Here is a 461373-nt window from a genome sequence, read left to right on the forward strand (position 1 = left end):
TCAGCGCTCGGCGGTTCCGGCCGCTGCTCGGCGCCCGCAACCAGAAACTGCTTCGTTTTCGAAAACTGCGTCGTTTATGTACGATTCAGCGGGGCCTGACTCGTGTGAGCGGCCCCGGGGGCGCGCGCAGCGAGGGGTTGGGTAGCGCTTCTTGGGCAGGGTGTGTCGGCTGCTGATGTCACCACAATGGGGGAGTGGTGACATCTCAGTCGGCCGCTCCGGGCGCCACCGCAGCGGCGTGTCCGCCACTCATTTGTCAGATTCCGTTCATTTGTTGATCTCGGTGTGCTCACCTGGCCGCGCCAAGCTCCACCCGTCCCAGGAGCACAACTGAAGAGGGTGAGCGATGACGGCCTCGCATGTGGCCCGCGCGACGGCGACCGCGGCGATCATGGCGTTCGTGCTGGCGGCGTGCTCGCGCGAGACACCAGACGAGACGCCCGCCCCGGACCTGCCCCCGCGCGCGTCGGCGGCCGTCGACTTCGACCTTCCCGACGCCGAGCGCTATCACCGTCTGGCCACCTACCCGGTGTATCTGAACGCTGCGGCCGAGGAACGAGACGACGAGACGGTCGCCGAGATCTCCACCGTCACCCCCGACGGGAACACTGTCATCTACACCGATGCGGCCGGCAAGCGCATCGGCTTCCTCGATATTCGGGATCCCGCCAATCCTGTTGGTCAGGGCACTCTTTCGTTGTCAGAGCTCGGCAATGCCGACGATCAGCCCACCTCGGTGGCAGCGGTCGGCGAGTACGTGTTGGTCGTCATCGACACCACCGGCGGTGACTTCGCCAACCCGTCCGGTCGCGTCGACGTCGTCCGCGTCGCCGATCGCACCCGGGTGCACAGCGTCGATCTCGGCGGCCAACCCGACTCGATCGCCATCGCCGAGGACGGGTCCTTCGCCGCGATCGCCATCGAGAACCAGCGCGACGAAGAGTTCACCCCGCCCGGAGCCGACGAAGGTGACCTCCCGCAACCACCCACCGGTTTCGTCGCGCTGCTCGACCTCGTGGGCGCGCCCGACACGTGGACCTCGCGGCGCGTCGACTTCGACGTCGAGGCGGCGCGAAGCGCAGGCCTGGACACCCCCGATGACCTCGAACCGGAGTACGTCAGCATCAATTCCCGCGGTCAGGTCGCGGTGACGCTGCAGGAGAACAACGGCATCGCGATCATCGACGGCCGCACCGGCGAGGTCGAGAAGATCTTCAGCGCCGGCAGCCAGTCGGTCAGCGGAATCGACACCGTCGAGGACGGTCAGATCGACCAGAGCGGTTCGATCACCGACCTCCCACGTGAACCCGACGCCATCGGCTGGATCGGTGACAGCCACGTCACCACCGCCAACGAGGGTGACTGGAAGGGCGGCACCCGCGGTTGGACGATCTTCGACGCCGGCACCGGCGATGTCGTCTGGGACGCCGCAAACACCTTCGAACAGTTGGCCGTGCGCGCCGGCCTGCACATCGAGAGTCGCGCCGAGTCCAAGGGGCCCGAGCCCGAAGGTCTTGCGATCACCGAGATCGGCGGACGCCCGGTGGCGCTCGTCGCGTCGGAGCGCAGCAACTTCGTGGCGGTCTACGACGTCAGCGACGTCACCGCCCCGGTGTTCCGGCAGATCCTGCCGACCACTCCCGGCCCGGAGGGCGTGCTGGCCGTCCCGGCACGTGACCTGCTGGTCATCTCGTCGGAAGCCGACGACGCCGAGGCCGGTGTGCGTGCCTCGGTGAGCATCTACGGCTTCGGCCAGCGATACGCCGCCACCGGTGGCCAACCGCCGTTCCCGTCGATCGTGTCCGGCGACGTCGACGGCACCCCGATCGGGTGGGGTGCGCTCGGTGCGCTGACGGCTGATCCGGCCGACGCGAACCGCCTCTACACCAGCACCGACAATGCGTACGGGCCGGCGCGCGTTCTCGGTATCGACCTGACGCAGACCCCGGCGCTGATCGATACCGAACTGCCGATCACCGACGGTGGTGAACCGGTCACCCTCGATGTCGAGGGCATCGCGGCCAAACCTGACGGCGGCTTCGTGCTGGCGGTCGAGGGCGAGGACGGCCCAGGCAACCAGTTGGTGTTCGTCGGCGCCGACGGCGCGATCGAGACTCGGGTGTCGCTGCCCACCGATATCGCCACGGGCCTGGGCAGCCAAGGGTTGGAAGGCGTCGCGGTCGACAACGGCACGGTGTGGGTGGCCCTGCAGCGGGAGGTGCAGACCGATCCGGACGGTGTGGCCCGACTCGGCCGCTACACTGTGGCCGACGACAGCTGGGAATGGTTCGGCTATCAGCTCGAGTCGACCGACACCGACCGCGACTGGATCGGGCTGTCCGAGATCCAGGTGCACGACGACTCGCTGCTGGTCCTGGAGCGCGACAAGCTCAACGGTCCCGACGCCCGGGTGAAGGCCATCTACCGGGTGGCCGTCCCCGACAGCGAGGGCACGACGGGTACCGCGGCGCCCCAGGTTCTGCCGAAGACGTTGGCACGCGACGTCCTTCCGGATCTGCAGGCCACCCGCGGCTACACCCAGGAGAAGGTCGAGGGCTTCGCCGTCGCCGGCAACGGCAGGCTCTATGTGGTCACCGACAACGACGGTCTCGACGACGCCAGCGGTGAAACCGTTTTCCTCGACCTCGGACCGGCAGCCGACGCACTATCCCGGTAACGCCCCGGCCGGGCCCGCTACATTCGCATCGTGACGGTGTGGGAGATGGACCAGTCGCACGGTGAACTGTTGGTGGCCACCGGCGTCACCGGCCCGGCAGCGAAGATGGGGCACCGACTCACCATCGAGATGGGGTCGTGGCGCGCGCGGCTGCGATTCGACGCCGACCGGCCCGCCGAGGTCGACGTCACCGTCGACGTCGATTCGCTGCAGGTGCTGCGTGGCGAGGGCGGTCTGAAGGGGCTCTCCGGGCCGGAGAAGGTCCTGGCCCGGTCCAACGCGCTCGGCACCCTCGACGCCAAGCGTCACCCCCACATCCGGTTCCACGCCGACGATATCGACGCGATCGACGACGGATACCGGTTGGCTGGAACGCTGGAGATCCACGGCACCGCGCGCGAGCAGACGGTGGACGTGCACGTCGCGGATCTGGGGGACACCTGGCGGATGTCCTGCGAGGTTCCGGTGCGGCAGTCGGTGTTCGGGGTCAAGCCGTATTCGATGATGATGGGCGCGATGAAGGTCGTCGACGACGTGACGGTGACATTCGGCGCCGACCGGGTTAAGGACTGATTAGACCGGCGCCGGTGGCGTCTACATCTATACAGCCTGTTCTGCGGGCAGTTGGCCCCGTACTGCGAAAAACGCGGTAGGGCAGCGAAAAGCGGCGCACCTTGCATATATGAACACGTCGTATATCATAACTAATGAACGATCAGTCCATAAAGCTACGGAGTTGCGAACCGCGATCTGAGGTTCGCGCAGCGTCGATGCTGTCGTCGACCTAGCCCGTGCTTCCGTGTCGACGCCGCCACGACATCCGAACCAGAAAAGCAGGAACACATCATGCTTCCCCACTCGACACCGACATCACCGCTTCGGCGGTTGCATCCGTTCGTTCTCGCTATCGCCTTCATGAGCACCTATTACGTCGCGTTGCTGGGCCCCATCCTGCCTGCGGTGGCGGGGCCGCTCGGTGGAGACGCCATGGCGATCGGGCTGCTGTTCTCCACCTACTCACTGGCCCAGTTCCTCACCGCGCCGGTGCTGGGGGCACTCGGCGACCGCTACGGCAGACGGACCGTGCTCATGTTCAGCCTCGTCAGCGCACTGATCGGGTTCTCGATCTTCACCGTGGGGGCTGTGACCGGAGCCGGGCTGTGGATGCTTTTCCTGGGATGGATCATCGTGGGCGCCAGCGACTGTTGGATCGCGACCGCCTTCTCCTACGTGGCCGACACCACCGCGCCGGACATCCGCACACGGTTCTTTGCCTTCCTTACCGCGGGGATCGCTTCGGCCTTCGTGGTCGGCCCGGCCACCAGCGGGCTGTTCTCGGCAGTCGGCCCGACCGCACCGCTGTTCGTCTTGCTCACGCTGATATCCGGCGCACTGATCTGGGGTTACCGCGCAATGCCGGAGAGTCTGCCTCCCGCGCAGCGAGCCACCACACTGTCGGCTGCTCACATGAACCCGCTGTCGCAACTGCGTGACGTCCTGCGCTTCCCGCAACTGCGTCTGTTGCTCCTGGCCTATCTGCTGTTCTGGCCGGCGGTGATTGCGCTGTCGTCGAACATGCCGACGATGTTGACCGACCTCGCCGGCTGGGGCGCCGAGCGGATCGCGACGGTGTTGATGGTCTATGGGGCGCTGGTGGTCTCCATGCAGCTCGGCGTCGTCCCGGTACTGGCACGCCGTTACCGGGAGATCAACCTGGCGATCGTCGGCGCGATCCTGTCCGTCGTCGCCTTTGCCGCACTCGCGACCGTTCCCGCCACCCACGCGGCGCCGCTGGTCTACCTGGCGGTGGGGATATTCGGCCTGGGCCAGCCGCTGGTGCAAACCGGCATGGTCGCCACGATGTCCAAGAGCATGGATGCCGGTATTCAGGGCCGCGTCCAAGGGGCCATCGCCGCCACGATGGCTCTCGCCCAAGTGGTCGGCCCCGTGATCATCGGCGGGCTCTATCAGGCGGCTGGGCCGACGATCCCGTACCTCGTCGTCGCAGGACTGATCACGGTTTCGATCGCACTGATGGTCCTGGCGAGTCCGCGTCTGAAACATCTTGGCGCCCATCCGCCGGCCGTGGTCGCCGAGCCGGCGACATGACCGGCAGCACCATCGACCAGAAAGCAGCACAGATGATCACCGTGACCGCACCGACGAGCACCGTCGGCCGGCAGGTCGTCGACCGCCTCGTCAGCCATACAGTGCCGGTGCGCGTGGTGGCACGCCACCCCGACCGACTCGACAGCCGGGTGCGTGACCAGGTTCAGGTCGTCGAGGGATCACACGCCGACCCCGAGGTGGTCGCATCCGCCTTCGACGGAGCCGACGCGGTGTTCTGGCTCGTGCCGCCCGACCCGCACGCGGACGACGTCACTGCTGCCTACGTGGACTTCACGAGGCCTGCAGCGCAAGCCTTTCGAACGTACAACGTGGACCGCGTGGTCGGCGTCTCCGCGCTGGGGCGCGGCGGCCCCGCCAACTCGGGTCTGGTCGCCGCCTCGCTGGCGATGGACGACCTGATCGCGGACTCGGGGGTGAACTACCGCGCGCTGGCGATGCCTTCGTTCATGGACAACCTGCTGCGCCAGGCCGACGCCATCAAGAACCGCGGAGTGTTCTTCCAGCCGATCGACGGTGACCGCCCGATGCCCACCTGCGCCACCCGCGACATCGCCGACGCCGCGGTCACCCTGCTGCTCGACGAGTCGTGGACCGGGGTGGCAGAGGTCCCGGTGCTGGGCCCAGAGGACCTGTCCTTCACCGAGATGGCCGAGATCATGTCCGAGGTCCTGGGATGGCCGGTCCGATTCCAGCGCATCGACAACGCCGCGTACCAGGCCCAGCTGGTGAACAACGGGATGTCCGAGGCCATGGCCCAGGGCATGCTCGACATGCACATCGCCAAGAACGACGGACTCGACAACGCCGAGCCACGCACCCCCGAGGCATCGACACCCACCACCTTCCGGCAATGGTGTGAGAGCGTTCTCGTCCCCGCCCTGGCATGACCGAAGCCCTCCCTGAGCGGCAGCGGTGAATGACGTGACACACATCGTGTTTCCGGAATCGCCCACGGAAACATCGGTGTCGCAGTTGAACTCGCGTACGACGGCGAAGCCGGTGCGTTCCGGTTGTCGAGGCCGGGGCGACGTCGGCAGCCACGTATACTCATCGTTGATCATCGAGCAAAGAGAGGGGTCGATGACCGTGCCCGGCCGCTCGTCAGAAGTTGTCGCCCCACGGCGAGGCCGGGGCCGACGTCCCGCTGCCGAAGTTCGCCGAGCGGTGCTCGATGCGACCGTCCATCTGCTCTACACCGATGGCCTGACGGCCGTCACCTTCGAGCGGGTGGCCGCCGCCGCCGGTGCCAGCAAGGTCACGCTCTACAAATGGTGGCCCTCACCGGCGGTGCTGGCGTTCGAGGCTTACCACGCTGACGTCCGCCCCGTGCTCGCGTTCCCCGACACAGGCGAATTCCTCAGCGATCTCAGGACACAGATGCACGCGTTCGTGCGGACCCTGATGGAGCGGCCGGTAGCGGGTGGCCGAACCCGCGGCCAGGTGATCGCCGAGATGGTCGGGGCCGCTCAAGCCGACGAGACCTTCGCACGCGCCTTTCACGAGTATTACACCCACCCGCGGCAACGGTTGACGATCGAGCGCTTCGAGCAGGCCCGGCGACACGATCAGATTCCCGACCACATCGACCTACCAAGTCTGGCCGACCAGTTGTGGGGCGCGTGCTACCACCGCGTGATGCTGTTCGGCGAGTCGCTCGACAACGCCTACGTAGACACATTGATCCGTAACCTGTTCGGCGACAACCTGTCCGAGTAGCCGGTTGCGTGGCACTTGGGAGTTTCAGACCCCGGCCGGGACCTTCGCGCCGGTGCGCATCTGCCGGCGCAGCGTGTCGAACTCCGAGATCGTGCGCGTGGATACCGTGGCCACCGGCCGGGCGTCGCGCCCGGTGGCTTCGGTCTTGGACACCATCACCACGCTGTCGATGTAGGGCTGGATCGTCGTCGCGTTCTGCACGGTCGCGACGATCACCAGCTGGAATCCGAACTTGCGGAACGCCGAGAGCGCCTGCTGGGCGAACTGCGGATCGGACTTGGAGAACGCCTCGTCGAGCATCAGCTGGGCGAACACCGGCCGGTTATCGGTATCCCCAGGTGCGGCGAGATTGAAGCTCAGCGCGCCGGCCAGGCAGAACGCCATCAACTTCTCCTGCTCGCCACCGGAGTTGTCCCCGGCGTTGCTGTGCGTGCGGATCAAATCGCCGCTGCTGACATCCCATTCGGCGCAATCGAAGGTGAAACGGTTACGCACATCGAGCGCATCGCGCGTCCACGCCCTGTCCTCCGGCGCCGTCGACGCCAACCGGTTGCGCAGCCGCAGGATGTCGGCGTACTGGTCCAGGATTGCCTGCTTGTCGCCCAGCCCGACCTCGGCGATGCGCCGCGAGATCGCCCGCACGATCTCGGTCAGCTCCGACACCGCGGCCAGCGCCCGCGGCGTGGCACGCAGCGTCAGGCGGGTACCACGGTTGAACTCCACCGCACCCAGGCCGGTGTTGACCCGTTCGATCTGCTCGCTGATGCGCCGCGCCTCCTGCTCGGCGACGCGGTGCAACGTCAGGATGGCGTCCGGTGCCTGCTCGGTGACCAACCGCATCATCCGCTCGTAGGCCTCGGGCAGTTCCCGTTCGTCGATGTGCCGGCACAGCGCGACATAGTCGTGCACACGCTCATCGAAATTGTCCGAGTTGTTCGGCACGGCATCCGGGAACGCGGTATCGAACGTGTTGAGGATGCGCGCCAACTCGTCGTAGGAGCGCCGCCGGCTCTCCCGCAGCTGCTCGCGCTCCTTCTTGATCGCGGTGAACAGCGCGTCGCGATGTGGTTCGGGCTCGAGCAACTCCAGGGTCACCGGGACCTGGTCGGAGTAGCGGTGCAGCAACTCGGTCAGCGGTTCGGACACGAAAGCCGGCGAGAGCCGCTCCTGTAGCTCCAGCAGCCGGGTGCGCCGGGAGTCCAAGTCGTCGCGGCGGGTCTGGATCGCACCGCGCCGGGTCATGAGTTTCTGGATCTGTGACCAGCATTCGTCGGCTCGGGCATTGAGCGCCTCGATGTCGGGATTGTCGGCCAGCAGCAGCTCGTACTGCTCGCGCAACCGGTCGGCATGCCCGTCGGCGGTCTCGATGTCGATCTGGCTCCACTGTCCGAACTGCTCGCAGATCGCCTTGCACGCTGCGGCCCGGTCCCGCCACCGCTGACGCTGCGCGGTGATGTCGTCGGCGGTGCGCCGCGCCGTCTGGTAGGTCTGTTCGGCCGCGGCCAGATCGACGGTCAGGGCGTTGATCTTGGCCGAAACATCACCCTGGTACAGGTATTCGGACTGCCGCAGCGGTCGCCGGTCGTCCTTGACCGCCACCCGGTCGGAATCTTTGTACAGGCCGGTGTCGGTGACCGCCCGGCGGAATCGGGCGAACACGTCGGGGGTGTCGACGCAGACGTGGTCCCCGGCAGTGGCGATGATGGCTACGGCCTCGGCAGCGCACGGGTGCTCCGGATCGACCGGAAAGAGTTTACCGGCCAACGTGTTCGGCTCAGGATCGCCCGGGGTGCTGCCGTAGGTGCTGGTCCGCACGTGGTGCAGCGCCAGCCGTCCGCGCATGTTCGTCTCGTTGACGAACCGCAACACCGCGGCCCAGTGCTGATCAGGCACCAGCAGCCGCAGGCCCGGCCCGCGCAGCACCTTCTCCACCGCGGTGCGCCACCGGGTCTGGTCGGCGCGCAGGTCCATCAGCTCGGCCACATAGGGCAGCGCGCCGGTATCCACACCGACTGCGGCGCAGATGTGTTCACGCATCGCCAGCGCGAACTCCGGTAACGCCGAACCGACACGCTCGACACGCTTGAGCTCCTTGGCGGCGTCGTCGCGCGCGATGCGGGCCGCCTTCTGCGCGTACTCGGCGTCGGTGGAGGCTTCGCGTTGCCGTTCCACCCAGGCCAGCAGCTCGGTGGCCTCGCCGAGCAGTTGCTCGCGCAGGTTCCAGAATTCGTCGGCGGTGTCCGGGATATCCAGACCCTGCGCGGTGAGCATGTCCTCGTAGGCCGCGCGGCGACGCGATACCTGCTCGGCGGCGGTCTCGGCGGCAGTCACCTGCGACTGCAGCGGCCCCAGGCTGGCGCTGTTGCCGCTGATCTGCGCATTGAGCGAATCAGCCTCGGCCTTGGCCAAATTCAGCGACCGGGTGACGTCTTCGTACTCGTTGTCGAGCTGCTCGACGGTGGAGTCCAGCTGTGCGATCTGCGCCGGGCACTGGGCAACCCGGACATGGTCGGTGAAGGCCCGCACCATCGGTGCGTCGACCAGATCGATGATGCCCAGATCCGAGGACTCCGAGGCGTAGCGCTGCTGGATCTTCTCGATGTCACCGAGGATCTTGCGTTTGCGCTGGGCGACAGCAAGCAGCTCACGCGCCTCGACCAGCGGGTCGATCTGCTTGAGTGCCTCGGGCAGTCGGGCCAGGCTGTCCGGTTCATCGAGCATGAACTCGCGGACGAACTGCTCGAGACCGCCGACACTCTTGAGCGACTTTGCTTTTCCGAGCAGCTGCTGGGCCGCGTCGGAGGCGCGGATACCGATGGTCGCGTACAACTGCGCCAGATACTGCGACTCCACCTTCGTGGTGAACCGCCAGCCGTCCCCCTGGCCCCGGGTGTCCTTGAACACACCCGCGTCGAATCGTCCAGCTGCCCAACGGTTACAGACGTCCTCGATGTCAAGATCACCGTCGCCGAGGGCGAACCGACTCGACGAGTCGTTGCGTGACTCGCCGGTCAGCCACTTGAGCACCAGGCCGGTGACGGTGCGCCCGGAATCACTGGAGTAGGTGACAGCGACCGCCGACCACGCGGTGCCCTCACCGCGCAGGTACATCACCCGGCTGGTGCCGCCGTCGCTGCGCTGCCCCCACGCGCCGCGCACGTACTTGTCGACGGTGCGCCGGCCCGCGCTGGACCCGGCGGCGGTGTTGTCACCCGAGGCGTTGAAGTTGCGCCGGTTGAACGGCAGGAAGCCCAGCGAGATCGCGTCCAGCAGAGAAGATTTGCCGCTGCCCGAGGCGCCGGCGATCAGCGCGCCGCCGACGCTGAACGGGATCGAATGGTAGCCGTCGAACACACCCCAGTTGATGACCTGCAACCGGGACAGGTGGAACTGTTCAGGCACCGTCTTCTCCCTCGGCGGGCGCGCCGCCCTTGAGCAGCTGCTCGAACTGCTGCTGTAGTTCGGTGATCACGCTGGCGGTCATCACCGCGGTGATGACGGGGGAGATGGTGTAGCTGTCCTCGTCGTCGCGGCTGCGGCGCAGGATCTCCAGGCCGGCCAGCCGGGTGATGGCGCCGTCGATGCGTGCGGCGAACGTCACCGCGTCGCGGTCGGTGTCATTGAGCACCCCGGAGAACAGGCCGTGCATCTCCTCGCGGCTGATCAGCACGCTCTGCCCGCCGGAGGCGCGCATCATCTGGGCCAGGTGCAGCGCCAGGATGGAGTCGTAGGTGCCCAGCGGCTCACGGCGCAGAAGCTTGACGCCCCGGGCGGATTCGTAGCGGGCCTGCTCGACGAACGCCACATCCGAACCGTCGATGACACGCAGCAGCAGATCCAGCTCCGAGAGCCGCACCGCCAGCTGGTCGCGGTACTCCAGCACCCAGGCGTAGATGTCGCTGTCGGACTCGGCGCTGACGTAGCGGCGGGTCAGCAGATGCTGCAGTGCCCAACAGGCGCGGTCGGGCAGCTCGGAGACGTCACCGTCGAAACGCGGCCGGCGTTGCTGCGGGGGACGGGCGTTCTGGTCGACCTGGGGAAGCGACGAGAAGTCGATATCAGGGTCGGTGGTGGTCACGTCAGCGCTCCCGCGATCGGTTCGGTGAAGTGCAGTTCGGGCACCGCTATTTCGCGGTCGGTTCCGTCGAGCGAACGGAAGCGCACGGCGGTCGATGTGGTGACGGTGGTGTTGGGTTGTTTGAGTGCCCACGACCACAACACGATGACGTGCCCGAGATAGGCGTTGTCGAGCAACCCCACGGCTTCGGGCAGGGAGACCGGGCCGTGGCGCACCGCCGCGTTGAGCATCTCGGTCATCGCCGGTGCGTCGACCTGCGTGGTCAACGCGGCGAAGCTGGCCAGGTCGACCTCGCCGTCGGCGGGTTTGGCCGGCTTCGGGGCGGACAGCTCGCCGATCTTGAAGCTGAGCGCGCCGACCGAGCTGATCGTGTGCCGGGCCAGCGGCAGCTCGATGTCCAGCCGCGAGTCGGTCAGGCTCGACGTGAGCAGCGTGCGCGCCGCGCCGATGGCCTCGTTGAGCTGCCGCGCCACTCCGCGGCTCTGTTCCAGCGTGCCGAACGCGGTGAACCGCTTGACCCGTTGCGCGCAGCGCTGCTGGATGCGCTCGACCTCGTCGATCTGGTGTCCGACCAGCTCGAAGAAGCCGGCCATCACCTTGCGCAGTGCCGGGTCCAGCGCGGGCAGACCCTCGGCGACCGCGGTCACATCGGCCTCGAACTCAGCGCGCTGATCGGGATCGTTGATCATCCGCAGGAACGCGCGGTGGCTGTCGCGCCCCTGGGAATCCCAGGCGGCCTGGTAGTCGGCATACATCTGGCGCTGTCGGTCGCGGTAGGCAACGTTGCTGTCGATCGGCTCGTCCAGCGCGGCGGTGGCCTGCTCGATCATCGAACCGTACTGGCCGATGTCGGTGATCAAGCGTTCCATCTGCAGCGCGATGGCGCGGGCCTCGTCGTAGCAGTCGGTGACATCGGGTTCGGGCCGGCGTCCGGCGTCGAGATCATCGAGTTCGGCTTGCAGTGCGGCGATTTCGGCCTCGATGTGTTTGCGCACCCGGGCCGGGTCACCGTCGACCCTGACTGCGACCTGCTTGAGCCGGGACGCGATGCCGTTGATCGAGCCGCCGGTGGCGATGGTGTCATTGCGGCGCATGCCGCGCAGGAAGTCCAGTGCCCGGCGGGCATCCTGGGTCAGATAGCAGACGTTGCGGTCGCTGCGCTCGTCGAGCACACGATGCAGCCAGCCCTGGCTGGCCCACGATTTGATCAGCGCGAGCCCAGACTGCCCGTCGGTGGCGTCGAGCTCGGTCAGGTCGCGCTCCAAGGCGACCACCAGCTCGGTCTCGCCGACCACCCCGTCGCACAGATGACGCTCCATCAACGTCGAGTACAGGCTCAGATTTGTGGTCGCCAGCAGCCGCAGCGGCCGCGAGCTCTGCAGGTCGCGGTTGAGCTCGAGCAGGTCGGCGACCGACAGTGCGCCGTGGTCGTCCACCTGGCCTCCTGGTCTGCGTATGGATGGGTGCGGACGGTCCAAGATAGGCCACGACGCGGACACCTTTTGGTACGCGGCGGGGTTGTGTCGCAACTGCCTGTGGCCGGTGTGGCCCCTGAGGTCACCTCCGCTGCCCAAGATGGCCTCTGAGCTGCGGTGATGTCGGTGCGCGCCGGTAGAATCGGGTCAGTCGATTTCTCGGGGGGTAGTGGGTGGAATGGCCGGTGTGCGGCATGTGCGGTGCGGCCGCACCGTTTCGTTGGATGGGTGAGGTGCACGACTGCGACGGGGGGACGCGTCGTGAGGAACGGCTACTGGTCTCGCTTCCCGACCCCGACCCGCAACCGACGCACCCGGAGTGCGGCAACGCGCTGCGAAGCCGCGTCGTGATGGAAACCTGGGTCGAGGACGACGACCTCGCGCACCTGACGCGCTACATGGAGCGGGTGCAGGACGACGAGGATGTGAGCTGGGTGCACGTCGTGGTGCGCGCGGATGGATCGCTGGAGTTCGTCGCGCCGGGATTCATCCACAGCCGGCCGGTCGGCGCCGCCGAGCAGACCGGGCGCTAATCACCGCCCGCCTGTGACACCCCGGTCTGCGCTGTATTTGGGCACCCGGATCGAGTCGTAGAGCCGGATGCCTTTGCGGTTGAGCCGGGCCAGGGCGTCGGTGACGGGGCGGGGCAGCGCGGAGAGCAGTCGCACCCCGCTCAGGAAGGCCCACGCGTTCAGCGATGAGGACGGCAAGATGCTCTTCGCCACTCCCTTGGCCAGTGCGCGTGCGCCCAGCACCGGTTCGCGCATGACGTTCTCGTAGGCCGGAAACGCCGTCGTGTGATCGCCTCCGGCCGCGGCCAATTCGCCGGCCAGGACGTAGGCGCCGATCACTGCGAGGCTGGTGCTGCCGCCGACGGCCGGGCCGGGACAGTATCCCGCGTCGCCGACCAGGGAGACCCTTCCGCTCGACCAGCTGGTGAGCTGGAGCTGGGTGATGGCGTCGAAGTAGAACGCTGGCGTGCGGCCGAGTTCGTCGAGCCAGCTGTCCACCTCGGTGCTCATCCCGGTGAAGCGTTCGGTCAGCTGGCGTTGCTGCGCGGCCGTATCGCGGTGGTCGTAGTCGAAGTCCCCCGATGGCCGGAACAGGAAGACCGCCCGGGCGTCGTGGAGATGCTCGGCGGTGTAGATCATGGCCATCCGGTCGACATCCAGGTAGCCGGGCATTTCCCCGGCTGTGACAAGAGATTTCGGCACCGACACCACCGACAGGTAGGCACCCAGGAACTCGGTGTGCCCGGCATCGGGGCCGAACACCAGTTGCCGGACACCGGAATGCAATCCGTCGGCGCCGATCACCAGATCGAACCGGCGCGACCCGCCGGAGGCGAGATCAACCCGCCCGTCTGGGTCGATCGCGGTGAGCTGATCGCCGAACAGATACTCGATTCCGTCGTGACCGGCGTCGAAGAAGATCTGACTCAGATCGTCGCGCATGATCTCGACGTGGCGAGCCGAGATCGCCGAGGACAGCTTGCCGTAGTCCATCCGGACCGGCCAGCGGCCACCGGGCCGACGGAAGACGATCCGATGGGTCCCGGTCGCGTGCGCCAGCACCTGGTCCAGCACGCCCATCTGCTCGGCGATGTCCATGGCGGGACCGAACAGGTCGACGGCGTGGCCGCCGGTCTTGCGCAACCGCGGGGCACGCTCGACCACCGTGACATCGAAGCCGTGCCGGGCCAGCCAGTAACCCAGCACCGGCCCGGCGATGCTCGCGCCGGAAATCAGTACGCGCATGACACGCTCCTTACTTAACGTTCGGTAAGTGGACGGACGCCAGCTTACTTAACGATCGGTCAGTTAGGGTAGGTCCGTGAGCGCGGTACGCCCGGACACCCGGCAGAAGATCCAGGACGTCGCCCGCGAACTGTTCGCCGAGAAGGGCGTGCAGCGCACCAGCCTGCAGGACATCGCTGCCCGATTGGGCATCACCAAACCGGCCCTGTACTACCACTTCGCGTCACGGGAAGACCTGGTGCGCAGCATCGTCCAGCCCCTGGTGGACGGCGGTGAACGATTCGTCTCACAGTGCGAGCAAGCCGACGGCCTGACACCGGTGGAACTGCTGGAGGCGTACTTCGACTACTTCTATGCCCACCGCGCCGATCTGGTCACGGTGGTCTCCGAGCTGAGCACCATCGCCAACCTCGGCCTCATCGACAGCATGCTGGCCTGGCGGGAACGGCTCGGCCGGGTCCTGTTCGGACCGGACCCGACCCTGGATCAATCGGTGCGTGCGGTCATCGCCCTGGGCGGTCTGCAGGACTGCTGCCTGCAGTTCCCCGACGTACCGGGCGACGAGCTGCGCGCCGTCGGGGTCTCCGCGGCGCTGGCGACGCTGGGTCTGTCCGACACCGCCGAGTAACGCGGGGAGCCACCCGTGCCAGGATGACGGTCATGACGGTGGTGTTCGTGCATGGCAACCCGGAAACGTCGGCCATCTGGGGTCCGCTGGTCGCCGCGCTGGGGCGTGACGACGTCGTGCTGCTGTCCCCGCCCGGCTTCGGGGCGCCGCTGCCCGACGGGTTCGCCGCCACCTATCTGGACTACCGGGACTGGCTGGAGAACGAGCTGTCGACGATCGACGGGCCGATCGACCTGGTCGGGCACGACTGGGGCGGCGGACATGTCGTCAACGTCGTCATGCACCGTCCCGAACTGGTGCGCAGCTGGGCCAGCGACGTCGTCGGCCTGTTCGACCCGGACTACGTCTGGCACGACATGGCCCAGGTGTGGCAGACCCCCGGCGCCGGCGAGGAGCTGATCGAGAACATGATGGGCGGCGGGGTGCAGGCGCGCACCGAGCTGATGCGCTCGCTGGGCATCCCCGACGACATCGCCGCGGCGCTGGCCGAGGAACAGAACGAGGACATGGGCACAGCGATCCTCGCGCTGTACCGCTCGGCGGCCCAGCCCGCGATGGCCGAGGCCGGCAGAGCGCTGGAGAACGCCGCGGCCCGGCCTGGGCTGTCCTTGCTGGCCACCGAAGACCCGTACATCGGGCAGTCCGACAACCGCCGGCGCGCCGCCGAGCGGGCCGGTGCGCGCACCGAGGTGCTCGAGGGTTTGGGGCACTGGTGGATGGTCGAAGACCCGGCCCGCGGGGCGGCGGCGCTGACCACGTTCTGGGCGACGCTCGACTAGCTGCGCGCCGCAGCTCAGATGGCGTACGTGCGGGGCGCGTGCTGCACCGACACCCAATGGTCGGTGGTGAATTCGTCGACTGCCCACTGGCCGCCGAACCGGCCGATGCCCGAGCTCTTCTCGCCACCGAATGCGGTATTGGCCTCATCGTTGACCGGGGCGTCGTTGATGTGGGTCATGCCCGCCTGGATTCGTCGTCCGAACCGCACCGCGCGGTTGACATCGCGGCTGAAAACCGCTGAGGACAAACCATATTCGGTGTCATTGGCGATTCGCAGGGCATCGTCGTCGCCGTCGGCACGGATCACCGTCATCACCGGGCCGAACACCTCCTCGCGCGCCGTGGCGACATCGTTGCCGCCGGTGAGGACGTGCGGCGGCAGGCACTGGCCTGTCGGTCCGAACGGCTCCCCGCCCAGCACCAGCTCGGCACCGTCTCCCGGGCCCGGGAGACGGTGTCCTGAATGCTCTGCACCTGCGACGAGTTGATGATGGGGCCGAGGTGGTTGTCCGGGTCGCGCGGATCACCGACCTTGAGCTGCTTGACTCTGTCGACGAAGCGCTGCAGAAACTCGTCGTGCACGTCGGTGTCGACGATGATCCGGTTGACCCGCATGCAGATCTGGCCCTGATGGAAATACGACCCGAACACCGCGGCCTGCACCGCCAACTCCAGATCGGCATCGTCGAGCACCACCAAAGGCCCGTTCCCGCCCAGTTCCAGCGCCAACTTCTTCAGCCCTGCCTTCTCGGCGATCCCTTTACCCACCGGGGTCGACCCGGTGAAGCTGACCACCCGGGGCGTCGGGTGGGCCACGATCGCGTCGCCGATGTCCGAGCCCGACCCGACGAGCACCGACAACAACCCCTGCGGCAGCCCGGCCTCTTCGAAAATCCGGGCCAGCAGCAGGCCTCCGGTCACCGGGGTGTCACCGGCCGGCTTGAGCACCACCGCATTGCCGACCGCCAGCGCTGGTGCCACCGAGCGGTTCGACAGCTGCATCGGGAAGTTCCACGGTGAGATGACCGCCACCACCCCGACCGGTTCACGGTAGACACGACTCTCCTTGCCGGGAATGTCGGATGCCATGATGCGGCCCTCGACATGATGAGGCATCGATGCGGCCTCCCACATCACCGAGCGCACCAGACTCCACTCCAGCTCCGCCTTGGCCAGCGTGCCGCCGGTCTCGCGGACCAGCCAACCCACGATCTCGTCTTTGCGCTCGGTCATCGTCGCCGCCGCTGCGCGCATCACCCCGGCGCGTTGGGCGGGCGGAGATTCTGCCCAATCATGCTGTGCTGCAACGGCAACCTGGTAGGCCTCGTCGAGGTCGTCCTGACCAGCCTGGGCGATATCGGCCAGGACGTCTCCGGTGTAGGGGTCGGTGCTGGTCCGGGTCTTGCCGGCCGAGCCGGCTCGCCACCGGGTGCCGATCGGCATCGTGTCGAAGTCAGGGTAGCCGGCCATCAGAATACCGGCCCGATCGCGGTGCGCATCGAACCTCCTCGTCGGTGGGTGTCCGACGCGGCTACCCGCCGCCGGCGCGGCCAAACACGTGGCTCAGGCCCGATGGGCCGGGCCGGGCTCGGGCGGTGTGGCCGGTGTGGCGGGTGTTTCCGGGATGTCGTCGGGCGTCAGCCGCTCCGGCACCTCGGTCGGGGTGAGCCGATCCGGTGGCTCGTTCGGGGTGGTCATGGGTTAGGCGTACCCCGATCACGTCAACGCGAAGCGCAGACCCGCGACCGCAATGCCGTTCCAGATGTCGGCGGCGACCTCTTCCGAGCGCGCCGCGATGACGTCACCGCCCCGCTCAAGCACCGTGACCGCGATCCGGGACAGCAGATCGTAGCCGTCGTCGCTGTAGGTGATCGAGCCGTCGGTGTCGTCGAGCCGGCCCAGGATGTCGACGGTGAAGTCGTAGATCAGCGTGGACACCGCGCCGGTGGCCGCAGCCCGGCCGATGTCGACGAGGTCGGTGGCCACCAGGCCACGGGCCACGCCGTCGCCGATGTCGTCGGCCAACGCGGTGACGCGTGTGGCGTTCAGGGTCGAAAGTCCGGGGCGGATCGCCTCATCGATCTGGTCGGGTCGTAGCGTGTCGGGCGAACCGGGCACCAGCACCAGCTCGCGCTTGTGGTCCAAACCGCGGTAGAGGCTGAGCAATGGGTCGGCCGCGAACAGGAACAGCGGCCTGTTCGCCGCCGGATCGACGTGTGCCAGTTCGACTTCCACCGCCTCGGCAACCCGCTTGGCGTAGGTCTCCAGCAGCAGCTTCTTTCCTTCGTCACCAACCAGCCGGCCGACGTGGTCACGGTCGCGGATGGTTGCGCGGTTGGTGGCGTCGGCAGCGTCGGCGGCGTACTGGCCTTCCAGCGCGAACTCCTCGGCGCGGGTGGTGGCGGTTGCCTGCCAGAGATTCCAGCCGTTGGCCGACAGCGTCAGCGCATACGCCTCCTGCGGAGTGGTGACCGCGCGCACCAGCTGGCCGATATCGAAAAAGGTGCCGACCTGCGACTGGTTCTGCAACGCATTCGGCAGCACGAAAACCTCGTGAAAATCGTCGGCGATGAAGATCGCCAGCGACCGCGACGGGCGCATCCACAGCTCCGAGTCGGCGATCTCGTCCCACCTGTCGCGCAGACGCTGTTCGATGGCCGACGCCACACCGCGCTGACGCGCCGAACGCAGTGCCGTGTCGACGGCGCTCTTGGCGGTCAGTAGATTGTTGTCACGATGATCCGGTCCGGGCTGCGTCTCGGCGTATACGGTGACGGCGATCTCATGGGGTTCGCCGAGCCTGCGCAGATCGGCGGTGTCGGGCAGCTGATAGCGCGGCAACACTCACTCCTTTGTGTCGGTTGTCCTCTACATCCACTGTACGGAACTGGCTACCACGCGATGGAGCGTGTGAAACCCGGTGGCTAAGAGGTGTTTTTCAGCGCGCGGACGGTCTCCAGTAGCTGATCGACCTCGCTGTCGGTCGTCGACCACGCGCAGACGAATCGCACCACCGCAACGTCGGGATCGGGCTGGTGTGCTGCGTAGTGCCGGCCAAGCGCGCGGTGAGTGTCGGCGTCGAGCTCGACGAACACCTCGTTGGCCTCGACCGGGCAGGCCAACCGTAGGCCCGCCCGCTCGAAGCCGGCGCCGAGCCGGGCGGCCATCGTGTTGGCGTGCGCTGCGGTGCGCAGCCACAGCCCGTCGCGCAAGAATGCCGAGAACTGCGCCGCGACGAACCGGTTCTTACTGGCAAGATGACCGATCTGCTTCTGCACGAAGCGGATACCCGCAAAGTGCTCGGGTCGGCGGATCAGCAGCGCATCGCCGAACAGCATGCCGTTCTTGGTGCCACCGACCGTGACGATGTCCGCGTCGCCAATTGCTGCTTTGGCTGAGACACCTAGTGCGGCAACGGCATTGGCCAAGCGCGAACCGTCGATGTGGACGAGCAGGTCGAGATCGTGGGCGTGGTCGACGAATTCGGCGAGCGCCGCAGGATTCCACACCCGGCCGTTCTCGGTGGACTGGGTGATGCTGACGATGCGGGGCTGGGAATGGTGCACCGGGCCTCGGCGTGCCGCGTGACGGTCGAGTGCGGTCGGATCGATCAACCCGTCGTCGCTGGGCAGCCGGGTCAGTGGCGCCCCGGACAATCGCACCGGTCCACCGGCTTCGTCGACCAGCACGTGCGCGATGTCACTGCACAGGACCTCCTGCCACGGCCGCACCGCCGAGGCCAGCGCGATGATGTTGGCCGCGGTGCCGGTGAAGGTGAACAGCACCTCGGCGTCGGGTGCCTCGAACGTCGCCCGCAGTGCGTCGGCAGCCTCGGTGCTGACCTGGTCGGCGCCGTAGGCCGCGGCCGAGCCGGTGTTGACCTGCTGTAGCGCCGCCATCGCCGCCGGATGCGCCGGAGCGGCGTTGTCGGAGGCGAACGCGGTCGACACAGGCACGTGCGCCATGATTCCACGGCGCCCCGGAAACTCTATTCCGCGGCGGGGCGGGGGTGGGTGGCCAGCCAGCTGAAGAAGTCGGTCGCGCAGAACACCGGCTTGCCGTACTCCGATGCTTTGCGCGCCTTGCCCGACTGCGTGCCCGCTTCGGCGGTGACCAGCACGTCGCAGCGCGTCTTGGTCACCGAAGCCACCGGTGCCAACCCCGCAGCCCGGGCCAAGTTCTCCATCTCCCACCGCTCCAGCACCCGACCGTCGGCGTCGGCAGCTGTGCCGGTGAAACAGATCCGCGCGCCCGGCACCAGAACCGCGGCGATGTCCTGCTGTTCCTCCGCACATGACTGCGTGACGTCGATGTCCACCCCCAACAGCAGGGAGGCTTGGCGCAGCCGCGCGGCCACCTCGGCGGGCAGCGTGACCCGCGCCGCTGCCGCACCCAACTGATCGGCCACCGACTGGCGGGCCGCGGCATCCCACGACGAGTCGAGGTCGCGGGTCACCGCGGCCCCGAGCAGCGTCGCGCCCACGTCACGACTGACCCGCAGCAGCGCCGACAAGCCGGGCAGGTGTTCTGCCACCGGAGTGTTGATATCCGGGTCGCGACTGACCAGCAGACCCGAAACAGACTCGTCTGCAGCAGGTTCGGAGAACGCCGACGAGCCCATTTCGGCGTCCTGGGCAACGTGCATCGCCAACTGGGAGCGGGCCCGCTCCAGCGCGGTACGCCCGGTGACCCGTCCGTCGCGCAGCGGCACCCCCAGCGGCATCGCGGTCACGTAGCCGAGTCGCTTGAGCTCGAAATCGAGCAGTCCCAACTGGTCGTCGACACCGACACCAACCGGCGTCCACCCCTCCAGCATCGGCGCGATGACCGCCCAGACCTCGCGCAGCGTCGGTGCCAGCAGCACGTCGGAGACGCTGATGCCGAACGCCGTTCGCGCGTCGGCCAGATCGCGCTGCGGGTTGATCAGCGTCGAGATCGCGGTGCCGTCGTCGAAAGCCACCGCCAGTTCGACCGGACGCGGCCGTGACATCCGTCCCTCGTCACCGACGGTCAGCATCCCGATCGCGCAGTACCGCCGAGCATCCGACGTGCCGCCCGCACTGCGCAGAAAGCGTGCGATCCGCCGGTCGATCTTCAGATCCTTGGGCAGCACAGGTCTTTTGAGCACCAGGCCGGACAGTGACGTGCACCGACTCAACGCCACGTACAGCTGGCCGGTGGAGAACATCCCGCCGGTCAGGTCGACGACCACCCGGTCCAACGTCTGGCCCTGGCTCTTGTGGATCGTGATCGCCCATGCCAGCTTGAACGGCAACTGGGTGTAGGAGCCGACCACCTCACGACCCAACGAGGCACCCGAGACCACGGGTCGCGTCACCTCCCAGGTGAACGGGGTGACATCGGCGACCGAGCCGTCGGGAAACTCGACCTCCACAACGGCGCCGTAGCGGTCGTAACCCACCCCGACCACCCGGCCGATGCTGCCGTTGACCCAGCGACCGTGCTGGTCGTTGTTGAGCATCATCACCTGTGCGCCGACCTTGAACCGCAGGGTTTCCTCCACCGGCGCCTCGAACAGCGTCAGGTCACCCGATGCCCGCGCCTGATGCACCATCTCGTCACCGGGAAGGCGTTGCAGCTGTTGGCGATTGCGGGCGGTGACGAGCCGGTTGGTGGGCGCCAGGGTCAGCCACAGCTCGTCGTCGGGCGGGACGAAGTCCCGGTCGGCGCGGGCGTTCAGTTGCTCCTGCGCGTGACCCAGCAACACACCCTCACGAATCTCGTTGAGAATCGCTGTCATCCGGTCGTCGCCGAGTTGACGGAACACCGTTGTCAGCGACACCGTGGGGAAGTCGTCGCGCCGGAAACTCTTGGCCGAGAAGAAGTACGGGGTGTCATAGGTCGACGAGAAGAAGGCCGATTCATGCTCGCTGACCACCGGCGGCAGCTGGTACAGATCACCGACCAGGACGATCTGCACCCCGCCGAACGGGGTGCCCGGCTGCGGGCCGAATCGCTGCAACGCGGCGCTGACCATGTCGAACACGTCGGCGCGCACCATCGAGGCCTCGTCGATGATCAGCGCGTCCAGCGAGGCGAGGGTCTTGCTGAACCGGCCGGGCCGGTAGGCGCCGGAGACCACGTCGTGCAGCGTCGTCGTTGCGCGAAAGCCGAAGAGCCGGTGGATGGTGTAGCCCTCGACGTTCAACGCGGCGATGCCCGTCGGGGCCACCACGACGACGTTGCGATCGGTGTCGGCCAGATGACGCCGGATCAGGGTCGACTTGCCGGTGCCGGCCTTGCCGGTCAGGAACAGGTGCTCCCCACCGGCCAGCAGCGCCAGCGCGTGGCGGAACTCGTCGGTGAGGACCACCGCTCGGCCCTCAACGGTCGACATACCGCGGAATCGTATTCCGCGTCACGAGATCGCCGGAATAGCAGCCGAGGCTGCTCACTGGCGGGGCTCGGGAGTGTCGCGGGGCTCGGGGGCGTCGGGGGTGTCGCGGCGGGCGCGCCCGGCCCGCCACCGGCGCCAGCCGCGATGCGCGGCGAATGCGCCGATCACCGCCATCGCGCACCACACCGCGATCGCGGCGAACGCCAGCGGCGCGGAGAACTCGGCGATCGACGCGCCCACCGCGGTGTACACGAACGCCCTGGGCGCCGACCCGATGAACGCACCTGCCGCCATCTGCCACAGCGGCACGCCGAAGGCCCCGAACGCGTATGACGCCAGCGCGTCGGACACGCCCGGCACGAACCGCTGGCCCACCACCGCCCAAAGGCCGCCGCGCGCGATCAGCCCGTCGATGCGGGCAGAACGCGCGGGTCCCAGCAACGCGCGAGCACTCTCCTTGCCGGCGCGTCGGCCCGCGAAGCTCGCGATCAGTGCGGTGCCGACCGTCGCGCCCAGCGTGGTGAACGTGCCCAGCAGCGGCCCGAACAGGAACCCGCTGGTCCCGGCCAGCAGCGGCCCGGGCACCAGCACCGCGCCCATCACCGCCGAGATCACCACGAACGCCAACGGCGCCAGCGGGCCGGTCGACTCGATGGCCGCCCGGATGTAGCCCACGTCGATGACGCGCTCGATGGCCACCAGGTAGAACAACACCCCCAGCAGCACCACGAACAGGGCCAACCGCACGATGTGCCGGCGCCGCGACGTCTCCGCAACCCCTTCGGTCTCAACCATCGGTCGCAATCCTGCCGTACATCGCTAAGTTGGCACGATGAGCGCGTCACCGGGGGATCTCGCCGTGACCCGCCGCGACGTGCTCATCAGCGCCGACGAGCTGGCCCGGCTGCTCAACAACGGTGCGCAGATCACGCTGCTCGACGTGCGGTGGTCGCTGTCCGAACCCGACGGCTCCGCCGCCTACGCGGCAGCACACCTACCCGGCGCGGTGTATGTGTCGTTGGACGACGAGCTCAGCGATCACAGCGTCTCCGGGCGCGGACGCCACCCGTTGCCGTCCGGATCTACGCTGCAGGCCGCCGCTCGACGCTGGGGTGTGCGTTCCGGCGTCCCGATCGTCGTCTACGACGACTGGAACCGCGCCGGGTCGGCGCGCGCATGGTGGGTGCTCAAAGCCGCCGGCATCGCCGACGTCCGCATCCTCGATGGCGGACTGGCGGCGTGGCAGGGCGAACGGCATTCCGGCGTCGTGACGCCCGCGCCCGGTGATGTCACCGTCACCCACGAGGACCTGTATCACGGCGCGCTGCCGACCATCACCGCCGACGAGGCCGCCGACACCGCGGTGTTGCTCGACGCCCGCTCACCGCAGCGCTACCGCGGTGACGACGAACCCGTCGACCCGGTCGCCGGCCACATCCCCGGCGCCCGGAATCTGCCCAGCACCGATCTGCTCGCCGACGACGGCAGCCTGCGGGCAGACCTCACCGAGACGTTGGACGCCCGGGGCGTGCATCGCGGCAACGGCATCGCCGTCTACTGCGGGTCGGGCGTGACGGCGGCGGTGGTCGTCGCGGCGCTGGCAGTCACCGGTGTGGACGCCGCGCTGTTCCCCGGCTCATGGTCACAGTGGAGCGCCGAGGCGCGCCCGGTCGCGCTCGGCGACGAGTCACTCCCGTAGGTCGAGCACCGGGGTCGGCCGGCGGAATCCACGGGTGACCACCACCAGCCACAGCAGGCCGACGGCCATCCAGATCAATCCGAACACCAATGTCTGCCCGGACAAACTGGTCCACAACCACGCCGTCAGCGAGAACCCGATGCCGGGCAGGATGACGTTGAGCACGACATTGCGTTCGCCCCGATCGACGAAGTAGTGCTTGATGACCGACAGGTTCACCGCCGAGAAGGCAACCAGCGCGCCGAAACTGATCAGCGAGGCCAGCATGCCGAGGTCGATGACGATCGCGGCCAGCGAGATGACGCTGACCACCAGGATCACGTACACCGGGGTGCTGAACCGTGCCGAGATGTGTCCGAACACCTTGCGCGGCAAGATCCCGTCGCGGCCCATCGCGTAGAGGATCCGCGACACCGAGGCCTGCGAGGTCAATGCCGAACCCAGGGCTCCGGCGACGTAGGCCGCGGTGAAGAAGGTATCGAGGAACCGCCCACCGGCGGCGACCATGACATCCAGCGATCCCGAGTCGACATCGGTGAAGTCGTGCGACGGGAACACCAGGTGCGACACGTAGGACAGGGTGATGAAGATCGCCCCGGACACGATGGTGGCGATCATGATCGCCCGCGGCACCGACCTTTTGGCGTCCTTGGCCTCCTCGGACAACGTGGACACCGCATCGAAGCCCAGGAACGACAGGCACAGGATGGCCGCGCCGGCCAACAGCGGGCCCATCCCGGCGGCGCTGCCGTCCCCGGTGAAAGGCGCCAGCAGGCTGACGGTACCCGAACCGGCGACCTGCCCCAGGGCCAGCACCAGGAACACCACGATGAAGATCGCCTGCACGGCGATGATGAGGAAATTGGTGCGCGCCACTGACACGATGCCGACGATGTTGAGCACCGTGACCACGGTGATCGCGACGACAATGATGACCCAGTTCGGTAACCCCGGCAGCGCCGCGTTCAGATACAACCCGATGACGAGGTAGTTGATCATCGGCAGGAACAGGTAGTCCAGCAACAGCGACCAGCCGGCAACGAAGCCGACCGGCGGACCGAAGGTGCGTTGGGTGTAGGTGTAGGCCGAGCCCGCGATCGGAATGGCCGCGGCCATCCGGGCATACGACAGTGCGGTGAAAACCATCGCGACGGTCGTCACCAGGTAGGCCAGCGGTAGCCGACCACCCGAAGTCTCGGTGACGATCCCGTAGGTCGTGAACACCGTCAGGGGCACCATGTACACCAGACCGAACAGCACCAGCGAGGGTGTGCCGAGCGCACGCTTCAGCTTGCTCTCGTGGGTTCCGGTGAGGAATTCCGCAGTCATGCTCAACCTTTCAGTTCTCGGCCCGGTATGCCTGCGCACCCCGCAGGTAGGTGGCCCGGACGTCCACGCCGGGAAGCTCCAGGGCGGCGACGGTTCGTGGATCGCGATCCAGCCAGACCAGGTCGGCACTGGCGCCCGGGGCGATGCTGCCCCAGGTCTGCTCGGCGAAGCCCTGATAGGCCACCGCCGCGGTATAGGCCGACAGCGCGCGCTCGATCGGAAGGATCTCGTGGGGCGTCCAACCGCCGGCCGGGATCCCCTCGGCGGTGCGTCGCGACGTGGCCACCGCGATCCCGTCCAATGGCGCACCCGAGGACACCGGCCAGTCTGAGCCGAAACTCAATGCGGCGCCCGAGGTGTCGAGGGTGCGAATCGGGTATTGCTTCTCGGCACGCTCAGGGCCCAGTCGCGGGACCGTGAGGACCGTCATCAGCGCGTCGAGCTGCGCCCACAGCGGCTGCATGTTCGGGATCACCCCGAGGGCGGCGAACCGGGACAGGTCGGCGTCGCCGACCAGCTGACAGTGCGCGATCACCGGGCGGCGGTCGCGGGGACCGTTGTGGCGCACCACGTATTCGACGGCGTCGAGCGCCTGACGCACCGCGGCGTCACCGATGGCGTGGATGTGGATCTGCAACCCCAGTTCGTCCACCCGGCGCGCCGCCTCGGCCAGCGACTCACCCGCCCAGTTGCGCATGCCGGTATGACTGTGCAGGCCAGAGCAATACGGTGCCAACAGAGCACCCGTCTCGTTCTCGACCACGCCGTCGGCGAAGAACTTCACCGTCTGCGCGGTGAGCAGCGGGTTGCGGGCCTGCTCGACGAGGGCTCGCTGCTCGGCGAACTGCGTCACCTGCGTGTCGAAGTATCGGGGATCGGCGTACAGCGCGAGATTGAACCGCATGCGCAAGACCCCACGGCGCGCGGCCTCGGCGTAGGTCGCGACGTCGGCCGGTTCCACCCACGCGTCCTGCACCCACGTCACCCCGCGGGCCAGGTAGTAGTCGGCGGCGGTGCCCAGCGCGTCGATCCGGGTCTGCTCGTCGCGGGGCGGCATCACGTCGGTCACCAGATCGACAGCGCCCCACTCCCGCAGCGTCCCGAGAACCGAACCGTCTGCGCGGTGCGGAATCTCACCCAATGGGGGATCCGGGGTGTCGGCAGTGATGCCGGCACGCTGCAGCGCCGCCGTGTTGCACCACACCGTGTGGTAGTCCCAGGCGCGCAGCACCACCGGGCGGTCGGGCACAGCGGCATCGAGCCAGCGGGCGTCGAACAGCCCACCGGGTGCCAGGCTGCCGTCGTAGGACGCGCCGACGATCCAGTCCTGGTCAGGGTGCGCGTCGGCGTACCGCCGGACCGCGTGCACGATCTCCTCGACCGACGTGCACTGTCGCACCGGGGGTCCGACCGCCTCCAGACCGCCGTAGAGCGGGTGGGCGTGTCCATCTCCGAACGACGGCATCAGAAAACCGCCCTGGAGGTCGACCTGCTGGGCCGCTCCAGCCCGGGCGCGGGCGGCGTCACCGAGCGCTTCGACGAGGCCGTCGGTCACCAGAACGGCGTCGGTGTCTGCCCCGCCGGTCCAGACCACACCGCCGGTGAACAACACCGAACTCATCGGATGACCTCGGTGGCTCGCTGACCCACGCCGTAAGGGTGTTGTGTGTCAACGGCTTCGGTCAGCGCCGTATAGGTGTCGGGCCGGCGGGTCAGCAGGAAAGGGAACAACTCGAGCCAGTCACGGCGTTGGTCGAGGTCGAGATCGGCCACCAACACCGCCTCGTCGTCGCGCGGCGCCTGCACCAGGATCCGGCCGTACGGGTCGGAGATGAACGACGAACCGTAGAACGACAGGGCACCCTCGTTCCCGACCCGGTTGGGCACCACCATGAACAACCCGTTGCTGATGCCGTGAGCGACGATGACCTGCTGCCACAGCGGACGGGTGTCGAAGTCGGGGAACACCGGCTCCGACCCGATCGCCGTCGGATAGACGAGCACCTCGGCGCCGCCCAGCGAGTAGCAGCGCGCCACCTCCGGAAACCATTCGTCCCAGCAGGTCGGCATCCCGATGCGGGCGCCCAGGCCATCGGGTTGGTAGACCGGGTACGGATCGGTGCCCGGGCCGGGGCGAAAGTAGGTGTCCTCGTAGTAGCCCGCCGAGATCGGGATGTGCAGTTTGCGGGTACGCCCCACCAGTTCCCCGGCCGGCGAGACCAGGATCGCGGTGTTGAACCCCGGCGCCTCGGCGTCAGGGGCCCGCTCGTAGAGCGAGGCGTGCACGAAGATGCCGTTGGCCCTCGCAGCCTCGGCGGCCAGCGCGAACGTCGGCCCGTCGGTCAGATCCTCGGTCAGTGCGACCGCAGCGCTGCCACCGCGGACGTCGGCCGGGTAACGCAACAGGGTGATCTCGGGCAGGAACACCGCCGTGGCGCCCTCGGCGGCGGCCCGATCGATGCCCGAGCGCAGCGTCGTGACCAGTTCGGCGGGGTCCTCGCGCCATCGATGTTGCATCAGGCCGACCCGCAGGGGCGGCCGGTCCGACGGCGTCGACCGGGACAACGGTGGGGCCGGATCGGCGGTGAGAGTCAGCATCCCGCTCCTAAAACGAATAAAGTTCGTTTATTGTGAACTGCGTCACCGGGCTGCGCAAGTGGGAGGTTCGCCATGGGTCGTCCGCGCATCCGACTGCTGTCGACCGACCGCATCGCCGAGGCCGCGCTGGACCTGGTGGTCAGCACCGGCGGCTTCACCATCGCCTCGGTGGCACACAAGCTGAATGTGCAGCCGTCGTCGCTGTACAACCACGTGTCCGGCCGTGACGACATCGTCGAGCTGCTGCGGGAACGGGCCATGGCCGAGGTCGAACTGCCCGCCGACGACCCTGCGCGGCCGTGGCGCGACATCGTCGCCGACATCATGCGGTCCTATCGCGACAGCTACGCCCGCTACCCGCAACTGATTCCGCTGCTGACCGAGTACGCGGTGAACAGCCCGCAGGCGATCACGATGTACAACGCACTGGCGGTGACGTTGACGCGGGCGGGCTTCTCGGCTGCCGACACGCTGCGCGCCATCACGCTGATGGACTCGTTCGTGCTGGGCGCCGCACTTGATGTTGCCGCTCCGGATCAGCCGTGGCTCGCGCGAGCCGAGGTGGTGCCCGAGTTGGCCGCGGCGCTGGCCACCGGGGCGCCGAAACCCCAACGCGCCGACGATGCGTTCGAGTTCGGCCTCGAGGTGCTGTTGCGCGGGTTGAGTCCGTGAACGTCAATACCGCGTCGTGACGGCACGCCGTTGACTACCGTGAGAGCTCTTTCGGGACAACAGCCAGGGGAGTGGTTCATGCGTGGTGTCGTGGTGGCGGGTCTGGCGGTGGCGCTGGTGGCGGCCGGATGCGCGGGGGGAGCGCAGGAGGCTCCCTCGCAGACCTCTCCGGTTGCGGCGCCGACCCAGAGCGACGACGTAGCTTCCGACGACGGCGGCGGCACCATGATCGTCACCTACCAGGACGCCGAAAGCCCCGAAGCGGTCAACGGCCGCGCGCTGCTGCAGGACAACACCCTGCTCGAAGACCTCGCCGACGACATCAACGAATCGCTGATCCTGCCCTATGACGTCGAGCTGATCGGCGCCGAATGCGGTGAGGCCAACGCGTTTTGGGATCCCGAGAACGACAGCGTCACGCTGTGTTACGAGGATGTCGATCTGGCGTTGGCGACGTTTACCGAAGACGGCTCGCCGGACCCGACCGCGTCGGCGCTGAACTCCGAGATCGCCACCTTCTATCACGAGGTGGGACACATGGTGATCAGCCTCTACGACCTGCCGGTGACCGGCCGCGAGGAAGACGTCGCCGACCAACTGGCCGCCTATGTGCTGCTGGCGCCCGGCGACGACGGCCGCCCGGATCCCGATTCGGTGCAGGCGGTCAAGGATTTCGCCCGCACCTTCCAGGCGCTGGGTGACCAGCGGGCAGAGCTCGGTGCCGACGATTTCGCCGACGTCCATTCCCTCGACGAGACACGCACCTACAACCTGCAGTGCTGGATTTACGGCGCCGACCCGGATGCCAACGCTGATCTGGTCGGCGAGGGCGCACTGCCGCAGGAGCGCGCCGACGGTTGTGAGGACGAGTACCTCCAGCTCGACAATGCGTGGTCGACGTTGCTCGAGCCGCACCTGAAGTAGGTCAACCCGCTCGACGGGTGACTTGCGTAACCGGGTGGCGAAAATCGGGCGTCATAGCGCCGTGTGGTTACCCAAGTCACTCGTGCCGGGCCTGGCGCACCCGTTCACCCCGCTGGTGGTGCAGGTGGGGGAGGCGCCGCCGGTGCCGGTGGGGGCGGCGGTGGGGGTGGGGGCGGTGCCAACAGCCTGATGATGTCGGCTTTCATCGCCTGCAGCTGGGCTCCCCAATACCCCCAGCTGTGCGTGCCGTTGGGCGGGAAATTGAAGACCGCGTTGCGTCCGCCGGCGGCGAGGTACTTGTCGCGGAACTCCTTGTTGGTGCTCAGCGTGATGGTCTCCAGATAGCCCGCACTGAACCGGGTGCCGAAGTCGGCGCCGGGCTCAAGATCCGAGGTCACCCCGTTGCCGCAATAGATCCACAGCGCGGTGCGGTTGGCGACGAGTCGGTTGATGTTGACGGTCGGGTCGGCGCGCAGCCACGCCGGTGAGCCGGGCTTGCCCCACATGTCGAACGAGTTGTAGCCGCCGGCGTCCTGCATCGCGAGGTTGATCAGCGTCGGCCACAACCCGCGCGACGGCGCCAGATATCCCGACAGCGATGCGGCGAACTTGAACATCCGGGGATGCCACGCCGCCAGAGTCAAGGCTGCGCTGCCCGACATCGACAGTCCCACAACGGCGTTACCGAACGGGTCCTGGCCCCTGTTGGTGGCCAGCCAGTTCGGCAGCTCGCGGGTCAGGAACGTCTCCCACTTGTAGGTCAGAGTGCCGGCATGGCCCTTCGCCGGCCGATACCAGTCGGCATAGAAGCTGGATTGACCGCCGACCGGCATGATCACCGAGACACCGGAATCGTGGAACCACTCGAATGCGGCGGTGTTGATGTTCCAGCCGTTGTGGTCGTCCTGAGCGCGCAGTCCGTCGAGCAGTAGCACCGAATGCGGTCCGCCGTGCTGGAATTCGACCCGGATGGTGCGACCCATCGACGGCGACGGGACATCGAGTTGCTCGATCGGCAGACCCGCGCGGGAGAATGCCTGCGCCGCAGTCGGCGGCGTCACGGTCAGCAGTGCGGCAGTCAGGGACAACGCGACGGCCACGCGTGCGCCGACGCGCAGGATCCGGCGTGCGAGGTGGGCCACGCGCGTCAACCTAGGCGTCCACCGACGCGACCTCCGCCCAGCACGCCGCGCGGTGACCGGGTCGTGACCGGAGCGTCACCGGACCGATTTCGGCGCGGTTTGCGACGCCCAGCGTCCGCGAGCGCGCCGAAATCGCCAGTCAGAGCGGGACCGACATCGGGCCGACGCCCCAGATGCCGTCGCAGTACTCCTTGATCGCCCGATCGGAGGAGAACCGTCCGCTGCGTGCGGTGTTGCGGATCGACATTCGCGACCACGCGTCCGGCTCCAGCCACGCCTTCGACACCTCGGCCTGACAATCGACGTAGGCCCGGTAGTCGGCCAACACCAGGAACGGGTCGTCGTGGATGAGATTGTCGACGATGGGGCGCAGCACCTCGGTGTCACCGCGGGTGAACTCGCCGCGCGCGATCAATTCCAGCACCGCGGCCAGCTCCGGGTCGGACTCGACATGGTTCAGCGGCCGATAGCCGTGCGCCTTGACCTCGGCGACCTGCGCCTCGGTCAGCCCGAACAGGAAGAAATTCTCCGAACCGGCTTCCTGCCGGATCTCGACGTTGGCACCGTCGAGCGTGCCGATGGTCAACGCGCCGTTGATCATGAACTTCATGTTGCCGGTGCCCGACGCTTCCTTGCCGGCGGTGGAGATCTGTTCGCTGAGATTGGCCGCCGGATAGACCAGGTGCGCGGTCTTGACGTTGAAGTTCGGCAGGAACACCACCTTCAGGCAGCGGTTGACCTCCGGGTCGGCGTTGACGGTCTCGCCGACGGCATTGATCAGCTTGATGATCCGCTTGGCCATGTAATAGCCGGGTGCGGCCTTGCCGCCGAAGATGAACACCCGCGGCGGTATCGACAGGCTCGGGTCGGACTTGAGCCGGTGATAGAGCGCGATGATGTGCAGCACCATCAGGTGCTGCCGCTTGTACTCGTGGATGCGCTTGACCTGTACGTCGAACATCCAGGTCGGATCCAGCTCGATACCGGTGCTGGCGTGCACGTACTCGGCGAGCCGGGACTTGTTCGCGCGCTTGACCTCTCGCCAGCGCTGACGGAACTCGGGGTCGTTGACCCGGGACTCCAACCCTTTGAGGCGGTCCAGGTTGGTCATCCAGCCCGGCCCGATGGTGTCGTCGAGCAGCTCACGCAGCCCGGGGTTGGACAGCGTCAGGAAGCGCCGCGGCGTGACCCCGTTGGTGACGTTGCCGAACCGCTGCGGCCACATTTCGTAGAAGTCCTTGAGCACGCTGGACTTCAACAATTCCGAGTGCAACGCGGCGACCCCGTTGACGGTGTGGCTGCCGACGGTGGCCAGGTGCGCCATCCGCACACTGCGGCCGTCCTCGGAGATCAGCGACATGCGTCGCACTCGGTCGTCGTCGTCGGGGAACGCTGCGCGCACCTCGTCGAGGAAGCGCGCGTTGATCTCGTAGATCAACTCCAGGTGCCGCGGTAGTGCCTCGCCGAAGATGCTCAGCGGCCAGGTCTCCAGCGCCTCGGGCAGCAACGTGTGGTTGGTGTAGCCGAACGTGCGTACCGTCAGGTCCCAGGCCGTGTCCCAGTCCAGCTGATGGTCGTCGATGAGCAGCCGCATCAGCTCGGCCACCGCGATCGACGGATGGGTGTCGTTGAGCTGGATCGCCCACTTGTCCGGCAGCGCGTGCAGCGGACGGTGGGCGCGGTGCAGGTGGATGTCGAGGATGTCCTGCAGCGAGCAGGTGACGAAGAAGTACTGCTGCAGCAGCCGCAACCGCTTGCCGGCCTCCGGTTCGTCGTTGGGGTAAAGCACCTTCGACACCGTCTCGGAGATGACCTCCTCGTCCACGGCGCGATAGAAGTCGCCGGTGTTGAACGCGTCCAGCGCGAACGACTCCACCGCCCGCGCGCTCCACAGCGTCAATGTGTTGCAGGTGTTGACGCCGTAGCCCTGCACCGGGGTGTCATAGGCGACGCCCTTGAGCACCCGCTGAGGAACCCAGCGCACCCGCTGCCTACCGGTGACGTCGGTGTAGGACTCGGTGTGCCCGCCCCAGTTCACCAGGTAGCTGGCGTCGGGCTTGTCGATCTCCCACGGGTTGCCGTGCACCAGCCAGTTGTCGGTCTTCTCGACCTGCCAGCCGTCGCTGATCTCCTGACTGAAGATGCCGAACTCGTAGCGGATGCCGTAACCGACCGACGGCCGTTCCAGCGCGGCCAGCGAGTCCAGATAACACGCCGCCAGCCGGCCCAGGCCACCGTTGCCCAGCCCGGGCTCGCCCTCGCAGGCCAGAATCACGTCGAGGTCCTGGCCCAGCTCGGCCAGCGCCGCGCGCGCCTGCTCCTCGATGCCCAGCGCGAGCAGGTTGTTTCCGAGCTGCGGGCCCATCAGGAACTCCGCGGACAGGTAGCAGACCACTTTCGCCGACAGGTCCAGCCAGTTCTGCGTCGTGGCCATCCACCGCTTCTGCATGCGGTCACGCACCGCCAGCGATAGCGCCTTGTAGTAGTGCTCAGGGGTCAGCACCGCCGGCGGGCGCGCGATGGAGTACACCAGATGATCGGTCACTGCGGCACGCAGCGCATCGGCGCTCAGCCCGGTTCGGGTTTGCCCGGTCGGCCCCAGTGGTACGCCGTTGACCTCGGTGGACGGGTCGTTTCGGACGTCGGTCACGGGGCCTCCAGCGGGTCGGTGCAACGGCAGTCGCGCCATTGTCGCGTCCCGGTGTTTCCGGCCGGCGTCGGCAGTGTGAACAGGAATGGGAGGACCGCGGCTGACCGACAAACCGGCCAGGGATTGCCGGAACGTCAATTTTCGGGGTTGACTAGTCGGATGTCGTCGAGCGCGGGAGGGTCGGCGGCCGGCGTTGCCGGCAGCTGGGAGCGTGCCCGCTCCGGCCTGCGCGCGCTGGACCTGTTGCCCCCGCCCGGGCATCTGCTGGCCTGGACCGCCGCGGTGGGGGTGACGTCCTATCTGTTGCGGTGGCTGGCCACTCTGGACGGCCGCACCTTCACCGTCGCGTGGTTGGCGGCGGCGTTCCAGCTGGTCGCGCTGCTGACAGCGCGGCGTCGGCACTGGCCGGTGTACCTGGTGGCCTTCGCGTTGTGCCAGTACCTGCCCGCCTGGCTGCTGCTGGGACACCGCCCCGACCTGGCGGCGCTGTCGACGTTTGCCGCCGTGCTGCTCGCCGCGTCGGTGCTGCACACCGACCAGGACTGGGTGCGCGGGCACACCGACTCGCTGCAGAGCTGGCGCCGCTTCGTTCTCTACGGTGTGGTGCTGGGCCCGCTGCTGGCGGCGGCGATCGGCGCCGCCAGCCTGGTGGTGAGCCACCAAGGTCCCGTCGATGGACGGTCGTTGCTGATGGCGGGCCTGATGTGGTACCTGACCGAGGCGGTCGGCATCGCGTTCCTGGCGCCCGTCCTGCTGCGCTGGCGGCGGTACTTCCGGCGCTACAGTGCCCGCCAATTGGTGACCGGGTTGGGCTTCTCGCTGCTGATGGTCGCTCTCGGCGTACTGGCGGTCGTCGAGTCCAGCTTCGTGCTGATGTTCCTGACCGGACTGCCGGCGCTGCTGGTGCTCATCGAGTTCGGCATCGCCGCGGCGTTCTGGCAGATGGCCGTCGGGGCGACGATCGTCTTGGGCGCGACCCTGATGCACGCCGGGCCGTTCGCCGCCGCGGACAACTTCACCATGGGGATGGTCCACGCACAGGTGTTCCTGCTCGCCGGCTACGCGATGGTGGTGCTGGTGGCCGCGGCGCTGGAGGAACGCAACCGGCTGACCGAGCTGGACCATGCCAGCCACGAGGTCTACGACCTGGTCGCCGACCTCACCGGCGACCTGGTGATCGTCGTCGACGCCCGCGGCGACGTGCTGCACCACGCGTTCACCGGGCACAGCAACCTGAACCTTTCCGGCGATCGCATCACCCGTGCGCAGTGGGAAGCCGAGGTGCATGCCGACGATCTGAGGATCATCGCCGAACACTGGACCTCCAGGCGGACCGGTCCTTCCCAACCGTTCCGGATGCGGTCCCGCGACGGGTCGTGGTGCTGGTTTGTGATGCACAGCCGCCGCTCGACCAGGGGCCTGTCCGCGGCGGTGCTGCGCGACGTCACGCTGGAGCGCGAGGTGCAGGAGTCGCTGACCGACATGGCGCACACCGATGCGCTCACCGGGCTGGCCAACCGGCGCGGACTCTCTCAGCGCACCCGCGAGGTCTGGTTGCGCGCGCTGGAGGCCGACCAGCCGCTGACCGCGCTGTTCATCGACGTCGACCACTTCAAGGCCTACAACGACCACTTCGGCCACCAGACCGGCGACGGCTGTCTGCAGGAGATCGCCGCGGTGCTGCAGAATCTGGCCGATCCCGCCGCGTGTGTGTCGGCGCGATACGGCGGTGAGGAGTTCGCCGTGGTGCTGACCGGCTGCGACAGCCCCTACACGTTCGCTGCCGGACTGGCCTCGGCGATCCGGGCGCTGGGCATCGGCCACCCCGGCTCGCCGTGCGGCGTCGTGACCGTCAGCATCGGGGTGGCCACCGTGGTACCCCGAGACGAGGTCCGCCGCCCCGGCGTCGCCCCCGACCCCGACGACGCCGTCGCCCGACTGCTCGACCGCGCCGATCGGGCGCTGTACTCGGCCAAGGCCGGCGGCCGCAACGCCATCGCGGTCGCGCCCGACGAGCGGATGTCACTCGGCCAGCAGGTTCACCGCCCGGGCGAACGTGTTCGGGAGGCGGCCGGCAGCCGGAACGATGAATGAGCGCAGCGGCGAGGCACTCACCCGCAACAACCCGAGTGTCAACAGCCGGTAGCGGCGGCTCATCGTCCGCCAGCCCGCGTCGTAATCGTCGGGGCGATCGGCCAGCACACACGCGACCGCCCATTCCGCCGCGGCGAAGGCCAGCCCCAGTCCCTCCCCGGTGAGGGCGTCGACATAGCCGGCCGCGTCGCCGACCAGCAGCACCCGGCCGGCCGCACGTCGGCGCACTCGCTGCCGCAGCGGTCCGGCGGCCCGGTCCGGGCCGTGCGGGTGCCCGTCGAGTCGCGCGCGCAGGGCCCCGAACGCGGTGAGGTGTTCGTCGAACCGCGCCTGACGCGCCGCCAGCATGGCCACCCCGACACAGTCTTCGGCCACCGGGGTCACATACATCTCACCGGCTCCGGGATCGGCCGACCAGTACACCTCCACCCGATCGCTCCACGGCGCCATCGCCACATGGCGTTTGATCCCCCAACGTCGTGGTCGTCCCGCCGCCTTGGTCAGACCCAGCTGAGTGCGGATCGGCGAATGCAGACCGTCGGCGGCGACCAGATAGCGGGCCTGCACGCTCGCCTGGCCGGTCCGCAGCGTCACCGACGCGCCGTCCTGGGTGACCGCGCCGGCACGGTCGGCCACGATCGCCACCCCGGCGTCGGCGGCATGCGCCAGCAGTGCCTCGTGCAGTGTGGTGCGGCGCACGCCCAGCCCGGGTCCGTCGGCGAACGACGCGCTGACCGCACGGTGGCCGTCGAGGTAGGTGATGCCGTCGAACGGCCGGCCGGCCGGCAGCGGGCCGAGTCGGGCCAGGCGACGCACCGCGTGCGGCATCAGGCCTTCCCCGCAGGCCTTGTCGATCGGGCCGCGGCGCTGCTCGACGACGGTGACCTGCAGGCCGGCCCGGGCAGCGTGGATCGCGGTGGCCAGACCCGCGGGGCCGCCGCCGACAACCAGCACGTCGATCATGGCCGCAGCGATCGCAGTGCCTCGTCCTCGACGCGGATGCGGGTCCGCAGCAGCACGGCGTTGGCGACGGTGAACACCAGTGCGGTGACCCACGCCGAGTGCACCATCGGCAGCGCGATGCCTTCGGCCACCACCGCCACGTAGTTGGGGTGGGTCATCCACCGGTACGGCCCGCCGGTGACGCGGTCGGCGCCGGGGACGACGACGACGCGGGTGTTCCACTGTGGCCCGAGCGTGGCGATGCACCACCAGCGCAGCCCCTGCGCGGCGATCACGATCACCAGCATCGACCAGCCCAGCACCGGCACGAACTCGCGGTGGGCCGCCTCGACGACACAACCGGCCAGCAGACCGAGGTGCAACACCACCATCACCGGGTAGTGTCCGGCGCCGAACTCGACGCCGCCATGTTCCCGACTCCACCGCAGATTGCGTTGCGAGACAACGAGTTCCGCCACACGCTCCAGTGCGATGGCGCCGATCAGCAGCAGGTAGAGGGTCATGGCCACTCCAGCAGTACCAGTTCGGCGCAGAAACCCGGACCCATCGCCATCAACATCCCTGGCCCGGCCGCCGGCTCCTTGGCGCGGGTGTCGCGCAACACGTGCAGTACCGAGGACGACGACAGGTTGCCCACCTCGGACAGGGACCGCCAGGTCAGCTCCAGCGCGTCGGCGGACAGTCCGAGGGTGGCGGTGATGGCCTCGATGACCTTCGGGCCGCCGGGATGAGACACCCACGTCGCGATGTCGGCAACGGTGAGCTGGTGGGCGTCGAGGAAGCCGGCGACGTCCTCGGCCAGATAGCGGTCGATCAGTTCAGGCAGCTCCGGTGACAACACGAGCTGAAAACCGTTGCGGCCCACTTGCCAGCCCATGGTGTCCAGCGAATCCGGGTACATCCGGCTACGGGAGTCACGGACCAGCGGGCCGGCCGCGCCGGTCCGCTCGGCGCGGCGCTCGCCGAGCGCGATCGCTGCTGCTGCGCCGTCGCCGAACAGCGCGCTGCCGACCAGCGTGGCGATCGTCGGCGTCGCGGCGGGAAAGGTCAACGAACACAACTCGACCGACACCAACGCCGCCACGTGATCGGGTGCGCCGCGAAGGTAGTCGTGCATCCGGGCGATGCCGGCGGCACCGGCCACACAGCCCAACCCGAACAGCGGCACCCGGCGTACGTCAGGTCGCAACCCGAGCCGTGCGGCGATGCGGGCATCCAGCGACGGTACTGCGATCCCGGTGACGGTGGTGGTCATGATCATGTCGAGATCACCTGGATCTAAACCAGATTCGTCGAGTGCCGCGGTGAGCGCGCGGCAGGCCAGCTCGACGGCATGGTCGATGTAGAGGTCGTTGGCCACACCGAAGTCGGTCAGACCCTGATAGTCCTGCAGCGGAAGGACGAAGTGGCGGGTGGCGACCTTGGCGTTGGCGTGCAGGGTGCGAACCAGATCCTCGGAGTCCTCGAACTGCGGTATTCGCAGGAATGTGTCGGTGATCTCGGACTGGCGGTAGCGGTGCGGGGGCAGTGCTCCCTGCACCCCGGTGATGACGCTGACCGCGTCGGTCGTGGTCATGAGGCGATCCGTTCTCGGGTGGGTGCTTCTTCGCTGATGCTGATATGTCGATGAATCCGTCTGAGCCACGGCGGGGCCCACCAGTTGAACCCGCCCATCAGGTGCATGGTCGCAGGCACCAGCACCATCCGCACCAATGTGGCGTCGACCAGAACCGCCAGCGTGAGCCCGAGTCCGAACATCCGCATGAAGGACACATTCGAGGCGATCAGCGCCGCGAACGAGATCGACATGATCAGCGCCGCGGCGGTGATCACCCGGCCCGTGTAGGCGATGCCCAGTGCGACGGCTTCGTCGTTGTCGCGCCGGCTGTTGGTGGAACGCCGGCTGTTGGTGGAACGCCGGCTGTTGGTGGAACCTTGTCGGGTGAGCCAGATTTCGCGGATGCGGGCAACGATGAACACCTCGTAATCCATCGACAGGCCGAAGGCGATGCAGAACAACAGCACCGGCATGTTGGCCACCAGCGTGCCGGTCGCCTCGGTTCCCAGGCCAGACAGGTGCCCCTCCTGAAAGATCCAGACCAGCGCGCCGAACGCCGCGGTGAGCGAAAGAACGTTGCACAGCAGTGCTTTCAGCGGTATGACGACGCTACCGGTCAGGGCGAACAACAGGACGAACATGACGACCGCGATCAGGGTCAGCACCCAGGGCAGCGTGGAGGTGATCGCGGCGACGCTGTCGCGGTTGACCTGGGCGGTGCCGGTCATCTGGACGGCTCGACCGTCCGGGCCCGGGACCGCGTGCAGGCGGTCCAGCTGCGCCTCGGAGGCCTCGGAGAACAGCGGGGCGCTGGACAGGACGGTCATAAACGCGCTGCCGTCGTGTTCACCGGTCGGCGCCGACGGTGGGCCGGCCGCCGTCCCACCGGTGAAGGTACCGGTCGGCGCCGACACCGCGACCACGTCGGGAACATCCGACAGCGCCGCGGCGTAGGCCGACAGGTCCGCGCGGTCCAGTCCGGCGGTGTCAGGCAGCACCACGGTGACCGCGGTGTCGGTGTTGTTGGTGAAGTCCTCGCGCAGGCGGTCTCCGACCTGGTGCGCCGACGCCGATGCCGGCAACACCCGGTCGTCGGGGAAACCCCACCGCACCCCGAGGAACGGCGCGCCGAGCACCAGCAGCAGCAGCACGACGGCCAGACCGAACGGCACCGCCCGGCGCATCACGGTGTGCGCGCAGCGATACCAGAAACGCTGGGTCACCGGTACCGGCGTCGGCTCCGGCCGGCGCAGCAGCCGTCGCGCCGGCCGGTGCAGATCCAGTGCGTCGAGCCGGTCCCCGAGGATCACCAGCGCGGCCGGCGTCACGATGATGGCCGCACCCGCGGCGAAGGCGACGGTGGCCACCCCGGCGTAGGCGAACGACTTGAGGAAGTGCATCGGGAACAGCACCATCGCGGCCATCGACAGCGCGACCGTGGTGGCCGAGAAGATCACCGTGCGTCCAGCGGTGACCATCATGCGTGTCATCGCGGCGTTGCGGGCGACGCCGGCGGCCACCTCGTCGCGGTAGCGGGACAACATCAACAGCGTGTAGTCGATGGCCAGGGCCAGACCCATCGCGGCGGCCAGGTTCAGCGCGAAGATCGACACATCGGTGAGGTAGGTGAACACCCGCAACACCGCCAACGCACCGATGATCGCGATGCCGCCGATCGCGACCGGCAGCGCAGCGGCGACCAGTCCGCCGAACACCCATACCAGCACCAGGAAGCTCAGCGGAATCGCGATGGCCTCCATCACCAGCAGATCGCGTTGGGACTGCGCGGTGATCTGCACGTTGACCATCGCGGTACCGCCGGTGCGGACCGTCACGCCGCCGTCGTCGCTGGTGACGGCATCGGAGATGGCGCGGGCATGGGTCTGCTGTTCGGCTTCGGTGCCGGTGATGCCGGCGACGATCAGTGCCGCGGTGCGGTCGGCGCTGACCAGGTCGGCCGCCGGTGTGGTCCACGCCGAACTCACCGCGGCGACATGCGGGTGATGCTGCAACATCGCCACGATCTCGGTGCCGGTCTGACGTGCTGCGGGACTGTCGATACCAGCTTGGCTGGACACCATGACGACGAGCTGGACATCGCCCTGGCCAAACCTCTCGGCGAGAAGTTCTGCAGCGCGCGACGATTCAGCCCCCGGGTCCTGAAAACCGCTGGGGGACAGGTGCTTGGCGACTGGGGCGCCGAATACCGCCAGTCCGATCGTCAGCAACGCCGCGACGAGCAGGATCCGGCGCGGTGCGACGACGGCCCAGAGCGAGATTCGGTGAAGCAGTGGCGTCTCCGTTCGAGGTGGTACCCGAATTTACGCCACCGACAGTGTTTCGTGGGTGGTCACCTTCTTTCAAAATGCTGAAAATCCAGTGGGGTGCGCCAATGCCCACCCCAGGTCCACCCGCGGTCGGTGAACGCACGTACCGCGGCGTCGCCGTCGTGCAGCATTCCGGGGTCTGTGCGGGCGCGGTCGACCCAGGGGCCGCTGTTGGCCGGCTGGTAGTCGCCGCGGCGGTCGATGTACGGGTTGAGCTTGGGGTTGATGTCGATCGCCCGGCCGTAGGCATGCAGCGACCAGCTGCCGGTCCCGGGGATGTCGCGGCAGCTGAACGCCGAGGTGTTGTTGTCGCGCATCGAGAGCTCGTCATCGGAGTTCGGGTAGTGGTCGGGGGTGCGCATCTTCTCGATCGGGAACCCCAGCCGGTACAGGTCGGCGAACACGTCGATGACCTCGGCGGTCAGGTCCTGGTGGACGACCAGCACGCCACGGTGGGTCTGCCCGTCGAACCCGAGGTGATCGAGCTCGAGCCGACGCAACTGTTCCGGGGGCAGCGGGCAGCCGGCACGCCACGACGTACCCAGGTCGGCCGCGGTGACCGGGTGCACCGTCGCTGGCTGCGGTTGCGGTGTGCGCGGGGGCGGGGTCACGGTACGCACGGTCTCGGGTACCAGCTCCTGGCCGGTGGGGCTCGGTTCGGTCCCGGTCGGCTCGGCTCGGGTGGTGTCCGGGGGCGCGGCGCAGTGCACCAGAATCATCGCCACGGCGGCGAGCGCCCAGAGCCGGAGAACAGTCACCAAGGGCCAGCCTACCGCTATTAGTTTCGCTAATCAGTTCTGTTAGTAGAGCTTTCGAATTGACGTCAAGATCACGAAATTGCCGACCTGAGTGTGATCCAGGTCATTCTCAGGATATGATGTGTGTGCGATCACAGAAAGGCGGGCCATGGTGGGAATCGGCGAGGGCGCGGTAGTGCCCCCGGAGGTCGAGGCACGGCGCGGCGCACATCCGTCCAGCTCGGTGAACTGGGCGCTGGCCCTGCTGATGTTGCTGATCCTCGCGGCGGCGATCGCAGGTGTCGTGGTGGCCCTGTCGAGCGGCATGCCGACGGTGGCGATCGTCATCGCACTGGTCACCGGTGCGGTGTTTGCCGGCGTGCTCTGCTGAGTCGCCGACCCCGGCGCGGTGTCACGGCCGCAACATGAAGTCCACGAGTTCCTGCCGCTCTGCGAGCGGGAACTGCGGTGACCTGGAGCCCGACAGGTGCAATGCACCGATACCGATGGCGAACAACCATGCTGACCGCTGCTCCGCGATCTCCTTGCTGAAGCCGCTGTCGATGAATGCCTGACGCACCGCGGCGCGGGCACGGTGGTCGGCGGCCCTGACGCTGCGGGCTGCGGCGCGATCGGTGCGGGCCCATTCTCGCATCGCCCGCTCGAGCATCCACTGACGCGGGCTGACCAGAAAAGCGGTCATCTTGATCAACCGATCGCGCGCCGGCAGCGCCGCCAATTCGCTGAATTGACGGTGATCGTCGTCGCGCCACTGCGCCCAGGCCGACACCAACGCCGCCTTGTACGCCGCCATGTCGGTGAAGTGCCAGTAGAAGCTGCCCTTCGTCATGCCTAGCCGGGCGGACAAGACGTCGATCTTCAACGACCTGAAGCCGTCCTCGGCGAGGATCTCGAAGCCCGCCTGCAGCCATTCGTCTGAAGAGCTGCGCCCCGCTCCCCGGCGCTCGGAACCTGCCACGGCGCCAGCTTAAGGCCACGCGACCGCAAGGGCGGAGTCCGCGTGTGGACTTCGGGGTGATTCAGACCATCGCGATCGGTGAGATCGAGGCGCCCACTCGCAACGCGCCGTCGAGTTCTCGGCTCAGGTCGTAGTCGAATACTGCGTGTCCGCTGACGATGTCCACATCGCGTCTCGCCCTCTGCATCGGATTGTCCAGGAAGTGGGCGCTCGCCCCAGACGCCCCCAACGTATCGCCGATGACGGCCCGGCATTCGTGTACGACGTGTGCGGCGGTGGCACGCGCACGCGCCCGCAAGCCGAGATCGACTGCTTCAACACGGGATACCGCGCTCTGCACCTCGTCGGCGACGGAGAGGACGAGCGCACGCAGGGCTGCCACACGCATGGTCACCTCCGAGAGGCGCATCTTGGCTCCCGACTGTTCCTTCTGCGCGCCGCCACCGTGGGCGAGTATGCGATCTCCGAGTCGTGCCGTGAACAGCTCCACCACGCGTTCAGCGGTACCCAGCACCGGCATACAGGCCGTCAGCGCCAACGCCGACACGATCGGCCACCGGTAGGTGGCACTGCCGTGCACTCGAGCGCCCGGGCTGGCTCCGGTGTACACCTGCGCCACGCTGACGACTCGGTGGGCGGGCACGTAGACGTCCTCCACGATCAGATCATTCGAGCCTGTGCCCCGCATGCCTGCGGTGTGCCAGACGTCAGCCACCGTGACATCGCCGATCGGGAGCGCCGCCAGCGCCGGGAACATCGACGAACCGCTTCCGAGCAGGACGCCGACGAGTACCCAATCGGCGTGCATGATCCCGGTTGCCCACGACCAGCGCCCCGTGATCCGGTAACCCCCATCGGTCGGCTCGCCGCGACCGGACGGCGCCAGCGGTGCCGGCGCGAGAACGGCTCCGTCGGCGAATATCTCATCCTGGGCCTGCTCGTCGAACAGGGCGATCATCCAGTTGTGCAGGGCGTAGAAGCCCAGGGTCCAGGCTGTCGACGTGCAGCCGTGACCGAGTTGTCGAACCGGCTCGAGCACTGCCGGGAACGGTGCCTCCATGCCGCCGTAGCGGGCGGGCAGAAGCAGCTCGAAGAGCCCGCTGCTCCGGGCCTCGGCGATGGTCTGGTCGGGAAGCCGGCGCAGCTCTTCAGTGATGCTGGCGCGCTCGGCAATTCGCTCGACGAAGTCGGCGTCGATCACCACCCCGGCAGGGGTCGTCATGGTCATGAGCGGACATTACCATACTTTTAGGTATGGTAATGTCCGCGCTTATGAGCTTGCTGTGGTGGATCACGGACGCGGTATTCGGTGGCGCGGCATGATGCGAACGTTGTGGGTGGAGGCATCGCCGAAGGGCGAACACTCGTTGTCCACCGCGGTCGCGCGGGAGTTTCTCGATGCCGCCGACGAAGGGTGCATCGGAACCGTGGACCGTGTTGAACTCTGGTCCGATGAGATGCCGGTGTTCGGCCGCGATGCCGCCATGGCCAAGTTCGCCCCCTTCTCGGTGACCCGCTGACCGCCGACCAACAGCACGCGTGGAACCAGGTGACGGAGCAGATCGACAGGGTGCGCCGCTGCGACCGGGTCGTCGTGTCCACACCGATGTGGAACTGGTCCATTCCCGCTCCGCTGAAGAACTGGATCGACGTAATCGTGCAGCCACTGCTCACCTTCACCCTCGACGCCGACGGAGGCCACATCGGCACTCTCGGGGAAGGGCGGCCGCTGCACCTCCTGTCACGCGCAGCAGCGCCTACGATGGCAGGCACCCCGAGCTCAAAGACTTCCAATTGCCTTATCTGGAGTACGTGTTCACGCTCCTGGGCTATCGCGTCGATTCCCTGGTGTTGGAACCGACCACCCGATGGACCGAGGAGGAGCGCCGCGCATTCCGTCAGGATGCGTTGGCGATTGCTCGGGAGCGAGGAGCAGCGCTGCGTTGAGTGCCGCGGTCGCGCCTGTCATCCGGCGGGCGCGAGCATCTCTTTCCATTCTTCCCCGGTGGGCATCTGCGAGGTCACCGTGAACACCGTGCCGTCGCTGGCCACCACTTGGCCGCGGGAGACGTCGTAGATCGTCGACGGAATGGCGGCGGGGGTATAGGTGCACTGCACCGGCTGCTGCCCGCTGCAACGCGTCGATCCACTTCGCGGTGCCGTCACCGGGTCGCTGACCGGTGGCGGAGACGGCGACAGGGCGTCGGCGGGCGCGGGATTGCCGCCGTTGTTGACGCTCGGTGCCGGGACTACCAGTCCTGGAGCGACCGGCTGGTCGCACCGGGCCCCGGGCGCGGGACAGGAGACGATCTGATTGGGATCGCCATACCAGGGATTGGTTCCCGCCGGCACGTACGGCGCGTCCGAGCGGCACTCCTCGGGATTAGCGGCCCGCCGCCCGGGGACATCAGCGCAGGGATAGTTGCGCGCTCCGCGCACCACATTGGCTTGAAAGTCTTTCGGAATCTTGCAGTACGCACGGGCCGGGGGGTCGACCGTGGTGGTCTCGGCCGGTGATCGCCATTCCGACGCGGGCAGGAAACCCGTCAGGCAGGGGGGTGGCTCGTTGATGGCGAGACGGAAATCCAGAGCCGCCGATCCCGGGAAGGGCGCGACCACGGTCTGCGCGATGGCGGCACCCTGCGGGAGGAACACCAGACCCTGCTCCACGCCCGAGCGATAGCGTTTGAGCATGTCGAATACCACCGCGGTGTTCGCAAGTACCTGTGGAAGCGATTCCTGCACACCGCCGAACACCGTGGCCAGCTGGTCTGCAGTGGGAGCGGCTGTGCGCAGAATCGACCGCGCGGCCTCGTCCTCACGCGAGCTCTGCCTGGCCAGATCGCGCACGTTGCGCGCCCACCGGTTGATCGCCGCACCGGTGGAGACCTGGCTGTCGAGCAGCGGACCCGAGTCGTCGATGAGAGCGTCGATGGAATCTGCGTTGGCCGCGAGGTCTCCGCCGATCGCCTGTGCGGAATCGACCAGCCGCTGCAGCGACGGGCCGAGGTCACCCACCGCGGTTGACGTCTCGGTGAGCAGCGCGGCCAGCTTGTCCTGCGGGAGTGCGTCCACGGTGTCGTACGCCGCGTCGATCAAGGGGCCGATCGGTTGTGGCACAGTACTTTTGGTGATTGTCTGACCGTCGGCGAGGAAGCGGTCGCCGGTTCCGTCGTCGACGAGGTCGAGGAACTGCTCTCCGACCGCCGACACGGAATGCACATTGGCGACGACATCGGCCGGCACCGCGACGGAGTCATCGATCGACAGCGTGGCCCGCACACTACCCCCGATCGGTTCCACCGAGGTCACCTTGCCGATCGTGATTCCGCGGTAGGTGACGTTGGCCGTCGGATACAACCCGCCAGAGGAGGGCAGTTCGACGTTGACGGTGTAGCGACCGACGCCGGCGAGGGCGGGCAACCTGAGGTAGTGGATCCCCAAAACGCTCACCGAGATCACGGTCAGTATCGCGAAGACGACGAGTTGGACACGGCGGGCTCTGGTGAGCACGGTCATCGCCCCCTCTCCGGGGGGACGTCCGCGGGGCTCGGTGTGAAGCGGACATCCGGGATCATGGTGGCCGGATCACGGCCCCATGACTGCTCCAGCGCGCGTAGAGCCCCGGAGAACCTCGTACCGCTGAGCAGGGCATTGTCGATTGCACTGAGGGTGAAGTCGATAGTCGCCGAGATGTTCACGTAGTCGCCGCGAACGACTTTGGGCACATCGTCGATGTTGAACGGGGCAGTCAGGAGGACCTTCAAGGCCCCGAGGAGGTAGGGGGAGGCGTGTCCGAGCTGCGTGAGCGGACGCTGCAACAGTCGTAAGTTGTTCTCCAGGTCGGCGCGCGATGCCTCGACGGCATCTCCGGTGACTCGCGACAACCGTCCGATTGCAGCGGTCGCGTCGGTGAACAGATCCTGTTTGGCGTCGAAATGCGCGATCAGCGGCGGTAACTCGGCAAGTGCCGCATCGACGACATCCTTGCCCCCGGCCAGCACTTTCAGCAGATCGTTCGTCGAGTCGAGGGCACGGGTTATCCCGGCGCGCTGGCTGTTGAGCTCGGTCACGAACGTGTCGAGTTGGGTGAGGAAGTCTCTGATCTCCCCCGCGCGGCCGGTGAAGAGTTTGTCGAGTTCGGTCGCGATGGTGTCCAGATTGGACAGACCACCACCGCGCACGACCATGGCGATGCTTGCCAGCGTCCGTTCGGTCGTCGGGAAAGCTGACGTCTGCGAGAGCGGGATGGTGTCGCCGGTGCGCAGGGGCTGCGGGGACGGATCCGGCGGGGCGGCCAGCTCGACGTGCTGGCTGCCCAGCACGCTGGTCTGGCCGACCTTGGCCGTCGCGTTGCTCGGCAGCCTCACTCCCGGGTCGAGATCCAGCGTGAGCAGCGCGTGCCAGTGCCGTAACTCAATCTTCGCGACCCGGCCGATGAAGACGTCGGCAACGCGAACGCGGCTGTTGACGTTGAGGGCCAGCGTGTTCCGCAACTCGACGTAGATCGTCGAGTGGCCGGGTCCGGTGCCGGGTCCGCCCGGCATGGGCACGTTGGCAAGCCCACGCCAGGAACTGCAGCCGCTGACGAGCAGCAGACAACACACCAGACTAAGGATGACCCTGGCGACATGGATCTCAGTGCCTTTCACGGTTGTCCCCCTACTTCTGCGGCGAGCGGAGGCGCCGGGTCCGGGCCGCCCAGCAGAGCAGCCAGGGAGTCCGGCGCCACCATCTGCTGCGTCAGCGCTTGGAGATCGAGGCCCTGCATGCCGGGGGCCACCACCCACCCGGGTTCGCGATTGCCGTGCGACAACGGCGTATCGCGCGCCCACAACCCCGGTACCGTGGTGTCTTTGAAGCCGGGCGGGGGCCGCAGGCGTTCCTCGGAGTACGTCACGTACTTGGGTAGCGTGCTCGCGGTGGTGAACGGCTGGAATCCGAACGGCGGATAGTTGAACTTGATGGCGTCGAGGATGGGGGCGAGGTACTGGGCGCACAGCTCGGCTGACTCCTGATACCCCAGCCGGCTGCCCGCCTGTACTGAACTGCAGAGCAGCTGAAGCGGATTCGCGAAGTTGTTGACCACCGGGACGGCGGTCAGCGCGCCGTTGACGGGGGAGTAGATGTTGACGAAGTTGCCACCGAAGGTAGGCAGGACGTGCAAGGTGTTCTCCAAACCCTTGAGGGCATCCGGCTGCAGCAGGGCATCGGTGACCTGACCCAGGTTGTCGACGTCGGTGACCGCGACGTCACCATTGTGGTCGAGGAAGTCGCGAGTCCGATTCAGCAATTGCCGGAACTCTTGCACGCCGCGGGCGAGCTCATCGTCAGAATTGTTCAGGGCGTCGGTCAGCGTGGCGAGGTCGTTGTTGAACGCGCTGAATTGCTGATCGCTCGCGCGCAACGTGCTGACGAAGAGTGCGAGGTTGCGGACGACCGAGAAGAGATTGCCCCGTCCCTTGTTCAACGCCGACAGCGCTTCCGACAGGCTCGCGAAAGCCGTGTTGAGTTGCTCGCCCGTGCCGGCCAGGCCGTCGGCGAACGCCGACACCACATCTCCGACAGGACCGCGCGGTTGCTCCGGTGTGGGACCCAGGCCATGGAGAACCGCCGCCAGTTGCTGCCGCAAGTCGTCCCATTCGACGGGCACGCGGGTGCGCTCGAGGGGAATGACGGCGCCGTCGGCCAGGGACGGCCCGCCGGTGAAGGCCGGTGACAACTGGATCGCGCGCGAGGCCACAAGGCTGGGGTTGACGATGGATGCGGTGGCCGTCTCGGGAACCTTGACCGAGTTGTCGAAGTGCAGAACGACTTTCGACTTCCCTCCGTCCGGCTCGATGGCGTCGATGGTGCCGACCCGTACGCCCATCACCAGGACCTGATCTCCGGGATACAGCGCAATGGTGCTCGGGAAGTACGCCGTGACACTGGTAGTCGTCATGTCTCGGTAGAGGCGGTGCCCGTAGACGGCTGCACCCAGGGCGGCAACAACGGCCAGCGCCGCGACGGCCACGAGGACGCCGACTCGCCGGGGCGTGGTCTTCACCATCTGCATCGCTTCACCGCCCGTTCTCGATGGGGACGGGCGGCACCGGTACCGTTCGCGCTCCCGGGGGTGCCGGTGGAAGAGGAACAGGGGTGCCGGGAACCGGCGGCGGTGGCGAACCAGGTATCGCCGCGGCGGGGATCCCGGGCAGAAGAGGAGCCTGCGGCTGTGGCGGTGACACGGCCACCCGCGGTGGCCCGTAGTTCGGGCCGTAGGGGTTGTCGCCGAAGGGCCCCAACGTCTCGCGGCTGCAGGCGAGTGGATCGTCTGCCGTGGGCATCTCGCCACTGGCCGGCTTGTACGAGCACGGTGACCCTTTCTCCACGGCAGGTCCGGGGAACTCGGGGGTGCCTTCAAGCGGTGTGGGGGCGGGCGGCGGGGCGCCGTTGGGGAAGCCCTGTCCGTTGGGATCGGGGAATCTGAAGGCAGGCAAACCGGCGTCACCCCAGAACTTCCGGGGGTCGATACCGCGCTTCTTGAAAGCGGAGTCGATGAACGGCTGCAGGATCTGTCCGGGAATCAGGTTGGACACCATCACCTTGAAGTACGGGCCGGACGCCACGGCCTCCGAGATCGCGCCGACGAACCGGTCGACAGTCGCCAGCGTCTGCGTGAGCTTGGCTCTGTTCTGCACGAGCGTCTCAGAGAGCGTGCGCAGTTGCACGAGAACGGCATTGATGTTCGGATTGTCGTCGATGACGCCCACGACCTGCGCGGACACTGCCGCGATGTTGCCGAGGAGGTTGTCGATGTCGGCGCGCCGAGCGTTGAATTTCGCCAGCAGTGCTTGCGCGTTGACCACCAGTTGATCGATGGTCTCGCTGCGGTCGCCCAGCACCATGGCGACCTGATCGGCGTTGGCCAGAAGCTGGTTGAGCTGGTCGTCGCGGCTGCCGATGGTGTCGGAGAACTCGGCGACTCCCCGCAGCGCCGCAGACAGTTCGGGCGCGCTCGTCGTGACCGTCTCCGACAGAACATTCAATGACTCACGAAGACTGGGGATGTCCCATCCCGCCGTGGACCGCGTCAGATCGTCGAACGCGTCGTAGATCTGATAGGGCGTCGTGCTCTGGTCGAGCGGCAGTGTCGCGTTGGGCTGCAGCCGAACGGATCCGTGCGGTTCGACCTCTAACGTCTTCCTGCCCAAGATGGTGTCGGTTCGAATGCTCAACCGGCTGTCGGTACCCACGACGGACCCGCCGAGGGTGAATCCGACGCGAACACGATCGCCGTCGACTTTGATCGCCTTCACCGATCCCACGTCCATGCCGTTGAGCCGCACCAGATCTCCGGGCTTGAGCCCCGCGCTCTCGCGAAACTGGCCGTAGTATTCGGGTGTCGCGAACAACATCGGCACGTTGGTGAGGCTCTGCCCGACGCCGGTCACCAGCGCGACGATCACGGCGCCCATGAATCCCGTCCGGACGAGCGCGCCCGATTCGATTGCTCTCATTTCGGCGCGCACCGACCAGAGGGCTGACTGAGCAGCTTGACGGTGCGGACCGGGCCGCCAGGCTGCAGGCCGTTCAGTTGGATGCTGGCGTCGCACAGGTAGAAGTTGAAAAAGTCTCCGTAGACTCCACCCGAGCGAGCCAATATCGCGAGCGCATCCGGCAGCTCGGTCAGCAGATCGGACAGCTGCGGATCCTGGTTGACCAGGGGTTGCTGCACGGTCTGGAGGCCAGCCACCGTGCGTTGCAGGACCGGCCGGTTGTCGGCGAGGAGATCGGCCAGCGTGCCTGCTGTGCGGCCGATGTCGGCGACTCCGTCGGCGATGGCATCACCGCGTTCGTTGAGCCCGACGATGAGGTTGCGCAGATCGACCACCGCCCCGTCGAGTTCCCGCTGATGCTTGGCCGTGGTCTGGAGAAGTATGTTGAGATTGGAGATCACCTCGCCGATGACCCGGTCTCGTTGTGCGAGCGTCTGAGTCAGCTGTCCCGCTTGTGTGAGGATGTTCTCGACCGTGCCGCCCTGGCCCTGGAAAACAGTGATCAGTGACTGCGCGATGGTGTTGACCTTCTCCGCGTCGAGGGATTTGAAGAGCGGTTCGAATCCTCCGATCAGAGCGTCGAGATCGAGTGCGGGCTCAGTCCGATCCACGGGGATGACACCGCCGGGCTCGAGTGGTGGCGCTGCGCCGTCGATGGCACCCGGTTCCAACTCGAGGAAGCGGTTGCCGATGAGGTCGGCGTAGCGGATGCGTGCGCGGGTGCTCTGGTCGAGGGGCAGCGATCGATCGACGCTGAACGTGACGACGATCGTGTGGCCGTCGGCGTCGAGGTGGACGCCGCCGACCTTGCCGACCTCTACGCCCGCTGCACGCACGAACTGTCCGGGCCGAATCCCGCTGGCGTTGGAGAACTTCGCCGCGTAGCCGTGGGTGCGGTCGAACCGTAGCTGACCGAACACCACGATGATCAGAGCGGTGAACGTCAACAAGATCAGTGAAGTGGCGCCGAGTTTGACGGCGATTCGACCGAACGTCATGGGTTCACCGTGTACTCGCCGACCTGGCGGCCCCAGACGTACTCGTTGAGCAGGGGCTGTCCCCATTCGAAATGGTTGTAGGGCGCCAGCGACGCTCCGGTGTCCATCACCAGCGCGGGTGCAGGCCACAGATCACGGGTGATCGACTGCCAGCAGCCCGGCGCCCCACCAGGGCCGCCGCGGGCGTTGGTCCGCGGGAGATTGTCGGGGTAGACATACGGTGCGGCGCCGCCCACCAGCTCGGTGGTCGTGACTGCTGCGTAGCCGTTGCCGCCCAACGCGGCAGACACTTTGGGCGCAACGTCGTGGTAGTTGCGGATGGTGCAGAACAACGCGGGGGAGTACTCGTCGAGAAGTTCTGCGGTCGGTGTGAGGTCGGCCAGCCCGCGCACGAGGTAGGGGGCGGCCCGCTCGATCGTGTCTGCGCCCGGTTCAGCGAAGCCCAGGGCGGCCAGCAACGCCTGGTCCAGGTTGTCGCGCTCGTCGTTCAGGGTGCGGACCGTGGTCAAGGCATCGCGGAGCCCGTCGAGAAGCGGTTGGGCGCTCCCCCGGTAGATGTCGGTGAGATCGGCGAGGCGATCGATGTTCTCGCGCACCCGTGGCATGCGCGGGTTGACTCTGTGCAGCACGTTGTTGGCCTCGACGAGCGATCGGCCGAAATCGTCCCCCAGGCCCGTCAGCGCGGTGGCCGTCGCCTTGAGAGTCATGTTGAGCTCGATGGGATCGATCTTCTCGGCGATATCGGTCACCGACTCGAACAGCGAATTGAACTCGGTGGTCACCGCTCCCTGCGCGACGTAGAGGACGTCGGTGGACGTCACCGGCCGAGCAGGAGTTGTTGGCGACCGGAATGCGACGTACTTGTTGCCGAACACCGTCGATGCGGTGATCGTCGTGTCGACGTTGACGGGAAGAACATCGAGATATCTCGGCGCGACGTCGACGAGGATGCGCGCGGCAGGGACGTCCCCGGTGACGACCTGCTGGACCTGCGTGACGCGCCCGATCACAACGCCATCCAGGGTGACTTTCGACCCGGGATCCAGAACCAGGCCCGCTCGCGGTGCGAGCACCGTCAACTGGACCGATGGCGTCAAGGCGCCACGAAACTGGAGGTAGACCAGCGTCACGAGTGCTATGACGGCTACCGCCAGCACCGCACCTGCGGGCTTGTAGGAACGTCGGATCCGTCCGGTACGCATCATGCGTGGCTGGACACGTGGAAACGACGACATGCGTCGGTTTTCGGAGCGAAGTGCATGGCCGGCCCCCAGGGTTGCGTGCTGGCTGTGGCGGCGACGATAACATACTTTTAGGTATAGGAGATCGCGTTTTGGACGCCGGTTTATTGACGCCCAGTGAAACATCGGCGGGTTCGTCGGACGCTCAAATCCGCTCGGCGCAGCGTGACTCGTATCCGCTCGGCCCTTTGATGCGCGTCGAGTTCGGGGTGTGCCATACGTTCATGTATGGATTCTGGGACAGCGACATCGACACACGTCTCGGAGACTTCGCGCTCCCGCGGGGGTGCAGCGAGGGTCTGGAATTCATGACCTCCACTCCGGCCGCGTCACGCAGGTGTCGTGGTGGCCCTGTCGAGCGGCATGCCGACGGTGGCGATCGTCATCGCACTGGTCACCGGTGCGGTGTTTGACGGAGTGTTCTGCTGAGCTGACCCGTCAGATTTGGCCGTGGCGCGGCGGGCGGGTGCCCGACAGCGTGTGACGGCCGATGTGCTGCAGCTTCCATCGGGTGGGGTCGTGCAGCGTGTGGGTTCGGGCGTCGCGCCAGTATCGCGACAGATTTCCTGACGCCGAGGCGCTGCGCGTCCCACCCAACTCGAAGAGGGCGCTCGACGCCTCCAGTGCGGCGCGCACCGCCGCGACCTTGGCCACCGCGACAGCCACTGACGCCGCGGCAGCCGACTCTTCGGTGAGGTCGGTGGTGGCGTTGTCCACCGCCCGTGCCGCATCGGCCAGCAACGCCTGCGCGCCCCGCACGGTCACCGTCAGCTCACCGGCCAGCGCGATCAGCGTCGGATCGTCTACCGCCGTGTCGACCGACGCCTCGAAGTGCGGCCGGGCCCGCTGGGCTTGACGCACCCCCGCGGCCAGCGCCCCGGTGGCGATGCCGACGTCGATGGCGCTGTGCAGCAGCTGCGCCCGCGCGCCGTAGGTGGTGGGGACCGTGAAGATCGGCGAGAATGCGACGACATGGTCGGCCGGGACGACCACATCCTCGAGCGTCACCGTGCCCGAGGCCGTCGTGCGCTGCCCCATACCGTCCCAGTCGTCGACGATCTCCAGTCCGTCCGCGTCGCGAGGCACGAACGCCACCGACTTGGGCGTGGCCGCCGTCGGTGCCCGACCGTCGTCGAGGGACGCCCGCACCACCACCCAGTCGGCGAACAGTGCGCCGGTCGAGTAGAACTTGCGGCCCGACAGCACGAAGTCGCCGTCCCGCCGGCGGGTCAACCTGGTGGTGTCGACGTCGATGCCGTGCGGGCCGAGTTCGGACTGCGCGTTGGCCAGCAGAGCGCCGTCGCGCACCAGGTCGAAGAAAAACCCCTGCTGAGCATCGGTACCCTGCAACCGCAGTGCTTCGAGGAACACGAAGTGCGAGTGCGGAATCTGTGCCAACGACGGGTCGGCGTGCGCGATCAACCGGAACACCTCAGCCAGCACCACGGCCAGCACATCGATGCCGCCGTGTGATTCCGGTACTGAAATAGCGAGCAGCCCAGAGTCTTTGAGGGCAACGACCTGATCGTGGGGCAGGTTGCGCTCGGCATCGCGGCGCGAGGCGCCGGCTTCGAACTCGGCCGACAACTTCGTCGCGATGTCGAGCACTTCGTGGGCGCTCGCCGGTGCGCTCATCGCGCAGCGCCGACGAAGGGGATCGATACCGTTGCCACGGATGGCTTTTCGGCAGTAAACAGACCGCGCTGACGCAGCAGCGGCACCACACCCTCGCCGAACCAGAACAACTCCTCCAGGTGTGGGTACCCGGAGAAGATGAACTCATCGATGCCGACGTCGGCGTACTCGGCGATGCGGTCGGCCACCTCGGTGTGCGTTCCCACCAGTGCGGTGCCGGCACCGCCGCGGACCAGCCCGACCCCGGCCCATAGGTTCGGTGCCACCTCCAATGATCGGGCATCATGCCAACTGCCGTCGCGCCGATGGGCCTCATGCAGGGCCAGCATCCGCCGCTGACCCTCGGATTCGCTGCGGCGCAGGCTGTTCTGCGCGTTGCGCACCGTGTCCTCGTCGAGGGCGGCGATCAGCCTGTCGGCCTGAGCCCACGCCTCGGCGGCGCTGTCGCGCGAGATCGTGTGCAGTCGGATGCCGAAGCGCACCTCGCGACCCTGCTCGGCGGCCAGCTTACGGATCCAGTCCACCTTGTCGCGCACCGCCTCGGGTGGCTCACCCCAGGTCAGGTACACATCGGCATGCCGGGCCGCCACAGGACCCGCGGCCGCCGAACTGCCCCCGAAGTACAACGGCGGCACCGGGTCCGGATGCGAGGGGATTGTGGCGTTCTCCACCTGGATGTGCTCGCCGTCGCGCGTCACGCTCTCCCCGGCCCACAACCGGCGGACCACGTCGAGGAACTCGTCGCACCGGGCGTAGCGCGCATCCTTGCCCAGATGGTCGCCGAACGCGCGCTGCTCGTGGGCCTCACCGCCGACCACGACGTTGAGCAGGATGCGGCCCGGGGCGTGCCGGGCGAACGTCGCGGCCATCTGCGCCGACAACGTGGGGCTGACCAGACCCGGGCGGAACGCGACCAGAAACGCCAACGACGTCGTCTCCCGCGCCAGCAGAGCCGCGGTGATGAACGCGTCCTCGCACCAGGCGCCCGTCGGTATCAGAGCCCCGGTGAAGCCGAAGCTCTCAGCGGCGCGAACGATCGAGGCCAGATAGTCGATCGAGGCGTCACGGTCGCCGCTGGCCGCACCGGCGGGCTGGCCGTGACCGCCGCCGACGATCAACCGGCTGTCGCCGTAGGTGGGCAGGAACCAATGCAAGCGGATTCCCATGTCAGCGCCCGCCCGCCGGTGACGAAGGCACCGTCGCCGGGCGGTCGATGATCGTCGACCCGCGCGCACCGACTCGGTAGGTGGCTCCGCGGTGCTCGTCGGCGAGTCGGTCGCCTCGACCCAACAGCTTGTGGCGCAACGTTCCCGGTGTGTAGTCGGACTGGTAGGCGCCGCGCTCGAGCAGGACCGGAACCACATGGTCGATGAAATCGGCGAACGATCCCGGTGTGACGGCGTAGGCCAGGTTGAAGCCGTCGACATCGGTCTCGGCGACCCATTCCTGCAAGGTATCTGCCACGCGCACACCCGATCCCACGAAGCGTGGCCCCATGCCGCCGATCTTGCCCCACTCGGCGATGTCGCTCACGGCCCACTCGCGGCCGTCCGGATCGGCCGACTGGAAGGCGGCGACTGCCGACAGGATGGCGTTGGAATCGACGTTGCCGACGGGTTCGTCGAGACCGTAGCGGGAAAGGTCCACCCCCATCCAGCCGGACATGAACACCAGCGCGCCCTCGGCGTCGCCGTAGGACAGGTACTCGGCGTGTTTGGCGCCGGCCGCCTCGTCGGTGGGCCCGGTGATGACGGTGGACAGGTTGAAGATCTTCACCGAATACGGGTCGCGCCCGGCGAGTTCGAGTTCCCGCCGGATGGTCGAAACCGTGTCACGCAGCACCGCTTTCGTGGGTGCGGCGGTGAAGATCGCCTCGGCGTTCTCGGCGGCGAAACGCACCCCCCGCGGCGAGGAGCCCGCCTGGTAGATCACCGGTGTGCGCTGGGCCGACGGCTCACACAGGTGGATGCCGGGGACGCTGAAATGTGTTCCGTGGTGGCCGATGTGGTGGACCTTGTCCGGGTCGGTGAACACATGGCGGGACGCATCGCGGATGACGGCGTCGTCCTCCCAGGAGCCCTCCCAAAGTTTGTAGAGCACCTCCAGGTACTCGTCGGCGTGGTCGTAGCGGGCGTCGTGGGCGGGCTGGTCGGTCTGGCCCATGTTGCGGGCCGCGGTGGGCAAGTAGCCGGTGACCACGTTCCAGCCGATACGCCCGTTGGTCAGGTGATCCAGCGTGGACATGCGGCGGGCGAACGGATATGGGTGCTCGAAGCCGGTGCCGGTGGTGATACCGAAGCCCAGGTGCTCGGTGACCAGAGCCATCGCGGAGACCAGCAGCATCGGGTCGTTGACCGGAACCTGGGCGGCGTGGCGGATGGCGGCCTCGTCGCCGGCGCCGTACACGTCGTAGGTGCCCAGCACGTCGGCGATGAACAACCCGTCGAAGCGTCCCCGCTCGAGCAACTGCGCCAGCTCGGTCCAGTACCGCAGATCCTTGTACCGCCAGGACTGGTCGTCGGGATGCTGCCACAGCCCGGGGGATTGGTGGGCGACACAGTTCATATCGAAAGCGTTGAAGCGAATCACGCGAGTCACCGCGAAATCGTGCACTCGCGCAACCGCGGGGTCACCGGTTTGTCTCACCGCGATCCGAACACGCCGAGCGGGGGCGCTCAGATCATGTTCTTGCGGGTGAGCCAGCGCATGATCGGCCACCCCACGAACACCGGCAGCCAGCAGGTCAGGATTCGGTAGAGCAGCACCGAGGGCACCGCGACTGCCGCCGGCACACCGAACGCGGCCAGCCCGCCGATCAGCGCGGCCTCGACCGCACCGACACCGCCGGGGGTGGGCGCGGCCGACGCCAGCGTGCCGCCCACCATCGTCACGATCGTGACGGTGACGAAGTTGACGTCGCCGCCGAATGCCTCGATGCTGGCCCACAATGCCAATGCGGCGCCGAGAGTCGTTGCTGCGCAACCAAGGACGATGACCGCCAGGCGTTTGGGCTCCTGGGCCAGTTCCTTGAGGTCACTGAGCACCTCTTCCAGCCGCGGGCGCACCGCAGTGGCCAGCCAGCGCCGCAGCTTCGGGACGAACAGGAAGATGCCGACAGCGCCGAGCAGCACCCCGGCGATCAGGTAGAGCACCGTGGCGCCGGGCACGAACCGCGACAGGTCGGCCGACACACCGGCGGCGAGGCTGAAGATCACCAGCAGCGAGAGGTGGGTGATGATCTGCACCGACTGCTGCAATGCCACCGCGGTGGTGGCGCGCAGCGCGCCGAGCCCGCCCTTCTGCAGGAATCGTGCGCTCAGCGCCAACCCGCCGACCCCGGCTGGGGTGGTGGTCGCGGCGAACGTGTTGGCCACCTGCATGATTGCCAGATTGCGGTACTTGACCAGGCCGTCCGCGCAGGCCCACAGCGCGGCACCGGCGCCCAGGTACTTCAGCGCCGAAACCGCCAGTCCGGCCAGCGCCCACCACCAGTTCGCCGAGCGCAACTCGGAGAAGAACACCGGCACCGAGCTGATGAACGGATAGGCCACATAGACCAGCGCCACCAGCAGCACCAGCTGGATCAGCTGATTGCGGGTGAACCGGGTGATCGTCGCCGTCTGGATCTGATCGGCACCGGTCTGGCGCTTGACCTCGTCGCGCAGCGTCGTCATCGAGGTGCCGGCATCCGCTACCGAATCCCGGACCCGTTTGGGCACAGCGGCTTTGGTGAGCCGGCGGGACGCGCCGAGGACCTCTTCGTTGCCGAACACCGTGATGGCGGCACGCACGGCGTCCTCGGCGCCGTAGAGATCGGCGGTCGTCACCAGCAGCTGCGCGATGTCGGCGTGCAGGTGGGCTTCGGAGGCCCCGTACTCCGCACTGGTGAACCCGCCGAACAGTGGGGTGCCGTCGTCGATGGTGATCTGGTCGGTGCGCAGATCGCCGTGGGCGATCTGCTGGCTGTGCAGCATGCCCAGCCCATCCCAGACCCGCGCCACCGGCGTCTGCTCGTGGCAGCGGTCGATCGTGACGCCGCGGGCCGGGCGGTGCGCGTAGAGCGTCCATCCGCGGTCCAGCGTCGCCACCGCGATCGGCGACGTGTTCGCCAACGCCAGCTCACCGACCGCGATCGCCATCAGCGCCCGGTGCTCCACCCGGCGCCGCATCGAGGTCTGCAGCGGCGCGGTTTCGCTGTCGCGCAACCGTAGCTTCTTCCAGAACTGGGTCAGAAAGCCGCCGCCGCGCTGGTGCGGACCGTACAGTTCGATGACCGCCGCCTGGGCCCCGGTATCGGGCCCGGACGGGTCGCGACGCCCCGCGAGTACCAGCGGTCCCCGGCCGGCCGGCCGCAGCACCTCCAGCGCCGTCACCCGGAAGCCGCGTCGGTTCAGCGCCCGGACCGCGTCGTCGAGCGGAACCTCCAACGCCGGGGTGCCGACCACCAGCACCACCAACGCGCCGACGAACCACCCCACCGCCAGCCCGAGCAGGGAGCGCGCCGGCACCACCGCGCTGACCACCAGGTGGATCGGGACGAACGCCAACAACAACGCCCACCACCAGCGCCGCCACCGGGCCGGGAGCCACGGCCCCGACACCGTCAGCACCGCGGCCAGCATCGCGATCCACCGCGGATCGTCGAGGAACTGCGACAGCACGGTGTCCAGTCGTTCGTTGAGGTCGAAATGCCACTTGGGCGCCGAGATGCCGTTGCCGGTGATCGACAACGACAGGATCGCGATCCCGCCGGCCGCGGCATAGGCGCCGAGCAGCTTCCACTGCTGCTCGGCGATCAACCCGATCAGGATCGCGAACGGCAAGGCCACGATCGCCACGCCGTAGATCAGGTAGACGGCGTTGGACTGGGTGGGGCTGAGCACGCCGACGATCTCGGAGATGGACCGTTCCAGCGCTTCCCACTCGTAGCGGGTGATCAGCGTGCTCGTCACCACCACGACCAGGAAGATGCCGGCCAGCGTCAGGCGCAGGATGTCGTTGGTGCGCCGGGTCAGGGGCTGCAGCAGGCTGCCGGTGACAGCGATGTCGCGCCCGTCAACTCGCATGCCCAACGATCCTCTGATTGGTCGATGAGCCGTCGTCGGCTCACCCGACAACTTAGCGAAAGCCGACCGGCTACTGGCGCAAGCGGCGGGCCAGGCCGGACGCCCGCAGCGCCCGCCGGTCCAGCGCGGCGCGGATCGCCGACTCCGGACCGACGACACGGACCCGCTTCTTGGCGCGGGTGACCGCGGTGTAGAACAACTCCCTGGTCAGCAGCCGAGAGTCCGGCGGGGGCATCAGCACCGTGACCTCATCGGCCTGGCTGCCCTGGCTCTTGTGGATCGTCATCGCGTACATGGTGTCGACGTCGGCGAGTCGGCCCGGGCGCAACCGCGCCGCACCGATGACCACCTGCAGCGCTTCGTCGCGCACCACGGTGACACCGGTGTCACCGTTGTAGAGGCGCTGGCCGTAGTCGTTGACCGTGACCAGCACCGGCCGGCCCGGATACCACGGTGACCACATCGGTTCACCGGTCGCGTCGGCCAGCCACCGCTGCACCTGGTGGTTCCAGTACCGCACGCCGAACGGCCCGCGCCGGTGGGCACACAACAGGCGGTGTCCGTCCAGTGCGCGTACCGCGGCCTCGGCGTCACCGAGGATGGCAGCGTCACGCAGCAGCGACGCCTGCGCCAGCAGCGGCCCGCGCAGATGCGGGGCCGGGTCCTCGGTGTCGATCCACTCGATATGCTCGCCGCCGGCCCGCAGCACCGCCAGCAGCCCCTCGGCGTCGCCGGCGCGGATCGCGTCGGCCACCGCGCCGATGTCGGCCCCGAAGCGGTGCGAGGTCTGCAATGTCGCGACCCGCACGTCGGCGCGGTCGCCGAGCCCGTCGACCAGGTCGGCCAGCACCGCCCCGGCCTCCACCGAGGCCAGCTGGTCGGCGTCACCGACGAGCAGCAGCCGACTGTCCGGACGCACCGCCTCCAGCAGCCGGGACATCAGTGTCAGCGACACCATCGACGTCTCGTCGACGACGACCACGTCGTGGGGCAGTCGGTTCTCCCGGTGGTGACGGAACCGAGACGAGCTGCCGGGCCGGCGCTGCAGCAGGCGGTGCACCGTCGCCGCGGTGAGCTCGCCGAGCCGGCCGCGGTCGGTCGGGTCGAGCTTGCCGACCTCGATGGCGACCGCCTCGGCCAGCCGCGCGGCGGCTTTGCCGGTGGGTGCGGCCAGCGCGATGCGCAGCCGGGGACGCCCGGCCAGGGCAGCCTGCTCGGCCAGCAGCGCCAGCAGCCGAGCCACCGTGGTGGTCTTGCCGGTGCCCGGCCCACCGGTCAGCACCGTCAGCGATTGGGTGAGCGCGATTTCGGCGGCGTGGCGCTGCTCCTCCCAGCCTGCCGGGAACAACCGGTCCAGCCCGGGTGTCGGTGTGGCCGGGGCAGCGGCAAGCAAGGCCAGCACGTCGTCGCGCACCTGCTGCTCTTCGCGCCAATATCGGTCGAAGTACAACAGGTCGTCGACGAACCGCAGCACCGGCGGGTCGCCGGCCAATGGGCTGGACCGTACCGCGGTCAGCCACCCGTCCGGGTCCGGCCACGGCAGCTCGGGCAGCCCGATCTGCTCGGCGGCCGACCGCAGATCCACACACACCGACCCCGACCGCAGCGCCCGGACGACCAACGCCACCGCCAGGGCCACCGACTCGTCGGGTTCCTCGGCCAGCGCGGTCAGCCGGGTCGCGACATGCACGTCGGCAGGCTCGAACACCTCGGCCTCGACGAACGCCGACAGCAGGCTCACCTGCCAGCTCCGTCGAGGAGGTCCGACAACTCGGTGATCAGCGCCGCGGGCGGTCGCCAGCTGAACACCCCGGTCGGGTGTCCGTCGACAACCGGCGTGGCCGGGCCGCACATGCCGCGCAGGAACAGATACAGCACACCGACCAGATGACGCTCGGGTTGGTAGCCCGGCAGTCGCCAACGCAGAAAGCGATGCAGCACAACGCAGTACAGCAATGCCTGCAGAGGGTAATCGGAGTGCAGCATCGCTTCGGTCATCCGCGGCGGGGTGTAATCGGCTGCGGTGAGCGCCCGTTCGGGCTCGCCGAGCCAGTTGGTCTTGTAATCGACGACCACAAACCGGTCCCCGGGCAGCCGCAGCACCGCGTCCACCGAGCCGCTCAGATAACCCTTGAGCGACTGGCCGCCCAGCGAGGCGCTGGTCAGTCGTGCCGCGTAGGGCGCCAGCACATCGTCGGTGCGCACGTGGGTGGCGAACAGTCGGCCCAGATCGGCGACGGTCAGCTTCGGTGCGTCGCCTCGGACATCACCGCCGGCCAACGGGAACTCGAAGTCCAGTTCCCGTAACCGGTCCCGCAACGGAATCTGGCGCAGCGTCAGTCCCGGTGCCAGCGGGCCCAGCGGGGTGTCGTGCAGCGGAACCAGTGCGGCGGCGAGGTCGGCGGCCGGGGTGGCCGACGCGGTGTCGGTCGGCCACCACACCGACTGTTCGGCGACGGCGCGCTCCAGTTCGGCGGCCAGGTCGGCAGCCACCGGGTCGGCGGTCTCCAGCACCGCGTGCACCAGCGATCCGAACGTCGCCCCGGTGGGCAGTCCGGCCATCGGAGAGGGCATGTCGGCGCCGTTCAGATCGGCCGGATGCGACATCGGTGCGTCGGTGACCTCGTCGTCGAGTTCGACCACCTCGGGCTCGCTGGCCACCCCGGAGGCCGCCTCCGAGGCGCGCAGCAACCCGGAGTAGGACGTTCGCCGCCAGCTGGTGTCGATCTTGCGATGGAAGTGACGGGCCCGCAGATCGGTTGCCAGGGCGGGTGGTTCGACGTCGATGGCAGCGGCCACGACAGACTCTTCGAGCACCGGCCCGCCGAGGTCGGCCCACGCCCGCAGCGCGCCCATCGCGTCGGCGTCGTCGATCTTGGCCGGATCGCAGCGATCGGGCACCGCGGTCTGTCCCGGTCGGCGCCCGCGCAGCAACCGGGACAGACCGCCGTTGGGCTCGTCGAACGACGGCGCCCACCAGGCCACCACCTGCGACTGCGCCCGGGTCAGCGCCACATAGGTCAACCGGACGTCGTCGGAGGCGGCCTCCCTGCGCCCGAGCGCAGCCACGGCGTTGTAGTCGGGGCTGCTCTCGCCGCCGATGTGCAGGCACCGGGTGTCGTCCTCGTGGTAGAGCACCACCTCGCGGGTCGCGATGTTGCGGTTGAACGCGAACGGCAGGTACACCACCGGGTACTGCAGACCCTTACTCACCCACACCGTCATGATCTGCACCGCTGCGGCGTCGCTGTCGAGACGCCGGTTGCGTTCGGCAGCGCCGTCGTGCTCCTCACGTCGGGTGCGCAGCCAGTCCCGCAGCGCCGGCAACCCGAGATGCTCACGGTGGGCGGTCTCGTGCAACACCTGGGTGATGTGGGCCATGTCGGTCATGTGCCGCTCACCGTCCTGCCACGCCAGCACCCGCCGGCTCATCCCCGCCAGCTGCGCGGCCTCGAACACCGCCGCCACTCCCCGTTCCCGCGCCTGGTCGGCCCATTCGCGCAGCCGCTCGGCAATCCGGTCGGTCAATGTATCACCTTCACCAGCAAGGCTTTCCGCGCTGACTCCGAAGAACATCGTGGTCGCGGCCGCGCGTACCAGACCGGACCGGTGCGGCTGGTCGAACGCTTCGAGTAGGCACAGCCAGTCGTCGGCGGCCCGGGCGGTGAACACATCCGAGTCGCCGGTGTAGACCGCCGGGATGCCCGCCTCGGCCAGCGCGTCGAAGCAGGCGCGGGCATCCTTGTGCGTCTCGACGATCACCGCGATGTCCTTGGCCTGCAACGGCTTGTCGCAGAATGTCGCACCGCCGGCCAGCAGGGCCGCGACGTCGGCGGCCAGGTCGGCGCCGATGTGTCGGCGCAGTCGGTCCATCGTGATGACGCGCTCGGCGCGGGTGCCGAGCACCTCGCGGGACACCACCCGCAACCGGAACGGGTCGTTGCGTGGCGCGCCCTGCAGGCGGTGCCCGCGGTGGTGCGCCTCGACCGGACGAACCACGATGCGCGGGTCACCCAGTTCGGCGTCGCGCAGCACCGCCTGCAGCGCGTCGACCAGCACACCGTCGGTGCGCCAGTTGGTCCCGAGCGTGCGGCGGTCGCCCGCGGTGGCGGCGGCGTTGAGATAGGTGACGATGTCGCCGCCGCGGAAGGCGTAGATGGCCTGCTTCGGGTCACCGATCAGGATCAACGTCGAGCGACCCGAGAACGCCCGGTCGATCACCTGCCATTGCACCGGGTCGGTGTCCTGGAACTCGTCGACCATCACGATCGGCCACCGCTGCTGCATGCGCAACCGTGCCGCAGAGTCGTCCTCGTGCAGCGCGGTGGCCAGCCGGGACAACAGGTCGTCGTAATGCAGGATGCCCAGCCGGCGTTTGCGCCGCTCCAGCTCGGCGCACACCTGCGTCGCGAAGGTGAGGCGGACCTCGGCCTCCGATCCCGGCGCCGGATCGCGCGGGCGAAGTTCGGTACCGGCGTTTCCGACGACCTGGCGGGCCAGCCCCAGCGCCTGGTCGCGGGTCAGCACCGGATCGTCGTGCTGCTGGCCGAAGTGGGCCAGGTAGAGGTCGTCGACGATCTCGGCGGTCAGCTCATCGAGGCTGTCCACCAGCCGCACCCCCGCATCGGAGTCGCCGGCCACGCCGAGCGAGCGCAGCACCAGTTGGCAGAACTGGTGGGTGGTGGCAATCGTGGCCGCGTCGAACCCGGCCAGCGCGTCGCGCAGCCGCTGCCGGCGCAGTCCGCGGTCGTCATCGGTGCCCTCGATCAGCTGCGCCACCAGCTGGTTGTCGCCGGCCGCCGACGGGTCGTCGAACGCGGCCAACGTGTCCACGATCTGGCAGCGGACCCGTTCCCGCAGCTCCTGACTGGCCGCCCGGCCGAAAGTGACCAGCAGCATCTGGTCCAACGTCGCCGCGCCCTCGGCCAGGTAGCGGGTGACCAACCCGGCCAAGGCGAACGTCTTGCCGGTGCCGGCGCTGGCCTCCAGTACCGTCGTCGACCGCGACGCCGGCAACGGGCCGAGCAGATCGAACGTGCGCATCAGTCGGGATCCCGTTCGGCGGTCAGCATCGGCAGCCACAACCGAGATGCGTAGGCCCCCAGCCGGGTGGACTCGCCGTCGTACTCCTCACCGGGCTGCACCGGGGTCAGCAGCACGCCCAGATCACTGAACTTGCCCCAGACCTGCTGATGGGCCGGCTGTTCGTTCTCGCCGGGAAACCGCTTGCTGTTCCAGCGGAACCCGGCCTCGCGCAGGGGATCACCGCGATGCAACCGCGCCTCGGCCCACGCGTAGGACGTCTTGAGCGGCAACGGGATCGGCTCGCGCCGGCCGGCGTCATACATGGCGACCAGCTCGCCGAGCACCTCGACGGCTGCCTGCTGCGGTCGACCGAGCAGCCGTTGCCGGGGCGTGCGGCCACGCTTGGGCCGGCCGATGCACACCGCTGTCCAGTCCGCTGAATGTGCGGCGGCCAACGCCACCAACTGGATCCACGGTTCGAGCAGATGGCGGCCGTCGAGCTTGGCGTACCGGACCGCCACGATGCGCGCGCCGTGCACGCGGGGGACCGTGCCGGTGACCCGGCGGCCATTGCCGAGGTCGACGTCGACGTCGTAGGCCCGCGGTGCCGGCGCGAGGTGGCCTCGCGCGGCGTGTGCCAGCGCGTCGACCTGCTCGCGCAGTTGGGTGGCCTTGCGCCAGCCCAGACGCCCCGGTGGCAGTGCCCCGCGGCGCCACTCGGCCTGCTGCGCGGCCTCCGGATCCATCCCGCGCAGCACGTCGTCGAGCATGCGGTCGCCGATCTTCCACTCCTGCAGCGCGTCGATTTCCACCGGCATGGCGTCCTCGACGGTCTCGACGTCCCACGGCAACGTGTAGTCCAGCGCCCGGAAGAAACCCTTGACGGGATCGCGGAAGAAGCCGATGAGGTCATCGAGGGCGACGTCCTCGTCGGGAGGCTGCGGGAGTTTGGCCGACAGCAGCGGCGGCTGGGCGCAACGGTGCCCGGCAGCGGTCGCGGCAGCCTCACGAGCGGTCGGATCGAACGTGAACGGCACATCGGCAGGCATGCCGAGTGCACCGGGAGTGACGTTGCGAACATCGAACGGCTGCAACGGATGTTCCACCAGCACGCGTTCGCGGAGCCGGTCGGGGGTTGTCATGTCCAGCGCGTCGAGGATCTCCAGCAGCGGAACGGCCGGCGGCTTGCGGTGACCGCTGTGAGCGTCGGCGCCGGTGTAGGTGATGACCAGGGCTTCGGTGGCCGCGCCGATCGCGTCGAGCAGCAATTGTCGGTCCTCCGAACGGGTGTCGCGTTCACCGGTCAACGGCTCGCGGGTCAGCACGTCGTCTCCGTCGATGACGCCCAGGCGCGGGAACACGCCGTCGTCGAGCCCTACCAGACACACCACCCGGTGGGGCACCGAACGCATCGGCACCATCGTGCAGACCGTCAGTGTGCCGGTGCGGAAGTTCGCGCGCGTCGGCCTGCCCGCCAGGTGACGGTCGAGCAGGGCCCGGACGTCGGGCAACCGTAGCTCGATGTCGTGACGCGGACCGGCCTTGGCGAGGATGTCCCCGAACTCGCGACGGACCTGCCCGAGCTGCCATTCGTCGGCCTCACCGACCGCGGTGAGGGCATCCAGAGCGCCACTCAACGCGCCCAGCCAGGAGCCCAGAGACTTTGTGCCGCAGAGTGACTGGATGCCGGCATGCAGCTTCTCGACATAGTCGGCGAACCGGCCCGCCAGTTCGACGTGGTTACTGCCGACGTCGTCGAGCGGCAGCGTGGTGTGCAGCCAGGCCTGCGAGTCGTCGGACATCGCCACTCCGGCCAACACCCGGTCCAGGCCGAATCGCCAGGTGTTCTGCACGAAGTCGACGCCGTAGTCGCGGCGGGACTCACGGTCGAAACCCCACCGGATGTTGGCTTGGCGCACCCAGGCGCCCATGGTGTCGAGGTCGTCGTCGGAGAAGGAGAACCGCTGCCGCACGGGGGTGGCCTCGGCGAGGTTGAGCACCTCGCCGGCGGTGGCCCGGCCACCGGCCAGGGCCAGCAGCTGCCCGGCCACCGCCAGCAACGGATTGGTCTGGGTGAGCGCACGATCGGCCAGTGTGACCCGTAGCCGGTGCGCCGGATGCGCGCCCGGCATGGCCTCTGCGAGGCCGAACCCGGCCACGATCAGCGGGGCGTAGGCCTCGATGTCGGGGCACATCACCAGGATGTCGCGGGGTTCCAGCGTCGGGTCGTCGTCGAGCAGACCGAGCAGCACCTCGCGCAGCACGTCGATCTGCCGGGCCGGGCTGTGGCAACTGTGCACTTGCACCGAGCGGTCGGCCGCGTGGTGTGTGCGCCCCGCCGGCCGCACTGCGTTGGCGGCGATGTCGGACTGCAACCAGCCCAGCAGCGTGTCCGGCCGGGCCGCCGCGCCGAGACACCGGTCGGTCACCGCGTCGGTGGGCAGGCTGCGCTGCAGCTCGCGCAGGTCTCGGCCGAGGGTGGCCAGTAGCGGGTGACCGACGTCGCGGTGGGTGGTGTCGGCGCTGCGCGACACCGGCCCGTGCACGCCGTGCAGCCGCGCCCACAGATCGGCGCTCGGGTGCGGCAGCCACAGGTGCAGGTCGTGGTGGGTGCTCAGGGCGTGCAGCAGTTCGACGTCGGTGACCGGCAGCCGGGTGTGGCCGAACAGCGACATCCGCTGCGGCAGACCGGTCGACGAATCCTGCAGGCGCGCAACGGCCTCGGCATGCCTGATGTGGGGCGGACGGGCCCCGATGTGATCGACCAGCGCCCGGTAGAGCTCCGGTTGCCAGGCCAGGTCACGATCCAGCCCCTCGGTGCGCTGCTCCAGCCAGTCGACCAACAGGCCCGGACGCTGACGGGCGTAGGACGCGAACAAGCCGGCCAGTCGCCGGGCCACCGCGTACCGGCGACCGCGGCGCAACTCCTGCTCCTCGCCGTGCTCGAAGTGACCGAGATGGGCCGCCAGCGTGCGGCACCAGGGGCGCTCGAGCGAGTTGTCGATCACCTCGAGCAGCGGCCACACCACCGCATCGGGCGCCCAGGGGTCGTCCTCGACCGTCCCGGCGAGTTCGGCGACCAGGGAAGCCGGACTACGGAATGTCACGCCGGCGCATACACCGTCCTGACCGAAGCTGCGGCCCAGCACATGGGACAGCCGCTGACTGAGCCAGCGCTCCACGCCGCGGGCCGACACCAGCACCAGGTCTTCGGCGAACGGGTCGGCCGGGGGAGTGCTCAGCAGCGTGCCGAGGCCGTCGGCAAGCAGGTCGGTCCGGTCGGCCCGATGGAGGTGAAGCGCCATCGGGGCCTCACCCTACGGCCTGGCACAGACCGGCCGAGACAGGCACGGACGGACTCAGCCCTGTTCGACGATGTTGCCGCTGCCCGAGCGCGACACCTCCGGAGCGCCGTTGCGATAGGTGACCCGGTTGTTCAATCCCGAGGCTCTGATGGTCTCGGCGGTGTCCACGGTCAGCACGTTCTCCAGCCCGGAGACGACGACCGTCGAGCAGGCGCCCTGGACGTCGACGACATTGCGGACCCCGCTGATGCTGACCGTTCCGCCGTCACACATCACCGTGCGGGTGGTGTCGACACCGCCGAGGCTGGTCACCGCGCCCGGGCCGACGGTCACGATCTCCTCGCCGGCCCCGAACGGGTTCTCCGGGATCGCGGGAAATGCGGGGACTTCGGGGATCACCGGAACATCGATCGACCCACCGCCCCCCGCGATGCCCGGGGGCGCAACCGGAGCCGGCAGGCTCGGCGACCCGGAGGTGACGAAGATGATCCCGACGATCACCGCGGTGACGATGACGACGCCGGCAGACAGCGGGATCAGCCACAACGCGGTGGCATGAGAGTTCTTGCGCACCACGTGCTGCGGTGGCGCATAGTAGGGCGAACCCCCGGCCGGATACCCCGCGGAGGGCGACGGTGGCGGTGGCGGCACGGGTACCCCTGCCGACGACGCGTAGGGCTGGGTACCCAACTCGCTGGCGCGGGCACGGTCGGCGAGCGGGCGCTCCAGATCGCGTATCCGCGCTTCCGGGTCCACATCCGGTTCCATGGGCAGATGGTTGCACATCTGCGCTGGTCCGGCATCGCTTCTGGGCACCTCAGTGCGGTTGCGCAACGCTTCTGCGTGGTACTCCCCACCATGACGTCAGCGGGATTCCTGGCCGTCGGCGGCGGGCCGGCGGGAGTCAGCGCGGCCGAGACCTTCCGCAGTAGGCATCGCCACATCGCCGTGCGCATTCTGTCCGACGATCCGGCGCTGCCCTATGCCAAACCGCCGTTGAGCAAGCAGTACCTGTGCGGACAGCCCACTGACCTGGACCTGCACAGTGCCGGGTGGTTCGCTCGCAACGACATCGACCTCACCCTCGGGGTGCGGGTGGAACACATCGACGTCGCGGCTGCGCAGGTGATCACCACCGGCGGCGTGCGCTACCCGTACTGGCATCTGGTGCTGGCATCGGGCTCGACCGCGGTGCCGCTGGCCGCACCGGGTGGCCGGTCCGCGCTGCCCCTGCGGTCCTTGGCCGATGCGGTGGCGCTGAAGATGGCCGCCCGGCATGCCCACGCGGCGGTCGTCGTCGGCGCCGGGCTGATCGGCTGCGAGGCCGCCTCAGGTCTGGCCGCCCTCGGCGTGGACACCACCGTGGTTGCCCCGGAGGTGGTGCCGCTGTACCGCCGATTCGGCATCGACGTCGGCGAACGGGTCGCCAAGATGCTCTCCGATGTCGGCGTGCGTTTTGTCGGGTCGGCCCGGGTGGCCGGCGTCACTGACTGCGCGGTGACGCTGGAGGGCGGAGAGGTATTCGCCGGCGACCTCGTCGTCGCCGCCACCGGGGCCCGGCCCGACACCCGGCTGGCCGCCGAGGCCGGACTGGCCATCCGCGACGGCCGCGTCGTCGTCGACGAACACATGCGCACGTCGGCCCCCAACGTCTACGCCGCCGGTGACATCACGCTGGCCCACAACGTGACCGCCGGGCGACGGGTCATCGCCGAACACTGGCGTGACGCCGCGCTGCAGGGCCGCATTGCCGGCCTGACGGCGGCGGGTTATCCGTCGAGTTGGGACACGATGCCCGGATTCTCCTGCAGTGTAGGGAAATTCACGCTGACCTACCGAGGTTGGGGAGGCCGCCACGATACCTGTCTGGTGACCGAACGGGGCAACGGTTTCACCGCGACCTACTCCGCACAGGGCAGGCTGCTCGGAACACTGGAGGCTACAGCCAATCTCGCTTCTTGAACGCGGTGAACAGCACGATCACGATCACGACGATCAGCGAGGTGCTGACCGCGAACCCGCCGACGGTGTTGATACCCGGATAGCTGATGTTCTGTCCGTAGAAGCCGGTGATGGCCGTCGGCACCGCGATGATCGCGGCCCAGCCGGTGAGCTTCTTCATCACGATGTTCAGCCGGGCGTCCTGCAGGCTCAAGTTGGTCTCGAACACCGTGGTGACCATGTCGCGCAACGACTCCGTCCACTCCGAGACCCGTAAGACATGGTCGTAGAGATCGGCGTACGCGGGGTCCAGCTCCAGCGCAGAGGCGGCATCCATCCTTCGGTGCTGGATCACGGTGATCACCTCCCGCATCGGCAACACCGCCCGGCGCAGCCGCACCAGGTCCTTGCGAAGCTGAAAGGTCTTGCGTTGCAACCCTTGACGCGGCAGGCTCTCGGCGAACAGGTCGTCCTCGAGGCTTTCGATGGCGTCGTCGAGCGCTTGCACCGCGTCGAAGTGCTGATCCACCACGACGTCGAGCAGGCCGTGCACGAGCGCGCCGATCCCGTATTCCTGTCCACCCAGCGCGTCGAATCGCCGCGACACCTCGTCGATGTCGAAGCCCGAACCCAACTGGACCGTGATCAGTCCGCGCGGTAGCACGAACACCGAGATGCGGTGCATGTCCAGCACAGTCTCGGCCGCGTCGGCCACCGGCGGCCGACCCCTGACGGTGACCCCATATACCGTGAAGAAGGTGTGGGTCCGATACACCACGGCCTTGGTGCGTTCGGAGTCGGCCAGTGTGTCCTCGACCGCCCATTCGTTGAGGCCGATCTCATGGGCGAGATTGGTGAGCGTCTCGTGGTCGGGGGCGTCGATGTCACACCAGACCAGCGTGTTCTCCGCGGCCAGATAATCCGACAGCGCGAAGAAGTCGAAGTCGTCGCAGGGCCTGCCGTCGACCCAGGTCCGGCCGCGAATGTGGGTCACGGCGCGGTGGTGGCACCCAGCGCGAATTCCTCTGCCAATCCGTCGATTCCGGCGCGGATCGCCTCCAACGCGCTGTGCCGGGCCTTGAGCTTGGTCGCCAGGTGTGCGCCGGCCTGCAGTGTGGTCGCGGCTTCCTGGGCCACCTGCTGGGCCCGGGCCAGTACCTCGTCGGTGTCGACGATCTCGTCGAGCCACCCGGCGTTGATCGCGGCGTCGCCGACGAAGGTCGCGGCCAGTCCGGCCGCCCGCTCGAACGCCGGCGGGGTGAGCCGCATCCGCATGATCTCCAACGCCGAATTCGGGATGACCATGCCGATCGCAACCTCGATGGCCTGGCAGCGTGTTTTCGGACCCCCTACCCGATGGTCGGCGGACAACAGCAGAAACGAGCCCATCGCGATCGCCGGACCGGTTGCGGCGATCACCACCGGCACCGGAAACGTCAGCGTTCGCACCGCCAACTCGAAACCTCCGGCCAGCATCCCGAGCGCGGCTTGGGCATCGCCGGACTGGAAGACCGACAGATCGAAACCACCGCTGAAGACCCGCGAGTTCCCGGCCAGTACCACAGCTTTGGCTTTCTCGGCCGCCGCCCGGTCCAATGCCTCGTTGACCGCGGTCTGCATCGTCGGGCCGAGCACGTTGACCTTGCCGTCGTCGAGCGTGATGGTGGCCACCGAGTCGGCGAGTTCGTAGGCGACGTTGCTGCTCATGCTTCTCCTCACCACGCAGGGTCGCAACGAACCTAACAGGCCGCCGGCCGACCGCCCGCTCAACCCGTCGTGGCCAGCACCGCCGGCGAGGACTGCCCGACAGCGCACAGCCGCTCACCGCGCGCCGCCCAGTCCAGGTCGGCCCAATGCACGCGGCCCGGGAGTCGGCGCCAGTACCCGGGATGGGCCCGCAGATAGCTGTGCACGCTGGCGTGCACGGTGGCGTCAGCGGGCACCTTGGGCGAGGGCACCGGATGTGCGGCTCCGGCCAGCGCGTCGAGCACACTGGGGGCCGGTGCTCGGTGCCGGGCCGACGCCGCAAGCAGCACACCGGCTTTCATCGCCCCATCGAGCACCCAGTCCAGCGTGATCGCCGACAGCGGCGCATCTGCCCCGGCCGCGCCGGTGACGTCGCGATGGCCACCGCGGAACCACACCTCCTCGACGCCGGCGGCTACGGCCGGGACGAGCCGCTGACGACGCCGGCCGTAGCCACCGTCGATGGCCACCGCGTGTCGGGCTGCCACGACGTTGACGAGCACCTCCGAGTCGTCGGCACGCGGCACACCGCGCACCGCGACGGTGTCCCACAGCCCGAGGAACTCGACGTCGACGGCCAACTCACTGTCTTCGGCCAGCTGGGCGGCGAGCTCGCCGACCCGGCGCCAGTCCGCCGCGCTGCGCGAGGTTCGTGGCATCGCGTAGGCCGACAGCGCCCAGTCCCGGAACTCGGTGCGGACCACCCCCACGGTGCCGAGCAGGCGGGCCAACGCCCGAGCGCAGAAGGCTGCGTGCGCCGTGCCGAACATGAAGATGCGGTCCCCGCGTTGCCAGTGGTCGACCAGGAACTCGTAGGCCGCCGCCACCACCGCGCGCGCGTGCGGCGCCGTCGTCGGCCGCCGACCGTCGTCAGGACGCGTCCAGATCAGCTGGCTGTCGTCGCGATGCAGCAGCGAGGTCACTGCGGCGGCATTGCCGACAGTGTTGATGTCGTCGAAGCACAGCACGATGTTCTTCACGAAGCCCCCCAACGTGAGCAGCGGATGCGCTGACGTCGAGTTTGCCAGATCGGCGGGGCAGTGTCTTCGGAATCAGGGAAGAAATTCGTGTTTTGGCTTCGAATCGAGGGCTCTACAGCGGGGGAGTGCCACGGATTCCGTAGCGGTCACCCGCCCATCAGCATGCGCCACTGATCCAGATTGCTCGCCCGGTAGACGTAATTGGTACGACGGACCCGATCCAGCGGCGCGCTGGGCTCCGCGGAATACCAGTGGCCCGGGAAGACAGTAGGGTCGCCCGGCAGCTCGGCCAGCGCCTGCAGGCTGCGGAACATGTCGTCGGCGTTGCCGCCGGGGAAATCCGTCCGTCCGCAGCCGTCGAGGAACAGCGTGTCGCCGGCCACCAGCCGCCCGTCGAGCAGGAAACACTGGCTGCCCGGGGTGTGGCCGGGGGTGTGCAGCAGCTCGATGTCGATCTGCCCGACGCCGACCCGGTCACCGTGCTGGTGTGCGGTCAGTTCGCTGGGGGCGATGCCGGTCACCCGTGAGACCCAGTCGGCCTCGTGGGCGTTGACATGCACCGGCACGCTGACCCGCTCCAGCAGCTCGGCCAACCCCTTGAGCTCGAAACCCATCATCGAGCCGCCGATGTGATCGGGATGGTGGTGGGTCACCAGCACCCCGGACAGGTGCATCCCGTCGGCCTCCAGGGTGTCCAGCAAATCCCCCGCGGCGTAAGCGGGGTCGACCACGACGGTGTCCCCGGTCTGCCGGTCGCCGATCAGGTAGGCGAAGTTGCGCATCTGCTCGGCGATCATGTCGCCGGCCGCGAAATCGCGGCCCGAGAGCAGCTGGCGGAAGTAGAGCCGGTCGGAATCAGCCATGTCCGTCAGGGTAATCCAGCCCGGATCCGGGTTACGGACTGCTTTCCCGGCGGGCATGACCGGCGGTTTGGCGTCCTAATCGGTGAGAATGTACCCTCTTTAAGGCTCGCCGCTGGTGCGTAGTGTCGAGCCAGTGACAGGCCCCCTTAGCTCAGTCGGCAGAGCGTTTCCATGGTAAGGAAAAGGTCAACGGTTCGATTCCGTTAGGGGGCTCGGTGGAAACGGGCGGTGCGCCCGACAGCGCCCAGCCTGGCTCCGACCGGGGCGGTGTAGCTCAGCTGGTTAGAGCGCACGACTCATAATCGTGAGGTCGGGGGATCGAGCCCCCCCACCGCTACAAGTAGAGAAGAACCGAGCTCTGAAACGAGGCACCGAAGGTGGCGTCCAGTACTGACGTACGGCCCAAGATCACACTGGCCTGCGAGGTGTGCAAGCACCGCAACTACATCACGAAGAAGAACCGTCGCAACGATCCCGACCGACTCGAGATCAAGAAGTTCTGCCCGAACTGCGGCACGCACCAGGCGCACAAAGAGTCGCGCTAGGCGCCGCGTCGGCAGACACCCCAGCACTCGTGTCATTTTTGGACGGCTACGTCGGGACGCACTACCGCTATCCCGACAGCTACGTCGTGGGCCGGGAGAAGATTCGCGAATACGCCACCGCGGTCAAGAACGACGACCCGGCGTTCTTCGACGAGAAGGCTTCCGCTGAGCTCGGCCATGAGGGCCTGCTGGCGCCGCTGACCTTCATCTCGGTGTTCGGCTACACCGCGCAGATGGCGATGTTCACCGCCAACAACATCGCCATCTCCGACGCGCAGATCGTCCAGGTCGACCAGGTGCTGAAGTTCGTCCGTCCGGTCAAAGCCGGCGACACCCTCTATTGCGACGTATGGATCGACTCGATCAAGAAGGCGCACGGCACCGACATCATCGTGACCAAGAACATCGTCAGCGACGCCAACGGCGATGTCGTGCAGGAGTGCTACACCACCCTGGCAGGGCGTAGCGAAGAAGACGGAAAGAGTGGCTTTTCACATGGCACTGCGTGAGTTCGGTTCGGTCAAGGTCGGCGATCAGCTGCCCGAGAAGGTCATCCCGCTGACCCGGGCTGACCTGGTCAACTACGCCGGCGTCAGCGGCGACCTCAATCCGATCCACTGGGACGACGATATCGCCAAGCAGGTCGGACTGGACACCGCGATCGCCCACGGCATGCTCACCATGGGCCTCGGTGGCGGCTACGTCACCTCCTGGGTCGGCGACCCGGCCGCCGTCACCGAGTACAACGTCCGGTTCACCGCGGTGGTGCCGGTGCCCAACGACGGCAAGGGCGCCGAGATCGTCTTCACCGGCCGGGTGAAGTCGACTGATCCGGACACCAAGTCGGTCACGATTGCGCTGAGTGCAACCTCCGGCGGCAAGAAGATCTTCGGCCGGGCGGTGGCCGTGGCGAAGCTGGCGTGACCGATGGCTCTGAAAACCGACATCCGCGGGATGGTCTGGAAGTACCCCGACGCGTTCGTCGTCGGGCGTGAGCAGATCCGGCAGTACGCCAAGGCCGTCAAGTCCTTCGACCCGACCAGCCACGACGAGGCTGTCGCGGCCCAGATGGGTCACAGCGGCCTGATCGCGCCGCCGACGTTCATGTCGATCTTCGCCGTGATGATCCAGAACCACTTCTTCCAGCACGTCGACGTCGGCCTGGAGACCCTGCAGATCGTCCAGGTCGACCAGAAGTTCGAGTTCCGCCGGCCGATTAAAGAGGGGGACCGACTCAATGGACAGCTGGAGATCCTGACCGTCGTCGAACGTTTCGGCGCCGACATCGTCACCACCCGTAATGTGCTCACCGACGACTCCGGCCAGATCGTGATGGAATCGTTCACCACGCTGATGGGCCATGAGGGTGACAACTCGATCTCGGCCGGCTGGGATCCCGAGACCGGCCAGGTGGTGCGCAAACCGGTCGTCCACGACGACACGGATTAGCAACTCCACCCGCCGGCGCGCTACACTCGGGCCTTCGGGGTTTTCCCAGTTGAGCGCGCTGTCCGTCGGCTTTGATCGACCGAACGGGGAGCGCGCAAATTGTGTGGGCTCCGTAGGTATCGCTGAAGGGGCGTAGCTCAACTGGCAGAGCAGCGGTCTCCAAAACCGCAGGTTGCAGGTTCAAGTCCTGTCGCCCCTGCTCAACTGAATACAACAGATGTGGACACTCGACAGTCCGGGATACTGGAGGGTGACCCAGATCGACACGACCAGAAAAGGGAGCATGCGGTGAGCGACGAGCGCGACGCAGGCACCGACGGTGGCACCCAGACCGGCGACGGCGACGGCGACACCCGGAGCCAGACCGCGGTCGTGACCGGACTGCAGCGCCCGACGGGTAAGCGGTCGCGTCGCGGCGCGGCGGTGGTCGAGACCGACGACGACGCCGACACCGGACCGGACACCGACACCTCGGGGTCCAAGGACGACGGTGACGGACCCCGGGCCAGGAAGAAGACGGCCAAGAAGCCCAAGGACGGGCCGTCTCGCAATCCCATCACGTTCGTGTTGAACTACCTGGCCGAGGTGATCGGCGAGCTGCGCAAGGTCATCTGGCCGAACCGCAAGCAGATGGTCACCTACACGATCGTGGTGCTGCTGTTCCTGGCGTTCATGGTGACTCTGATCGGCCTCGCGGACCTCGGTCTGGCGCAGCTGGTGAGCATGATCTTCGGCTGACCGCCGTGCCGGTGAGCGCCAGAAACGATATTTCAGAGAGGACTGACACGTGACGAGCTTCGACGGCGACGCGCCTTCGGGCGAGACCGTCGACACCATGAACGTCGACGAAGCCAACGCGGAAGCGGTGAGCACCGAGGAGGATGCCGCCCCCGCCGAGGTGAGTGACGACGCAGCTGGTGCCGAGGCAGCCCCTGCGGAAGCAGCCCCCGAGGACGAGGAACAGGATCCGGCCGCGGCGCTGAAGAAAGAGCTGCGCCTCAAGCCGGGCGAGTGGTACGTCATCCACTCCTACGCCGGCTACGAGAACAAGGTGAAGGCCAACCTCGAGACCCGCGTGCAGAACCTCGACGTCGGCGACTACATCTTCCAGGTCGAGGTACCCACCGAAGAGGTCACCGAGATCAAGAACGGCCAGCGCAAGCAGGTCAACCGCAAGGTGCTGCCGGGCTACATCCTGGTGCGCATGGAGCTCAACGACGAATCATGGGGCGCGGTGCGCAACACGCCCGGTGTGACGGGCTTCGTCGGCGCCACCTCGCGCCCGTCCCCGCTGTCGCTGGATGACGTGGTGAAGTTCCTGTTGCCGCAGAGCCCGGCCAAGAAGGCCGGGAAGGCGACGGCCGCCTCATCGGCCGCGGCGGAGATCGGCGCAGACGCGCGTCCGGAGATCCTGGTCGACTTCGAGGTGGGCGAGTCCGTCACCGTCATGGACGGGCCGTTCGCGACGTTGCCGGCATCGATCAGCGAGGTCAACGCCGAGCAGCAGAAGCTCAAGGTGCTGGTATCGATCTTCGGCCGCGAGACGCCGGTCGAACTGACCTTCAACCAGGTCGCCAAGATTTAACGCGGGCCGTCAAGCCCACCAGGAAAAAGAAGGAAAGCACAACCATGCCCCCGAAGAAGAAGGTCGTCGGGCTGATCAAGTTGCAGATCCAGGCCGGGCAGGCCAACCCCGCCCCGCCGGTCGGTCCCGCGCTCGGCCAGCACGGTGTCAACATCATGGAGTTCTGCAAGGCCTACAACGCGGCGACGGAGTCGCAGCGTGGCAACGTCATCCCCGTCGAGATCAGCGTCTACGAGGATCGCAGCTTCACGTTCGCGCTGAAGACCCCGCCGGCGGCCAAGCTGCTGCTCAAGGCTGCTGGGGTGCAGAAGGGGTCCGGCGAGCCGCACAAGACCAAGGTCGCCAAGGTGACCTGGGACCAGGTGCGCGAGATCGCCGAGACCAAGAAGGAAGACCTGAACGCCAACGACATCGATCAGGCCGCCAAGATCATCGCCGGCACCGCCCGGTCGATGGGGATAACCGTCGAATAGTCGGTGATTCCCGTTGAGACTGCACTGAGGGCGACAAAGTGTGAGTAGGGAGTGCCCTGAGCACAGTCTCAATGCAAGTCAATTCAGTGGGAGGGCCAGCTTCGGCCCGTAAACCACAACTTCTGAACAATGAGGAGAATCAAATGAGCAAGAACAGCAAGGCCTACCAGGCCGCCGCTGAGAAGGTCGACAAGACCCGGCTGTACACGCCGCTGGAGGCGGCGAAGCTGGCCAAGGAGACGTCTTCGACCAAGCAGGACGCCACCGTCGAGGTCGCGATCCGTCTGGGTGTGGATCCGCGCAAGGCCGACCAGATGGTGCGCGGCACCGTCAACCTGCCGCACGGCACCGGCAAGACCGCGCGCGTCGCGGTGTTCGCGGTGGGTGACAAGGCTGAGCAGGCGCAGGCCGCCGGAGCCGATATCGTCGGCAGCGACGACCTGATCGAGCAGATCCAGGGCGGCATGCTCGACTTCGACGCCGCGATCGCCACGCCGGACCAGATGGCCAAGGTCGGCCGCATCGCGCGCATCCTGGGCCCGCGTGGCCTGATGCCGAACCCGAAGACCGGCACCGTGACTCCCGACGTCGCCAAGGCCGTGGCCGACATCAAGGGCGGCAAGATCAACTTCCGGGTGGACAAGCAGGCCAACCTGCACTTCGTGATCGGCAAGGCCTCGTTCGACGAGAATGCGCTGGCCGAGAACTATGGTGCCGCACTCGACGAGATCCTGCGGGCCAAGCCGTCCTCGTCGAAGGGCCGCTATCTGAAGAAGGTCGTCGTGTCGACCACCACCGGCCCGGGCATCCCGGTCGACCCGGCAGTGACCCGCAATTTCACGGAGGCCTGACCCGGTCGGCTAGCCGACTCATGCACTTCTGACGAGAAACCCCGCAGCCCGGACCGGGCGCGGGGTTTCTTCGTCGCGAGTTGTTCGAGTGCTCCTCGACCGCCGATCCGCTGACCGCGTCCGGTCCGCCGTCCCCCACGAACGGCCCGCCCAGGCGCCCCGGTCAGAGGCTGCCGGCGTGTCCCCCAACGCCTGGCTCGGCGGTCGAGAAGCACCCCTGCAGCAAATTTACATCGGTACCGTCAATAGGGGGCCGAAATTGGTGAGTTCCCGATGAAAGCCCGCTGCTTTTGTGTGATCGTTGACTCATGCAGACTCGTGGCAGGAGTCAAGCCCGCGCGTTGATCCTGGTTGTTCTGTCGTTCATCACCGTGCTGGCGCTCGGTATCGCTTCGGCGTTCGTGTCGGCGGTGGCCCTGGGCGCGACGGCACTGATCGTGCCGGGAACCGGCACGCCGAACTCCGACAACGTCGCCAACTACCAGCAGAACGCCTGGAACCGCTACATCGACGGCATCGCCTGCACCGACCCCGTGGACTGCGCCAACCCGACCCTCGAGGGCATCCCGTACCCGGCGTCGTTCTGGCCGATGACCTTCATCCCGGGCTGGTGTGTCCCCGGCCGGTGCGACAAGTGGAACGAGTCGGTGGGCATCGGTGTAGCGAACCTCAACGCTGCGCTGGAGCCCTTCCTGGCGCCGAGCTCCGACGAGGACGTGTTCATCTTCGGCTACTCACAAGGTGGCGCTGTCGTGGCGAACACGCTGCAGTATCTGGCCGGGCTGGATCTTTCCGATGAGGTCAAGGCGCGGCTGCAGGTCGTCACGATCGGCGGCATCGAGAATCCCGACGGCGGTCTGTGGCAACGGCTGGCCTGGCTGCGCTACCTGTTCGGCACACCGATCCCGATCTTCGATGTCACGTTCAACCCGCCGATGCCGGTGGATACCGGAATCCACACCACCAGCATCGGTTTCGAGTACGACCCGGTGGGCTTCGCGCCCAGGTACTGGGGCAATGTGCTCGCGGTGCTCAACGCCTTCGTCGCACTGGACACGGTGCACGGCTACTACCTTTCGCCCAACGGCAACGATCCCAACGCGACGCTGCCCTACGGCTACACCCCGGAGACGCTGGCGCCGCAGCTGGATTGTTCGCTCAACGAAAAGAATTGCCGGACCGACACATTCGGTAACAGCTACATCATCATCCCAGCCCTGAGCCTGCCACTGACCGACCTGGTGCGGTCGTTCGCCGACCACATCGGCATCGGCTGGCTGGCCAAACCGTTCATCGACCTCGTCGAACCGGTACTGCGCGAAGCCGTCGACCTCGGCTACGACTGGAGCGGGGATCCCGGAGTGCCGCGCAGCCTGAGCATCCTGCCGTTCAAGCTGTTCCAGAACTGGATCAAGGTCGGGATCGACTTCGCGGTCGCGGCGGTCAAGGGTGTCGAAGCGTTCCTGGGCAATTTCATCAGGCCCCGGGCCACGAGCGAACTCGAGCAGCTCGAGCGCAGCGTGCAGCAGTCCCAGGAGCTCGGCCCGGCCGCTGAGTCTCGCCGCGACACGGCGCCGGGAGTCGAGGTGCCCAGACTCGAGGTCGAGTACTACACCGACCAACGTCCCGGCCTCGACCCGCAGAGCGACGCCGTCGACAAGACCGCGGAGGTCATCGAATTCCCCACAGTCGACGTCGTCGAAGAGCCGATCGAGGTTCCCGTCGAAGAGGACACGACGACGGGCGCCTCGACACCGGGGACATCGGGATCCTTCGACGAGGACGCCCCCGCGGTCAGCGAACGCGGGGGTGGCAGCGACCGCGAATCGTCCAGCGACACCCGGACCAAGCGCACCCGGGCCGCGGCCTGAGGCCGGTCAGGCCGCCGCGGCGCCCGGCTTGAGGTAAGTCACCAGGCTGACGTCGATGCTCTCGTCGATGAAGTAGTACTGGCAGCCCTTCAGATAGCGCATGTAGTGGTCGTAGGTCTGCTGGTCCTTGGCGGCGATCGCCGTCTCCTTGTTGCGCTCCAACCGGTCGGCCCAGATGCCCAGCGTCTTGATGTAGTGGTTGCGCAGCGACAACGGCTCGGGGACCACGAAGCCGGCCTTCTCGCCGTGCTCGACCATCATCTGCGTGGTGGGCAGTCGCCCGCCGGGAAAGATCTCGGTGATCATGAACTTGATGAACCGGGCCAGCTCGAAGGTCAGCTTCTTGCCCCGCTCGGCCAGGTCATAGGGGTGGTAGCCGACGCTGCTCTGCACCGTCATCCGGCCGTCGTCAGGCATGACCTCGAAGCACATCTTGAAGAAGTCGTCGTAGCGTTCGAAGCCGAAGTGCTCGAACGCCTCGATCGAGACGATGCGGTCGACGGGGGAGTGGAACTGCTCCCAGCCTTCGAGCCGCACGTCGAAGGTGCGCTCGGTGTCGAGCTTGGCGAGCAACTGGTCGCAATAGGCCTTCTGGTTCTTGGACAGGGTCAGCCCGATGACGTTGACGTCGTACTTCTCCATGGCGCGCTGCAGCGTCAGCCCCCAGCCGCAGCCCACCTCGAGCAGTGTCATGCCCGGCTTGAGGTCCAGCTTGTCCAAGTGCTGGTCGACATTGGCGATCTGAGCCTCCGACAAGGTGCAGTCGGGGCCGGTGAACAGGCCACAGCTGTACTTGCGCGTGGGGTCCTGAAAGACGCCGAAGAAGTCGTCCGACAGATCGTAATGCGCCTGGATGTCCTCGAAATGAGGCGTCATATCCTTCGTGCCGGTGGATTGGTCAGACATATTTCCCCTGCTCTTGCTAGCCCACGATGGCGAGTGTCCAACAACGATGTCGCGAACGACCGTACCCATACGCCTGCTCGTCGCTGCTGCAAACACGCGTGGTGCGTCGTTCAGACTAGCGCTCAGCTGCTCCCGCGAGCCAATTACGCGCCGGGGCGCTTGGCCAGCGTGAACTGGTTGACGTCGATATAACCCACGCGGAAACCGTGTGCGCAGCCCGTCAGATAGTGCATGTAGCGGTCATAGATCTGCTGTGACTGCATCTCGACCGCCGCTTCTCGCGCAGACTCCAGCGCTGCGGCCCAGGCATCGAGGGTGCGGGCATAGTGGGGCTGCAGTGACTGGCGGCGGGTCAGTGCGAAACCCGAACCGGCAGAGCGTTGCTCGACCATCTCGATGGACGGCAGATATCCACCGGGGAAAATCTCGGTCAGGATGAACTTGACGAAGCGAGCCACCGAGAACGTCAGCGGCATCCCGGCGTCGGCCATCTGGGGCAGCGTCAGCGCGGTGATGGTGTGCAGCAGCATCACGCCGTCATCGGGCAGCACCTGACGGGCCATCGCGAAGAACTCGTCGTAGCGGTCCTTGCCGAAGTGCTCGAACGCACCGATCGACACGATCCGGTCCACCGGCTCGTCGAAGTCCTCCCAGCCCTGCAGCAGCACCCGCTTGGTGCGCGGGCTGTCGGATTCGTTGAGCACCTGCTCGACGCGCGCGTGCTGATTTTTGCTCAAGGTCAGACCCACGACGTTGACGTCGTGTTTCTCCAGGGCGCGCAGCATGGTCGATCCCCAGCCGCAGCCGATGTCGAGCAGTGTCATCCCGGGCTGCAGGCCCAGCTTGCCGAGCGCGAGATCGATCTTGGCCAGCTGCGCTTCGGCCAGCGTCATGTCATCGCGTTCGAAATACGCGCAGCTGTAGGTCTGCGACGGGTCCAGGAAGAGCCGGAAGAAATCGTCGGAGAGGTCGTAGTGGGCTTGGACGTCGTCGTAATGCGGCGTCAGTACCGGTCTGGTCCGCGAGGCGGACGGATCTTTCGAGGCCATCGGGCCTTCCTCGGGGCCGGCCCGAAGACGGTCTTCTGTACGGCTCGTCAGCCCGGTACCGACGCTACGGCAACGGCTGACGTCGTGTCGACGGGCTCAGTGCGCTTCGGAGAACGTCGTGGTGAGCTCGGCGACGATGTCGTCCCACAGTGGCTCGGGCAGCTCATGTCCCATGCCGTCGAACAGCACCAGACGCGCGCCGTCGATGGCCCGGGCGATGGCCCGGCCACCTGACGGACGCATCAGCTTGTCAGCCGTGCCGTGGATGACGACGGTCGGCGCGGTGGTCTGGCGGTTGTAGGGCAGCAGGCTGCCGCTGCCGGTGATGGCATTGAACTGGCGGGCGATCCCTTGCGGGTAGTACGAGCGGTCGTGGAAGGCGACCGCGTCGGCGCGCAACTTCTCCTCGCTCGACGGGTATCCCGGGCTGCCTATGATCCTGCTGACCCGAATCGAGTTCTCGATGATCACCTCGCGCGGCGAGTTCGGCGACGGCCCGGTGATGACGGCCAGCAGCTGTTGCGGGCCCGGCGGCGGGAGCAGCGGTTGGTTGTTCGACGAGAAGATCACGCCCAGGCTGCGGGTGCGTTCGGCGTGCCTGGCGGCAAAGACCTGCGCGATCATGCCACCCATCGAGCCGCCGACCACGTGCGCGTGCTCGAGATCGAGGTGATCCAGCAGCGCGGCCGTGTCGTCGGCCATGTCCTCCAGTGTGTACACCGACGGGCTGCGGCGCCCGATCAGCGACCGTGCCATATTGCCGATCTGGGAGCCCCGGCTCCGGTGACCGTCGAATTTCGACGACAGTCCGACGTCGCGGTTGTCGAAGCGGATGACCCGCAGACCCTGGTCGACCAGCTTGCGGCAGAAACCGTCCCGCCAGAACACCAACTGAGCGCCCAGCCCCATGATCAGCAGCACCGCCGGGTCGTCGGGGTGGCCCATGTCCTCGTAGTGGATCTCCAGATCACCCGACGGGGCCTTGCCTTCGCGGACGTCGATCATGCGTCGAGATTCTGATCGTGCTCGCGGCTGACCTCGACCATGAAGTTCGCGAAGTACCTCGTCAGCGCCGGGTCGCTCATCATCTGCCACTTCGGCGCCAGCAGCTTCATGTAGCGCTCCACGTAGAGGAACTGCTTGCCGATCAGCACCAGCTCGCGCGGCAGCTTCACGTCGTAGGCCTCGGCCAGCGCGGAGAGCTGCTTGCCGATCTCGGCGTAGCTGAGGTCGCCCAGGGACGTCATCGTCAGCGGGGTGGCGAACTTCTCCAGGTCCTTGGCGGCCTGGGCCTCGGGCCTCATCGTCCCGACCGCGCCCATCAGCACCACGATCTTGCCCGCTGCTGCGTGGTCCTTCTTGACCAGTAGCGCGTGTACCAGCTCCCGCAGCAACCAGCGGGTCCGCGGGTCGATGCGGCCCATGATGCCGAAGTCGAAGAACACGATCTTGCCGTCGTCGTCGACGTAGAGGTTGCCGGCGTGCAGGTCGCCGTGGAACAGGCCGTGCCGCAGCCCGCCCTCGAACACGCTGAACAGCAGCGCCTTGACCAGCTCGGTGCCGTCGAAGCCCTTCTTGCGGATCGCGGCGACGTCGTCGATGCGCACCCCGCTGATGCGCTCCATGGTCAGTACGCGCTCACTGGTCAGGTCCCAGTACACCTGCGGTACCCGGATGTTGCGCCCCAGCGGGGACGCGTGCATGTGCGCCACCCACGCGTCCATCGACTGCGCTTCCAGCCGGAAGTCCAGCTCCTCGGCGAGATTGTCGGCGAAGTCGGCGACGACATCCTGGGCGGACAGCCGCTGACCCAATTTGGCCAGCTCGACCAGCCGCGCGCCGCGCTTGAGGATCTGCAGGTCGGCGGCGACGCGACGACGGATGCCCGGCCGCTGGATCTTGACCACGACCTCTTCGCCGGAGTGCAGGGTTGCGTAGTGCACCTGCGCGATGGACGCCGACGCGAAGGGCTTCGCGTCGAACGACCTGAACAGGTTTGCCGGCTCGTCGCCGAGTTCCTCACGGACCAGCGTGTGCACCTCGGAGGCGTCGGCCGGCGGCACCCGATCGAGTAGGCCACGGAATTCCCGGCTCAGCGGTTCGCCGAAGGCACCTGGACTCGACGCGATGATCTGGCCGAATTTGACGTAGGTGGGGCCCAGGTCGGCGAAGGTCTGCGGGATCTGCTTGACGATCTTCTGCTGCAGCGAGCCGCGTCCCATCAACGTGGCGGCCACACGGGCGCCGGTGCGGGTCACCTGCCAGCCGGTGGCGCCGACGCGGGCCGCCTCGACCGGTAGCGGCACCCGATCCAGCCGGGCACCCTCGCGTTGCGGACTCTGCTTGGTCTTGCGGGTGGTGCTCATAGTCCGCCAGTGTCCCAAAAACAACCCGCCCGGGAAAAATCCTGGGCGAACCGCGGGTCAGGCGCGCGCGAAAGACTGTTCGATGTCCTCGCGTGACCGCGCCGGGTCGGAGCCCAGGCGGTAGGTCGGCACCGTGTGCGGCGCCAGCTCGGGGTCCAGGCCCCCCGCCACCCGGGCCTTGGCCTGCTCGAATTCCGGCACCGGGCCGGAGGCGACGTGGATGCCGTTGATGACCGACCACACCAGCGCCCGGCGGGCAGTGCGCTCGACGACGTTCGGGTCGCGGTGTTGGATCAGGCCCTTGGCCCACGACGGCATGGTGTCGCGTACCGCCCAGTTCAGCGCGCTCTGTGGCAGCGGAAGATTCGGGCCGGTGGCCATCGCGGTGCCGTAGGTGACGGCCAGCTTGGGCAGATAGGACTTCAGGCAGTCCAGGGTGTCGGCCTTGGTGTTCGGCAGGTCGGTACCGCCCAGTGCGTGTCCGACCCGCACGAACTCGCCGTAGTAGCGATCAAGGTCCTTGCCGCGCAACGGGTTCGGGTGGTAGAGCTCGTGCGCGGTGGCGATCCCCCAGACCACCGTCGCATAGTTCCACCGCAACCATTGCGGATCGTCGGCGTCGTAACGGGCGCCGTCGGGCCTGGTGCCCTTGATGGTGTGGTGCATCGAACGCACCGCCAGCGCGAGCCGTTCGGCGGTGTCGGTGCTGCCGTAGGCCGTGCCGATGAAGAACGCCACCGAGTGGCCCAGCCGGACCAGCGCGCCCTTCGGGTCGATCTGGGGCATCGGGTCGTCGCGGGTCTCGGGCTTGACCAGCCGGGAGTGGTGGATGCCCATCCAGTAGATCGACGGGTCCAGCCGTTCCAAGAACGCCGCGCACTGCAGCCCGAACACCAGGGCCTGCATATGTGAGTGCACGTGCCAGACCGCGCTGCCCGGCCCGAACCAGCCAGGGTCACCGGTCGGGGCGGCGAACTCCATCCCCTTGAAGAAGTGCCGACGGATGTCGCGGTCGAATTGCTGGTCGAAGAACTGTCCGACGAGCTGGTGCGGCAGGAACATCGCAGGCCTCCAGATTGGTCACAGGTGTAGCCAGAATAGCGTCTGGTGACGATTGTGACCAGAACCGGAGTCCCGCCGCCTACGCTGGTGCGGTGTCTGGTCGGTCTCGGAGTTCGGCCTCCCCTCCGGCGGGGAGTACCGGCAGGTGGGCCGGGGTCCCATTGACCGACCGTCGGGCCGAACGTCGTGAACTGCTGATCGACGCCGCGTTTCGGCTGTTCGGCGAGGGCGGCGAAGCCGCGCTGTCGGTGCGGTCGGTGTGCCGCGAGTGCGGTCTCAACACCCGGTACTTCTACGAGAGCTTCGCCGGCACCGACGAGCTGCTCGGGGCGGTCTACGACCGGGTCAGTGCCGAGCTCGCAGGCGAGGTCGAGCGGGCCATGAGTCGGGCGCCCGACTCGCTGCGTGCACGCACCCGCGCCGGCATGACCGCGGTGCTGCATTTCAGTTCGGCTGATCCCCGCCGTGGCCGGGTGCTGTTCACCGATGCCCGGGCCAGCGCGGTGTTGACCGCGCGGCGCACGGCAACCCAGGACATGCTGCGCGAGGCGGTGCTGACCGAAGGGTGGCGACTGCACCCCGACACCGACGCTGTCGCGGCGATGGTCGGTGCGGCGATGTACACCGGTGCGATGGCAGAGCTGGCCCAGCAGTGGCTCACCGGTCATCTCGGTGCTGACCTCGATGTCGTCGTCGACTACGCGTTGGCGCTCGTGCTGCGCTGAGAAGGCGCCACCGAACACCGCGATCCTGCCACTTGTCGATCAATTCCTGCCACCGGAATTAATACCTTGACCTGCTGGTTTAAGGGTGCATACCAACAAGATCGGGAAGCAGGAAACATCTCATGAAGAAGTTCGCCATCGCCACCGCCGCCGCTGCTGGACTGTCGACCGCCATCTTGGGACTGGCCGCTCCGGCCGTCGCCGCCCCGTCCGGAAACGGCAGCGCGAAGGCGACCATCAGCCAGCTCGAGGCCGAGGGGCATCGGGTGATCGTCAACCGGCAGGGCAACACCCCGTTGTCGGAGGCCAGCGTGGTCGCAGTCCGTCCCGGCCCGCAATTCCACGACTGGCAGTGGGACCTCCAGCGTGACAAGCGCATCCTGGTCCCCGCGGGCCGGACCTACTTCGTCACCATCTCCTAAGTTGCCGGACTGACCACCTGCAAGAAAGGGGCACCCTTCCCTCGGGGGTGCCCCTTTCGCATGTCGCTACGACGCAGTCGCCGGAGTCGATGACGGTGCAGGTTTCCATGGCGTCAGCCAATCTGTCTGCGGCCACCCCTCCAATCCGGCGAGCAGTTCGTAAAGCGTTGCACCGTCGATGCTTTCGCGGATGATGTCACCTTGGCCGGCGTGGCGGGCCAACTCCTCGATCATGTGGAAGAACACCCAGCGCACCGACCACGCCGGGACGTCCTTGGGGAACCACGGCACATCCTGGGGTATCGGTACCGCCGCATCGAGATCGACCGCCTCCAGCAGCGCGATCGCGTGAGCATTCTGCTCGTCGAACGCGGCCAGCAGATCAGCCAGCGTCTCGTCGGCGCCCATGACGAATTGGTCAGCGTAATCGGCGGCCTGATCGGCCATCGGCCGTTCGTCGGCAGGACACGGGCCCGGGGCCGCGGCCACCCGCTCCATCCAGCCTCGTTGGCAATTGGTCACGTGCTTGATCAGGCCACCGACTGACAGCGCGCTGACCGATGGAGTGGATCGGGCCTGGTCGTCGGTGAGCCCGAACGCGATGGCGTGGAATGCATATTGCTGAGCGGCGAGGTAGTGCTTCAATCCGTCTCGCTCGTCGCGGATGGGTGGGGGAAGAGCGGCCATGTCAGTTCGTCCTTTCGGTATGGGCGTAGAGGTCGCGCAGCAGCGAGATCTCGGCGCCGTGGTGAATCACTTCGCGGTTGATGTGCAGGATGAGCTCGCTGACCGGGTGCTGTGCCCAGTCGCCCTCGGCCGGTCCCACCGGTCGGGCCAGCGCGGCGTCGTCGAGCCCGCGCACGCCGGCGTTCCAGCGCCGGTACACGTCGTCGAGTTGGGCCAGCGCCGTTGCGGCCTCCGTCGCATAATTCCAGGACGAGTAGTCGGCCGGCGGTCCGTCGAAGTGCGAGTGCACACGCACGGCGAGGACGCCGACGATGACGTGGGCCATCCGCCACGCAATCGTGGTGACCGGCTCCGGCTGCGGTGGCGGATGGGCGAAGTCGACCGTGCCGTCGCGGTGCACGGTCCAGCAATTCGGCACCGGTTCCCAGAAGTACTCGTCGTCGGTCAGCCCGTCCAGCCGCGGACGCAGTTGTCCTTGCCAGTGGAAGTCCAGCTGATCGGCCAGCAGATGGGCCAAGTGCGTGCTCATGGGTTCACCATCGCAGCCATAACGGACAGATTCTGTCCGCGATAGGAGGAAACTCGGCGTCATGTCGGAAACCACTGCGCGGGTGTTGCAATTGCTGGGACTGTTGCAGTCCCGACGGGTGTGGGGTGGGGACGAGCTCGCCCGTCGTCTCGGGGTGACCACCCGCAGTGTGCGTCGCGACGTCGAACGGTTGCGTGAGCTCGGCTACCCAGTGCACGCCAGCACCGGGGTGGGCGGCGGATACCAGCTGGGAGCCGGTGCTGCACTGCCGCCGCTGCTGCTCGACCCCGAGGAAGCCGTGGCGATGGCGGTGTGTCTGCGGGTGGCCGCCGGCGGCAGCGTCGCCGGGGTGGGGGAGTCCGCGTTGCGCGCGTTGACCAAGCTCGATCAGGTGATGCCGGCTCGATTGCGCTCTCAGGTCGCCGCGGTGCACGAGTCGACGGTGACGCTCGGTACCGCCACCGACACCCCCGTGGCCCCCGACGTGTTGATGACCCTGGCCCGGGCCAGCCGAGACCACGAGCACGTGACCGCCACCTACGTCGACATCCGCGGCACCGTCACCGCGCGTCGGGTGGAGCCTTATCACCTGGTGACCACGGGCCGGCGCTGGTATCTGCTGTGTTTCGACCGTGATCGCCAGGACTGGCGCAGTCTGCGGCTGGACCGGATGTCGGAGGTGGCGGCGGCGGGCTCGACGTTCCGTCCGCGCCCGGCACCCGACCCCGCGTCCTACGTGCGCCGTGCGATCAGCTCATCGCCGTACCCCTACGTCGCACGGGTCCGCTACTTCGCGCCCAGTGAAGCCGTCGCACAGGTGTTTTCGCCGGCCTCGGCGGACATCGAGCCCGACGGGCCCGACGCCTGCATCGTCACTGCGGGTGGCGACGACCCGATTCGCATGGTGGCCTGGCTTGCGTTGCCGGACTGCGATTTCGAAGTGCTCGAACCCCCGGAGGTCATCGCCGCGATGCGGACCATGTCCGACCGGCTGGCCGCGGCGGCCGCCGGATGAGTGTGCTGGCACTCGACGTCGGCGGCACCAAGCTGGCGGCTGCCCTCGTCGACGCCGACGGGAATCTGATCCGCACCCGTCGCTGCGGCACCCCAAGCGACGGCGACGCCGAGCAGATCTGGCGGGCCGTGGAAGCCCTGCTGGACGCTGTCGTTCACGGCGCGGACATCCGGCCCACCGCGGTCGGCATCGCCTCGGCCGGCCCGGTCGACGTGCGGCGGGGTGCGGTCAGCCCGATCAACATCGAGGGCTGGCATGGATTCCCGATCGTGGCCCGGGTGGCCGAGGCCACCGGGCTGCCGGTGCGGCTCGGCGGCGACGGCCTGTGCATGACGCTCGGCGAGGCCTGGCGCGGCGCCGCCCGCGGCGCGACGTTCGCGCTGGGCATGGTGGTGTCGACCGGCGTCGGGGGCGGCCTGGTGCTCGACGGCCGACCCGTACACGGTCGCACCGGCAATGCCGGCCACGTCGGCCACGTCATCGTCGAACCGGACGGGGCCCGGTGCACGTGCGGGTCCCGCGGGTGTGTGGAGACCGTGGCCTCGGGCCCGAGCCTGGTGCGGTGGGCCCGTAGCCAGGGCTGGCAGGCGCCGGTCGACGCCGACGCGCGGATGCTGGCCGACGCGGCGCGTGGTGGCGACGACGTGGCCCGGGCGGCCTTCGTCCGTGGCGCCGACGCGCTGGCCCGGACGATCGCCTCGGCGGCGGCGGTGTGCGACCTGGACCTCGTCGTTGTCGGCGGAGGTGTCGCCAACGCGGGATCGCTGCTGTTCGACCCGTTGCGGCGGGCGTTGTGCGGCTACGCCGGCCTGGACTTTCTCCGGGACCTGAAGGTGATTGCCGCCGAACTCGGCGAGCAGGCGCCCCTGGTGGGTGCCGCGGCCCTGGCGCACCGTTTTGGCTGATGGGGGCCCGACGCGCTAAAGTGTCGAGGTTCCACCGAAGACCGTCGGTCACCAGCAATGGTTGAAGGTCCGGGTTTCGACTCGGCGGCCCACGCAGGAGGACGAGGCCAGTACGTCATGTGCGCGCCCCGACCTGTCTGCGTCGGGGCGTTCGTGTTTTCCGGCCCCTCATGCGGTGGGACAACCCCGATATCCACCACGAGGAGGCATGCATGGCCAAGCCTGAAAAGGCCACCGCGGTTGCCGACATCGCCGAGCAGTTCAAGGAGGCCTCGGCGGCGCTGGTCACCGAGTACCGCGGACTGACCGTCGCCAACCTCAAAGACCTGCGCCGTTCGCTCGGTGATTCCGCCACCTATACAGTCGCCAAGAACACGCTGGTCAAGCGTGCCGCGGCGGAGGCGGGCATCGAAGGACTCGACGACCTGTTCGTCGGGCCCACCGCGATCGCGTTCGTCAAGGGCGAGGCCGTCGACGCCGCCAAGGCGATCAAGACCTTCGCCAAGGACAACAAGGCGCTGGTCGTCAAGGGCGGCTACATGGACGGCCGTGCGCTGTCCGTCGACGAGGTCAACCGCATCGCGGACCTCGAGTCGCGCGAGGTGCTGCTGGCCAAGATGGCCGGCGCGATGAAGGCGAATCTGTCCAAGGCTGCCGGTCTGTTCAACGCTCCCGCGTCGCAGGTCGCACGTCTGGCTGCCGCGCTGCAAGAGAAGAAACAGGGCGAAGAGGCCGCCTAGGGCCCGCTTCACCCCCACCACTACTTACGAAGTAAGAACCAGGAAGGACCATCATGGCCAAGTTGTCCACCGATGAACTGCTCGACGCTTTCAAGGAGCTGACGCTGCTGGAGCTCTCGGAGTTCGTCAAGAAGTTCGAGGAGACCTTCGAGGTCACCGCCGCCGCTCCGGTCGCCGTGGCCGCCGCCGGCCCCGCCGCCGGTGGTGCGCCGGCCGAGGCTGCCGAAGAGCAGTCGGAGTTCGACGTCATCCTCGAGTCCGCCGGTGAGAAGAAGATCGGCGTCATCAAGGTCGTCCGCGAGATCGTCTCCGGCCTGGGCCTCAAGGAGGCCAAGGATCTGGTCGACAGCGCCCCCAAGCCGCTGCTCGAGAAGGTCAACAAGGAGGCCGCCGAGGAAGCCAAGGGCAAGCTCGAGGCTGCCGGCGCATCGGTCACCGTCAAGTAACGTCGACCGAGACATTCGCTGTGGGGCCGGTCTGGCAAACGGACCGGCCCCACAGTTGTCTTCGATGGACCCGGTGTCGTCGGCTGAGCCGGTAGGTTACAGTGACTCAAGCCACAGGCGGGAAGCCTGTGGCGAGGAATCCGGGACTGGTTGAGAGGAATCCGCGTGGGCATTGGTATTCAGGTTGAGGGGCTGACGAAGTCCTTCGGAGCCCAGCGAATCTGGGAGGACGTCACGTTCGACCTCCCGGCCGGTGAGGTCAGTGTTCTGCTCGGTCCGTCGGGTACCGGTAAGTCGGTGTTCCTGAAGTCGTTGATCGGTCTGCTTCGTCCCGAGCGCGGCAAGATCGTCGTCGACGGCACCAACATCATCGAGTGCTCGGCCAAGGAGCTCTACGAGATCCGCACGCTGTTCGGCGTGATGTTCCAGGACGGCGCCCTGTTCGGCTCGATGAGCCTCTACGACAACACCGCGTTCCCGCTTCGTGAGCACACGAAGAAGAAGGAATCCGAGATCCGCAAGATCGTCATGGAGAAGCTGGACCTGGTCGGTCTCGGCGGTGACGAGGACAAGTTCCCCGGCGAGATCTCCGGCGGTATGCGCAAGCGCGCCGGCCTGGCCCGCTCGCTGGTGCTGGATCCGCAGATCATTCTCTGCGACGAGCCGGACTCCGGTCTGGACCCGGTACGTACGGCCTACCTGTCGCAGCTGCTGATCGACATCAACGCCCAGATCGACTGCACGATCCTGATCGTGACGCACAACATCAACATCGCCCGCACCGTGCCCGACAACATGGGCATGCTGTTCCGTAAGCACCTGGTCATGTTCGGTCCCCGCGAGGTGCTGCTGACCAGTGACGAGCCGGTGGTCAAGCAGTTCCTCAACGGGCGTCGGATCGGGCCGATCGGCATGTCGGAGGAGAAGGACGAGTCGACGATGGCCGAGGAGCAGGCCATGGTCGACGCGGGTCACCACGACGGTGGCACCGAGGAGATCGAAGGCGTGCCGCCGCAGGTCATGGCGACTCCGGGGATGCCCGAGCGCAAGGCCGTCGGTCGTCGCCAGGCCCGGGTGCGCGAAATCATGCACACCCTGCCCGCCAAGGCGCAGGAGGCCATCCGCGCCGACCTGGAGAGCAGCCAGCAGTACACCACTCAGGACTACCCCGACGACAGCACCACCCGTCAGCAGCAGGCTGAGGACGACGCACCCACCGGTCGTATCCCGGTGGCCGGAGAGCGTTGACCAGCTAGAGCACATCGAAAGGCCGGGTCCGGACGTCGAGTCCGGACCCGGCCTTTTTCTGCGCTCAGCGCCGCTTCCCGGCGAAACCACCTGCGACAACCGGTGCAGATGTGACCACCGTTGCTGATTTTGCGTGGGCGGCAGTCAAGTTACGGCCGCACTCGCGTGAGCGTGTAGTACCGCGTGTTCAGGGGACTGGATATCCGGTCCCTATCAGCGGAATCCGTGGAATATGCACGACGTGCCGTTTTTCCGTGCCGTGGGGTTGCGAAATTGACGCTGACGCTTATAGAGTTTGCCAGGATCGCACAAGCGCGCATATTTCTGGTGGTACTCAGTCGGGAGAGCAATGGTGGACCGCTATCGAGTCCTGTTGGGGGCAGGCGTCCTGGCGGGGGGTGTTTCAGCGGCGATGCTCGCCGGGGCGGGCGTCGCCGGCGCCGACAGCGGCGGCTCGTCGACAGATTCGGGCTCGGGTGCGTCGGCCTCCACGCGGGCCGGTGCGTCCACATCGGGTTCGCAGTCCGGACGCGGCGAGCGCACCGGCCGCACCGACCGCACCAGCCGGGCCGATCGAGCCGATCGAGCCGATCGGGTGCAGACCCGGCGTGCGGCCGCGCAGCGCACCGAGGACGAGCGCGAAGCCGACCCGGACCCTGCCGACTCAGACCGCACCGACGACAACCCGGTGTCGGGCGAGTCGCAGCGCCCGACACCCACCGCCGTCGTCCCGGAGCCCGTCGAGCAGCCGGTCCCTGCCCGCGAGGCAGCAGTGGTCGGCACGCCCGCCCCGGCGGTCGAGGCCGAGATCGACGAACCCGCTGAGAGCACGTTCGTGCAGAGCATCGAGACCGACTTCTCCGCACGCGACGACGCCGTGGTCCTGCACGTCGCGGCGGTCCAGAACCCGTGGGTGGGCGCGGCGAATGACGTCGTCAAGGTCCTCGACGTTCTCAACGACATCGGCACCGCGGTCTACAACCTCTACACCCGGACGATGGAATTCCTGGCCGGGCCGGTGCGCGCGCCCTTCGGCAGCAAGGTCCGCGTCGAGCGGTCCACGCTGGTGCTCGGTGACAGCGTGGAGGTCAAGGCCGACTGGTACTTTCCGACCAGCACCCGACGCCCGACCGGCATCATCTATTTCCAGCATGGTTTCCTGGCCACCGCGTCGTTCTACAGCGCGACGGCGGCTTACCTTGCCGAGAAGACCAACAGCATCGTCATCGCTCCGACGTTGACGTGGAACGTCTTCGACATCGAGAACTACCCCCTGATGCTGCCGCACACCTACCGCGCCATCGGCGACCTGTTCATCGGAGACCGCGAAGCTCTGCACGCCAGCGCCGCGCTGGCCGGCTACAACGGACGGTTGCCCAACCGGGTTGTGCTGTCCGGACATTCCGCCGGTGGGGGCGCGGTGGTGGGCGCTGCCGGCTACCTCGTCGACCGTGGCCAGACCCGCGACCTTGCCGGCGTGGTGATGCTCGACGGCGCCGCGTTCTTCGGCACCATGGCCTCGGCGCTGGCCAAGATCCCGACGTCTATCCCGGTGTACAACCTGGCTGCCGAGCCCGACAGCTGGAATGTCTACGGCGAAGCCAGCTACTACCTCGCCAAGTCGCGACCGGAGACGTTCACGGGACTGCAGATCAGCGGCGGCAAGCACTCCGATGCGATGCAGAGCGCCAGTCCGACCGTGCAGTTCCTGGCCTACCTGGCCACCGGTTTCTCCAAGCCGGGCAATGTCGCGGTCAGCGGGACCGTCGCTGCCGGATGGATCGGTGACTTGCTCAAGGGCACTCACACCGCGCAGTTCTACGGTGAGCCGGGCTCGTCGCTGAAGATCCTCGCCGGCTGGTGGCGTCAGTCAGCCGAGGTGCTGTCGGTGGAGACGATCTCGCTGAGTGCGTTGCATCTGCTGTTCACGTGCCTGCTCAACCCGTCTGACACCGAATGCCGGCCGGCACGCACGTCGGCGGCCTGAGAGCGCCGCGAAAGTGCGCTGACGGTAGCGATCTGGTTGTCCGCACGACAGTGGGAGCACTCTCGCCGGGTGGTCGTGAAAACGGGGTCGGTGTCGTCGCTGCGCTGTAGCGTTTGCCAGATTCCGATGAGTTTGGACCGGGGGCAACTGATGCGACGACGGATGACTTCGCTCGTCGGTTCCGGCATCGTCACGGCAGGCCTGTCGGCGGCGATGCTCGCCGGTGCGGGCGTGGCCGGTGCGGACACCGACTCCGGCGGCGGGGCCGACTCCGCCCGCAGCTCCGCGTCCGCAGACGCCGGCCGGGAGCGCGCCGAGTCGCGGTCCACGGATCGGGCGGTCCGCCTCGAGTCGCGCCGGGAACGCCGGGTGGGCAGCGAGACGCGGGTCGCTGACGAGCCGACCGAGGAGGCCGTCGAAGACAAGCTGGTCGCCGACGAGCCCGTAGCTGACGAGCCCGTAGCCGACGAGCCCGGCGACGACGGGTTGGTGGCCGACGTGTTGATCGGCGAGGAGCCGGTCGAGCACGCGCCGACCGCCGATGTGCCCGCCGAACACCGGGCGATGATCTTCGAGGTGGCCGAGTCCGACGACGCCACGGCCGCTCCGGCCCCGACCGCCTCGCCCGCATCGGTGCGTCGCGCGCTGCGCAACGCCGAGACCCCGCCCGGGGCGTCGGCACCGGTTCGGTCGACCCCGCTCGGCCTGATCGGTACCGCCGTGTTCAACATGTATGGCCTGGCGCTGCGCGTGTTCGGGGGACCGCCGATCCTGCCCGCCGATTCCGGTGTCACCGTGTCCTCCTCGATGCTGGAGATCGACTGCGGTGACGGTTACCGGGTGCCCGCGGACTGGTATGTGCCCGACGGCGCCGTGCCGACCCGGTTGATCTACTCCCAGCACGGCTTCCTGGCGGCCGGCCCGTTCTACAGCTTCACCGCGGCGCGGTTGGCTGTCGCGACCAACAGCATCGTCGTGACCACATCGCTGACCTCGAATTTCCTGGCCTGTGACGGATGCTGGCTCGGCGGATCACCGATGCACCAAGCCGTGGCGAACCTGTTCGCCGTCGACAGCACCGCCCTGGCCGACAGCGCGCAAGCAGCGGGATACGGCGCTGTGCTGGCCGGGGTGCACGACGTCGTGCTCGTCGGTCATTCGCTGGGCGGGGGTCTGGCGGCCGGAGCCGCCGGCGCGATGACGGGCAACGGTGCGCTGGGCCGGCTGGCCGGGGTGGTGATGCTCGACGGCGTCGGGTTCGGTCCGGTGGTGCCCACCGCGCTGGCCACGCTGCCGGTCGACATGCCGGTGTTCAACCTGTCGGGCAAGTCCTACTTCTGGAACCAGAACGGCGCGGCCAACCTCGCGCTGGCGCAAGCCCGGCCCGATGCGTTCACCGGGGTCCGGCTGATCGGCGGTCTGCACTCGGACCCGATGACCGGTGGTAACCCGCTGATCCAGTTCGCGCTGAACCTGGTCACCGGGTTCTCCAGGGCGGAGAACGTGACGGCCGCCGAGATCCTCAGCGCCGCGTGGATCAACGACATGTTTTCCCGAACCGGGCCTGACCTGCAGTCGCCGTTCTACGGCGCACCCGGGGAAACACTGCAGATCCAGACCGCCCGAGGGCTGGCCCAGGCCTACGTCTCGCCCGGACCGCCCGAGCGGCTGACGCTGATCGACATCGTTTTCACCGCATTCACCCAGTGGATCTTCACGCTCAACTTCGCCGCGTGCGTCCCGGCCGGCGACGCGATGTCGCACGCCAGCGTCGATCGGCCGGCGAAAATGTCCACACCAAACACCCTGTTATCTCTTGACGACGGGGCGAAACCACGCCAATCTAATGCCCAGCATGTATGCACGGGTTGAGAAGGCCAGCCAGCGCCCGACCGGCCACGCGCCCCAGCTAATAGCCGAGGATGCACGCGGTTGTTGAGGAATGTTGCGTCCTGCGCTATTGTTGGACGTTGCGCTGGCTGCATCCTGCCCACTCCGGTTTTCCAAGACCCGCTTCGCACGCGGTCCTCTGAGGTCTGCTCAGAGATCTAGACCCGTGCCCTGCGTCCGGATCAGGCTGGTGAAGCCAGCCGAACCGACGCAGATTCGCGGCGCAGGTTCCGGTGCTCCTCCGGTGTGACTTCCGGAGACCTCCGGATCCTGAGAACGTCGCATGAGGTGCTGGAAGGATGCATCTTGGCAGGGTCCCGCCAGATCGAGTCAGATATCGCTACCACTAATAGCTCCGTTCCCGGGGCGCCAAACCGAGTTTCCTTCGCAAAACTTCGTGAGCCGCTCGAGGTTCCGGGGCTTCTCGACGTCCAGACCGAATCGTTCGAGTGGCTGATCGGCGCAGAGGAGTGGTTCCAGCGCGCTGTCGACCGCGGCGACGTGGACCCCAGGGGCGGGCTGCAGGAGGTTCTCGAAGAGCTGTCCCCGATCGAGGATTTCTCCGGCTCGATGTCGCTGTCCTTCTCCGATCCGCGCTTCGACGAGGTCAAGGCGCCGGTCGACGAGTGCAAAGACAAGGACATGACCTACGCGGCGCCGTTGTTCGTCACCGCGGAGTTCATCAACAACAACACCGGCGAGATCAAGAGCCAGACGGTCTTCATGGGCGACTTCCCGATGATGACCGAAAAGGGCACCTTCATCATCAACGGCACCGAGCGCGTCGTGGTGAGCCAGCTGGTCCGGTCGCCGGGCGTGTACTTCGACGAGTCCATCGACAAGTCCACCGAGAAGACGCTGCACAGCGTCAAGGTGATCCCCGGCCGCGGTGCGTGGCTGGAGTTCGACGTCGACAAGCGTGACACCGTGGGTGTGCGTATCGATCGCAAGCGTCGTCAGCCGGTCACCGTGCTGCTCAAGGCGCTGGGCTGGACCAACGAGCAGATCACCGAGCGGTTCGGCTTCTCCGAGATCATGATGAGCACGCTGGAGAAGGACAACACCGCCGGCACCGACGAGGCGCTGCTCGACATCTACCGCAAGCTGCGCCCGGGCGAGCCGCCCACCAAGGAGTCCGCGCAGACCCTGCTGGAGAACCTGTTCTTCAAGGAGAAGCGCTACGACCTGGCCCGGGTGGGTCGCTACAAGGTCAACAAGAAGCTCGGGCTCAACGTCGGTCAGCCGATCACCAGCTCGACGCTGACCGAAGAGGACGTCGTCGCCACCATCGAGTACCTGGTGCGCCTGCACCAGGGCGACAAGGTGATGACCGTTCCCGGCGGCACCGAGGTCCCGGTCGAGGTGGACGACATCGACCACTTCGGCAACCGTCGTCTGCGCACCGTGGGCGAGTTGATCCAGAACCAGATCCGGGTCGGCCTGTCGCGCATGGAGCGGGTTGTGCGCGAGCGCATGACCACCCAGGACGTCGAGGCGATCACCCCGCAGACCCTGATCAACATCCGTCCCGTCGTGGCGGCGATCAAGGAGTTCTTCGGCACCAGCCAGCTGAGCCAGTTCATGGACCAGAACAACCCGCTGTCGGGTCTGACCCACAAGCGCCGCCTGTCGGCGCTGGGCCCCGGTGGTCTGTCCCGTGAGCGCGCCGGCCTGGAGGTCCGCGACGTGCACCCCAGCCACTACGGCCGGATGTGCCCGATCGAGACGCCGGAGGGGCCGAACATCGGTCTGATCGGTTCGCTGTCGGTGTACGCGCGGGTCAACCCTTTCGGTTTCATCGAGACGCCCTACCGCAAGGTCGTCGACGGTGTTGTGACCGATGACATCGTCTACCTGACCGCCGACGAGGAGGACCGCCACGTCGTGGCGCAGGCCAACTCGCCGATCGACGACAACGGTCGCTTCCTCGAGGAGCGCGTCCTGGTCCGCCGAAAGGGCGGGGAGGTCGAGCAGATCTCGTCGAGCGAGGTCGACTACATGGACGTCTCGCCGCGCCAGATGGTGTCGGTCGCGACGGCGATGATCCCGTTCCTCGAGCACGACGACGCCAACCGTGCCCTGATGGGTGCCAACATGCAGCGCCAGGCGGTTCCGCTGGTGCGCAGCGAGGCCCCGCTGGTCGGCACCGGGATGGAGCTGCGCGCGGCCATCGACGCCGGTGACGTCGTCGTCGCCGACAAGGCCGGCGTCATCGAAGAGGTCAGCGCGGACTACGTCACCGTGATGGCCGACGACGGCACCCGGCACACCTACCGGATGCGCAAGTTCGCTCGTTCCAACCACGGCACCTGCGCCAACCAGCGTCCGATCGTCGACGCCGGTCAGCGTGTCGAGGCCGGCCAGGTCATCGCCGACGGACCGTGCACCGAGAACGGCGAGATGGCCCTGGGTAAGAACCTGCTCGTGGCGATCATGCCGTGGGAGGGCCATAACTACGAGGACGCGATCATCCTCTCCAACCGCCTGGTGGAGGAGGACGTGCTCACCTCGATTCACATCGAAGAGCACGAGATCGATGCCCGCGACACCAAGCTGGGCGCCGAGGAGATCACCCGGGACATCCCGAACGTCTCCGATGAGGTGCTCGCCGACCTCGACGAGCGCGGCATCGTCCGCATCGGCGCCGAGGTCCGCGACGGTGACATCCTGGTCGGCAAGGTCACCCCGAAGGGCGAGACCGAGCTGACCCCCGAAGAGCGGCTGCTGCGCGCGATCTTCGGTGAGAAGGCGCGCGAGGTGCGCGACACGTCGCTGAAGGTGCCGCACGGTGAATCCGGCAAGGTCATCGGCATCCGGGTGTTCTCCCGCGAGGATGACGACGAGCTGCCCGCCGGCGTCAACGAGCTGGTCCGCGTGTACGTCGCGCAGAAGCGCAAGATCTCCGACGGCGACAAGTTGGCCGGACGCCACGGCAACAAGGGCGTCATCGGCAAGATCCTGCCGGTCGAGGACATGCCGTTCCTGCCGGATGGCACCCCGGTCGACATCATCCTCAACACCCACGGTGTGCCGCGTCGTATGAACATCGGCCAGATCCTGGAGACCCACCTCGGGTGGGTGGCCAAGGCGGGCTGGAACATCGAGGGATCGCCGGAATGGGCGGGCAACCTGCCCGAGCAGCTCAAGGCTGCGCCGGCGGACAGCATCGTCGCCACCCCGGTGTTCGACGGTGCTCAGGAGAAGGAGCTGGAGGGCCTGCTCGGGTCGACGCTGCCCAACCGCGATGGCGACGTCATGGTCAACGCGCAGGGCAAGGCCGAGCTGTTCGATGGCCGCAGTGGCGAACCGTTCCCGTACCCGGTGACGGTCGGCTACATGTACATCTTGAAGCTGCACCACCTGGTGGACGACAAGATCCACGCCCGCTCGACCGGTCCGTACTCGATGATCACCCAGCAGCCGCTGGGCGGTAAGGCACAGTTCGGTGGTCAGCGCTTCGGTGAGATGGAGTGCTGGGCCATGCAGGCCTACGGCGCGGCCTACACGCTGCAGGAGCTGCTGACGATCAAGTCCGACGACACCGTCGGCCGCGTCAAGGTGTACGAGGCCATCGTCAAGGGCGAGAACATCCCCGAGCCGGGCATCCCCGAGTCGTTCAAGGTGCTGCTCAAGGAGCTGCAGTCGCTGTGCCTCAACGTCGAGGTGCTGTCCAGCGACGGCGCTGCGATCGAGATGCGTGACGGCGACGACGAGGACCTGGAGCGCGCTGCAGCGAACCTGGGAATCAACTTGTCCCGCAATGAATCCGCCTCTGTCGAGGACCTCGCCTGATTCACGGCTCAGCCGTGGTGCCTAGTCAAGTTTCAACACCCGAAAGGGGAAAGGGAGTTACGTGTTAGACGTCAACTTCTTCGATGAACTCCGCATCGGTCTCGCGACCGCGGACGACATCCGCAACTGGTCCTACGGCGAGGTCAAGAAGCCGGAGACCATCAACTACCGCACGCTCAAGCCAGAGAAGGACGGCCTGTTCTGCGAGAAGATCTTCGGACCTACTCGCGACTGGGAGTGCTACTGCGGTAAGTACAAGCGCGTCCGGTTCAAGGGCATCATCTGTGAGCGCTGCGGCGTCGAGGTGACCCGCGCCAAGGTGCGTCGTGAGCGGATGGGCCATATCGAACTGGCCGCGCCGGTCACCCACATCTGGTACTTCAAGGGCGTCCCGTCGCGGCTGGGGTACCTGCTCGACCTCGCCCCGAAGGATCTCGAGAAGATCATCTACTTCGCGGCGTATGTGATCACCAGCGTCGACGACGAGATGCGGCACAACGAGCTTTCCACGCTCGAAGCCGAGATGGCCGTCGAGCGCAAGGCTCTCGAGGATCAGCGCGACGCCGACCTGGAGGCACGCGCCCAGAAGCTGGAAGCCGACCTCAAGGAGCTCGAGGAGGAGGGCGCGAAGTCCGATGTGCGCCGCAAGGTGCGTGACGGCGGCGAGCGCGAGATGCGCCAACTGCGCGACCGGGCCCAGCGTGAGCTGGACCGGCTCGAAGAGATCTGGACCACGTTCACCAAGCTGGCTCCCAAGCAGCTGATCGTCGACGAGCTGCTCTACCGCGAGCTGCAGGACCGCTACGGCGAGTACTTCGAAGGCGCCATGGGCGCGGAGTCGATCAAGAAGCTCATCGAGACCTTCGACATCGAGGCCGAGGCCGACTCTCTGCGCGACACCATCCGCAACGGCAAGGGTCAGAAGAAGCTTCGTGCGCTCAAGCGACTGAAGGTCGTCGCGGCGTTCCAGACCAACCGCAACTCGCCGATGGGCATGGTGCTCGACGCGGTTCCGGTGATCCCGCCGGAGCTGCGGCCGATGGTCCAGCTCGACGGTGGCCGGTTCGCCACGTCGGACCTCAACGACCTGTACCGCCGTGTCATCAACCGCAACAACCGGCTCAAGCGACTGATCGACCTCGGTGCTCCCGAGATCATCGTCAACAACGAGAAGCGCATGCTGCAGGAGTCGGTGGACGCGCTGTTCGACAACGGCCGCCGCGGCCGTCCGGTCACCGGGCCGGGCAACCGTCCGCTGAAGTCGTTGAGCGATCTGCTCAAGGGCAAGCAGGGCCGGTTCCGTCAGAACCTGCTCGGTAAGCGTGTCGACTACTCGGGCCGTTCGGTCATCGTGGTCGGCCCGCAGCTCAAGCTGCACCAGTGCGGTCTGCCCAAGCTGATGGCTCTCGAGCTGTTCAAGCCGTTCGTGATGAAGCGTCTGGTCGACCTGAACCACGCGCAGAACATCAAGAGCGCCAAGCGGATGGTCGAGCGTCAGCGTCCCCAGGTGTGGGATGTCCTCGAAGAGGTCATCGCCGAGCACCCGGTGCTGCTCAACCGCGCGCCGACGCTGCACCGCCTGGGTATCCAGGCCTTCGAGCCGCAGCTGGTGGAGGGCAAGGCCATCCAGCTGCACCCGCTGGTGTGTGAGGCGTTCAACGCCGACTTCGACGGTGACCAGATGGCGGTGCACCTGCCGCTGTCGGCCGAGGCGCAGGCCGAGGCACGCATCCTGATGCTGTCGAGCAACAACATCCTTTCGCCCGCCTCGGGCCGCCCGCTGGCCATGCCGCGACTGGACATGGTGACCGGCCTGTACTTCCTGACCACGATGGTCGAGGGAGACCAGGGCGAGTACACCCCGGCTGCCAAGGACACCCCGGAGAGCGGTGTGTACAGCTCGCCGGCCGAGGCCATCATGGCGATGGACCGCGGTGCGCTGTCGGTGCGGGCCAAGATCCGGGTCCGGTTGACCCAGCAGCGTCCGCCCGCCGAGCTCGAGGCCGAACTGTTCCCGGAGGGCTGGACGTTCGGTCAGCCGTGGACGGCCGAGACCACGCTGGGCCGGGTGCTGTTCAACGAGCTGCTGCCGCCCACCTATGCGTTCGTCAACGAGCAGATGCACAAGAAGGTGCAGGCCCGGATCATCAACGATCTGGCCGAGCGCTTCCCGATGATCGTCGTCGCGCAGACCGTGGACAAGCTCAAGGACGCCGGCTTCTACTGGGCCACCCGCTCGGGTGTCACGGTCTCGATGGCCGACGTGCTGGTGCCGCCCCAGAAGCAGGAGATCCTGGAGCGGTACGAGTCCGAGGCCGACGGCATCGAGAAGAAGTACCAGCGCGGTGCGCTCAACCACGACGAGCGCAACGAGGCTCTGGTCAAGATCTGGCAGGACGCCACCGAAGAGGTCGGTAAGGCGCTGGAGGAGTACTACCCCGAGGACAACCCGATCATCACGATCGTGAAGTCCGGAGCCACGGGTAACTTCACCCAGACCCGCACGCTGGCCGGCATGAAGGGGCTGGTGACCAACCCGAAAGGTGAGTTCATCCCGCGTCCGATCAAGTCCTCGTTCCGCGAGGGTCTGACGGTGCTGGAGTACTTCATCAACACCCACGGTGCCCGCAAGGGTCTGGCCGACACCGCGCTGCGTACCGCCGACTCGGGTTACCTGACCCGACGTCTGGTGGACGTTTCGCAGGACGTCATCGTGCGCGAGACCGACTGTGAGACCGAGCGCGGGATCACCGTCACGTTGGCCGAGCGTGCCGACGACGGCACGCTGGTGCGCGATCAGCACATCGAGACCTCGGCGTACGCCCGGACGCTGGCTACCGACGCGGTGGACAGCAACGGCAACGTCGTCGTCGAGCGTGGCCACGATCTGGGTGATCCGGCCATCGACGCGCTGCTGGCCGCCGGTATCACCGAGGTCAAGGTGCGCTCCGTGCTGACCTGCGCGACGGGTACCGGTGTGTGTGCGATGTGCTACGGGCGCTCGATGGCCACCGGCAAGCTGGTCGACATCGGCGAGGCCGTCGGCATCGTGGCCGCGCAGTCCATCGGTGAGCCCGGCACGCAGCTGACCATGCGTACCTTCCACCAGGGTGGTGTGACCGGCGGCGCCGACATCGTCGGCGGTCTGCCCCGTGTCCAGGAGCTGTTCGAGGCCCGCGTTCCGCGCAACCGTGCCCCGATCGCCGACGTCAGCGGACGGGTCCAGCTGGAGGAGAGCGAGAAGTTCTACAAGATCACCATCGTTCCCGACGACGGGGGCGAGGAGGTCGTGTACGACAAGCTCTCGCGGCGTCAGCGCCTGAAGGTGTTCAAGCACGACGACGGTTCGGAGCGGTTGCTGGCCGACGGTGACCATGTCGAGGTGGGCCAGCAGCTGCTGGAAGGCTCGGCCGACCCGCACGAGGTGCTGCGTGTTCAGGGCCCCCGCGAGGTGCAGATCCACCTGGTCAAGGAGGTCCAGGAGGTTTACCGCGCCCAGGGTGTGTCGATCCACGACAAGCACATCGAGGTCATCGTCCGGCAGATGCTGCGTCGCGTCACGATCATCGATTCGGGTGCGACGGAGTTCCTGCCCGGCTCGCTGACCGAGCGTGGCGAGTTCGAGACCGAAAACCGTCGGGTGGTGGCCGAGGGCGGCGAGCCCGCGGCCGGCCGTCCGGTGCTGATGGGTATCACCAAGGCGTCGCTGGCCACCGATTCGTGGCTGTCGGCGGCGTCGTTCCAGGAGACCACCCGCGTGCTGACCGATGCGGCGATCAACTGCCGCAGCGACAAGCTGCAGGGTCTGAAGGAGAACGTGATCATCGGCAAGCTGATCCCGGCCGGTACCGGAATCAACCGCTACCGCAACATCCAGGTTCAGCCGACCGAGGAGGCCCGCGCTGCGGCGTACACGATCCCGTCCTACGAGGATCAGTACTACAGCCCGGACTTCGGCCAGGCCACCGGCGCTGCGGTGCCGCTGGACGACTACGGCTACTCGGACTACCGGTAATTCATCGGAAGAGCCCCCACTCCCTTCACCGGGAGGCGGGGGCTCTTTCGCTTCTGGGCTTTCGCGGCCGAACGTTGGGTTGTGGCACGGTTGGGGCGCTCTGGCGTGACACAAGTACACATTCGGCCCGTCGGTGTGGCCGCCTAGACTCGGCAACGTGCTCATAGGTTCCCATGTCCACGGTGACGATCCGCTGGCCGCGGCGCAGGCCGATGGCGCCGAGGTGGTGCAGTTCTTCCTCGGCAACCCGCAGAGCTGGAAGAAACCCAAGCCGCGCGAGGACGCCGAGTCGCTGAAGTCCTCGCCGATCCCGATCTACGTGCACGCTCCATACCTGATCAACGTGGCCTCGGCGAACAATCGGGTCCGGATCCCGTCCCGCAAGATCTTGCAGGACACCTGCGACGCCGCCGCCGACGTCGGTGCCACCGCGGTGATCGTGCACGGCGGCCACGCCGACGACAACGACATGGACGCCGGGTTCGAGCGCTGGGTCAAGGCGCTGGACTACCTGGAGACCGACGTACCGGTGTATCTGGAGAACACCGCCGGCGGCGACCACGCGATGGCCCGTCATTTCGACACCATCGCCCGGCTGTGGGACCACATCGGCGACAAGGGCATCGGCTTCTGCCTGGACACCTGCCACGCCTGGGCCGCCGGGGAGGCGTTGATCGACGCGGTGGACCGGATCAAGGCGATCACCGGTCGCATCGACCTGGTGCACTGCAACGACTCCCGCGATGCGGCAGGCTCGGGAGCCGACCGGCACGCCAACTTCGGTCTCGGCCAGATCGACCCGCAGCTGCTGGTCGCGGTGGTGGCCGCCGCCGACGCACCGGTCATCTGCGAAACCTCCGACGAGGGTCGCAAGGACGACATCGCGTTCCTGCGGGAGCACGTGGGCTGATCGAACGGTTGATCACACTTCGGTTGCCAAACGTCACATGAACGTCGCGCGGCCGCGGGGTTAATTAGGCTTATCGCCCGAGAACCCCCGTCCGTGACGAAAGGCCGACGTGTCCGTTGACGAGGCGTCTGTCGCGTCGGCTCGCGTGCCCGCCGGCCCGGCCGACGACGCGATCGTGATTGATGACCGCATCGATCGCCGGGCCCGTCGACTGCGCGTGGTGCGCTGGGTTGCGGTGGCGACCTGGGCCACCGTCGTGGTCTACCGGACCATCACCGACGGGTTCGCTTTCAACCGCGAACTGCTGCTGCTCTACATCGCGATCGGTCTGCTGGCCGCCAGTATCGGGCAGGGCCGGCGGATGCTCTACGTCATCCGCGACTGGCTGCCCTTCGCGCTGGTCCTGATCGCCTACGACCTCAGCAGGGGAGCGGCGACCATGGTCGGCCGACCGACGCTGTGGCACTGGCCGGCCGATGCCGATCGCTGGATGTTCTTCGGGATCATGCCGACGGTGTGGCTGCAGGAACGACTCAAGCTGGGTTCGCCGCCGTGGTGGGAAGTCGTCATCAGCACGGTATACATGTCGTTCTTCATCCTCCCCTATGTGGTGGCCGCGGTGCTGTGGCTGCGAAACCGCGACGAATGGAAGGCGTTCGTCCGGCTCTTCGTCGGGCTGAACTTCTGCGCGCTGATCGTCTACGTGCTGGTGCCGGCCGCCCCACCGTGGGCCGCGGCGCGCTGCACCCCGGGTGACGTCGAAGGCGGACCCTCCGATCCGCGGTGCATGTTCCGGCCGGCCCGCGGCGTTCCCGACGGCGGCCTTCTCGGTGCGATGCAGAACCACCACGACGACGCCAATCCCTGGATCGAGCGGATCGTCGGACGCGGCTGGGGCAAGCTCAACCTGCATTCGGCCACGGCGCTGCTCGATCAGGGGCAGGCCAGCGTCAACCTGGTCGCGGCGATTCCGTCACTGCACGCCGGTATGACGGCAGCAATCGCGGCGTTCCTGTGGCACCGGGTGCACCGCGGTTGGCGGCCCGTACTGGTGGCCTACGTGCTGATCATGGCTTTCACGCTGGTCTACACCGCCGAGCACTACGTCGTCGACATCATGCTGGGTTGGGCGTTCGCCGGGACCGCCCTGCTGGCGCTGCATCGCTACGACCGCTGGCGACGTGCCAGACAGGAGGCCGGACCGGCATAGCGGGGTATCTCTGCCCGCATGGACATCGACATCCTGCTGGCCACGGTCGGGCTGCTCGGAGTCGCAGTGGCCGCGCTGTCGGCGAAGATGCGTCGGTTGCCGATCTCCGAGCCGCTGCTCGGTCTGATCGCCGGGATCGTGGTCGGACCGGTCGTGCTCGGCGTGCTACATGTCGGGCCGGTCACCGAGGAGCATGCGCTGCTGCACGAGGTCAGCCGGGTGTTGCTGGCGGTGTCGGTGATGGCGGTCGCGCTGCGTTACCGCGCGGCGGTGCTCAAGCACCTCTGGCGACCGCTGACGCTGCTGCTGGTCGTGGTGATGCCGACGATGGCTGTGGTGACGGCTGCGCTGGGGTGGCTGCTGCTGGCTGTCCCGTTCGCCACCGCGGCTCTGCTCGGGGCGGCGCTGTGCCCGACCGACCCGGTCCTGGCCTCCAGCGTGGCCACCGGTGCGGAAGCAGAACGGGATCTGCCGGCGCGCGTGCGGCAGTTGCTGTCGCTGGAATCCGGCGCGAACGACGGGCTGGCATTGCCGCTGGTGCTGGCCGCGGTCGCGATCGCCGGCGCGATGAGCGCGGGATCTGCCGCCGCGGAGTCGCTGTGGCAGGTTCTCGGCGCCGTTGCCTTCGGTGCCGCCGCCGGCTTCGCCGGCGGGAAGGCCTTGCGGTGGGGGGAGAAGTACGGTGCCACCGACGCAGCGCCGGCGCTGTTCTTCACCGTGGTATTGGCGTTGGGCATCCTCGGGGTGGCCGGCCTGCTGCGCGTCGACGGCATCCTCGCGGTGTTCGTCGGGGGCCTGCTGTTCAACGTGGCCGGCACCGGCAGTGACCGAACGGCCGAGGTGCCGATCGACGAGGCCATCAACAGGTTCGCGGTGTTGCCGTTGTTCGTGCTGCTGGGCGCGGCGCTGCCGTGGCAGGCGTGGGCAGGTCTGGGCTGGGGCGCGCTGGCGCTGACCGTCGGGGTCCTGTTGCTGCGTCGAATCCCGATCTTGTTGTTGCTGCGCAGGCCCCTCGGTCTGAAGACCGCCGATGCGCTCTACCTGGGATGGTTCGGCCCGATCGGGGTGTCGGCGCTGTTCTACCTGACGATGGAGGCCGACCGCGTCGGCGTCGACGAGACGCTGCTGGCGGCGGGCACGCTGATTCTGGTGGTGAGCACCGTCGTGTTCGGGTTGACCGGGGTGGCCGGCCGGGTGCTCTACGCCAGGACCACCACCACCGCGGCGCCATCCAAGAGATGACTCATTACATCTCTTGTGTGACTGTCGAGAAAATGTAACAGTGGGGGAATGGACACCCATGTCGTCACCAACCAGGTCCCACCGCTGGAGGACTTCAACCCTGCCGCGTCCCCGGTCCTGGCCGAGGCGCTCATCCGCGAGGGCGGCCAGTGGGGCGTCGACGAGGTCGCCGAGCTCGGGGCGCTGGCCGGCAGCGCCCGTGCGCAGCGCTGGGGCCAGCTGGCCGACCGCCACCGGCCGGTGTTGCACACCCACGACCGCAGTGGCCACCGCATCGACGAGGTCGAATACGACCCCGCCTACCACGAACTGATGACCGTGGCGGTCGGTCACGGCCTGCACGCCGCCCCGTGGGCCGACGATCGGCCCGGCGCCCATGTGGTGCGGGCGGCCAAGACGTCGGTGTGGACCCCTGAACCCGGCCACATCTGCCCGATCTCGATGACCTACGCGGTGGTGCCCGCGCTGCGGCACAATCCCGACCTCGCCGCGCTCTACGAACCGTTGCTGACCAGCCGCGTGTACGACCCCGAGTTGAAGGTGCCGACCGCCAAGGCCGGCATCACCGCGGGCATGTCGATGACCGAGAAACAGGGCGGGTCCGACGTTCGTGCCGGCACCACCGAGGCCACGCCCAACGGTGACGGCACCTACTCGCTGCGCGGACACAAGTGGTTCACCTCGGCGCCGATGTGCGACATCTTCCTGGTGCTCGCGCAAGCACCTGGCGGCCTGAGCTGCTACTTGCTCCCGCGCGTACTGCCCGACGGGACCCGCAACCGGATGTTGCTGCAGCGGCTGAAGGACAAGCTGGGTAACCACGCCAACGCCTCCAGCGAAGTGGAGTACGACGGCGCCACGGCGTGGCTGGTCGGCGACGAGGGCCGTGGCGTGCCGACGATCATCGAGATGGTCAACCTGACCCGGCTGGACTGCACGCTGGGCAGCGCGACCAGTATGCGCACCGGGTTGATGCGCGCCGTGCACCACGCCCAACACCGAAAAGCGTTCGGCGCCTATCTGATCGACCAACCGTTGATGCGCAATGTGCTGGCCGACCTGGCCGTCGAGGCGGAAGCCTCGACGATGTTGGCAATGCGGATGGCCGGCGCCACCGACTGGGCGGTCCGCGGTGACGAGCGCGAAACCCTGCTGCGCAGAATAGGTCTGGCCGCAGCCAAGTACTGGGTGTGCAAGCGCGCCACCGGCCACGCCGCCGAGGCGATGGAATGTCTGGGCGGCAACGGTTATGTCGAGGACTCCGGTATGCCCCGGCTCTACCGAGAGGCGCCGCTGATGGGTATCTGGGAGGGCTCCGGCAACGTCAGCGCCCTGGACACGCTGCGCGCCATGGCCACTCGACCCGAGTGCATCGAGGTGCTGTTCGACGAGCTCGCCCAGACCCAGGGCCACGACGACCGGCTGGACGCCCACGTCGAGGCGCTGCGGCCGCAGCTGGAGGATCTCGACAGCATCCAGCACCGGGCCCGAAAGGTGACCGAGGACATCGCGCTGGCACTGCAAGGGTCGCTGGTCGTCCGGCACGGCCACCCCGCGGTGGCGGAGGCATTCCTGGCCAGCCGCCTGGGCGGTAAGTCCGGTGGTGTGTATGGCACCCTGCCCGCCGGGCTGGACCTGTCGCCGATCCTCGAGCGCGCCCTGGTGAAAGCGTGACCCACGCGATCAGGCCCGTCGACTTCGACAACCTCACGACGATGACCTATGAGGTCACCGACCGGGTCGCCCGAATCACCTTCAATCGGCCCGACAAGGGCAACGCGATCGTCGCCGACACCCCACTCGAGCTCTCGGCGCTGGTCGAACGCGCCGACCTCGACCCCAACGTGCACGTCATCCTGGTGTCAGGGCGCGGCGAGGGCTTCTGCGCCGGGTTCGACCTGTCGGCCTACGCCGAGGGCTCCTCGTCGGCCGGTGGCGGCAGCGCCTACCGCGACACCGTGCTTTCGGGCCGGACCCAGGCGGTCAACCACCTGCCCGATCAGCCGTGGGACCCGATGATCGACTACCAGATGATGAGCCGGTTCGTGCGTGGGTTCTCCAGCCTGATGCGGGCCGACAAGCCCACCGTGGTCAAGATCCACGGGTACTGCATTGCCGGCGGCACCGACATCGCGCTGCACGCCGACCAGGTGATCGCCGCGTCCGACGCCAAGATCGGCTATCCACCCACCCGCGTCTGGGGTGTGCCCGCGGCGGGTATGTGGGCCCACCGGCTGGGTGACCAACGCGCCAAACGTCTTCTGCTGACCGGTGATTGCCTCACCGGAGCACAGGCCGCGGAATGGGGGCTGGCCGTCGAGGCGCCCGCACCCGAGGATCTCGACGAGCGCACCGAACGGCTGGTCGAGCGGATCGCCGCGGTCCCGGTCAATCAGCTGATCATGGTCAAGCTGGCGATGAACAGCGCGTTGTACAACCAGGGCGTGGCCAACAGCGCGATGATCTCGACGGTGTTCGACGGCATCGCCCGCCACACCCCCGAGGGTCACGCGTTCGTCGCGCAGGCCCGCGAGCACGGTTTCCGGGACGCGGTACGCCGCCGCGACGAGCCGTTCGGCGACCACGGCCGCACCGCCTCGGGAGTCTGAACCGTGTCGCAGCCGCTGACCCGGATGACGGCGCGGTCGGTCGTGCTCAGCGTGTTGCTCGGTGCGCACCCGGCGTGGGCCACCGCCGCCGAACTGGTCCGGCTCACCGCCGATTTCGGTATCCGGGAGGCCACCGTCCGGGTCGCGCTGACCCGCATGGTGGCCGCCGGTGACCTGGTCCGTTCCGAGGACGGCTACCGGCTCTCCGATCGCCTGATGGCCCGCCAACGCCGGCAGGACGAGGCTCTGGACCCGCGTCGGCGCACCTGGAACGGCACCTGGACCGCGCTGGTGATCACCAGCGTCGGCGCCGACCCGCGGACCCGCTCGGCGCTGCGGAACACGCTTCAGGACAACCGTTTCGGAGAACTCCGCGAAGGCCTGTGGCTCCGTCCGGACAATCTGGAGGTCGACCTGGACGAGCAGGTCACCGAGCACGTACGGGTGATGAGCATGCGGGACGGCGACCCTGCCGGGCTGGCGGCGCAACTGTGGGACCTCTCCGGCTGGGCTGAGGCGGCCGAACGGTTGCTCACGCACATGGCTGCCGCGCACGACATCCCGTCGCGGTTCTTGGTGGCAGCGGCCATCGTGCGGCATCTGCTCACCGATCCGGTGCTGCCCGATGACCTGCTCCCGGCGCACTGGCCCGGTGAGCGATTGCGCACTAGCTACCACGATTTCGCCACCGAACTGGTGGCGCGACGAGATCCAGTGACGCTGATGGAGGCGACATGAGCGGTGGAGTGCGAGTCGAGAAGAACGGCCCGGTCACCACGGTGATCATGAATCGGCCACACGCCCGCAACGCCGTCAACGGACCGGCGGCAGCCGAACTGTATGCGGCCTTCGAGGCTTTCGACCAGGACGAGTCGGCCGCCGTGGCTGTGCTGTGGGGCGACAACGGGACGTTCTGTGCGGGCGCCGATCTCAAGGCCTTCGGCACACCGGAGGTCAACCCGGTGCACCGCAGCGGGCCGGGGCCGATGGGGCCGAGTCGCATGGTGTTGTCCAAACCGGTGATCGCCGCGGTCAGTGGCTATGCCGTCGCGGGCGGTCTGGAACTGGCCCTGTGGTGCGATCTACGGGTGGTCGAGCAGGACGCCATCATGGGCGTGTTCTGCCGGCGCTGGGGTGTCCCGCTCATCGACGGCGGCACCGTGCGGCTGCCGCGGCTCATCGGGCACAGCCGAGCGATGGACCTGATCCTGACCGGGCGCGCGGTGCACGCCGACGAGGCGCAGGCGATCGGCCTGGCCAATCGGGTGGTGCCGACCGGTCAGGCCCGGCAGCGCGCCGAGGAGTTGGCCGCCGAGTTGGCCGCCCTGCCCCAGCAGTGCCTGCGGGCCGACCGCATGTCGGTGCTGCACCAGTGGGGCTGCTCCGAGGCCGAGGCGATGGACTTCGAATTCGGCAGCATGTCGCGGGTGGCCGCCGAATCACTCGACGGCGCTGCCCGATTCGCCGGCGGTGCGGGCCGTCACGGCGCCCCGGCCTGACGTCGGGCCACCGCACACACGACATCGGCGGCGGTGACGGCGCCGTTGACGCGGCGGATGTCCTCGCCCAGGCGATCAGCGGCTCGGTAGTAAGCGGATTCGCCGAGTACTGTCTCGACGACGGACCGAATCTTGTGCGCTCCTGCATGTTTGGGTAACAGCACGCCGGCTCCGGCTCGGGCCAATGCGGCCCCGACAGTTCTTTGGTCGATCAGGGGGTTGGCAGGTAGCACGATCTGGGGCACCGAGAACGACAGCGCCCGCATCGCGGTGCTGTGGCCGCCGTGGCCGATGACCAGGGATGTGGTGGCCAGCACCTCGTCGTGGTCGAGCCAGGGGTACACGTCGGCATTGGGCGGCACTCGTAATCCGGTGGCGTCGATGCTCGGGCCCACCGTCACGGTGGCGTCCACAGGCAGTGGCGCCACCGCGTCGAGGATGTGCTGCAGCATCCGCCGTTGCCCGGCAAAGCCGTTGGTGCTCAGGCTGATCAGAACCCGGGGGGTGGGCGCCGGCCGGGTGACGCACGGGTGACCCTGCCACACCACGCCGCTGTGGCACACCGCTGGAGTCCCGCGTACCGGATCGAGGTCGGCGCGGGCCGACACGATGTGCGCGACGCCCCGGTGCTCGGCGGCCAGCGGATCGGTGCCGCGCAGGCGCAGTGCCCACCCCACGGGCCCGGCGGCCATGTCCTGGTACGCGCGGTAGAAGTAGTGCACGAAAACGACGGTCGGCAGACTGGATTCGACGACCTCCGCGATGGCTGTCACCAGGACCATGTCCATGATCACCGCGTCGGCACCGTGGCGGTGCGCGGCATCGATCACGATGCGGCCCAGCTGACGATCCGAGGCAACCCGGGTGAAGTCGATCATCATCGCAGCCAGCGAGCGCGTCAACGTCGGATCGAACGGCCGTCCTGCGGAGAATGGTTCGAACGCGAACCCGGCCAACTCGACCCGTCCGCGCAGGCCGTCATGGCCGATGACCACGACCTCGGCGCCGCGCCGTCGCAGCTCTTTCGCGACGCCCAGCTGCGGCGGCACGTTCCCGCCGCCGTCGAACATCGCGAAAAGGATCTTCATCAGCTTGTCCCGGTCAGTGCCTCGGTCATCAGCAACATGCGGTCGAGCACCTCATCGACCGAGAGGCCGCGGTCGCGGCGCAGCAGTTTCCAGCAGTACACATCGGTGGCGACGACCAAGGCATCGACCAGTCGGGTCCGGGCCGCCTCCTCGGCGGGGAGGCGTTGGGCGAATACCTCGTCGACCCAGGCGCGGTGTGCGATCCGTCCTGCGCTGGTCAAACGCATGGCGCGGGGGTCGTTCTCCTGCGCGAGGGCGGCGAGCACCATGTCGCCGCGCCGTTCGTAATGGACGATGAGCACGCGCAGCGCATCCGCAGGCGCATGGGTCGGCGGGCTGCGTTCAGCCAGGACCTCGTCGTACGCCCGTTCCAGCGCCGTGTCGATCAGACCATCGCGACTGCCGAAGTGGCGAAGGATGGTCTTGACCGTGACCTCGGCGCGTTCGGCCACCGTCGGCAAGGTGATGGCGAAGGAGCGCTCGGCCATGACGGCGTCGATGGCACTGGCCAGGATTGCGTCTCGCGTGGCCTCCTTGGCCCGCTGACGTTCCCGCATGACATAGGAGCGCGTATTCATGTCCATGTCAAAGTACGCCAAATTGGAATTTGGCGTCAATACCTAGGGACTCGAATTAGCCCCGCCTGATGCTGTTGTTGTTGCCGGTGTCGTTGATCTGGGGTTCACCGTCGCGATAGGTGACGGTGTTGTTGAGCCCGACCACCGCCAGCCCCTTGTCGACGCGGTCGATGGTGATCCGGTTGTCCGAGCCGCCGATGTTGACGTTGGCGCACGTCCCGGACACGGTCAGGGTGTTGTTGGAGCCGCCGACGTTGAGCGACTTGCCGTCGGCACAGTCGATCTCGGTCGTGGTGCCGAACGACCCGTAGTTGATCGTGTTGCCGATCTCGACCTGGGCCCCCGACGAGCCCGCCGTCGCGGTCGGGTTGTTGGTGTCCTCGCTCGTGGCGCCGCACCCGGCCAGGGCCAGGGTCAGGCCGACTGCCGTCAATGCGCACAGCCGCATGGTCAGGCGGGTACCCGGCTGATGCGATTGGTCATCCCGAGTTCGCGCCCCCGATCCCACACGATCGGCTCACCGGTCTTGTAGAACACCGTCTGGTCGTAGCCGTAGACGGTGATGTCGTTGACGACGTTGTCGGCGACGACGACGTTGGACGACCCCTGCACGGTCACCGCCCAACAGCTGCCGATGGCGTTCACCCGGTTCTCGGCACCGTTGACGTACACCGTGCCGTTGTTGCAGTCGATGGTCTGCACCACACCCACTCCGGTGATGTGGGTGTCGCCGTTGACCGCAGACACCGTCGGGGCGGCGAACAGACCTGCCGAGACCGCGAGCGCACCGACCGCGAGCAACCGTGGAGCAGACGTCGACTTCATGCCGAGAGCCTACGACGCCAGGAGGTGCTTGAGCCAGCGCTCCTGGGTAGCGTGAGCGGCAATGATGCGACGACGTGTCGGGCGGGTGCTGCCCGCGGTGGTGACCGCCGCGGCGGCTGTCGTGGCCTGCTCGCAAACGGTCACCGGGACTGCGCAGCGCCAGGACGCCACCGCTGATCCTGATCGCAGTTACGGCTACGTCGACGACAGCTGTGGTCTGCTCGACGACAGCGCGGTCCAGGGTTTGCTGGGTGCCGACGAGGTGACCCGGCCCTACAGCGGGGCGGTGTGCCAGTACGTGCTGATGCGCGGCCCCGAGCCGATGCTCATCGACGTCACGTTCTCCTGGTTCGAGTCGGGAGCCCTACCGCGCGAGCGCGCGCTGGCCGAGGAACGCGGCGGTACCGTCACCGAGACGGTGGTGGAGCGGCGTCCGGCGTTTGTGGTGCGCCGCGACGTCACCGGTGCGGCCTGCTCGGCGACCGCGGCGGCCGGTACCGGCGTGCTGAGCTGGTGGGTCCAGTACCGCGGCCGCGACAGCGGTGAACCGTGCGCCGAGGCCGAGAAGCTGCTGGCGGCGACCTTGCGCTCGGACATGTGACGTGACCGTCGCCACGAAGTTCTGGGTCGTCGCGGCCTGCCTGGCGCTGGCCGGCTGCGCCCCGTCCGAGCCCCCGGCCGATCCGGCCCCCGCCACCGGGCCGGGTTTCGACAGTCGGGACTGCAACGGGATCACCGACGCCGACATCGACGAAGCCGTCGGTGCGCCGATGTTCGAGCCGGCTGTGGTCGGCGACGCCGGATGCTTCTGGCAGGAGGACAGCGTGATCGGTGCGGTCGGCCTCGGAATGGGCATCTCGACGTGGTGGTACCGCGGCAGCGATATGGACACCGAGCGCGAACTGGAGGCGCGGGCCGGGCGCACGCTGACCGAGCTGTCGATCGACGGCACCAAGGGCTTTATGGCTTTCGACAACACCGCGTGCAGCATCTACGTGGCCAAGGATCGCGACGTGATCGCGTGGTCGATCCAGACGCTGAACTCGGCGACGTTGCCAGATCTGTGTTCGATCGTCGAAGAACTGGCTCAGCTCAGCCAACAGCGGGTGAACTAGAGTTTCTCGCTGACCCCTGTCGGGGTCGTGGGAGATACCTGAGGGGGACGCGCGCATGGTAGTCCGGCCGCCGCGTTCGGCGAAGCTGAGTCGCGACGCCATCGTCAACGCCGCGCTGACCTTCCTGGACCGGGAGGGTTGGGAGGCGTTGACGATCAATGCGCTGGCCAACCAGCTCGGCACCAAGGGCCCGTCGCTGTACAACCACGTGCACAGCCTGGAGGACCTGCGTCGGACCGTGCGGATGCGGGTGGTCGGCGACATCATCGACATGCTCAAGAACGTCGCGCAGGGCCGCAGCCCGGACGATGCGGTGGTGGTGATGGCCAGCGCGTACCGCAGCTACGCCCACCATCACCCGGGCCGGTACTCGGCATTCACCCGGATGCCGCTGGGTGGTGACGACCCGGAGTTCACCGAGGCCACCCAGTCTGCCGCGGCACCGGTGATCTCGGTGCTGGCGACCTACGGCCTCGACGAGGAAGCCGCGTTCTGCGCGGCATTGGAGTTCTGGTCGGCCATGCACGGCTTCGTGCTGCTGGAGATGACCGGGGTGATGGCGGGCATCGACACCGACGCGGTCTTCACCGACATGGTCGTGCGCCTGGCCGCCGGTATGCGGTCGCGGTGACGCCCGCCGAGACGAGCGCCGCAGGTCAGCGGGTTTTGTCGCGGTCGGCGACCCTGGTATCGTGGACCGTCGTGCCTGGCAGATAGGCGAGCGAAGCCTGCACTCCGGGCCACCTTTGCATGTCCTCCGTCGTCAGTGACTCGGGAATTGCCCCGACAAGCGCGGCTGGCCGCATGCGACACGCCCGGCCGCGGGGTAAGCGGCGAGGGTGTAACTGCAGGACAAGAGAACTTCAGAAGAACAAAGCAGTACAAGACGAGCAACACAGAAAGCCGGTACATGCCAACCATCAACCAGCTGGTCCGTAAGGGTCGCCGCGACAAGATCGCCAAGGTGAAGACCGCGGCCCTCAAGGGCAGCCCGCAGCGCCGCGGCGTGTGCACCCGCGTGTACACGACGACCCCGAAGAAGCCGAACTCGGCGCTTCGCAAGGTCGCGCGTGTGCGGCTGACCAGCGCGGTCGAGGTCACCGCCTACATCCCCGGTGAGGGTCACAACCTGCAGGAGCACTCGATGGTGCTGGTGCGTGGTGGTCGTGTGAAGGACCTGCCCGGTGTGCGCTACAAGATCATCCGCGGGTCGCTGGACACCCAGGGCGTCAAGAACCGCAAGCAAGCCCGCAGCCGCTACGGCGCGAAGAAGGAGAAGAGCTGATGCCGCGCAAGGGACCCGCGCCCAAGCGTCCGTTGGTCAACGATCCGGTCTACGGGTCGCAGCTGGTCACCCAGCTGGTCAACAAGGTTCTGCTGGACGGGAAGAAATCGCTGGCCGAACGCATTGTTTACGGTGCGCTCGAACAGGCTCGCGACAAGACCGGCACCGACCCCGTGGTCACGCTCAAGCGCGCCATGGACAACGTCAAGCCGTCGCTGGAGGTCCGTAGCCGCCGGGTCGGCGGTGCCACCTACCAGGTGCCGGTCGAGGTCCGTCCGGACCGGTCCACCACGCTGGCGCTGCGCTGGCTGGTGAGCTTCTCCAAGCAGCGTCGCGAGAAGACGATGATCGAGCGCCTGGCCAACGAGATCCTCGATGCCAGCAACGGCCTGGGTGCCGCCGTCAAGCGACGTGAGGACACCCACAAGATGGCTGAAGCCAACCGGGCCTTCGCGCACTACCGCTGGTGATGACCGCCGGCGGTGCCGGCGCAAGGAACAGCTAACTACCAAGCGAAAGAGAAGACTTCTGTGGCACAGAAGGACGTGCTGACCGACCTGACCAAGGTCCGCAACATCGGCATCATGGCGCACATCGACGCCGGTAAGACGACCACGACCGAGCGCATCCTCTACTACACCGGTATCAGCTACAAGATCGGTGAGGTGCACGACGGTGCCGCCACGATGGACTGGATGGAGCAGGAGCAGGAGCGGGGGATCACCATCACCTCGGCTGCGACCACCTGCTTCTGGGACGACAACCAGATCAACATCATCGACACCCCCGGCCACGTCGACTTCACCGTCGAGGTGGAGCGTTCGCTGCGCGTGCTCGACGGCGCGGTGGCCGTGTTCGACGGCAAAGAGGGCGTCGAGCCGCAGTCCGAGCAGGTGTGGCGGCAGGCCGACAAGTACAACGTCCCGCGCATCTGCTTCGTCAACAAGATGGACAAGCTGGGTGCCGACTTCTACTTCTCGGTGCGCACGATGGAAGAGCGCCTGGGCGCCAACGTCATCCCGATCCAGCTGCCGATCGGCGCGGAGAACGATTTCGAGGGCGTCGTCGACCTGGTCGAGATGAAGGCCAAGGTGTGGAGCGCCGAGGCCAAGCTCGGCGAGAAGTACGACGTCGTCGACATTCCGGCGGATCTGCAGGAAAAGGCCGACGAGTACCGGCTCAAGCTCATCGAGGCTGCTGCCGAGACCGACGACGACCTGATGGAGAAGTACCTCGGTGGTGAGGAGCTCTCGATCGAGGAGATCAAGAGCGGGCTGCGCAAGCTCACCATCAACTCCGAGGCCTACTTGGTGCTGTGTGGTTCGGCGTTCAAGAACAAGGGCGTGCAGCCCATGCTCGATGCCGTCATCGACTACCTGCCGTCTCCGCTGGACGTGCCGCCCGCCGAGGGGCACGTGCCGAACAAGGAAGACGAGCAGATCACCCGCAACCCGTCGACCGACGAGCCGTTCTCGGCGCTGGCGTTCAAGGTCGCGACCCACCCGTTCTTCGGGAAGCTGACCTACGTGCGCGTCTACTCGGGCACCGTGGAGTCGGGCAGCCAGGTCATCAACGCGACAAAGGGCAAGAAGGAGCGGCTGGGCAAGCTGTTCCAGATGCACTCCAACAAGGAGAACCCGGTCGAGCGGGCCTCGGCCGGCCACATCTACGCGGTCATCGGCCTCAAGGACACCACCACCGGTGACACCCTGAGCGATCCGAACGACCAGATCGTGCTCGAGTCGATGACGTTCCCGGACCCGGTCATCGAGGTCGCCATCGAGCCCAAGACCAAGAGTGACCAGGAGAAACTGGGCACCGCGATCCAGAAGCTCGCCGAAGAGGACCCGACCTTCAAGGTGCACCTGGACCAGGAGACCGGCCAGACCGTCATCGGCGGCATGGGCGAGCTGCACCTGGACATCCTGGTGGACCGGATGCGTCGCGAGTTCAAGGTCGAGGCCAACGTCGGCAAGCCGCAGGTGGCCTACCGCGAGACCATCCGCCGCAAGGTGGAGAAGGTCGAGTACACCCACAAGAAGCAGACGGGTGGCTCGGGCCAGTTCGCCAAGGTGCTCATCGACCTGGAGCCGTTCAGCGGCGAGGACGGTGCCACCTACGAGTTCGAGAACAAGGTCACCGGTGGCCGCATCCCGCGCGAGTACATCCCGTCGGTGGATGCCGGTGCTCAGGACGCCATGCAGTACGGCGTGCTGGCCGGCTACCCGCTGGTGAACGTCAAGGTCACCCTGCTCGACGGCGCGTTCCACGAGGTCGACTCGTCGGAAATGGCGTTCAAGGTGGCCGGCTCCCAGGTGCTGAAGAAGGCCGCGCAGTCCGCGCAGCCGGTCATCCTGGAGCCCATCATGGCCGTCGAGGTCACCACGCCCGAGGACTACATGGGCGACGTGATCGGCGACCTGAACTCCCGCCGTGGTCAGATCCAGGCCATGGAAGAGCGCAGTGGTGCCCGTGTCGTCAAGGCGCAGGTTCCGCTGTCGGAGATGTTCGGCTACGTCGGAGACCTTCGGTCGAAGACCCAGGGCCGGGCAAACTACTCCATGGTGTTCGACTCGTACGCCGAGGTTCCGGCCAACGTGTCGAAGGAGATCATCGCGAAGGCGACCGGACAGTAACCCCCGGTCGGCTCGCGGGGAACCGCAACTGCAAAGATCAACAACTGCTTTAACCAAAGCACCAACACAGTCCAGGAGGACAACACAGTGGCGAAGGCGAAGTTCGAGCGGACGAAGCCGCACGTCAACATCGGGACCATCGGTCACGTTGACCACGGCAAGACCACGCTGACCGCGGCGATCACCAAGGTGCTGCACGACAAGTTCCCCGATTTGAACGAGTCGCGCGCATTCGACCAGATCGACAATGCGCCCGAGGAGCGTCAGCGCGGTATCACGATCAACATTTCCCATGTGGAGTACCAGACCGACAAGCGGCACTACGCCCACGTGGACGCCCCCGGTCACGCTGACTACATCAAGAACATGATCACCGGTGCCGCCCAGATGGACGGCGCGATCCTGGTGGTCGCCGCCACTGACGGCCCGATGCCGCAGACGCGTGAGCACGTGCTGCTCGCCCGTCAGGTCGGCGTGCCCTACATCCTGGTCGCGCTGAACAAGGCCGACATGGTCGACGACGAGGAGCTCATCGAGCTCGTCGAGATGGAGGTCCGCGAACTGCTGGCCGCCCAGGACTTCGACGAGGAAGCCCCGGTCGTCAAGGTCTCGGCGCTCAAGGCGCTCGAGGGTGACGAGAAGTGGGTCAAGTCCGTCGAGGAGCTCATGGAGGCCGTCGACGAGTCGATCCCGGATCCGGTTCGCGAGACCGACAAGCCGTTCCTGATGCCCGTCGAGGACGTCTTCACCATCACCGGCCGCGGCACCGTGGTCACCGGTCGTGTGGAGCGCGGCGTGGTCAACGTCAACGAGGAAGTCGAGATCGTCGGCATCCGTCCGGAGACCACCAAGACCACGGTCACCGGCGTCGAGATGTTCCGCAAGCTGCTCGACCAGGGTCAGGCCGGTGACAACGTCGGTCTGCTGCTGCGCGGTATCAAGCGTGAGGATGTCGAGCGTGGCCAGGTTGTGGTCAAGCCCGGCACCACCACCCCGCACACCGATTTCGAGGGCAGCGTCTACATCCTGTCCAAGGACGAGGGTGGCCGCCACACGCCGTTCTTCAACAACTACCGTCCGCAGTTCTACTTCCGGACCACGGACGTGACCGGCGTGGTGACCCTGCCCGAGGGCACCGAAATGGTGATGCCCGGTGACAACACCGACATCTCCGTCAAGCTGATCCAGCCCGTCGCCATGGACGAGGGCCTGCGCTTCGCGATCCGCGAGGGCGGCCGTACCGTCGGCGCCGGCCGCGTCACCAAGATCCTCAAGTAGGCCCGCCTACGTGATCCTGAAGTGATCTAGGTACCAGCCAACGAAAGTGGCGCTCACCTTATGGGTGGGCGCCACTTTTGTGTGCCGACACCGTTGTAACGCCCCACCCTCGCCCGACGATGTATGTCGCGACGGTCGTCGAGGGGTCGGCCGGCATAGAGTGCAGTATCGAGCTAAGAGGTTGTCGGTTGTCTTTTCGCAAGAATGGCCTGGCGGCGCTTGCCGCGCTCGGGTGCGTCGCAGCCATGGCAGGCCTGAGCGCGGGCACTGCCGCCGCTCAACCTGCCTGCCCCGACGTGCATTGGATCGGCGCCGCCGGTTCCGGTGAACGTGCCGGGGACATCTCCGCAGACGGTGGCATGGGCCGCGTCGTCTACAAGTCCTATCGCGATTTCGCGCGGCTGGTGCAACAGGACGGGCGCACCATTACCGGGGAGGCTGTCGCCTATCCGGCCACCGCGGTCCCCGAAGACGGCGGAATCCTGGACTGGGTCGGTTTCCTGGGCAGCGTCGACACCGGCACCCAGGCGCTCGCGGCCCAGTATCACGCGTTCGTGGCGCAGTGTCCGACCACTCAGGTGGTCCTGGCGGGCTATTCGCAGGGCGCGATGGTGGTGCACCGCAACCTGCATGCCCTCGACGCCAGCCCGAACCTGGCTGCCGCGCTGTTGGTGGCCGACGGCGATCGGCGTCCCGAGGACCCGACCATCAACCTCGGCTCGGTCACCGCGGTGCCGGGTGCCGGTAAGGGCGTTGCCCAGGACTGGCCGATCCTGGCCAAGGCACCGGCCCCGCTGCCGGTGTCGGTCGGGATGCGCACGATCAGCGTCTGCGACCTCGGTGACGCGGTGTGCGACTACGACCCCGATGCAGTGGACGAGATGAACCCGGTTGCGGTGGCGGTGCACACCAGCTACGCGCGTAACTCGGCGGCGTTGGACTCGTGGACGATTCCGCTGTATCAACTGGTCGCCACTGGCGATACCGCAGCGCCGAGCGCACCGCTGGTTGTCGCCGCCGGCCCCTGACGCGGGAATCCCGGCGCGGCCGGGGAGACGCGGCGATAATGCTGCCATGTCGACTTTCTGGCGATATCTGCGGATTCAGGCCTTTGTGCTGCTGTGCGGAATCGTCGGTCCGATCTTTCTGGCCATCTACTTCGCCAGCGGCGCCGATCCGTTGCTGGGCTGGATGTTCTGGACCGGCCTGCTCATCACCGCGCTCGATGTACTGATCGCTCTGGTGCTCACCGGCTTCGGAGCCAAGTCCGCTGCCGGCAAGAAGGCGTTGGAAGCCAACGGCGTGCTGGCGCTGGCCCTGGTCACCGGAATCCACGAGACCAACACGCGTATCAACGATCGACCGTTGGTCAAGCTCGACCTGCAGGTGTCCGGGCCGGGTATCACGCCATTCGCGACTCAGGACCGGGTGATCGCGTCGGTGAGCAGGTTGCCGATGATCACCAGCCGCAAGCTCGTCGCGCTGGTGGATCCCGCGACCAACGATTACCAGATCGACTGGGAGCGAAGCGCTCTGGTCAGCGGGATGATGCCGGCGACGTTCAGCGTGGCCGAAGACAACCGGACCTATGATTTGACCGGGCAGACCGAGCCGCTGATGGAGATCCTGCAGGTGCTCAAGGCCCACGGTGTCGCGGTCGACAACATGATCGACCTGAGATCCAATCCTGCTGCCCGCCAGCAGGTGCAGGCGATCGTGCGCCAGGCCGCAGCTCGGATGCCCGCACCGGTCGACCCGACGAGCCCGCCCGCCGAGCCGTCAGCCGGTGAGCGGTTGCAGCAGCTGGAAACCCTGCGGGCAACCGGGACGATCAGCGACACCGAGTACGCGGCCAAGCGGGCCGAGATCATCGCCGAGCTGTGAGCGGGTTCCTAGAACGCGTTCTAGTTTTGCTGTTAGCCTGACCCGGTGACATCTCGAGCACCACTGGAAGGCCGCGTCGCGCTGATCACCGGCGCCGCGCGCGGGCAGGGACGGGCGCATGCGGTGCGGCTGGCCAACGACGGCGCCGACATCATCGCCGTCGACGTCTGCAAACCGGTGTCCGACACCGTCACCTACCCGATGCCGACCCCCGACGACCTCGCCGAGACCGTCGCCCTGGTGGAGGCGACCGGCCGCAAGGTGCTGGCCCGCGAGGTCGACATCCGCGACCTCGCCGCGCAGCAGGACGTGGTGGCCGCCGGTATCGAGCAGTTCGGCCGCCTGGATATCGTTGTGGCCAACGCCGGCATCCTCAGCTGGGGCCGCATCTGGGAGATGTCGGAAGCCCAGTGGGACGCCGTCATCGACGTCAACCTCAACGGCACCTGGCGCACCATCAGGGCCGCGGTCCCGGCGATGATCGAGGCGGGCAACGGCGGGTCGATCATCATCGTCAGCTCCTCGGCGGGGCTGAAGGCCACGCCGGGCAACGCGCACTACGCCGCGTCCAAGCATGGCCTGGTCGCGCTGACCAACTCACTGGCGCTCGAAGCGGGGGAGTTCGGCATCCGGGTCAACTCGATCCATCCCTACTCGATCCAGACACCGATGATTGAACCCGACGCGATGGCGGCCATCTTCACGAAGTTCCCCAGCTTCCTGCACAGCTTCGCGCCGATGCCGTTGAAACCCGTCGATCGGGACGGCAAGCCGGGCCTGCAGGAGTTCATGGCGGCCGAAGAAGTCGCCGACGTGGTGTCTTGGCTGGCCGGTGACAGCTCGATGACCATCTCGGGTTCTCAGATCGCGGTCGACCGCGGCGTGATGAAGTACTGACCCCCACTGTCGGTGCTGAGCGCCCACCCGTGGGGTGGGCTACACCGGCGTACCCGCGTCGTGTAAAAATCCCCCGTGAGCACTTCAGAGGGGCAGGGTGGCCCGAACGGTGTCGTGATCGTCGGCGGTGGGCTGGCCGCGGCACGCACAGCCGAACAACTGCGTCGATCCGAGTTCAGCGGCCCGGTGACCATCGTCAGCGACGAGGATCATCTGCCCTACGATCGTCCGCCGCTGTCGAAGGAGGTGCTGCGGGCCGAGACCGACGATGTCACGCTCAAACCGGCCGAGTTCTACGCCGAAAACAACATCGCGGTCCTGCTCGGCAACGGAGCGCGCTCGCTGGACACCGGCGCCCAGACGCTCACGCTGGCAGACGGCACACAGCTGCGCTACGACGAGCTCGTCATCGCCACAGGTCTTGTGCCCAAGCGCATCCCGTCGTTCCCGGATCTGGCGGGTATCCATGTGTTGCGCAATGTCGGCGAGAGCCTCGCGCTGCGCAAGGAGGCCGCTACGGCCAAGCATGCGGTTGTCGTCGGCGCCGGATTCATCGGGTGCGAAGTGGCGGCGAGCCTGCGCAAGCTGGGTGTCGACGTGGTGCTGGTCGAACCGCAGCCCTCGCCGCTGGCCTCGGTGCTCGGCGAGCAGATCGGCGAGCTGATCACCCGGCTGCATCGTGCCGAGGGGGTCGACGTGCGCTGCGGTGTCGGGGTGGCCGGCGTCGACGGCGACGACCGGGTCCGCAAGGTCACGCTCAGCGACGGCGCCGAGGTGGACGCCGACGTGGTGATCGTCGGTATCGGCTCGCATCCCAACACCGACTGGCTGGAAGGCAGCGGTATCGCGGTCGACAACGGCGTGGTCTGTGATGACGCCGGTCGGGCCAGCGCGCCGCACGTGTGGGCGATCGGTGATGTCGCGTCGTGGCGTGACCACGTCGGCGGGCAGGTGCGGGTCGAGCACTGGAGCAATGTGGCCGACCAGGCCCGCGTCCTGGTGCCGACCATGCTCGGGCAGCAGCCGGCCTCGGCGGTGACGGTCCCGTACTTCTGGAGTGACCAGTACGACGTGAAGATCCAGGCGCTGGGCGAGCCCGAGGCCACCGACACCGTGCACATCGTCGAAGACGACGGCCGTAAGTTCCTGGCCTACTACGAGCGCGACGGTGTCGTGGTCGGCGTGGTCGGCGGTGGGTTCCCCGGCAAGGTGATGAAGACCCGCAACAAGATTGCCTCCGGCGCACCGATCTCCGAGCTGCTGGGGTAGTTGTCCACAGGTCGCGGAATTCGCGACTCGAACTGTCGGCGGGGTCCGGTAGTGTCGAACACATGTTCGATAGACTTTTCGCCGACGAGCCTGATGAGGCGTTGGTGGCTGTCATCGAACAGGCTGCGCGCGAAGAGCATCGAGCCGCTGCACGTCGGTTCGCCGCGATCGCGGAGTTCGTCCACCGCACCGTCGATGACGACGACGAACGCGGTGACTGGGCGTTCGATCCCTGGAACAACACCGCCGCCCATGTCGGAGCTGCGCTGTCGATCGGGCAACGCCGGGCATCCGGGCAGATGCGCATCGCGGTGGCTCTTCGTGACCGGTTGCCCAGGGTCGCCGCATTGTTCTGCCAGGGGTTGATCAGTGCCCGGTTGATCTCGGAGATCACCTGGCGCACACACCTTGTCGAGGATCATGAGGTCCTGGCGCTTGTCGACGCCGCATTGGCCGATCGGGCCGCGAAGTGGGGACCGCTGTCGGCCGCCAAACTGATCGGGGCGATCGAGTCGGTGATCGCGCGCTACGATCCTGATGCCGTCCGCCGGGCGCAGGAGATCATTCGCACCCGCGACTTCCGTATCGGTGCGTGCGACGACCCGAATGAGATCGTGGCAGTCCACGGGCAGTTGTCGGCCTGCGACGGAGAGGTCTTCGAGGCACGGATCTCTGCGCTGCTCAAGGGAATCTGCGAGGCTGACCCGCGCACGGCAGGGGAGCTGCGGTCAGACGCCGCCGGCGCCGTCGTGCAGGGCGTCGATCGGCTGACCTGTCGTTGCGGGTCGCCGGACTGCCCGGCGGCCGGCCCCGGCACCACCAGCGTGGTGATCCACGTGATTGCCGATCAGGCCGCGGTCGACTCGGCCCAGGACCTGATTGCCAAGCAGGACCGCGAACATCAGTCGAAGAAGGATGCGGGGGTAGCGATCCGGTCCAAGGGGCGGGTGTTGCCGACCCCCGCGCTGGCCGAGGCGATTCGGAACGGCGCCCGGTTCAAGCCGCTATGGGTGCCGGGTCCGGACCCTGAACCCCATTATCGTCCGTCGGCGAAACTGGCCGAGTTCGTGCGTACGCGAGACCTGTTCTGCCGTTTCCCGGGTTGCGACGTGCCTGCCGAGCACTGCGATATCGACCATGTCGTCCCGTGGCCGCACGGGCCGACACATGCGTCGAACCTGAACTGCAAATGCCGCAATCACCATCTGGCCAAGACTTTTTGGGATGGCTATCGAGATGTGCAGCTATCCACCGGGGAAGTCATCTGGACGACTCCGGAGGGACAGACGTACCGCACCATGCCCGCGAGCCGACTGTACTTTCCAGCGTGGGATACCACGACCGCCGAACTGCCGCCGATGGCACAACCACCGCCTGACCCGCTGCGAAGACTGAGGGCGCCGAGACGGCGACGCGCCCGCGCCGCCGACACCGCCGCACGCATCAAGGCCGAACGGGCCGAGAACGCGGCGCAGCAACCACCACCGGTCTAGAACTGGCCGAGATAGAACCGCGTGCCCTGATCGTCGGTGCACAGGGCGGACGTGCCGTAGGGCTGTTGCGACGGTTCCTCGATCACCGTGCCGCCGGCTTCCCGGACCCGGGTCACCGCCGAGTCGATGTCCTCGACGGTCCACATCGGCACGACGACCGGATCGGGATTCCCGCCGGCGACGCCGGCCATCGGATGGGTGTACTCGATCTGCCAGCCGTCCTCGATGCGGCCGGGCTCGAAGCCCCAGAACAGCATCCGACTGTAAAATGCTTTGAACGTCGTCGAGTCCGGAACCTGGTAGGTGATGTAGGAAAGTTCGCCCGGCCCAGCGCCGTTGAGCTTCGGCCGCGGTGTCCCGGGCGTCGGCTCGAACACCGCGAACGGCATCCCGGCCGGATCGGTCGCCTCCAGCACGGTGCCGAAGTCGTACTGTCGCTGCCCGCCGACCTGGCCACCGCCGTCGAGAATCGACTGCCGTGCGCCGGCCAGGTCGATGACTGCGTAGCAGCACACCAGGGTGTGCCGATCGGGGACGCTGAAGATACCGATGCGTTGCTCGGTGTTGCTCACCATGCCGGTCTGCGCGTCGTAACTCCACCCAAGGACATGGCCGTAGAACGCTGCCGCCCGGTCGGCGTCAGGCGTCCACACCGAGACGAAGCCGACGTCACCATTCTGGATGGTGGTCGCCGCGCCGGTCACCGGTCCGTTGACCATCCAGCAGTGACCGAAGGGGTCGACAATGGTGGCGTTTCGTGAGCCATGCGCCTCCCGGGTCTGCTGCCGGACGGTGGCGCCGCGATCACGGGCCCGCTCGACCGTGGCATCGGTGTCTGCGACCGCCAGCACCAGCATCACCGAAACCCCCCGTGGATCAGGTGCTTTCATACCGATCTCGGGGTACTCGTCGGCCAGGTAGAACATCCCGCCGGCCAGTGACAGTTCGGCATGGCCGATGCGGCCGTCGTCCATCACGATCGGTTCACCACTGACCGTCGCTCCCAGCACATCGACGTACCAGTCGATGGCGGCCCGGGCGTCGGCCACCGAGAGATAGGGCAACGCTGCCGGACGTGGGGTGCTGCTCGATGTGGCCGGCTCGGCCAATTCGGCGATCATCGTGTCGGCTCCGCTCATGACAACTCCTTCGGTTCGGTGGGGTAACGACAGGGCGGCTTGTAGGCGGGCCCGCAGGCGCGCGGCGAATGCGGGATCGGGCGCGACGGGGAGGTCGTCGCCGTTGAGCACGGTGAAGGGATCCCGGTTGTCGTTCATGGCTTCCTCCCTTCCGACTCGGGGTACTTCGATCGGAACGCGCGGCGCGCCCGCACCAGCAGCGCTTCGGTGGCGTGCACCGTACGACCGATGAGCTCGGCGCATTCAGGCACCGAGCGGTCGTCCATGTAGCGCAACGCCAGCACGGTGCGGTGCTGCTCGGGCAGCCTGGCCAACACGCTCTCGGCGACGATGCGGTCGAGTTCGGCGTCCCAGTGGTCAGTCTCGGAGTGTTCGGGCACCTCGGCGACCGGGACGCTGAACCGGTCGTGGCGGCGCCGGTAGTGGTCGGCCAGCTTGTGGCGCGCCACCCCGATCAGCCACGGCACGGTGATCGGCGGGGGACTGTCCTTGCGGGCGGCGTCCATCGCCGCGAGGAAGGTCTCCGACGTCAAATCCTCAGCCGTTCCGCGGTCAGCGCAGCGCCGCACGAAGTAGCCGTAGACGACCGGTAGCGCGTCGTCGTACAGCGTCAGCAATGCCCGCGGAGCGTCGGTGCTGTCCGGTTCGGCGCTCACACCCTTATCGTCGCCTCCGGGGCCGTTACTCCGACACCCCAGTTTCGAGTTCGTCCAGACCGTCGGCCACCAAATCGAACGCGTCGCCCAGCGCGTGTGCCAGCGATACCGCCTCATCGGCCAGCCAGTGTGCGTAGGCCGCCAACGCGACCGCCAACATCGACCAGGCCACCGTCTGGGGCACCAGGTCACGTTCGGTCAGCTCCAGCCGTCGCGCTACGAACCCGGCCACCACGGCCCGCCAGCCCGCGTACATCGTCATCGAATATGCCTGCAGCGCCTCGGTTTCCAGAATCAATCGCATACGCTGTCGGTGTCGCTCACCGTCGTCGAAGTCATTGAAGGCCAGTAGCGCGGTGCGCAGCGCCTGCCGGATCGGCACGTCGGGGTCGGCGTCGTCGAGCAGGGTCCGCATGTGGTCGAGGTGCGCATCGAAATCACCCCACGGCAGCGCGTTCTTCGAGGGGTAGTAGCGGAACAACGTCCGCCTGGCGATGCCCGCGGCAGCGGCCACATCGTCGACGCTGACCTCGTCGAATCCCCGCGTCATGAACAGGTCGATCGCGACGTCGCTGATGTGCTCCCAACTGGTGGATCGGCGCCGGCCCACGCGCGGCCTCGTGACGTCCAACGCGCACCCCCTCTTCCGTTTCGGCACTCGATGCCATATTGTTAGCGACCTGCATCACAAATGTCGAGACCCTTGTCCCACCAGAAAGGTGACATTGATGGAACAGAATCAGAACCCCCAGAGCGACGAGCTGGTGACCGAGAGCCTGGTCGAGGAAGTTTCGATCGACGGGATGTGCGGGGTCTACTGAGCATGGTTGCGCCGACTGCTTTCGACGCGGACCGACGCTGGCGGTTGCACCCCCAGGTGGCGGTCCGCCCGGAGCCGTTCGGCGCACTGCTCTACCACTTCGGGACCCGCAAGCTCTCGTTCCTGAAGAACCGGACGATCGTCGAGGTGATCAACTCTCTGGCTGATCACCCCGACGTTCGGTCCGCATGCCGCGCCGCGGGTGTCGACGACGACGCCCAGGCGCCCTACCTCCATGCTCTGGGCGTGCTCGCCCAGTCCAAGATGCTTGTCGCGGAAGAGGATCAATGACCGTCACTGCCCCGGTACCCCGGCTGGTCGACCAGTTCGAGCGCGGCCTGGACGCGCCGATCTGCCTGACGTGGGAGCTCACCTACGCGTGCAACCTGTCCTGCGTGCACTGCCTGTCCTCGTCGGGCAAGCGTGATCCCCGCGAGCTGTCCACCCAGCAATGCAAGGACATCATCGACGAGCTCGAACGCATGCAGGTGTTCTACGTCAACATCGGTGGGGGCGAGCCCACGGTGCGCAGTGATTTCTGGGAACTCGTCGACTACGCGACCGAACACCACGTCGGGGTGAAGTTCTCCACCAACGGTGTCCGCATCACCCCGGAGGTCGCGGCGAAGCTGGCCGCCAGCGACTACGTCGACGTGCAGATCTCGCTGGACGGGGCCAACGCTGAGGTCAACGACGCCGTGCGGGGCCCCGGTTCGTTCGCGATGGCCGTGCGGGCACTGGAGAACCTGCGTGACGCCGGCTTCACCGACGCCAAGATCTCGGTGGTGGTGACCCGGCACAACGTCGATCAGCTCGACGACTTCAAGGCCTTGGCCGACTCCTACGGAGCGACTCTTCGCATCACCCGGCTGCGCCCGTCGGGTCGCGGCGCCGACGTGTGGGACGAATTGCACCCGACGCCGGCCCAGCAGGTTCAGCTCTACGACTGGCTGGTCGCCCACGGTGAGCGGGTGCTGACCGGTGATTCGTTCTTCCACCTGTCCGGCCTGGGTGAGCCCGGCGCGCTGGCCGGGTTGAACCTCTGCGGCGCCGGCCGCGTGGTCTGCCTGATCGACCCGGTCGGCGACGTCTACGCCTGCCCGTTCGCCATCCACGACAAGTTCCTGGCAGGAAACGTGCTGAGCGACGGTGGTTTCGACACCGTGTGGAAGCACTCGGAACTGTTCCGGGAACTGCGAGAGCCGCAGTCGGCCGGAGCCTGCAGCGGCTGCAACCACTACGACGCGTGCCGCGGCGGCTGCATGGCCGCGAAGTTCTTCACCGGGCTGCCGATGGACGGACCGGATCCCGAATGTGTGCAGGGCTACGGCGAACCCGCGCTGGCGCTCGAACGCGACAAGCCCAAATCGAGCGTGGACCATTCCCGTTCGGCCAGCCGGAAGCCGAAGGGTCCCATCCCGCTGACCTTGCTCAGCGCGCCTCCCAAGAAATTCTGTAACGAAAGTCCTGTGTAACTCCCCATGGCACGTGATACCTGGTTCGAAACCGTGGCCATCGCCCAGCAACGGGCGAAGAAGCGGCTACCCAAGTCGGCCTACTCGTCGTTGGTCTCCGCCAGCGAGAAGGGCGTGACGGTCACCGACAACGTCGAGTCCTTCGCCGAGCTCGGCTTCGCCCCGCACGTCATCGGTGCCACCGAGAAACGCGATATGGCGACAACGGTGATGGGACAGGACATCTCGCTGCCGGTCATCATCTCGCCGACCGGAGTGCAAGCCATCGATCCCGACGGTGAGGTCGCGGTGGCGCGGGCGGCTGCCGCGCGCGGCACCGCGATGGGCCTGTCGTCCTTTGCCAGCAAACCGATGGAGGACGTCACCGCGGTCAACGACAAGATCTTCTTCCAGATCTACTGGCTGGGCAGCCGCGACGACATCCTGGCGCGCATGGAGCGCGCCCGCGCCGCCGGGGCCAAGGGTCTGATCCTGACCACCGACTGGAGCTTCGCGCACGGTCGGGACTGGGGTAGCCCCAAGATCCCGGAGCGGATGGACATCAAGACCACGCTGCGGATGTCACCGGAGGTGATCACCAAGCCACGGTGGTTCTTCAGTTTCGCCAAGACGCTGCGGCCGCCGGACCTGCGGGTGCCCAACCAGGGTCGCCGCGGTGAGCCCGGTCCCACCTTCTTCGAGGCTTACGGCCAGTGGATGGGCACCCCGCCGCCGACCTGGGAGGACGTTGCCTGGCTGCGCGAGCAGTGGGGCGGACCGTTCCTGCTCAAGGGCACGGTCCGGGTCGACGACGCCAAACGAGCTGTGGACGCCGGGGTTTCGGCCATCACGGTCTCCAATCACGGCGGCAACAACCTGGACGGCACCCCGGCGGCGATCCGCTGCCTGCCCGCCATTGCCGACGCCGTCGGCGATCAGATCGAGGTCCTGCTCGACGGCGGAGTGCGCCGTGGCAGCGACGTGGTCAAGGCCGTGGCCCTGGGTGCCCGGGCGGTCATGATCGGCCGGGCGTACCTGTGGGGTCTGGCCGCCAACGGACAGGCCGGCGTCGAGAACGTCCTGGACATCATGCGCGGCGGCATCGACTCGGCACTGATGGGTCTGGCGAAATCCTCGATCCACGAGCTGTCCCGCGACGATGTGCTGATCCCGGAGGGCTTCACCCGCACCCTCGGTACCTAGCCGGCGCGCTGGTGCCAACGGGGCGCAGGGGGCTGGGGTGAACCCGGCGGGCGATGCAACCGAAATTCTGTTGTCCGGCGAGCCAACAATCGGCGCGCAACAGGTGAATTCGGCCTACCATCGTCGCGTGGCTTTCCCCATCGACCTCGGAAACTCGACGTCGCGGCAGCTACATCAAACGTCTCCGGCTCTGATCATTCCCATCGGTTCCACCGAGCAACACGGGCCCCATCTGCCCCTGGACACCGACACCCGGATTGCCACGGCGGTGGCCGAGGCCCTGACCGTCCGGCTGCGCGCCGCCGGCCCGGCCGATGCCGCCGGAGCCTGGCAGGTTGCGCCCCCGGTCTGCTACGGCGCCAGCGGAGAGCACGAGGGATTCCCGGGCACCATCTCCATCGGCGAGGCCGCGCTGACCGACCTGGTCGTGGAGTTCGGTCGCTCAGCGTGTCGATGGGCCTCCCGGCTGCTGTTCGTCAACGGCCACGGCGGAAACGTCGCGGCGTTGCGCCGGGCCACCACGCTGCTGCGCCACGAGGGCCGCGACGCCGCCTGGTGTTCGTGCGTGTCGCGCAACGCCGACGCCCACGCCGGCCACACCGAGACCTCGGTGCTGCTGCATATCGCGCCCGCGGTCGTCAATACCCAGGATCGGGTTCGCGGGAACACGGCGCCGCTGTCGGAGCTGATGCCGGCGCTGCGGGAGGGCGGGGTCGCCGCGGTCAGTCCGGTGGGGGTTTTGGGGGACCCGACAACGGCTACCGCACACGAAGGAAGCAGAATTCTGGCCGAGATGGTGGACGCGTGCTGGGCGCGCGTCACACGGTGGCGGCCCGACAATGGGGGGATGCTGACATGACCGGCCCGCGTCTCCCGGACGGGTTCGCCGTCCAGGTGGACCGCCGGGTGCGCGTACTCGGCCAGGGTGCGGCGCTACTCGGGGGCTCACCGACCCGATTGCTGCGACTGGCGCCGGCGGCCCAGACGATGCTGCACGGCGGGCGGCTGGAAGTCCACGACGCGGTCAGTGCGCAGCTCGCCCGGACCCTGCTCGACGCCACCGTCGCGCACCCGCGGCCGCTCAGCGGTCCCTCCTACCGGGACATCACGATCGTTATCCCGGTCAAGGACAACCATTTTGGGTTGACTCGTCTGGTCTCGGCACTGCGGGGCCTGCAGGTGATCGTGGTCGACGACGGTTCGGTCGAACCGGTGCGCGAAACCGACTTCGAATCCATGCACTGCGCGGTACGCGTGCTGCGCCACCCGCGCAGCAAAGGCCCGGCCGCAGCCCGCAACACCGGCCTGAGGGCCTGCGACACCGACTTCGTGGCCTTCCTGGACTCCGACGTGGTACCCCGACGTGGCTGGCTGGAAGCGCTGTGCGGCCACTTCTGCGATCCGGCGGTGGCATTGGTGGCCCCGCGCATCGTGGCGCTGAACAACACCGACGGCGCGGTGGCCCGCTACGAGGCCGTGCGCTCGTCGCTGGACCTCGGTCTGCGCGAGGCGCCCGTGGTGCCGTATGGCACGGTGTCCTACGTTCCCAGCGCCGCCATCATCAGCCGGCGCGCCGCACTGCTGGACATCGGTGGATTCGACGAGTCGTTGCATTCCGGCGAGGACGTCGACCTGTGCTGGCGGCTCAACGAGGCCGGTGCCCGCCTGCGCTACGAGCCGATCGCCCTGGTAGCTCACGATCATCGGACAGACATTCGGAAGTGGTTCCTGCGCAAGGCTTTCTATGGCGGTGCTGCCGCCCCGTTGAACATCCGCCATCCGGGGAAGACGGCCCCGTTGGTGATCTCCGGCCCGGCTCTGGTGGCCTGTCTGCTGGCTGCCCTGGGGTCGGGCGTCGGCTATCTGGCGTCGTTGATCGTCGCGGTGTTGACCGGTCGCCGCATCGCCAAGACGTTGTCCGGTGTGCGCACCGAGCCGATGGAAGTCGTCGCGGTCGCCACCCAGGCGATGTGGTCGGCGGCTGCCCAACTGGCGGCTGCTATCTGCCGGCACTACTGGCCGCTGGCTCTGCTGGCCGCGGCGTTGTCGCGGCGATGCCGTCGGGTGGTGGTGGTCGCCGCGGTGCTCGACGGCCTGCTCGACTGGCTGGTCCGCTCCGGCCGCGTCGACGACGACGGCAAGCGCGTCGGTGTGCTGACCTACCTCCTGCTCAAACGACTCGACGACATCGCCTACGGGTGGGGGTTGTGGACCGGGGTGGTGCGTGAGCGGCACGTCGGCGCGCTGAAGCCGCAGATCCGCCGCTGAAGTCGCCGATGACCGACATCCTGATCGTGGGTGCGGGCAGCGCCGGTTCAGTACTGGCCGAGCGGCTTTCGGCTGACGAGCGTTGCAGTGTCACCGTTGTCGAGTGGGGTCCGGCGGCCGCTGACGCGCGGGTGGCCCGGCAGATCACCGACGGGTTGCGGCTGCCGATCGGACCTGCCAGCTCGGTGGTGCGGCGCTATGAGAGCGTGCTGACCGAGCAACCCAGGCGTGTGGCGCAGATCATGCGCGGCTCGGTGATCGGCGGCTCGGGTGCGGTCAACGGGGGCTACTTCTGCCGGGCCCTGCCGTCGGACTTCGACAGCTGGGATCTACCCGGCTGGTCCTGGGCTGACGTGCTGCCGCACTTTCGGGCGATCGAGAACGACCTGGACTTCGACACCAAGGTGCATGGCCGACACGGCCCGATCAGGGTGCGTCGGGTTGCTGAATTCGACGGTGCCACAGCATCGTTCGTAGATTCTGCCCGCGCTGCCGGGTACCGGTGGATTGACGACCTCAACGGCGCCACTGCGGACCGCAGCGTACCTGAGGGCGTCGGTGCGGTGCCGCTGAACATCGACGGCGGACACCGCGTGGGCCCCGGGGGCGCTTTCCTGCAGCCCGCCCTGGGCCGGTCCAACCTGACGGTCCGGACCGACACCCGGGTGTCACGCCTACTGCTGCGTGGTACCACTGCGGTAGGTGTGCAGGGAGTGGGGCCCGACGGGCCGATCGACCTGATGGCTGACCGAATCGTGTTGTGCGCCGGCGCCATCGAAACCGCGCGGCTGCTGCTCACCTCCGGTATCGGGCCTGCTTCTGGGCTGTGCGCTGCCGGCGTCGCGGTGGTCGCTGATCTGCCTGTCGGGGTCGCGACCGTCGATCACCCGGAATGGGTGTTACCGGTGGCCTGGATGCCCACGAATGGGGTCCCGCCTCTGGAGGCGATCCTGGCCACCGGCGACGGCGTCGAAATTCGGCCCTATACAGCGGGATTCGGTGTGATGACTGACAGTGGGCGCGATGATCCCGCCGACCATCCGCATCTCGGGGTGACGTTGATGCGCCCGCGCTCGCGGGGCCGCGTCGGTATCAAGGGCAATGACCTGGTCATCGAACACCGCTATGACAGTGAGCCCTCCGATGTCGAAACGCTCCGTTTAGCAACTGAACTCGCACAGGAGCTGGCCGGAAGCGCGGCGCAGGCCGCACCCTCCTGGGCGACGTCTCAGCACCTGTGTGGCACCGCGCGGATGGGCCCCGATTCGGATGACGGTGCGGTGGTCGACACCCGTTGCCGGGTATTCGGTGTGGACGGCTTGTCAGTCGTCGACGGCTCGATCCTTCCGATGGCGCCCAGCCGTGGCCCGCACGCCACCATCGTCATGATCGGCCACCGGGCTGCGGAATTCTTTTCGTGAGCCCCGGCGCAGGACCGGCCACTGTCGGCCGTCGCGCCCAGGCGACCACACCGCGACGAACAGCGCGCCGGCCAGCGTTGTCAGGGACAACACCAGCAGCGCCTGGTCCATCGATTCCATGAACGCGTCCACGGCGAGCCTGGCCACCTCGGCGCCCTGTGGTCCCAGGCTATCGGCCACCGAGATCGCCGAGGCCAGTGAATCGGTTGCCGCTGAGCGGATCTCGTCGGGGAACGCCGCGAGCTTCGGCTCCAGCGAGGATTGGTAGACCGCCGCCAAGATCGATCCCGCCGCGGCGATACCGATGGCAGCCCCGACTTCGCGAGTCGCGTCGTTGACTGCGGATGCGACGCCTTGCTTCTCGTCGGGGGTGGCATTCATGATCGCCGATGTCGTTGGTGCGGTGCACAACCCGATTCCTGTGGCCATGATCAGCATCGGCCACAGTAGGTCGGTGAAGGTGGAATCTCCGTCGAGGAAGCGCAGCGTGTACAGGCCGACGGCTATCAGTGCCAGTCCGAAGGTGACCGCGAACCGCAGGCCCACCTTCGGCAGGTACAACGGCAGCGTGAAGCCCATCACCAGGATCGGAAGAGCCAAGGGCGACAGCGCGACTGCCGTCCCCAGAGCGGAGTATCCCATCACCAGCTGCATGTACTGCATCGCGAGGAAGAAGAAGCCGAAGTTCGCCAGAAACAGGAAGGTGATGCCCACCGCTCCGGTGGCGAAGTCAGGGCGCCGGAACAACCGCACGTCGAGCAGCGGATGGGCGCGGCACAGCTCCACCAGCGCGAAGGCGACCGCCAGCGCGATACCGGTGCCGATGGACGCCAGGATCCACGGGTTGGTCCACCCGTGCACCGGCCCCTCGATGATGCCCAGAACGAAGGCCCCGATCGCCCCGGCGATCAACACCCCGCCCAGCCAGTCGATCGGAGCCTCGGTCTGGTCCCGGGACGTGCCGATGGTCAAGGCCAGCCCGAACAACAGCACTCCGGCTGCGGCGAAACCGTAGAAGATCGACTCCCACGAGAAGTAGCGCAACAGCAGCCCGGCTCCGAGGAAGCCGACGATCGCGCCCGACCCGGCGACACCGGCCCAGATGCCCACCGGCTTGTTGCGCTCGCTCTTCGGGAACGCCGCGGTCAGCAGCGACAAGGTCGCCGGCATCATCAACGCGGCACCGACGCCGGCACCAGCGCGCGCCAGGATGATCTGGGTCGGGCTGTCCAGCATTGTCGGGGCCAGCGAGGCCACGGTGAAGATGGACAGGCCGACCAGCAGCGCGCCGCGGCGGCCGTAGCGGTCACCCAGGGCGCCCGCCGGCAACAGCAGGCAGGCCAGTGCGAGCGCATACCCGTCGACGATCCAGGTCAATTGCGCCTGCGTCGCACCGGTCTCCAGCGCCATATCGGGCAGCGCGGCATTGAGCGCCACCATCGACGCCATCACCAACACCACACCCAGACCGGCGACGGTGAGCAGCCAGACCCGCCCGCGTTTCGACAGGGCGGCATCCCCGGTGTCGATATCCTGGACAGATCCAGAAAGGGCGACCATGACGTCTCTTCCAGCAGGAGGTTTCAAGACTGTTGGTCTCAAAAGGGTCTAACGAGACTAACAGTCTCGTTACAAGACCGATAGTCTCGTTCAGGTTCCCGCTCTTTCGGGGGGACAAACCGGATCGAGGGAAACCATGACCGACCCGCGCCCGGCCCGGTCCCGGGCCCGGCTGCTGGACGCCGCTACCGCGCTGCTGCGATCCGGCGGCCCCGGTGCGGTGACCATCGACGCGGTCACCCGTCACGCCAACGTGGCGCGAGCCACCCTGTACCGTCATTTCTCCAGCGGTAACGACCTCGTCGCCGCCGCGTTCACCAGCCTCATTCCACCCCCGCCGATGCCGCCCGAGAGCGGGGACCTGCGGGAGCGTCTTGAGGCCGTTGTCGTCGGTTGGGCCGAGTCGATCGCCGAGGCACCGACCCTGCTGACCGCGATGGCCTGGTTGTCGCTGGGCCCCGACATGACCGAGATGCCCAACGCCGCCGGCAGCCAGGTGCTCTCACTGCGCGAACACATCGCCGAGCAGTACTCGGCGCCGTTCGACAACGTCTTGGACAGTGCGGACGCCGCCGAGCAGCTGCAGCCCGTCGATCGTGAGATCGCGCTGGCGCTGTTGGTCGGCCCGCTGGCATTCGGCCGGATCAGCACGTTGCCCGATTTCGACTACCGGGCAGCGGCCGTCGCGGCGGTCGACGGCTTCCTCAACAGCTACGCCAAGGCGGCTCAGCGCAGCGAGTAGCGCACCGGCAGATGCTTGAGCCCACCGACGAAGGTGGTCGCCGACAGTTCGGGCTCACCCGCCAGCTCGATCGAGTCCAGCCGCGGCAACAGCTCGGTGAACAGGCTGTTCATCTCCATCCGGGCCAGCGCCGCACCCAGGCAGAAGTGCACTCCGTAGCCGAACGCGACGTGCTTGTTCGGGTCGCGTCCGACGTCGAAACGGAACGGCTCGTCGAAGACCTCTTCATCGCGGTTGCCCGACACATAGGCCAGATACACCGACTCGCCCTTGGTGATCGGCACTCCGCGCACCTCGGTGTCCGCCGCGGCGGTGCGCATGAACTCCTTGACCGGGGTGGACCACCGGATCATCTCCTCGACTGCGGTGCCCATCAGGCTGAGATCGCCCTTCAGCCGGGTCATTTCGTCCGGGTTCTCGATCAATGCCAGCAGCCCACCGGAGATCGCGTCCTTGGTGGTGTCGTGTCCGGCGCTGGCGACGATGACGTAGTAGGACAGCGTGTCCATGTCCGACATCGGCTCGCCGTCGACCAGACCGTTGGCGATGGCCGATGCCAGGTCCTCGGTCGGGTGTTCGCGCCGCGACGCGGTCAGCGCCGAGAAGTAGTTGAAGAAGTCGGTCAGCACGGCCATCTGCTCTTCGGGGGTGGTGCCACGCTTGTACTCGTCGTCGTCGCCGCCGAACATCTCCTGGGTCAGCATGTGCATCCGACCGAAGTCCTCCTCGGGCAGACCGAGGAGCGACAGGATCACATACAACGGGAAGTTCACTGCGATGTCGGTGACGAAGTCACATTCGGGGCCGATGTCACGCATCCGGTCGACGTATCGCTTGGCCAGCTCGTCGACACGCACCTTCAGGTCGCGCATGGCTTTCGGACGGAACCAATCGGCGCCGATGGCACGAACCTTGCGGTGATGCGGATCGTCCATGTGGATCAGCGTGCGCAGCCCGAGGCCCATCTCCTGCTGCGCCTTGGCCAGGTCGTCGGCCGCAGCGGTGGCCAGCAGCGGCCGCGGCTCCGACAACCACAGGTCGTTCGCGCGCTCGATGGCCATGATGTCGGCATGCTTGGTGATCGCCCAGAACGGCCGGTACGGGCCGTGGTCGACATAGGCGACCGGGTTGTGGGCGCGTAGGTGGGCCAACGCGGCGTGCAACCGAGCGTCGTCGGCGTAGGCCGTCGGGTCGGCCAGCACCTTCGCCGCTTCGTCCATCTTCAGGTCCATCGCCGACGCGCTCATGGGACTCCTCACACAGAGTACTTGACGGGTGTCAAGCCCAGTCTATGTGATCGGGGCCACGTGTCGAGGCCAACGCGGGTCAGGTCAGGAGAATCAGCGCAGCGCGTAGCGAATCGGCAGGTGCTTGAGCCCGCCGACGAAGATCGTCGCGATGAACTCCGGATCGCCGGCCAGTTCGATGGAGTCCAGCCGCGGCAGCAGTTCGGTGAAGAAGCTGTTGATCTCCATCCGGGCCAGCGCCGCGCCGAGGCAGAAATGCACGCCGTAGCCGAACGACAGGTGCTTGTTCGGGTCGCGGCCGACGTCGAAGTGGAACGGTCTGTCGAAGATGTCCTCGTCACGGTTGGCCGAGACGTAGGACAGCAGCACCGACTCGCCCTCGGCGATGGGCACGCCGCGCACCTCGGTGTCGGCGGTTGCGGTACGCATGAACTCCTTGACCGGGGTGGTCCAGCGGATCATCTCCTCGACCGCGGTACCCATCAGCTCCGGATGGGCCTGCAGCCGGGCCAGCTGATCCTGATTCTCGATCAGCGCCAGCAGCCCGCCGGAGATCGCGGCGCTGGTGGTGTCGTGGCCGGCACTGGCCACGATCACGTAGTACGACAGGCAGTCGATGTCGTTGAGGTACTCGCCGTCGATGGTGGCGTTGGCGATCGCCGAGGCCAGGTCATCAGTGGGGTGGGCGCGGCGTTGCGCGGTCAGTGCGGTGAAGTATCGGAAGAAGTCGGTGATGACCTCGTGCAGTTCCTCCGGGGACTTGCCGCGAGTGAACTCGTCGTCGTCACCGCCGAACATCTCCTGGGTGAGCTTGAGCATGCGGCCGAAGTCGGACTCGGGCAGCCCCAGCAACGACAGGATCACATACAGCGGAAAGTTCACCGCGACTTCCTGGACGAAGTCGCACTCTGGGCCCCTTTCGACCATCTTGTCGACATAGATCTTGGCCAGTTCGTCGACGCGGGTCTTCAGGGCGCGCATGGCCTTGGGGCGGAACCAGTCCGCGCCGACCTTGCGGATGTCGCGGTGCAGAGGGTCGTCCATGTGGATCAGGGTGCGGATCCCGCCGCCGGCGGCCAGGTTGGCCTGCGACAGATCGTCGGTGGCGGCGGTGACCAGCATCGGACGCGGGGCGTTGATCCACAGCTCGTTGTCGCGCTCGATGGCCAAGATGTCGGCGTGCTTGGTGACGGCCCAGAACGGCCGGTAGTCCGGGACGTCCACATAGGACACCGGGGCGTGCGTGCGCAGGTGAGTCAGCGCGGCATGCAGGCGTGCCTCGTCGGAGTAGGCCGTCGGGTCGGCCAGCACGGCACCGGCGGGACCGGTGGACTCGGTGACGGGCGTGCTCATGATGCCTCGCTCGGGATCGACTTGACAGGTGTCAAGAATACGATATCCCACGTCGGCACTACGCTCGGACGACGTGCCGATACGTGCGCTGGGCGCGGTGGTGATCCTGCTGCTGGCCCTCGCCTGCGCCGGTCCGAGCGGGCCTGCGCCCGCCCCCGGGGATCGGTCCGTCGTGCAGACGTCCGCCGGCGCGCTACGCGGTGTCGACGCGCCGGGGCATCGATTCTTCGGCGGCATTGCCTATGCCGCCCCGCCGGTGGGGCCGCTACGGTTGCGGCCCCCGCAGCCGGCGCCGGGTTGGGACGGGGTGCGCGACGCCGGTCGGCCGGGGCCGCGGTGTCTGCAGGCGCCCGGCCCCGACCCGGAGTTCGGACGCCACAGCGATGAGGACTGCCTGTTCCTCAACGTATGGGCCCCCGCAGTGATCGACGGGCCCAAGGCAGTGATGGTCTGGTTTCACGGCGGCAGCTTCGTCAACGGCAACGGCGCGATGTTCGACGCGGGCTGGCTCGTCGAGCGCGGCGACATCGTGGTGGTCACGCTGAACTACCGGCTCGGGGCACTGGGATTCCTGGCCCATCCCGCGCTCGGTGCGGCCGGCGAGGTCGGCAACTACGGGCTGGCCGACCAGCAGGCCGCCCTGGGCTGGGTGCGCGACAACATTGCCGCATTCGGCGGCGACCCCGACCGGGTCACTGTGGCCGGCGAGTCCGCCGGGGCAATGTCGGTGTGCGACCACCTCGTCGCGCCCGGCTCCCAGGGGTTGTTCCACGGAGCCATCATCATGAGCGGTCCCTGTCAGGCGCAGGCCGCGTTGGCCCACGCACAGCGCGTCAGCCTCGACTACGCCGCCGCGGCCGGGTGCGCCGATCCACAGACCGCGGCGGGGTGTCTGCGCGAAGCCGCCGTCGACCGGCTGCGGGAGCCCGTCTTCTACGCCCGTCTCGGTGCCGATGAGCTGTCCGGCCCGGTGACCGGCTCGGCGGTGCTGCCGGTGGACCCGCTCACCGCCGCCGCCGACGGGACGACAGCGCCGGTGCCGGTGCTGATCGGTACCACCGCTGACGAGTTCACCCTGTTCACCGCGCTGCGCCAACTGCGCACCGGGGAGTCGATCGACGCCCAGCGGTATCCGCAGGCACTCGCCGAGGTGTTCGGCCCGGATGCGGCCGCGGTGGCGCAGCGCTACCCGCCGGCCCGCTACGACGACCCGGCGCTGGCCTATTCGGCGGCACTGACCGACGCGGTGTTCGCCTGCGTCGCCGACCGCCTGGCTACCGACCTAGGGCGCAACGGTCCGGTCTATGCCTACGAGTTCGCAGATCGCGCCGCGCCGGTCCCCGAACCGCTGACCACCCTGCCGTACCGGGTCGGCGCCAGCCACTCGCTGGACGTGCGTTACCTCTTCGACGTCGGCGGGGCGCCCGACCTCAGCGCGGCGCAACGGGAGCTCAGTCACCAGATGATCGACCACTGGTCCGGATTCGTACGCACCGGCTCGCCTGGGCCGGACTGGCCGCAGCGCGGTTTGGGCCAGGTCATGAGGCTGCATCCGGACGGCAACCAGGTGGTCGGCGACTACGCTCGGGCACACCAGTGCGAGTTCTGGGCCGGACTGGGCTGACGCAGGTCCAGGGCTCGGGACCGGGATTTGGAGCACGTCCCGATCTGAGGCATACTGTTCGGGTTGCCTTGAGCCGGGTTCGCTCGGCCGGGCATGCGACCGGCGCCCCTCGGGGCGCGTCTGGTCCCCAACCTCGATCGCGACGATAATCCGCCGCTGTCGAGCATGCGTACGGGCGACACGCCCGACCGCGGGGATCGGTGAACCAGAGACAGGTAAACAGCGGCGGCACAGCCAGGCCCAGCAGGGTTCCGGGACATCCCGGACGGCGTGGGCCATGAGTAGTGAGGTAGGAGAAGCGTGGCGGGACAGAAGATCCGCATCAGGCTCAAGGCCTACGACCATGAGGCGATCGACGCCTCGGCGCGCAAGATCGTCGAGACCGTCACCCGGACGGGCGCCAGTGTGGTCGGCCCGGTGCCGCTGCCGACCGAGAAGAACGTGTACTGCGTCATCCGGTCTCCGCACAAGTACAAGGACTCGCGCGAGCACTTCGAGATGCGGACCCACAAGCGGCTGATCGACATCCTCGACCCGACGCCGAAGACGGTGGACGCTTTGATGCGCATCGACCTGCCGGCCAGCGTCGACGTCAACATCCAGTAGGAGCTCAACAGAAATGGCACGTAAAGGCATTTTGGGCACCAAGCTGGGCATGACGCAGGTGTTCGACGAGAACAACAAAGTCGTGCCGGTGACGGTCGTCAAGGCCGGGCCCAACGTCGTGACGCGCATCCGCACTGCGGAGCGCGACGGTTACAGCGCCGTGCAGCTCGCCTACGGCGAGATCAGCCCGCGCAAGGTGAACAAGCCGCTGTCGGGGCAGTATGCCGCCGCCGGGGTCAATCCGCGCCGCCACCTCGCCGAGTTGAGGCTCGACGACAACGAGGATGTGGCCGCCCAATACGAGGTCGGCCAGGAGCTGACGGCGGAGATCTTCGCCGACGGCAGCTACGTCGACGTGACCGGCACCAGCAAGGGCAAGGGCTTCGCCGGCACCATGAAGCGGCACGGCTTCCGCGGTCAAGGGGCGTCGCACGGCGCACAGGCCGTGCACCGCCGGCCCGGCTCGATCGGTGGCTGCGCCACCCCGGGCCGCGTCTTCAAGGGCACCCGCATGTCGGGCCGGATGGGCAATGACCGCGTGACCACCCAGAACCTCAAGGTGCACAAGGTCGACGCCGAGAACAACGTCCTGCTGATCAAAGGCGCGATCCCCGGACGCAACGGTGGACTGGTGATGGTCCGCAGCGCAATCAAGCGAGGCGAGAAGGCATGACTCTCACAATTGATGTTCTGACCCCAGCCGGCAAGAAGGACGGATCGGTCGAGCTGCCTGCCGAGCTGTTCGACGTGGAGCCCAACATCGCGTTGATGCACCAGGTCGTCACCGCTCAGCTGGCGGCGGCCCGGCAGGGCACCCACTCGACCAAGACTCGCGGTGAGGTCCGCGGCGGCGGGAAGAAGCCGTACCGGCAGAAGGGCACCGGCCGCGCCCGTCAGGGTTCGACCCGGGCACCGCAGTTCGCCGGCGGCGGCACCGTGCACGGCCCCAAGCCGCGCGACTACAGCGAGCGGACTCCCAAGAAGATGATCCGTGCTGCGCTGCGCGGTGCGCTGACCGACCGGGCTCGCAACGGTCGCATCCATGCCGTCACCGAGCTGGTCGAGGGGCAGACGCCGTCGACCAAGAGCGCCAAGGCGTTCCTGGCCAGCCTCACGGATCGCAAGCAGGTCCTGGTGGTCGTCGGTCGCACCGACGAGACGAGCACCTTGAGTGTGCGCAATCTGCCGGGCGTGCATGTCATTTCGCCCGACCAGCTCAACACGTACGACGTGCTCAAGGCCGACGACGTGGTGTTCAGCGTCGAGGCCCTGAACGCCTATATCGAGGCGGGTACCAAGCAGGAGCAGGAGGTAACGGCGTAGATGGCTACCGTGACCGATCCCCGCGACATCATCCTCGCGCCGGTGATCTCGGAGAAGTCCTACGGGCTCATCGAGGACAACGTCTACACGTTCGTCGTGCACCCGGACTCGAACAAGACGCAGATCAAGATCGCGATCGAGAAGATCTTCAAGGTCAAGGTCGCGTCGGTGAACACCGCCAATCGGCAGGGCAAGCGCAAGCGCACCCGTACCGGTTACGGCAAGCGCAAGGACACCAAGCGCGCCATCGTGACGCTGGCCGCCGGCAGCAAGCCCATCGATCTGTTCGGAGCGCCGGCCTGACCGCCGGACGGGACAAGAACAGGACTGAGTGAAGAATGGCTATTCGTAAGTACAAGCCGACGACCCCCGGTCGCCGCGGCTCCAGCGTCTCCGATTTCTCCGAGATCACCCGTGATCACCCGGAGAAGTCGCTGGTTCGCCCGCTGCACGGCAAGGGCGGCCGCAACGCGCACGGCCGGATCACCACCCGGCACAAGGGCGGTGGCCACAAGCGTGCCTACCGGGTCATCGACTTTCGCCGGCACGACAAGGACGGCGTCAACGCCAAGGTCGCCCACATCGAATACGACCCGAACCGCACCGCAAACATCGCGCTGCTGCACTACCTCGACGGCGAGAAGCGCTACATCATCGCGCCCGAGGGACTCAAGCAGGGCATGATCGTCGAGTCCGGCGCCAACGCCGACATCAAGCCCGGCAACAACCTGCCGCTGCGCAACATCCCCGCCGGTACCGTGATCCACGCCGTGGAGCTGCGTCCCGGCGGCGGTGCGAAGCTGGCTCGCTCGGCCGGTGTCAGCATCCAGCTGCTCGGTAAGGAAGGCGCCTACGCGTCGCTGCGTATGCCGTCCGGCGAAATCCGCCGCGTCGACGTGCGCTGCCGCGCCACCGTGGGTGAGGTCGGCAACGCCGAACAGGCCAACATCAACTGGGGCAAGGCCGGCCGGATGCGCTGGAAGGGCAAGCGTCCCACCGTCCGCGGTGTCGTGATGAACCCGGTCGACCACCCGCACGGCGGTGGTGAGGGCAAGACCTCCGGTGGTCGGCACCCGGTCAGCCCGTGGGGCAAGCCCGAGGGCCGCACCCGCAAGCCCAACAAGCCGAGCGACAAGCTCATCGTCCGACGCCGGCGCACCGGCAAGAAGCGCTAGGAAGAGACAGCTATGCCACGCAGTCTGAAGAAGGGTCCGTTCGTCGACGACCATCTGCTCAAGAAGGTCGACGTCCAGAACGAGAAGAACACCAAGCAGGTCATCAAGACCTGGTCTCGCCGGTCGACCATCATCCCGGATTTCATCGGTCACACGTTCGCCGTCCACGACGGACGCAAGCATGTCCCGGTGTTCGTCACCGAGGCGATGGTGGGGCACAAGCTGGGCGAGTTCGCTCCCACCCGCACCTTCAAGGGTCACATCAAGGATGACCGGAAGAGCAAGAGGCGCTAGATGTCCACGACTACAGCGATTGAATATCCATCCGCGCTGGCCAAGGCGCGCTTCGTGCGCGTCTCGGCCACCAAGGCCCGTCGCGTCATCGACCTGGTCCGCGGCAAGAGCGTCGAGGAAGCCCTCGACATCCTGCGGTGGGCGCCCCAGGCTGCCAGCGAGCCGGTCGCCAAGGTGATCGCCAGCGCTGCGGCCAATGCCCAGAACAACGAGGGCCTGGATCCGTCGACGCTGGTGGTCGCGACCATCCACGCCGACGAGGGTCCCACCGCCAAGCGCATCCGCCCGCGCGCCCAGGGGCGCGCGTTCCGGATCCGCAAGCGCACCAGCCACATCACCGTGATCGTCGAAAGCCGTCCGCCGAAGAACACCGGTAAGCAGGGTGCCTCGGCATCGGCGGCCCGCGCGCGTCGTGCGCAGGCGTCGAAGGCAGCTACCAAGACCGCAGCTACCAAGAGCGAGGCCTCGGCTGAGGCGAAGGAGGGCTCGGAGTAGTGGGCCAGAAGATCAACCCGCACGGCTTCCGGCTCGGCATCACCACCGACTGGAAGTCCCGCTGGTACGCCGACAAGCAGTACGCGGACTACATCAAGGAAGATGTCGCGATCCGTAAGTTGCTGGCCACCGGCCTGGAGCGGGCCGGCATCGCCGACGTCGAGATCGAGCGCACCCGCGACCGGGTCCGGGTGGACATCCACACCGCGCGTCCGGGCATCGTGATCGGCCGGCGCGGCACCGAAGCCGACCGTATCCGCGCCGACCTGGAGAAGCTGACCGGCAAGCAGGTCCAGCTCAACATCCTCGAGGTCAAGAACCCCGAGAGCCAGGCCCAGCTGGTCGCCCAGGGTGTCGCCGAGCAGCTTTCCAATCGCGTGGCGTTCCGTCGCGCGATGCGCAAGGCCATCCAGTCGGCGATGCGCCAGCCCAACGTCAAGGGGATCCGGGTGCAGTGCTCGGGTCGCCTCGGCGGTGCTGAGATGAGCCGCTCGGAGTTCTACCGCGAAGGTCGGGTCCCGCTGCACACGCTGCGCGCGGACATCGACTACGGCCTCTACGAGGCGAAGACCACCTTCGGCCGCATCGGCGTGAAGGTCTGGATCTACAAGGGCGACATCGTCGGCGGCAAGCGCGAGCTGGCCGCCTCCGCACCCGCCGCGGACCGTCCGCGTCGCGAGCGTCCGTCGGGCACCCGGCCGCGTCGCAGCGGCGCCTCGGGCACCACGGCGACGAGCACCGACGCCGGTCGCGCGGCATCCGGCGAGGCCCCGGCCGTCGCCGAGGCCACCGCAGGAACCGAGGCGGCCGCAGGCGCCGCTGAGAATACGGAGAGCTAGTCATGCTGATTCCCCGGAAGGTCAAGCACCGCAAGCAACACCACCCCAAGCAGCGCGGCATCGCCAGCGGCGGGACCTCGGTGAGCTTCGGTGATTACGGCATCCAGGCCCTCGGCCACGCCTACATCACCAACCGGCAGATCGAGTCCGCGCGTATCGCCATCAACCGGCACATCAAGCGTGGCGGCAAGGTGTGGATCAACATCTTCCCGGACCGTCCGCTGACCAAGAAGCCCGCCGAGACCCGTATGGGTTCGGGTAAGGGTTCGCCGGAATGGTGGGTCGCCAACGTCAAGCCCGGTCGCGTGCTGTTCGAGCTGAGCTACCCCGACGAGAAGATCGCCAGGGAAGCGCTGACCCGCGCGATCCACAAGCTGCCGATCAAGGCACGCATCGTCACACGAGAGGAGCAGTTCTGATGGCAGTGGGCACCTCGCCCGGTGAACTGCGTGAGCTCACCGACGACGAACTGACCGACAAGCTGCGCGAGTCCAAGGAAGAGCTGTTCAACCTGCGCTTCCAGATGGCCACCGGTCAGCTTTCCAACAATCGCCGGCTGCGGGTCGTCCGGCAGGAGATCGCGCGGGTGTACACCGTGCTGCGCGAACGTGAGTTGGGTCTGGCCGCCGGACCCGGAGGTGAGGATTCGTAATGGCAGACAGCGATCAGAAGGGGCCGAGTTACACGCCCCGCACGGAAAAGCCGCGCGGCCGTCGCAAGACGGCGATCGGTTATGTCGTGTCGGACAAGATGCAGAAGACCATCGTGGTCGAGCTGGAGTCCCGTAAGAGCCACCCGCTCTACGGCAAGATCATCCGCACCACAACCAAGGTCAAGGCCCACGACGAGAACGAGGCAGCCGGTGTCGGCGACCGCGTGTCGTTGATGGAGACCCGTCCGTTGTCGGCCACCAAGCGCTGGCGGCTGGTCGAGGTCCTGGAAAAGGCCAAGTAGACAACTTTCTGACGAAGAGCCCCGTTGCCTGCCGGCGGCGGGGCTTTTCTGACGCCGGGGACACCTGCGCGGTGTAACCTCCGGACGTGACCACGGAGTTCAACGGCAAGATCGCGCTCGACATCCGGGATTCCGAGCCGGACTGGGGTCCCTACGCGGCACCGACCGCGCAGCCGGACGCGCCCAACGTCCTGTACCTGGTGTGGGACGACGTCGGCATCGCGACGTGGGACTGCTTCGGCGGCCTGGTGCAGATGCCGGCGATGAGCCGCATCGCCGAACGCGGCGTGCGGCTTTCCCAGTTCCACACCACCGCGCTGTGCTCGCCGACTCGAGCGTCGCTGCTGACCGGCCGCAACGCCACCACGGTGGGCATGGCCACCATCGAGGAATTCACCGACGGTTTCCCGAACTGCAACGGCCGCATCCCCTACGACACCGCGCTGCTGTCGGAGGTGCTCACCGACAACGGCTACAACACCTACTGCCTCGGCAAATGGCACCTCACCCCGATCGAGGAATCCAATCTGGCCTCGACCAAACGCCATTGGCCACTGTCACGCGGCTTCGAACGGTTCTATGGGTTCCTCGGCGGCGAGACCGACCAGTGGTATCCCGACCTGGTCTACGACAACCACCCGGTCGCGCCGCCCGGTACCCCGGAAGAGGGCTATCACCTGTCAAAAGACTTGGCCGACAAGACTATCGAGTTCATCAGCGACGCCAAGGTGATCGCCCCCGACAAGCCCTGGTTCACCTATCTGTGCCCCGGGGCCGGCCACGCACCGCATCACGTCTTCAAGGAGTGGGCCGACAAATACGACGGCGTGTTCGACATGGGTTACGAGCGCTACCGCGACATCGTGCTGGAGAACCAGAAGAGGATGGGCCTGGTGCCCCCGGACACCGAGCTCTCGCCGATCAACCCGTACTCCGAGGTCACCGGCCCGGACGGACAACCCTGGCCCGAGCAGGACACGGTGCGGCCATGGGATTCGCTGTCCGACGACGAGAAGCGGTTGTTCACCCGGATGGCCGAGGTCTTCGCCGGGTTCCTGTCCTACACCGACGCGCAAGTGGGACGCGTGCTGGACTTTCTGGAGCAGACCGGACAGCTCGACAACACCGTCATCGTGGTCATCTCCGACAACGGGGCCAGCGGCGAAGGTGGGCCCAACGGCTCGGTCAACGAGGGCAAGTTCTTCAACGGCTACATCGACACCGTCGAGGAGAGCCTGCGGTCCTTCGACCTGCTGGGTGGCCCGCAGACATTCAACCACTATCCGATCGGCTGGGCGATGGCGTTCAACACGCCCTACAAGCTCTACAAGCGCTACGCCTCCCACGAAGGCGGTATCGCCGACAGCGCGATCATCTCCTGGCCGAAGGGGATTCGCGCGCACGGCGAGGTTCGCGACACCTACATCAACGTCGCCGACATCACCCCGACGGTCTACGACCTGCTCGACATCACCCCACCGGCAACCGTTCGGGGCGTCGCGCAGAAACCGCTTGATGGCGTGAGTTTCAAAGTGGCCCTGGATGATCCGGATGCGCCGACCGGCAAGGAGACCCAGTTCTACACCATGCTGGGTACCCGCGGCATCTGGCACAAGGGCTGGTTCGCCAGCGCGGTGCACGCGGCCTCACCGGCGGGCTGGTCGAATTTCGACGCCGACCGGTGGGAGCTCTATCACATCGAGTCCGACCGTAGCCAGTGCCATGATCTGGCCGCCGAGAACCCGGACAAGGTCGCCGAACTGGTCGACCTGTGGTTCGCCGAGGCGCAGAAGTACAACGGGCTGCCGCTGGGCGATTTGGGCGTGCTGGAGACGATGGCGCGGTGGCGGCCGACGCTGGCGGGGGACCGCCCGTCCTACACCTATTATCCGGGCACTGCCGACGTCGGTAGCGGGGCCTCGGTGGAGCTGCGCGGACGGTCTTTCGCGGTGCTGGCCGAGGTCGACATCAACGCCGCCGACGCCGCCGGTGTGATCGTCAAACACGGTGGTGCCCATGGTGGTTACGTGATGTTCCTGCGTGACGGCCGACTGCACTTCAGCTACAACTTCCTCGGCGAGACGGAGCAGACGCTGTCGTCGTCCGAACCGGTCGGGATCGGAACCCACTGTCTCGGGTTCGCCTACACCCGCACCGGCACCGTCGAGAACAGCCACACCCCATTGGGTGACGCCGCGCTCTACATCGGCGGCGCGCAGGTGGCGACCTACCCGGGCATGCGGACCATGCCGGCGACGTTCGGGCTGGCCGGTGCCAGCCTCAGCGTCGGCCGCAACGCCGGTTCGCCGGTGTCGCGGTCCTACGCACCCCCGTTCGCGTTCACCGGGGGCACCATCAGGCGGGTCGACGTGAACGTCTCCGGCGCCGGTTACGCCGACCTGGAGCGGGATTTCGCGCGCGCTTTCGCCAGGGACTGACTCGTGTGCCGGATGGTGGTCACGCTGCTGGCGGTGTGCGCAGCGCTGGTGGCCCCGGGATGCACGCGCACCGACCCGGGCACGGCGGTGGCCGACACCGAGGCGCCCGCCGTCGTGTCTCCCGGCCCGACCCCGCCGGCGGCGCCCACCATGACGCTCACCGTGCCGGCCACCCCGGATGAAATCCAAACGCCTTGTGTTCCTGATGATCTCCCGCGGGTTCGGGTCCAGGCCGAGATTCCGGACCCGTCGGCACCCACCGCCACGGTGGGTGTCCCCGAGGGGTGGTCGATGGCGTCGGGGCCGCAGGGGGCACGGCTGGACGGTCCGGACGGGATGCTGGCCACCGTCACTGTCACCCCGGCCTCGCCCGAGGCCGAAGCCGCTTTCGACGCCTACGTCGACGGACTCACCGACAACGCCGTGATCAGCTCGGTGAGCGTGCTTCCCGGCGACCTGTGCGGCTATCCAGGGCAGAAGTTGATGGGGGTGCTCGGCGAGGAGGGCGACGGCACCGACACGGTGCAGTACGAGGCGCGGACCGTGCACGTGCCGACCGGCGCGGCGGCGTACCTGATCGCCGTGTACGTCCAAGCACCTGCGGGGGCGGCCGGATTCGACGAGGCCGCGACGCTGCTGACGGCCGACTTCGAGATCGGCCTACCCTGACCCCTATGGTGACCGACCTCGTCGCGCTACCCGGCGGGTCGTTCCGGATGGGCTGCACACAGTTCTATCCGGAGGAGGCTCCGGTGCACACCGTCACCGTCGAGCCGTTCCACATCGAGGCGCACCCGGTGACCAACGCGCAGTTCGCAGCGTTCGTCGCCGACACCGGCTACCGCACAGTGGCCGAGACCGCCCCGGATCCGGCACTGTTCCCCGGTGCCGACGCCGCGGACCTGGTGCCCGGCGCACTGGTGTTCCGCCCCACCGCCGGACCGGTCGATCTGCGTGACTGGCGGCAGTGGTGGCAATGGGTGCCCGGCGCGCACTGGCGTGCCCCGTTCGGGCCGGAGGACTCGGTGCACGACAAGCCGGACCACCCCGTGGTGTCGGTCTGCTACACCGACGCGCTGGCCTATGCGCGCTGGGCCCGTCGCCGGCTGCCGACCGAAGCCGAATGGGAGTTCGCCGCGCGTGGCGGTTCGTCGAGCATCTACGGATGGGGTGACGACCCGCTGCCCGACGGTCGGCTGATGGCCAACACCTGGCAGGGCCGGTTCCCGTACCGTAACGACGGAGCGCTGGGGTGGTGCGGCACCTCGCCGGTGGGTACGTTCCCGGCCAATGCCTACGGCCTGGTCGACATGATCGGCAACGTCTGGGAGTGGACGACCACCCGTTTCGTCGGACATCACCGGATCGGCGCGGCACCGTCCTGCTGCCCGCCGAGCAACCCCGATCCGACGGTCAGCCAGGCGCTCAAGGGTGGATCGCACCTGTGCGCACCGCAGTACTGTCACCGCTACCGGCCCGCAGCGCGTTCGCCGCAGTCCCAGGACAGCGCGACCACCCACATCGGATTTCGCTGCGCACGCTGAGCCCGGCTCGGGCGATTTGGATCATTTCCCGAGCTCACCTAGTATGTACGGGTTGCCTTGGGCAGACCTCGGCCGATCCGCGCGGATGGGCCCCGCGTGCCTTTGGGTGGCAAAGACCGCGCACGTCAGGGTCGGTAATCCTGCGTGCATACAAAAACCAGGTCAGGAGATCTAGTGATTCAGCAGGAATCGCGGCTCAAGGTCGCCGACAACACGGGCGCCAAGGAGATCTTGTGCATCCGTGTGCTCGGTGGCTCGTCGCGGCGCTACGCCGGCATCGGTGATGTCATCGTGGCGACTGTCAAGGACGCCATCCCCGGCGGCAACGTCAAGCGTGGCGATGTCGTCAAGGCGGTCGTCGTGCGCACCGTCAAGGAACGCCGCCGCGCCGACGGCAGCTACATCAAGTTCGACGAGAACGCCGCCGTCATCATCAAGGCCGACAACGACCCGCGCGGCACCCGCATCTTCGGCCCCGTCGGTCGTGAGCTGCGTGAGAAGCGCTTCATGAAGATCGTCTCGCTCGCCCCGGAGGTGTTGTAGATGAAGGTCCGCAAGGGCGACACCGTGCTGGTGATCTCCGGCAAGGACAAGGGCGCCAAGGGCAAGGTCCTGGTGGCCTACCCCGACCGCGAGAAGATCCTCGTCGAGGGTGTGAACCGGATCAAGAAGCACACCGCAGAGTCGCGCACCGAGCGCGGTGCCGCCTCGGGCGGCATCGTCACCCAGGAGGCGCCGATCGCCGTCTCCAACGTGATGCTGCTCGATTCCGACGGTAAGCCGACGCGGGTCGGGTACCGCATCGACGCCGAGACCGGCAAGAAGGTCCGCGTCGCCAAGACCAACGGCAAGGACATCTGAGATGACCAGCACTGAGCAGAAGACGCTGCCGCGCCTGAAGCAGCGCTACCGCGAGGAGATCAAGGACGCGCTGGCCAAGGAGTTCGGCTACGCCAACGTCATGCAGATCCCTGGCGTGGTCAAGGTCGTCGTGAACATGGGTGTCGGTGACGCCGCCCGCGACGCCAAGCTGATCAACGGCGCGGTCAACGATTTGACGCTGATCACCGGGCAGAAGCCGGAGATCCGTCGGGCCCGCAAGTCGATCGCCCAGTTCAAGCTCCGCGAGGGCATGCCGATCGGTGCCCGGGTGACGTTGCGCGGCGACCGGATGTGGGAGTTCCTGGACCGGCTCATCTCGATCTCGCTGCCGCGTATCCGCGACTTCCGCGGTCTGAACCCCAAGCAGTTCGACGGCACCGGTAACTACACGTTCGGGTTGACCGAGCAGTCGGTGTTCCACGAGATCGACGTGGACAGCATCGACCGGCCCCGCGGCATGGACATCACCGTCGTCACCTCGGCGACGAACGACGACGAGGGACGAGCGCTGCTGCGGGCGCTGGGCTTCCCGTTCAAGGAGAACTGAGCAATGGCAAAGAAGGCTCTGGTCAACAAGGCCAACAAGAAGCCCAAGTTCAAGGTCCGCGGCTACACGCGCTGCAACAAGTGCGGCCGGCCGCACTCGGTGTACCGCAAATTCGGCCTGTGCCGCATCTGCCTGCGCGAGATGGCGCACGCGGGCGAACTGCCCGGTGTCCAGAAGTCCAGCTGGTAAGCCAGCCAACCACTACTAAACAGTTGCGGTAGGCCCCGTCCGGGGAACCGCCGCGAGAAAGGTGAACCGGCTGTCATGACCATGACGGATCCGATCGCAGACTTCTTGACGCGTCTGCGCAACGCCAACTCGGCGTACCACGACGAAGTGACCCTGCCGCACAGCAAGATCAAGGCCAACATCGCCGAGATCCTCAAGCGCGAGGGTTACATCAGCGACTACCGCACCGAAGACGCCCGCGTGGGCAAGTCCCTGGTGGTGTCGCTGAAGTACGGCCCCAGCCGGGAACGCAGCATCGCGGGCCTGCGCCGGGTGTCCAAGCCCGGCCTGCGCGTCTACGCGAAGTCCACCAACCTGCCGCGCGTGCTCGGCGGGCTCGGTGTGGCGATCATTTCCACGTCGTCCGGTCTGAGGACTGACCGCCAGGCGGCCCGTGAGGGCGTCGGCGGCGAGGTCCTCGCCTACGTGTGGTGAGGGAGGGCTAGAAACATGTCTCGCATTGGAAAACAGCCGGTCACCGTCCCCAACGGGGTCGACGTGACGATCGACGGGCGCAACGTGTCGGTCAAGGGCCCCAAGGGCACGCTGACCCTCGACGTCGCCGACCCGATCGAGGTCTCGCGTGACGACAACGGCGCCATCGTGGTCAGCCGTCCCGACGACGAGCGTCGCAGCCGCTCGTTGCACGGTCTGTCGCGGACGCTGATCGCCAACCTGGTGACCGGGGTGACCGAGGGATACACCACCAAGATGGAGATCTTCGGTGTCGGCTACCGCGTGGTGGCCAAGGGCAGTGACCTGGAGTTCGCGCTCGGCTACAGCCACCCGGTGCTGATCAAGGCTCCGGAGGGCGTGACCTTCGCGGTGGAGACGCCCACCAAGTTCTCGATCTCCGGTATCGACAAGCAGGCAGTCGGCCAGATCGCGGCCAACATCCGCCGGCTTCGTAAGAGCGACCCCTACAAGGGCAAGGGGATTCGCTACGAGGGCGAGCAGATCCGCCGCAAGGTCGGAAAGACAGGTAAGTAGTAGATGGCTACCAAGACTCAAGACGCCGGCTACAAGCCGGTCGGCAAGAACATCTCCGAGACGCGGCGCACCTCTCGGTTGCGTCGCCACGCACGGCTGCGCAAGAAGGTCGCCGGCACCGCCGCGCGTCCCCGCCTGGTGGTCAACCGTTCGTCGCGGCACATCCATGTGCAGCTGGTCGACGACTCCCAGGGCGTGACGGTGGCTGCGGCGTCGTCGATCGAAGCCGACGTCCGTGCCGTCGAGGGTGACAAGAAGGCCCAGAGCACGCGGGTCGGGCAGCTCATCGCCGAGCGCGCCAAGGCCGCCGGCATCGACGAGGTGGTGTTCGACCGCGGTGGGTACACCTACGGTGGACGCATCGCCGCGCTGGCCGACGCCGCACGCGAAGGCGGGCTGAAGTTCTGATGATCGAACAGATCAACCGCAATCACACCGGAAGGAACGCATGATGGCCGAGCAGGCTGTAGGAGCCGGCGGGCCGTCGAGCGACGGCCGCGACGGCAGGAATGACCGCGGAGGCCGCGGGCGCCGTGACGACCGCGGTGGCCGTGGCGGTCGCGACGACCGGGAGAAGAGCAACTACCTCGAGCGGGTCGTCACGATCAACCGCGTCTCCAAGGTGGTCAAGGGTGGTCGCCGGTTCAGCTTCACCGCGTTGGTGATCGTCGGCGACGGCAAGGGCATGGTCGGTGTCGGCTACGGCAAGGCCAAGGAAGTTCCGGCCGCCATCGCCAAGGGCGTCGAGGAAGCACGCAAGAACTTCTTCCGGGTGCCGCTGATCGGCGGCACCGTCACGCACCCCGTGCAAGGGGAGGCCGCCGCGGGTGTGGTGATGCTGCGTCCGGCCAGCCCGGGTACCGGCGTCATCGCCGGCGGCGCCTGCCGTGCGGTGCTGGAATGCGCCGGGGTGCACGACGTCCTGGCCAAGTCGCTGGGCAGCGACAACGCGATCAACGTGGTGCACGCGACCGTCGCCGCGCTGAAGTTGTTGCAGCGCCCCGAAGAGGTCGCGGCTCGCCGCGGTCTGCCGATCGAAGATGTAGCGCCCGCAGGCATGCTCAAGGCCCGTCGTGAGGCGGAGGCCCTGGCTGCCAGCGCTGCGCGTGAGGGAACGGCATAACAGATGGCAGAGCTCAAGATCACCCAGGTGCGCAGCACCATCGGCGCGCGGTGGAAGCAGCGTGAGACGCTGCGCACGCTGGGCCTGCGCAAGATCCGCCAGTCGGTGGTCCGCGAGGACAATCCGCAGACCCGCGGACTGATCAAGACCGTGCACCACCTGGTCACGGTTGAGGAGGTCTAGACATGACGATCAAGCTGCACGACCTGCGGCCCGCGCCCGGGTCGAAGAAGGCCAAGACACGCGTGGGTCGCGGTGAGGGCTCCAAGGGTAAGACCGCCGGTCGCGGCACCAAGGGCACCAAGGCCCGCAAGAACGTGCCGGTCATGTTCGAAGGTGGGCAGATGCCTATCCACATGCGGCTGCCCAAGCTCAAGGGCTTCCGCAACCGGTTCCGCACCGAGTACGGCGTGGTCAACGTCGGCGACATCAACAAGGCGTTCCCGGACGGCGGCACCGTCGGTGTCGACGAGTTGGTGGCCAAGGGCCTCGTCCGCAAGAACGTGCTCGTCAAGGTGCTCGGCGACGGCAAACTGTCGGCCAAGATCGACCTGACCGCGCACAAGTTCAGCGGCAGCGCCCGCGAGGCGATCACCTCGGCCGGCGGCACCGCCACCGAACTGTAGAGAACGCGCTGCGTACAGAAGCCCCCGCCCCGGCGGGGGCTTTTGTGCACGGTGGGCTCGTAACGCGCGCGGCGCCGTCGGCGATTAGACTGCCGCAGGGGAAATGACCGAGGAGCAACCATGATTGGCAACCGCCGTACCGTAGCTGCGGCGATCGTCGTCGCCGGCCTGGCCGCTTTCGGTGCGGCCGCGCCGGCCGCAGCCCAGCCCGACGACAAGCGTTTCGACGACGCGGTGAAATCGCTGGGCATCGACACCAGCAACATCCCCGACGTGCCCGCGGTCGGTCGCCAGGTATGCGAACTGCTCACCTCGGGGCTGGCCGGCAACCCGAACCCGGTTCCGGTGGTGCGCGGCGTGCGCACCACGGTGCAGAACTCCGGACTCGACCGGGACAAGGCCACCGGGCTGATGCGGGTCTCGGTGGCTGCCTACTGCCCGCAATACATGCGCCTGGTCGGTCGCTGACCCCGCGCACGGGCCGCAGCGTCGCAGCCCGTCGGTAGGCTTTCGACCATGCATTCTCTGCTGTCCGGATTGCCCGGCTTCGACGACGTTCGCCAGCTGGCCCGCAAGGTCGACACCGCGCGCCACCAGGGTGTCCCCGACGGCTGCATCCTGGAGCTGGACCTGCAGAGCGCGCCGCCCGAAACCGCGGGTTTCGATCCGTTGGCGGTGTTGTCCGGGGTGGTCGGGCCGACCCGTCCGCTGCTGCTGCGCGAGGCTGTCGAGGCGATCCATCGGGCCGCAGAGGACCCGCGGGTGGCCGGTCTGATCGCCCGGGTGCAGATCGCCGCCGCCCCACCCGGACCGGTGCAGGAGCTGCGCGAGGCCATCGCGGCGTTCACCGCCCGTAAGCCGTCGTTGGCCTGGGCCGAGACCTACCCGGGAACCCTGTCCTACTACCTGGCCTCGGCGTTCGGTGAGGTGTGGATGCAGCCCTCAGGCACCGTCGGTCTGGTCGGCTTCGCGACCAGCGCGCTGTTCCTGCGCGACGCGTTGGACAAGCTCGGCGTCGAAGCGCAGTTCGTCGCCCGCGGTGAGTACAAATCGGCGGCGAACCTGTTCACCGAGCACGGTTACACCGAGGCCCACCGCGAAGCCGACGCCGCGTTGGTGGACAGCCTGCGCTCGCAGGTATGGCAGGCCGTGGCCACCGCCCGCGGCCTCGACGTCGCGGCGCTCAACGCGCTGGCCGATCGGGCTCCGCTGTTGCGTGACGACGCGCTGGCAGCCGGACTGATCGACCGCGTCGGTTTTCGGGACGAGGCTTATGCGCATATCGCGAACGTCGAGACGGGTGATGCCGACGCCGACGGCGCACCGCCGCGGTTGTTCCTGTCCCGCTATGCCCGCGCCAAGAAGCGGGCGATGCCTGGACTGAAGAGTCAGCCCAAGATCGCGGTGGTGACGTTGTCCGGCCCGATCGTCAGTGGCCGCGGCGGACGGCAGCTGTCCCCGATGGGCAGTTCGGCCGCCGGCGGGGACACCATCGCCGCCGCGCTGCGGGAGGCCGCCGCCGACGACGACGTTGCGGCGATCGTGCTGCGCGTCGACAGTCCCGGCGGTTCGGTGACTGGTTCGGAGACCGTCTGGCGGGAGGTGGTCCGCACCCGCGAGCGGGGCACGCCGGTGGTGGCGTCGATGGGAGCGGTGGCTGCGTCGGGCGGCTACTACGTGTCGATGGCGGCGGATGCGATCGTCGCCAACCCGGGCACGCTGACCGGGTCGATCGGTGTGGTCACCGGCAAGCTGGTGGCGCGCGGGCTCAAAGATCGCCTCGGCGTCGGCTCGGATGCGGTGCGCACCAACGCCAATGCCGACGCGTGGTCGGTCAATGCGCCGTTCACCGAGGAACAGCAGGCCCACGTCGAGGCCGAAGCCGACCTGTTCTACACCGATTTCGTGGCGCGCGTCGCCGAGGGCCGGTCGATGACTGTGGAGCAGGTCGAGCAGGTCGCCCGCGGGCGGGTGTGGACCGGTGCCGACGCCCGGGAGCGTGGCCTGGTCGACGAGCTCGGCGGTCTGCGCACCGCGATCGGTCGGGCCAAAGAGCTGGCCGGTCTGGACGCCGACGACGAGGTCGCGCTCGAGTATCTGCCCGGCTCGTCGCTGCTGGACATGCTGCGACCCAAACCGTCGTCGCTACCGGCGGGCTCGGTGGCCGATGCGCTGGGTGGGCTGGCGTTACGGTCGGTAGCCCAGGCCGTCGACCAGACCCAGCGTTCGTTGACCGGGGTCAACCTGTTGTGGCTGGGCCCAACTCGGCTCTGACGTAGATGATCTGACCACCCAGCGGATCCTGCACGGCCGCGTCGGCGGGCAGCTCGCGTCCGAAGCGGGCGAACAGCTCGTCGCGCGGCTCGGCGCTCACCTGCCAGCCGAGGCCGCCCAGGTAGTCCATCACGTGGCTGCGCTCGCCGGCGTAGACCAGCGCCGACATGTCCAGGTCGAGACCGTGTTGCTGCAGCGGCTCGGCGAGCGCGCGCGCCTTCTCGGCGTCGAAATCGACGATGCCGGGCACGTATTCGGTCGACACCGTCGAGCCGGGCGCCGACAACGCGGTGATCCGGTCGAACAGCAGATCCTGGGCCTGCGACGGGAGATAGATCAGCAGCCCCTCGGCCAGCCACGCTGTCGGCTGCGAGGCATCGAAGCCGGCGGCGCGCAGCGCCGACGGCCAGTCCTGGCGCAGGTCGACGGCCACGGGCTGTCGGGTGGCGGTCGGCTCGGCGCCGATACCGGCCAGCGTGTCGGTCTTGAACTCGATGACCTGCGGTTGGTCCAGCTCATAGATCACGGTTGCGGGCGGCCAGCCCAGCCGGTAGGCGCGCGCGTCCAGACCAGAGGCCAGGATGACCACCTGACGGACTCCGGCCGCCGTCGAGGCCAGCACGCTGTCGTCGAAGAACTTGGTGCGCACAGCCATCCCGTCGATCATGGCTTGCACCCGTTCGGGGGTCATGTCGGGAAACAGCGACAGGTCGAGCGCGCCGTCGAGCATCTTGGTGAAGAAGTCGATGCCGACCGCCCGCACCAGTGGTTCGGCGAACGGGTCGTCGATCAGGGGATCGGGGTCGGCACTGGCCATCGCCCGCGCGGCGGCGACCATCGTCGCGGTGGCCCCGACACTGGACGCCAGGTCCCAGGTGTCGTCATCGGCGCGTGCCATCCTCGCTACCCCCGCCGAGCGCTCAGGTATCCGGAGTCGCCGATCATCGCCATCAGGTCGTTGTCGGGCGCACGGAAGCCGTTGGCCGCATAGGCCTCGGTGGTCGGCTGCACCTTCACCTGCCAGCCGCGGGCGAGCAGATGGTCGGCAGCCGAGGTACGCGGGCCGCTGTAGAACAGCTCTTCGAGGTTGATGTCGCTGCCGTGCCGGCGGGCCCGCTCGGTCATGGCCTTGGCCCACTGGCCGGTCAGCGCCTTGGCGTCCATGTGCTCGGTGGCCACCCGGCTGCCGGGGGCGCTGAGCGTACTGATGTGGTCGAGCAGGCGGTCCTGGGCGTCCGGGGGCAGATAGATCAGCAGTCCTTCGGCGATCCACGCCGTCGGCGCTGTTTCGTCGAAGCCGGCCGCTCGCAATGCGGCGGCCCAGTCGTCGCGCAGATCGATGCCGACAGTCTGGCGGTCGGCGCTGGGCGCCACGCCCGCCTCGGCCAGTACCCGGGTCTTGAACTCGATGACGTCGGGTTGGTCGATTTCGAAGATCGCGGTGCCCGCCGGCCACTGCAACCGGTAGGCGCGGGTGTCCAGGCCGGAGGCCAGGATCACCACCTGCATGATCTCGCTGCGCACCGCCTCGGTGAGGAAGTCGTCGAAGAACCGGGTGCGCACCGCGATCTGTTCACGCATCAGCTGGGCGCCGAACAGCGGATCGGAGTCGAAGTCGACCTCGCCGCGGGCCACCTTGACGAAGTGCGGCAGTCCGACGGCTTCGACCAGGACGGCCGCATACGGGTCGTCGATCAGGGCGTCAGGCCCGTTGCTGGCGAATGCCCGCGTCGCGGCCACCGATGTCGCGGTAGCGCCGACGCTGGAGGCCAGGTCCCAGGTGTCATTCTCGGAGCGCTTCTCGCTGCGGGTCATCGCGGCGCCCTCATCGCGCTGACGTAGACGACGTCGGCGAACCCCTTGTCGGTGTCGAGCCGGTCCAACCCATAGCGCTGCAGCAGGTCGTTGGTCGGCACCGCATCGACGGTCCAGCCCCGCTCGGCGAGATAGCCGGCGAGCTCGGCGCGATCGCCCAGGAAGACCAGATCGGAGAAGTCCAACTCGAATCCGTGGCGACGCCACGCCTCGGTGGAGGCCTGCATGCGCTCGCGGAGCTCGTCGGCTTCGGTGTCGTGGTGAGCAGGCACCCCTTCGGCGGCCAATCGGCTACCCGCCGGGCTCAGTGCGCAGACTTGGTCGAGCAACCGGTCCTGCGCGTCGGGGGGCAGGTAACCGAACAGCCCTTCGGCGATCCATGCCGTCGGGCGGCCGGCGTCGAATCCGGCGTCGGCGAGGGCGGCGGGCCAGTCGTGGCGCAGGTCGACGGCCACCGTGCGCAGCTCGGCCCTGGGCGTAGCGCCGAGCCGCGCGAGGGTCTGGTGCTTGAACGCGGTCACCTCGGGTTGATCGACCTCGTAGAGCACCATGCCGGCCGGCCAGTCCAGACGGTAGGCGCGGGCGTCGAGTCCGGAGGCCAGGATCACCGCCTGTGTGATGCCTGCGGCGGTCGCTGCGGCGAAGAAGTCGTCGAAGAACCGGGTGCGGGCGGCCATCCCGTCGGCGAAGCGGCTCATGCCGACCGGCGACCCGCCGTCGTGGGCGTCGAGGTCGGCCGGGGTCAGCTCGCCGGTGGCCAGCCGGGTGAAGAAGTCGACGCCGACCGCACGCACCAGCGGTGCGGCGAACGGGTCGTCGATCACGGGCTCGGCGGCGCGGGATGCGACCGCGCGGGCGGCGGCGACCAGGGTCGCGGTGGCGCCGACGCTGGAGGCCAGATCCCAGGAGTCGTTGTCGCTGCGGGGCATGACGGAGAACCTCTGCTGACTAGTTAGTTGGTATAAGGAGCTGACACCGACTGTACGCTTCTGATTCGGGGCAACGGAGCTGCAACTGTTAGTCTCGTAGACTGTTTGAACGCGTGACTTGCGCAGGCGTGATGCCTGCTCGTGCCGTCGCGCGCACGACTTAAACCAACGCTGGTCACGCCAGCCACATGAGCACGCCGCAGCGACACGTCGGCCGTGCAGGAGGAAAGAGTGCTCTCGGCTTTCATCTCGTCACTGCGGACAGTCGATCTGAGGCGCAAGATCCTGTTCACCCTCGGCATCGTGGTCCTCTACCGGGTCGGCGCGGCGATCCCGTCTCCCGGTGTCAACTACCCCAACATCCAGCAGTGCATCGCTGACGTCAGCGGCGGGGAGTCGGCGCAGATCTACTCGCTGATCAACCTGTTCTCCGGCGGCGCGCTACTGCAGTTGACGGTGTTCGCGGTGGGCGTGATGCCCTACATCACCGCCAGCATCATCGTGCAGTTGCTCACCGTGGTGATCCCGCGCTTCGAGCAGCTCCGCAAGGAGGGCCAGGCCGGTCAGGCCAAGATGACGCAGTACACGCGTTATCTGTCGATCGCGCTGGCCGTCCTGCAGGCCACCAGCATCGTGGCGCTGGCGGCCAACGGCGGTCTGCTGCAGGGCTGCACCCTCGACATCATCGAAGGCCAGAGCGAAGGCCTGAACATCTTCACCCTGGTGGTCATGGTGCTGGTCATGACCGCCGGCGCGGCGCTGGTGATGTGGATGGGCGAGATGGTCACCGAGCGTGGCATCGGCAACGGCATGTCGCTGCTGATCTTCGCCGGTATCGCCGCGCGCATCCCGATCGAGGGCCGGACCATCCTGGACAGCCGCGGTGGCATGGTGTTCACCCTGGTCTGCGTCGCGGCTCTGATCATCATCATCGGTGTGGTCTTCGTCGAGCAGGGCCAGCGCCGGATCCCGGTGCAGTACGCCAAGCGCATGGTCGGACGCCGGATGTACGGCGGCACCTCGACCTACCTGCCGCTGAAGGTCAACCAGGCGGGCGTCATCCCGGTGATCTTCGCATCGTCGCTGATCTACATTCCGCACCTGATCAGCCAGTTGGCGGCCAGCGCCGGTGACGGCGCCAGCACCAGTTGGTGGCAGACCTTCATCGCGGAGAACCTGACCAACCCGGCCGACCCGATATACATCGCGATGTACTTCGGCCTGATCGTGTTCTTCACCTACTTCTACGTCTCGATCACGTTCAACCCTGACGAACGCGCGGACGAGATGAAGAAGTACGGCGGCTTCATCCCGGGCATCCGACCGGGTAAGGCCACCGCCGACTATCTCCGATTCGTGCTGTCGCGGATCACGCTGCCAGGCTCGATCTATCTCGGTGTGATCGCCGTGCTGCCGAATCTCTTCCTGGAGATGGGCAATACCGGGTCGGTCCAGAACCTGCCGTTCGGCGGAACCGCGGTGCTGATCATGGTCGGCGTCGGCCTGGACACCATCAAGCAGATCGAAAGCCAGCTGATGCAGCGCAACTACGAAGGCTTTTTGAAGTGAGAGAAGGGTTCTTGAGTTGAGAATCGTGTTGTTGGGGCCGCCCGGTGCGGGTAAGGGAACGCAGGCGGAGAAGCTGGCCGAGAGCCTCGGCGTTCCCCACGTCTCGACCGGAGACCTGTTCCGTTTCAACATCACCAACGGCACCGAGCTGGGCCTGGAGGCCAAGAAGTACCTCGACGCCGGCGACCTGGTGCCCGCGACTCTGACCAACGCGCTCGTCGACGACCGACTCGACGACGACGATGCCGCGCAGGGGTTCATCCTCGACGGCTTCCCGCGTTCGGTCGAGCAGGCCAAGGCCCTCGACGCGATGCTGGAGAAGCGCAAGCTGTCCCTGGACGCGGTGCTGGAGTTCCGGGTGCCGGAGGAGGAGCTGGTCAGCCGGCTCAAAGGCCGCGGCCGCGCCGACGACACCGAGGACGTCATCCGGAACCGGTTCAAGGTGTACCGCGACGAGACTGCGCCGTTGCTGGACTACTACCGCGACACCGTCACCACCGTCGACGCCGTGGGCGACCTCGGCGAGGTGTTCGACAGGGCGCTCAAGGCGCTCGGCCGCTAGCGTCGATGGTTTCTCTGCCCAGCTTGCGCGGCCGCAAGGTCGTCGCTGCACGCAGCGCCGGTGAACTCGACGCGATGGCCGCGGCCGGGGCGCTGGTCGCTGCCGCGCTCAAGGCCGTCCGCGCGGCTGCGGCACCCGGGGTGACGACGCTCGAACTGGACGCCGCCGCCGAGTCGGTGATCCGCGACGCCGGTGCGGTCCCGTCGTTCAAGGGCTACCACGGCTTCCCGGCCACCATCTGCGCATCGGTCAACGACCGCGTGGTGCACGGCATCCCGACGACGGCCGAGATCCTCGCCGAAGGCGATCTGGTCTCGATCGATTGTGGCGCCATCCTCGAGGGCTGGCACGGTGACTCGGCGTTCACCTTCAGCGTCGGCGCAGCCCGCCCCGAGGACGAGAAGTTGTCGCAGGCCACCCGGGAGTCGATGGAGGCCGGCATCGCGGCGATGGTTCCGGGTAACCGCCTCACCGACATCTCCCATGCCATCGAGTGCGGCACCCGTGCGGCCGAGAAACGGCACGGCCGGCGGTTCGGCATCGTGGCCGGCTACGGCGGGCACGGCATCGGCCGGGAGATGCACATGGATCCGTTCCTGCCGAACGAAGGATCGCCCGGCCGCGGTCCGTATCTGGTGCCGGGCTCGGTGCTGGCGATCGAACCGATGCTGACCTTGGGCACCACCCGCACCGTCATCCTCGACGACGAGTGGACCGTGGTGACCGCAGACGGTTCACGGGCCGCGCACTGGGAGCACACCGTCGCAGTGACCGACGACGGACCACGCATCTTGACCTGCTGATGAATCGAGACCCGATCGCGGTCGCACGCGCGAACTGGGAAAGCAGTGGCTGGGGTGAGGTCGCCGACGGCATGGTCGCGGTGACCTCGGTGATGCGGGCCCACCAGATCCTGCTGGCGCGGGTCGAGAACGCGTTACGGCCCTACGATCTGAGCTTCTCCAGGTACGAACTGTTGCGTCTGTTGGCGTTCAGCCGGACCGGGGCGCTGCCCATCACCAAGGCCAGCGACCGGCTGCAGGTCCATGTCACCAGCGTCACCCACGCGATCCGGCGGCTCGAAGCCGACGGCCTGGTCGAGCGGCTGCCACATCCCACCGACGGGCGAACCACGCTGGTGCAGATCACCGGGTTGGGTCGGTCCACGGTCGAGGACGCGACGGTCACGCTCAACAACGACGTCTTCGCCGACATCGGGATGTCGGTCGCCGAGTCGCGCGCGCTGGCCGCGTCGATCCAGACCTTGCGCCGCAACGCCGGCGACTTCTGAGGCGCTAGCTCGGCGCGGGCACCGGGATGGTCGCGGTCACCGTGGTACCGGCGCCCGGACGGGAGCGGATGTTGAGTCGGCCGCCCACGATCTCGGCGCGCTCGGCCATCGACAGCAGCCCGTAACCACCCATCTCGTCGCTACCGAGCGGATTTTCGAAGGTGTCGAACCCGACCCCGTCGTCGGCGATCTCCAGGCGGGCGGTCTGACCGTTGTCCCCGCGGTCGAGGTGGAACGTCAGCCGCGCGCGGGTGGCCCGGGCGTGTTTGACGACGTTCTGCAGGCATTCCTGGGCGATGCGGTACAGCGCGAGCTCGATATGGTCGGGCAGCCGGGTGTCGGCGAGGTCGACCTCGATTCCGACCTGCGGGATCGAGCGCGCCAGACTGGCCAGGCCGCCGGACAACCCGAGGTCGTCGAGAACCGGTGGGCGCAGCCCGCCGATCGCCGCGCGGGCTTCCTGCAGGGTCAGCGCCGCGAGCTCGCGGGCCCGTTCGAGCTGCTCGGTCAGGGCCGCCCGGTCGTCGAGTGCCTGAGCCGCGGCGTCGAGGCGGTAGGACAGCGTGACCAGCCGCTGGGAGATGCCGTCGTGGATGTCACTGGCCAACCGTCGCCGCTCGAGTTCCTGCGCTTCGATGACCTGCTCGACGAAGTTCTCGTGCGCGCGCTCGCGGGCGACCAACTGCCGGTGCAGGCGGGCCTGATGCATGGCTCCGGCGATCAACCGGCCGATCACCAGCAGCAGTTCGACGTCGCGCTCACCGAAGTCGCGCTCGGCCACGGTGTGCACGTTGAGCACCCCGACCAGCCCACCCGGCGCAGTCTCCATCGGCACCGACACCATCGAGGTGAAATCGCGGCCGCGCAGCGACCGGAACGGCAGGTACCGCGGGTCGGACTCCTTGTCCTTGCGGATCACCACGGGCCGGCGGTGGCTGGCCACCCACCCTGAGATGCCCTGTCCCAGCGGCAGCCGGATCTTGCCGACCTCGGCGTCGAACGGCGGGGTGGCACCGGCCAGTGTCAGCGAGCGTTCGGTGTCGTCGAGGACGTGGACGAAACACACGTCGCTGTCGGTGGCCGCGGTGATCATCCGTGCCGCGGCGGCGGCCAGCGGTTCCACCCCCGGCCCGCTGGAGGCGGCCTGGATGAGTTCGCGCAGCAGCGCCAGCTCCCGGTCGGCCGTCAGGACCGCTCTGCCGGTCGGCGTCATTGGTAGATGCCCTCCCGTAGCGCGGTGGCCACCGCGCCGGTCCGGTCGCTGACCCCGAGCTTGCGGTAGATCGAGCTGAGGTGGGTCTTGACGGTTTCGTCGCCGATGATCAGCTTGGCGGCGATCGCGCGGTTGGACAGGCCGTTGACCACCAGCGCCAGGATCTCGCTCTCTCGCTGGGTCAGTCCCTGGCGGGCGCCGGGCCAGAACTCGTCACGTTGCAGCCGGGCCGCGGTGTCGACTGCGCGCGCGGCCATCCCCGGGTCGATCGCGGTCACACCGCCGTGGGCGAACTCCAGCTGGCGGACCAACTCCTCGCTGCTGATGCTCTTGAGCAGGTAACCCGACGCGCCCACCCGCAGGGCCTGGAACAGATACTGCTCGTCGTCATAGACCGACAGCATGACCACCTTGCGGTCCGGGTCACGCTGGCGCAGCTGCTGGCAGACGTCGAGCCCGCTGGAGCCCTGCATCCGCACATCGCACAGCACGATGTCGGGGTCGAGCTCGCTCACCACGTCGAGCACCTGCTCGGGCCCGACCGCCTGTCCGACCACGGTGACACGGTTGCTGAAGGCCGCCAGCATCGCCTTGAGCCCTTCGATGACCATTTCGTGGTCGTCGACCAGCACGATTCGCACCGGCACGGGGTCGGCCATGCCCCAACCTTAAAGCCGGCGCGGGCCGGTGGTGATCGAACGTCGACCAACGTGGCGCGTCGAATCCCCCAAGTGGGGGAGGCGCCGCCAGTGTGATCTAGGACACCATCGATCTGTGCAGCCTATCGAGCAGAAAGCCTGGCGAGCCGGTCGGTTCTGGTGGGACTGGCCGCGGACCAACGACGCGAACATGGCCCCGCTGAAAGCGATGGTGTTCGACCTCGACGCCCTTGCCGACATCGACGCTGCCGGACACCTGCCCGCGTTCAACGCGGCCTTTGCCGAGCTTGGACTCGACATCAGGTGGTCCGAACAACGCTACCGGCAGCTACGGGTGCTCTCCGACGAACGCACCCGGGTGGCCGCCGAGTTGCGCAAGCGTGGTGTGCGTAGCGACTGCGATGTGCTCGCCGAACTTCTCGTCGACGAGATCTGCGCGACGAAGTCGATGATTCTCGACGAGACCATCCTGGATGCCGATCTGGCACCCCGCAGCGCGATCGTCGATCTGATCACCGAGGCGTTCAGCGCCGGTATCGCGGTGGGCATCGTCAGCACCGGGCGTCACAGCTGGGTGGAGCCACTGGTACGCCAGCTGGTCGGAGACGGCGTGGTCGCGACGGTCGTCACCGCCGACGACGTGACCGAGGGCAACATGTACCGGCACGCGCTCGACGAGTTGGGTGTGACGGCGCAGGATGCGCTCGCGTTCGCCGGGTCGCCGGCCAACCAGCGGGTGGCCGCCACCGCCGGTGTCCCGACGGTGCTTGTCGGCGGCGACGACGCGGCGACGACGCTGCGGGTGGCCGACTGCCGGCAGCTGCGCGACCAGTGGAATCAATCGCATCCGAGACCGACCGCGGCCTGACGGGCGACGTCGTCGACGACGTCGGTCAGCACCCGGTAACCGCCGCTGGCGGCCATCTCGGTCGCGATCCGCTGTGACGCCGTGCGGTAGTCCGGGTCGGACAGCACTCGGCGCACCGCACGACGTAGCGCACGCACGGTGGGCCGGTCGCGGCGAATCTGTACCCCGACGCTGAACCACGCGACGCGAGCGCCGACCTCCGGCTTGTCCTCCTTGCCGCCGGTGGCCACGATCGGCACTCCGTGACGCAGTGCGTACTGCACGCCGCCGTAGCCGCCGTTGGTGACGAAAACATCTGTGCGGGGGAGTAATTCGTCGTAGGGCAGGTACTCGGCTGCGCGTACGTTGGCGGGCAGCGGCGGCAGCGTGTCGACGGGTCGCCCACCGGTCGACACGACCACCAGGACATCGTCGTCGACCAGTGCCTGCGCTGTGGGGACGATGAGTTGCGTGTAGTCCTTATTGGCGATGGTGCCTTGGGTGACGTGCACGATGCGGCGGGTGCCGTCGAGGTCGCCCCACCAGGGTGGCAATGGCGCCGAGGACCCGCTGGCCGACAGCGGACCGGCGAAATGCACGGTCGGCGGCATGTCGGCACGCGGGTACTCGAACGAGGCGACGGTGAACTGGACGACGGCCTCGGCGCGGCGGGCCCAGTCCATCACCGGAAACGGCATGTCGGTGCCGTGCAGATCGCGGTAGATTTCGTTGCTGAGTTCGGTCACGCCGGCCAGTGCGCCGCGGGTGGCAAAGGTCAACGCGGTGTTGCGGATTCGGTTCCCCCAGCGCGCCGGCGGCAGGCCCATGCCGAACGGCGCAACATCGGGGCTACTCATCGCCAGTGGCAAGACCCCACAGTCGACGATCGCGGGTCGGGCCGAGCGGGGGTACCCGAGCAGGAATGCCGCGCCCGTGAAGGTGGGGTCGACCAGCAGCACGTCGACGGGCTTCTCGGCGTGCGTGGCCAGCACGGCTTCGACCTGGATCGACGCGGGCCGGACGAACATGTTCTCGATGTCGAATGCGGCGGCCTTGATGCCGCGCAGTGCCGCCCGCTCCGGGAACAGCGCGTCATGGTCGACGCGGTCGTCGTAGTCGGCGTCCCCGGTCAATGCGATATGTCGGGCACCGGTGGCGGCCACGGCAGTGGCGAACCGGCTGCCGGTCAGGAATCTGACGTCGTCGCCACGCTCGACCAGATGACGCGCGACGGCCAGCAGCGGTGTCACGTGACCGTGAATCGGCACGCTGGCAATGAGGATCGAGGCCATCAGGGCTCCTTCGGGGAATTCAATACCTTGGTATAGTATTCAGTACTATGTCATACAGGTCAATATCCGGTGCGGGTGCGAAGGCGCCGGCACGCCGGTACCGGTCGACGTTGCGGCGCCAGCAGGCCGAGCAGACGCGTCTCGACGTCGTCACCGCCGCGGCCGCACTGTTTGCCGAGCACGGGTACGCGGGCACCACGCTGGCCAAGATCGCCGCCGCGGCCGGGGTTTCGGTCGAGACGGTGCAGAGTCATGGTCCGAAGGCCGCGCTGATGATCGCCGCGGTGGAGTACGCCGCCTTCGGGGAGACAGGCGACCGGGACATCCTCGACAGTGAGATCGGCGAGCAGCTGTCGCAGATCGAGGATCCTGAGGCAGCTCTCGACTACCTGGTCGCGCTCCAGACCGAGTTGCACAGTCGCTCAGCGCATCCCGCGCGGGCTCTGTTCGGTGGCGCCGCGGTGGACCCGACGTTGGACCGCTACCTCGATGAACTGCTCACCGGCATCAAACGTCAGATGCGCCGTGTCCTGGTGCTGTTCCGGGAGCGGGGGTGGCTGCGCGAGGATCTACCCTTCGACGATCTCGTCGAGACCGCGGCGCTGCTGGCCGACGTCCAGACGTACCTCAAGATTGTCGACCGCTCCCGCTGGAGTGACCAGGCCTACCGCACGTGGCTGCGGCGCATGCTCGCCGAAACCGTCATGGACCGCGGAGCAGTTCGATCACTGCGCTGAAGTCCTTGTCCGCGTGGTTCTCTGCGAAGTCTGCGTAGATCTGGGCGGCGTGGCTGCCCAGCGGAGCGTTCACCCCGGAGGACTCGACCGCTGCCATCGCCAGCCCGAGGTCCTTGTTCATCAGGGCGGTGGCGAAACCGGGCTTGAAGTCGTTGTTGGCCGGAGAGGTCGGAACCGGGCCGGGCACCGGGCAATTGGTGTGCACCGCCCAGCAGTTGCCGGTGGCGCCGGTGATCACGTCGAACAGCGACTGGGCCGGCAGGCCGAGTTTCTCGGCCAGCACGAAGGCCTCACCGATCGCGATCTGCTGCACCGCAAGCACCATGTTGTTGCACAACTTTGCGGCCTGTCCGGCGCCGGACGCGCCACAGTGGATGATCTTGCCCGCCAGAGGCTCCAGCACCGGCTGGGCCCGCTCGAACGCGTCGGGCTCACCGCCGACCATGAACGCCAGCGTGCCGGCCGTGGCGCCCTTGATCCCACCGGAGACCGGTGCGTCGATCTGGGCCAGGCCCTTCTCGATGGCCTGGGTGTGGATGGCACGGGCGTCGTCGACCGAGATCGTCGAGGTGTCGATCAGTAGCGCTCCGGGTTTGGTGGCCGCCACCACCTCGTCGTAGACCGCCTTGACGATCGCGCCGTTGGGCAGCGACGTGATGACCGCGTCGGCCTCTGAGACCGCTGCCCCAACGCTGTCGAAGGTGCTCGCGCCGTTGGCTTTTGCTGCCTCCTTCAATGGGGCAACCGGATCGAAGGCATGCACACGGTGTCCCGCTGCGACCAGGTTGGCCGCCATCGGGCCGCCCATGTTGCCCAGGCCCAGGAACGCAATCGTCGTCATCTCATATCCTCGTATCAGGATGCGCGGGCTCGCAGGGCGGCTGCCCGCCCGATCACCACGCGCATGATCTCGTTGGTGCCTTCCAGGATTCGATGCACCCGTAGATCTCGGACGATCTTCTCCAGGCCGTACTCACGCAGGTACCCGTAACCGCCGTGCAACTGCAGCGCCTGGTCGGCGACGTCGAAGCAGGTATCGGTGACATAGCGCTTGGCCATCGCGCACAACTCCACCTTCTCAGGGTGGTCGTCGTCGAGTGCAGTTGCCGCACGCCATAACAGCGTCCGTGATGTCTCCAGGGCGGTGGCCATGTCGGCCAGCGCGAACCGGATCGTCGGCTCGTCGAGCAGCGATGCGCCGAAAGCCTGTCGGTCGGCCAGGAACGCCGCGGCCTTCTGGTATGCGGTCTGCGCCCCGCCCAGCGAGCATGCCGCGATGTTGATGCGACCGCCGTTGAGTCCGTTCATCGCAATGCCGAACCCGGTGCCCTCGCCCTCGGGGCCGCCCAGCATGGCGTCGGCCGGCACCCGCGCGCCCTCGAAGATGACCTGCTTGGTGGGCTGGGCGTTCCAGCCCATCTTCTGCTCGTCGGCACCGAAACTCAGCCCCGGCGCATCCTTGCCGACGACGAAGGTCGAGATGCCCTTCGGACCGTCGTCTCCGGTGCGGGCCATCACGATGTAGACGTCCGACGACCCGGCACCGGAGATGAACTGCTTGACCCCGTCGAGGACGTAGTCGCCACCCGACCGAACCGCTCGGGTACGCAACGCGCTTGCGTCCGACCCGGCGCCCGGTTCGGTCAGGCAGTAGCTGGCGATCGCGTCCATCGAGGCCAGGCGTGGCACCCACTCCTTGCGCTGCTCCTCGGTGCCGAAGCTGTCCACCATCCATGCGCACATGTTGTGAATGGAAAGGAACGCCGACACGGTCGGGTCCGCTGTGGCCAGCATCTCGAAGATGCGCACCGCATCGATTCGCCGTAAACCACTGCCGCCGGCATCTTCTCGGCAGTAGATGGCCGCCATGCCCAGTTCGGCGGCCTCCCGCAGCACATCGGTGGGGAAGTGATGGGTCTGGTCCCACTCCAAAGCATGCGGCGCCAGCCGCTTCTCGGCGAAGGCCGCAGCCGTCTCGGCGATCACCCGCTCGTCCTCATCGAGGCCGAAGTAGTCCATGTCGCAGCTTATTTCATCGTCGGAATGACGAACTCTGCGCCATCCTTGATGCCCGAGGGCCACCGCTGGGTCACGGTCTTGGTCTTGGTGTAGAACAGGATCGAGTGCGGGCCATGCTGGTTGAGATCGCCGAAGCCGGAGCGCTTCCAGCCGCCGAAGGTGTGGTAGGACACCGGAACCGGAATCGGCACGTTGACCCCGACCATGCCCACCTGGACGCGGGCGACGAAGTCGCGTGCGGTGTCACCGTCGCGGGTGAAGACCGCCACGCCGTTGCCGTACTCGTGCTCGGTCGGCAGTCGCAGAGCTTCTTCGTAATCGTCGGCTCTGACGATGCACAGCACCGGGCCGAAGATTTCGTCGGTGTAGATCGACATGTCGGTGGTGACGTGATCGAACAGGGTAGGTCCGATGAAGTAGCCACCCTCGAGGCTCTGGTCATCGAAAGTCATTTCATCCGAGGCGCGTTCGCGGCCGTCGATCACCAGCTCAGCGCCGGCCTCCACGCCCTGGCCGATGTAGTCCTTGACGCGGTTGAGCGCGGCCTCGGTGACCAGCGGGCCGTAGTCGGCCTTGGGGTCGAGGCTGTGGCCGACGCGCAGCTCCTTGATCCGTTCGACGAGTCGGTTGCGGAGGCGGTCGGCGGTTTCACGGCCCACCGGGACGGCGACACTGATCGCCATGCACCGCTCTCCGGCGCTGCCGTAGCCGGCGCCGATCAGCGCGTCGACGGCCTGGTCGAGGTCGGCGTCGGGCATCACGATCATGTGGTTCTTCGCCCCGCCGAAGCACTGCGCGCGCTTGCCGTTGGCCGCGGCGTTGGCGTAGATGTACTGCGCGATGTCGGAGCTGCCGACGAAGCCGACGGCCTGGATGTCGGGGTGGGCGAGGATCGCGTCGACGGCTTCCTTGTCGCCCTGGACCACCTGGAAGACGCCGGCGGGCAGGCCGGCCTCGATGAACAGCTCGGCCAGTCGGACCGGCACCGATGGGTCACGCTCGGAGGGCTTGAGAATGAATGCATTTCCACAGGCGAGCGCGGGGCCGGCCTTCCACAGCGGGATCATCGCCGGGAAGTTGAACGGGGTGATACCGGCGACCACACCCAGGGGCTGACGCAACGAGTAGACGTCGATGCCGGTGCCGGCGCCCTCGGTGAATTCACCCTTGAGCAGATGGGGAATGCCGATGGTGAACTCGATGACCTCGATGCCGCGCTGGATGTCACCCTTGGAGTCGGCGACGGTCTTGCCGTGCTCCAGGCTGAGTAGCTCCGCCAGTTCGTCGATGTTGGCGTTGACCAACTCGATGAACCGCATCATCACCCGGGCGCGACGTTGCGGGTTCCACGCCGCCCACTCCTTCTGCGCCTCGACGGCCGAGGCCACCGCGGTGTCCACGTCGGCGGCGCCGGCGAGTAGAACTTCGGCTTGCACCGTGCCGGTGCTCGGGTTCAGCACGTCGGCGGTGCGGGTGGACGATAATTCGCTGCGCTTGCCGTCGATGAAATGAGGAATGCGTGTGGTCATGTTCCAGCCTTCTTCTGCGTAGATACTTGCATATCCTAGTAATATCGTTCTGCTGGGCGCAAGAGCTCTCGAAGGGTCGGTTATCCCCAATTGTGAGTTCATCCCCAGCTTCGGCTCGCTTGCGGTTTTCCTGTGTCGATCCGCCACATATCGAACTAGTGTTCGATATGTGGATGGTCCTGTCGCGGCGGCTCTGGCGGCCCTGAAGGCGGCCCGTGATGCGGTGAACGCACTGGATGTGACGTCGCTGCGGCACGCGGAGCTGCTCGAGGTGATGGACGCGCTGGAAGCAGATGCACGCCGCGCGCCGGTGCTGCGTCACCACATCGTCAACCGGCTGGTCGCCGAGGCCAACCCACTGGAACTGGGCGCGACGTCGCTGTCGAAGGTGCTCGCGTTCCGGCTACGGCTCAGTGCGGTCGAGGCGCGCCGCCGCATCGACGTCGCCGGCGAGTTGGGCCCGCGCACGGCGATGTCGGGTGAACCGTTGGCGCCGGTTCTGGAACACACCGCGGAGGCCGAGCGCCACGGCCGGATCGGCGCAGAGCACGTCACGGTGATCCGGGGATTCTTCGCCGCGCTGCCCGACACGGTCGACGTCGCCACGCGCGCCGACGCCGACGCCGACCTTGGCGCGGATCGCGAGCCGACACAGCCCCGAGGCTCTGCGCAAGGCGGCCAACCGGCTGCTGGCGCATCTGCATCCGGATGGGGACTTCACCGACGCCGAGCGGGCCCGCCGGCGCGGCGTGACGCTCGGGCCACAACGGGCCAACGGGTTGAGCCGGATCGCCGGAGAACTCACACCGGAGGCCCGAGCGGTGCTCGAATCACTGCTGGCGAAGCTGGCGGGTCCGGGCATGTGCAACCCGGACGACGAACAGCCGACCATCGAGGGCGAGCCGGGCCATGACGCGGTTGACAAGGACTCCAGGACGCAGCCTCAGCGTAATCATGATGCGCTCGTGGCGATGGGTCGCGCGCTGTTGTGCTCCGGCGGGTTGGGTCAGCTCAATGGCCTGCCCGTGACGGTCATCGTGTCGACCACGTTGCAGGAACTGGAATCCGGTGCCGGACAGGCGGTCACCGGTGACGGCTCGTTGCTGCCGATGCGCGACTTGATCCGGATGTCCGCCCACGCCCACCATTACCTGGCCGTCTTCGACGAACACACCGAGCAGGCCCTCTACCTGGGCCGGACAAAACGGTGCGCGACTGCCGGACAACGAATCATGTTGCATTCCAAGTACCGTGGCTGCACCCGCCCGGGGTGCGACGCATCCGGCTACCGCTGTCAGGTGCACCACGCCGCGGCTGACTGGAAGAATGACGGTCGCACCGATATCGACGACCTGACGCTGGCCTGTGGTCCGGACAATCGCATGGTCGAGACGACGGGCTGGACGACGGCGCAGGGCAAACATGGTCGCACCGAGTGGATCCCGCCTCCTAGTCTGGATACCGGGCAGGCGCGGGTGAACGATCTGCACCACCCGGAGCGGATGCTGCTCTACTCCGAGGGTGACGGTTCGGCCCCGTGACCCCGCCGGCGTGCCGATCAGCCGACGTCGGGCACGCTGGCCAGGCGCACGTAAGCCGATGCCGCCTCGGCGCGGTTGGTCGCGTGCAATTTACGCAGCACCCTCTTCACGTGTGACTTCACCGTGCCGGCCGAGATCACCAGTTCGTCGGCGATCTGTTGATTGGTGCGACCGGCCGCCATCAGTCGCAGCACCTCGACCTCGCGCCGGGTGAGGACCGTCATCACGCGGGTCTGTACGTCGGCCAGCGAGCGTGCCGCGGGACTACGCTCCAGCGGCTCGATCTTGCGCAGGTCCAGATCTGCATCCTGCAACGCCCGAGCCGCTTCATCGGCCGAGGCCAATGCGTTTCGGACCTCCGCGTGCTGGCGGCGCATCCTCTCCATGAGCACTGTGCGCTCGTAGGCATACCCGAACCCCTCCGCGAACGCCCACACCGTGTCGCGGTCGATCTCGTCGACGAGGCGACCCGAATACAGGCGGTCTGCATGCAGGAAGCCGATCACCTTGCCCGTCGGCATCACCGGTGCCGCCACATAGGAATGGGTCATCGAGAAGTCGATGATCGGTTTGTTGACGCGGGGATCGTTGCGGGCGTCGCGGACAATCGCCGGTGCGCGGCGGCGGATCATCTCGGTCTCGAGCAGCATGTGATCCAACGGCGGCGCGACGGACTGCGCGAACGCGACCATCTTCTCGGCGCCCTCCCGGTCCTCGCCGAAGTACGCCGACTCCATGACCATCCGGCCCTCGTGCACGCGAAAGAGCACGGCTCGATCGAATCCGCACGACTCCACCAACTCTCGCGGAGCCCGGTCGACGATCGTCGCGACATCATCGACCACCCGCAGCTTGCTCAAGCCCTCCTGGACCTGCAACAGCGCAAAGGTGCGCCGCCGGGCGCCGTCCTCGATCAGCTCCCGCTCCAATGCGCACAGGTCGAGCACCGCCTCCAGCGCAAGCAGTGCATCCTCGTCGTCGCACGCTTCCAGGGCGTTGCGCACCACGGTGGCCTTGGTGTCGACGGCTTCGGATACCACGGCCATGGGGTCGTCGGTGGGGTCGATGCCCCACCCTTGAAATGTCTCCCGGTAGCGACGGGCGGCCTCGCTTTCCCGCGCTGGACGCGACGCCCAGCCGGGATGGCCGGCCAACGTCTCAGCCGCCCCGGAATCAGGCGTGGCGTCGGCGGTGGTCATAGGGGCTACTTTCCTCCGACCACAGCTGCGGTGCGGTCGGAATCGCAAATTGCCCTCCTACGGGAGTGGGAGTGCTCCCCAACGGGGGATCGCTTTGCTGTTCTGCTTCGCAGAGGCTGACGGACATGTCATCTACCACTGTTTCGGCGCTCGAGATGTTGACCACGCCTGAGGGCATCGCCAACCCTTACCCGCTCTACGATCAGCTGCGCAGCCAGTCTCCGGTAGCCGGCTATCGAGACTGGCCGCCGGGAACCGTGCCGGGAGCCGACCAACCCGTCACCGCGTGGGCGCTGTTCCGTTACGACCAGGTCTTCGACGCTGCGCGCGACAGCGCCACGTTCTCGTCGCGAGATCCGCTGCAAGAGGCGTCTTCTGCGCCGAGCCTGATGCTGGTCAATACGGATCCCCCCAAACACGAGGTGGAACGGAAGTTGGTCAGCCAAGCATTCTCTCCGCGTCGCATCAAACGGCTGGAAGGCTGGCTGGGGGAGCTGATTCCGCGCCTGCTCGATGACCTCGGCGAGGGCGAGGTGGACGTGATGACGTTCGCGGCCGAGATTCCCACTAGGGCCATGGTGCGCCTGCTGGGTCTGCCCGAAGGTGACCACGTGCGGTTCCGCAGGTGGGCCAACGCGTTCATGTTGTCGTCGTCGCTGACGCCAGAAGAACGGATGGCGAGCAATCAAGAGATGGTCGCGACCTTCGCCGCTCGCCTGGCCGAGCACACCGCCCGCATTGCAGCGCAGGAGACCAGCGAAGACATCGACGACGCCGAGGACCTCATCTCGGCGCTGTTGCGCGCCGAGGTCGACGGTCAACGGCTGACTCCAGAGGAGATCGTTCGATTCTGCGTCACGCTGGTGGTCGCCGGCAGCGAGACCACGACGTTTCTGATCGGCAATCTGTTGCATGCGCTTGCGCGCGAACCGGAGGTCGCTGCGCGCCTGCGCGCCGACCGGGCACTGCTGACGGTCTTCATCGAAGAGACCATGCGACTCGACGGACCCCCGCAGCGGCTGTTCCGGATAGCCACCCGCGATGTCGAGGTGGGGGGCAAGATGATCCGTGCCGGCGACTGGGTGGCGCTGTTCTTCGGTTCGGCCAATCGTGACCCAGCGGTATTTCCCGACCCGTCGCGGCTGGACATCGATCGACCGAATCTGCGCAAGCAACTCTCGCTCGGCCACGGCCTGCATTTCTGCCTCGGGTCCTCCTTGGCCCGGTTGGAGGTGACGACGATGCTCAACGCGGTGCTCGACCGCTATCAACACATCGCGTTGAGCGACGATCCCGGCACCAAGCAGACCGCCAGTCTGCTGACCCACGCGTACGTCCGTCTTCCCCTGCGCCTGTCATGACCGCCATCGCCGAGCAGGACCGAAATATCGAAGCGACGAAGGCCATCTATGCCGCCGTGCCGGCAGGCGACCTGAACACGGCGCTGCGGCACCTCGATCCCGACGTGCGGATCACCTACTACGGTACTGCGATGATTCCGTATGCCGGTGATTACCACGGCATCACCGAAGCGATGACGTTCTTCGCCAAGGTCGGACAGGCCATCTCGATCGTCGAGATGGAACCGTGGAAGTTCATCGCACAGGGCGACGACCTCGCGGTCTGGGGACGGCAGCGCTTTCGAAGGCTCGACACCGGATACGAATGGCAGTCCGAATTCGCGCATATCATCACCCTCCGGGACGGACGCTGGCTGTACTTCCGCGACTTCATGAACTCGGCGCTGACCGCCGAAGCGTTCAGCCGATGAGGATCATCGCCGACCGAGAGGTCTGTATGTCCGCCGGCATGTGCGTGATGACCGCCGGGGAGTTCTTCGACCAGGATGCCGGCGGCTCGGTCGTTCTCATGCGCGCAGGGGTGCCCGACGACATCCAGGCGCGGGTCCGGCTGGCCGTCGGACTGTGCCCTTCGGGTGCCCTTCAGGTGCTGCCCGCATGACTGTGCATCTGGCCGGCGCGCCACGATGGTGATGACTGCGCAGACGGTGACCAAGCCGATCCGTGTGCTCGGCGGCTTCTTCGCGATGTCGCTGGACACTTTCGTCTTGATGTTCAAGCGGCCATTCGCGTGGCGCGAGTACGTCATCCAGACCTGGTTCGTCGCGCGGGTATCGGTACTGCCGGCGCTGATGTTGACCATGCCGTACTCGGTACTGCTCGTGTTCACGTTCAACATCTTGCTCAATGAGTTTGGCGCGAAGGACTTCTCGGGAACGGGCGCAGCCATCGGCACGGTGAACCAGATCGGTCCGATCGTGACGGTGTTGGTAGTATCCGGTGCCGGCGCAACGGCGATGTGCGCAGATCTCGGCGCCCGTACCATCCGCGAGGAACTCGACGCGCTTCGGGTCATGGGTATCAACCCTATTCAAGCGTTGGTGGTACCCCGCGTGCTGGCCGCGACCACCGTGGCCCTGGCCTTGGCCGCCTCGGTCATCATTGTCGGCCTGGCGGGTGCCTTCGTCTTCTGCGTGTACATTCAGCATGTCTCAGCGGGAGCATTCATCTCGGGACTGACGCTGCTCACCGGAGCCGGGGATGTCGTCGTCTCCCTGGCCAAGGCCACGTTGTTCGGCTTGGCTGCCGGGCTGATCGCCTGCTACAAGGGGGTTTACGTGCAAGGCGGACCCGCGGGCGTGGGGAATGCAGTCAACGAGACGGTGGTGTTCACCTTCATGGTGTTGTTCGCGATCAACGTCATCGTGACCGCTGTGGGCATCCAGTTCACGGTGTCGTGAGGCGACAACCATGACCGTCAGCACACCGAGCAAGCCCTTCGGGCGACCGGCACATCTGGTCGAAGGGTTTGTCGGCGGCTGGAACCGCGTCGGTGGACAGGCGCGGTTCTACGCGAGCACGTTGGCGGCGATTCCCGACGCCCTCACCCACTATCGTACCGAGTTGCTGCGATTGATCGCCCAAATGGGACTGGGCAGCGGGGCTTTGGCCGTCGTCGGCGGCACCGTCGCGATCGTCGGATTCTTGACCATGACGACGGGCGCTCTGGTTGCGGTGCAGGGCTACAACCAGCTTTCCTCAGTGGGTTTCGAGGCGCTGACCGGATTCGCGTCGGCCTTCTTCAATGTCCGGCTGATCGTGCCCGGCACGACTTCGGTGGCGTTGTCGGCCACCATCGGTGCGGGCGCGACCGCCCAGTTGGGCGCCATGCGAATCAACGAAGAGATCGATGCGCTCGAGGTGATCGGAATCCGCAGCACCACCTACCTCGCTGCGACCCGTGTCCTCGCCGGGGTGATCGTCGTCATCCCGCTCTACTGCGTGGCTGTGATGATGGCCTTCTTCGCGGCGCGGTTCGGCACCACCGTGATATACGGCCAGGGTTCAGGCGTTTACGACCATTACTTCGGGACGTTTCTCAACCCGACCGACCTGATCTGGTCCTTCTTCCAATGCGTGGCCATGACGGTCGTCATCATGCTCGTGCACACCTACTACGGGTTCACCGCGTCCGGCGGTCCCGCAGGCGTCGGCGAGGCGGTGGGCCGTGCGGTCCGCACATCGATGGTCGTCGCAGCGGTCGAAATCGTGATGATCTCACTGGCCGTCTACGGTCAGTCGGGCAATTTCAATCTGGCGGGTTGACATGCGGCCACGCAGCGGTGAAGCCCGCATTCACAACGCATGGTGGACGGCGATTCTGCTGGCGGTCATCGCCGCATTTCTCGCCGTCACCGCCAGTGTCTACAGCGGTACGTTCCGATCCTACGTACCAGTTACTTTGACGTCGGAACGGTCCGGACTGGTGATGGAGGCCGGCGCCAAGGTCAAGTTGCGCGGCGTCGAGGTGGGTCGCGTCCAAAGCATCAGCGGCGGTGACGGTCGGGCCAAGCTGGAACTGGGCATCGATCCGGACCAGATCCAGTTCATTCCGGCCAACGTGCAGGCGCAGATCCAGGTCACGACAGCGTTCGGCGCGAAATTCGTCGACCTGGTGTATCCGTCGGACCCCAGCCCGGCTTCGCTGGCCGAGGGGGCAGTGCTGCAGGCGATCAACGTCAGCACCGAGGTCAACACCATTTTCGAGAATCTGTCCGACCTCCTGAAGATGGTCGACCCGTCGAAGGTCAACGCGGTGCTGACCGCCCTGGCCGAGGCAGTGCGTGGCAAAGGTGAACGGATGGGGAAGGCCACCACCGACTTGAACGTGGTGCTCACCGCGCTCAACGAACGGAACGAGACGATCCGCCAGGACTGGCGGTCCTTCAAACGTTTCAACGACACCTACTCCGCGGTCGCCTCTGACATCGTGACCATCCTTTCCGATGCGAGCACCACCAGCAGGACCGTAGTCGAGCAGGCAGATGATCTAGATGCCCTGCTGCTCAACACCACCGGTTTGGCGCGATCCGGAACCGAATTGCTGGCGGTCAGCAAGGACAGCCTGGTGGACCTGGTCGGCACGCTGGAGTCCACGACCGGACTGCTGAACAAGTACAGCCCGGTTTACGCGTGTTGGTTACAGGGCGCGACGTGGTTTCTGGAGAACGGTGGATACGACGCCTGGGGCGGCGACAACGGCCGTTCGATTCAGCTCGATGTCGGCCTGTTGTTCGGTAACGACCCGTACGAGTTTCCGAACCACCTGCCGGTCATTGCCGCCAAGGGCGGCCCCGGTGGGAAACCCGGCTGCGGGTCACTCCCGGATGCCACCAAGAACTTCCCGGTTCGTCAGCTCATCACGAACACCGGTTGGGGAACGGGTCTGGACATTCGGCCGAATCCCGGTATAGGACGACCATGTTGGGCCAACTACCTTCCCGTGACCCGGGCGAACCCCGAGCCGGCGAGCATCCGGCAGTGCCTGCCCGGGCCTGCGCCGGGGCCGATCCCGTACCCGGGGGCGCCGCCCTATGGGGCGGCGCTGTACGGCCCAGGTGGGGTGCCACTGTGGCCGGGAATGCCACCGGCCCGATGAGCAGATCGTATCGAGTGCAGGAGACGACATCGTGAAGGACGACTTCAAGGGTGCGGCGTGGCGCCTGTTGGTCTTCCTGACGGTGTGCGCCGTCGGGACGTTCGCGTTGCTGGTGGTGTTCGCCGACTTCCGATTCGGCGGTGGTAAGCGGTACTTCGCCGAATTCACCAATGTGTCCGGTCTGAAGAGCGACGACATGGTGCGCATCGCGGGTGTGGAGGTCGGCACGATCCAGGACATCTCCTTCAACCAGGATTCGACCGTCCGCGTGGAGTTCGCCACCGACGATTCGGTGATCCTCACCGAGGGCACCCGCGTGGCCGTCCGCTACGACAACGTGATCGGCGGCCGTTATCTGGCGCTCGAGGAGGGCGCCGGCGGCTTGCGCCTGCTGCAGCCCGGCGGCACGATCCCGGTCGCGCGCACGCAGCCCGCCCTCGACTTGGACTCTGTCATCGGCGGGTTCAGACCGCTTTTCCGGGTGCTCGATGCAGAGCAGGTCAATACGCTGAGTGGACAGTTGATCTCGGCTCTGCAAGGCCAAGGCCCGACCATCGGGTCATTCCTGCAACAGGCGGCCCTGGTGACCAACACGCTGGCCGACCGTGACGTGCTCATCGGTCAGGTCATCGACAACCTCAACGTGGTACTGGGATCGCTGGGTAGTCAAACCGAACGCCTCGATCTGGCGGTGACCTCGTTGTCGGAACTGGTGCAGGGGCTCGCCGAGCGCAAGGTCGACCTTTCCACGGCTCTGGCCTACACCGATGCCGCGGCTGGCTCGGTGGCCGACCTGTTGGCCCAATCTCGCCGACCGTTCGCGAAGATCGTCCGCGAAACGGATCGCGCCGCCGCCATCGCGGTGGCCGATCACGACTACCTCGACAATCTCCTCAACACCCTGCCGGACAAGTATCGGGCGTTGGGCCGGCAGGGCATCAATGGTGACTTCTTCAGCTTCTACCTGTGCGACATCGTGCTCAAGCTCAACGGGAAAGGTGGCCAGCCGGTGTATGTCAAGATCGCCGAACAGGTTTCGGGGCGGTGCGCACCGAAATGAGGTCCTTCACGGAACGCAGCCCGCTGGTGATTGGGGCCGTCGGTGTGCTGATCGTCTCCGCCGTTGTCGTCGGCGCACTGCAGTACCAGAAACTTCCGCTGGTCAATCAGGTCAGGAGCTATTCGGCGCAGTTCGCCGACGCCGGTGGTCTGTTGACCGGGGCCACCGTGGAGGTCTCCGGTTATCCGGCGGGCAAGGTGTCGTCGATCGAACTCGATGGGGAAGTGGTGCTGGTGGGCTTCCGCATCGACAAGAACATCCGGGTGGGCGAGGCGACCGAGGCCGCGATCAAGACGAAGAGCTTGCTGGGCACCAAGATGCTTGCCGTCCTTCCGCAGGGCCAAGGCGAGCTCGACGGGCCCATTCCGATGGAGCGGACCACGTCGCCCTACCAACTGCCCGAGGCGCTCGGCGACCTCGCCGACACCATCAGCGGGCTCGACACAGATCAACTTTCGGATTCGTTGTCGACGCTGTCGGAGACCTTCACCGACACCCCCGACGAGCTGCGAGACGCGGTGCACGGTGTCGCCCGATTCGCCCAGTCGCTCAACGACCGGGACGCGCAGTTGCGTACGCTGCTCGACAACGCGGCAAAGGTAACGGGGGTTCTGGCCCACCGCAGTGACCAGGTTGCCCGGCTGGTCGCTGCCACCAACGCGCTGTTGGCGCAGCTACGCACCCAGGCCGACGCGGTGAGTCAGATCTGGATCAATATCTCCTCGGCCGCAGCACAATTGAAGGGGTTCATCGCCGAGAACCAGCACCAACTGCGACCCGCACTGGAGAAACTCAACGGCGTCATGGCGATCCTGGACAACCGCAAGGATCGGCTGCAGGAAGCGGTCAAACTGCTCAACAAATACGCCATGTCGCTCGGCGAATCCTTGTCATCCGGGCCGTTCTTCAAGGCCTATGTGGTCAACCTGCTTCCGGGACAGTTCGTACAGCCGTTCGTCGATGCCGCGTTCTCAGACCTCGGCCTCGACCCCAACGTGTTGCTTCCGTCGCAGCTGACAGATCCACCGACAGGCCAGCCGGGCACGCCGGGGTTGCCGGTGCCCTTCCCGCGCACCGGGCAGGGCGGGGAGCCGCATCTGACCCTGCCCGATGCGATCACCGGCAACCCGGGTGATCCGCGCTATCCGTACCGCGAACCGCTGCCGGCTCCGCCGCCGGGCGGTCCTCCGCCGGGTACACCCGCATTGTCCGGTACCGCGCCTTCGGAATCGGGGCAGCCATGACCGGGCCGCGCTGGCTACGTCCGGCGCTGGCGACCATGCTGGCCCTGACACTCATCGCCGGGGTGGTGTTGGTGGCACGACACTCTGACAGGATCGGGAAAACTTGGCTGACAGCGTATTTCGAGAACAGCAATGGGTTGTTCGCCGGTGACGACGTGCGCATCCTCGGCGTGCCGGTGGGACGCGTGGAACACGTCGAGCCACAACCAACCCGCGCCAAGATCACCTTCTGGGTACACCACCACCATCCGATACCGGCCGACGCCAAGGCGGTGATCCTCTCGCCACAACTGGTGACCGGTCGGGCGATACAGCTGACGCCGGTATATGCCGGCGGGGCAACCATGGCGAGCGGCGCGGTGATTCCGCAAGAGCGCACCGCCGTCCCCGTGGAGTGGGACGACATCCGGATCCAACTGCAGCGCTTGACCAGAATGCTTCAACCGACCAGGCCAGGCGGTACCAGCAGCCTGGGCGCGGTGATCAACACCGCGGCCGACAACCTGCGCGGACAGGGTGCCGACATCCGCGAGACGGTCATCAGGCTCTCCAATGCGCTGGCGACGTTGGGGGAGCACAGCTCCGACATCTTCTCGACGTTCACCAACCTGTCGATACTGGTTTCTGCGCTGCACGACAGCGCCGACCTGCTCGAGCAGCTCAACGGCAACATGGCGGCGGTGACATCGCTGATTGCCGACGACCCCCAGAAGGTCGCGCGCACGGTCGAGGATGTCGGTGCGGTCATCGGTGATGTGCAAGACTTCGCCGACGACAATCGAGAAGTCATCGGCACCGCCGGCGACAAGCTGGCATCGATAAGCGACGTGTTGGTCGCGAGTCTCGACGACATCGAGCAGACACTGCACATCGCCCCGGGCACATTGGCAAACTTCTCCAACATCTTCGAGCCGGCCAACGGCGCGCTGACCGGCGCGCTGGCTGTCAACAACTTCGCGAACCCGATCAGCTTTCTCTGTGGCGCAATTCAGGCGGCCTCTCGGCGCGGCGCCGAGCAGTCGGCGAAGCTGTGTGTGCAATACCTGGCCCCGATCGTCAAGAATCGGCAGTACAACTTTCCGCCGATCGGTGAGAACCTGTTGGTGGGAACGCAGGCCAGGCCCAACGAGGTCACCTACAGCGAGGACCGGATGCGGCCCGATTTTGTGCCGCCTGCCGACCTGTCGCCGCCGGCGATCGCAACGGATCCCGCAGCCGGCCTGTCGGGAATGATGCTGCCCGCCAGCGGAGGTGGCTCATGACGCACGTGCGGTGGCGGCGAATCGTGGCAGTTTGGTTGACGATCGCCATTGCGGTCTCGGTGGGCGGTTGTGGGAGGTGGCAGGGACTGAACTCGTTGCCGATGCCGGGCACGGCGGGTCGTGGCCCCGGATCATTCGTGATCCAGGCGCAGCTGCCCGACGTCAACAACATTCAGCCGAACTCGCGGGTCCGCGTGGACGATGTCGACGTCGGCACGGTAACCAAGATCGAGCGCCAAGGCTGGCACGCGTTGCTGACGATGCGACTCGACGCCGATGTCCAGCTACCGGAAAATGCCACCGCCACAATAGGTCTGACCAGCCTGTTGGGGTCATTGCACATTGAGTTGGCGCCGCCGACCGATGCCGCCCCGAAGGGCAGGATCGGCGAGGGTTCGCTCATTCCTCTGTCGCATGGTGACGCATTCCCCAGCACCGAGCAGACATTGGCGGCGCTGTCGGTGGTGCTCAACGGGGGCGGGCTGGGCCAGGTGCAGGACATCACCACCGCGCTCGCCACGGCATTTCGTGGCCGCGAACAGGACCTGCGCAGCATGATCGGTCAGCTGGAGACCTTCACCCGTAACCTCAACGACCAGACCGGCGACGTCATCGCCGCCACCGAAAGCCTCAACAACCTGGTCGGGCAATTCGCGGCACAACGGCCGGTGCTTGACCACGCCCTGCAGACCATCCCTGACGCGCTGGCCGTCATCAATGGGCGGCGCGACAACCTCGTCGAAGCCGCGGACCAGTTCGGCGATTTCAGTGCATTGACGGTAGATTCGATCAACAAGACCAAGGACAACCTGGTCAAGGAACTCGACGATATCGGCCCGGTGCTGGAGTCGCTGGCCAACGCCGGGCCAAGCATTACTCGGGCGCTGTCGTACATCCTGACCTTCCCGTTCCCCAACGAGACGATCGAGAAGTGGCAGCGCGGTGACTATGCCAACCTCACTGCGATCGCCGACCTTACCTTCAGCCGGATCGATGCGGGCATGTTCACCGGGACCCGGTGGGAAGGTGATTTGACCGAGCTGGAGCTGCAGTGGGGTCGCACGATCGGACAGTTTCCCAGTCCCTACACCCGCGCCAACCCGTTGACCGTGCCATACCGATGGGATCAGGGGCCGTAGTGCGACTGGACAGGCGAATGCAGATCCAACTGGTGGTCTTCACCCTGATCGCATTGGTGGCAATGGGATCGATGGGCCTGCACTTCATGAAGCTCCCAGCCAAGTTGTTCGGGGTCGGTCGCTACACCGTCATCATGGAGTTGCCACAGACCGGCGGCCTGTACAGCGGCGGTAACGTGACCTACCGCGGCACTGAGGTTGGCCGGGTCGAGGACGTGCGGTTGACACGGGCCGGCGTCGAGGCGGTGTTGTCGCTGAAAAGCGGTATCGACATCCCCTCCGATCTGCGTGCCGAAGTACACAGCCAATCGGCGATCGGCGAGCAGTACGTAGCTCTGATGCCACACTCCGGGGATGCCCCACCACTGCGCGACGGTGACGTCATCGCGCTCACCGACACGTCGGTGCCACCGGACATCAACACACTTCTGGCCGAAGCCAACGCCGGACTGCGGGCCATTCCGCGCGACAACCTCAAGACCGTCATCGACGAGTCCTATCTCGCGGTCGGCGGGCTCGGTCCCGAGCTATCCCGGATCGTCGATGGATCAACAGATCTCGCGATCGAGGCGCGCAAACATCTCGATCCGTTGATCAGATTGATCGATCAGGCACAGCCCGTGCTGGATTCGCAGACCAACACCTCGGAGGCTATCGCTGCGTGGGCGTCCCAGGTCGCCTCGGTGACCACACAGCTTCAGACACACGATCGATCCGTCGCCCGCGTACTGGACGGCGGCGCCGCGGCCACCGACGCGGTGCGTGCGCTCATCGACCGGGTCAGCCCGACGCTGCCGATCCTGCTGGCCAACCTGGTCAGCGTCGGACAGGTGGCGGTCACCTATCACGACAACATCGAACAGCTCTTGGTGCTGTTTCCGCAGGTGGTGTCTGCGGCGCAGGCGGGACTGGTGGCCAACCACGACACCAGACAGGACTACAAGGGCCAGTATCTGAGTTTCAACCTGAACATCAATCTGCCGCCGCCGTGCACCACCGGGTTCCTGCCTCCACAGCAGCAGCGTTCGGCGATCCTCGAGGATGCTCCTGACCGCCCTGAAGGCGACCTGTATTGCCGTGTGCCCCAGGAATCGCAGTTCAATGTGCGGGGTGCCCGCAACACACCGTGTGCGAGTGTGCCGGGCAAGCGTGCACCGACGGTCGCGATGTGTAAGAGCGACGAACAGTACGTGCCGCTCAACGACGGCCTGAACTGGAAGGGCGACCCGAATGCCACCTTGTCAGGGCAGCCTGTCCCGCAGTTGCCGCCTCAGCCCGCATCCCCCGCGCCGCCGGCGCTGCCGGCCGCCGCTTACGATCCGGCGACCGGGAGTTACACCGGTCCCGACGGTCGGCGCTCGACTCAATCGGACCTGGCGGTAGGCGCAACGGGAGACAGGTCGTGGCAGGACATGCTGCTGCCGCCCTGATACAGCGCCTGCCCTCCGGTGGTGCCGTAATCAGCGCTCGCGCAGGCCTTCGACGAATGCCGTGGCCTCATCCCAGCGCGGCAGCAGTCCGACCGCTTGCGCCTCGGCGAGGGTGGGGGCGGCCCGGTCGCGCTCGGACAGGATCAACTCGCCGTCGTAAGGCCAGTCGATCGCCAGCACTGGGTCCAACGCATTGACGGTGTGCTCGCGGGCCGGGTCGTATGGGGCCGAGCACAGGTAGGTCACCGTCGAATGGTCCTCCAGGGCAAGGAACGCGTGGCCGAGACCCTCGCTGAGATACACCGAACGATGGGCGCGATCATCGAGTCGGACCGCATCCCACTGACCGAAACTGGGAGACCCGACCCGGATGTCGACCACGACGTCCAGGACAGCACCCCGGGCGCAGGTTACGTACTTCGCCTGGCCGGGCGGTAGTTGGGCGAAATGCACGCCGCGCAGCACCCCGGCGTGCGACACCGAGCAGTTTGCCTGCCGCAACTGCAGCCGATGCCCGGTCAGCTCGGTGAACTCCGCCTCGGTGAACCACTCATGAAAGCAGCCGCGGGCATCGGAGTGCACCACCGGTGTCAGTTCCCAGGCGCCGGGCACCGACAGCGCGCGGGCTGTCATCGCTGCCGCTCGGCGTACTTCGATTCCACCGCGTCTTTGATTGGTGCCCACCAGGATTGGTTGGCCCGGTACCAGTCGATGGTCTCCCGCAAGCCGGCCTCGAAATCGGTGTGCTCAGGTTTCCAGCCGAGTTCCTCACGCAGCGGCGCGGGGTCGATCGCGTAGCGCAGGTCGTGGCCGGCTCGGTCGGTGACGTGGTCGAAGTCGTCGGGGGAGCGGTCCATCAGTGCCAGGATGGTGCGCAGCACGGTGAGGTTGTCCTGTTCACCGTCGGCGCCGATGAGATACGTGCGGCCGACCTGGCCGTCGAGAAGGATGCGCCACACCGCGCTGTTGTGGTCCTCGACGTGGATCCAGTCCCGGACGTTGGCTCCGGTGCCGTAGAGCTTGGGGCGCCGACCGGTGAGCACATTGGTGATTTGGCGTGGAATGAACTTCTCCACGTGCTGGTAGGGGCCATAGTTGTTCGAGCAGTTCGAGATCGTCGCGGCCACGCCGTAGGAGCGCACCCAGGCACGGACCAGCATGTCGGCAGCGGCCTTGGTCGCCGAATAGGGGCTCGACGGGTTGTAGGGCGTGGAGTCGGTGAACCGAGTCGGCTCATCGAGCGGCAGATCCCCGTACACCTCGTCGGTGGAGATGTGATGCAGCCGAACACCTTTCTCGGCCGACGCGTGCCGCACCGCTTCCAGCACCGTGAACGTGCCGACCACGTTGGACCGGACGAAGGGTTCGGGATCAGCGAGTGCATTGTCGACGTGGGTCTCGGCGGCGAAGTGCACCACCGCGTCGGCGTCGGCAACCAGCTGTGCAACCAGCGCGTCGTCGGTGACGTCGCCCTGTACCAGCCGGATGGCATCCTCGACCGGGGTCAGCGACTCACGGGTGCCGGCGTAGGTGAGCGAATCGAGCACCGTCACCTCGACGTCGGGGCGTTCCCGCACGGTGGCGTGGACGAAGTTCGCGCCGATGAATCCCGCGCCGCCGGTTACCAGCAACCGCATGCATGGAACCCTAGCGCGTGACCGGTCAGCCGGTGGTGCCCAGTGGTCCGGCCAGCTCCTCCAGCGTCGACATCAGCTCGTCGGGACCGCCGAGAACCTGGATAGCGACATGGTCGCCGCCGGCCTGCAGGTGCTCGGTGAGCCGCGCCGCGATGTCCTCCGGGGTGCCGTAGGCCACCACCGCGTCGATGAATCGGTCGGTACCCGGGTGTTCGAGATCCTCCTCGGTGAAGCCGAGCCGCTTCCAGTTGTTGACGTAGTTCGACAGACCCAGATAGAAGTCGACCGCCGCGCGCCCCACCTCCCGGGCCTTTGCACTGTCATTGGTGAGCACCACTTTGTGTTCAGGGGCCAGCAGTACCGTCGGGCCGACCAGCTCGCGGGCCTGCCCGGTGTGCACCGGGGTGGTCAGGTACGGGTGGGCGCCCGCGGCGCGCTGTGCTGCCAAGTGCAGCACCTTGGGGCCGAGCGCGGCGATCACCCGCCGACTGGTCGGAACCTTGGCCGCGTCGAGCGCGTCGAGGTAGTCGTTGAGTGCCTGGTACGGCTTGGTGTACTGCGCGGTGTGTTCGGGGTGCCCGACACCGACGCCGAGGACGAACCGGCCGGCGAAGGAGTCCTCGATGCGGTGGTAGGACGCGGCGACCTCTTTTGCGTCGGCGGTCCAGATGTTGACGATCCCGGTGGCTACCTGGAGGTTCTCGGTGGCTTCGAGGATCGGTTCGACGAAGGAGAGGTCGGCTGCCGGCGACGCGCCGACCCACACGGTCCCGTACCCGAGTTTCTCGATTGCCGCGGCCTGGTCCGGTGTGACCGGGCTGGGGGTCCACACCCCGAAGCGTCCCAGCGCCGGTTTGAGCGATACGCCCTCGGTCATTGCCATCCTTTCGGTCAGTTCACCCCAACGGGGTCACTACCCATTTCGTGCCGTCTTGACCGTCGAACCGCCGGTCGGGGTGTGCGGGGCCGGGGCCTGCCAGGGCAGCGAGACGATGAACCGGGTGTCGCCGGGCTGGGACTGCACCGTCAGGTGACCGTGGTGTTTCTCCACGACGATGCGCCACGCAAGGTCCAGGCCCAGTCCGGTGCCCTCGCCGAACGGTTTGGTGGTGAAGAACGGGGTGAAGATCCGGTCGATGATGTCCTCGGGGATGCCCGGGCCGTTGTCACCGATCTCGACGACCACGCCGCCGTCGTTGTCCTGGCGGCGGGTCCGGATGGTCAGTGTGCCGTGGCCGTCCATCGCCTGGATTGCGTTGTCGATCAGGTTGGTCCACACCTGGTTGAGATCACCGGGGTAGCACTGCAGCTCCGGTAGCGCCGGATCCTTGTCCCACACCAGGGCGACCGCGTTGTCCTTGCCGACCTTGTCTCCGAAGATCGTCTTGACGGTGCTGTAGAGCAGTTCGTGGACATTCGCGCTCTGATACTCGGCGCGGTCCATCTGCGAATATTGTTTGGCGCCGGCCAGCAACGCCGAGATGCGCTTGCTCGCCTCGGCGATCTGGTTCATCAGCAATTCGTTGTCGATGGTGTACTTCAGCCAGCCGATCGCGCCAGGCAGCGTCGCCGAGCAGTCGACATCGTCGATCGAGGCGGCCACCCGCTCCAGCCAGTCGACGTCAAGCCCGGCCTCGACGAACGTCGGGGCATAATCCCAAGCCGCGGAGATGCCGTGGGTATCGAGCCAGTCACCGATCTGGTCCTCGCGGTCGGAGGTCTCCAGCGCCGAGAGCTCCTGCGACTTCGACTTCGCGACCTGTTCGGCGACCTCGTCCTGGATGCTGACCAGAACCTTCAGCGCGGCCGGGGTGAACTTGCCGTCGGCGAGCATCGCCAGCTTGTGCCGCATCTTGCCGACGCCTTCACGCAGGTCGGCCACCGCCCGCGCGGTGGCACCAGCGGGGTTGTTGAGCTGATGGGTCAGGCCCGCCGAGAGCTGGCCGAGGGCCAGCAGCTTCTCCCGCTGACCCAGGATCTGACGTTGGCGCAGCCCGCCGACCATGTGCCCCTCCAGCAGGTGCACAGCCATCGGGAACTCCTTCTGCATGAACTCCGCGAAGGCCTCGGCGTCGAGCACGAAGAACCGCGACAGGCGCGTCACGCGCACTGAGGCCTGGTAGACGTGCTCCTCGCCGGGTATGTAGGCCGACCAGGCGCCGCAGTAAACCCCGCGTTGCGAGGTCCGGTTGGTCTCGATGTCGACGCCGCCGGAGCGCTTGGACATCACCAGTTCACCGTCGATCAGCACGTAGAAGCAGGTCGCCGGATCGCCTTCGGTGTGGACGGGGCCGGGCTCGAACGTCTGAATGTGGCCGTTGGCGCACAGCGTCGCGAGTTGCTCGTCGGTCAGTGCTTCGAACAGGAACAGGCTACGCAGTTCCTCGGGCAGACACTTCTCACCCATGGCGGGTCCTTCCTACACACGAAGTGACGTAATACAACGTGGATCGCCCAGGGTTGATTCCGACACCGGCGGCTACGTCTCGGCCAGATAGCGGTGCACCAGCATGACCGCCATCGAACCCTCGCCGACGGCTGCGGCGACTCGTTTGGCCGAATCCGCACGGACGTCACCGGCGACGAACACCCCGGGCACGCTGGACTCCAGATGGTGTGGCGGGCGGTCCAGCGTCCAGCCGCTGACATCGCGCAAGTCCGGTCCGGCCAGGATGAAGCCGTGCTGATCGCGCACCACCACGCCGTCGAGCCACTCGGTGCGCGGCTCGGCGCCGATGAAGATGAACATCCGACCGCAGGTGGTTTCCTCGCGTACCCCGGTCTGGGTGTTCTCCAGGCAGATGCCCTCAAGGTGGCCGTCGCCCTTGACCGCGTGCACCACGGTGTGCGGCATCTCCCGGATGTTGTGCTGGCTCCTGATCTGCTGGATCAGGTAGTGCGACATGGAGTCCTCCAGGGTGCGCCGGCTGACGATCGTCACCGATTTCGCGGTCCGCGCCAGATACATCGCGGCCTGCCCTGCCGAATTCGCGCCGCCGATGACATACACCTCGTCGTCGTCGCAGTCGGCGGCCACCGATGCTGTCGCGCCGTAGTACACGCCGGCTCCGGTCAGGTCAGCGCAGCCTTCGGCGGCCAGCTGCCGGTACTCGACGCCCATCGCCAGGATCACCGCGCGCGCCCCGATGGCGCGTCCGTCGGACAGGTGCACCGTGCGCGCGTTGCCGTCCACGGCGAGCCGGACCACTTCGGCCGCGGTGATCAGCTCGGCGGCGAACTTCTCGGCCTGCCGGCGGGCCCGCTCGGCCAGCTGTGCCCCCGACAGACCGTCGGGGAAGCCCAGGTAGTTCTCGATGCGCGAGCTCTGGCCGGCCTGACCACCGGTTGCGGTGCGCTCGATGAGCACCGTTTTGAGACCTTCCGAGGCGCCGTAGACCGCGGCCGCCAGTCCCGCCGGGCCACCACCGATCACGACGAGGTCATAGAAATCCCCGGACGGGGCGGTGCTCAGCCCGAGCGTGGCGGCCAACTCGGCGTCGCTGGGGTCGACGAGCGTCTCACCTTGTTCGGTGATGATCACCGGCAACGTCATCCCGTCCTGGCCGGCCGCCTCCAGCAGCTGCGCACCTCGCGGCTCATCGGAACGGAACCAGGTGTAGTACAGCCGGTTTCGGGCCAGGAATTCGCGCACTTCCGAGGATCGGGCATTCCACGGATGTCCGATGATCTTGGTGTGCGGGATGGCCCGGTCCCCGGTGGACCGCCAGGCGTCGATCAGCGCATCGATCACCGGATACAGCTTCTCCTGCGGCGGATCCCACGGCTTGAGCAGGTAGTGGTCGAGGTCGACGACATTGATCGCGTCGATCGCGGCGTGGGTGTCGGCGTAGGCGGTCAGCAGCACCCGGCGGGCCATCGGGAAGATGTCCATCGCCGCCTCGAGGAACTCGATGCCGCTCATCTGCGGCATCCGGTAGTCGGCGACGAACACCGCCACGGTCTCGCCCCGAAGCTTCAACTCGTTGAGCGTCTCCAGTGCATCGGGGCCCGACTCTGCGCGCACGATGCGGAACTTCTCGCCGTAATGCCTGCGCAGGTCGCGGGCAACGGCGCGCGACACCGCCGGGTCGTCGTCCACGGTCAAGATCACGGGTTTGCGGGGCTGGGGCTGCGATCCAGTCATCGCCTCCAGTATGCGCGGGCTGTCCAGCCGAAATCGGTCGGTGTCACCGCCCGGTGCTGGTGGTGCGTGGCCGATCGGGCGGCGCGTGCGAGGGATGGCGCGCGATGCTGGCGGCGATCACCTGCCGGCGTGCTCGTTGGGCCCGGTCGGCAATACCGCGCATCATCTTCTGCTCCATCACGAAATGCGGGATGTCGAACCAGAAGCGACCGACCGGTCCGCCGCTTCCGCGCACCACCAGCCGGGTCCAGCCGACCTCCCTGCGTAACGTGAAAGACCAACAGCCGGAGGCCTTCTCGCCGCGCTGAAGGCGTTCGTAATCAGCGGGGGAGACGAGCACCAGATGTGACCGCGGTTCGACGGCGGCGACGATCTGGCGGGCCCGCGGCCCGTATCGTCGGGCCAGCCACACCGTGTCGCCCACCTCGATCTGCTGCCATTCCGGGTGGATCGCCGAAGCGTTGTGGATGTCGGCCAGCGCCGCGCGCTCCAGGACGGAGTAGCTGTAGAAGCCGGCACGGTCCTCACCGATCTGGGCCAGCCACGGCCACACCTCGCCGGGCGATGCGTCGATGGTCACCGCTCGGGTGGTCCGCGGTCCCCGCGGGTCGACCAACTCGTCGCCAGGTAGGTGGGCGGCGACCTCGTCGTCACGGGCGCCCCAGCGAAACATCCACGGGCGCACGTGGGCGTGGTAGAGCGCCGCGATGCCGATCACGGCCATGATGTCGGCCAGCAGTGGCCGTTGGGTGCCCATATCTGCCGCCCTCGGCCCGGTCAGCTCGCCGGTTCGACCGGGATGCGTTTCTCCGGGCTTTCGGACTCCTTCAGCGGCACCGACACCTGCAGAATCCCTCTGTCGTAGCTGGCTTTGATGCCGTCCTCGTCGGCCCCGGCGGGCAGTGTCACGGCGCGGGTGAACGAGCCGTAGGAGAACTCCGAGCGGCCGTTGGATTCCTTCTTCTCGCTGCGTTCGGCCTTGATGGTCAACACACCGTCGCGGACGGTGATCTCGACGTCGTTTTCCGGGTCGACTCCGGGGATCTCGGCCTGCAGGACGTAGCTGCCGTCCTTGACGTCGTCCTCGACCTTGATGAGGTGCTTGCCGAACATCGGGCGCAGGCTGGCCCACGACGGCAGGCCCGAGAACAGTTCGGAGACCTCCGGCCACGCGGAGCGGTGATGGTGCTGCACGGCAACGTTGTTCATGTTTCCTCCCGGTAGATCAGCGGGTGTTTGCTCTTTGCATCCGACCACCCATCGGGAGCCGCGGCTAGAGGCGGAAGTCACTCGGAAGGGACGCGCTCGCCGGCACAGGCAGGTTGAGGACCAGCGGCCCTAGCGGGCGCCCATCGGCCGGCGTGACGATGAGCTCATGGCCAACCGCGTACTGAAGGTTCTGACAGTTGCCGGGCTGCTGTACGGCGCGAGGAGGTACTTCCGTGACTGGGGGACCACCAAGGAAGAGTCCGGCGCCACACTGGCCGGCGACGAACTGGTGGCTGCTCCGGTGCTGCAGGCCACCGAGGGGGTCTGGATCGAGGCGCCCGCCGAGCAGGTGTGGCCCTGGCTGGTGCAGATGGGACAGGATCGAGGCGGCCTGTACAGCTTCGAAGTGCTCGAAAACGCAGTGGGCCTGCAATACCGCAACGCCGACCGGATCCATCATGAGTGGCAGGACCTCGCGGTCGGCGACTCCGTCCGGCTGGTCCCGCGCGGCTGGCTCGGCCTGACCGACGGTGTCGAGCTGACGGTCACCGCGATCACCGCCCCGGAGTCGATCGTGCTGCACGCCGCGCCGCCCCGTTTGCCGTGGGAAATGGTGTGGTCGTTTCATCTGTTACCGCGGTGGGAAGACCGTTGCCGACTGTTGATCAGGTCGCGGCTGGCGTTGCGGCACCCTGGCGAGGTCGCGCTGGCCGAGTTGGCCGGGCCGGCCCGGGCCTTCGTCACCCGCGGAATGTTGCTGGGCATCAAGCGGCGCGCAGAGCGCAGCGCCGAACGCGTCGCACCAAGGACCTTCGGCCCTAACGCAGCCGGCGATTGACCGCGTACCAACGAGCCATGAGCAACGGAGCCCAAGCGTCCCCTGATCTCGCCATCGACGTGACAGCCCGCGACGAATCTCCCGGAGTCGTCGAGTACGCACGGGAGAAGATCGCCGGCCTCGCCCGTTTCGCCCACCGGCCGATCGCGCACGCGCGGGTCCGCGTGACCCGCAGCCATGACCTGGCCGTCGGTCGGCCGGTGATCGCGCAGGCCAATCTCGATGTCGCCGGCCGGCCGGTGCGAGCGCAGGTGCAGGCCAATACGGCGCAGGAAGCCCTCGACGCATTGGCCGCGCGGCTGCGCCGCAGACTCGAACATGTCACCGCGCTCTGGGAAGCGCCGAAGGGGCCCGACGCAGCGCCACCGTGGCGGGGCGGGGCGACATTCGACCGGATGCCACGGCCGGTGCCGCGCGGGGGCGATGAGCCCCGCATCGTCCGGCGTAAGACCTTCGCCATGGCGCCCTGCACCGTCGATGACGCGATCGCCGACATGGAGACACTCGACTACGATTTTCATCTCTTCACCGAGATCGGTTCCGGTGCCACGGCAGTCGTGTACCGCGGCGGTCCCACGGGATATCGGCTGGCTTTGGTGGCGCCGGCGCTGGCCGGGGAGGTGGCCCCGTTCACGGCGAAGGTCACGATCAGTCCCCACCCGCTTCCCTGTCTGCGCGAGCAGGACGCGCTGGAGCGACTGGGCCTGCTCGATCTACCGTTTCTGTTCTTCATCGATGCCGCACAGGGCCGGGCCAGTGCGCTGTATCGGCGTTTCGACGGCGACTACGCCGTGATCACCCCGGCGGGATAGCCGCGGTGACCGCGTCCGGCAGGATCCACGGAATCGTCGCGGCGGTCGACGGCTCACCGCCCTCGCAGCGCGCTCTGCGCTGGGCTGCACGAGAAGCTTCGCTGCGTGAGGTGCCCCTCACCGTCGCCCATGTCGAACCGACCGAGGAAATCGGTCCGTGGCTGGATGTGCCGATCAGCGACGAGTACGCGGCCCAGCGTGACCAGCAGGCCGCCGAGATCGTCAAGGCGGCAGCGCAACTCGCATCCGCGGAGTTGGCCGGACGACGTGCGGTCCGCGTCGACGAGCTGATCCTGCCCGGCCCGGTCAAGCGTACGCTGCTCGATCTGTCTCAGGCTGCCGACATGGTGGTCGTCGGCTCCCGGGGGCTCAACGGACTGGAGCGGCTGCTGCTGGGCTCGACCAGCGCGGCACTGGTGCACCACGCGCACTGTCCGGTCGCGGTGATTCACGCAGACCTGCCCGACGAGGCACTGCGCTTCACCGGGCCGGTGGTCGTCGGTGTCGACGCATCCGAGGCCTCCGAACCTGCCGTCGGTCTGGCCTTCGACGAGGCGTTTCGGCGAGGAGTCGAACTCGTTGCGGTGCACACCTGGATGAACCGCGCCGACTTCTACGTCGATGTGGCCGTGCAGGACTTGGCGACCCAGGCTGGCGCCGAGCTCAGTGAGCAGCTTTCCGGGTGGGCGCAACGCTATCCGGACGTCGTCGTGCGCCGCGTCATCGTTCAGGACAATCCTGCCCGCCGGCTGGTCGAAGAATCGCAGCAGGCGCAGCTGCTGGTCGTCGGCAGCCGGGGTCGCGGTGGCTTCGCCGGCATGCTGCTGGGTTCAGTCAGTTGGACTGTGGTCCAGGCCGCGCGCACCCCGGTCGTCGTGGTGCGCCAATCCTGAGCCCGCATTGTCGAGCGCGACGCGCACCCGCACGACGTCACCGTCTCGTCTCTGATCGACCGGCCAGCCGGCGTCGTTGATCACCTCGAGCATCGGCGAGTTCTCGGCGAGAACCATGCCGACCAGGCAATGCAGCCCAGCTGCTTGAGCGCGCCGACCCAGCTCGTAGAGCAGCAACGTGCCGATGCCGCGCTGGTGCTGCTCGTGTGCGACGACCACGGCAACCTCGGCGCAGCCACCGTCGGTGGACTCGACGTAGTCGGCGATTCCGATCAGTTCCTGGGCCTCGAACGCCCCGAGTGCACATGCGTCGTCCGAGGGTGTGGTCAACGACAGTGCCCACTGGCCGATGTAGGTGGGGTATCGGGTGAGGAATCGTAGATAGCGTTCGGCGAGGTCGAGTTCACTGGCGAGGCGGATCACGGCGTCGTAGTCGCCACTGTCGAGTTCGCGCACGGTCACGTGCGGTGGGGGGCGCCGGGGCGGACGGGACGAACTCACCAGAAGGGACCTTAGCCCCTCCCCGCGTGGGGTCGGTACCGACGATGATCGGAATCATCAGAAAGGTCGGACCACTGGCGATACGGAGTCCACCATGCAGACCTTCACCCTGGGTATCGGCGTCTGGGCGCGCCGACTCGCCGCGCGCAATCCCCTGGTCCGCGCCACCGATCGGATGGAAGCCGCGGTGATCCTATTGGTGGCCACGCTGAGCATCCTTGCGATCCCGGTGGCCGGGGCCGTGGGCACCGCCGAATACGACCGTCTGATGGTGACCATCAGCGAGCAGCAACTGACCCGGCAGCAGGTGGAGGCGACCGCGGTTGCCGAAAGCCGGGCGGCGCCCCAGCCCTACCAGATGCGTTACCTCACCGCCGTCGAGTGGGAATTCGCCGGAACCACGCACAGTGACGAGATCCGCACGCCTCGGTTGAGTGCCGGTGACTCGGTGCCGATCTGGATCGACGAGTCCGGCGTTCGGGCGCGACCGCCGCTGACGGGTGAGGATGCCGCCGCAGCAGCGGTGAGCAGCGCGCTCGGCTTCTGGCTAGTGGCTTCGGCACTCGGTGTCGCAGTGTGGCTGGCTGTTCGACTGCGCCTGATACACAACCGGTTTCAGGAGTGGGACCGCGAGCTCGACGACCTGGCAGACAACGGTGGACGTGCAAACAACGCAAGCTAGCCCGGTGATCGTCGGTGTCGACGGATCGCATGCCGCCCTCAACGCGGTTCGGTGGGCGGTCGCCGAAGCGGTGGCCCGGGATGTGTGCCTGCGCCTGGTCCATGCCACTGCCGGTGACCGCGGCGGCCCCGACACCGTTCTGGCCGAGGCGCAGAACGTGGTCAATGCCGGTCCCAGATCACTTCAGGTGCAGATCGATTCGATGGTCGGGTCGCCCGGCGAGGTGCTTGTCCGCGCCTCGTCGGAAGCGGCGATGGTCTGTATCGGGGCACTGCCCGCGGTTGCCGGGGCACCGGCGTTCGGTTCCACCGCACTGTTCCTGGCGGGGCATGCCAAGTGTCCGGTGGCGATCATCCGGACTCGCGCCGACGGCACCGCGCAGACCGACGGGGTGGTCTCGGTGGTGCTCACCGATGATGACCACACCGACGATCTGGTCCACCTGGCGATGCACGAAGGCCGGCTGCGCGGCGCGACAGTTCGGCTGATCGACCAGCGCACCGACAGCTGGGTGCGGCGCTACCCCGACGTCCACGTCGAGCTGGCCGCGGCCGGCACCGGCAGGCAGTACTGCCGCGGTGACCGGAGTGTCCCCGGGCTCGGTCTGGCGGTGGTGGGGACCCGTGAGGCCGCCGAACTCGCCGACATCCAGGTGCCTGCATGCCATCCGATCCTGGGCTACCCGGATTGTTCGGTGCTGCTCATCGGCTCACCGTCGCAGTTCCAACACCTCTGACAGGGGTCGCCGCGGCGTCGGTGCACCCAGATCGCGGGTGGCCGGTGCCGACCCCACCCGCACCAGCACCTGCGGGACACCGGTCGACCCGGTCAGCGATGCGACGATCTCCCGGCTCTCGGGAACCTCGGTGAGATGCGACAACGTGCACGTCGCCAGCCCGGCCAGCGTCGCGTCGAGCAGCACCGAGGACAACAGCTCACCGCACCGCACGGCGCTGTCGCGGGTCTGGTCGGCCGTCGAGAGCACCACGACCTTGGCGCGGTCCTCGCCGATGTCGCTGCCCGGTTCGTCGTGACCGGTCACCGGGAAGTCCCGGCCGAAACCCACCGCTTCGCGTTCGGTGACCGACGGCAATGCTGGGGCGGGAATGCCTTGTGTCACAGCGATATCAGATGTCCAGCCGACGAGTTCGGCGTGGTAGTCGGACTCATAGCGGCGCGCCGACCGGGTCAGCTCGGAGGCCCGGACCAGCGCCGGGCGCGCGTCGGCGGCGATGATGTCCAGCGACACCGCACCGGCCGCAGTGGCTTCACGCAGCCGGGGGAGCAGCAGGTCCCAGCCGTGCGGTTCGGCGAACGGCAGCCGGTCGGTGCGCCGTCGGCGAATGGCCTCGGCACGCTGTCGATGACCTTCGGTGACGAAGTCCATCGGGCTGAAGTCCACAGCGGCCAGGTGATCCCGATTGTTGGGGTTGGGGAATCGGTCGACGTGGCCTACCCAGCCGGCCGCGGCCATGGCCACCCGAAAGTGGTCGAGAGCGGCTCCGCAGCTGATCGCCAGCTCCCGCCCGGTGGGGTCGGTGTACCTCGGCGCCGACGTGTCGTCGAGGAAAATTGAAACGGTAGGCCCCTCGCAGACCCAGCGCCACGGCTGGCTGTTGTGCAGCGAGGGCGCACGGCAGGCCAATGCCACCGCGTCGGTGACGATGTCGATGTCGACGACCACATCGCGCATGGGTAGACCTCCGTTCGCTGGTTCCACCCTGGTCCGGCGGTCCTTGCCCGACCAGGGCCAATGGTCCTCAACCCGGCGCGTCGGACTCGTTCTGCGCGAGGGTGAAGTAGTTCTCCTCTTCCTGGACGAAGTGCAGGCGCAGCAGCGCGTACAGCCCGTAGAGGCAGGCCAGCAGGTCATCGACCTGGTCGGCTTGGATGCCACCTGCCGCCCCTGCCAGCCGAATATGTGCACCGATGCGGTCGGCGAGGCGTTGAATTTCCGCGTGCGTCCGGCTCATCGTCGCGGTGGCTTCGCTGCTGTGCAGCGGTGCGGCCAGCGCTGGGTACAACTCGGTTTCCTCGGCGTGCTCGTGCGGCAGGATCCAGTCGGTGAGCAACGTGTACGACCGCTGCACAGACTGCAAAGCCGCGGCGTCGGCACCGGCGACCAAGCGATCGGCGCTGGCCCGGATCTGGCTCAGCGCGTCGCGCAGTTCCTCGTGCTCGGCGGCGAACTCCTGCAGCATGGCTTCGGTAGCGGCAGCCAACTCCACTTTGGTTCGCGGATCACCCCGCAGCGCGCGTAATGCGTTCAGGATGACTGCGACGTCGATGGCTTCCTGGAGCAGGGCCCCGGCCGCGGGTGGCAGCCAGCCCAGCGCGGCCGCCGTCATCGCGATCAGTGACAGCGTCATCCCGACCACGGCGCTCTGCACCGCGATGCGCCGCGACCAGCGGGCGATGTCCATCGCGTCGGCGAGTCGGTCGAGCCGGTCGGTGGTCAGCACGATGTCGGCGGCCTCCGACGACGCAGTCGCTCCGCGAGCCCCCATGGCGACGCCCACGGTGGCGGCCGCCAGCGCCGGTGCATCGTTGATGCCGTCACCGACCATCACCGTGACCGCACGGACACGCTCGGCGCCGACGGCGGCGACCTTGTCGGCTGGACTTTGTTGTGCGTACACCTCGTCGAGGCCCAACACGGTCGCGACTTCGCGTGCCGGTTCGGGTCGGTCGCCGGTGAGCATCACCAAGCGGTTCAAACCAGCTTCGCGCAGTCGCCTCATGGTGCGGGGGGCCTGGCGGCGCAGCGGGTCCCGGAGCAGGATCGCGCCGATCGGTTGCGCGTCGACGCACACCCAGGCCACCGCTGCGTTGTCCAGCCGGGCCCGGTTGAGCGCCCCCTGCGCCCAAGAGGCGGTGGCGGTGTCCTCCGGTAGCTTGCCGACCGTCACCCGGTGACCCTCCACCGTGGCACTGACGCCGCGGCCAGGTTCCTCGGTGGCCTGCGTCGGCAGCGTCAGACTCAGCTCACGCGCCAGTGCCTCGGCGACGATCGCTTCGGCGAGCACGTGCGGCGACACCTGGTCTACCGAAGCGGCGATTCGCAGGACCTCTCTCCCGTCGCGGTCCGGAGCGGCGACGACGTCGACGACCCCGGGCGCTCCCATCGTCAGGGTGCCGGTTTTGTCCATCACCAGAGTTGTTGCCCGACCCAGGCTTTCCAGCGCAGCGCCGCTTCGGATGACCACACCGGCGCGCGATGCCCGGGACAGCCCTGACACGATGGCCACCGGCGCGGCCAGCAGCAGCGGGCACGGGGTGGCGACCACCAAGACCGCGACGGCCCGGACCGCTGAACCGCTGGCCAGCCACGCGGCGCCTGACATCAGCAGTGCGAGCGGGAGAAAATACATGGCGTATCGGTCGGCGAGCCGCACGACGGGCGCGCTCTCGGCACCTGCCTGCTGAGCCAGTCGCACGATCCCGGCGTAGGTGCTGTTGTCGGCTGTCGCGGTGGCGCGCAATTCAAATACTCCGCCGGCGTTGACCACCCCGCTGCGCACGGCCTCGCCGGCGGGCCGCTCGACGTGCCCGGGTTCGCCGGTCAGCGCCGATTCGTCGAGCACGGCCTGGAATTCGGTGATCCGGCCGTCAACCGGCACCACGTCACCGGGCGCGATCACCAGGATGTCGTCGACGGCGACTTCAGTGATCGGGACGACGCCGACCTGAGTGCCGACGCGGCGACGGGCGAACCGCGGCGCTCGCTCCAGCAGTGCCTGCAGGTCCCGGGTCGCTCGTCGGGTGGCTGCGGCGTCCAGGGCCCGGCCTCCGGCGAGCATCACGGCGATCAGTGCCCCGGCAAGATATTCGCCGACGAGCAGCGTTCCGGTCAGCGACAGCACCGCGATGATGTCGACGCCCAGCCGCCCGTGGCGCAGCGCCGCGACCACCCACAGCACGGCGGGTACGATCGCGACCAGAGTGCCGGCGGCCCAACACGCGTCGGCAACACGGGGCGCGCCGAGCAGCCAGGCGACGCCGCCGGCGCCCAGTGCACCTACGGTGCATACCGCCAGCGTGGGCTCCACGCGCGGGCGCCAGCGAGCCGACTGCGGGGTGGGCACGTCAGCCGCGGATGACGGCGACCGGTGCCAGTGCGGACTCGGCGACCGAGGTGCTCACCGAGCCGAGCAGCATGCTGGCAATACCGCCGCGGCCGCGGCTGCCGACCACCACCATCTGTGCGTTCTTGGACTCGTCGATCAGCCAGCGGGCCGGCCGGTCGCACACGATCCTGCGGTGGACGACGACATCGGGGTAGCGCTCCTGCCATCCGGCCAGCCGCTCGGCGAGAATTTCATGGCCTTGTTGTTCGTACTGGTGCCAATCCATCCCGAGGATCGGGAAGACCGCCACATCGCTCCAGGCGTGCAGAGCCACCAGGTCGACTCCGCAGCGTGACGCCTCGTCGAATGCGTAGGCTGTCGCGCTCTCCGATGCCGGCGAACCGTCGACACCGAGCAGAATCGGCAAGGTGTGATCGGGCCGTCGAACCGCCCCTTCCCTGGTGACCACGACGGGACACTTGGCGTGGTGCAGCAGCGAGCGGCTGACCGACCCCAGCACGGCGCCCCCGACAGGTCCCAGTCCGCGGCTGCCGATCACCAGCAGGTCGGCCTCGGCGGATGTGTCGGTCAACTCGGTGACGACGCCGTCGTGGCGGATCTCGGTGTGGACCGTCACCGGCGCGGAGTCTCCGAGGGCCGCGTCCAGCGTCTCTCGTGCGTGTTTGAGCACCCGCGCGGCGTTGTCTTCCTGCCATTCGTAGAAGCTCAGCAACGGTGCTTCGATCGGCCAGGTGACGATGACTGGGGAGACCACATGCATCAGCGTCACCGGCCGTTGGCGCAGTGCGGCTTCGTGAGCCGCCCACCGCACCGCAGCATGGGACTCAGGTGAGCCGTCGATACCGACGAGGATGCCGATGTCGTTGAGTTTCTCGGGCATCTCGCGTCTCCTTGGTGAGCTCGACGGGTTAGGAGCGAACGACCAGCGCAGAGGACGTGCCGTGGCGCAGCACCGAATGGCCCGACCCCAAGATCTGGGCGACCTCGTCGGCCTCGGCGCTGCCGATCACCGCCAACAGCACCGGCTCGTCGTGCTTCTTGAGGAATTGGGCGACGTCTGCGTGGTCGACGATCGGGTAAATGTGCACATCCGGGTACTGGTCACGCCACGGGCGGATGCGTTCCTCGAGCGCCTCGGCCGAGTTCGCATCGCGCCCCTCGCCCAGGGCCAGCACTGGGGTACGGCGCAGTTCTGCTTCCTGTAGCGCGTGTTCGACGACGGCGGGGTTGTCCGGCCGGTCGTTCACCGCAACCAGGATCCAGCTCAGACCCTGTGCGCTCAGGTGTAACTCGGGCCGGATGACAGCGACCGAGCAGTGCGCCTTCTCGGCCACCTCGGCGGCGGTCGAGCCCAAGATCGACCGTGCGTAGCGGCCGATGCCGACCGAGCCGACGCACACCATCGCAGCATGCGCGGATTGGGACACCAGCGCCGCGGCGGGCGGCCCGTCGACGATCTCGGTCTCGACCTGAACCGGTCTGCCGGTGGCTTCGAGCGCTCTCTTGGCCTCGCGCAGACACTCACGGGCATGGCGTACCTGTTCGGCGTACTCCGGTGCGCTCAGGCCGGTCGGCTTGATCGCGTAGATCAACCGCAGCGTCGTCTCCCGGGCTGCGGCTTCCTCGAGGGCCCACAACGCGGCCCGTCGAGCCGCTGCCGATCCGTCGATACCGGCGATCACCGGTGGGGGCGCGCTTTCGGGTGTCATGGGGTTCTCCGTTCCAGGGCGTACCTCAACGCTATTGAGCTTTGCCGGTGTGGCCCTAGGGCCTTTGGTCATTCGTCGAGGCAATCCGGTGCGCACCGAGTCGTGGTGCGGCAACGATGAAGACCTGCCATTGAAAAGGAGCGTGGGTGATGGGGCTTCCGGTGCTGGTCGATCCGAGGCGTTTCGACGCGGTGATCCTCGGGCCACAGGCCGGTGTGAGTGCCGAACTGGTGCGGCAACTGCAAGCCGTGGACATCAGCGTGGCGACCGTCGACAGCACACCCGATGCGCAGATGCTGTGTGACGCCGCCCGCGCGCTCGGGGTCCGGCCGTCGCGGTGTGTGGTCATCGACGCCGACCCGGCCGGTGTGACCGCCGCACGCGTGAGCGGCTTCGCGCTGGTCATCGGCGTGGCCGCGGCAGGCAGCGCAGAGCGTCTGCATCGCTGCGGCGCCGACGTCGTGGTCCCCGACCTGGTGTCGCTCGCAGTTCGTGACGGATTCCGGCCCATCTCTGCCACCGCCGATGCGCTGCGGTCCTACAGCGAGATCGCACCGCTGGTCGAGACACGCACGCCGGCGGTGCTGCTGGACTTCGACGGGACGCTCTCGGAGATCGTCGGTGACCCGGGCACGGCCTCGCTTGTTCCCGGAGCCCGCGAGATTCTGGAATCGCTGGCTGCGCGGTGTCCGGTTGCGGTGATCAGCGGCCGTGAACTCGACGACATCCGTGACCGGGTCGGTGTCCCGGGCATCTGGTATGCCGGCAGCCACGGTCTGGAGCTCTGGGCTCCTGACGGAACCCGCCAGCAGAGCCAGACCGGTGCCACCCAAGCGCAGGTGCTCGCGACTGCGGTGGCCGAACTGCGGGCCGGCCTGGCCGGAATCGACGGTGTGCTGATCGAGGACAAGCGGTTCACCGTGGCTGTGCACTACCGGCACGTCGCCGCCGACCGAGTCGATCAGGTGATCGCTGCCACGCGGACCGTCGGCCAGCGGTGCGGCCTACGGACCGCGGACGGACGCAAAGTGATCGAACTGCGCCCGGACACCGACTGGGACAAGGGCACAGCAGTGGACTGGATCCTCGACCAGATCGACGGTACGGAACTGTTGCTGCCCCTCTACATCGGCGATGACCTCACCGACGAGGACGCCTTCGATGTCTTGCGCCACAAAGGTATTGGTGTCGCGGTGCGCAGCGCCGAATCCGGGGACCGCAGGTCGGCCGCGCGATATGCCCTCGACGGTCCCGAGGCCGTCTGCCGATTCCTGGTGCGGTTGTCCGATCAGCTGGCCGTCGGCCAGAACCCCACCAACGACCCGTGGACGCTGATGTTCGGCGCGTATCGGCCGGCCGACGAGCGGCTCCGGGAGACGCTGTGCACGCTGGGTAACGGGTACCTGGCGGTGCGGGGTGCGGCGCCGGAGTGTGAAACAGGGGAAAATCACTATCCGGCAACCTATGTCGCGGGAATCTACAATCGCCTCACCGATCAGGTCTCGGGTGTCGACATCGACAACGAGAGTCTGGTCAATCTGCCGAATTGGCTGCCGTTGACCTTCCGCATCGATGATGGTCCGTGGTTCGACATCGACGATGTCGAGGTCAGGTCCTACGTGGCGACGGTCGATTTCCGTCGGGCCATCTTGGTGCGCGAGTTCGTGGTGTGCGACCCCACCGGACGTATCACCAGGATTGCCCAGCGCCGCTGCGTGGCGATGCACCGGCCGCACGTGGCGGCGATGCAAACCACCGTGCATGCCGAGAACTGGTCAGGACGACTGCAATTCCGATCGGTCATCGACGGCGGCGTCCGCAATCTCGGGGTCGAACGGTATCGGGAGTTGTCCGCACAGCACTTGGTGGTGGACTCCATGCGCGAAGTCTTGTGCGATTCCGTGCTTTTGGAGTGCCATACCAGTGAGTCACAGATTCGGGTAGCGGTGGCGGTGCGTCACCGGTTGGTCGATCTGACCGCCGAGTGTCAGGTTCATCGCGATGTGAACCGGATCGGTCACGACATGGCCGTCGAGGTCACCTCGGGTTCGGCGGTCACCGTGGAGAAAGTGGCGGCCATCTACACCAGCCGCGACCACGGGATCTCCGGGCCGGTCGCCGCGGCCGAACGCGAACTGGCCAACATAGGGGACTTCGACGAGCTTTTCGAGGGTCATCGGCTGGCCTGGACTCATCTGTGGGAGCGGTTCAACGTCGACCTCGGCAACGAGCCCGACCTGTTGCGGCTGGTGCGTCTGCATCAGTTGCACCTGTTGCAGACGCTCTCGCCGCACACCGCCGACCTCGATGTCGGGGTGCCTGCGCGCGGCCTGCACGGCGAGGCCTACCGCGGGCATGTGTTCTGGGACGAGCTGTTCGTGTTCCCGGTGTTGAATATGCGCTTGCCGAAAGTCACGCGCTCGCTTCTGCTCTACCGGTACCGCCGACTGCCCGAGGCCCGCCGCGCTGCCCGGCAGGCCGGCTACCGGGGTGCGATGTTTCCATGGCAGTCGGGCAGCGATGGGCGCGAGGAGAGCCAGCGTCTGCATCTGAATCCGCGGTCGGGGCGGTGGAACCCCGACGCCAGCGCCCGCGCCCATCACGTCGGACTGGCGATCGCCTACAACGTCTGGCAGCACTATCAGGTCACCGGAGATATCGGGTTCCTGATCGACTACGGGGCGGAGATGCTCGCCGAGATCGCCCAGTTCTGGGTCAGCGCCGCGACGTTCGACCCGGCACGCGACCGCTATGTGATCCGTGGCGTGATCGGGCCCGACGAGTTCCACTCCGGCTATCCCGGCCGGGATTACGAGGGCATCGACAACAACGCGTACACCAACGTGCTGGCGGTGTGGGTGATCGTCCGGGCGCTGGAGGCGCTGGAACGGCTGCCGCTGAGCTACCGGCTGGCCCTGCTGGAGATGCTGCAGGTCGACGACGACGACCTGCGGCGTTGGGAAGACGTCAGCCGGCGGATGTTCGTTCCGTTCCACGCCGGGGTCATCAGCCAGTTCGAAGGTTATGCCGACCTCGAGGAACTGGACTGGGACGGTTACCGGGCACGCTATGCCGACCTGCAGCGGCTGGACCGGATCCTCGAAGCCGAGGGCTCGAGCGCGAACAACTACAAGGTGGCCAAACAGGCTGATGTGTTGATGCTGTTCTACCTGTTCTCGGCCGACGAGCTCTACGAATTGTTCGACCGGCTGGGCTACTCGTTGGCCCCCGAACAGATCCCGGCGACCATCGGCTACTACCAGAAGCGCACTTCACACGGCTCCACCTTGAGTGCGGTGGTGCACTCCTGGGTACTCGCCCGCGGCGACCGGCGCCAAGCCATGCACTACTTCCGTCAGGTGATGGCCTCCGACGTGAGCGACATCCAGCACGGCACCACCGCGGAGGGCATTCACCTGGCTGCGATGGCCGGCAGCATCGATCTGCTGCAGCGCTGTTTCACCGGCCTGGAGTTGCGGCGCGACCGCATCGTGGTGGGGCCGCTGTGGCCCACCTCGCTCGGCCGGCTGACGTTCACCTTCCGCTACCGCGGGCATCGACTGCGGATCAGCGTCGTCGGGCGAAGTGCCACGCTGAGTGCCGAACCGGGCGACGCTGCGCCGGTGCTGGTCGAATGTCGAGGCGATAGCAGGGAACTGGCCGCCGGGCGCTCCGTCGAGTTCGCGCAGTGACGGGCGAACTGGGGACCTTGTGCCATAGCCGAGCCGGTTCGGCGCTGCCTATGGTCGAATCATGACCGACAACACCTCACCGATCACCGTCCTTCCGGCCTCGCAATGCTGGGACCTGCTGGCCGGCGTCACGCTGGGTCGCCTGGTCACCAGCGTCGACGGCAATCCGGCGATCTTTCCGGTCAATTTCGTTGTACACAACCGCAGCATCCTGTTCCGCACCGCGCAGGGCACCAAGCTGGTCAGCGCGGCGATCAACAACAACGTCCTGTTCGAGGCCGACGACCACGACGCCGCGCAGGGCTGGAGCGTGATTGTCGCGGGCACGGCGCGCTCACTGCGCGACGACGAAGAGATCGCCGAGGCCGAACGTGCCGACCTGCTGCCGTGGACGCCGACGGAGAAGCCGCATTTCGTCCAGATCCGCCCGCTCAGCATCACCGGCAGACGGTTCGTGTTCGGTCCCGCGACCGCACCCGCACCGGCCGCCGAAGATCCCGTTCTGGGATGACCCTCGCAGAACGGGAGCCGTCATGACGAGTATTGCCCAGGAATCGCGCAGCGAAGGATCCCGGCGGGTCTTTCGGGATCGTCGGGAAGCCGGCCGGGTGCTGGCCGGAATGCTCGGCGGGTACCGCGGCAGAACGGGCCTGGTGGTTCTCGGACTGGCCCGGGGCGGCATTCCGGTCGCCTGGGAAGTCGCAGCGGCCCTCGGTGCCCCGCTGGATGCCTTCATCGTGCGCAAGCTCGGCGCCCCCGGGCACGACGAGTTCGCCATGGGAGCGTTGGCCAGCGGCGGACGTCTGGTGGTCAACGACGACGTCGTGCGTGGCCTGGGGGTGTCGCCTCAGCAGGTCCGCGAGGTCGCCGAGCGGGAAGGGCGTGAACTGCTGCGCCGCGAGGCCGCCTACCGGGCCGGCCGGCCACCACTCGAACTGGCCGGTAAGACGGTGATTCTGGTCGACGACGGTCTGGCCACCGGGGCCAGCATGCTCGCCGCCGTACAGGCGCTGCGCGAGCTGGATCCCGAGGAGATCGTCGTCGCCGTCCCCGCCGCGCCGGAATCCACCTGTCGCGAGTTCGCCGGGCTCGTCGACGACGTCGTCTGCGCGTCGATGCCCACCCCGTTTCTCGCGGTCGGGGAGTCGTTCTGGGACTTCCGACAGGTCAGCGACGACGAGGTGCGCGAGCTGCTCGCCACCCCCACCGTCGGGATGCCCACGGCGCGGATCCGGCTGGCCGAAACCCCGGCCGAGGCGATCTTCCGCAGCGCCGTCGACGCGCCGGGCGGCATGCCACCGCGGGAGACCCTCGACGAGCTGATCGGTGACGCCCGCATCGTGCTGATCGGCGAGAGCTCGCACGGCACGCACGAGTTCTACGAGGCGCGCGCCGAGATCACCAGGTGGTTGATCGAGGAGAAGGGCTTCTGCGCGGTTGCTGCCGAAGCGGACTGGCCCGACGCCTACCGGGTCAATCGTTACGCCCACGGGCAGGGCGACGACGGGTCGGCAGAGGAGGCGTTGAGCGGGTTCGAGCGGTTCCCGGCCTGGATGTGGCGCAACACCGTGGTTCGCGATTTTGTCGGATGGTTACGGGCCCACAATGCGCAGCGCCGGACCGAAGGCAAACGTGCGGCCGGGTTCTACGGGCTGGACCTCTACAGCCTGCACCGGTCGATCCGCGAGGTGGTCGACTACCTCGACGACGTCGACCCCGTCGCGGCGCGCCGAGCCCGACAGCGGTACTCCTGCTTCGAGCACACCTCGGCCGACGATGGCCAGGCCTACGGCTATGCCGCAGCGTTCGGTGCTGGGGTGTCCTGTGAACGCCAAGCGGTCGAACAGCTCGTCGAACTGCACCGCCACGGGCTGGAGTATCTGCGTCATGACGGCCTGCCGGCCGAAGACGAATTGTTCTACGCATTGCAGAACGCGCAGACCGTCCGCGCCGCCGAGGCCTACTACCGCGCCATGTTCGGGGCGCGGGTCAGTTCCTGGAATCTGCGGGACCGACACATGGCCCAGACGCTGGAGGCGTTGCTGGGGCACCTGGACCGGCATCTGGACCGGCGCGGTGGAGTCGAACCGGCGCGGATCGTGGTATGGGCACACAACTCGCACGTCGGCGATGCGCGCGCCACCGAGGTCGGTGCTGATGGGCAGTTGACCCTCGGGCAGCTGGTGCGCGAGAAGTTCGGCGAGGCGGCCCGACTGATCGGCATGACCACCTACTCCGGCACGGTGACCGCGGCCAGCCAATGGGGCGGGATCGCCGAACGCAAGGTGGTGCGCCCGGCACTCAACGGCAGCATCGAAGAACTGCTCCACGAGGTCGACCGGCCCGCATTCATGGTGTCCGGGGCGATCTGCCGGGCGGCCGCCGAACCGCTGGACACCGTGCGGCTGGCGCGTGCCATCGGAGTCATCTACCAGCCCGCGACCGAGCGGCAGAGCCACTACTACCACGTCCGGCCGGGCGGGCAGTTCGATGCGATCATCCACATCGACACCACCACCGCACTGCAGCCACTCGAGGTCACCAGCAGGTGGGTCGCCGGAGAAACCCCGGAAACCTATCCGACCGGCCTATGACTGCTCCGCCGATCGTCACGCTGACGTTGAACACCGCCCTCGACGTCACCGCCGACGCCGACGACGTCGTCGCGACCCAGAAGATCCGTTGCCGCGCCGAGCGGTACGACGCGGGCGGCGGTGGTGTCAATGTGGCGCGTTTCGCCCACGCGCTCGGGATGCCGATCTCGGCGGTTTTCACTGCCGGGGGTGCGACAGGTTCGCAGGTCACCGACCTGATCACCGCCGAGGGGGTAGCTGCTGTGCCGGTGGCCATCCGGGGGGCGACGCGGGAGAGTTTCACAGTCAACGAACTCGCGAGCGGTAAGCAGTATCGGTTCATCTTCCCCGGTCCCACGCTGACGTCCGGGGAGCAGCAACAGTGCCTTGCGGCGCTGCGGCGGGCCGCAGTGTCAGCGCAGTTCGTGGTGGCCAGCGGCAGCCTACCGCCGGGGGCTCCGCCGGATTTCTATCAGCGCGTCGCCGACATGTGCAGTCAGACGCAGGCAGCATTGATCCTCGACACGTCCGGGGGCGGGCTCAAGTACGTGACCTCGGGTGTGTACCTGCTCAAGCCCAGTCTGCGTGAGCTGCGCGAATGTGTCGGCCGTGCACTGCTGACACAGGACGAACAGGTCTGTGCTGCAGGGGAACTCATTGATGGCGGGCTCACCGACGTCGTCGTGGTGTCATTGGGCGCCGCCGGTGCGCTACTGGTCACCCGCGAGGGCGCCGAACATTTCCCGGCACCTTCGGTGGCTGCTGTCAGTGAGGTCGGCGCCGGTGATGCGATGGTTGCCGGTATCACCGTCAGCCTTGCTCGGGGCCAGACATTGCGCCGTGCCGTGGGGTACGGCATCGCAGCGGCGACAGCCAAACTCCGGACTCCGGGAACCGCGACGTTCCTGCGCGACGATGTCGACCATCGTTTCGGGGAGTATCTGTCCTGCGTCGATCAAGTGAGGTGAGAATTTCCGTCGAGGGCGAGTGGACGGGTTCGGGGAGTGGCACTATGGGACCCGTGACCGACTGGGGGAAGTCGGACGCTGGTACCGGTATGCGCCCGTTGCGGGAGACACTGTCCCAGCTCCGCCTTCGCGAACTTCTCAACGAGGTTCAGGACCGCGTCGAACAGATCGTCGAGGGCCGGGACCGCCTTGATGGCCTGCTCGACGCGATGCTTACCGTCACCTCGGGCCTGGAACTCGACGAAACGTTGCGCACCATCGTCGGCACCGCGGTCGAGCTGGTGGACGCCCGCTACGGAGCGCTGGGAGTCCGAGGTCACGACCACGAACTCGTCGAGTTCATCTACCAGGGAATCGACGAGACGACGCGGGAGCACATCGGTCATCTTCCGGAGGGGCGCGGCGTGCTCGGGGTGCTCATCGACGATCCGAAGCCCATCCGGCTGGACAACATTTCCCAGCACCCGGACTCGGTGGGTTTCCCCGATCACCATCCGCCGATGCGGACATTCCTCGGAGTGCCGGTACGCATCCGTGATCAGGTGTTCGGCAATCTCTACCTGACCGAGAAGGCAGGTGGGCAACCGTTCAGCGAGGACGACGAAGTCCTGGTGCAGGCACTGGCCGCCGCAGCGGGCATCGCCATCGACAACGCCCGGCTCTACGAGCAGTCCAAGATCCGGCGGTCCTGGATCGAAGCCACCCGTGACATCGGCACCGAGATGCTCTCGGGGGTCGATCCGTCGACGGTGTTCCGGCTGGTGGCCGACAAGTCGCGCCAGCTTAGCGGCGCCCAGTCCACGCTGGTCGCGGTGCGTTCGGACCTCGACGACCCGGACGGCGAGATCGAGGAGCTGCTGGTGGTGGCCGCCTCGGGTCACGGGCTGGCGGCCATCCCGGCGGCCATTCCGACGGCGGGCAACGTGATCGCCGAGGTCTTCGCCAGCGCCACCCCCCGACGTTTGGATGCTCTCGTCCTTGATGCCGCGGTCTCGTGGCCGGGGCCGGCCCTGGTTCTGCCCCTGCGCGCCAGCGGCACCGTCGCAGGCGTGCTGGTCGCGCTGCGGCCCGAGGGTGCCGCGCCGTTCGACGCCGAGGAGCTGGACATGGTCGCGGCATTCGTCGACCAGGCGGGGCTGGCGTGGCGGTTGGCCACCGCCCAGCGTCGGTTGCGGGAGGTCGATGTGCTCACCGACCGGGACCGGATCGCGCGCGACCTGCACGACCACGTGATCCAGCGGTTGTTCGCGGTGGGCCTGACGCTGCAGGGCACGATCCCGCGAGCACGCACACCGGAGGTCCAGTCCAGGCTTACCGAGTGCGTCGATGATCTACAGCAGGTCATCCAGGAGATCCGTACCGCGATATTCGACCTGCACGGTGGCCAGGGCGGCAGCACCCGCCTGCGGCAGCGACTCGACGAGGCCATCGCCGCCTTCGCCACCCCCGAGGTGCACGTCACCGTTGCGTTCTCCGGCCCTTTGTCGGTGGTCGACGCGGTCCTGGCCGATCACGCCGAGGCCGTGGTGCGCGAAGCGGTCAGCAACGCCGTGCGTCATGCCGACGCGACGTCGTTGTCGGTCAGCGTCGTCGCCGGCGATGAGTTGTGCATCGAGGTCGTCGACGACGGCTGTGGCATCCCTGCCGACATCACCGGCAGCGGGTTGAACAACCTGCAGCGGCGCGCGGCCGAGGTCGGCGGCACCTTTGCCATCGAGGCGGTGCCCTCCGGCGGCACCCGGCTGAGCTGGCAGGCGCCGTTGCGCTGAACGGTCCCGGGCTGACCCGGTAGGACTTTCGGCCTCCGCATCAAGGGCCGCAAAGCCCTATCGGATCGCGCCGGTCTGCGCGAACATCTGCTCAGCGAAGGGAGGACGTATGCACGCCGAAGTGGGGGACTGGCTGGTCATCAAGGGTTTGACGGTCGACCGGCCCGAGCATCGAGGCCTGATCACCGAGGTGCGCTCGCGCGACGGCTCGCCGCCATACGTCGTGCGCTGGCTCGATTCCGAGCATGAAGCCGTGGTGTTTCCGGGTCCGGATGCGGTGGTCGTCACCGCCGCTGCCCAGCACCAGGCCGACGCCCGCGCGCGCCGCCGATTCGGGGCCGTCCAGTCGGAAATCCTGCGCCGCACCAAGCATTAGGCAACGGCACGGAAACGTAGTCTGCGCTCCACCACCGCCCGGGCCACCGTCGGCAGCGGTTGGTCGTACCGATAGGCGTGCGCGCGCAGCCGCACCAGCGCATCGAGCACCGAGATTCCCAACTGCACCGACACCATTCCGGCCGCTTGATGTACCTCTGCCCGCCACAGCGCCGTGACCTGGCCATCGACGATCGCGTCGTCGCCAGAACAATCGACACCGCTGCGTGCGTCGAGTACCAGCAGCAGCGCGGTGTCGGCGTAGACCAGGGCGTCCACCAGATCGTCGCGGCCGAAGTCGCGGGGGGCGTCGCTGTAGAGATTCAATGCCCCGACCTGGATGGCACCCAATGCCAGCGGAAAGCTATGAATGGCACGCACATTGAGGGGGGCCGCCTGCACCGCGAATACCGGCCACCGTCGCTGGGAGGTGGCCGAGGCCAGGTCGTCGACCAGGACCGGCTGCCCGGTAGCCGAGGCATCGATGCCCGGTCCCTCGCCGACGGTGGCTTGCAGTCCGTCGGCTTCACCGGCGTGGTCGCCGACACAGTAGAACGGCTCCAATGTCTGCGGGCCCGTTGCCAGCATCAGGCCGGCGCCGCTGACAGCCAGCGCTTCGATGCACTCGACGCACGCATGGCCCGGTGCGAGCGGTTCTTTCGCGCGCATGGCGCGCAGCGCCACCGCGGTCCAGATCCGGGTGGCGCGATCAGGTTCCATAAAGGTCGGTCACCGCCTCCCACTCGGCGATCTGGGGTGCGGATGTGCTCGATCCCAGAACCGGACGACTTCTTGCACGGATTCTGCAGGGCCATCAACTGTCCGGCCCAGAGGTCTTTTGGCCCGAGATTGGCGACTTAGGCCCCCAGCGCCGCTGCGGTGCGCGGCCCTACCGTCACGACATCGGCACGTCGAAGGAGACCAGATGTCGGCACCCTCAGCAGTTCACGGAGTCGTCGTCGGGATCGACGGGTCCGCGTCGTCGCTGTCGGCCGTCCGCTGGGCGGCTCGCGACGCCCAGCTACGCGAGGTGGGGCTCACCCTCGTCCACGTCGACGACGCCCCCGAGGCCGGCGCCGAGGCTGACGCAGTACTCGGCCAGGCCGAGGCGGCGGCACTGACCGTCATCGGAAGCCAGCCCTCGTTGATCGACAACCGGCACGCCCACGGCAAGCCGGTCGACGAACTCGTCGAAGCCGCCAAAGAAGCGCAGCTGATCGCTGTGGGATCGCGCGGTCGCGCAGGGCATCTGCGTCAGCGCATCGGTTCGGTCGGCGTCGGACTGCTCCACCACGCGCACTGCCCGGTCGCCGTCGTCCACGGTGACGAGCCGCCGCGGCGTGGTCCCGGCCGTAAACCGGTTCTGGTCGGAATCGACGGGTCCAAGAGATCGGTGAGCGCGGCGGCTGTCGCCTTCGACGAGGCGTCGCGGCGAGCCACCGACCTGCTGGCGCTGCATGTGTGCAAGGACGCCGACAACCCGACAATGCGCCACAGCGATTTCGCGATGATCGAACACGAAGCCGAGGAGTTCCTGCGGAAGTCACTGACCGAACTGCAGCAGCAGTACCCGGGCGTGACGGTGCACTACCTGGTGCGGTTCGAGAACCCGGCCCGCCAGCTTCTCGTACAGGCCGAACGCGCGCAACTGATCGTCGTCGGTAGCCACGGCCGGGGCGCGGTCGCCGGCAAGCTGCTCGGCTCGGTCAGCACCGCAGTGGCCGAGCAGTCGCGTATCCCGGTCATCGTTGCGCGGCGCTCGTAGCCGGCGCGCCCCTGAGCACATCTCCCCAGACGGTATCGACGACGACGCCGAGTGTTTCGTCGTCGGCCGGTATCGGGCGTCCTTCGGCTCTGGCGAGTAGGGCGGTTGCCAGACGTAACGGATCGACGTTGTGGTGGCGCGCGGTTCCGACGATGTCGAGCAGCGCGTCATCGAGGCTGCACTGCTGCAGGGCCACCAGCACACCTTCGGCGGCGCACAGCGTGCGGCGCGCGTCGCGTTGTCGGTCAATTGTCATGGAGGGTCCCTTCACCGGTTACCAGGCCGAACTTGACGTAATGCTGGATTCTGAATCGCTGGAAGGCTCTCCGGCGATGTGGCGGAAGTTCTTGGGCAGCGGTTGCGGCATCGATGATGCGCGGGTCGACCACATCGAAGGTCCGGCCGTCGGCGGTGATCGTCGCGGTGCCGGCCGCCAACACATTGCGCAGCCAGTCGACATCGGTGCCGTAGGGCAACGGGGTGATGAAGCCATCGGATACTCGTACCGCGACGACCGGAGTGGTGTGGGTTGTGCCGGTGCGGCGTCCCGTATGCCGGATCGCTGCGGCATACCAGTGCCGTCGGCCGGCAAGCAACAACATCACCGGATTGAGGACGTGTTTGTTGAATGTCCGCACGGCGTTGTTGGCTGCACGGGTGGATTGGCGTGGCATGACCCGATGCTCACCGAGAACGCGTGGAGGCAGGCAGGGTCATGCGGGCACCGTTGTAGGGACCTTCGGCACCTTCCGACAATGGTGACTTTCGTCTCTATTTCCGGGGGCCGCCCGGATGAACGATGAGGTCGATGCACCGCCGCAGAGAGAGCACGGGAATGCCCACCACATCGACCGATCGCCTCACCCTGACCCAGCGCCAGCTCGACGACGTCGCATGGGAGTTCCTGCGTTCGGAATTCACCGACGACCGCTATGCGCAATGGCCCATCGACCGCAGGCTCGACGTCTTCCTGCGCCACCGTGGTCACCGCAGGCTGCACGACGACGGAACCGCCTACAGTGCGCTGCTCGAACGCGTGATGGCCAACCTCGGCAAGGCCGCGCAGCAGGGCATACTCCGGTCGTCGAACAGCGGCGCCACGCCATGACCGTCATCCACAAGACCGACCAGGACTGGCAGGTCACTCCCAACCTCGTGGAATACGACAAGGCCCGTTCCGGGTTCGACTGGTCCGATGTGCCGAACGTGTGCGCGGGCATGGGACCCGGGTTGTGCAACATCGCTTACGCGGCCGTGGATCGCCACGCCGAGGGCCCGACGGGAACACGTACCGCGTTGCGCTTCGTCTCCTCGTCGGGCTGGGATGGCGGGCTCAGCGTCCGCGACGTGAGCTTTGCCGAACTGGGCCGGCTGGTCGCCAAGTTCACCGGTGTGCTGCGCTCGGTCGGAGTCCACAAGGGCGGTCGGGTCTACACGCTGCTCGGTCGGTGTCCGGAGCTCTACATCTCGATCCTCGGGGCGCTGCGCAACGGCAGTGTGGTGTCACCGCTGTTCTCCGCCTTCGGCCCCGAGCCGATTGCGACCCGGTTGAGCATCGGTGAAGCCGAAGTCCTGATCACCACCAGAGCGCTCTACCGCAAGAAGGTCGCCGGCATCCGCGACACGCTGACCTCGCTGCGCCACGTCCTGATCATCGACGACCATGCCAGTGAGGGTGCCGGACCGGGCACCGTGAGCTTCTGGCGGTGGATGGATGCGGCCGTCGACGACACCCCGATCGAACCCACCACCGCCGAAGACCCGGCGCTGTTGCACTTCACCAGTGGCACCACCGGAACCCCCAAGGGTGCGCTGCACGTCCACGGTGCGGTCACGATGCACTACATCACCGGGCTCTACGCGCTCGACCTTCATGACGACGACATCTACTGGTGTACAGCAGATCCCGGGTGGGTGACCGGGATGTCCTATGGAGTGATCGCCCCGCTCCTGCACGGCGTGACCTCGGTGGTCGACGAAGCAGAGTTCGACGCCCAGCGGTGGTACCGCATCCTGGAGAGCCAGGGCGTCACCGTCTGGTACACCGCGCCCACCGCGATCCGGATGCTGATCAAGGCCGGAGATGAGCTGGCCGGCGGGTATCGGTTTCCTCGACTGCGGTTTGTGGCCAGTGTCGGGGAGCCGCTCAACGCCGAAGCCGTCTGGTGGGGTAAACGGGTGCTGGGACTGCCCATTCACGACAACTGGTGGCAGACCGAGACCGGCGGGATCATGATCGCCAACACGCCGGCCTTCGACATCAAACCCGGATCGATGGGCAGGCCGCTACCCGGGGTGGAGGCCGCGATCGTCCACCGGGGCGAGGACGGCGACATCGAGGTGATCTCCAGCCCTGACGTCGAGGGTGAACTGGCGCTCAGGCCGGGGTGGCCCTCGATGTTCCGCGGCTACCTGCATCAGGATCAGCGCTACCGCAACGCGTTTTCCGGCGGGCTGTATCTGACCGGTGACATGGTCAAACGCGACCGCGACGGCTACTACTGGTTCGTGGGACGCACCGACGACGTCATCAAATCCGCCGGGCACCTGATCGGTCCCTTCGAAGTCGAGAACGCGCTGACCGACCATCCGGCGGTCGCCGAGGCCGCGGTCATCGGGGTGCCCGATCCGACCGTCGGTGAGGTGGTGAAAGCGTTTGTGACGCTGCGCGACCGCTACCAGCCCGACGAGGCGCTGCAACGCGATCTGCTGGCGCACGCCCGCAAGCGTCTGGGCGCCGCCGTGGCTCCGAAAACCATCGAGTTCACCGAGTCACTGCCGCACACCCGCAGCGGAAAGATCATGCGCAGGCTGCTCAAGGCCCGCGAACTCGGTCTCCCCGAGGGGGACACGTCGACGATAGAGACCAGTGGCGGTGTCACTGCCCCGGCGGTGACCCCGTGATGGACAGCGACCAGGCCCGCGATCTGCTGTCGGACATGGTGCGGGTCCGCCGGCTGGAAGAGAAGTGCGCTGAGCTGTACAGCCAGAGCAAGATCCGCGGATTCCTGCACCTCTACGTCGGTGAGGAAGCGGTGGCCGCCGGCTCGCTGCGCGCGTTGGACACCCAGGACGCCGTGGTCGCCACCTACCGAGAACACGCGCACGCGTTACTGCGCGGCGTACCGATGACGGCGATCCTGGCCGAAATGTATGGCAAGGTGCAGGGCTGCTCGCGCGGCCGGGGCGGATCGATGCACCTCTTCGACGCCGACCGACGGTTCTACGGCGGCAACGCGATCGTCGCCGGCGGACTGCCGCTGGCGGTTGGGCTCGCGCTGTCCGACGCCTACCTGGGCCGGCCCCGGGTGACGGCCTGCTATTTCGGCGAGGGAGCTGTCGCCGAGGGAGCGTTTCACGAATCACTGAACATGGCGGTGCTCTGGCAGCTGCCTGTCTTGTTCTGCTGCGAGAACAACCTTTACGCGATGGGCACTGCACTACGCCACGAGCTGTCGCAGACCGATGTGACCGTCAAGGCCGCCGCCTACAACGTCCCCACCATGGCCGTCGATGGAATGGACGTCGCAGCCTGCCGATTCGCCGCGCAGGAGGCCGTCGACCACATCCGCCGCAGCGGCGGCCCGTTCTTCGTGGAGTTTCGCACCTACCGATTCCGCCCGCACTCCATGTTCGACCCCGAGCTCTACCGCGACAAAGCCGAGGTCGAACAGTGGCGCACCCGGGACCCCATCGCGATGTTCACCGAGCGCTGTCTCGGCGAAGGTTTGTTGGGTCCCGACGACATCACCGCGATCGAAGATGCCGTCGGCGTCGAACTGGACGAGGCGGTGGCCTTCGCAGAAGCCGGAACATGGGAGGACGTCGCAGATCTGCAACGCGATGTGTTGACACCGGCGGGTCAGCGGTCATGAAGACCAGCTACCGCACCGCCGTGCATGACGCGCTCCGCGATGCGCTGCGCGACGACCCACGGGTCCTGCTGATGGGTGAGGACGTTGCACATTACGGCGGCACCTACGCGGTGTCGAAGGGCCTCCTCGAGGAGTTCGGACCCGACCGGGTGCGTGACACCCCGCTGTCGGAGCTGGGGTTCGTCGGGATCGGAATCGGCGCTGCGCTGGGCGGGTTGCGGCCGATCGTGGAAATCATGACGGTCAACTTCAGCCTGCTGGCACTCGACCAGATCGTCAACACCGCCGCTGCGCTGCGTCATATGTCGGGTGGCCAATTCTCGGTACCGCTGGTGATCCGGATGGCGACCGGGGCCGGCCGGCAGCTGGCCGCCCAACATTCGCACAGCCTGGAAGGCTGGTATGCCCACATTCCTGGGATCAAGGTGGTCGCCCCCGCCACGGTGGAGGACGCCTACGGGATGTTGACGGCCGCGCTGCAGGACCCCGATCCGGTGATCGTGTTCGAGCACGTGGCGCTCTACAACACCTCAGCCGACGCCGAACCGCTGGGACCCACCGATCTCGCGCGGGCGGCGGTCCGGCGAGCAGGTTCGGATGTCTCGCTGATCACCTACGGTGGCAGCCTGGCCAAGACACTCGACGCCGCCGATGAGTTGTCGCTGACCGGAATCGACTGTGAGGTCATCGATCTGCGGGTTCTGCGCCCCCTCGACACCGAGACGTTCGTGAGTTCGGTGCGCAAGACGCATCGCGCGGTGGTCATCGACGAGGGGTGGCGCACCGGCAGTCTGGCCGCCGAGATCAGCGCACAGATCACCGAACAGGCGTTCTTCGACCTCGACGCACCAGTGGGACGGGTGTGCAGCGTCGAGGTCCCGGTGCCCTACGCTCGTCACCTCGAAGAAGCGGCACTCCCGCAGCGGGACACCATCGTCATGGCTGTGCGGGAGTTGTTCGGGGGGCCGCGGTGATCGAGTTCGCGATGCCGGCTCTGGGCGCCGACATGGACGAGGGCACTCTCAACGAATGGTTGGTCAAGCCTGGCGACGCCGTCAGTCGCGGCCAGATCGTCGCTGTGGTCGAAACCACCAAGGCTGCGGTGGAAGTGGAGTGCTGGCACGACGGCACGGTCCACGAACTGCTGGTACCTGTCGGGCAGACCGTGTCGGTGGGAACTCCGTTGGCCACCCTGTTGGCGCCGGGGGAATCCGCCGAACAAGCATGCGCCGAGTCACTCGGCGGGTCTGCCACCGAAGCACTGGCCGGGCCCGTCGGGCAGCCGGAGATACCACTCGCCGAACCGGCGGACCGCCCGACGGCCCAGCCTGCGCGGCCGGCCGCGTCACCCGGCCACCGCCGGTGGGTTTCGCCCGCCGCGCGCCGCTTGGCGGCCTCGCTGCACGTCGACCTCGATGCGATCACCGGTAGCGGGCCGCAAGGTGCGGTCACCATCGCCGACGTCGAACACGCCGCAGCATTGCCACCCCATGAGCCAGCGTCGACCCATCAGCCGGCGTCGACAGTCAAACCTGCGGCAGCACAGCGTGGCATCGAGATGCGCCGGTCGATCGCCGCTGCGATGAGTCGCTCGAAACGCGAAATCCCGCACTATTACCTGCAGCAGCGCATGCTGATGGATCCGGCGCAGCACTGGCTGGCCGAGCGTAATGCGCAGCGCTCCATCACCGACCGGGTGCTGCCGGCGGTGCTGCAACTCAAGGCCGTCGCCCTGGCCGCGCGGCGCTTTCCGGAGATGAACGGATTCTGGATCGACGAGGGATTCCAACCCGCAGAGTCGGTGCATGTCGGTGTGGCGATCTCGCTGCGTGACGGCGGATTGGTTGCCCCCGCCATCCACGACGTCGCCGGCAAGAAACTCGACGAACTGATGGCCGACCTCACCGATCTGGTGCGGCGCGCCCGTGCCGGTTCGCTACGCAGCTCGGAGATGTCCGATCCCACCATCACCGTGACCAACCTCGGGGATCAGGGTGTCGACACGGTGTTCGGCATCATCTATCCGCCGCAGGTGGCACTTGTCGGTTTCGGCAAACCCGCGCAGAGCGTCTGGGCCGTCGACGGTGCGATCCGTATCGCGACGACGGTACATGCGTCGTTGGCCGCGGATCACCGTGCCAGCGACGGTCATCGAGGAGCGATGTTCCTCGCCGCGGTGGACCAACTTCTCCAACAACCCGACCAACTCGAGAAATGACGACATGAGAACAGAACAGGACATCCGCGGCGACATTGTGTCGGTACTGACCTCGATCGCCCCGGAGGTGGAACCGGACGAACTCGACGACCACGCTCTGCTGCGCGACCAGGTCGACCTCGACTCGATGGACTGGTTGAACTTCCTTGTCGGGATTCACAAGAGGCTCGAGGTCGACATCCCGGAGTCCGACTATCAGAAGCTGCGCACGCTGGCCGACGTCGTCGGATACGTCGAGCGCCACAGCACGCTGTCGTGAGCACGCAGACCGGCGTGGAAAGTGGACTCGTTCTGGGCACGGTGCGCGGCCTCACCCTCAGCGTGCACTGGAGCGTGCTGGTCATCGTCTGGCTTTTCGCCTGGAGTCTGGCGGCCACGCTGCCGCAGACCGCGCCCGGTTATCCACGAGCGACGTATTGGCTGGCCGGATTCAGTGGTGCGATATTGCTGGCGGTCGCTCTTCTGGCCCACGAGATGGCCCACGCGGTGGTGGCTCGCCGTGCCGGCATTCCCGTGCCGGAGGTGACCCTGTGGCTGTTCGGCGGGATAGCCCGGCTGGCCGGTGAAGCACGCACACCGCGCGACGAGTTCCGGATGGCCGCAGCCGGCCCCGCGCTGAGTCTGGCGCTTTCCGGACTGTTCGCCGCAGCCGCCGCGGCACTGGCCGCCGGCGGGACATCCTCCTTGGTCACCGCGGTGCTGGTCTGGCTGGCGGTCGCCAACGCGATACTGGCGATCTTCAACCTGCTGCCGGGCGCGCCGCTGGACGGCGGCCGCATTCTTCGTGCCTACCTCTGGCACCGGCACGGTGATCCTGTGCGCGCAGCCATCGGCGCGGCACGTGCAGGCTGTGTGCTGGGCTACGCCCTGATCGGCCTGGGATTGCTCCAGCTGCTCCTCGCGTCGGTCATCGGGGGCGCGTGGATGGCCTTCCTCGGATGGTTCCTGCTGACCGCAGCACGCGCGGAGAAGGTTGGCGTGCGTGCCCGCGCGTCGCTGGCCGGGGTCCGGGTTGCCGACGTCATGACACCGAACCCGCACACCGTGGCCGAGTCCGTCTCGGTCGAGCGCTTCATCGAGGACTTCCTTCTCGGGGACCGGCATTCGGCATATCCGGTGACCTCAGACGGCGGGGTGTGCACCGGGCTCGTCACACTGGCACAGGTGCGCGGTGTCCCGGCGGCCCGGCGTGCCGTCGCTCGCCTTTCCGACATCGCCATCCCGCGAGCCCGGATGGCTACCGCCGAGCCGGCCGAACCACTCGTGGCGGTGCTGGAGCGGCTGACGCCTCAAGCCGGGAACCGAGTCGTCGTGCTCGACTCAGGCCGGGCCGTCGGGGTCGTGACGGCGGCCGACGTCGCGCGGGTGATCGATGTGCGTGAGCTGGTGGCTAGGTGACACCCCGCAGCGATTGCGCGACGGTGTGCGCTGCCCGCCGCGCCTCCAGCGCGCGTTGCTGAATGCTCGCGGCTTCCCGGCGAAGTCTGCGTGCCTCGTCGACCGCAGCAACACCGGAGTGCGTCGTCTGCGCGGATCGGTCCCGCCCCCGGCGGCGGTAGGCGCGTTGTTTACATGCCGCGCAGCAATAGCGGGCGTCGGTTCGACCGAAGAACGTGAGTCCGCATTCCCAGCAGGACAACCGGGACACTCCCATGTGGCGTAACGTTACGGCTAGTTGGCCGCTGCGGGCCGCTGATCACCGGGTCTGGCCGAAATTCACACTCCGAGCCATGGACGGCGACGCTCCATGCTGCGACGATTGACGCGGCAAGACAGCGGATTGACCGTGATTGCTCGACAACCCGGGTGCGCTGTTGCGTCGCGTTGCGCGCGGTGCCGGGGGGTGAGCGCTGCTGGTTCGGGTGCCATCGGGGCGAGGGGTTCCGATGGCACCGCCACCCCCTCCGGAGCGTGCCGATGAACCTGCGCGCCTAGGTCCTTTCGGCCCTACAGCGACACCGGCGCTTGTGGATACCGTCGGATCGACGGATCAGCGTCGAGCGAAGGAGAGCGCCATGACGAGCACAATCCGTGAACCGAAAGAATGGGCCGTGGGCGTCTCGGTCGACGAGCATGACGATCACACCCGCGCGACCGCGTGGCTGGTCTGGGATGAACGGGACATCACCGGTGTCGGCGTGGCCCGCTGCAACCCGGCCGACCGCAACGTCGCGGTGATCGGCGACGAACTCGCCGTGGCACGAGCACTCTCGGACTTGGCGCGCCAGTTGTTGGCCCAGACCGCAGAGGACATCGAGAGCGTCACTCACGAGCACGTGCAGTCACTGGACTGACCCCGCCCGACTGCGGAACGGACCCGAGGAGGATTCCATGGAACGGCGCATGCCCGAAGGACGGTCGTGGTACCGCACCTGGCCCGGCATCGCCGCGGTGGCCATCGCTGCTGTCGCGGTGGTGACAGCAGCGGTCTTCGTCATCGTGCTGTCCGGCCGTCCGGAGCCTCCGAGTAGTCAGCCACCGTCGGCGCGTGCAGACATTGCGCAGTGGTGGTCGAGCGCATACCCGCATGTCACCGATTTACAGCAGGCCCTTGATGATTCGCGTAGGGCGCTCAAGGGCATGGATGGTCCCCTACTCACTGCGGCCTGCCAGCGGATGCACGATGCCGCCGGGGTTGATCTCGTCGCGCAACTGCCGGCACCGGATCGTGATCTGACTGCGGCCCTCAATGCCGCTGCGGTGGATGCGCACCAGGCGGCGCACATGTGCCTGGCGGTGCTCGAGCGGACGCTGAACAACTATGACGCCGAATTCACCTCCAACGTCGACCAGGCTGACCGCCATCTGAAGGCGGCCGTGGCCATCGTCAACCGCAACCTCACCTAGTGGCTGCGAGGTGGCGGACCAGGAAGCTGCGCTGATCGAAGGCGACACGATCGCGGACGGCGCCATGGTAGATGTCGAAGTGTCCCACCGGGTACTCGTTGATTTCCACGCAGGCGGCGCGTCCGACGGTGTGCTTGATCCACGGCGTCGAGATTTCGGCATCATCCCTCGCGAGCGTCACCAGCACCGGACAGCGGATGGCTTCTATGGTGCCGCGCCGGTACCGGGGCGCGTGGAACAGGAACCGGGGGGTTACCGCGTTGCGCCATGTCGGTGAGTGAATTTCGACGTCGGCGAACAAAGGGGCCAGCGCGGGGTCGCTGAACACGGCCCGGCCGAGGCGGCCGTAAACAGCGACGTAGTGCGGTGGGAAGCCGAATTGCCCACGAAGTGAGTCGATCACGGCGGCGACGGTCAACCGCACCGTGGCGCCGATGGAGCGAGTCAACCCGGGACGATAGTCCCGCGACCGAAAGCGTCCCCGAAGTCCCGCATACAGGTCCAGCGCCGGCACATTGGCCACCACTGCGGCGATCCCAGGGTCGGCCGCGGCGATGGTGACGACATGGCTGCCGCCCAATGAGGTTCCCCAAAGCGCGACTCGGCGTCCATCGACCATATCGAGGGTGCGCGTGTAGGCCAATGCGGCCCGGATGTCGGCCAGCTGCAGGTCTGGGTCGACCAGCTGACGTGGCTGCCCCTCACTCAACCCGAAATGGCGGTAGTCAAAGGTCAGGACTGCCAGGCCGGCGGCCGCGAACACCCGCGCGAAGTCAGGCAGAATCCAGTCCATCGTTCCCGAAAAACCATGAGCGAAAACCACACACGGATATGGGGGCGGGGTAGCCAGTGGGTGGTAGAGCATTCCGGCCATCCGGGAATCTCCGCAGGGAAATGACACCTGCTCGGTGCGGCCGCCTTCACCCACCAGACCCTCGCTTCACGTCGTGATGCTCAGCCTATTCCACGGTGAGGGCGGGTTACTCAGAGCCGTTGGTCGCTTCGGTCAGGGTCTTTGGTCCCGGAGGGATAGCGATCGCCTCACCTGTACGCTTGATGATGATACCCTTGGGGGTATCCGGCGGGTGCTGTGGAATGCGCTCTGGCGAGTTGGGGTCAGAGTGCCCTTGTGCCGGCATCGGCTGCAGCCGAATGTTGTTGGGAAGTCGGTTCGTCACCGAAGAGTTGGGGCAGCACAATCATGTCCGAGGACTACAGACTGCGGCGGATCTCGCTCAAGCAGCTCGTCGGAGTATGCCTGGGCGTGATGGCCGCGGCATTCGTCGCAGTCTCGGTGGTGGCCGCGCTCGGCCAGGTGAGTGTGACCCGCGCTGTCGACGAGCTGAGCAACTCTGTGGTGCCGATCCAGCGCGACGTGGAGGCGTTGCGACGGGCCTTCACCGATCAGGAAACCGGTCAACGTGGGTTCGCGCTGACCGGCAATACCGTCTCGTTGGATCTCTACGCGGCCGGCGTCGCCACGTCAGATGAGTTGCTCGCACGGCTGCGCCCGGCGATGGCCGATGACCCGGTAGGCCAAGCACTTATCGATCGGATCGACAGGGCAGCGGCGGCCTGGACAGCCGAGGTGGCCGAACCGCGTACTGCAGCCGAGGGCAAGGGCGTCACAGTAACTGCCCTGCAGCTTTTCGATCAGCTACGAACCGAGCTGCGTGCCCTGGCCGCGCATACCGACGGTATGGGTGAAACGCAGTTCGCACGGATTCAATCCGTGGAGAGGGCGGCGATCACCGTCCAGGCCGTCGGGGCCGTGATCGTACTAGGTGCCGTCATCAGTGCGGCGATTATGATGCAGCGCACGTTGACCCGGCCCGTCCGATCGCTGGTGCAGGAGGTCAGGGCAATCGCCGACGGCGACTACGATAAGCCGGTCGTTCGGCCGGGTCTGCGTGAAACCACCGAGATCGCCGACGCTGTGGAACAGATGCGGTTGAGCCTGCGAGCCAGCACAGATCGGCTGATCGACAGTGAGCTGCGGGAGGAACAGGCGCGCATCGCGGCGGATCTGCACGATCGGATCATCCAGCGGGTGTTCGGGCTGGGCCTGAGTCTGACGTCGGCCAACCGACGCCGAAACACTGATCTGCAACCGTTCATCGACGAAACCGACGCGATCATCCGCGACCTGCGTGAAGTGATCTTCAACCTGCACCAGGCGATTTCACCGCCCGGCCGGTCGACGCGGATCCGTTCGGCCATCATCGATGTGGTCGAGGGCAGTGTGGCGGGATGGGATTACAGCCCGACTCTGCAGTTCGAGGGCCCGATCGACGAGACACCGATTCAGCCCGAGCTGCATGCCGCGATCCTCGCGGTTGTTCGGGAGTCGCTGAGCAACGTCGCCCGGCATTCACGGGCCACAATCGCCAGCGTGACTGTCAAGGTGGACGGCGGGCAACTGCACATCACAGTGCGTGACAACGGAATCGGTGTTTCCGACGATGACGTGATGGGCCACGGCCGTCACAACATCGTCGCGCGCGCAGAGCAATTCGGCGGAACAGCGCACATCGGACAAGACCCCGCGGGCACAGGCACAGTCGTCGAGTGGGTTGTCCCGCTGCCCCGGCACAGCGCGCACGAGGCCGTGACAGCCTCGTGGGCCCCCTGATTCGGTGGACGGATACTGGCTCGACCTCACACTGGTGGGGACCCTGGTCGTGATCAATGGTGTGCTCTCGGGCAGCGAGGCCGCGTTCATCACGTTGGGCGAAGCCCAGTTGCGCGACATGGAACGCCGGGGCGGCCGCAGCGACCGCATCGTGGTGCAGCTGGCCCGCGAGCCGAACCGGTTCCTGGCAACCATCCAGCTGGGAATCACCCTCGCCGGCTTCCTCGCCTCCGCGGTGGCCGCGGTCTCGCTGGCGGCTCCGTTGCGGGCCCGACTCGAGGTTCTCGGTGCTGCCGCCGATGCCGTCAGTATCGCCGCGGTGACCGTCGTGGTCACCGCCTCGACACTGGTGGTCGGCGAACTCGCGCCCAAGCGGCTCGGCATGCAGTATGCCCGCCGTTGGACGGTCATGGTGGCGCCGGTGCTCAGGGCGCTGGCCGTATTGGCCACCCCCGCTGTCTGGCTGCTCGGCAAGGCGACCGACGTTGTGGTCCGAGCCCTGGGCGGTGATCCCGACATCGGCAAGCAGGAACCGACATTCGGCGAACTGAAGGAGCTGATCACCGGACACAGCCAGCTCAGTGCCGAGCAGCGCAAGATCATCGCCGGAGCGCTGGAGATTCACGACCGGAGGCTGCGCGAGATCCTCGTCCCTCGCCCGGCAGTGTTTCGGCTACGCGCTGATCTTCCTGTGCCGCAGGCTCTCACACAACTCGCCCAATCAGGACACACTCGGGCCCCGGTGGTGCCGACCGGCGAGCTCGACGATGCCATCGGAGTGGTGCACCTACGCGACCTGCTGGGACCGGCCGCAACGGTCACCGAGGTGGTGCGGCCGGCGTTGCTGCTGCCCGACAGCCTGCGGGTCACCGGTGCGATGTCGCGGTTGATGGCCGAACGCGAGCAGTTCGCCTTGGTGATCGGTGAGCGCGGCGGAGTCGAGGGCATCGTGGCCCTGGAGGACCTGCTGGAGGAGGTCGTCGGTGAGATCTACGACGAACTCGACAAAGACGTCACAGCGGTGCGGCTGCTACCTGACGGCAGCCGAATCCTGCCGGGTTCCTTCCCGATCCACGACCTGGTCGACCTGGGCGTCGACATCTCAGGACTGCCGGTCGGCGATTACACGACGGTCGCGGGGTTGATTCTCGGTTCACTGGGACACGTGCCGACGGCTGCGGGTGATCACGTCGACATCGCAGGCTATCGATTCGACGTGACAGCGGTGGACCGGCACGCCATCACCGAAGTGCGACTGACGCCGCACGTCGACGACGGGGCGGGTCAGCGCTACCCGGGCGGCGGCTCTGGCTGACGCCCTGGCCCCTCATCGGCGCCGTCGTCGCCGGTGGTGAGCAGGTCGTGCAAAGTCTCCGACGTCGAGTGGGCCGCAGCGGAAAACGGCTCCAGGACGATATCGACTCCGGTGGCGCGAAGGCGGTCGGCATCGAACCGGGTGTGGGCGGTGAGCGCGATCGCACCGGTGAAGTGATGTTGTCGAAGCCCCTGCAGCAACGCCAGATTGGTTTGTAGCACCGGAATCGCACTGATGACGTACCTGGCGCGGTCCAGCGGCAGTGTTTCGAGCAGGTCGATGTCCTCGGCACTTCCGAACGCCGTCGACACGCCGTTGCGGCGGTGCGTCGTCACTCCGTGCGGATCGAAATCCACCCCGAGAACCCGATGGCCGGCGTGGGTCAGTCGCTCCGCGAGATGGCTGCCGAAGCGGCCCAGTCCGAACAGGATGACGTCGAAGTCGTCGTCGCTTCGGGCCGGTGCTGGCGCGCGGCTGCGCTTGCGTTCAACACGGATGAGCCACCGTTCGAGCCGGTCGTAGAGCTGGTGGGAGTACATGATCATGTATGTCGAGCCGGCGATGGTGATGAGACCGACAACGGTGATGAGACTGACCGTGGAGTTGGTGATGTGGCCCAAGCTGAGCCCCAGCGCAGCCAGGATCAGCGAGAACTCCGATATCTGGGCCACGGTGAGACCGGCTAGGAAGCCGATCCGCACCGGGTAGCGCATCGCCGCCATGATGAAGATGACGATCAGTGGATTGCCGATCAGTACAAAAGCCGACAGGATCGAGGCGTCGAGCAGCTGGCGGCCGGCGTCGGCGAAATCCAGATGCGCTCCGAGACTGACAAAAAAGAACAACAGCAGGAAGTCGCGCAGGCTCGTCAGCCGTGCGCCGACGGCGTCGCGGAACCTGGTTCCTGCCAACGTGACTCCGGCAAGAAAGGCACCGACCTCCGAACTGAAGCCGAGCCATTCGCTCAGGGCGGCGACGGCGACCGCGTAGGCCACGCCGAACAGCATCAGTAGTTCCTGCGATCGAGCGATCTGCGGCAGGACCTGCGGCAGTACGTAACGCATCATCACCCACGTGCCGACGATCAGCGCCGCGCCTTTGGCGATCACCGCCGCGATTCCGAGACCGAGCGAGTCGCCGGTCTGTTGGCCGAATGCGGTCAGCGCGATCATCACCAGCACCACGACGATGTCCTGCACGATCAGGAACCCGACGGCGATCCGCCCGTGCAGCTGGTCGAGCTCGCGCTTGTCGGAGAGCAGCTTGACGATGATGATCGTCGACGAGAATGTCAGCGCCACCGCGACGTAGATGGCGGTGACGGTGTTCATGCCAAGTGCCAGCGCCAGGAAAAAGCCGACGACGGAAGTGAACAGGACCTGGCCCAGTCCGGTGGCCACCGCCACGGGCCCGGTGCTGCGGATCATCTGCAGATCCAGCCGTAAACCGACCAGAAACAACAGAATCGCGATGCCCAGCTGGGCCATCAGGTCGACGGTGCCGTGACTGGAGACCCAGCCCAGACCGACCGGTCCGACGGCGATGCCGACGACGATGAAGGCCACGATCAGTGGCTGGCGCAGTCTGGTGGCAATGAGGCCGGCGACGGTGGCGAATGCGAGAACGGCGGCGATGGTGGCGAATGGATGAACGTCCATATGCGATGGTGCGCCGCTACCGGTGCGGTGCGACGAGGACGGGAACCGACGAGTGCTCGATGATCTCACCGGAGACGCTACCCAGCACCCGACGAGACAGACCGCGACCGCGCCGGCCGACCACCACCACGTCGATGTCGTGCTCGGCGGCGTAGCGGCACAGCGCGGCCCCAGGCGCTCCAGCGAGAACCTCGGTGTGCACCGCGCCCGCTGTGTCGAGGTCGGCAGCTGCTGCGGCCAACCGCCGAGAAGCAGCACCGATCTCGGCCTTGGTCTCATCCTCGGCCGCCTCGTGGTGGACCACTTCGGCCAGCACCAGCAATTCAGCGATCGGTCCGAGGACGTCCGACGCCGCCGCCATGGCCTGCTGCGATTCTCCTGAGCCGTCGAGCCCTACCAGCACGCGCACACGTCGGCCCTGCTCGCGCCGTACCGGCGGCGGGGACGAGGTCGTGGTCTGCACCTGTCGGGGTTGGCGTTGCACACGTTCGATGGCGATGGGCACGAACATCAGACCCAACGGCAAGGCGACCAGGATCCACAGCGGGTCATAGCCCCGCCGGGCCATCCACACGCCCGACAGCAGCCCAGCCAGGCACCATCCGCCGACGAAAGCGGCGATGACGGCGGCGTTCACCGGGGCCGCACCACCATGACGGGTATTGTCGCGGCCTGCACCACTGCGCCGCTGACCGAGCCGAGCAGCGTGCCCGCGACGGCGCCGTAACCCCGGCTACCCACCACGAGCAGCTGAGCCGACTCGGCTCGCTCGACGAGCCGACGGGCCGGCTCATCGGCGACGACCTCGCACTCCACCGCAACGTCGGGATAGCGCTGTTGCCACGCGGCCAGCTGTTGGGTGGCGTCGCGCTCAATCTCGGGGCGTATTTCGTCCCAGTGGAAGCCCGGCATCTCGAACGCGCCCGGTGACCACCATGCGTGCAGTGCGATCAGCGTGACCCCGCGCCGCGACGCTTCGTGAAATGCGATGTCAACGGCAGGTTCGGAGGCTGGTGAGCCGTCGAAACCCAGCAGGACCGGAGCCTCGGGCGCAGGTGTCGGCTGTTCTTCACGGACCACGACGACCGGGCAGTGCGCGCGGTGAACCAGAGCCATGCTGGTGCTGCCCAGAATGGCGCGCGCGAGCCGGCCCCGGCCGCGCGAACCGACAACCACCAACCCGGCGTCACGGGATGCCTCCACCAGGGCTGCTGGCGGGCTCGCGACAGCGAACTCGGTGTTCACCGGCACCGCGCCGCCGGTGAGTTCCTGTGCCGACCTGGCGGCCGCAGTCAGCGCGTCCTCGCCGATCTGGGTCTGCCAGTCCATGAATCCCACCGGGGCTGCCCCCACCGGCCACAGACCCACCGGCAACGTGGACGCGTACAGGATGGTCAGCGTAGCCCCGTGCAGTTTGGCCTCCTCGGCAGCCCATTCCAGTGCGGGCCGCGAGGACGGCGAATCATCCACGCCCACAACTACTTTCCCGATCTCTGTGGCCGGGGACATGTGGCTCCTCTGCTCGACTGGACGGCGGCCGGCTCTGGGGTCACCCGGCAGGTCCTCCACGTTAGAGGCTGCGGGCATGAGGTCTCAAGAGCCCTTCGGCCCTGCGCCGACGCCAAGTCGAGGACCTGCGACCTTTCCGGGTGGCTGGCAGGCCAGAACACACTGACGCCAGCAGCACATCAGACGATCAGGGAGGCGTCCGACAGCGAAGGGGTGACCGGCCTTGACAGCGCGCAGCCTGGTCACCGAATTGCTGCGGCGTGACATCGGGATACCGCTGATCGCCGGTGATCGCCCGGCGTTCGCGCCGCGGATGCTGCCCGTATCGCCGGAGCACTCGATCTGAGCGCTCAGCTCAGCACCACGGTCACGGCGGCGAAATAGAACAGGATCGACAGGAGATCCTGCAGGACCGTCGCGAGTGGCCCGGCCCCGAACGCCGGGTCTTTCCCGAGACGATGCAGCAGCCAGGGCAGGCACATCGCGACCAGCGTGGACACCGTGCCCGCGCCGAGAATTGTCAGCGAAACTGCCAGTGCAAGAGCGTAGTTCGCCGTCATCAGTGCCACCACCGGCCACATCACCGCGCCCAGCAGAAGACCCACGCAGACCCCGGTGAGTGCTTCTCGCCGGGCGATCCGGCGGATGCCGACGCCAACCGACAGGCCGCGGATCGCCAGCGTCTCGGTCTGGGTGCCCACCGCGTCGGCCAGGTACACGATGCCCGGCACGAAGTACGCGACAGCAAGGTCAGCGTTGAGTTGAGCATCGAAGGCAGTCATCAGCACCGCTGATGCCATTGCCCCGAGCAAGCCGACGATCAGCCACGGAAGGCGATGCCACAACCGTTTTCGGACGGATTCCACGCTGGTGGACCGGGCGGATTCCACATCGCTGAGAAATCCGCCCAGCCGGGCGAGGTCCTCGTCGTGTTCCTCCAACAGCACGCCGAGGAGCCGGTGCGGTGGGATCAACCCGAGGAACCGGGCGTCGGCGTCGACGACGGCCAGATAGGGCTCGGCCCGCTGTACCGCCTGCCACGCCGCATGCTCCTGGTCGGTGTCGGGGGCCACCGTCGGTGGTGCCGGGTCCATCACATCCCCCAGTCGCTGCCCCGCCGCGGCGGCGAACAACGCCTCCACCGTCACGATTCCGGCCAACCGTCGGTCCCCGCCGATCACCGCGATGGCTGCTGCGCTGGCGAACCGCTTGCCGCGCATCGTGTCGAGTGCATTTTCGACCGAGACGTCGGGTGTGAATGCCGGAACATCTCGGGTCGCGTGGTGCAAAGCCTGGTCGACCGGGCCGAGCAGATTCGTCTGGGCAGTAGCGACTGCGGGCGGCGGATTCATGGCTGGGCGGCCATCCAAGACACCGCCGCGCCGATGCCCGCGGCGAGTTCGTCGACATCGGGAAAGGCGTCGAAATCGGTCGTGATCCCGAAGATGACACTGTCGGCGTAGCTCAGGATCGCCACCGCGGTTCGCAGTCCCAGTGCCACCGGCGGGATCGGCAGCATGCGCACGACGTCACGGCCCATCAACTGCAAACGCTGTTGCGGCCCCGGCACATTCGTCGCCAGGGTCACCACACCATTGCGCGGCAGCGACGTCACCGCGCGGATCACCCGGGACACCACGGCGAACGGCGCCAGGTTGAGCGCGGTGGCCACCAGGCTGCCGGCCTGTCGCTGGCCGCTGGCCTTGGCCCGCTCCAATCGCTCGTGCACGGTCCGCAGTTGCGTGATCCGGTCCGGCTCGTCGACAGGCAGATAGGGCAGCATCACCGACACCCGGTTGTCGAGCCGGTGCGCGGCGTCCTCAGATCGTACCGACACCGGGACCAGGGTCCGCAGGGCACGGGGGTGGGGCGCCTCACCGCGTCGCTGCAGTGCGGAGCGGAAGCTGTCCGTGATCGCCCCCAGCGCAACATCGTTGAGCGTCACATCGAACGCGTGGCACACCGACAGCACTTGAGCCATCGGAACCTCGACTGCGCTGTAGCGCCGCATGGTTGTCACCGGACCGTTCAGCGATGAGTCCGACCTGCGGACCAGGCCGTCGACGATCTCCGCGACGCCCCCGAGGGTGGTGGCTGTCGCCGTCAGCAGCGTTGTTGCGGTGCTCCAACCTGCGCGAGCCCATCGCAGCGGGTTGAGCGTCAGCGCCGGCAGCGCCGGCGGGTCGGGGCGGACCGTGTGCGCGGCCCGGATGGCGCCGGCGTAGGTCTGGCCTTCCCCGCCGTCGGACAGGCCGGCGAGCAGGTGCATGGCAGCGATGCCGTCGGCCATGCAGTGATGCACCTTCATCAGCAGCGCCCACCGGTTGGCGGCCAGCCCCTCGATGACCCAGCACTGCCACAGCGGGCGTTCCCGGTCCAGCCTGGGCTCCATCGCCTCGGCGGTGAACCGGAACAGCGCCCGGTCGTCACCCGGGTGCGGCAGGGCGGCCAGATGCAGATGGTGAGCGAGGTCGAAGGTCGGATCGTCGACCCACTCCGGCGCCGACAGGTCGAACCGGTCCCGACGCACCACCTGCCGTAGCCGGGGGACCGCGCGGACCCGTTCGCTCAGGACGTTGATCAGTTCGTCGTGATCGGGCACCGGACCTTCGATGACCGAGACTGCCCCGACCGCCATACTGATGTGCAGGTCGGCGTCCTCCGCGTCGAGGAACCCGGCATCGAACGCGGTCAACCGTTGCACATGATGACTATCGGCGTCGGCGCCGTGCCGGTGGCAGAGTCCGAGGTCCCTGCCGAACAAGGACCTGCGACCCTAGTTGCGGCACCGATTCCCGCCGAGGATCACCTAGGGCGAAGGGTGTCGGGATGGTCCGGGTTTTCGTTGTCGACGACCACGAGGTGGTCAGGCGCGGCCTGATCGATCTGCTCAGTTCCGATCCCGAACTCGACGTGGTCGGCGAAGCAGGTTCGGTCTCGGAGGCCATGGCCCGGATCCCGGCGATGAACCCCGACGTCGCCGTGCTCGATGTACGCCTGCCCGACGGCAACGGCATCGAACTGTGCCGCGACCTGCTGTCTCGGCTTCCCGGGTTGCGCTGCCTGATGCTGACCTCGTTCACCTCCGATGAGGCGATGCTCGACGCGGTACTGGCCGGAGCCAGCGGCTATGTGGTCAAGGACATCAAGGGCATGGATCTGGCCAAGGCGATCAAGGAAGTCGGTGCGGGGCGCTCGCTTTTGGACAACCGGGCCGCGGCGGCACTGATGTCGAAGCTGCGCAGCGCCGCCGAGCACGCCGATCCGCTCTCGGGTCTGAGCAATCAGGAAAAAGCGCTGCTTCACCTGCTCGGGGAAGGGCTGACCAACAAGGAGATTGCCGACCGGATGTTCCTCGCCGAGAAGACGGTGAAGAACTATGTCTCGCGCCTGCTGGCCAAGCTCGGCATGGAACGCCGCACCCAGGCCGCGGCGTTCGTCTCCCGCCTCGACCGCCGAGACCGGCGTTAGAGCGTTGGCGCCGGCGAGTCGTCGTCGGTGCTGAGGTCGGCCCGGTCCGACGTTCTGTTGAGCATCGCTGCCAGGTCGATACCGGAGGACTTGAGCACTTCGACGATCTTGGCGACCGCCATCGGACTGACTCCGAGTAATCCGCCGACCGCGTCCTGGGCGTCGGACGCCCCACCGATGATCGACAGCCGCTCGATCTCCGAGAGCGGAACCGCCGCCGCCTCGGTGGCCTTGACCACCGACTGCAGCACATCGGGCAGGGTCTGCAGTCGTGCCGCCTCGGGGGAGTAGGTGTTCAGCGCCGCGGCGATCTCCTTCTTGCCCGCGGCCTCGGCGACCAGTCTGGCCCTGATGCCGTCGGCCTCGGCCTGCCGTTCTACCCGCAAAGCGTCGGCGGCGGCCTTACGGGCATCCGCCTCGGCCTGTCCGGCCAGGATGGTGGCCTGACGCTGGCCCTCGGCGCGGGCGACGTCAGCTGCTCGCTGTGCTTCGGCCGGAGCGATCACGTCGGCCTGCAGCGCCGCCTGCGCTTGTTCGGCGCGTCGTTGTTCCACCTCGATGCGAGCCTGCACCCGCGCTGCCTCGGCTTGCTCGATCGCGATGCCGACGTCCTTCTGGGCGCGTGCGTTGGCCAGCGGGCCGGCCTGGTCGGCCTGGGCGTTTTCGGCTTCGGTCTGCGCGCGCAGCCGGGCCAACTCGACGTCGCGGCGCTGGTTGGCGGTGGCGATCGCGGTGTCGGCCTCGGCCTGGGCGACCGAGCCCGCCTGGCGGGCCTTTGCCGACTGGATCTGTGAGTCCCGCTCGGCCTCGGCGGTGCCGACGGCAGCGTCGCGCTTGACCTCGGCGATCCGGCGCTGGCCCAGCGATTCGAGGTAGCCGTTGCGGTCGGAGATGCCGGCGATCTTGAGGACGTCGACCTCCATTCCGATGCGGGCCAGGTCGCCGCCGGCCTCGTCGACCACGCTGCGGGCCAACGTGTCGCGATTGGAGTTGAGGTCCTCGACGGTCATCGTGGCGGTGATGCCGCGCAGACTGCCTGCCAGGATTTCGTTGATCTGACGCTGCAACTCGCTCAGATCCGAGGTCAGGAAGCGCTGCACCGCGGTCTGCACGGCTTCGTCGGCCGAACCGATCCGCACCAGGCCCACGGCCTCCACGTTGACCGGCACCCCGTTGTTGGACAGCGCGTTCTGCAGGTTGATGCTGACGTTGAACGGTTCCAGGCTCATGATGTCGACGCGTTCGATGCCGGGGACCCGGAACCTGGCACCGCCACGCACCACCTTCGGGGTGCCGCGCCCGGTGAACACCGCGACCTCGTTGGGCGGCACCTTGATGTAGTTCTTCACATAGATGATGGGCAGCGCGACGAACAACAGCAGCGCCGCCACGGATGCGAGCACCACGATCATCAGCATGGACACGGTCAGTTCCTCTCGATGGCGGGCGGATCGGGATCTGCCCCGGGAATGGTCACGACGTGCAGATAGTCGGGGTCGACGTCGGCGATGTAGACATGGGTGTCCTTGGTCAGCGCCTCGGGTTCGGCGGTGACCGCCCGGGCCCGCACCCGGTTCCCGTCGGCGTCGACGAACGCGACCTCACCCCAGCCGTCGGTGGGAATGTCGAGCGTCACGGTGCCGAGCAACCCCACATAGGACGTTCGGCTGCGCTGCGAGTTGGCCTGCTGGCGGCGCAGGTAGGGCAGCAACACGCCCTGCAGTGCGGCGATCAGGACCAGGCCGCTGAGTCCGGCCACCACGCCGGCGCCCAGCGATCCCAGCCCCGACCAGCCGGCGATCAAGCCGCCGGTACCGAAGCCGAGAAGTCCGGCCGCCAGGCTGGTCAGGCTCAGAAACGGCAGACCGTCGGGGCCGAAGCCGAAGCCGTCACCGCCGACCTCGACGTCGGTCAGCAGCAGCGCCGTGAGCACCGCCACGGCGCCGACGCCGAAGGCCGCGAGGTAGATGGCCGTCACAGCATTGATCTTCGCACTGATCAGGTCCGGGGTCTGCGGACGTGCACGCCCGGATGTGCGGTGAGCCATACGGCACCTGGTGTTGTGACCAAGGTCCGCTGTGGCCGTGTCCGTCGGGCTACTACCGTCGGCAGGGTGGGAGATGCGCAGACCGGCGCCAACGGCGGCGACCGGCAAACACAGCGCTCGGCGCTCGAGCGGCTGCCGGGAGCGGCCCCGTTGCGCAACGCCGTCCTGCCGCTGACCCGGACCGGTAGCTACTACGCCAGATCCTGGCGGGACTATCTGCGAGGCGGGCAGCGCGACATGCCGATCGCCCGCCCGACGATGGCCTTGGCGGCCGAGGCGCTGCGCGATGAGGTCGTCCTGCTCGGCCTGCGGGCCCGTCGTCCGCTCAGTGAACCCGAGGCCTTCGAGCGGATCCATCAGGAGGTCGTCGCCGCACTGGCGTTCTACGGCCGTCGCGGCTGGCTCGACAATCCGGAAGGGTTCTTCGCCGCCCCCGGACCGCTCAAGGACGTCACCGTCGTTCCGGTGCGTCGGCGCAGCCGCTCCTATGCCCGGCTGCGCTGGGACAGCAGCTACCGCCCGCGGCCCGGTGAGCCGGGCGCGGACCGCTGGCTGGGCTACCAGGCCAACACCCGGGGCTACGGGCTGTTGCTGCGCCATGCCGAGCCGCGGCCGTGGCTGGTCTGCATCCACGGCACCGAAATGGGTCGGGCCGGCCTGGATCTGGCCATCTTCCGGGCGTGGTACCTGCACGAGAAGCTCGGGCTCAACGTCGTGCTGCCGGTCTTGCCCATGCACGGGCCGCGCGCCAAGGAGCTGCCCAAGGCCGCAGTGTTTCCCGGCGAAGACATCCTCGACGACCTCCATGCCACCGCGCAGTCGGTGTGGGACGTCCGCGGTGTGCTGTCCTGGATCCGCCGGCAGCAGCCGGGCGCCGCCATCGGTGTGTACGGCCTGTCGTTGGGCGGCTTCATCGCGGCGCTGGTGGCCAGCCTCGACGACGATCTGCTCTGCGCCGTCCTCGGCGTGCCGGTCGCCGACCTGATCGACCTGCTGGGACGCCATTCCGGCCTGGCCCCCGACGATCCTCGGTGGCAGACGCTCGAGCTGGCGGCCCCGCTGGCCCGGATGATCTCCCCGCTGTCGCTGACGCCCCGGGTGCCCGAGGGTGGCCGCTTCATCTATGCCGGGCTGGCCGATCAGGTGGTGCATCCGCGCGCACAGGTCAGTCGGTTGTGGGAGCACTGGGGCCGACCCGACATCGAGTGGTACCGGGGCGGCCATACCGGGTTCTTCCAATCCCGCCCGGTGCACCGGTTCGTCAACGCGGCGCTGATCCAGTCCGGCCTGATCGCCGGAGCCGCCAGGTCCGAGCAGCCCGACCGCCGGACCGGCTGATCGTCTGCGCGGGCAGTCAGCTGCACGTTCGACGATTTTGGGCTGCCCGACCCAGCGGGTAGTATGGATCAACGGTGCGGCTACCGCGCCGACTTCCTGCGTGCCACGACAGGACTCCCCGCCAGACCGGCTCGGGAATTCCTCGAAACCGGCCCACGTTTTCAAGTCGGTCTGAAGGCTGCGCTGACCGAGGCCAGCAAAGCCGATACGAAACGAAAGCTAAGGATCGTCACACAGTATGGCCAAGAAAGACGGTGCCATCGAGGTCGAGGGTCGTGTTGTCGAACCTCTGCCCAATGCGATGTTTCGCATTGAGCTGGAGAACGGACACAAGGTCCTCGCCCACATCAGCGGCAAGATGCGGCAGCACTACATCCGCATCCTTCCCGAGGACCGCGTCGTGGTGGAGCTCTCTCCCTACGACCTGTCGCGGGGCCGCATCGTGTACCGCTACAAGTAAGTCATCCACGAAAGCAAGAAAAGGATCGAACGAGCCGTGAAGGTGAACCCGAGCGTCAAGCCCATTTGCGACAAGTGCAGGGTGATCCGTCGGCATGGGCGGGTCATGGTGATCTGCTCCGATCCGCGCCACAAGCAGCGGCAGGGATGAGCGCTTGCGCGAAGACCAGACAGCGCAGCTAGATCCACCCACAACTGAATGATGACCTCCCAGTACCACTGAGGGCATAGGGCCCTTTCACACGCCCGGCACGGAGGCCGGGCCCCGGCAGGAATCCGGGAACGGACTGGGAACAGACCTCCGCACGAGTAAGGAATGGCACACTCAATGGCTCGACTTATGGGCGTCGATCTGCCGCGCGACAAGCGCATGGAGATCGCCCTGACCTATATCTACGGCATCGGCCGTACCCGCTCCCAGGAGATCCTGGACGCCACCGGCATCAGCCGGGATCAGCGCACCAAGGATCTCAGCGATGACCAGGTCACGCAGCTGCGTGACTACATCGAGGGCAACCTCAAGGTGGAGGGTGATCTGCGCCGCGAGGTGCAGGCCGACATCCGCCGCAAGATCGAGATCGGCTGTTACCAGGGCCTGCGGCACCGCCGTGGCCTGCCGGTGCGCGGCCAGCGAACCAAGACCAATGCGCGCACCCGCAAGGGTCCCAAGCGCACCATCGCCGGCAAGAAGAAGGCCAGGTAACCCGAAGTGGCACAAGCAAAGAAGGGCGCTCCGAAGAAGGGGCAGAAGACCCGTCGCAGGGAAAAGAAGAACGTCCCGCACGGCGCCGCCCACATCAAGAGCACGTTCAACAACACCATCGTCTCGATCACCGACCCGCAGGGCAACGTGATCGCCTGGGCGTCGTCGGGCCACGTCGGCTTCAAGGGCTCGCGCAAGTCCACCCCGTTCGCTGCCCAGCTGGCAGCCGAGAACGCTGCCCGCAAGGCGCAGGAGCACGGCGTCAAGAAGGTCGACGTCTTCGTCAAGGGCCCGGGCTCGGGTCGCGAGACCGCCATCCGCTCGCTGCAGGCCGCCGGCCTCGAGGTCGGCGCGATCGCCGATGTCACGCCGCAGCCGCACAACGGCTGCCGTCCGCCCAAGCGGCGCCGGGTCTAGGGGAGAGGGAACTAGAAAATGGCTCGTTACACCGGACCCGTCACCCGCAAGTCGCGCCGCCTCGGCGTCGACCTCGTCGGCGGTGACCAGTCGTTCGAGAAGCGCCCCTACCCGCCCGGCCAGCACGGCCGCGCGCGGATCAAGGAGAGCGAGTACCGCACCCAGCTGCAGGAGAAGCAGAAGGCCCGCTTCACCTACGGCGTGATGGAAAAGCAGTTCCGCCGCTACTACGAGGAGGCCAACCGCCTCCCCGGCAAGACCGGTGACAACCTGCTGCGCATCCTGGAAAGCCGGCTGGACAACGTGGTGTACCGCGCAGGCCTGGCTCGTACCCGCCGGATGGCGCGTCAGTTGGTCAGCCACGGCCACTTCACTGTCAACGGTGTGAAGGTCGATGTCCCCAGCTACCGGGTGTCGCAGTACGACATCATCGACGTCAAGGACAAGTCGATCAACACGCTGCCGTTCCAGATCGCCCGTGAGACTGCCGGTGACCGCCCGATCCCGGCGTGGCTGCAGGTCGTCGGCGAGCGTCAGCGCATCCTGATCCACCAGTTGCCGGAGCGCGCCCAGATCGACGTGCCGCTCACCGAGCAGCTCATCGTCGAGCTCTACTCGAAGTAACACCGTTCACGTCCCACCCGGGACGTGGATCACCTAACGGCATCAAATAGCGGTTGCCGAGAAGGAGAAAAGAAACACCATGCTGATTTCTCAGCGCCCCACCCTCAGCGAAGAGGTCCTTGCCGAGGACCGCTCACAGTTCGTCATCGAACCGTTGGAGCCGGGTTTCGGCTATACCCTGGGCAACTCGCTGCGCCGCACGCTGCTGTCGTCGATCCCCGGCGCGGCGGTCACCAGCATCCGCATCGACGGAGTGCTGCACGAATTCACCACCGTGCCCGGGGTGAAGGAAGACGTCACCGACATCATCCTCAACCTCAAGGGCCTGGTCGTCTCGTCCGAGGAGGACGAGCCGGTCACCATGTATCTGCGCAAGCAGGGACCCGGTGAGGTCACCGCGGGCGACATCGTCCCGCCGGCCGGTGTCACGGTGCACAACCCCGACATGCACATCGCCACCCTGAACGACAAGGGCAAGCTCGAGGTCGAGCTGGTCGTCGAGCGGGGCCGCGGATACGTGCCGGCGGTGCAGAACAAGGCTTCGGGTGCCGAGATCGGCCGGATCCCGGTCGATTCCATCTACTCGCCGGTGCTCAAGGTCACCTACAAGGTGGAGGCCACCCGAGTCGAGCAGCGCACCGACTTCGACAAGTTGATCCTCGATGTCGAGACGAAGAACTCGATCAGCCCGCGTGACGCGCTGGCCTCGGCTGGCAAGACTCTGGTCGAATTGTTCGGTCTGGCACGGGAACTCAACGTCGAGGCGGAGGGCATCGAAATCGGCCCGTCACCGGCCGAGGCGGATCACATCGCGTCGTTCGCGCTTCCGATCGACGATCTGGATCTGACCGTGCGGTCCTACAACTGCCTCAAGCGCGAGGGTGTGCACACCGTCGGTGAGCTGGTCGCCCGCACGGAGTCCGATCTGCTGGACATCCGTAACTTCGGCCAGAAGTCCATCGACGAGGTGAAGATCAAGCTGCACCAGCTGGGCCTGTCGCTCAAGGACAGCCCGGCCAGCTTCGATCCGTCCGAGGTCGCCGGCTACGACGTCGCGACCGGCACCTGGAACAGCGACGCCGGCTACGACGCCGGCTATGAGGCTGACGACAACCAGGACTATGCCGAAACCGAACAGCTCTAACCAGATCGTCCGTCCCGGCCCTACCTGATACGGGGGTCGGCCACTAACAGGAGATAGTCGCCATGCCCAAACCCACCAAGGGTCCTCGCCTCGGCGGATCGTCGTCGCACCAGAAGGCGCTGCTGGCCAACCTGGCTACCGCGCTGTTCGAGCACGGCCGCATCAAGACCACCGAGCCCAAGGCGCGGGCGTTGCGGCCCTACGCGGAGAAGCTGATCACCCACGCCAAGAAGGGCACTCTGCACAACCGGCGTGAGGTGATGAAGAAGATCCGGGACAAGGACGTCGTGCACGTCCTGTTCGCCGAGATCGGTCCGTTCTTCGCCGACCGTGCCGGCGGTTACACCCGCATCATCAAGGTCGAGAACCGCAAGGGCGACAACGCCCCGATGGCGGTGATCGAGCTGGTGCGGGAGAAGACCGTGACCTCGGAGGCCGACCGGGCTAGGCGCGCCGCGGGTGCGCAGAAGGTGGCCGCGGCTGCCGCGCCGCAGGCTGCAGTGGAGCCGGAGGCCGCCGAAGGTCCGACAGCCGAGGAAACCTCTGCGGAGGCCGAGGCGGTCGCCGAGACCCCGATTGCCGACGAGGCCTCGGCCGAGGGCACAGCAGCCGCGGACGAGGCCTCGGCCGAGGACACAGCAGCCGAGGACGAGAAGGCTGACGACAAGTAGTCATCGCATGAACATGCCCGCCATCGACTCCGATGGCGGGCATGTTCGTCTTCGGCTCGACATTGCCTACGACGGCACTGACTTCGCCGGCTGGGCCACCCAGTCCGGGCAGCGCACCGTCGCCGGCGTCATCGACGTGGCACTGTCGACCATCTTCGGCACCCCGCTCGTCACGCGGGCAGCGGGCCGCACGGACTCCGGGGTGCATGCGACCGGTCAGGTCGCCCACGTCGACGTCCCGACCGCGGCGCTACCGCGCGGCTATCCACGCTCGGTGCGCGCCGGGGAGCCCGAATTCGTCCCGCTGGTGCGCCGACTGGGGCGAATGCTGCCTCCTGATGTCCGTGTGCTCGGGATCGTCCGAGCGGCAAGGGGTTTCGATGCCCGCTTCGCTGCCCTTCGGCGCCACTACGTCTACCGGTTGTCCACCGCACCGTTTGGTGTCGAGCCGCACGACGCCCGCTTCGTGACCGCGTGGCCGCGTCGCATCGATGCCGACGCGATGGCAGCCGCAGGCCGACAATTGCTGGGCTTGCACAACTTCGCCGCGTTCTGCCGACATCGGGCCGGGGCCACCACGATTCGCGAACTGCAGCGGCTGGACTGCCAGCGCGACGGGGACCGGGTCACGGTGTACGTCAGTGCCGACGCATTCTGCTGGAACATGGTTCGTTCGCTGGTCGGCGCGCTGCTTGCGGTCGGCGAACAGCGTCGCGATGCTGCGTGGCTACGCGAATTGTTGACTGCCACGCGGCGCTCCAGCGATTTCGCTGCCGCGCCGGCACACGGTCTGACCTTGGTGGGCGTCGACTATCCGCCGGATGACGAACTGAGTGCACGCATTGCGATCACCCGAGACCTGCGCAGCGCCGACGAGGTCGGCTGATGCCTACAGCCTGGCGGCGATGAAGTCGGCAGCCTGGTTGACCATGCCGGCATTGATGTATGCCGGTGCGAGGTGGTCAGGCCAGTAGTCCCGCCAGTTGTTCGGGTCGGTCGGGTTGCAGATCGGGTCATCCCCGTGACACAACTCGATGGTGCGCTCCTGGTAGAGCGGGTTGAAATTGCTGATCGGACCGACCCAGGCGATCCCGTTGCCGAACAGCGCAACAGCGGCGATGTGCCGATCGGCACCGGCCGGTAGCGGACGCTTGAATCCGAAAGCCGAGATCGGGACGGCCAACACGACGTCGGTCACCGCCGCACCCAGCGAGTACCCACCGAGCACCAGTCGGGTGTCGGGGCAGGTATCGGCCATGTACTGGATGCGTCCGCTCATGTCGTTGGCGCCCAGGTCGATCTCGGTGTCGGCGGGGTATTGCACTGCATAGAGCCGGATGTTCTGGCCGGTTTTGTTGCGCAGGGCCGAGATCAGCGCGTTGCCGATCTGCCCGGCGCCGGGGGCCTCGACGCGTCCGCGCGCGAAGATCAGCTCGGCATCCGGGCACGCTTGTGCCGACGCGATCGGGACCGGCCCGATAAATGCGACGACGGCCGTGACGAATGCGAGCACCACTGACAGGGCTCGGCTTTTCTGGCGTCCGAGCCAATGCTGATGCTGGGGCTGTGCGTGAGTCACCTCGCCGATCATAGCGATCATGCGACACCGGTGCCCGTGGTTAATCCTGGTGTGGCACCAAACGCCGTGTCCGCCAACCGGTCAGACCCGGCCTGCGACGAAGCCCGCGGCCTGGTCGACGAATGCCGGCCCTTCGTAGTTGCGGTGAGCGAACGGGTTTCGGCCATCCGAGCAAATGGGGTCGCCGTCGGCGCACAGGTCGATCGACTTTCCGGCGAAGGCACCGGTGGCAGAGACGGGGTTGCCGAACTTGGTCGAAGGGTTGCCGAACACGGCGACCGCAGCGACGTTGCTGTTGAGTCCGGACGGCAGCGGCGGGGCCGATCCGATGTTGCCGATGCGGTTGCCCAGCGGTGGCACCCCGGCCAGCATGTCGACCACTGCGGCACCCTGGGAGTAACCGCCGAGGACGATGCGGGTGCCGGGGCACTGCGCGGCCATCATCGAGATCCGCGCGGTGGCGTCGGCGGCCCCGGTGGCGGTGTTGAGAAAGTCGTAACTGGCGGGGTAGTTGACGCCGTAGACGCCGACGGTGCGCCCGCCGAGCCGGTTGCGCAGCGAGTCGGCCAGGCCCTGGCCGACTCGGCCCGGACCGGGAGGCTCACTCGTGCCGCGGGCGAACACCACTTCCACGTCGGGGCACGGTTGCGCGGCCGCCGTGGACACGGGCAGGACGAGAGCGGCGGACACAGGTACCGCCACAGCAGCTACCGCCGTCGCGATCCGGCGGCTCAGTCGGTTGATGAGCACAAATCAGCGTAACGTATAGCCGCGCTAAGCGAGCTCGGTCATGACGGATGCGGTTGGCCGACGGCTTCGGGTCCCCGGACCCGGCGGTCACCGTAGCGGGCCAGGGCCAGGCCGAGCAGCACGATCGCGCCGCCGATCGCTTGTGCGGTCGTGACTGCCTCACCGAGCAAAAGCCAGGCCGCCAGCACCGCGAACATCACCTCGGAGAGCCCCACCAGCGACGCGAACCGCGGCCGCAGTCGGGCGATCCCGACGATGCCCAGCGTGTAGGCGATCGCGGTCGGGATCAGGGCCAGCGCGATCACCGGGACCACCGGTGAGGTGGTCACCCCGGCGATGACTGTCGCGGAGGAGGTGAATGTCAGCGGCAGCACCCCGGTCAGGCCCACCGCGGCAACCGTCGCGGCGCCGACCGCCAGGCCGCCGGCGGCCAGCGTGATCGGATGGAGCGCCGGCTGGTCGGGCTGGCGCGAACCGGCGCGGTCGGACATCAGGAAGTAGCAGGCCGCGCATACCGCTGCGGCCATACCCCACCCCACCCCGACCAGGTTGATCTGGGTCGCGGTGAAACCGTTCGGCCCGACCACCCCGAGCACCAGCATGATGCCCGCGATCGCCAGCACGCCTCCGTAGAGCGTCATCGCGCTCGGGCGCTGCCGGGTCGTGACCCACAGCCACGCGATCACCAGGACCGGAGCGGTGTACTCGAGCAGCAGTGCAACACCGACCGACAGGTGGGAGACGGCGTTGAAGTAGAACAGCTGCGCGCCGGCGATCGGCACCAGGCCGTAGGCGACGATCACGCCCAGGTGCCGACGGGCCTCCCGCAGCCAGCCCGGATGGGCAACGGTGGCGAACAGCGCCATCAGCAGCGCACCGCCTGCCAGCCGGGCGGTGACCGCGGCGGTCGGGCTCCACCCCGCGACCATCAGGGACTTGCCGAACGGCCCCGAACAGCCGAACGCGAGGGCCGAACCCACCGCGAAGAGCAGACCGGACCGAAACTGGTCGGTGTCGGCGCGTGGTCCCGACAGCGCGGTGCGCAACGCAGACATCTTCGACCTCCGGACGCAGCATGCGCTGTCATGAGTAAAATCCGATTTGAGCATGACACTACGCACGGGATCGGTCAGGAGTCAATTGCTTTTCAGTCATGACACGGAGCTCACTCTGCGGGCCATCGGTGAGCTGGTGAACAGTGACCGGGTCGCCGGCGAAGACCTTGCCGACCTGTCCGCCCTCGACGCCTACCTGGACCGGCACGGATGGACGGGTCGCCGCGACCACGACGAGGCCGAGCTTGCCGCGGTGCGGCAATTGCGCGAACGGCTGGGTCGAATCTGGTCCGCGACCGACGATGAGGTCCGGGTGGTCGATCAGGTCAATGCGCTGCTGTCGGACACCCGGGCGGCGCCGTGGCTGACCCGCCACCCGGAAATGCCCGAGTGGCATCTGCACCTGGCCTCGGTGCACGATCCGCTGTGGCAGCGCATGGGCGCCGAGATGGCGATGGCGCTGGCCGATGTGATCCGCGCCGGCGAACTGCGTCGCCTCAAGCAGTGCGCGGCCCCGGACTGTTCGGCCGTGCTGATCGATTTGTCCCGTAACCGGTCCGGCAAGTTCTGCGATACCGGCAACTGTGGCAACCGCCAGCATGTCGCCGCCTACCGGCAACGTCGCGCCAAGAAGTGAAATCGACTGCCCCTGGCGGCCGTTAGGCTGGCCCAGGGGTGGTGATGACTGGACAAGCCACACGCCTGCAGGTCAGCGGGCACCGGTTCTCGATCCGTCGGATGCAGCATGCGTTGGTCCGCGCGGACGTCCGGATGATCGATGATCCGCTTCGTGCACAACAGCTTTCGCTGGCATCCGGAACCGCCGTGGCGGTGGTCGCGGTCGCGTTGTGCGCAGTGTTGACGATGCTGCGCCCCGGCGACGACGTCGGCGGCGCGCCGGTCGTGGTCGTCGCCCAGACCGGCGCGTTGTACGTCACGGTGCAGACCACGGTGCACCCGGTGCCCAATCTGGCCTCAGCTCGCCTGATCACCGGTTTCACCGGCGCTCCGAAGACAGTGTCGCAACGGGCCATCGACAACGCCACCCGTGGCCCGGCGCTCGGCATCCCCGGTGCGCCCGGACATCTCGGCCAGCCATCGGTGCCGACGGAGTCCGACTGGACGGTCTGCGACGACGAGCAGGGTCACACCACCGTGATCGCCGGCTCAGCACAGGACCTCGCCGACGAACCGCGCAGCAACGTGCTGGTCGCGCTGCGGGGCAATCCGGCGGCGACCTATCTGCTGCACGACGGTTGGCGATCCCGGGTCGACCTGCGTCATCCCGCGGTGTTGCGGGCACTCGAACTCGATCGGGCGATCCCGCAGCCGGTGTCATCGACTGTGCTGGCCTCGCTGCCGGAGGCACCGCAGATCGCACCGCCACGAATCCCGGCTGCCGGTGCATCCGGCCCCTCGGTGTTGGGCGGCCTGCGAGTGGGAGCGGTGTTCGCGGTGCCTGCCACCGCCGGCGGCCAGGATCACTACGTCGTGCTGTCCGACGGGGTGCAGCGCATCGGCCAGGTCGTGGCGGACCTCATCCGCTACACCGATCCGGACGCCGGCCACCAGATCCCGGTGTTGGCTCCCGATGTCGTCGGGGGACTTCCGGTGCGCACCAGCCTGGCGGTTGCGACCTTTCCCGAGCGCGCTGGTGCCGAACCTGCTCCGGTGGTCTGCACCCGGTGGCGCCCCGACGGCGCCGTCGGCACCTCCCACAGCACGGTCGTGCCGGCCGCCTCCCTGCCGTCGGGGCGGCCGCCGCAGCGGCTGGTCCAGGCCGACGGAGCGGGTCCAGCCGTCGATGCCGTCGCGATTCCCGCCGGACGCCACATCTTCGTACGCAGTTCGGGTCTCACCGGGGTCGGCCAGCAGGGCGGCCCGCTGTTTCTGGTCACCGACACCGGTATGGTGTTCGGCGTCGGCGACCACGATGCCGCCGCTCGGTTGGGGTTGACCGAGCCCGCCGTCCCGGCGCCCTGGCCGATTCTCGCGACGCTACCCCGCGGACCTGAATTGACCCGTCACGCAGCATCAGTCGTCCGTGACGCGGCCCCGTAGCCGGCCGAGTGCGGCCGCGACCACACCGACCCCGCCGACCAGACTCAAGCAGATCAGCACGGCGCTGACCGCGGACCGATCATGCCCCGGCGTCGACACAGCCTGCGGTGGTGGCGGCAACGTCGGACGGGTCATCGGGCTGAGCCGGGTGTTGCTGGTGGCGGTGGGTCCGGATACCGCGGCCAGGATGTCGACGACACCGTGGCCCACGACGGGATTCCACCCGCCGGTCGGATGCAGTGCGGTCTCCTCGATACGTGCCATCACCTGCCGCGCCGTCAATTCCGGGAATCGGGCACGGACCAGTGCTGCGACGGCACTGACCACCGGTGCGGCATAACTGGTTCCGGACAGTGCGGTGTCCTGTGGTGAGCGGTCGACCAACCCGTCCGCGGCCGCCGCCAGCGACACCACGTCCTCACCCGGAGCGGCCACGTCGACCCACGGCCCGGCAAGGCTGAACGGTGACGCGTGCCCATCGGCCCCGACCGAGCCGACGGTCAGGACGTAATCGTCATACCAGGCCGGGCTGACCACCACCGCGACGTCGGCAGCGTTCGCGGCATCGCGTGGGTTGGCATCCGGACACTGGCCGGGCCCGCCGACGTTGCCGGCCGCACTGACGACGACGACGTTCTTGACGTCCACGGCATAGGCCAGCGCTGCGCCCAGCGCGCGGTCGTCGAGGTCGGCGTCGACGGACTGGCAGGCCACCGAAGAGACGTTGATGACCCCGGCGCCGAGATCGGCGGCGGTTCGAACTGCCGCGGCCAGCGTGTCGACATCGCCGACCCCGGACTGGCTCCGATCGTCGGAAACCCGGAACTTGTTGCTCGACTGGCGAATTGCCAGAATCGCCACATCGGGTGCAATGCCGGTGAAGCCCGGCGGGGTGTCGCTGTCGGGGCGCGCCGCGATGATGCCGGCAACAGCTGTGCCATGGCCGTCGCAGTCGGCGGTACCGTCCTGGGTCGATACGAAGTCCCCGCCAGGGATCAGGTTGGGCAGACGTCGGTGTGGCGCCACACCGGTGTCGATGACCGCGACCGTCTGACCGGCGCCGCGAGTCAGCGCCCACACGCTCGCGGCGTCCCATGCCGGAGCCCGGTCGAGCGCACCGGCACCGGGCCGGTCGGCCACGCAGTCATCGTGTCGCATCGTGGGTGCCGGCGGTGCGGGCGCGGCCGCCGGCGGGAGCAGGGTGTCGTCGACCGGTGGCGGCGAGACCGCGGCCGCGGTGGGCGCGGTAGCCATCACCAGCAGAGATATCGTGGCCGACAGCGCGGCCAGCACCCGTGGCAACCTCACAGCAGACCGTCACCGCGAACCCAGCCGTACACCCCCGCCGCCCATAGGGCCAACGGGACGACGGCCGCCAACGCGGCGTACTCCAGGAGCTGCGCACTCTGGCGCAGCACAGGATTGGCGGGCCGGCCGCGAGATCGCCAGTACACCAGCGCGGTGCAGCCCAGTGCTGCGCCGGCACACCACCAGTGCGCATACAGCGGCCACCGGTAGGTCAGCGCGCCGAACGCGGCCAGCCACGCCATCGCGGCGCCGGTACGCAGTGCGACCCGCCGGGTCGGGTCGTAGTGGCTGCGCGCCTGCAGGGACAGCAGTAGGCCGACATCGGCGGCCAGTGCGACTGACAGCGGGCCCGCACGGACACCGTCGGCGACCACAGCAAGCGCCGCCCACCCCGCGCACATCGCCCATCCGATCACCAGGCCGGTCACCATGCGGTGCGCGGCCGCGGCGGCGCCCGGTGTGACGACCTCGCGTGCGGGCGATAGCCCGGCGGCGCCGACCGCCAGCCGGGCGGCGAACGTCAGTGCCGCCACGCTGCTGACCGCGAGAGCGGCGCCGGTGGCGCCCAGCGGCAGCGGCACCACCACACCGATCGCGGCGACTGCGGCCACGGTCACCGCCGCGGCGGATATCGCCATGTGCACCGTCGCGAGGTGCGCCGCATGGCTCAGCGCGCTGCGCAGCAGCATGGACATGGCGCACCCGGCCCCGGCGGCGAACAGCGTGCCGAACTGCCAGGAAGGTTGAGGTGCGGCGAGATAACCTGTCACGGTCGCGAAGATCACCGCCCCGACACTGAAGGTGATCGGCAGTGGGCAACGGCGGTCGGCGAGCACCACGGTCGCGGCGCCCGCCGAGAGCGCTGCGGCACACCACAGGCGCAGTTCCGCTCCGCCCGGCCACGCCAGCACCGCGGCGACTACCGCAACGGTCACCAGACCCGCCCCTTCGCGCAGCGCCGGATGCCGGCCCGGGTCGATGTGCGTCCTGGACGCCACCGAGGACGCGACCAGCGCAGCCGCGTCGACCGGTGATCGGCGGGGCGCCGGCACCCCGGTGACATCGAGCACCAGGACATCGCCGTCGCCGACAGCGTTGTCCTGCAGTGTCTTCGCGGTGTCCAGCACACCACCGGTCAGGCGGCTCAGGTGCCAGCGTCGGGGACCGGCAACAACTTCGCCGCAGACGAGGTCGACCAGCGCGGGCAGTAGCATGCCGACCGGACACCCTGCGGGAACACTGACATCGACCGTCGACGGGTCCGACCGTGGCGAGAATATGGACAGCCGATACAGCGAATCACGCATGCAGTCAACGTAACTCCGTGAACTCCTGGTGCCGATCGGTAATTGCCCGGCTGTGGATGGAACGCGGGCGTGTTGTGGTGCGTCTATTCGAGGTGATGGAACCTGCCACCACAACACGGATCACTCTCGACGCTCCACCGGACGTGCCCGAGCCGGCGCCGATGGCCGCGATGGCCAAACTGATGCCCGTCGTGATGCTCGTCGCGATGCTTGGGATGGGTGCGTGGTATTTCAGTTCAGGCGGCACCCGGCAACCGATGGGGTTGTTTTTCCCGGCGATGATGGTGTTCTCGGTACTCGGATCGCTGGTCTACGGTGTCCGTGCCGGCGGCCGCGGTGGAGAACTCAACCGGCGGCGTGCCGAGTACCTGCGCTACCTGGCCGGCGTCGAGCAGACACTGATGGCAGCAGCTGACGAGCAACACCGTGGTCTGCATCTGCGTCACCCCGACCCGGCCGCACTGTGGACAACCCAGGGCGACCGGCGTGCGGTCACCGGCGGCGACGTCGGCCGGGTGCGGCTGGGACTCGGAAAATGCGCAGCCGCGACGCAGGTGGTCCTGCCGAACCTGCCGGCCGAGGAGGTCGCCGACCCGGTCACGACCGGTGCGGTACGTCGCCTGGTGCAGTCCTATGCGGTCATCTCCGATGTCCCGGTCACCCTCGACCTGCGCACCACCGGGGAGATCCGGGTCAGCGGAGCCGTCGACCAGTGCCGCGGGCTGGTGCGCGCGGTGATCTGCCAGCTCGCCACCGGCCACCACCCCGACACGGTGAGCTTCGCGGTGTGGGCGGGCCGCAGCGAACGGCCAGCCTGGGAATGGCTGAAATGGCTCCCTCACCACCATGATTCGCCGAACGCACAACGTGTGATGATCGTGGATGGCGCGCAGAGCCCGCCCATCGACGACGCGCTCACCGTCGTGACCATCACCGATGACCCATCGACGAATCCGGTGGCGGTCCTCGCCGATGGACTCGCGGTGAGCGTCACAGCCGACGCGATGAACGAGGTCGACGCAACGGCATGTGCACGCCGCCTGGTGTGCTCCGGCACCTTTCGGCTCGGCACCGCACCCACGGCTGGAGACTGGTTGTCGCTGAACGGGATCGTCGACCTGGAGACCGTCGAGGTCGACCGGTTGCGGGATGACCGCCACCCCCGGGATCTGCTGCGGGTCCCGATCGGTGTGGCTGACGACGGCAGTGTCGTCACGCTGGACATCAAAGAGGCAGCGGCCGGGGGCATGGGGCCGCACGGGCTGTGTGTGGGCGCCACGGGCTCTGGCAAGTCGGAGTTCCTGCGCACGCTGACGCTGGGCATGATCGCCGCGCACTCGCCCGAAGATCTCAACCTGGTCCTGGTCGATTTCAAAGGCGGTGCGACCTTTCTCGGATTCGAACGGGCCCGACACGTCGCGGCGGTGATCACCAATCTGGTCGACGCGGCACCGCTGGTCGCCCGGATGCGCGACGCGCTGTCCGGCGAGGTCACCCGTCGTCAGGAACTGCTGCGCGCCGCCGGCAACCTCACCGATATCGCCGGTTACCGCGCTGCCCGGTCCCAACGCCGCGACCTGGTGCCGCTGCCGGCACTGTTCGTCGTCGTCGATGAGTTCTCCGAATTACTGAGTCAACACCCGGATTTCGCTGACCTGTTCGTCGCGATCGGCCGGCTGGGACGCTCGCTGGGCATTCATCTGCTGCTGGCCAGCCAGCGTCTCGACGAAGGCCGGCTGCGGGGACTGGAGACCCACCTTTCCTACCGGATCTGCCTGAAGACGTTCTCGGCCGGCGACTCCCGGGCCGTGCTGGGTGTCCCGGATGCCTACCACTTGCCGGCACAACCCGGCGCGGCATACCTCAAGACGACCGACGCGACGATGACGCGGGTGCAGACGGCGTTCGTCTCCGGCCACCACAGCGTCCCGGCGCGTTCGGTTGACGACGACCCACGTCCCGCGGTGGCGCTGTTCACCGGTGCGCCCGCACCGGTGGCGACGACCATCGCGCGGCGCACCCCACTGCTTGATGCGGTGCTGGCCCGGTTTGCCGAGACCGGTCCGGCCGCACATCCGGTGTGGTTGCCGCCGCTGCGCCGATCGCCACAGCTGGACGCCCTGCTGGGCGCGGCGTCACACCTGCGGGTACCGATCGGGGTGATCGACTGTCCCTTCGAACAGCGTTATGAGCCGCTGGTGCTCGAATTATCGGGCTCAGCAGGCAATGTCGCGATCATCGGGGCAGCGCAGTCGGGCAAGTCGACCACACTGCGCACCGTCATCTGTGCGCTGGCAGCCACCCACGAAGCCTCACAGGTTCAGTTCTACTGCCTGGACTTCGGTGGCGGCGCCCTGGGCAGACTGGGCGATTTGCCGCACGTCGGATCGGTGGCCGGGCGTGGCGACACCGAACTGTGTCGCCGGACCGTCGCGACCGTCGAGTCGATCCTGCGATCGCGGGAGAAGGCGTATCGGGCCGACGGCCCAACGGCGACCGGCCCCCGTGCCGACCCTGAGGTGTTCCTGGTGATCGACGGCTGGTCCAGCGCGCGCCAGGAGTTCGACGGCCTCGATGCCGCCATCACCGCGCTGGCTGTCGGGGGGCTGTCCTACGGAATCCACGTGATGCTCGCCGCGTCCCGGTGGGCCGATCTGCGGCCGGCGCTCAAAGACCAGGTCGGCAGCAGAATCGAACTGCGGCTGGGTGATCCGGCAGAATCGGAGATGGATCGTCGGCGTGCCCGCGAACTCGCCGCAATGCCGGCCGGGCGCGGACTGACGCGCACCGGACACGAGCTCGCCGTCGCCGTGCCCGACGGCGTGACCCCCCGATACACCCCGGGAACCCCGGCGGCACCGCCGGTCGAACTGCTCCCGGAGCGGGTCGACCTGCGCGCGATCGGCGGGCCGTCGAGTCCCGGCGAGGTGGTGCTCGGAGTGGGGGAGGGCGACCTGGCGCCCGTCCGCCTCGACCTGCGCGAGCATCCCCATCTCCTGGTGCTCGGTGATTCGGAGTGCGGTAAGACGGCGGTACTGCGGATGTTGTGCACCGAGCTGGCCGACACCCACACCGCCGCGCAGCTTCAACTCGACATCGTCGACTACCGCCGATCGCTGCTCGGCGTCGTCGAGACCGGACATCTGGGCGGATACTCGGTCTCGCCGGTCGCGCTGCTGGGCCGCATGGCCGCACTGCAGGAGCAGCTGACCGCCCGGCTCCCCGACGAACGCGTCACCCAGCAGCAGCTGCGGAGCCGTTCATGGTGGGAAGGCCCGGAGATCTACCTCATCGTCGACGACTATGACCTGGTGGCCGGCGCGACCGGAAATCCGTTGACTCCGCTGGCCGATCTGCTGCCGCACGCTAAGGACCTGGGGCTGCACGTGATCGTGGCCCGTCGGTCGGGCGGCGCCGCGCGCGCCATGTTCGACCCGGTGCTGGCGCGGCTGCGCGACATGGGATGTAGCGGCCTGATGATGAGCGCCGATCTGGACGACGGCGGGGTGTTCGGCGGGGTCCGGGCGGGCCCGCTGCCGCCCGGCCGCGCGACGCTGTCGGTGCGGGGCCGCGGTACCGAACTCATCCAGCTGGGCTGGGTCGATCCACCGTGACCGCGGCTGTGGTCGAGATCGGGCCCAACACCGTTCGGGGTTCACGCCATCGGCTCCCGGACTGGGTCGTCGGCGCCGTCGAGGCGATCGACGACGAACTCGGCTTGCTGGACGAGCGGCCGGTGCCGACCGTCGAGATGTGGTGCGATGTGCTCGACGCCGCCGTTGGTGACCATGCCGGTGCGGTGGTCCTGGTGCTGCCGACGTGGTGGTCGGCACACCGCAGCGCTGTCGTCACCGCGGCCGCGCACCGCGCTGTGCACCACTTCCGCGTGTACTCGCGGGCGGCGCTGCTGACCAAGGGCACCGATGCGGTGGTGATCGAGGTAGCCGAGGAGGTGCTGCTGGTGGCCTCGGCGCACGCTGAACCGGTGGTGCTCGACCGCCGGGCGGCGGATCTCACGGCGCATCTGGGCGGCGTGGGCCGGGTGCTGATCGACGTCCCCGCGGGCGTGACACCCCTGGGCGCAGACCAGGTGGCACAGCTGCGCGCAGCCGGTCTGCAGGTCGGTTATGCCGGTAGACAACAGTTTTCCGACACCGCCTCCGAAGAGGATCGGGCACCCCAGGCAGGGCCCGATCGTGACCGCAGGCGCGGAGCCGGCAGGGCTGCCATCGTCATCGTCGCTGCCACTGCCGCGGGGTGGGCGATGCACACGCCGGCCACCCCGGTGCCGCGCGACGGGTCGACCGTCGTGACCGAGGGCCGCGTCGGCGTGCGTGTGCCCGCGCACTGGACCGTACAGCGCGTCACCGCGGGACCGGGATCGGCGCGGGTGCGGATCGCCGACCCGTCGGGGTCTGCCGCCGTGCACTTCACTCAGTCGTCTCTCGGCGAGGCCGTGGCGCCGGCGGAATTGGCGGACTCGTTGCGCGCGGCCATCGACGCCGAGCCGCCGGGGGTGTTCGTCGACTTCGATCCCGACGGCCGTGTCGGAGCGCGGGATGCGGTGACCTACCGCGAGGTGCGTGCCCACAGCCACACCCGCTGGGCTGTGCTGGTCGAAGGGACCACCAGCATCGCCGTCGGTTGCCAGAGCAGCCCGGATCGAGTCGCTGAGCTGGCCGAGATCTGCACACGGGCAGTCGAATCGGCTCATCAGGCGAATTGACTGGAACCGACTGGGCTGAGACGGCGTCCTAAGTACAGATCGTTCGCGATAACCCGAAAGGACCTGCCGATGTCGACACCCGTCATGCCCCCGCCGTCCGGAGCGGCGGCACTGACCACCGATCTGGACCTGATGGCTGCCGTCGCCGGCCAGACCGACGCCCGCAACGAGGAGCTTCGGGCCATGCTCGGGTCCTTCATCGCCGCGATGAACAGCGTGCCCGCTTCGGTGTGGGGCGGTGTGGCGGCCGCGCGGTTCCGCGAGGTCGTCGAACGCTGGAATGGTGAATCGGTGAAACTGCATGCGGCTCTTGCCCGTATTGCCGAGACCATTCGGGACAACGAGCGCATGCTGCGTGAGGTCGGCGAAAGCCATTCCCAGCGCATCGGTTCCGTCGCGGCCGGGTTGTAGGGGACTCGGATGGATACGATGCTGTCCTACGACTTCGGCGAGATCGAATACACCGTCCGCCGGGAGATCCACGCCACGTCGGCCCGGTTCAACGCTGCCCTCGACGATCTGCGGGCCCAGATTGCGCCGCTGCAGGCCAGCTGGACCCGCGAGGCTGCCGAGGCCTACCGGATCGAGCAGGCCCGTTGGGAGCAGGCTGCCGCCGCCTTGAACGAGATCCTGGTCAACCTCGGCAACGCGGTGCGCGACGGTGCCGACGATGTGGCCGCCACCGATCGCAGCGCCGCCCGGGCCTGGGGTATCTGACCGCACACCCACCAGGCGCCCCCACCAGACTCTGCGCGGCCCCGGACCGGAGGGGAGCCGGCCGGGGCCGCGCAGTACCGGTGTGGCGGCGAGTCGACGTGGAATCGGTTTCGGTTCATGGTCGGTTCACGCGTGCCGAATCGCGCGGTAGGCGGCCTTGCCGACGAGTTCACCCAATTCGTCGGCTGTGTAGGAGTTGTCTGCTGCGAGCAGTCGGCGCACGGCCGCTTCGCCCATCGACACGAACAAGTCCACAAGTACCGGAAGCTTGCGCTCGACGTCGTCGGTCTGCCACCGGTCCAGATCCGGTTCGATCAATTGCGCGAACTGGGCGGCGACGCGCCGCCGCCCGCGCCCGAAGAGATCGGCGACATCGGGACCGGGATGGCAGCAGTACAGCGTGCGCCAGGTGTCGGGTTGGGCAGCCACCGCACGAAGCAGTGCCTGCATGCCCCGCACGAACGCGTCGTGAGTCCGGAGATGTCCGGGTGTCGGGTAGGCGTCGAGAACGCTGGTGAGCAGCGCGTGTTCCTCGCGGGCCAGCAGTGCCTTGATCAACTCGATCCGGTCCGGAAAGCAGGCGTACACCACCGGCCGGGTCACCCCCAGATGTTCTGCGATCGCGCCGATGGTCACCGCCGGGATGCCGCGCTGGAGCGCGATCGCTTTGGCGGCGTCCAGCACCTGGGGCAGTCGCCGTTCCGGGCCCAGATGTGGCGCGCGATTGCGCCGCGTTCTCTTTCCTGCAACCACGAAGGAAAATGATACATTGATGTAGGAAATGAGGCGGGATGCCAACACGCCGAACGAAGAAGGGGGAACGATGGGCCTGCCCAGCCGTTTTCGTCGACCGTTGACCGCCGAGCCCACGCAGGGCGCCACGTATCAGCGGGTCCTCGCTCGATGACCCATCTGTACCCACACCTGTTCTCCCCGTTGGATTTGGGTTGGGTGACGTTGCCGAACCGCGTCGTCATGGGCTCGATGCACCTGGGTTTGGAGGATCGGCCCGGCGACGTGTCCGCACTCGCCGAGTTCTACGCGCAGCGCGCAGCAGGCGGGGTGGCGTTGATCATCACAGGTGGGATTGCTCCCAACCGTACCGGGTGGTTACTGCCGTTGGCGGGCAAGCTTTCTACGGTTCGGGAGGCTCACCGCCACCGCATGGTCACCGAAGCCGTCCACGATGCCGGTGGACGTATCGCGCTGCAGGTGTTGCACGCCGGCCGCTACGCGTACCACCCGCTGGCCGTCAGCGCGTCAGCCGGTAGGTCGCCGGTCAGCTTGTTTCCTGCCCGTGCCATGACCCATCGTGAAATAGGCCGCACAATAGACGATTTCGTCCGCTCGGCCGAGCTGGCCCGTAGCGGCGGCTATGACGGTGTGGAGATCATGGGTTCAGAGGGTTATCTGATCAACCAGTTCCTGGCCCCGCGGACCAACCGCCGAACCGACCAGTGGGGTGGGTCGCCGGGCAACCGGCGTCGCTTCGCCGTCGAGATCGTTCGTCGAGTACGGGAGGCCGTCGGCGAGGACTTCCTGGTGATCTACCGGATGTCGGTGCTCGACCTTGTCGAGGGTGGTCAGCGGTTCGGTGACGTGACGGCGCTGGCCGGGGAGGTGGAGGACGCCGGCGCAACGATGATCAGCACCGGGATCGGCTGGCACGAATCCCGGGTGCCCACGATCGTGACATCCGTTCCGCGGGCTGCGTTCAGCCAGGTGACGGCCAAGCTGCGCCGGCATGTCCAGATCCCGGTGGTTGCCTCCAATCGCATCAACATGCCGCAGGTTGCCGAGGCGATACTGGCCCGCGGGGACGCCGACCTGGTCTCGATGGCGCGTCCGTTTCTGGCCGACCCGCACTGGCTGGTCAAAGCGCGGCAAGCCCGCGCCGATGAGATCAACACCTGTATCGCCTGTAACCAGGCCTGCCTGGACCACAGCTTTGCGCGCAAGAGGGCCACCTGCCTGGTCAACCCCCGCGCCGCACACGAGACGGATCTGCTGATCGTGGCGACCCGCGCGGTCAAGCGCATCGCAGTCGTCGGTGCCGGGCCGGCGGGACTGGCCGCAGCGACCACTGCGGCCGAGCGGGGGCACACCGTCGACCTGTTCGAGGCGGCCGATGTCATCGGCGGACAATTCCAGCTGGCCCGGCGAATCCCGGGCAAGGAAGAGTTCGGCGAGACCATCCGCTACTTCAACCGCCAGCTCGAGGTCACCGGCGTCAGGGTGCACCTGAGCCACCAGCCTGCCGCCGCCGAGCTGGCCGATGCCCACTACGACGAGATCGTCCTGGCCACCGGTGTCTGGCCCCGGATTCCCGATATCGCCGGCATCGACCGGCCTCACGTGCACCGTTACGCCGACGTCATCACCGGCAAGGTGACACCCGGCGCCCGAGTTGCCGTGATCGGCGCCGGCGGGATCGGCGTGGACGTCGCTGAACTGCTGACCTACTCGGGTCACCGACCCCAGCCGCTGGAGGACTGGCTGCGCGAGTGGGGCGTCGGGGATCCGGAGACCTGCGCTGGCGGGCTCACCGCCGCACGTCGTGACGACCCCGCTCGGGAGGTGTATCTGTTGCAGCGCAGTTCTTCGCGCATCGGGGCACGGCTGGGCAAGACCACCGGCTGGGTGCACCGGGCTTCATTGCGGGCGCGTGGGGTTCATCTGATCAGCGGGGTGCGTTACCAGCGCATCGACGACGACGGCGTGCACATCAGCGTCGGTGGGAAGGACCGGCTGTTGGACGTCGACGACGTGGTCATCTGCGCGGGCCAGGTACCGCGGCGGGAGCTGCACGCCCAGTTGGGCGCACAACCAAGGGTCCACCTGGTCGGCGGTGCCGATGCGGCGGCCGAGTTGGATGCCAAGCGCGCCATCGACCAGGCCACCCGGCTTGCCGCGCGGATCTGAGTCAGCAGCTCGGCCCGCACCGCAGGTGAGCCGGCCCCGGGGCCGCGCAGTCCCGGTGTCGCAAACCTGAGCGACACCGTCGGCGCCGGGTTCGACCAGGGGTGACAGTACGGGTGAACGCGAGTTGTCCACTGCGCTCGCTGGTTCGAGGATGGATTCGTGAACATCAGCGATTATGCAGCGTTCCTGCCGACCGGATACACCCGCGACCTCACCGCCCCGGTCTCGACGTGGTGGCCCTGGCGCGGGAACCGCATCCACGTGGCCCGCGCCGAGGTGCCCGACGCCGCCGCCCGGGTGATGGTGATCCACGGCGGCGGCGGATACAGCGGCGCACTGTGGCCGTTCGCCGCGATTGCCGCCGGTGAGGGCGCGGACGTGCTGGCACCGGATCTGCCGCTCTACGGCGACACCGAGGTCACCGACCCGGCCGGGGTGCGCTACGACGACTGGGTCGAGTTGTTGTGCGAGCTCGTCGGCGCCGAGCGTGCTGACGACCCCCGTCCGCTGATCCTGTTCGGCGCAAGCATGGGCGGCATGCTGGCCTACGAAGTGGCAGCGCGAACCGGGCAGGCCGCGGCGGTAGCAGCGACGTGTCTGCTCGACATGTCCGATCCGACCGCGCGGTCCGCGGCCACTCGGTACGCGTGGTTGGGCCGGCCGGCGCCGACGGTGCTCAAGATGGTGGACCCCGTCCTCGGCCGCGTGCGCATCCCCATCCGCTGGATGGTCAAGATGTCGCAGATGAGCACCGACCCTCGGCTGTCCCGGCTGTGCGCCGAGGACCCGCGCGGCGGCGGTGTCAGCGTGCCATTGGGATTTCTGTCCAGCTTCACGGTCTTCGAGCACACCCGCCCGCAGAACTACTCCGGCCCGCCGGTCACCCTGGTCGCTCCCGCTGCCGATGCCTGGACCCCGCCTGAGGTCAGCATCCGCTTCCTGCAACGCATTTCAGCACCGACCGAGCTGGTGATGCTGGAGAACTGCGGCCACTTCCCGATCGAGGAGCCCGGGCTGACGCAACTGCGCGACGCGATGCGCATTCTGCTCAATCGGGTGGCGGCGCCAGCTGACTGACCGTCCGCATCAGCGCGTCGACGTCGAAGCCGTGCCGGGTCATGACGCGGTGCAGTTGCGCGTCGATGGTGTGCACCACCGTGCGTGCGGTCAGCTCTGGGTCACCGCCGCCGCGGTCACACCGTTTGAGGTGAAAGGCCACCTCGTCGCAGAGCCGGTCCTCCAGCGCCTGCACCTGCGCGAGCTGATCAGGGTGCACGGGCACCATGCGGTGCAGCAGCGCATGCAGTCGGGGGCGGTCGCGGTGCATGTCGACGACCGCCTCCAGCAGCGCGCGCATCGTCGCATCGAACGGCGGGGCGTCCTCGCGCAGTCGGCCGAACACTTCGGTGATCCTGTGGTCGGCGTCGCGGACGTGCCGTGCGGCCACCGCCCGCAGCAGCGCAAACTTGTCGGGGAAGTATTGGTAGAGCGTCCCGATCGAGAGTCCGGCCCGGGCGGCGATGCGGTTGGTGGTCGCGGTCATCCCCTCCCGGGAGAACACCTGGGCAGCCGCTTCCAGCAGCGTGTCCACGGTGTCCCGGGACCGGCGTTGGCGCGGAGTTCGTCGGAGCTCGTCGATGGTCCCCAGTGTGCGCGAACATCCAGTGACGCACAACACAGGGTCGGCCTGGCGTAGCGGCGGCCCCGAGGTCCGTCGTGCGTCCGCGGAGGACGTTTTGACCTGCGGCGACGCATGTAGGTAAGCTCGCTCGTTGGCGTGTGCTGGCCCTCGGGCCGGTCGCCTCGGGTCCCCGTCGGTCGCCGAGGCAATTGTGTCGATGCACACGCCTGACCGGCACCCGGGTCACCGGGATACACCCCAGAGATATGAGAGGTATGCGCTGTGCCTACGTACACGCCGAAGGCGGGTGACACCACACGTTCGTGGTATGTCATCGACGCCGCCGACGTGGTGCTCGGCCGGCTCGCCGTAGCAGCTGCCACCCTGCTGCGCGGCAAGCACAAGCCGACATTCACGCCCAATGTCGACGGCGGTGACTTCGTCATCGTCATCAACGCAGACAAGGTCGCCATCGGTGGCGACAAGCTGCAGAAGAAGTTCGCCTACCGCCACTCGGGGTATCCCGGCGGCCTGCGCAAGCGCACCATTGGCGAGCTGATGGACAAGCACCCCGATCGGGTGGTCGAGAAGGCCATCATCGGCATGCTGCCCAAGAACAAGCTGGGCCGGCAGATGCAGAAGAAGCTGCGGGTCTATGCCGGTGCGGAGCACCCGCACACCGCTCAGCAGCCGGTTCCGTACGAGATCAAGCAGGTGGCCCAGTGACTGAAGCCAACGTCGCCGATGTCGACACCGACACCGCGGCTGTCGAGACCGAGCAGACCGACGTGGTCTATGAGGCCGAATCCCGCGAGCCGGTCCTGATCGACCGCCCGATTCAGACCGTCGGCCGCCGCAAGGAGGCCGTCGTGCGGGTGCGCCTGGTGCCCGGTACCGGACAGTTCAACCTCGACGGCCGCACCTTGGAGAACTACTTCCCCAACAAGGTGCACCAGCAGCTGATCAAGGCCCCGCTGGTGACCGTGGACCGGCTCGAACAGTTCGACATCTACGCCCACCTCGACGGTGGCGGCCCTTCGGGTCAGGCCGGCGCACTGCGGTTGGCGATCGCGCGCGCGCTGATCCTGGTGCAGCCCGAAGACCGGCCTGCGCTGAAGAAGGCCGGGTTCCTGACCCGCGACCCGCGTGCCATCGAGCGTAAGAAGTACGGACTGAAGAAGGCCCGCAAGGCGCCTCAGTACAGCAAGCGCTGACCTACGGTCGCACCGCATGACGCCCGGCCTCCGCACCCGCGGATGGCCGGGCGTTCGGCGTTTCCGGCCGTTGTCGGCCTCGTGTGACTCGTCGCACACCGCCGATGTTCGGCCGGCATGGTTACTCCGGACCCGGCCGTGCGCAGGGACGACACTCAGGAAAGCTAATGAGCGGTGCTCGATGCTTGCAGCCCAGGGCGGGCTCGGTGGTTGAATTCGCCGCGCCGGCACGGTCAGCCTGGGATTCGAAGCCCGGGCGTCCATCGTGGCGTCGGCAGGCCGCCTGCCCCCGATGCGAGTCAGTCATCTCGCCTGTTCCGGGCCGGGGCTTCGCGACTGAAAAGGAGCAACATATGAGCGTGCACAACAACCTCGCGAAGAACGCTGCAGCAGGCGCCATCCTCGGTGGAGGTCTGCTGTTCACCGCTGGTCTCGGGATGGCCGGTGCACAGCCGACCGTTCCCGCCCCGGAAGGCTCGGTCGACATCGCCGTCGGCGACGTGACGATCCTGCAGGGCGTACCGTCGGACACCGCGGCGGTGACCGCCGGTGCCCTGTGCGGCACCGCGCCCGAGGACGTCAGCGCGCTGGCCCAACAGGTGACCAGTGAGAACGTCGCCCAGACCGTGTGCGTGGGTCTGCCCGGCGGCGACTTGACCCTGGCCCCGACCGCCAACACCGCCGAAGCCGAGCAGCCGTCAGGCACCGACGGCACCGAGGGCACCGCCGAGGACGAGACCACCTCGCCCGGTACCACCGGATAGTTGATCGCGCTCACCGCCCGTGCCCCCAGGGGGTGCGGGCGGTGAGTCGTTTTCGGGTGTGGTGGGTACTCGTGGCCCCAGAGAGCCGCACAGAGCTGGAGGAAGGAGCCGATCATGGCTGAGTTGACCACGTTGCTCAGGGGCGCCGCCGCGGGGACCGCAGTCGGTGGACTGTTGTTCGCCACCGGCCTCGCGGTGGCCCACGCCCAGCCCGAGCCGCCGCCGACCGCGGGCGACGGCCTGGTGACCGTGCTGGTCGGGGAGGCGGTGGCCCACGACGGTGTATCACCGGAGACCGCGGCATCCGCCGTCGCTGAGGTCTGCGGCGGCGACCCCGCCGAGATCACCGCGCTGGCTCAGACGGTCGACGCCGAGGGTGTGGCGCAGACCGTGTGCACCGGCACCGCCCAGGGCGACGTGCTGATCATCCAGAACACGGTCCGAGAGGCGACCGACGCCCCCGCAGCAGAGTCAGAGGAGTCGGAGGCCCCGTCGATCACCGGTCAGGATGAGAGTGCCGAAGCCCGGCCGGCGGTGCCCGGCGAGGGTGAGGCCGGCGAGGCATTCAATACCGAGGGTTAGCCGACATCACGCCCGCGTATCGATCCGGCGACGGCACGACAGGGTTGATGTCCGGTTAGGTCTGCCGCCCGAAGGTGTGAGAAGTTGTCAGGATGGCTCGACTGTTCGGCACCGACGGGGTGCGCGGGGTCGCCAACCAGGACCTGACCGCCGAGTTGGCGATGGCGTTGGGTACCGCGGCGGCCCAGCGCCTCAGAAGGGCCGGTAACTCCCACCGGCGCGTCGCGGTGATCGGGCGTGATCCGCGCGCCAGCGGAGAGATGCTGGAGGCCGCCGTGCTCGCCGGGGTGACCAGCGAGGGCGTCGACGCACTGCGCGTCGGCGTGCTTCCCACCCCCGCGGTTGCCTATCTCACCCATGCTTATGACGCCGACTTCGGCGTGATGATCTCGGCATCGCACAACCCGATGCCCGACAACGGCATCAAGATCTTCGGTCCCGGCGGGCACAAGCTCGACGACGACACCGAGGACCGGATCGAGGAACTGGTCCACCAGGGTCCCGGTCTCCGCCCGACCGGTGCAGGCATCGGCCGGGTCGTGGCTGCCGAGGACGCGCTGGATCGTTATCTGCGCCACGTCGGCAAGGCCGCCACCACCCGGCTGGACGCGTTGACCGTGGTTGTCGACTGCGCCCATGGCGCCGCCTTCGAGGCGGCACCGCGCGCCTATCGCGCCGCCGGTGCCAACGTGATCCCGATTCACGCCGAACCCAACGGCCTCAACATCAACGCCGGATGCGGTTCCACCCATATGGATGCGCTGCGCGCCGCGGTGGTCTCCTATGGCGCCGACCTGGGCCTGGCCCATGACGGTGACGCCGATCGCTGCCTGGCCGTCGACGCGCACGGACGCGTCATCGACGGCGACGCCATCATGGTGGTGCTCGCGCTGGCGATGCGGGAGTCCGGAGAATTGGTCTCCGACACCCTGGTCGCGACGGTGATGAGCAACATGGGCCTGCACCTGGCGATGCGCGGCGCCGGCATCGAGGTGCGTACCACCGGCGTGGGTGATCGCTACGTGCTCGAAGAGCTTCGCGCCGGCAACTTCGCGCTGGGCGGCGAGCAGTCCGGGCACATCGTGCTGCCCGGCTTCGGCACCACCGGCGACGGAATCGTCACCGGCCTGCGTCTGATGGCCCGGATGGCCCAGACCCGGCGACCGCTGGCCGACCTGGCCGCCCCGATGCAGACCCTTCCGCAGGTTCTCATCAACGTCGAGGTCGCCGACAAAGCCACTGTCGCCGACGCGCCGTCGGTACGCGACGCGGTGGCCGCCGTCGAGGCCGAACTCGGGGACACCGGCCGGATCCTGTTGCGGCCCTCCGGCACCGAACAGGTGGTGCGGGTGATGGTCGAGGCCGCCGACGAAGACACCGCCCGGCAGATGGCCGTACGCGTCGCCGAATCCGTCAGCGCAGAAGGCTGAACAACACGGGAACCGGCACGGCCGTCGCGACGTCCAACCAGGTATGGGGACATCCGGCGCGGTGCATGTCGATCTCGCGGCAATGCGCGCGGCGGCGCGCGAGTACGAGGCCGCATCGTCGCTGATCGATGCCGCTGTGCGAAACCATCTCAGCGCGTTGAGTTTTGACGGTGCCACCGCCGGCCGGGCCTACGTCGCTCACGGTGATGCGCTGCGCAGCGCGCTCGAGACGGTGGCAACGGCCCTGCGGCAGTGGTCACGGGCAGCGTCGGAGATCGCCGCAGAGTTGCACGCGTGTGCCGATCGCTACCGCGACGCCGACATCCGCACCGGAAGGCAGGTGGGCTAGATGGTCGAGAACCGCGACGTCACTGCCAGATTGGGCGATGCTCAGCCCGCACTGCACAACCTGCAGGAGTACGTCTGGGCCTGTCGTCAGGTCGGGTACAGCCATCCGGACCTGACCTTGCATGCCGGACAGCTCCGCGACTGGTACGACAGTGAGTTCGGGATGGACCTCGCGATGCTCGACCGCGACGGCACCGCATTCCACACCGCAGCCGCGGCCTGCCAAGAGGCGCTGGCCGTGCAGCACCGCCAGGCCGGCGCGCTGTTGTCGGCCTGGGTCGGTCCGGGTGCGCAGGCATGCCAGGATTTCCTGCGCCGCCACGATCAGATATCGGCAGCGGTCGCGTCGGTTGTGCGCACCGCCGCCGACATGCTGACCGACACTGCGGACCGGTTGTGGCGACTGGTCGACGCAAAGGCCGATGCTGTGGTCGAGATCGAAGGCCGTACCGCGGCAGAGCGTTCGGACTGGCTGGCAGCCGCGGCGACGCTGTCCTCGGGTGCCGGTGACCGGGCTGCCGCCAGCGAACTGGTCGACCTGGCGGTGAAACCGTTCGTGCACAGCGCTGTCGGCGCCGACTGGCTGTCGGTCATGACCGACACGCTGGCGGGGGTGTCCGAGGCCTACCGGGACGCCGCCGCGCAGGTGGCCTTGGAGTCGTTGCCTGAGTTCGCCGTCCCGGCAGGGTTGGGGCCGGTGCACCCCGGGCCCGCCGCCGCCGAATGTGCTGACGGGTGCCCGCCGACATCCTGTGCGCCGACCGCCGTGTCGGCAGCACCGACGGCCCCGTCGTCGTGGAGCGCTCCGGCCGTACCCCCCGCCGGCATGCCGGCCCCCGCGACGTCGCCCGCAGCCGCTGAACCGTCGCCTACAGCCCCCGCGCCGGTCGCTGCACCGCCTGCTCCGGCCGCTGCGTTGGGGCCGCCGGGTGCGTTCGGGTCACCTGCGGACCTGGGCGGCGCCGGCCCGGGTGGTCTCGGGGGTTTCGGGGGTCTCGGGCAGCAGTTCTCTGAGATGCTGCGGGGCTTGCTGGGCGGTGGCGCCGCCGGCTTCGAGTCGCCGGAGATCGAACCGTCGGCGTTCGATGACAGCGGGCTCGACGACTTCGACACGGACGACGAAGGGGACAGCCCCAGCGAGGACGAAGGCGACACCGACAGCGAGGAGACCGACACCGAAGACGGGACCGGCCTCGGTGACGAGGGCGAATCGGGCGAGGACGCGCCGGTCGAGGCTGACCTGCCTGCCGACGACTGCCCGCCACCGGTCGAGGAATCGACCGCAGCGCCGGTGATCACCCCACCGCCCCCGCCGGTCGAACCTTTGCCCGCCCCGCCGGTCGAACCGTTGCCCGCGCAGGAGTCGCCGTGCGCGATCGCCGTAGGCGAAGTGCCACAGGTCGGCGAGTCGCCAGACGAGCGTGGGACCGCTAAGGAGCCAGGTGGCGGCTGATCACCAACCGTTGAATCTGGTTGGTGCCCTCGAAGATCTGCATGATCTTGGCTTCCCGCATGTAGCGCTCCACGCGGTAGTCGCGGGTGTAGCCGGCGCCGCCGAGCACCTGCACCGCGTCGGTGGTCACCTTCATCGCCGCATCAGTGGCGGTCAGCTTGGCCACCGAGGCATGCCGTGAGTAGTCCATCCCCGCGTCGCGGCGGCGGGCGGCATCGAGATAGGTGGCTCGCGCGGAGTCGACCGCGGCGGCCATGTCGGCCAGCAGGAATGCCAGCCCCTGGTGGTCGATGATCTTGCGGCCGAACGTGGTTCGCTCACCGCTGTAGGCCACTGCCTCGTCGAGGGCAGCTTGAGCCAGTCCGACCGCCACTGCGGCAATGCCCAGGCGCCCGGAATCGAGCGCGCTGAACGCGATCTGCAGACCCTGGCCTTCGGCGCCGAGGCGGCGCTCGGCGTCGACGAACGCGTCGTCGTAATGCGCGGCGGTGGTCGGCACCGCGTGCAGCCCCATTTTCTCCTCGGGCTTTCCGAAGGTCAGGCCGGCCGTCTGGCCGGGGACCAGAAAGCACGAGATTCCTTGCGAGCCTTCACCGGTGCGGGCGAACAGGTTGTAGAAGTCGGCGATTCCGCCGTGGGTGATCCACGCCTTCGCCCCGGTGATCCGGTAGCCGCCGTCGGCGGGTACGGCCTTGCAGGCCAGTGCTGCGGCGTCGGAGCCGGCCTGCGGCTCGGAGAGGCTGTAGGCGCCGATGGTGGCGCCGCCGAGCATGTCGGGCAGCCACCGGCTGCGTTGATCCTCGGTGCCGAACATCATCAACGGGTGACAGGACAGACTGTGCACGCTCACCGCGACCGCCACCGCGGCCCAGCGCGCCGCGATCTCCTCGAGCACCTGCAGATACACCTCGTAGGGCTGTCCGCCACCGCCCCATTCCTCGGGGTAGGGCAGGGACAGCAGCCCTGCCTCGCCGAGGGTGGCGAACACGCCGTCGGGGTAGGTCTCGTCTTTCTCGTGCCGGTCGACGATCGGATCGAGCACCTTGTCGGAGATGTCGCGGGCGAGCGTGACGAGTTCGTGGGCTTCGTCGGTGGGGAGCAGACGGTCGACGGCCATACTTCGGACAGTACTACAGGACCACCTTCAGTACTATCTGGTCATGGTCCGGACTGCTGCGTTCGCCACCCGTCGTCGCACCGAACTGTTCGACGCGCTGGTCGAACTGTTCCTGGCCGAGGGATTCGCCCACCTGACCCTCGATGACATCGCAGCCCGGTTGCGGTGTTCGAAATCGACGTTGTACACCCTGGCCGCCAGCAAGGAGCAGCTCGTCCAGGCAGCCACCGTGCACTTCTTCCGCGCCGCTGCCGACGAGGTGGAGGGTCGGGTCGCCGAGGTCGACGGTGCCCGCGACCGCATCACCGCCTATCTCACCGCGGTCGGCGCCGCACTGGACCGCGCCTCGGATCAGTTCATGATCGACCTCGACGCGTTCGCGCCGGCCCGGCAGACCTACGAGCACAACACCGGCATCGCCGCGCGCCGGGTGCAGGAGCTGATTGCCGAAGGTGTTGCGGCAGGAGACTTCCGTGACGTGCACGCCGCGTTCGCCGCCGACCTCGCGGCGACGGCGATGGTGCGCATCCAGCAGCGGGTGGTACAGCAGAACACCGGGCTCGACGACGCCGCCGCCTACCGCGAACTGGCCGCCATCCTCACCGGCGGCATGCAGGCCTGACGACTACGGCAGCAGATTGTGCAGCTGCTCGACGAACTCCACGGTCTCGCGCCGCTCGGTGGACAGGGGATGCACCAGCAGCGTCGTGACCCCGGCCTCGGCGAAGGCCGCGATCCGCTCCTTGACGTAGGACGCCGGGCCGACCAGCGACACCCGCCGGACCAGATCGTCGGGGACCGCGTCGATCGCTTCGGCCTTCTTGCCCGCCAGGTACAGGTCCTGGATGTGGTCGGCCACCTCGCCGAAGCCGTAGCGAGTGGCCAGCGAATGGTAGAAGTTGCGGCCGCGCGCACCCATGCCGCCGATGTAGAGCGCCAATTGCGGTTTCGCCCAGGCCAATCGATCGTCGACGTCATCGCCGATGGCCAGGCTCGCGCTGACCATCACGTCCAGCGGTCCCAGCGCCGGGTCGCGCCGGGACGCTCCGGAGCGCAGCGCGTCCCCCCAGACCTCGCCGGCCTTCTCGGGGTAGAAGAAGACCGGCTGCCAGCCCTGGGCGATCTCGGCGGTCAGCTCGACGTTCTTGGGCCCCAGCGCCGCGATGGTGATCGGAATCTGTTCGCGGACAGGGTGATTGATCAGTTTCAGCGGCTTGCCCAATCCGGTTCCGCGCTCGGCCGGCAGTGGTAGCTGGTAGTACTTGCCCGGGTAGGTCAAGCGCTCGCGACGCCACACCTGCCGACAGATCTCGACCACTTCACGGGTGCGTCCCAGCGGTGCGTCGAACCCGACACCGTGGAAGCCCTCGATCACCTGGGGGCCGGAGGTGCCCAATCCGAGCCGGAACCTGCCGCCGCAGACGTAGTCCAGCCCGGCGGCTGTCATCGCCATCAGCGCCGGGGTGCGGGTGTAGATCGGCACCACACCGGTGCCGAGCTCGATGCGCGACGTGCGCGCTGCCAGGAAGCCGAGTTGGCTGATCGCGTCGTAGGAATACGCCTCGGCCACCAGCGCGAGGTCCACGCCGACCTTCTCGAGTTCGACGACTTCGTCGACGGCTTCCAGGAAGCCGCCCGCATACCCGAGGAAGATGCCCGTCCGCATGGGGACAAGGTATACCGCCAACCGGTTGGTTGGGAGAGGGGGTCCCAGGTCAGGGCTTGAGCAGCGCCACGACTTTGTTCTCCAGGTCGACCGGGTCGTCGGAGAACGGGTCCAGCGCCGTCGTGTTGGGCAAGTCGATGTCCGCGTCGGCGAAGTCGCGGTAGGTTTTGTCGCCGGCGAGCATGAAGCGCAGGTAGCCGCTGAGCAGGGCACGCACCGTGCGCTGGGTCTTCTTGTCGGCGCCGGGCAGGCCCACCACGGTCGCCAGCCGCCGGCCCTCGACCAGCCCACCGGCCTCCAGCTTGCGGGTGGCACGCAACGTCGCGGTCTTCCACACCCGCGCGAGCTGCACGGCGTTGGAGCGCAACGACATCGGGTCACCGGGGTCGGCCAGGATCACCCCGGGAACAGTCAGCGACGCGGCGGGTTGCACCGCTGCCGGGCTGCTGACCGAGGGATACGCCGCGAAAACCGCGGCGATCCGGTCGGGCATCCCGGCTGCGGCGAACACCGCCGCCGAGGCGCCGAAACCGTGTCCGGCGACACCGAGCTTGCCGGGGTGCACGCTGATGTCGCCGGTCCCCAGTCGCACCCCGGTGATGACGTCCAGGACGGTGCCCAGGTCGTAGGCCAGATTCAGCACCGAGGGCGCCAGCCCGGTCTCGGTGTTCGGGGCCGCGGCCACGATTCCCCACGACGCCAGATGGTCGAGTGTGTCGTGGTAGCGGTCTGCGGATGTGACCCAATCGTGAGCGAAGGCCACGCCGGGCAGATTCTTGCCCTCGGCCGGGGTGTAGACCACACCGGGAACACCGGCGAAGGCCAGGTCACCGCGCAGAACGCGGTGCGGGCCGCGGCGCGTCAACGCCGAATAGAGCTTCTTCAAGCGGGCCACCCGAAGACCGTAACCCACCGGGCGGAAAAGTCATCCTGCCGTACCCTGGGAGGCTATGTGCGGAATCGTCGGCTACGTCGGGCACCGAGGTGCCTGCGACATTGTCGTCAACGCGCTGCGCCGCATGGAGTACCGAGGTTACGACTCGGCCGGCGTTGCGCTGCTCGACGGCCACGGTGGCCTGACCGTCCGTCGCCGGGCGGGTCGGCTGGCCAACTTGGAAGAGGCCATCGCCGAGGCCGGGGCCGGCAGTCTGACCGGCTCGGCCGGCCTGGGTCACACTCGCTGGGCCACCCACGGTCGCCCTACCGATCGCAACGCCCACCCGCACCGCGACGTCGACGGCAAGGTGGCGGTGGTGCACAACGGCATCATCGAGAACTTCGCGGCGCTGCGCGCCGAACTTGAGACCGCCGGTGTGGAGTTCGCCAGCGACACCGACACCGAGGTCGCGGTGCACCTGGTGGCCCGCGAATACGCCGGCGGTGAGCACGCCGGCGATTTCGGCGCCGCGGTGCTGGCCGTGCTGCGTCGCCTCGAGGGCCATTTCACCCTGGTATTCGCCCACGCCGACCAGCCGGGCACCATCGTTGCCGCCCGGCGCAGTACCCCGCTGGTGCTCGGCGTCGGCGACGGTGAGATGTTCGTCGGCTCCGACGTCGCCGCGTTCATCGAGCACACCCGCGACGCCGTCGAGCTGGGCCAGAACCAGGCCGTGGTGGTGACCGCCGACGGGTACCGGATCAGCGACTTCGACGGCAACATCGCCGTGCCGGGACGTGACTACCGAACCTTCCACATCGACTGGGACACCTCGGCCGCCGAGAAGGGCGGCTACGAGTACTTCATGCTCAAGGAGATCGCCGAGCAGCCCGCCGCGGTGTCGGACACCCTGCTCGGGCACTTCGCCGACAACCGCATCGTGCTCGACGAGCAGCGCCTGTCGGATCAGGAGCTGCGCGAGATCGACAAGGTCTTCGTGGTGGCCTGCGGCACCGCGTATCACTCCGGACTGCTGGCCAAGTATGCGATCGAGCATTGGACCCGGCTGCCGGTCGAGGTCGAGCTGGCCAGCGAATTCCGTTACCGCGACCCGGTTCTGGACAGTCACACGCTGGTCGTGGCGATCTCGCAGTCCGGCGAGACCGCCGACACGCTGGAGGCGGTGCGCCACGCCAAGGAGCAGAAGGCCAAGGTGCTCGCCGTCTGCAACACCAACGGCAGTCAGATTCCGCGCGAGTGCGACGCGGTGCTCTACACCCGCGCCGGCCCGGAGGTCGGTGTCGCCTCGACCAAGACGTTCCTGGCCCAGATTGCCGCCAACTACCTGGTCGGACTGGCGCTGGCGCAGGCCCGGGGCACCAAATACCCCGACGAGGTGGCCCGCGAATACCACGATCTGGAAGCCATGCCGGATCTGATCGCCCGGGTCATCGCCGCCGCCGATTCGGTGTCGGAGTTGGCGCAGCGCTTCGCCGGGTCGCAGACCGTGCTGTTCCTCGGACGCCACGTCGGCTACCCGGTGGCGCTGGAGGGGGCGCTCAAGCTCAAAGAGTTGGCCTACATGCACGCCGAGGGCTTCGCCGCCGGTGAACTCAAGCACGGACCGATCGCACTGATCGAGGACGATCTGCCGGTGATCGTGGTGATGCCTTCGCCGAAGAACGCCGCAATGCTGCACGCGAAGCTGTTGAGCAACATCCGCGAGATCCAGGCCCGCGGGGCGGTGACCATCGTCATCGCCGAGGAGGGCGACGACACTGTGCGCCCCTACGCCGACCATCTGATCGAAATCCCGGCGGTGTCAACGCTGTTCCAGCCGCTGCTGTCGACCATCCCGCTGCAGTTCTTCGCCGCCGGGGTGGCCCAGGCCCGCGGGTACGACGTCGACAAGCCGCGCAATCTCGCGAAATCGGTCACCGTCGAGTAGTGGCGAGCAAGGTCGGACAGTTCGTCACTGGCCGGCGCGAGCACTACCTGCGTGCCTACCGCGCCGGCATGGCCGAGCTGCCGACCGTTGACGCCGAAGCCGACGTCTCGACCTCCTTCGGTCGGGTGCGCACCTATCAGTTTGGTGCACACCATGATTCGACACCGGTGGTGCTGCTGCCCGGGCGTAACGCGGCCACGCCGATGTGGCGGGCCAACCTCGCCGGCTTGACTGCGCGACGTCGGGTGTACAGCGTGGACCTCCTCGGAGAGGCGGGCCTGAGCGTGCAGACGCGCCCGATCACCGGCGCCCAGGATCAGGCGCAGTGGCTCGCCGACACCCTCGGCGGACTCGAGCTCGACCGCGCACACCTGATGGGTGTGTCCATCGGCGGATGGGCCGCGGCCAATTTCGCGGCCCGGTTCGGGGACCGGGTCGCCTCGCTGGTGCTGCTCGAGCCGGTGAACACCTTCGGGCCGATCCCGTTGCGCACACTGGCGCTGTCGGCGGTGCTGGTGCTGCCCGGCGTGCCCCAACCGATCCGACGGTGGTTCCTGAGCTGGCTGTCCGGCGGCGCCGATCTCGAGCAGGCGGCACCCGAGGCCCGGTTGATCGACGCCGCGATGACCGACTTCACCCTGCGACTACCGCCCCCGACGAGAATCACCAACGACCAACTGCGCGCGTTGTCGATGCCGGTGCTGGCTTTTCTCGGTGGCCGCAGCGTCATGCTGGACGCCGAGCGCGCGGCACGGTGTGCTCAGGAACTACTGCCACACAGCGAAATTCACATCTACCCCGAGGCTTCTCACGCGATCAACGGCGAGTGCGCTGCCGAGATCGAGCGCCGGGCGGTGGCCTTCTGGGATGCTTGGGCGCCCTGAGCGATCAAGCCAGGCGTTCGCCGGTGGAGACGCTGAAGCGATGCACCGCATCGGGTGTGGCGGCCAGTCGCACGGCGGTGCCGACGGGGATCGACGACAGTGCCACGACACCGACAACGCTGGTGAGGCGGCGCTCGCCGGCCCGCACGGTGACGATCGCACGGGGGCCGAGGAGTTCGACGAGTTCGACGGTGGCTGATCCGCCGGGATCAGCCGTCAGCTCCAGGTCGTCGGGGCGGATGCCGACGGTGACCGCAGCCGCGTCCGGACCACCGATGGCGATCCGCAGGTCCGACCCGGTACGCAGTTCGCCGGCGGTCACGACGCCGTCGACCAGGTTCATCTTCGGGCTCCCGACGAACGTCGCGACGAATGTGTCTGCAGGACTGCGGTAGACCTGCTCGGGCGGGCCGGCCTGTGCGATGGCGCCGTCGCGCATCACCACGATGCGGTCCGACAGCGTCATCGCTTCCTCCTGATCGTGGGTGACATACAGCGAGGTGATGCCGAGGCGGCGCTGCAACCGCAGCAGTTCGGTGCGCGTCTCCACCCGCAATTTGGCATCGAGGTTGCTCAGCGGCTCGTCGAACAGGAACACTGCGGGCTCCCGGATGATGGCCCGCCCGATCGCCACACGCTGCTGCTGCCCGCCGGACAGATCCTTGGGTTTGCGCGCAAGCAGGTGACCCAGCCCCAGTGATTCGGCGATGTCGTCGGCCCGGCTCAAGGCTTGTGCGCGGGGAATGCGTTTGGCGCGCAACGGGAACGCGATGTTCTCTCGCACCGTCAGGTGCGGGTAGAGCGCGTAGTTCTGGAAGACCATCGCGATGTCACGCTCTTTGGGCTCCAGCCGGGTGACGTCGCGTCCGCCGATGCTGATGGTTCCGGAGGTGACCGCCTCCAGGCCGGCCAGCATCCGCAGCGATGTCGTCTTGCCGCATCCGGAGGGGCCCACGAGCACCGTGATGCTGCCGTCGTCGAGGTCCAGGTTAAGTCCCGACACCACCGTCGCGGTGCCGTAGGACTTGGTGACCTGGGAGAAGCTCACTGCTGCCATGGGTGCAAAGACCTCGTTCGTCTCTCTAGTACTTGACCGCGCCACCGCTGATGCCCTGCACCAGACGTCGTTGGATGAAGAAGCTGGCCACCACCACCGGGATGATGGCGATCATGATCGCCGCGCTCATCGCACCGATCTGCACGCCCCGGAACGTGTTGAAGTTCGAGATCGCCACCGGCAGGATGGCAGCGTTGCCGGGGGCCAGGATCAGTCCGTAGAACATGTCGTTCCACGACAGCGTGAACCCGAAGATCCCCGCAGCACCGATACCCGGGTACACCTGCGGCAACACCACCAGCCGAAACGCCTGCCAGCGGGTGAACCCGTCGACGCGGGCCTGCTCCTCCAACGATGACGGGACCGCTTCGAAGAAGCCGATCAGAAACCAGGTCACCAGGGGCAGAACGAAACTCAGGTGGGCGAAGATCACCGGGGCCAGCGTGTCGGTCATCCGCAGGGCCTGTGCCATCGTCAGGAACGGGAAGACCATCACCGCGGGCGGCACGACCTGTGCGGCCAACATGCCGAAGCGGGTCAGTGAACCCCCGGCGCGGAACTTGGCAATGACGTAGGCGCCCATGCTGCCCACCACCAGGCTCACGGTGACCGTGGTGAGCCCGACGACCAGGCTGCGCCCGGCCGCGGCCAGGATCCCCGACTCCAGCACCGACTGCCAGTTCTGCATCGTCGGGCGGAAGACGAACAGGAACGGCTCGGACATCTGCGCTGGGGTCTTGAGGCTCGCCAGCGCCACCCACACGATCGGGAACAGCACGAACAGGAATGTGGCGGTCAGGACAGCGATCCGGAGGATCTCCAGCCGGCGGGGGCGGGTCATCGGGCCCTGCTTCTTTCCATCGTGCGGAATGCCACCACGATCAGCGCGAGCACCAGCACGAGCACGATGAACGCCATCGCACTGGCCCCGGCGAGCCGGAAGAATTGGATGCCCTCCAGATACATGAAGTACTGCAGGGTTTCGGTTTCGGTGCCGGGTCCACCGCGGGTGGTGGCGTAGACGTACTCGAACACCCGTAGCGCGTCGAGCCCGCGCAGCAGCACGGCCACCGTCAGCACCGGCGCCAGCATCGGGATCAGCACCCGGCGCAGCAGATAGAGCGGACCCGCGCCGTCCACCCGGGCCGCCTCCAGGGGTTGCTTGGGCATCGACTCCAGGCCGGCCAGGATGAGCAGCACCATGAACGGCGTCCACTGCCAGACGTCGATGAATGCCAGGGTGAGAAGCGCACGGCCGGAACCGAAGAAGTCGTAGTCGGTGCCGATGGCGTGCAGCAATGCCGGCACCGCGCCGATCTGGTCGTTGAGCAGGAACCGGAAGATCAACCCGACCGCGATGGGGGTGATGAACATCGGAGCCAGCACGATCGCGCGGGCCAGGTCCTTGGCCCAGCGCTGCTGATACAACGCCAGCGCGATCGCGAAACCCAGCACCAGTTCCAGGCTGACCGCGACCAGCACGTAGGTTGCGGTGGTGCCGAACGCATCCCAGAACGCGGCATTGGTCAGTGCGTCGGCGAAGTTGGCGGCACCGACGAAATCAGGCGTGCCGCGATCGGTGAGCCGGTAGTCGGTGACCGACAGGTACAGCGCGTAGCAGAGCGGGAATCCGACGGCCACCCCGAACAGAGTCAGCAGCGGCACCAGCATGCCGTAGGTGAATCTCATCGCGGTTCCGCTACCGGCGCGGCCGCCGGATTCCCCTGGCTCACTGCTGGATCCGCTCCGCTGCGGCCTGGGCGTCGCGCAAGGCGTCGGCGACGCTCTTGTTGCCGGCCACCGCCTCGTTGAGTTCGGTGCCCACGGCCTGGATCATCTCCTCACCGCCGGTGCCCTGGGTGAGCGGGGCCGCGTCGGCCAGGATCTCACCGACCGTTTGGTAGTACTGCTCGCCGTATCCGTCGGCCAGCACCGTGGCGTCGGTCAGCGAACCCTGCCGGATGACCGCGCCGCCCTGGGCGACGCGTTGGGCGTCGACGTCGGGGGAGGTCACCCAGGACACGAATGCCCATGCCGCGTCCGGGGCTGCCGAGTTCGCCGGGATGGCCCAGCTCCACGAGCCCAGCGCGGACTTGCCGCCTGGGATCGGGGCCAGCGCGAACTGTCCGGCCCGCTCGCCGGAGGCGCCCGCCGGGTCGTTGAGTGCGGGCAGGTTCCAGTTGTAGCCGACCATGCTCGCGGCCTGACCGCTCGACACCGACCGGAATGCCTCGTCGAAAGCCCAGTTCAGGCTGTTGGGCGGGGCTGCGGTGCGGTAGGTCTCGATGTAGGCATCCAGCGCGCGGGCGGCCTGCTCGGTGTCCAGTGTGGGTTTGCCGTCAGCGTCATAGATCGACCCGCCCGCGGCGAACAGCCAGTTGGCCCACTCCTCGAAGACCTTGTAACCCCGCTGTGGCTGCATCGCGATCCCTGCGCGGCCATCGGTGTTGAGCCGCTGAGATGTGGCGACCAGCGCGTCGAGGTCGGCGGGTACCTGCTGGCCGGCCTCGGCCAGGTCGCCTGTGTTGTAGATGTAGCCCAGCGCGTAGTTGTAGAACGGTACGCCGTAGGTGGTGCCGTCGACGTCGGTGATGTCGGTCAGCGACGGGAAGAAGTCATCGGGACGGTAGTCCGGGGTTGATTCGATGCGTGCGTCCAGCGGCTCCAGGAACCCGGCGGTGGCGAAGTCGTCCATCCACGGGTTGTCCACCACGATCAGGTCGTAGGCGGGTTGGGCCGATTGGAACGACGACACCAGCCGGTCGCGCATCTGGTCGAACGTCATGGTCTCGATGTTGATCGCGATGTCGGGGTACTTCTCGTTGAACCTACCGACCAGACCTTCGACGATGTCGGTGTCGGGCACGTTCTCCATCAGGACCCGGACGGTGGCCGAGGTGTCGGTGGGGATCTCGCCGAGGCCGGAGGACTCCTGCTGCTCGGAGCCGCCGCTGCCGGCGCACCCGGCGATACTGAGGCAGGCGGCCAGCGTCAACGCCGCCCAGGCCATCGGCCGTTTCGCGGGCCGACGGCCAAACATCGGAATTTTCATGGTTTCTCACTTCCATCTCTCGGTGGTTGGATCGAGCCCGGCACGGCTCAGTCCATGTACGCACCGCCGTTGACCGACAGTGCCTCCCCGGTGATGAACCGGGCATCTTCGGATGCCAGGAACGCCACCGCGCGTGCCACGTCGTCGGGGGTCTGCAACCGCCCGAGTGGGGTGGCATCGATCCACTCTTGCCGGACCTCTTCCGGAGTCGAACCGGAAAGTGTTGCTTCCCAGGTCAACTCACGGGACTGCATCGGGGTTGCGACGAAGCCGGGGCACACACAGTTGACGGTGATGTCGTGCTGCGCCAATTCGAAGGCCATGGCCTGGGTCAATCCGAGCACTCCGAACTTGGAGGCCACATAGTCGGCCAGAAACGGTACCCGGCCCTGCTTGGCCGCCATCGATGCGGTGTTGATGATGGTGGCGCGGCGCCGGGTGCGGATCATCGCGCGCGCGGCGGCCTGTCCGCAGAAGAACACCGCCTTGAGGTTGATGTCCAGCGATCGGTCGAACTGGTCGGCGGTGACCTCGACGAAGCGTTGCATCGCCGAGATCCCGGCGTTGTTGATCCACGCGTCCAGACCCAGCCGGTCGGCCACGTCGTCGGCCAGTGCCGCGGCTGCGTCGCTGTCGGTGACGTCGAAACGCAGATGCTCGTGGCCGCGTCGGGCGCCGCCGGCCAGACCGGCGGCGGTCTCGGCGGCGGTCTCGGCGTCGATGTCGGTCACCACGACGCGCCACCCGCGCTCGGCCAGGGTGGTCGCGATGGCGCGGCCGATGCCGGAACCGGCGCCGGTCACCACCGCGGTGCGTGTGCCGGGGTGCTCGGTCGTCGTTTCTGCTGCGGTCAAGACCGGGCCTTTCGTGCGAGTCGGTGGGAGACGGGGGTCAGGACGTTGCCGAGTGTGCGCCATTCGGCATAGGCCTCGGCGTAGCGGTCGACCTGTCGTGGGTCGGGGACGATGGGTTTGCCCAGCGTCCGGAAGCGCTCGACCTGGGTCCAGTCTGCAATGCCGCCGACGCCGATCCCGGCGATGACTGCTGCGCCCAGCGACGCGCCGGGGTGCCCGACGACCGGCCAGAGTTCGGTGTCGAGGACATCGGCGAGGATCTGTTTCCACAATGTCGACCTGCTGCCGCCGTTGGTGACCATCGCGCGCCGCAGCGGCACGCCGACGTCGGCGAAGACCTCGGTGTGGTGTCTGAACCCGAACGCGACCGCTTCCAGCACCGAGCGGTACATGTCGGCGCGGGTGTGGGCCAGGTCGAGGCCGACGAACGCGCCACGCAGGTCCGGGTCGTGCAGCGGGCTCTTCTCGCCGAGGAAATAGGGCAGGCACAGGATTTCGGCGGGATTTCGGTGTAGCGCCTCGGCGTCGAGGTCGAGCAGGTCGACCCCGCCCGCCAGGGTTTGGAACCAGCGGATCAGGCTGCCGCTGGTGGCCATGCACCCGTTGGGCAGCCAGCGGCCCGGCACCGGGTGGGCGTCGAGGTACAGCCGTGCGTCGGCCACCGGGCGGTCGCTGGCGGCCAGCACGTCACCGGCGCCGCCGAGCTTGACCAGCCAGTCACCTGCGGTGTTGACGCCGGCGGCGTAGGCCGAGAGCACGTGATCGGCGCCGCCGACGATCAGCGGTAGCCCGGCGCGCAGTCCGGTGATCCCGGCTGCCTCAGCGCTGAGCACGCCGGCGTGCGCGCCGGGCGCCAGGATCGCGGGCTGCAGGTTCTCCGACAGGCCGGCCGCGGCGAACATCGGGGCGTACGGGCGGCCGTCGAGTGTGCCGAACCCGGATTCCAGGGCCCAGTTCAACTCGACGTGCGGGGCGGCGCCGAGGGCCATCAGTACCCAGTCGTAGGACCCCACCAGCCGGGCGGTGCGGGCCCAGGTGTCGGGTTCGTGGGTACGCAGCCACATCGCCGTCGGTGCCACGGATTGCTGGGTGATGGCCGAGCCGGTGGCCGCCAGCACATCGGTGCCCTCCATCGCCGCGCTCAGCTGGTCGATCTGTGCGGTGGCGCGTGAGTCGTTCTGCAGGATCGCTCGGCGCACCGGCCGGCCGGCGCGGTCGACGGCCAGCACCGCCGGCACCATCCCGGTGGTGGCCAGTGCCCGCACGTCGTCGGCCGATGCGCCCGATTCGGTGAGTACGGCGCGGATCGTCTCGCCGGTGTTGGCCAGCCACTGCGCGGGATCGGCTTCGGCCTGGCCGGGGTGATCGGCGTAGAGCCGACTGTCGCGGGACGCCTGCGCGGCGATGCGGCCGTCGGTGACGTCGACCAGCACCGTCTTGGTTCCCGTGGTGCCGATGTCGACACCGATCGTGAACTCCGGCATGGGGTCCTCTCCGTGGGCGTGGGTAGACGATACCAACACGACTGTTAGATTCTCACATAATCTGTGTAACAATCACGTTATGGGGCTGGGCAGAACCCCTGCCTCTGTTATCAAATAACACCAGAGGATGCCATGACAACCCGAGAGGCTCTGATGACGACCTGGCTGGACGAGGTATTCGCGGTGCGTAAGCCCGTGATCGCGATGCTGCACCTGATGGCCTTGCCGGGCGACCCGGGTTTCGACACCGCCGGAGGAGTCCGTGCTGTCGTCGACCGTGCCAAGGCCGAGCTGTCCGAACTGCAGCAGGGCGGCGTCGACGGCGTGATGATCTCCAACGAGTTCAGCCTGCCCTACCTGACCAAGACCGAACCCATCACCGCGATCACGATGGCGCGGGTGATCGGGGAACTGCTGGGAGAGTTCTCGGTGCCCTACGGCGTCAATGTGCTGTGGGACGGCATGGCGTCGATCGACCTCGCGGTGGCCACCGGTGCGCAGTGGGTGCGGGAGATCTTCACCGGGGTCTACGCCAGTGACTTCGGCCTGTGGGACACCAACGTCGGCGCCGCGGCGCGCCACCGCCACCGGATCGGTGGCGGCGACGTCAAACTGTTGTTCAACATCGTTCCCGAGTCGGCGGTCTACCTGGCTGAGCGCGATCTCGCGTCGGTCACCGCGACCACGGTGTTCGCCACCAAACCCGACGGCATCTGCGTGTCCGGGCTCACCGCTGGAGCCTCGACCGACACCCAGGCGCTCAAGGTGGTCAAGGACTCCGCCGGAGCGGTACCGGTGTTCGTCAACACCGGTGTGCGGGCGCACAATGCGGCCGAGCAGCTCGCCATCGCCGACGGCGCCATCGTGGGCACCTACTTCAAAGAGGACGGGGTTTTCGAGAACCGTGCCGTCGCGGCGCGGGTGCGCGAGCTGATGGATGCCGTCACCAGCTTCCGTACGACGCTGTGAGCCCGGGCCCTGACGTCGTGGCGCCGGCCGCGCTGCGTGACCTCGCGGTGCGTGCGGCGCAGTTCGCCGCTGCCGGCTGCCTGCTGGAGTTCACCGAAGGCGTCACCGTGAGGACCAAGGGCGCCGAGGGTGACCTGGTCACCTCGGCGGATCTGGCAGCCGAACGCGTGGTCCGCGACGTCATCGCCTCCGCCCGAGCCGAGGATTCGATACTGGGAGAGGAACTTCCGCCGCACATCGGCACCTCGGGGCTGCAGTGGGTCGTCGACCCGCTCGACGGCACCACGAACTTCACCCGGCGGCTGCCGTTCTTCGCCACGTCGGTCGCGGTGCGGCGCGGCGAGGACGAATGGCTGGCCGCGGCGGTCTGCGCGCCGGCGTTGAGCAGCACCTGGAGCGCGGCGCGCGGCCACGGCGCCGAACTCGAAAGCCCTTCGGGGCGTGAGCAACTGCCACTGACGCTGCCGTCGTCCTCGGCGCGGCTGCTGGGTACCGGACTGTCCTACGACGTCGGTCACCGACGACGCCAGGTCCGCGAACTCGGCGCCGCGCTGGCCGACTACACCGATATGCGACGCTTCGGTGCCGCGGCGATCGATCTGTGCCTGGTGGCCCAAGGCAGTCTGGACGCCTTCGTCGAAGACGATCTGGCGCTACACGATTGGGCTGCCGGTGCGCTCATCGCCGAGGAGGCGGGAGCGCAGGTGCAGCGGCCGAGAAACGCAGATCCGGCGGTGACGGCTCGCTGGCGCTGAACCGGGATCAGCGCGCGACCGGGGCTCGTGCGGCGTCCACGCACCGCACGTCCACACCGGCGGCGCGCAGCGCGTCCACGGTCGGGTGGGTCGGTGAGCCGTCGGTCACCAGCACCGAGATGGCCGACACCGGTGCGACGTTGATCAGTTGCACGCGACCGAGTTTCGAGGCATCGGCGGCGACGATCACGCGGTCGGCCGACCGCATCGCGGCCTGCTTGACGTTTCCCTCTTCCCGGTGATACTCCGACGCGCCGCGCTTACCGTGTACACCTGCGATACCCATCACGTAGGTGTCGCAGTTGTAGCGCAGGTAGAAGTCCTCGGCTTCAGCTCCGATCAGGCTCAACTCACCGGGGCGGATCTTGCCGCCGGTGAGCAGGATCGTGGTGTCGGGTTCGTCGGCGAGCTCCACGGCGACCAGCACACTCGGCGTGATGACGGTCAGGCCCAGTCCTCGGCCCTTGATGGCGCGCGCCACCGCCAGCACCGTGCTCCCGCTGTCGAGGATCACGGTTTCCTGCGGAGCCAGCAGATCGGCAACCGCCCGAGCGATGTGGGTCTTCTCACCCGCGGCTACGGCCGCGCGGGCATCGAAGGACGGCTCGATGGATTTGCCGCCGAAGGCGATCGCACCGCCGAGCACCCGGCGGGCGATGCCCTGGTCCTCGAGCCGTTCGATGTCGCGCCGGATCGTCATCTCCGAGACGCCGTACTCCTCGGCCAGCGAGGCGAAGTCCACTTCGCGGTCGGCGTGGATGCGTGCGGCGATCGCGGCGCGGCGCGCGTGCGCATCCAGGGTGAGGGCCACGGCGACCAGCTTAATCGTGCCCGCCGGTAACACTGAAGGCTGTGCGTTCGATAAGAAAGCTAAGAAAGCTATGGCAGCAACGGTCGCCGTTGCCCGAGTTGCGCTGAAGAAACCACGGTGCCATCCCGGGGTGACCTGCGCATGCCCTCCGCAATGAAGGTCGGGGGAAACCCACATGATGGAAAACGGACACAAACGCAGCGGTCGCTTCACGGTCAGCCCGAGACGTGACAACGACGCGCTCGTGCTGCAGGTCGCCGGTGATCTCGACGTGCTGACCGCACCGACGTTGGCGACCCATCTCGACGTGGCGCTGACCAGTGGCGCGGCGTTGCTGATCGTCGACCTGACCGCCGTGGAGTTCTTGTCCTCGGCGGGGATCAGCGTGCTGGTCGAAACGCACCGACTCACCGCACCGGCGGGGGTCTCGCTGCGCGTCGTCGCCGAGGGGCCCGCCACCAGCAGGCCGATGCGGCTGATGTGTGTCGACCAGATCATCGACCTCTACCCGACGCTGGACGCCGCGCGCAGAGGGCTGCCCACGTAGCCTGACAACGATGCGGTACTACTACAGCGCCGAGCAGATCCGTGTGGCCGAAGCTCCGCTGCTGGCGGCTCTTCCGGACGGTGCGCTGATGCGCCGCGCGGCTTTCGGGCTGGCCACCGCAATCGCCGCCGAACTCCGCACGGTGTCCGGCAAGACGGTGTGCGCGGTCGTCGGCTCCGGTGACAACGGTGGAGATGCACTGTGGGCGGCCACGTTCCTGCGTCGCCGAGGCGCCCGGGCCACCGCGATCCTGCTCAATCCGGCCAAAGCGCACGCCCGTGCGCTGGCTGCGTTTCGGCGCAGCGGTGGTCAGGTGGTCGACACGGTCTCCGCGGCAACCGATCTGGTGATCGACGGAGTGGTCGGCATCTCCGGGACCGGGCCGCTGCGCCCAGACGCAGCCGGGGTCTTCGACGTAGTGACCGAGGCTGGAATCCCGGTGGTCGCCGTCGATCTGCCCAGCGGCGTCGACGTGCACACCGGTGCGGTGGACGGCCCGCACGTCGTGCCCGCACTGACGGTCACCTTCGGCGGGTTCAAACCCGCCCACGCACTGGGCCGGTGCGGCCGTGTGGAGTTGGTCGACATCGGACTCGACCTCGGCCCCAGCGACCTCAGAGCTTTCGAGGCCGCAGACGTCGCGGCGCGCTGGCCGATCCCGGGTCCCACCGACGACAAGTACACCCAAGGTGTCACCGGGGTGATGGCCGGCTCGGACACCTACCCCGGCGCGGCGGTGCTGTGCACCGGTGCCGCGGTGGCCGCGACCTCCGGCATGGTCCGCTACGCCGGGACCGCCGCCCAACAGGTCCTCGCGCACTGGCCGGAAGTCATCGCCACTCCCGGCTTCGCCACCGCCGGCCGGGTGCAGTCCTGGGTCGTCGGGCCCGGCCTGGGAACCGACGAAAATGCCGCAGCCGCACTGTGTTTTGCGCTCGAGACCGACGTGCCGGTGATCGTCGACGCCGATGCGCTGACCATTCTGGCCGCGCACTCCGAACTCGTCGACGGCCGCAGCGCCGCCACCGTACTGACCCCACACGCGGGAGAATTCGCCCGCCTGGCCGGGACGCCGCCGGGTGCGGACCGCATCGCCGTCACCCGCAGGCTGGCCGACCGGCTCGGCGTCACCGTGCTGCTCAAAGGCAATGTCACCGTCATCGCCGAACCGGGTGCCGGAGCGGTCTACCTGAACACCGCGGGCCCGTCGTGGGCGGCCACCGCCGGATCCGGTGATGTGCTCTCCGGTGTCATCGGGGCTCTGCTGGCCGCCGGACTGCCCGCCGCCGAGGCTGCCGCGGCGGCGGCGTACGTGCATGCCCACGCGGCCGAACTGTCGGCGCGCGACCCCGGCCCGGCGCCGGCTCCGACGTCGGCCTCACGCATCCTGGCCCATCTGCGCACGGCGGTGGGTTCGATCCTCTAGAAAGGACCCATGCCCAACGTCTCGCGCCATTCGTCGTTGACCCCCGCCTACACCGGCCGGATGTCCACCAATCCGATTCCGGCGTTGCGGCTGCCCGACGAGTCGATGGAACCCGAGCTGACCTACCGCTACATCCACGACGAGCTGATGCTCGACGGCAGCTCGCGGCTCAACCTCGCGACGTTCGTGACCACGTGGATGGACCCGGAGGCCGGACAGTTGATGTCGGAGACCTTCGACAAGAACATGATCGACAAGGACGAGTACCCCGTCACCGCGGCGATCGAGCAGCGTTGCGTGTGCATGGTGGCCGACCTGTTCCACGCCGAGAATCTGCGCGACGACGACCCGTCCACCGCGGTCGGGGTGTCGACCGTCGGGTCCAGCGAGGCGGTGATGCTGGCCGGTCTGGCGATGAAGTGGCGCTGGCGCGAACGGGTGGGGGACGACTGGAAGGGTCGCACCCCCAACATGGTGATGGGCTCCAACGTGCAGGTGGTGTGGGAGAAGTTCTGCCGCTACTTCGACGTCGAGGCCCGCTACCTGCCGATGGCGGAAGGCCGCTACGTCATCACCCCCGAGCAGGTGCTCGACGCCGTCGACGAGGACACCATCGGCGTGGTGGCGATCCTGGGCACCACGTTCACCGGGGAGCTCGAACCGGTCGGGGAGATCTGCGCGGCGTTGGACCGGTTGGCCGGCGGTGGCGGCCCGGACGTTCCGGTGCACGTCGACGCGGCCAGTGGCGGGTTCGTGGTGCCGTTCCTGCATCCGGACGTGGTGTGGGACTTCCGGCTGCCCCGGGTGGTGTCGATCAACGTCAGCGGGCACAAGTACGGGCTGACCTACCCTGGTATCGGGTTCGTGGTGTGGCGCAACGCCGACCACCTACCCGAGGATCTGGTGTTCCGGGTCAACTACCTCGGCGGCGACATGCCGACCTTCACGCTGAACTTCTCCCGGCCCGGCAACCAGGTCGTCGGGCAGTACTACAACTTCCTGCGGTTGGGCCGCGAGGGCTTTGTCTCGGTGATGCGGACGTTGTCGGACACCGCGCAGTGGCTGTCGCACGAGCTGCGGTCGATGTCGGTCTTCGAGGTGATCTCCGACGGTTCGGCGATCCCGGTCGTGGCCTTCAAACTGGTCGAAGGCACCCGATACACGGTCTTCGACATCTCCTCACTGATGCGCGGGTATGGCTGGCAGGTACCGGCCTACACGATGCCCGACGACGCCACCGACGTCGCGGTGCTGCGCATCGTGGTGCGTGAGGGCTTCTCGGCGAACCTGGCCCGCGCGCTGCGCGACGACCTGATCGAGGTGCTGGGCAAGCTGGAGAAAGTCGGTGTCGGCGGCTTCGCCGACGAGGAGCATTTCGCCCACTGAACACTGTACTGGGACAATCGTGGGCGGTGACCACGATCATGAACGAACCCGCAGCGGTGTGCACCGCGTCGATCGACCTCGACGCGGTCGCGCACAACGTCGCCGTGCTGCGCGAACACGCCGGCTCAGCAGCGGTGATGGCCGTCGTCAAGGCCGACGGGTACGGCCACGGCGCCATCGAGGTGGGCCGGGCGGCGTTGGCCGCCGGTGCCGCCGAGCTCGGTGTGGCCACCGTGGCCGAGGCGCTGGCGTTGCGCCAAGGCGGCATCAACGCGCCGGTGCTGGCCTGGCTGCACCCGCCGGAGACCGACTTCGGGCCGGCGCTGCTCGCCGGTGTCGAGATCGCGGTGTCCTCGCCGCGCCAGGTCGGCGAGGTGCTCGAGGCGGTCGCGCGGACCGGGCGCAGCGCGGTGCTGACGGTCAAGGTCGACACCGGACTGAGCCGCAACGGTGTCGCACCCGCGCAGTTCCCGGCGGTGCTCGAGGCGTTGAGCCGGGCTCAGGCCGCGGGGGCCGTGCGGGTTCGCGGCCTGATGTCGCACCTCGCGCACGGCGATGATCCCGAGAATCCGTTCAACGACGTCCAGGCCCGGCGGCTCACCGAGATGGCAGCGCAGGGCCGCGCCCGCGGGGTGAATTTCGAGGTTGTGCACCTGAGCAATTCACCGGCCGCGCTGCGCCGCCCGGACTTGGCGTTCGATCTGGTGCGGCCCGGTATCGCGGTGTACGGTCTCAGCCCGATACCCGAGCTCGGCAATATGGGCTTGCGGCCGGCGATGACGTTGAAATGCCCGGTGGTGCAGGTGCGTTCGATTCGGGCGGGCGAAGGAGTGTCCTACGGGCACACCTGGATCGCGCCGACCGACACGACGGTGGCGTTGATCCCGGCCGGTTACGCCGATGGGGTGTTCCGGACGCTGAGCAATCGGCTGGAGGTCCAGATCAACGGGCGACGCTATCGCAACGTCGGGCGAATCTGCATGGACCAGTTCGTCGTCGACCTCGGGCCGGGATCCGTCGAGGTTGCCGAGGGGGACGACGCGATCCTGTTCGGGCCGGGAGTGCACGGCGAACCGACGGCACAGGACTGGGCCGACATGTTGGGCACGATCAACTACGAGGTGGTGACCAGCCCGCGCGGGCGGATCGGGCGGAGTTACCACGGCGGTGCCGCGCGATGAACGGACGTGCGGGATGGTTGGCCGGTCTGGCCGGCGTGGCCGCGGTCGGGTCGGCTGCCGGGGTCACGGTGGCCCGGTCGCTGCGTCGACGCATGACCGAGGACGACCCGCACCGCGACGAGGATTTCGAACTGCTCGACGCCGACCGCAGCTGTGTGGTGACCACTCCCGACGGCGTTCCGTTGGCGGTGCGCGAATCGGGACCCGCCGATGCCCCGCTGACCGTGGTGTTCGCCCATGGTTTCTGTCTGCGGATGGGGGCGTTCTACTTTCAGCGGGCCCGGTTGACCGAGCAGTGGGGTGACCAGGTTCGGATGGTGTTCTACGACCAGCGCGGGCACGGTCAGTCCGGCGAGGCCGCGCCGGAGAGCTACACCGTCGAACAGCTCGGTCAGGACTTGGAGAGCGTGCTTGCGGTGATGGTCCCGCGGGGACCTGTTGTCCTGGTGGGTCATTCGATGGGTGGTATGACGGTGCTCTCGCACGCCCGCCAGTATCCGCACCGCTATCCGATGCGCATCGTCGGCGCTGCGCTGATCTCCTCGGCAGCCGAGGGCGTTTCGCGTTCCCCGCTGGGGGAGATCCTCAACAACCCGGCACTGGAGGCGATTCGGTTCGCGGCCAGGTATGCGCCGTGGGCCGTGCACCAAGGTCGTGGTGCGGCGCGGATGGTGATCGGGCCGATCCTGCGCGCGGCGTCCTATGGCGACGAGGAGATCAGCCCCAGTGTGGTGGCGTTTTCCGAACGGATGATGCACGACACCCCGATCACCACGCTGGTCGAGTTCCTGCACGCGCTCGAAGTGCACGACGAGACAGCGGGTTTGGACACGTTGAGCAAGGTGCCGACCCTGGTGGCCTGCGGAGACCGAGATCTGCTGACACCGCTGGAGTACTCCCAGGAGATGGCGCGGGCTATGGACAGGTCCGAACTGCTGATCGTGGGAGGAGCGGGCCATCTCGTGCAGCTGGAACGCCCGGAGGTGATCGACGATGCGCTGGTGCGCCTGGTGGAGCGGTCCACCCCGTCGCGGCTGGTGGCTTTGACGCGGCGGGTGCGGGAGCGGGTGCGCTCCCATGAATAGGTCCGCGGGGTCGGCCGGGACTGCGGAATTGCTCACCGCCGACGACACCGTCGCGTTGGGCGCCGAGCTGGGTGCGTCGTTGCGCGCCGGCGACGTGGTCGTGCTGTCGGGTCCGCTGGGCGCCGGAAAGACAGTGCTGGCCAAGGGGATTGCCCAGGCTCTGGATGTGGAGGGGCCGGTGATATCGCCGACGTTCGTGCTGGCCCGGGTGCACCGGGCCCGCCGGGCGGGGGCGCCGGCGATGGTGCACGCCGACCTCTACCGGCTGCTGGACCAGGATTCGGTGGATCTGCTCGCCGAGTTGGATTCGTTGGACCTCGATGCCGATCTCGACGACGCGGTCGTGGTGGTGGAGTGGGGCGAGGGCATCGCCGAGCGGCTGTCCGAGCGTCACCTCGACATTCGCCTGGAGCGCGGCTCCGACACTGATGTGCGCACCGCGATGTGGCAGTGGAGTCGCCCATGAGCCGGTTGGTGCTGGCCATCGACACCGCTACCCCCGCGGTGACCGCGGGGGTAGTGCGGATGCACCGTGACCGACATGACCTCGATGGCCGGGTTGAGGTGCTCAACGAACAGGTCACCGTCGACGCCCGGGCGCACGCTGAGCGGCTGACCCCGAACATCGTCGCCGCGTTGCGGGAGGCGCAGATCGGGGCCGACGAACTCGACGCCGTGGTGGTCGGCTGCGGGCCTGGACCGTTCACGGGCTTGCGGGTGGGGATGGCGACGGCGGCGGCCTACGGTCACGCACTGGGCATCCCGGTGCGTGGGGTGTGCAGCCTGGATGCGATCGCCGCGGGCAACGCGGGGGAGGTGCTCGTCGTCACCGATGCGCGTCGCCGCGAGGTGTACTGGGCCCGCTACCGAGACGGCGTTCGGGTTGCGGGCCCGGCGGTCAATGTGGCCGCGGCGGTCCCCGACGGTGCGGTGGCGGTGGCCGGTTCTCGGGAGCACGCCGCGCTGTTCGATCTCGAGCAGCTGGCCGCGGTGTATCCGACGTCGGCGGGTTTGGTTGCCGCGGTCGCTGATTGGGAAGGCGATCCCGATCCGCTGGTACCGCTGTATCTGCGTCGACCCGACGCCAAGCCGGCGGTGGCCCGGCGATGAGCGCGCAGTATGGGCCGTTGACACCGAACGACGCGGCGCGTTGTGCGGAGTTGGAAGCGCAGTTGTTCGACGGCGACGACCCGTGGCCTGAGCGCGCCTTCCTGGCCGAGCTGGCGGCCAAGCACAACCATTACGTCGCTGCCCGGGTGGACGACAAACTGGTCGGCTATGCCGGCATCGCCCGGATGGGGCGGCTGCGACCCTTCGAGTACGAGATCCACACGATCGGTGTGGATCCGGCCCACCAGGGCAAAGGGATCGGCCGGCAACTGCTGCAGCGGCTGATCGACTATGCCGACGGCGCAACGATCTTTCTCGAAGTGCGCACCGACAATGCGCCGGCGATCGCCCTGTACGAGAGTGCCGGGTTCACCCGGGTGGGACTGCGTAAGCGGTATTACCGGGTCAGCGGTGCTGACGCCTACACGATGAAACGAGAGCGGCAATGATCATCCTGGCGATCGAAAGCTCCTGCGACGAAACCGGTGTGGGCATCGCCGAGCTCGGCGAGGACGGTTCGGTCACCCTGCTCGCCGACGAAGTGGCTTCCAGTGTGGACGAGCACGCCCGGTTCGGCGGCGTGGTGCCCGAGATCGCCTCTCGTGCCCACCTGGAAGCGTTGGGGCCGACGATGCGGCGAGCGCTCGACGCTGCTGGTGTCGAGCGACCCGATGTGGTCGCAGCCACCATCGGCCCCGGTCTGGCCGGCGCGCTGCTGGTGGGAGTGGCTGCGGCCAAGGCGTATTCGGCTGCGTGGGGGGTGCCGTTCTACGGCGTCAACCACCTGGGTGGGCATCTGGCTGCCGATGTGTTCGACCATGGACCGTTACCGGAGAGCGTCGGTCTGCTGGTCTCCGGCGGGCATACCAACCTGCTGCATGTGCGTTCGCTGGGCGAGCCGATCATCGAGCTGGGTTCGACCGTCGATGATGCCGCCGGTGAGGCGTACGACAAGATCGCGCGGCTGCTCGGCCTGGGGTATCCGGGTGGACGGGTGCTCGATGAACTGGCCCGGGAGGGCGACCGCGACGCGATCGTATTCCCGCGCGGGATGACCGGTCCGCGCGACGATCCGTACGCGTTCAGTTTCTCCGGCCTGAAAACCGCGGTCGCGCGGTATGTCGAGCGTCAGCCGGAGGCGTCGAATGCCGATGTGGCGGCGGGCTTCCAGGAGGCGGTGGCCGATGTGTTGACGATGAAGGCGGTGCGGGCGGCCGAGCAGCTCGGCGTGTCGACTCTGCTGATCGCCGGTGGGGTTGCGGCGAACTCGCGGCTTCGGGAACTGGCCGGGCAGCGCTGCCAGGAGGCCGGGCTGACATTGCGGATTCCGCGGCCCCGACTGTGCACCGACAACGGCGCGATGATCGCGTCCTTCGCTGCGCACCTGATCGCGGCCGGGGCGGCGCCCTCGCCGTTGGACGCGGCCAGCGATCCCGGGTTGCCGGTGGTGCAGGGGCAGGTGGCGTGAACTCGCTCGCCGACAAGCTGACCGTCACCGAGCTGCTGTATCGGTATGCCGAGTTGATCGATGCCGGCGATTTCGCCGGCGTCGGGCAGCTGCTCGGTCGCGGCCGATTCATGGGGGTCGGGGGCCCCGACGCCATCGCTGCGTTGTTCGCCGCGACTACGCGACGGTTCCCCGAGCACGGCAATACGCCGCGTACCCGTCATCTGGTGCTCAACCCGATCGTCGAGGTCGACGGGGACACCGCGCAGGCGCGCTCGACGTTCTGTGTGGTGCAGCAGACCGACATCGTCGCGCTGCAACCCATCGTGGTGGGGCGCTATCGGGACACCTTCGCACGGGACGGGGCCGGGTGGTACTTCACCGACCGCCACGTCGACATCGAGATGCTCGGCGACGTGTCCGATCATCTGCTGATCGATCCGGGCGGGCTGGGTTAGGGGACGGCGCCGTGCCAGACGCGGGTGGAGCGGACGGTGTCGAGGCGGTAGTCGGTCACCCGCGTCGAATAGAGCCGGGCAGCCAGCGTTCGCGCCTGAGTCACCGGATCGCCCGGGTCATGCACGATCTCGCCGCGGCTGTTGGCATTGCCGATCACGACTCCGACGAGGTCCCCTCTGAGGTAGCGCGTGATCTCCTGGAACTGCGCGATCACGCCCTGCGTGGCACCGAGGTAGCTCTCTTCGCATGAGATCAGCACACCGACCTTCTTGCCGATGATGCCCTCGACGACCCGCTGCTGCTGCGGCGCACTGTTGGCGGTGTAGCAGAACAGCCGATCGAACACCGTCTTGAGGCGACCCGGCATTCCATAGAAGTAGAGCGGCATGGCAAAGACGATGCCGTCGGCCGGCAGCATCCGGTCCAGCAGCAGTTCCTCGTAGCGGTCATCGAGGGAACACACGCTGTCCTCGGCGCGTCGGCAGCTCCGACAGTTGTCGAGCATCCGCTGGACGTAGTCGTCGAGGAAGACGTGCTGTGGGTCGTGTCCGGCGGCTCGGGCGCCGTCGAGGGCTGCGTCGGCCAACACGTGGGAGTTGCCGTCTGCGCGGGGACTGGCGCTGATGATCAAGGTTGTCTTGCGGCCCTGTGTCACGCAGCTCACAAGTCCGTGGCGAACCGCAATATTCCTCAGTCGCCGATGCGCCAGGGTGGATCGGCGACCGCCGGATCGGCAACCGGATGCCCGGGACCCATCGGGACGCAGTGCTTCACCGGGGTCAGGTACGAGCTGAAGCCCCGCGGGACAAGTTGGGCGACACCCACGCACCGTTCCCAGCTGCCGTCAGGCTGGACGGGGCCATCGCACTTGCTGAGGAATTGTCCGCCGTAGTGACAGCCGGCGACCGCCGGTGGCGCCGTGGTGACGAGCCCGGTCGTCATGAACGCGGTGACGACGACTCCGACGATGCAGCGCTTCATGGTTGCCTCCTGTCGCCGCCTCGCTCGGGTCATCCCAGAATTGCCTGCCGCCCGCGAAGGCAAACCCACGGTACCGCCCGGCCCTGCTGATCGACCGTGTCTTCTGGCTAAAACGGTGGCGGGTCGCTCTGCCGGCGGGCCGCGTTGTGGCGCCGTTCGGCATTGATCCGGTAGCGGCGCGCGTCGCTGCGCGAACGGCGTCGTCGCGGCATCATCTGGCCGCGTCGGGGATCGCGCGGCGGTGCAGACTGTGCCGGAGCATCGGGCGGTGGCCGGCTCGGGGACGGCGTCGTGGTGGTTCTCCAGCCCGGGAACAGCAGGCTCGACAGCGGAGCGGTGGTGTAGGTGTGGCCGGTGGGAGACGTGATGGTGACGCTTCCGTCAGGCTGCTGGGAGTCCGACCAGCCATCCCAGAAAGTCTTGACCAGGTGATGAATTCTGCAGTAGCACTTTAGGTTTGATGCGTGAGTAGGCCCGTCGGGCCACGGCTGAGTGTGATCGATGTCGGCCGACATCGCCGAGCGGTCACAGCCGGGCACTCGGCATGTCAGGTCTCGGTTGCGGACGAAGCGCTCCAGCGCGGTCGATGGCCGGTGACCGGCACAGCCCTCGATCGAATCAGCGTCGGTGACGAAGCGGACCTTGGCGCCGAACGCGATCAACTGGGCCAGCAGTGGCGCGGGCACGAGGCCATTACGCATGCCGGGGATCAATCCGGCTTTGCGCCGCGCAACGGGTGCCGGCCGAGGGGCGCTGGTGTCCCCGCCGACAGTCGTCCCGGTGTCCGCGGTGCCGTCGAGATCGAGACCCGGCTCGTGGTCGAGGCTCTGCTGTTCGGCGATGACGTTGATGACGAAGCTGCTCGCGCGTCCGTCGTCGGCGGCAGCGGGGCACTCGCTGTTGCCGCAGCGGCACGCGAGATGAGTGGATCCGGCTGACAGCGCGCCGAACGCGTCCGCCCTGCGCTGATCCATGGTGCGGGGATCGTCGGCGCACACGCCGGTGATCATCGCCGCGAACCGCTGTCTGGCCAGCGCGGCATCGGTGGCCGAGACCCTTCCGTGGATGGTCACGGTGCCGGTGCGGTCTTCCCGGTCGCCGATCGTGAAGGAGCGGCTCCGCTGCTGGAAATTGGTGCGCCGCACGGCGTCCGGGTCGTACTTTTCCACCCACAGGTCCACGGCCTGTTCCAGCTTGGCCTTCGACAGCGTGCCCCACATCGGCGCGCGCTCGGCGATCTCACCGTCGACGGCCGTCAGCGCATCGTCGTCGACGATCAGCATGGTGCGCCAGGCGATGGTGGACACCAGCGCGGCGGGGATCTCACCGGCCAGGAAACGTGCGCCGGTCTTGGGCAGCCGGTTGCGCAGGGTCAACGCCAGGTCGATCTGTCCCAGGGCGCGGCCGTGTCCGACGGTCAAAGCGCAGGCGATCTCGGTGGCTGCGCTGTCCCAGTCGTCGCACGCCCAGTCGGGATGTTCGGGATCGCTGCAGCGCCGGCGTGCCAGTTCGGCTACGGCGGCGAGCTTGCGTGCCTCAGCCGCGGCGGCAGTTCGAGCCCAGCCGGCGACAGCGTCGATGAGCTCGCGGTCGGTCACGCCGCGCAGGTGCGCGGGACCAGGCAGACCTGAATCGAACATGTGTTCGATTTTAGCGGTGGCCTACGACAGTTTCGGTCGCTGTCGCAGCCCACCCTTGAGTGCTAGCACTCTCGTGTATAGAGTGCTAGGTGGCAGTCGGTCCTCCCGTGTGTCGACACCCGCGACGACGGCGCGTGGGCGGACACCGGCCGCCGAATACAACACCTACATCAGCGAAAAGTGAAGGGGCTCCATCGTGGCGAGCGTGAACATCAAGCCACTCGAGGACAAGATCCTCGTTCAGGCCAATGAGGCCGAGACCACGACCGCTTCCGGTCTGGTCATCCCCGACACCGCCAAGGAGAAGCCGCAAGAAGGTACCGTCGTCGCAGTTGGCCCCGGCCGCTGGGATGAGGACGGCGAGAAGCGGATTCCTCTGGATGTGTCGGAGGGCGACGTCGTCATCTACAGCAAGTACGGCGGCACCGAGATCAAGTACAACGGCGAGGAGTACTTGATCCTGTCGGCCCGCGACGTGCTGGCTGTCGTCTCCAAGTAAACGATCGTGACTCCGCCCCGGACTTCCCGCTGCATGCGCTGAGGTCCGGGGCGGTGCGCGTCTGACCCCGTATCAGGAAAAGAAACTCTTATGAGCAAGCAGATTGAGTTCAACGAGACCGCGCGTCGCGCCATGGAGGCGGGTGTCGACAAGCTCGCTGACGCGGTCAAGGTGACCCTTGGCCCCCGCGGTCGCTTCGTCGTGCTCTCCAAGTCGTGGGGCGGCCCGACGGTCACCAACGATGGCGTGACCATCGCGCGAGATATCGACCTGGAGGATCCGTTCGAGAATCTCGGCGCCCAACTGGTCAAGTCGGTGGCGACGAAGACCAACGACGTGGCCGGCGACGGCACCACCACGGCGACCGTGCTGGCTCAGGCGATGATCAAGGCCGGCCTGCGCCTCGTCGCCGCGGGTGCCAACCCGATCGCGCTCGGCGCGGGCGTCTCCAAGGCCGCCGACGCGGTGTCGGAGGCCCTGCTGTCGGCGGCCACGCCCGTCGACGACAAGAAGGCCATCGCCCAGGTCGCCACCGTGTCCTCGCGTGACGCCCAGGTCGGCGAGTTGGTCGGCGAGGCCATGACGAAGGTCGGCACCGACGGTGTCGTTACCGTCGAGGAGTCCTCCACGCTCAACACCGAGCTGGACATCACCGAGGGTGTCGGCTTCGACAAGGGCTTCTTGTCGGCCTACTTCGTCACCGACTTCGACACCCAGGAAGCGGTGCTGGAAGACGCGCTGGTGCTGCTGCACCGCGAGAAGATCAGCTCGCTGCCCGACCTGCTGCCGCTGCTGGAGAAGGTCGCCGAAGCCGGCAAGCCGCTGTTGATCGTCGCCGAAGACGTTGAGGGGGAGCCGCTGTCGACGCTGGTGGTCAACGCGATCCGCAAGACGTTGAAGGCCGTCGCGGTCAAGGCACCGTTCTTCGGGGACCGCCGCAAGGCGTTCCTCGACGACCTGGCAGTGGTCACCGGCGGACAGGTGGTCAACCCCGATGTCGGCCTGCTGCTGCGCGAGGTCGGCCTGGAGGTGCTCGGGACTGCCCGTCGCGTCGTGGTCGACAAGGACAGCACCGTGATCGTCGATGGTGGCGGCACCCAGGAAGCCATCGAGGCCCGCAAGTCGCAGCTCCGTGCCGAGATCGACTCGTCGGATTCGGACTGGGACCGCGAGAAGCTCGAGGAGCGGCTGGCCAAGCTGGCCGGCGGCGTCGCGGTCATCAAGGTCGGCGCGGCCACCGAGACGGATCTGAAGAAGCGTAAGGAAGCGGTCGAGGACGCCGTGGCCGCGGCCAAGGCGGCCGTCGAGGAAGGCATCGTCGTCGGCGGCGGTGCGGCGCTGGTTCAGGCTCGCAGTGCGCTGGACAAGCTGCGCGAGACGGTGTCCGGCGACGAAGCATCCGGCGTCGAGGTCTTCGCCTCGGCACTGTCTTCGCCGCTGTACTGGATCGCCACCAACGCCGGCCTGGACGGTGCGGTCGTGGTGAACAAGGTGTCCGAACTGCCGGCGGGTCAGGGCTTCAACGCCGCGACCATGGAGTTCGGGGACCTGATCGCCGACGGCGTCATCGACCCGGTCAAGGTCACCCGCTCCGCGGTGGTCAATGCCGCTTCGGTGGCCCGGATGGTGCTCACCACCGAGACCGCGGTGGTCGACAAGCCGGCCGAGGAGGAAGACCACGGCCACGGCCACCATCACGGCCACGCCCACTAGGTAGTCCGCACGCACGACCGTGGGGCTTGTGCACGGAATCTTCCTGATTCCCGTGCACAAGCCCCACGGTCGTCGGTCAGGGCGCGACCCGCGGGCATACGCTGGAGGCATTCGGGCGACTCGAAGACGAGGGAGCTTGCCCATGACGCCGCTGCACTGCGCGATGGCCGGGCTGATCGCTTGTGCGGTCGCAACAGCGTCGGTATCACCTGCTCGCGCCGACCCGGTGGACCCGATCCCGGGGAACGGCTTCTTTCTTGTCGGGCCGGACATTGCGCCGGGCCTCTACCGCACCGGTGGGTCGGCCTCGACCTTCGCGATCTGGATCAACGACGTGCCGACCCAGGACTCGATGTGTCTGTGGTTCACATACAGCACACCGGACGCCAACAAGGACAACGTGGTCGCGACCAATATCTCGCTCGGTCCGATGTACGCGTCCATCAACTCCACGGTGCAGGCATTCGAGTCGCGCAACTGTCAGCCCTGGACCCGGGTCACCTGAGCCGGCTACGCCGGCTTGCCGGCGGGATCGATCGGTGTGTAGGAAAGCACCCCGTCGAGCTCGTTTCGCCAGGCCAGCCCCATCCTGACCAGTTCTTCGGCGGCGGGGACGTGTTCCTCGGGTACCGACGGGTTGTGAGCGAGCACCTCGGCGGCTGCCTGATGGTGGGGTTCGGTCCGGGAATCGTCGGCGACCGCCGACAGCCATCGTTGCCGCGCGGCGTCCTCGTTGTCAGGGTCCTCGGCAGGATCGTCGGATGCTGTGCTCATGCCTGTCGGGTTGACGCTGTCCCCCCGAACGAAACAGGTCAGGACGCCAGGGGCACGCGGGCGATCAGTGCATCCAGCTCGACGAAGTCGAGGTAGGCCACCACGCGGGTGATCTGATCATCGGCCAGCGCCATCACCCAGTTGTACTCGTTGACATAGGGCTGGCCGTCTCGGGCGGTCGCGGTTCCCCGCCAACGGGCGACGACGCGGTCCTGGTCGGCGATGATCTCGTGCACCTCGGCGCGGATGGGACCGGTCAGTCGGTCCACGATCGGGCCCGCCGCGACGTCGAGGAATTCCTGGCGCGAGGTGTACGTCCGCGGTGTGGCCGCGCGGGCCACCGTCCACTGCACGTCCTCGGCGAGCAGGGCGTAGAAGGTATCCGGGCCGCCGACCCCGCGCGCCAGTCCGTCCCGAACGATCTGGGCGTTGCGTTGTCCGTCGCCTGCCGGCGGCGCCGCCTGGCTGGTGGCGCCCGCACATCCTGCGGCGACGACGGCTGCACTGAGCAGCGTGACGAGGTTCCTGACGTTCCTGCTGGTCGGGCGTGTCGTGGTCATGCCTTGCCAACGTAATGACGTCGCCGCCGTTCTGGCAGGGTGCGGTTCTCCCAGGTGCGCTGGTCCCCGGTCTCTCGGTGGCCATGTATACTCTCCGTCGTGAACATCCGTGGGTGCGCAGGCTACTGGCACTTTATGCAGGCTCCGGGCGGAGCCGATAAAGCGCTGCACTAAGCACGCATCCACCCGGAGCCCAGGCAGCGACCATCAGGTCGCTGCCTTTCGTCATTCAGGGCGCCGGAATCCAGGAGGTGCCCGTCATCAGGAAGGCACCACATGAATCTGGCGCAGGTCGCCCCGCCCACCACCTCTGACCGGCGGATTCGGCGTTTCACCGAGATTCCCAGCCCGCACGACGTGCTGACCGAGTTCCCGTTGAGCGCTCGCCGCGCCGAGCGGGTGGCCCGCGACCGCGACGAGATCGCCGACATCCTCGCCGGACGCGACGACCGCCTGCTCGTCGTGGTCGGTCCGTGCTCGGTGCACGACCCGGCCGCCGCGCTGGACTACGCCAGCCGCCTGCGCATGGTTGCCGACGAACTGAACGATCGGCTCAAGATCGTCATGCGCGTGTACTTCGAGAAGCCGCGCACCACGATCGGCTGGAAGGGTCTGATCAACGATCCGGGTATGGACAACACGTTCGACGTTGCGCGTGGTCTGCGCGTCGCTCGCCAGCTGCTGCTCGACATCATCGACATCGGCCTGCCGGTGGGTTGCGAGTTCCTCGAGCCCACCAGCCCGCAATACATCGCCGACGCGGTGGCGTGGGGCGCCATCGGCGCCCGCACCACCGAATCTCAGGTGCACCGCCAGCTCGCGTCGGGGCTGTCGATGCCGGTGGGCTTCAAGAACGGCACCGACGGCAACATCCAGGTGGCCGTCGACGGCGTCAAAGCCGCTGCCGCCCAGCACGTCTTCTTCGGGATGGACGATCTGGGACGCGGTGCCGTGGTGAGCACCGAAGGCAACAACGACTGCCACGTCATCCTTCGCGGCGGCACCGACGGACCCAACTACACCGTCGACGCCGTGTCCGCGACCGCCGCCAAGCTCACCGCCGCGGGGTTGCCCGGCCGGGTCGTGATCGACTGCAGCCACGCCAATTCGGGCAAGGATCACCTCCGTCAGGCAACCGTGGCCGGCGAGGTGGCACAGATGGTGCGCGACGGGGCGCCGGTCAGCGGTGTCATGCTGGAGAGCTTCCTGGTCGCCGGCGCGCAGGCGCCGGAAGCTCGCCCGCTGACCTACGGCCAGTCGGTCACCGACAAGTGCATGGACTGGGCGGCAACGGATTCGGTGCTGCGGGAGCTGGCTCGGCGCGCGTGAGCCGAATTGAGGCAATCGCCTCATGACGTGACCTGGTGAATCCCGCATCGTCGGGTGCATGAACACACCACGCTCCGCCGCCACCAAGGCGGCCCGCACACCGACACTGCCCGCGGGGTCCGACGAGACGGTCGCCGGTTTCGGCGTGATGGGATTGCCGTTCGCCAGTGGGCATTACCTCGCGTTTCGCGACTTCCCGGCGGCCTCGTTCCTGCCAGACTCGGTGCCGGGGTACCGGTCTGTGTGGCACCGCGGCCCCGACGGTGGCTGGACGTTCTACGCCACCACGTCGGCCGAGTACAGCTGCGCCCGCTACATGAGCGCGGCCACCGCCAACGACGCGGTCGTGTGCCCCGTCGAAACCACCTGGACGGATGACTACACCCTCGACATCGCCATCCCCGGCATCCTGTCGTGGTCGGTCGAACTGCAGGACACCGCCGCGACCCGCGTGCTGACCTCGGTGGCCACCCGGCTGCCGGATACGTTGTGGACCAGCGCGAGTGCGCTGGCCGCGATCGGTCGGTTCGCCGGTGCCGTGCTGGGTGCCGGTCAGGTACGTCTGGCCGGCACGATGCCCAACGGACAGTATTTCCGCATCGCCCCTCAGCAGATGTGGGCGGTGCGGACCAGCCGGGCGCGGCTGTTCGGCCACGATCTCGGGGCTGTCGCGCCATTGCCCGAGCAGGCGCGGCTCGGCGACTTCCGGGCCCCGCAGCGCGGACTCGCGGTGGTCGGACAGGGCCGGTTCGACGCGTTTGACCCCACCCGTCATCGGACCGCGTCTGATCTGGCGAGATGACATGTTCGCGACCATTTCGAGGCGCACACTCGAATCGATGAACTCAGCGACGGGCCCGACGCGGGCCGAGTTGCTCGCGGCCCTGTCGGTGGCCGTGGACCTCGGCCTGGGTCAGCCTGCCGAACACATGCTGCGCTCGGCGCTGATCGGCACCAGGATCGCCGACCGTCTCGGATTGACCCGCCCGCAGCGCGACTGCGTGTACTACACCGCGCTGGTCATGTGGATCGGTTGTCATGCCGACTCTCACGAATACGCCCGCTGGTTCGGTGACGACATCGCCGTGCGTAGGGACTCCTACGCGGTGGACTGGTCAGGGCTACCGTACTACCGCTTTCTGTTGTCCAATATCGGCCGCGGCCAACCGATCTCGCGACGACTGCTGACCATTGCGTCCCTGTTGGTCAGTACCCGGGCGCAGCTGGTGGCGCTGATCCATTCGCATTGCGCGTCGGCGGCGCTGCTGGCCGAGCGGATGGGGCTCGGTCGCGACGTGCAGCACGCTCTCGGCTTCACCTTCGAACGGTTTGACGGCGGCGGATTACCGCTCGGTGTGGCCGGCGACAACCTGCCGATCGCCATCCGGGTGGCACAGCTGTCCGACATGGTGGAGGTCCATCACCGCACCGTTGGGGTCCAGGGCGCGGTCGCGATGGTCACATCTCGCAGGGGCGGTCAGTTCGATCCCGACGTCGCCGACGTCTTCCTCGCCGACGCCGAGCAGATACTGGCCGGACCGGTCGCCGGTGACAGCTGGCGCGCCGCGCTGCATGAGTCTCCGGACCGCGGCGAACATCTCGACGGCGCCGGCCTGGATGCCCTGTTGCAAGCGCTGGGCGAGTTCGTCGACCTGAAATGCCCCTTCACCCTGGGGCATTCGCGGGCGGTGGCCGATCTGGCGGCGGGTGCGGCATCGGCCGCCGGCCTCGACGAGGGGGACATCGCCACGGTGCGGCGCGCCGGCTATGTGCACGACCTCGGGCGGATCGGGGTGTCCAACCGGGTGTGGTCCAAACCGGCGCAGCTGTCGGCCGGCGAGTTCGAACACGTCCGGCTGCATCCGTACCTGACGGTTCGGATTCTCAGTCAGGTGCCGGGTTTACGGGATGTCGCCGAGGTGGCCGGCAACCACCATGAATGCGTCGACGGCACCGGCTACCCGCGCGGCGTCGTCGGCGCGGCGTTGCGCATGCCTGATCGCATCCTCGCCGCGGCGGTGAGCTACCAGGCCGCACTGGAGCCCCGGCCTTACCGGCCGGCGCTGCCGGCCTCCGAGGCCGAGCGTCGCGTGCGGGAGCGGGTGCGGGCCGGCGAACTCGACTCCGCGGCCACCGACGCCGTGCTGCACGCGGCGGGGCGGCGGGCCCGCCGGCTGCGACCGCGGCCACACGGCCTGACCCCGCGGGAGATCGATGTGCTCCGGCTCGTCGCGACCGGGGCGTCCAACAAGGAGATCGCCACAGCGCTGGTGATCTCGGAGAAAACCGCGCGCAACCATGTGGAACGCACCTACGCCAAGATCGGCGTGTCCAACCGGATCGGTGCCAGCATGTACGCGCTACAGAACGGGCTGGTGAACTGACATGTCGACTTCTTTGCGCCGCGGTGCGGCGCTGCTCTACGCGATCATCTGCTACGCGGCATTTCTGGCTGCGATCCTCTATGCCGTCGGCTTTGTCTCAGGGGTCGGGGTGCCTCGCACCGTGGACCGCGGGATCGACGCGTCGCCGGCCGAGGCCGTCATCGTCAACATGTTGTTGCTGGGCGCATTCGCCATTCCGCACAGCGTGATGGCGCGACCCGGGTTCAAGGCGTGGTGGACGCGCTTCGTCCCGGCCGCTCTCGAACGTAGTACCTACGTGTTGACGTCCAGCGTGCTGCTGGGTCTGTTGTTCTGGCAGTGGCGCACGTTCGACGCGACGGTGTGGCACGTCGGTTCGCCGGTCGCGCGGGCGGTCATCTGGACGGTGGCGGCGTCAGGCTGGGTCATGGTGGTGGCCTCGACGTTCATGCTCAACCACGGCGAACTCTTCGGGCTGCGCCAGGCCTTCGACGCGTGGCGTCACCACGAACCCGGTGGCGCGCACTTCCGCACGCCGCTGTTGTACCGGGTGGTGCGTCACCCGCTGATGCTCGGATTCCTGATCGCGTTCTGGGCGGCGCCGACGATGTCGGCCCCGCATCTGCTCTTCGCCGCGGCCACCACGGGCTACATCCTGGTGGCACTGCACTTCGAGGAGCGGGATCTGGTCGCGACGCTGGGCGATCAGTACCGGCAGTACCGCCGCGATGTGCCGATGCTGATCCCAGGGGCTCGGCACCGGCGGATCACGCCGAGCGGCGGATCCCGCGCTTGAGCAGCAATTCCCGTTCGGACTCGCTGAGACCGCCCCAGATGCCGTAGGGCTCACCGACGGCCAGCGCGTGACTGCGGCACTGGGTGATCACCGGGCATTGCCGGCACATTTCCTTGGCGCGCATTTCCCGCTGTGCGCGGGCTCGGCCACGCTCGCCATCGGGGTGGAAGAACATCGAGGAATCGACGCCACGGCACACGCCGTGCATCTGCCAATCCCAGATATCGGCGTTCGGGCCCGGGAGTTGTTGCGGCTGTGGCATTGGAGAACCCCTCTCTGTCAACTCTTTTCGCATTCGTCATGGATGCCAGAGTTGTAGATCGAACCGAGCACAGTCGCCGATGACCACTCGTGCTCACAAGGTAGAAGGGCTTCGGAATTTCCGTCAATACCGTAGGGGTGTGCGCAACCGCATATCCGCAGGCAGAAAATTTACATCACGTTCATCATTGCGCAGTTTGCGTGTCGCGAACAGTGCTATGTAAGTGTGGTTACACCCCGCGGATCTGGGCTGTTTTGGCTGTTCAATTCGCGCGGAGTCGGGCGACTCGATACCCGCATCGTCGGCGGCGTTGACATTGTCGTAACACGCCGTCCATGAAGTGTTAACTGACGCGGTCTGAAAAATTCTCGGCTGATAGCGTCGCCGACCGATGCGCGAAGTCACCACCGCCGAATTGGCCGCCGCCGAATTGGCCGAGGCGGCGTTCGGTGCCCACCCCGGCCGGTGGCCGCTCCCGGCGGCGGACACCGCCGAACAGTTGTGGCTGCGGGCGGTCGCTGCGGCCGGACAGGGCCGTTACGGCAGTGCGCTGACTGATCTCGACCGGGTGCGCCGGTTGACCGCCGACAGCCGGCTGGCATCGCTGGCCGCCAGCACGCGAGGCTCGTTCTGGCGCCAACTCGGTTGGCACGACCGGGCCCGCGGACACGACGGGCGGGCCTGGGCGCTGTCACGGGGCTTCGGCGAGGCCGGCGCCGACGCGCTCATCGGCCTGGCTGCCGACGCGTTGGGGGTCGGCCGATTCGCCGCCTCGCAGCGCGCCCTGACCCGGGCCGGACAGGTTGTCGACGACGTGGGGGTGCCGCGGCTGGCGGTGCGCTTGGCCTGGGTTCGAGCCGAACTGGCGATGGTGCGCGGGGACGGCGCCGGCGCGCTGGCGTCGGCCCGCCGCGCCTGCGAGCTGGCCGAGCCGCTCGGATCGGTGCGACACCGGATCAAGTCCGATGTCGTGCTGGCCGCGGCGCACTGCAGCGCCGGGGACCTCGACAGCGCGCGGCGGGTCGGCTCGGCCGCGCTGACGGCCACCCAGCAGCACGCTTTGCTGCCGCTGAGTTGGGCGGCGGCGAGTCTGCTTGCCGACATCGGCAGCGATACCTGGACCAAGGCCCAGGTCGTAGCCGTGCGCGACAGCGCGGCGGCCGCAGTGATCAGATGGGGCGGCGTGTGGCGATCGCGGTAACGGGGTTGCGGCGTACTCGGTCGTTATTGTTTAGCTGAGCCGGCGCCGAATGGTACCGACCGATAGAGCCACCTCGCCCCTGGGAGAAGTGGGTCCCGACGTAACGCTGGAGAGATCGCGCACGATGACAATTTCGGGAGAACGTCTCGATGATGTCGTCGCTGCGGCGGTGGCCGGTAGTCGAGACGCCCTCCGGGAGGTGCTGGAGACCATCCGCCCCCTCGTCGTCCGGTACTGCCGGGCTCGGGTGGGATCGGCGGAACGTAGTGGTCTCTCAGCTGATGACGTTGCTCAGGAGGTGTGCTTGGCTGCCATCACGGCGCTGCCGCGTTACAAGGATCAGGGACGACCGTTCCTGGCCTTCGTCTACGGCATTGCAGCGCATAAGGTTGCTGACGCGCACCGGGCGGCTGGGCGGAACAAGTCCGATCCGATGGACGTCGTCCCGGAGCGCTTCTCCGGTGAGGCCGGGCCTGAGCAGATGGCCATCGACTCCGAGTCGGCGGCCCGGATGAAGGCGTTGCTGCAGGTCCTGCCCGAGAAGCAGCGCGAGATTCTGATTCTGCGCGTGGTCGTCGGCATGAGTGCCGAGGAAACCGCCGAGGCGGTCGGCAGCACACCCGGTGCCGTGCGTGTTGCGCAGCATCGGGCGCTGGCACGGTTGAAGACCGAGATCACGACGGCGGGGCACGGCTATGCCTGACTTCGGACGCGGGGGCGCCAGCGGAGGCGATCCATCGCTGCACGACATCAAACACACCGACCAGTTCCTCGACGCGCTGGCCGCCCAGCAGCCGGTGTATGCCTCCGACCGCGGAGAAGCCGAGTTGGCTTCGCTGCTGTCGGGGTGGCGTGACGACGTCCGCGAAACCCCGGTCGGCACCATGCTCTCGCTGGATGAGGCCGCCGCCGCACTCGAACGCGGCGGCTCGCCGGGCCGGCGCCGGCGGATCTCGCTGGCTGTGGTCGGATCCGCGGCCGCAGCGGTGCTGTGTCTGGGCGGGTTCGGCGCCGTCGTCGCGGGCTCGGGTCCCGGTGACGCGCTCTACGGACTGCGCACCATGATGTTCGGCGATCAGTCGCCCACGGTGCGCGACGACGCGGTGATCCTCGCCGCGCAGACCGAGATGCAGCAGGTGGCGCAGCTCATCGAGCAGGGCGACTGGGAAGGCGCCAAGGTCAAGTTGGAAGCCGTCACGACCACGGTCGCAACCGTCGGTGACGACGAACGCAAGCAGGATCTCGTCACCCAGTGGCAGGAACTGACCGTCAAGGTCGAGGCGCAGGATCCGGCTGCGACACCGGCCCCCGGCGCGCCCCTACCGACGTTCCCCGAGGTGCCGGTCGTTGCGCTGGACCCGGACTTGCCGGCGGTCACGCCGCCGACGGAGACGGAGCCGGCAGATCCGGCAGAGCCGACCGAGACCGACCCGGCCGAGCCGACCGAGACCGACCCGGCAGAGCCGACCGAGGTTCCGGACTCACCGCAGCCCCCGGAGCCGGTGGAGGAACCCGCGCCGGCCGAGCCGGGGGACACAACGACCACCCCGGTACCCACCTCGCCGGCGGCATCCCCGCCGGTCACCACCACCGTCGAGGTCCCGGCACCCACATCGGTGCCGACATCCACCGTGGTCGAGCAATCCACCTCGGCGGTCAGGGTGACGCCATCACCCACCACGCCAGGGGCGCCATCACCGACGACTGTTCCCACCACGACGGTGACCAGCCCGCCGGCTGCCGCACCGGCTCCGACGACAGCTCCGACGACCACGGTGGCCCCGGCCGAAGCGCAGGAACCTGCGTCCTCACCGACGACGCAGGTGATCCCGACCACGACGACGCTGCTGCCGGTGCTCCCGGCGGAGGAAACCGGCTGAGTCGGTTCGCTGGCTCAGCGGTAGCCGTCGGAATCCGAGGTGGCCTCGTTCAATGAGGCGTCGGCATATCCGCGGCAGTAGTCCCAGGTGACGTAAGCGTCCGGTTCGGGGTCGTAGGCGGGCTCGTGCGGGCGCACTGTGCCGTCCACAAGCAGCTGCAGCAGATTGGCCCGCAGCATGTCCCAGTCGTGGTAGTGGTCCTGCTGGCACTCGTCACAGCACACGACGAGACCGCGAATTCCCTTGTGCGCCAACAGCGCCTCATACACCGCAAGATCGGCGAGGTCGGCTTCGACAGCGATGCGTTCCTGCGGATCCAGCGGTTGGCCGGGTTCCAGGGCGTCGAGTGCAGCCGACGGATCGCTCGGGTCATCGGCGAACGGATCAGGCGGCAGTCCTGGTGGCAGGTGGTCTCGCACGCCCACAAGAGTACGCAGCCCCCTATCCATCGCGCCAGCGCTCACCTCCGCCCGTCATGGGGGACCCGAATGGCGGGGGAGTTGCCGATAAGATGTGTGTTCAGGTCGCGTATGGGCCTGCTGCACTGTCTTTTGGAGGCCTCCCCATGTCGATCGCCGAAAGCAGCATCCCCCTCGCCGTTCCGGTGTCCACCGGCGGCGATGACCCCACCAAGGTCGCGATGCTCGGGCTCACGTTCGACGACGTTCTGCTGCTGCCCGCCGCTTCGGACGTGATCCCCGCTGCGGCGGACACGTCCAGCCAGCTCACCCGCCGAATCCGGCTGAAGGTGCCGCTGGTCAGCTCCGCGATGGACACCGTCACCGAATCCCGGATGGCCATTGCGATGGCCCGTGCCGGGGGGATGGGCGTGTTGCACCGCAACCTGCCCGCCGCCGAGCAGGCCGGCCAGGTCGAGACGGTCAAGCGCTCCGAGGCGGGCATGGTCACCGACCCGGTCACCTGCGCCCCGGACAACACGCTGGCCGAAGTCGATGCGATGTGCGCGCGGTTCCGCATTTCCGGTCTGCCGGTGGTGGATGCCGACGGTCAGCTGGTCGGGATCATCACCAACCGCGATATGCGCTTCGAAGTCGACCAGAACAAGCGCGTCGCCGAGGTGATGACCAAGGCGCCGCTGATCACCGCGCAGGAGGGGGTGTCCGCCGAGGCCGCGCTCGGTCTGCTGCGCCGCCACAAGATCGAGAAGTTGCCCATCGTCGACGGCCACGGCAAGCTGACCGGCCTGATCACGGTCAAGGATTTCGTCAAGACCGAGCAGTTCCCGCTGGCCACCAAAGACTCCGACGGCAGGTTGCTCGTCGGTGCGGCTGTCGGGGTCGGAGACGACGCGTGGTCGCGGGCGATGGCGCTCGCCGACGCGGGCGCCGACGTCCTGATAGTCGACACCGCGCATGCGCACAACCGCGGCGTGCTGGACATGGTGCATCGGTTGAAACAGGCGGTCGGTGACCGCGTGGACGTCGTCGGCGGCAACGTCGCGACCCGGGCAGCCGCGGCAGCGCTGGTGCAGGCCGGCGCAGACGCGGTGAAGGTCGGTGTCGGGCCGGGTTCGATCTGCACCACCCGAGTCGTTGCCGGGGTGGGTGCGCCGCAGATCACCGCGATCCTGGAGGCGGTCGCCGCGTGCGCGCCGCACGGGGTGCCGGTGATCGCCGACGGTGGCCTGCAGTACTCCGGTGACATCGCCAAGGCGCTGGCAGCCGGGGCGTCCACAGCCATGCTGGGCTCGTTGCTGGCGGGCACCGCCGAATCGCCCGGCGAGCTGATCTTCGTCAACGGCAAACAGTTCAAGAGCTACCGCGGCATGGGTTCGCTGGGGGCGATGCAGGGGCGCGGTGCGGCAGGCAACCTGCGGGGCTCCTACTCGAAAGACCGCTACTTCCAGGACGACGTGCTCTCCGAGGACAAGCTGGTGCCCGAAGGCATCGAGGGCCGGGTGCCCTACCGCGGACCGCTGGGCACCGTGATCCACCAGCTCGTCGGCGGGCTGCGCGCGGCCATGGGGTACACCGGCTCACCCACCATCGAGGCGTTGCAGCAGGCGCAGTTCGTGCAGATCACCGCGGCCGGACTCAAGGAAAGCCATCCGCACGACATCACGATGACCGTGGAGGCTCCCAACTACTACACCCGCTAGGGTCTGCGGGGGCCGAAGGGGAGATCAACTGATGCGTGACATGGTGGAGATTGGCATGGGCAGGACCGCCCGCCGCACATATGAACTCGACGACATCAACATCGTGCCGTCCCGGCGCACCCGGTCGTCGCAGGACGTGTCGACGGCGTGGCAGCTCGACGCGTATCGGTTCGAGATCCCGGTGCTCGCTCACCCGACCGATGCCCTGGTCTCGGTCGAGTTCGCCATCGAGATGGGACGTCTCGGTGGTCTCGGCGTTCTCAACGGCGAAGGCTTGATCGGCCGGCACGCCGATGTCGAGGACAAGATCGCTCAGGTCATCGATGCCGCGGAGAACGACGCCGACCCCGCGACGTCCACCCGGCTGCTCCAACAGCTGCATGCGGCGCCGCTGGACCCCGAACTGCTGGGGGCCGCGATCGCGCGCATCCGGGAAGCCGGGGTGACCACCGCGGTGCGGATCAGCCCGCAGAACGCCCGCGCGCTGACCCCGGTGTTGGTCTCGGCCGGGATCGACTTGCTCGTCATCCAGGGCACCATCATCTCGGCCGAGCGTGTCGTCAATCACGACGGCGGTGAACCGCTGAACCTCAAGACGTTCATCTCCGAGCTCGACGTGCCCGTCGTCGCCGGCGGTGTGCTCGACCACCGCACCGCGCTGCACCTGATGCGCACCGGCGCGGCCGGCGTCATCGTCGGGTACGGCTCCACCGAGGGGGTGACGACGTCCGACGAGGTGCTCGGCATCAGCGTGCCGATGGCCACCGCGATCGCCGACGCCGCCGCCGCACGCCGCGAGTACCTCGACGAGACCGGCGGGCGCTATGTGCACGTGCTGGCCGACGGCGATATGCACACCTCGGGAGACCTGGCCAAAGCCATCGCCTGTGGCGCCGACGCGGTGGTGCTGGGCACCCCGCTGGCATCGGCGGCCGAAGCGTTCGGTGGTGGCTGGTTCTGGCCGGCCGCCGCCGCGCATCCGTCGCTGCCGCGCGGGGCGCTGCTGCAGATCGCTGCGGGTCAGCGGCCGTCGCTGCAGCAGGTGCTCACCGGACCTTCCGATGACCCGTTCGGGTCGCTGAACCTGGTCGGCGGCTTGCGCCGCTCGATGGCCAAGGCCGGCTACTGCGATCTCAAGGAGTTCCAGAAGGTCGGGCTCACCGTCGGAAGCTAAGTGCGGGCTGCAGGCTGCGCAGCTTTGGCGCGACGGGCCGGCGGCAAGCAGCAGTAATCTTTCCGGGTGCGTACAAGCCAGCGGTCAACGACTCGTCGTCGACTACCGAGATCCTCGACGTCGAGTCAGAAGTTCGCGATATGCCTGGCATTCGTGGTGTTAGTCGCGGTGGTTGCGATATACGGAATCTCGCAGCGGCCTTCAGGCGGTTCTGGCTCGTCCGCGCAAGCGGCGCCCGCGGTCGTCAGTGGTGAACCTCTGCCGCCGGCTGTGACGGTTTCGGATGCCCCGTTGCCGCCCGCCGACGACGACATTTTGGCCGCGTCGTTCGATTCGCTCAGCAGCGACCTGGCTGCAGACATCGGTCTGGCTTACGTCTCTTTGGATCAGCCCGATCAGGCGACGGCACTTGGTTCGTGGTCCAGTGGTCCCGCCTGGTCGACCATCAAAGTTCCATTGGCGCTGGCGTTCTTGCAGGAACCGGGCAACGAGGTTGACTGGTCGGTGCGAGCGGCCATCACAGCGTCCGACAACGCTGCGGCGCAATCGATCTGGGACCAGCTCGGGGGTGGTTCGGCGGCGGCGCAGAGGGTGCAGGATGTCTTGGCTGCGGCTGGCGATCGAACTACCGCAGTTCCGAGTGAGGTGCGCCGACCCGGATATTCCATATTTGGCCAGACCAATTGGGCGCTGTCCAAACAGGCTCAGTTCTTGGCTCACGCGGCCTGCGATCCGCGCTCAGCTCCGGTGACGAATCTGATGGGACAGATTGTGCCCGGGCAAGACTGGGGGTTTGGCCGGGTCGCGGGCGCCCATTTTAAGGGTGGGTGGGGCCCGGGAACAGATGGGCTCTACCTGGTCAGACAGTTCGGCGTGGTGCCGACGCCGACCGGCCAGATTGCTGTGGCGGTTGCCGCCGTCGCTGATGCAGGCACCTTCGATAGCGGAACTGCGGTCCTCGATCGTGTCGCCGCATGGCTGCAGGCCAATCTCGATGTAATGGGCGGGGGCGCCTGCCCGACTGGGTCATAGCCGCTGCGCCGTTCACCGCCCTTTCGCCGCGGCAAGTGGCAATATTCACTTCGACGATCCGTCGAGGACACGTGCGTCGAAAGGCCATTGGGTGAGCGCTTCACTAACCCGGCTGTCGTTGGCCGACGGCTCCTGGGTGGAGGTGGGTCCGGTTCTGGCCAAGGCCGGTGAGGGCACAATCTACGGGTTGGCGCACCGAGCGAAATTGGTTGCAAAGGTGTTCCACCCAGACCTCCAAAATCTGGATGAGAAGGTGGCCAAGGTCGCAGCGATGGTCACTACGGTCCCGGCCGGCGCCGTGTAGGACGACGGGTTCGTGGTACTCGCGTGGCCACAGCAGCTGGTCTACCGCGACGGTGTGCCCGTGGGCTTTCTGATGCCACGCATCGACACCACACAGGCGGTGGAGATCCACTCCTTGAGCAATCCTTCCCACCGGGCGAATCCACTGAGGTCCGCACCCCAGTGGACCGTCGGTGCAACTTGGGCCCACCTCGTCACCGCCGCATCGAATCTGTACGACCCGCGGTGCTTGAGGCAATCAGCGGAACGTAGGCCGTGTGCCAGCATCACGCCTAGCCGGTCCTGATGTCCCGGATCTTCGACGAGTCTCGGCCCAGCGTCTTACAGAACGCCGTCGCAGAGAGCCTCGTTCCGGTGACCTCAAGATTGGTGGGCTCTTTGCCCTTGTCGTCTTGCAACATTTTTGTGATCGCGGCGGTTTGGCCCTTGGTGTCAAGCTCGTTGAAGTCAGCGCATGTGGTGTCGCCACCTTGATTGCCAACGCCCGAGCAGCCGGTGAGGATCGTTGCGGCGCAAAGTCCCACTGCGACCGCCCGGGCAGTGCTCGCCATTATCATTGCGATCCTCTCGCTTCCGTGAATAGTGAATTGACTTGGCAGAGGGAACATTACATACGAGTCGTGGTGAGCACGAGGTCTCTGAGGAAGTTCGTACGTTGGGGGGACATCGGAGGATGTCGGTCGTTCGTCCGACACGCGACGGATCCTGAACTCGTAGGATCTAGGGATGCTTCGCCCGATCGCGTTCATTCTAGTGGCCATTGCCATGCTCGGCGCATGCAGTTCGGAACCGACTGATCAGCAGCAGGATTCAGCTTCATTCGTGCCGTCGGCATCATCGGTGCCGACGGTGTTGATCTTGGATGGCTCAGGGTCGATGACTGAAACAGACGCGCCGGGCCCTCGCATCGACGCCGCCAAGACCGCCGCGCGCGCACTGGTCGAGGCACTGCCCGATGCCTCCACCATCGCCCTGCAAACATACGGCATCACAACGGGATCCGCTCCCGAGGACAAAGCCGACGGATGCCGCGATGTCACGCTGCTGCTCTCGTTGAGACCCCTGGACCGCGAAGCAATGAACACCGCCATCGCATCGATCGCGCCGTCGGGGTACACGCCGATCAGCTTGGCGCTGCAGACGGCAGCCGATCAACTTCCCGCCGACGACACGGCGCAGGCGATTGTGCTGGTTTCCGATGGCGAGGAAACCTGCGACACCCCACCCTGTGACACAGCGACACAATTGAAACAAGCCCGCCCCGGACTCACCATCTCGACTGTGGGCTTCAAAGTCGACGGTGCCGCCGCAGAGCAACTACGCTGCATCGCCGAGCTCACCGGCGGAATCTACGTCCAAGCCGCAAACGCCGATCAACTCGCCGCCCGACTGATGGCCACCCAGAACATCGACCAAGCCAACACATCGCTGTCCTCCACAGGACTGGGCGGAATCGACCTAGGAACCCCCATCGCCGATATCCGGGCCACCCATCCCGGATTCCCGCAGGCCTCCGACACAGGCACAACAACGGTCACCTGGATCGACTGCGACTTCACCTTCATCGACGGTGTTCTCAACGCCATCGCACCACGCAATGGCGGACGCACCATCGACGGAGTCACTCGTGGCACCGACATTCAAGTCATGGCGGACCTATACGGGGAACCTGTTAGCGTCGACGCCGCGACGAACACCGTTATCTACCGCGCGGATGGCACCGACCGCGATTCGAAGGCAGCCTATCGGGTAAGGGTCAACGATTTCGCCGAAAGCGCCGGACGTGTGTATGGCCGAGTAGGAACGATCGTGCTGTGCCTGTGTGCACCGCAGCAGGCCGGTAGCTGGACGGATCCCGTTGTTATTGTTACCCCAGGCTCGGTCGGGTCAGCCAAGCTCGGCATGTCCCAAGTGGAGGTTGAAAGAGCCGCCGGGGTCAAATTCGTGATGCCTTGCACGCAATGTGACGCCACGCCGACCGCTGCGCTGCCAGAAGGATTCCCGTACTACGAATACGGATATAACGGCCTCAACGTCGTGCTAGGTCCTGATGACCAGGTGGTTCAGGTGGTTCAAACCGCAGAGGGGTTCCGTCTAGGTGGCACTGTCGAGGATCTACTCCGAACGTACGGTAATAGGCTTGCGCCCTATGAGGCACTGGGGATGCACAATGTGCGTGGTTATGTGCTTGAAGGAGACGGTGGCTATCTCCTTTTCAACACACTCAGTGGCTATCGACCCGATCAAAGTGGGAACAGGGTCTATGAATTCAGGGTGCAGCAGAACATCTGATGTCCGGCACTTCAATCGAACGTTGGGCTGCCTCGATCATTCCCACCGAGGCCGCGGCTGGCCGGGCCGGCGCACGGGCGTACTCCTTATGTTGGGGTGGGTTTTGAGGTGAGGCCGTCGGGGTGACGGCGGCTTCGCGGTTCCGGTTGTTCAGTGACACTCAGTAGAAGTCGACTTCGGGTATTGGTGCGCTCGAACTGTGGGCGTCGTGGCCATCCCTACGGTTCCGCCGTTTTGTGGAGGCATCGTTCACCGGTATCGAATCGGTATCCCGTGGTTTGACTTGATCTGGTCGGAGTTGGGCCCAGCTAGACGGCGCCTCTCTGTGTCAAGAGCTCGGTATCGGGGTCGGTTGTAGTGTGGCTGCTGGTAGGCTCGGGAAGTGACTTGTCCGAAGCGTCAGCGTGCGGGGTTTGAGCTGGCCGCGCTGGATGTTGGAGTCGCCCCCGAGTGTCCTCCCGGGCCTGCCCCCAACCTGGTGGCGTCGCGGTTCAGTTGTCGATAAACCACGTCGGAGAGGCGTCGTTTGAGGCAGCGCAACGCTTCTCGGTGGCTCTTCCCTGCGGCGCGTTTTCGTCGGTAGTAGTCCCGCCCTGGGGTATCACGGGCTATCTGGGTGATGGCCATCGTATGCAGGCAGCAGTTGAGCTGACGGTCACCAGCGCGGGAGAGGCGATGCCTGGTGACGTCACCAGAGGAGGCTGCGATGGGTGCAGTGCCGGTGTAGGTGGCGAACGCGTCGGCTGAGCGGAAGCGGCGAACGGTGCCGACGCGGGCCATGATCTTGGCGGCGTTGAGGACCCCGATGCCGCTGAGCTCGGTCAGGGTGGTTCCCGACGATTCGACGGCGGCTGCGATGTCGCCGGCAGCTTTGGCGATACGCCGGTCGAGGGCGCGGATCTCGGCGACGAGGTCAACAGCCAGGCTGCGCAGCGTCTTGAGCGCGGGCTCTCGGGGTCGGACCTGGCGCAGGATGTCTGCGGCCCGGTCAGCTGTCAGACCACGCGCCGCTCCTGACGGTGTGAGGTGGGTCAGCAGCACGTGCAGCCGGTTGACGGTTTGGGTGCGCGTTTTGACCAGGTCCTCGCGGTGTTCCACCAGGGCGCGCAGGGCGGTGATGGCAGCGTCGACCGACGCTGTGTGAAGCCGGGTGGCAGTCAGTGCCGCGATACCGACCGAGATGGCGTCGGCCTCGTCGGTCTTGCGGCCATGCCCGGTGGAGAGCAGCCGAACTCGAGCGGCGAGTTTGGCGGGCACGTCGGTCACCTCGATGCCGTCGGTGTGCAGTCGCTGAGTCAGGGGGGCGCCCAGGCCGGCTGCGCCTTCGATGGCCCAGCCGGGGTCGCTCCAACGTTGAGCGAACCGTCGCAACCGCTGGTAGCCAGCTCGGCTGACGTCAACGCGGATGACGTCCACGGGTTGCAGCGAGCCATCGACGGCGGCCGCTGTCCACGATGCTTTGTGCGGATCGACGGCGATCACAATACGTTCGTTGTGCAATACTCCGGTCACGGGGTGGTGTTCCTCCTTGCGGTCGACGAAGAATGAGTAGCGGGAGGGCACACCAACTTTCGGCTTTGCAGGCCTCTCTTCAGCCACTCCCAGCCGGCGGCGCCGGCCCGGGACGCAAGCCGTCTAAGAGCCAACCCAGCAGGGCAGCAGGTATGAGAGCGAGCGATCCCGAACCGGCACCTAGGAAATCCGGGCTGCAGACCCCGATCACCTACCGCCCATTACACAAGTTGGTATGGAAACGCAATCGCGCTGCCCTGCGGACGGGAACTGGGACCGGGTGATGATGACGTGGTTGGTGTCTGCGGATGCCCAGGGCCGACTGGACTGGACGATGGCTATGGAGGCCACGATCAATCGGGCTCATTAACCGAGCCGCCGCCGTCCCCTTCCATGGGGGTGTGAGATCGAAGCTTGGCCTTCACTCAACGGATTACGCGCTCGGTCGAAACCCATCGTCCGTCGGTAAACTGGTGCGTGACTTCGATTGTCGCGTCAGGTGGATGGCCGAGATCTGCGACCGATTCGACTGCGTGGGGGTATATCAGTTGTTCCTCGGTAATGAGGGACCCGCCATCAATTCGGACCTGATCAATTCTTCTCCCATGGGAATCGCCTCGCTCGACCGATTCACCCCCCGTGATGGTGTCACCGATGGGACCGGGAGTGTTCGGGTTCGAAAAGTCGAACACGCGAACGAACTTCAAATTTGAAGAACGCCCCGCGCAGCACATGGCGAATGTCGATCCGAAGCAATTGAATGCGACCACTGCGTCTTCGGTACCGTCTCCGTCGGCGTCGAGCCATCCGGCAAGCTCGGCGCCGCTTATTGACGCGCCACCGAACTCTCCTGACGCGGTCATCGCCTCGCCCCTTCCGTCTCTGACCGTGATAGGGACGTCGTGCTTCCAGCCGCGGGTTTCACTGCCACAGGTACCGGGAGGAAAGGTCATGTTGAGAACGGTGGCTTCGCTGACGCCAGCGGGCCGGGTGGGGCTCGTGTTTGCTTGTGGTTTGCATCGGCACAGGATGATGGAGGTGATTGTTCCGGTGAGGGTTGCGCCTGTGTCGGTGAAGCCCTCGATGGTCATCTGGTAGGCGTTGTCGGTGGTGGGGTCGGCGTCGAAAATCACTGTGGTGGTGTCTCGGTTGTCAGTGGTTGTGGATAGCGGATCTCCGTATAGTGCGGTGGCTTTGGTCACCGAGTCGCCAATGGTGACTCCGTCGATGGTGCGTCCGCCTTCGCGTGGTGCGATGGCGTTGAGGGTACCGTCGATGAAGGTGAAGTCGCAGTCGATCCAGGTGACCGTTGTTGTGCCTGAGTTGGAAGCAGCGGGGAAGTCGGGGTATCGATCCCGGATTTCGGTGATGGGGGTTCCTAGGTCGATTCCGCCTAGTCCTGTGGAGGACAGCGATGTGTTGGCTTGGTCGATGTTCTGGGTGGCCATCAGTCGGGCGGCGAGTTGATCGGCGTTTGCGGCTTGGACGTAGATTCCGCCGGTGAGCTCGGCGATGCAGCGTAGTTGCTCTGCGGCGGCACCGTCGACTTTGAAGCCCACAGTCGAGATGGTGAGTCCGGGGCGGGCTTGTTTCAATTGTGTCGCTGTGTCACAGGGTGGGGTGTCGCAGGTTTCCTCGCCATCGGAAACCAGCACAATCGCCTGCGCCGTGTCGTCGGCGGGAAGTTGATCGGCTGCCGTCTGCAGCGCCAAGCTGATCGGCGTGTACCCCGACGGCGCGATCGATGCGATGGCGGTGTTCATTGCTTCGCGGTCCAGGGGTCTCAACGAGAGCAGCAGCGTGACATCGCGGCATCCGTCGGCTTTGTCCTCGGGAGCGGATCCCGTTGTGATGCCGTATGTTTGCAGGGCGATGGTGGAGGTATCGGGCAGTGCCTCGACGAGTGCGCGCGCGGCGGTCTTGGCGGCGTCGATGCGAGGGCCCGGCGCGTCTGTTTCAGTCATCGACCCTGAGCCATCCAAGATCAATACCGTCGGCACCGATGATGCCGACGGCGCTCCAGGCGTCCCGATAGTCGACGGGGCCGGCGAGAAACCGGTCAAGCGATCGGATGTGCAGCTCACCAGCAAGATGGCACAGCAAACCAGAGCTAAAACCCGCAGCCGCTTCATGCACGGATGGTATCGGGGCCCGACTCCTTCATCAGGGTGGTTGATGGAGAGACCTGGCTCGGATTCGACGTGAGAGGGCTCGCCCGACGGGGGTCAGGGTTTAGGCTATGACCCTGCGGCGCGTGCGCCGACACGGTCTCCAATTCCGTTCAGCGGTTGCCGTCGACTTTCAGACAGACAGGGGTGATGGCCGATGGATGAATCACCTGGCAGCCCGGGGCCGCGCCTTCCGCCGAGCAGGTTCGGAGCCGGTTACACCGTTGGTGACGGTGTGGGCGAGCCCGTGCCGACATACGACTATCCGATGTACTACCCGCCCCCTGCTTCCGAACCGCCTGCCGCGGTCCACTACCCGGCACCCGAACCCCCAGCCCCGGCGCACTACCCGCCCGCGCCGACGCAGTATCCGGCGATGGTGATGCCCGTGGGCTACGTGCCGGTGGTCAAGACCAACGGCATGGCCATCGCCGCCCTGGTCTGCGCGCTCGTGCTGGCGCCCTTGGGAATCGTGTTCGGCCACATCGCACTGTCACAGATCAAGCGCACTGGTGAGGATGGCCGCGGCCTGGCCATTGCCGGCCTGGTCATCGGATACATCTTCACCGGAATCGTGGTTCTCTATTTCGTCGTCGTCTTGATTTTCATCGGTTGGCTGAGCTCTGTTGTCAACGACTCAAACTATTACGACGGTACGTACTACTCGATGGCTACGATTGTGATCGGCCTCGGCTTGTCTCGCTGACCGCGACTGTTGCGACGGGGTCCTGCCTGGTCAAAGGTGCACGTCGGTACCGTGAACCCATGCTCCTGAGGCCCGCCGGCCGGTGGAGACCCGGCGACTGGATCGAGTGGCCGGCCTTCATTTCCCGCGCCGGTGTCACTTGCGTTCTTCCTGGAGCCACAATGGGCCAAGTAAGCAGTTCTTTGCCGCGTGTCGCGCGAGTGGCGGTGTCAGTTCGGTCGCGTTATCGGTCGGCAAAGTTTAGACACCGCCACCTGATGGAGTTAGTGTCGTACGATCAGCCGACAGTTTGACAGCGACATTTCGTGGCAAAATCCCAATTTGCTGATCATCGGAGCGTCGATGTCATCATCGGGGGTTACGAATGCTGCTGGAGGGATTGGATTGAATCAGTCCGACTGGGCCGTCGAGCTCAACGATGAGAACCCCGACCCCCGAGTCTCGTGCGTCGTCCTCGCCGATGTCTCTGGGTCGATGCAGGGAGCGCCGATTGCCGCTCTGGAACGTGGCTTTGCGTCCTTCACCCATTACCTCAACAACGACGTACTCGCCAGCAAACGTGTCGAAGTCGCGGTTGTCACCTTTGGAACCGTTGCGACGGTCCTGGTGCCGATGCAGGAGGCGCGAGGCTTGCAGCCAACTCGTTTCACCGCCTCGGGCCGTACCAATATGGCCGCCGGTATTCACCTGGCTCTCGACATCATCGAAGACCGCAAGGCGGCCTACAAGGCGGCTGGTCTGCAGTACTACCGGCCATGGATCTTGCTGTTGACCGACGGCCAAGCCAACCATGAGGGCTTCGACGAGGCGGTCGCACGACTCAACGCGACCGAAGCCGCGCGCGGTGTGACCATCTTCGCCGTCGGCGCCGGACCACACGTGGACTGGCAGCAGTTGAGTCGATTGTCCCTCCAGCGCGGACCGGCCCCGCTGGACGGCTTGAAGTACGAGGAGCTGTTCGAATGGCTCTCGGCCTCGTTGAGCAATGTCTCGAACTCGACCGAGTTCGCGCGCACCGATGAAGCGCTCGCCGGTATGGGGCAACAAATTTCGTTACCGCCACTCAGCGGGTGGGCCAGCGTGTGACAACACCCCACGACGATTTGCGTCGCGGTGGGGGCTGGGAGTGGGCGGCATGTGGCGCATCCGTCACCGGCAGCCAGCATGTCAGCCGCGGCTTGGGCTGTGACGATGCGTTCGCCTATGGGTACGTCGGTGACTTCATTGTCGCGGCGGTAGCAGACGGGGCAGGTTCGGTTTCGGGCACCTCCGCGTGGGGTTCACACACTGCGTGTCAGACCGTGCTGGACATGGTCATGCAGGAGGATTTCATCTCCGGCTTTCGGGCCGCATGCGCTACCGATGCCGATGCGATGATGCGTTGGGTGTTCACCGGTGCCCGCGACGGAGTGACCAGACGAGCCGAGTCGATGGGTCTTCCCGTCGGGCTACTCGCAACGACGTTATCCGTGACCATCGCTTCACGGGATTTGTTGATCATGGGCCAAATCGGCGACGGAATTATCGCCTCGGAGAGCGGCAACGGCATCGCAACGCACCTCATCGAGGACAAGGATGAGTACGCCAATACGACGTGGTTCATCCATAGTGACGAGGCGTTTGAGAGGTCTTTCCGAACGTCGGCCCATAGTGGTGCCACCGCACTTGCATTGAGCACCGACGGGATGAGCTACAAGATCACCGATATCGTGACCGGAGAACCATTCGAACCATTCTTCAAGGGTGCGTGGCAGCGGGTGCGCTCGGGGGCCGAGGCCTCGGATTTCGCCGCATTGCTTCGCGATATCGAAGACGATCAGACCGGCGACGACAAGACCATGGTGCTGGCCGCTCTGCGCTGGGTAGAGGACAAGTACTACCCGTCGGCGCGCCCGATCGTCCGATGCGAAGTGGGTTCGCCGCCTCCCGCTGCGCTTCCAGCGCCGAGTCACGTAGCTCCCGTTTCCCGACCGTCGGATCCGCCGACGGATGCCGCGCTGGCCAGCGAGCAGCCACCGGTCATGAGTGCGGCAGAGCCAGTCGTGGAGAAGGGTCGGCATCGGTGGCGTAAACGCCGCGTCGCGACACCGGCGGTCTCTGCTGAGCCCGATCAGGCCGGTTGACCATGCATCTGAAGACCCACGGCGGGTTGAGTTTGCAATTGGGTGCTGTGCTGGCCCGAGCCGGGGAAGGAACGATTTACGAGCTCCTTGGGCATCCTGACCTGGTCGCCAAGGTATTCCACCCCGAACTGAAAGACCTGTCGACCAAAATGGCCAAAGTTGCCGCGATGTTGGCAACACCGCCCGACGGCGCGGTCCAGTCCGACGGCTTCGTGGTCCTGACCTGGCCGACGGATCTGCTCGATGGGAGCGACGGTTACGCCGGATACCTGATGCCGCGGATCGATACGTCGAACGCGGTCGAGATCCACACCGTAAGTAATCCGTCCAATCGTGCCAATCCGCTTCCCTCAGCGCCGAGCTGGACACCCAATGTGACATGGTCGCATCTGGTCAACGTCGCCGCGAACTTGTGCCTGGCCGTGGATGTGGTGCATCGGGTGGATGCGGTGATCGGGGATTTCCAAGAGCGCAACATCTTGGTCAATGACACCACGCGGGTCACTCTTGTCGACTGCGACTCGATGCAATTCACCGATCGCGCGGGTCGCCAGTACTTGTGCGGGGTGGCCCGTCCGGAGTTCACCGCACCCGAGCTCGCGGGTGTGGACCTCGTTGTCACTGCGCGACACAAGCCGTCGGACCTCTTCGCCCTTGCGGTGCACATCCATCTGCTGTTGATGGCAGGGAATCACCCCTTCCTCAGAGGCGAGTGGACCGGTATCGGTGAGCAACCGGATGCTCTGGCGCTGGCCAGATCCGGTCAGTGGGCAGGCGGGCCGGGGTCGGCGCTGCACACCCATCCGTTGGCGCCGCCGGTGAATTTCCTCCCTCCGGACATCGAGCAGCTTTTCGCACGCGCCTTTACTGACGGCGCACGCAATCCGAGTGACCGGCCGGCCGCCTCCGAGTGGCGGGACGCGCTATTGCAGATGCAGCTGAGCACGTGTCCCCGCGGTCACCAGATACCGGTCGAAGCGGACCCCTGTCCGTGGTGTGTGGTCGATGACCGGCGGGCCGCGCGACGAAACGCGCGGGCTTCGTCATCGACCACCAGTAACCCAGATCAAGTGGTTTATCAGGTCGATCCGTCGAGCCGCGGCTACGTGACCCCCGGACCCATCCTCTCCACACTCGGCCCGGCGCCGGTCCGCCCCGCGAGCTCAAACAACCGCAACATGTTCATCGCACTCGGCATCGGTGGGTTTCTGCTGATCGGCTTGTTGGTGGCATTCCTGATCCCCTCGGGAACGACATCGGTGGGCGATTCAGCTGCGACGCCCACCCGATCTTCGACGCCGTACACCACGTTGCGAACCACTACGAGTTCTGTTCCGCCGCCTCCAGCGCGGCCGGCGGCTCAACCGCCACCGTCTGCGACACCGTGCGGTGAGCCTGTCGCAGGAACGTACAGTCGTGCCGCTGCGGGAACCTCAATCACGTCGTGTCCATTCGCGATTAGCGTCCGTGACGCAGTCAACGCCGCAGGGGTGACCACACCGAGGCTGGTGAATGCCTACAGCCCAGTAACACGGACGTGGTACGCCATGACCTGTGTGATGGAAGGCGTATTGACGTGCCGCGGCGGTAACGATGCGGTTGTATATGTGTACTGACTGCGCGCGGGAGGTTGCTCATGGATAACGACGACAGCGAACAGACTTGGGGTCAGGACTTTGGTCCGCCCTCGTCGTCACCCCCAGGTGCTGCACCCTTGCCAAACCAGCGCTCGATGCCGGTAGTCGGCCCCAGGGTGCCGCCTGCTGCCAATCAACCGCACGCCGACTATCGACGTCAGGCGGCCCAGCACTTCGGCACCGCCCCGGCATCGCAACCGGTGCCTAGAACCTATCCAGCGATCCCCCGGAACGCGCTGCCACCTACGAGCAATCCGGTTATTCCGTCGGTGACCTACCCTGCCGCGGCGAGTTCGACACCTGTCGGAGGACCGACAATTCCGTCCTATCCTGCTGCCCCCGCGCGTGATTCGTTCGTCCAACGATTGATGCAGCGCGGCGTGCGGGGAGAGCTGATTCGGCAGCCGTGGTTCCAAGATTTGCGACAGAAGAACCCGGATCCTTCTGTTTACGTGAGTTATGCCGCTGCGGTTCTGATCTCCCTGATGATGTTGATCATCCCGTCGAGTTTCGTTATCACAGTCTTCACCACCTCGTTGTGGGTGGGTGTCGGCTTCCTCTACCTTGCGTTGGGAACCAAACTTGCACATCAGTTTCTGCTCTTTGGGGTGTGTCTGGTGGGAGCATTGGTCATGTCGACGCGCGTTCTGTTTTCGACGCTGGCATTGTCGGCAGGGCCCCGAGGGTATATTCGCTACGATTCCGCGGCGGAGTTGATGTTCGTCTTGTTGATCAACCTCGCCGGTGTCGCTGCCTTCGTCTACGTCGGCGTGCAGGTTCACCGCGGAATCCAGCAGTTGTCGGGGCCATGAGTGAGGTGCCCACTGGCGACTTGAGGGCGAGTCAACGATGACGAGTCACGCCGAAAGCCCAGGGCCGCTGCCGCCGAGCCGTTTCGGCGAGGGGTTCACTGTCGGGGGCCCGAAGCTTAAGCGCATCATCCGTCCGCCCCATTCGCCGCCCCTGAGCCACCGTCGCCCAGTCTTCACTACCCGATGACAGCGGCTGCGTAGCCCGACCACTATCCGACGGCCGGGACTCCGTACCCGGTAATGATGCCGGTCGCCTACGTTCCGGTCCGCGGTACCAACGGTTTCGCGGTTGCTGGACTGGTGATCAGCGATGTGATTCTTATCGTTGTCGTGATGATCTTCTTCGTGCTGCCGTTACTTGGCACGGTTCTGTAGGGGCATCTGCCAGTTATCAGTACGAAGCAGATGCGGGTCGACGGCACCACTGTTTGGTCGAAGATCGGCTCACCAGGACCAGTGCGACGATGGCGAGCAGTGCCGGCGGGCCGGTCTCTACCAGAACCCGTGCGAGGTACTCGCCGCTGCCGGAGAGGTAGGAGCCGACCGCTTGGAACCCGTAGATCGCCCAAAAGATGTTCGCGGCGAGGACCAGCACGCTGCCCAGAACCATTAACGATCGACCAGCTGGGACGCGAGACAGCAGGAGAATTGCGCCAAGTAGGAGCACAGGCACGAAAATCAGTTGCCCGATCACCGCGGCGACCGAGCCGTATGCCCAGAACGCCATCGACGCGTTCAGCTCCAGACCGGACAGCTGCCCGATCGATGAGAGAAGCGAAGAGATGACATCCCAGCTTCGGACGGTGTCGACGCCGTACCACAGTGCCCCGATGATGCCCAGGACGGCCGCGGCAATCGCCGGGCCCGGCTGCGCTGCGGATGCTGGCGGCACTCCTAGGAATACCTGATGATTCTGCATGGCGGCGGGGGAGTACGCGGGTCCCGAGTGCGGCGTGGGCGGCGGTGTCGCGTAGCCGGCCGTCACGCTCGGGCCGGGAAGAGTTGGGGGTGCCTGGTAGGGGTTCGTCGAGTACGAATCAGGCTCCCGAATGGGTGACGGTGCCGGCGCGGGCATCGGAGATGGTGGAGGGGTCAGCGCGTGAGCCTGTCCGGCCCCACCGTACGTCGTGCCGGCTCCGAATTTGCTCGGCGGCAACTCTTTCGCCATCTCGATCCCCCGTCACGCGAACTGAGCGCCGCACATATCAAGCGCTGACGTGCGTCAACGTATCACAGAGCCAGGTCCACGGGCGTCCGTTCTGGCGGGCGTCATCCGAACGTTCGACGCGTCGCCAGAACGCATCGCCCGCCGGGGTTTCCCCGGTCTCCGCAACCCCTTCTTAGTGCCGAGTCTCGATGCGGGACTGAGCTCTTTCGGGACGGGATCGCCGTATGGTATCGCCATGAGCGGGTTCGAAGGGTTCAGTGACGACGCGAGGTCTTTCAGCCGGCGACGTGCGCTGTGGCTGGCCGGTGCCGCAGGACTGGGTGTCGTCGCCAGCGCGTGCAGCACCGGAGACAGCGGTGGTCCCCCTGCAGATTCTGCGACAGCAGTGGCTCAGCCCATCGACCCGGCCCCGATTCCCGAGGTCGTCGTCGAGCCGGCCCCGGTGGTGGCGGCGGCTCCGGCGACGCTGCTGTGTCGCGACTCATGGGGCGCAGCGGCGCCGCGATCCGGCGGGCGGCCACACACTGTCAATCGCCTGACCCTGCATCACACCGCAGTAACCCTAGGCGACAACAGCAATGCCCCGGCGCGGCTGCGTCAACATCAGGCGTTCCATCAGAACCAGCATGGCTGGATCGACATCGCGTATCACGTCAGCGTCGACCGCGAGGGGAACATTTATGAGTTGCGGTCATACGACCTAGCCGGCGACACCGCAACTGAGTACGACCCGGCCGGCCATTTTCTCGTGCTCTGCGAAGGAAATTTCGACGAAGAGTTGGTCAGTGATGCTCAGTTGGAAGGCGCCGCGAAGGCATTTGCCTGGGCTGCACAGCATTTCGGAGTCTCTACGGAGACGCTGAAGGGTCATCGCGACGTGGCGCCTGGCACGGCCTGTCCGGGCGAGGATCTTTACAGTTACCTGACCTCGGGCATTCTCAAGGGCAAGGTCGATGCTCTGATTGCCGCTGGAGGGGTCGACTTGCAAACCATCTGTGGCCCGGGCGCTGACGAGGCGGTGGCCGCTATCGAGGCAGGCGTCCAGCTTCCACCGGGGTAACGGGTCAGCAGGTCAGGAACTGCGCCGGGTCGGTCACGGTGTCCAGCCATTTCCCGTAGGCATCCCCGCCAGCCCGGCGGACCGCGGCGCAGACTTCACCCACTGTGCGACCAGCCGGACGGTACACGGCATAGATCGGGGTCCCCTGATCGCTCAGCTGCCGCAGCGAAGGGCAGGAATGATCGGTACGCAGATAGGAAGCATCGGGGAATCGATCGAGGCCACGCTGGATCTCTTGTTCATATCTTCCGGGAGTGACAGCGTTTTGTAAGACGACGATTCCCATACCGTCGCAGGCGGGTTGGGTGATGGGCTTACTCACCTTCAGTGCAACCCTGGACGCATCTGGGCGAGGCGGCGCTGTTGGGGTGTTTGGTGGGTTTGTGGTTCGGTTGGTGGTGGTGCCGTAGTTGCCGGTCATGGGGGTGTTTGGTGGCGTGTAGTTGTTGCTGGCTGTTTGGGTGTTGGGGCCGGTGTTGGAGGCGATGATGGCGATGATGGCGATCAGCAGGGCCAGTGCGCCGGCGCCGGCGCCGATCAAGAGGCCGGTTCGTCGCTGGCTGTTCCCGGCGGCTGCGGGTGTGTGGTTTCTGAGCGAGGATGTGACGGCACCGAGCTTTGGGGCAGCGTAGGCATTGCCGGCGGTGACGGGGTAGACGGTTTGGGTGGTTTGTTGGTCGGAGGAACGCCGTTGTGCGCGTTCGTTATCGATGCCACACCACGGGCAGTACGGTGCTTCGATGGGGATTTGATGGCCATGGGGGCAGGTGCCGACGCGCAGTGTCTGTAGGGCGTGTCGCCATTCGTCTGCTGTGGGTCGGGAGTTGGGGTTGCGCGCCCCGTGGGTGAAGGCTCGGGTGAACAGTGTCTGTATGTGGTCGGGGAGGAATCCGGTCGAGGGCGCCAGCGGATGGGTGTGCAGTGGCGATCCCGGTCCGCCGGCCCAGTGGCCGGCCTTGGCCAGGGTCAGTGCGTCTGGTTGGTCGCCGGGGCCGGCCCATGTGCCGCGTTGAAAGGGGTGGTTTCCGGCCATCAGGAGGAGGTGGATGTGGACCGCGAGCGCGAAGAGGTCTGAGCTCTTGTGGCGTGCGGTGGTGGCGAGGTCGAGCCCGGCTAGTTCCGGGGCGGTGAACTCAGGCCGGCCGACTCCGCAGAGAAATTGGCGACCGGTGGGGTCGGTGAACTGCATGGAGTCGCAGTCGACCAGTGTCACGCGGGTGGTGTCGTTGACCAGAATGTTGCGTTCTTGGAAGTCGCCGATGACCGCGTCGACCTGGTGGACGGTTTCCACGGCCAGGCACAGGTTGGCTGCGACGCTGACCAGGTGCTGCCAGGTTACGTGGGGGGTCCATTGCGGTGCGGTGGGCAGGGGGTTGGTGCGGTCGGTCGGATTGCTCACCGAGTGGATTTCCACGGCGTTGGAGACGTCGATTCGTGACATGACGTAGCCGCAGACGTCGTCGCTGTCGATGACGTGTAAGGGCCAGGTGAGCACCACGAACCCGTCGGACTGTCGGGCGCTGTCGAGTCGGGTCGCTGCCATGGCGGCGACCTTGGCCTTTTTGGCGTGCAGGGCTTTGAGGTCCGGGTGAAAGATCTTGGCTACCCAGTCAGGCCTGCCAAGTATCTCGTAGATGGTGCCCTCGCCAGCACGCGCCAAGATCGCACCCAGTTGAATGGTCGAACCATCATCGAGTCGCAAGACCGCCGCCACGACATACCCCCATATCGGCACCGGTCTGCGCGTCCGGTTGCGCTTATCTTTACAGTATTGAGCGGCGACGACGGCGTACGTTGATTTATCGGCCGCTTACTTTCCGACAACTCGTAAATAGGCGGATCTTACTCGTTCGCTTCGGCGCCGTATGGCAGCTTGAACCACCCCGGGTTTGGTGCACATCAGGGACTCGAAGGATGTTAAAGATGAGTGGCGGGATATTCTCAGCGGCGCAGTCGAGTTGATTCCGGGAGCAGGCCAAGTCCACGGTTGGCTCGTTCTTAGTGGACGTGATTGGCCCTGGAATTAGCAGCTGGGTATCGTCAAGTTTCCGCACGAAGCTGCACAGGCACCGCGCCCGATGCCGTGCGTACCGTCCGCACGTGCACCGCCACCCCACTGTCTTCGACCGGCCGCAGGTTCAACAACGACATCACCCGCGGGGCCGCAGCGCGATCCCGCGCCGGGCGACACGCTATCGTCTCGTAATGCGTTCCAACGCACTCCCGAACTGCCCGCAGCCACGCGGGGGAGCTCAGCCGCAACCAGGCTCCCTGGAGACACCGCATTCCCGCGGCGTGGGGCGGCACCCGGTCCGGATCGCGAGCGCAGCCGCCCCGGCCCTGGCCCCTGATCGCTGGGGGCGGTGACCGGCTGCCAGTCGAGCGGCTCCGGGGCGGATGATCCGGTGTCGAAGAAACCCGATCTCACCGCCGTCAGCCCGGCAATGATGATTGGGAGCGAGGCCGGACCGCTGAACTATTCCCATCCAATTATTGAAATGTACGGGTTCGGGCCTCTCCCCAAAGCGCCGTTCAAATCGATTTCCGTCGGCTCATTGCGGTTTTGGAGATTGGCACGATACAGCTTGTTTGCGTTGTCTCTACCCGAGACCAGCATGAGTATCTCGGTGCCACTTGAGTTCGCGGCTAAAACATGAATTCGGGCCCCGTCTGGGGTGATTCGCTGGATCTCTTCGCCACAAGCTTTGAGATCATTGCCATTCCTGACAGGTAGCGAATATATGGAAGCCGAGGCGAACGATGCCTCTATATATCGATCCCCAGGCAACGCCCACGCCGCAAAGCACCGATTCAGACTGCCCCACCCAATTTCCTCTTGCGGGACGGAGGGTGGCCAGAATTTTGGCACTTCGGGTTCCGACGATTCTCTAACAACGGTTTGTGTATCCGTGTCGAAGTACTTCCACTGGTACCCTTCCGCGAACATCAACAACCCGTCGTCGGTGAAAGATGGCGAAGAGTATGACGGATCTTGATCGAAATCGCCAGTCGGGTGAGGGATCAGATCATTAACGACCACCAGTTGACCCTTGGAGAGATCGTAGTACGCAACTTCTCCGTTTCTGCGAGCGTCGACCAGCATCTTTTGGAAGTCCCGGCTGAATCGGTGCCTATATTCTTGTGCAGCGAATCTGATGTACTCGCCTACAGTATTCGGAGTATTGAGCTTGCAGCCTTTCGACATCAAACCTTCGGGATACTGAGCAACATCAACTAGACGGCGGCTACCAAGGTCCAGCTTTTTGATCGATATCGTTGACGGAATTTTTTCCGACCGCATTGATAGGTCTTCACAGAACAGAAGAACAGGGCCCTCAAAATCGAACGATTCCGCAGCCGCTCCTTCTGCTGCCGGTGGCGCCAACGACGTCGGCGGCATCTCTGCGCTGGCACCGATAGTCGTTGGCGCAACTTCTTGGCCACTGTTTGAGCATGCTGTTAATAGTGTAAGTGCTGACAACATAGACAGCGCTCCGCGGAGCATCACTTGCACCACCACTAAATGCCTCCCGTCGCGCTGGACTCGTCCACAGTCAAGTTGTTTTGCTATCACACCCGTTGCCTTTACCTCAGCGGTTGACTCACTGTAGGAGCGTCGCAAGCGAAGTTTGCAGTCAACGTCAAATCTTGGTGATCGGTGCGTTCCTACACGATGACCGTCCTAGCCGGGGCAGAAAGGTTCAACGCGCAGTCCCTGGGTTCCGGCGGATTCCAATTCGGCCGCGATCGCAGGTCCGCCGTCCACTGGGCTCCCCTCGGGAGCCATAAGTTCCCATACGACCAGCGACGACCCGTCGGTGACCACAGACATCTGCGACTGAAAGTTGTGCGGAGTTTTCTTTCCGAATTCGCAGGCATCAATTCGCTCCTCTACCCATGCGTCGTTAAGAGGAGGTATCACCACGGCCCAGTCGTGAAAAGTACTACGGTTGATGCACTCCATGACATCCTTCTGTCCCATGCTCGGAGTGCCACATTCAAGACCCAAGTCCAACGACTCAAGCAGGGCGGCCGCCTTCTCAAATGTCCACTCCCCAGGGCCAGTGTCGCGGGCGACGTCCACGGATTCCGCTTCGAACTGATCAGCACTACCCAACAAGTCCCAGTCAATCATTTCGTTGATCTTCGCCTCATGATTGCCCGGACACTTCTCGTCTAGAGACATCACGACAACCTCCCCGATCGGCCTGCGCGTTCCCCCACCCGTGTTGAACTCTTCAGGCGCCGCAGCGGATGGATCGAGTCCGTAGTCGCGCATCATCTGCCGCACCTCCTGTAGCGCCTCGGACGATTCCTTTACCGCCGCCTCCCTGTCCGGATTCGAGATAAAGGAGGACGACTTCCGCAGGTACTCGCTGCATGTCATCGCCTGGTATCCGATTGAAACACCACCGCAAGCGGCAACGTTGGACACCATAATGGCGAGCGTCACGAGTGCGGCACGACCGCTAAGTAGACTCATTACCGGTACCTTTGAGTGGCTATTGGAATGTCAATCGCGAATCTAGATTGCGAAGACATTGGATAGGTTCGTTAGGTGAAGTTTGTTACTCACCGTCGAGCGCCCTGCAACCCACCCCAGAGATGAGCCCCCCGCCCATGGTGACAGCCGCACTCCACCCGATCCCGCTCGTTCTGGTCCGCTGCATGTTGCAGGTTTAGCACCGCCAGAGGCGAGACCGGCATACTCCGTTCGACCGACACGGGCCTGCTCGGGTTTGTCGGAACAACGGTGGATCTGGACTTCGTCTGTTACGCGGGGCGTGAGCTTGACGGGAAGAATTGATGATGTTCGAAACACTCGAATCCGTAGCGATCGAGGTGGATAACGAAGAGCTTGCCGAGCAGCTGCTCGCCCTGAATCACCCGGGGAGTCCAGAGACTCCGGACTCCCGGGGGCGGTTCACTGCTGCGCCGACGCCGAGGTCCGCACACCACAAGCGTCAAGAGTCGATGATCCGCGTGCAGACACGTTTACCGAAGGAACACCTTGCGGCGATCGCTGTGGACATCACGCGTGATTTGGTCGGCAAACCAACCTTCAATCAACTCGCGTATTGGTCGGTCCGACACATCGGCAATAGGAGCCGTACCTACTCTTCGGTGTTTTCAAGCGCGCATTAATCGGGCAAGCCGTTGGGTATCGGCCGCTTATGACACTCCATCTGAACATCACGCCGTTTGAAGGGGGTTGGCGGGCGGAAACTGGTATCGATGAGTTCGAGACGTCGCGGGAGGTCGTCAATTTCATTCCGATGCCGAAGCTAGCCATGCGACTTTCCATGAGATGGCGAAGACTTGGTATTCAGCAGCGACGAGAAGAGCACCGTGATGGCTTAGTCGGCCTTTCTTCCTGCGGATCGGCAGCATGCTGATCGTAGAGGGTCGTTCGTTCAGTCGGCGTTTTGAGCAGCACTCTTATGAGCGAGTCAATGTATAGAGGAGGTCTCCGCTCTTTGAATACACGGAAACTGTGTTGTTGCCGTTGAACTCGACAAGATAGGAAGACCGATTAGGCGACTGACTAACGATGAGCGTGTAGCGCCCCGCTGAGTCCGGTTGATCGGACAACTGGCATGTCATTGGTCCACCAATGTCCAGTTGCCTCCCATTGCTATAGTAAAACCCTTCACACAACCCGTTATCAGCAAGTCTTTTATCAGCAGTGCCGTCGGATGACGACCAAATTCCTACCAAAGATTTGGGGCCGTCTCGATCGGAGCCACTGCCGTCCGAGCCTCCGCTCGCGCCGGGCAGCGGGGCGACCTGAAAGTCGAGCAGTTCGACAGAGCCCGACCAAACGGTGACGATGAGGTTGCCGCACGATTCCTTGCCCAATTGGTGCGTGAAGACCTCCCGTCCGTCAACGGAGAAGGTCTGCTGACCTGGTGAGACCTGCAGAACGATGTCATGCCACTCGGCGTCGAATACCGCGCTGGCGACATCTGGGATCGGATCCTCGAAAAGAGGCACGCCGTAGGCAGATTCGGCGAAATCAGCTCGGACACCAGCCGAGTACTGTGCCCTCCGCTGACCATCGCCATACCTAGGGGCTCCGCCGATTCCGAGGGCAAAGCCACCGGGCTCTCCTTCAACGTACGAAGAGGCTCGCATCGTGCCGCTGATCCGCGCCTCACACATTTCCACTCCCGCGTGCCGGAACCCAGCGTCGCTGTCATTGGCGGCGGAGCTGCTGAGCCGGACCCCTCTGCCGTCACCATCAACGGCTGCCTGCACCGGCCCGAACGCCTCCCACTGATCGAAATCAGACTCGCCGAACGCGGATCGGGGCGCGCTGATCGCCGCGTACACCCAACCCCCGACGCCCACCAGCGCCACCGTCGCCACTGCAATGAGACCGACGAGCTTCCAGGGAAACCGCGATGGTCGGCGCGACGCAGGCGGTGGCGGACCTTGAGGTGGCTGACCCCATATCCCCGCGGGAGCATACTGAGGTTGCCCTGGTGCCGGACCGACCGGCGGCGCCGACCAGGGTGATGCACCGTCCCACGGTGGCCGCGGCGAATTTGACGGATCTGGTCGGCTCCAGCCCGGACCACCTTGATAAGACACTTCGTTCCCCCAAACTGCGTCGGCGTCCCGATCCAGAGATCGTCGGCCTGCCGAGGTTAGCGTAAATCCGCTGGCAACGAATGAAATGCCGCCCAGTGAGAGTGTGGCGCTGCCACGCCAGCTGATGCGGCAAGCGTCGGGAGGATCCCGGCCGCCTGAGCACCCGCGATGTGGGTGCGAGAGCCACCTGACGTACCGATGAAACATCGGGGATGATGCTACCGATGAGCGGCTACAGTTTGGGCTGGCAAAGTAGAGGAGCAACGGCGTGGCGAGTCTGTCCCAAGGTGGTCTGAGCGTATTCATCCGATCCGCTCTCGCTGTTGGAGCTGTTGGGCTCATCGCCGGATGCAGTAGCGACCAGGCGACGCAGAGCGGTCAATCTTGGCCACCGGGGACATCAGTTGCGCAGGGCGAGCTTGCTCCGTTGGACATGTATTACACCGACATTCGCGGCGAAGACTATGGCCGACAGCTCGACGTTGTTGCTCCATACCTGGAAGAAAAGCGCGATGCGTCAAAAGCGACTTTCGGTGCCAATGAGCTGCCTGATCCAACGAAGCTGTCAGGCGATAAGAAGTGGGTTCAGGAAGTTCTAAATCGGATCTCCTATGACATCAAAACGGCTTCGCTTGAGCAGAACACCACTTTGGGGCGGAATCTGCTAAGCGGCGTGTACGGACCGGGAGCCGAATCGATGCTCTCGATGTCCGCCCTGATCGGAAATGGGCAGGGGGAAATCTCCGCCCGAAAGATGGTTGACGCAGTCAGCGAGCGGTTCTCGTCTGGGGAGATCGACTTTGGAACGAGAAAAATTGACATTAAAACTGACACGATCCTCGCGAACATCATCGATATGAACAATGCCTCCGTCTGGAATATGTATATCTCGACCTACGCGAGCCAAGACGGTGAGCATAAGGTGCCGGTAATCGTTGCGATGGTCAGTCCCGAGAATCGAAACTTTCGGTCTGGTGACCTGGTTCCAACCTGGAGGCCGAAACCCTCCTAGCATCAACAATCGGCGCTTTGAATAAAGCCTCTTGACATGACCCCGTCCGTGAAAAAATATCCTGGGTACATATGTCCAAGATTTAAGGCCAAGCCCAATCTTTCGTGGTTCGTTGCGTGGAAGTTCCAGGTCGAGCAGCAGCGGATGGAAGCGGCTTCACGGGTGGCAGCGTAGCCGGCGAAGGCAGTGCGCAGGAGTTCGGTGCTGATGGTGTCTAGCGGCATGATCGCGATCGGTTGCTTGTCGCCGACGATCAGTGCGGCAATGGCGTCGAAGTCCTGGCGGTAGGCCTTCATGGTCTGGGCCGAAGGCTTTCGTGTGCCGCGATCAGCGAGGAACGCCTCGAACCAAGCCAGCCTGTCGTCACGTTCGGACGGAGTTTGCGCAGCGGGCGGAGGCACCGCACCATCACGGCCGGCCTTCATGGATATCAACGGTTATCCACGAGAGCAAAGGCGTTGTGTTCAAGATTGCCCCGTAACGAGCAGTGGCTCATTTGATTGGTCGCGGTGTGCTCAGTGCGATGGTGCGCATGGGGGCCAGAGGTCGCGTTGGCGCACGGCTCGGCGGCATCGCAGCGGTACGATCAGCGTCGTGAAGTCGTCGGGGGACCATCGCACTTGGGGATTCTCGGAGGACCTACTCCGACTGAACGCGGTGTGCCCGTATTACACGATGTTCCCGCTTGCCTTTCCTTTCGAACAGTTGGCTTCCCATGGCCCGACGACGAGCGTGCTCGACCCGTTCTGTGGGAGGGGCACCACACTGTTCGCGGCGCGAGCCGTAGGGGTCCCGTCGGTGGGAATCGACGTCAATCCGGTCGCCGTTGCCATCGCCCAAGCGAAGGTTGCGAAGGTGAGCGCTGCCGCAGTCGTACGATTAGCAAAGAAGATTCTGCGAGACGGTACACGGCAGGTCGCGCCGCAGGGGGAGTTCTGGCAGCTGTGCTACGAAACCGAGACGCTGCAAGAAATCACTACTTTGCGCGCAGCCTTAATGAACCTGCACACGCCGACCGCAGCAATGTTAAGGGCGATCATGCTGGGTATCTTGCATGGCCCCCGCAACAAGGGGCTGCCGTCATACCTTTCGAATCAGATGCCACGCACATACGCGTCCAAGCCGGGCTACGCCGTCAAGTTTTGGACGACCCGAGCACTGCAGCCCGTGCGGGTTGACACCCTCGGTGTCATCTCGCGACGAGCCGAGAGACTTCTGGACGCGCAGCCTCCTTCCTCTGGAGGGAAGGTGTACCTGGGCGACTCGGTGGAGGTCCTTAATGGGTTGCGTCAGACTTTCGACCTGGTTGTTACGTCCCCGCCCTACTACGGTATGCGGACCTATTTGCCCGACCAATGGCTGCGTTCCTGGTTCGTCGGCGGCGCACCCGAGGTGCCCTACGGGTCGGTCGGCCAGATCGCGCGCCAGCCGAGCCAGGCAGCTTTCGTCGCCGCACTAGCCGACGTGTGGCACGCCACCGCACTTCGGTGCCGTAGCCGGGCCCGATTGGCCGTTCGATTCGGAGCCCTTCCTTCGGCGCGCACCGACCCGACTCGGCTTCTGCTCGACTCGCTTGAGCAGGCAGAGTCGGGGTGGGTCGTCACCGAGGTTAGGCCCGCCGGTACCTCGCCCTACCAGGCTAGGCAGGCCGAACAGTTCGTGAAGGCGGGTTCCGCGGTGGGCGAGGTCGACGTGGTGGCCGAATTACGATAACTACGAACTATTCTCGTATTTCCGCAGCGGACCTCGCGCCGCGCGGCGTAACCACGCGGAGGATGAGCGCAACGTGAGAGTCCCACTGCTGCCCGGTGAAGCCATTCACGACCTGAAGCGCAAAGACACGCCACCGATGAGCGACGCCGACCTGAACCGGCGCTACTCCAAGGAGGGCGTCCGCATCGTGATCGAGCAGGCGCGGTATCCCCTGAATCAGATACTGGCGATGTTCACCGACACCTTCGAGACGGAATCGGGTGAAATCGAGGCGAAGTACAAGCGCGATCCCGAATACCAGCGTCGCCACCGCTGGGACGAAGGGCGCCAGTCACGTTTGATCGAGTCGTTCCTCATGAATGTTCCCGTGCCCCCGGTATTCCTGTACGAGTACGAGCTGGCGCGATTCGAGGTGATGGATGGTCGGCAACGACTGACTGCGTTGATGGATTTCTATCAAGGCAGGCTTCATTTGACGGGCCTGCAACATTGGCCGGAACTCAACGGAAGAACGTATTCGGCGTTGCCAAGTTCAATTCGCGATGGCATCGACCGCAGATACTTGTCGTCGATCATCCTGCTTAATGAGACGGCAGCGGATCCCGAACAGGCTGCCTTCCTCAAGAAGTTGGTCTTCGAGCGTCTGAACTCCGGAGGAGTCCGTCTCAGCGGCCAGGAAACCCGCAACGCCGTCTACGACGGGCCGCTAAAACGACCTCTGTTTGAGGTTGTCGCGGATTACGGAACTGAGGTCGGTCCTCGGCACGCCGCTGGATCCCAACGGACTAGCAGACCTCACCGACGTCGACGACGAATCTGACGACGACGGTGGCGGACCCGAATTGGGTGGCGACACCCAGGGCGTCGAGGTGACCGCCGCTGGGCTAAAGCTGTATAAGTCAATGGAAGATGTCGAAATCGTGCTGCGATTCTTCGCCTACCGACACTTCGATAAGTTCACCCAGGGGCTCAACAAGATATCCGAGTTTCTTGACGAGTTCCTTATGCGCGGCAACCGCTTCGATGAGGACACGCTCGCCGAATATGAACGAATCTTCGTCGACAACATTTCTTTTTGGTACACGGTCGGGGGCCCGGTGGCTTTCCAAGTCAAGGGCAGTAACCGGCACTTCAGCAAGATCGCCTTCGACTCGTTAATGTATGCTAGCTCGGCGCTGAGCGGCGAGCGGCGAGCGAAGTTGCTGACCCAGCCGTCGCTTGTGAGAGCCGCCATTGACGCTATGTACAACGAACATTCAGATGTATTTGGTGGCCGCAGGACCAACGCTGCCGACGCACGCAAGCGAAATGAACATGCCTACGAAGCGTTGAACACCGTCCTTCATCAGATCGACGGTTTGGCCCCGCAGTCTTGATTCCTAAGTACGACGCGCTCGCGGCGGATCTGGACTTGATTCGGCGCTACCTCGATACCGTCTCACAAGTACAACAGACGACGGACCAACGCCGATTCGCCTACATCGCCGGCATTTCGGCGTTGTACGCCTCGTTCGAGACGTTCGCCGAGCAACTCGCGTTCCGATTTAGTCAGTTGATGCTCAGCGATCCCAGGGCCTTGTCTGTTCTGCAGGTGCAAAATCTGCGCAGCAGGTACGTGCAGAACGCGTCCGCTCTATTAGGCAAGAATCTTGGAGTGGGTCGGTACAAGGAGATCGACGAACTCGACATCGCCAAGAGTTTGGCCTCCTGTCTGGATGATTCGCACCCCTACGATCTTCGCCTCGAGGTAATTGCGCTTCATAACTCCAACTTGCGCTGGGACACCATGGCCGATCTGTTCCGCTGGGCGGTGCCAGACCTGCCGAGTCGGATCCAGCACGCGGATGCTGTTCGCAGTTGGCAGGTGAAGTCTGGTCTCGGCGAAGCGGCGTTGCCGACAGAATTGCTCGCCCGAGAGCTGGCAGATCTCGTCGAGCGTCGAAACGAGGTGTCGCACCGCGCAATTCCCGGTGAGATCATTTCCCCAGAACAATTACTGGCCAAAGTCGACTTCATTGAGGCAGTAAGCCTGGCGCTTGTGGCTAGCCTGTCGTGTCTTGTGCTAGAGGCGTCCCGTGGAAGGAACGAGAGCGAGGTGCTGGGTGTCCCAACCGAGTATTACCAGAAGGGGCGCATTGTCGTCATTCCGGCGTTAAGCGTGCCTGTAGAGGTAGGCGACGTCCTCTGGGCGTCGAATGGCCGTGTCGCACGTTGGGGTCGACTCCGGGAAATTCAGCTGGACGAGCGCAGCGTCCCACGAGCAGATTCCACGGTAGAAGCCGGCCTAAAGCTCGACTTCGCCGTGCCAAGGAACAGTGAGCTCAACGTGTGGCGCACGCCCGACACGGAGTTTGAACCCCCCGCAGGCATCTTTGGCGACAGAGGACCGCTGGCTTCGGACGGCCGTTGATCGACGCAGCGCCCGAGGGCACCTGGGGCTACTTCATTCGCCCAGGGCCGACAGGGCCTTGCGCGGCGTGTGCGTCGCTCAACAAGGTGGTTCCATTTCATGGATAATGACGATTATCCATGAAGTTGGCCGAGAGCCGTTGTCGGTAAATCGAACCGAGTGTCAGAGTGACGAAACGCTTGAGGCGGGGAACGCCGACAGGCTCTCGAAACCCATTGCTGCCGATACGAATCCGCAGAGCGGGGACAGTGGGCGGAAAGTGTTGTAAAGGAGCCGAAAACGACGGGAAAAGTGGTGGCCGACAAGCTATCCGATGTTTTGTGAATCCCGTTCGTCATCGAAAGGGTTTCGAGATGCTTCTGGCAGCACTAACCTCCATCAATGCCGCGCTACGCTTGTCAATGGACATTTGAAAGTGCCCGTGGGCGGACAGGAGAACTGCCCGTAGGTGGCCATTAAGAATTGCCCGGTGGCGGACACGAATCTGCCCATGAGGGTGTGTTCGCCACCGGCTGGGTCGGTCAGGTCAAGGGGTGGACTCCTTTCCCGTGCAGGGCTTGGGCCAGGCGCACGGAATCGCCGCTGGTTTGGCATAGGTGCGCGTGGTGCAGCAGCCTGTCCACGGTCGCGGTGGCCAGCGTCTTGGGCATGAGCTCATCGAATCCGCTGGGGTGCAGGTTCGACGAGATCGCCACCGAGCGGCGTTCGTAGGCCGCCTCCACGATGCGGTAGAGCCCTTCAGCGGCATCCGCGCCGACCGGCAACAGTCCTACGTCATCGATGACGACCAGCTCAGCACGCACGATCTTGGCCACGGCCTTGCCCAGGGTGTCATCGGCGCGGTGCGCTCGCACCAGCACTCCGATCTGCTCGAGGGTGAACCACGCCACTGGCATGCCGGCTTCGATGACCTTTTGCCCGAGGGCTTCGAGGAAGAAGGTCTTGCCGGTGCCGGCGGGCCCGCAGACCACCAGGTTCTCCCGACGCCCGACCCATTCCAGGGTCTGCAGCGCCTGCTGGGTGGGCAACGGGATCGATGACGCCGTCGGGTCCCAGGCGTCGAAGGTCTTGCCGGTCGGGAAGCCGGCAGCTTTGCGGCGGGAGGCCAGCATGGAGCGGGCCCGGCCGGCGGCTTCCTCGGTCAGCAGGGCTTTGATGACTTCGGTGGGGTCCCAGCGTTGGGCGCGGGCGGTGGCCAGCACGTCGGCGGCGACGGCTCGGGCGTGCGGCAACCGCAACGCACGCATCAACGACTCCACCTCGGCCGGCAACGGTGCGGTAGTGATCGTGGTGGTGGTCATGCGATGCCCGCCTCGCCGGCATCGATGATGGTGCGGCCGAACAGGTTCCACCCACTGGTGCCTTGCGCCAGCGAGGTGTGTTCACCGGCGCCACGCCGAGTTAGGTCCAGGCCTTTGGCGGCGAGGATGGAGTCGAGATCACCGGTAGCGAAGCGGCCGTGCACGGCGGCATGCCCGAGCGCCCAGTCCACATCAGCGCGACCGGCCAACGCCGAGAGCTCGACGGCGTGGGCCATCTTCTGCAGGATGCGTTCGGTGCCGACGGCGGCGGCTTCTTTGAGCCACACCGCCGCACCCGGCCCGAGTGCGAGGAAGGTCTGCTCACTGACGGTGCGGGCCCGCACCCGGTAATCACCGGGAACCTTGTCGCGGTGGTCGGGGAAATGGTCATCGTCGATGGCGGGACTGCCGGGGGTGGCGCGGTGGTGTCGGGCCACTTCCACGGGGCCGCCGTCATCGAGAGCGCAGATCACCACCTCATCGGTCCCGTCGTGATAGCGGATCCAGACGGTCTGTCCCAATAGTGTTGCCGGCAGCGAGTATTGGCAGTGGTTGAAGGTGACCATCGGGGTGTTGTCGGGAACCCGGCGGGTCACCCCCAGCGCGGCGGTATGCGGCAGATCGGGGATGGCGTGCAGGGCCGGGCGTTCTGCAGTGAGCATCTCGGCCGGACGGCGACCCGTGGCGCGGTGGGTCCGGGCGTTGATCTCAGTGGTGAACCCGGCGCACGCCGCCTCGACGTCGGCGAACGAGTCGTACTGGGGCAGTAGGTTGGTATCGGTGGGCACGATGTCGGCCTTGGCGAGCTTGACCGCGTTTTCCACCCCACCTTTGGAGGCCGGGTCGGCCGGCTCACAGGTCAGCACCGAGATGCCGTAATAGCGGCCGAAGGTCACCGCGGCCCGGTTGCGGACCGGGACTCCGGCGATGTGTCCGGTCGTGACGGTCTTCTCGTTGTCGGTCAGCAGATAGGTCGGGGCACCCCCGATAATGCGAAAGATGCGGTCCAGGCCGGCGAACACGCTGGGTGCGGTGCGGTCGCGCAAGGCGATCACCACCCGGTAGCGGCTCCACGCCAGCCACGCCACCAGCAGCACGATCTTGCGGCCGGCCACCAGCGGGCCGTCGGCGAAGTCGTACTGCAGCCACAGTCCCGGCTCGGTGATCCACGGCCGGTGCACGCGCGTATTGCCCAGTCGCCATTGGGCTTTGATCTCGGCCAGCGCTCGGCGGGTGGTGCGGTCGGTACCGGTGTATCCCAGCGCCACCAGCTTGTCGTGGGCCTTGTCGCCGCGGATCTTGCCCTTCGAATCAGACACCCAGCCCTCCAGCAGATCGCGCCAGTCGTCGATCATCCGGGCCCGCCGGGTCGCCGGCGGCAGACCAGCGTCGCGGTCCTCGACGGCCTTCTTGACGGTGTGGTGCGAGCACCCACACAGCTCGGCGGCAGCACGGTAGGACCCGGTCAGGTCGTAGGCATTGAGTATTTCCATGAGTTCTCCGTCAGACTTCAAAGTAGGTCTCTCCTGGGGTTGTCGGTTCGACTTGGCATCGACATCGAAACCGCAGGAGAGGCCGCCCCGTCGCTTGGCGCGCCGGAGCGGGATGACGCGGTCTGGGCAGATTCATGGCCGCCAACGGGCACTTTCATGTCCGCCAGTGGGCAGTTCTTATTGGCCGCGCATGGGCATTTTCATGTCCGCCTGCGGGCATTTTTTCATGTCCGCCGACATACGCTGTATGGGCCTTGACCTGCACCGCGGCAACGAAGGGGCGGCCCAGCGGCAAGCTCACAACGACGAGGCATCCGTCCTGCGACGGCGCCGCTGTTGCCCTCAGACTAAGGCCGGGTCTGCTGCCGGCGAGTCTCAAGGGTTGCCCTCGGATTCGCTATTGCAGCGAGCGCTAACGTCGGCGGGGGTCGGTTGCTCGGGTTCTTGCGTTCCATGGCTCATCCCGATCATCCTCAGTGGCGTCGTTCTGACAAGCCGGAACACCCCCGGCCACTGCCGCCTCCTCGCCCACCTCCGCGACCGCAGGTCGGTGGCGGAGCTGCCGCATCCTCGATTCTGCCTCTGGCGGCGGTGCCCGTCGCCGGTTTGGTCTTTTTCGTCGCCGGATACTTTTTAAGCCTCGGCATCCTCTATACGCTCGGATTTGTAGTTTTCATCGTGGGAATTGTCGCGGTAATCATCCGCGCCGCTACACGCTCTGGCAATACAGATCGCCCTGTGCCACAGATCGCCTACACCGACGACGGTCGGCCAATCTACCCCGTCGTGGGCTACACTTCCGAAGGCACTGCGATCACGGCCGACCGTGCGGTTGGCTACCAGCCAATTAATCCGCGAACGAATTCCCTGGCGGTTGCCCCCTTGATTCTCGGCTTCGCCTTTCCCCTCCTGGCCATCCCGATTGGACATATCGCTCGGGGACAGATATGCGCACTGGGGAACAGGGCAGCGGTATGGCCTTGGCCGGGTTGATCCTAGGTTACATAAGTGTGCTAATTGCCGTCGTCGCACTACTGATCATTTTCGGAAACGTTAGTTGAGACGGCGGAATAATTGATGTCCTCGAATTTTCACGCGCCGAACCAGTAGCAGCTGCAAGAGACGATGCAAACGCTTCTGCCAGTTCCTGCAGGCAGTGCTGCAGGAGGTTTACTGCTGGCAATATCGATCGTGCTGGCAATCATATTCACGACAGCCTTCTGGGTTTACGCGGATGCCAAAGCGCTTGCTGGGCGTGGTCTTCCGGTAACTAGTTCGGTTGGCTCACTGCAACTCAACTCCCCGGCGGCGTGGTTCTTGGCCTGCCTTCTATTGTGGGAGGTATTCTTTCCCCTCTACATCAACAGTCGCAGTTCGGCCTAGGGCCAACTGAGGCACCCCGGTTTTGATGCACACCGGTTACTGGTGTGCGGCCTGCGATCGGGCTGCGTTTGCAGCGTAGTGGATGGCTTCGTAGTCGACCGGTGGGATGCGGCCCAGGCGGTGCATGAGCCGGTCGGTGTTGTACCAGTGCACCCATTCGGCGGTGAGCAGTTCGACGTCGGTCAAGCGGGTGCAGCGGGCCTCTCCGAAATGGTGAGTCGTCGCGGACGGCTTCGGTTTTGTATAGCCCGATCGTTGTCTCGGCGAGGCGTTATCGAATGCATCCCCGACAGTCCCGATTGATGGGATCAGTCCCGACAGTGCCAGTGTTTCGCCGAGCCGCACCGAGGTGTATTGCGAGCCCGCGTTGCTGTGGTGAATAGTGTTACCCAACAATGGATTACCCTCATCGATCCGGAGTTGCGCGGCGTGGCGGATTGCCTGGCGCACGAAGCGGTCTTCCTTGCTGGCCGAGCAGGTCCAGCCCACGATCCGGCCGGCGTAGGCATCGATGGCGAACGCGGTCTAGACGAACGCCCCGTCGGAGAGTCGCACATAGATGAAGTCAGCCACGAGCAGCACGTTGGGAGCGGGCACCCGGAACTGGCGTTTGACCAGATCGGCAGCCCGCGCCGCGGCCGGGTCAGCGATGGTGGTGCGGACTTTCTTGCGGCGGGTGACCCCACGCCAACCGTTGGCCCGCATGAGGCGCTCCACGGTGCAGCGGGCCACCGTAATGCCCTGTCGTTGCAGGTGCGCCCACATCTTGACCGCGCCGTACAGCGACTCCGGCTTACGCTGGCCGTGCTCATCGGGCTCGTAGAAGCCGGCCAGCACCTCGGTGATGACGGTGTCCCACAAGGACCGCGCTGGCGGGGGTCGGGCCAGCCAGGCGTAAAAGGTTCTCGGGGCGATCGCACAACCGTGCTCGGTGAGCACGCGGCAGATCGGAGCGACCCCGAACCGAGCGCGATGCTCGGCGATGAACGTACAGATCAGCAGTGTCGCGGGTCACTCTCCCGCGCGAAGAAAGTCGTTGCCGCCTTGAGGATTTCGATGGTCTCCTCAAGCTCCCGGTTCTTGCGCTTGAGCTCTCTGTTCTCGCGCACGACGTCGGTCGGCACCCCGTCACGACGGCCGGTGTCGACCTCGGCCTGATTGACCCAACGGCGCAGCGATTCGTAGGACACTCCCAACCGCTTGGCGACCGCGGTGAGGCAGGCCGTGCGGGTGTCGTACTCCTCGGCATGGCCGGTAACCAGTCCGACCGGTCGGGCCTTGAACTCGTCGTCGTACTTCTTCGGCATGATGGGGACAACCTTCCCTCGAAAGAAGGTGTGCATCAAACCCGGGGTGCTTCACCGTGAAGATCTTGATGTCGTCGACACCGAGATCGACGTGCCCAAGGCCGGTGATTTGCGTTGCCCCAGAGCTGGCCAGCAACATCCGTGCTATAGCGCACCGCGCTATTCGTGCGGTCTCCCGACCGGCCGTCTCACGGAGTGATGCGGGTCTGGTCGTCGATCGCGGCGGTCCCGTCCATCAGCGGATATGCCTGCTCCTCGGTGCCCTCGGCGTCGATCTGCAGCACGAACAAGCCATCCTGGCCGGGGATGACCACCGTCTTCTGGGCGATCATGCGCGGAACGCCCTCGCGGACGTAGAGACCGCCGATGGTCACGGCCTCGAAACCGCTCAGGGTTCCGCTCTGCCCGGTCTCGGGACCCTCGAACTCGGGCAGGGTCCGCAAGAAATTGGGAGCGACCTCCAGAACCCTGGCCGGGTCGGCGTTGCCGGTCAGCTTGAACATCCGCGCGACGATGGTTGCCGGGTCGGCTGCCGGGGGTTCTCCGGTGAAGGTCATCGCGCTGTAGGCGCCCCCGGGAGTGTTCGGGCCCATGTCGACCCAACCCTCGGGGGTGGGCAGTTTCACGGTCGGTGACCCCGGGTCCCGGGGCAGAACCGCAGCGCGCACCAGGTTGTTCTGTGCGATGTATTCGTCGAGCGTGGTGTTGGGGCCAACCGCCGCTGTTGGGGTGTTTGGTGGGTTTGTGGTTCGGTTGGTGGTGGTGCCGTAGTTGCCGGTCATGGGGGTGTTTGGTGGCGTGTAGTTGTTGCTGGCTGTTTGGGTGTTGGGGCCGGTGTTGGAGGCGATGATGGCGATGATGGCGATCAGCAGGGCCAGTGCGCCGGCGCCGGCGCCGATCAAGAGGCCGGTTCGTCGCTGGCTGTTCCCGGCGGCTGCGGGTGTGTGGTTTCTGAGCGAGGATGTGACGGCACCGAGCTTTGGGGCAGCGTAGGCATTGCCGGCGGTGACGGGGTAGACGGTTTGGGTGGTTTGTTGGTCGGAGGAACGCCGTTGTGCGCGTTCGTTATCGATGCCACACCACGGGCAGTACGGTGCTTCGATGGGGATTTGATGGCCATGGGGGCAGGTGCCGACGCGCAGTGTCTGTAGGGCGTGTCGCCATTCGTCTGCTGTGGGTCGGGAGTTGGGGTTGCGCGCCCCGTGGGTGAAGGCTCGGGTGAACAGTGTCTGTATGTGGTCGGGGAGGAATCCGGTCGAGGGCGCCAGCGGATGGGTGTGCAGTGGCGATCCCGGTCCGCCGGCCCAGTGGCCGGCCTTGGCCAGGGTCAGTGCGTCTGGTTGGTCGCCGGGGCCGGCCCATGTGCCGCGTTGAAAGGGGTGGTTTCCGGCCATCAGGAGGAGGTGGATGTGGACCGCGAGCGCGAAGAGGTCTGAGCTCTTGTGGCGTGCGGTGGTGGCGAGGTCGAGCCCGGCTAGTTCCGGGGCGGTGAACTCAGGCCGGCCGACTCCGCAGAGAAATTGGCGACCGGTGGGGTCGGTGAACTGCATGGAGTCGCAGTCGACCAGTGTCACGCGGGTGGTGTCGTTGACCAGAATGTTGCGTTCTTGGAAGTCGCCGATGACCGCGTCGACCTGGTGGACGGTTTCCACGGCCAGGCACAGGTTGGCTGCGACGCTGACCAGGTGCTGCCAGGTGACGTGGGGGGTCCATTGCGGTGCGGTGGGCAGGGGGTTGGTGCGGTCGGTCGGATTGCTCACCGAGTGGATTTCCACGGCGTTGGAGACGTCGATTCGTGACATGACGTAGCCGCAGACGTCGTCGCTGTCGATGACGTGTAAGGGCCAGGTGAGCACCACGAACCCGTCGGACTGTCGGGCGCTGTCGAGTCGGGTCGCTGCCATGGCGGCGACCTTGGCCTTTTTGGCGTGCAGGGCTTTGAGGTCCGGGTGAAAGATCTTGGCTACCCAGTCAGGCCTGCCAAGTATCTCGTAGATGGTGCCCTCGCCAGCACGCGCCAAGATCGCACCCAGTTGAATGGTCGAACCATCATCGAGTCGCAAGACCGCCGCCACGACATACCCCCCGCGCATTGTGCCGGCCCCTACATGCAGGACCGGCTGCGCCCATCATTGCAGGACGAGAGCCTGCGGGAGATGCCTCACGGGACGAAAGGTAGGGATTGTTATCCGAAGCTCTTCCGGGTCCGGGTCAGGTAGTCGTCGATCAGGTCCTTGCGCGCCGGTGAGTCGTCGACGGTGATCAGCAGCGCGTAGAGCCCGAGCAAGAAGTAGATGGCGCTGTTCATCGGCGTCACGTCGGCAGCGATGTCCCCGCGCTGCTGCGCGGCCCCCAGAGCTTCGGCCAGCGTCACGATCAGCGGGTGGTCATCACCTTCTTCTGCCGGCGGCCGGGTCGGTGAGAAGTGCAGTGCCAGAAAGTCTTTGAATAGGATGCGACCCAGTCGGCGTTCCAGGCCGAGCACTTGGCGCACTGCCTCTGCCAACACCGCGGCCGGGTCGTCGTGGGTCTTGGTGGCCGCGGCGAACCGCTTGGCGATGCGGGCCTCCTCCCGGCTCTCGAGTTCGAGCAGCACGTGTTCTTTGGTCGGGAAGTGGAAGAAGAACGTGCCGTGGGCAACGCCGGCCGCCCCGACGATCGCGCTCACGTCGGCCTCGGCCATGCCGGCACGCTTGAACTCCGCGACCGCGGCACCCAGCAACCGCTCGCGGGTCTGCAACCGCTTCGCCTCGCGCGTCGTCATCCCATTGGCCACAGTGCACGACATTATCGTCTGGCGAGTTCGGTCAACCCGCTGGCAAGTTACCGATCGGTAAGCACATACTGGTCGGATGAAGCCTGACTACGACGTCATCATCATCGGCTCGGGATTCGGCGGCAGCGTGACTGCGCTGCGTCTGACCGAGAAGGGCTACCGTGTCCTGGTCCTGGAAGCCGGCCAGCGCTACGCCGACCAGGAATTCGCCAAGACGTCGTGGAACCTGCGCAAGTTCCTGTGGGCGCCGCAGCTGGGCATGTTCGGGATTCAGCGGATCCACCTGCTCGACAACGTGATGATCCTGGCCGGCGCCGGGGTGGGCGGAGGTTCGCTGAACTACGCCAACACGCTCTACGTGCCGGCCGAGCCGTTCTTCAACGACGCGCAGTGGCGCGACATCACCGACTGGCGCGAGGAGCTGGCACCGCACTACGACCAGGCGCAGCGGATGTTGGGCGTGGTCACCAACCCGACGTTCACCGATGCCGACCGCATCATCAAGGAGGTCGCCGATGACATGGGTGTCGGCGACACCTGGGTGCCGACGCCGGTCGGGGTGTTCTTCGGCCCCGACGGCGCCAAGACCCCCGGCAAGACCGTGCCCGACCCGTACTTCGGCGGCGCCGGGCCGGCCCGCACCGGTTGCATCGAATGCGGCTCGTGCATGACCGGGTGCCGCTACGGCGCGAAGAACACCTTGGTGAAGAACTACCTGGGACTGGCCGAAAGCGCCGGTGCGCAGGTGCTTCCGATGACCACGGTGACCGACTTCAGCGAGCGTGGCGACGGCACCTGGCAGGTACGCACCGTGCGCACCGGAAGCCTGCTGCGGCGCAATCAGCGCACCTTCACCGCGCAACACGTCGTCCTGGCGGCCGGCACCTACGGCACCCAGAAGCTGTTGTTCAAGATGCGCGACACCGGCAGGCTGCCCAAGCTGTCCGACAAGCTGGGCGTGCTGACCCGAACCAACTCGGAGTCCATCGTCGGGGCGGGCCGGCTGCGGGTCGGTGACGATCTCGATCTCACCCGCGGGGTCGCGATCACCTCGTCGATCCATCCCACCTCCGACACCCACGTCGAGCCCGTGCGCTACGGCAAGGGGTCCAACGCGATGGGCCTGCTGCAGACGCTGATGACAGACGGCGCCGGACCCGAGGGTACCGATGTGCCCCGCTGGCGCCAGATCCTGCACATTGCCCGCGACGATCCGAGAGGCACACTGCGACTGCTCAATCCGCGACGGTGGAGCGAGCGCACGATGATCGCGCTGGTGATGCAGAACCTGGACAACTCGATCACCACGTTCACCCAGCGCACCCGGTTGGGATTCCGCCGTTACCGCAGCACCCAGGGCCACGGCGAGCCGAACCCATCCTGGATTCCGGTGGGCAACGAAGTGACCCGGCGCATCGCGAAGAAGATCGACGGGGTGGCCGGAGGTACCTGGGGCGAACTGTTCAACATTCCGCTCACCGCGCACTTCCTGGGCGGCGCGGTGATCGGCGACAGCCCCGAGCGCGGTGTCATCGACGCGTACCACCGGGTGTACAACTACCCGACACTGTCGGTCGTCGACGGCGCTGCCATCTCGGCCAATCTCGGGGTCAACCCGTCGCTGTCGATCACCGCCCAAGCCGAGCGGGCGGCGGCGCTGTGGCCGAACAAGGGTGAGCAGGACCTGCGGCCGGGCCAGGGGCAACCGTATCGGCGGCTTCCGCCGATCGCGCCCGCGCATCCGGTGGTTCCGGCCGAGGCGCCCGGCGCGCTGCGCAGTATCCCGATCGAGCCGGTCACCTCAGCGGGCTGAATCAGCCGGAGGTGTCGACGCAGTGGCGGACCAGACACCACATCTGGTCGCCGGAGATGACGATGTCGGCGTTGTCCAACCGATGCTGTGCCGGGCCGTCTGGGTCGGTATCACAGACCACGCTGACTTCGACAGAGTTCTCCGTGACGGTGACCACCAGCCGAGCATGGGTTTTCGCTAGTGCAAGGACCTCGCCGAGGGCTCCGGTCAGCGTGTCGATATCCGAGTCGGTCATATCCGGTAAGGCCCCGCTCAGGTCGATCGTCACGTCGACGTGGCGCGCCCCTGCAGCGTCGACGAGCGGGCGTATTCGCTGCATCAACGGATGATCAAAGGTGCTCGCTTGGTCGAACAAAGCTCGTAGCCGATGGCATTCCGCGCGTGCTCGCAGCTGCGTTGCCCGGTCGACTGGATGGCCCTGCGCGAGCGAGTCGAGCAGCGGAACCACGCTGTCGACGATGTCGGCATAGCGGCGTTGATACTCTGCCCGAAGTGCTGAGGTGACTCGCTCGCGGGCGAGAACCTCTTGGTGGGCGATGGTTTCGGCGTGTGCGTCGGCGGCGGCGTCACGCATGAGGCCGTAGAAGATCAACGCGAACAGTTGAACTCCGAGAATGCTGGCCGAGCCCAACCCGATGTTGACGAGCGCCGCTGAAGAGTGCTCCTGCCAAATCACCACTGCGTTACCGGTGACCCAATAGCCCAGCAGGATCGCCACTCCGACTCGGGTGCGCACGCCGAGGATCAGGGGCAGCACGCACCACCCGATGGCGCCCTGGGCCCAGTGTGCGTATCCGATCACCGAACCGGCAGTCACGGACAACGGCTGAGCGATGCTGATCACCAGCAACATGATTGCGGCCGGTCCTACGAAAGATGCACGGCCGTAGAGTATTCGGGGAAGAGCAACGAGCACGCTCAGGCCTGCAGCGACTCCCAGGATGGCGTTGAGGCCAGTCGCGGCGACGGCGTTCGCAGGCGGTACAGTGATGATCAAGTTGATTACGGCGTAAGCAGTCAGCGCCAATCCGTAGCGGGTCCGTGCGGGGGCCGTCAGGTCGTCGGCATCCTCCGCGACGCCTTCGACAGGTTCTTCGGTGGGCAAGTGCAATTCGACCGTGGTGCCGACGCCGGGGATCGAAAGTACCCGGGCGCCACCTCCGCAGCGTTGCATTCGGCCAACCACCGAATCTCGCAATCCGTGGCTGGTCCGCGGCGCATCGACATCGAAACCGACACCATCGTCCTTGACGGTGACGGCGTCGTCCGACACGGTGACCCGCAGCACTGATGCATGGGCGTGCCGATCGACATTCGTCATGACCTCGCGGACGGCGGCGATCACCGGCTGCGCGGTCCGTCCAGGAAGCCAGAGCCGCTCGAGACCGTCGTACTCGACCGGCGTCGTGATGTGCTCGGCGCACTGCCGCAGCGCGGCGGTGATATTCACCCAGGGTGGAGGCGCCACCCATGTGCCGTCGTGGAGCAGCGCGAGATCCCGGCGTGCCTGTGCCGCGAGTCGCTGCGGATCGATAACGGTGCCGTTTCCGACCATCATCAAGGTGGATGCTGCGGTGTCGTGCAGCAGCGCGAGCTGCTCATGCTCGTAGTCGCGCACGGCGTCGTTGACCTGTTGGGCCAGCTCAACCTGCTGGCGCTCGTTGCGGGCGCGGTCGATAGTGGATGCCAGGCCGAGCAGCATGTAGCGGATCACTGACGCAGTGGCCCACTGGACGGCGAAGTAGTAGAGAGCGGTCACCGATGCGACACCGTCCCACCCGAGGACACCGGCGGCCCCGTATGCATACGCCGCCGCGACGCCACTGGCCAGCATGAAGCTTGTCAGCGGCGCGACCGACACCGAAACGCTGACGACCGCGGTCCCCGCGATCGCCTGTGGAGCACTGTTGGACAGGTGGAATCCGGAGTCCGGTGCCAGGATCGGGATCGCCAGGCAAATACAAAGCACCATCAGGTAGTCCACGGCCAGCCAGCCGGGTGCCGCAGATCGCGTGGACAACCGATATAGCGACCAGGCCGCCATGATTGCCAGCAATGCGCGGCCCAGCGGCTGAGCCTGGGAGGCCGGATCGGCCAGCGCGACCAACGAGACCCCAAGGCCGACGGTGTTGCGCATCAGGAGGCCGACGAACGCGGCGCGCGCTCCGAGCTGGCGCCGGGAGGCGTCACTCCATTCCGCCACCTTCGCTGCCACCGGTCCCCCTACCGTCGTCAACGGATCCGGCGATACCGTATCCCGTCGCTCCGCAGGCCGGGTTCCATCAAGCACAGTGCTGGTAGCGCTGAACGTAGCAATACAAAGTTGGCTGACGCTCATGTCGGCAATGTCGGAGGTCTCTGTCGCACCGGGGAGCGCCTGCGCTTAAATTACCCGGCAGGTAACTGACGCGCTCGACAGAGTTTGCGAGCTCGGAGAGGGTAGGGGATGTCCCGCGGGGGTGCGGTCCGAATCGCAATCATCGACGACCACGATGTCGTGCACGCTGGTGTTCAGGCGTGGTGCGCCGAGACCGAACCACCGATCGAGGTCGTAGGTTGTTTCCTCGAGCCGTCCGAGTACTTCGCCGCCAGTAGCCGGGGCGCTATCGATGCCGACGTGGTCCTGCTGGACCTACAGATCGAGGGCAATCGCCCCGATTTCGAAGCCTTGCGTCGACTCTCCGATGGCGAGAAGCGGGTCATCGTGTACTCCCACATCACCGCTGACGAGGTTATCTTGACCTGCCTTGAGCTGGGGGCCGTGACGTACCTGGCGAAGTCGGAGGGCAAGCGCCACCTCATCGACGCCGTCCACGCCGCGCATGCTGCGACGCCCTACGTCGGTCCACGAATGGGCAAGGCACTCCTCAACGACAACACCCTGGGGCGGATCAAGCTTTCGGAGCGTGAAAAGCAGGTCCTGGTGGCGTGGTTCCAGACCGAGAGCAAGGAACTGGTCGCCAAACGGCTGTTCATTGCGCCGACAACCGTCCGCACGCACCTTCAGCGGGCTCGGGCGAAGTACGCCAGTGTGGGGCGGCCGGCGCCGACAAAGTCTGCGCTGCTGGCCCGCGCGATCGAAGACGGGATCTTGAGTCTCAACGACCTGTGAACGGCGGTTTCGTACGTTTGGGCGACAGACGGCATGGGGCGATGCGAATTACCGTGTGAGCGTCGGGGGATGTGGTCACCGGCAGCGCCAACGCTTCAGCGGCCGTCTTACGTGGGGTGACGGTTGGTCAACGAGGAGACGCGGTGCCAGGGTGCCGCCCGGGGGCGCGCCGGTGACCACAGCCATCGTTGCCTCACTAGACTCCACCGGGTGGAAGCTGCAACCCCCCGCCCCGTCCTGGTCGTCGATTTCGGCGCGCAATATGCCCAGCTGATCGCGCGCCGGGTGCGCGAGGCGCGGGTTTACTCCGAGGTAGTGCCGCACACTGCTGGGGTGGACGAGATCGCAGCGCGCAATCCCCGGGCCGTGGTGCTGTCCGGGGGGCCGGCCAGTGTGTACGCCGACGGTGCTCCGCAACTCGACCCCGCACTGTTCGAACTCGACGTCCCGGTGTTCGGCATCTGCTACGGCTTTCAGGCCATGGCGCAGGCACTCGGTGGCACCGTCGCGCAGACCGGAACCAGCGAGTACGGCCGCACCGAGCTCAGAGTTGCCGGCGGGCAATTGCATTCGGATCTCCCGGAGACGCAACCGGTGTGGATGAGCCACGGCGACGCGGTGACCGTCGCACCCGACGGCTTCGAGGTGGTGGCCTCCAGCTCCGGGGCGCCGGTCGCAGCGTTCGAGAATCGCGAGCGTCGGTTGGCCGGTGTGCAGTACCACCCCGAGGTCATGCACAGCCCGCACGGCCAGCAGGTGCTGAGTCGCTTCCTTCACGAGTTCGCCGGGATCGACGCGACGTGGACTCCGGCCAATATCGCCGACGCGCTCATCGAGCAGGTTGGCGCTCAGATCGGTGAGGGTCGGGCCATCTGCGGACTCTCCGGTGGGGTCGACTCGGCGGTGGCCGCCGCGCTGGTGCAGCGGGCCATCGGGGATCGATTGACCTGTGTGTTCGTCGACCATGGCCTGCTCCGCGCGGGCGAGCGCGCACAGGTGCAGCGCGACTTCGTCGCCGCAACCGGCGCCAACCTGGTGACCGTCGATGTCGCCGAACGCTTCCTGGAGGCGCTGTCGGGAGTCACCAACCCGGAGGGTAAACGCAAGATCATCGGTCGTGAGTTCATCCGAGCCTTCGAGGGCGCGGTGCGCGATACCCTGGGAGCCCTCGACGGGGAAGTCGAGTTTCTGGTGCAGGGCACGTTGTATCCCGACGTCGTGGAATCCGGCGGAGGCTCGGGCACGGCGAACATCAAGAGCCACCACAATGTCGGCGGCCTGCCCGGGGACCTGAAGTTCGCCCTCGTCGAGCCGTTGCGGCTGCTGTTCAAAGACGAGGTGCGCGCCGTCGGTCGCGAGCTGGGTCTGCCCGAGGACATCGTTGCCCGCCAGCCCTTCCCGGGGCCGGGCCTGGGTATCCGGATTGTCGGTGAGGTCACCGCCGACCGATTGGACACCCTGCGCCGCGCGGATGCCATTGCGCGCGAGGAGCTTACGTCGGCCGGGTTGGACCACCAGATCTGGCAGTGTCCGGTGGTGCTGCTGGCCGATGTCCGGTCGGTGGGTGTGCAGGGTGATGGGCGAACATACGGTCACCCCATCGTATTGCGCCCGGTTTCCAGCGAGGACGCCATGACTGCGGACTGGACCCGGGTGCCCTTCGAAGTGCTAGAACGCATCTCGACACGGATCACCAACGAGGTGCGCGAGGTCAACAGGGTCGTGCTCGACATCACCAGCAAGCCGCCGGGCACTATCGAGTGGGAGTGAGCGACGCTCAGTTCGTGGTCAGCGCCATGTCCCAGAAGGCGATTTCGAGAGTGAGCACCTCGGCGATCACCTCGGCGTGATCGTCCGGGGTAGCCAGGTCGTGGAGGTTTCGCACGTAGGCGGCGAAGCCGGGATCGGTCCAGTGCGTGATGAATTCGCCGAAGGGCGAGGACTCGGACTTCGCCGTGGTCCACGCGCGAAGGTAGACCTCTTCGATGACCCACAGTGCGGTGAGAGCGCTGTCGAACGCGGAGGTGTCAAGTCGTTGCAGAAGCCCCCGATAGGCCAGCGTGGCCGGTAACGGAGGCTGGTTCAGGTCGATCCCGCGGTGGGCCGCCTGTTCGTCGAACCAGTCGAGTTCGTCGACCAGCGCGCTACACCCGGCGGCCAGCGTGGACTGCGCGGACCGGTGTGCGCGCGCCAGCAGCCGCGCCTGGAATGGGAGAAGGTCGGCGATGAACAACGCGTCCTGGACCAGCCAGCGGTCGAAGTCCGCGTTGTCGATGGTGCCTTCCCGCACCTGATCGAGGAAGCGGTGTCGGGTGGCGGCGTCCCACAGATCGTCATGCACGCACGCAGGATAGTGGGTTACTGCGCTCACCGATGGCTGCGCTGCTCCTACGCGAGGTCTTTCAGGGATAGCGTCGGGCGGTTGTGGTGCGATCGGTGCCGACAAATCATGTCACGCTGGGGGGAAGCCGCGACGGATGACTGCCGGATCCCACGACGTCACGCTCTGTCCCTCGACTGTGCCGGATACTTTTCCGGGTGTGATCACGACGGCGTCTTGGGCGTGAACGCCGAAGCGCACAACGCAAGCCCATTGATCAACGTCATCGATGTCCGCGAAAAGCTCGCCGCTATAGGCAGATTGAGCGAGAGCAAGGATCGCGTCCTCGGCCTCCTCCGGGGTGGCGGCGCGCAGCGCATGTACCCCCGCCGCTGTAACGGTGTCGAGAACCCAGCCGTCGTCGGATTTCGCGGCTGTCACAGCGGCGCCAGCCAGCACCGAATGATCGGATCGGGGTGCGATGTATGCACCAACCCGATACGGCGCGTCAAGGAAAGCCGCCACATCGCGGGCGATCAGTGCGTTCGGGCGCACACCCGGCGCATCGGCGTTGCTGCCGGTGAGCCGGCGCACCATCAACGACCGCATTCCGCGGACTCCGGCGCGCGTCAGTTCCTCGGTCGTCGTTCCGACCGTCGCCAGACTGAGCGGCCACGGTCGGCCGTCGGCTGCGCAAATTGCGACGATCTCGTCATCGGTGAGTAGCGCGGTTTCTTCCATACAGACTCCTGGCTAGGGAAGGATGTTCGAGATCAGTTTGGGCACGTAGCCGACAATCGCTCCAGCGGCCGCTTTGAATGCGCCCGCGGGATCAGATGCGATGTAGTTGCCGGTAGTTTCCAACGCAGCGGGACTGAAGTCGGCCTGTGCGACCTGCGCGGCGACATCGCCCCACTGAGCAACAGCGATGCCGGAAAGGTAGCCGACCGGACCCGGCGCAGCACTCTTGAGGACGCTGCCGCCCAGATCGGTCAGCGCGTTGCCGGCCGAGACGATCTTCTCGTCGGGGCTGAGGGTGGTGTCGCCGGCCAGCCCGAGCGCATCAAGTACCGGCAGCACCGGGCCCAGTGGGGTGAGCGTGTCGATGACCGTGCCCCAGGTAATGGGCCATGTTGGAGTGGTGTTGAGGAAGTCCCGGATGTTGGTGAAGGGTGTCAGAGGATCACCGAAAAACCGGTTGAAGAGGTCGGGCGGCAACAGACCGAATTGCGGAGCCAGTGACCCTCTGGGGGTGATTAGCCCGCCCAGGCCAGCACGGTCACCGTTCTGCGCGCTGGCTTGTTCCTGCTCGCTGGCATTGCGTTCGACCTGCGCTGCCGCATCCCGTAACCCGCTGACCACGCCGCGCACCAGGCCGAGCGATTGACCCTGCCATTGGGCGCGGAACTGCATCGAATCCTGGCCGCGCCACGGGGTGCTCGAGAGCCGACTATTGACTTCACCAGTCATGTTCTCCAGGCGTTCAGCCGCTTGGGTCAGGTTGCGCGCGAGGGCGCGTAGTTGGTCGACGTCGGCACCGACCATCCCCATAGATCTCTACCCTCCGGACTGCTACCCGCGAACGGGCGGACTTTGATGCTAGGTCTATCAGACCAGGATTCCACGCGGATTACTGTCGTTCCACTGACCGACACGGCCGGCGGGTCCATCGGCTGACCGCTTTGCGACGCCGAAGCGCTGCGGTGATGATGGAATGGCATGAGTCTGTTGGTTGATCAGCATTATTGTGCAGTGGAACAACTCATCGCGGCGGGCAAAAGGGGGCGGTCGATTGACCCTTGACGGGCAGGTGCGGTCGACCGCCACGACCGTTGCCATCATCGACGAGCATGATGTCGTGCACGCTGGTATCGCGGCCTGGTGCGCCGACGCCGATCCCGAAATCGAGGTGATTGGCAGTTATCGCCGGCCGTCGGACTATCTGACCGATGCCCGCGCTGTCGAGCCGGACGTCGTCGTTCTCGATCTGCAGTTCGACTCGATGCGGCCTGATTTCGATGTGGTGCGGCAGTTGGGTGAACGTGGCCAGCGAGTAATCGTCTATTCGAACATGACCGCTGACGAGGTGATCCTGACGTGCCTGGACCTGGGGGCGTCAACGTACCTGGTCAAATCAGAGGGTAAGCGGCATCTGATTGACGCCATCCACGAAGCAGACAGCGCATCACCGTACGTGGCGCCGAGGATGGGTCGTGCGCTGTTGAACGACAGCACCCTGGGCCGGGTCAAATTGTCCGAGCGCGAGCGCGAGGTACTCGTCGCCTGGTTCCAGACCGAGAGTAAGGATCTGGTCGGACGACAGCTCTTCATCGCGCCGACCACGGTCCGCACCCACCTGCAGCGAGCGCGCGCAAAGTATGCGTTGGTAGGTCGGCCGGCGCCAACGAAATCTGCTCTGTTGGCTCGTGCCATCGAGGACGGCATTCTCGGACCCGGTGAACTCTGAACGAATCGCCAGTGAGAGCGTCGTCGGCAGCGATCTCCCGGCGTTCATACCGACGCCAATGCTCACTGGTTCACGCTCATGAACGCGTCTTCAGGTGGGCACGAGCAACAGCAAAAGCGCAACGATCCCGGCGAATACCAAATAGGCCACGCCGATAAGCACCGAGGTCTTCGCCAGTCCGGCGCCGTGCTGTGCGGAACGCACGCACTGGCGCTGTGCCACGAACGCCAGGGGCAGCGCCGCAGGAGCGGCGACCGGGCCGAGCAACACCAACAGGATGAAGGAAGTGAGGGCGAGCTTGTTTGTCGAAGTGTGTACGACCGTGCGCACTGGTTGGGCGCGGTCACGTCGGCTACCAGTCGAGCCGAGGGGAGCAGAGCTTTTCGGCGGCATGATTGCTGCGGATCCCACCGTATGGCCGGCGGCATACTTGCTCGGCGGGAGTCGACGGTCAGCCATGACCGGTGGAACCCAGAGGCGGTGACATTTCAGCTCCTCGGCCACATCGCGTGGATGATGTCGTGCCCGCGCAGCGATTGCACCACGCTGTACGAAGCGGCCGATAATTATGTGCGCGACTCGGTAGGTCCGTCAATCGTACGTTCGTAGGACATACACGGGTGGTTAGGTGGTGGCCCCATTTCCGATTCTCTGCGAAGGATGTCGTCCGAACGAACCACGCCGGCAGCGATCAGTGTTTTGTAGTCTCCACAACGGAAGCTGCGAATGGAGCAAACATGGTGCAAGGGTCGTCCGACGCGCATGACGGCAGCTGCCGTCATTGCGGGTCGCCCTTGCGGGTCAATGCCCCGTTCTGCGCAACCTGCGGACAAGCGGTGACCAACCGCGGTTATCAACATCCCAATCCGGCACCGCGTGTACTTCCGGAACTGCCGGCGTACACCGCGCCTTCCACCGTCGATCACGTCGTGGGCGCCGGTCGTGGTGTGCGCTGTGTCAGCTACTTGCTCGACTTGGCGGTAATGCTCAGCCCCGCACTGCCGTTGGCGATCGCCGGGGCCGTCCTCGGTGTCGCCCAGATCGTGTATACCGTAGTGCCGGTCGCCTTCGTCGCGGTCTGGTTGTGGATGCAAATATGGCAGGGGCTCACCGGCATGACATTCGGAAAGTCGATGCTGGGGCTGCGACTGGTGCGGGCCGGCGACAACCAGGCCCCAGGTTTGCTGGCTTGTCTCACGCGGGGCGCTGTGTTTGGTGTCAGCGCAGGATTGGCGGCACTGCCCACGGTCATCAACGAGATGCCGTGCGACGGATTTCACGACAGAGCGTCTGGCCTCACCGTGATTGATGTCGTGCAGGGTGCAAATCCACTGGGTAAGAAGCAGGTTCCGGTGTTTCGGCGTACCGCTGACCGCGGTTTGAACAAGGTCACCGGACCACTACCGCGCGATGTATCGGGGCGTGCCTAGTGCAGCTCAAGTTGATCTTGCGCCGTGACGACGGCAGCCGCGCGCAGGTAGCCGTCACCGCCGATGCCACCGCCTCGGTTGGGGATCTTGCCACGGCATTGGCAACCGGCGATCCGGATAGCCGGTCTATGCGGGTGCAAGGCGGATTGACGCTCAAACTTGAGCAGGTTGCTTTCGACAATGCGCTTCAGGGTCGTGCGTTGGACCCAACGCGCAGCCTCATCGAGTCAGGCATGCGGTCGGGGTCGATGGTGAGTCTCGCGGCGGCGCCCCCGGGCGTTTCCCGCACCAGACGGGGGCGCTCGGTGGCCGTCTTGCGGGTCCTCGAGGGTCCGGATGTGGGCCGAGAGTTCTCACTGGCACCGGGCAACTCAGTCATCGGCCGCGGCCCTCGTAGTGATGTGCAATTGCGCGATCCTCAGATCGTCGATGTCCATGCAGCGATCAGTGTCGGTGAGAGCATCGAGATATCGAACCTCGCCGGCCCGACGGGTGTCCAGATCGGAGGACGCCCCGTGCAGCGTGCGGTCGTGGGCTCCTCCGACGTGGTGGTGCTTGGTGCAACGTCGGTGGCCATCCTTCATACTGTCAGGTCCGGGGCAGGCCAAGCCGACAGTGTCGCAATAGAATTCAACCGATCTCCCCGGGTGGTAGCCAGATTCGGCAAGCGTGTTCTCGCCGCTCCGAAGCCGCCGAAACCTCCGGAGCCGGCCCACTTCCCGGTCGTATCGATGGTGTTGCCACTGGTCCTTGGATTGGGCTTGTTCGCAGTCACTCGCAGCCTACTGTCGGTAGTGTTCATCGCGCTCAGCCCGCTCCTGATGCTGGGCATGTACTTCGACACCAGGTTCCAGGCGAAGAAGAGGTACGCCGCGGATGTCCGGCGGTTCGCCGAGTCTCTGCGCCATCTTGCTGCAGACCTGACGACTGCTCAGCAGGTGGAGCGCGCGGTCCGACGTGGCGAAACTCCGGCTTTGAGCGAGGTGGTCGAAGCTATCCATCGACTCGGTCCGCTTCTTTGGACACACCGTCCCGAACACCCCGAGTTTCTCACCTTGAGAATAGGTCTAGGTGACTCGCCATCGCGCTGCAGCGTGGAGTTGTCCCGCGACGGCGATGCTGAACCCGAGTACGTCAAACAACTAACCGACCTGTGCGAGCAGTTCGCTCTGATCAGTGACGTTCCGGTGGTCGCTGATCTCCGCGAATGCGGTGCATTCGGGGTGTGTGGTCCGCGCGGCGTCGTCGACGGTGTCGCTCGGGGAGTCATCTTGCAGCTGATCGCACTGCACTCGCCATCCGAGCTGACCATCACCGCCTTTGCATCGCAGCAGTCGCGCACGTCGTGGGAATGGTTGGAATGGCTGCCTCATGCGGGCTCGGTGTACAGCCCCTTGTCGGGAAATCACCTGACCGACAGCGCCAATGGCGGTATTGCCCTGCTTTCACGGCTTGAGGACCTTGTGAAGGCGCGCGTCGGCGATAACTCACCTGGTCCAGCGTCGACCTTCGGTGTCATCACCGACGACAGCACCGCTACCGACACGCGTGCGCCGCTCGTGCTGCCCGCGGTAGTCGTTCTGGTCGACGACACCGCCCCGATCGACCGCTCGCGGCTGAGCCGTCTCGCTGAACACGGCGCCGCGGTAGGCGTGCATGTGATCTGGGTAGCCACGCAGGTCACCAGCTTGCCTGCTGCCTGTCGAACCTTTGTCCTTATCGAGAATGCACAGTCCGGATCGACCGTCGGTGAGGTGCGCCATGGTCGGCACACCTTCCCGGTCGCCTGTGATGCCATCGATGTTGCCGACGCTCGACAGGTGGCACTGTTGTTGGCTCCGGTGGTTGATGTCGGAGCCGCTGTCGAGGACGACACCGACCTGCCGCGTTCGGTGTCGTACCTGAGTCTCTCGGGTACGGGCATCGCGTCCGACCCATCGGTTGTGAGCCGCCTGTGGATATCCAACGAGTCGGTCACCCCGCGCGACGGCTCTTCGAAAAAGCCGACAAGTAAACCTGCGGCACTGGGTGCGTTGGTGGGTTCCACCGGCTTGCAGGACTTCTACCTGGATTTGCGTGAGCACGGACCACACGCCTTGGTGGGAGGCACCACCGGGTCAGGAAAGAGTGAGTTTCTGCAGTCGTGGATGCTGGGGATGGCCACCGCTAACAGCCCGGATCGGTTGACCTTCCTCCTGGTCGATTACAAGGGTGGCACCGCGTTCGCAGAGTGTGCGCAGTTGCCGCACACAGTCGGTCTGGTCACCGACTTGTCGCCACATTTGGTCAGACGAGCCCTGACCTCGCTGCGCGCCGAGATCAAGCGGCGCGAGGAGCTGCTGAATGTCAAGCGTGTCAAGGATCTGGTGTCGCTAGAACAGACCGGTGACCCCGAAACCCCTCCCGCTTTGGTGATCATCGTCGACGAGTTCGCTGCTCTGGCCACCGAGATTCCCGAGTTCGTCGATGGTGTCATCGACGTGGCGCAACGGGGTCGCTCACTTGGCCTGCATCTCATTCTTGCCACGCAACGCCCCGCTGGTGTCATCAAGGACAACTTGCGGGCAAACACAAATCTTCGGATTGCTCTGCGGCTCAACGATGTCGATGACTCACTCGACGTCGTCGGAGATCCCCTGGCTGCACATTTTGCACCGGAAATTCCTGGCCGCGCTGTGGCTAAGACCGGTCCAGGCCGACTGACAACTTTCCAAGCCGGCTACGTTGGAGGGTGGACCGGGGACCAACCTGACAGCGCACCGATTGACATCTGGGAGTTTGTCTTCGGGCGCCGCCGGCCATGGAATACCCAGGTGGCCAACGCTGCCCGGCCGGCTGCAGGACCGAATGACATTAGTCGAATCGTCAGCAATGTCGTGTCCGCATCGGATCAGCTGCGGATTCCCGCACCGCGCCGACCGTGGCTGCCGCCGCTGCTGTCCACCTACGCGTTGGAGTCCATCCCGGCGCCGGCCGGACACCTGGTCCTCGGTCGACTCGACCTGCCAGAGCATCAGCAACAACCGGTGGCGACTTACGAACCAGACCAAGGCAATCTCGCCATTGTCGGTACCAGCGGTTCGGGCAAGTCGACAGTGCTCCGAACACTCGCGATCTCGGCGGCGTTGACAGCGGAGGGCCCAACACATGTATACGGATTCGACTTCTCGTCGGGCAGCTTGCGAATGCTCGAGGCACTTCCACATGTCGCGGCCATTGTCGACGGAGAGGACGATGAGCGGATTGGCCGAGTATTACGCAGGTTGGTCGGCATCCTGGATGACCGCGCACGAAAGTTTACTAGCGCCAACGTATCCGACCTCACCGGATACCGAAAGGGTGTGGATCCCAGTGAGCCGCGGATTCTGCTTCTCGTCGACGGTGTAGGCGCCTTCCGCGATGCCTACGAGCACGTAGGGCATTCTTCGCATTTTGCGATGTTCAACCAGGTCGTCAGCGAGGGACGAAGGTTGGGGGTGCACGTCGTGCTAGCCGCCGACCGACCGGGTGCGCTGTCGACGTCGTTGGCGTCGCTGATGCAGCGTCGTCTGACTCTGCGACTGGCCTCAGACGAGGATTACCTGTTGACAGGTGAACCGCACGACATCCTGTCGGCGAACTCCCCGCCTGGCCGGGGCATCATCGCCGGCAACGAGGTCCAGGTCGCTGTATTCGGCGGAGACGACAGTGTGGGCGGGCAGGCCAAGGCGATCGCGGACCTGGCAGAACGCATGCGCACGAGGGGATTTGTCAGCCCCGAACCCGTTCAACGCCTGACCGATCACATCGATCTGGACGCCCTGCCGGCGACGGTGGGCGGGATTCCCACAATCGGAATCGCCGACGAAAGCCTGCAACCGGTGGGTATTCGGCCGCAAGGTCTGCTGATGCTCACCGGACCACCTGGCAGCGGCCGTACGACTGCACTTGTCACCCTGGCGCAGTCAGTGCGCAGGGTCAGCCCGCATACCCACATTGTTCATCTGGCTCCAGCATATTCGGCGATAGCCAAGCATGAGGTGTTCACCAACAGTGCGACCGGTGGTAGGGAAGTCACGGATCTGATTGGACGGTTGATGTCCAGTGCGGACTCGGGCGCCGACAATCTGATGTTGGTCGTCGAGTCCATTACCGAGTTCACTGGATCCGAAGCCGAGATGGAACTCGCAGCGCTGATCAAATCTCTTTCTGCCAGCAGAGCATTCATTGTCGGCGAGTCGGAAGTGTCGACGTGGGGGCAGGCTTGGACACTAGCGCAACCATTCAAGTCCGGACGTCGCGGGTTGCTACTGTCGCCCAACGGAGTTGAGGCCGATTCACTTCTCAACACCCCGATCGGCATCATCCGGCGACATGATTTCCCGCCCGGTCGTGGCGTGTTGATAGAGAAGGGCAAGGGGGTGTGGGTCCAGGTCGCTCAGCCAATCTTCTGATAAGCCATACAACATCATTCATCCAGAGAAAGCAGAAATATCATGGCAATGGTCGGTGCAGACGTTGAACAGCTCAACCAACTCGCTGCTCAGCTCAACAACAAGGCGAATGAGATCCAGAATGTCATCTCGCAACTGACGTCGGCGATCAATTCGGTCGAATGGCGAGGTAATGATGCGAACCGGTTTCGTTCCGACTGGCAGGGCCAGTATGTCGGGCAACTCAAGACGGTCGTGAGTGCGTTGCAGACGGCATCGCAGAATGCCAAGCGGAATGCTCAGGAGCAGCAGCAGGCGTCCGGTACGTAACTAGCGGATGGCCATGGAAGGGGCTGACGTCGCGCAGTTGCGCACGTTGGCGTCACAGTTGACCAAGGGTGCAGAACAGCTGGACTCCGCGTCCAAAGGTCTGCATTCTCTGGTCAACAGCATGCAGTGGCGTGGGGCGGATGCGCAGCGTTTCCGATCCGAGTGGAACGGTGCCTCCGTCCACGCACTGTCGAGAGCCGCATCAGCGCTGCGTGATGCGGAGAAAGTGATTCGCCGCAACGCCGACGAGCAGGAGAATGCTAGCAGCGGGAAGTCAGCTGGCGCCGCGGAGATGTTTCGGCGGCTGAGGAACAATCAGAAGAACGATTATGGCGAATCAACCTGCGACGCAGATGGAGTTCGAATTGAGAGCGTCGTAGGCCCCGATGGCAAGACGCGATTGATCGTTTACTTCAAGGGGCAGGGCAGTGCCGATGGTCGGGATTTTGGTCGGTCCGCTGCCCTGGCGACGGGCGTGCTCAACGTTGATCCAAGCATCACCCGTCAAATCGACGAAGCACTCGCCAAGCTACCGGACGGCAAGAACACCGAAGTCATGCTCGTCGGCTTCAGCCAAGGCGGGATGGATGCCCAGAACATTGCCGCGTCGGGAAAGTACAACGTGACGACCCTGATGACGTATGGGACGCCGATCATCCGCGCTGATGATCCGAAGATCGCGACGGTGCATATTCGAGCCGAGGGGGATCCGGTCCCGGCAGGTGGGGAGGTCGTCGCAGCTGGTGCTCGAACGATCACAAATCCTCTGGGCCGAGTCCTTCCGAAGCAATTGCTGCCCCTGTTGTTCGTAGCCGAGCTGGTGGCTCCCCGCAGCGACAACGTCTTCACCTTCGATTCGCCGAACGACGGAACATTCATGGACGTTCACGAACAGGGTTATCCGGACGCGGCCGCAGCGTTCGACAAAGCCAACGACAGCCGTTTTGCTGATGTGAAGGACAATATGAAGAAGTTCGAGGGCACGGTTTCCGTTGTCTCCGAATGACCCAGGGGTCGGCTGGGTGGATCCGAACTCGCCTGACGCTGCGGACCCTCGGTCGGACAGGGTTCTCATCCTTTCTGGTGTGGCCCTCATCGTCATCGTTCTGCTCGCATTCGTCGGGGTCGTCCTGGCCAACAAGGGCGGCTTGATCGGCGGCACCGGGACCGATGAGCATGGCCAGGTCACTTTGATCCCGATCAACGCTGCCGGTGACGACTCCTTCATGCCGTCGGTGGTCGTCGCGCCGATAGAGATCACCGACAACGTCGCAACCGACATCGATTCCTTCGTCACACAATTGCCTCGCTCGGCGGTGCGCGGGGCGCGGGTTGTGCCTGGAACCCAGCAAGGGCTGTATGGCGCCACCGGTGAGGCAGTTGAGTGCGACGTCTCGGCGGCCGCCAACTATCTCGATGCGCGTCGGGACCGGTCAGTGCAGTGGGCCCAGGCGATCAACGTCGCAGCAGAGAGGATTCCCTATTATCTCAACACCCTGACTCCGGCGGTGTTGACCGCCGACACCTGGGTCACGGCGTTTGCCCCCGGTGAAGGACACCCAGCGTCGCGCCAAGCGGTACTGCAGGCAGGTAATGCAGTGCTGATCGATCAGGTCGGTGTACCGAGGATGCACTGTGCAACCGGCAATCCGCTCGGCCCGCCTGCCAACGTCAACCTGGCCTCGTTGGCTGTGAATGGCAAACGGTGGCAAGGTTTCGATCAGCAAGGCGTGATTGCGATCGCGTATTCAGGCGGAGGAAGTGAAGCGCCTGTCGTCGACGAGTTCGTCCTTCGCAATCTCAGCACCGGGGAGGTCATCACCCGTCCCGCAGGCAAGACCATAGACATCGGAGTGGACCCCACCGGCTGGTCGCCTGATCCGGCTGCGATGAATGTGCCACCCGCTTCCTGAGGGGCATCGACGTAAATGCTCAGAGTGTCGACGCACCGCTGAGCAGTGCCCAAACAATGAATACGGCGAGCAGTACGACGACGAGCACGACGGCTGCGAGCACGGTCAGATAAGTACGCTGACTCAATCCGAAGATGGTGGCCGGTGGAGGCTTGGACGCAGTGGGTGGCCTCCTGTCGCCCGGGGATGAGACTGGCACCGAGGCGCGTGAGATGCTCTGCTGCGATCTACTTGCCGTTCGACTCCATTTCTGATGCTCTCTGCGGGCGGCGCGTTCGTCCTCGATAGTGCACCACGGGCAGACCGCGCATCCGACCGGAACCTGGTGTATCGCCTGAACGCAGTGTGTCAGTTGGATTCTCGTCAGCGCACGGCGCCATTCGGTGGCTGTGGGCCGTAGCGTCGGGTTTGTCGCTCCGCCGCTGAAAGCGCGGACAAACAACTGCTGGATATCGGTGGGCAAGAAAGCCAACGGCGGGGCCACCGGGTGGGTGTGCAACCGCGAGTTAGGTCCACCCGCCCAATCACCAGATCGCGCTAGGGACAGGGCATCGGGCTGCGGGCCTTCGCCGACCCATCGTCCTCGCAGAAAGGGGTGGTTTCCGGCCATCAGCAGCTGGTGGATGTGTACGGCGAGGGCGAACAAATCCGACGGCTTCTCGCGCATCTGCTCGCGTAGATTCAGACCGCTGAGTTCGGGTGCTGTGAACTCTGGGCGTCCGACCGGGCAGAGATACCGACGTCCAGCACGATCAGTGAATTGCATGGAGTCACAGTCGACGAGCGTCACCCGGGTCGTGTCTGCGACGAGAATATTGCGTTCTTGAAAGTCGCCGATCACGGCCTCAACGCGGTGTACCGACTCCACTGCTAGGCACAAGTTGGCAGCGACGTTGACGAGGTGCCCCCAGGTGGCATGGCGCGTCCATTGCGGGGCCGAGGGCATCGGGTCGATCCGGTTGGACGGGTTGCTCATCGTATGCAGTTCGACGGCGGTACTGGTATCGATCCTCGGCATGACGAAGCCGACAGGCCGGGAACCGTCGAGCAACAATTGCTGGGGCCAGGTCAACACGATGAATCCGTCGGGCTGAATTGCACCTGGTGGCGGCGAGTCGACCATGGCGGCAACTTTGTCGAGTTTTTGGGAAAGTCCGCCGAGTCCGGCATGAAATACCTTGGCGGCTAGATCAGGTCGGCCGCGAACAGCATGCACTGTACCTTCACCGGTAGCGCCCGCCAAAGGCGGTCCTAGATGGAGAGGTGAGCCATCGGATAGCCACAGCGCATTGTCACCCATGGGCTGAATGGTGCGTCCGGGTGTGGGGAACTTTGGGTGCCGGAGAACCGACGATCGTTGTCGTCACCGGACGTGCGGACGGAAAGAACTCGTCTGTCTCCCAGCGCAATGCCGAAAGCACCATAGTCTTGTCATCACCGGTCTGGTCATCGGCGATGTCACGAAGCAGCGCGGCGAAATGTGCTGAACTGGTTCCCGCTCGCACATGGCGCCACGATCCTCGAAAGAACGGTTCGTAGGCTTCACCGGTCGTGATGTCGGTGATCTTGTAACTCATCCCGTCCGTACTGAGCGCGAACGCTGTCACACCGGTGAGCGTCTCGGTTCGAAACGCTGACGCAAAGGCGTCTTCGGACTGGAGGAACCACGTTGCATTTGCGTAATCGGTCTTCGCCTCAATGAGCGTTGTGCTGATTCCGCGATCTGTCTCTACGGCGATGACGCCGTCACCGATCTGGCCGAAGACGGCGCGCCGTCGATCAGCGACGACAACGCTCAAGGTCGTCGACAGCAGCGGCAGTTCCAGCTTCATGGCCTCAGCACGGCGGCGGACGCGATCCAGCGCGCATTCGAACAGCCATCGCATCTGCGCCGGATGACCGGCGGGGTCGGTGACGAAGTCACGTCTGAACTGCGCGCGCAGCGCATCGCGTACCACGCTCTGGCAGGCCGTATAGGAGCCCCACGCCGAAGTGCCGCTCACTGAACCTGCCCCGTCAGCGACAGCCGCTACGACGAGGCCACCCGAGATGCCGTAACGGTAAGCGTCGTCGCAACCCAGGCCGCGGCGGTGATGCATATCGCCGACGACGGAGGCGCCGCACATGGCCCATTCCCAGCTGCCTGGGCGTTCGTCGCTCGTGGGGGTGCTCACGCTTTGGCCCAACCGGCGATGGACGGCAGTTGAATGTGCTCACCCATACCGCCGAGATCTTCGTCAGTATGGGCGTGCTCCGAGGAGTGTGAGACGTTCGTCAGCGAGGCAGATAGCCACTCGAACAGTTCCTCGAACTTCAACCCGTCCAATGGGGCCGGGCTACGCTGTGTCGAAAGCCGGCTCAATTCCTGGTAGTCCACTTTGGGTCCCGCGCCGACAGCGAAAACTGTTACGCTGCGGCTTGTCTCGGCTTGATTGAGTCGTTCGACGGCAGCGTCGAATCCCTCGATGTTCGGCCTTCCATCGGTGATCACCAGAATCCACGGCCGGTAGTACTGCAATCCGGCGTTCTTGTAGGCATTCTTGCGGTCCTCAATGATGTCGAGTGCCAAGTGGATTCCCGCCGCGAGGTTGGTGGTACCACCAACCGAAAACCGCGGTGGTTGGAGATTGCGGGCCTCCTGCATCGGCACCAGCACGGTGGCGGCAGTACCGAAGGTGACGACCGCAACCTCAACCCGCTTGCTGGCCAGCGACTCGTTGTGTAGGTAACGTGTGAAGTGCGCGAAGCCGCGCTCTAGAGCGGCGATAGGCGCACCCTCCATTGACCCGGACACGTCGATCAGGGCGACGCAAGCAACTCTCGGGTCGGGGTTGGTGTCGTTGAGCTCGACCGACCATCCCCATTCGGTCACCGGCAGACCTCTTTCATTCTTGGGCGCAGAGGACTGCGAAATCTTTTCACCGGTAGACCTGTTCAGCGGTCGCGTGTATGTGGTTCCTGGGAATCGACACGCCGGTGATCGCCATAGGTGGTGCCAGCGGCAAATCGCTGAGTCGATTCGGCAAGGACCTCACTTGCTCGGTCTCTAGGCGCGGCTGCATCTTTCGAGGGGAGGCCGGGTGGCTCGGCCTGTCCGGCGGGCACGGCGATCGTCGGCTTAGCGGCAGGCGCTGCCCACATGTCGTTCGGTGGCACGGTGTGGTCGCTGGGTGGAGGTTGGGCTGTCGTTACGGTCGGCGACGGGTTCAAAGGTTTGTGGCGCGCGGTTGGCGAACCGGAGCGGCTCAGGAAGATGACAGCGGCGACGACCAGCGTCAGCGCGGCAATGGACAACGCGACATCGAAGAGGCCGGTGATCTGTTGAGCCAGGGTGTTGCCGTACACCTCGTTGATGTCAGTGGGATTGAAGGGGCGTACGCGCGGCACGAGTGCGACCCCGAGCACCAAACGGCAGATGAGCCCGACCATCACGACACCGAGCAGGATGACCAGCACCGGCCGCATGCCGGTCTTTGTCGAGGTGTTGACGAAGATCCAGAGCGCGAGCACGGCAACCAACAGGTCCGCAGCCATGAGTGCGGTGGCGTTGTACGGCGGGGTGGGAAGATCGAGCACAGCGCTGGTCAGCACGTCCGAAATCCGCATCAGGGCGGTTCCCCCGCACCATACAGCGACCAGCAGAAGCACCTTTCGCAGCGCTGCGGTCCATTCGCCGAATGCAGCCCGGCGAAGACTCGCTGTGAGTACGAATGTCCCCACGAGCGCGGCAGTGACAGTCCAGGCGAGGAAGCCCTCGTAGCCGACGCCGGCGGTTGATGTGCTCTGCGAGATGCCGTGGAATGCGTCGAGTTCGCGGCCAGCCGGCAGCATCCATACCAGAGTTCCGGCGACCAGCACCGAAGCTGCTATGAGCACGGCGGCCAAGCTGCCACCTGGTGCGGCGGCGAAAATCCACCGCGCCACGATGATCAGCGGGAGTAGCGCTACAACCGCATACAGCAGCGCGGTGAGTGCGACTGTTGCGTTCTGGGCGCCGATGTCGGGCTCGCCCAGCCCTGGAAGGACGAACCGCGTCCGCTGGTAGAGCGTGTATACGACCGCCACTGCGCCCAGGGCCAGTAGTACAGCCGTTGCAATGCGGACCCACTTCATGCGTTGCGGTGCTGGCTGCTTTGCTGCGCTCGCATACATCGGCTGTGCCGCAAGCAGAGCGCCGACGAGACCAAGGTAGGCGCCGGGACCGATCCCGGGGGGCACCTCCACCGACGACCCTGTGGCGAACGACTGGACGACCGCATAGATCGCATAGCCCGTGGCCATCACCAGGTAGGGAACGTTGAGTAGCAACCGCGCCCGGTTGACGGCGGTGTGATCGGCATTCTCGGTTTGCGTGCTCAACGGGCCGACATGTGTCAGCGCCAGCCCGGTCAGCGAGAGCAGGGTCGCGAGGACAAGAAGCGACAGTAGAGCGCCGGGGATGCCAATCGTGATACCCACCCGCAGATTCCAGGGCAGTAGCAGTCCGAGGACGAGCAGGCCAAGGGCAACGATGTCCCGAATGGCGTTGACCCGTATGGGCCGGTGCGTCACTGCGTCAGTCAAGGCGGACCCCTGCTATTCGTCGCCGGGGACTGGCAGCAGTGTCGTTGCTGGCGATGATCCGGAGTCCGAACCCGAACTGGTACCCGTTCGGTCCTTCTTCGGGAACAGGTCGGAGAGTCGCGGAAGAACTGGCTTCTGCACCGGAGGTGCAGCGGGCGGCTCCTGCATCGCGGGCGGCGGCGCGGGGGCCGGTGCTTCGATGACCGGTGGTGGGGGAGGTGCGGGTGCTTCGACCACGACCGGTGGTGGGGGAGGTGCGGGTGCCTCGACCACCACCGGTGGGGGTGCGGGAGCGGGTGCTTCGATGACCGGTGGTGGGGGAGGTGCGGGTGCTTCGACGACGACCGGTGGTGGGGGAGGAGCAGGTGCTTCGACACGCGGTGCCGGAGCCGGCCTCTGCGTATCAGGCGTCGGCCGCTCGACCTGGCTTACCTCGGGCGCCTCGATATCGGGTTGCGGAGCCTCGACCTCAGCTTTCGGATCGGTTGCGGGAGGGGCCTGCTCGGGGACCGAGCCTCGGTCGTTTCCGGTGCCCGGCTTTTGCTCCTGAACCTTGATTCCGGGTTTCACGCCGGGCCCAGGGACAGCTTCAGTCGGGGAGTCCGACGTCGTGTCCGGTGTCTTGACGACCGGTGGGGCAGTTCCCTGAATGCCGGGAAGGGTGTCGACGGTGCTCTGAGGAACGATCTCTCCGAGCGACGGGACAATCGGCAAGGTGCTGGAGGGTTTCACATTCGATGAAGACAGTTCCGATGGGGTGACGAGTTTGGCATCCACCGGAAGCACTGCCGCAGCATTCGATCTGGTCTCGTTGGTCGCGAACAACTCGGATGGAATCGCGGAGGTGTCGACTCCCGTGATCCCCGCCTCTTTACTTGTCTCGAACAGCACCCCTTTGTCCTTTGGGACGAGGACGACCGGGCCGATGTCGGTCAGGCTGATGGGGCGCTCTCCGCTGGCAGGACCCCGAGTTGAGGTCGCTTTCTTCTGGTCGCGTAGAACCTGCATATAGTTCCAGAAGGCAGTATGGCGGTCGCTAATGGTTTGCTGCATGTCGTTGATATTGGCGACCAGCTGGAGCACCTGGCACGGCGACCACTGCCCGAGATTCGCGACCAGCCGCGCTACAGAGTCAGACACTGGCGAGACTGCGGCGGGCGCTGCCCCAAGGGGCATACCGGGTGCGGGCATCGGAATGATGGCGCTGGCCTTCTGAATCGGCTCGACACCGACCGTCCCATCCTTGTACAGCTGGATCAGCTCGCCGGAAGATCCCTGGTTGCCTCCCGGCCCCCGCAACTGGGGTTCAAGAACACGGGCGTCAGGGTCGGTTCCCGGTGGAGGCAGGTGCTCGACAACTGTCCACGCGGGACCGTCCGGTATGACCCCCTGTCCTGGCGCGGGCGGGAAGTACTTGCCGGCCACGCTCTCCTCGTAGGCCCTCGCCACTTGCCGGTCGACATCGGGACGGATGTTGATCGCGACACTGACCGCCAACGCGGCGAAACCGATGACCACCAGGGCGACCAACGAACTGCCCACCAACAACGCCTTAGACTGGCCAGCAGCAGGGCCGGTCTCCTCCTCCTCGTCGATGTGGTAGGCGGTTGGGGAGATGGAACTCAGCGGGTCCAGCGGTGTCTGCAATGGCAGGTCGCTTCCATCCCACGCTGCCGCTGAATCGTCGACTTCGGAATAAGCGAGATGCTGGGCCTGTGGACCCAGCATCGTGCCGGTGGCCGCGAACGTATCGGTCGCAGCGGTCGCGTTCGGACGGCCCTGGGTGACGAGTCCTGCCAGAGCGGTGCCGCGAGCGACACCGAACTCAGGGTGTTCAGCGAAGGTCAGGGGGACCGGAGACGCCGCGCTGAGTTGCGTGGTCGCGGCAGCATCTAGGGCCGAGCCGAGGACGATGACACTGGTGGCGCCACCTGGTTCCTCGCTGAAGCGTCGCAGCAACGAGTGGAACGCAGCGCCAGGGTCTCCGTCGGTGACCGGCTCGATGGCGATGACCGACGTCGTATCGGCGGCTGCGTCGACGATCGTCAACGCAGCCGTGTCGTCGTCACTGGAGAGCGTGGCCACCGTGCTATCACCGACCAGCGATTGGGCCAGGGCCGTCATCGCGTCGTTGCGCTGGATCACCAGGACATCGGTGAGGCCCCAATCTGACAGCTTGCTTGCCAGCTCAGCAGCACGGATGCGGTCCGGGTCGCAGATTGTGGTGCCGACCAGGCGGTGGCCCTGCTGGGCGAGCACGTCACTTGTCGCGGTCACCGTGGTAACCAGCGTCGCGACGGGCGTCTGCTGGAGGCTCAGCTCGGATTGATCAACGACGCTGTGTGGAGGCGCTGCGTCGAGCAGCGAGAGCCGCGCGCGCTCCCCCTCGATCGACACACCAAGTGAGACGTCCATTTGTCACAACCTCCCCTGTACGCGTCGCTGTGGCACGCCAGACCAGTCTGCGACGCACGCTTACTCTAAGCGACCTTGCCGGCGCGGTATGGGCAAACCCCAATCCGCGACGCCAGACAATCGTCACATTGCCAGGGTCTCGGCGGGTATCGTCCGTTCGGGCGACGCCGATGGTGCGAACTTCCTATGAGTGCGGCAAATTCCAACCACTGATGAAATCATGCTCACCTGGTGTTTTCTCACTGTCTGGCTGCCGCTCCTGCCAGCGTCCGCGCCTGCGGTCGGCGTCGTGCCTTCCAGTCCTTTCACATTCCTCGATGTTGCGACGAGACCTCAACGCCGCCAGCGCTGTTAGCAGCCACTCGGGAATACGGACTACATCGAAAACACCTAAACTCCCGACTTTATGGACAGACTTGACTACGAGAAAGCCCTGAACGTGAGGCGAACTCTGGCCGTCGGCGCGGCGGCATCGCTATTAGCGTTGACCGGATGCTCGAACGCAGATTCACCGAATACCCCACCGGCGCCACGCACCGACGATGAGAAAATCTCGGTGCTGTGGTCGGAGTTTCGGCAGGCGAATCTGGATCGTGACACCACCATGTTCCTGAGGCTGACCTGCCCAAACGTGCGCTCTGAGATCCACCCTGAGAAGTGGTTCGACGATTTCGCGGAGATGAAGGAGGACCAACTCCCCGGACCCGACGACGCCCTCTCCGAACCATTCGACGCACCCGACGGCGGCAAGGACGCGCCCAACGCCAGCCAGTGGCGCCGGATTGTGTTCCTCGATAAGGGTGGACACATTCGCGTCGCGAAGATCGACGACGACTGGTACGTCTGCGAGACATAACCATCGCAGACAGACCGCCCGGATTACGCGCCCGACGATGGTTCTAGGTCAACCCCGCTCTGAGGCTAGACGTTATTGGCACTGGTAGAGGCGGTCGGGGATTAACTGAAAAGCGATGCTCAGAAGGGGATCTCACCGTGGCGCCTCTTATAGTCCAGCGATTCTTGTGCAACAGCCGCAGGCCCGAACTCGCGATGGCCATTTCTAGTACAGCAGGTAGGGTGCCCTGCTCTCGAGAAACGCAGAGGCCTGACGGTCCCAGTCTTGGAGGAGTGCCGGCAACCGGTCCGCATCGATCGCGAGGCGCACCTTGTCCGATCCGGTCAACAGGTCGATTGATGGGCCCCACACGAAATCGTCTGGATGCTGCTTACGGATGGCGTCAATGAGTAGGAGTGCTGTCCGGACTGGCCGGTACGCCTGGCGGTCGGTGACGATCAGCTCGATGCCCGGAATGGTTTGTCCGGGAAACTTGAGTGCGGTGTCCGAGACGGACAGGGTGCGGGGTTCGAATCGGATGCCGGGAAGGCGCATCGCATTCATGGCCTCGACGACGCGTGGCGCATCCAGCCACGAGGCGCCCACCTGTTCGAAGGGGCGATCGGTGCCCCGGCCCTCAGCGATGTTGGTTCCTTCGAAGTAGACCGTGCCTGGGTAGTTAGTCACCGCGGCCAGCGACCGGAGATTGGGCGACGGGTTCACCCAAGGCAAGCCGGTGTCATCGAACCATTGCGCGCGCAACCACCCTTCGGCACGTGCGACGATCAAATCTGCGCCGATACCGTGCTGCTCATTGAACAGCGTGGCCAGTTCACCGACCGTCATGCCGTGTCGCGCCGGGATCGGGTACATACCGACGAAAGAGGCGAACGCCGGCTCAAGCAGAGCACCCTCCACGATCTCACCACCGATCGGATTCGGTCGGTCGAGCACCACGAAGGGAATCCCTTGGCGCGCTGCGGCTTGCATTGACAGCGCCATAGTCGAGACGTAGGTCCATGTACGTCCGCCAACTTCCTGTAGGTCGTAGACCAGTGCGTCCACGTCTTTGAGCATTTCCGATGTGGGTCCCCGATCCTCGCTCAGGTAGAGAGAGTGGATCGGCACGCCGGTCTTGTCGTCGACATCGTCGGCGACGGTGACACCTGCCTCGATGTCGCCCCGGATGCCATGCTCGGGCGCCAGCAAAGCCACGAGTTGCAGGTCGTCATGCCCCGCGATCAGATCAATGTCTGGCGTGCGCATCCTGTCGATTCCCGTGTGGTTGGTGATGAGACCGATGCGCTTACCGCGCAACGCCGGCGGCAGATCGCGGAGGAAGATCTCGATACCGGGCCGAACGTGCCCGACTGCGGGCATTGCCGTCGTGGTGAGAGTCCGTATTGGCGGTGAAGTGTTCGACGGCGAGAAAGACGCCGGTGGCTGTGCGCAGGACGCAAGCAACGTGGATGCTGCCAGCGCACTGAGCATCGACCTAAATCGGTAAAGTGGCAGCAGCATTCGCATACCGTATCTTTGTTCGGCGCAGACAGGACGTAAACCGATTCCCAGCCTGTACAGGGCTGGGGTGCTATGCGACCGGGTGTCGCGGTAGTGTGACCGCGCGCAATTGTCGAAAGCGTTGTCGCGTTGAATAACTAGGACTCTGATTCAACCTTCAGCGTTCTGTGGGCCCCGCCTCATCGACCCATACGACCGGTGTCGGTCGAACGGGTGATTTTTCCGTATCGACGTGCTCCGACGGCCGGCAAAAGGGGCGCGCGGTGCCGGTTCCCGACAGCGACGACCGGGTTCGTGTCAAAATCGCGGTTCGCAGTGTCACAAGGACAGTGCGAGGCGGTCGTTGGACCGTGTCGGTCGGGAAGAGCATTGCGAAGGCGAATCGATGTCAGGTGCGAATTTCAACCCGCCACCAGGCTGGCCGATCCCGCGGGGATGGACTCCACCACCGGAATGGGAGCCGGATCCGTCATGGCCGTCCGCGCCGGCGGGATGGCAGTTCTGGATCGACGAACCTCTACTTGCTCCGGACGAAGAGGCGTGGCCCACACACGGTGAGAGTGCCCCCGAAGTAGTTGGCCCGCCCCACCTGTCGGCGCGCCGGCGCAAACTCGCGCTGGTTGCCGTTGCGGTGACGCTGGCGGTGGCGTTGACGGCGGGGACAGTCGTAGCGGTGTCGTGGTGGAGAGAGTCACCAGAGTCGGTGGCCCGTCCGCTGGGGATGCTGCCGGGGACGTATCCCACCTCGCCCCAGTTCGCCTGGATGGTCGCCGCAGAGGAGCTCACCTCGGGCCCGGACCCCGGTATCACCAGCCCCGTCTACGGGGCGGCGTACTACGCCTCGGTTGGCGCGGTCGTGGCCGGCGATCACGTGATCGTGCACGCGGTTCCGCAGCGTCAGTCGCCAGAAAACGCTCAGATGGTTGCGATCGGTCTGGACGACGGGCAGGTGGCGTGGACACGACCTTCGAATGGGGCCGATGGGTGCGCGCGCGACCTTGTTCGCGACCTGCTGCCGTGCCGCAGCGCAGCGAAGTACGGCGCCACCAGCGCAGTAGATTTCATCGACATCGACACCGGCTCTACGCGGTCGAGTGCGTCGGTGCCGTTCTACCTCAACATGCTCGCCACGGACGGCGAGGACCTGTACACGGCGGGGTTCCGCGAGTCCGAGGGATTGGTGGTAGCCAAGGGGTCGGTGGAGAATCCGACGGCCGACTGGCAAGTCAGCATCCCCGGCGAAGCGTGCGAGGGGTACGGCGGAGGCGACCTCTATGCCTTGCAGGTGCGTGATGGAATCGTGTCCGGCATGCAGGGCGGGGGAGCCGACATCGCACTCCGCGCCTCCGATGGCACCCCGATCTTCGATTCAGCAGTGTCGAATGTTTCGGCTTTCGACGGGCCGGTTGTCGTCGCGCAGCGGTGCGTCGCCGGGAGCGGATCAGACGACTGGCCGATCGAGGTCGTCGACGGCGAGGGCGCATTGCTGTTCACCCCCGACGCCCACATCCGGCGACACCTCTTGGACGTGGGCGCCGGCGCGCCGACCACCCTGGTCACGATCGACGGCGAAGGGATCGACGCCACAACAGGCGAGATTCTTTGGCGGAACCGGGACTGGCCAAGCGGGTGGGGCACCTCGTCGGTGGTCGTGGGTGACACTCTGGTCTATCAGGGTGGTCGGACTGACTTCCTTCAAGCCGACGACATCGTCACCGGTGACAGCACGTGGGGTGCTTCGCCGGCTGCGCTCGGTGAGCAGCTGGTGACCGACGGCCGCAACCTGATCTCCCGGCTGCACAGCGATATCCAGGCGCGTTCTCTGGCAGACGGAAAGGAGCTGTGGTCGATACCGATACCGGGGATCGGTGACAATGAAACCGTCGAGCTCCAGGCAACTGACCATGGCCTACTGCTCGTCACCGGTCAGAAATTGGGATTGCTGCGTCCCACCGGTCCGTCCGCGCCGGTCCCCGGCCGCGGGGCAAGCCACGACATCGAGGACAGCACCGGCGGCACCACGCTGGTGACAAAGTGCGGCACTCCCCCGAGATTCGAACCGCAGGAGATCGTCACCGAAACCGGGGCGCTTGTTATCGACATGAAGATTGTTGCCAATTGCCCCGGCGGCGACGTCTTGTCCTCGCCACGAACCTCGGTGTCAGTAGCCGCCGGAGACGGCCAGAATGTGGCATCCGGGACGTTCGACCTCTCGACGGCGCCGATCGTCATCGCTCCCAGTGGTTCCGGTGAGGAACCGTCGGCGCTTCATCGATTCAGGTTTCCGGTGGGGACTTTCTGGCGGTTGCCGGTGTCGGTCGACGAAGTGCCCGACGCGGATTCCCCCCAGAGGGGCAGGGTTGATCTCGATGCGAAGACGCTCCGCGTCGAATGCCAGACAGACGGGTCTGGCGTGGCATCAGAGCAGGCTGGCTCCGGAGCTGAATCGTCTACCGCGGCGGGTCCCGCCGATCCTCAACGCGGTGACGACGAATCGGCCAGCCTCGATGCGCTGCGTGCCCTCGCCAACGCCGACCGCCCATTCGTGACGCGGCAGCTGGCCGATCGTTGGGTGCCGCAGCTCAGCTCGAAACGGCCGGGTTTGGTGGCCGACGGGATCGTCTGGAACAACGCTGAGACCTTGCGGGAACACCTCGACCTGAGACTGAGGTATCCCGAAGTACGGCTACTGTGGTCCGGCGATTGGCCTGTATTCTCGGCGCCGGATTTCTGGGTGACGATTGCCGGAGTGACATTCGCCGACCCCGGCGGCGCCCTGGCATGGTGTCGCGATCATGGGTTCGACCGCGACCACTGCTATGCCAAACTCGTCAGCACGACCCATCCGGTCGAAGGCAGCACGGCCTTCAACAATTGACGGCTGTCGGCCGAGCAGAGGATAGTTCTCCTGTCGGCCCGCCCGGTAACGTGCAGGGTGGCCTCAACTGAGCGCGGCAAAATTGTAGGGGCGCCGCGTAATGATCGATCTGCGGGGGACCATCGATGAGAACCGCTCCCATGTCGTCCGAAGCGGCGGTTGCGCTGTCGACAGCGGCTGCGCCGACCGTTGCATTGCCGATGGCTGAGGTACCTCATAGCGCCGACGTAAAGCTGCCGCTCCGGCTTTCTGCCTATGGGACCGGAACCGCGACCTCCAGGCGTCGACCATGCGCCGTAGCTATCTGCCGTCTAGCAGCAATTCAGGTCCTTGCTGGCGGCAATGTTCCTGTCGTCGAGAGGATCTTGATGGTTATCGCCGCGCGGGCGTGCTCACCGATCGGGAGTCGGCCCGGGATGGTCTTCGGTCATGTCGCTCTCGCAGGTAACGGTGGAGCGGGTCCGTTGCGGCACGGTCTCCGTGACGAGGCGGAGTGACTTCAATGATGCGGCTCGATAACGGTGCGGGTATCGGTCTGGGCGCGGTGATCGCTCGGGCAGGGGAGGGCACCATCTATGAGGTTGTGGGTCGTCGGGATTGGGTCGCCAAGATTTTTCACAGCGACTTGAAAGATATTGCGGCCAAGCGGGCCAAGGTGGCTGCGATGATCGCGTCTCCACCAGAGGGGGGTATGCAGGCCGATGGATTTGTGGTGTTGACCTGGCCTTTGCACATGGTGATCGGCGATGACGGTGCAGCTGGGTATGTGATGCCGCGGTTGGACACATCGAACGCGGTGGAAATTCACACCGTCAGCAATCCGTCCAATCGGGCCAATCCGCTGCCTGCGGCGCCGCAATGGCCGCGCCACGTGTCTTGGCATCATCTGGTCAACATTGCGGCGAATCTGTGTCTGGCGGTGGAGACGGTACACCGAGTGGATGCGGTGATTGGAGACTTCCAAGAGCGCAATATTCTGGTCAACGACACCACACGGGTGTCGTTGGTGGACTGTGATTCCATGCAGTTCACCGATGGCTTCGGCCATCAGTTTCTGTGCGGTGTCGGTCGGGCGGAGTTCACTGCCCCAGAACTGGCTCGTGTAGACCTAGCCCGGCAGGCACGGGACAAGCCGTCGGACCTATTCGCACTTGCGGTGCATGTTCATCTGTTGCTGATGGCCGGCAACCATCCTTTTCTTCGGGGCGAGTGGGTCGGGGGTGGTGAACAGCCCGATGCGATGAGCCTGGCGATCAGCGGGCAGTGGGCCGGCGGTCCGCAGTCGAAATTGCGCACCCATCCGTTGGCGCCTCCAGTGAAGTTCCTACCGCCGGAGATTCAACGTCTATTCGCGCGCGCCTTCACCGATGGAGCACGTGACCCGCGGAGCCGTCCCTCAGCTGCTGAGTGGCGGCAGAACCTGCAGCGCATGCAGATTGGCACATGTGCACGGGGGCATCAGATTCCTGTTGAAGCGCAGCCATGTCCGTGGTGCGTGATCGACGACGTTCGTGCGGTGCGCCGTCGTGCGCAGACCGCCAGCGCGCTACCGCAGAAGTCAATGCCGGTGATTGCACCGCGCCCGATGGATCTCGCAGCATCGGGAAACCGCTCGACGTCACCCAGCGCCCCATCCGGTACACGTCGAAACGTCATGATCGGCATTGGGATTGGCGTATTCGTCACTGCCGTAGCAACCGTGATGGCACTCGCGTTGGGTGGGGCAGACTCGCCGGGTCCTGCTGGCGCAGGCGCACCTGGTGGTACCACGAACTATGGTGCATCGAATGAGAACTGTCACAGGGCGCCGAGGATCGGGCAGGCATCTTTGAGCCTGACGGAGGCCGGGCTGGCCGTCGACATTCCGATGACCGCAAATTGTGCTGCGGGATTGGAACTCTCGGGTGCAGATGTCCACGTGACAGTATCGGACGGTGCCAAAGATGTGGCGGCGGGGAGGTTCGATTTCAGCATCCGGCCGGTCGTGGTCAGCGGGCAGGTGACTCAACGGCTCGTCTTTCCGGCAGGTATGTACTGGCGAACACCAGATTTGGTATCGCCGTCGGTATCGGTCGATCTCGCCGGGCTGAATCAGGATGTTGCGGACGGCCGGTCGGCTGCCGGAACTTCTCTGATAGCCAACGGACCGCTGCAGCCGGCGCATGGGGATTTCGACAGCGTTGCCGCTGCGGCCTTGAGCGAGCTGTCCGGTTCGGACCACGCCGTGGCTCAGAACAGTATCGCCGACCATTGGGTGCCTCAGATCAGCTCGAAACGTGTCGGGTTGGTCACCGATGGCATCACCTATCGCGATCAAGACATACTTCGCGACCACCTGATGCGACGTCAGCTCTATGACGGTGTCCGGTTGCTTTGGTCAGGGCACTGGACGACATTCAACGGAGCGAACTGGTGGGTGACCGTGGTGGATGCGCCATCCGGCGATGCGGCGATCGCCAACGGGTGGTGCGATATGCACAACATCGATTCGTGGAACTGCTTCGCAAAGTATGTCAGTGACCGCGTGGGGCCGGACGGAACGACCGTCATCCGCCGGTGATATCGAATTGTCTCAGTGTGTGGGAGGGTCGGCAATACGAGATTTCCGTGGTGCGATGGTGGGCCGAGGCGAGAAAGGACGATCTCGTCGGGGCGGTGCGCACCCATAGACCTGGTCGATGGCGACAGACTGTGCGCGCTAGTCATGGAATACGAGACTGGCGTCAGGACCACGCCAAGAACTGTCGAAGACGTCACCATGGACACCGAACCACTTCAAGTCGCTAGCCCCAAAGTGGGCTGTACTCGACGGCACGCTGCCAAAGGCCTACACCGAAACCAGGGAATTTCTGTAACGAAACTTGACACTCGCCTATCGTGGTCACCGTACTCTCAGGGAGGGCAGATGCGTTTGACCGGGCTAATGCTGGCGATCGTACTTGGCGCAGCCGTTAGCTGCTCCTCTCAAGCTGCCGACCCAGGAGGCACCGTACCTCCCAAAGCTGATATTCCAACAGAGCCGCCGCGCGTGGTGAAGACCCTATCGATGGCAGGTAATCCGTGGGCAGTTGCGGTCGATTCGAAGAAGGCCAAGATCTACCTTGCGGACCCGAATCGGGATGCCATCACTGTCATGGACAACAACGGCCAGGTCAAGGCAACCATCACCGGCGTCGCCAACCCGCAAACCTTGGTTGCCGATCCGAGCCATAATGCGGTCTATGTTCCGAACGGTACCTGCTCCCAGGGCGAGCTCGCCGTCGTCGACACTAACGATGATCAGATTCGCAGCTTCATCACTGTTGGCGTCGCGCCGACAGCCGCTGCTATCGACCCGACTTCCGGCCAGATGTACGTCATCAATCATGGCTGCCCCGACGCCTTCGACAGCACCCTGTCGATCATCGACACGGGGCGGCGTCACGTGATATCGGAGTTTCCGATCGGCAGGTCGGCCAGCCTGGCCGACATCGACCCTGACACTGAGAAGGTTTACGTCAGCAGCTATTTGCGAAGTGAAGGAAGCAACCTGCTGGTGGTCGATCCTGCCGCGCAAGATGTCATCACCAGAATACCGCTTCCTGGCAGCCTTGGCGCCGGTGCGGTGGCAGTGGACTCTGCATCGCAGTCGGTCTACATCACCAACGCACAAGGCTCGGTTACGGTCGTGGACACAACCGCCAACAAGGTCCGCGCCGAGATACCGGTCGGCAACTATCCGATGCAGATTGCCGCAGATCCAGATTGGAAAACCATTTACGTCGTCAATCAGGCGGACAACTCCGTGTCTGTCATCGACACGCGCAGCAATCGGGTGACGCAGACAATCGACGTTGGGCGCAGACCTTCTAGCATTGCGGTCGATTTGACCACGCACCGGGCGTATGTCACCAACAGCGACGACGGAACGATCACGGTAATCGGACGATAGGTGCCGGCAGTGTCTGTGGCTGTGCCTTGTACCTTCGCAATGGCCGGCGTGCACATCAGCTACGCCGCTTCACGACCCATGTCATTGTTACTCCTCTATCGGGTAACCGTCGCTGACATCTCCCCAAGGCTGCAATAGCGAGCTTCCGGCAACTCGGTGTCTTAACCACCCCAAGCGCTAAAGGCCGTTCCCATCCTTTGTGCGCCGCGTGGCGGCATCACCCCGGCGCAACGCCGCTATGACGAATCCGGCGATTATCGGGCTACGGCATCTCGATTTCGCCGTGACCTACGGTCATGGCGCCGTGCGCTGGTGTAGGAGGCGATGAACTCCAAGCTTCTCGCAGAATGCGGGCACACTGTTGGCGACGGTTGAAAGTCCGACCAGTCGCGACGGGGTGGGTTCTAGAACGTCGCAACACCGACCGACCTTCAGACGTTAACAGGGTCGCGAATAGTGTTGCTCCCCTGTGGGTTTAGCTGATGCGACGTCAGCTCTATGCGGTGCCCGGTTGCTTTGGTCAGGGCACTGGACGACATTCAACGGAGCATCCTCGATCGCCTCCTGCACCACGCCACCGTCGTCATCACCGACGGCCCGGTCTACCGCATGAAAGACGCGCAACACCGAAAGGAGACGCCCAACACAACCTAGGAATCACCGCACGGAGTGGGTACTGTCATCTGGACACCAACGGACACTTCGACGTGGCCGTTGACAGCGAACTGGTGGGTGACCGTGGTGGATGCGCCATCCGGCGATGCGGCGATCGCCAACGGGTGGTGCGATATGCACAACATCGATTCGTGGAACTGCTTCGCAAAGTATGTCAGTGACCGCGTGGGGCCGGACGGAACGACCGTCATCCGCCGGTGATATGAATTGTCTCAGCGTGTGCAGGCAAGTGCGGGATTCTTCGCCACGGCCATCGTCCGGACCGCATCCTCGACCCTGGCGATGGTGAGTTCGCCGCTGTTGACCGCACTTTCGAGCCGATCGAGGACGGCAGGAACCTGGTCCGTCGAGATCCACAATGCCGTGTCCGCACCGGCTTGAAGCGCTTTGAGCACAGCGTCTGGGACGCTGTAGAGCTGGGTGATCGCAGCCATGCTCGATAGGTCATCGGTGAATGTCGGGCCATCAAATGCCGGACCACCGTAGCGACCCTCACGTAGGAATGCATATGCCGCACCGGACAAACTGGCGGGGTCGGTGCCGGTCAGCCCAGGAACCTGCATGTGTCCGAGCATTACTGCTACCGGATGAGCGGCGGTCAGTGTGCGATAGGGAACTGTGTCGATCTGCAACAGCTGCTCTAGAGGTGGCGTGGTCACACCACTGTGGTGAGAATCGCCCGACGCACGGCCGTGACCCGGAAAGTGCTTGAGAACCGGAAGGAGGCCAGCTTCTCGAAGACCCTGCGCGTAGGCACCTGCATATTCGGTCACGGTGTGGGGGTCGGCGCCGAACGAGCGGTCGCCGATGACAGTGCCGTCGGCGTCGCCTGTGACATCGACAACGGGAGCGAAATCGACGGTGATTCCGTAGTCGCGCATCTTGCGTCCCCGCTCGTAGGCGATAGCCTGCACTTGCTGGGCGGAGACCCCCGCAGCCAATTGGCGCGGCGAATCCTGGTATCCGATCAACGATCTCAACCGCTGTACCCGACCGCCTTCTTCGTCAACACTGACCGCAAGTGGGATCTGGCGTTGCGCTGACTGCAGTTCCCGTAGCGCACCGGAGGTCAGCATGCTCAGATCCGTCCAGCTGGTGATGAAGATTCCGCCGACATGTTGGTCGTTGACGGCGGCGCTGGCGTCAGCAATATTGCGCACTCCCACCATCAGCGTCTGCGCGAGCTTTTGACGTAGATCAAGCCCGTTCAACAGCGTGTCGAGCTCGTGGCATGCCGACTGCGGTGGGGCCGAGATAGCTGTCGGCGCCGAGACAGCCGTCGAGGACAGGCCAGCCTCGCGATCTGAGGACCTGATGATGGTTGTCATCGTCAACGCGACGGTAAGGACAAGCGCCAGCGCGGCGGGCACCAAGACTTTCCGCCGCTTGGTGGCCCTCCCCCTGCTGGTCGACCGCACTGGTCTGGAACCGGACCTGACAGGCTTTGATTCGTCGCGGGCAGGATTCGCGAGCGCTTCGACAAGCTCCCGGCAGGAGTGGTACCGATCTGCAGGATCGAAAGCGAAGGCTCGCGCGAAAACCTGCGCGAGCCCGTCGACCCCAGTTGACGCCCGGTCCAGCGCAGCGGCGTCGAACTCCAAGCGGCCGCTCGCGGAGACGGCGCGGATTCCATCCCCGAATGGGGGTCTAGCCGTGTAAAGACGGAACACACTGGCTGCGAACATGAACTGGTCGCTGCGGCTGTCCGTAGCAGCGCCGGTTAACGCCTCCGGTGCCGCGTAGGACTTGTCCACAGGAACAGCGGCAGCATGCCGGTGCCCGAAGCCCGTAACGGCGATGCGGTAGTTCTTGGAAAACGGGTCGGAAAGCAATATGTCAGCTGGTGTGATGTTGCCGTGAAAGACACCGTGGCGTGCGGCTTCGTCCAAAGCCCGTGCAACATGGTCGGCGATCAGACACACGCTCTGGTACGGGATTCCGTTGGGAAAACGCTGGCGGAGCAAGTCTTCGGCGCTGACGCCGGCCGTCAATTCAGAGCTGACCCACTGCTGGCCGGCGGCCTCACCGACACCGAGGACGCGAACTGTCCCGGGGATGGTTACCCGCATGAGCGTTTCGTTGGTATGGCGGAATCGCCGGCGCCGCTCCTCATCCGAGGAAGCGGTGGCGCGGAGGATTTTCAGATGGACGCTAGCTCCGGTTGACAGCTCGAGGGCCCGGTACCGAGAGCCCGTCGGGCTCGATCCCAGGAACTCCGTGATCCGGAAGCCGGCGTAGTGGTCGCCGCTCGTCAGTGGCATGGGTCAGTCCTGTCACTCAACCGTGCCCGGTCTGGGCCCTCGGTGCAGAAGAACCTCGGAACAGGCGTGCCGATGGTCTTTGCCGTTGCTGGCTAGTGACGCTGTGGTTCACCAGCCGGCCGTGCGTTGGATGCCAGCGTGCAGAGGGTGCTGTGCTCAAACATACGACGCGAAAGCGGCCAGCCCGAGCAATTCCTAGTAGACCATGACAGACGTCGCCTTGCTGCGACGTGTTCCAGACCCCTTCGGCCCTTGGTGCGGTGCGGGACGTGTCATCCGGTGCTGACGACAGTCTGTGGCTTACCGTCGACATGAGGGAGTCCGCCGACCATGACGAGTCGCCTGTCCCCGGTGTACCCGTCGCAGCCCCACCAGACCGAATAGTTGCCTGCCGGCACATTGGTCATCGTGAACGTGATGGTGCTCTGTGGGGCGACTGTCGTGTATGGCGTGAGGTACTCCTCGAATCCGTTGAGCCGTGCGCCGCACCGGTTGGGCTTCGTGAGGTGGTTGGTGATGCTGATCACGGCAGTGTTCTCTGCAGGACTGGACAGCGCCACTGTCGGGTTCGGCGCCGCGTGGGCGGCAGCGTGAGAAAGAGTGAGTGCAGCGCCGGATACCGAGGCGACGAGCACTGCGCGTTTGAGGTTTCGCATACTGGTTCCCTTGCTGTGAAGGTCTTGCCGGACCATTTCGCGGCCCGTGATGAGTGGGGCTCGCGTGGAAAATCTAGCCAAGGGGCCCGCTTGTATCGGGCCGAATTGACTGCATGAGTGTTGATTCGTACGAACGGAGGACGTTGTGCTGACCGAGTTCAGCAGGAATGCCCAGGCCTGGACCGTGTGCACCCGAAGGTGCGGGGCGTCCGTGGCCGCAGGGGTGTCCGGGGCCTGATGGTCGAAGCGGTTGACACGACCACCTCAAGCAGAGTTTGTCAGTCGTTCGAATTACAGAGGAACCTCTCGCTTACAGCGATACTGTGAAGCGACGACACTGTGTAGCAGGGGGGATGATGTCTCGAAAACCAACTGGGTTGTTGGCTTCTGCGCTTGCAGGATGCGCGATAGCCGTTGCTGGATGCGCCGGGCTCCCCACCGAGGTTACCGGTGATTCGGGCTCAGCTGAGCAGGTGCCGTCGCTGGTGGGGACTTGGAGCCCGTCCGACGGTACGTCCGAGAAGACGCTGGACGCTGGCGGGAACTGTCGTGGCTTCTTCTACAACAGTGGGAAACCGTTGGACATTGGTGGGCCGATGAGTTGCCAGCTGTCCAGCGCGCCGGACTCCTCTGGTCGATACCGCCTGCTGGTGACTCAAGGGGGCAATCGCGCAACATATCTGGTCGAGTTCGACGGTGCAGATGCTGCCAGCGTCTACAGCAAGAACGGTGCGTTCCTATACGCACTCACCCGATTCTGATGGTGAGCAAGAGTCAGAGCGACGCCGGCATTATCACGCGCCGTTGTCGTCCGAACGGACTATTGCCGGCGGAACTGCCCTGTCGAGGCTATGCACATGCTTAGTTTCATCTATACAAAGTTCAGCAAGACAGATCGGGGAGACGGTTGAGTCAAGAGCAGGTACCCGGTCGACAGCAGTCGGCGGCGCACGGTCACACCCCAGAGAATTCAAGGCCGAGTATCTACCGCGCGCCATCTCACGGCGCTCAGGAGCGCAGGCCCGCAGCGACATCTGCAACTTTCCTTCCCGATATGGGGGGTGCGCAAGGAGCGCCGAACGACGGTGCGCCGCAGGCCAGTTCCGGGGCGGAAAATGTTTATATCGGTGAAGGATCCAACCCCCAGGGCGGGCAGGCTGGCACTCCTCGGGTCGGTAGCTCACAGCACCCGGCTGTGTCGATGCCGTCAAACCTCGCACATCCCGTGCACGTTCCATGGACATCATCAGCGCGTCCGCCCGGGACGAATCAGAACCAGCACCCAGTGGTGCGGTGGCTGGTCGACCCGAAGAACCGCAAGGCGGTATTGGGCGGTGGAGGTTTGGCCGTTGCAGTTCTGCTGATCATCAGCGGATCCGGATTGGTGGCGCTACTGGGAGTCGTGCTTGCGATCACGATATGGGCGACGTTGTTTCGTTTGGTCCCCAGTGACACTGCATCGTTTCGGATTCGCACCCATCTTGACGAAGAAGAGATTGCGGGTTTGGCAGCTGAAGTGGCCGCCGACCTCAGCGGACCGTTTTCACGAGTGATTCTTCAGTCGGGGACCGTTGATCGACTAGAGATGGTGATCACCGGCGCCATGTCCGAACCGTTGGAGTTTTACGTCCACATGGTTTCGAGGAACGACGGCACGATCACGGTGAGTACCGAAATCGAAACGTGGACGAAGAACAGATTCACGGTGTGGTTCATCCCTGTTCCGTTTGTCAACACCATCGACGGGTTTCGGTTGTACAAGAGGTTCGGTGATCGATGGTCGAGCGCCATCGCGGAGTTCGACCCGCGAGCAGACGTCGAATACCTGCAGAAAACATGATTACCAGCGGGTCTACCGTACTTAAGGGGGAGGACCGACAGTGTCCATGATGTTAGATCTGCTGTCCACGGGACAAGGTGTCCTCGACAGCGCCGCTACTTCGGCAGAGTTCTTGGCGCGTCGCGGTAGTCGACGAAGCACGCACTTTTTCTTCTTCGGCGGAGGCGCCGGTGCGCTGCTGTGGATACCCCTTCTTGCGCTGGGTCTGTTTGGCGCTTTCCTCGTGCGAAACCCGGACAAGGCGCGACGATACAAGGAACAACTGAGAATCCGCGTCAACAACTGGTCGTCCTCGCAACCACAGAGCTTCGAGCCCACGAGTGACGGTTCGGGTCGACCGTCGACGCTCACTGTTCCCGGCGCGCCAGGGCGACCGCCCAGGCTACGGTTACCGATGCGTGCGGGACCGCCTGGTGCTCCTGCGGTCTCGCAGATCACTCCCGATCCTACGAGCTTTCCCCGTTCCCATCCGTCTGTGGTGCAACAACACCCTCCGGAGCGCTTCAATCCGCCGCCGAGCTGGCCACTCCCAGCGGACTTCACTCCGGGGCCCGGGTGGGCACCGGACCCGTCTTGGCCGCCTGCACCGGCGGGATGGAGGTTCTGGGTTGGCAACCGTTGACCGCCTGTCATACCGAACATCCTGGCAGGGGGTTCACCCGTCCAGCGGTGGTCTGGATCGTACGGTGAGGGGGAGAAGAGTGCACCGGCGGATTCTGGCAGGGCGCGGATCAAGGCCTGCGCTAATCTCGAAAGGCGCTGCTGCGATGCTATTTTCATTGTTCTTCGCAGTGGCGTGTGGCGGCGCGGGCGGACTCGGGCAATCGAAGGGAGTTACCTGCGACGAGTACTCGCAGAAGCAGTATGCCCCTGCGGGAATCGGCGGGGAGGCACAGAGTTCGGACCTCTTGGACCTGCTAGAGCAACACAACTTGCCGTGGAGCGTTTCTCTGGTTGGTGAGGTGCAAAGCCAAGTCAATGCGTTCTGCGGCAGACCCAGCCCCAAAGGGGGACAACCGGCCAAGCGCAACAATGATCGCCCGATCGATGAAGGCGTCGACTGGACCCAAATCGGATAGGCGCGGGGAGAATGTCTGGCTCTGCGTAGGAGAGGCCGTTTGGCCGAAAGGCTCGTAGTGCTGCTATCGCACAAAGCGCCCGGTTGCTCGGCGTATGGGTTACTCGCCGGATGCCGCCTGCTTCTCGATCAGGTCGCCGAGCATCTGTGCGACCACCGATTCCACCTGCGATTCGATCGACGACGCCAGCGTGGCCCCGACCGCAGCCACGGCCTGGGTACGGAACCGCACCAATGTGGTGATCAGCTGGGCGACTTCGACATCGTCGGGCATGGCGGCACCGGGGTTGATCTTGTCGACGACCTCTTCCAGGCCGGCCTGCACCAGGATCGCGCTGATCTGATCCAGCAGCGGGGCCACCTGCTCGTGCAGGTCGATGAGTTTGTCCCATGCCACCCCGTACTGGCGGATCTCGGTGAACGCGTCCACCAGTGTCGGCCGCATGACTGTGGCGTGTTCGTCGTCGTCGATCCGGACGATGCCCAGCGCCACCAGCCGGTCGAACGCGTCCGAATCGTCGATCAACCGTCGTGCCGCGGTCAGCGGCATCCGCTGCGGCTTCTCGGTGGCCCAGCTACCCGCGATGGCCGATTCAAGGCCCAGCATGTCGCCGAGGTCTTTGCCCTGTTCCCACGTCGAGAGCATCTCCTTGACGTGGGCGATGTTGTACCCGCGGTCCAGCAGTGAGGTGATCAGCCGCAGCCGGGTCAGGTGGGTGTCGTTGAACAGTGCAATCCGGCCCACCCGCAGCGGCGGGTGCAGTAGACCGCGGTCGCGGTAGACGCGGATGTTGCGGGTGGTGGTGCCGGCCAGCCGGGCGAGCTCGTCGATGCGGTACTCGCCGGAGTCGGCGGCGCCGTGCGGTTGCACCGCGGCGTCGAACAACTGCGACACCGCATTCTCGATGACGTCTCGCGAGCCGCGGCGAACGCGCCGCAGAATCGTCTGGATCGGCCCGGACATCTCAGGCCGTCGAGGTCACTTCACGGGGCCGCACCTGGTGGGCGACCGCGTGGAAGTCCTCGAATCGGAACCGTCGCATCTGTCGAAGATACTGCGTCGCGAAACCGGGGTACATCGAGGCGTTGAAACCGTCGGCTGTCAGGTACCAGCTGTGACATCCCGACATCCAGGTCGTCTTGGTCAACCGCTGCTGCATCCGCTCGTTGTAGCGTGCCTGGGCCTCGGCGCGCACATCGAGATAACGAAGGTTCTGAGCCAGGATGGTGGTGACCCCGGTGACGGCGTAGTCGATCTGGCCCTCGACGTAGACCAACAGTGAGTTGTGGCCGGGCCCGGAGTTCGGTCCCGTCATGAAGAACAGGTTCGGGTAACCGTGCACGCTGGCGCTCTTGTAGGCCTGCGCGTGGCCGGCCCACTCCTGTTGTAGGGATCGTCCGCCGAGTCCGGTGACCGGGAATGGGGGGCCGGTCAGGTGCACGTCGTACCCGGTGGCGAACACGATCGCGTCGAGATGGTGTTCGATGCCGTCGCTGGTGCGGATGCCGGCCGGGCTGATGGTGGCGATCGGCCAGGTGATCAGCTTGCAGTTGTCCCGCTGGAGCGCCGGGTAATAGTCGCTGGACATCAGCATGCGTTTGCAGCCCGGGGTGAAGTCGGGAGTGAGCTGGCGACGCAGCCACCGATCCTTGACCTGGGCATGCAGATGAGCCTTGGCCAGCCGGGCGACCACCGCCGACATCGGCGATTTCCACACCAGGGCGGTTGCGCTGGCTTCGTGCCCCCAGAACAGCATCTGCCGGGCAATCTGCTGGGTGGCAGGGACTTTGGCAAACAGCTCCTGCACGGCTGCGGGCATGCTGACGTCGATCCGGGGCAACACCCAGCCCGGGGTTCGTTGGAAGACCTTGACGAACTCGGCTTTCTTGACCAGCTCCGGGACGATCTGCACCGCACTGGCGCCGGTGCCGATGACCGCGACACGTTTGCCGGTGACGTCGTAGTCGTGGTCCCAGGCCGCACTGTGGATCTTGGGGCCGCGGTAGCTGTCGATGCCGCGGATCTGCGGGAATGTGTGATCTGCCAATGGTCCTGAGGCCAGCACCACGGTGCGCGCCCGAAACCTCTTGCGCCGCTTGGTGGTCACCGTCCAGACTCCGGCTTGTTCGTCGAATGCCATGCCGCTGACCTCGGTGTTGAACCTGATCATCGGGCGCAGTCGGTGGTGGTCGGTCATCGCCTCGATGTGCGCGCAGATTTCGCTGCCCGAGGGGTAGGCCCGGGACCATGACGGGTTCTTGACGAACGAGTACGAGTAGAGCAGCGACGGGATGTCGCAGGCCACCCCGGGATAGGTGTTGTCACGCCAGGTGCCGCCGACCCGGTCGCCGCGCTCGACGATCACGATGTCGTCGACGCCGGCTTCTCGGAGTTTGATGGCGGTGCCCAGGCCGGTGAATCCGGCTCCGACGATGAGGGTGTCGTGGATGTCGGCCATGTCAGGCCGCCGGCTCGTGGGTGAGCTCCTTGAACCAGCTCGGGATCGGTTTCAACAGCGCCTTGGGGTAAAGATCGGAAGCCCACACCATGGAGTTGGCCAGCAGGTGGTAGGGGTGGCGCGGTTTGACCACCATGGCGGCGTGCCGGCGCAACACCCGGTAAGTGGGCACCCGGTGGGTGTGCTCCCCGCGCTCGCCGAGTGTCTGGAACCGCTTGACTGCGTTGTAGAGGCGCTCGGGTTCCAGTCCCATGCCGACGATTTCATTGCGGATCCGGTTGAGCAGCGGGATGTACATCACCGCTCCGAGGATCAGGCCGGGAGTGGCGACGTTGCCGATGAACTCGATGGCCAGCCGGCGCAGATCGGCGTGGCCGATCATGTTGAGTACCTCGAAATCAACAGCAATATGCCGGGATTCGTCGTTGTTGATCTTCTCGAAAACCTGGTGACAGACCGGATCGTGTACCTCTTCGAGCAGGAATTTCAGCAGTGCGCCGTCGAGGGCGACCTCAAGCATCGGGATCACCGTGCCCAGGATGGACAACGACATGTCGTCGGCGTAGGTGTCCAGCCAGTCCATCGCCAGCCGGATGTTGACGTTGGGTTCGGGCATCTCCACCTGCCCATCTCCCGCCGCTCCGTCGTCGAGCATGCCCCAGCGTTTCATCAGCGCCAGTTCGGCATTGGCATGTCGCTGCTCTTCGGCGTGGAAGTAGCGGTAGATCTCGGCGATCGTCGGGGTGGGAGCTTTCTTGGCCAGTGCGGCGAATCCGCGCGCACCGATGTTCTCGATCCAGCACAGATCGGCCATGAACGCTTTGAGTTTGGGGCGCTGTTCGTCGGTGATCAGTTCTGCACCCGGGGCGTCCCAGTCGATGTCGGCCAGTGCCCACTGCCGGTCTTTGATCTTCGCCAGCATGGTGTCCATGTCGATCGCCATTGATCCTCCTAGGTGGTGACGCGGGTGGTCAGGCCGGCGGCGCGGGTGTACACCGTCGGGGTGAAACGTTTGATCCCCCAACCGATCCGAGCTTCGGGCTGTGGCATGCAGTACAGGCCACCGCGGTCGAGGGTGTCCAGGCACGTGCGCGCGACCCGCTCGGGGGAGAAGCCGATCCAGCGCATCAGTTGTTCGGCGAGGTCTCGGGACTGCGCCGAGATGACACCGGCATCGCCACCGGATGTGACGATGTTGGTCTTGACGAACGTCGGGCACAGCACCGTGACGTTGACCCCGGTGCCGGCCAGCTCGGCGGCCAGGGTCTCCGACAGCGACAGGGTGCCTGCCTTGCTGACGTTGTAGGCGGCCATGCCGGGCGCGGCGCCGAACGCCGCCGCGGACGCGACGTTGATGATGCCCGCCGGGCGGCCGGCCTCCCGCAGGATCGGGGCGAACACATGACATCCGTGGATCGGGCCCCACAGGTTGATCTCCAGGACCCGTTGCCAGACGGCGAGGTCGGTGGCTCCGATGACGGTGCCACCGGCGCCGACGCCGGCGTTGTTGATCACCAGCGTGGGTGGCCCGCCGAACCATGACTGCGACTCCTCGGCGAGTCGACGCACCTCGGCGACGTCGGTGACGTCGCACCGCAGCGCATGAGCCTGGGCGCCGCCGGCGCGCAGGGTGTCGGCGGTGGTCGAGGCGGCGTCGGGGTCGATGTCGCTGCAGACCACCCGCCCGCCGCGGCGGGCCAGCTCGGCGGCGAAGGCGGCCCCGATACCGCTTCCCGCGCCGGTGATCACCGCGTCGGCGGCCTGAGTACGTTTGGTGCGCAACGGCAATCCCGGAATGCTGAGCATGGTCAGCACGCCCGCTCGATGTCTGCGTCGCGCAAGGCGTCGGTGATGAATGCGGCGATGGTTCTCATCGCGGGTGCGGCTTCGGGTGACATCCGGGGCAGCGCTTGAAAGACATGCACCTGGTCCGGCCAGATCTGTAGTTCACACCGGCTGCCGGCGGCACGCAGGTCCTCGGCCAGCGCGATGGCATCGGCGGCGAGCATCTCCGCACCGCCGGCCTGGATCAACGTCGGGGGCAGGATACGCCCGGTGGCGACGTCGAGAGCCAGTCGCGGATGGTCGGTCTCGACGCCGTGGCAGTACAGCCTGACCAGCCGGACGGCATGGTGGGAACGGATGGTGGGGTCGGGGCGGGTGTGTTCGCGGGATCGGGCCAGCGTGAATGTCAGGTCGATCAGCGGGGAGAGCAGCACCAGTGCGGCCGGGTGGCGAATGTCTGGCTGGAGCAGCAAGTCCACCGAGAGATGTCCGCCCGCGGAGTCACCGGCCACCACGATGCGTTCCGGGGCGATCTCGCAGTGTTCGGTGAGCCAGTCCCAGCCGCGGCGGACATCCTCGGCGGCGGTGGGGAATCGGTGCCGGGGTGCCAGCCGGTAGTCGACGCTGAAGACGGGCAGACCGGTCAGGCGTGACAGCCAGGACGCCAGCCGCCGGTGGGTGCGGGTCGAGCACAGCGCGTAGCCGCTGCCGTGGACGAAGTAGACCGTCGCGGTGGTGGTGTCACCGGAAACCCCTCGGCCCCAGACCCATTCGCCGCGCAGGCGATGTCCGTCGGCGGTTCTGACGTCGACCTGCTCGACGCGGGTGCCGGCCAGTGAGGGCCCGAATGCATCCATGAGTCGGGCGACGATCTGGCGGGACGCCCACAGGCCCCACGGTTGTCCCGGGGGAAGCGCTGCGCTGATCTGGCGCAGGGTCAGGCTGCTCAGTGCTGCGGCACTGCGTGACTGCCAGGAACCGCGGCCGGACGGTGACGGCGCTGTCTCGTCGAAGGGCATGTGACGGATGCAACCCGCAATAGCGACATTTGTCAATGTCACTATTTGGCATTGGCACTGTGTGTCGGTTGACGCTTGTCGGCGGGTGGGTGTTTACTGGCTGAATCGAACAAAGTTTCGAACAACGGATGTGTCGGATGGTGTGAGAGGTGCTGTTGTGACGACGCCAATGGGTCAGAAGAGGTGCTCGGTCACGCGTGCTGAACAGGTAGAACAGCTTCGAAAGCAGATGGCCTCGATCTCCGGCAAGGTGGGCGTCAGCCGTCGGGCCGCGGTTCCCGTCGTTGAGCGGTCGTCGCCGCCAGATTCTTTGCTGACGGACCCGGATTCCTTGCCCGAACCGCTGGCCGAGATGCTTCCGACGTCGTTGCCACGGGGCATGGTGGCGGTGGTGTCGGGTGCCCGTTCCCTTCAGCTCGGTCTGGTGGCGGCGGTCACCGCCTCCGGGGGCCACGTGGCCATCATCGGCCAGCCGGACGTCGGACTGCTGGCCGCTGTCGAGATGGGCGCCGATCTGAGCAGGATCGCGGTGATCCCCGAACCGGGGGCCGATCCGGTCGAGGTGGCCGCGGTGTTGATGGACGGGATGGACCTGGTGGTACTGGGTCTGGGTGGTCGTTGTGTACCGGCGACGCGGGCCAGGGCATTGGTGGCGAGAGCCCGGCAGCGTGGGTGCACCCTGCTGGTCGCCGACGGCGACTGGCAGGGTGCGTCCACCCGGCTGGAGGCCCGGGTCAGCGGCTACGAGATCACCGGTGGCCGGGGTGGGCAGCCGGTCCCGGGGTGTGGGCGGATCGGCCGGGTGCGGTTGGCCACCCGCGCTCGCGGCCGGTTCGCGGGCCCGGCGCGCGCCGTGGGCAGCTGAGCGGGCCGGTGGAACAGAGCAGGGTCCTTGCACTGTGGTGCATGGACTGGCCGGCGGTCGCGGCGGCGGCCGCCGCCGAGCTGCCTGCCACGGTCCCGGTGGCGGTCACCCTGGCCAACCGCGTCATCGCCTGCTCGGCAGCCGCCCGGGCAGCCGGAGTTCGTCGGGGGCTGCGCCGACGGGAATCGCAGGCCCGCTGCCCGGAACTGCACGTCGTCACCGCCGACCGCACCCGCGATGCCCGGTATTTCGAGCGGGTGACCGCAGCGGTCGACGAGCTGGTTCCGCGGGCTGAAGTGCTGCGCCCGGGGCTGTTGGTGCTGGCGGTGCGCGGCGCGGCCCGCTACTTCGGATCCGAACAGGCCGCTGCCGAACGTCTGGTCGACGCGGTGGCCGCAGCAGGTGCCGAGTGTCAGGTCGGCATCGCCGATCAGCTGCCCACAGCGGTGTTCGCTGCGCGGGCGGGTCGCATCGTCGCCTCCGGCGCGGATGCGGCGTTTCTGTCGGAGCTGTCGGTCCGGCAGCTGGCATCCGAGCCGAGTCTTTCCTCGGCCCCGCGTGATGACCTGGTGGACCTGTTGTGGCGGATGGGAATTCGAACCATAGGGCAGTTTGCCGCACTGTCCCGCAGTGATGTCGCGTCCCGTTTCGACGCCGACGCGGTGATCGCGCACCGGGTGGCTCGCGGTGAGCCGGCCCGCGGTCCGTCCGGGCGGGAACCGGACGACGAGCTCGATGTGATGATGCAGTGCGATCCGCCCATCGACCGGGTGGACGCGGCGGCCTTCGCGGGACGATCGTTGGCCGGGATGCTGCACCGCAGCCTGGCCGCGGCGGGGGTGGGGTGTACCCGGCTGGCCATCCACGCCGCCACCGCCAACGGCCGGGAACTGGAACGGGTATGGCGGTGCGCCGAACCGTTGACCGAGGACGCCACCGCCGACCGGGTGCGCTGGCAACTCGACGGCTGGTTGAACTGCCGTACCGAGCACGACCGGCCGGGTGCGCCGATCACACTGCTGCGGTTGCGTCCGGTGGAGGTGGTCTCGGCCGAGGCGCTGCAGTTACCGCTGTGGGGCGGTGTGGGTGAGGAAGACAGGTTGCGCGCGCGCCGGGCACTGGTCCGGGTCCAGGGTCTGCTCGGCCCGGACGCCGTCCGGGTTCCGGTGCTCAGCGGGGGCCGCAGTCCCGCCGAGCGCATCACCTTCACCCCGCTCGGCGACGAGGTGGTTCCGCAGGCCGATCCCCGGCAGCCGTGGCCCGGTCAACTGCCCGAGCCGTCACCGACGGTATTGCTCGACGACCCGATCGAGCTCTTCGACGCCGACGGGGAACCGGTGCGGGTCAGCGGGCGGGGATTGTTCTCCGCGGACCCGTTCCGGCTGGTCGCCGCGGGGCGATCGGGCCGGGTGTCCTGGTGGGCCGGTCCCTGGCCGGTCGACGAGCGTTGGTGGGATCCGGTCCCGACCAGAAGCGGTAGGGCGGTCAGGGCGCAGGTCCTCATCGGTGCGGATCCGCCGCAGGCGCTGCTGCTGTGTTACCGGCAGCGCCGGTGGTACCTCGAAGGTGCCTACGAGTAGTGCCGCCGCCGGGCGAACGCGCCCACCCGCGCGGTGAACCGATCGAAAAATGCCGCGGGATCCACATCGACTCCGATGTGCGCATTGGGTTTTCGTCCCCAGCGCCGACTCCAGTCGGCGATCGTCATGCCGCGGGTCAGCGTGCCGGTCAGCTCCACGTCGACCGGGGCGGGGCGACAGCGCACCAGATCGGGGTCCAGCGCGACCGCGGCGGCCAGCGGGTCGTGCAGGTGTGCCAGATACCCTTCGCCGCAATCGTGATGGAACTCGAAGTAGAACCGCATGGCGTCCTCCAGCACCCGGATCACCGGGTTGGACGCCGTGGATCGCGTTCCCCGCTCGTCGTGCTCGGACAGCGGTGCCGACGACGATCCGGCCGCGCCGGCCAGCGCCTCCAGCAGCGCCGGGGTCATCATGATGTTCTCGGTCAGATTGAGGCCCAACACGATCGGCGACACATCAGCCTCGGCGCAGGCTGCGAACACCTCGGCGGCCGACTCCGGGTCGACGCTGACGTTCCACTCGGCCACCGGTGTGGTGTTGCCGCGATAGTCGAACGCGCCGCCCATGATGACCAGTCGCTTCATCGATCGGGGCAGCATGGGCTCGGCGCGCAGTGCCAACGCCAGGTTGGTCAATGGACCGGTCGCGACGGCGATCAACTCACCGGGATGTGCGCGGGCGGCTCGGATCCAGGCCTCGGCGGCGTCGTAGGGCGTCAGACCGTCCGTCGGGTCCGGCAACCGGGCATAGCCCAGCCCTTGCGGTCCGTGGGTGTCCTCGGCGGTGCGCAGCGCGGCGCTCAGCGGTACTTCTGAGCCCCGCGAGACGGGCACTCCGGTCACGCCGCACAGCGCCAGCAGGCCCAGGTTGTTCTGGCACACCTGGTCCACGCCGACATTTCCCGCCGTCGAGGCGATACCGACGACGTGGGCCTCCGGGCTGCCGAACAGGTACACCAGCGCCATCGCATCGTCGACACCGGTGTCGACGTCGACGAACACCGGCTGACGCAGCGGGTTCACCAGTGCACACCGGGCACCAGTCGCACCGCCGCCTTGACCGGGCGGGGCACCCGCAACGACGGGACCGACGCGGACCGCGGCCGGCGCTTCCGCGAACTCGACTGGCGTACAGGGGTTTCAGTCATTCCACGTGCCGCGGCCGAGTCCGGGAAGCCCAACGACAGCTGGTGCAGGACACGTCGCGCGAGTTTGGGCGCCAGATAGCTGCCGACGTCGGCGAAGGTACCGATCGGGGTGTCGATGCGGGTCGGCTTGTCGACCAGCGCGCGGACCACCATCGCCGCGGCGTGTTCGACCGAGATCGCCGGGGCCGGGTTCAGCCGGCCCGACGGTGCGATCATCGGCGTCTTCACCAGCGGCATGTGGATCGTGGTGAACGTGATGTGGTCGGATAGTGTTTCGCCGCCGACCACGTCGGCGAACGCGTCCAGCGCGGCCTTGGTAGGGATGTAGGCACTGTAGCGCGGGTTGCGGGCCTGTGCCCCCGCCGAGGACACGTTGACCACGTGGCCGAACCGGCGTTCGCGCCAGTGCGGCAGCAGGGCAAGCACCATCCGCACCGCGCCGAAGTAGTTGACCGCCATCACCCGCTCGTAGTCGTGCAGCCGGTCGGTCGACGAGTACACCGACCGGCGGATCGACCGTCCGGCGTTGTTGACCAGGTAGTCGACATGGTCGAACCGGCCGAGGATGTCCTTGACGGTGTGCTCGACGGCACCGGAATCGGTGACGTCGCAGGTGAATGCGTGTGCTGTCCCGCCGCCGGCCCGGATCTCGGCGATCAGTTCATCGAGGGCCTGCCCGTCGCGGGCCAGCGCGAACACGGTGGCCCCGCGGGCGGCGACCGCCATCGCTGAGGCCCGTCCGATCCCGCTGGAGGCGCCGGTGATGATCACGTGCTTGCCGACCAACGGGCCCGCGGGGTCATCGCGGCGAGCGCGGTCAGGATCGAGATGCTCGGCCCAGTACTGCCACAACTGCGCTGCGTAGGATGCGAACTCCGGAACCGTGATTCCACTGTCGCGCAATGCTTCCGCGGCCCGGTCGCAGGTGAAGGTGGGTGCCAGCTCGGCCACGTCGAGGACTTGGCCGGGTATCCCCAGTTGGGTGGCAGCCATGTTGCGGACCACCTTGGTCCGGCCGCTGGCCCGCAGCACCGGGGCGGCGGCTGCCCGTGGCAGCGACCCGACCAGCACGGGCAGCCCGGCTGCCGGGGCGACTGCCCGGTAGATGCCGCGCAGGCTGATCGATGTCGGCGCGGTCAGGTGGAAGGCCCGGCCGTCGCCGCCTGGGTGGTGCATGAGTGCGGCCATCGCGTCGACGACGTAATCGACGGGCACGATGTTGGTGCGTCCGGCGGCCGGGACGACCATCGGCGTGAATCGGGGCAGCACTGCCAGCTTGGCCAGCAGGCCGAAGAAGAAGTACGGGCCGTCGATCTTGTCCATCTCACCGGTTCGGGAATCGCCGACGACGACCGCGGGCCGGTAGATGCGAAACCTCAGTCCAGGAGTCGACCGCACCAATTGCTCGGCCTCGAACTTGGTCTGGTGATACGGCGTCGGTAGCTCTTGGCCGAGGTCGAAGTCGTCCTCGGTGAAGACGCCTCGATAGGTCCCGGCGACCGCGATCGAGGACACGTGGTGCAGGGTGGCGTCCCACCGACAGGCCAATTCGACGACCGCTCGGGTGCCGTCGACGTTGGCTGCCCGCTGCTGTGGCGCCGGGGCGGTCAGGTCGTAGATCGCGGCGCAGTGCACGACATGGTGCACGGTGCCGATCAGGTCGATGGTGTCTGCGGTCAACCCGAGCGCGTCGGCGGTCAGGTCGCCGACGAGGGGGTGCACTCGGCCGTCCCAGTCGCGGGCCAACCGTTCGAAGCGGCTCAGCGACTCGCGACGGACCAGCACATGGACGGCTTCGGTGTCCGGCAGGGTCAACAGGCGGGACACCAATCGGCGGCCGATAAACCCGGTACCGCCGGTAACGACATAGCGCATTCCGACATGCTCACGTCTTCGGCGACAAAGGTCAACACCTGGCTTCGGTTCCGTCCGCGAGCAGCGCCGGACAGAATGGCAACCCCACTCCCTCAGACGTTCATCGTGAGCCTGCACTCGGCGCTGAGACCGGGGACATCTCATTGGATAATGGAACACATACTGTTAATCTGTTACACATGCTGACGAGGTGGGGACTCCCCGCGAGATGACCATCGATCAGACGAATCCCGCCGTCGAATTCTTCGACGATGCCTGCATCCAGGATCCGTATCCGCTGTATGACCGGTGGAGAGCCCGAGGTCCGGTTCACCGGGTCGGCGACTCATCCTTCTTCGTGGTGTGCGGGTGGGACGAGGCAAACGAGGTCATCGCGCATCCGGAAGTGTTCTCGTCGAACCTGACGGCGACGATGACCTACTCGGCCGAGCACGGGGTGGGTTCGTTCGAGATGGAAGGCCTCGGCGGATCGTCGCATGTGCTGGCCACGGCGGACGACCCGGTGCACGCCGTGCACCGCAAGATGCTGGTACCGCACCTGGCGGCCAAGCGGATCAGGGCTGCCGAAGATTTCGTGGCCAGGACAGCCGATGACTTGCTGGCTCAAGGAGTCGCCCAGGGTCGCATCGAGTGGATGGATGCGGTGGCGAACCGGTTACCCATGATGGTGGTCGCGCGGCTGATCGGCGTACCCGATCAGGACGTCGACATGCTCATCGCGTCGGGGTACGCGACGACCCAACTGCTGGACGGTCTGGTTTCTCCCGAACAGCTTGCGGCTGCCGGTGCCGCTGCGATCGAGCTCAGCGGGTACATCAGCGAACACTTCGACCGCGCGGCGACCGAGCCGGCCGACAATCTGCTCGGTGACCTCGCCACGCTCTGCGCGGCAGGCGAACTCGACGACAACGCCGCGCGCATCATCATGCTCACCCTGTTCAGCGCCGGTGGAGAATCGACGGCCTCGCTGTTGGGCAGTGCCATGTGGTTGCTGGCCACCCGGCCCGAGATCCAGCGCCGGCTGCGGAGCGAGCCTGAGTTACTCGCCGCCTTCATCGAGGAAGCGTTGCGGTACGAACCTCCTTTTCGCGCACACTATCGCCACGTCGTGTCCGACACTTCGCTCGGCGGTGTCCGCTTGCCGGGTGGATCTCGCCTGCTGCTGCTGTGGGGTGCGGTCAATCGTGATCCGGCCCAGTTCGAGCATCCGAACGAGTTCCGCCTGGATCGCCCGAAATCTAAAGGGCACATGACTTTCGGGAAAGGTGCGCATTTCTGCGTCGGCGCGTCGCTGGCCCGGTTGGAAGCGATGACGGTACTGCGCAAGGTTCTGGACCGCACCCAGTGGATCGAACCGGTGGCGGTAGGACGCTGGCTACCCAGCATCCTGGTCCGGCGCCTGGATCGTCTGGAACTCGACGTCAGGTGAGCAGTCCGCCGGAGATGGTCGATTTGGTGGCCCAGGCCGAACTCTCACAAGCCAAGGCGCGCTATTGCCGTCTGCTGGACACCAAAGACTGGCTCGCCGTCGCCGAGTTGATGACAGAGGGGATCATCGTCGACCTGGATGCGGGAAACCCCTCCTCGGTGCCGATCGTGGGCCGCGAGAACGTGTTGTCCGCCTTCCAGTCCTCCGTCGCGGACGCGCGCACCGTGCATCAGGTGCATTCTCCGGAATTCGAGTTCGTCGACGACGAGGCGCGGGTGATCTGGGCGGTTCAGGAAAGGGTGGTGTGGCAGAACGGGACATCACTGACGGCTTTCGGGCATTATCACGACCGGTGGATCCGCTTGGACGGCCATTGGCGGATCGTCGAGCTTCGGCTGGAACACCTGATCATGGATTTCGCGTGACAACGCCGAGATGAAGAGGGAAGTGGTTCGTGGCGAGTCCACAACAGACAGCTGAGCGCGGCGCGTTCGCAGGGGCACTCGCCTCGGCGGCCCGCCTCAACACCGTTGCAGCGCTGAGGGACTGGCGGCGAGGATACTCGGGCTGGACCGGGGCCATCAACACGGACTACGACCCGCTGGACCGCGCGGTCGCCGCGCAACCGTTTGATGCCATCCGGGAATTACACAGGGCCGGCGGTGTTCACTACAACCCGAAACGAGCCACCTGGATTCTGGTTCGGCTCGCCGATGTTCGCGCGGCACTGCGCGATACCGACGCGGTCACCAGCATCGAGGGCGTCACGCGGGTGAAAGTCGCGGCGCCGGTGCTGGTGTTGTCCGATGGCGCCGACCACACCCGGCTGCGCAAACAGGTGCAACCAGCCTTCAGTAGGGGCGCGATGGCCGTCTGGCAGGACATGATCGACGCGCTGGCGGCCGACCTGGTGGCAAAGGTACTGGCCGAACCCGGATGCGATGTCGTTCAGCGGCTCAGCATTCCGATGCCGATTCGCGTGATCGCGAACATCCTCGGCGTCCCCGAAGCGGATGTGGATCGATTTCGGGCGTGGTCGGAGGCCGGCATGCACATCGTGGACTTCGAACCGACCCGCGGCGGAATCGTGCGCTCCGCGAAAGCAATGGCATCATTGGCGCGACTGCGGCGCTACTTCATGAAACAGTTCGCCCGCGGCGGCCTTAAGGGCACAGACACCGTGTTCGGGAGGCTGTTGGCGCACAACGACGACGGATCGTTGACCGACGACCAGCTGTTTCTCATCGCGACACTGTTGCTGATTGCCGGAAATGAGACGACGACGAATCTGCTGGGCGGGATGTTCGACACGTTGGCGCGCAACCCGGATCAATTCGACATGATCCGCGCTGACCCCGAACTCATCCCGATGGCGGTCGAGGAACAGTTACGCATATCCAGTCCCATCCAGAATCTCTACCGGTACACCCGCGCGGACTACCGAGTAGACGGGGTGACCATCCCGGCCGGGTCCAGGGTGATGTTGAACTTTGCCGCGGCAAATCGAGATCCGCTGGTGTTCGACGATCCGGACACCTATCGTGCCGATCGAAACCCGCGCAGTCACATCGCTTTCGGCCACGGCGCGCACATGTGCATCGGGGCTCCGCTGGCGCGAATGGAAGCGCAGGCGGTGTTGCGCGAACTGGTCAGACAAACATCGGCCATCAAGGCTGCCGGTCCGACCACGTGGTCGACGAACACGTCGCTCCGGGGTCCGGTACGCCTGCCCATCACGCTGACGCGTACGTAGCGGACCTAGTCGTTCTTGGCCCGCCACAACGGCTTTCCGTCGAGTGCCTGGCAGAACAGATAGCGGCCGTCGAGGCCCTGGGCAACAGAGTTTTCGTACCCCTGGCACAGCGAGTTCTCCATTTTGACGCCCCGCATGGGCAGGGAGCGGAAGTATCGGGGCTCGTATCGCCGCGGAGAGCCGCAGAACACCAGTCGGCCCCAAGAGGTCGTCCCGAAGACGTAATACTCGGTGTTGTCACACTGCGCACCTAGGGTGACACCACCCCGGATTCCCGGAGTGCAGAAGGCGTCGTGGCATTCCTGTGCGCGGGCTTGTCCGGCAGGCCCGACTGTCAATCCAGCACACAGTGTTGCCACGACAATCGCGACAGACGTCGCCGACAACCGCATGCGGGCAGCTTACCGCCTCTGCTCGATCGCGGGACAAATATTCACGATATGTTCTATCGTTTAAAGCATGGCGATGGGATCCCGGCGGCAGGGCCTCTTGGTGACGGCTGTCGTCAGTCTTTGTCTGCTTGGGCAATTGAACGTTCCGGTCGCCCACAGTGTCGACCCTGAGCTGGCGTTGAATGGCACGTACACCGCCGTTTCCAACGGTGAATGGGCAAAGAGGAACGAGGTCTACTTCGACCAGCAGACGGTGCGCAGCACGTGGACCATCGTGTCGTCCTGTTCGGATTCGCAGACATGCTTCGGCCATATGCACAGCGACCAAGGTTGGACGGCCGAGATCTCCTTGGTATCCAACATGTGGAGCGTGCGCCGAGAGATTCCGGACTGGGTGCCGTGTCCCGATGGAACCGCCTATCCTGGCCGGCAACTGTTTCGCTTCGCTCCGGCGGGTCCGGCCGGCCGCCGCGTTGTCGGCTCGCCCGTACTCAGTGGCGAGGATGTGACGGCCGGGCCCGCGGGCGCGTGCGGGGTCGGCCAACCCCTGGTGATCCGTATCCCGTTTCGGCTGGAAAAAGTTGGCTGACAGCTGATCTAGTTCGGCATCAGGTCTCGCCACGACTCCGGTGCTGCCCCCGAGGCCAAGTCGGACTGCTGGTGGGTCCGGCCGTCGGGGGTGACGTACCGTCCCGACGCCGGATCGTACTGTGCGAAGGCCAGCGGACCTTCAGATGTAGTCTGCGGCAGCGGTGTGCCCTCTACGGGGCCGTAGAGACCGTCTCCCGGCAAGATGCGGTCATCCGGCGGAATTCCCTGAGCGATGGCGTTCGGGTCGATCGGATTGGGTCCCAGCGCATGCTGGCGCAGGGCCAGCGGCTGATAGCTTTGATCGCTCCGACAGATCTCGACGGTCGGTGCCCGTTTCCCCGGATTCTCCATGCAGGGGGTGTTGCGGGCGCCCCGGACAGCGATCGGTGAATCTTGGGGCAGCTTGCAGAAAAGGTTGTCGGGTGTGTCGATGTCGGTGTGGTCCGCCGGGGATCGCCACTGCGATGCCGGCAGAAAGCCGACGGTACAGGCGGGCGGATCGCCGCTGGTGGCGGTGAAATCGCCCAGCGGCCATCCGGTCGGATTGTTCCAAGGCAGGGCGAACCCCTGCAGGGCGGCGATGTAGGGCGGGAAGAGCACGAGGAGCTGCTCGACCCCCGGCCGATAGGTCACCGCGATCTGGCCGACGGTGGTCAGATTGGCCAGCAGCAGAGGAAGCGTCGGTCTGACATCAGCGAGCAGACGTGCCGCCTCGTCGGCGGCCCCGGGACCGGCCTGCAGGATGTTCCGTACGGCGGCGTCGTTCTCATCGATCTGGCGGGTGATTCCGGCGAGGTTGCTCGCCCACTGGCGCAGGGAATCCGTTGTCTGCCGTTGGGCTTCGAGCAGCGGCACACTGTCGTCGGTGAGCGCGCTCGCCGCGTCGGCGTTGGTCCGAAGAGATTCACTGAGCGTGGCGGAGGAGTCGATGAGTGACCCCAAGTCGAAGTCCGCTCCGCCGAGAGCCTGGGAGGTCTCATCGAGCAGGTCGGCGATCCGGTCTTTGGGAATGCTGCCCAACAGCGCACTCATCTGATCGAGCATCGGCCCGACCTTCTGCGGCACAGTGACGTCGACTGCCGGTATGACAGACCCCTCGCCCAGGTACGGCCCGCTGTCGGTGCGCGGCCTCAGGTCGACGTACTGCTCTCCCACCGCCGACACGCTTCGCACCTCGGCGCTCAGATCGGCAGGGATTCTCGGGGCGGTCTGCAGACTGAGCTTCGCTCGCGGACCATTCGGGGTCAAGTCCAGCTCGGTGACCTTGCCGACTTGGACGCCGCGCACGGTGACATTGCTGAAGCGATAGAGGCCGCCACCCTCGGGAAGTTCCATCGTCACCGTGTAGCGCCCGATCCCCAACAACATCGGCGCTTGGATGTAGACGACAACCATCGCGGTGACTCCCAGCACCGACACGATAGAGAACAGCACCAGTTGGAGGCGGACCAGTCGACTGAGCATCAGGGTGTTCCTGAGTAGGGACCCGCGAAGATCTGATCCTGTTGCGGTGCAGGATCGCCGGATCGCCAACTGTTCGGCGGCGCGACGGGGAGCACCGGGCCGGCGAGTATAGGTGCCGGCTGAATACCGGCTTCCGGTGGTTGGGGTGCCGCGGTAGCCGACTCGGAGATCGTGCTGCCGAGCGGATCGTAGGTGTAGTTCTCGTGCCACGGATCGCCGGGGGCGGGTATCAACCGCGCCTGAGGCTCGCCGAATCGGGTGCCGAGCGCCAACGTTCGCTTGATGCGGGGATACGTCAGGTCCAGCGTGACGAACAAGTTCATGAAGTCCCCCTTCATGCCGCGGTCGATGACGTTCTGAGTGAAAGGGAACGTCGTCAGATAGGCCAGCACAGTGTCGAGGTCGGGGCCCAGATCGGCGACGGAAGCCAAGATGGGTTCCAGGTTCTGCAAATTCCGGATGAGATCGTCCTGGGTGTCGTTGATCAGTCCCGTGGCAGAGTCACTGAAGGTGCGTAGACGATCCAATGCTGTGATGATCTGGGGCCTTTCGCGCACCAGAACGTCTAACGCAGCGGGAATCTTGCGGATCGCCGCGTCGATGGTGCCCGAACTTTCGGCCAGGGTCCTGCTCAGCTTGTTGAGTTCTTCGAATGTGACGACCACATCCTGACGCTGATCTGCCAGCACACCGGCGATCTCATCCAGACGGGTGAGCAGATTGCGGACTTGCTCCTCGCGTCCGGACAGCGCAACGCTCGATTCGTGGATAATGTCGCTGATCTGCCCCAGACCACCGCCGTTGACGATGGTCGACAGTGACGACAAGGTCCGCTCGGTGGAGGGAAAGGTCGAGGATCTGTTCAGCGGTAGTGTCGCGTTGGGCGCCAGACGACCGCGAGGTTGCTCACCCAGCGGAGGGTTCAGTGCGAGGTGCATCGATCCGAGCAAGCTGGTCTGGCCGACGGTTGCTACCGCATTCTCGGATACCATGACATCCGGCCTGACGGACACCTCCACGGTGGCGTTCCAATTGTCGACGTCAAGCTTGGCCACACTGCCGACTGTCACATCAGAAATCAAGACCGGCGAGTTGGGCTCCAAAGTACCGACATTCGCGATCTCGACGAAGTAGGTCACGGCGTTGCCGTCGCGGCCGACCGTCCCGGGCAGAGGCAGCGAATTGAGACCCTGAAAGGCGCAGCCTGTGGTGACGCCGGCCATCATGGTGCACAGCGCAACCCGACCCAGAGCCTTGGATTTCACGGATTCGGTACCTCCGGTCCGGCGGCTGTCGGCTGCGGTAATGGGGCTTCGGCGGCACCGTGCGGCACCGAGTTCGGCAAGATGAGATTGTCGACTGTTGCGGGCTCGGCCGCAGCAGGGCCGGGTGGGGGGCCGTAACCGGGGGGTGGCGGAACGTCCCCGCTGCCGGTGTATGCAGACACCGCGGGCGGAGTCTCGGCCGGCCCTGCCGGTGTTCCTGGTCCGCCGGGAGCCAACCGGGGATCGGAGTACACGAGGTTCTGTGGTTCGGCCACCGCGCTGAGAAACGGGTTGATCGGAATCGGCAGATAGTTGAAGTTCGCCAACCGTAATGCCGGGCCGAGGTACTCGGCACACAACCGCGCGGTCTCGGGTGCGGTGGCGTTCTCTACTGCGCCGATGCCCGAGCAGAGGAATTGAACGGGATTGGAGAAGTTCTGGAATACGAAGGAGCCAACGAAGGTTCCGGTGTCGGGGTTGTACATGTTGTAGGTGTTCGCCAGCGCCGTGGGAGCGCTGTGCAAGATGTTCTCGACTGATGTCCGCTGCTCGACAAGCACGGCCGTGAGGTCGGCAAGACGTTCGATCTGCTCGCTGGTCTGGGCTCGACTTCCCGCAATGAACCGTTGGGCGTCGTCGATGGCGCTGGAGAGCGTGCTCAGAGCAGAATCGAGATCGCTCCTGCTGTCGTTGACGACCGCGGTCAGGGACGCGAAGCGATCTTGAAACTGCACTATCTGAATATTGCTGTTGCGCAGCGCCGATACGAAGCGCTGCAGATTGGTGACGATGTCGACCAGGTCACCGCTGCCTTCGGCGAAGATCCGGCCTGCCGCAGACAGCTGCGCGAGTGTTTCGCGAAGCTTGGCGCCGTTGCCGTCCATTGCATCTGCTGCACTGTTGATGAATCGCGATACCGAGGTTTGGTCGTCAGGCGAGGTCGGGCCCAGGTCTTCGGAGATCCGCGCCAACTGTTCTTTGACCTCATCCCATTCCACCGGAACTGCCGTGCGCTCCTGGGGGATGACTCCACCGTCGGGCATCGTCGGCCCCTCGGCGTCGTAGGCCGGCGCCAGCTGCACATAGCGAGCGGCGACGAGATTGGGAGCGACGATGATCGCCTGGGCATCGTCGGGTATCGATACGCCCCGGTCGATGTCCATCGCGATCTTGACCTGCGTCCCCTCGGACTCGATCGAGGTGATGGTTCCGACCTTCACGCCGAGGACACGAACCTGGTCGCCAGGGTAGATGGCAGTGGCGGAGGAGAAATACGCAAAGATCGTCGACGGCGCGAAGAACGTCTGGCGCACCAGGAATGCCGAGGATGCGGCGAGCAGCACGACCAGGGCCGCAGCAGTCCCGGTCATCACGCGTCTACGGGTTGCCGTCATCGGGGAGATCTCCTGGTTGCGGAATGCCGTTGACGGGGAAGGGCAGTTCTGCGCGGGGACCGGCGTTGTCCGGTGGCTGGCCGGCGTTGACGCCCCGACGGAACCCGAAGGCGTAGTCGAGGAAGGGCTGCAGGAACTGCGATGGGATCAGGTTGGCGACGAACGCATTGTAGTAAGCACCAGAGGCGATCGTTTCGCCCTGAGTGCGCTGAAACTTCTCAAGTCCGGGTAGCGCCGCGGCGATGTTGTCGCGATTCTTCTGCAGCATTGCGTTGACGGAGTTGAGCTTCTCCAACATCGGGGCCAATTCGGCTTCGTTGTCAGCGACCAGGCCTGAAATCTGTTGAGATACCGCGGATGTGTTGGCGAGAAGGTTGGCAATGGCCACCCGCCGATCGACAAGTACTGCCATCAGATCGTTGGCGTTGAGGATCAGGGTGTTGACTTGCTCGCTTCGATCCGAAAGTACCCGTGTGACATCGGCTGAGTTCGCCAGAAGTTGTGCGATGTCGTCGTTGCGCTCGTTGAGCATCCGTGACACCCGCGTCAGGCCCTCGAATGTGGGTCCCAACTGAGGGGCGATCTGGTCGAGCGTCTGCGCCAGTACGTCCAGTGACTGGTTGACGTCGGTGGTGTCAGTCTCGGCGATCTGCGATGAAAGATCACCTACCGCTTCGTTGAGAGAGTAGGGAGATGAGGTTCGTGTCAACGGGATCTCGGTTGAGGAGTCCAGTACGCCGTCGCCGGCTGACTGCAAGGTCAGTGTCCGCTCTCCGAGCAGCGACCCTGTGCGGATGTGGGCGGTGGTGTCGCGCCCGAAAGTCACGGTGGCGTTCGCGGCGAAGCCGACTCTGACGCGATCTCTGTCCAGGGTGACGCTCGTGACGTGACCGACCTTGATGCCCGAGACCACGACATCGTTGCCGGCTTGCAAGCCACCGGCTTCTGCGAACAGGGCCTGGTAGCGGACGTCGGTAGCCAAAGACAACAACCGTTCCGGTTGTAGGCCCACCAAGATGACGAGCACGACGACGACGACGCCGATGAAACCGGCTCGGATGAGATGTCTACCCTTGTATTTCAGCATCAGGAGTCTGCACACCTTCCTGCGCCCTGGTTCTTGACCCAGGGGAAGACCGCGGTCTGTCCCTCCAGGTCGCTCACGCGCAGCGTGATGCCACACAGGTAGTAGTTGATCCAACTACCGTATGCACCGAGTCTGACCAGCTTCCTGAAGTTGCCCGGCGCCTTCTGCAAAGCGACGTCGATCTTGTCTTTGTCGGCATCGAGAGGCACAGAGAGACGACTCAGTTGGTCGACGGTGGCTGCCAGTGGCGGACGCCCATTCGTCAGCAGATCGGTCAACGACGCGGTGCCTTTTTCCAGAGAATCGATCGATGCGCCGATCGGATCGCGCTCGGTGGAAAGGCCGGCAACGAGTTCGTCGAGACGCTCGATCGTGTCGGAGAATTGGTGGCTGTCTTTGGCCAGGACGGCGGTCAAGTCGCGGAGATTCTCGATGACCTGCGCAATGACGTCGCTGTGGTCGGACAGAGTCGAGGTGAATGTGGAGGTTCTGGACAGCAGGGACTCCATCACGCCGCCCTGACCTTGGAGCGCCTGCAGAAGAGATGAGGTGAGTAGGTTGATGTCCTGGGCGTCGAGTCCCTGGGTTAAGGGTCGCAGGCCGCCGAGAAGCAGGTCGAGATCCAGTGCGGGTGCGGTGCGCTCGGCTGGGATCTGCGCTCCTGCAGGGAGAGTCAGCGTTGATCCGGGCGAATCTAGTAGTTCGAGATACCGATCACCCACCAAGTTCAGATAGCGTACTTCCGCACGGGTGCCGACCGTCAGCACCACCTTGCGCTCGGCGTCGAAGGACACCAGAACCGTCTTGTCCGGGCGTAGCCGAACATCAGCGACGGTCCCCACGCGGACGCCGGCTACCCGAACCGAATCCCCGCTCTTCAGCCGTGCGACATCGTTGAATACCGCTGAGTAGTTGTTGGTTTCGCCGCCCCGGTAGTCGGCGAAGATCAGCACCAGAAATGCCGTCAGAAGGCCCATCACGGCAGCGAACGCCAGAAACTTGATGCCTGATCTGCGCATGTCTACCCCGGCATTCCGATCTGCGAGGAGTTGCGGGGAGGTCCATCGATAGGTCCGAAGAGAAGTTGCTTGAGGCCGTCGGAGTTCAGGATGATGCCGTCGTTGCCGTACCGCCACCTGTTGCCGCCGATGTCGGTGACCAGGAATGGCGAGATCTCCTGCGGTTGAAGAACCGGCATACCCACCTTGTCACAGTTCGATCCGCCGCCCGCCGCCACTTTGGGAAGGTCTCCCGGGTATCGGTATCGCTCGATCCCCCAGGTGAATCCGATCGACACCATGATGCCCGGCTCTGGTAGCGGAACTCCCTGCGTGAACGGCACCAGTCCGTGCAGCGTGCAGTCGACGTTCTGGCGGTACTGGTAGAGCAGGTCTGTCGTGGGCGCGAGTATCTGGAGAAGGTCGGTGAGCGGTTGCCGGTTCTCTGTCAGCACCGTGGTGCCGATATCGCCGAATCCGATGGTGCTCACCAGGAGTGCGTCGAGATCGTGCTGCTGATCAACGAGAGTCTCGCTGATCCGGGTAGAGTGCGCCAGCGTGTCGACGAAGTCGGGTGCGGCGTCGGCGTAGGCGGATACCACGGTCGGCAACGCCGACAGATCGCGGCTCAGATTGGGAATGCTGGGGCCGAATCGTGTCAGGAAGGCGTCGAGGTCGGCAAGCATCTGGTTGATCTTCTGGCCACGGCCGTCCAGCGCTCGGGAGAGGTGACCGAGCGTCTCGTTGAGTTGGACGGGGTCGATGGTGTCGAGAAGGGTGGTCAATCGTTCGAATACCGTGTTGATCTCGACGGTGACGCGGTCACCGTGAAGCACTTGCCCGGCCGAGAGCGCAGACGACAGTGGCCGCGACGGCGGAACAAGGTCGACGAACTTCGCTCCGAAAACGGTCGAGGATGTGATGTCGACCTCGACGTCGGACGGGATCATCGCCATCTGTCGAGGGTTCAACTCGAGATGCAACGCCGAACGCCCGTCTGGCAGGAGCTCTATGGACCCGACCCTGCCGACGGTGATGCCCTGCATCTTGACTTTGGCATCGGGATTCATCACCAGGCCGGCGCGCTCGGACAGCACGGTGACGGTGGCGGTCCTGGTGAGATCGCCGCGAAACAGCACCACGGAGAGCGCAGCTACGATTACCACCGAGGTGACCAAAGCCAGTCCTGCGAGAACGCGGGCGCGGTCGCTGTTCAAGTCGACTCTCAGCCCGACCGGTGGGGATTGTCGTTGGAGCCATAGATCGACTGTGACACCGGCAGCGCGGGTCGCTGGACGGAGTCGACTTCGAACGCCATCATCGCCACCCGCGCCACGAACCGAGACCGCTCAAGGAACTCACACCACTGGAACGGCTGTATGGAGAGATGAAATATGCTGTGCCCAAAAAATATCCAGCGACATGGCCACCCTTCGGGTCCAGCGTGCGGGCACCGACACGCGTGATGGCTTGGGTGGGGAAACGACTGCCGCCGACCGCGACCCGCTCACTACGCATGCTGAACAATATAGCAAGATATGTTCTATTGACAATGCCATTTGGGACGAGCCCGATGGATCGGCCTCGTCCCCGTCTCCGTCTGCATCCGTGTTGTTCGCCCCGCTGTTCCAGGAGATTTGAGCCAGTCGTGTGGCGAAGGTACCGAGATTGCATTCGCGTCCGTTTCAGGGCTGAGCTACAGACATAACAACAGATGGTGTCCTAATGATCGGTTTCCACGCCGGTCCTGCGATCTGGTGGGATCGGCAGGCTGTGGTCGTCACATCAGCACAACTGCCGCCCGCGCAGTGTCCCCGTGTCCTGCGTCGCGCTAATCTCACGCGCATGCCCATCGACGCGCAGGCCATCGGCGCCACCACCGACCCCCAACTCTTCGAATGGTCGGACCGCGACACTCTGCTCTACGCGCTCGGGGTCGGCGCCGGCGTCGGCGATCTGGCGCTGACCACCGAGAACAGCCATGACGTCGTGCAGCAAGTGCTGCCGACCTACGCAGTGATCGCGTGTTCGCCGTTCGCAGCGGCTGCGCGGATCGGCAGCTTCGACTTCAGCCGGCTGCTACACGGATCGCAGAGCATCCGGGTGTTCGCGCCGCTGCCACCCGCCGGCCGGCTCAGCGTCGTCACCGAGGTCGCCGACATCCAGGACAAGGGCCCGGGCAAGAACGCCGTCGTGATGCTCAAAGGCACCGGCACCGATCCCGAATCCGGCGCCAAGTTGGCCGAAACGCTGTCCACCCTGGTGATTCGCGGTGAAGGCGGGTTCGGTGGCCAGCCAGGTCAGCGCCCGGTCGCCCCGCAGATCCCCGACACCGCGCCGGACGCGGCGATCGAGCTGAGCACCCGCGAGGACCAGGCGTTGATCTACCGGCTCTCGGGTGACCGCAATCCGCTGCACAGCGACCCATGGTTTGCTCAGCTGGCCGGTTTCGACAAGCCGATCCTGCACGGATTGTGCACCTACGGGGTGGCCGGGCGGGCGTTGGTCGCCGAGCTCGGGGGTGGGGACGCCACCAGGGTGACCGCGGTGGCGGCACGGTTCACCTCGCCGGTTTTCCCCGGAGACACCCTGCGGACCGCCATCTGGCGGGTCGGGCCGGGCCGGGCGGTGTTCCGCACCGAAGCGCTGAGTCCGCGGGGTGCCGACGCCGCTGGCACCCGGGTGGTTCTCGACGACGGGGAAGCCGAGTTCGTCTCCTGAACAACCTGGGCAACGGTTTGCTGGGCTGGTAGCCTTCCGCTGAGAGCAGGGGGGCGGCGATCTGGTCCGGGGACGCATTGACCGGGGGTGGGGTTGTGATTGAGCGTTTGCGGGAATCGGTGGCCGAGGTGATCAGGCCAGAAAGATGGCGTGCCGACCAGTATTACTGGTTCACTGCCGTGCTGGCCGCCCGTGGTCTGCAGGCCGCGGCCAGCAGATTGATCGCGCTGTCTGCGGTGGTGTTCGGGCTGGTGCCGCTGGCGCTGGTGTTGAGCGGTCAGACAGCGCAGAGCGCGGTACTGCAGGTGGCTTCGGCGGCCATCGCTGTGGCGGCGCTGGGCATCGCCGGCATGTGGCTGCGGGACCGCTGGCCGAGTCGGATCGAGTCGTTGGTGGCTGCCGCAGTGGGCTGCGTCATCGTCGTGGCGGCGTCGTTGATGGCCGCCGACCCGATATTCGGACTCCTCGGCGCCACCCTGTCGGTGCTGCTCAGTATCTACATCGTGTGCCTGCACACCGCACGTCTGCTGGCGTTGGCGTGGGTGGTCCTGGTCATGGTGCTGGCCATCTTGTGCCTCCGACTGGCCGAGACTGCGTTGGCACTGGCGGTCACCACGGCAGCTTTGGTGTTCATGCTCAACGTCGTGGTGGCGTGGGCGTTCCGGCTGGTGATCAGACTCATCGAGCCGGACGCCCATCACTCCGACATCGAACAGCTCACCGGATTGTTGCATCGGGACGCGTTCTACCGTGACGTGGCGACTTTGCTGGCGTCGCGCAGTCGCAGCGACGACAAGTACCTCGTCGTGGTGGCGGTGAACATCGACAGCTTCTCGCTGCTGCTGGGTCTGTCAGGTTCTCGCGGCGGTAACCGGGCAAGGGTCGCGGTCGGTCAGGCGTTACGCGAGACGGTGCGCCACAACGCGATCGTCGCCCATGTTTCCGACGACGACTTCCTCGTCGCCGACAGCTTCACCACCGCGGACGCGTCTCCGTTGGTCGAGCGGATCCGCGGGGCCATTTCGGCGACCCCGCAGCGGTTGACGGCAAGTATCGGCGTGGTGTGCACCCCGCTGCCGCCGCTGGCTGCCGAGCCGCCCGACGACGTGCTCGACAAGTTGATCGGCATCGCCACCCAGGCCATCGAGCAGGCTCGGATGGCCGGCGGCAATCAGGTGCGTTATGTGTTGCGGCCGACGCTGGAGGACGGTGGCGGCGACCCGAACGGTGACCAGCCGGACGAGGATCGCACCGCCTGAGCATTCCATTGTCGAACATGTGTTCGATATACTGTCGTGGTGGGTTGGCACACGGGTCCGCCGAGCTGGGGCGAGATGGAGCGGGTGCTCACGGGTAAGCCGCGCCGGGCCGGCTGGCCCATTGATCACCAGCAGATCGGGGACGGCGGCGACAGTCCCGCATGGTCGCGCAAGCGCGGCCGGTATGAACCGGTCGGCGATGGGCCGCGTCGGGAATCGGCGGTGCCGTACGCCGAGCTGCACGCTCACTCGGCCTACAGCTTCCTCGACGGTGCCAGCACGCCGGAGGAGTTGGTCGAAGAGGCCGCGCGGCTGGGTCTGCGCGCTCTCGCGCTGACCGACCACGACGGTCTCTACGGGGTGGTGCGGTTCGCCGAGGCCGCCCGGGAACTCGAGATGGCCACGGTGTTCGGTGCCGAGTTGTCGCTGGGTGGGGGCAGTCGCACCGAGGAAGCCGACCCAGCCGGACCGCATCTGCTGGTGCTGGCTCGCGGACCGGAAGGCTATCGGCGATTGTCGCGGCAGTTGTCCGCAGCGCATCTGGCCGGAGGCGAGAAGGGGGTGCTGTGCTACGACTATGACGCGCTGACCGAGGCCGCCGGCGGGCATTGGCAGATCCTGACCGGATGCCGCAAAGGCCACGTCCGTCAGGCGCTGGCTGCGGGCGGGCCCGACGCGGCCGCCGCCGAACTGGCCGATCTGGTGGACCGGTTCGGTCGCGACCGCGTCACCGTCGAGCTCACGAGCCATGGCCATCCACTCGATGGCGAGCGCAACGCCGCGCTGGCTGCGCTGGCGCCGCGGTTCGGTCTGGGCGTGGTGGCCACCACCGCGGCGCATTTCGCCGAACCGAGCCGGGGGAGGCTGGCCATGGCGGTGGCGGCGATCCGGGCCCGACACTCGTTGGACGAGGCCGCGGGATACCTTGCCCCGCTGGGGGGTTCGCATCTGCGATCCGGGGACGAGATGGCCCGGCTGTTCGCGCACTGCCCGCAGGTGGTGACCGCGGCGGCTGAGCTCGGCGAGCAGTGTGCGTTCGCGCTGTCCCTGATCGCTCCGCAGCTGCCGCCGTTTGACGTCCCGGACGGCCACACCGAGAACAGTTGGCTGCGGCATCTGGTGATGACGGGGGCGCGGGAACGCTACGGACCACCCGCGCACGCGCCCCGCGCCTACGCCCAGATCGAACATGAACTGCGGGTCATCGAGGCGCTCAACTTCCCGGGCTACTTCCTGGTGGTCCACGACATCACCCGGTTCTGCCGGGAGAACAACATCCTGTCCCAGGGCCGCGGATCGGCTGCGAACTCTGCGGTCTGCTATGCGCTCAAGGTCACCAATGTCGATCCGGTGGCCAACGAGCTGTTGTTCGAGCGGTTTCTGTCCCCGGCCCGCGACGGCCCACCCGACATCGACATCGACATCGAATCGGACCTGCGAGAGAACGCCATCCAGTACGTCTACCAGCGTTATGGCCGGGAGTACGCCGCGCAGGTCGCCAACGTGATCACCTACCGCGGCCGCAGCGCGGTGCGCGACATGGCGCGCGCCCTCGGGTACTCGCAGGGGCAGCAGGACGCGTGGAGCAAACAGTTCAGCCAGTGGGGCAGTCTGACCGACCGGGCTCATGTCGAAGGCATTCCCGAGCAGGTGATCGAGTTGGCCACCCAGATCTCGAATCTACCCCGGCACATGGGAATCCATTCCGGAGGCATGGTGATCTGCGATCGCCCGATCGCCGACGTATGTCCGGTCGAGTGGGCCCGGATGGACAACCGAAGCGTGCTGCAGTGGGACAAAGACGATTGTGCGGCCATCGGTTTGGTGAAGTTCGACATGTTGGGCCTGGGAATGCTGTCGGCGCTGCATTACGCCATCGACCTGGTGGGTGAACACAAGGGCATCGAGGTCGACCTGGCCACCCTGGACCTGTCCGAGCCGGCGGTGTACGAGATGCTGCAGCGCGCCGATTCGGTCGGGGTTTTCCAGGTGGAGTCCCGGGCGCAGATGGCCACGCTGCCCCGGCTCAAGCCGCGGGTGTTCTACGACCTGGTGGTCGAGGTGGCGTTGATCCGGCCCGGTCCGATTCAGGGCGGTTCGGTGCATCCGTACATCAAGCGCCGCAACGGTGAGGAGGAAGTTACCTACGAGCATCCGTCGATGGAATCGGCACTGCGAAAGACGCTGGGGGTGCCGCTGTTTCAGGAGCAGCTCATGCAGTTGGCCGTCGACTGCGCCGGTTTCTCCGCCGCTGAGGCCGACCAACTGCGCCGGGCGATGGGGTCGAAACGGTCGACGGAGAAGATGCGCCGGCTACGGGGCCGGTTTTTCGACGGGATGGCCGAACTGCACGGCATCACCGGCGAGGTGGCGCAGCGCATCTACGAGAAGTTGGAGGCGTTCGCGAATTTCGGTTTCCCGGAGAGTCATTCGTTGAGCTTCGCCTCGCTGGTGTTCTACTCGTCGTGGTTCAAGCTGCACCATCCGGCGGCGTTCTGCGCTGCACTGCTGCGTGCGCAGCCGATGGGTTTCTACTCGCCGCAGTCGCTGGTGGCCGACGCGCGCCGGCACGGGGTCGTCGTGCACGGGCCTGACGTGAACGCCAGCCTGGCCTACGCCACGCTGGAGAACCGGGGTCTGGACGTGCGGCTGGGCCTGGGCAGTGTCCGTCACATCGGTGATGACCTGGCCGAGCGGGTGGTCGAGGAACGAAAGGCGCACGGACCGTTCAGGTCTCTGCTCGACCTGACCGGCCGGGTGCAGTTGACGGTGCCGCAGACCGAGGCGCTGGCCACCGCGGGGGCGTTGGGTTGCTTCGGCATCACCCGCCGCGAGGGGCTGTGGGCGGCCGGAGCGGCTGCCACCGAGCGGCCGGACCGGTTGCCGGGCGTGGGGAGCGCGTCGCACATTCCGTCACTGCCCGGGATGAGCGAGTTGGAGCTGACCTCGGCCGACGTGTGGGCCACCGGGGTGTCACCGGACCGTTTCCCGACCCAGTTCCTGCGGGAGGATCTGGCGGCGATGGGGGTGGTGCCCGCCGATCAGTTGCTGTCGGTGCCCGACGGCACCCGGGTGTTGGTGGCCGGCGCCGTGACCCACCGGCAGCGGCCGGCCACCGCGCAGGGCGTGACGTTCGTCAACCTCGAGGACGAGACCGGGATGGTCAACGTGCTGTGCACACCGGGGGTGTGGTCGCGGCACCGCAAGCTGGCGCAGACCGCGGCGGCGATGGTGGTACGCGGTGTGGTGCAGAACGCCACCGGCGCGGTGACGGTGGTCGCCGACCGGATGGGTCCGCTCAAGCTGCGGATCACCTCGAAGTCGCGGGACTTCCGCTAACCGGCAGCACGACCTCGTTGCGGCGTCGGAACGGCAGGGTGAAGGGCGGATCGTAGAACCACGCCACCGGCTCGCCGACGGGCTGGTACCCGCTGCCGGTCAGCGCCGCGCGCAGCGCGCTGGTGCGGCGCGCCACCTCGGCCGGGCTGCGGTCACCGCTGAATCGCAGCACCGCCACGATCTCGCCGGGCACTTCGACCAGGGCCACCCGCTCGTCATTCGGTCGGGGCAGGGTGTCCATCGTCCACTTCGACGGCATGAAGAACCGGATCGTCGATCTGTCGCCACCCTGCTGGGCCACCGGCGCGGTCATTGCGATCTTGCGGCCCGAGCCTTGGGTGACCGGCGCGGTCATGGCGATCGCGGCGCCGCCGTCGTTGCCGCCGAAGATGTAACCGGCAAGCCGACGGAACCCGATGTTGCGGGCGGCGTCCTCGTCGGCGGCCACCGTGGTCTCGGCGGCGATGCGGTCGGCGTAGCGCCGGATCTCGACCTTGGTGTCGCCGCTGCCGACGGTATCGAGCACGGTGAAGCGCGGTTCCTCGGTTCCCCAGCGCAGCCCGACAACCGATCCAGCAAACTCCAGGCCTTGTGAGACAACCTCTTTGATGTTCGACATCACTCCTTTTTACCCCCGCCGGCGATTCCTCACGCGGCGGTAGGCTCGGTCGGGTGACGTTGAACCTGACTGCAGACGAAGTCCTGACCACCACCCGTTCGGTGCGCAAGCGACTCGATATGGACAGGCCGGTGCCCCGCGAGGTGCTGATGGAGTGTTTGGACATTGCGCTGCAGGCGCCGACGGGGTCCAACCACCAGGGATGGCAGTGGGTCTTCGTCGAGGACCCGGCCAAGAAGAAGGCGCTCGCCGACATCTACCGCGCCAACGCCACGCCGTACCTGAATCTGGAGAAGCCGACCACCGGTGACATCCGCGACGAACAGCGACCCCGGGTCGAGGACTCCGCGCGTTATCTCAGCGAGCACTTTCACCAGGTGCCGGTGATGCTGATTCCGTGTCTGGAGGGCAAACCCACCGATACGCCGTCGGGGCACAGTGCCGGCTTCTGGGGCTCGCTGCTGCCCGCGGTGTGGAGCTTCATGCTGGCGCTGCGGTCCCGCGGGCTGGGTTCGGCGTGGACGACGCTGCATCTGCTCGACGATGGGGAACGCCAAGCCGCTGAGCTTCTCGGCATCCCGTTCGAGCGTTACAGCCAGGCCGGCCTGTTCCCGATCGCCTACACCAAAGGCACCGACTTCCGCCGGGCCAATCGGCTGCCCGCCGGACAGGTAACCCACTGGGACAGCTGGTAATTCAGGCACCCGAGATTGTCAGACCCCGGTGCGATCATGGGTTCATGTCTTCGGTCGCAACGGACAGCGGTGCTGACGTCGGGTCTCCGGCGGAGCGGTTGGCGGTGTTGTTCGATGAGGTCGCCGAGTTGTGTGGGCAGCGTAATGCCATCGATGGCCGTCTGGTGCAGATCGTCGCCGAGATCGACCGTGACGGGTTGTGGGGCATCACCGGGTGTCGATCGCTGGCCTCACTGGTGGCCTGGAAAACCGGCTGCTCACCACGCAACGCCGAGACCCTGGTGGCCATCGCCGACCGGCTCACCGAGTTCCCACGCTGTGTGGGCGGGTTGCGGGAGGGTCGGTTGTCGCTGGATCAGGTCGGGCTGATCGCCCAGCGCGCCGGTGCGGGCTCCGATGAGCATTACGCCGAGCTGGCCCAGAGCGCCACGGTCACCCAGCTACGCACCGCCATCAAACTCGAACCCCGACCCGACCCCGATCCACGTCCACAGCCGAGGCCGTCGATCAGTACGCGGGTCAACGGCGACATGACCTGCTGGACCATCTGGCTGCCCACCATCGAATCAGCGAAACTCGAAGCCGGGCTGGCATCACAGCACGACGGGCTGATCGCTGACTGGAAACGCGACCACACCACCAACACCAGCGATCCTGCTGACGACGACGGGGAGGGGCCGGGGGCGCGGGCGCCGATGCCCACCCGGGTGGATGCGTTCATGGCGTTGGTCGAGGCCGGCTGGGATACCGAGGTCGCGGCCCGCCCGCACGGGCAACACACCACCGTGATCGTGCACGTCGATGTCACCGACAAGATCGCCGCGCTGCATCTGGGTCCGCTGCTCTCCGACGCCGAACGCCAATACCTGGGCTGTGATGCCACCTGCGAAACCTGGTTCGAGCGCCACGGCCAGGTGATCGGGTCCGGGCGCACCACCCGCACCATCAGCCGCCGACTGCGCCGCGCCCTGGAGTATCGCCACCCCAGCTGCGCAGTACCCGGGTGCGGGGCCACCCGCGGCCTGCATGCCCACCACCTCCGACACTGGGAAGACGGCGGACCCACCGACCTGGACAACCTGGTGCTGCTGTGTCCCTGGCATCACCGCGCCCATCACCGCGGGGCCATCACCATCACCGGCACAGGACACAACATCACCGTCACCGACTCCACCGGCCAAGCACTGCAGCCCGGATCACTGGCCCGCCCACCCACCACCACCGCACCCGACGTGCCGCCCTACCCCGGCCCGACCGGCGAACGCGCCCACTGGTGGTGGTACGACCCCTACCAACCACCACCACCCACCCACACCAACTAGACCGGCGGACTCGTAAGCCACTGGCACAGTTGGTGATCGGTCACACCGCTCCGGCGAACCCGTGCTGGCGCCACGCCTCGTAGACCGCGACCGCCGCCGCGTTCGACAGGTTCAGTGACCGTCGCCCGGCCAGCATCGGGATCCGCACCTGCGCGGTGATGTGCGGGTCGGCCAGCGTCGCGGCGTCCAGGCCCGTGGGTTCGGGTCCGAACATCAGCACGTCGCCCGGGTGATAGTCGACCGCGGCGAACGATCGACCGGCATGCGCGGTGAACGCGTACACCCGCGCCGGGTTCAGTGCCGCCCAGGCGGTGTCCAGGTCCGGATGCACGGTGACCGACGCGAGGTCGTGGTAGTCCAGGCCGGCGCGGCGCAGCTTGGGTTCGGACAGGTCGAAGCCCAGCGGCTCGACCAGATGCAGCTCGCATCCGCTGCCGGCGACCATCCGGATCGCGTTGCCGGTGTTGGGTGCGATGCGCGGTGAAACGAACATCACCTTGAACACAACACGACCTCTCGTCGGGCGGCAGCGCACTGTTGGGACAATGCTCGCATGGCCGAGCAGAGCCACTGGATGCGCAAGGTCGAGGCCGACCCCGGGCATTCGCAGTGGTACATCGAACGATTCCGCGCGATGGCGCGCGACGGTGCCGACATCGTCGGCGAAGCCCGCATGGTGGACGCGATGGTGCCGCGCGGAGCGCGCATCCTCGACGCCGGGTGCGGCCCGGGGCGAGTCGGCGGGTACCTGGCGGATGCGGGACACGACGTCGTCGGCGTCGACGTCGATCCCGCGTTGATCGCAGCAGCCAAACAGGACCATCCCGGCCCGCGCTGGCTTGTCGGCGATCTCGCCGAACTCGACCTGCCGGCCCGCGGCGTCGCCGAACCGTTCGACGTCATCGTCTCGGCCGGAAACGTGATGACCTTCCTGGCGCCGAGCACCCGCGTCGCGGTGCTGAGCCGGTTGGGCGCTCATCTGCCCGAGGATGGCCGCGTGTTGATCGGGTTCGGGGCCGGCCGCGATTACCCCTTTGCCGACTTCTTCGCCGACGTCGCGCAGGCCGGTCTGACCCCCGAATTGTTGCTGTCGACGTGGGATCTGCGCCCGTTCACCGACACGTCCGATTTTCTCGTCGCGATCCTGCGACGCCAGTCATAGGAAGAGTCATGACTTCTCGATCACAGAGCCGGCGCGCGACGTTGTCCAACTGGCCGGTGCGCGTCAAAGTGTTCGCCATCGTCATCGTGCCGCTGACGCTGGCCGGCGTCCTGGGCGGTGAGCGCATCTATGCCGGTGTGACGGCCGAGGAACAGAACGCCGAGACGCTGCGCGACGCGGTGGTGGTCGGCGCGGCCATCGCGCTCACGCTGCTGGTCGTGGTGCTGGTGGCGCGTTCGCTGGTCGGCCCGCTGCACCTGCTGCGGGACAGCGCGCTGAAGGTGGCGCGCGAAGATCTGGCCCGCGAGTTGGAGCAGGTCCGCAGTACCGGCAAGACCAGCGCTGTGCAACCGATCCCGCCCTACACCACCGAGGAAGTCGGTCAGGTCGCCGAGGCGGTGAGTGAACTACACGAACAGGCCGTGTCGCTGGCCGGACAGCAGGCCCGCCTGCAGCTGCAGGTGACCGATATGTTCGAAACGCTGTCGCGGCGCAACCGGGCGTTGATCGACCAGCAGCAGGCGTTGATCGACGAGCTGCAGCGAGAGGAGCCCGATCCGGCCCGGCGGGCGAACCTGCGTCGCGTCGACCACATGGCCTCAAGAATGCGTCGCAACGCAGCGAACCTGCTGGTACTCGCGGGCGCCCGGATTCCCCGCGAACAGGACGACCCAGTGTCGCTGACCGCGCTGGTGCGGGCCGCGGCGGCCGAAGTCGAGGAGTCCGAGCGGGTGGTGGCCGGCCTGCCGCAGACCATGGTCGCCGGCCGCGTGGCCGGCGATCTCATGCACATCGTGGCCGAGCTGCTCGACAATGCGCTGCGGTACTCGCCGCCCCGATCGCAGGTGCGGGTCGCGGCGGTGCACACCAACAACGGCGGCCTGGTCATCGAGATCGGCGACACCGGCAGCGGGATGAGCGAGTCGGATCTGCGGGTCACCAACACCCGGCTGCGCGCCGGTGGTGAAGTCAACCCCTACACCGCCCGTCATATGGGCTTCTTCGTCGTGGGCCGGCTGGCCGCCCTGCACGGCTTCGTGGTGCGTCTGCGCAGCACCGTCGCAGGCAAGCCGGAGGCCGGTGTGACCGCCGGGGTCTACGTCCCCGCCAGATGGCTGGTCGGCTATGGACCCGCTGGAGACTGACCGCGAGTACACCGGCCACGACTTCGGCGACGAGGACCTCAGCCGGCTGCGCACCGAACGCGTGGTGTTCACCGAATGCGACTTCTCCGGTGTGGACATGTCGGAGTCCGAGCATGTCGGATCCGCTTTCCGCAACTGCACGTTCCGGCGGACGACGCTGTGGCACAGCGCGTTCCGGTACTGCACGTTTCTGGGTTCGACGTTCACCGAATGCCGACTGCGTCCGCTGACGTTGGCCGAGGTGGATTTCACCCTGGCCGGGCTCGGCGGCGCCGATCTGCGCAAGGTCGACCTGTCGGACTGCCGGCTCCGGGAGGCCAACCTGGTCGGCGCCGACCTGCGCGATGCGGTGTTGGCGCGCGCGGATCTGACCGGCGCGCGGATCACCGGGGCCCGACTCGACGGAGCCGACCTGCGGGGTGCGCGGGCCGACGCGTCGCTGTGGACCACCGCGAAGTTGCGCGGCGCCAAGGTCGACGTGGATCAGGCGCTGGCGTTCGCCGCGGCGCACGCTCTGGACATTTTCGGAGCCTGAGCGCCAAACTGGCTGGTCGAAAAACCGCACGTCGCGAGGTGTTTGACCGCACAGCGCGAAAAGTCGCATCCTAGATGCGCAATTACTAGCGTCAATGCTGTGCAGCTCACCCGGTTCACCGACCTCGGCCTTCGGGCCATGATGCTGCTCGCGGCCGGGGAGGCCGACGAGCAGCGGGTCACCACCCGGTCGATCGCCGCGGGTGCCAATGCATCGGAGAACCACATCGCCAAGGCGGTGTCCCGGCTCGTCGAATTGGGGCTGGTGTCGGCACGACGGGGTCGCGTCGGCGGTCTGACCCTCACCGAGGCGGGCCGGGACGCGTCGGTCGGCTGGCTGGTCCGACACCTGGAGGGTGACCGCGAGGTCATCGAATGCGGCGGTGCGAACCCGTGCCCGTTGGTGGCCGCCTGCCGGTTGCGTCGTGCGCTGGCCGACGCCAAGGAGGCCTTCTATCGAGAGCTTGACCGCTACACCGTCGGCGACCTGGCCCGTGCGCCCGCGCTGCAGTTGCTTCCCACGAGTTACAGCCCACCCGATGAAAGGAATCCCCGATGACCGTCCTCGCCGCTGGAGCCCAGCTGGAGCCTGCCCACGCCGAGGTGGTGTCCGCGACGCTGCCGCTGATCGGGGCGCACATCGACGAGATCACCACGCAGTTCTACCGCGGGATGTTCGGCGCGCACCCGGAACTGCTGCGCAACCTGTTCAACCGCGGCAACCAGGCCCAAGGGGCCCAACAGCGGGCGCTGGCCGCATCGATCGCCACCTTTGCCACGCACCTGGTCGACCCGAACCTGGCGTACCCGGGCGAGCTGCTGTCGCGCATCGGTCACAAGCACGCGTCGCTGGGTGTGACCGCCGAGCAGTACCCGATCGTGCACGAGCACCTGTTTGCGGCGATCGTCGCGGTTCTGGGCGCCGACACCGTCACCGACGAGGTCGCCGCGGCATGGGACCGGGTGTTCTGGATCATGGCCGACACGCTGATCGCCTTCGAACGCGATCTCTATCGCGGTGCCGGGGTGGCCGATGGCGACGTCTACCGCCGGGCACAGGTGGTGGCGCGCGTCGACGACCCTTCGGGTGCGGTGCTGGTGACGGTGGTCTCGCCCGGCCGACCGTTCTCGGAATTCCTCCCTGGCCAGTACGTTTCGGTGGGCGTGACGATGCCCGACGGGGCCCGCCAGCTGCGCCAGTACAGCCTGGTCAACGCTGCGGGTGGTGCAGAACTGACCTTCGCGGTCAAACCGGTCGGGGCCATCGGGGGGCAGCCCGCGGGGGAGGTGTCGAGCTGGATCGCGGCCAACCTGTGTGTCGGTGACATCCTCGACGTCACGGTGCCGTTCGGCGACCTGCCGGCACCCGATGGCACCGCACCGTTGGTGCTGATCTCGGCCGGTATCGGCATCACGCCGATGGTCGGCTTCCTCGAACACCTGGCAGTTCAAAGGCCCGACGCGCGGGTGCAGGTGCTGCACGCCGACCGCAGCGATCAGAGTCACCCGCTGCGCGAGCGCCAGCACGAGCTGGTCGCCCAGCTGCCGAACGCGAGCCTGGACCTGTGGTACGAAGACGGCCTCACCGCCGGCGCCCCGGGTGCGCACGCAGGTCTGATGAATCTGGCCGACCTGCAGTTCGCCGACGCTGTGCAGGTGTATCTGTGCGGCGGAAACGGATTCGTGCACGCGGTCCGCGCTCAGCTGCTGGGAAAGGGCATCACCGCAGAGCGGATCCACTGCGAGCTGTTCTCGCCCAACGACTGGCTGCTGGACTAATCCTCGGTGATGGCGCGCGCCACGAGATCGGCCAACACGTGGCAGTACTCGTGCGCGATCTGTGCATCGGTGTAGAGCGCGTAGCTATGCAGCGGCGCGGTCAGCATCTGCAGCGCAACCCCGGGGTTGACGTCTTCGCGCAGCTCGCCGCGTTCGGCTGCGCGACGGAAGATCACCGTGACGACCTCGCGGCGCATCGCGTAGAACGCGGCCCGGGTGTGCACGTCGGCGGCTTGCGACTTGCTGTCGATGACGAGCATCCGCGCGATGCGCCGTCCGACGGGCTCGTTGAGATAATCGGCCAGTGACAGCGCGAGCGCGGTCAGGTCGCCGTGCAGCGACCCGGTATCGGGTGCGGTGATCGTCAGCTCGCTGTAGCTCGACAACGCGTCGAGGATCAACTGCCGTTCGTTGTCCCACTCCGCTCGCAGGAACGCGGGGTCGAGGTGGCTTCGGTGTGCCACGCCCTCGATGGTGAATCGGTCGACGCCCCACTGCTGCAGCTCGGCCAACGCCGCCTCGAGCGCCAACGCACGTACATCGACACTGTCGACCGCCGCCATGATCCCCCAACCCATCGAGTCTTTGCCCGACGAATCTAGGAAATATGGCACATCATGTCGAGAACTTTGCGCGAATCGATCACGAGGCGTTCAGACGAATTCGCCAGCGCACGAATGTCAGGTAGAAGATGCTGATCAGCGCCAGCATCGCCATGTCGAACAGCCATGCCCCCGAGGTGTGCTCCCAGTGCCGGTCCTGCGGGGTCAGCGGTCCGGGCACCAGCCGGATCAGGTCGATCGTCGACGCCGAGGACGCGAAGCCCCAGCGCGCCGGCGTCGCCCAGGACATCTGATCCAGCACGATGCGGTCGGTGACCGGGATCATCCCGCCGGAGAACACCAGCTGGCTCATCACGGCGACCACCAGCAACGGCATGATCTGTTCGGCGGATCGGGCCAGTGCCGACAGTGCCAGACCGACCATCGCCGACGCGACGCACGTCGCTGCGATATCGACGAACAGCTCGAAGCCGGGGCTGCCCAGCACCGCGCCGCGTTCCACCGCGCCGGGGCCGAAACCTTTGCCGAGGATCGCGATGCTGGTCACGATGGCGGACTGGATGATCGCGAACACCGTGAACACGGCAACCTTGGCCAGCAGGTAGGCCGTCGTCGACAGACCGACGGCCTGTTCTCGGCGGAAGATCGCGCGTTCGCCGATCAGGGCGCGGATGGTCAGCGCGGTGCCCATGAAGATGGCGCCGACGTTGAGCATCACCAGGATCTGGCCTGGTTCGTTGGGCGCCTCGCCGCCCTGGATGGCTGGGACGGGCACGCCGAATCCGACGTCGCCGGGTACCGACAACGACAGCACGCCCATGATGAACGGCAACATCATCAGGAACGCGAAGTAACCGCGGTCGGACACCACCAGCCGGATCTGACGTCGCGCGATCGTCGACAGCTGCCGGGTCAGGCTGGTCCGGGTCGGGTTGCCCAGATCGGCCGGTGTCTGCGAGGCCGGTTGTGGAGGTGGCGGTCCGTTGTGGGCCAGGTATCGCTGATGGGCCGCATCGGGGTCGCCGGCCACCGAGCTGAAGATGTCGGCCCAGTTGGTGGTCCCCATCGAGGGCCCGATCTGCTCGGGTGGGCCGTAGAAGGCGGTTTTGCCGCCGGGGGCCAGCAGCAGCACCTGATCGCACACGTCGAGGTAGGTCAGCGAGTGGGTGACGACGAGCACGACTCGCCCGGCGTCGGCGAGCTGGCGGAGCATCGTCATGACCTGGCGGTCCAGCGCCGGGTCCAGGCCGGAGGTCGGTTCGTCGAGGATGAGCAGCGACGGGCCGGTGAGCAGTTCCAGCGCCACCGAGGCGCGTTTGCGCTGGCCGCCGGACAGTTTGTCGACCCGGGTGTCGAGGTGTTTGGTCATCTCGAGCTCTTCGAGCACCTCGTTGACGACCTGTTCGCGGTCGGCCCTGTTGGTGTCGGGCGGGAGCCGCAGCTCGGCGGCGTACATCAGCGCCTGGCGGACGGTCAGCTGGCCGTGCACCACGTCGTCCTGGGGCACCATGCCGATGCGGGAACGCAGCGATGCGTACTCGGCATGCACGTTGTGACCCTCGAAGGAGACCTGGCCGGAGGTCGGATGGGTGTAACCGGCGACCAGCCGGGCGAACGTGGACTTGCCGGCGCCGGATGGGCCGATGATGGCCGTCAACGTGCCCGGACGCGCCGACATCGAGATGTTGTCCAGCAGCGTCTTGTTGTTCTCGATGGTCCAGGTGATCCCGTGGACGTCCAGGCCGCCGGTGGCGGTGTCGGCTGCGGTCTCCGTGCGCCGGACCAGCATGGCGCCGCGGAAGACCAGGTCGACGTTGCCGATGGTGACGATGTCGCCTTCGGTGAGCATCGCTGAGTCCACCCGGGCGCCGTTGACGAAGGTGCCGTTGATGCTGCGGTTGTCCCGGATCTCGGTGCCGTCGACGGTCGGGACCAGGGTGGCGTGGTGGCGCGAGGCCAGCACATCGGGGATGACGATGTCGTTGTCGCTGGCCCGGCCGATCTTGACCGACCCGGGCGGGGCTTCTGCGGGCCGGCCCGGCCGCAGGATCTTGAGCATGCTGGTCGCGAGGTTGCCGTCGCCGGATCGCGGGGCCGCCGCCGGCCCCATCATCGTGACCGATTCCAGGCTCGGCGAGTCGATCGGCGCCGGCGCGCTGTGTCGGGGCTGGCGCGGTGGCACGCTCGGCGGCGGGTTGATCGGCCCGGTCGGCTGGTAGCCGGCTCCGGTCTGCGGGGGGCGCGGCGGCGCCGGACGGGTGTAGGTGGGCTGGCTGGGCGGACCGGGCTGACCGGGCCACGACCCGCTGCGACCGGCCGCCGGAATCGCACTGGTCGGGGGAGTTCCCACCGAACCCTGATGGCGTCCGACCTCGAAGGTCAGTCGGGGTCCGTCAGGGTTGCCGAGGTAGAGCTGCTGGCCGTCGGTGATATCGGCCGCAGGCACCCGGCGGCCGTTGAGGTACATGCCGTTGAGGCTGCCGTTGTCGATCGCAACCCACCGGCCCTGTTCGGAGCGCAACACCACGTGGGCGCGCGAGATCAACGGGTGGGCGATCCGGACGTCGGCGCGCAGGTCGCGGCCGACGACGACGTCGTTGCCGGCCGCGAAGGTGCGGGTGGATCCGTCGTACCGAACCGTCAGCGTCGGGGCGGCTGGTCGGCTCATCGCTGGCAACTCTATCGGTAGGCCCGCCGGTCGGGCTCCGCTGCCTGCGCTCGCGTTGATCTGTGGCCGCACCGTTATCGAGTTGTCGCCGAACCCGCAACACGCCGGTAACCGACCTGATCAAGTCGAAATAGTCAAAGTCGCTGTGATGAAGGGTGATCGGGGACGCGGCGGGCGGTCTGCCAGGGCCTGTTCCGCGTCAACGCTCATTTTAGATAGTGGCCTCTAATTTAGGGTGGAGCAATGCCGAGGCCTCCCCGATACACCGTCGACGATCTCCTCGATGCCGCCGCTGAACTGCTGGCCGCCGATGGTGCCGCGGCGGTGACGATGTCGGCGGTGGCCCGGCTGTGTGGAGCGCCCAGTGGTTCGGTGTATCACCGGTTCCCGTCGCGTGCGGCGCTGTGCGGTGAATTGTGGCTGCGCACCGAGGAGCGCTTTCACGCCGCACTGGCCGCTGTGCTGGCCGAACCCGGGGATCCGCAGCAGCGCTGCGTGGCCGGCGCGCACCAGGTGCTTGCGTGGTGTCGGCGGCACCCGGCCGAGGCCCAGGTGCTTCTGACAGGTCCGGGTCCGCTCGGGCTCAGCGAGTGGCCCGATCCGCTGAGCAACCGGCGGAAACGCTTGCAGCGCAGGCAGCGTAAAGCCTTCGCCGAACTGTCCGACGACGTCACCCGGGTCGGCGCCGCGCTGATCGACGTGCCGTTGGCGATGGTGCGTCGTCAGCAGCGCAGCCGTCAGACCGTGCCGGCCGGTGCCGAGGAGATCGTGGAGGACTGCGCCCGGGCGCTCATCGCCCCGAGCTGACCGGAGACGGCGAGCCGGTGCGCACGCAGTAGGTGTGGCTGTAGATGGTCGGCATGCACAGGTTGCAGTGATCGCAGATCGACTGCACGGCGCTGTCGGCCTTGATCCGGTTGAGCAGGTCGGGCTCGGCGAGCAGTGCGCGACCCATCGCGACGAAATCGAATCCCTCGGCCATCGCTTTGTCCATGGTCTGACGGTTGGTGATGCCGCCGAGCAGGATCAGCGGCATCGTCAGCTCGTCACGGAATTTCTTGGCGTCGCGCATCAGGTATGCCTCGTGATACGGGTACTCGCGCATGAACTTCTTGCCGGTCATCCGGATTCCCCAGGACAGCGGCGGCTTGAAGGCCTTGGAGAACTCCCGGACCGGCGCTCCGCCGCGGAACAGGAACATCGGGTTGAGCAGCGAGCTACCGGCGGTCAGTTCCAGGGCGTCGAGCCCACCGTCGTCCTCCAGCCATTTGGCGGTCTGCAGGGACTCCTCGACCGAGATGCCACCGCGCACCCCGTCGGACATGTTCATCTTGGCGGTGACCGCGATCCGATCGCCGACGGCGCGGCGCACCGCGCGCACAACGCCGCGGGCCACCTTGGCGCGGTTCTCCAGCGAGCCACCGAACTCGTCGGTGCGCCGATTGATCAGCGGCGACAGAAACGAGCTGGCCAGATAATTGTGGCCGAGGTGGATCTCGACGGCGTCGAAGCCCGATTCGATGGCCAGCCGGGCGGCATTGGCGTGTTGCTCGGTCACCTCGTCGATGTCGGCGCGGGTGGCCTTGCGGGCGAAACGCATCGACAGCGGATTGAAGAACCGGACCGGCGCCAGCGCGGGAGCCTTGTTGGTGCGGGCATTGGCCACCGGGCCGGCATGCCCGATCTGAGCGCTGATCGCCGCGCCCTCGTTGTGGATCGCCTCGGTGAGCCGACGCAATCCCGGCACCGCCTCGGGGCGCATCCAGATCTGCCAGCCGTCGGTGCGCCCCCCGGGGGCGACCGCGCAGTAGGCCACCGTCGTCATCCCGACCCCGCCCGCGGCGGGTAGCCGGTGGTAGGTGATCAGGTCCTCGGTGACCAGCGCGTCGGGGCTGGAAGCCTCGAACGTCGCCGCTTTGATGATTCTGTTGCGCAGCGTCAACGGCCCGAGCTTGGCCGGTGCGAACACGTCGTGCGGGGCTGCCATAACAGGAGCTTGCCATGCGCCCTGTCAGAATGAACGCCGTGGGTGCAATCACTTTGGACGGTAAGGCCACGCGGGACGAAATCTTTGTCGACCTCAAGCAGCGCGTCGCGCGACTCGCCGAGGCTGGGTACACGCCCGGCCTGGGCACGGTGCTGGTCGGTGATGACCCGGGGTCGCAGGCCTACGTGCGGGGTAAGCACTCCGACTGCGCCAAGGTCGGCATCAACTCGATCCGCCGTGACCTGCCCGCCGACATCAGCCAGGCCGAGCTCGAGGCCACCCTCGACGAGCTCAACGCCAACCCGGAGTGCACCGGATACATCGTGCAGCTGCCGTTGCCCAAGCAGCTGGATGAGAACGCCGCGCTGGAGCGGGTCGATCCGGGCAAGGACGCCGACGGTCTGCACCCGACCAATCTGGGCCGGCTGGTGCTCAATGAGCCCGCGCCGCTGCCCTGCACGCCGCGCGGGATCGTGCACCTGCTGCGCCGCTTTCAGGTGGAGATCGCCGGCGCGCACGTGGTGGTCATCGGTCGTGGCGTCACGGTAGGCCGGCCGCTCGGGCTGTTGCTGACCCGTCGCTCGGAGAACGCCACGGTGACCCTGTGCCACACAGCGACTCGCCATCTGCCACAGATCACCCGGGAGGCCGACATCATCATCGCCGCGGCGGGGGTGCCGCACATGGTGACCGCCGAGATGGTGCGTCCAGGGGCGGCCGTCGTCGACGTCGGGGTCAGCCGCGACGAGGCGGGCAAGCTCGTCGGTGACGTGGCACCCGAGGTGTGGGAGGTCGCCGGCCATGTGTCGCCCAACCCGGGCGGGGTCGGTCCGCTGACGAGGGCCTTCCTGCTGACCAACGTGGTCGAGCGCGCCGAGGTGCTGGCCGGGTTGTGACCGCCAGGGAGTTCGTTCGCAAGGTGTTCGCCGGGCAATGGCCGATCCTGGTCGTCGCGCTGTTCCTGGTGGCCGCGTTCGTGCTGGTGGCGGCGGGCTTCTGGCGGCGCGGTGCGTTGGTCATGGCGGTCGGGGTCGCGGTGGCCGCAGGGCTGCGGCTGACGCTGTCCGACGAGCGGGCCGGGCTGCTGGCGGTGCGCACCAAGACCATCGACTTCCTCACCACAGCGTTGGTCAGCGCGGCGATGCTCTACATCGCGTGGACGATCGACCCGCTCGGCACCAGCTGAGGTCACCCCCTCGCGAAAGTGACACCAGCGTCGTGAAACTCGCGCGATCACGACCACCAGAGCACTCTCGCGCAAAACTCGGTCGACTCGCGGCCGACCATCTGACACGCTGGCCGCGTGGAGGACACCAATATCGCAGTGATCCGGATCCGTCGCAGCTAGCGGCGGACCGTCTCCTTCGTCAGCGCTCCGCCGCGCCGATCGTCCATTCCAGCCGATCCCGCGGAGCTTGTTCATGCCCACCTACAGTGGCGGCCGTCATGAGCACGGCCAGAACTTCCTCATCGACCCCGCGATCAGGGACCGTATCGTCGGCCTGGTCGCCGCCACGTCCGGTCCCATCGTCGAGATCGGTCCCGGTCGCGGTGCGCTCACCTTCGAACTGCAGCACCTCGGCCGTCCGTTGACCGCGGTCGAGATCGATGCCCGGCATGCCCGCTGGTTGCGCTCGCGGGCCAAGCCTTCGACGGCGATCGTCGAGGCCGACTTCCTGCGTTGGCGGCTACCGGCCCATCCTCACGTCGTGGTCGGCAACCTGCCCTTCCACCTGACGACCGCGGTGCTGCGTCGGCTGCTGCATGCGTCGCAGTGGACGCAGTCGATGCTGCTGGTGCAGTGGGAGGTGGCACGCCGGCGAGCCGCAGTCGGTGGGGCCACGATGATGACTGCCCAGTGGTGGCCGTGGATCGAGTTCGGTCTCGAATGCCGGGTTCCCGCCGATGCGTTCCGGCCGCGCCCCACCGTCGACGGCGGGCTCATGGTGATGACACGCCGTGTCGAGCCGCTGGTGGCGCGCCCGGACCGCGGCCGCTATCAGGCTTTCGTGCACGCGGTCTTCACCGGCAGGGGGCGTGATCTGGCCGCGGTGCTGTCGGGTGTGTGTGATCGCCGGACCCGTCGCGCGGTCACGGGCTGGGTGCACCGGCATGGGCTGCAGGGCGCACGGCCGAGAGATCTCACTGCCGCGCAGTGGACGCAACTCTTCGAGTTGGCGGGCCCCTCGCGAAAGTGACACCAGCGTCGTGAAACTCGCGCGATCACGACCGCCAGAGCACTCTCGCGGCGGGCTCAGCCCAGCGTCGCGCGGATACACACCGTGACGTAGGGCAGCGCCAGTCCGGTGCCGTTGGCCAGCGCCGGATGGGTCGCCAGCAGCTCGCGCACCTGTTCCAGCGTGCGGGTGCGCACCTGTTCGGGCGAGGTGATGCAGTAACTGCGCGACGCGACCAGGTCGATCAGCGCTTGCGGGGTCAGGTAGTTCGTCCACTCCACCTGGTGGCGCGCGATGTCGGCAAACGGGGCGGGGAGATCGGCGCTCTGGCTGAACGGGTCGACCTCGTGGCCGATGATGCGTCCCAGCTCCTTGACCCAGCCCAGCCGTTCGTCACGGTTGTTCCACACCAGACCGAGCCGACCCCCAGGCCGCAGGACCCGCATGACCTCCTTGGCGGCGCGCTGCGGGTCGAACCAGTGCCAGGCCTGGGCGACCAGCACCGCGTCAACGCTGGCGTCGGGCAGCGGGATCTCCTCGGCCGTGCCCAGTAGTGCCGGGGTGTCGGGCAGCGACGAGCTCAGCACCTCCAGCATTTCCGGGATGGGGTCGACAGCCACCACGTCGAGGCCGCGCTCGACCAGCCGGGTGGTCAGCTTGCCGGTCCCGGCGCCGAGGTCGAGCACGTCGCGCGCACCCTCGGACAACAGCCAGTCGATCGCCTCCGGAGGGTAGGACGGCCGGCCCCGCTCGTAAGCCGCGGCCTGGGCGCCGAACGACAACGACCGCTGCTCGGTCACCGGTCTGCCAGCTCCAGCGTGCGACGGATCAGCTTGCCCACGGCGTCGGTCTCGAGCAGAAACCCGTCATGGCCGAACTCCGAGTCGACCACGTCCAGGCCGTCGCACCCGGGCAGCAGTTCGGCCAGTTCGGCCTGCAACCGCAGCGGGTAGAGCCGGTCGGAGGTGATGCCGCCGACGACGGTCGGGACCGGGCAGCCGCCCAAAGCCTTGGCCACACCACCGCGACCCCGGCCCACGTCGTGACTCGACAGTGCATCGGTCAGCGCGACATAGGTTCCGGCATCGAAGCGCTGCAACAACTTTCGCCCCTGATGCTCCAAGTAGCTCTGCACCGCGTAGCGACCGCCCGCGCCGGGGTCCTCACCGGTCTGGGCGTCGTTGGCGAAGCGTTCGTCGAGCTCGGCCTCACCCCGATAGGTCAGGTGGGCGAACCGCCGGGCGATCTGCAGCCCGAGTTCGGGTGCGCGCCCGGTGCCGTGGTAGTCCCCGCCCAGCCAGTTCGGATCGGCAGTGATCGCGGCGATCTGCGTGCTCTGCGTACCGATCTGGTCGGCGGTGGCGCGGGCACCGACTGCGAGTACCAGTGCCGCGCGTACGTCTTGCGGATGGCTGACGATCCACTCCAGCGCACGGGCGCCCCCCATCGACCCGCCGATCACCGCGGCCACCTCGGTGATTCCCAGCCGCTGCAGGGTGGCCACATCGGCGGCGACCTGGTCGCGGATCGACGTCACGGGAAACCTTGACCCCCAGGGCTTTCCGTCGGGCGCCGGCGAGCTCGGACCGGTCGACCCGCGGCAGCCGCCGAGCACATTGGTCGAGATCGCACACCAGCGGTCGGTGTCGATCGGCGCGCCGGGGCCGGCAACTCCATCCCACCAGCCGGGGGTCGGATGGTCCGGTCCGGCGGGTCCGGTGATGTGCGAGTCGCCGGTCAGCGCGTGCAGCACCATCACGACGTTGTCCCGGTTGGCCGAAAGCTTGCCCCAACGCTGCACCGCGATCGACACGTCTTCGAGGACGGCGCCGTTCTCCAGGGTCAGTCTGCCGATGTCGACGACGCCGATCTCGCCCTCGGGGGGAAGGGTCGCGCGGTCGTCGGTAGCCACATCCACGATAGTCACGTCACTGACCTCAGAAGGACGCCACGGTGTTCGGGTCGGTGGCGGCGCCGCTGCTGAAAGGTTTGGCCGCGGCGAAGCCCTGCTCGAGGTCGGTGATGATGTCCTCGATCCCCTCGATGCCGACCGCCAGGCGAACCAGTCCCGGCGTGACCCCGGTGGACAGTTGCTCCTCCGGCGACAGTTGGGCGTGGGTGGTGGATGCTGGGTGGATCACCAGCGACCGGACGTCACCGATGTTGGCCACGTGACTGTGCAGGGTCAGCGCGTTGACAAACGCCTTGCCCGCCTCCACGCCGCCGGCCAGCTCGAACGCCAGCACCGCTCCGGTTCCCTTGGGCGCCAACTTCTTTCCCAGGTCATGCCACGGCGAGGACGGCAACCCGGCATAGTTCACCGACAGCACGTCGGGGTGGTCTTCGAGGTAGCCGGCCACCCGTTCGGCGTTGGCCACATGGCGTTCCATGCGCAGGCTCAGCGTCTCCAGGCCCTGGGCGATCAGGAACGCGTTGAACGGTGAGGCGGCCGATCCGAGATCCCGTAACAATTGCACGCGCGCCTTGAGCGCGAACGCCGGCGGCCCGAGTTCGGCGAACACCACGCCGTGGTAGCTGGGATCGGGTTCGGTGAACCCAGGGAAACGGCCGTTGGTCCAGTCGAAGGTGCCGCCGTCGACGATCACCCCGGCGATCGCCGAACCGTGGCCACCCAGGTACTTGGTGGCCGAGTGCACGACGATGTCGGCGCCGTGGCTCAGGGGCTGGATCAGATACGGCGTGGCGATGGTGTTGTCGACGATCAGCGGGACACCGACGTCGTGAGCCACTCCCGCGACCGAGGGAATGTCGAGCACGTCTATCTGCGGGTTGGAGATGGTCTCGGCGAAGAACGCCTTGGTGTTGGGTTGCACTGCAGCCCGCCAGGAATCGGGGTCATCGGGGTTGTCGACGAAGCTGACCTCGATGCCGAGTTTGGGCAGCGAGTAGTGGAACAGGTTGTAGGTGCCGCCGTACAACCTCGGGGAGGACACGATGTGATCACCGGCTTGGGCCAGGTTCAGGATCGCGAACGTCTCGGCGGCCTGCCCGGAGGCCAGGAACAGTGCGGCCACTCCACCCTCCAGCGCCGCGATGCGCTGCTCGACCACGTCGGTGGTGGGGTTCATGATCCGGGTGTAGATGTTGCCCGGCTCGGCCAGGCCGAACAGTGCCGCCGCATGGTCGGTGTCGCGGAAGACGTAGCTGGTGGTCTGGTAGATCGGCAGTGCCCGCGCGTTGGTGGCGGCGTCGGGGGTCTGGCCGGCGTGGACCTGCTTGGTCTCGAACGCCCACTGCGCTTCGGGTTGGGTCATCGCTGTCGCTCCTCCATGAAACTGGGGCCCGTTTCACGGCGGACCCGCGCTTGCCTTATAGCCAGGTGCGGCTACTCAACCTGGTCATCACCCGGGGCACCCCACCGCGGTTGGAGGGTTGCCGGCCAGCGAGCCGGGGCTTGACGCTGGCGCTCATGACCGAAACGAAGGTTATCGCACGACCCGCGAAAACTGCCAGCGGGTTGTCGTCGCCGCAGGTGGGAGGCGCGCGCTCAGCTACCGGTGGCGGTGCTCGGCGCGGTGTGCTCGTCGACGAATGACGCGATCAGATCGGTGATCACGCGGGGGGCTTCGAGCATCGGGATGTGGCCGACGCCGTCGAGTTTGACCATCTTGGTGTCCTCGGGCATGTGCTGCAGGAAGTAGCGGTGCCCGCGCGGCGCCGGGAACACTCGATCCTTCTCGCACGTCACCAACTGGGTGGGCGCGCCGAGGCTGGCCAGCTCCAGCAGGCCGGGCAGGCGCAGCGTCTTGACCAGCAATTGCAGGTAGGCGCTGCAGTGCGTGGCGTCGAGGATGAGATCGCGCAGGTCGGCGTCATCGGGCCCGTCGGCGGGTCCGCTGACTGCCAGTGTCGCCAGCCGGCGCGCGCCGGGCAGCTTCAGGATGCGCGGGCCGAGCAGACGCGCGGCGATCAGCGCGGGACCGCCCAGGATGAACTTCAGCACGGTCTCGTACTTGGTCACCGAATGCTGCGACCAGCCGCCGGCCGGACCGATCGCGGTGACGGTGCGGGCCCGGCCGCGCCGCTCCAACTCGAAGCCGACCCAGCCGCCCAGCGAGTTACCCACGATGTGGGCGGTCTTCCAGCCCAGCTCGTCCATCCGCTGCTCGACATCGTCGACCAGAGCGTGGGTGTCGAGCAGCCAGGTGTGCGACTTTCTGCCGCCGTGGTGTCCGACCATGGTGGGTGCGTAGACCTCGAACCGGCCCGTCTCGGCCAGTTGCCCGGCCACGGTGCGCCAGACGTTCTGGGAGCACAGAAACGGATGCAGCAGCAGGATCGGTTCGCCGGAACCCAGGTGGATCGGCTCGCGTTGTGCCATGCGCCCGACATTAAGGTGATACCGGCGGTACCGCAAGAATCCGGTGTTCTAGGGTCGGGCCCGTGACACGTCCCATCACGGTGAGCACCATCAACGTCAACGGGGTCCGCGCTGCGGTCAAGCAGCGCTCACAGGACAACCTCGGTCTACTGGCCTGGCTGGCCGAGACGGTGGCCGACGTGGTGTGCCTGCAGGAAACCCGCGCCGACGACGAGCAGCTGGCCGACGCGTTGGCCCCGGCGCTGGCCGACGGATGGCACGTGGCTTCGGCGCCGCCGCACATCAAGGGCCGCAACGGCGTTGCGGTGCTGTCGCGCACCTCGTTCGATGCGATCCGAATCGGTTGTGGTGACGAGGAATTCGCACTGCACGGCCGTTATCTGGAGGTGGACACCGCCGGTGTCACGGTGGGCAGCGTCTATGTCCCCACCGGGGAGGCTGACACCGACCGGCAGGTTGAAAAGCAGCGGTTCATGGCTGCGCTGGGCGCCCGGATGGCCGAGCTGATGGGGTCGGGACGCGAGGCTGTGCTGTGCGGGGACTGGAACATCGCCCACACCGAGAACGACATCAAGAACTGGCGCGGCAACGTCAAGAAGTCCGGCTTTCTGCCCCAGGAGCGCCAGTGGGTGACCGACCTCCTGGCCGGCGGCTGGGTCGACGTGGTGCGCCGGGCCCACCCCGACGTGCCCGGCCCCTATGCGTGGTGGTCGTGGCGCGGCAAGGCGTTCGACAACGACGCCGGCTGGCGCATCGACTACCAGCTGGCCACTCCGGGTCTGGCGCAGCGGATGATCACCGCGCGAACCGAGCGACCGAAGGCCTATGCGCTGCGCTGGTCGGATCACTGCCCGGTGACCGTCCACTACGCGTGATTTCGGCGCGCTTTACGACGCTCAGCGGCGTCGACCGCGCCGAAATCACCCGGAAGCGGGGGTTCTGAGAAGATGGGCGGCACCATGAGCAGCACAGCCAAGCCCGTCGTGTTCTCCGGCGCCCAGCCCACCTCCGACTCCCTGCATCTGGGCAACGCACTGGGCGCAGTGGCCCAGTGGGTGCAACTGCAGGCTGACAATGACGCCTACTTCTGCGTCGTCGACCTGCACGCGATCACCATCGCCCAGGACCCCGAGACCTTGCGGCGCCGCACCCTGGCCACCGCCGCGCAGTACCTTGCGCTGGGGGTGGACCCGGCACGCGCCACCATCTTCGTGCAGAGCCATGTACCCGCTCATGCCGAATTGGCCTGGGTGCTCGGCTGTTTCACCGGTTTCGGACAGGCGTCTCGGATGACGCAGTTCAAGGACAAGTCACAGAAGCAGGGCGCCGAGTCGACGACCGTCGGGTTGTTCACCTACCCGGTGCTGATGGCCGCCGACGTGCTGCTCTACGACACCGAGCTGGTGCCGGTCGGTGAGGATCAGCGTCAGCATCTGGAGTTGGCCCGTGACGTGGCCCAGCGCGTCAACGCGCGATTCCCCGATACGTTTGTCGTGCCGGAGGCGATGATCCCGAAGGCGACCGCCAAGATCTACGACCTGGCCGATCCGACGGCCAAGATGAGCAAATCGGCGGCCACCGACGCCGGGCTGATCAGCCTGCTCGACGACCCGGCCAAGACAGCCAAGAAGATTCGCTCGGCGGTCACCGACAGCGAGCGCGAGATCCGGTTCGACCCCGACGCCAAACCCGGCGTGTCGAACCTGTTGACCATTCAGTCCGCGGTGACCGGAGTCGATGTCGGGACCCTGGTCGAGGGCTACGCCGGCCGCGGCTACGGAGACCTGAAGAAGGAGACCGCCGAGGCGGTGGTCGAGTTCGTCACTCCGATCAAGACCCGCGTCGACGAGTTGCTCAGCGACCCGGCCGAACTGCAGAGCGTGCTGGCCAGCGGCGCGCAGCGGGCGCGTGAGGTGTCTGGACAGACGCTGCAGAGGGTATATGACCGGCTAGGTTTATTAGCGCCGCGGTCGCGCGTGGCCGACTGACCAGGAGCGAAGGGGACGGATGACTGAATCGGAGCGTCCGTCCGAGACCGTCGAGAACCCGGGCCTGATGGACCGCCTGCGCGCACGGATGCCCTGGTTCGATCACGTGATGCGGGCGCAGGGCCGGTACAACGAGGCCAAGGGCGACTTCTACGCCGCCGGTATCACCTACTTCACCATCTTCGCGCTGTTCCCGCTGTTGATGGTCGGGTTCGCGATCGGCGGTTTCGTGTTGGCCAGCCAGCCCGAGCTGCTGATGAGCCTGCAGGACCGCATCCGCTCGGCGGTCGGCGGTGACATGGGTCAGCAGCTGGCCGAACTGATGGAGTCGGCGATCGACTCGCGCACCTCGGTCGGCATCATCGGTCTGGCCGCCGCAGCGTGGGCCGGGCTGGGGTGGATGGCCAACCTGCGCGAGGCGCTCAGCCAGATGTGGGGCCTGTATCGCAACGAGCTCCCCGGGTTCCTGCGTACCAAGGTCTCCGACCTGTTGGCGCTGCTGTCGGTGTTCGCTGCACTCGTGGTGACGGTGTCGCTGACCGCGCTGGGCAACATGTCGGTGATGCGAAACGTGTTGGGCTGGTTCGGTCTTACCGACGCGCCAGGGCTATCGCTGGGGCTGCGCATCGCGTCCATCGGGGTGTCGGTGCTGGTGTCATGGCTGTTGTTCACCTTCCTGATCGCCCGCCTGCCGCGGGAATCGGTGAGCTTTCGCAGCAGCGTGCGTGCGGGTCTGATCGCCGCTGTCGGGTTCGAGATCTTCAAACTGGTGGCCGCGATCTACCTGCGCTCGGTGGTCACCGGCCCGGCGGGGGCGACGTTCGGCCCGGTCCTGGGTCTGATGGTGTTCGCCTACATCACCGCGCGGTTGGTACTCTTCGCCACCGCCTGGGCGGCGACGATGCCCGAGAACGTGCAGGAGGCACCGGTCCCCGCGCCGGGCCCGGCGGTGATCCGCAATCGCATCATCACCCGTCCCGGTCTGGCGCCGTGGCAGGCGGCCGCGGCTGCGTTGGCCGGCGCGGTGGGCGCGTTGAGTTGGTCGCGTCTTCGCCGGCGCGGCGCTGTCAGCCGCGCTGAGGACGGCGGTTGAGCGCCCGGGCACCCATGATCAGACTGAACACCACCACCGTGCCGATGACCCCGACGCCCACTCGTACCGGCATCGCGTCCACATCGGTGAGTACGGCGTTGGCTTTGGTGGTGGTGGCTGCGGCCGGGTCTTGCCGGAGGCCGCCCAGCGATGGATCGGGGTCGACGAGCGTGCCCACCGAGGTGCCCGGAGGTGTCGCGAAGCCGTAGTCGAGCAGTCGTGCGGCCTGCTCCCACGGGGCAATGGGCTGACGACTGCCGCGCAGCAGCACCGCGACCAGTCGGCGACCGTCGCGTTCGGCGGCGCCGACAAAGGTCTGACCTGCGTCGTCGGTGAAACCGGTCTTGCCGCCCAACGCCCCGGGGTAATGCTTGAGCAGCCGATTGTCGTTCTCGATCGGATAGGTGCCCTCGCCGCGGCCCGGGAAGGTGAACGACTGGGTGGCGACGATGTCGCTGAACACCGGGTCTTGCCACGCGTACCGGTAGAACAGGCCGACGTCGTAGGCCGAGGTGCTCATGCCCGGTCCGTCCAGGCCCGACGGCGTCGCGACCCGAGTGTCGCGCGCGCCCAGCTTGTTGGCCAGTCCGTTGAGCTTGTTCAGCGCGGCCTCCATGCCGCCCATCTGGCGGGCCAGCGCGAAGGCCGCATCGTTGCCGGAGTACATCAGCAGGCCGTGCAGCAGGTCGTTGATCGAGTAGAAGCCGCCTTCGCCGACGCCGACCTTGGTGCCTTCCTGCGCGGCGTCCTCGGCGGTGCCGGGCACCACCTTGTGCAGCGGCAGATCACGGATGGCCTGCATCGCGGTGAGGACTTTGATGACGCTGGCCGGCCGGTGTCTGCCGTGCGGGTCGCGGGCGGCGATGACCTCACCGCTGTCGATGTCGGCGACCAGCCAGGCTTCGGCGGAGACGTCACCGGGGACCGGCGGGGTGTCCGGTGCGGTGATCACTCCGCAGCCGGCCAGCGCGTCGCCGCCCATCGGCTGGGCCGGCACCGGCAGGGGCCCCGGTGTCGGGTCGCCGGGCTTGGGGACCTCGGACGCGTCGACGGCCGGTGGGGTGGTCTCCCGGTACAGACAGGCGTCGGGGTCCGCACCCGCGACCGGCGCGAGGGTGAGCAGCGCGACGATCATCGGTGCGGTCAGCAGCGCCGCCGCGCGGGTCGCGAACGTCCGGAAAGTGCCCATGGTGTGCGCAGATTAGGCGATTTCGGGGGCCAACCCGGGGAGCCACGCGGCGTCGGCGTCCGTACCGAGATCTCGATGCCGCATAGGCTGTGGGACCACTGTCGATCCGCAAGGGCGTGCATGTTCATTCTGATTCTCGGCTCGATCCTCGGCCTCATGCACGTCTACGTGTGGAAACGCATGGTCAAGGACACGACGCGGCCGGGCCGGGCGCGTTGGTGGTGCTCGCTGGTGCTGGCCGGGCTGCTGGTGCTGCTGGTCGCGGCGCTGTTCGTGCCGCGGGTCTTCGACGTCGCCGAATCGCGCTGGCTGGCCTGGCCCGGCTACCTGTGGTTCGGCGTGGTGGCCTACCTGTTCCTGACGCTGCTCGCGCTGGAGCCGATCCGGTGGGTGCGTGCGTTGTGGCTGCGTCGGCGCCGTCCGGTTGCAGAACCGCCCGACGAATCGGTCACGTTGGATCGCCGGATCTTCTTGTCCCGCGTCGCGGCGGTCGCGGCCGGCACGGCGACCGTGGGTCTGGTAGGTACCGGGCTGGCGAACGCGCTCGGCCCGCCGCAGATATTGCGGGTCCCGGTCCGGCTGCCGCGGCTGGACCCGGCGTTCAACGGGTTCCGCATCGCGGTGGTCGCCGACATCCACCTCGGACCACTGCTCGGGCGCGCGCACACCGAGCGCATCGTGCGGATGGTCAACGAGACCGAACCCGACCTGATCGCGGTGGTCGGCGACGTGGTGGACGGCACGGTCGCCGAACTCGGCCCGGCGGCGGCTCCGCTGCAGGATCTGGTGTCGGGCGAGGGTGCGTTCTTCATCACCGGCAATCACGAGTACTTCGTCGAGGACACCGAGGACTGGCTGCGCGAGCTCGAACGCCTCGGTCTGCAGCCGCTGCGCAACGAACACACCAGGATCCGCCGCGGTGGCGCCGGCTTCGATTTGGCCGGGATCAACGACCTGGCCGGTGCGTCGCGCTCAGATCCCCCCGATCTCGAGCGCGCCCTGCGCGGCGTGGTACCCGACAGCGCGACCGTCCTGCTGGCCCACCAGCCCGTCCAGGTCGGCGAGGCTGCCGAGCGCGGGGTGGATCTGCAGCTCTCCGGGCACACCCACGGCGGGCAGATGTGGCCGTTCCACTACGCCGTGGGCCTGGCCCAACCGGCCCTGGCCGGGCTGTCGACGGTGCGCGACACCCAGCTCTATGTGACCCGCGGCGCCGGGTTCTGGGGGCCGCCGCTGCGGGTGGGTGCTCCGCCGGACATCAGTGTGCTGACCCTGCAGAGCCCCTGACGTTTGCCGCGATGTGACCCGGGGCACTCCTGCGGAGAGGGTGTGAACTTGGGCACTTCTCAGCAACATCACGGCAGTTCCGGCGTCGTTGCACAGGGTTTCACCGCATGCTCAAAGGACAGCAGCCGGCATCCGCCGGTTCCTTCGGAAGGTCGACGAGATGACAACGAAGCACCTCGGCGCAGCCGTCATCGACTTGCAGGCGCACGCGGCCCGGCGGGCATCGCAGCGCCGCTCCCGGTTCGAGGAAGCGATGCGGCGCCACCCGTCCTACCTGGCCCGGGTGGCCACCTCCGGCGACGATTCCGTCGACGCCGGCTGACACCTACATCCGCGCGGAGGCCTCGGTGAGCACGGCGCGCAGCACGTCGTAGATCGCGTCGAACTCCGCCTGCCCGCTGATCAGCGGCGGGGCCAGCTGCACCACCGGATCACCGCGGTCGTCGGCGCGGCAATACAGCCCGGCCTCCCACAGCGCCGGGGTCAGGAAGCCCCGCAGCAGCCGCTCGGACTCCTCGTCGTTGAACGTCTCCTTGGTGGCCTTGTCCTTGACCAGCTCGATGCCGTAGAAGAAGCCCTCCCCGCGCACATCGCCGACGATCGGCAGGTCGTAGAGCTTCTCCAGGGTCGCCCGGAACGCCGGCGCGTTCGCCTTGACGTGGTCGTTGAGCCCTTCGCGTTCGAAGATGTCGAGGTTGGCCAGCGCCACCGCCGCCGACACCGGGTGTCCGCCGAAGGTGTAGCCGTGGCCGAACACCGTGTGTCCGTCGTTGAACGGCTCGAAGAGCCGGTCACTGGCGATCATCGCGCCGATCGGGGAGTAGCCCGAGGTCATGCCCTTGGCGCAGGTGATGATGTCGGGCACGTAGTTGAAATCCTGACACGCGAACATCGACCCGATCCGGCCGTAGGCGCAGATGACCTCGTCGGAGACCATCAGCACGTCGTACTCGTCGCAGATCTCGCGGACCCGCTCGAAGTAGCCCGGCGGCGGCGGGAAACAGCCGCCGGCGTTCTGCACCGGCTCGAGGAAGACTGCGGCGACAGTGTCGGGACCCTCGAACTCGATGGCCTCGGCGATGCGGTCGGCGCAGTATCGTCCGAACACCTTTTCGTCGTGGGCGTAGGCGTCGGGCGCCCGGTAGAAGTTGGTGTTCGGGGCCCGGAAGCCGCCGGGAACCAGCGGCTCGAACGGCGCCTTGAACGCCGGGATGCCGGTGATCGACAGGGCGCCCTGCGGGGTCCCGTGATAGGCGATCGAGCGGGAGACCACCTTGTGCTTGCCGGGCTTGCCGGTCAGCTTGAAGTACTGCTTGGCCAGCTTCCACGCACTTTCGACGGCTTCACCGCCGCCGGTGGTGAAGAAGACCCGGTTGAGGTCGCCGGGCGCGTAGCCGGCCAGCCGCTCGGCCAGTTCGACCGCCGTCGGGGTGGCGTAGGACCACAGCGGGAAGAACGCCAGCTGTTCAGCCTGCTTGGCGGCCGCTTCGGCGAGTTCGCCGCGGCCGTGGCCGACCTGGACGACGAACAACCCGGACAGGCCGTCGATGTACTGACGCCCTTTGTCGTCATAGATGTGCACGCCCTCGCCGCGGGTGATGATCGGCGGGGTGATGCCGGCGCCGTGGCGGGCGAAGTGTCCCCACAGGTGGCGGTTGGCTTTGGCCGACAAGCCCGACATCGCGGTCTCGGAGGTTTCGGAAATGATGGTCATCTAGTGCCCCAATTGTATTGCTGCTTGACAAGTTTCAGGTAAACCAGGGTTTCGGTGGATATCACTCCCGGTAGGGCACGGATCTGGGTGTTCAACAGTTGCAGGAGGTGGTCGTCGTCCTCGCAGACCACTTCGGCGATGGCATCGAAGGATCCGGCCGTCAGCACGACGTAGTCGACGGCGTCGATCCCGGCCAGTTGTTCGGCGATTCTGGTGGTGTCACCGGTGCACTTGATGCCGATCATGGCCTGGCGGGCGAAGCCGAGCTGCATGGGATCGGTGACGGCGACGATCTGCATCACCCCGGCGTCGACCATGCGCTGCACCCGCTGGCGCACAGCGGCCTCGGACAGGCCGACGGCCTTACCGATACCGGCGTAGGAGCGCCGGCCGTCCTGCTGCAGTTTCTCGATGATCGCTTTGGACAGCTCGTCGAGGGGGAACGCGGCACCGGGTCGGGAGGTGTTCACACGGAACGACACCGGGCCGACGGCGTGCGGGACCCCGGGGTTGGCCATGCCAGAGATTGTGCACGGAATCCGTCGTATAGGGCAACTGTCACCATGAAATCGCTTGTACCGCGACGCTGAGGCTGCCGTAATGCGTAGCATTGCCGCCCACTGCCGTTATAGCGTGGGGCCATGGGCATGGCAGGAAGCTGGATCGACGGCGAGCCGGTGACGACCGCCGGCGCAACGCACACGGTGATCAACCCGGCCGATGGACAGGCCGTGGCGGAGTTCGCGCTGGCTCAACCCGCCGACGTGGACCGGGCAGTGGCCTCGGCGCGGGCTGCGCTGCCGGACTGGGCCGGGGCGACGCCGGCGCAGCGCTCAGCCGTGCTGGCGAAGCTGGCCCGGCTGGCCGACGAGGCCACCGAGACGCTGGTGGCCGAGGAGGTCAGCCAGACCGGCAAGCCGGTGCGGCTGGCGACCGAGTTCGACGTGCCGGGCAGCGTCGACAACATCGACTTCTTCGCCGGGGCGGCACGCCATCTGGAGGGCAAGGCGTCCGGTGAGTACTCACCCGATCACACCTCGTCGATCCGCCGCGAGGCTGTCGGGGTCGTCGCGACCATCACCCCGTGGAACTATCCGCTGCAAATGGCGGTGTGGAAAGTGTTGCCTGCGTTGGCTGCCGGGTGCGCCGTGGTGATCAAGCCGGCGGAGATCACCCCGCTGACGACGTTGACGCTGGCACGGCTGGCCACCGAGGCGGGGTTGCCGGCCGGGGTGCTCAACGTGGTGACCGGAGCCGGAGCCGACGTCGGCACCGCGCTGGCCGGTCATGCCGAGGTCGACATGGTGACGTTCACCGGGTCGACGCCGGTGGGGCGCAAGGTGATGACCGCCGCGGCCGCGCACGGGCACCGCACCCAGCTCGAACTCGGCGGCAAGGCGCCGTTCGTGGTGTTCGACGACGCCGACCTCGACGCTGCCATCCAGGGCGCGGTCGCCGGTGCGCTGATCAACACCGGGCAGGACTGCACCGCGGCGACGCGCGCGATCGTCGCTGCTGATCTGTACGACGACTTCGTGGCGGGCGTGGCCGAGCTGTTCTCGAAAATCGTCGTCGGCGATCCGCAGGATCCGGACACCGACCTGGGTCCGCTGATCACCTCAGCGCACCGGTCGAAGGTGGCCGCCATGGTGTCGCGGGCGCCCGGCGAGGGTGGACGCATCGTGACCGGCGGCGTCGCACCGGACGGGCCGGGATCGTTCTACCGGCCGACGTTGATCGCTGATGTGGCGGAATCCTCGGAGGTATGGCGCGACGAGATCTTCGGCCCGGTGCTGACGGTGCGTTCGTTCACCGACGACGACGATGCGCTGCGGCAAGCCAACGACACCGCGTACGGGCTGGCGGCCTCAGCCTGGACCCGCGATGTCTATCGCGCGCAACGGGCCTCGCGCGAGATCCACGCCGGGTGTGTGTGGATCAACGACCACATCCCGATCATCTCCGAGATGCCGCACGGTGGTTTCGGCGCCTCCGGGTTCGGCAAGGATATGAGCCAGTACTCGCTTGAGGAGTACCTGTCGATCAAGCATGTGATGAGCGACATCACCGGCGTAGCTGAGAAAGACTGGCACCGAACAGTATTCGCCAAGCGCTGACGGCCGCGAAAGTGCACTCAGCGTAGCTGAGGCGCCCGCGGCGCTACCGCACAGGCACTTTCGCGACCGCGGACGCGCAACGCAGCGCGTCACTCCGCGCGCGGCACCACGATCACCGGCACGTCCACCCCGGCCAGGATGCGCGCCGCGGTCGAGCCGAGGAAGACCCGGCGCGGCGCGGCGAACCGGCTGGATCCCACGACCAGCAGATCGCCGTCCTCCCAGTTCAGCTTCTTCAGCGCCGATTCCAGCGTCATACCGTCGGCCACCAGCGAGCTGATGTCCGGCGACTCGGGTACCGCGCGGGCAGCCAGCGCCAGGTTCTCCAGCGCGGCCTCGCGCTGCATTGCGCGCACCTCGCGCGCGCTGTCGGCCTCGGCCAGATTCTCCGCCGACACCAGCGACAGCATTCGGATCCGCAACTCGCCGGCCGAGGCCAGTGTGATCGCAAAAGGCAGTGGGTTGTCGTCGCCGGGCCGGGTGGGCACCGCGGCGGTCACTTCCAGGAATCGGTCGTCGGGGTCCTCGGCGTAGCCGCGCGGCGCCAGCGCGACCGGGATCGGCGAGGTGTGCAGCAGCGCGCTGGTCACCGGCCCAATGGTGTGCCGGCCGAAGAAGCCGTCGCGCGCCCCGCCCACGACGATCAGGTCCGACGAGTGCTCCACAGCGAAGTCGATCAGCGCCTGCGCCGACGATTCGGCGACCGTGACCGTCGACCGGGCGTCGACGCCACCGGCCTTCAGCGCCGAAATCGCTTGTGCCACCCATTGTTCGCCGTGTTCGACGAGTATCTGCTGGTACTTCAGCCGCCCGGGGTGGCCGTCGGGCAATTCCTCCCGCACCACCAGCAGCACATCGACCGACGCGTCGAAGGTTTGCGCCAGTGCGGTGGCCAGGGCGACACCGTCGTCGCCGGTCGGAGTCGCCAGGTAGCCCACGGTCAGATGCATGGACTTCTCACTCTCAGTAGGTGTCGGGAACCTTGACTTCGGTGTCGGCGTTCAAGGTCTCGCCGCGGAAGAACCTCTTGGTACCGAACGCGAAGCACGCCAGCATCAGCGGGATGCCCAGCACCAGCATCCCGACCCCGAGTACGAACACTCCGCCCACCGGGCCGAAGGCGGTGAACCCGTAGTCGGGCTTGATCATGTCGTAGGCGCTCTGGAAGAACGCCCATGTCATGGCCAGCGCGCCCAGCAGCGGCAGGATGCCGCGGAAGAACAGGTTGCGCGCCGACTGCCGCAACGACTTGCGGAAGTACCACACGCAGGCATACGCGGTGATGCCGTAGTAGAACGCGACCGCCAGACCCAGCGAGGCCACCGAGTCGGCCAGCGCGTTCTCCGACAGCAGGGTCAGCAGCAGATAGAAGAACAACGCCGAGAGCCCCATCACGATGGTGCCGAAAGCCGGTGTCATGTAGCGCGGGTGCACGGAGGCGAAACGTTTCGGTAGCGCCTCGTACACCGCCATCGACAGGGTGCCGCGGGCGGTGGGCAGGATGGTGGTCTGCGTCGAGGACAACGCCGACACCGATACGGTCAGCAGCAGGGCCGACGCGGCGATCGACCCGCCCACCGGGCCGCCGAGCACGGTCAGCACGTCGTCGGTGTTGTTCGGGTTGTTCAGGCCGATGCCGACATAGCTGAATCCGGCGAAGGACTGGATCGCGAAAGCCACCAACACGTAGGTGCACACCAGGATGACGGTGGTGACCAGCGCCGCGATTCCGGGTGTGCGGCCGGGGTCCTTGGTTTCTTCGCCTACGGCCAGACACGCGTCCCAGCCCCAGTAGATGAAGATGCACAGGATGATCGCCGCGGCGATCGACGAGGCATCCAACCCGCCGGGCCACAGCCACGACAGCTGCGGCATGATCGCTTGTGCGCCTGCGGTTCCCGAGTAGACCCGCACCAGCGCGATGACGCTGACCACGATCAGCACGCCGAACTGGATGGCGATCAGCACGTTCTGCATGCGCTCGCTGATCACGATGCCGCGGGCCGAGACGATCATCATCGCCAGGATGAAGAAGCAGCCGAGCCCGACCTTGGCGAACACGTTCTCGGCCAGTCCGGTCAACCCGAGGAAGTTCAGCAGATAGATCGCGGCGATCTCGGCGACATTGGCCAGCACGATGATCGCCGACACCGCCAGGCCCCAGCCGCCGATCCAGCCGATCCACGGCCCGAACGCCTTGGTGGCCCAGGTGAACGTGGTCCCGCAGTCCGGGGTGTCCTGGGAGAGCTCCTTGTAGGCGAACGCGACGAGCAGCATCGGGATGAACGCCAGCACGAACATGGCCGGGGCCTTGTCGCCCACAGCGAGTACGACGTAACCCAACGTCGCCGCCAGGCTGTAGGCGGGTGCGACCGCCGCCAGGCCGATGACGACGTTTCCGACCAGCCCCAGCGCGCCGGCCTGCAAACCCTTGCCGCCAACCTGTGGCAGTGTCGGTTCGGTAATTGCCATCAGCGCAATATACGGCTCGGTTGCGGGTAGCGCTCCTGGTCGACGGAAAATACTTGCGCACTACGAACTTTGCTGTCTCCGGTTCTGCCCGCACCGGGTGACTTCGTCGTGCAAAATCGTCAGAAGTGGGTACAAGCGTCCTATGGCGCGCTCGGCAGAGCGGCGCTGTCTCGGAGACGGTCGGGGAAGTTCTCGCAGAAGCTGTCTGAATTCCGACCCATCCGGGGTGCCGACCGCTCCGAATGCTCCGCAGGAACAGGTTCTGCCTACGAGCGGCGCGACCAGAAGGAGCATGCCCTTGAACAGCGGTGAGCGATCCCGGGCGACCGTGGCGGCCCCGAACCGGTGGCGGGCCGGCGCCGCCGAACTGGCGGTCTGGCGTGACGACGTGCGTGCCGCGGTGCGTGCCCATCTGGTCGATTTCGTCCACCGTGAATGTCTCGAACGGCTCGGCGATGCGCATGTCGACGTATCTCCGGCGCTGCTGCGTGACTTTGTCGAAGGCGGCAAGTATGTGCGGTCGACCTATATGTATCTGGGATGGCTGTGCGGCGCCGCCGAGGACGACGCCGCGCTGCGCGCCGCGGCGAGCTTGGAACTGTTGCACGCGTTCGCGTTGATCCAGGACGACGTGATGGATGCGTCGACCCTGCGGCGGGCGCGGCCTGCCGCGCACGTGGTGTTCGCGCGCTGGCACCGCGAGCACGCGCTCGGCGGCTCTGCCGAGCGCTTCGGCGAGTCCGCGGCCATCCTGCTCGGTGACCTGTGCCTGGTGTGGGCTGAGCAGATGCTGCGTGACAGCGGGGTCGACCGCGACGCACTGACCCGGGTCTGGCCGCGCTACGACGACATGCGTGTCGAACTGGCCGTCGGACAGTTCTCCGACCTGGTCAACAGCTCGCACGCGTTCCCGACCCTCGACGAGGTCCTCGACGTGCTGCGGCGCAAGTCGGGCAACTACACCGTGCGCCGCCCGCTGGAGATCGGCGCGGCGATGGCCGACTGCGACCCCGAGGTGATCCTGGCGCTGTCCGGGTACGGCGCTGCCATCGGTGAAGCGTTCCAGCTGCGCGACGACGTGCTCGGGGTGTTCGGCAGCCCGTCGTTGACCGGTAAGTCGGCAGGTACCGATATGGAGGCCGGGAAGGCGACCAGCGTCATCGTCGCCGCCTACGAACTGGCCGGTCCCGGTCTGCGCGGTCAACTCGCCGACCTGATGAGCGCCTCGGAACTCGACGCCGCCGCCATCGAACGGTGGCGTTCGCTGATCGTGGCCAGCGGCGCCGTGCAGTGGATCGAGGAACGCATCGGCGAACGGCATCGGCTGGCCATGGACTACCTCGACCGGGCCGACATCCCCGATCTTCCCCGCCTCGCACTGGCCGAGATGGCCGTCGCCTGCACCCAGCGGGCGGCATGATGCGCACCGTCGCTGGAAAGACCGACCGCATCGTCGTCGTGGGAGCCGGACTGTCCGGGCTGTCGGCGGCCATGCAGCTGGCCGGGCGCGGTCGCGCGGTCACGGTGCTCGAACGCGGCAGTCATCCTGGCGGGCGGGTGGGCCGCGCCGACATCAACGGTTACCGCATCGACACCGGCCCCACCGTGCTGACCATGCCCGACATCATCGACGACGCGTTTGCCGCCGTCGGTGCCTCGCTCGCAGATTTCCTTGCACTGCAACAGGTTCACCCCGCCTATCGGGCCAAGTTCGCCGACGGCAGCGAGTTGGCGGTTCACACCGAAGCCGCCGCGATGGCTTCGGAGATCGAGCGGTTCGCCGGTCGCGGCGAGGCCGACGGCTACCTGAAGCTGCGCGATTGGCTGACCAAGCTGTACCGCACCGAGTTCGACGGCTTCATCGCCAACAACTTCGACTCGCCGCTGTCGCTGCTGACCCCGCAGCTGGCCCGGCTGGTGGCGTTGGGTGCGTTCCGCCGGTGGGAGCCGGTGGTGCGGCGGTTCCTGCACGACGAGCGGTTACTGCGGGTGTTCACTTTTCAGGCGCTCTATGCCGGGGTGCCGCCGCAGAGCGCGCTGGCGGTGTATGCGGTGATCGCCTACATGGACACAGTGGCCGGGGTGTACTTCCCCGATGGTGGCATGCGGGCGCTGCCCGACGCGATGGCCGCCGCGGCCACGCGCGCAGGAGTCGAATTCGTCTACGACGCAAAGGTTTCCGAACTCGAATTCAGTGGACCGCGGGCCACCGCGGTACGGACCGCCGACGGCCGACGCTACGCCGCGGACGCGGTGCTGCTGACCACCGAACTGCCCGACACCTACCGGCTGCTGCGCCGCACGCCGCGACGTCCGCTCAAGCTGCGCGCCGCCCCGTCGGCGGTCGTGGCCCACGTGGGCTGTGCTGCGGTGGGGGAGCAGGCCGGTCACCACACCATCCTGTTCGGCGATGCGTGGCGCGACACCTTCCGCGACATCATCGACGACGGTCGGGTGATGCGTGATCCGTCGCTGCTGGTCACCCGTCCCACCGCCGGGGACCAGTCGCTGGCGCCGGCCGGCCGCGACCTGCTCTATGTGCTGGCCCCGGCGCCCAACACCGAGGTCGGCACCGTGGACTGGGATTCGTCGGGCCCGGAGTACACCGAGCAGATGCTGCACGCGGTGCGCACCCGCATGCCCGGTGTCGGCGACGATGCCGAGATCCTGCAGGTGGTGACGCCGTCGGACTGGGGGCGTCAGGGGATGGCAGCCGGCAGTCCGTTTGCGTTGGCGCACACCTTTTCTCAGACCGGTCCGTTCCGTCCCGCCAACACCGTGCGCGGTGTCGACAACGTCGTGCTGGCGGGGTCCTCGACTGTTCCCGGTGTCGGAGTTCCGACCGCGATCCTGTCCGGCCGGCTGGCCGCCGACCGGATCACCGGGATCACCGCTGTCCGTTCCACCACGGAGGTCCACCGCTGATGATCAGCTCAGAGCTCGACGCCGCAGGGGTCCGGGAACCGTCGTTACGCGAGGCCTACCGCCAGTGCCGGGACATCAACGCCGCCCACGGCAAGACGTTCTTCCTGGCGACCCGGCTGCTGACGCCCCGGCAGCGTCCCGCGGTCCATGCGCTCTACGGGTTTGCCCGCGGTGCCGACGACATCCTCGACGAGTTCGACGAGCGTGACGTCGAGCAGCGCGCCGACGAACTGCAGCAGCTGTCCAAGCGGCTGTTCGCCGCGCTCGTGCAGGACGAGCCGTGCGACGACCACCCGACGCTGCGGGCCGTGGTGGACACCGCGCGCACGTACGACATCAGCTGGGACCTGTTCGACGACTTCCTGGCGTCGATGCGGATGGACCTGACCGTCACCGATTACCCGGACCGAGCGGCGCTGGAGCATTACATGTACGGCTCGGCTGAGGTGATCGGGCTGCAGATGCTGCCGGTGCTGGGCACCGTCGGCCCGCGCGAGGAGGCCGCCCCGTACGCCGCTGCGCTGGGCAAGGCGTTCCAGCTGACCAACTTCATCCGGGACGTCGACGAGGATCTGAGCCGCGGCCGGATCTACCTTCCCGCCGACGAACTGGCCGCCCACGGGGTCGACCGCGACCTGCTGCTGTGGTGTCAGCGCGAGGGCCGCAGCGACACCCGGGTGCGTACCGCGCTGGCCGAGCAGCACGCGATCACCCGCGCGGTCTACGACGCGGCCCGTCCCGGCATCGACGAGCTGGCGCCATGTTCACGACCCTGTGTGGCGTCGGCGCTGACGCTGTACTCCGAGATCCTGGACCGAATCGAGGCGATCGACTTCGAGATCTTCGGTCGCCGTGCGACGGTGGGTAAGCCGCGCCGGTTGGCGGTGGCGGTCGCCGGGCTCGGGAAAGCGTGGGCGAACAGGCTTCGATTCGGGAGTGTCTGAGGGTGAGAAACCTGTGAGCGACCGGCGTCGGCAGAAGTGGCCGGGCCGGCCGGGTTTGACCGCGGTGCGCGCCGACGGCCAGCGGCCCAACGCGGTGGTGGTCGGTGGCGGTATCGCCGGTCTGGCTGCGGCTACCGGTCTGGCCGAGCGCGGCGTCCGCGTCGATGTGGTGGAGCGCTGCGACTACCTCGGCGGGCGTGTCGGCGGCTGGTCGGACCGGCTGGCCGACGGGTCACCTACGGCGATGAACCGGGGTTTCCACGCGTTCTTCCGCCAGTACTACAACTTGCGGGCGCTGCTGCAGCGCAGCGACCCGACACTGGCGGCGCTGAGCCCGGTCGAGGACTATCCGCTGATCGACGGCGACGGACGGCGCGACACCTTCCGTGGGCTGCCTCAGACACCACCGCTGAACGCGCTGGCGTTCGCGTTGCGCAGCCCCACTTTCCGGATGCGCGATCTGGTGCGTCTGGACGCGAAGGCGGCCGCGCCCCTGGCGGCTGTGTCGGTACCCGAGACCTATGAGCTGCTCGACCACCGCGACGCGGCGACCTTCCTGCGCGACATTCGATTCCCTGACGCTGCAAGGCATCTGGCGTTCGAGGTGTTCGCCCGAAGCTTCTTCGCCCGCCCCGAGAAGCTGTCGGCCGGTGAGCTGGTCACCATGTTCCACATCTATTTCCTGGGCTCCAGCGAGGGCCTGATATTCGACGTCGCTAACGCCAACTTCGATGTGGCGCTGTGGAATCCGTTACGCGACTATCTGTCCACCCGCGGGGTGTCGTTCCACACCGGCGTGCAGGCACACCAGCTGAGCGTGGGGGAGCAGGTGACGGTGAGTAGTTCGGCCGGTGACTTCGAGGCCGATGCCGCCGTGCTGGCCACCGACGTCGCGGGACTGCAGCGCCTGGTGGAGGCCTCGCCGACGCTCGGTGACACAGCGTGGCGCGAGCAGGTGGCGGGGATGGGTGTGGCGCCGGCGTTCGTGGTGCTGCGATTGTGGTTGGACCGCGCGGTCCGTTCGGATCGTTCGGCGTTCGTCGGGACAGGCGGGCGAGAGCCGCTGGACAATATCAGCGTGCTGGAACGTTACGAACGCGAAGCGGCCGACTGGGCCGGCCGTACCGGCGGCTCGGTGGTCGAGCTGCACGCGTACTCGGTGACCGACGCCGACGACGTGGTGTGTGACGCACTGATCAAGCGGATGCACGAGCTTTATCCCGAGACCGCCGACGCGACCATCGTCGACCAGCGGGTGCTGCGCCGCCAGGACTGCCCGCGGTTCGCGCCGGGCGACTTCGCCGTCCGGCCGACGGTGGCCACCCCCGAGCCACGGGTCAAGCTGGCCGGGGACGGCATTCGCATCGACCTGCCGGTCGCGTTGATGGAACGGGCGGCCACCACGGGGTGGACCGCCGCCAACGAGCTGCTCGGCGGATTCGGTCTGGCCGGACATGCGCTGCACACCGTGCCCAACCGGGGGCGCTCGTCGCTGCTGCGCCGGCTGGCGGGGGATCGCCGATGAGTCAGTGGCGCAAGCGTCTGGCCGAAGCCTTTCCGTTCCAGGTCATTGCGGCCACCAACTGGGCGGCGCAGACGCCGTCCTACGCCGATGCCAACCCGGCGTTGATCCGCTCCGCGCTGATCCGGGCGCAGCGTCGCCCCGGCGGCAACTGGTTCACCTTTGCGGCGAGCTCCTCGATCACCACCAAGGCGTTGGGCACCTCGGTCGGTGGTCGCCAGCTGGTGGCCTGGCGGGGCGTCGACGGTCGGCTGCTGGTCGCGCCGCGGGCCTGTCCGCATCTGGGTGCCGACCTGGCGACCGCGCCGGTGCACTGCGGCACTTTGGTGTGCCCGTGGCACGGTCTGCGCTTGGGCGATCAGCGCCATGGCGCCTGGAAGCCGTTGCCCGCCTTCGACGACGGCGTGCTGTGCTGGGTCCGCCTCGACGAGGTGGGCGGTGGGCAGCCCACCGACGCTCCGGTGGCGATGCCGCGGCCTCCGGAGCCGTCGATCGCCGCGGTAACCCGGCTCGAAGGCGTCTGCGAGCCGGCCGACATCGTGTCCAATCGGCTCGATCCGTGGCACGGCGCATGGTTTCACCCGTACTCCTTCACGCAGCTTCGGGTGCTCAGTGCGCCGCCGGCCGAAGACGATCTGCCCGAGGACGAGGACAAGTTCGTCGTCGAGGTGACCTTCCGGATGGGACGGCTCGGCGTGCCGGTGGTCGCCGAGTTCACCGCACCCGCCCCGCGCACCGTGGTGATGCGCATCGTCGACGGCGAGGGCAAGGGCAGTGTCGTCGAAACCCACGCCACGCCCGTGGGGCCCGGCCCCGACGGGCGGCCGCGTTCGGCGGTGGTGGAGGCCGTGGTGGCGCACTCCGACCGCCGGCACTTCGGCAAGGGGCTGATCGCCGCCCCGTTGATCAAACCGTTGATGAGTCAGGCTGCTACCCGGCTGTGGCGCGACGACCTGGCCTACGCCGAACGGCTCTACGACCTGCGCTCCTGAGCGATTTCGGCGCGCTAAACGACGCTGAGGGGGCTTTACCGCGCCGAAATCGCGGCGTCGAGCAGCGGAACCTGCTCGGCGGCCCACGGACTGATCGGCCAACCGAAGGAGGCAGCAGCGCGCAGCTGCTCCCACGGCACCCAGGCGAAGTCCATGACCTCGTCAGGATCGACCCGCACCGGCCCGACCGCCTGTCCGCAGAACACCGGACACAGCTCGTTTTCCACCACGCCGTCGGCGGCTACCGCGTAGTAGCGGAAGTCGGGCAGCACGCAGCGCAGTGCGGCCACGCCCAGGCCCAACTCCTGACGCACACGGCGGGTGACGGCGTCCTCGGTGGACTCCGTGGGCGCGGGATGCCCGCAGCACGAGTTGGTCCAGATGCCGGCGAAAGTCCGCTTGTGCAGCGCCCGCCGGGTCAGCAGTACCCGCCCCGCGTCGTCGAACAAGTAGCAGGAGAACGCCAGGTGCAGCGGCGTTTCGGTGTGGTGGACCTCGGACTTGGGCGCCGAGCCGATGCTGCGGCCTTCCTCGTCGACGAGGATCACCAGCTCGGGGGCTTCTGCGGACGGCATGCCAGTCATTCGTCGCCGACGCCGCCGCGGATGGCGATTTCGGCGCGCTAAGTGACGCTCAGGGGTTGAAAGCGCGCCGAAATCGCGGGGAAATCAGCGGGCGAACATCAGGGCGCGCTTGACTTCCTGGATCGCCTTGGTCACCTCGATGCCACGCGGACAGGCCTCGGTGCAGTTGAACGTGGTGCGGCAGCGCCACACCCCGTCGACATCGTTGAGGATGTCGAGGCGCTCGGCGGCACCCTCGTCGCGGGAGTCGAAGATGAACCGGTGGGCGTTGACGATCGCTGCCGGCCCGAAGTAGGAGCCTTCGTTCCAGTACACCGGGCAGCTGGTGGTGCAGCACGCACACAGGATGCATTTGGTGGTGTCGTCGTAGCGGGCGCGGTCGGTCTGGCTCTGAATCCGTTCCCGCGACGGCTCATTACCCGAGGTGATCAGATAGGGCTTGATGGCCCTGTACGCGTCGAAGAACGGCTCCATGTCGACGATGAGATCCTTTTCCACGGGCAACCCGCGGATCGGCTCGATCGTGATGGTCAGTGCTTTGTCCGGGTTCTTGGGCAGCATGTCGCGCATCAGCACCTTGCAGGCCAACCGGTTGACGCCGTTGATCCGCATCGCATCCGACCCGCACACCCCGTGTGCGCACGAGCGGCGGAACGTCAGCGTGCCGTCGAGGTACCACTTCACGTAGTGCAGCAGGTTCAGCAGCCGATCCGAGGGCAGGCACGGCACCCGGAAACTCTGCCAACCGGCGTCGTCGGGCGACTCGGGGTTGAACCGGGCGATCTTCAGCGTCACCATCACCGCGCCATCGGGCACGGGTGGCAGCTCGGAATCGCCGGTGTCGGGCTTCTCCAGAACTCCAGTCATGATTCCTCGCGCAAGCGCTCGTCAGTGCTGTTCGGTTCCTCGCGCAAGCGCTCGTCAGTGCTGTTCGGTTCCTCGCGCAAGCGCTCGTCAGCCGTCATCGCTAGTACTTCCGTTCCATCGGCTCGTAACGCGTCTGAACCACCGGCTTGTAGTCCAGGCGGATGTCACTCAGAAGATCGGTGCCCTCTTTGTAGGCCATGGTGTGACGCATGTAGTTGGTGTCGTCGCGGTTGGGGTAGTCCTCGCGGGCGTGGCCACCGCGAGACTCCTTGCGGTTCAACGCACCTACGACGGTGACTTCGGCAAGCTCCAGCAAGAAGCCCAGCTCGATGGCCTCCAGCAGGTCGCTGTTGTAGCGCTTGCCCTTGTCGTGCACGGTGATCCGCGAGTAGCGCTCTTTCAACGCATGAATGTCGGTCAGCGCCTGCTTGAGGGTTTCCTCGGTCCGGAACACCGCGGCATTGTTGTCCATCGACTGCTGCAGGGCCCCGCGGATGTCAGCGACACGCTCGTTGCCGTGCTCGGAGAGTATGTCGGCCACCCAGCCCACCACCATCGACGCGGGCTCGGCCGGCAGGTCGACGAAGTCACGTCCCAGTGCGTAGTTGGCGGCGGCGATGCCGGCGCGGCGGCCGAAGACGTTGATGTCGAGCAGCGAGTTGGTGCCCAGCCGGTTGGCGCCGTGCACCGACACACAGGCGCACTCCCCGGCGGCGTACAGGCCCGGCACCACGGTGGTGTTGTCGGAGAGCACCTGGCCGTTGACGGTGGTCGGGATGCCGCCCATGACGTAGTGGCACGTCGGATAGACCGGCACGAGTTCCTTGACCGGGTCCACACCGAGGTAGGTGCGGGCGAACTCGGTGATGTCGGGCAGCTTGGCCTCAAGCACGTCCTCACCGAGGTGGCGCACGTCGATATAGACGTAGTCCTTGTTGGGTCCGGCGCCGCGGCCTTCGAGGACTTCGAGCACCATCGATCGGGCGACGATGTCGCGGGGTGCGAGATCGACGATCGTCGGCGCGTAGCGCTCCATGAAGCGCTCGCCCTCGCCATTGAGCAACCGGCCGCCCTCGCCGCGCACCGCCTCGGAGATCAGAATCCCGAGCCCGGCCAAACCCGTCGGGTGGAACTGGTGAAACTCCATGTCCTCCAAGGGAAGTCCCTTGCGGAAGATGATGCCCAGTCCGTCGCCGGTCAGGGTGTGGGCATTGGAGGTGGTTTTGTACATCCGGCCCGAACCGCCGGTGGCGAAGACGATCGCCTTGGCGTGGAAGACGTGGATGTCGCCGGTGGCCAGTTCGTAGGCGACGACACCGGTGGCCACCGGGCCCCCTGCGGTCTCGGTCATCGTGATGTCGAGGGCGTAGAACTCGTTGAAGAACTCGACGTCGTGCTTGACGCAGTTCTGGTAGAGCGTCTGCAGGATCATGTGCCCGGTGCGGTCGGCGGCATAACATGCGCGGCGCACCGGGGCCTTGCCGTGGTCGCGGGTGTGTCCGCCGAACCGGCGCTGGTCGATGCGGCCCTCGGGGGTGCGGTTGAACGGCATCCCCATCTTCTCCAGGTCGAGCACCGCGTCGATGGCCTCTTTGGCCATGATCTCCACGGCGTCCTGGTCGGCCAGGTAGTCACCGCCCTTGACGGTGTCGAAGGTGTGCCACTCCCAGTTGTCCTCTTCGACGTTTGCCAGCGCGGCGCACATGCCGCCCTGGGCCGCGCCGGTGTGCGAACGGGTGGGGTAGAGCTTGGTCAGCACCGCGGTGCGGACCCGCGGTCCGGCCTCGACCGCGGCACGCATCCCGGCTCCGCCGGCGCCGACGATGACGACGTCGTAGCGATGTTCTTGGATCATCTGTGCTCCCTACGGAAGGTCAGGTGATGGTGGCGTCGAAGGTCAGCAGCACGTAGGTGCCCAGCACCAGCGTGAAGATCATCGACAGCGCCAGCAGGAGGTTGAGCCAGAACTTGGTGGAGTCCTTGCGCGAGTAGTCGGCGATGATGGTGCGCATCCCGTTGCCGCCGTGCAATTGAGCCAGCCACAGCAGCAACAGGTCCCAGATCTGCCAAAACGGCGACGACCAGCGTTCGGCGACGTAGTTGAAGTCGATGCGGTACACACCGTTCTCCCACATCAGCATGATGAACAGGTGCCCGAGGGCGAGGAAGACCAGCACGACGCCGGAGAACCGCATGAACAGCCACGCGTACTTCTCGAAATTGGGCATCCCGCCGCGACGACGCGGCGAACGGGGGTTGTCCAGGCCGGGCGGGCGGTCGTGGCTGCGTTGCAGAACCGGGGCAAGCCGGCTGTGGGGGTTGTCGGCTGACGGTGTGGTCATAGGAAGCGCTCCCACATGTGCATGCCGATGACGCCGACGGAGGCGATCATCACGGCGATGAAGACCCCGGCCACCACCCAGAGCATCTGGCGCTGGTAGCGCGGGCCCTCGGACCAGAAATCGATCAGGATCACGCGGATGCCGTTGAGTGCGTGGTAGAGCACTGCGCCGACGAGGCCGACCTCCATCAGGCCGACGATCGGTGTCTGGTAGGTCGCGATGATCTCGTTGTAGGCCTGCGGGCTGACCCGCACCAGCGCGGTGTCGAGGACGTGGACGAACAGGAAGAAGAAGATCGTCGCGCCGGAGATGCGGTGCAGCAGCCAGGACCACATCGCGGGGTCGCCGCGATAGAGGGTGCGGCGGCGCGGCGTGGATCGCGGTGCCGGTATGTCGGCATCAGGTGATGTCGCTGTACTCACGTGACCTCCAACGCCATCGGTGGACGCGTGGGGCACGGTTGCTGACCCGGGCCCCAAAACCTCGGGGCGACTCTAATCCCCTTTGTACTGCCGAACGAACTAGCGTGGGACGGAATGCCCCGTTCAGCGCGGCGAAGTTAGGGTGCCCTATCCAGTTTCGGGGCCACCCGACGAGGTGTTCGGAATGGATTCAGATTCGGTTCGGAGGGCCTGAGATGTCGCTGGGAATCGACTGGAAACTGTTGCGCAATAAAGCAATTGCGGTGTCGGGACACGCATACGCACCGTATTCGGGGTTCCGGGTGGGCGCGGCCGGATTGACCGCTGATGACCGAATCCTTACCGGATGCAATGTGGAGAATGTCTCATATGGCCTAGGTCTCTGTGCCGAGTGCGCAGTGGTCTGCGCCCTGTTCTCCACCGGGGGTGGCCGGCTGGTCGCTCTGGCTTGCGTGGGCCCCGACGGCGAGGTGCTGATGCCGTGCGGCCGCTGCCGCCAGGTGCTCTACGAACACGGCGGACCCGACCTGTTGATCGACCACCCCGCCGGCCCGCGACCGCTGAGTGCGCTGCTGCCCGACGCGTTCGGGCCCGCGGACCTCGACCGCCGGCACCGCGGGGAGCAGTCGTGACGTTCGACGCTCCGACGGTCATCCGGACCAAGCGCGACGGCGGCGCCCTGTCCGACGAGGCCATCGACTGGGTGATCGACGCCTACACCCACGACCGCATCGCCGAGGCGCAGATGTCGGCGCTGTTGATGGCGATCTTCCTGCGCGGGATGACCGGTGCGGAGATCGCGCGCTGGACCGCGGCGATGATCGGCTCAGGGCAGCGGTTCGACTTCACCGACCTGCGCCGCGCAGGCAAGCCGTTGGCCTTGGTGGACAAGCACTCCACCGGCGGGGTCGGCGACAAGATCACCATCCCGTTGGTGCCTGTGGTGATGGCCTGCGGCGGATCGGTGCCGCAGGCGGCCGGACGCGGACTCGGCCATACCGGCGGCACCCTCGACAAGCTGGAATCCATCCCCGGCTTCACCGCCGAACTGCCCAAATCGCAGATACGCCAACAGCTCAGCGACATCGGAGCAGCCATCTTCGCCGCGGGTGAACTCGCCCCCGCCGACCGCAAGATCTATGCGCTGCGCGATGTCACCGCCACCACCGAATCGCTGCCGCTGATCGCGAGCTCGGTGATGAGCAAGAAGATCGCCGAAGGCACCCGCGCGCTGGTGCTCGACACCAAGGTCGGCGCCGGAGCGTTCCTGAAGTCCGAGACGCAATCCCGAGAGCTGGCCCGCACCATGGTCGAGCTCGGCGCCACCCACGGTGTGGCGACCCGGGCGGTGCTGACCGACATGAACATCCCGCTGGGCCGGACGGTGGGTAACGCGGTCGAGGTCGCCGAATCGCTGGAGGTGCTCGAGGGCGGCGGCCCGGCCGATGTGGTGGAGCTGACGCTGACCCTGGCCCGCGAGATGCTCGACATCGCCGGCCTCGACGCCGTCGACCCCGCCCAGACCCTGCGCGACGGGACCGCGATGGACCAGTTCCGCAGACTGGTCGCCGCCCAGGGCGGCGACCTGAGCGCACCGCTGCCCGTCGGCACGCACAACGAGACCGTCAATGCACCGCGCAATGGCACCATGGGAGACATCGATGCGATGGCGGTGGGGCTGGCGGTGTGGCGGCTCGGAGCGGGCCGTTCCGAGCCGGGCCAGCGTGTGCAATTCGGCGCCGGGCTGCGCATCCACCGTCGTCCGGGTGAGCCCGTGGTTGCCGGTGAGCCGCTGTTCACCCTCTACACCGACACCCCGCAGCGCTTCGCGGCGGCGCGCGCCGAGCTCGACGGCGCCTGGACCGTCGGCGAGCACCCCCCGCCGGCCCGGCCGCTCATCATCGACCGCATCAGCCAGTGAGGAGGTTCTCCCGGTGACGACACCATTGACGCTCGACACCATCCAGAAGGCCCCCAAGGCTCTGCTGCACGACCACCTCGACGGTGGGCTGCGGCCCGCCACGGTGCTCGAGCTGGCCGCCGAGAACGGCTATGACGCGCTGCCGGCCACCAACGCCGAGGCGTTGGCGACGTTCTTCCGCACCGCGGCGCACAGCGGGTCGCTGGAGCGCTATCTGGAACCTTTCGCCCACACCGTCGGGGTGATGCAGACCGCCGACGCACTGCACCGGGTCGCGCAGGAATGTGTCGAGGACCTCGCCCGAGACAACGTCGTCTACGCCGAGGTGCGGTTCGCCCCCGAGTTGCACATCGACGGGGGACTGTCGCTGGACGCCGTCGTCGACGCGGTGCTGGCCGGCTTCGCGGCCGGGGAGAAGTCCGCCGCGGCCGACGGGCGCACCATCACGGTGCGCTGCCTGGTCACCGCGATGCGCCACGCCGCGCGGTCCCGCGAGATCGCCGCGCTGGCCGTGCGGTTCCGTGACCGGGGCGTGGTGGGCTTCGACATCGCCGGTGCGGAGGCCGGCTACCCGCCCACCCGCCATCTGGATGCCTTCGAGTTCATGCGCAGCAACAACGCCCGCTTCACCATCCACGCCGGCGAGGCGTTCGGGTTGCCCTCCATCCACGAGGCCATCGCGTTCTGCGGTGCCGACCGGCTCGGGCACGGCGTGCGCATCGTCGACGACATCACCCTGGGCGAGGACGGTGACCCTCGGCTGGGGCGGCTGGCAGCGCTGTTGCGGGACAAGCGGATTCCGTTCGAGATGTGCCCGAGCTCGAATGTGCAGACCGGCGCGGTGCCCAGTATCGCCGAGCATCCGTTCGACCTGCTGGCCCGGTTACGGTTTCGGGTCACCGTCAACACAGACAACCGGCTGATGAGCGACACGTCGATGAGCCAGGAGATGCTGCGGCTGGTCGAGGCGTTCGGCTACGGGTGGAGCGATCTGGAGAGGTTCACGATCAACGCGATGAAATCGGCGTTCATCAGCTTTCCCGAACGGCTGGCGATCATCGACGAGGTGATCAAGCCGCGTTACGCCGTGCTGGTGGGCTGACTACTCCTCGCGCAGCCGGGACTCGACGAAGCTCTCCAGCGACTCCCACTGCGACACGGCCTCGGCGTAGGGCGGGTTGGGCCGCCGCGCCGACGACGGGTTCAGCGCGTAGGCGATCACCCGGCCCAGCGGGGCGTCGGCGGACAGCTTGGCGGCCACGCTGGGATCCTCGGCGTAGTCACCGATGTCGCGCAACAGCTCCACGGCCAGTTCGAGCTGGTCACGGTCGAGCGTGTCCGGCCCGTCGGCGAGGTCGTCGACGATGTCGGTGAGCACATAGACGTTGTCTTCGGTGACCTCGACGCGCAGCGAGCCGTCGGTGGCGGCGGTGCGGATGTCGTCGTAGGTCGCCAGGTCCGACAGGTCGTGGTCGTGCTCGTCGGCCAGGTAGCGCGCCAGCGCCCGCTCGGAGCCGAACACGCTGATGCGCCCATTGCGGCCGAGGAAGATGGGCTGGTCGTCGAGGTAGCAGCGCAGCGTGAAGAACGATCCGCCGCGAGTCATCAGACGCACCGGGTCGATTCCGACACGTGCCCAGAAGTCCTCGTCTCCGCCCAGCACCCGGTGCTCGGCGGCCGCGGCCAGTTCGGCGGACTCCTCGTCGGTGTCGACGATGTCGTCGATCACGATGTCGTCCTCGATCTCGGGAGCGGGGCCGTCGAGCTCGTCCTGGGCTTTCTGGGCGGCCGCGGCGTCGACGTCGGGGGTGGTGATGATCTCGTCGATCGCCGCGATCACGCCGTCCCAGCCGCGGGCGATGATCTTCTCGATCTCGGCCCAGCGCTTGCGTCCGGCGCGTCCGGCGAACGCTTCGACTCCGCCGCCGACGGTGCCCAGCACCGGGTTGCCGTTGAAGAACTTGGTGACTCCGGGCAGCTCACACACTGAACCGATGGACGACAACACGGCCAGCGAGCCGTGCAGCGTGCGCACGCTGTCCTCGGTCGGTTTGGCCGACAGGATCTCCTCGAAGGCGGCCAGGTCGTGGGTGTGCTCCTCGGTCGGCGCCAGCCGGTGCGCGTTCTGCGCGGTCAGTTTCTCCCAGGCCGGATGATCGACGAGGTCGTTGTCGGCGTTGGTGCGGACGAACGCCACCAGGTCGGCAACCGAGTTGAACACATAGAGGTCCTCGTCCTTGCCGAGGAACGCCTCCCACTCGTCGCCCTCGGCGCGCCACCGCGGCGCCCACAACGTGTACACGTCGCCTTTGGTCAGCCTCAGCCCGATGGGCACGATGTCAGCCATGGCGCACAGCCTAATGGGGTGCGATACCGGCAGGACCGAGTCCCCGGGACCGGTGCGCGGCGTCTATTGTCAGTCGTGCAAGTGTTTGACTGTTCAATCCGTCTCGGGTCTAATGATCGAGGCTGCAGGACATCTGCGGTGCTGCCGAAGGCAGCCGGCGGAATACCGAAAGCGAGGTGAGCGGCATATGCCAGGCGACAGTATCGGCGCGCATGGCCGAATAGCCCTCGCGGATGTGAATCGCTCCGGCTTGCGCTGATCGTTGTCTACGCCTTCGACCGACGGGTGAGTCGGTGGGCTGTCAGGATTTCCCTTACGTACCCGCATGCCCTCTGTGAGGGCGGTGCGGCCGCAAAACCACACGTGCAACGGCGCATCGGTGTGTCTACGCGCGGCACCGCAGTGCCGAATTCCGAGTACTTCGAGAGATTGGTTGAGTTGCCATGTCTGAGGTGCCAATGAGCCAGACCGAGGATGTCGACCGCGAAGAAGTGATCAGGGCCATCGAACGGATGATGGACGACGATCTGAATCTGTCGGCGCTGACCGCGGCGGTGCGGCCGTTGACCGCAGCGCACGTCGTCGACGTCTTGGAGCGGTTGGATACCAAGCAACGCGCCGTGCTGTACCGGGTGCTCGGCAAGGATCAGGCGCTGGAGGTGTTCGAAAACCTTGACCCGGCGCTGCAGGGTGATCTGGTCGGTGCCCTCAAGGACGACGATGTGGCGACGCTGTTCGCCGATCTGGACCCTGACGACCGGGTGGAGCTGCTCGACGAGTTGCCGGCAAAGGTGGCCCGCCGACTCATGCAGGGGCTGCCCGTAGCCGAACGCGAGCTCACCGCCGGGATCCTCGGATATCCGCAGGGCTCGATCGGGCGGCAGATGAGCCCGGAGTTCGTCGCGGTGCGCCCCGAGATGACCAACGCCGAAGCCCTGAGCCGGGTCGCGGCCCATCTCGACGACGCCGAGACCGTGTATACGCTGCCGGTGACCGACCGCCACCGCACCCTGGTCGGCATCGTCAGCCTGCGCGACCTGATGAAGGGGCCCTCAGGAATCGTCGTGGGCGAGCTGATGCAGCACCCCTACAGCGTGCGGGCCACCGACGATGAGGAAGAGGCGGCCCGCCGCTGCGCAGACCTCAAGATGCTGGCACTGCCGGTGGTCGATAATGAGAACCGCCTGGTGGGCATTCTCACCGTCGACGACGCGCTGGCGATCTTGGAGCATGCCGATTCCGAGGACCAGGCCCGCCTCAGCGGTGCCGAACCGCTGCGCCGGCCGTATCTGACCGCTCCGGTGGCCAGCCTGGTCCGCTCCCGGGTGGTCTGGCTGTTGGTGCTGGCCATCGGCGCGACGTTGACCGTCCAGGTGCTGGCAGTCTTCGAGGAGACGCTGACCCAGGTGGTGACGTTGGCCCTGTTCGTGCCCTTGCTGATCGGCACCGGCGGCAACACCGGGAATCAGGCTGCTACCACCGTGATTCGCGCGCTGGCACTGGGCGATATCGGTCCGCGCGACCTGTCGAAGGTGTTGTTCCGGGAATTCCGGGTGGGTCTGTCGCTGGGGCTGCTGCTGGGCGCTCTGGCGTTCCTGGTGACCAGCCTGGTCTATGAGACCTCGATCGGGATCGTGATCGGTCTGACGTTCATCAGCCTGTGCACCATGGCCGCGACGGTCGGTGGCGCGATGCCGTTGCTGGCTCGTGCGCTGCGCGTCGATCCTGCAGTGTTCTCCAATCCCTTCATCTCCACCTTCGTCGACGCGACCGGATTGTTGATCTACTTCATGATCGCCCGCGCCGTACTGGGCATCTGAGCGGGGCTAGAGCCAGGCGGGGTGATGCCGCAGGTAGCGCTGCTTGAGCCACTGGGCGGCGCCGCCGTAGGTGAGTGCGACCAGCAGCAACCACAGTAGATAGGCCGGCGGTGGTGCGCTCATCTGCAGTGGCCCGGCCAGCGGGCTGACCGGCAGCAGCATCCCGAGCGCGGCCACCACCACCGCCGCGGTCACCACCACGCGCGCCGGTCGTTGGCCGCGCCACGGCACGGCGCGGGTGCGCAACACGAGCACCACCAACAACTGGGTCAGCAGGCCCGCCATGAACCACCCGGTCTGGAACACCGCCGGCGAGTCGGCGGCTTGGAACACCCACCACAGCGCCGCGAAGGTGGCCAGGTCGAACACCGTGCTCAGGGTGCCGAAGGTGATCATGAACCTGATCAGACCCGCAGAATGCCACCGGCGCGGCTTGCGCAGGTAGTCGCGGTCCACCCGGTCCCACGGCACCGACAACTGGGCCAGGTCGTAGAGCAGGTTCTGCACCATCAACTGGATGGGCAGTATCGGCAGGAACGGCAGGAACACGCTGGCCGCCAACACCGACAACACGTTGCCGAAGTTGGAGCTCGCGGTGATCTTGACGTACTTCATCGTGTTGGCCAAGGTGCGGCGCCCCTCGACCACGCCGGCCGCCACCACCGCGAGATCCTTGTCCAGCAGAATCAGGTCGGCGGCTTGTTTGGCGGCCTGAGCGGCGTTGTCTGCGGCGACGCCCACGTCGGCGACCCGCAGCGCGGCAACGTCGTTGACGCCGTCGCCGAGAAACCCGACGGCGTGTCCGTTGTCGCGCAGTGCGGCCACGATCCGGGTCTTGTGATCGGGTGCCAGCTCGGCGAAGACGTTCGCCTCATTGACCACCGCGCGGATCTGGGCGTCGCTGAGCCCTTCGAGGTGACGGCCCAGGATCAGCGGGTCGCTGTCGACGCCGACCTGAGCGGCCACCTGTTGGGCCACGATGCGGTTGTCACCGCTGAGGATCTTGACGGCAACACCGTGTTCGGTCAGCCGGGCCACGGCGCGCTCGGCACTGTCCCGGGTCGGATCGACGAACCCGACGAATCCGACCAGCACCAATGATCTTTCGTCGGATTCGTCATAGCGCTCCCAGCGGGCCGGCCCGGTTTTCGCCGCGATCGCCAGCACCCGCATGCCACGGCGCCGATAGGCTTCCAGCAATTCCTCGGCCTCGGTGCGCAACTCGTGGCCGAACCATGCGACCTGCTCGCCCAGCCGCGCTTCAGTGCACAGTGGTAGGACTTCGTCGGGGTCGCCTTTGCAGATCAGCAGGTGTTCACCGGGTTGCCGGGACACCACCACCGTGCTGCGCCGCCGTCGGTGGTCGAACGCGATCTCGTCGACCTTCTCGCAGGTCGCTTCGGTGATCACGGCGGCGTCGCCGGCGGCGAGTTGGTCGACGATGGCGTCGTCAAGCTGGTTTGCCGGCCCGTCCTGGAAATGTGCCGCGATGAACGCGAAGTCGGTGACCGCCTCGTCGAATCGCCCGGTGACGTCGATGCTGTGCGCGTAGGCGATGCGGTCCTCGGTCAGGGTGCCCGTCTTATCGACACAGAGCACCTCCATGGCGCCCAGATCCTGGATGGCGTTGAGGCGTCGCACCAGCACTCGTTGGGCGGCCAGCCGTGCCGCGCCGCGGGCGAGATTGGTGGTGACGATGACCGGCAACATCTCCGGTGTCAGGCCGACCGCGACGGCAAGGGCGAACATCGCCGCCTGCGCCCACACTCCGCTGACCAATCCGTTGACGATGAACACGATCGGTGCCATCACCAGCATGAAACGGATCAGCGTCCATCCCACGCTGCGCACGCCGCGGTCGAAACTGGACTCCGGTCGTGGTGCGGCCGCCGATCGGGCCAGCGAGCCGCGGTAGGTGTGGTCGCCGGTGGCGATGACCACGCCGGTGGCCCGGCCGGTCACCACAGCGGTGCCCGACAGACACAATCCGGGGTTGTCCATCACCGTGGCGGCGGCGCGCTCGGGTGTGGCCGCGTCGGATCCCGGGGTGTGTTTGGCAACCGGAAGTGCTTCACCACTGAGCGCCGACTGATCGACGGTCAGCGCGCTGGAGGTGAGCACGCGAAGGTCGGCGGCCACCACATCACCGGCCTGCAGCACCACCATGTCACCGGGAACCAGATCCGGCGCCGGGATCTCGCGGTCCATCGGGTCGGATTCGGCATCGGCGCGGCGGCGCACCGTCACCGTGGCGGTGACCAATCGCTGCAGTGCCTGGGTGGCGCGCGTGGTGCGGGTCTGCTGCCAGAACCGCAGCACCACGGCCAGCGTCACCATGACCGCGACCGTGGTGGATCCACGGGCGTCGCCGACCGCGACGAACACCGCACCCAATCCCGCGAGCAGGGCGACGAACGGGCTGCGCAGCGCCACCAGCAGCTGTGCGGTCATGCCGGGGGCGGCGGCTTCGGCCGACTCGTTCGCACCGAAACCGACCAGCCGATCCGCCGCTTCGGACTCGGTCAGACCCCGAGGTGAGGAGCCCAGTTGCTGGTACAGCGTGAACACCGAGGCGTCGGCCAACTCGCGCAATCGTTCTGGGGTCGCGTTGGCAGTCATGTCTGGGTCCTTGTCGGCGTGCGACCGATGGTAGCCGGTGGCGCTCCGGCCGCCCTGGACAGTCAAACGCTTGCACAACTATCTTAAATTTGTCAGCCTGGCAGGTATCGTCGAGAGGAGACGCAGTGCCTGACGACCCCGCAGCGCTGGACGACCCCCTTCCGCCCCGGCTGCTGCAGGACACTGCCGCGCTGTTCGCGCTCTTGTCGGCCACGGTGCGGCTGCACCTGCTCTGGCTGTTGGCCAGCGGAGAGCGTGACGTGGGCACTCTTGCCGACGGCACCGGCCAGACTGTGGCAACGGTCAGTCACCACCTCGGCAAGCTCAAGCTGGCCGGACTGGTCGAGTCTCGGCGCCACGGTAAGAGGCAGGTGTACGTCGCGTCGGATCCCCATGTCTTGCAGATCATCCGCGCCGCTGTCGAGCCGGCGCTGCAGCAGGCTCCGGCCCGGAAGCGGGCCCGGCGCGCCTGATTCGGCCGGCCAGCCCGTCCGTCAGCGGTGATCCGCTGAAAACTCAAGCATCAGAATGATTTTGATATGAATTTGCCGCTCTTGGGCCCGACTACGTTGTCGGGTTTCCAACACGCGTGGTTCTTCCTGTTCGCTCTCGTCGTCCTCGCGGTCATCGGGTGCTACGCCGTCGTGCAGTTTGCCCGGCGACGCCAGGTGATGCGGTTCGCCAACATGGAACTGCTGGAAAACGTTGCGCACCAGCGTCCGAATCGTTTCCGGCATCTGCCGGCGATACTGCTGGCCACGTCGATGGCACTGTTGACGGTGGCAATGGCCGGGCCGACCGACGAGGTGCGCATTCCTCGTGATCGCGCGGTGGTGATGCTGGTCTTCGACGTCTCGCAGTCGATGCGCGCCACCGACATCGCCCCCAACCGGATGGTGGCCGCTCAGGAGGCCGCCAAACAGTTCGCCGATGAGCTCACGCCCGGCATCAACTTGGGCCTGGTCTCTTACGCGGGCACGGCCACCGTGCAGGTCGCGCCTACCACCGACCGGAACACGGTCAAGGACGCCATCGGCCGACTCGACTTCGCCGACCGGACCGCCACCGGGGAGGGAATCCTGACCGGGCTGCAGGCCATCGCCACCGTCAGCGAGGTGGTCGGCGCCGGCGAAGAAGGCCCGGCTGCGCACATGGTGCTGTTCTCCGACGGTAAGGAAACCGTGCCGTCCAACCCGGACAGCCCGCGGGGTGCCTACACCGCGGCCCGCAGCGCCAACGAGCAGGGCGTACCGATTTCGACGATCAGTTTCGGCACGACCTACGGCTATGTCGAGATCTATGGCATGCGTCAACCGGTGCCGGTGGACAACGAGACCATGCAGGTCGTCGCCGAGTTGACCGGCGGCCAAGCCTATGACGCCTTCAGCCTGACCGAACTGCGCCAGGTGTTCTCGACTCTTCAGCAGCAGATCGGCTACGAGACCATCCCTGGGGATGCCAGCGCCGGCTGGCTGAGGCTCGGCGCGGTGACGCTGGCGTCGGCGATGCTGGCCGGAATCCTGATCAACCGCCGACTGCCCGGGTGACCGGGGAAACTCGGTGATTCCGCCCGAATCGGACCGCCTCGGTATCTACCCTTGACAGGTGGCACCGCTGAGCGCGGCGGATGTCGGCCCCCTCGACATCCGGGCTCCTTCGGTCGCCCACCTGTTCGTCGAGCGCATCGCCGCCTCGCCTCAGGCCGAGGCGTTCCGGTTTCCCGAAGACGGCCGGTGGGCCGGCCTGACCTGGCACGAGGTCGGCCGGCGGGTGTACCGAATCGCCGCCGGCCTGATCGAGTTGGGCATCGCCGGCGAGGATCGCGTCGCGCTGGCGTCCTCGACGCGCTACGAGTGGGTGCTCGTCGATTTCGCGGTGCTGTGCGCCGGCGCGGCCACTACCACGCTCTATCCGACCACCAACGCGCGCGATGTCGCGTTCATCGTCGCCGACTCCGGCAGTCGCGTCGTGGTCGCCGAGGACGGGGATCAGCTCGCCAAGGTGCTGGCACACCGGACGGAGCTCCCGGACGTGGAGAAGGTGGTGCTCATCGACGGGACCGGTGATGGAGAGTTCGTGATCACCCTCGATGACCTGGAAGAACTCGGCGCGCGCCGGCTGGCCGAGTCGCCGCAGCTGATCGAAGGGCGTATCGACGGAATCCGGACCGACCAGCTGGCCAGCATCATCTACACCTCCGGGACCACCGGGCGGCCCAAAGGGGTGCGGCTGCCGCACAGCGCGTGGACCTATACCGCGGCGGCCATCGACGCGCTGGGCATCCTGCGTGCCGACGACCTGAACTACCTGTGGCTGCCGCTGGCCCATGCGTTCGGCAAGGTGATGCTGGCGCTGCCGCTGAGGATCGGCTTTCCCACCGCGATCGACGGCCGAGTCGACAAGATCGTCGACAATCTCGCGGTCGTGCATCCGACCTTCATGGCTGCCGCGCCCCGGATCTTCGAGAAGGCGCACGCCCGGATCCAGGGCACGATCGCCGCGGAGGGCGGGATCAAGAAGCGCATCTTCGACTGGGCCATCGGTGTGGGCCTGCGCGCCTCGCAGGCCAGGGAGGCCGGGCGCACACTCTCCGGGTTGCTTTCGGTGCAGCACGCGCTGGCCGACCGGTTGGTGTTCGCCGCGATCCGGCAACGGTTCGGCGGTCGGTTGCGGTTCTTCGTCTCTGCCGCCGCGCCGCTGAACCACGACATCGCGCAGTGGTTCGATGCGGTCGGCATTCTCGTGCTGGAGGGCTACGGACTCACCGAGACCGCAGCGGCGTCGTTCATCAACCGGCCCAACGCTTACCGTTTCGGGACCGTCGGGATCCCGTTTCCGGGCACCGAGGTCAAGATCGCCGGCGACGGTGAGATCCTGCTGCGCAGTCCGGGCGTGATGACCGGCTACCACAACCTGCCCGAGGCGACCGCCGAGGCCTTCGACCAAGAGGGCTGGTTTCGTACCGGCGACATCGGTGCCCTCGACGAGCAGGGATTCCTACGCATCACCGACCGCAAGAAGGACCTCTTCAAGACCGCGCAGGGCAAGTACGTCGCACCATCGGCGGCCGCGGCGGCATTCAAGGCCGTCTGTCCCTACATCAGCGAGATCATCGTTTACGGCGAGGGCCGGCCCTACTGTGTGGCTCTGGTGAGCCTGGACAGCGAGGCGATCACCGACTGGGCCGCCGACAACGGGCTGGGTGAACTGCCCTTCGCCGACATTGCGCGCCACGACGCGACCCGCGCGTTGATCGGCGGATACGTCGACACCCTCAACGCCGAGCTCAACCGCTGGGAGCAGATCAAGAGGTTCGCCATCCTGGACCGGGAACTGTCCATCGCCGCAGGCGATCTGACGCCGAGCCTGAAGGCCAAGCGCAACGTCATCCTGAAGAACTTCGCCGACACCCTGGCCGCTCTGTACGACTGATGCGGGGGGTGGTCGACACGCATCTCGGCCAAACCGCCCGGCCGCCCGCGTGCATCCGGGAGAATCGGTCCGTGTCATCGGACAACGGCCGCGGGGTGGCGATCGCCGGTGTGCTGGGCGCGGCTGTGGTGGCGGCGCTGGTTCTGGTTCCCGGTTTGCGCGTCGGCGCGT

425 protein-coding genes, 3 tRNA genes, 8 pseudogenes and 1 riboswitch (1 of these 437 running past the window's edge) are annotated in these 461373 nt (G+C 66.7%); of the genes and pseudogenes, 258 read left to right on the forward strand and 178 right to left on the reverse strand.

Annotated elements, in window-relative coordinates:
- Positions 1-346 precede the first annotated feature (346 nt).
- The 5 genes from KXD98_RS03830 to KXD98_RS03850 all read left to right on the forward strand — a co-directional run bounded on the left by KXD98_RS03830 (position 347) and on the right by KXD98_RS03850 (position 6523).
- The gene (locus tag KXD98_RS03830; protein ID WP_260761956.1) at positions 347-2677 is read left to right on the forward strand and encodes an esterase-like activity of phytase family protein; all 2331 of its coding nucleotides are present in this window, start codon (positions 347-349) and stop codon (positions 2675-2677) included.
- Between the two features lie 45 nt (positions 2678-2722).
- Positions 2723-3250 carry a YceI family protein gene (locus KXD98_RS03835; RefSeq protein WP_260764968.1) on the forward strand — a complete coding sequence of 176 codons (528 nt, stop codon included), beginning with the start codon at positions 2723-2725 and terminating at the stop codon, positions 3248-3250.
- A gap of 342 nt (positions 3251-3592) precedes the next feature.
- Positions 3593-4786, forward strand: a complete 1194-nt coding sequence (locus tag KXD98_RS03840; protein ID WP_260761957.1) for an MFS transporter — start codon at positions 3593-3595, stop codon at positions 4784-4786.
- A complete protein-coding gene (locus tag KXD98_RS03845) occupies positions 4783-5694 on the forward strand; it encodes an NAD(P)H-binding protein (protein WP_260761958.1) in 912 nt (303 codons plus the stop codon). Before KXD98_RS03840 ends, KXD98_RS03845 begins: the two co-directional genes overlap by 4 nt.
- 193 nt (positions 5695-5887) lie before the next feature.
- Positions 5888-6523, forward strand: coding sequence for a TetR/AcrR family transcriptional regulator (locus KXD98_RS03850; protein ID WP_260761959.1), 636 nt, complete (start codon positions 5888-5890; stop codon positions 6521-6523).
- Positions 6524-6547: 24 nt separating this feature from the next.
- Here KXD98_RS03850 and KXD98_RS03855 read toward each other — a convergent pair whose 3' ends face one another.
- Genes KXD98_RS03855 through KXD98_RS03865 form a run of 3 tightly spaced genes read right to left on the reverse strand, consistent with a single transcriptional unit; the run spans position 6548 to position 12037 of the window.
- Positions 6548-9925: an ATP-binding protein gene (locus tag KXD98_RS03855; protein WP_260761960.1), complete on the reverse strand. Its 3378-nt coding sequence runs from the start codon at positions 9923-9925 to the stop codon at positions 6548-6550.
- Positions 9918-10601, reverse strand: coding sequence for a DUF4194 domain-containing protein (locus KXD98_RS03860; protein WP_260761961.1), 684 nt, complete (start codon positions 10599-10601; stop codon positions 9918-9920). Before KXD98_RS03860 ends, KXD98_RS03855 begins: the two co-directional genes overlap by 8 nt.
- The gene (locus tag KXD98_RS03865; protein ID WP_260761962.1) at positions 10598-12037 is read right to left on the reverse strand and encodes a DUF3375 domain-containing protein; all 1440 of its coding nucleotides are present in this window, start codon (positions 12035-12037) and stop codon (positions 10598-10600) included. Before KXD98_RS03865 ends, KXD98_RS03860 begins: the two co-directional genes overlap by 4 nt.
- A gap of 263 nt (positions 12038-12300) precedes the next feature.
- Between KXD98_RS03865 and KXD98_RS03870 the strand changes: the two genes are divergently transcribed.
- Positions 12301-12609: a hypothetical protein gene (locus KXD98_RS03870; protein WP_260761963.1), complete on the forward strand. Its 309-nt coding sequence runs from the start codon at positions 12301-12303 to the stop codon at positions 12607-12609.
- Here the strand turns inward: KXD98_RS03870 and KXD98_RS03875 are convergent, their stop codons facing one another.
- Positions 12610-13833, reverse strand: coding sequence for an FAD-dependent monooxygenase (locus KXD98_RS03875; protein ID WP_260761964.1), 1224 nt, complete (start codon positions 13831-13833; stop codon positions 12610-12612).
- A 76-nt stretch (positions 13834-13909) separates the two neighbouring features.
- On the opposite strand from KXD98_RS03875, the gene KXD98_RS03880 reads away from it, so the two are divergent.
- Positions 13910-14461 carry a TetR/AcrR family transcriptional regulator gene (locus KXD98_RS03880; RefSeq protein WP_260761965.1) on the forward strand — a complete coding sequence of 184 codons (552 nt, stop codon included), beginning with the start codon at positions 13910-13912 and terminating at the stop codon, positions 14459-14461.
- Positions 14462-14493: 32 nt separating this feature from the next.
- The gene (locus tag KXD98_RS03885; protein ID WP_260761966.1) at positions 14494-15240 is read left to right on the forward strand and encodes an alpha/beta fold hydrolase; all 747 of its coding nucleotides are present in this window, start codon (positions 14494-14496) and stop codon (positions 15238-15240) included.
- A gap of 14 nt (positions 15241-15254) precedes the next feature.
- Here the strand turns inward: KXD98_RS03885 and KXD98_RS03890 are convergent.
- From KXD98_RS03890 to KXD98_RS03915, 6 genes and pseudogenes are all read right to left on the reverse strand, one after another.
- Positions 15255-16711, reverse strand: a pseudogene (locus KXD98_RS03890) (aldehyde dehydrogenase family protein).
- Positions 16712-16804: 93 nt separating this feature from the next.
- A complete protein-coding gene (locus tag KXD98_RS03895; protein WP_260761967.1) occupies positions 16805-16939 on the reverse strand; it encodes a hypothetical protein in 135 nt (44 codons plus the stop codon).
- A gap of 18 nt (positions 16940-16957) precedes the next feature.
- Complete coding sequence (locus KXD98_RS03900; protein WP_260761968.1) at positions 16958-18082, reverse strand: hypothetical protein; 1125 nt, start codon at positions 18080-18082, stop codon at positions 16958-16960.
- Between the two features lie 83 nt (positions 18083-18165).
- The gene (locus tag KXD98_RS03905) at positions 18166-19206 is read right to left on the reverse strand and encodes a low specificity L-threonine aldolase (protein ID WP_260761969.1); all 1041 of its coding nucleotides are present in this window, start codon (positions 19204-19206) and stop codon (positions 18166-18168) included.
- Positions 19207-19229: 23 nt separating this feature from the next.
- Positions 19230-21599 carry an AAA family ATPase gene (locus tag KXD98_RS03910; RefSeq protein ID WP_260761970.1) on the reverse strand — a complete coding sequence of 790 codons (2370 nt, stop codon included), beginning with the start codon at positions 21597-21599 and terminating at the stop codon, positions 19230-19232.
- Between the two features lie 54 nt (positions 21600-21653).
- A complete protein-coding gene (locus KXD98_RS03915) occupies positions 21654-22394 on the reverse strand; it encodes a TVP38/TMEM64 family protein (protein WP_260761971.1) in 741 nt (246 codons plus the stop codon).
- 37 nt (positions 22395-22431) lie between these two features.
- Between KXD98_RS03915 and KXD98_RS03920 the strand changes: the two genes are divergently transcribed.
- Positions 22432-23298, forward strand: coding sequence for a sulfurtransferase (locus KXD98_RS03920; RefSeq protein ID WP_260761972.1), 867 nt, complete (start codon positions 22432-22434; stop codon positions 23296-23298).
- Here the strand turns inward: KXD98_RS03920 and KXD98_RS03925 are convergent.
- The 3 genes from KXD98_RS03925 to KXD98_RS03935 are packed head-to-tail and all read right to left on the reverse strand — an operon-like array spanning position 23287 to position 27225.
- The gene (locus tag KXD98_RS03925; protein WP_260761973.1) at positions 23287-24627 is read right to left on the reverse strand and encodes an APC family permease; all 1341 of its coding nucleotides are present in this window, start codon (positions 24625-24627) and stop codon (positions 23287-23289) included. The genes KXD98_RS03920 and KXD98_RS03925 overlap by 12 nt on opposite strands.
- A 10-nt stretch (positions 24628-24637) precedes the next feature.
- A complete protein-coding gene (locus KXD98_RS03930; protein ID WP_313901269.1) occupies positions 24638-26248 on the reverse strand; it encodes an amidohydrolase in 1611 nt (536 codons plus the stop codon).
- Positions 26245-27225, reverse strand: a complete 981-nt coding sequence (locus KXD98_RS03935) for a nitrilase-related carbon-nitrogen hydrolase (protein ID WP_260761974.1) — start codon at positions 27223-27225, stop codon at positions 26245-26247. Before KXD98_RS03935 ends, KXD98_RS03930 begins: the two co-directional genes overlap by 4 nt.
- Before the next feature lie 72 nt (positions 27226-27297).
- Between KXD98_RS03935 and KXD98_RS03940 the strand changes: the two genes are divergently transcribed.
- Together KXD98_RS03940 and KXD98_RS03945 are read left to right on the forward strand one after the other, a co-directional pair.
- Entirely contained in the window at positions 27298-27897 is a 600-nt protein-coding gene (locus tag KXD98_RS03940) for a TetR/AcrR family transcriptional regulator C-terminal domain-containing protein (protein WP_260761975.1), read from the forward strand.
- Positions 27898-27975: 78 nt separating this feature from the next.
- Positions 27976-28821, forward strand: a complete 846-nt coding sequence (locus tag KXD98_RS03945) for a DUF4344 domain-containing metallopeptidase (protein ID WP_260761976.1) — start codon at positions 27976-27978, stop codon at positions 28819-28821.
- Positions 28822-28925: 104 nt separating this feature from the next.
- Here the strand turns inward: KXD98_RS03945 and KXD98_RS03950 are convergent, their stop codons facing one another.
- Together KXD98_RS03950 and KXD98_RS03955 are read right to left on the reverse strand one after the other, a co-directional pair.
- Positions 28926-29963 carry an esterase family protein gene (locus KXD98_RS03950; protein WP_396882382.1) on the reverse strand — a complete coding sequence of 346 codons (1038 nt, stop codon included), beginning with the start codon at positions 29961-29963 and terminating at the stop codon, positions 28926-28928.
- A gap of 139 nt (positions 29964-30102) precedes the next feature.
- Complete coding sequence (locus tag KXD98_RS03955; RefSeq protein WP_260761977.1) at positions 30103-32613, reverse strand: glycogen/starch/alpha-glucan phosphorylase; 2511 nt, start codon at positions 32611-32613, stop codon at positions 30103-30105.
- Positions 32614-32772: 159 nt separating this feature from the next.
- Between KXD98_RS03955 and KXD98_RS03960 the strand changes: the two genes are divergently transcribed.
- Positions 32773-34707, forward strand: a complete 1935-nt coding sequence (locus tag KXD98_RS03960; protein ID WP_260761978.1) for a diguanylate cyclase — start codon at positions 32773-32775, stop codon at positions 34705-34707.
- Here the strand turns inward: KXD98_RS03960 and KXD98_RS03965 are convergent.
- The 5 genes from KXD98_RS03965 to KXD98_RS03985 are packed head-to-tail and all read right to left on the reverse strand — an operon-like array spanning position 34636 to position 40274.
- Positions 34636-35670, reverse strand: a complete 1035-nt coding sequence (locus KXD98_RS03965) for an NAD(P)/FAD-dependent oxidoreductase (protein ID WP_260761980.1) — start codon at positions 35668-35670, stop codon at positions 34636-34638. The genes KXD98_RS03960 and KXD98_RS03965 overlap by 72 nt on opposite strands.
- Positions 35667-36173 (reverse strand): isoprenylcysteine carboxyl methyltransferase family protein, encoded by a 507-nt coding sequence (locus KXD98_RS03970; protein ID WP_260761981.1) that lies wholly within the window; start codon positions 36171-36173, stop codon positions 35667-35669. Before KXD98_RS03970 ends, KXD98_RS03965 begins: the two co-directional genes overlap by 4 nt.
- Complete coding sequence (locus tag KXD98_RS03975) at positions 36170-37246, reverse strand: type III polyketide synthase (RefSeq protein ID WP_260761982.1); 1077 nt, start codon at positions 37244-37246, stop codon at positions 36170-36172. Before KXD98_RS03975 ends, KXD98_RS03970 begins: the two co-directional genes overlap by 4 nt.
- Entirely contained in the window at positions 37243-39519 is a 2277-nt protein-coding gene (locus KXD98_RS03980) for an MMPL family transporter (RefSeq protein WP_260764972.1), read from the reverse strand. The genes KXD98_RS03975 and KXD98_RS03980 overlap by 4 nt, the downstream gene beginning before the upstream one ends.
- A 59-nt stretch (positions 39520-39578) precedes the next feature.
- Complete coding sequence (locus KXD98_RS03985; protein ID WP_260764973.1) at positions 39579-40274, reverse strand: M15 family metallopeptidase; 696 nt, start codon at positions 40272-40274, stop codon at positions 39579-39581.
- A gap of 187 nt (positions 40275-40461) precedes the next feature.
- On the opposite strand from KXD98_RS03985, the gene KXD98_RS03990 reads away from it, so the two are divergent.
- Positions 40462-40683, forward strand: a complete 222-nt coding sequence (locus tag KXD98_RS03990) for a hypothetical protein (RefSeq protein WP_260761983.1) — start codon at positions 40462-40464, stop codon at positions 40681-40683.
- 21 nt (positions 40684-40704) lie between these two features.
- Here the strand turns inward: KXD98_RS03990 and KXD98_RS03995 are convergent, their stop codons facing one another.
- Together KXD98_RS03995 and KXD98_RS04000 are read right to left on the reverse strand one after the other, a co-directional pair.
- Positions 40705-41271, reverse strand: coding sequence for a TetR/AcrR family transcriptional regulator (locus KXD98_RS03995; RefSeq protein ID WP_260761984.1), 567 nt, complete (start codon positions 41269-41271; stop codon positions 40705-40707).
- Between the two features lie 61 nt (positions 41272-41332).
- Entirely contained in the window at positions 41333-42499 is a 1167-nt protein-coding gene (locus KXD98_RS04000) for an acyl-CoA dehydrogenase family protein (RefSeq protein ID WP_260761985.1), read from the reverse strand.
- Positions 42500-42590: 91 nt separating this feature from the next.
- On the opposite strand from KXD98_RS04000, the gene KXD98_RS04005 reads away from it, so the two are divergent.
- The 3 genes and pseudogenes from KXD98_RS04005 to KXD98_RS04015 all read left to right on the forward strand — a co-directional run bounded on the left by KXD98_RS04005 (position 42591) and on the right by KXD98_RS04015 (position 43218).
- Positions 42591-42791, forward strand: coding sequence for an NAD(P)H-dependent oxidoreductase (locus KXD98_RS04005; RefSeq protein ID WP_260761986.1), 201 nt, complete (start codon positions 42591-42593; stop codon positions 42789-42791).
- 50 nt (positions 42792-42841) lie between these two features.
- Positions 42842-42982: pseudogene (locus KXD98_RS04010) on the forward strand (NAD(P)H-dependent oxidoreductase); the annotation flags it as partial.
- A gap of 83 nt (positions 42983-43065) precedes the next feature.
- Complete coding sequence (locus KXD98_RS04015) at positions 43066-43218, forward strand: hypothetical protein (RefSeq protein ID WP_260765510.1); 153 nt, start codon at positions 43066-43068, stop codon at positions 43216-43218.
- 18 nt (positions 43219-43236) lie between these two features.
- Here KXD98_RS04015 and KXD98_RS04020 read toward each other — a convergent pair whose 3' ends face one another.
- From KXD98_RS04020 to KXD98_RS04085, 14 genes are all read right to left on the reverse strand, one after another.
- Positions 43237-44784: an MCE family protein gene (locus KXD98_RS04020; RefSeq protein WP_260764974.1), complete on the reverse strand. Its 1548-nt coding sequence runs from the start codon at positions 44782-44784 to the stop codon at positions 43237-43239.
- Positions 44785-44786: 2 nt separating this feature from the next.
- Positions 44787-45923, reverse strand: coding sequence for an MCE family protein (locus KXD98_RS04025; RefSeq protein ID WP_260761987.1), 1137 nt, complete (start codon positions 45921-45923; stop codon positions 44787-44789).
- Positions 45920-47329, reverse strand: a complete 1410-nt coding sequence (locus KXD98_RS04030; RefSeq protein WP_260761988.1) for an MCE family protein — start codon at positions 47327-47329, stop codon at positions 45920-45922. Before KXD98_RS04030 ends, KXD98_RS04025 begins: the two co-directional genes overlap by 4 nt.
- A gap of 4 nt (positions 47330-47333) precedes the next feature.
- Positions 47334-48773, reverse strand: coding sequence for an MCE family protein (locus KXD98_RS04035; RefSeq protein ID WP_260761989.1), 1440 nt, complete (start codon positions 48771-48773; stop codon positions 47334-47336).
- Positions 48770-49810, reverse strand: coding sequence for an MCE family protein (locus tag KXD98_RS04040; protein ID WP_260761990.1), 1041 nt, complete (start codon positions 49808-49810; stop codon positions 48770-48772). Before KXD98_RS04040 ends, KXD98_RS04035 begins: the two co-directional genes overlap by 4 nt.
- Complete coding sequence (locus KXD98_RS04045; RefSeq protein WP_260761991.1) at positions 49807-51015, reverse strand: MCE family protein; 1209 nt, start codon at positions 51013-51015, stop codon at positions 49807-49809. Before KXD98_RS04045 ends, KXD98_RS04040 begins: the two co-directional genes overlap by 4 nt.
- A gap of 474 nt (positions 51016-51489) precedes the next feature.
- Complete coding sequence (locus tag KXD98_RS04050; RefSeq protein WP_260761992.1) at positions 51490-52686, reverse strand: SfnB family sulfur acquisition oxidoreductase; 1197 nt, start codon at positions 52684-52686, stop codon at positions 51490-51492.
- Entirely contained in the window at positions 52683-53852 is a 1170-nt protein-coding gene (locus KXD98_RS04055) for an LLM class flavin-dependent oxidoreductase (RefSeq protein ID WP_260761993.1), read from the reverse strand. The genes KXD98_RS04050 and KXD98_RS04055 overlap by 4 nt, the downstream gene beginning before the upstream one ends.
- A 1-nt stretch (position 53853) precedes the next feature.
- A complete protein-coding gene (locus KXD98_RS04060) occupies positions 53854-55284 on the reverse strand; it encodes an LLM class flavin-dependent oxidoreductase (RefSeq protein WP_260761994.1) in 1431 nt (476 codons plus the stop codon).
- A gap of 77 nt (positions 55285-55361) precedes the next feature.
- A complete protein-coding gene (locus KXD98_RS04065; protein WP_260761995.1) occupies positions 55362-57752 on the reverse strand; it encodes a lysylphosphatidylglycerol synthase transmembrane domain-containing protein in 2391 nt (796 codons plus the stop codon).
- 70 nt (positions 57753-57822) lie between these two features.
- Positions 57823-59493 (reverse strand): exodeoxyribonuclease V subunit alpha, encoded by a 1671-nt coding sequence (gene recD / locus KXD98_RS04070; RefSeq protein ID WP_260761996.1) that lies wholly within the window; start codon positions 59491-59493, stop codon positions 57823-57825.
- Positions 59490-62795, reverse strand: a complete 3306-nt coding sequence (gene recB / locus KXD98_RS04075; protein ID WP_260761997.1) for an exodeoxyribonuclease V subunit beta — start codon at positions 62793-62795, stop codon at positions 59490-59492. The genes recD and recB overlap by 4 nt, the downstream gene beginning before the upstream one ends.
- The gene (gene recC / locus KXD98_RS04080; RefSeq protein ID WP_260761998.1) at positions 62795-66082 is read right to left on the reverse strand and encodes an exodeoxyribonuclease V subunit gamma; all 3288 of its coding nucleotides are present in this window, start codon (positions 66080-66082) and stop codon (positions 62795-62797) included. The genes recB and recC overlap by 1 nt, the downstream gene beginning before the upstream one ends.
- Positions 66083-66136: 54 nt before the next feature.
- Complete coding sequence (locus KXD98_RS04085; protein ID WP_260761999.1) at positions 66137-66850, reverse strand: DUF3060 domain-containing protein; 714 nt, start codon at positions 66848-66850, stop codon at positions 66137-66139.
- Between the two features lie 90 nt (positions 66851-66940).
- Here KXD98_RS04085 and KXD98_RS04090 point away from each other — a divergent pair, with 90 nt between their 5' ends.
- Positions 66941-68044 (forward strand): NAD(P)/FAD-dependent oxidoreductase, encoded by a 1104-nt coding sequence (locus KXD98_RS04090; RefSeq protein ID WP_396883098.1) that lies wholly within the window; start codon positions 66941-66943, stop codon positions 68042-68044.
- Here KXD98_RS04090 and KXD98_RS04095 read toward each other — a convergent pair.
- From KXD98_RS04095 to KXD98_RS04110, 4 genes are all read right to left on the reverse strand, one after another.
- Entirely contained in the window at positions 68022-69017 is a 996-nt protein-coding gene (locus tag KXD98_RS04095) for a magnesium transporter CorA family protein (RefSeq protein WP_260760550.1), read from the reverse strand. The two genes, KXD98_RS04090 and KXD98_RS04095, sit on opposite strands and share 23 nt — an antisense overlap.
- Positions 69014-69730: a crotonase/enoyl-CoA hydratase family protein gene (locus tag KXD98_RS04100; RefSeq protein ID WP_260760552.1), complete on the reverse strand. Its 717-nt coding sequence runs from the start codon at positions 69728-69730 to the stop codon at positions 69014-69016. Before KXD98_RS04100 ends, KXD98_RS04095 begins: the two co-directional genes overlap by 4 nt.
- Before the next feature lie 59 nt (positions 69731-69789).
- Positions 69790-70749, reverse strand: a complete 960-nt coding sequence (locus KXD98_RS04105; RefSeq protein ID WP_260762001.1) for a DUF2235 domain-containing protein — start codon at positions 70747-70749, stop codon at positions 69790-69792.
- 146 nt (positions 70750-70895) lie between these two features.
- Complete coding sequence (locus KXD98_RS04110) at positions 70896-71612, reverse strand: MBL fold metallo-hydrolase (protein WP_260762002.1); 717 nt, start codon at positions 71610-71612, stop codon at positions 70896-70898.
- A gap of 140 nt (positions 71613-71752) precedes the next feature.
- Here KXD98_RS04110 and KXD98_RS04115 point away from each other — a divergent pair.
- The 12 genes from KXD98_RS04115 to KXD98_RS04170 all read left to right on the forward strand — a co-directional run bounded on the left by KXD98_RS04115 (position 71753) and on the right by KXD98_RS04170 (position 78386).
- Positions 71753-71825 (forward strand) — tRNA-Thr (locus KXD98_RS04115).
- A 50-nt stretch (positions 71826-71875) separates the two neighbouring features.
- Positions 71876-71949: transfer RNA gene (locus tag KXD98_RS04120), tRNA-Met, on the forward strand.
- Between the two features lie 40 nt (positions 71950-71989).
- Positions 71990-72157 carry a 50S ribosomal protein L33 gene (gene rpmG, locus KXD98_RS04125; RefSeq protein ID WP_005188102.1) on the forward strand — a complete coding sequence of 56 codons (168 nt, stop codon included), beginning with the start codon at positions 71990-71992 and terminating at the stop codon, positions 72155-72157.
- Positions 72158-72186: 29 nt separating this feature from the next.
- Positions 72187-72666, forward strand: coding sequence for a (3R)-hydroxyacyl-ACP dehydratase subunit HadA (gene hadA / locus KXD98_RS04130; protein WP_260762003.1), 480 nt, complete (start codon positions 72187-72189; stop codon positions 72664-72666).
- Positions 72653-73081 carry a (3R)-hydroxyacyl-ACP dehydratase subunit HadB gene (gene hadB, locus KXD98_RS04135; protein ID WP_260762004.1) on the forward strand — a complete coding sequence of 143 codons (429 nt, stop codon included), beginning with the start codon at positions 72653-72655 and terminating at the stop codon, positions 73079-73081. The genes hadA and hadB overlap by 14 nt, the downstream gene beginning before the upstream one ends.
- A gap of 3 nt (positions 73082-73084) precedes the next feature.
- Positions 73085-73606 (forward strand): (3R)-hydroxyacyl-ACP dehydratase subunit HadC, encoded by a 522-nt coding sequence (gene hadC / locus KXD98_RS04140; RefSeq protein ID WP_260762005.1) that lies wholly within the window; start codon positions 73085-73087, stop codon positions 73604-73606.
- A gap of 126 nt (positions 73607-73732) precedes the next feature.
- Positions 73733-73805 (forward strand) — tRNA-Trp (locus tag KXD98_RS04145).
- A gap of 89 nt (positions 73806-73894) precedes the next feature.
- Positions 73895-74344, forward strand: coding sequence for a preprotein translocase subunit SecE (gene secE, locus KXD98_RS04150; RefSeq protein WP_260762006.1), 450 nt, complete (start codon positions 73895-73897; stop codon positions 74342-74344).
- Between the two features lie 49 nt (positions 74345-74393).
- A complete protein-coding gene (gene nusG, locus KXD98_RS04155) occupies positions 74394-75191 on the forward strand; it encodes a transcription termination/antitermination protein NusG (RefSeq protein WP_260762007.1) in 798 nt (265 codons plus the stop codon).
- 44 nt (positions 75192-75235) lie between these two features.
- Complete coding sequence (gene rplK / locus KXD98_RS04160; protein ID WP_098002414.1) at positions 75236-75664, forward strand: 50S ribosomal protein L11; 429 nt, start codon at positions 75236-75238, stop codon at positions 75662-75664.
- Between the two features lie 143 nt (positions 75665-75807).
- Positions 75808-76515: a 50S ribosomal protein L1 gene (gene rplA, locus KXD98_RS04165; protein ID WP_260762008.1), complete on the forward strand. Its 708-nt coding sequence runs from the start codon at positions 75808-75810 to the stop codon at positions 76513-76515.
- 308 nt (positions 76516-76823) lie between these two features.
- Positions 76824-78386 carry a PE-PPE domain-containing protein gene (locus KXD98_RS04170; RefSeq protein WP_260762009.1) on the forward strand — a complete coding sequence of 521 codons (1563 nt, stop codon included), beginning with the start codon at positions 76824-76826 and terminating at the stop codon, positions 78384-78386.
- A gap of 6 nt (positions 78387-78392) precedes the next feature.
- Here the strand turns inward: KXD98_RS04170 and KXD98_RS04175 are convergent, their stop codons facing one another.
- The 5 genes from KXD98_RS04175 to KXD98_RS04195 all read right to left on the reverse strand — a co-directional run bounded on the left by KXD98_RS04175 (position 78393) and on the right by KXD98_RS04195 (position 83769).
- Positions 78393-79292, reverse strand: a complete 900-nt coding sequence (locus KXD98_RS04175) for a cyclopropane mycolic acid synthase family methyltransferase (protein WP_260762010.1) — start codon at positions 79290-79292, stop codon at positions 78393-78395.
- A gap of 143 nt (positions 79293-79435) precedes the next feature.
- Positions 79436-80341, reverse strand: coding sequence for a cyclopropane mycolic acid synthase family methyltransferase (locus tag KXD98_RS04180; protein WP_260762011.1), 906 nt, complete (start codon positions 80339-80341; stop codon positions 79436-79438).
- A gap of 96 nt (positions 80342-80437) precedes the next feature.
- Positions 80438-81343, reverse strand: coding sequence for an alpha/beta fold hydrolase (locus tag KXD98_RS04185; RefSeq protein ID WP_260764975.1), 906 nt, complete (start codon positions 81341-81343; stop codon positions 80438-80440).
- On the reverse strand, positions 81343-82707 hold the full coding sequence (locus tag KXD98_RS04190; protein WP_260762012.1) for an AarF/ABC1/UbiB kinase family protein: 1365 nt from the start codon (positions 82705-82707) through the stop codon (positions 81343-81345). The genes KXD98_RS04185 and KXD98_RS04190 overlap by 1 nt, the downstream gene beginning before the upstream one ends.
- A 57-nt stretch (positions 82708-82764) precedes the next feature.
- Positions 82765-83769, reverse strand: a complete 1005-nt coding sequence (locus KXD98_RS04195; RefSeq protein WP_260762013.1) for an oxygenase MpaB family protein — start codon at positions 83767-83769, stop codon at positions 82765-82767.
- Positions 83770-83930: 161 nt separating this feature from the next.
- On the opposite strand from KXD98_RS04195, the gene KXD98_RS04200 reads away from it, so the two are divergent.
- Entirely contained in the window at positions 83931-84494 is a 564-nt protein-coding gene (locus tag KXD98_RS04200; protein WP_260762014.1) for a TetR/AcrR family transcriptional regulator, read from the forward strand.
- A 122-nt stretch (positions 84495-84616) separates the two neighbouring features.
- On the forward strand, positions 84617-84916 hold the full coding sequence (locus tag KXD98_RS04205; RefSeq protein WP_260762015.1) for a hypothetical protein: 300 nt from the start codon (positions 84617-84619) through the stop codon (positions 84914-84916).
- 66 nt (positions 84917-84982) lie between these two features.
- On the opposite strand, the gene KXD98_RS04210 is transcribed toward KXD98_RS04205, so the two are convergent.
- Together KXD98_RS04210 and KXD98_RS04215 are read right to left on the reverse strand one after the other, a co-directional pair.
- Positions 84983-85603 (reverse strand): DinB family protein, encoded by a 621-nt coding sequence (locus tag KXD98_RS04210; protein ID WP_260762016.1) that lies wholly within the window; start codon positions 85601-85603, stop codon positions 84983-84985.
- Between the two features lies 1 nt (position 85604).
- Positions 85605-86132, reverse strand: coding sequence for a DinB family protein (locus tag KXD98_RS04215; protein WP_260762017.1), 528 nt, complete (start codon positions 86130-86132; stop codon positions 85605-85607).
- A 61-nt stretch (positions 86133-86193) separates the two neighbouring features.
- Between KXD98_RS04215 and KXD98_RS04220 the strand changes: the two genes are divergently transcribed.
- The 16 genes from KXD98_RS04220 (at position 86194) to KXD98_RS04295 (ending at position 109640) form a co-directional block, all read left to right on the forward strand.
- Positions 86194-87147, forward strand: coding sequence for a YafY family protein (locus tag KXD98_RS04220; RefSeq protein WP_260762018.1), 954 nt, complete (start codon positions 86194-86196; stop codon positions 87145-87147).
- Entirely contained in the window at positions 87144-88052 is a 909-nt protein-coding gene (locus KXD98_RS04225; protein WP_260762019.1) for an ROK family protein, read from the forward strand. The genes KXD98_RS04220 and KXD98_RS04225 overlap by 4 nt, the downstream gene beginning before the upstream one ends.
- Positions 88053-88264: 212 nt before the next feature.
- Positions 88265-88792, forward strand: a complete 528-nt coding sequence (gene rplJ / locus KXD98_RS04230; protein ID WP_260762020.1) for a 50S ribosomal protein L10 — start codon at positions 88265-88267, stop codon at positions 88790-88792.
- Positions 88793-88845: 53 nt separating this feature from the next.
- The gene (gene rplL / locus KXD98_RS04235) at positions 88846-89238 is read left to right on the forward strand and encodes a 50S ribosomal protein L7/L12 (RefSeq protein WP_260762021.1); all 393 of its coding nucleotides are present in this window, start codon (positions 88846-88848) and stop codon (positions 89236-89238) included.
- A 165-nt stretch (positions 89239-89403) separates the two neighbouring features.
- The gene (locus tag KXD98_RS04240; protein WP_260762022.1) at positions 89404-90486 is read left to right on the forward strand and encodes an ABC transporter ATP-binding protein; all 1083 of its coding nucleotides are present in this window, start codon (positions 89404-89406) and stop codon (positions 90484-90486) included.
- 349 nt (positions 90487-90835) lie between these two features.
- Positions 90836-92473 carry an SPOR domain-containing protein gene (locus KXD98_RS04245; RefSeq protein WP_260762023.1) on the forward strand — a complete coding sequence of 546 codons (1638 nt, stop codon included), beginning with the start codon at positions 90836-90838 and terminating at the stop codon, positions 92471-92473.
- A gap of 162 nt (positions 92474-92635) precedes the next feature.
- Entirely contained in the window at positions 92636-94345 is a 1710-nt protein-coding gene (locus KXD98_RS04250) for a hypothetical protein (RefSeq protein WP_260762024.1), read from the forward strand.
- A 306-nt stretch (positions 94346-94651) separates the two neighbouring features.
- Positions 94652-98155, forward strand: coding sequence for a DNA-directed RNA polymerase subunit beta (locus tag KXD98_RS04255; RefSeq protein WP_260762025.1), 3504 nt, complete (start codon positions 94652-94654; stop codon positions 98153-98155).
- Positions 98156-98216: 61 nt separating this feature from the next.
- A complete protein-coding gene (locus KXD98_RS04260) occupies positions 98217-102170 on the forward strand; it encodes a DNA-directed RNA polymerase subunit beta' (RefSeq protein ID WP_260762026.1) in 3954 nt (1317 codons plus the stop codon).
- Positions 102171-102327: 157 nt separating this feature from the next.
- Positions 102328-103080: a deoxyribonuclease IV gene (locus KXD98_RS04265; RefSeq protein ID WP_260762027.1), complete on the forward strand. Its 753-nt coding sequence runs from the start codon at positions 102328-102330 to the stop codon at positions 103078-103080.
- Between the two features lie 145 nt (positions 103081-103225).
- Positions 103226-104290, forward strand: a complete 1065-nt coding sequence (locus tag KXD98_RS04270) for a phosphatase PAP2 family protein (RefSeq protein WP_396883100.1) — start codon at positions 103226-103228, stop codon at positions 104288-104290.
- An 18-nt stretch (positions 104291-104308) separates the two neighbouring features.
- On the forward strand, positions 104309-105532 hold the full coding sequence (locus KXD98_RS04275; RefSeq protein WP_260762028.1) for a cation:proton antiporter: 1224 nt from the start codon (positions 104309-104311) through the stop codon (positions 105530-105532).
- 48 nt (positions 105533-105580) lie between these two features.
- Positions 105581-107206: an acyl-CoA dehydrogenase family protein gene (locus KXD98_RS04280; RefSeq protein ID WP_260762029.1), complete on the forward strand. Its 1626-nt coding sequence runs from the start codon at positions 105581-105583 to the stop codon at positions 107204-107206.
- Positions 107203-108141: a crotonase/enoyl-CoA hydratase family protein gene (locus KXD98_RS04285; RefSeq protein ID WP_260762030.1), complete on the forward strand. Its 939-nt coding sequence runs from the start codon at positions 107203-107205 to the stop codon at positions 108139-108141. The genes KXD98_RS04280 and KXD98_RS04285 overlap by 4 nt, the downstream gene beginning before the upstream one ends.
- Before the next feature lie 24 nt (positions 108142-108165).
- Positions 108166-108879: a PaaX family transcriptional regulator C-terminal domain-containing protein gene (locus tag KXD98_RS04290; protein WP_260764977.1), complete on the forward strand. Its 714-nt coding sequence runs from the start codon at positions 108166-108168 to the stop codon at positions 108877-108879.
- The gene (locus KXD98_RS04295; protein WP_260762031.1) at positions 108876-109640 is read left to right on the forward strand and encodes a crotonase/enoyl-CoA hydratase family protein; all 765 of its coding nucleotides are present in this window, start codon (positions 108876-108878) and stop codon (positions 109638-109640) included. The genes KXD98_RS04290 and KXD98_RS04295 overlap by 4 nt, the downstream gene beginning before the upstream one ends.
- Here KXD98_RS04295 and KXD98_RS04300 read toward each other — a convergent pair.
- From KXD98_RS04300 to KXD98_RS04315, 4 genes are read right to left on the reverse strand one after another with little or no spacing between them, the layout of a single operon-like run.
- Positions 109622-110728 carry a glycosyltransferase gene (locus tag KXD98_RS04300; RefSeq protein WP_260762032.1) on the reverse strand — a complete coding sequence of 369 codons (1107 nt, stop codon included), beginning with the start codon at positions 110726-110728 and terminating at the stop codon, positions 109622-109624. The two genes, KXD98_RS04295 and KXD98_RS04300, sit on opposite strands and share 19 nt — an antisense overlap.
- Positions 110728-111306, reverse strand: a complete 579-nt coding sequence (locus KXD98_RS04305) for a TetR/AcrR family transcriptional regulator (protein WP_260762033.1) — start codon at positions 111304-111306, stop codon at positions 110728-110730. Before KXD98_RS04305 ends, KXD98_RS04300 begins: the two co-directional genes overlap by 1 nt.
- Positions 111307-111361: 55 nt before the next feature.
- Complete coding sequence (locus KXD98_RS04310; protein ID WP_260762034.1) at positions 111362-111754, reverse strand: DUF3060 domain-containing protein; 393 nt, start codon at positions 111752-111754, stop codon at positions 111362-111364.
- A gap of 2 nt (positions 111755-111756) precedes the next feature.
- The gene (locus tag KXD98_RS04315) at positions 111757-112131 is read right to left on the reverse strand and encodes a DUF3060 domain-containing protein (protein ID WP_260762035.1); all 375 of its coding nucleotides are present in this window, start codon (positions 112129-112131) and stop codon (positions 111757-111759) included.
- 64 nt (positions 112132-112195) lie between these two features.
- Here KXD98_RS04315 and KXD98_RS04320 point away from each other — a divergent pair, with 64 nt between their 5' ends.
- The 12 genes from KXD98_RS04320 (at position 112196) to KXD98_RS04375 (ending at position 123988) form a co-directional block, all read left to right on the forward strand.
- The gene (locus tag KXD98_RS04320) at positions 112196-112732 is read left to right on the forward strand and encodes a DUF3558 domain-containing protein (RefSeq protein ID WP_260764978.1); all 537 of its coding nucleotides are present in this window, start codon (positions 112196-112198) and stop codon (positions 112730-112732) included.
- Between the two features lies 1 nt (position 112733).
- Complete coding sequence (locus KXD98_RS04325) at positions 112734-113246, forward strand: DUF3558 domain-containing protein (RefSeq protein WP_396882403.1); 513 nt, start codon at positions 112734-112736, stop codon at positions 113244-113246.
- Between the two features lie 55 nt (positions 113247-113301).
- Positions 113302-113877 carry a TetR/AcrR family transcriptional regulator gene (locus KXD98_RS04330; RefSeq protein WP_260762036.1) on the forward strand — a complete coding sequence of 192 codons (576 nt, stop codon included), beginning with the start codon at positions 113302-113304 and terminating at the stop codon, positions 113875-113877.
- 279 nt (positions 113878-114156) lie between these two features.
- Positions 114157-114531 (forward strand): 30S ribosomal protein S12, encoded by a 375-nt coding sequence (rpsL, locus tag KXD98_RS04335; protein ID WP_003929602.1) that lies wholly within the window; start codon positions 114157-114159, stop codon positions 114529-114531.
- Positions 114531-115001 (forward strand): 30S ribosomal protein S7, encoded by a 471-nt coding sequence (gene rpsG, locus KXD98_RS04340; RefSeq protein WP_260762037.1) that lies wholly within the window; start codon positions 114531-114533, stop codon positions 114999-115001. Before rpsL ends, rpsG begins: the two co-directional genes overlap by 1 nt.
- A gap of 60 nt (positions 115002-115061) precedes the next feature.
- Positions 115062-117167 (forward strand): elongation factor G, encoded by a 2106-nt coding sequence (gene fusA, locus KXD98_RS04345; RefSeq protein ID WP_260762038.1) that lies wholly within the window; start codon positions 115062-115064, stop codon positions 117165-117167.
- Positions 117168-117254: 87 nt separating this feature from the next.
- Positions 117255-118445, forward strand: a complete 1191-nt coding sequence (tuf, locus tag KXD98_RS04350) for an elongation factor Tu (protein ID WP_260762039.1) — start codon at positions 117255-117257, stop codon at positions 118443-118445.
- Positions 118446-118690: 245 nt separating this feature from the next.
- Positions 118691-119473: a cutinase family protein gene (locus KXD98_RS04355; RefSeq protein WP_260764982.1), complete on the forward strand. Its 783-nt coding sequence runs from the start codon at positions 118691-118693 to the stop codon at positions 119471-119473.
- Between the two features lie 46 nt (positions 119474-119519).
- Positions 119520-120329 (forward strand): SHOCT domain-containing protein, encoded by an 810-nt coding sequence (locus KXD98_RS04360; RefSeq protein ID WP_260762040.1) that lies wholly within the window; start codon positions 119520-119522, stop codon positions 120327-120329.
- A gap of 63 nt (positions 120330-120392) precedes the next feature.
- Positions 120393-121226, forward strand: coding sequence for a mycofactocin-coupled SDR family oxidoreductase (locus tag KXD98_RS04365; RefSeq protein ID WP_313901285.1), 834 nt, complete (start codon positions 120393-120395; stop codon positions 121224-121226).
- Between the two features lie 75 nt (positions 121227-121301).
- The gene (locus KXD98_RS04370; protein ID WP_260762042.1) at positions 121302-122495 is read left to right on the forward strand and encodes an NAD(P)/FAD-dependent oxidoreductase; all 1194 of its coding nucleotides are present in this window, start codon (positions 121302-121304) and stop codon (positions 122493-122495) included.
- A gap of 62 nt (positions 122496-122557) precedes the next feature.
- Positions 122558-123988: an HNH endonuclease signature motif containing protein gene (locus KXD98_RS04375; RefSeq protein WP_260762043.1), complete on the forward strand. Its 1431-nt coding sequence runs from the start codon at positions 122558-122560 to the stop codon at positions 123986-123988.
- Here the strand turns inward: KXD98_RS04375 and KXD98_RS04380 are convergent.
- Genes KXD98_RS04380 through mftR form a run of 3 tightly spaced genes read right to left on the reverse strand, consistent with a single transcriptional unit; the run spans position 123985 to position 126414 of the window.
- A complete protein-coding gene (locus KXD98_RS04380; protein ID WP_260762044.1) occupies positions 123985-125265 on the reverse strand; it encodes a VOC family protein in 1281 nt (426 codons plus the stop codon). The genes KXD98_RS04375 and KXD98_RS04380 overlap by 4 nt on opposite strands.
- Complete coding sequence (locus KXD98_RS04385) at positions 125262-125783, reverse strand: RNA polymerase sigma factor (protein ID WP_260762045.1); 522 nt, start codon at positions 125781-125783, stop codon at positions 125262-125264. The genes KXD98_RS04380 and KXD98_RS04385 overlap by 4 nt, the downstream gene beginning before the upstream one ends.
- A 25-nt stretch (positions 125784-125808) precedes the next feature.
- A complete protein-coding gene (mftR, locus tag KXD98_RS04390; protein ID WP_260762046.1) occupies positions 125809-126414 on the reverse strand; it encodes a mycofactocin system transcriptional regulator in 606 nt (201 codons plus the stop codon).
- 97 nt (positions 126415-126511) lie between these two features.
- Between mftR and mftA the strand changes: the two genes are divergently transcribed.
- From mftA to mftG, 7 genes are all read left to right on the forward strand, one after another.
- On the forward strand, positions 126512-126604 hold the full coding sequence (gene mftA, locus KXD98_RS04395; protein ID WP_260762047.1) for a mycofactocin precursor MftA: 93 nt from the start codon (positions 126512-126514) through the stop codon (positions 126602-126604).
- A 2-nt stretch (positions 126605-126606) separates the two neighbouring features.
- Positions 126607-126894: a mycofactocin biosynthesis chaperone MftB gene (mftB, locus tag KXD98_RS04400; protein ID WP_260762048.1), complete on the forward strand. Its 288-nt coding sequence runs from the start codon at positions 126607-126609 to the stop codon at positions 126892-126894.
- A complete protein-coding gene (gene mftC, locus KXD98_RS04405) occupies positions 126891-128078 on the forward strand; it encodes a mycofactocin radical SAM maturase (RefSeq protein ID WP_260762049.1) in 1188 nt (395 codons plus the stop codon). Before mftB ends, mftC begins: the two co-directional genes overlap by 4 nt.
- Before the next feature lie 6 nt (positions 128079-128084).
- Positions 128085-129260, forward strand: a complete 1176-nt coding sequence (mftD, locus tag KXD98_RS04410; RefSeq protein ID WP_260762050.1) for a pre-mycofactocin synthase MftD — start codon at positions 128085-128087, stop codon at positions 129258-129260.
- A gap of 103 nt (positions 129261-129363) precedes the next feature.
- Positions 129364-130119 (forward strand): mycofactocin biosynthesis peptidyl-dipeptidase MftE, encoded by a 756-nt coding sequence (mftE, locus tag KXD98_RS04415; protein ID WP_260762051.1) that lies wholly within the window; start codon positions 129364-129366, stop codon positions 130117-130119.
- Positions 130116-131528, forward strand: coding sequence for a mycofactocin biosynthesis glycosyltransferase MftF (gene mftF / locus KXD98_RS04420; protein ID WP_260762052.1), 1413 nt, complete (start codon positions 130116-130118; stop codon positions 131526-131528). Before mftE ends, mftF begins: the two co-directional genes overlap by 4 nt.
- Positions 131529-131536: 8 nt before the next feature.
- A complete protein-coding gene (mftG, locus tag KXD98_RS04425; RefSeq protein WP_260762053.1) occupies positions 131537-132949 on the forward strand; it encodes a mycofactocin system GMC family oxidoreductase MftG in 1413 nt (470 codons plus the stop codon).
- On the opposite strand, the gene KXD98_RS04430 is transcribed toward mftG, so the two are convergent.
- Positions 132851-134509 carry an MFS transporter gene (locus tag KXD98_RS04430; RefSeq protein ID WP_260762054.1) on the reverse strand — a complete coding sequence of 553 codons (1659 nt, stop codon included), beginning with the start codon at positions 134507-134509 and terminating at the stop codon, positions 132851-132853. The genes mftG and KXD98_RS04430 overlap by 99 nt on opposite strands.
- A gap of 136 nt (positions 134510-134645) precedes the next feature.
- On the opposite strand from KXD98_RS04430, the gene KXD98_RS04435 reads away from it, so the two are divergent.
- Positions 134646-135251: a TetR/AcrR family transcriptional regulator gene (locus KXD98_RS04435; RefSeq protein WP_260762055.1), complete on the forward strand. Its 606-nt coding sequence runs from the start codon at positions 134646-134648 to the stop codon at positions 135249-135251.
- On the opposite strand, the gene KXD98_RS04440 is transcribed toward KXD98_RS04435, so the two are convergent.
- Complete coding sequence (locus tag KXD98_RS04440) at positions 135236-136498, reverse strand: cytochrome P450 (protein WP_260762056.1); 1263 nt, start codon at positions 136496-136498, stop codon at positions 135236-135238. The two genes, KXD98_RS04435 and KXD98_RS04440, sit on opposite strands and share 16 nt — an antisense overlap.
- A gap of 93 nt (positions 136499-136591) precedes the next feature.
- Positions 136592-137851, reverse strand: coding sequence for a cytochrome P450 (locus KXD98_RS04445; protein ID WP_260762057.1), 1260 nt, complete (start codon positions 137849-137851; stop codon positions 136592-136594).
- 73 nt (positions 137852-137924) lie between these two features.
- On the opposite strand from KXD98_RS04445, the gene KXD98_RS04450 reads away from it, so the two are divergent.
- From KXD98_RS04450 to sppA, 27 genes and pseudogenes are all read left to right on the forward strand, one after another.
- Complete coding sequence (locus KXD98_RS04450) at positions 137925-139475, forward strand: carboxylesterase/lipase family protein (protein ID WP_260762058.1); 1551 nt, start codon at positions 137925-137927, stop codon at positions 139473-139475.
- A gap of 300 nt (positions 139476-139775) precedes the next feature.
- Entirely contained in the window at positions 139776-140081 is a 306-nt protein-coding gene (rpsJ, locus tag KXD98_RS04455; RefSeq protein WP_003883485.1) for a 30S ribosomal protein S10, read from the forward strand.
- Between the two features lie 13 nt (positions 140082-140094).
- Complete coding sequence (gene rplC, locus KXD98_RS04460) at positions 140095-140754, forward strand: 50S ribosomal protein L3 (protein WP_260762059.1); 660 nt, start codon at positions 140095-140097, stop codon at positions 140752-140754.
- Positions 140751-141404 (forward strand): 50S ribosomal protein L4, encoded by a 654-nt coding sequence (gene rplD, locus KXD98_RS04465; RefSeq protein WP_260762060.1) that lies wholly within the window; start codon positions 140751-140753, stop codon positions 141402-141404. Before rplC ends, rplD begins: the two co-directional genes overlap by 4 nt.
- Positions 141405-141707 carry a 50S ribosomal protein L23 gene (gene rplW / locus KXD98_RS04470; protein ID WP_260762061.1) on the forward strand — a complete coding sequence of 101 codons (303 nt, stop codon included), beginning with the start codon at positions 141405-141407 and terminating at the stop codon, positions 141705-141707. It begins immediately after the preceding gene.
- Positions 141708-141742: 35 nt separating this feature from the next.
- Positions 141743-142579, forward strand: coding sequence for a 50S ribosomal protein L2 (gene rplB, locus KXD98_RS04475; protein ID WP_260762062.1), 837 nt, complete (start codon positions 141743-141745; stop codon positions 142577-142579).
- A 12-nt stretch (positions 142580-142591) separates the two neighbouring features.
- Entirely contained in the window at positions 142592-142873 is a 282-nt protein-coding gene (gene rpsS, locus KXD98_RS04480) for a 30S ribosomal protein S19 (protein WP_003892827.1), read from the forward strand.
- Positions 142874-143353 (forward strand): annotated as a pseudogene (rplV, locus tag KXD98_RS04485) (50S ribosomal protein L22); the annotation flags it as partial.
- 14 nt (positions 143354-143367) lie between these two features.
- Entirely contained in the window at positions 143368-144207 is an 840-nt protein-coding gene (gene rpsC, locus KXD98_RS04490) for a 30S ribosomal protein S3 (protein ID WP_260762064.1), read from the forward strand.
- A 2-nt stretch (positions 144208-144209) separates the two neighbouring features.
- Entirely contained in the window at positions 144210-144626 is a 417-nt protein-coding gene (rplP, locus tag KXD98_RS04495) for a 50S ribosomal protein L16 (RefSeq protein ID WP_067962004.1), read from the forward strand.
- Complete coding sequence (gene rpmC, locus KXD98_RS04500) at positions 144626-144859, forward strand: 50S ribosomal protein L29 (protein ID WP_260762065.1); 234 nt, start codon at positions 144626-144628, stop codon at positions 144857-144859. The genes rplP and rpmC overlap by 1 nt, the downstream gene beginning before the upstream one ends.
- Complete coding sequence (gene rpsQ / locus KXD98_RS04505; protein ID WP_260762066.1) at positions 144859-145161, forward strand: 30S ribosomal protein S17; 303 nt, start codon at positions 144859-144861, stop codon at positions 145159-145161. Before rpmC ends, rpsQ begins: the two co-directional genes overlap by 1 nt.
- An 86-nt stretch (positions 145162-145247) precedes the next feature.
- Entirely contained in the window at positions 145248-147599 is a 2352-nt protein-coding gene (locus tag KXD98_RS04510; protein WP_260762067.1) for an arylsulfatase, read from the forward strand.
- 3 nt (positions 147600-147602) lie between these two features.
- Complete coding sequence (locus KXD98_RS04515; RefSeq protein WP_260762068.1) at positions 147603-148268, forward strand: hypothetical protein; 666 nt, start codon at positions 147603-147605, stop codon at positions 148266-148268.
- Positions 148269-148273: 5 nt separating this feature from the next.
- Entirely contained in the window at positions 148274-149143 is an 870-nt protein-coding gene (locus tag KXD98_RS04520; protein ID WP_260762069.1) for a formylglycine-generating enzyme family protein, read from the forward strand.
- 174 nt (positions 149144-149317) lie between these two features.
- Complete coding sequence (rplN, locus tag KXD98_RS04525; RefSeq protein ID WP_003883432.1) at positions 149318-149686, forward strand: 50S ribosomal protein L14; 369 nt, start codon at positions 149318-149320, stop codon at positions 149684-149686.
- Positions 149687-150004, forward strand: coding sequence for a 50S ribosomal protein L24 (gene rplX, locus KXD98_RS04530; protein ID WP_260762070.1), 318 nt, complete (start codon positions 149687-149689; stop codon positions 150002-150004). It abuts the gene before it with no gap.
- Between the two features lies 1 nt (position 150005).
- A complete protein-coding gene (gene rplE / locus KXD98_RS04535; RefSeq protein WP_260762071.1) occupies positions 150006-150572 on the forward strand; it encodes a 50S ribosomal protein L5 in 567 nt (188 codons plus the stop codon).
- A gap of 3 nt (positions 150573-150575) precedes the next feature.
- Complete coding sequence (locus KXD98_RS04540) at positions 150576-150761, forward strand: type Z 30S ribosomal protein S14 (protein ID WP_260762072.1); 186 nt, start codon at positions 150576-150578, stop codon at positions 150759-150761.
- 75 nt (positions 150762-150836) lie between these two features.
- Positions 150837-151235: a 30S ribosomal protein S8 gene (rpsH, locus tag KXD98_RS04545; RefSeq protein ID WP_260762073.1), complete on the forward strand. Its 399-nt coding sequence runs from the start codon at positions 150837-150839 to the stop codon at positions 151233-151235.
- Positions 151236-151250: 15 nt separating this feature from the next.
- Positions 151251-151790 carry a 50S ribosomal protein L6 gene (gene rplF, locus KXD98_RS04550; protein ID WP_260762074.1) on the forward strand — a complete coding sequence of 180 codons (540 nt, stop codon included), beginning with the start codon at positions 151251-151253 and terminating at the stop codon, positions 151788-151790.
- 3 nt (positions 151791-151793) lie between these two features.
- The gene (gene rplR / locus KXD98_RS04555) at positions 151794-152198 is read left to right on the forward strand and encodes a 50S ribosomal protein L18 (RefSeq protein ID WP_260762075.1); all 405 of its coding nucleotides are present in this window, start codon (positions 151794-151796) and stop codon (positions 152196-152198) included.
- 43 nt (positions 152199-152241) lie between these two features.
- Positions 152242-152913 (forward strand): 30S ribosomal protein S5, encoded by a 672-nt coding sequence (gene rpsE, locus KXD98_RS04560; protein ID WP_260764983.1) that lies wholly within the window; start codon positions 152242-152244, stop codon positions 152911-152913.
- Positions 152914-152916: 3 nt separating this feature from the next.
- Complete coding sequence (gene rpmD / locus KXD98_RS04565; protein ID WP_014814261.1) at positions 152917-153096, forward strand: 50S ribosomal protein L30; 180 nt, start codon at positions 152917-152919, stop codon at positions 153094-153096.
- Positions 153097-153098: 2 nt separating this feature from the next.
- Complete coding sequence (gene rplO / locus KXD98_RS04570) at positions 153099-153539, forward strand: 50S ribosomal protein L15 (protein WP_260762076.1); 441 nt, start codon at positions 153099-153101, stop codon at positions 153537-153539.
- 120 nt (positions 153540-153659) lie between these two features.
- Positions 153660-154007 carry a DUF732 domain-containing protein gene (locus KXD98_RS04575; protein WP_260762077.1) on the forward strand — a complete coding sequence of 116 codons (348 nt, stop codon included), beginning with the start codon at positions 153660-153662 and terminating at the stop codon, positions 154005-154007.
- 48 nt (positions 154008-154055) lie between these two features.
- Positions 154056-155813: a signal peptide peptidase SppA gene (gene sppA / locus KXD98_RS04580; RefSeq protein ID WP_260762078.1), complete on the forward strand. Its 1758-nt coding sequence runs from the start codon at positions 154056-154058 to the stop codon at positions 155811-155813.
- On the opposite strand, the gene KXD98_RS04585 is transcribed toward sppA, so the two are convergent.
- From KXD98_RS04585 to KXD98_RS04595, 3 genes are read right to left on the reverse strand one after another with little or no spacing between them, the layout of a single operon-like run.
- On the reverse strand, positions 155779-156711 hold the full coding sequence (locus tag KXD98_RS04585) for an SAM-dependent methyltransferase (RefSeq protein WP_260762079.1): 933 nt from the start codon (positions 156709-156711) through the stop codon (positions 155779-155781). The two genes, sppA and KXD98_RS04585, sit on opposite strands and share 35 nt — an antisense overlap.
- 5 nt (positions 156712-156716) lie before the next feature.
- Entirely contained in the window at positions 156717-157628 is a 912-nt protein-coding gene (locus KXD98_RS04590) for a class I SAM-dependent methyltransferase (RefSeq protein ID WP_260762080.1), read from the reverse strand.
- Positions 157625-158557 carry an SAM-dependent methyltransferase gene (locus KXD98_RS04595; protein ID WP_260762081.1) on the reverse strand — a complete coding sequence of 311 codons (933 nt, stop codon included), beginning with the start codon at positions 158555-158557 and terminating at the stop codon, positions 157625-157627. The genes KXD98_RS04590 and KXD98_RS04595 overlap by 4 nt, the downstream gene beginning before the upstream one ends.
- A gap of 231 nt (positions 158558-158788) precedes the next feature.
- Here KXD98_RS04595 and secY point away from each other — a divergent pair, with 231 nt between their 5' ends.
- The 4 genes from secY to KXD98_RS04615 are packed head-to-tail and all read left to right on the forward strand — an operon-like array spanning position 158789 to position 161979.
- On the forward strand, positions 158789-160126 hold the full coding sequence (secY, locus tag KXD98_RS04600) for a preprotein translocase subunit SecY (protein ID WP_260762082.1): 1338 nt from the start codon (positions 158789-158791) through the stop codon (positions 160124-160126).
- A 16-nt stretch (positions 160127-160142) separates the two neighbouring features.
- Positions 160143-160688: an adenylate kinase gene (locus KXD98_RS04605; RefSeq protein ID WP_260762083.1), complete on the forward strand. Its 546-nt coding sequence runs from the start codon at positions 160143-160145 to the stop codon at positions 160686-160688.
- Between the two features lie 5 nt (positions 160689-160693).
- Positions 160694-161491, forward strand: a complete 798-nt coding sequence (map, locus tag KXD98_RS04610; protein ID WP_260762084.1) for a type I methionyl aminopeptidase — start codon at positions 160694-160696, stop codon at positions 161489-161491.
- Positions 161491-161979, forward strand: coding sequence for a MarR family transcriptional regulator (locus tag KXD98_RS04615; RefSeq protein ID WP_260762085.1), 489 nt, complete (start codon positions 161491-161493; stop codon positions 161977-161979). Before map ends, KXD98_RS04615 begins: the two co-directional genes overlap by 1 nt.
- A 4-nt stretch (positions 161980-161983) precedes the next feature.
- Here KXD98_RS04615 and KXD98_RS04620 read toward each other — a convergent pair whose 3' ends face one another.
- Positions 161984-163192 carry a GAF domain-containing sensor histidine kinase gene (locus KXD98_RS04620; protein ID WP_260762086.1) on the reverse strand — a complete coding sequence of 403 codons (1209 nt, stop codon included), beginning with the start codon at positions 163190-163192 and terminating at the stop codon, positions 161984-161986.
- The gene (locus tag KXD98_RS04625) at positions 163189-163851 is read right to left on the reverse strand and encodes a response regulator transcription factor (protein WP_260762087.1); all 663 of its coding nucleotides are present in this window, start codon (positions 163849-163851) and stop codon (positions 163189-163191) included. The genes KXD98_RS04620 and KXD98_RS04625 overlap by 4 nt, the downstream gene beginning before the upstream one ends.
- 115 nt (positions 163852-163966) lie before the next feature.
- On the opposite strand from KXD98_RS04625, the gene KXD98_RS04630 reads away from it, so the two are divergent.
- Positions 163967-164719: an HAD hydrolase-like protein gene (locus KXD98_RS04630; protein WP_260762088.1), complete on the forward strand. Its 753-nt coding sequence runs from the start codon at positions 163967-163969 to the stop codon at positions 164717-164719.
- On the opposite strand, the gene KXD98_RS04635 is transcribed toward KXD98_RS04630, so the two are convergent.
- Positions 164689-165990, reverse strand: a complete 1302-nt coding sequence (locus KXD98_RS04635; protein ID WP_260762089.1) for a glycosyltransferase — start codon at positions 165988-165990, stop codon at positions 164689-164691. The two genes, KXD98_RS04630 and KXD98_RS04635, sit on opposite strands and share 31 nt — an antisense overlap.
- A 47-nt stretch (positions 165991-166037) precedes the next feature.
- Here KXD98_RS04635 and KXD98_RS04640 point away from each other — a divergent pair, with 47 nt between their 5' ends.
- The gene (locus tag KXD98_RS04640) at positions 166038-166727 is read left to right on the forward strand and encodes a TetR/AcrR family transcriptional regulator (protein WP_260762090.1); all 690 of its coding nucleotides are present in this window, start codon (positions 166038-166040) and stop codon (positions 166725-166727) included.
- On the opposite strand, the gene mmsB is transcribed toward KXD98_RS04640, so the two are convergent.
- The 3 genes from mmsB to KXD98_RS04655 are packed head-to-tail and all read right to left on the reverse strand — an operon-like array spanning position 166693 to position 170275.
- Positions 166693-167568, reverse strand: coding sequence for a 3-hydroxyisobutyrate dehydrogenase (gene mmsB / locus KXD98_RS04645; RefSeq protein ID WP_260762091.1), 876 nt, complete (start codon positions 167566-167568; stop codon positions 166693-166695). The genes KXD98_RS04640 and mmsB overlap by 35 nt on opposite strands.
- A 14-nt stretch (positions 167569-167582) precedes the next feature.
- Positions 167583-168746 (reverse strand): acyl-CoA dehydrogenase family protein, encoded by a 1164-nt coding sequence (locus KXD98_RS04650; RefSeq protein ID WP_260762092.1) that lies wholly within the window; start codon positions 168744-168746, stop codon positions 167583-167585.
- 8 nt (positions 168747-168754) lie between these two features.
- Entirely contained in the window at positions 168755-170275 is a 1521-nt protein-coding gene (locus KXD98_RS04655; protein ID WP_260762093.1) for a CoA-acylating methylmalonate-semialdehyde dehydrogenase, read from the reverse strand.
- A gap of 169 nt (positions 170276-170444) precedes the next feature.
- Between KXD98_RS04655 and KXD98_RS04665 the strand changes: the two are divergent.
- Positions 170445-171816: pseudogene (locus KXD98_RS04665) on the forward strand (HNH endonuclease signature motif containing protein).
- 17 nt (positions 171817-171833) lie between these two features.
- On the opposite strand, the gene KXD98_RS04670 reads toward KXD98_RS04665, so the two are convergent.
- Positions 171834-173015 (reverse strand): LuxR C-terminal-related transcriptional regulator, encoded by a 1182-nt coding sequence (locus tag KXD98_RS04670; protein ID WP_260762095.1) that lies wholly within the window; start codon positions 173013-173015, stop codon positions 171834-171836.
- A 125-nt stretch (positions 173016-173140) separates the two neighbouring features.
- On the opposite strand from KXD98_RS04670, the gene KXD98_RS04675 reads away from it, so the two are divergent.
- The 11 genes from KXD98_RS04675 to KXD98_RS04725 are packed head-to-tail and all read left to right on the forward strand — an operon-like array spanning position 173141 to position 184109.
- Positions 173141-174376, forward strand: coding sequence for a cytochrome P450 (locus KXD98_RS04675; protein WP_260762096.1), 1236 nt, complete (start codon positions 173141-173143; stop codon positions 174374-174376).
- A complete protein-coding gene (locus KXD98_RS04680; RefSeq protein WP_260762097.1) occupies positions 174373-174786 on the forward strand; it encodes a nuclear transport factor 2 family protein in 414 nt (137 codons plus the stop codon). The genes KXD98_RS04675 and KXD98_RS04680 overlap by 4 nt, the downstream gene beginning before the upstream one ends.
- Complete coding sequence (locus tag KXD98_RS04685; protein WP_260762098.1) at positions 174783-174977, forward strand: ferredoxin; 195 nt, start codon at positions 174783-174785, stop codon at positions 174975-174977. The genes KXD98_RS04680 and KXD98_RS04685 overlap by 4 nt, the downstream gene beginning before the upstream one ends.
- A gap of 25 nt (positions 174978-175002) precedes the next feature.
- The gene (locus tag KXD98_RS04690) at positions 175003-175776 is read left to right on the forward strand and encodes an ABC transporter permease (protein WP_260762099.1); all 774 of its coding nucleotides are present in this window, start codon (positions 175003-175005) and stop codon (positions 175774-175776) included.
- 10 nt (positions 175777-175786) lie between these two features.
- Positions 175787-176641: an ABC transporter permease gene (locus tag KXD98_RS04695; RefSeq protein ID WP_260762100.1), complete on the forward strand. Its 855-nt coding sequence runs from the start codon at positions 175787-175789 to the stop codon at positions 176639-176641.
- A gap of 1 nt (position 176642) precedes the next feature.
- Positions 176643-177974: an MCE family protein gene (locus tag KXD98_RS04700; protein ID WP_260762101.1), complete on the forward strand. Its 1332-nt coding sequence runs from the start codon at positions 176643-176645 to the stop codon at positions 177972-177974.
- Positions 177975-178005: 31 nt separating this feature from the next.
- Positions 178006-179034, forward strand: a complete 1029-nt coding sequence (locus KXD98_RS04705) for an MCE family protein (RefSeq protein WP_260762102.1) — start codon at positions 178006-178008, stop codon at positions 179032-179034.
- Positions 179031-180278 carry an MCE family protein gene (locus tag KXD98_RS04710; protein ID WP_260762103.1) on the forward strand — a complete coding sequence of 416 codons (1248 nt, stop codon included), beginning with the start codon at positions 179031-179033 and terminating at the stop codon, positions 180276-180278. Before KXD98_RS04705 ends, KXD98_RS04710 begins: the two co-directional genes overlap by 4 nt.
- Positions 180275-181540 (forward strand): MCE family protein, encoded by a 1266-nt coding sequence (locus tag KXD98_RS04715; RefSeq protein ID WP_260762104.1) that lies wholly within the window; start codon positions 180275-180277, stop codon positions 181538-181540. Before KXD98_RS04710 ends, KXD98_RS04715 begins: the two co-directional genes overlap by 4 nt.
- Positions 181537-182679, forward strand: a complete 1143-nt coding sequence (locus KXD98_RS04720; protein ID WP_313901270.1) for a virulence factor Mce family protein — start codon at positions 181537-181539, stop codon at positions 182677-182679. The genes KXD98_RS04715 and KXD98_RS04720 overlap by 4 nt, the downstream gene beginning before the upstream one ends.
- The gene (locus KXD98_RS04725) at positions 182679-184109 is read left to right on the forward strand and encodes an MCE family protein (protein ID WP_260762105.1); all 1431 of its coding nucleotides are present in this window, start codon (positions 182679-182681) and stop codon (positions 184107-184109) included. Before KXD98_RS04720 ends, KXD98_RS04725 begins: the two co-directional genes overlap by 1 nt.
- Before the next feature lie 30 nt (positions 184110-184139).
- On the opposite strand, the gene KXD98_RS04730 is transcribed toward KXD98_RS04725, so the two are convergent.
- The 7 genes from KXD98_RS04730 to KXD98_RS04760 form a co-directional block, all read right to left on the reverse strand.
- Positions 184140-184742 (reverse strand): dTDP-4-dehydrorhamnose 3,5-epimerase family protein, encoded by a 603-nt coding sequence (locus KXD98_RS04730; RefSeq protein ID WP_260762106.1) that lies wholly within the window; start codon positions 184740-184742, stop codon positions 184140-184142.
- Positions 184739-185746 (reverse strand): dTDP-glucose 4,6-dehydratase, encoded by a 1008-nt coding sequence (rfbB, locus tag KXD98_RS04735; RefSeq protein ID WP_260762107.1) that lies wholly within the window; start codon positions 185744-185746, stop codon positions 184739-184741. The genes KXD98_RS04730 and rfbB overlap by 4 nt, the downstream gene beginning before the upstream one ends.
- Positions 185747-185771: 25 nt before the next feature.
- Positions 185772-186629, reverse strand: coding sequence for an LLM class F420-dependent oxidoreductase (locus KXD98_RS04740; RefSeq protein ID WP_260762108.1), 858 nt, complete (start codon positions 186627-186629; stop codon positions 185772-185774).
- 30 nt (positions 186630-186659) lie between these two features.
- A complete protein-coding gene (locus KXD98_RS04745; protein WP_260762109.1) occupies positions 186660-188153 on the reverse strand; it encodes an ATP-binding protein in 1494 nt (497 codons plus the stop codon).
- 72 nt (positions 188154-188225) lie between these two features.
- Complete coding sequence (locus tag KXD98_RS04750) at positions 188226-189890, reverse strand: FAD-dependent oxidoreductase (protein ID WP_260762110.1); 1665 nt, start codon at positions 189888-189890, stop codon at positions 188226-188228.
- 43 nt (positions 189891-189933) lie between these two features.
- Entirely contained in the window at positions 189934-190647 is a 714-nt protein-coding gene (locus KXD98_RS04755; protein WP_260762111.1) for a hypothetical protein, read from the reverse strand.
- Positions 190648-190667: 20 nt separating this feature from the next.
- Positions 190668-191099 carry an Hsp20/alpha crystallin family protein gene (locus KXD98_RS04760; RefSeq protein WP_260762112.1) on the reverse strand — a complete coding sequence of 144 codons (432 nt, stop codon included), beginning with the start codon at positions 191097-191099 and terminating at the stop codon, positions 190668-190670.
- Between the two features lie 166 nt (positions 191100-191265).
- Here KXD98_RS04760 and KXD98_RS04765 point away from each other — a divergent pair, with 166 nt between their 5' ends.
- Genes KXD98_RS04765 through KXD98_RS04775 form a run of 3 tightly spaced genes read left to right on the forward strand, consistent with a single transcriptional unit; the run spans position 191266 to position 193642 of the window.
- Positions 191266-191937, forward strand: a complete 672-nt coding sequence (locus KXD98_RS04765) for an SRPBCC family protein (RefSeq protein WP_260762113.1) — start codon at positions 191266-191268, stop codon at positions 191935-191937.
- Between the two features lie 17 nt (positions 191938-191954).
- Positions 191955-192749: a sigma 54 modulation/S30EA ribosomal C-terminal domain-containing protein gene (locus KXD98_RS04770; RefSeq protein WP_260762114.1), complete on the forward strand. Its 795-nt coding sequence runs from the start codon at positions 191955-191957 to the stop codon at positions 192747-192749.
- A 5-nt stretch (positions 192750-192754) separates the two neighbouring features.
- Positions 192755-193642 carry a universal stress protein gene (locus KXD98_RS04775; RefSeq protein WP_260762115.1) on the forward strand — a complete coding sequence of 296 codons (888 nt, stop codon included), beginning with the start codon at positions 192755-192757 and terminating at the stop codon, positions 193640-193642.
- Here the strand turns inward: KXD98_RS04775 and KXD98_RS04780 are convergent.
- On the reverse strand, positions 193580-194143 hold the full coding sequence (locus KXD98_RS04780) for a GNAT family N-acetyltransferase (protein WP_260762117.1): 564 nt from the start codon (positions 194141-194143) through the stop codon (positions 193580-193582). The two genes, KXD98_RS04775 and KXD98_RS04780, sit on opposite strands and share 63 nt — an antisense overlap.
- A gap of 94 nt (positions 194144-194237) precedes the next feature.
- Here KXD98_RS04780 and KXD98_RS04785 point away from each other — a divergent pair, with 94 nt between their 5' ends.
- Both KXD98_RS04785 and KXD98_RS04790 read left to right on the forward strand, forming a co-directional pair.
- On the forward strand, positions 194238-194825 hold the full coding sequence (locus tag KXD98_RS04785) for a hypothetical protein (RefSeq protein WP_260762118.1): 588 nt from the start codon (positions 194238-194240) through the stop codon (positions 194823-194825).
- A 4-nt stretch (positions 194826-194829) separates the two neighbouring features.
- Entirely contained in the window at positions 194830-195561 is a 732-nt protein-coding gene (locus tag KXD98_RS04790; RefSeq protein WP_260762119.1) for a universal stress protein, read from the forward strand.
- Here the strand turns inward: KXD98_RS04790 and KXD98_RS04795 are convergent.
- The 4 genes from KXD98_RS04795 to KXD98_RS04810 form a co-directional block, all read right to left on the reverse strand.
- Positions 195535-196518, reverse strand: coding sequence for an Acg family FMN-binding oxidoreductase (locus KXD98_RS04795; RefSeq protein WP_260762120.1), 984 nt, complete (start codon positions 196516-196518; stop codon positions 195535-195537). The two genes, KXD98_RS04790 and KXD98_RS04795, sit on opposite strands and share 27 nt — an antisense overlap.
- A gap of 67 nt (positions 196519-196585) precedes the next feature.
- Positions 196586-198910, reverse strand: coding sequence for a heavy metal translocating P-type ATPase (locus KXD98_RS04800; protein WP_260762121.1), 2325 nt, complete (start codon positions 198908-198910; stop codon positions 196586-196588).
- A 1-nt stretch (position 198911) separates the two neighbouring features.
- On the reverse strand, positions 198912-199793 hold the full coding sequence (locus KXD98_RS04805) for a universal stress protein (RefSeq protein ID WP_260762122.1): 882 nt from the start codon (positions 199791-199793) through the stop codon (positions 198912-198914).
- A 28-nt stretch (positions 199794-199821) separates the two neighbouring features.
- Positions 199822-200622, reverse strand: a complete 801-nt coding sequence (locus KXD98_RS04810; RefSeq protein WP_260762123.1) for a universal stress protein — start codon at positions 200620-200622, stop codon at positions 199822-199824.
- A 149-nt stretch (positions 200623-200771) separates the two neighbouring features.
- Between KXD98_RS04810 and otsB the strand changes: the two genes are divergently transcribed.
- From otsB to KXD98_RS04840, 6 genes are all read left to right on the forward strand, one after another.
- Positions 200772-204314, forward strand: coding sequence for a trehalose-phosphatase (otsB, locus tag KXD98_RS04815; protein WP_260764985.1), 3543 nt, complete (start codon positions 200772-200774; stop codon positions 204312-204314).
- Positions 204315-204375: 61 nt separating this feature from the next.
- Complete coding sequence (locus tag KXD98_RS04820) at positions 204376-204825, forward strand: pyridoxamine 5'-phosphate oxidase family protein (protein ID WP_260762124.1); 450 nt, start codon at positions 204376-204378, stop codon at positions 204823-204825.
- A 22-nt stretch (positions 204826-204847) separates the two neighbouring features.
- Complete coding sequence (locus KXD98_RS04825; RefSeq protein ID WP_260762125.1) at positions 204848-206908, forward strand: erythromycin esterase family protein; 2061 nt, start codon at positions 204848-204850, stop codon at positions 206906-206908.
- Positions 206905-207855 carry a 1-phosphofructokinase family hexose kinase gene (locus tag KXD98_RS04830; RefSeq protein WP_260762126.1) on the forward strand — a complete coding sequence of 317 codons (951 nt, stop codon included), beginning with the start codon at positions 206905-206907 and terminating at the stop codon, positions 207853-207855. The genes KXD98_RS04825 and KXD98_RS04830 overlap by 4 nt, the downstream gene beginning before the upstream one ends.
- 44 nt (positions 207856-207899) lie before the next feature.
- Positions 207900-209624, forward strand: coding sequence for a GAF domain-containing protein (locus KXD98_RS04835; protein WP_396882446.1), 1725 nt, complete (start codon positions 207900-207902; stop codon positions 209622-209624).
- A 109-nt stretch (positions 209625-209733) separates the two neighbouring features.
- Complete coding sequence (locus tag KXD98_RS04840; RefSeq protein WP_260762127.1) at positions 209734-210000, forward strand: DUF1918 domain-containing protein; 267 nt, start codon at positions 209734-209736, stop codon at positions 209998-210000.
- Here KXD98_RS04840 and KXD98_RS04845 read toward each other — a convergent pair.
- A complete protein-coding gene (locus tag KXD98_RS04845; RefSeq protein ID WP_260762128.1) occupies positions 209997-210719 on the reverse strand; it encodes a GAF and ANTAR domain-containing protein in 723 nt (240 codons plus the stop codon). The two genes, KXD98_RS04840 and KXD98_RS04845, sit on opposite strands and share 4 nt — an antisense overlap.
- A 205-nt stretch (positions 210720-210924) precedes the next feature.
- On the opposite strand from KXD98_RS04845, the gene KXD98_RS04850 reads away from it, so the two are divergent.
- The gene (locus KXD98_RS04850; RefSeq protein WP_260762129.1) at positions 210925-211764 is read left to right on the forward strand and encodes a universal stress protein; all 840 of its coding nucleotides are present in this window, start codon (positions 210925-210927) and stop codon (positions 211762-211764) included.
- Here the strand turns inward: KXD98_RS04850 and KXD98_RS04855 are convergent.
- Positions 211742-212020 (reverse strand): hypothetical protein, encoded by a 279-nt coding sequence (locus KXD98_RS04855; protein WP_260762130.1) that lies wholly within the window; start codon positions 212018-212020, stop codon positions 211742-211744. The two genes, KXD98_RS04850 and KXD98_RS04855, sit on opposite strands and share 23 nt — an antisense overlap.
- Positions 212010-212438, reverse strand: a complete 429-nt coding sequence (locus tag KXD98_RS04860) for a nitroreductase family deazaflavin-dependent oxidoreductase (protein ID WP_260762132.1) — start codon at positions 212436-212438, stop codon at positions 212010-212012. The genes KXD98_RS04855 and KXD98_RS04860 overlap by 11 nt, the downstream gene beginning before the upstream one ends.
- Before the next feature lie 161 nt (positions 212439-212599).
- Between KXD98_RS04860 and KXD98_RS04865 the strand changes: the two genes are divergently transcribed.
- The 7 genes from KXD98_RS04865 to KXD98_RS04895 are packed head-to-tail and all read left to right on the forward strand — an operon-like array spanning position 212600 to position 219255.
- The gene (locus tag KXD98_RS04865) at positions 212600-212872 is read left to right on the forward strand and encodes a hypothetical protein (protein ID WP_260762134.1); all 273 of its coding nucleotides are present in this window, start codon (positions 212600-212602) and stop codon (positions 212870-212872) included.
- Positions 212869-214668, forward strand: coding sequence for an acetate--CoA ligase (gene acsA / locus KXD98_RS04870; protein ID WP_260762135.1), 1800 nt, complete (start codon positions 212869-212871; stop codon positions 214666-214668). Before KXD98_RS04865 ends, acsA begins: the two co-directional genes overlap by 4 nt.
- Complete coding sequence (gene pdhA, locus KXD98_RS04875; RefSeq protein ID WP_260764987.1) at positions 214668-215639, forward strand: pyruvate dehydrogenase (acetyl-transferring) E1 component subunit alpha; 972 nt, start codon at positions 214668-214670, stop codon at positions 215637-215639. Before acsA ends, pdhA begins: the two co-directional genes overlap by 1 nt.
- Positions 215636-216613 carry an alpha-ketoacid dehydrogenase subunit beta gene (locus KXD98_RS04880; protein WP_260762136.1) on the forward strand — a complete coding sequence of 326 codons (978 nt, stop codon included), beginning with the start codon at positions 215636-215638 and terminating at the stop codon, positions 216611-216613. The genes pdhA and KXD98_RS04880 overlap by 4 nt, the downstream gene beginning before the upstream one ends.
- On the forward strand, positions 216610-217857 hold the full coding sequence (locus KXD98_RS04885) for a dihydrolipoamide acetyltransferase family protein (RefSeq protein WP_260762137.1): 1248 nt from the start codon (positions 216610-216612) through the stop codon (positions 217855-217857). Before KXD98_RS04880 ends, KXD98_RS04885 begins: the two co-directional genes overlap by 4 nt.
- Positions 217858-217861: 4 nt before the next feature.
- Positions 217862-218116 (forward strand): acyl carrier protein, encoded by a 255-nt coding sequence (locus tag KXD98_RS04890; protein ID WP_260762138.1) that lies wholly within the window; start codon positions 217862-217864, stop codon positions 218114-218116.
- A complete protein-coding gene (locus KXD98_RS04895) occupies positions 218113-219255 on the forward strand; it encodes a site-2 protease family protein (protein WP_260762139.1) in 1143 nt (380 codons plus the stop codon). The genes KXD98_RS04890 and KXD98_RS04895 overlap by 4 nt, the downstream gene beginning before the upstream one ends.
- Here KXD98_RS04895 and KXD98_RS04900 read toward each other — a convergent pair.
- The gene (locus KXD98_RS04900) at positions 219248-219511 is read right to left on the reverse strand and encodes a hypothetical protein (RefSeq protein WP_260762140.1); all 264 of its coding nucleotides are present in this window, start codon (positions 219509-219511) and stop codon (positions 219248-219250) included. The genes KXD98_RS04895 and KXD98_RS04900 overlap by 8 nt on opposite strands.
- Before the next feature lie 361 nt (positions 219512-219872).
- Here KXD98_RS04900 and KXD98_RS04905 point away from each other — a divergent pair, with 361 nt between their 5' ends.
- Positions 219873-220151, forward strand: a complete 279-nt coding sequence (locus KXD98_RS04905; protein ID WP_260762141.1) for a DUF1876 domain-containing protein — start codon at positions 219873-219875, stop codon at positions 220149-220151.
- A 37-nt stretch (positions 220152-220188) separates the two neighbouring features.
- The gene (locus tag KXD98_RS04910; protein WP_260762142.1) at positions 220189-220704 is read left to right on the forward strand and encodes a hypothetical protein; all 516 of its coding nucleotides are present in this window, start codon (positions 220189-220191) and stop codon (positions 220702-220704) included.
- On the opposite strand, the gene KXD98_RS04915 is transcribed toward KXD98_RS04910, so the two are convergent.
- Complete coding sequence (locus tag KXD98_RS04915; protein WP_260764988.1) at positions 220697-221578, reverse strand: alpha/beta fold hydrolase; 882 nt, start codon at positions 221576-221578, stop codon at positions 220697-220699. The genes KXD98_RS04910 and KXD98_RS04915 overlap by 8 nt on opposite strands.
- Before the next feature lie 327 nt (positions 221579-221905).
- On the opposite strand from KXD98_RS04915, the gene KXD98_RS04920 reads away from it, so the two are divergent.
- Together KXD98_RS04920 and KXD98_RS04925 are read left to right on the forward strand one after the other, a co-directional pair.
- Entirely contained in the window at positions 221906-223336 is a 1431-nt protein-coding gene (locus KXD98_RS04920; RefSeq protein ID WP_260762143.1) for a CHASE3 domain-containing protein, read from the forward strand.
- 4 nt (positions 223337-223340) lie between these two features.
- Positions 223341-224651, forward strand: a complete 1311-nt coding sequence (locus KXD98_RS04925; RefSeq protein WP_260762144.1) for a hemolysin family protein — start codon at positions 223341-223343, stop codon at positions 224649-224651.
- Here the strand turns inward: KXD98_RS04925 and KXD98_RS04930 are convergent.
- The 3 genes from KXD98_RS04930 to KXD98_RS04940 are packed head-to-tail and all read right to left on the reverse strand — an operon-like array spanning position 224627 to position 227818.
- Complete coding sequence (locus KXD98_RS04930) at positions 224627-226309, reverse strand: cation:proton antiporter (RefSeq protein WP_260762145.1); 1683 nt, start codon at positions 226307-226309, stop codon at positions 224627-224629. The genes KXD98_RS04925 and KXD98_RS04930 overlap by 25 nt on opposite strands.
- 16 nt (positions 226310-226325) lie before the next feature.
- On the reverse strand, positions 226326-226946 hold the full coding sequence (locus tag KXD98_RS04935; RefSeq protein ID WP_260762146.1) for a universal stress protein: 621 nt from the start codon (positions 226944-226946) through the stop codon (positions 226326-226328).
- A complete protein-coding gene (locus tag KXD98_RS04940; protein WP_260762147.1) occupies positions 226943-227818 on the reverse strand; it encodes a universal stress protein in 876 nt (291 codons plus the stop codon). Before KXD98_RS04940 ends, KXD98_RS04935 begins: the two co-directional genes overlap by 4 nt.
- A gap of 223 nt (positions 227819-228041) precedes the next feature.
- On the opposite strand from KXD98_RS04940, the gene KXD98_RS04945 reads away from it, so the two are divergent.
- A complete protein-coding gene (locus KXD98_RS04945; protein ID WP_260762148.1) occupies positions 228042-228164 on the forward strand; it encodes a hypothetical protein in 123 nt (40 codons plus the stop codon).
- Between the two features lie 4 nt (positions 228165-228168).
- Here KXD98_RS04945 and KXD98_RS04950 read toward each other — a convergent pair whose 3' ends face one another.
- Together KXD98_RS04950 and KXD98_RS04955 are read right to left on the reverse strand one after the other, a co-directional pair.
- Positions 228169-229170, reverse strand: coding sequence for a magnesium transporter (locus tag KXD98_RS04950; RefSeq protein WP_260762149.1), 1002 nt, complete (start codon positions 229168-229170; stop codon positions 228169-228171).
- Entirely contained in the window at positions 229167-230522 is a 1356-nt protein-coding gene (locus KXD98_RS04955) for a wax ester/triacylglycerol synthase family O-acyltransferase (RefSeq protein WP_260762150.1), read from the reverse strand. Before KXD98_RS04955 ends, KXD98_RS04950 begins: the two co-directional genes overlap by 4 nt.
- A 125-nt stretch (positions 230523-230647) precedes the next feature.
- On the opposite strand from KXD98_RS04955, the gene KXD98_RS04960 reads away from it, so the two are divergent.
- Positions 230648-231289, forward strand: coding sequence for a response regulator transcription factor (locus KXD98_RS04960; RefSeq protein WP_260762151.1), 642 nt, complete (start codon positions 230648-230650; stop codon positions 231287-231289).
- On the opposite strand, the gene KXD98_RS04965 is transcribed toward KXD98_RS04960, so the two are convergent.
- Both KXD98_RS04965 and KXD98_RS04970 read right to left on the reverse strand, forming a co-directional pair.
- Positions 231286-232713 carry a flotillin family protein gene (locus KXD98_RS04965; RefSeq protein ID WP_260762152.1) on the reverse strand — a complete coding sequence of 476 codons (1428 nt, stop codon included), beginning with the start codon at positions 232711-232713 and terminating at the stop codon, positions 231286-231288. The two genes, KXD98_RS04960 and KXD98_RS04965, sit on opposite strands and share 4 nt — an antisense overlap.
- Positions 232714-232715: 2 nt before the next feature.
- On the reverse strand, positions 232716-233267 hold the full coding sequence (locus tag KXD98_RS04970; RefSeq protein WP_260764989.1) for a hypothetical protein: 552 nt from the start codon (positions 233265-233267) through the stop codon (positions 232716-232718).
- 201 nt (positions 233268-233468) lie between these two features.
- Between KXD98_RS04970 and KXD98_RS04975 the strand changes: the two genes are divergently transcribed.
- The 9 genes from KXD98_RS04975 to truA all read left to right on the forward strand — a co-directional run bounded on the left by KXD98_RS04975 (position 233469) and on the right by truA (position 239578).
- A complete protein-coding gene (locus tag KXD98_RS04975) occupies positions 233469-234674 on the forward strand; it encodes a S9 family peptidase (RefSeq protein WP_260764990.1) in 1206 nt (401 codons plus the stop codon).
- A gap of 238 nt (positions 234675-234912) precedes the next feature.
- Entirely contained in the window at positions 234913-235134 is a 222-nt protein-coding gene (infA, locus tag KXD98_RS04980; protein WP_003418601.1) for a translation initiation factor IF-1, read from the forward strand.
- 36 nt (positions 235135-235170) lie between these two features.
- The gene (rpmJ, locus tag KXD98_RS04985; RefSeq protein ID WP_003879483.1) at positions 235171-235284 is read left to right on the forward strand and encodes a 50S ribosomal protein L36; all 114 of its coding nucleotides are present in this window, start codon (positions 235171-235173) and stop codon (positions 235282-235284) included.
- A 177-nt stretch (positions 235285-235461) separates the two neighbouring features.
- Positions 235462-235836, forward strand: a complete 375-nt coding sequence (gene rpsM / locus KXD98_RS04990; RefSeq protein ID WP_260762153.1) for a 30S ribosomal protein S13 — start codon at positions 235462-235464, stop codon at positions 235834-235836.
- Between the two features lie 6 nt (positions 235837-235842).
- Positions 235843-236253 (forward strand): 30S ribosomal protein S11, encoded by a 411-nt coding sequence (gene rpsK, locus KXD98_RS04995; RefSeq protein WP_011895801.1) that lies wholly within the window; start codon positions 235843-235845, stop codon positions 236251-236253.
- An 18-nt stretch (positions 236254-236271) separates the two neighbouring features.
- A complete protein-coding gene (gene rpsD, locus KXD98_RS05000; protein ID WP_260762154.1) occupies positions 236272-236877 on the forward strand; it encodes a 30S ribosomal protein S4 in 606 nt (201 codons plus the stop codon).
- 79 nt (positions 236878-236956) lie between these two features.
- The gene (locus tag KXD98_RS05005; RefSeq protein ID WP_260762155.1) at positions 236957-238021 is read left to right on the forward strand and encodes a DNA-directed RNA polymerase subunit alpha; all 1065 of its coding nucleotides are present in this window, start codon (positions 236957-236959) and stop codon (positions 238019-238021) included.
- Positions 238022-238083: 62 nt separating this feature from the next.
- Positions 238084-238692 (forward strand): 50S ribosomal protein L17, encoded by a 609-nt coding sequence (rplQ, locus tag KXD98_RS05010; protein WP_260762156.1) that lies wholly within the window; start codon positions 238084-238086, stop codon positions 238690-238692.
- 7 nt (positions 238693-238699) lie between these two features.
- Positions 238700-239578, forward strand: coding sequence for a tRNA pseudouridine(38-40) synthase TruA (gene truA / locus KXD98_RS05015; RefSeq protein WP_260762158.1), 879 nt, complete (start codon positions 238700-238702; stop codon positions 239576-239578).
- Positions 239579-239581: 3 nt separating this feature from the next.
- Here the strand turns inward: truA and KXD98_RS05020 are convergent, their stop codons facing one another.
- The 3 genes from KXD98_RS05020 to KXD98_RS05030 form a co-directional block, all read right to left on the reverse strand.
- Complete coding sequence (locus tag KXD98_RS05020) at positions 239582-240283, reverse strand: cutinase family protein (protein WP_396883106.1); 702 nt, start codon at positions 240281-240283, stop codon at positions 239582-239584.
- 69 nt (positions 240284-240352) lie between these two features.
- Positions 240353-241015 carry a cutinase family protein gene (locus KXD98_RS05025; RefSeq protein ID WP_396883108.1) on the reverse strand — a complete coding sequence of 221 codons (663 nt, stop codon included), beginning with the start codon at positions 241013-241015 and terminating at the stop codon, positions 240353-240355.
- A 44-nt stretch (positions 241016-241059) separates the two neighbouring features.
- A complete protein-coding gene (locus KXD98_RS05030; protein ID WP_260762160.1) occupies positions 241060-242076 on the reverse strand; it encodes a DMT family transporter in 1017 nt (338 codons plus the stop codon).
- Between the two features lie 85 nt (positions 242077-242161).
- Between KXD98_RS05030 and KXD98_RS05035 the strand changes: the two genes are divergently transcribed.
- On the forward strand, positions 242162-242713 hold the full coding sequence (locus KXD98_RS05035) for a CGNR zinc finger domain-containing protein (protein ID WP_260764992.1): 552 nt from the start codon (positions 242162-242164) through the stop codon (positions 242711-242713).
- Between the two features lie 44 nt (positions 242714-242757).
- Positions 242758-244137 carry a type VII secretion protein EccB gene (eccB, locus tag KXD98_RS05040; RefSeq protein WP_260762162.1) on the forward strand — a complete coding sequence of 460 codons (1380 nt, stop codon included), beginning with the start codon at positions 242758-242760 and terminating at the stop codon, positions 244135-244137.
- On the opposite strand, the gene mycP is transcribed toward eccB, so the two are convergent.
- On the reverse strand, positions 244111-245391 hold the full coding sequence (mycP, locus tag KXD98_RS05045) for a type VII secretion-associated serine protease mycosin (RefSeq protein WP_260764994.1): 1281 nt from the start codon (positions 245389-245391) through the stop codon (positions 244111-244113). The two genes, eccB and mycP, sit on opposite strands and share 27 nt — an antisense overlap.
- 50 nt (positions 245392-245441) lie before the next feature.
- Complete coding sequence (eccD, locus tag KXD98_RS05050; RefSeq protein WP_260762163.1) at positions 245442-246752, reverse strand: type VII secretion integral membrane protein EccD; 1311 nt, start codon at positions 246750-246752, stop codon at positions 245442-245444.
- Between the two features lie 95 nt (positions 246753-246847).
- Here eccD and eccCb point away from each other — a divergent pair, with 95 nt between their 5' ends.
- From eccCb to KXD98_RS05070, 4 genes are all read left to right on the forward strand, one after another.
- Complete coding sequence (eccCb, locus tag KXD98_RS05055; protein ID WP_260762164.1) at positions 246848-250366, forward strand: type VII secretion protein EccCb; 3519 nt, start codon at positions 246848-246850, stop codon at positions 250364-250366.
- Positions 250363-251478, forward strand: a complete 1116-nt coding sequence (locus KXD98_RS05060) for a type VII secretion-associated protein (protein WP_260762165.1) — start codon at positions 250363-250365, stop codon at positions 251476-251478. The genes eccCb and KXD98_RS05060 overlap by 4 nt, the downstream gene beginning before the upstream one ends.
- An 84-nt stretch (positions 251479-251562) precedes the next feature.
- Positions 251563-251889 (forward strand): WXG100 family type VII secretion target, encoded by a 327-nt coding sequence (locus KXD98_RS05065; RefSeq protein ID WP_260764996.1) that lies wholly within the window; start codon positions 251563-251565, stop codon positions 251887-251889.
- Positions 251890-251898: 9 nt separating this feature from the next.
- Positions 251899-252195: a WXG100 family type VII secretion target gene (locus tag KXD98_RS05070; protein ID WP_260762166.1), complete on the forward strand. Its 297-nt coding sequence runs from the start codon at positions 251899-251901 to the stop codon at positions 252193-252195.
- Positions 252196-252321: 126 nt separating this feature from the next.
- On the opposite strand, the gene KXD98_RS05075 is transcribed toward KXD98_RS05070, so the two are convergent.
- Entirely contained in the window at positions 252322-252948 is a 627-nt protein-coding gene (locus KXD98_RS05075; protein WP_260762167.1) for a TetR/AcrR family transcriptional regulator, read from the reverse strand.
- A 150-nt stretch (positions 252949-253098) separates the two neighbouring features.
- Between KXD98_RS05075 and KXD98_RS05080 the strand changes: the two genes are divergently transcribed.
- Together KXD98_RS05080 and KXD98_RS05085 are read left to right on the forward strand one after the other, a co-directional pair.
- The gene (locus tag KXD98_RS05080) at positions 253099-255117 is read left to right on the forward strand and encodes an NADPH-dependent 2,4-dienoyl-CoA reductase (protein ID WP_260762168.1); all 2019 of its coding nucleotides are present in this window, start codon (positions 253099-253101) and stop codon (positions 255115-255117) included.
- A gap of 159 nt (positions 255118-255276) precedes the next feature.
- Positions 255277-256194, forward strand: a complete 918-nt coding sequence (locus KXD98_RS05085) for an alpha/beta hydrolase (RefSeq protein ID WP_260762169.1) — start codon at positions 255277-255279, stop codon at positions 256192-256194.
- On the opposite strand, the gene KXD98_RS05090 is transcribed toward KXD98_RS05085, so the two are convergent.
- Positions 256166-256708 carry a TetR/AcrR family transcriptional regulator gene (locus tag KXD98_RS05090; protein ID WP_260762170.1) on the reverse strand — a complete coding sequence of 181 codons (543 nt, stop codon included), beginning with the start codon at positions 256706-256708 and terminating at the stop codon, positions 256166-256168. The genes KXD98_RS05085 and KXD98_RS05090 overlap by 29 nt on opposite strands.
- 312 nt (positions 256709-257020) lie before the next feature.
- Here KXD98_RS05090 and rplM point away from each other — a divergent pair, with 312 nt between their 5' ends.
- From rplM to KXD98_RS05125, 7 genes are all read left to right on the forward strand, one after another.
- Complete coding sequence (rplM, locus tag KXD98_RS05095) at positions 257021-257464, forward strand: 50S ribosomal protein L13 (RefSeq protein ID WP_260762171.1); 444 nt, start codon at positions 257021-257023, stop codon at positions 257462-257464.
- A gap of 62 nt (positions 257465-257526) precedes the next feature.
- Entirely contained in the window at positions 257527-257952 is a 426-nt protein-coding gene (rpsI, locus tag KXD98_RS05100; protein ID WP_260764997.1) for a 30S ribosomal protein S9, read from the forward strand.
- Positions 257953-258305: 353 nt separating this feature from the next.
- A complete protein-coding gene (locus KXD98_RS05105) occupies positions 258306-258716 on the forward strand; it encodes a hypothetical protein (RefSeq protein ID WP_260762172.1) in 411 nt (136 codons plus the stop codon).
- A 114-nt stretch (positions 258717-258830) separates the two neighbouring features.
- On the forward strand, positions 258831-259298 hold the full coding sequence (locus KXD98_RS05110) for a hypothetical protein (protein WP_260762173.1): 468 nt from the start codon (positions 258831-258833) through the stop codon (positions 259296-259298).
- A 92-nt stretch (positions 259299-259390) separates the two neighbouring features.
- Positions 259391-260728, forward strand: a complete 1338-nt coding sequence (gene glmM, locus KXD98_RS05115; protein ID WP_260762174.1) for a phosphoglucosamine mutase — start codon at positions 259391-259393, stop codon at positions 260726-260728.
- Positions 260729-260771: 43 nt separating this feature from the next.
- Complete coding sequence (locus KXD98_RS05120) at positions 260772-261077, forward strand: ESX-1 secretion-associated protein (RefSeq protein ID WP_260762175.1); 306 nt, start codon at positions 260772-260774, stop codon at positions 261075-261077.
- Positions 261078-262529 (forward strand): hypothetical protein, encoded by a 1452-nt coding sequence (locus KXD98_RS05125; protein ID WP_260762176.1) that lies wholly within the window; start codon positions 261078-261080, stop codon positions 262527-262529.
- On the opposite strand, the gene KXD98_RS05130 is transcribed toward KXD98_RS05125, so the two are convergent.
- Positions 262507-263646 carry an acyl-CoA dehydrogenase family protein gene (locus tag KXD98_RS05130; protein ID WP_260762177.1) on the reverse strand — a complete coding sequence of 380 codons (1140 nt, stop codon included), beginning with the start codon at positions 263644-263646 and terminating at the stop codon, positions 262507-262509. The genes KXD98_RS05125 and KXD98_RS05130 overlap by 23 nt on opposite strands.
- Positions 263647-263689: 43 nt before the next feature.
- On the opposite strand from KXD98_RS05130, the gene KXD98_RS05135 reads away from it, so the two are divergent.
- Positions 263690-264268, forward strand: coding sequence for a TetR/AcrR family transcriptional regulator (locus KXD98_RS05135; RefSeq protein WP_260762178.1), 579 nt, complete (start codon positions 263690-263692; stop codon positions 264266-264268).
- A 3-nt stretch (positions 264269-264271) separates the two neighbouring features.
- On the opposite strand, the gene KXD98_RS05140 is transcribed toward KXD98_RS05135, so the two are convergent.
- Positions 264272-265312: an LLM class F420-dependent oxidoreductase gene (locus tag KXD98_RS05140; protein WP_260762179.1), complete on the reverse strand. Its 1041-nt coding sequence runs from the start codon at positions 265310-265312 to the stop codon at positions 264272-264274.
- Positions 265313-265361: 49 nt separating this feature from the next.
- Positions 265362-266207 carry a dienelactone hydrolase family protein gene (locus tag KXD98_RS05145; RefSeq protein ID WP_260762180.1) on the reverse strand — a complete coding sequence of 282 codons (846 nt, stop codon included), beginning with the start codon at positions 266205-266207 and terminating at the stop codon, positions 265362-265364.
- Positions 266208-266262: 55 nt separating this feature from the next.
- Between KXD98_RS05145 and glmS the strand changes: the two genes are divergently transcribed.
- Together glmS and KXD98_RS05155 are read left to right on the forward strand one after the other, a co-directional pair.
- Positions 266263-268137 (forward strand): glutamine--fructose-6-phosphate transaminase (isomerizing), encoded by a 1875-nt coding sequence (glmS, locus tag KXD98_RS05150; protein WP_260762181.1) that lies wholly within the window; start codon positions 266263-266265, stop codon positions 268135-268137.
- Positions 268137-269021 carry an alpha/beta fold hydrolase gene (locus KXD98_RS05155; protein ID WP_260762182.1) on the forward strand — a complete coding sequence of 295 codons (885 nt, stop codon included), beginning with the start codon at positions 268137-268139 and terminating at the stop codon, positions 269019-269021. Before glmS ends, KXD98_RS05155 begins: the two co-directional genes overlap by 1 nt.
- A 4-nt stretch (positions 269022-269025) precedes the next feature.
- Here KXD98_RS05155 and KXD98_RS05160 read toward each other — a convergent pair whose 3' ends face one another.
- Genes KXD98_RS05160 through KXD98_RS05185 form a run of 6 tightly spaced genes read right to left on the reverse strand, consistent with a single transcriptional unit; the run spans position 269026 to position 275468 of the window.
- On the reverse strand, positions 269026-270078 hold the full coding sequence (locus KXD98_RS05160) for an ABC transporter ATP-binding protein (RefSeq protein WP_260762183.1): 1053 nt from the start codon (positions 270076-270078) through the stop codon (positions 269026-269028).
- A gap of 25 nt (positions 270079-270103) precedes the next feature.
- The gene (locus KXD98_RS05165; RefSeq protein WP_260762184.1) at positions 270104-270919 is read right to left on the reverse strand and encodes a carbohydrate ABC transporter permease; all 816 of its coding nucleotides are present in this window, start codon (positions 270917-270919) and stop codon (positions 270104-270106) included.
- The gene (locus tag KXD98_RS05170) at positions 270916-271767 is read right to left on the reverse strand and encodes a carbohydrate ABC transporter permease (protein WP_260762185.1); all 852 of its coding nucleotides are present in this window, start codon (positions 271765-271767) and stop codon (positions 270916-270918) included. The genes KXD98_RS05165 and KXD98_RS05170 overlap by 4 nt, the downstream gene beginning before the upstream one ends.
- 40 nt (positions 271768-271807) lie before the next feature.
- On the reverse strand, positions 271808-273130 hold the full coding sequence (locus KXD98_RS05175) for an ABC transporter substrate-binding protein (protein ID WP_260762186.1): 1323 nt from the start codon (positions 273128-273130) through the stop codon (positions 271808-271810).
- Positions 273131-273177: 47 nt separating this feature from the next.
- A complete protein-coding gene (locus tag KXD98_RS05180; protein ID WP_260762187.1) occupies positions 273178-273984 on the reverse strand; it encodes an SDR family NAD(P)-dependent oxidoreductase in 807 nt (268 codons plus the stop codon).
- A complete protein-coding gene (locus tag KXD98_RS05185) occupies positions 273981-275468 on the reverse strand; it encodes an FGGY-family carbohydrate kinase (protein WP_260762188.1) in 1488 nt (495 codons plus the stop codon). The genes KXD98_RS05180 and KXD98_RS05185 overlap by 4 nt, the downstream gene beginning before the upstream one ends.
- Before the next feature lie 153 nt (positions 275469-275621).
- On the opposite strand from KXD98_RS05185, the gene KXD98_RS05190 reads away from it, so the two are divergent.
- On the forward strand, positions 275622-276437 hold the full coding sequence (locus KXD98_RS05190) for a BtpA/SgcQ family protein (RefSeq protein WP_260764998.1): 816 nt from the start codon (positions 275622-275624) through the stop codon (positions 276435-276437).
- Positions 276434-277192 (forward strand): inositol monophosphatase family protein, encoded by a 759-nt coding sequence (locus KXD98_RS05195; RefSeq protein ID WP_260762189.1) that lies wholly within the window; start codon positions 276434-276436, stop codon positions 277190-277192. Before KXD98_RS05190 ends, KXD98_RS05195 begins: the two co-directional genes overlap by 4 nt.
- 7 nt (positions 277193-277199) lie before the next feature.
- On the opposite strand, the gene KXD98_RS05200 is transcribed toward KXD98_RS05195, so the two are convergent.
- Positions 277200-278003 carry a DeoR/GlpR family DNA-binding transcription regulator gene (locus KXD98_RS05200; RefSeq protein WP_260762190.1) on the reverse strand — a complete coding sequence of 268 codons (804 nt, stop codon included), beginning with the start codon at positions 278001-278003 and terminating at the stop codon, positions 277200-277202.
- 175 nt (positions 278004-278178) lie between these two features.
- Between KXD98_RS05200 and KXD98_RS05205 the strand changes: the two genes are divergently transcribed.
- Genes KXD98_RS05205 through KXD98_RS05250 form a run of 10 tightly spaced genes read left to right on the forward strand, consistent with a single transcriptional unit; the run spans position 278179 to position 286643 of the window.
- Positions 278179-278550: an STAS domain-containing protein gene (locus KXD98_RS05205; RefSeq protein WP_260762191.1), complete on the forward strand. Its 372-nt coding sequence runs from the start codon at positions 278179-278181 to the stop codon at positions 278548-278550.
- 10 nt (positions 278551-278560) lie between these two features.
- Complete coding sequence (locus KXD98_RS05210; protein ID WP_260762192.1) at positions 278561-279976, forward strand: NAD(P)H-hydrate dehydratase; 1416 nt, start codon at positions 278561-278563, stop codon at positions 279974-279976.
- 9 nt (positions 279977-279985) lie between these two features.
- On the forward strand, positions 279986-281362 hold the full coding sequence (locus KXD98_RS05215; RefSeq protein WP_260762193.1) for a glutamate decarboxylase: 1377 nt from the start codon (positions 279986-279988) through the stop codon (positions 281360-281362).
- Between the two features lie 38 nt (positions 281363-281400).
- Positions 281401-282543: an alanine racemase gene (gene alr, locus KXD98_RS05220; RefSeq protein ID WP_260764999.1), complete on the forward strand. Its 1143-nt coding sequence runs from the start codon at positions 281401-281403 to the stop codon at positions 282541-282543.
- Entirely contained in the window at positions 282540-283628 is a 1089-nt protein-coding gene (locus tag KXD98_RS05225; RefSeq protein ID WP_260762194.1) for an alpha/beta fold hydrolase, read from the forward strand. The genes alr and KXD98_RS05225 overlap by 4 nt, the downstream gene beginning before the upstream one ends.
- The gene (gene tsaE / locus KXD98_RS05230) at positions 283621-284094 is read left to right on the forward strand and encodes a tRNA (adenosine(37)-N6)-threonylcarbamoyltransferase complex ATPase subunit type 1 TsaE (protein ID WP_260762195.1); all 474 of its coding nucleotides are present in this window, start codon (positions 283621-283623) and stop codon (positions 284092-284094) included. The genes KXD98_RS05225 and tsaE overlap by 8 nt, the downstream gene beginning before the upstream one ends.
- Positions 284091-284738: a tRNA (adenosine(37)-N6)-threonylcarbamoyltransferase complex dimerization subunit type 1 TsaB gene (tsaB, locus tag KXD98_RS05235; protein ID WP_260762196.1), complete on the forward strand. Its 648-nt coding sequence runs from the start codon at positions 284091-284093 to the stop codon at positions 284736-284738. The genes tsaE and tsaB overlap by 4 nt, the downstream gene beginning before the upstream one ends.
- A complete protein-coding gene (gene rimI / locus KXD98_RS05240) occupies positions 284735-285187 on the forward strand; it encodes a ribosomal protein S18-alanine N-acetyltransferase (protein WP_260762197.1) in 453 nt (150 codons plus the stop codon). The genes tsaB and rimI overlap by 4 nt, the downstream gene beginning before the upstream one ends.
- Positions 285184-286206 (forward strand): tRNA (adenosine(37)-N6)-threonylcarbamoyltransferase complex transferase subunit TsaD, encoded by a 1023-nt coding sequence (gene tsaD / locus KXD98_RS05245; protein WP_260762198.1) that lies wholly within the window; start codon positions 285184-285186, stop codon positions 286204-286206. Before rimI ends, tsaD begins: the two co-directional genes overlap by 4 nt.
- Positions 286203-286643, forward strand: a complete 441-nt coding sequence (locus KXD98_RS05250; RefSeq protein ID WP_260762199.1) for a nuclear transport factor 2 family protein — start codon at positions 286203-286205, stop codon at positions 286641-286643. The genes tsaD and KXD98_RS05250 overlap by 4 nt, the downstream gene beginning before the upstream one ends.
- Here KXD98_RS05250 and KXD98_RS05255 read toward each other — a convergent pair.
- The 3 genes from KXD98_RS05255 to KXD98_RS05265 all read right to left on the reverse strand — a co-directional run bounded on the left by KXD98_RS05255 (position 286640) and on the right by KXD98_RS05265 (position 289265).
- On the reverse strand, positions 286640-287299 hold the full coding sequence (locus tag KXD98_RS05255) for a flavodoxin family protein (protein WP_260762200.1): 660 nt from the start codon (positions 287297-287299) through the stop codon (positions 286640-286642). The two genes, KXD98_RS05250 and KXD98_RS05255, sit on opposite strands and share 4 nt — an antisense overlap.
- Positions 287300-287334: 35 nt before the next feature.
- Entirely contained in the window at positions 287335-287625 is a 291-nt protein-coding gene (locus KXD98_RS05260; protein ID WP_260762201.1) for a hypothetical protein, read from the reverse strand.
- 107 nt (positions 287626-287732) lie between these two features.
- Positions 287733-289265 (reverse strand): HNH endonuclease signature motif containing protein, encoded by a 1533-nt coding sequence (locus KXD98_RS05265; RefSeq protein ID WP_260762202.1) that lies wholly within the window; start codon positions 289263-289265, stop codon positions 287733-287735.
- Positions 289266-289461: 196 nt separating this feature from the next.
- On the opposite strand from KXD98_RS05265, the gene groES reads away from it, so the two are divergent.
- The 3 genes from groES (at position 289462) to KXD98_RS05280 (ending at position 291982) form a co-directional block, all read left to right on the forward strand.
- Positions 289462-289764 (forward strand): co-chaperone GroES, encoded by a 303-nt coding sequence (groES, locus tag KXD98_RS05270; RefSeq protein WP_003929249.1) that lies wholly within the window; start codon positions 289462-289464, stop codon positions 289762-289764.
- A 90-nt stretch (positions 289765-289854) separates the two neighbouring features.
- Positions 289855-291477 (forward strand): chaperonin GroEL, encoded by a 1623-nt coding sequence (gene groL / locus KXD98_RS05275; RefSeq protein WP_260762203.1) that lies wholly within the window; start codon positions 289855-289857, stop codon positions 291475-291477.
- A 142-nt stretch (positions 291478-291619) separates the two neighbouring features.
- Positions 291620-291982: a hypothetical protein gene (locus KXD98_RS05280; protein WP_260762204.1), complete on the forward strand. Its 363-nt coding sequence runs from the start codon at positions 291620-291622 to the stop codon at positions 291980-291982.
- A 5-nt stretch (positions 291983-291987) separates the two neighbouring features.
- On the opposite strand, the gene KXD98_RS05285 is transcribed toward KXD98_RS05280, so the two are convergent.
- Both KXD98_RS05285 and KXD98_RS05290 read right to left on the reverse strand, forming a co-directional pair.
- Complete coding sequence (locus tag KXD98_RS05285; protein ID WP_260762205.1) at positions 291988-292251, reverse strand: hypothetical protein; 264 nt, start codon at positions 292249-292251, stop codon at positions 291988-291990.
- Between the two features lie 38 nt (positions 292252-292289).
- The gene (locus KXD98_RS05290) at positions 292290-292811 is read right to left on the reverse strand and encodes a nuclear transport factor 2 family protein (protein ID WP_260762206.1); all 522 of its coding nucleotides are present in this window, start codon (positions 292809-292811) and stop codon (positions 292290-292292) included.
- A gap of 276 nt (positions 292812-293087) precedes the next feature.
- Between KXD98_RS05290 and KXD98_RS05295 the strand changes: the two genes are divergently transcribed.
- Genes KXD98_RS05295 through mddA form a run of 4 tightly spaced genes read left to right on the forward strand, consistent with a single transcriptional unit; the run spans position 293088 to position 297299 of the window.
- Positions 293088-294140, forward strand: a complete 1053-nt coding sequence (locus KXD98_RS05295; RefSeq protein ID WP_260762207.1) for a 3-deoxy-7-phosphoheptulonate synthase — start codon at positions 293088-293090, stop codon at positions 294138-294140.
- A 58-nt stretch (positions 294141-294198) separates the two neighbouring features.
- Positions 294199-294942 carry a hypothetical protein gene (locus KXD98_RS05300; protein ID WP_260762208.1) on the forward strand — a complete coding sequence of 248 codons (744 nt, stop codon included), beginning with the start codon at positions 294199-294201 and terminating at the stop codon, positions 294940-294942.
- A 37-nt stretch (positions 294943-294979) separates the two neighbouring features.
- Complete coding sequence (locus tag KXD98_RS05305) at positions 294980-296524, forward strand: HD domain-containing phosphohydrolase (protein ID WP_260762209.1); 1545 nt, start codon at positions 294980-294982, stop codon at positions 296522-296524.
- Positions 296525-296537: 13 nt separating this feature from the next.
- A complete protein-coding gene (gene mddA, locus KXD98_RS05310) occupies positions 296538-297299 on the forward strand; it encodes a methanethiol S-methyltransferase (RefSeq protein WP_396883112.1) in 762 nt (253 codons plus the stop codon).
- Here the strand turns inward: mddA and KXD98_RS05315 are convergent.
- Positions 297271-297561 carry a WhiB family transcriptional regulator gene (locus KXD98_RS05315; RefSeq protein ID WP_260762212.1) on the reverse strand — a complete coding sequence of 97 codons (291 nt, stop codon included), beginning with the start codon at positions 297559-297561 and terminating at the stop codon, positions 297271-297273. The two genes, mddA and KXD98_RS05315, sit on opposite strands and share 29 nt — an antisense overlap.
- Before the next feature lie 391 nt (positions 297562-297952).
- Between KXD98_RS05315 and KXD98_RS05320 the strand changes: the two genes are divergently transcribed.
- The 3 genes from KXD98_RS05320 (at position 297953) to KXD98_RS05330 (ending at position 300642) form a co-directional block, all read left to right on the forward strand.
- A complete protein-coding gene (locus KXD98_RS05320) occupies positions 297953-298762 on the forward strand; it encodes a hypothetical protein (protein ID WP_260762214.1) in 810 nt (269 codons plus the stop codon).
- A gap of 124 nt (positions 298763-298886) precedes the next feature.
- Positions 298887-299465 (forward strand): sigma-70 family RNA polymerase sigma factor, encoded by a 579-nt coding sequence (locus KXD98_RS05325; protein WP_260762215.1) that lies wholly within the window; start codon positions 298887-298889, stop codon positions 299463-299465.
- Entirely contained in the window at positions 299458-300642 is a 1185-nt protein-coding gene (locus KXD98_RS05330) for an anti-sigma-D factor RsdA (RefSeq protein WP_260762217.1), read from the forward strand. The genes KXD98_RS05325 and KXD98_RS05330 overlap by 8 nt, the downstream gene beginning before the upstream one ends.
- Positions 300643-300656: 14 nt before the next feature.
- Here the strand turns inward: KXD98_RS05330 and KXD98_RS05335 are convergent, their stop codons facing one another.
- On the reverse strand, positions 300657-301061 hold the full coding sequence (locus KXD98_RS05335) for a DUF5319 domain-containing protein (RefSeq protein ID WP_260762218.1): 405 nt from the start codon (positions 301059-301061) through the stop codon (positions 300657-300659).
- A gap of 146 nt (positions 301062-301207) precedes the next feature.
- Between KXD98_RS05335 and guaB the strand changes: the two genes are divergently transcribed.
- The 4 genes from guaB to KXD98_RS05355 all read left to right on the forward strand — a co-directional run bounded on the left by guaB (position 301208) and on the right by KXD98_RS05355 (position 305271).
- The gene (guaB, locus tag KXD98_RS05340; RefSeq protein WP_260762219.1) at positions 301208-302761 is read left to right on the forward strand and encodes an IMP dehydrogenase; all 1554 of its coding nucleotides are present in this window, start codon (positions 301208-301210) and stop codon (positions 302759-302761) included.
- 40 nt (positions 302762-302801) lie between these two features.
- Positions 302802-303935 (forward strand): GuaB3 family IMP dehydrogenase-related protein, encoded by a 1134-nt coding sequence (locus KXD98_RS05345; protein WP_260765000.1) that lies wholly within the window; start codon positions 302802-302804, stop codon positions 303933-303935.
- A 291-nt stretch (positions 303936-304226) separates the two neighbouring features.
- The gene (locus tag KXD98_RS05350; protein ID WP_260762220.1) at positions 304227-304967 is read left to right on the forward strand and encodes a hypothetical protein; all 741 of its coding nucleotides are present in this window, start codon (positions 304227-304229) and stop codon (positions 304965-304967) included.
- A 91-nt stretch (positions 304968-305058) separates the two neighbouring features.
- Positions 305059-305271 carry a hypothetical protein gene (locus KXD98_RS05355; RefSeq protein ID WP_260762221.1) on the forward strand — a complete coding sequence of 71 codons (213 nt, stop codon included), beginning with the start codon at positions 305059-305061 and terminating at the stop codon, positions 305269-305271.
- Between the two features lie 271 nt (positions 305272-305542).
- Here KXD98_RS05355 and KXD98_RS05360 read toward each other — a convergent pair whose 3' ends face one another.
- The gene (locus KXD98_RS05360; RefSeq protein ID WP_260762222.1) at positions 305543-305821 is read right to left on the reverse strand and encodes a hypothetical protein; all 279 of its coding nucleotides are present in this window, start codon (positions 305819-305821) and stop codon (positions 305543-305545) included.
- A 175-nt stretch (positions 305822-305996) separates the two neighbouring features.
- On the opposite strand from KXD98_RS05360, the gene KXD98_RS05365 reads away from it, so the two are divergent.
- Complete coding sequence (locus KXD98_RS05365) at positions 305997-307562, forward strand: VWA domain-containing protein (RefSeq protein WP_260762223.1); 1566 nt, start codon at positions 305997-305999, stop codon at positions 307560-307562.
- A gap of 399 nt (positions 307563-307961) precedes the next feature.
- On the opposite strand, the gene KXD98_RS05370 is transcribed toward KXD98_RS05365, so the two are convergent.
- Both KXD98_RS05370 and KXD98_RS05375 read right to left on the reverse strand, forming a co-directional pair.
- The gene (locus tag KXD98_RS05370) at positions 307962-309125 is read right to left on the reverse strand and encodes an IS110 family transposase (RefSeq protein ID WP_260762224.1); all 1164 of its coding nucleotides are present in this window, start codon (positions 309123-309125) and stop codon (positions 307962-307964) included.
- Between the two features lie 374 nt (positions 309126-309499).
- Positions 309500-311206: a VWA domain-containing protein gene (locus tag KXD98_RS05375; protein WP_260762225.1), complete on the reverse strand. Its 1707-nt coding sequence runs from the start codon at positions 311204-311206 to the stop codon at positions 309500-309502.
- 412 nt (positions 311207-311618) lie between these two features.
- Between KXD98_RS05375 and KXD98_RS05380 the strand changes: the two genes are divergently transcribed.
- From KXD98_RS05380 to KXD98_RS05400, 5 genes are all read left to right on the forward strand, one after another.
- Positions 311619-311948 (forward strand): DUF4190 domain-containing protein, encoded by a 330-nt coding sequence (locus KXD98_RS05380; RefSeq protein WP_396882481.1) that lies wholly within the window; start codon positions 311619-311621, stop codon positions 311946-311948.
- 384 nt (positions 311949-312332) lie between these two features.
- The gene (locus KXD98_RS05385; RefSeq protein WP_260762226.1) at positions 312333-313034 is read left to right on the forward strand and encodes a VWA domain-containing protein; all 702 of its coding nucleotides are present in this window, start codon (positions 312333-312335) and stop codon (positions 313032-313034) included.
- Positions 313031-314071 (forward strand): PP2C family serine/threonine-protein phosphatase, encoded by a 1041-nt coding sequence (locus KXD98_RS05390; RefSeq protein WP_260762227.1) that lies wholly within the window; start codon positions 313031-313033, stop codon positions 314069-314071. The genes KXD98_RS05385 and KXD98_RS05390 overlap by 4 nt, the downstream gene beginning before the upstream one ends.
- Before the next feature lie 2 nt (positions 314072-314073).
- Positions 314074-315687, forward strand: coding sequence for a hypothetical protein (locus KXD98_RS05395; protein ID WP_260765001.1), 1614 nt, complete (start codon positions 314074-314076; stop codon positions 315685-315687).
- A gap of 20 nt (positions 315688-315707) precedes the next feature.
- The gene (locus KXD98_RS05400; protein WP_260762228.1) at positions 315708-316520 is read left to right on the forward strand and encodes a hypothetical protein; all 813 of its coding nucleotides are present in this window, start codon (positions 315708-315710) and stop codon (positions 316518-316520) included.
- Positions 316521-316911: 391 nt separating this feature from the next.
- Here the strand turns inward: KXD98_RS05400 and KXD98_RS05405 are convergent, their stop codons facing one another.
- On the reverse strand, positions 316912-317412 hold the full coding sequence (locus KXD98_RS05405) for a hypothetical protein (RefSeq protein ID WP_260762229.1): 501 nt from the start codon (positions 317410-317412) through the stop codon (positions 316912-316914).
- Between the two features lie 661 nt (positions 317413-318073).
- Between KXD98_RS05405 and KXD98_RS05410 the strand changes: the two genes are divergently transcribed.
- Positions 318074-318748 (forward strand): peptidoglycan recognition family protein, encoded by a 675-nt coding sequence (locus tag KXD98_RS05410; RefSeq protein WP_260762230.1) that lies wholly within the window; start codon positions 318074-318076, stop codon positions 318746-318748.
- 4 nt (positions 318749-318752) lie between these two features.
- Here the strand turns inward: KXD98_RS05410 and KXD98_RS05415 are convergent, their stop codons facing one another.
- The 3 genes from KXD98_RS05415 to KXD98_RS05425 form a co-directional block, all read right to left on the reverse strand.
- Positions 318753-320408: a hypothetical protein gene (locus tag KXD98_RS05415; RefSeq protein WP_260762231.1), complete on the reverse strand. Its 1656-nt coding sequence runs from the start codon at positions 320406-320408 to the stop codon at positions 318753-318755.
- Positions 320409-321224: 816 nt separating this feature from the next.
- Positions 321225-322232 (reverse strand): hypothetical protein, encoded by a 1008-nt coding sequence (locus KXD98_RS05420; RefSeq protein ID WP_260762232.1) that lies wholly within the window; start codon positions 322230-322232, stop codon positions 321225-321227.
- A 198-nt stretch (positions 322233-322430) separates the two neighbouring features.
- The gene (locus KXD98_RS05425) at positions 322431-323231 is read right to left on the reverse strand and encodes an H-NS histone family protein (RefSeq protein ID WP_260762234.1); all 801 of its coding nucleotides are present in this window, start codon (positions 323229-323231) and stop codon (positions 322431-322433) included.
- Between the two features lie 323 nt (positions 323232-323554).
- Between KXD98_RS05425 and KXD98_RS05430 the strand changes: the two genes are divergently transcribed.
- Positions 323555-323893 (forward strand): hypothetical protein, encoded by a 339-nt coding sequence (locus KXD98_RS05430; RefSeq protein ID WP_260762235.1) that lies wholly within the window; start codon positions 323555-323557, stop codon positions 323891-323893.
- A 294-nt stretch (positions 323894-324187) separates the two neighbouring features.
- Here KXD98_RS05430 and KXD98_RS05435 read toward each other — a convergent pair whose 3' ends face one another.
- Positions 324188-325108, reverse strand: coding sequence for a hypothetical protein (locus KXD98_RS05435; RefSeq protein WP_260762236.1), 921 nt, complete (start codon positions 325106-325108; stop codon positions 324188-324190).
- Between the two features lie 502 nt (positions 325109-325610).
- Here KXD98_RS05435 and KXD98_RS05440 point away from each other — a divergent pair.
- Complete coding sequence (locus tag KXD98_RS05440) at positions 325611-326354, forward strand: hypothetical protein (protein WP_260762237.1); 744 nt, start codon at positions 325611-325613, stop codon at positions 326352-326354.
- A gap of 2 nt (positions 326355-326356) precedes the next feature.
- Here the strand turns inward: KXD98_RS05440 and KXD98_RS05445 are convergent, their stop codons facing one another.
- Positions 326357-326779: a hypothetical protein gene (locus KXD98_RS05445; RefSeq protein ID WP_260762238.1), complete on the reverse strand. Its 423-nt coding sequence runs from the start codon at positions 326777-326779 to the stop codon at positions 326357-326359.
- A gap of 373 nt (positions 326780-327152) precedes the next feature.
- On the opposite strand from KXD98_RS05445, the gene KXD98_RS05450 reads away from it, so the two are divergent.
- The 4 genes from KXD98_RS05450 to KXD98_RS05465 all read left to right on the forward strand — a co-directional run bounded on the left by KXD98_RS05450 (position 327153) and on the right by KXD98_RS05465 (position 330477).
- Positions 327153-328067 carry a site-specific DNA-methyltransferase gene (locus tag KXD98_RS05450; protein WP_260762239.1) on the forward strand — a complete coding sequence of 305 codons (915 nt, stop codon included), beginning with the start codon at positions 327153-327155 and terminating at the stop codon, positions 328065-328067.
- A 73-nt stretch (positions 328068-328140) separates the two neighbouring features.
- Entirely contained in the window at positions 328141-328887 is a 747-nt protein-coding gene (locus KXD98_RS05455; RefSeq protein ID WP_260762241.1) for a DUF262 domain-containing protein, read from the forward strand.
- A 22-nt stretch (positions 328888-328909) separates the two neighbouring features.
- Positions 328910-329443: a hypothetical protein gene (locus KXD98_RS05460; RefSeq protein WP_260762243.1), complete on the forward strand. Its 534-nt coding sequence runs from the start codon at positions 328910-328912 to the stop codon at positions 329441-329443.
- The gene (locus tag KXD98_RS05465; protein WP_260762244.1) at positions 329440-330477 is read left to right on the forward strand and encodes a HEPN domain-containing protein; all 1038 of its coding nucleotides are present in this window, start codon (positions 329440-329442) and stop codon (positions 330475-330477) included. The genes KXD98_RS05460 and KXD98_RS05465 overlap by 4 nt, the downstream gene beginning before the upstream one ends.
- Before the next feature lie 521 nt (positions 330478-330998).
- Here the strand turns inward: KXD98_RS05465 and istB are convergent.
- The 5 genes and pseudogenes from istB to KXD98_RS05490 all read right to left on the reverse strand — a co-directional run bounded on the left by istB (position 330999) and on the right by KXD98_RS05490 (position 338737).
- Complete coding sequence (gene istB, locus KXD98_RS05470) at positions 330999-331778, reverse strand: IS21-like element helper ATPase IstB (protein ID WP_260759568.1); 780 nt, start codon at positions 331776-331778, stop codon at positions 330999-331001.
- Positions 331775-333292, reverse strand: a complete 1518-nt coding sequence (gene istA / locus KXD98_RS05475; protein WP_260759569.1) for an IS21 family transposase — start codon at positions 333290-333292, stop codon at positions 331775-331777. Before istA ends, istB begins: the two co-directional genes overlap by 4 nt.
- A 1398-nt stretch (positions 333293-334690) precedes the next feature.
- Positions 334691-335961, reverse strand: a pseudogene (locus KXD98_RS05480) (IS3 family transposase).
- Positions 335962-336149: 188 nt separating this feature from the next.
- On the reverse strand, positions 336150-337982 hold the full coding sequence (locus tag KXD98_RS05485) for an LpqN/LpqT family lipoprotein (protein WP_260762245.1): 1833 nt from the start codon (positions 337980-337982) through the stop codon (positions 336150-336152).
- A gap of 164 nt (positions 337983-338146) precedes the next feature.
- The gene (locus KXD98_RS05490) at positions 338147-338737 is read right to left on the reverse strand and encodes a TetR/AcrR family transcriptional regulator (protein ID WP_260762246.1); all 591 of its coding nucleotides are present in this window, start codon (positions 338735-338737) and stop codon (positions 338147-338149) included.
- Between the two features lie 76 nt (positions 338738-338813).
- Between KXD98_RS05490 and KXD98_RS05495 the strand changes: the two genes are divergently transcribed.
- Positions 338814-340550, forward strand: a complete 1737-nt coding sequence (locus KXD98_RS05495; protein WP_260762247.1) for an FAD-dependent oxidoreductase — start codon at positions 338814-338816, stop codon at positions 340548-340550.
- A gap of 1 nt (position 340551) precedes the next feature.
- On the opposite strand, the gene KXD98_RS05500 is transcribed toward KXD98_RS05495, so the two are convergent.
- Positions 340552-342765 (reverse strand): ATP-binding protein, encoded by a 2214-nt coding sequence (locus KXD98_RS05500; RefSeq protein ID WP_260762248.1) that lies wholly within the window; start codon positions 342763-342765, stop codon positions 340552-340554.
- 231 nt (positions 342766-342996) lie between these two features.
- Here KXD98_RS05500 and KXD98_RS05505 point away from each other — a divergent pair, with 231 nt between their 5' ends.
- The gene (locus tag KXD98_RS05505; protein WP_260762249.1) at positions 342997-343662 is read left to right on the forward strand and encodes a response regulator transcription factor; all 666 of its coding nucleotides are present in this window, start codon (positions 342997-342999) and stop codon (positions 343660-343662) included.
- A gap of 210 nt (positions 343663-343872) precedes the next feature.
- Complete coding sequence (gene guaA, locus KXD98_RS05510; protein WP_260762250.1) at positions 343873-345432, forward strand: glutamine-hydrolyzing GMP synthase; 1560 nt, start codon at positions 343873-343875, stop codon at positions 345430-345432.
- Between the two features lie 7 nt (positions 345433-345439).
- On the opposite strand, the gene KXD98_RS05515 is transcribed toward guaA, so the two are convergent.
- The 3 genes from KXD98_RS05515 to KXD98_RS05525 form a co-directional block, all read right to left on the reverse strand.
- The gene (locus KXD98_RS05515) at positions 345440-346003 is read right to left on the reverse strand and encodes a TenA family transcriptional regulator (RefSeq protein ID WP_260762251.1); all 564 of its coding nucleotides are present in this window, start codon (positions 346001-346003) and stop codon (positions 345440-345442) included.
- Positions 346004-346114: 111 nt separating this feature from the next.
- On the reverse strand, positions 346115-346723 hold the full coding sequence (locus KXD98_RS05520; RefSeq protein WP_260762252.1) for a hypothetical protein: 609 nt from the start codon (positions 346721-346723) through the stop codon (positions 346115-346117).
- A gap of 12 nt (positions 346724-346735) precedes the next feature.
- Positions 346736-347533: a WXG100 family type VII secretion target gene (locus KXD98_RS05525; RefSeq protein WP_260762254.1), complete on the reverse strand. Its 798-nt coding sequence runs from the start codon at positions 347531-347533 to the stop codon at positions 346736-346738.
- A 259-nt stretch (positions 347534-347792) separates the two neighbouring features.
- Between KXD98_RS05525 and KXD98_RS05530 the strand changes: the two genes are divergently transcribed.
- The gene (locus tag KXD98_RS05530; RefSeq protein ID WP_260762256.1) at positions 347793-348449 is read left to right on the forward strand and encodes a response regulator transcription factor; all 657 of its coding nucleotides are present in this window, start codon (positions 347793-347795) and stop codon (positions 348447-348449) included.
- A gap of 90 nt (positions 348450-348539) precedes the next feature.
- Here the strand turns inward: KXD98_RS05530 and KXD98_RS05535 are convergent, their stop codons facing one another.
- Positions 348540-348953 carry a hypothetical protein gene (locus KXD98_RS05535; protein ID WP_260762257.1) on the reverse strand — a complete coding sequence of 138 codons (414 nt, stop codon included), beginning with the start codon at positions 348951-348953 and terminating at the stop codon, positions 348540-348542.
- 332 nt (positions 348954-349285) lie between these two features.
- Here KXD98_RS05535 and KXD98_RS05540 point away from each other — a divergent pair, with 332 nt between their 5' ends.
- From KXD98_RS05540 to KXD98_RS05560, 5 genes are all read left to right on the forward strand, one after another.
- A complete protein-coding gene (locus KXD98_RS05540; protein ID WP_260762258.1) occupies positions 349286-349879 on the forward strand; it encodes an RDD family protein in 594 nt (197 codons plus the stop codon).
- A complete protein-coding gene (locus tag KXD98_RS05545) occupies positions 349879-354312 on the forward strand; it encodes an FtsK/SpoIIIE domain-containing protein (protein ID WP_260762259.1) in 4434 nt (1477 codons plus the stop codon). The genes KXD98_RS05540 and KXD98_RS05545 overlap by 1 nt, the downstream gene beginning before the upstream one ends.
- 42 nt (positions 354313-354354) lie before the next feature.
- The gene (locus KXD98_RS05550; RefSeq protein WP_260762260.1) at positions 354355-354621 is read left to right on the forward strand and encodes a WXG100 family type VII secretion target; all 267 of its coding nucleotides are present in this window, start codon (positions 354355-354357) and stop codon (positions 354619-354621) included.
- Positions 354622-354628: 7 nt separating this feature from the next.
- Entirely contained in the window at positions 354629-355627 is a 999-nt protein-coding gene (locus tag KXD98_RS05555; protein ID WP_260762261.1) for a hypothetical protein, read from the forward strand.
- 142 nt (positions 355628-355769) lie between these two features.
- Complete coding sequence (locus tag KXD98_RS05560) at positions 355770-356534, forward strand: DUF6777 domain-containing protein (RefSeq protein ID WP_260762263.1); 765 nt, start codon at positions 355770-355772, stop codon at positions 356532-356534.
- A 19-nt stretch (positions 356535-356553) separates the two neighbouring features.
- Here the strand turns inward: KXD98_RS05560 and KXD98_RS05565 are convergent, their stop codons facing one another.
- The 5 genes from KXD98_RS05565 to KXD98_RS05585 all read right to left on the reverse strand — a co-directional run bounded on the left by KXD98_RS05565 (position 356554) and on the right by KXD98_RS05585 (position 363512).
- Positions 356554-357834 carry a hypothetical protein gene (locus KXD98_RS05565; RefSeq protein WP_260762265.1) on the reverse strand — a complete coding sequence of 427 codons (1281 nt, stop codon included), beginning with the start codon at positions 357832-357834 and terminating at the stop codon, positions 356554-356556.
- The gene (locus KXD98_RS05570; protein ID WP_260762267.1) at positions 357827-358708 is read right to left on the reverse strand and encodes a PP2C family serine/threonine-protein phosphatase; all 882 of its coding nucleotides are present in this window, start codon (positions 358706-358708) and stop codon (positions 357827-357829) included. Before KXD98_RS05570 ends, KXD98_RS05565 begins: the two co-directional genes overlap by 8 nt.
- Positions 358705-359406 carry a VWA domain-containing protein gene (locus tag KXD98_RS05575; protein ID WP_260762268.1) on the reverse strand — a complete coding sequence of 234 codons (702 nt, stop codon included), beginning with the start codon at positions 359404-359406 and terminating at the stop codon, positions 358705-358707. Before KXD98_RS05575 ends, KXD98_RS05570 begins: the two co-directional genes overlap by 4 nt.
- 62 nt (positions 359407-359468) lie before the next feature.
- Positions 359469-361097 (reverse strand): hypothetical protein, encoded by a 1629-nt coding sequence (locus KXD98_RS05580; protein WP_260762269.1) that lies wholly within the window; start codon positions 361095-361097, stop codon positions 359469-359471.
- 12 nt (positions 361098-361109) lie between these two features.
- Positions 361110-363512: a hypothetical protein gene (locus tag KXD98_RS05585; protein ID WP_260765511.1), complete on the reverse strand. Its 2403-nt coding sequence runs from the start codon at positions 363510-363512 to the stop codon at positions 361110-361112.
- A gap of 406 nt (positions 363513-363918) precedes the next feature.
- On the opposite strand from KXD98_RS05585, the gene KXD98_RS05590 reads away from it, so the two are divergent.
- On the forward strand, positions 363919-364368 hold the full coding sequence (locus tag KXD98_RS05590) for a hypothetical protein (protein ID WP_260762270.1): 450 nt from the start codon (positions 363919-363921) through the stop codon (positions 364366-364368).
- 204 nt (positions 364369-364572) lie between these two features.
- Here KXD98_RS05590 and KXD98_RS05595 read toward each other — a convergent pair whose 3' ends face one another.
- Entirely contained in the window at positions 364573-365727 is a 1155-nt protein-coding gene (locus KXD98_RS05595; protein ID WP_260762271.1) for a DUF1343 domain-containing protein, read from the reverse strand.
- Between the two features lie 526 nt (positions 365728-366253).
- Here KXD98_RS05595 and KXD98_RS05600 point away from each other — a divergent pair.
- The 5 genes and pseudogenes from KXD98_RS05600 (at position 366254) to KXD98_RS05615 (ending at position 373553) form a co-directional block, all read left to right on the forward strand.
- On the forward strand, positions 366254-368746 hold the full coding sequence (locus tag KXD98_RS05600; protein WP_260762272.1) for a PQQ-like beta-propeller repeat protein: 2493 nt from the start codon (positions 366254-366256) through the stop codon (positions 368744-368746).
- Between the two features lie 502 nt (positions 368747-369248).
- A complete protein-coding gene (locus KXD98_RS05605) occupies positions 369249-371306 on the forward strand; it encodes a hypothetical protein (protein WP_260762273.1) in 2058 nt (685 codons plus the stop codon).
- Positions 371307-371651: 345 nt separating this feature from the next.
- Complete coding sequence (locus tag KXD98_RS05610) at positions 371652-372677, forward strand: YncE family protein (RefSeq protein WP_260762274.1); 1026 nt, start codon at positions 371652-371654, stop codon at positions 372675-372677.
- 546 nt (positions 372678-373223) lie between these two features.
- Positions 373224-373331: pseudogene (locus KXD98_RS28485) on the forward strand (ATP-binding protein); the annotation flags it as partial.
- A gap of 78 nt (positions 373332-373409) precedes the next feature.
- Positions 373410-373553 (forward strand): hypothetical protein, encoded by a 144-nt coding sequence (locus tag KXD98_RS05615; protein ID WP_260762276.1) that lies wholly within the window; start codon positions 373410-373412, stop codon positions 373551-373553.
- Positions 373554-373564: 11 nt separating this feature from the next.
- Here the strand turns inward: KXD98_RS05615 and KXD98_RS05620 are convergent, their stop codons facing one another.
- The 3 genes and pseudogenes from KXD98_RS05620 to KXD98_RS05630 form a co-directional block, all read right to left on the reverse strand.
- The gene (locus KXD98_RS05620; protein WP_260765002.1) at positions 373565-374680 is read right to left on the reverse strand and encodes a glycoside hydrolase family 3 N-terminal domain-containing protein; all 1116 of its coding nucleotides are present in this window, start codon (positions 374678-374680) and stop codon (positions 373565-373567) included.
- Positions 374681-374911: 231 nt separating this feature from the next.
- A pseudogene (locus KXD98_RS05625) lies at positions 374912-375613 on the reverse strand (protein kinase); the annotation flags it as partial.
- A gap of 272 nt (positions 375614-375885) precedes the next feature.
- Positions 375886-376269 (reverse strand): hypothetical protein, encoded by a 384-nt coding sequence (locus KXD98_RS05630; protein WP_260762277.1) that lies wholly within the window; start codon positions 376267-376269, stop codon positions 375886-375888.
- A gap of 1288 nt (positions 376270-377557) precedes the next feature.
- Here KXD98_RS05630 and KXD98_RS05635 point away from each other — a divergent pair.
- Entirely contained in the window at positions 377558-378109 is a 552-nt protein-coding gene (locus KXD98_RS05635; RefSeq protein WP_260762279.1) for a hypothetical protein, read from the forward strand.
- A gap of 1178 nt (positions 378110-379287) precedes the next feature.
- Here the strand turns inward: KXD98_RS05635 and KXD98_RS05640 are convergent.
- The 5 genes from KXD98_RS05640 to KXD98_RS05660 are packed head-to-tail and all read right to left on the reverse strand — an operon-like array spanning position 379288 to position 384450.
- Complete coding sequence (locus KXD98_RS05640; RefSeq protein WP_260762280.1) at positions 379288-380151, reverse strand: MerR family transcriptional regulator; 864 nt, start codon at positions 380149-380151, stop codon at positions 379288-379290.
- A gap of 1 nt (position 380152) precedes the next feature.
- A complete protein-coding gene (locus KXD98_RS05645; protein ID WP_260762282.1) occupies positions 380153-381646 on the reverse strand; it encodes an NAD(P)/FAD-dependent oxidoreductase in 1494 nt (497 codons plus the stop codon).
- 1 nt (position 381647) lies between these two features.
- The gene (locus KXD98_RS05650) at positions 381648-382589 is read right to left on the reverse strand and encodes a ferritin-like domain-containing protein (RefSeq protein WP_260762283.1); all 942 of its coding nucleotides are present in this window, start codon (positions 382587-382589) and stop codon (positions 381648-381650) included.
- An 8-nt stretch (positions 382590-382597) separates the two neighbouring features.
- Positions 382598-383452, reverse strand: a complete 855-nt coding sequence (locus tag KXD98_RS05655; protein ID WP_260765003.1) for an SDR family oxidoreductase — start codon at positions 383450-383452, stop codon at positions 382598-382600.
- 2 nt (positions 383453-383454) lie between these two features.
- Positions 383455-384450, reverse strand: a complete 996-nt coding sequence (locus tag KXD98_RS05660; protein WP_260762284.1) for an alpha/beta hydrolase — start codon at positions 384448-384450, stop codon at positions 383455-383457.
- Positions 384451-384619: 169 nt separating this feature from the next.
- Here KXD98_RS05660 and KXD98_RS05665 point away from each other — a divergent pair, with 169 nt between their 5' ends.
- Positions 384620-385315, forward strand: coding sequence for a hypothetical protein (locus KXD98_RS05665; protein ID WP_260765004.1), 696 nt, complete (start codon positions 384620-384622; stop codon positions 385313-385315).
- A 41-nt stretch (positions 385316-385356) separates the two neighbouring features.
- The gene (locus KXD98_RS05670; protein WP_260762286.1) at positions 385357-386895 is read left to right on the forward strand and encodes a DNA polymerase Y family protein; all 1539 of its coding nucleotides are present in this window, start codon (positions 385357-385359) and stop codon (positions 386893-386895) included.
- Here the strand turns inward: KXD98_RS05670 and KXD98_RS05675 are convergent.
- Together KXD98_RS05675 and KXD98_RS05680 are read right to left on the reverse strand one after the other, a co-directional pair.
- Positions 386886-387863 (reverse strand): nucleoside hydrolase, encoded by a 978-nt coding sequence (locus KXD98_RS05675; RefSeq protein WP_260765005.1) that lies wholly within the window; start codon positions 387861-387863, stop codon positions 386886-386888. The genes KXD98_RS05670 and KXD98_RS05675 overlap by 10 nt on opposite strands.
- A 53-nt stretch (positions 387864-387916) precedes the next feature.
- The gene (locus tag KXD98_RS05680) at positions 387917-389920 is read right to left on the reverse strand and encodes an SDR family oxidoreductase (protein WP_260762288.1); all 2004 of its coding nucleotides are present in this window, start codon (positions 389918-389920) and stop codon (positions 387917-387919) included.
- 208 nt (positions 389921-390128) lie between these two features.
- Here KXD98_RS05680 and KXD98_RS05685 point away from each other — a divergent pair, with 208 nt between their 5' ends.
- From KXD98_RS05685 to KXD98_RS05695, 3 genes are read left to right on the forward strand one after another with little or no spacing between them, the layout of a single operon-like run.
- Positions 390129-391349: a cytochrome P450 gene (locus KXD98_RS05685; protein WP_260765006.1), complete on the forward strand. Its 1221-nt coding sequence runs from the start codon at positions 390129-390131 to the stop codon at positions 391347-391349.
- The gene (locus KXD98_RS05690; protein ID WP_260762290.1) at positions 391346-391774 is read left to right on the forward strand and encodes a nuclear transport factor 2 family protein; all 429 of its coding nucleotides are present in this window, start codon (positions 391346-391348) and stop codon (positions 391772-391774) included. Before KXD98_RS05685 ends, KXD98_RS05690 begins: the two co-directional genes overlap by 4 nt.
- A 29-nt stretch (positions 391775-391803) precedes the next feature.
- Positions 391804-393102 (forward strand): cytochrome P450, encoded by a 1299-nt coding sequence (locus tag KXD98_RS05695; RefSeq protein WP_260762291.1) that lies wholly within the window; start codon positions 391804-391806, stop codon positions 393100-393102.
- A gap of 5 nt (positions 393103-393107) precedes the next feature.
- Here KXD98_RS05695 and KXD98_RS28490 read toward each other — a convergent pair whose 3' ends face one another.
- The gene (locus KXD98_RS28490) at positions 393108-393239 is read right to left on the reverse strand and encodes a hypothetical protein (protein ID WP_396882501.1); all 132 of its coding nucleotides are present in this window, start codon (positions 393237-393239) and stop codon (positions 393108-393110) included.
- A 322-nt stretch (positions 393240-393561) separates the two neighbouring features.
- Here KXD98_RS28490 and KXD98_RS05705 point away from each other — a divergent pair, with 322 nt between their 5' ends.
- The gene (locus tag KXD98_RS05705; RefSeq protein ID WP_260762297.1) at positions 393562-394083 is read left to right on the forward strand and encodes a hypothetical protein; all 522 of its coding nucleotides are present in this window, start codon (positions 393562-393564) and stop codon (positions 394081-394083) included.
- Between the two features lie 8 nt (positions 394084-394091).
- Here the strand turns inward: KXD98_RS05705 and KXD98_RS05710 are convergent, their stop codons facing one another.
- From KXD98_RS05710 to KXD98_RS05735, 6 genes are read right to left on the reverse strand one after another with little or no spacing between them, the layout of a single operon-like run.
- The gene (locus tag KXD98_RS05710; RefSeq protein ID WP_260762299.1) at positions 394092-395549 is read right to left on the reverse strand and encodes an MCE family protein; all 1458 of its coding nucleotides are present in this window, start codon (positions 395547-395549) and stop codon (positions 394092-394094) included.
- A complete protein-coding gene (locus KXD98_RS05715) occupies positions 395549-396775 on the reverse strand; it encodes an MCE family protein (protein WP_313901287.1) in 1227 nt (408 codons plus the stop codon). The genes KXD98_RS05710 and KXD98_RS05715 overlap by 1 nt, the downstream gene beginning before the upstream one ends.
- 35 nt (positions 396776-396810) lie before the next feature.
- The gene (locus tag KXD98_RS05720; RefSeq protein WP_260762305.1) at positions 396811-398208 is read right to left on the reverse strand and encodes an MCE family protein; all 1398 of its coding nucleotides are present in this window, start codon (positions 398206-398208) and stop codon (positions 396811-396813) included.
- Entirely contained in the window at positions 398192-399295 is a 1104-nt protein-coding gene (locus tag KXD98_RS05725; RefSeq protein ID WP_260762306.1) for an MCE family protein, read from the reverse strand. Before KXD98_RS05725 ends, KXD98_RS05720 begins: the two co-directional genes overlap by 17 nt.
- On the reverse strand, positions 399295-400314 hold the full coding sequence (locus tag KXD98_RS05730; protein WP_260762307.1) for an MCE family protein: 1020 nt from the start codon (positions 400312-400314) through the stop codon (positions 399295-399297). The genes KXD98_RS05725 and KXD98_RS05730 overlap by 1 nt, the downstream gene beginning before the upstream one ends.
- A 2-nt stretch (positions 400315-400316) precedes the next feature.
- A complete protein-coding gene (locus KXD98_RS05735; RefSeq protein WP_260762308.1) occupies positions 400317-401510 on the reverse strand; it encodes an MCE family protein in 1194 nt (397 codons plus the stop codon).
- A gap of 628 nt (positions 401511-402138) precedes the next feature.
- On the opposite strand from KXD98_RS05735, the gene KXD98_RS05740 reads away from it, so the two are divergent.
- From KXD98_RS05740 to KXD98_RS05750, 3 genes are all read left to right on the forward strand, one after another.
- Entirely contained in the window at positions 402139-403014 is an 876-nt protein-coding gene (locus KXD98_RS05740) for a MaoC/PaaZ C-terminal domain-containing protein (RefSeq protein WP_260762310.1), read from the forward strand.
- A gap of 95 nt (positions 403015-403109) precedes the next feature.
- A complete protein-coding gene (locus tag KXD98_RS05745) occupies positions 403110-404273 on the forward strand; it encodes a diguanylate cyclase domain-containing protein (RefSeq protein ID WP_260762311.1) in 1164 nt (387 codons plus the stop codon).
- A 39-nt stretch (positions 404274-404312) separates the two neighbouring features.
- Positions 404313-407612: an error-prone DNA polymerase gene (locus tag KXD98_RS05750; RefSeq protein WP_260762312.1), complete on the forward strand. Its 3300-nt coding sequence runs from the start codon at positions 404313-404315 to the stop codon at positions 407610-407612.
- On the opposite strand, the gene KXD98_RS05755 is transcribed toward KXD98_RS05750, so the two are convergent.
- Positions 407584-408234: an SOUL family heme-binding protein gene (locus tag KXD98_RS05755; RefSeq protein WP_396882506.1), complete on the reverse strand. Its 651-nt coding sequence runs from the start codon at positions 408232-408234 to the stop codon at positions 407584-407586. The genes KXD98_RS05750 and KXD98_RS05755 overlap by 29 nt on opposite strands.
- A gap of 50 nt (positions 408235-408284) precedes the next feature.
- Here KXD98_RS05755 and KXD98_RS05760 point away from each other — a divergent pair, with 50 nt between their 5' ends.
- Both KXD98_RS05760 and KXD98_RS05765 read left to right on the forward strand, forming a co-directional pair.
- Positions 408285-408926 (forward strand): nitroreductase family protein, encoded by a 642-nt coding sequence (locus KXD98_RS05760; protein ID WP_260762314.1) that lies wholly within the window; start codon positions 408285-408287, stop codon positions 408924-408926.
- A 44-nt stretch (positions 408927-408970) separates the two neighbouring features.
- Entirely contained in the window at positions 408971-410248 is a 1278-nt protein-coding gene (locus tag KXD98_RS05765; protein ID WP_260762315.1) for an HNH endonuclease signature motif containing protein, read from the forward strand.
- A 40-nt stretch (positions 410249-410288) separates the two neighbouring features.
- Here KXD98_RS05765 and KXD98_RS05770 read toward each other — a convergent pair whose 3' ends face one another.
- Positions 410289-410753 carry a tRNA (cytidine(34)-2'-O)-methyltransferase gene (locus tag KXD98_RS05770; protein ID WP_260762316.1) on the reverse strand — a complete coding sequence of 155 codons (465 nt, stop codon included), beginning with the start codon at positions 410751-410753 and terminating at the stop codon, positions 410289-410291.
- A gap of 48 nt (positions 410754-410801) precedes the next feature.
- Here KXD98_RS05770 and KXD98_RS05775 point away from each other — a divergent pair, with 48 nt between their 5' ends.
- From KXD98_RS05775 to KXD98_RS05795, 5 genes and pseudogenes are all read left to right on the forward strand, one after another.
- Positions 410802-411410: a trans-aconitate 2-methyltransferase gene (locus KXD98_RS05775; protein ID WP_260762317.1), complete on the forward strand. Its 609-nt coding sequence runs from the start codon at positions 410802-410804 to the stop codon at positions 411408-411410.
- 143 nt (positions 411411-411553) lie between these two features.
- Positions 411554-412534, forward strand: a pseudogene (locus KXD98_RS05780) (sensor histidine kinase); the annotation flags it as partial.
- A gap of 1 nt (position 412535) precedes the next feature.
- The gene (locus KXD98_RS05785; RefSeq protein ID WP_260762318.1) at positions 412536-413090 is read left to right on the forward strand and encodes a pentapeptide repeat-containing protein; all 555 of its coding nucleotides are present in this window, start codon (positions 412536-412538) and stop codon (positions 413088-413090) included.
- A gap of 99 nt (positions 413091-413189) precedes the next feature.
- Positions 413190-413648, forward strand: a complete 459-nt coding sequence (locus KXD98_RS05790) for an Rrf2 family transcriptional regulator (RefSeq protein ID WP_260762320.1) — start codon at positions 413190-413192, stop codon at positions 413646-413648.
- The gene (locus KXD98_RS05795; RefSeq protein WP_260762322.1) at positions 413645-414868 is read left to right on the forward strand and encodes a globin domain-containing protein; all 1224 of its coding nucleotides are present in this window, start codon (positions 413645-413647) and stop codon (positions 414866-414868) included. The genes KXD98_RS05790 and KXD98_RS05795 overlap by 4 nt, the downstream gene beginning before the upstream one ends.
- On the opposite strand, the gene KXD98_RS05800 is transcribed toward KXD98_RS05795, so the two are convergent.
- Together KXD98_RS05800 and KXD98_RS05805 are read right to left on the reverse strand one after the other, a co-directional pair.
- Positions 414865-415482, reverse strand: a complete 618-nt coding sequence (locus tag KXD98_RS05800; protein WP_260762324.1) for a TetR-like C-terminal domain-containing protein — start codon at positions 415480-415482, stop codon at positions 414865-414867. The two genes, KXD98_RS05795 and KXD98_RS05800, sit on opposite strands and share 4 nt — an antisense overlap.
- Before the next feature lie 28 nt (positions 415483-415510).
- Entirely contained in the window at positions 415511-418099 is a 2589-nt protein-coding gene (locus tag KXD98_RS05805) for an ATP-binding cassette domain-containing protein (RefSeq protein WP_260762326.1), read from the reverse strand.
- 243 nt (positions 418100-418342) lie between these two features.
- Here KXD98_RS05805 and KXD98_RS05810 point away from each other — a divergent pair, with 243 nt between their 5' ends.
- The gene (locus KXD98_RS05810) at positions 418343-418906 is read left to right on the forward strand and encodes a TetR/AcrR family transcriptional regulator (RefSeq protein WP_260762328.1); all 564 of its coding nucleotides are present in this window, start codon (positions 418343-418345) and stop codon (positions 418904-418906) included.
- Here KXD98_RS05810 and KXD98_RS05815 read toward each other — a convergent pair.
- The gene (locus tag KXD98_RS05815; protein WP_260762329.1) at positions 418890-420086 is read right to left on the reverse strand and encodes an NADH:flavin oxidoreductase; all 1197 of its coding nucleotides are present in this window, start codon (positions 420084-420086) and stop codon (positions 418890-418892) included. The genes KXD98_RS05810 and KXD98_RS05815 overlap by 17 nt on opposite strands.
- A gap of 38 nt (positions 420087-420124) precedes the next feature.
- Between KXD98_RS05815 and KXD98_RS05820 the strand changes: the two genes are divergently transcribed.
- The 3 genes from KXD98_RS05820 (at position 420125) to erm (ending at position 422284) form a co-directional block, all read left to right on the forward strand.
- The gene (locus tag KXD98_RS05820; protein WP_260762331.1) at positions 420125-420982 is read left to right on the forward strand and encodes a bifunctional methylenetetrahydrofolate dehydrogenase/methenyltetrahydrofolate cyclohydrolase; all 858 of its coding nucleotides are present in this window, start codon (positions 420125-420127) and stop codon (positions 420980-420982) included.
- Positions 420979-421272, forward strand: coding sequence for a DUF3017 domain-containing protein (locus KXD98_RS05825; protein WP_260762332.1), 294 nt, complete (start codon positions 420979-420981; stop codon positions 421270-421272). Before KXD98_RS05820 ends, KXD98_RS05825 begins: the two co-directional genes overlap by 4 nt.
- A gap of 235 nt (positions 421273-421507) precedes the next feature.
- A complete protein-coding gene (erm, locus tag KXD98_RS05830; protein ID WP_260762334.1) occupies positions 421508-422284 on the forward strand; it encodes a 23S ribosomal RNA methyltransferase Erm in 777 nt (258 codons plus the stop codon).
- A 56-nt stretch (positions 422285-422340) separates the two neighbouring features.
- Here erm and KXD98_RS05835 read toward each other — a convergent pair whose 3' ends face one another.
- The 4 genes from KXD98_RS05835 to KXD98_RS05850 all read right to left on the reverse strand — a co-directional run bounded on the left by KXD98_RS05835 (position 422341) and on the right by KXD98_RS05850 (position 426605).
- Entirely contained in the window at positions 422341-423063 is a 723-nt protein-coding gene (locus KXD98_RS05835; RefSeq protein WP_260762336.1) for a class I SAM-dependent methyltransferase, read from the reverse strand.
- Positions 423060-424190, reverse strand: a complete 1131-nt coding sequence (locus KXD98_RS05840; protein WP_260762337.1) for a homoserine O-acetyltransferase — start codon at positions 424188-424190, stop codon at positions 423060-423062. Before KXD98_RS05840 ends, KXD98_RS05835 begins: the two co-directional genes overlap by 4 nt.
- Before the next feature lie 10 nt (positions 424191-424200).
- On the reverse strand, positions 424201-425538 hold the full coding sequence (locus KXD98_RS05845) for a bifunctional o-acetylhomoserine/o-acetylserine sulfhydrylase (RefSeq protein WP_260762339.1): 1338 nt from the start codon (positions 425536-425538) through the stop codon (positions 424201-424203).
- A 41-nt stretch (positions 425539-425579) separates the two neighbouring features.
- Positions 425580-425699: riboswitch (SAM riboswitch) on the reverse strand.
- A 72-nt stretch (positions 425700-425771) separates the two neighbouring features.
- The gene (locus tag KXD98_RS05850) at positions 425772-426605 is read right to left on the reverse strand and encodes an alpha/beta fold hydrolase (protein ID WP_260762341.1); all 834 of its coding nucleotides are present in this window, start codon (positions 426603-426605) and stop codon (positions 425772-425774) included.
- Between the two features lie 74 nt (positions 426606-426679).
- On the opposite strand from KXD98_RS05850, the gene KXD98_RS05855 reads away from it, so the two are divergent.
- The 3 genes from KXD98_RS05855 (at position 426680) to yhjD (ending at position 429686) form a co-directional block, all read left to right on the forward strand.
- Positions 426680-427480: an exodeoxyribonuclease III gene (locus KXD98_RS05855; RefSeq protein ID WP_260765007.1), complete on the forward strand. Its 801-nt coding sequence runs from the start codon at positions 426680-426682 to the stop codon at positions 427478-427480.
- A gap of 84 nt (positions 427481-427564) precedes the next feature.
- A complete protein-coding gene (gene trpS / locus KXD98_RS05860; RefSeq protein ID WP_260762344.1) occupies positions 427565-428593 on the forward strand; it encodes a tryptophan--tRNA ligase in 1029 nt (342 codons plus the stop codon).
- 19 nt (positions 428594-428612) lie between these two features.
- Positions 428613-429686, forward strand: coding sequence for an inner membrane protein YhjD (gene yhjD / locus KXD98_RS05865; RefSeq protein WP_260762346.1), 1074 nt, complete (start codon positions 428613-428615; stop codon positions 429684-429686).
- Here the strand turns inward: yhjD and KXD98_RS05870 are convergent.
- Positions 429661-430875, reverse strand: coding sequence for a D-alanyl-D-alanine carboxypeptidase family protein (locus KXD98_RS05870; protein WP_260762347.1), 1215 nt, complete (start codon positions 430873-430875; stop codon positions 429661-429663). The genes yhjD and KXD98_RS05870 overlap by 26 nt on opposite strands.
- Positions 430876-430995: 120 nt before the next feature.
- Between KXD98_RS05870 and KXD98_RS05875 the strand changes: the two genes are divergently transcribed.
- Entirely contained in the window at positions 430996-432162 is a 1167-nt protein-coding gene (locus KXD98_RS05875) for a metallophosphoesterase (protein ID WP_260762349.1), read from the forward strand.
- A 160-nt stretch (positions 432163-432322) separates the two neighbouring features.
- The gene (locus KXD98_RS05880; protein WP_260762353.1) at positions 432323-432484 is read left to right on the forward strand and encodes a hypothetical protein; all 162 of its coding nucleotides are present in this window, start codon (positions 432323-432325) and stop codon (positions 432482-432484) included.
- Between the two features lie 3 nt (positions 432485-432487).
- Here the strand turns inward: KXD98_RS05880 and KXD98_RS05885 are convergent, their stop codons facing one another.
- A complete protein-coding gene (locus KXD98_RS05885; RefSeq protein WP_260762355.1) occupies positions 432488-433876 on the reverse strand; it encodes an aspartate aminotransferase family protein in 1389 nt (462 codons plus the stop codon).
- Entirely contained in the window at positions 433873-434394 is a 522-nt protein-coding gene (locus tag KXD98_RS05890) for an Lrp/AsnC family transcriptional regulator (RefSeq protein ID WP_260762357.1), read from the reverse strand. Before KXD98_RS05890 ends, KXD98_RS05885 begins: the two co-directional genes overlap by 4 nt.
- A 123-nt stretch (positions 434395-434517) precedes the next feature.
- On the opposite strand from KXD98_RS05890, the gene KXD98_RS05895 reads away from it, so the two are divergent.
- Positions 434518-435993, forward strand: a complete 1476-nt coding sequence (locus tag KXD98_RS05895; RefSeq protein WP_260762359.1) for a gamma-aminobutyraldehyde dehydrogenase — start codon at positions 434518-434520, stop codon at positions 435991-435993.
- An 89-nt stretch (positions 435994-436082) separates the two neighbouring features.
- Here KXD98_RS05895 and KXD98_RS05900 read toward each other — a convergent pair whose 3' ends face one another.
- Positions 436083-436943, reverse strand: coding sequence for a universal stress protein (locus KXD98_RS05900; RefSeq protein WP_260762360.1), 861 nt, complete (start codon positions 436941-436943; stop codon positions 436083-436085).
- A 13-nt stretch (positions 436944-436956) separates the two neighbouring features.
- Positions 436957-438465: an APC family permease gene (locus tag KXD98_RS05905; protein WP_260762363.1), complete on the reverse strand. Its 1509-nt coding sequence runs from the start codon at positions 438463-438465 to the stop codon at positions 436957-436959.
- A gap of 292 nt (positions 438466-438757) precedes the next feature.
- Between KXD98_RS05905 and KXD98_RS05910 the strand changes: the two genes are divergently transcribed.
- Genes KXD98_RS05910 through KXD98_RS05930 form a run of 5 tightly spaced genes read left to right on the forward strand, consistent with a single transcriptional unit; the run spans position 438758 to position 444848 of the window.
- Positions 438758-439885 (forward strand): polyprenyl synthetase family protein, encoded by a 1128-nt coding sequence (locus KXD98_RS05910; protein WP_396882521.1) that lies wholly within the window; start codon positions 438758-438760, stop codon positions 439883-439885.
- Complete coding sequence (crtI, locus tag KXD98_RS05915) at positions 439885-441390, forward strand: phytoene desaturase family protein (protein WP_260765009.1); 1506 nt, start codon at positions 439885-439887, stop codon at positions 441388-441390. The genes KXD98_RS05910 and crtI overlap by 1 nt, the downstream gene beginning before the upstream one ends.
- Positions 441390-442334, forward strand: coding sequence for a phytoene/squalene synthase family protein (locus KXD98_RS05920; protein WP_260762366.1), 945 nt, complete (start codon positions 441390-441392; stop codon positions 442332-442334). Before crtI ends, KXD98_RS05920 begins: the two co-directional genes overlap by 1 nt.
- Before the next feature lie 13 nt (positions 442335-442347).
- Positions 442348-443859, forward strand: coding sequence for an FAD-dependent oxidoreductase (locus KXD98_RS05925; protein WP_396882524.1), 1512 nt, complete (start codon positions 442348-442350; stop codon positions 443857-443859).
- A complete protein-coding gene (locus KXD98_RS05930; protein ID WP_260762368.1) occupies positions 443856-444848 on the forward strand; it encodes a DUF5914 domain-containing protein in 993 nt (330 codons plus the stop codon). The genes KXD98_RS05925 and KXD98_RS05930 overlap by 4 nt, the downstream gene beginning before the upstream one ends.
- 35 nt (positions 444849-444883) lie before the next feature.
- Here the strand turns inward: KXD98_RS05930 and idi are convergent, their stop codons facing one another.
- From idi to sdhC, 5 genes are all read right to left on the reverse strand, one after another.
- Complete coding sequence (gene idi, locus KXD98_RS05935) at positions 444884-445423, reverse strand: isopentenyl-diphosphate Delta-isomerase (protein ID WP_260762370.1); 540 nt, start codon at positions 445421-445423, stop codon at positions 444884-444886.
- Between the two features lie 93 nt (positions 445424-445516).
- The gene (locus tag KXD98_RS05940) at positions 445517-446299 is read right to left on the reverse strand and encodes a succinate dehydrogenase iron-sulfur subunit (protein WP_260762373.1); all 783 of its coding nucleotides are present in this window, start codon (positions 446297-446299) and stop codon (positions 445517-445519) included.
- Between the two features lie 100 nt (positions 446300-446399).
- Positions 446400-448154 (reverse strand): succinate dehydrogenase flavoprotein subunit, encoded by a 1755-nt coding sequence (gene sdhA, locus KXD98_RS05945; RefSeq protein ID WP_260762375.1) that lies wholly within the window; start codon positions 448152-448154, stop codon positions 446400-446402.
- Between the two features lie 19 nt (positions 448155-448173).
- Entirely contained in the window at positions 448174-448641 is a 468-nt protein-coding gene (locus KXD98_RS05950) for a succinate dehydrogenase hydrophobic membrane anchor subunit (RefSeq protein ID WP_260762377.1), read from the reverse strand.
- A complete protein-coding gene (sdhC, locus tag KXD98_RS05955) occupies positions 448638-449063 on the reverse strand; it encodes a succinate dehydrogenase, cytochrome b556 subunit (protein ID WP_260762379.1) in 426 nt (141 codons plus the stop codon). The genes KXD98_RS05950 and sdhC overlap by 4 nt, the downstream gene beginning before the upstream one ends.
- 215 nt (positions 449064-449278) lie before the next feature.
- Here sdhC and KXD98_RS05960 point away from each other — a divergent pair, with 215 nt between their 5' ends.
- From KXD98_RS05960 to KXD98_RS05970, 3 genes are read left to right on the forward strand one after another with little or no spacing between them, the layout of a single operon-like run.
- On the forward strand, positions 449279-449695 hold the full coding sequence (locus tag KXD98_RS05960; protein WP_260762381.1) for a cytidine deaminase: 417 nt from the start codon (positions 449279-449281) through the stop codon (positions 449693-449695).
- The gene (locus tag KXD98_RS05965; protein ID WP_260762383.1) at positions 449692-450984 is read left to right on the forward strand and encodes a thymidine phosphorylase; all 1293 of its coding nucleotides are present in this window, start codon (positions 449692-449694) and stop codon (positions 450982-450984) included. Before KXD98_RS05960 ends, KXD98_RS05965 begins: the two co-directional genes overlap by 4 nt.
- A 13-nt stretch (positions 450985-450997) precedes the next feature.
- Positions 450998-452086, forward strand: a complete 1089-nt coding sequence (locus KXD98_RS05970) for an adenosine deaminase (RefSeq protein ID WP_260762385.1) — start codon at positions 450998-451000, stop codon at positions 452084-452086.
- Here KXD98_RS05970 and KXD98_RS05975 read toward each other — a convergent pair whose 3' ends face one another.
- Positions 452087-453331 (reverse strand): primosomal protein, encoded by a 1245-nt coding sequence (locus KXD98_RS05975; protein WP_260762386.1) that lies wholly within the window; start codon positions 453329-453331, stop codon positions 452087-452089.
- A 443-nt stretch (positions 453332-453774) separates the two neighbouring features.
- On the opposite strand from KXD98_RS05975, the gene mgtE reads away from it, so the two are divergent.
- Positions 453775-455151: a magnesium transporter gene (gene mgtE, locus KXD98_RS05980; RefSeq protein WP_260762388.1), complete on the forward strand. Its 1377-nt coding sequence runs from the start codon at positions 453775-453777 to the stop codon at positions 455149-455151.
- A 6-nt stretch (positions 455152-455157) separates the two neighbouring features.
- Here the strand turns inward: mgtE and mgtA are convergent, their stop codons facing one another.
- Complete coding sequence (gene mgtA, locus KXD98_RS05985) at positions 455158-457770, reverse strand: magnesium-translocating P-type ATPase (RefSeq protein WP_260762391.1); 2613 nt, start codon at positions 457768-457770, stop codon at positions 455158-455160.
- A 125-nt stretch (positions 457771-457895) separates the two neighbouring features.
- On the opposite strand from mgtA, the gene KXD98_RS05990 reads away from it, so the two are divergent.
- The 4 genes from KXD98_RS05990 to KXD98_RS06005 all read left to right on the forward strand — a co-directional run.
- A complete protein-coding gene (locus KXD98_RS05990) occupies positions 457896-458243 on the forward strand; it encodes a helix-turn-helix transcriptional regulator (RefSeq protein ID WP_260762393.1) in 348 nt (115 codons plus the stop codon).
- A 66-nt stretch (positions 458244-458309) separates the two neighbouring features.
- Positions 458310-459317: a VWA domain-containing protein gene (locus tag KXD98_RS05995; RefSeq protein ID WP_260762396.1), complete on the forward strand. Its 1008-nt coding sequence runs from the start codon at positions 458310-458312 to the stop codon at positions 459315-459317.
- A gap of 58 nt (positions 459318-459375) precedes the next feature.
- Positions 459376-461202 (forward strand): long-chain fatty acid--CoA ligase, encoded by a 1827-nt coding sequence (locus KXD98_RS06000; RefSeq protein WP_260762397.1) that lies wholly within the window; start codon positions 459376-459378, stop codon positions 461200-461202.
- A gap of 71 nt (positions 461203-461273) precedes the next feature.
- Positions 461274-461373, forward strand: partial view of a hypothetical protein gene (locus KXD98_RS06005; protein ID WP_260762400.1) — the start only. 311 nt of this gene lie beyond the right edge of the window; the window shows 100 of its 411 coding nt (coding positions 1-100); its start codon is at positions 461274-461276; the stop codon falls past the right edge of the window.

Source organism: Mycobacterium sp. SMC-4, assembly GCF_025263265.1.
GTDB lineage: Bacteria > Actinomycetota > Actinomycetes > Mycobacteriales > Mycobacteriaceae > Mycobacterium.

What these genes read in the sequence shown, in the direction of transcription:
- KXD98_RS05400 (WP_260762228.1), top strand. Translation starts at nt 315,708, where the DNA reads ATGGATAACGACGACAGCGAACAGACTTGGGGTCAGGACTTTGGTCCG.
- KXD98_RS05795 (WP_260762322.1), top strand. Translation starts at nt 413,645, where the DNA reads ATGACCGTCCTCGCCGCTGGAGCCCAGCTGGAGCCTGCCCACGCCGAG.
- KXD98_RS05260 (WP_260762201.1), bottom strand. Translation starts at nt 287,625, where the DNA reads ATGAAGCGCTGCATCGTCGGAGTCGTCGTCACCGCGTTCATGACGACC.
- KXD98_RS05320 (WP_260762214.1), top strand. Translation starts at nt 297,953, where the DNA reads ATGCGCGAAGTCACCACCGCCGAATTGGCCGCCGCCGAATTGGCCGAG.
- KXD98_RS05660 (WP_260762284.1), bottom strand. Translation starts at nt 384,450, where the DNA reads ATGCCCTTCGACGAGACAGCGCCGTCACCGTCCGGCCGCGGTTCCTGG.
- rimI (WP_260762197.1), top strand. Translation starts at nt 284,735, where the DNA reads ATGAGCGCGCAGTATGGGCCGTTGACACCGAACGACGCGGCGCGTTGT.
- KXD98_RS04685 (WP_260762098.1), top strand. Translation starts at nt 174,783, where the DNA reads ATGAGGATCATCGCCGACCGAGAGGTCTGTATGTCCGCCGGCATGTGC.
- KXD98_RS04110 (WP_260762002.1), bottom strand. Translation starts at nt 71,612, where the DNA reads ATGGCTGATTCCGACCGGCTCTACTTCCGCCAGCTGCTCTCGGGCCGC.
- rplL (WP_260762021.1), top strand. Translation starts at nt 88,846, where the DNA reads ATGGCCAAGTTGTCCACCGATGAACTGCTCGACGCTTTCAAGGAGCTG.
- KXD98_RS04830 (WP_260762126.1), top strand. Translation starts at nt 206,905, where the DNA reads ATGACTGCTCCGCCGATCGTCACGCTGACGTTGAACACCGCCCTCGAC.
- KXD98_RS05725 (WP_260762306.1), bottom strand. Translation starts at nt 399,295, where the DNA reads ATGCTGAAATACAAGGGTAGACATCTCATCCGAGCCGGTTTCATCGGC.
- KXD98_RS04755 (WP_260762111.1), bottom strand. Translation starts at nt 190,647, where the DNA reads ATGGGCACCCAACGGCCACTGCTGGCCGACATCATGGCCGTGATCGGC.
- KXD98_RS04910 (WP_260762142.1), top strand. Translation starts at nt 220,189, where the DNA reads ATGGAACGGCGCATGCCCGAAGGACGGTCGTGGTACCGCACCTGGCCC.
- KXD98_RS04680 (WP_260762097.1), top strand. Translation starts at nt 174,373, where the DNA reads ATGACCGCCATCGCCGAGCAGGACCGAAATATCGAAGCGACGAAGGCC.
- KXD98_RS05300 (WP_260762208.1), top strand. Translation starts at nt 294,199, where the DNA reads ATGAACACACCACGCTCCGCCGCCACCAAGGCGGCCCGCACACCGACA.
- KXD98_RS04030 (WP_260761988.1), bottom strand. Translation starts at nt 47,329, where the DNA reads ATGCAGATGGTGAAGACCACGCCCCGGCGAGTCGGCGTCCTCGTGGCC.
- KXD98_RS04640 (WP_260762090.1), top strand. Translation starts at nt 166,038, where the DNA reads ATGTCATACAGGTCAATATCCGGTGCGGGTGCGAAGGCGCCGGCACGC.
- KXD98_RS04065 (WP_260761995.1), bottom strand. Translation starts at nt 57,752, where the DNA reads ATGCGAGTTGACGGGCGCGACATCGCTGTCACCGGCAGCCTGCTGCAG.
- KXD98_RS05895 (WP_260762359.1), top strand. Translation starts at nt 434,518, where the DNA reads ATGGGCATGGCAGGAAGCTGGATCGACGGCGAGCCGGTGACGACCGCC.
- KXD98_RS03940 (WP_260761975.1), top strand. Translation starts at nt 27,298, where the DNA reads ATGGGTCGTCCGCGCATCCGACTGCTGTCGACCGACCGCATCGCCGAG.
- KXD98_RS04865 (WP_260762134.1), top strand. Translation starts at nt 212,600, where the DNA reads ATGCCCACCACATCGACCGATCGCCTCACCCTGACCCAGCGCCAGCTC.
- rpsM (WP_260762153.1), top strand. Translation starts at nt 235,462, where the DNA reads ATGGCTCGACTTATGGGCGTCGATCTGCCGCGCGACAAGCGCATGGAG.
- KXD98_RS05160 (WP_260762183.1), bottom strand. Translation starts at nt 270,078, where the DNA reads ATGGCAGCAGTGAGCTTCTCCCAGGTCACCAAGTCCTACGGCACCGCG.
- KXD98_RS03975 (WP_260761982.1), bottom strand. Translation starts at nt 37,246, where the DNA reads ATGACCACGACCGACGCGGTCAGCGTCATCACCGGGGTGCAGGGAGCA.
- KXD98_RS04215 (WP_260762017.1), bottom strand. Translation starts at nt 86,132, where the DNA reads ATGAGCACGCACTTGGCCCATCTGCTGGCCGATCAGCTGGACTTCCAC.
- KXD98_RS04295 (WP_260762031.1), top strand. Translation starts at nt 108,876, where the DNA reads ATGAGCGGTGGAGTGCGAGTCGAGAAGAACGGCCCGGTCACCACGGTG.
- KXD98_RS05175 (WP_260762186.1), bottom strand. Translation starts at nt 273,130, where the DNA reads ATGAAAATTCCGATGTTTGGCCGTCGGCCCGCGAAACGGCCGATGGCC.
- rplR (WP_260762075.1), top strand. Translation starts at nt 151,794, where the DNA reads ATGGCTACCAAGACTCAAGACGCCGGCTACAAGCCGGTCGGCAAGAAC.
- KXD98_RS05875 (WP_260762349.1), top strand. Translation starts at nt 430,996, where the DNA reads ATGTTCATTCTGATTCTCGGCTCGATCCTCGGCCTCATGCACGTCTAC.
- KXD98_RS05765 (WP_260762315.1), top strand. Translation starts at nt 408,971, where the DNA reads ATGTCTTCGGTCGCAACGGACAGCGGTGCTGACGTCGGGTCTCCGGCG.
- KXD98_RS04315 (WP_260762035.1), bottom strand. Translation starts at nt 112,131, where the DNA reads ATGAAGTCGACGTCTGCTCCACGGTTGCTCGCGGTCGGTGCGCTCGCG.
- KXD98_RS04730 (WP_260762106.1), bottom strand. Translation starts at nt 184,742, where the DNA reads ATGACAGCCCGCGCGCTGTCGGTGCCCGGCGCCTGGGAACTGACACCG.
- KXD98_RS04040 (WP_260761990.1), bottom strand. Translation starts at nt 49,810, where the DNA reads ATGACGTTCGGTCGAATCGCCGTCAAACTCGGCGCCACTTCACTGATC.
- KXD98_RS04050 (WP_260761992.1), bottom strand. Translation starts at nt 52,686, where the DNA reads ATGAGCGCACCGGCGAGCGCCCACGAAGTGCTCGACATCGCGACGAAG.
- KXD98_RS04635 (WP_260762089.1), bottom strand. Translation starts at nt 165,990, where the DNA reads ATGGCCTCGATCCTCATTGCCAGCGTGCCGATTCACGGTCACGTGACA.
- KXD98_RS04430 (WP_260762054.1), bottom strand. Translation starts at nt 134,509, where the DNA reads ATGGTCGCCCTTTCTGGATCTGTCCAGGATATCGACACCGGGGATGCC.
- KXD98_RS05365 (WP_260762223.1), top strand. Translation starts at nt 305,997, where the DNA reads ATGCTTCGCCCGATCGCGTTCATTCTAGTGGCCATTGCCATGCTCGGC.
- rplC (WP_260762059.1), top strand. Translation starts at nt 140,095, where the DNA reads ATGGCACGTAAAGGCATTTTGGGCACCAAGCTGGGCATGACGCAGGTG.
- KXD98_RS05070 (WP_260762166.1), top strand. Translation starts at nt 251,899, where the DNA reads ATGGATACGATGCTGTCCTACGACTTCGGCGAGATCGAATACACCGTC.
- KXD98_RS04055 (WP_260761993.1), bottom strand. Translation starts at nt 53,852, where the DNA reads ATGGGAATCCGCTTGCATTGGTTCCTGCCCACCTACGGCGACAGCCGG.
- KXD98_RS04620 (WP_260762086.1), bottom strand. Translation starts at nt 163,192, where the DNA reads ATGACGCCGACCGGCAGAGCGGTCCTGACGGCCGACCGGGAGCTGGCG.
- KXD98_RS05110 (WP_260762173.1), top strand. Translation starts at nt 258,831, where the DNA reads ATGGCTGAGTTGACCACGTTGCTCAGGGGCGCCGCCGCGGGGACCGCA.
- KXD98_RS05445 (WP_260762238.1), bottom strand. Translation starts at nt 326,779, where the DNA reads ATGAAGGCCGGCCGTGATGGTGCGGTGCCTCCGCCCGCTGCGCAAACT.
- KXD98_RS03970 (WP_260761981.1), bottom strand. Translation starts at nt 36,173, where the DNA reads ATGACCCTCTACCTGCTGCTGATCGGCGCCATCGCACTGGAGCGTGTG.
- KXD98_RS04190 (WP_260762012.1), bottom strand. Translation starts at nt 82,707, where the DNA reads ATGAGCACCACCCGCAAGACCAAGCAGAGTCCGCAACGCGAGGGTGCC.
- KXD98_RS04785 (WP_260762118.1), top strand. Translation starts at nt 194,238, where the DNA reads ATGCAGACCTTCACCCTGGGTATCGGCGTCTGGGCGCGCCGACTCGCC.
- sdhA (WP_260762375.1), bottom strand. Translation starts at nt 448,154, where the DNA reads ATGATCCAAGAACATCGCTACGACGTCGTCATCGTCGGCGCCGGCGGA.
- KXD98_RS05555 (WP_260762261.1), top strand. Translation starts at nt 354,629, where the DNA reads ATGGCCATGGAAGGGGCTGACGTCGCGCAGTTGCGCACGTTGGCGTCA.
- sppA (WP_260762078.1), top strand. Translation starts at nt 154,056, where the DNA reads ATGCATTCTCTGCTGTCCGGATTGCCCGGCTTCGACGACGTTCGCCAG.
- KXD98_RS05815 (WP_260762329.1), bottom strand. Translation starts at nt 420,086, where the DNA reads ATGGCAGCCCCGCACGACGTGTTCGCACCGGCCAAGCTCGGGCCGTTG.
- KXD98_RS04000 (WP_260761985.1), bottom strand. Translation starts at nt 42,499, where the DNA reads ATGACCATGACGACCCCTGCCGGGGTGGTGATCGACGCCGACTTCGTC.
- KXD98_RS04245 (WP_260762023.1), top strand. Translation starts at nt 90,836, where the DNA reads ATGGTGGACCGCTATCGAGTCCTGTTGGGGGCAGGCGTCCTGGCGGGG.
- mycP (WP_260764994.1), bottom strand. Translation starts at nt 245,391, where the DNA reads ATGGCTACCGCGCCCACCGCGGCCGCGGTCTCGCCGCCACCGGTCGAC.
- KXD98_RS04890 (WP_260762138.1), top strand. Translation starts at nt 217,862, where the DNA reads ATGAGAACAGAACAGGACATCCGCGGCGACATTGTGTCGGTACTGACC.
- pdhA (WP_260764987.1), top strand. Translation starts at nt 214,668, where the DNA reads ATGGACAGCGACCAGGCCCGCGATCTGCTGTCGGACATGGTGCGGGTC.
- KXD98_RS05495 (WP_260762247.1), top strand. Translation starts at nt 338,814, where the DNA reads ATGAAGCCTGACTACGACGTCATCATCATCGGCTCGGGATTCGGCGGC.
- alr (WP_260764999.1), top strand. Translation starts at nt 281,401, where the DNA reads ATGAACGAACCCGCAGCGGTGTGCACCGCGTCGATCGACCTCGACGCG.
- KXD98_RS03845 (WP_260761958.1), top strand. Translation starts at nt 4,783, where the DNA reads ATGACCGGCAGCACCATCGACCAGAAAGCAGCACAGATGATCACCGTG.
- KXD98_RS05295 (WP_260762207.1), top strand. Translation starts at nt 293,088, where the DNA reads ATGAATCTGGCGCAGGTCGCCCCGCCCACCACCTCTGACCGGCGGATT.
- mftF (WP_260762052.1), top strand. Translation starts at nt 130,116, where the DNA reads ATGACCGGCCCGCGTCTCCCGGACGGGTTCGCCGTCCAGGTGGACCGC.
- KXD98_RS05995 (WP_260762396.1), top strand. Translation starts at nt 458,310, where the DNA reads ATGAATTTGCCGCTCTTGGGCCCGACTACGTTGTCGGGTTTCCAACAC.
- KXD98_RS05290 (WP_260762206.1), bottom strand. Translation starts at nt 292,811, where the DNA reads ATGACCACGACACGCCCGACCAGCAGGAACGTCAGGAACCTCGTCACG.
- crtI (WP_260765009.1), top strand. Translation starts at nt 439,885, where the DNA reads ATGCGCACCGTCGCTGGAAAGACCGACCGCATCGTCGTCGTGGGAGCC.
- rplP (WP_067962004.1), top strand. Translation starts at nt 144,210, where the DNA reads ATGCTGATTCCCCGGAAGGTCAAGCACCGCAAGCAACACCACCCCAAG.
- KXD98_RS05680 (WP_260762288.1), bottom strand. Translation starts at nt 389,920, where the DNA reads ATGCGCTATGTCGTTACCGGCGGTACCGGGTTTATCGGCCGCCGATTG.
- KXD98_RS03920 (WP_260761972.1), top strand. Translation starts at nt 22,432, where the DNA reads ATGAGCGCGTCACCGGGGGATCTCGCCGTGACCCGCCGCGACGTGCTC.
- KXD98_RS05845 (WP_260762339.1), bottom strand. Translation starts at nt 425,538, where the DNA reads ATGACCCAACCCGAAGCGCAGTGGGCGTTCGAGACCAAGCAGGTCCAC.
- KXD98_RS05740 (WP_260762310.1), top strand. Translation starts at nt 402,139, where the DNA reads ATGCCCATCGACGCGCAGGCCATCGGCGCCACCACCGACCCCCAACTC.
- KXD98_RS04360 (WP_260762040.1), top strand. Translation starts at nt 119,520, where the DNA reads ATGTCGACTTTCTGGCGATATCTGCGGATTCAGGCCTTTGTGCTGCTG.
- trpS (WP_260762344.1), top strand. Translation starts at nt 427,565, where the DNA reads ATGAGCAGCACAGCCAAGCCCGTCGTGTTCTCCGGCGCCCAGCCCACC.
- KXD98_RS05125 (WP_260762176.1), top strand. Translation starts at nt 261,078, where the DNA reads ATGGTCGAGAACCGCGACGTCACTGCCAGATTGGGCGATGCTCAGCCC.
- KXD98_RS05705 (WP_260762297.1), top strand. Translation starts at nt 393,562, where the DNA reads ATGGCGATGGGATCCCGGCGGCAGGGCCTCTTGGTGACGGCTGTCGTC.
- acsA (WP_260762135.1), top strand. Translation starts at nt 212,869, where the DNA reads ATGACCGTCATCCACAAGACCGACCAGGACTGGCAGGTCACTCCCAAC.
- KXD98_RS04770 (WP_260762114.1), top strand. Translation starts at nt 191,955, where the DNA reads ATGAGCAACGGAGCCCAAGCGTCCCCTGATCTCGCCATCGACGTGACA.
- KXD98_RS05805 (WP_260762326.1), bottom strand. Translation starts at nt 418,099, where the DNA reads ATGAGCCGACCAGCCGCCCCGACGCTGACGGTTCGGTACGACGGATCC.
- groL (WP_260762203.1), top strand. Translation starts at nt 289,855, where the DNA reads ATGAGCAAGCAGATTGAGTTCAACGAGACCGCGCGTCGCGCCATGGAG.
- KXD98_RS05605 (WP_260762273.1), top strand. Translation starts at nt 369,249, where the DNA reads ATGATGCGGCTCGATAACGGTGCGGGTATCGGTCTGGGCGCGGTGATC.
- KXD98_RS04355 (WP_260764982.1), top strand. Translation starts at nt 118,691, where the DNA reads ATGGCAGGCCTGAGCGCGGGCACTGCCGCCGCTCAACCTGCCTGCCCC.
- tsaB (WP_260762196.1), top strand. Translation starts at nt 284,091, where the DNA reads ATGAGCCGGTTGGTGCTGGCCATCGACACCGCTACCCCCGCGGTGACC.
- KXD98_RS04655 (WP_260762093.1), bottom strand. Translation starts at nt 170,275, where the DNA reads ATGACCACACGCATTCCTCATTTCATCGACGGCAAGCGCAGCGAATTA.
- KXD98_RS05430 (WP_260762235.1), top strand. Translation starts at nt 323,555, where the DNA reads ATGATGTTCGAAACACTCGAATCCGTAGCGATCGAGGTGGATAACGAA.
- KXD98_RS03885 (WP_260761966.1), top strand. Translation starts at nt 14,494, where the DNA reads ATGACGGTGGTGTTCGTGCATGGCAACCCGGAAACGTCGGCCATCTGG.
- KXD98_RS05005 (WP_260762155.1), top strand. Translation starts at nt 236,957, where the DNA reads ATGCTGATTTCTCAGCGCCCCACCCTCAGCGAAGAGGTCCTTGCCGAG.
- rpsD (WP_260762154.1), top strand. Translation starts at nt 236,272, where the DNA reads ATGGCTCGTTACACCGGACCCGTCACCCGCAAGTCGCGCCGCCTCGGC.
- KXD98_RS04305 (WP_260762033.1), bottom strand. Translation starts at nt 111,306, where the DNA reads ATGAATACGCGCTCCTATGTCATGCGGGAACGTCAGCGGGCCAAGGAG.
- rpsS (WP_003892827.1), top strand. Translation starts at nt 142,592, where the DNA reads ATGCCACGCAGTCTGAAGAAGGGTCCGTTCGTCGACGACCATCTGCTC.
- guaB (WP_260762219.1), top strand. Translation starts at nt 301,208, where the DNA reads ATGTCGATCGCCGAAAGCAGCATCCCCCTCGCCGTTCCGGTGTCCACC.
- KXD98_RS04745 (WP_260762109.1), bottom strand. Translation starts at nt 188,153, where the DNA reads ATGGGTGAGAAGTGTCTGCCCGAGGAACTGCGTAGCCTGTTCCTGTTC.
- eccB (WP_260762162.1), top strand. Translation starts at nt 242,758, where the DNA reads ATGACTGGACAAGCCACACGCCTGCAGGTCAGCGGGCACCGGTTCTCG.
- KXD98_RS04650 (WP_260762092.1), bottom strand. Translation starts at nt 168,746, where the DNA reads ATGGACTACTTCGGCCTCGATGAGGACGAGCGGGTGATCGCCGAGACG.
- glmM (WP_260762174.1), top strand. Translation starts at nt 259,391, where the DNA reads ATGGCTCGACTGTTCGGCACCGACGGGGTGCGCGGGGTCGCCAACCAG.
- rpmC (WP_260762065.1), top strand. Translation starts at nt 144,626, where the DNA reads ATGGCAGTGGGCACCTCGCCCGGTGAACTGCGTGAGCTCACCGACGAC.
- KXD98_RS05395 (WP_260765001.1), top strand. Translation starts at nt 314,074, where the DNA reads ATGCATCTGAAGACCCACGGCGGGTTGAGTTTGCAATTGGGTGCTGTG.
- KXD98_RS04920 (WP_260762143.1), top strand. Translation starts at nt 221,906, where the DNA reads ATGTCCGAGGACTACAGACTGCGGCGGATCTCGCTCAAGCAGCTCGTC.
- KXD98_RS05520 (WP_260762252.1), bottom strand. Translation starts at nt 346,723, where the DNA reads ATGGAAGAAACCGCGCTACTCACCGATGACGAGATCGTCGCAATTTGC.
- glmS (WP_260762181.1), top strand. Translation starts at nt 266,263, where the DNA reads ATGTGCGGAATCGTCGGCTACGTCGGGCACCGAGGTGCCTGCGACATT.
- KXD98_RS04845 (WP_260762128.1), bottom strand. Translation starts at nt 210,719, where the DNA reads ATGGAACCTGATCGCGCCACCCGGATCTGGACCGCGGTGGCGCTGCGC.
- KXD98_RS04615 (WP_260762085.1), top strand. Translation starts at nt 161,491, where the DNA reads ATGAATCGAGACCCGATCGCGGTCGCACGCGCGAACTGGGAAAGCAGT.
- KXD98_RS04715 (WP_260762104.1), top strand. Translation starts at nt 180,275, where the DNA reads ATGACCGGGCCGCGCTGGCTACGTCCGGCGCTGGCGACCATGCTGGCC.
- hadB (WP_260762004.1), top strand. Translation starts at nt 72,653, where the DNA reads ATGGCACTGCGTGAGTTCGGTTCGGTCAAGGTCGGCGATCAGCTGCCC.
- KXD98_RS04275 (WP_260762028.1), top strand. Translation starts at nt 104,309, where the DNA reads ATGGACATCGACATCCTGCTGGCCACGGTCGGGCTGCTCGGAGTCGCA.
- KXD98_RS04575 (WP_260762077.1), top strand. Translation starts at nt 153,660, where the DNA reads ATGATTGGCAACCGCCGTACCGTAGCTGCGGCGATCGTCGTCGCCGGC.
- mftB (WP_260762048.1), top strand. Translation starts at nt 126,607, where the DNA reads ATGGTTGCGCCGACTGCTTTCGACGCGGACCGACGCTGGCGGTTGCAC.
- KXD98_RS05975 (WP_260762386.1), bottom strand. Translation starts at nt 453,331, where the DNA reads ATGGCTGACATCGTGCCCATCGGGCTGAGGCTGACCAAAGGCGACGTG.
- KXD98_RS04850 (WP_260762129.1), top strand. Translation starts at nt 210,925, where the DNA reads ATGTCGGCACCCTCAGCAGTTCACGGAGTCGTCGTCGGGATCGACGGG.
- KXD98_RS03945 (WP_260761976.1), top strand. Translation starts at nt 27,976, where the DNA reads ATGCGTGGTGTCGTGGTGGCGGGTCTGGCGGTGGCGCTGGTGGCGGCC.
- KXD98_RS05960 (WP_260762381.1), top strand. Translation starts at nt 449,279, where the DNA reads ATGTCGCTGGGAATCGACTGGAAACTGTTGCGCAATAAAGCAATTGCG.
- KXD98_RS04690 (WP_260762099.1), top strand. Translation starts at nt 175,003, where the DNA reads ATGGTGATGACTGCGCAGACGGTGACCAAGCCGATCCGTGTGCTCGGC.
- KXD98_RS04880 (WP_260762136.1), top strand. Translation starts at nt 215,636, where the DNA reads ATGAAGACCAGCTACCGCACCGCCGTGCATGACGCGCTCCGCGATGCG.
- KXD98_RS04765 (WP_260762113.1), top strand. Translation starts at nt 191,266, where the DNA reads ATGGCCAACCGCGTACTGAAGGTTCTGACAGTTGCCGGGCTGCTGTAC.
- KXD98_RS04760 (WP_260762112.1), bottom strand. Translation starts at nt 191,099, where the DNA reads ATGAACAACGTTGCCGTGCAGCACCATCACCGCTCCGCGTGGCCGGAG.
- KXD98_RS04220 (WP_260762018.1), top strand. Translation starts at nt 86,194, where the DNA reads ATGTCGGAAACCACTGCGCGGGTGTTGCAATTGCTGGGACTGTTGCAG.
- rfbB (WP_260762107.1), bottom strand. Translation starts at nt 185,746, where the DNA reads ATGCGGTTGCTGGTAACCGGCGGCGCGGGATTCATCGGCGCGAACTTC.
- KXD98_RS04375 (WP_260762043.1), top strand. Translation starts at nt 122,558, where the DNA reads ATGTTCGATAGACTTTTCGCCGACGAGCCTGATGAGGCGTTGGTGGCT.
- istB (WP_260759568.1), bottom strand. Translation starts at nt 331,778, where the DNA reads ATGACCACCACCACGATCACTACCGCACCGTTGCCGGCCGAGGTGGAG.
- KXD98_RS03960 (WP_260761978.1), top strand. Translation starts at nt 32,773, where the DNA reads ATGTCGTCGAGCGCGGGAGGGTCGGCGGCCGGCGTTGCCGGCAGCTGG.
- KXD98_RS05600 (WP_260762272.1), top strand. Translation starts at nt 366,254, where the DNA reads ATGTCAGGTGCGAATTTCAACCCGCCACCAGGCTGGCCGATCCCGCGG.
- KXD98_RS05920 (WP_260762366.1), top strand. Translation starts at nt 441,390, where the DNA reads ATGATCAGCTCAGAGCTCGACGCCGCAGGGGTCCGGGAACCGTCGTTA.
- KXD98_RS04310 (WP_260762034.1), bottom strand. Translation starts at nt 111,754, where the DNA reads ATGCGGCTGTGCGCATTGACGGCAGTCGGCCTGACCCTGGCCCTGGCC.
- KXD98_RS04810 (WP_260762123.1), bottom strand. Translation starts at nt 200,622, where the DNA reads ATGACACCCGAAAGCGCGCCCCCACCGGTGATCGCCGGTATCGACGGA.
- rplJ (WP_260762020.1), top strand. Translation starts at nt 88,265, where the DNA reads ATGGCCAAGCCTGAAAAGGCCACCGCGGTTGCCGACATCGCCGAGCAG.
- KXD98_RS05880 (WP_260762353.1), top strand. Translation starts at nt 432,323, where the DNA reads ATGACAACGAAGCACCTCGGCGCAGCCGTCATCGACTTGCAGGCGCAC.
- KXD98_RS04005 (WP_260761986.1), top strand. Translation starts at nt 42,591, where the DNA reads ATGATGCGAACGTTGTGGGTGGAGGCATCGCCGAAGGGCGAACACTCG.
- KXD98_RS05185 (WP_260762188.1), bottom strand. Translation starts at nt 275,468, where the DNA reads ATGCCGGAGTTCACGATCGGTGTCGACATCGGCACCACGGGAACCAAG.
- KXD98_RS03915 (WP_260761971.1), bottom strand. Translation starts at nt 22,394, where the DNA reads ATGGTTGAGACCGAAGGGGTTGCGGAGACGTCGCGGCGCCGGCACATC.
- KXD98_RS05655 (WP_260765003.1), bottom strand. Translation starts at nt 383,452, where the DNA reads ATGCTCAGCATTCCGGGATTGCCGTTGCGCACCAAACGTACTCAGGCC.
- KXD98_RS05265 (WP_260762202.1), bottom strand. Translation starts at nt 289,265, where the DNA reads ATGTTCGATTCAGGTCTGCCTGGTCCCGCGCACCTGCGCGGCGTGACC.
- KXD98_RS04695 (WP_260762100.1), top strand. Translation starts at nt 175,787, where the DNA reads ATGACCGTCAGCACACCGAGCAAGCCCTTCGGGCGACCGGCACATCTG.
- KXD98_RS04855 (WP_260762130.1), bottom strand. Translation starts at nt 212,020, where the DNA reads ATGACAATTGACCGACAACGCGACGCGCGCCGCACGCTGTGCGCCGCC.
- KXD98_RS05080 (WP_260762168.1), top strand. Translation starts at nt 253,099, where the DNA reads ATGACCCATCTGTACCCACACCTGTTCTCCCCGTTGGATTTGGGTTGG.
- KXD98_RS05905 (WP_260762363.1), bottom strand. Translation starts at nt 438,465, where the DNA reads ATGGCAATTACCGAACCGACACTGCCACAGGTTGGCGGCAAGGGTTTG.
- KXD98_RS05595 (WP_260762271.1), bottom strand. Translation starts at nt 365,727, where the DNA reads ATGCCCGCAGTCGGGCACGTTCGGCCCGGTATCGAGATCTTCCTCCGC.
- mgtA (WP_260762391.1), bottom strand. Translation starts at nt 457,770, where the DNA reads ATGACTGCCAACGCGACCCCAGAACGATTGCGCGAGTTGGCCGACGCC.
- rplF (WP_260762074.1), top strand. Translation starts at nt 151,251, where the DNA reads ATGTCTCGCATTGGAAAACAGCCGGTCACCGTCCCCAACGGGGTCGAC.
- rpsL (WP_003929602.1), top strand. Translation starts at nt 114,157, where the DNA reads ATGCCAACCATCAACCAGCTGGTCCGTAAGGGTCGCCGCGACAAGATC.
- KXD98_RS04540 (WP_260762072.1), top strand. Translation starts at nt 150,576, where the DNA reads ATGGCAAAGAAGGCTCTGGTCAACAAGGCCAACAAGAAGCCCAAGTTC.
- KXD98_RS04750 (WP_260762110.1), bottom strand. Translation starts at nt 189,890, where the DNA reads ATGACTGGATCGCAGCCCCAGCCCCGCAAACCCGTGATCTTGACCGTG.
- rplK (WP_098002414.1), top strand. Translation starts at nt 75,236, where the DNA reads ATGCCCCCGAAGAAGAAGGTCGTCGGGCTGATCAAGTTGCAGATCCAG.
- KXD98_RS05345 (WP_260765000.1), top strand. Translation starts at nt 302,802, where the DNA reads ATGGTGGAGATTGGCATGGGCAGGACCGCCCGCCGCACATATGAACTC.
- KXD98_RS05225 (WP_260762194.1), top strand. Translation starts at nt 282,540, where the DNA reads ATGAACGGACGTGCGGGATGGTTGGCCGGTCTGGCCGGCGTGGCCGCG.
- KXD98_RS05360 (WP_260762222.1), bottom strand. Translation starts at nt 305,821, where the DNA reads ATGGCGAGCACTGCCCGGGCGGTCGCAGTGGGACTTTGCGCCGCAACG.
- KXD98_RS04795 (WP_260762120.1), bottom strand. Translation starts at nt 196,518, where the DNA reads ATGCGCGATGTGGTCGTCGACATCGACATCGTCACCGACGCGGTGGCA.
- KXD98_RS03985 (WP_260764973.1), bottom strand. Translation starts at nt 40,274, where the DNA reads ATGATTCTGGTGCACTGCGCCGCGCCCCCGGACACCACCCGAGCCGAG.
- KXD98_RS04905 (WP_260762141.1), top strand. Translation starts at nt 219,873, where the DNA reads ATGACGAGCACAATCCGTGAACCGAAAGAATGGGCCGTGGGCGTCTCG.
- KXD98_RS05135 (WP_260762178.1), top strand. Translation starts at nt 263,690, where the DNA reads ATGGTCCGGACTGCTGCGTTCGCCACCCGTCGTCGCACCGAACTGTTC.
- KXD98_RS03850 (WP_260761959.1), top strand. Translation starts at nt 5,888, where the DNA reads ATGACCGTGCCCGGCCGCTCGTCAGAAGTTGTCGCCCCACGGCGAGGC.
- KXD98_RS05685 (WP_260765006.1), top strand. Translation starts at nt 390,129, where the DNA reads ATGACCATCGATCAGACGAATCCCGCCGTCGAATTCTTCGACGATGCC.
- KXD98_RS05610 (WP_260762274.1), top strand. Translation starts at nt 371,652, where the DNA reads ATGCGTTTGACCGGGCTAATGCTGGCGATCGTACTTGGCGCAGCCGTT.
- KXD98_RS04440 (WP_260762056.1), bottom strand. Translation starts at nt 136,498, where the DNA reads ATGAGCGCGTCGGCGATGGACCTGAAGATGGACGAAGCGGCGAAGGTG.
- KXD98_RS05630 (WP_260762277.1), bottom strand. Translation starts at nt 376,269, where the DNA reads ATGCGAAACCTCAAACGCGCAGTGCTCGTCGCCTCGGTATCCGGCGCT.
- KXD98_RS04170 (WP_260762009.1), top strand. Translation starts at nt 76,824, where the DNA reads ATGCAGACTCGTGGCAGGAGTCAAGCCCGCGCGTTGATCCTGGTTGTT.
- KXD98_RS28490 (WP_396882501.1), bottom strand. Translation starts at nt 393,239, where the DNA reads ATGCGGGGCGTCAAAATGGAGAACTCGCTGTGCCAGGGGTACGAAAAC.
- KXD98_RS05505 (WP_260762249.1), top strand. Translation starts at nt 342,997, where the DNA reads ATGTCCCGCGGGGGTGCGGTCCGAATCGCAATCATCGACGACCACGAT.
- KXD98_RS05775 (WP_260762317.1), top strand. Translation starts at nt 410,802, where the DNA reads ATGGCCGAGCAGAGCCACTGGATGCGCAAGGTCGAGGCCGACCCCGGG.
- KXD98_RS05650 (WP_260762283.1), bottom strand. Translation starts at nt 382,589, where the DNA reads ATGGCGATCGACATGGACACCATGCTGGCGAAGATCAAAGACCGGCAG.
- KXD98_RS04205 (WP_260762015.1), top strand. Translation starts at nt 84,617, where the DNA reads ATGAAGAAGTTCGCCATCGCCACCGCCGCCGCTGCTGGACTGTCGACC.
- KXD98_RS03905 (WP_260761969.1), bottom strand. Translation starts at nt 19,206, where the DNA reads ATGGCGCACGTGCCTGTGTCGACCGCGTTCGCCTCCGACAACGCCGCT.
- KXD98_RS04280 (WP_260762029.1), top strand. Translation starts at nt 105,581, where the DNA reads ATGGACACCCATGTCGTCACCAACCAGGTCCCACCGCTGGAGGACTTC.
- KXD98_RS04520 (WP_260762069.1), top strand. Translation starts at nt 148,274, where the DNA reads ATGGTGACCGACCTCGTCGCGCTACCCGGCGGGTCGTTCCGGATGGGC.
- rplO (WP_260762076.1), top strand. Translation starts at nt 153,099, where the DNA reads ATGACGATCAAGCTGCACGACCTGCGGCCCGCGCCCGGGTCGAAGAAG.
- recC (WP_260761998.1), bottom strand. Translation starts at nt 66,082, where the DNA reads ATGGCGCTTCACCTCCATCGGGCCGACCGGACCGACCTGCTTGCCGAC.
- rpsE (WP_260764983.1), top strand. Translation starts at nt 152,242, where the DNA reads ATGGCCGAGCAGGCTGTAGGAGCCGGCGGGCCGTCGAGCGACGGCCGC.
- KXD98_RS04250 (WP_260762024.1), top strand. Translation starts at nt 92,636, where the DNA reads ATGACTTCGCTCGTCGGTTCCGGCATCGTCACGGCAGGCCTGTCGGCG.
- erm (WP_260762334.1), top strand. Translation starts at nt 421,508, where the DNA reads ATGCCCACCTACAGTGGCGGCCGTCATGAGCACGGCCAGAACTTCCTC.
- KXD98_RS03835 (WP_260764968.1), top strand. Translation starts at nt 2,723, where the DNA reads ATGGACCAGTCGCACGGTGAACTGTTGGTGGCCACCGGCGTCACCGGC.
- KXD98_RS05170 (WP_260762185.1), bottom strand. Translation starts at nt 271,767, where the DNA reads ATGAGATTCACCTACGGCATGCTGGTGCCGCTGCTGACTCTGTTCGGG.
- KXD98_RS03930 (WP_313901269.1), bottom strand. Translation starts at nt 26,248, where the DNA reads ATGAGTTCGGTGTTGTTCACCGGCGGTGTGGTCTGGACCGGCGGGGCA.
- KXD98_RS05565 (WP_260762265.1), bottom strand. Translation starts at nt 357,834, where the DNA reads ATGGGTGACAATGCGCTGTGGCTATCCGATGGCTCACCTCTCCATCTA.
- KXD98_RS05720 (WP_260762305.1), bottom strand. Translation starts at nt 398,208, where the DNA reads ATGACGGCAACCCGTAGACGCGTGATGACCGGGACTGCTGCGGCCCTG.
- tsaD (WP_260762198.1), top strand. Translation starts at nt 285,184, where the DNA reads ATGATCATCCTGGCGATCGAAAGCTCCTGCGACGAAACCGGTGTGGGC.
- KXD98_RS04915 (WP_260764988.1), bottom strand. Translation starts at nt 221,578, where the DNA reads ATGGCCGGAATGCTCTACCACCCACTGGCTACCCCGCCCCCATATCCG.
- KXD98_RS04100 (WP_260760552.1), bottom strand. Translation starts at nt 69,730, where the DNA reads ATGAGCAGCAACGTCGCCTACGAACTCGCCGACTCGGTGGCCACCATC.
- infA (WP_003418601.1), top strand. Translation starts at nt 234,913, where the DNA reads ATGGCCAAGAAAGACGGTGCCATCGAGGTCGAGGGTCGTGTTGTCGAA.
- KXD98_RS05130 (WP_260762177.1), bottom strand. Translation starts at nt 263,646, where the DNA reads ATGGCCGTCGACCGTCTGCTCCCCACCGACGAAGCCCACGAACTCGTC.
- truA (WP_260762158.1), top strand. Translation starts at nt 238,700, where the DNA reads ATGAACATGCCCGCCATCGACTCCGATGGCGGGCATGTTCGTCTTCGG.
- KXD98_RS05665 (WP_260765004.1), top strand. Translation starts at nt 384,620, where the DNA reads ATGGGTCAGAAGAGGTGCTCGGTCACGCGTGCTGAACAGGTAGAACAG.
- KXD98_RS04290 (WP_260764977.1), top strand. Translation starts at nt 108,166, where the DNA reads ATGACGGCGCGGTCGGTCGTGCTCAGCGTGTTGCTCGGTGCGCACCCG.
- KXD98_RS05715 (WP_313901287.1), bottom strand. Translation starts at nt 396,775, where the DNA reads ATGATGGCCGGCGTCACCACAGGCTGCGCCTTTCAGGGTCTCAATTCG.
- KXD98_RS03870 (WP_260761963.1), top strand. Translation starts at nt 12,301, where the DNA reads ATGGGTGAGGTGCACGACTGCGACGGGGGGACGCGTCGTGAGGAACGG.
- KXD98_RS04740 (WP_260762108.1), bottom strand. Translation starts at nt 186,629, where the DNA reads ATGGCAATGACCGAGGGCGTATCGCTCAAACCGGCGCTGGGACGCTTC.
- KXD98_RS04825 (WP_260762125.1), top strand. Translation starts at nt 204,848, where the DNA reads ATGACGAGTATTGCCCAGGAATCGCGCAGCGAAGGATCCCGGCGGGTC.
- KXD98_RS05885 (WP_260762355.1), bottom strand. Translation starts at nt 433,876, where the DNA reads ATGACCATCATTTCCGAAACCTCCGAGACCGCGATGTCGGGCTTGTCG.
- KXD98_RS05140 (WP_260762179.1), bottom strand. Translation starts at nt 265,312, where the DNA reads ATGCGGACGGGCATCTTCCTCGGGTATGCGGGCGGCTTCCTGGAAGCC.
- rpmD (WP_014814261.1), top strand. Translation starts at nt 152,917, where the DNA reads ATGGCAGAGCTCAAGATCACCCAGGTGCGCAGCACCATCGGCGCGCGG.
- tsaE (WP_260762195.1), top strand. Translation starts at nt 283,621, where the DNA reads ATGAATAGGTCCGCGGGGTCGGCCGGGACTGCGGAATTGCTCACCGCC.
- rplE (WP_260762071.1), top strand. Translation starts at nt 150,006, where the DNA reads ATGACCAGCACTGAGCAGAAGACGCTGCCGCGCCTGAAGCAGCGCTAC.
- KXD98_RS04045 (WP_260761991.1), bottom strand. Translation starts at nt 51,015, where the DNA reads ATGATGCGTACCGGACGGATCCGACGTTCCTACAAGCCCGCAGGTGCG.
- KXD98_RS05190 (WP_260764998.1), top strand. Translation starts at nt 275,622, where the DNA reads ATGACGACCTGGCTGGACGAGGTATTCGCGGTGCGTAAGCCCGTGATC.
- KXD98_RS04670 (WP_260762095.1), bottom strand. Translation starts at nt 173,015, where the DNA reads ATGACCACCGCCGACGCCACGCCTGATTCCGGGGCGGCTGAGACGTTG.
- KXD98_RS05420 (WP_260762232.1), bottom strand. Translation starts at nt 322,232, where the DNA reads ATGTTGTCAGCACTTACACTATTAACAGCATGCTCAAACAGTGGCCAA.
- KXD98_RS04835 (WP_396882446.1), top strand. Translation starts at nt 207,900, where the DNA reads ATGGGACCCGTGACCGACTGGGGGAAGTCGGACGCTGGTACCGGTATG.
- KXD98_RS04085 (WP_260761999.1), bottom strand. Translation starts at nt 66,850, where the DNA reads ATGGAACCGGATGTGGACCCGGAAGCGCGGATACGCGATCTGGAGCGC.
- map (WP_260762084.1), top strand. Translation starts at nt 160,694, where the DNA reads ATGGTTTCTCTGCCCAGCTTGCGCGGCCGCAAGGTCGTCGCTGCACGC.
- KXD98_RS05940 (WP_260762373.1), bottom strand. Translation starts at nt 446,299, where the DNA reads ATGACTGGAGTTCTGGAGAAGCCCGACACCGGCGATTCCGAGCTGCCA.
- KXD98_RS05105 (WP_260762172.1), top strand. Translation starts at nt 258,306, where the DNA reads ATGAGCGTGCACAACAACCTCGCGAAGAACGCTGCAGCAGGCGCCATC.
- KXD98_RS04820 (WP_260762124.1), top strand. Translation starts at nt 204,376, where the DNA reads ATGACCGACAACACCTCACCGATCACCGTCCTTCCGGCCTCGCAATGC.
- KXD98_RS04940 (WP_260762147.1), bottom strand. Translation starts at nt 227,818, where the DNA reads ATGTCCCCGGCCACAGAGATCGGGAAAGTAGTTGTGGGCGTGGATGAT.
- KXD98_RS03965 (WP_260761980.1), bottom strand. Translation starts at nt 35,670, where the DNA reads ATGATCGACGTGCTGGTTGTCGGCGGCGGCCCCGCGGGTCTGGCCACC.
- KXD98_RS05325 (WP_260762215.1), top strand. Translation starts at nt 298,887, where the DNA reads ATGACAATTTCGGGAGAACGTCTCGATGATGTCGTCGCTGCGGCGGTG.
- rplD (WP_260762060.1), top strand. Translation starts at nt 140,751, where the DNA reads ATGACTCTCACAATTGATGTTCTGACCCCAGCCGGCAAGAAGGACGGA.
- KXD98_RS04175 (WP_260762010.1), bottom strand. Translation starts at nt 79,292, where the DNA reads ATGTCTGACCAATCCACCGGCACGAAGGATATGACGCCTCATTTCGAG.
- KXD98_RS03830 (WP_260761956.1), top strand. Translation starts at nt 347, where the DNA reads ATGACGGCCTCGCATGTGGCCCGCGCGACGGCGACCGCGGCGATCATG.
- eccD (WP_260762163.1), bottom strand. Translation starts at nt 246,752, where the DNA reads ATGCGTGATTCGCTGTATCGGCTGTCCATATTCTCGCCACGGTCGGAC.
- KXD98_RS05730 (WP_260762307.1), bottom strand. Translation starts at nt 400,314, where the DNA reads ATGCGCAGATCAGGCATCAAGTTTCTGGCGTTCGCTGCCGTGATGGGC.
- KXD98_RS05850 (WP_260762341.1), bottom strand. Translation starts at nt 426,605, where the DNA reads ATGGCACAACGCGAGCCGATCCACCTGGGTTCCGGCGAACCGATCCTG.
- mftC (WP_260762049.1), top strand. Translation starts at nt 126,891, where the DNA reads ATGACCGTCACTGCCCCGGTACCCCGGCTGGTCGACCAGTTCGAGCGC.
- KXD98_RS05215 (WP_260762193.1), top strand. Translation starts at nt 279,986, where the DNA reads ATGCCCAACGTCTCGCGCCATTCGTCGTTGACCCCCGCCTACACCGGC.
- KXD98_RS03910 (WP_260761970.1), bottom strand. Translation starts at nt 21,599, where the DNA reads ATGTCGACCGTTGAGGGCCGAGCGGTGGTCCTCACCGACGAGTTCCGC.
- KXD98_RS05065 (WP_260764996.1), top strand. Translation starts at nt 251,563, where the DNA reads ATGCCCCCGCCGTCCGGAGCGGCGGCACTGACCACCGATCTGGACCTG.
- otsB (WP_260764985.1), top strand. Translation starts at nt 200,772, where the DNA reads ATGGGGCTTCCGGTGCTGGTCGATCCGAGGCGTTTCGACGCGGTGATC.
- KXD98_RS04720 (WP_313901270.1), top strand. Translation starts at nt 181,537, where the DNA reads ATGACGCACGTGCGGTGGCGGCGAATCGTGGCAGTTTGGTTGACGATC.
- mftA (WP_260762047.1), top strand. Translation starts at nt 126,512, where the DNA reads ATGGAACAGAATCAGAACCCCCAGAGCGACGAGCTGGTGACCGAGAGC.
- KXD98_RS04700 (WP_260762101.1), top strand. Translation starts at nt 176,643, where the DNA reads ATGCGGCCACGCAGCGGTGAAGCCCGCATTCACAACGCATGGTGGACG.
- KXD98_RS05375 (WP_260762225.1), bottom strand. Translation starts at nt 311,206, where the DNA reads ATGAAGCGGCTGCGGGTTTTAGCTCTGGTTTGCTGTGCCATCTTGCTG.
- KXD98_RS05305 (WP_260762209.1), top strand. Translation starts at nt 294,980, where the DNA reads ATGAACTCAGCGACGGGCCCGACGCGGGCCGAGTTGCTCGCGGCCCTG.
- KXD98_RS05280 (WP_260762204.1), top strand. Translation starts at nt 291,620, where the DNA reads ATGACGCCGCTGCACTGCGCGATGGCCGGGCTGATCGCTTGTGCGGTC.
- KXD98_RS03840 (WP_260761957.1), top strand. Translation starts at nt 3,593, where the DNA reads ATGAGCACCTATTACGTCGCGTTGCTGGGCCCCATCCTGCCTGCGGTG.
- KXD98_RS05950 (WP_260762377.1), bottom strand. Translation starts at nt 448,641, where the DNA reads ATGACCACACCGTCAGCCGACAACCCCCACAGCCGGCTTGCCCCGGTT.
- mgtE (WP_260762388.1), top strand. Translation starts at nt 453,775, where the DNA reads ATGTCTGAGGTGCCAATGAGCCAGACCGAGGATGTCGACCGCGAAGAA.
- KXD98_RS03990 (WP_260761983.1), top strand. Translation starts at nt 40,462, where the DNA reads ATGGTGGGAATCGGCGAGGGCGCGGTAGTGCCCCCGGAGGTCGAGGCA.
- KXD98_RS04595 (WP_260762081.1), bottom strand. Translation starts at nt 158,557, where the DNA reads ATGCCCCGCAGCGACAACGACTCCTGGGATCTGGCCTCCAGCGTCGGC.
- rpsG (WP_260762037.1), top strand. Translation starts at nt 114,531, where the DNA reads ATGCCGCGCAAGGGACCCGCGCCCAAGCGTCCGTTGGTCAACGATCCG.
- KXD98_RS04035 (WP_260761989.1), bottom strand. Translation starts at nt 48,773, where the DNA reads ATGAGAGCAATCGAATCGGGCGCGCTCGTCCGGACGGGATTCATGGGC.
- rplA (WP_260762008.1), top strand. Translation starts at nt 75,808, where the DNA reads ATGAGCAAGAACAGCAAGGCCTACCAGGCCGCCGCTGAGAAGGTCGAC.
- KXD98_RS04675 (WP_260762096.1), top strand. Translation starts at nt 173,141, where the DNA reads ATGTCATCTACCACTGTTTCGGCGCTCGAGATGTTGACCACGCCTGAG.
- idi (WP_260762370.1), bottom strand. Translation starts at nt 445,423, where the DNA reads ATGCCGTCCGCAGAAGCCCCCGAGCTGGTGATCCTCGTCGACGAGGAA.
- KXD98_RS04435 (WP_260762055.1), top strand. Translation starts at nt 134,646, where the DNA reads ATGACCGACCCGCGCCCGGCCCGGTCCCGGGCCCGGCTGCTGGACGCC.
- KXD98_RS05120 (WP_260762175.1), top strand. Translation starts at nt 260,772, where the DNA reads ATGGGGACATCCGGCGCGGTGCATGTCGATCTCGCGGCAATGCGCGCG.
- KXD98_RS05900 (WP_260762360.1), bottom strand. Translation starts at nt 436,943, where the DNA reads ATGCATCTGACCGTGGGCTACCTGGCGACTCCGACCGGCGACGACGGT.
- KXD98_RS04930 (WP_260762145.1), bottom strand. Translation starts at nt 226,309, where the DNA reads ATGGACGTTCATCCATTCGCCACCATCGCCGCCGTTCTCGCATTCGCC.
- KXD98_RS05165 (WP_260762184.1), bottom strand. Translation starts at nt 270,919, where the DNA reads ATGACCCGCCCCCGCCGGCTGGAGATCCTCCGGATCGCTGTCCTGACC.
- KXD98_RS05645 (WP_260762282.1), bottom strand. Translation starts at nt 381,646, where the DNA reads ATGGCCGACATCCACGACACCCTCATCGTCGGAGCCGGATTCACCGGC.
- KXD98_RS05205 (WP_260762191.1), top strand. Translation starts at nt 278,179, where the DNA reads ATGATGGAAAACGGACACAAACGCAGCGGTCGCTTCACGGTCAGCCCG.
- KXD98_RS05020 (WP_396883106.1), bottom strand. Translation starts at nt 240,283, where the DNA reads ATGATCGGCGAGGTGACTCACGCACAGCCCCAGCATCAGCATTGGCTC.
- KXD98_RS04180 (WP_260762011.1), bottom strand. Translation starts at nt 80,341, where the DNA reads ATGGCCTCGAAAGATCCGTCCGCCTCGCGGACCAGACCGGTACTGACG.
- KXD98_RS05670 (WP_260762286.1), top strand. Translation starts at nt 385,357, where the DNA reads ATGGACTGGCCGGCGGTCGCGGCGGCGGCCGCCGCCGAGCTGCCTGCC.
- recB (WP_260761997.1), bottom strand. Translation starts at nt 62,795, where the DNA reads ATGCGCACGTTCGATCTGCTCGGCCCGTTGCCGGCGTCGCGGTCGACG.
- mftG (WP_260762053.1), top strand. Translation starts at nt 131,537, where the DNA reads ATGACCGACATCCTGATCGTGGGTGCGGGCAGCGCCGGTTCAGTACTG.
- KXD98_RS04900 (WP_260762140.1), bottom strand. Translation starts at nt 219,511, where the DNA reads ATGGGAGTGTCCCGGTTGTCCTGCTGGGAATGCGGACTCACGTTCTTC.
- yhjD (WP_260762346.1), top strand. Translation starts at nt 428,613, where the DNA reads ATGACTGAATCGGAGCGTCCGTCCGAGACCGTCGAGAACCCGGGCCTG.
- KXD98_RS05525 (WP_260762254.1), bottom strand. Translation starts at nt 347,533, where the DNA reads ATGGGGATGGTCGGTGCCGACGTCGACCAACTACGCGCCCTCGCGCGC.
- KXD98_RS05640 (WP_260762280.1), bottom strand. Translation starts at nt 380,151, where the DNA reads ATGTCCGGGCCGATCCAGACGATTCTGCGGCGCGTTCGCCGCGGCTCG.
- KXD98_RS05550 (WP_260762260.1), top strand. Translation starts at nt 354,355, where the DNA reads ATGGCAATGGTCGGTGCAGACGTTGAACAGCTCAACCAACTCGCTGCT.
- KXD98_RS04195 (WP_260762013.1), bottom strand. Translation starts at nt 83,769, where the DNA reads ATGTTCCTGCCGCACCAGCTCGTCGGACAGTTCTTCGACCAGCAATTC.
- KXD98_RS05285 (WP_260762205.1), bottom strand. Translation starts at nt 292,251, where the DNA reads ATGAGCACAGCATCCGACGATCCTGCCGAGGACCCTGACAACGAGGAC.
- KXD98_RS04445 (WP_260762057.1), bottom strand. Translation starts at nt 137,851, where the DNA reads ATGAGCACGCCCGTCACCGAGTCCACCGGTCCCGCCGGTGCCGTGCTG.
- KXD98_RS05870 (WP_260762347.1), bottom strand. Translation starts at nt 430,875, where the DNA reads ATGGGCACTTTCCGGACGTTCGCGACCCGCGCGGCGGCGCTGCTGACC.
- KXD98_RS05315 (WP_260762212.1), bottom strand. Translation starts at nt 297,561, where the DNA reads ATGCCACAGCCGCAACAACTCCCGGGCCCGAACGCCGATATCTGGGAT.
- rplW (WP_260762061.1), top strand. Translation starts at nt 141,405, where the DNA reads ATGGCTACCGTGACCGATCCCCGCGACATCATCCTCGCGCCGGTGATC.
- rplX (WP_260762070.1), top strand. Translation starts at nt 149,687, where the DNA reads ATGAAGGTCCGCAAGGGCGACACCGTGCTGGTGATCTCCGGCAAGGAC.
- KXD98_RS04225 (WP_260762019.1), top strand. Translation starts at nt 87,144, where the DNA reads ATGAGTGTGCTGGCACTCGACGTCGGCGGCACCAAGCTGGCGGCTGCC.
- KXD98_RS04710 (WP_260762103.1), top strand. Translation starts at nt 179,031, where the DNA reads ATGAGGTCCTTCACGGAACGCAGCCCGCTGGTGATTGGGGCCGTCGGT.
- KXD98_RS05620 (WP_260765002.1), bottom strand. Translation starts at nt 374,680, where the DNA reads ATGACAACCATCATCAGGTCCTCAGATCGCGAGGCTGGCCTGTCCTCG.
- KXD98_RS05380 (WP_396882481.1), top strand. Translation starts at nt 311,619, where the DNA reads ATGGTGATGCCCGTGGGCTACGTGCCGGTGGTCAAGACCAACGGCATG.
- mftD (WP_260762050.1), top strand. Translation starts at nt 128,085, where the DNA reads ATGGCACGTGATACCTGGTTCGAAACCGTGGCCATCGCCCAGCAACGG.
- KXD98_RS05210 (WP_260762192.1), top strand. Translation starts at nt 278,561, where the DNA reads ATGCGGTACTACTACAGCGCCGAGCAGATCCGTGTGGCCGAAGCTCCG.
- KXD98_RS05590 (WP_260762270.1), top strand. Translation starts at nt 363,919, where the DNA reads ATGGACAGACTTGACTACGAGAAAGCCCTGAACGTGAGGCGAACTCTG.
- KXD98_RS05890 (WP_260762357.1), bottom strand. Translation starts at nt 434,394, where the DNA reads ATGGCCAACCCCGGGGTCCCGCACGCCGTCGGCCCGGTGTCGTTCCGT.
- rplQ (WP_260762156.1), top strand. Translation starts at nt 238,084, where the DNA reads ATGCCCAAACCCACCAAGGGTCCTCGCCTCGGCGGATCGTCGTCGCAC.
- rpsQ (WP_260762066.1), top strand. Translation starts at nt 144,859, where the DNA reads ATGGCAGACAGCGATCAGAAGGGGCCGAGTTACACGCCCCGCACGGAA.
- KXD98_RS05030 (WP_260762160.1), bottom strand. Translation starts at nt 242,076, where the DNA reads ATGTCTGCGTTGCGCACCGCGCTGTCGGGACCACGCGCCGACACCGAC.
- KXD98_RS04330 (WP_260762036.1), top strand. Translation starts at nt 113,302, where the DNA reads ATGGTAGTCCGGCCGCCGCGTTCGGCGAAGCTGAGTCGCGACGCCATC.
- KXD98_RS04300 (WP_260762032.1), bottom strand. Translation starts at nt 110,728, where the DNA reads ATGAAGATCCTTTTCGCGATGTTCGACGGCGGCGGGAACGTGCCGCCG.
- hadC (WP_260762005.1), top strand. Translation starts at nt 73,085, where the DNA reads ATGGCTCTGAAAACCGACATCCGCGGGATGGTCTGGAAGTACCCCGAC.
- KXD98_RS05910 (WP_396882521.1), top strand. Translation starts at nt 438,758, where the DNA reads ATGCCCTTGAACAGCGGTGAGCGATCCCGGGCGACCGTGGCGGCCCCG.
- rplB (WP_260762062.1), top strand. Translation starts at nt 141,743, where the DNA reads ATGGCTATTCGTAAGTACAAGCCGACGACCCCCGGTCGCCGCGGCTCC.
- KXD98_RS04210 (WP_260762016.1), bottom strand. Translation starts at nt 85,603, where the DNA reads ATGGCCGCTCTTCCCCCACCCATCCGCGACGAGCGAGACGGATTGAAG.
- KXD98_RS05425 (WP_260762234.1), bottom strand. Translation starts at nt 323,231, where the DNA reads ATGAGTCTACTTAGCGGTCGTGCCGCACTCGTGACGCTCGCCATTATG.
- KXD98_RS05810 (WP_260762328.1), top strand. Translation starts at nt 418,343, where the DNA reads ATGCCGAGGCCTCCCCGATACACCGTCGACGATCTCCTCGATGCCGCC.
- KXD98_RS05930 (WP_260762368.1), top strand. Translation starts at nt 443,856, where the DNA reads ATGAGTCAGTGGCGCAAGCGTCTGGCCGAAGCCTTTCCGTTCCAGGTC.
- KXD98_RS04860 (WP_260762132.1), bottom strand. Translation starts at nt 212,438, where the DNA reads ATGCCACGCCAATCCACCCGTGCAGCCAACAACGCCGTGCGGACATTC.
- KXD98_RS04320 (WP_260764978.1), top strand. Translation starts at nt 112,196, where the DNA reads ATGCGACGACGTGTCGGGCGGGTGCTGCCCGCGGTGGTGACCGCCGCG.
- KXD98_RS03875 (WP_260761964.1), bottom strand. Translation starts at nt 13,833, where the DNA reads ATGCGCGTACTGATTTCCGGCGCGAGCATCGCCGGGCCGGTGCTGGGT.
- KXD98_RS05675 (WP_260765005.1), bottom strand. Translation starts at nt 387,863, where the DNA reads ATGGCGCTGGTGTACCTGTTCGGCAGCCCGGAGGCCCACGTCGTCGGT.
- KXD98_RS04380 (WP_260762044.1), bottom strand. Translation starts at nt 125,265, where the DNA reads ATGAACGACAACCGGGATCCCTTCACCGTGCTCAACGGCGACGACCTC.
- rpsH (WP_260762073.1), top strand. Translation starts at nt 150,837, where the DNA reads ATGACCATGACGGATCCGATCGCAGACTTCTTGACGCGTCTGCGCAAC.
- KXD98_RS04950 (WP_260762149.1), bottom strand. Translation starts at nt 229,170, where the DNA reads ATGAATCCGCCGCCCGCAGTCGCTACTGCCCAGACGAATCTGCTCGGC.
- KXD98_RS04625 (WP_260762087.1), bottom strand. Translation starts at nt 163,851, where the DNA reads ATGGCCGACCCCGTGCCGGTGCGAATCGTGCTGGTCGACGACCACGAA.
- KXD98_RS05585 (WP_260765511.1), bottom strand. Translation starts at nt 363,512, where the DNA reads ATGGACGTCTCACTTGGTGTGTCGATCGAGGGGGAGCGCGCGCGGCTC.
- KXD98_RS04590 (WP_260762080.1), bottom strand. Translation starts at nt 157,628, where the DNA reads ATGACCCGCAGCGAGAAGCGCTCCGAGAATGACACCTGGGACCTGGCC.
- KXD98_RS04840 (WP_260762127.1), top strand. Translation starts at nt 209,734, where the DNA reads ATGCACGCCGAAGTGGGGGACTGGCTGGTCATCAAGGGTTTGACGGTC.
- KXD98_RS05710 (WP_260762299.1), bottom strand. Translation starts at nt 395,549, where the DNA reads ATGCTCAGTCGACTGGTCCGCCTCCAACTGGTGCTGTTCTCTATCGTG.
- KXD98_RS03925 (WP_260761973.1), bottom strand. Translation starts at nt 24,627, where the DNA reads ATGACTGCGGAATTCCTCACCGGAACCCACGAGAGCAAGCTGAAGCGT.
- KXD98_RS05330 (WP_260762217.1), top strand. Translation starts at nt 299,458, where the DNA reads ATGCCTGACTTCGGACGCGGGGGCGCCAGCGGAGGCGATCCATCGCTG.
- KXD98_RS03895 (WP_260761967.1), bottom strand. Translation starts at nt 16,939, where the DNA reads ATGACCACCCCGAACGAGCCACCGGATCGGCTCACCCCGACCGAGGTG.
- KXD98_RS05785 (WP_260762318.1), top strand. Translation starts at nt 412,536, where the DNA reads ATGGACCCGCTGGAGACTGACCGCGAGTACACCGGCCACGACTTCGGC.
- KXD98_RS04090 (WP_396883098.1), top strand. Translation starts at nt 66,941, where the DNA reads ATGACGTCAGCGGGATTCCTGGCCGTCGGCGGCGGGCCGGCGGGAGTC.
- KXD98_RS04585 (WP_260762079.1), bottom strand. Translation starts at nt 156,711, where the DNA reads ATGGCACGCGCCGATGACGACACCTGGGACCTGGCGTCCAGTGTCGGG.
- KXD98_RS03935 (WP_260761974.1), bottom strand. Translation starts at nt 27,225, where the DNA reads ATGCTGACTCTCACCGCCGATCCGGCCCCACCGTTGTCCCGGTCGACG.
- KXD98_RS04960 (WP_260762151.1), top strand. Translation starts at nt 230,648, where the DNA reads ATGGTCCGGGTTTTCGTTGTCGACGACCACGAGGTGGTCAGGCGCGGC.
- mmsB (WP_260762091.1), bottom strand. Translation starts at nt 167,568, where the DNA reads ATGACGACGATTGCGTTCCTGGGCCTGGGCAACATGGGCGGCCCGATG.
- KXD98_RS04805 (WP_260762122.1), bottom strand. Translation starts at nt 199,793, where the DNA reads ATGCCCGAGAAACTCAACGACATCGGCATCCTCGTCGGTATCGACGGC.
- eccCb (WP_260762164.1), top strand. Translation starts at nt 246,848, where the DNA reads ATGGAACCTGCCACCACAACACGGATCACTCTCGACGCTCCACCGGAC.